Source organism: Bacillus cereus group sp. MG4 (assembly GCF_040460055.1).
Classification (GTDB): Bacteria; Bacillota; Bacilli; order Bacillales; family Bacillaceae_G; genus Bacillus_A; species Bacillus_A wiedmannii.
In genome coordinates this window covers 692059-1153431 of the sequence record NZ_JARVGZ010000001.1, presented here as the reverse complement: position 1 = coordinate 1153431, position 461373 = coordinate 692059, and the positions used below count along the sequence as shown (strand labels likewise).

The window sequence follows — 461373 nt, the reverse complement described above, 5'->3', positions numbered from 1 at the left end:
TCTTAACGTTGTCTCGATATGGGGACATACAGGTGTTATTCCAGGATTTGATACTTTTGCTGGAGGGGCATATGTTGACGGCAATTTGAACAGTATGGATAGAGCCGAGAATACTGGTCTTTTTAAAAGTATTTTACTTGTTGAATATAGACGGTAGGGATAAAGCCAGAATAGTAGTTTATGTGATGTTTGTAATTGAACAAATAAAAGATGAAATCGATCATTTATCTAAGGAGGAATTTTTCTTATGGAAAATAAATTATCTGGAGTGTTAGCCGCTACCTTAGCTCTAACGATGAGCCTACCAACAGGAGCGATAGCGTCTTCTAGCAGTAAGACTCCGGTTGTATCTAGCCAAGAAGTTGCTAGCAAAGATTTGGAGAAGATTGCTGCAGAGAACGCTGCACTGCTCACGGAGTCCTATGAGACGACTAGTGTACAGTATGCGCTGATTGATAATGGTAAACTTATTGTGTCGGGGCAGACAGGTAAGAACGACATAGAAGGGAAACAGCCACTAACCAAAGATACTCTATACGGAATTGGTTCAACCAGTAAAGTATATACAGCTGCGGCTGTTATGAAACTGGTAGACGAAGGAAAAGTTGATTTGGATGCTCCTGTTGCCCGCTATATTCCTGATTTCAAAATGAAAGATAAACGATATAAGCATATTACACCGCGTATGCTGTTGAATCACTCCTCGGGTTTGCAAGGTTCGACGTTCAATAATGCATTTTTATTTAAAGATAATGATGCTTATGCTCATGATATATTGTTGCAACAATTGTCCAACCAAAACTTGAAGGCAGACCCTGGCGCGTTCTCAGTATACTGTAATGACGGTTTTACGTTGGCTGAGATCTTGGTAGAAAGAGTCAGCGGTATGAGTTTTACTGAATTTCTACATCAAAAGTTTACAGAGCCATTAAAACTGAATCATACGATAACATCGCAAGACAAATGGGAAGACGAAAAGCGGGCTGGACTGTATTCTCCGACATACCAGGGGCAGCTACCAAGTGAAATGGTGAATCTAATTGGTACGGGAGGAATCTCTTCTACTGCAGAAGATGTGGTGCGATTCTCACAAATATTTATGGGACAGGGAAAAGAAATTCTCTCTAATAAAGCAGTCAAGGCGATGGAACAAGAAGAATATAAAAAAGGAATGTGGCCGGGAGATAGCGGAAATGTGTTCAACTATGGACTTGGCTGGGATAGTGTGAAACTATACCCATTCAGTGAATATGGGATAAAAGCGTTGACTAAGGGTGGGGATACGATACTGCAACATGCTACATTGGTCGTGCTTCCAGAACAGAAGATGGCAGCAGCTGTATTGTCCTCCGGCGGGAGCAGCATGACAAATCAACTGTTGGCAAATAAATTACTGCTAGCTAGGCTTAAAGAGAAAGGGGCAATTAAGGATATAAAACCAGATAAATCCTTCGGCAAGCCAGTCAAGGCTAAAGTGCCTCAAGACGTGGTAAAAAAAGCAGGATTGTATGGAAATAGCTACAGCGATTTCAAAATAGAAATTACGAAGAAGGGAGAACTGTTTTTACCAACTAAACCAGAAGAAAAATATGTATTGTAAATGTCAAGATGATCATGTACATTTTCACTTGTTTAAGCATGTACAAATTTAATCGTTTTCTTTACTGAAATGATCTTTAATTCGGTATGATTGTCCTACAATGCTAACAACGGTAGCGTGATGTAATACACGATCTAGTATGGCATTAGCTATTTTAGGGTCCTGAAAGATTTCATCCCATGATTTGAAATTTACATTTGTAGTTAAAATCGTACTACGTTTTTCATAACGCATATCAATGAGTTGGAAAAATAATTTTGCATCCTCCGGATCAATTGGTAAATACCCAATTTCATCGATGATAAGCAATTTATACTTTGTGTAGTGTTTTAATCTTGATTCTAGACGATTCTCAAGCTTTGCACGCTTCAAATTTTGAAGTAAATCATGACACTTAATAAAATAAGTGCTTGTTCGTTTTTTAGCTGCTGCTATACCTACCGATGTCGCTAAATGGGTTTTACCAACACCACTAGGTCCTAAAAATACTATGTTTTCTTGTTGTTCTAGGAAACGTAGAGAAATAAAATCTAAGATTTGTTGTTTATTAATACTTGGCTGGAATTCAAAATCAAATGCATCAATCTCCTTTCTATGAGGGAATGCGCCCATTTTTACCATAGAGTGAATCATATTTTGTTCTCTTACATCAATTTCATAGTTTGTCAGCTTAACCAGTGCTTCCACGAATGACAATTGATTATTAATACTAAAATCAACGACTTCCCCTAAATGTTGTGTCATTTGTTTTAATTTTAAATACTCTAGGTTTGTGGTTAACTGTTGATAGCTATTCTTCATTTCTATATACCTCACCAATTACTGATAAATTTTGTTTCGCCAAATTGTCAATGTTCGGATATTTTGGTAGTGACTTAGCCAATGCGTTTTTATAATGTTCTTCTTTATAATTAAGCTTAGATTGACTGATTTTATGTTGTACAATTAACTTCATGTTATGATAAACATATATTTGATTATCATAGACTTGTAGACCAACGGTCTTACCTTGATACTCAGCTGGCACTGAGTATTGATTTGATTTGTAAGATATCATTCCTGACGCATTTACTTTTACAAGCTTATGTTTAATCTTATAGGAATCTCTTATTGTACTCGTAGGGAGTGGCTGTAAGAGATTCTTTTCTTGTTTTAAGGCAAACACCGGAATCTTACCAGTTCCCTGATGAAACGTTTGATTAATTCTTTTACATAACCTTTGTACAAATTCATGCAATTCTTCAAAAGTAAACTTGCCTTGATAAGCATGAATTTCATCTAGAAGTTTCATTGGAGCTTCTATTTTTCCTTTTGTATTTGGACGTCCTGCAATACAAGGTTGTACCTTAAATCCGAAATCCTGGGCAAATTGTGCAAACTTATTATTAATTGTTCCTGAAAAATGTTCTGTTCGAGCCTCATCCATTACAGTTTTCATATTATCTGTAACGATTACCTTCGGTACGCCACCAAACGCTTCAAATGCCTCTGTCATAAATGACAGTAATACACTTTGGGATTTTGAAATATTCAAGTGGAAAACTCTAAAGCGTGAATAAGATAGTAGAAGTACAGCCACATTTACAAATATCGTTTCACCATCTTTCGTTTCAAACTTTATGCTTTCTTTCCAATCTAATTGCGCTTGTTCAGCAGGAGGTGTTTCATAACGAACCTTTCCTGGTAAGTTTGAAGCAATACGTTTACCATCCTTAAAATATTTTTTGAATTCAGGTTTCCTATTGATATAGGCACGAAAAGTAGACTGGGAACATTGCAAACCATGATTATCCGTTAGATATTGCCATAGAACCCGCATATAGTAAAAAGTTTGTTTAGATTCATCTGATAAAAGATCTACAATCACTTCATAATAGGCATCGATTTTTGATGTTCTATTTTTGGTTCCTTTTGGTATAAAGCCATTCATGTATTTATCAATGGTACGTCGATCAACCTTCAATTCTCGCGCTAGTTGACTTTTATTTATTTTCATCTTTAAGTTCTCCATTAAATTTTTAAAATTAGACAAGTCTGTAAGACTTTTAATTGTAAATTCCGTTGGAATATCTAGTTTGATATACACACTAACCACCTCAAAGTCAGTATGTAGAATCCTGTTGAAAATGTACATGCTTATTCAAGTGTTAATGTGTACATTTAAACTAGCATTTATATGTATATACGGCGGATGGAAGCTTTATAAATGAGAAGGGTACTTCCAAGCTTAACTTCGTCACTGAGAAGAATGGAAAAGTTTATTTGAGAGAGAGCACATATGAATTATCACCGGGATTGGGGCAAAATGTGCTGACTCACTATTTAGCCCAGAAATTAGAAAACAATGTGTTACCGAAGAAAACAGCTGCTGCATGGGCGAAGCGCGAGGGTGGCAAATTCTACCTCGTTAACGAAAAATTTAATTCTATGAACTATCTAGGAAAACTAATGCCTCTTAACACACAAATTACGATCAAGGATGGGTATTGGGACGGCAAAAAAATTACAGGTCCGAATACGGCGACGCATCAAATTCAGATTCCTGTGATGAATGGGCGGGATACAAAGGAAGCCCATTTCTATACAGAGGATGGTACTGAATATATGGAGATGTCCAGCTTTTTATACGTCAGTGAATCTAACGTAAAATCCATTGATACAGGTCAATTATCGAAAGTTACATTGCAAAAAAATGGGCATGCGAAATGGTTTACGGTCCCGCAAGAGGCAGCAGGGAAAACGATGAATGTGGAGTTGCCATCAGGAAGTTCATTCGCGGTGTATGATAAGAATGGAGTATGCGTCAATTTTACCGTCGTTAGTGGCAATAACAAAGTGAAGCTACCAGAGAACGGAACGGTTGTATTTGCTGGTGCACCGAACTCCGAATTTACCGTCTCATTGAACTAGCTACAACTCGGGATAGACTTCAATAAAACAATGCGACATGGAAAAGATATTTTATTTGTATCTTAAGTATTCCCTTAAATGATATTACACTTAAATTCTTAGCTTGATAGCGATGTGGCGCTACCCATTAAAAAAGAAATAGGAGAGAACATCCTATTTCATTTTATTAATATAATAAAATGTAATGAATAGATCCAAGGTAATGATAATAATTAGAAGTAACAAGTGTATAAGTGCATTAATTTTCCCATGTTGTAAAGACTTTATAAAGAAATCCCATTCTGTTTCATAGGGAGGCTCTGCCCAATTTCGTTGCAGTCCTAACACCATTCCATTTATGAAATAGAAAATGCTTAATAGAATTCTTCCAATAAATAAGGCAGCTACTTTTATATTCCACTTCTTTATCAAGATTATATAAAGAAGTGGAAATAATATAAGTACCCAAAAAACGATAATAAAAACTGTATTCATCAGTTTCTACTCCTTTTGTGGATTATAAAGTTATGATCCCGCTAATTGTGGGTTGATTAAAGTTTCACTTTATCTCTCCGTCTCAAAAAACTCAATCCATTCTCCATCAGGACCAGCGAAGAATATGTAACGTGTTCCATCTGGTAATGTTTCAATTTCTTCTCCAAGTAAAAAGGTTACTTTTTGTTTCTTTAGTCTTTCGATTTCATCCTCTAATGAATCTACTTTAAAGCAAATGTGATGTACTTTTCCTTCTGCCGGAAGAGAAGAGTTGTAGCCTTCAATTAATTCGAGTATCGTTTCCTTCGATTCTTCCACACCTAAAAAAGCGAGTTTTAAGTCTGGATTCGGGTGACCCATACGTTTAATGAGCTGTAAGCCAACTACTTCTTCATAAAATGAAATAGATGTTTCTAAGTTTGCGACCATAAGACCGATGTGTTCAATTCTTCTAACTGGCATGTAGATCCCTTCTTTCTGAAAATTATATACAATATGTTATTGAAAATTAAGAAAATAAGCAAGATAAAAACCTTACAAATTTTAGCGTGTTATATGGTATAGTGAGAAAGTATGTTTGGGGAGAAGGAAGGAGATTATACGATGAATACACCTACTCAAACTCCTTCATTATCAGCAACGATGAAAGAGTGGCATTATGCATTAGCGTATGAAATTAAACATTGGAAAACGATAGGTGGTAGTAAAATTTCTATCATGAACGGTCGTTTTTTATATACAGATTATGAAAGTACAGTATACGTATTTCAGCTTATTTCGGAAGTAAGCTTACCGGAAGGTTCACCAATTCGAATTGAGTTTGATGGTGAGGAAGCGACAGGAGAAGTATTATCTGTACATGGATTAGAAATAGAACTGAAATTAAATGATTATATACAAGGTGAAATACGAGAAGCTGTTTTATACAGTGAACCGTGGCAATTGTTAGAGCAACTACAAGAGCGATTGAAAGAGGCACATAAAGATAAGCTAAAACGTAATCGTATAAAGCGTCTTGTTGATGGGACGAGCAGTCCGAAACATATTGAGAAGATGAAAAATCCGAAAAATGAATTGGCGTATCGTTCGTTTTACAATCCGACAACGTACGTATGGGGACCACCTGGAACAGGGAAGTCTTACAATTTATCACGTATTATTTCGGCTCATTATCAAAAAGGAAAATCGGTACTTGTGTTAGCTCATAGTAATGCGGCAGTAGACGTATTAATGAGTGAAGTAACGAAGCAAATTGAGAAGAAAAAGAAATGGACACCTGGCGAAATTGTTCGTTACGGTTATAGTCAACATGAACATATAAGAAATCATGAAACATTACTTACGTCGAAGTTAGTTGAAACGACGAACGGATCATGGGGAGAAGAAAGACTCTATTTAGAGGAAACACGACAAGATCTTCGTGAAAAGATTTTATCATATAAAGCGACTTCTGCTGATAAGAAGCGTATACAAGAGATTGAAAGTGATCTTCGAAAGCAAAAAGCGAAAATTAAAGAAGTAGAAAAAGAATACATTGAAAATGCGAAAGTAATCGGCGCAACTTTATCGAAATGTGCCATTGATTCACTTATTTATGAGCGTACATTTGATTTAGTTGTCGTAGATGAAGTGAGTATGGCATATGTTCCGCAAATTGCATTAGCTGCTTCACTTGGAAAACGTATTGTCGTTTGTGGGGACTTTTTACAGTTACCTCCAATTGCGATGGCGAACCATGAACTCGTTCGAAAATGGCTTGGGGAAGATATGTTTTATCATGCTGGGATTGTTGATTCTGTTAATAAATCAGAAGCACATCCGAACCTCTTTATGTTGCAGGAACAAAGGCGTATGCATGCGGATATATCGAAGTTTACAAACTCATTTATTTATAAAAATAGAGTATACGACCATCCGTCTGTTTCAGAGCGTAAGGAACTTGCGCGATTGCAACCGTTCGCAAATGAGGCAAGTGTTTTATTTGATACGAGCTTAATGGGAGCCTTTTCGTTAAAGGACGCTGCTTCTGGTTCTCGATTTAACATTATGTCTGGTTTAGTAGCGATGCAAATGATGTTAATCGGACTGTTAGATGGTGTTCAATCGATCGGTGTTGTTACACCTTACAGGGCACAATCCCGTTTTTTATCAACGTGCATTAGAGAAATGTTGCAGAGAACGAAATATCAAAACATACCAGTTTTAGCGGCGACGGTTCATAAGTTTCAAGGTTCCGAAAGAGATATGATGATATTCGATACAGTCGATAGTTATCCGCAAGAACGTCCTGGCGTGTTATTCTTTGACCACAAAAACCATCGCCTCGTCAACGTGGCAGTGACAAGGGCGAGAGGGAAGTTCATTCAATTATCAGATTGCCATTATATGCGTAAAAACCTTTCGAGAAAACAAGCGTTATCACAATTAACAGCTCATATAGAACGGCATGGAGATGTATATGACCGTACGACATCAAGGCAATTGTGGGAACGAAAAATATCGAAACGATTACGCTGGTTTATGGAAATGAATCTTGAGGAAACGAAAGGGCTATTAAAAGATATTTTAGCTGCAAAACGAAAAATCATAATTTCACTTCCAAGCACAAAGCAAGTAGACAAACGAGTATGGCAAGCGTTAATGCGTACAAATGCGCAAATAACAGTGTATAGTGATGGACCAGTTCCATTGAAAAATGTAAAGTTACAAAGACAAAATAAAGCATTCCCGTTTATCGTAATCGATGATGAAATCTTTTGGGCAGGGGCACCACTCACATCTCAAATGATGTTTGAAGGTAGTACGGAATTTCCGTACGTATGTGCAAGACTGCAAGCACCGGAAACAATTGGTGTATTAAAAGGATTTTTAGATATTCGGTAAATTCGGATAGGAATTCCTTGACTTTTACTCGGGATGAACTTAGAATGAATGTAATTTAATATAATTTTATGAAAATTCTTATCGTGAGAGGTTGAGGGACTGGCCCTATGACACCTCGGCAGCGGATTCTTTATGAATACTGTGCCAATTCCAGCAAGGTAACTTGAAAGATAAGAAAGAAGCTCATTTTGACTGTATATGCAGAAGCCTCTTTCTATCTTTTAGAAAGAGGCTTTTTTATGTGAAAATATAAGGGGGAAGAAAAATGGGAGCAACAGGAGTAACGTCACAAAGAAAAACAATTGAAGAGAGTATTGAAAGAAATAAGGAAAAGTACATAGAAACAAGTCACGATATTCATGCGAATCCGGAGATTGGTAATCAAGAGTTTTACGCATCAAGAACGTTAAGTTTATTGCTGGGAAGTGCAGGATTCCAACTGCAACATAATATAGCTGGACATGAAACAGGTTTTATCGCGCGAAAAAGTTCAGGAAAACAAGGACCAGTCATCGCATTTTTAGCTGAGTATGACGCTTTACCAGGACTCGGTCATGCGTGTGGTCACAATTTGATTGGCACAATTAGCGTTGCGGCAGCGATTGCATTATCAGAAACGCTTGAAGAAATCGGCGGAGAAGTTGTCGTATTCGGAACGCCAGCAGAAGAAGGAGGGCCAAACGGTAGCGCAAAATCGAGTTATGTAAAAGCAGGTTTATTTAAAGATGTTGATGCGGCGCTTATGATTCATCCGAGCGGAAAAACAGCGACAACGAGTCCTTCACTAGCAGTCGATCCACTTGATTTTCATTTTTATGGAAAAACAGCTCACGCCGCAGCTTCACCAGAAGAAGGAATTAACGCATTAGATGCGGTTATTCAGCTGTACAACAGTATTAATGCACTTCGCCAACAACTTCCGTCAGATGTGAGAATTCATGGCGTCATTACAGAGGGCGGAAAAGCACCTAACATTATTCCTGACTACGCCGCAGCAAGGTTCTTCATCCGCGCAGCAACGAGAAAAAAATGTACGGAAGTAACAGAGAAAGTAAGAAATATCGCAGAGGGAGCAGCATTAGCAACAGGTACGAAAATAAAAATCCATCAATTCCAAAATGAAATCGATGAACTACTCGTAATAAAAACATATAACGACGTCGTAGCCGAAGAACTAGAGTTATTAGGTGAAGAAGTAAATCGTAAAGAAAGACTTGGCATCGGCTCAACAGACGCAGGAAACGTCAGTCAAGTCGTACCAACAATTCACCCGTACATTAAAATTGGTCCAGACGATTTAATTGCGCATACGAATGAATTTAGAGAAGCAGCACGTTCAGAACTTGGAGATAAAGCATTAATTACATCGGCAAAAGCACTAGCAAATACAGCGTATCGATTAATTACGGAAGAAGGGCTGTTAGAGAAGGTGAAGGAGGAGTTTAGAGAGGCGCAGAGGAATCAGGGGTAAGGGAATTAAGGTGCATTGTTCGCAGAGCAATCTAATTAATAAGTAGAGATATAAAAAGAACATTGAAAAATCAATGTTCTTTTTTGTTTACTATTCATTAATTTTGTTGGTTTTTCTCATAATGGAAAAACTTTTACTGTTAGCGGAGGATAATACGTATCCCTTTATTAGAATGACAATTTCTCCTCAAACTCACTCTTTAATACAATTAAAGGAGACGATAATCCAAATTGCATTAAAGAGTCTAAAAATGTAGCGAGAGAATCCATCGAATCGCTCATGACCTTCATCATATAATTAAACTCCCCACTAATTCGATATAAATCTGTTACTTCAGGAGCGGCATTACAATATTGGATAAAATCAGAGCATTGGCTCGTTTTAAACATGATGAATGCTTGAATGTTTTTATTAATTTTAGAAGGCTCAAATTTCGTTCGATAAGCCGCTATAACTCCTTGATCTTCAAGTTTGTTAATTCGTTCTTTTACAGCAGGCTGTGTCATGGATATAATCCGTCCGATTTCTGAAACGGAAATTCTCGCATTTTCATATAACAAGTTCATAATTTTATGATCGATTTCATCCAGTTTTACTGCGTTTTGCATTGTGTATCCTCCTTGTTATATTTTCTAAAGTAAATTGCAAATTATAACTATAATATCATAAGTGAACGAACTAAATTACCTATAGATCTATATTTAAAATGATTGGTTTTTGTATGAAAATATAAGTATAGAATTCATCTCACATTAACTGCCCGTAAACGCCCAATTGGTGAGGGCTGATTAAAGTTTCACTTTATTAAACGGAAATTTAGGAAGGATGGGAAAAATGAAAAATCTTGATGGGAAAGTAGCGTTAGTAACAGGAGCGAGTCGCGGCATTGGTCGTGCGATTGCGATGAGATTGGCAAACGACGGTGCATTAGTTGCGATTCACTACGGCCGAAATAAGGCAGCTGTAGATGAAACAATTAGTGAGATTGAATCTAATGGAGGAAAGGCTTTTTTAATTGAAGCTGATCTTAATTCAATTGATGGTGTTAAAAAGCTAGTAGAACAATTGAAGAATGAATTACAAATAAGAGTTGGTACATTAGAGATTGATATTTTAGTAAACAATGCTGGGATAGGTACACAAGGGACGATTGAAAATACAACAGAAGAAGTTTTTGATGAAATTATGGCCGTAAATATTAAGGCGCCATTCTTTTTAATTCAGCAAACATTACCGTTACTACGAGCAGAGGGGCGCGTTATTAACATTTCATCAGCTGAAGTACGACTTGGTTTTACAGGGTCCATTGCATACGGCTTAAGTAAAGGTGCATTAAATACGATGACACTACCTCTAGCTAAACATCTTGGAGAAAGAGGTATAACAGTGAATGCAATTATGCCTGGATATACGAAGACAGATATCAATGCAAAATTGCTAGATGATCCGGAAATACGAAATTTTGCTACAAACTCATCTGTGTTTGGACGAATAGGGCAAGTTGAAGATATTGCAGATGCAGTAGCATTCCTTGCCTCTGGTGATAGTCGCTGGGTAACAGGGCAAATTTTAGATGTTTCTGGAGGGTTTTGTTTATAGGGGCACTACTTCATATCCATCAAGCTAATCTAGTAATTTATAGAAAGGTATGCTTGATAAAGAAGTCTATTAAAACGTGATTTTTTCGCTAGGCAACTTGAATCAGGGGGTATTTCTTTTTCTTAAGTTGATGGGTATGTATGGTGACCCCTATTAGACGATAGTGAATTAACAATTTCGGGGTTCAGTTCAACTTTATTCAAAATAAGATTTTTTTGCAGTAAAATCAATGTTAGTGAAACTTTTTTATCAAACTTTTTTCTAAATTAACATAAATACTTGCAATATTTAAATTAGTACTATATAGTTCTAGTTATGACAAAGGTAAAATTAATGAATCAAAAACGTGTGATTGAAGTAGCTGCAACATTATTTTTAGAAAAAGGGTTTGCTTATACAAGTATGGATGAATTAGTACGTGTAAGCAAAGTTTCAAAGTCTAATGTGTATTATCACTTTTCTAATAAGGAAGTATTATTAGAAGGGGTCGTTGATTATTGGATTGAAATGTATCAATCTGCAATTGATGACGTACTTTCTCAGAACCAATTTTTAGTTGAAGATCGTATCCAACTGTTTTTAAAGCAATTATCACAAGGAGTTCAGTCGAGAGAGTATAAGGGGAGCTGTCCATTTATTACTCTTTATATTCAAAGTCCTAAACAGGCCACGCAAATAAAAGAAAAAATAGGTCTTTTTTTTACAGGATTACAAAAGAAAGTTTCTCTATTACTTAAACAAGGGGTAGAGAATGGAGAATTCAGAAATACGATTAATATTGATGAGGTTGCATCACTTTTTATTACAAATCTTGAAGGAGCGTTATTTATTTCAGAAACATTGAAGGATGCAACTGTAATTACGAAAACAGCAGATCATTTTTTTAAATTGCTTCGATAAAAGAAGCTTTTTTTTTACATCAAATTAGTACTAAATAGTACTAAAAGGGGGATTTTATATGAGAACAGTATTTTTAACTGGTGGAACAGGCTTTATTGGAAAGCAACTAGTGAAAGAATTAGCCAAAGAGGATGTTAAAATTCTTCTTTTAGTAAGGTCGAAAAGTAAAGCAATACGCATTTTTCAAGAAAGAGGCAGCTTAAAAAAGGCAGTTATGCACTTTATTGAAGGTGATTTGACGAAAATAGATTTAGGTCTAAGTGCTGAAGATAAGGAGAGGGTATTGAAAACGGATGTGATTATTCACGCAGGAGGCCCCATGGATATTCAAGCGACAAGTAAAGATGCAGCTTCTGTATTTTTAAATGGCGCCAAACACATTTGTGAATTAGCTAAAAGCATTCATCAATTGAAGGGCTTGCAACAATTTATTCATGTTGTAGGTTATATGAGCCCCTTTGATGATAAAAATAGCAAGATTGCAATTGATGTGTTTAAAGAAGGAAACAATTATTTGAAAATAAAAAATCCATATGAGAGAACAAAATTTTTAGCAGATCTTTATATCCGTCACCAGGCATCAGCAGTAGGTTATCCGCTTTCTGTAATTAATCCGCCAACTGTAGTCGGTAGTAGTAAAACAGGGAGTACAGAGCAGATAGCAGGATTAGGTTTGCTTGTGATGAGTATGCGAAGAGGGCTCATGCCAGTGATTCCTGGAGGTAAGGGATATAGGTTACCTCTTATTTCAAACGATGAGCTTGCGAAGTTTATTGTGCAGGTTTTCAGATTGGAACAACCGACTATTCAAACATATACACTTGTTGAAGACAAACAGCACGATCAGAACATTGCTGAATTATTAAGTATTATGTCGGAAAGTATGAATATGAGGGCACCAAAAATCTCTGTCCCAATGCCACTTATGAAAGCAATTATGAATAGTGGAGTAAGTAAAATAACAAAAATTCCTTCTGATGGACTGAATTTTATTACAAAACGAAAATTTTCAAATGTTTCAGCGAAAAAAATTATGGGAGGAGATTGGTTTAAGAAGACGAGTGTAATGAAATTTTTCCCTGCCGTAGTAGCTGATCTGGATTATCGAATGATGTATCAAAATGGCCAGCATAATCATTTATTTAAACGAACATTATGCGATAATACGACCCTTTACCAATTACAAGGAGAGGGTAAACCGTTTATTTTATTACATGGTTTATTGAGTGATGGAGAGGATTTATTTCCTTTAGCACAAGAGCTTCATGAAAAAACTGGTCAACCTGTATGGATCGTGGATCTTCCAGGTTTGGGACGTTCTCCTTTTAAACAAGAGAAAAATCTTCTAGATATCTATTTGAATGTAGTGAAAAAGTTATTGGAGAAAGCTACTAATGGTGCACATCTAATTGGCCATTCATTCGGTGCGTTTATTCTTTTGGAAGCATTGGTACAAGAGTACATAGATAAGAAGTATTCAATCACTTTACTTCAGCCACCTGTTGCTAAAAAAAATGCTAGATCGCTAAATGTTCCTCAATTTATGAACAAATGGATATTAAAATTGGCAACTACTAATTTGATAGGGCGTTATTTATTAAGTAATGGTTTGTTTGAAAGTATGGAGAGCATCCCTGAACATTATATTGAAAAAATAAGTAACAGTTTTACTTCTCCTAGAATTTTAAATACTACGGTTCAGCTTAACAGTTTACTACTGAAACACGATCAAGGTGATTTTAATGAAGTAACAAAGTATAATCTTCACATTATTTGGGGGGATTATGACAGAGGCTATTCTGCTCCATCGCATCTTGGTAAGGTTGATTTTGTTCCATATGGCCATCATTTTCCTCTTAGCCATCCGAGTGAAACGGCAACATTAGTAATAAAAAATAGTAATACTAGCAGATGAGAGTGTGGGATAAATAAAAAGTGTGTAGTAAGATCGTTGTGTCTTTGCAATAAAATCGTACTGTTTGGGGTCCCACCCCATGTCCATCAACTTAAGAACTTTCTTTAACCCTAAGTTTAAAAATACGCCATCCTTTTCTATGATTCTACAGAAAGAATAGCGTATTTTTTTATTTTAGGGAGTATTTTGTTTTATTAGCTTAATAACATTGGTTTGCCCCCGTAATTCCAAAATCCCCAAAATTTTTTTTAGAATAAGTTTTTTGAACCAGAAATGTATATTTTTAACTATAAAAACTATGGGAAGATTTATCTGTTTTTCCTTTTTACCTACTTGCTAAATTCAGCAAGTAAAATATTTTTAAAAGGATCAGAACGACTAGTTTTATGGCCATTCAAATTGATGGCCAATGTATGCTTGCCTCCAAGTGTGCCTCCAGCAAAATTAGAAAACCCTGGAGAGGCACCTCCGTGTCCCCATATCGAGACACGGTTTGGAAGTTTAGTTTCATAGATTCCAAGACCATATCCATCGATTCCTTCTGTTCCTGTAGGAACTGTAGTAAGCATTTGTTTTAGTTGCTGTTCCTTCAGTAATTTGCCACTGAGTAAGTAAGAGAAGAATTTGTTTAAATCGTCAGCAGTAGAAATCATATCTCCATCCGAGCTACCTGGGTAAGAATAAGTAACGTCTTTTAGCTCACTTTCTCCGTCATAACTTTCATATCCACGGGCATGTTTGGTACCTGGAATAACAGTTGAATTACCAGGTAGGAATGTATTCGACAATTCGAGCGGTTCAACAATCCGATTTTCAACCTCTTCCGCATAGCTGTTTCCAGTTACTTTTTCAATAAGGATACCCAGTATTACGTATCCTGTGTTTGAATAAGACCAGCCCTTACCTGGAGCAAAGTCTGGTGGAAGAGAAATTCCCATCTTTACTAATTCTTCAGCCGTATACAATTTTTTTGTATCCATAATATCATAGTCTTTTGACTTTAAGTATTCAGCAATCCCACTTGTATGATTCAATATCTGCCGAATCGTAATCTGGTTAGCATCATATCCGTTTCCTTGAATGACGCCAGGCAACCATTTTTCGATGGAGTCATCTAGATTCAAGCGGTTCTCTCCAGCCAATTGAAGTAGAACTGTTGCAATGAATGTCTTCGTCGTACTGCCAATGCGAAAGCGAAAATCTGTTTTCATCGGCTTCTTGGTTCTCAGATCCGCTATCCCGGCAGCATATCTCCAATTTTTGCCACCCTTAGAAATTTGAGCGAGTATTCCAGGGTATCCAAGTTGGAGTGAATCCCGCATTGCTTTCTTAACGGAAGTACGATCGCTTTGATTACTTGTTTGTAACGAACTAGATACATTTTGCGTGGGTTCTGCTTTTACAATTGAGGCTGGTGTTATGTATAACAGGGAACTTCCAGCTATTAAAAGTGATAGACTTGCACATGTAATTTTACTGCATGTTTTCATAAAGCATCCTCTCCTTTATTTAAATTGTAAAGTTAGTTGCTTGCTGTTTCGTATTAATTACACAGCTATCATCTCCAAAAATGACAAAAAAGTCAGAATTAAATTCGTAATCATATTCATAATTATTATTTTTACAAAGGCTATTCTGTCTTAACAAACGGTAAATCGCTTTTCTTCCACTTGTATGTTAACCCCAGAAATTACTTCTTTTCCTTGAACCACTCTTGTTACTGGTTTGTTTTTCCTATATAAGTCATATCTGTTCCGCCTTTCACACCTCCTTATATTTTTATCCTACACAATGAAAATCTCTTTTTTCTTACCTATTCCTTACAAATTACTTACGTTCAAAATAGCTTCTATAATAGGATAGAAGGAGCATCTGTACCCGAAAGTTCAAAGTATTTTCCAATAAATATAGTTATCAAAAAGAAAAACAGGGGTTTTTCACTTCTATGTTTCTTTTTTTTCGTTTTGGGGAACAATTAATTCTTAAGTTGATAGCGATGGGGTACCGCCAACAAGACGCGAATTTTGCACGCTAAGCCAAAAAATAATAAGCTGTCCACATGGACAGCTTATTTACATAATTCTCGTTATCGGTAGCAAGTTTTTCATAGAATCCTTGTTTTTACTAAATTTTTTGTCTCTATGTCTATTTATCTCTTATACAAGCTTTTATACATCATTGATATAGCGGGGATTCTAGGGATATTCGCTATTCTTTTTTGCATAAAATCTTGTATAGAAAAGCAGTTAGACTAGTGTGTTTTACTTCGGTTCATTTCAAAATGTAATTGAAAATTCATCTTTAAATTAAAAAAAGAAGGTGTTATCTTTATATATTAATAACTTCGAAATATTGTATAACAGATAACTTTTATGCATTATTGATTAGCATTGCTTATTGTGCTAACGAATCAGGATAGTGTGGCGACCGACCAACTAAATAGTTGTTTATCCTCAATTATGAGAAGGAAAGTTCTGTCATTTCGCGAATTTATTAGACATATACGAGTGCTATAATTTTCTATATCTATACATATAAGAGGTGACTTCGCATGAATCATAGACCGTCAGAAGAAGAATACGCTGGGAACTCCGGCGAATATATCCGTTTGGTACCGGACGGTAACATCATCGATATTCTGCTCACCCAGGAAAAGCAAATGACCGAGCTCCTGGCATCGTTGACCGAAAGTCAGTACGCGTATCGGTGTGCGGAAGGAAAATGGACGTTGAAAGAAGTCGTGGGCCACATTGCAGACGCAGAACGCGTCATGACCTACCGCCTGCTCCGGTTCGCAAGAGGGGACCAGACGCCTCTGACTGGTTTCGATCAGGAATTGTTCATGCCTCCTTTCGGAAGCTGGACAACCGCACAATTGGCCGAAGACTACCGGGCCGTACGGCAATCAACGATCACATTGCTGCGCGGGCTACCGGCTGAGGCGTGGACCCGCAAGGGCACAGCCAACAACCTAAGCATTACGGCGCGCGCCCTCGCGTACGGCATCGCAGGACACGAACTTCATCACATGGGGGTTATCCGAAATCGGTACTTGAGTTAATCGTCGGCTGAGGCCTTTTGAATGGAACTAACACCTTTCATACAATCTTAGATACCGTTCTTATTGGGTCCAGCTCCACAACCATCAACTTAAGGATTTAGACTATTTTTGAAATTAAAAGCACGGTACTATTCTCTTATGTTAATGAGAAAGGGTGACGTGCTTTTTATGAATATGCACCAAAAACAAGAGTTCTCTTTATTTGCCGAAGAGTTATATCAATCTTTTCATTTTGGGGTATTTGTTTTTTTAGCTTGATGGTGATGGGCACTACTCTATAATGGTCAAATTAAAATTTAAAACAGTTATAGAGACTCCATTCCTCCGAAATATTGTAACTATTATGTTGTAAAAAGGTATGATGCGAGGAAGCTTTTTTAATTAATCAAAAAAAATTGATTAACTAGTTGCATAAAGAACTCACCAGCGTATATACTACAAATATCAAAAAAAGTTGATGAAGGGAAGTGAACTACAGTGGCACAAGATTTTCAGCTCTATGAGAAAAAATTTAAAGCGTTGGCGGATCAGAAGCGCTTAGAAATCATGTATGAACTGTGCCAGCGAGGCCAGACGTGTGTATGTGATTTAACAGAGATTTTTGAAATGACGCAATCTAAGTTGTCCTATCATTTGAAGATTTTATTAGACGCAGGTTTAATTATAAAAGAAACAAAAGGTACGTGGAGTTATTATGATTTAAATGATACGGAAGTGAATAATTTATTATCAGAAGAATTGTGTTGTATCTTTAGAAAAACAGGCAAAGGAAGCTGTTGTTAAAATTTTGCACTATTAATCAAAAAAAATTGATTAATAACATGTAAAGAGGAGGAATAAGGTATGAGATATGTTCACGTTGGTATAAATGTTACGAATTTAGAGAAGTCTATTGAATTTTACGAAAAGGTATTTGGTGTATCGCCAGTTAAGGTGAAAACGGATTATGCAAAATTTTTATTAGAGACGCCAGGACTTAATTTTACGCTGAACGTACGAGATGAAGTGAAAGGAAATCAGGTGAATCATTTCGGTTTCCAAGTGGATACAGCTGAAGAAATCGCATTACATAAAGAGCGATTAGAAAAAGAGGGTTTCTTTGCGCGTGATGAGATGGAAACAACTTGCTGCTATGCGGTTCAAGATAAGTTTTGGGTAACGGATCCTGATGGGAATGAGTGGGAGTTCTTTTATACAAAAGCACATAGTGATGTTCATAAAATAGAAGATCTATCTTGTTGCACGACTTCTAACGTAGTAGAAAAAAATTCTTGTTGTTAATAGGAGATGGAAAATAAAATGAAACGTTTATCTTTTCTAGACCGATATTTAACACTATGGATTTTTCTAGCGATGGCTGTTGGGATTGGTTTGGGGTTTGTGTTTCCTAGTGTAGTAGACGGACTGAATACATTACAAGTAGGAACAACGTCTATCCCGCTTGCTGTTGGTTTAATTGTAATGATGTATCCACCATTAGCGAAAGTTCGCTACGAGGAAATGGGCCGGGTATTTAAAGATGTAAAAGTGTTGGTTTTATCTTTAGTACAAAACTGGATTATTGGACCTGTACTTATGTTTGTTTTAGCAATTATTTTTCTTCCAGATAAGCCAGAGTACATGGTTGGTCTCATTATGATTGGGTTAGCACGTTGCATTGCAATGGTCATTGTTTGGAACGATCTTGCTGATGGGGATAAAGAGTATGCGGCAGGTTTAGTGGCTTTTAACTCGGTATTTCAAATGTTATTCTTCTCGGTTTATGCATACGTGTTTGTAACCGTAATTCCAGAATGGTTAGGGATTGAAGGTGCTATTGTCGATATTACAATGATAGAAGTAGCAAAATCAGTATTTATCTATTTAGGAATTCCTTTTATATCAGGTATGTTGACACGCTTTGTACTAGTTAAGTTAAAAGGAAGACAGTGGTATGAAAAGGTGTTTATACCTAAGATTAGTCCACTTACATTGATTGCATTGCTATTTACAATCATCATTATGTTCTCTTTAAAAGGGGAGATGATTGTTAGCGTGCCACTAGATGTAGTAAGAATAGCGATTCCGTTATTCATCTATTTTATTGTGATGTTTTTTGTTTCTTTCTTTATGGGAAGAAAAATTGGTGCAAACTATCCGGTAACAACAACGTTAGCATTTACAGCAGGTAGTAATAACTTTGAGTTAGCGATTGCTGTAGCAGTTGGTGTGTTTGGTATTCATTCGGGCGCAGCATTTGCAGCTGTTATCGGACCGTTAGTGGAAGTACCTGTCATGATTGCACTTGTAAACGTCGCTTTTTGGTTTAAACGTAAATATTTTAATGATCAACCAGTCTAAATTTAAAAACAAAGGCGGAAAACAACATGGAAAATAAAAAGACAATCTATTTCTTATGTACAGGAAATTCATGCAGAAGCCAAATGGCAGAAGCATGGGGTAAACAATATTTAGGAGATAAGTGGAATGTTTATTCTGCAGGAATCGAGGCACATGGAGTAAATCCAAACGCAATTAAAGCAATGAACGAAGTAAATATCGACATAACAAATCAAACATCGGATATAATTGATGCAAACATTTTAAATAGTGCTGATTTAGTCGTTACGCTTTGTAGTCATGCAGATGCTGTCTGTCCATCTACTCCGCCGCATGTGAATCGTGTTCACTGGGGATTTGATGATCCAGCAGGAAAAGAATGGTCTGAATTTCAACGTGTGCGTGATGAAATTGGTGAACGTATAAAGTGCTTTTCTGAAACAGGGGAGTAAATAAAGAAAAGAGTCAATCTTCTATTGCATAGGAGATTGGCTTTTTTTATACATAAAGCCGACTACATTGATTTACAAAAAATACTAAATTAAATAGAGAATATTCTGATGAAATGATAAAGTTAGAATAGATTGGTTTCGGAAAGGTGGTTTAACTTATGATTTCTGAATTAAGTAAGAATGATTTTTATAAATGTAGCAGTTTAATAAATGAACACGGTCAATTAGAAGTCAAAGCTGTAATTACGGGAGTGAATCCTGGTCGAATATTTGTAGATAACGAGACTTCTCCTAATTCGGGACTCATTTGGTTAGGTAATAATGATGGCTTCTTCTTTATTGGAAATGCTGAAAATGAAGAGTTTAATAAAGAAATGAATCGTTTTATTAATCATGTAATAGTACCTGAGGCGAGGACAGCAGGACTAGATTGCTTTGAAGGAATCGGGAATCATTCAAAGTGGAATAAAACAATCGAAAGAATATTTCAGCACCGTAACTTAAAGCGTTGGAATCAAAGAGTGTATATGCTAAGAAAAGAGGATTATGAAAATCATCATGAGCCTAAATTTGAACAGGGATATACTGTGCTGAAAATGTGTAAAGCTCTCTATGAAAATAATAAAAAGACATTTAAGAACATTGATTTTTTACAATCAAAAATTTTAGAGTTTTGGTCTTCACCGGATTGTTTTTTCAATGAAGGAATCGGTTATTGCATTGTTTATGGTGATCTAATTGTGAGTGTTTGTTTTTCAGGATTTGTATTTGAAAATATACACTGTATAGATATTGAAACAATAGAGGAGCATCAGGGGAGAAAATTAGCTCAAACGATAGCTCATAGTTTCGTAAAAGAGTGTTTGGAGAATAATATCATTCCATATTGGGACTGTATGGAATTAAATAAACCTTCTGTGGCCGTCGTAGAAAATGTAGGCTTTACAAATGTGTTTAATTACGTAGGATATTATTTTTCTTTTGATTAAATTAAGTGTATTTTACAAACCTATCATCGAGGGTTGTTACATGTAAGGAGAATAGAATGAAACACATAATAAAAGACATATTAATAAATTATTTTGAAGAAATTCATTCACTAGCAGTGGAAGAAGAATTACATAATGATAGTTGGAATCCAGATTTACACTATAAAATTAGGGTGAATGGAAAGCGGTATTCCGCAAGGTTTATAAATAGCAAGCGAACAATCAATCCGGCTTTTGGGGCGTTACCAAACGAACAACTAATAGAGCAAGTACGGTATACGTATTATTTATGCGAGCAGGGAATTCCTTTTATGCAAATGAACAAGAATAGGGCAGGAGATTCATTTACGATTGTCAATTGGAATGATGAACAATACCGATTTGTATTGTCTAATTGGATTGAAGGAGAACATATTACACATTGTACAGAAGCTATCGCAAAAGCCTTCGGAAAGGAAGCAAGAAAGATCCATGATATTTCTTGCGCATTTCAAAGCTCGATTTTTCAAAAGAAATCTCATTTGGATGGGTATGCCCAGTTTATTCATATGTTAGAAAGTAAGGCAAGCGCATGTAAAGAATTACGGGAGTATATAGATCTTGCTAAATATCATATAAAGTGCGCATATACGATTGAATTAGAGTTTATCGTACAAACAGATTTAAATCCTTTGAATGTTTTATGGGACTCAAATCAACAGGTAAAAGGAATTGTAGATTTTGAGTCTATTAGTTATGTAGACCGCATTGAAGGATTGTCCTTTTTAATAAAATGGTATTCTCGAACAGAAGGAATACATTCGCATGAAGTATGTTCAAGTGTTGCTAGTGCATTTTTAGAAGGGTATAAGGCTCATAATATTGTAACATCAAATGATTACAAAAGACTTTCTTCGTTACTATGGCTATCCGGTAGTTAGAATTGGAATTTTGTGAAGAAAACGCTAAGTGTAATAAGTGATGAGAGGGAATTAGAAAAACATTTGGAAGTTTATAGAACTAGGGGAGAAAGACTATCTTCATTATTAATTTGTACATAACATGTATTCTCCTAATTTGGGATTCAAATAAGAAACCATAGGAGGTTTTCTAAAAATGAAAATACAAATAGTATTGTTTGATGGTTTCGGAGAGCTCGTCTCCTTTGCACCTTTTGAAGTATTAAATAGAGCGATAGAAGAAGGAGCTCCATTTACAGTTGAACTTGTATCAAGTGAACAAAAACAAGAAGTTACTACTTCGTTTGGAGTTACAGTTAAATTACATGATTTTTTACGAATGAATAATCGTCCAGATTTGTTAATTGTACCTGGTGGTGGCTGGAATCATAAAGCAAAACACGGGGCACGCAAGCAAGCTGAGGTTGGTACTTTGACTAAAATAATTAGAGAGATGCACAATAAAGGAACGATTGTTGCTGGAGTTTGTACTGGAGGTATGTTACTAGCTGCATCCGGTATATTGAATGATAAAAAGGTAACAATGCATCATTTGGCGCAGAGTGAAATTCCTACATATGGGGCAGAATTTCTTCCTTACAGAATTGTGGATCAAGGCGATAGTATTACCGCAAGAGGAGTTACTTCAGGGCTTGATTTAGGTCTTTGGATAACGGAAAGGTTCGCAGGTCCCAAAATTGCAGCTGCTGTTGAATATAGAATGGAATATGAGCGGCGAGGTGTTGTTTGGAAGTAATTTGACCGTAATCATAGTTTTTTGTTGTAGAACGTTTTAGATATTTTAAAAGAGAAAGAGCCAACTTATACGAGCAGGCTCTTTTTTTATGTATTCATTTTTTATGTTTAATAATTGGGCTGAATATAACCTAATTTTATTCCCTTCGTGACAACTTCTAAAATGAGGGAAGTTCAACATAATGGACATAAACGTTGCTTATACATGTAAAGTAAGATGTCATAAAATGAATAAAGACTGCTAATTTTTGTGCACTTTGATTATGTAGAAATAGGGGGGATGACATGAAAGACAATACGCCTAAGAAAATCTTATTTATTCAATCAGGAATTCCTTTTTATTACCCAATGATCGAAGCAGCAATTTTGAATAGTTTACAAAAGGTAAACAGCGATACAAGTATGGTGAGTCCGGAAAAAGCTATAAAAACCGCGTTAAAAGTGAAACCAGATTTTATTTTGGTACTAAGCGGTTTAAGTGAAGAATTTTATCACATTATGCCATTCTTAAAAAAGGCAGGGTTTACTACTGGGCTTTGGCTAACAGATGATCCTTATTATACGGATGTAACACAAAATCTTGTTCCGTATTATGATTACATATTTACGCAAGATTTAAATTGTATCAAGTTTTATAGGGGGATAGGATGTAATAATGTGTTTCATCTCCCTTTAGCAGCAAATCAAGATGTGTTTAAGCCTTCTCAGAAAGAAGATACATATAAGTATGATCTTAGTTTTATAGGCACAGCATTTGAAAATAGAATTAACTTTATTGATTCTATTTCAGAGTATTTAGCAGAAAAAAACATAAAAATTGTGGGGTTCGGTTGGGAGAAGTTAAAGAATTATGAAAGATTAAAGGATAAAATACAACTCTTACCACTTGCAAAGTATGAAGATGCGTTACAATTTTACGTATCGACTAAAATCAATATAAATTTACACCGTTCACCAAATGATCAGGAATTGAATTGTAATGCTGCAAATATCCAAGCCTATTCAGTAAATAATAGGACGTTTGAAATTAATGCCGTAGGTTCTTTTCAATTAACTGATATACGCCCAGATATATCAAAGCATTACATACCAGGTGTTGAAATAGAAACTTTTAATAGTGCACCAGATTTTATACAAAAAGCAGAGTATTATTTGGAACATGTACAAGAAAGAAAACAAATAGCGAAAAATGGACTGGATAGGACTTTGAAACATCACACATATGATAGGCGTGTATTACAATTATTAAACTATATTAATTTCATGGGTGTGAAGATGTAGTCTAACTATTAGCATCGGTAAACATGAAGTTAAGCATTTGGTGCTTTTAACTAGATTTAACTCTCGCATTCTATAAGAAGCATTTACGAAAAAGGGATTTGGATAATTTTATTGAATTTATTTATTATGAAAAAACAATTTCGCATTGGAACTAATATATATATGATGGTTAGAGGAGATTAAAAATGAATCACTTTTTTGTAGAATTTGGCGAATATGAAGCAAGTGTTTGTGAATGGGGAGATAAAAGTAATCCTCAAATCATTTGTTTTCATGGTTTAGGAAGTACAAAATTAAGTTTTATGGAAATGGCGGAATTGTTAAAAGATAAATATCATGTTGTATCGTTTGATCTACCGGGACATGGGAAAACACCAAATTTTGAGAAGGATGAAGATTACGGTGCATCCCATTTAACAAATTGGGTAGTAGCATTACTTGAGCAGATAGGAAAAGAAACATTTCATATATTAGCACATTCATGGGGAGCAAGTGTTGCGCTTCACTACGCAGCAGAATGTCCAGAAAAAGTGAATAAAATGGTTTTGTTAGATGGTGGTTATCATCATGGCAAAATGAATGCAAATTATTTTGCGGAGCTATATAAAGGTGTGAAAGAAGGAGAGTGCCCACCGCGGTCATTAGAAGAAGAAATCACCCATTACGAAAAAGATTTTGATGAATATATTTTTGACAGTAAAGAAGCATTCATCCAATCAGAAAAAATGGCTTACAGTAGATGGTCACCATTAATAGAGCGTGCGGTTTATGATTTAATGCGAGAAGAAGATAGTAAAGTGAAATGGCATGCTAATGGCGATACCGCTAGAAGGGTAATTAAGTTTCAATATACAGTGTATAAAACGTTGAAATCAGATAAAATTAAAAGCGATATTTTATTATTGTATTGTGATCTCCCACATAATTATTTAGAAATAAGAGAATTACAGATTGAGGAATTTAAAAAGCATATTGATATTACGACTAAGCTTTATATAGATACAGGGCACCTAATGCATTGGGATAGACCAGAAGAGATTGCTGAGGATGTTTTAAATTGGTTCATATAAAGAAGGTCCGTTGTTCGAATTTGAGCAACGGATTTTCTTTTGAAAAACTTAATGTAGTTGTCATAATCAGCTCCTTGTAAATAGAGATAATAAAGCTAGCTATAAGTCCAAACGGTTGTAAGCCTAATACCCAAAATTTCATGTATCTCAACTGTACCCCATATTAGAAAAAACGATATTTTGATGCAAAGTTATCGTGCGAGCAAGAACGATTTTTGGCTTTTTATTATCGGCAGGATTATTAATCAGTTACTTGTTTTAAATAAAAAATATTATTATGTGAGTAAACCCTTATTTATAGATTTTTATATAGATATATTAGAGTTTTGTTTTTATAGCGTGTATTTTCCCTTTTAATCAAAAGCAAACTTTAAAAACAAATAAAAATATCAAGCATCAAGAACGAAAGTGCATGGAATATACATTGTTAGCTTGTTGGGTATGTGGCGCTACCCCATCGCTATCAAGCTAAGCTTATGCAAAGTCAATTTTAGGCTTGATTGTTTCTTTTTTCTAAAGGGCAAGTGTAGGTGATTGAAAGATTTGCATACGAAATAAACCCTAACGGGTTTCACTTTTTTGAATTAAGCGGCTTGATTGTCCGACATAGTACAATTGTAAACGACACCTAATATATCAAAGACCGTTTTCTTCTCATATCGATGAGATTTCCGCCCGTTTTGCTGTAGGAGATTGAACAGACGAAGTAACACCTTTGATAGCTCTTGGGTGTTTTTTTGTATAGTTTGGAATAGAAGAAGAAAATAGTTTTTAATCATATATATGGCTTTATACTCACTAAGCTCTCATTTTTTCTTCATGAGGAGCAATTGGCGCATTTGAAACATGATAGAAGAACAGAGTAGAATGGCAATCAATTGACCATATAAATGGCACTCCAATCGTTCGGGTTTTATCTTTTTACAATGATGGATTTGAAAGAATGACTTCCACGTTTTAAATAAAATTTCGATTTGCCAACGCAAAGAATACCAGTCATGTACCTGTCCCATCGGGACAATATCTGTAGAGGTGTTTGTCATATATACATTGATACCACTGAGTCGTTTACTACGAGGAGAATACTTCATTCCTTTCTTTTTTTCTCTTACAGCTTGATCTTGTAATCGTTTTTGTTGCTGTTGTTTTGTTAATCGATGAACAATTACACGAGCTGGCACTTTATCAATCATTCCTACATAAGCATCAGCTATTTCACATGTTTGTCCTGGTTGAAGGGAGTTCATTAACGTCTCCATATCTATCTGTATATACTCTGTACCTTTCTTAATTCTTCCATCTTGAAAATAATCAGGGTTAGGATTCTTTTGATAAATAAGTGTATTCGACTTGATACGAGAGATATAGTAGGCCTCCTTATCTTGCATATACTGAAGGTCTTTTAAATGAAAATAACCTAAATCTCGGATACATAAATCATTCGCTGTCACAGTTGGGGCACACAGAGAGCCGTAAGTGCGATCATGTTGTTTACCTGGACCTGTATGAATATGTAGGAACTGTCCACTTAACAAATCATACTCAAGTTGAATTTTTATCCCAGCTGTATGGCTGCATCCTCCTGCACCTGGATAAACCGATGAAAATACATCCGGGAGTTGAAATGCAGTTGAATCTAAAATACGAATACGCTTGAAAACAGAAGTGTATGGAGAAGAAATTGGCATAGATGCGGCCAATTTTTTGCTTAGTAGTTCGGCTAGTAGACGTTGTAAAAGTTGGACGGCCGCCTCATTAAATCGTTGATTCAGTCCCTCAGGACTGATAAGCACTGCTGTTGATGCTTCTAAACAGCTAGATAACTGAGTTAAAGAAGTCATAGCTATATTTTGGCTCAGCCATACACATAAAGCGACTAAATCTTTTGCTTGGTACTTACTGGTTCGTTGTACAAAACCAACATCTCTGGCAAGATTCCGTAAGGTATTTGGAGATAAAAAGCTTTGAACCTCTTGAGCAAATAGTTGTAATTCGTCAGACACAGAAACAGACATAAAAAACGCCATCCTTTCCTATGATTCTACAGAAAGAATAGCGTATTTTTTCATTTTAAGGAAATTTAGTTTTATTAGCTTGGTAGTACCACACATCCATCAACTTAAAGGACTATTTTTGAACTTGATTTTTATGAAATATGCACCCGAAAATTTATAGTAATAATTCTTATGTTACCTTTCTAGTTATTAGGATATTTTTTCTTAATATATGCATACTAAACATACTATAAAAGGTACATAGAAAGTGAGGGAATCATGGCTAAATTTTTGAGGCGTTTAAAATATAGAGATAATCCTAAGTCATTTCCAATACGAGACAATACTCATTTTCAGGAAAAAAATATTGAGGACTCCCTCTTAGACGCTGATTTATCAAAAAACATAGCTGATATTCAAAATATATTTCGTCAAGCACCTGATTTAGTGATTCGGCGGTTTCAAATAACAGTAGATGGATTAGAAGCAGCTTTAGTATATTTGTCTGGATTAACAGATAAAGAATTGATTCAAAATCATGTTCTAAGTCCTTTGATGAATAGTGATTTTGATACCAAGAAAGAACTTCCAATTCCATTAGGACAAATTAAACTTATTAATACATTGAGTCAGATTGAAAATGCTATTTTGGGGGGAGATAGTGTTTTATTAATCCACAGTCGAACAACAGCACATCAATTGGATACGAAAGGATGGCCACAAAGAAATGTTGAAGACGCTCATAATGAAATAGCTCTTAAAGGTGCGCATCAAGCATTCATAGAAACGGGAAGTCAAAATATCGCAATGATTCGAAGATATATTCCTCATCGTGAATTAATGATAAAAGAAATAGTAATTGGTGTAAGAAGCAAAACAAGAATTTCTATTTTATATTTGAAAGATGTAGCTTCGGAAGATGTGCTGAAGGAATTAGAAACAAGAATTCAAAATATTACAGTCGACGCTGTTGCTAGTAATGGCGAACTTATAGAATTCATTGAAGATAATCCTTACTCACCGTTTCCGCAATTTATATTAACTGAAAGACCTGATTTGGCAGTATCTCACATTCTACAGGGCAGATTTGTAACTGTAATGGATCATTCGCCTAATGTGTTAATTACTCCAACAAATTTTATTTCCTTTTTTCAAGGAGTGGATGATTACGGTACAAGGTGGTTAGTTGCGTCATCTATTCGGGTGCTTCGTTTTATCGCCTTTATGGTTGCTTTATTTTTGCCTGCGAGTTATGTTGCGTTTATTTCTTTTAATTTTGAAGTTATTCCTGTAGAGCTGTATTTATCTATTGCAGAATCAAGAACGCGCGTACCCTTTTCTCCAGTTTTGGAAGCATTACTTATGGAATTAACATTGGAAACGATGAGAGAAGGGGCTTTACGGATACCTACTCCAATCGGTCAGACAGTTGGAATTGTAGGTGGTATTGTCATTGGACAGGCGGCTGTTCAGGCAGGAATTGTAAGCAACATTATGATTATTGTTGTTGCTGTTACAGCCATCTCTTCTTTTGTTATCCCTAATTATGATATGGGAGCGGCAGTAAGACTTTTACGCTTTCCGATGATGCTAGCAGCTGCCTTATTTGGAATTGTTGGACTTGTTATCGGGTGGATGACTTTAATTGGACATCTAAGCAGTCTTAAATCGCTAGGTACTTCTTACGGAACGCCATTAGCACCGTTCCGCTTTGCAGATATGAAAGATGCTTTTGTACGCTTTCCTTTATGGACATTAAGAAGGCGTCCTAAGGGTAATGGAACCATTCAATCTATTCGACAAGGAAAGAATCATAATAAAAGGTGAAACTATGAAAAAGTATGCCTATAATGAAATCACTCTTATGCAGTATATTATTTTAATCAATGGGGTGCAGGTGGGCACTGGCGTTTTATCGCTTCCACGTGTACTTGCAGAAAAAGCTGGAACAGATGGATGGATAGCAATATTGATTGGTTGGATATTCTCCACAATATCAGGTGTATTTATAGTGAAAACTGCTGCAAGATATCCTGAGGACACGATTTATGACATTCTTATACGATTGTTTGGAAAAATAGTAGGAAAAGCATTCGTTATTATTTACATGATGTACTTCGCTTTTTATTCTTGTATCGTTCTTGTAAACGCTATGCTTTACCTTAAGGGATGGCTTCTCCCGAAAACGCCTGACTATATCGTTATCTTTTTGTTTTCGATTCCTACCTATTTTGTTGCACGTAACGGTCCTAGCGTTCTAGGACGATACTCCGAACTTTTTTTTTATATGGCGCTTTGGATTCCGATATTTTTTTTGATCCCCCTTAAAGGTGACGGAAGTTGGATGCCCTTCTTTCCGCTCTTAAAAGAAGGGTGGAAACCTATATTAACGGCTGTACCAACCACTGTTTTTGCTTATTTAGGGTTTGATATTGCTTTCTTTTTATATCCATTTTTACAAAAAAAACAGTATGCAGTCCATGGAATGGTTATAGCAAACACTTTAACAATGTTATTTTATTTATTTGCTACTATAGTTTGCTTTGCTTATTTTAGCCCTGATAGCATTACGCAATATAATCAACCGGTACTAAATTTACTGAAAGTAATTGAATTTCGTTTTTTAGAACGTTTTGACATGATTTTATTGGCTGTTTACTTAACCATTGTTTCTACATCATGGATTCCTGCTTTATACTGTTCTGTATTTTGTTCAAGCCAATTACTTGGAAAACAAGATCACAGCTCTCATGTAGTTGTTCTCTTATTACTTATCATCGGATTTACATTTTGGACTCATCCTAGTTGGAATGAAGCCGAAATGTGGCAACAGATATTATCGAATGCTGGATTAGGATTAACCTATATATCGCCTGTGATTTTATGGCTGTATTGCTATCTATATAAGAAGTTTCGCCAGGGGGGGATACATTGAAAAGAAAAGTACTATGTTGTATTTTGTTATCGGTGTTCATGTTGACTGGCTGCTTTGATCAAAGAAATGTTGAAGATGTTTCTCTTACTCTTGTTCTTGGTATCGATTTAGATCGTAATGATAATTTATTAGTGTATATATCAAGTCCGGTTTTCAATAAAGAAGCAAAGATAAAAGAAGAAACTACTGGTGTAAAATCTGCTACGGTTCGAAAAGCTAGAGACCAATTTGATGCTACTGTTATGGCGCTTACCGCGGGAAGTAAAACACAGGTTATTTTAGTTGGAAAAAGGCTACTGAAACGAAAAAACTGGGAAAAATACCTCGATCCATTTTACCGAGATCCCAAAAATACAGTTACCGCAAGGGTTGTCGCTGTAGATGGACCTGTTTCAGACGTCATCTTCTATAGCCAAAAAGATAAGCCGCGGCTTCCGATATATTTAACAAAACTAGTTGATACAGCTTCTTTAAGAAATATCACAGTGAAAACAACTCTTCAAGAACTATATGAACAAAGAGCAGACAAAGGTGTAACAGCACATATTACTGAGATGAAAAAAAAGAATAAAATATGGGTGACAGGTACAGCTTTATTGGATGAAAAAGGAAGGTATAAATTAACGCTAAAATCTGATGAAAACAAACTATTACGCATTTTGCAACAGGCAACTGCAGGTGAGTTTCCATTTACAGTTCCAATTAAGCTAAATTCGGATAGCCAAGATAAAGATTTGATAAGTTTTGCTGTCAATGGTATTAATGTAAAGACAAAGGCGAGATATGATGATCATTTTATATTTAATGTAGATGTAAAGATGAGAATCGGTATTACAGAACGGCTATTTTCGTTTAATACAAGAAAGGACGCAGCAAAATTACAAAAGGCGATTGAAACTAAGCTGGAAGCTGATTTCAAGCAATTAATAAAAAAAATACAAACTGCCAAAATCGATCCTATTGGGCTTGGAGAATATGCAAGAACTTACACATATCCAGAATGGAAAAAAGTCCAAAATAAATGGAATAACGAATTAGCAAAAGGCGATGTAAACGTCAAGGTTAATATTAAAATTAGCGGGATGGGAACGATTAAGTAACATGAATTCAACTGTAATTCGTAATAAAATTGCAAGTACTGTCTACTTTAGAAGGAGAAATGCCTTAAATAGGGGCACCGCCACATCGCTATCAACCTAAAATTTTATAGTACCCCCAGACCGAAATTTTGTGTTAACTTGTAACAAAAACGCTCATTTTTTCGTTTTGGGGTAATTCTGAATTCTTAAGTTGATGGGCATGGGGTAGCACCAACATTACGCGAATTTCGTACGCTTAGATGTAAAATGACAATAAAGTTATTTAATTTTACAAGTTCAAACTACCATAACCCCGTTCTAAATTTAGGACGGGGTTAAAGGTATAGTTGTTTATTTTTTATTAAGATAATCCTTTACCTTATTTGCTTCTTCATAAGGATATTGATACTCTAGAATATCAGCAACTTCAATAGCTACTTGTTCAAATAAACGAATCATTTCAAAAAGGGAATTCCATACTTGTTTATACTCTCCATTAGGGTACGTCTTCAATAAACTTTCCCATATGTTCTTATTAACATAGCGCTCTAGGTACTTACTGTTTTTCCCTACACTCAATGAAAAATTGGTTTCTATGCCAACTTTCCACTCAAGCATTGTTAATAGCATTTCTCTTACACTATTTAAGTGTTCATAAGAGTAAAGTATTTCTTCTCTCCATAACCCTTTAGCTACATTAGTCGAAATCCACCAAAATTCATTACAACAATCAGCAAAAAAAACAGCGGATGGTTTTTTAACCCAATATCCTTCATCAGTTGGCTCATCTAGTATAGGCATTTTTTTATCTTTATCTAACAGAATAATTGTTAATCCATCTTCAGAACAATACTCATTTTTTTCCTCAATAGGAATAAGCATTAAATCAATTCTATTCCTATCCTCAAATAACATTAGGTATGTGAATCTTCCATCCAATTCAGGTGGAATTAACTCCATATCCTCGGGTGTTTGCATTATTATTCTTTTCCCAAAAACATCTACCCAATCAGGATTATTTAGAAATGATTGGAAATCTGATACAAGATAAACGATATCGTAATCCCTAAAATTATCTTTTGGTACTTTAGAGTTTGCTCTAGAACCATTCATTCCAACAGCTCTTACCCTATCATCTTCATTAGAAACTCTTAATATTAATTCCATCATTTCTTTTTCTGTACGCATTCTTTATTCCTCCTAAAAATGTAAATAATATTAATAAATTTTTATAAACATTTCTAAAAGGCGGACCTCTAATTAGGATTGTATAACGTTATATAAAGTGCTCCATCATTAACATCCTAAATCCTCCATTTTCTAGATCGAAATTTATTCAGTGAATAAAATGTTATTTTTAATAGAATATCACAATATTTTTTAAATGCCTATTTTAGTTTAAAAGGACTTTATTCACTAGTTGGTTATAGAAACCTTATTGCTATTGAGATGGACTAACCAGTACCGATAGTCCACCTAGTCCCTAAAACGTTCGTTTTTGACACTTGGGTGTTTACATGAATTCACTAAATAGCTCACCTTCCATTTGTTATGGTTTTCAAAATAACTATTTACATATAATTTACATTAGTGTACTATTTGTCTAGTACACTAATACAGAGGAGGAAAGAAATGAAAACTGATTTTTCTCCTAATATCCCTATTTATGTTCAGGTAATGGAATACATCAAAAAAGAAATTGTAACAGGACGTTTGGCGCCAGGTAAAAAAATTCCTGCTGTACGTGAATTAGCTGGTGAATTACAAGTGAATCCAAATACAATTCAACGTACGTTTCAAGAGCTAGAACGGGAAGGTATTGCTGAGACACGTAGAGGAACAGGAAGATTTGTAACCATGAATGAAGAAAAAATTACAGAGCTACGCAAAGAAATGGCAAAAGAATTGCTTAATAATTTTATAAATGGAATGAGTAACTTAGGATTTATGGAAGAAGAGGTTCTCTCAATACTCCGTTCTTCTTTGGAAAAGAAAAAGGAGGGAAATGAATGAAAGAATTATTGAAAGTTGAAAATCTGTCGAAAAGATATAATTTAAAAACAGTGATTCAAGATGTAAGCCTAACAATCTCAGAAGGAAAAATTATCGGTCTTATTGGTGAAAATGGTAGTGGGAAAACGACATTATTAAAAATGATTTCGGGTTTACGATTTCCTTCCAAAGGAAGTATTACAATTAAAGATAAAAAGGTGGGATTAGAAACGAAAAAAATTGTTTCATTTATGCCCGATAGTCCTGTTTTTGAAAAATGGATGACCGTAAAAGATGCTTTGTTGTTCTATCGAGATATGTATGCTGATTTTAATCTACAACAAGCAATAGATTTGATAGCTAACTTTAAAATCCCGCTAGAGGAGAATATAAGCATCTTATCAAAAGGGAAAACAGGGATATTACAGCTAATATTAACTTTTTCAAGGAAAGCAACAGTATATGTATTAGACGAGCCATTAGGTGGAATTGATCTTGTTTCTAGAAAGCATATAGTAGATTTAATTCTTAACTTTTATCGTGAAGATAGTACCATTCTTATTTCGACTCATTTAATAGAGGAAATCGAAAATATATTTGATGAGGTAATCTTTTTAAAAGACGGGAGTATTGTATTGCATGAAAATGTAGAAGAAATTCGTTTTCACCATGGAAAAGCAATACATGAGTTATTTAAGGAGGTTTTTGAGAAATGAATCCACTTTTTCGCTATTTATTTAATTGTAATAGAAAAAAGATAGCCATCCTTTATTTTGGATTTATTACTATTTCGTTACTTCTTTTATTTAATATGATTGGACTATCAAAGCTAACAAATCAGCTTACAAAGGATATAACATTGGGTATATATGTATTAATTATAGGTATCACTGCATTTTTACTGCTTTTAATAGCTTTGCCTTCTTTCAATAAAATGCTAAAAAATACTATGATACGTTATACAGCCATCTCAGGAAAAAAATATATATATGCAAATTTATTCTTTTTCACGTTAATGTTTATTCTTTTACTAGTAATAGGCTTAATTTTTCTATACTATTTCTCACAAAGTACCTACGGAGGAAAAGTAATCAGGGGATACCAACAAGAATTTCATAAGTTATATGCATATGGATTTCTTCATCACATACTTTCTGCTTTATTATGGGGAATCGATTTCATGAGTATATTAATCTCCTGCTATTTCGTCATGGTAATTACAAAACTGATTCCTATAAAGTCATCAATGAGTAAGATGGTTTTATCAGTTGTTTTCCTTGCAGTATGTTTGACAATCCAAACATTTGTACTGGATGTTTTAAGTAAATTAGAGAAATATGTAATCACCATAAAGAGTACGGGGTTCATAGATAAAAATGGTTTTATTGACACATCACTGTATCCTAGTGAAGGGTTTACTATTTTAGATATTTGTTTTACTTGCTTATTTATTATTGTCCTAACAGCTATTACAGGTCGTATTATTGATAAAAAATTAGAAATATAAAGCTTCATTTTAAAGGTAGAGTGTATTTAGGAGGAAAAAATGAGAACAACTAATCCAATATTAAAAAAAGAAAAATTTCATAAAGAGAATACAAATGCTTCTACGATGACTATTGGCGGAACGATAGCAAAAACATTCATTTTGCTTATCTTACTTCTTGCAGCGTCTGTCTATTCATACGTACAGATGACACAAGGGACAATGAAAATACCTGTGTTAATTGGTATTATAATAGTTACTCTAATTTTCGCATTTGTAGTTATATTCATTCCTCGTATATCACCAATCTGCGCACCGATTTACGCAGTATTACAAGGAATTTTATTAGGAAGTATTTCAGCGTATTATACAATGCGATTTGGTGATTCTATCGCTTTAACTGCTGTATTACTAACAATTTCGATTTTATTTGCCATGCTAGTGTTATACGCAACTCGAATAGTAAAAGTAACTAAAAAGTTTCGTGCGGTTGTAACGGTTGCAACACTTGGAATTCTTATTATGTATTTTATTGTTTTCTTACTGGGCATCTTAGGGGTGACTGTTCCATATATTCACCAAGGTGGGGCAATTAGTATCATCATAAGTACAATTGTAATTATTGTTGCTGCATTAGATTTATTACTCGATTTTGATTCCATAGAAAATGGTACTCAGAGTGGAGCACCTAAGTATATGGAATGGTACAGCGCAGTAGGGCTTATGATGACATTAGTATGGTTATACTTAGAGATCCTTCGTTTGGTTTCTTACATTATGAAAAATAAAGACTAGAAAACATCCTGCATGATTCAAACATGCAGGATGTTTTTTGTATCTCATATTTTCAATTAAATTAATATAGGTAGTAACGAATGTATGATGTTGCTGTATAAAAAGTCCAACCAATGCTTATAAGGTTACAGCTCTCCCTCTGTAACCTTCCTTCGATTACTACAAACAATTAACTGTAAAAAACGATTAATCCTTAGCGTACGAAATTCGCGTTTTGTTGGTGCTACCCCATGCCCATCAAGCTAAGGTTATGCAAGTTTAATCTCATATGAGATTTTTTCTTTTTTCTAAAAATCCAGTGTAAGCTCTTTAAAGATTTTCATACCAAATAAACCCTATCGGGTTTCAATTTTTGAATTACGCTACATGATTGTGAGACAGGGAAAAGTCATAGACGACGCCTAAGATATCAAAAATTGTTTTCTTCTCATACCTATGGGATTTTCGTCCGTTTTTCTGTAAAAGATTGAACAGACGAAACAATATCTTTGTTAATTCTTGGGTGTCTTTTTGCAAAGATTGATAAATAAGTGAAAAATAATCTTTTATGATATAAGTTGCTTTATATTCGCTTAATTCTCGCTTCTTCTTGATGAGGAGTAGTTGGCGCATTTGAAACATGGTAGAGGAACAAAGAAGGATACTTATTAATTGCCCGTATAAGTGACATTCTAGTCTTTCTAATTTTACAGAACTACATTGATGAATACGAAAAAATGATTTCCATGTTTTAAAAATAAGCTCAATTTGCCATCGTAAGGAGTAAAAATCGTATACTTGCTCTTTTGGCAGATATTCCAATGGAATATTTGTAACGTAAAAGTTAATTGCACTAAGCCGCTTACTGCGTTCTTTATAGGTTATTTGCTGCTTATGTTCTTTAGATGCTAAATCCTTTTGTCTTCGCTTCATTTGTGTTTCAGTTAATTTATACAGAATAAGTCTTGCAGGAAGCTTTTGATACATTCCAATATAGATTTCAGGAATTTCATATGTTTCACCGGACTGTAATTGGTCAATAAATTGTTCCATATCTAATTGGATGTACTCAGATTGCTTTTTTATGGTTCCATTTTGAAAGTATTCAGGTTCTTTATTCTTCTGATATATACGTGTATTAAGCTTTAATCGTGAAATAAAATAAGCACCACACTCGCTTATAGTATGTAAATCTTTTAAGTCGAAATATCCTAAATCACGTATACATACATCGTTCGGTTGAAGGGATGTTAAACAAGTAGAAGCATAAGTTTTATCATTGTGTTTTCCTGATCCTACATGAACATGAAGAAATTGACCACTTAGTAAATCATACTCTAGTTGAATTTTTACTCCAGCACTTTGACCGCTACCACCTGAACCTTGATATGTAGAAGTGAATTTATCTGGAATTTGAAAATGTGTAGAATCCAATATACGGATACGTCGAAAATAGTTTGTATACAAAGTTGGAATCTTGCTAGAAGAACAAAATTGTTGGTGAAGTAAATGTGCTAAGAGTTGTTGTAAAAACTTAACAGCCTGAGGGTTAAAACGTTGATTGATTCCCTCAGGACTCATGGAAATACCGGTGTTAGCTTCTAATCGACTACATAATTGTGTCAATGAAGAACGAGCCACATTTTGACTTAACCAGACACACAAAGCTACTAAATCTTGTGCTCGATATTTACTTTTTCGTTTAACAAATCCTATATTTTTAGCTAATTGCTCTAAAGCATCAGGTAACATATATCGTTGTAACTCTTGGGAATACAATTGCAGCTCATCTTGAATTGAAAAGCACATTATAAAAACATCCTTTCTTTTGATTCTAAAGAAAGGTTAACGCTTTTTCCGTTTTTATAACAGGGTTTTTCGAAGGTTTTAATTTAATCCTAATTATATTTTTTATAAATTCTAAAGCACATTCCCTATTTTTGGTATGATAGACAGGAACTATTTTTTTAGAACAGGAGACAATAAATGAAAACAATCATATTAGGATTATTAGTTATATTTCTATTTATATTTATGTACATGTCTTTAGTAGGAGATGAGAATAAGAGTTCTTTAACTCCTAATCTGATTTCAAAGATAAAATACTTAGAGACTGATTCTGTTGCTGGAGGTATATTTAGAGATTATGGCCAAGAAGCAAAATCAGTGTTTGAAAAACTAAGTAGTCAGAAAGATATTGTAACAAAAAAAGATTTTTGGAAGAAGAAGTTTTTTGAGGAATCTTCTCAACGTAACATTGACTTTGTATTAGATGATGGTAAAAAAATCAAATTCAAAGTATTATTTTTTAGTGTGAAACCATACTTTGATGAAGCGTATGTTCAACGTATAGGAGATGATTCCATTTACCACTTAAATAAAGAAGATGCAACAGATATAGCAACCCAATTTGCAAATCGTTAATACTTTTCTTGAAAATTTATGTTTTATATCTATCAATTATAAAATAAGAACATCCCCAAACGAATTTTTTCGTTTTGGGGATTATTTATTGTATTAGGTTGATGGGCATGTGGTGCTACCCCATACCCATCAACTTAAGAATTTTATAACACCCCCAGGATGAAAATTTCGTGTATTTTTAATAGAAAACGGCTTATTTTTTCGTTTAGGGGGTATTTGCTTTTATAAGCTTGATAGTGATGTGGCGGTACCCCACATTCATCAACTTAAGAAAAAGTAACACCCAAAAAACAAAAAATGAGATGACTTCTCAAAATAACTACCTGTAGAGAAAAAAAAATTTCATTTAGTGGGTACTTCAAAACCTTACCTTGATGGCGATGGGTTCACCATATCAAAAAAGAAAACTGTGCGTATAGACATATTTTTCAACCGCTTCCTGTATGTTAAGTGACTCGTTATTTTTTTTACAATTTTTTATTATGAAATTCTAAATAACTAATTATAATAGATGAAAAAAACGATCAACAGTTGTGTTACGGAAAGGATTCAAATTTACATTCTTTCTCAATACATATTATGGATAAATAAAGTAAAATATGGGTTGGGGTTATGTCTCATGTTGTGTTAATACTAACAATAACTAAGGGTACATAGTATGCTTTCATATCTTTGAATAATTTTGTTATAGGAGAGATGGAGATTTAAATGGCTCAAATTGTTGGTATTGATAGATACCATTTGTAATGGGGCTTTAATCTATATGCGTGAAGGCCTTTCCCTAAGTCTTGTCAGGAAGTAAGGAACAGTAAGCAAACACTTATACAATATGAATAGAGGAGAGGAATGCCTTATGAAAATACGTAGTCAAATTACATGTGCAAGTCTGGCCCTTTTAATAGCTGGAAGTTCCCTGTTATATACAACACCAAATTCAATTGTAAAAGCAGAGCTCACTCAAAATGTATCTAGTTCGTTACAAACAAATACTCAACGAGATCGTACTTCCGTCAAGCAAGCAATGCGGGATACATTGCAACTTGGATACCCGGGGATACTTGCTAAAACTTCTGAGGGTGGAAAAACGTGGGGGTATGCCGCTGGAATAGCGAATCTGAGAACCAAGAAACCAATGAAAACAGATTTTCGCTTTCGCATTGGGAGTGTGACGAAGACGTTCACCGCAACAGTTGTACTTCAATTAGCTGGAGAGAATCGCCTGAATCTAGACGACTACATCGAAGACTGGTTGCCTGGTGTCATTCAAGGAAATGGATATGATGGTAACAAGATTACTATCCGGCATATATTGAACCATACAAGTGGTATCGCTGAATACTCAAGGTCAAAAGACGCTGATTTTACGGATACAAAAAAATCGTATACGGCTGAAGAGTTAGTGAAGATGGGGGTTTCTCTGCCTCCAGACTTTGCCCCAGGAGAGGGCTGGTCTTATTCAAACACAGGATACGTATTACTGGGCATTCTCATTGAAAAAGTAACCAGAAACAGCTATGCGGAAGAGATTGAAAATCGGATTATTGAACCACTTGAATTGTCGAATACATTCCTACCAGGCAATTCAAGTGTTATTCCAGGCACTAACCATGCCCGTGGATACATCCAACCAGACGGAGCAAGTGAGCTAAAAGACGTTACTTATTATAACCCAAGTGCAGGTAGCTCTGCTGGAGATATGATTTCTACTGCTGACGACTTAAACAAATTCTTCTCTTACTTGCTCGGTGGCAAATTACTGAAGGAACAGCAACTAAAACAAATGCTTACTACAGTTCCTACAGGAAAAGAAGGAATCGATGGATATGGTCTTGGAATCTATGAAACTAAGCTTCCGAACGGTGTCTCGATATGGGGACACACAGGTGGCATTCTAGGGTTTACTACTCTTGTTGGAGGTAAACTTGGAGGCAAGCATACGGTGGTCGTCAATTGGAACAGTTTGGGTAGAGCTGACAGTCCTAATCCTTTTAAAAATATTTTACTTGCTGAATTTAGCAAGTAGGAAAAAAGGAAAAATTCATCGTAGTTTTCATAGTTAAAAATATACTTTTCTGGTTCAAAAGCCCCAACTTATTTTCAAGAAAAATTTGGGGCTTTTTTTGTTTTGGTGGCGTTTATTCTTCTTAAGTTGATGGATGTGTGGCGCTACCCCTATGCCAATCAAGCTAACATTTTGAAATGCCCCAAAAACGAAAATTTCATCTTTTCATAGGTGTCCATGAGAGTTGAACTCATTTTTTCGTTTTGGGGTAATTTTGAATTCTTGAATTGCTGGCAATATGGTGAGAACCTTTAATCGTAATCAGCATTATGATAATCGTTATTTAAGCTGGGCACTCTTCCATGGGGACGATATTCTATGTGAAAGGTATTATGTTATTACTTGTACTGAGGCTCTTCATGTTCAATTTGTTGAAGACGAGGATTTAAAGATTCAATAATTTCTTGAGTTTGTTGTGCTGCACCTTTATATAATTGTTTTGCTTGCTTGTTATCAGTATCAAGAACAAATCCTTCTAGGCATGCTTGAGCACTCTTTAATCCAGCGATAGTTTGTTTAAGTTTAGTACTTATTGTCATGTAGTATTCCTCCTTGTAAATGTACTTCAAAATATAGAGTGCCTATTTTGTTATCATCGTACGACTTCCAATTTTAGGGTTATGCGAATGAGAAATTTTATAGTTAATCATTCAAAGAAGGGTTTTTTAAGCTAATAGATGCATGGAATAGTTTTGTCCCAATAACAAAAACTAACAGAAATAAAACGATAATATATAAAGGAGATTAAATATGCTGAAAAAGATAGGAAGAATTTTCCGAGTATTCCTCTTTTTATTTATCGGTGGATGTTTAGTTCTGTTTGTTTGGGGTGAAATTGACAGAACGATAGCCGAAAAAAATGGGGTATTTAGCCAGAATTCTAGTCAATACCCTATGCGTCAAAGTGATATTACTTTGTATACAGATGGGAAACAGTTAAACAATCAACTATTCTCAGATATAGAGAAAGCAAAGTATTACGTGCATGTTAACTTTTTTTCTATTGCTGATGATAAAGTAAGCCATCAGTTTCTAGACTTATTGCGGAAAAAAAGTCAAGAAGGTGTAGAAGTATACTATGCTTTGGACAGGTTAGGTGGAATTTTACTAAAGAAAAAGGAAAGAGAATTATTAGTTAAAAAAGGAGTTCATTTTACATATTACAATAAACCTGCTTTCCCTTATCTTTTTTCTTCTTTGGATCATCGGAATCATCGTCGTATTTCAGTTATTGATGGAAAGGTTGGTTACATTGGTGGATTCAACATCGGAAAGAAGTATTTGGGGGAAAAAGAAAAACTTGGTTATTGGAGAGATTATCATCTTCAAATACGAGGAGAAGGAGTTCAAGATTTAGAACAACAATTTGTATTAGACTGGAAGAGAAACTCAGAGAAACCGATTCCGATACACAGTGCGGTAAAGGAAAAGGGAGCAACCTCGCAACGATTTACTGCATATTATAGTGGAGAAAAACTTGGGCAAGATTATAAAATGCTGTTTCAACAAGCAAAAGAATCCATTATTATATTAACACCTTATTTTATACCAAAAGACAGAACTATTTGGAACGCATTAGTAGATGCAAGAAAGAGGGGAGTCCGTGTCAAAATTCTATTCTCACCTCATTCGGATGCACTATTAGTTAAAGAAGCAGCATATCCATATATCCGAAAAGCATTAAAACAAGGGATGGAAGTATATGGTTACAAAAATGGGGTGTTACACGGTAAAGTATTTTTGATTGATGAAAAAGTATTGATGGTTGGGACCGTGAATTTTGATTCACGCTCGTTTCATTTAAATGAAGAAATGAACTGTTATATTCATGACCCTATCTATATTTCGAGAATAAAACCAGTGATTAATGCAGACTTACAAAATTCAAAGCAAGTAACATCCTCTGACGTCAACCAATTATCTATAAAAGAAAAAATAAAAGAAAAGGTTGCAAAAATATTTGAGTATTATTTGTAAAGACAATGTATTTTTATACTTGGATAACAGGGGCTATATGCTTAGTGATTTTACATATTTTTCATGGAATCAGCTGGGCAGTTGCTACAAGTTCGATAGAAAAGGCTGTGATTGATGTATTTCACGATCTCGTCGTGGAGAAGCAATGGTATGGCTTTTTAGATCTTTGGGTAATCTTAGGTTGATGGCGGTACCCCATCAACCTAAGAAAACAGGTCACCCCCAAAACGATAAATAGGCTTTTTTCACAATAAAACCTAAAAAATTCGTTTTGGGGGTGTTATAAAACTTTATCTTGATAGAAATGGGGTGGTTACCCCTGGTTTTAAGTTAAAAAAACCCCCGGAAATAAACCTTTTATAAATATGATTATTTTATTTCGAGGGGCTCCTTATAAATCTTAGCTATATATTTTACGAAATCAATGACGGGATAGTGTATGAGTGAACGGTGCTGCGTAAAACGGATCCCTTCTTTTTCCATTTTTGAAATGAGTTGTTCAATTTCCAACTCTTTTTGTTGTATCCTATTATAATTTTGATATACAATGTTTTTCCATTGATAGGAAGAACCGTGAAAAAAATTCTCCCCTTTTACCCTGTGACTAAATATAATTTCTATTTTTTCTCTACGTTGTTTTTCCTTCATATGCACTTCCGTTGACTGCATGTTTATCGCCTCGTCCCTTTTGTTGTATACTGTTTCAAACTCATCATAGCCAATGTGCATGAAGCTTGTTGGGAATTGTCGTTTAAGGCTATCTCATCAACTGTATTTTTTTCAAGCGCTTAATCTAATATATTGGATTATAATCTTACGTCTAAATAAGTTGATAGTGTATATAAAACACTATCAATCTTTATTATAAAACGATTCTTTATAGGCATGCACCTTTTTACACTCACCAAAATTTACAACATGACGAGTATCTTTATCCATGAATGTTATTCTGTATTTACTGAGGTTAGTTTTTTATTTTGACTAACTAACATATTGTTTGCCTCAATATCTATTTTATAAAAAAGAAAATAGATGTAACGGTCCCTCTTTTGATAAAAAAATCCTATGAAAATATAGCACTCTTAAAGAGTTTTGTTACAAGTTTGTTATGTTTGATTTAAAAAAAGGAAAGTAATATTTATTTGTAGAAAATTTTAAAAGATAAAAATAAGCTGAATATCCATGGTAAGAAAAGGGGGCACTTATATGCTAACAAATGATTTAGATTTCCGATTAGAACCACGTTTAAAAGAACTGTATGAACAACATAAAATAAGAGCGCAAAAGATAGACTGGGGTTATCATGAGTTTTTACCATGGGATAAGGGAATGGACTTTAAAAGAGTTCCTTGGGATGAAAGTCAAGTTACTCTCCCTTCTGGTGTAATTACGGCCATTGAAACAGCTTTATTAACAGAAGTGAATTTACCATGGTTTACAACGTATTTATCTGCGACTTTTAAAGGTTCCCTTTCTGTTATTACAGACTTTATTCATACTTGGACCTCAGAAGAGGATCAACATTCGAATTTATTAGAGACATATTTACTACTCACTCGAAGTGTAAACCCTAAACGTATACATGAATTAAGAAAATCAGTCGTTGAGTGTGGATTTGAGCCTGATTTTCATACACCAATCGAAGCCATGACGTATACGACGCTACAAGAACTTGCAACAATGGTGTTTTACAATAATGTAGCTAAGGTGGCAAGTAAGCATGATCCAGATCTTGCTACATTATTACGCCGTCTTGCAAAAGATGAAACACTTCATTATGCGTTTTATCGAGATGTTATTCGAACACATTTAGAATTGGAACCAAATTATTGCTACCATATTGCCAATGTGATTAGGAATTTTAAAATGCCAGGTGCCGTCATGCCTGATTTTGAAAATAGAATGGCTGTGATTGCAAAAGAAGCAAACTATGGGCCACTACAATATTTTGATCAAGTACTTGATGTAGTGGTTGAGTATTGGGGGTTAAAAGACTTACGACCACTTGCCCCTCTAGCAGAAAAAGCAAGAATTGAGATTTTGGAGTATCATATAAGATTGAAAAAAATACGGGATCGATTTGGCCGTTTTCAAGGAAAAACTGATCTACGTTAATGAGTAGAGATTTCAGAATATACGCGTGGGAATTCCCTTTTCTTTTATTTGAAATCTAGAACGCTCTCTATTATTTTGCGGCTGTTTTACTTAATTTAACTTCCGAAGAAAAAAGTGATTGACACCAAAAATAAACTCATGATATTATTGAATATTTGATGAAAAACAACATATGTGTTAAGCTTGAGAAGGTTACCACATATGGAGGTGGGTTATATGTTTCAAATTGGCGATAACATTGTTTATCCAATGCACGGAGCAGGTATAATTGAAGCCATAGAAGAAAAAGAGTTTTCAGGGAAAAAGCAACTTTATTATGTCATAAAAATGTCCCTTAGTAATATGCAAATCATGATTCCTAAGGGCAAAATATTGAGTTCGAATATACGCCCAGTTATTGATATACTTACATTAACGCGCATTATACACATTTTTCAGCATGGAGAATCAGGTGAATTAATGCCGTGGAAACAAAGGCATAAAGTAAACACAGATAAAATAAAAACGGGTGAAATACAAGAAGGTGCTGAAGTTATACGTGATTTAATCCGTATAAAGAAGGAAAAAGCACTGAATACAAGCGAAAAAAAATTGTTGGATGATGCATATAAATTTTTGGTCAGTGAGCTAGAATTAATTAAAGGAATCACTGAAAAACAAATAAAAAGTTTCTGTTGAGATTTATTATAAATACTGTATGACATCCCTCGGGAATATCCTGAATTTTCTGGGTGTATAATGATTATTAAAAGGAAAGTATTTCAAAGATATTCAATTTCTTCAACTCACTTTTAGAGTAGATACCTCTTTTGTTATTACTTCAATCTAATCCATTTTTATTTTTAAATTTCTTTTAAGAACGTTTGAAGTTTCATCAAATAACTCGATTAAATAGTCACTTGATTTTTACAATCCTGATTCAAACTGGCACGGACAAGGAGCCGTAAGGATGAAAGAGAGGTAGGGCTTTCATTGTTTTAGGTAATATACTATCTAAGTCATTATTTCTAGAAGAAAAAACAATCAATCTCACCACTATCTTTAAGAGTGCCTTATATGTACTGAGACGGTGAATAGTAATTGTTTATCTTCTTTACGTAAAATTGATAAACGAACTGGTAACACCATATGGTCAACTACAAAAAATTGGTTTCCAGACCAGGAAACCAATTTAAATTTTATTTACATACCACTAGTAAATTAAGCAGTAAGAAGGAGTACACACATGAAAAAAATGTTAACAAAAGAATTAAGTGATGAATTAAAGAAGCGAGAAGGGATCATCTCTATTACAGTTGAGTCTTATGAAAAAATCGAAGTTGGTGGAATTCGTGTAGATGGATCAGCTATTATTCTAATTAATCAAGAATAGGTAAAAATAGTTGCATACAAGGAGAAAAGGATCGGCCTTTAAGAGAAGGGGGGATCCTTTTTTGCTTGTTGCAGCTAATATGGGATATAGATAACTTTTATCTGATATGTTGGGATTAAAAGGAAGGAGGTGGTCGGGATTATCATGGTGGAGAGCTTAATATTGGTAGGATTTCTTTTTACGTTATATAAAGTAGTTGATAAAAAACAAACTAATTATTTAAAACGATAGATTGTTTCCTTTTTAAGGGCTAGATTTATTTGAGAGTAAAATGAATTATTTAAAGGAGGAATTTAGATGGATGCAAGGAAAGAACGCATAAAATACGAGAAGATGTCAAAGAATTATGATCGTATTTATTTAGTTTCGTTTATCCTATTAATTGTACTTGTTTGTAGTAGTGTGATTATCATAGGAGCTACAGGGGGAAAATATGGAGTGTTTTTATTGTTAGCAATTTTACTTAACGCACGTATTACGAAAGAATCTCAAAAAAAGTATGAGTACTATTCTAATAAAGGGCGTATTTAAAATGATACATATCCTAAAAGGAACAACCTAGATGTACATTCAAAATATCCCTATATCATCACCTATTAACTAGTAAAAGTAACTTTATATAAATAATTTTTTAGCAATTTAGGAATAGGAACCGTATCTTATTAAAATGTTATTTCCGTTCATATAATGAATTATCCTTCTAGCATATTTATAAGATTTACATCATATATTAGGAGAAAGAATGCGAGTTAGAAAGGAGTCTTATAGAATGAGTTATTTGGAGGGAAATGACTTTAGTAAACAAAATATGGTAAGTGTGCCTAACCCCTATGTATATCAGACATTACAATCAGTAATTGGTAAACATGTGGTTATTGAAACTGTAAGAGGAAATATAAGAGGTAAATTAAAGGATGTGAAACCCGATCATTTGCTCATTGAAGATACGGTGCCATATATTGTACGCATTCAACAAATTGTATGGATTATGCCAAAACAATAATCAAATTACATGTGATTTGATTTATAATAGATTAGCGTCATAGAGCATCAAATAAAAACACAGGGTTTTATCTCTGTGTTTCTTCAAATTTTCGTTTTTGGATATATGCTTGAGCATGGATAATTTCTTTCTGAAGTTCTTTTAATTCTTTCGTAGATCCAGATTCAATCCTCATGTACGTAGTAACTAGACTAATCATCATATCCAACTTCTCTACTATATTTTGAATGACCTGTTCAGATTGCTCTTTTTTAGGGTGTTGTATTGCTATTAAAGCATTTTCTATATAATTATTCTTTCGTTGCTGGATATCATAAATAAACTGTTTTGTGTTTGAGTTCATTTGTTATTCCTCCGTTTTGGATATACTTCTATTCTATCATATTTGAATGGGAAATATTAGATTACCTAAATTCACACTTGTCTCGTACATCTCCTCAAATATACAACCTAATCTCTTAACGTACAGGGAACTAATCAAAATGTGTCAATTTTGTGTCTAAACGTATAATTTTTTGACATAGTGCCCCCTTGATGCAAGATGTAGCTGCAGCACCGTTCTATCAAATGGACCGTTTTTACTTGTAACTATTCATCCATAGCTTACCTAAATGACGTGTATTATAAGAAAAAGGGTTACTGCGGTAACCCTTTTTCTTATGGCATTGATTTCAACAATATAAAAATTCGGTTTCTTAGCGTACAAAACTCACGTTTTGTTCTTGCGATCCCGAGGTGAAATGGGAGGGAATGTTTTTGGGCAGAATATTTTTAAAGTTATTTTTTAAAGCAATCCTATTTGTTTTCTTATGCGATATTGTTGTTTATTCTATATTTCAGATTATTTTTGTCTGGAGTGTTTCGACAGGATTAGGAAGAGATGATATAGTCGGGTTTTCTGATAATAAGTATGTAATTGGTCGTCCACCTGTTAGCTATAATTTATATAAAAAAGATAGTGGGGAAACTATATTAGATAATGTTATTGGTTATAAAAAAGGAAAAACTAAAAGCTATATTCGGAATGAAATTGAATTTGTAGTGATAAATGAGACAAAGGGTAGTTATGAATTGTATAAAATAGAAAAGGCTTCAGAAAAGGATATAGAACGGCTGAAAGAAATGAAGAAATTAGAATAAAAGAGACTATCTGAAAGGTAAAAATGTACACTTGCTATTGTTAGATATAAAAAATGGTTTAGACTGATAACGGAGTTTTATTTCATGAAAAGAGTCATTATTAAAATAAAGTATTAGGAGGGCAGTCCCATCGCCATCAAGCTAATATTTTGAAGCACCACCAAAACAAAAATTTTATCTCTCGACAGTTATATATGAGAATTAAGCTCATTTTTTCGTTTTGGGGTGAATCTGTTTTCTTAAGTTGATAGGCATGCGGCTGTACCCCATATTAGAAAAAACGATCTTTTGATGCAAAGTTATCGTGCAAGCAAAAGCATTAAAGTTCTATCGCCAATTCTTTTTTTGCTATAATAGATGCGTGGCAGAAAATAGATAGAAAGATACTGCTAGTAATTTATACTTAAATGTAGGGAGCTTGAACAGGATTATGGGGAATGAAAAAGAAATTAGTTCCGCTAAATTAATATGGAAGATGACGCGCCCGCATACGTTAACGGCGACGTTTTCTCCTGTAATTTTAGGAACAGTGGCATCACTTTATGTTACAGAAATTCATTGGCTTTTATTTATTGCGATGATGAGTGCATGTTTAGCATTGCAAATCGCAACGAACTTATTTAATGAGTACTATGATTTCAAACGCGGATTAGATACCGCTGATTCTGTTGGCATTGGTGGTGGAATTGTCCGTCATGGATTGAAACCAAAAAATGTGTTAACAGTTGCGCTTTTATTGTATGTAGTAGCAGCAATTATTGGAGTTTATATTTGTATGAATAGCAGCTGGTGGTTAGTCGTTATTGGTTTAATTGGGATGGCGGTCGGCTATTTATATACAGGTGGTCCATTACCAATTGCATACACTCCATTTGGAGAATTAGTTTCTGGATTGTTAATGGGGACATGTTTTGTACTCATCGCTTTCTTTATTCAAACGAATACGATAACGATTGAAAGTGTATTGATTTCCATTCCAATTGGAATTTTAGTAGGTGCAATCAACATGTCAAATAACATCCGAGATATCGAAGAAGATATTAAAGGTGGAAGAAAGACATTAGTAATCCTCCTTGGGAGAGAGAAAGCTGTAGTAACACTAGCTGTAGCCTTTTTCATTGCTTATTTATGGATCGCGGTGATTGTATTGATGGGTTATATAAGCCCTTGGGCATTAGTTATGTTCCTAGGTTTGAGAAAGCCAATCTCTGCAATTCAAAGTTTCCAAAAAGGAGAAAAGGATCCCGGATATATGCGCATCGCCATGAAATCAACAGCGATGACAAATACGGTTTTTGGCTTCTTATTATCAGCGGGGTTATTAATCAGTTACTTGTTTTAAATAAAAAATATTGTTAAATAACTTAACCCCAATTTCTCAATTTTAATATGGAGAGATTGGGGTTTTATTTTGAGTTTTTTAACGTAATAAACTATTCTTGTTTGAAATGCAAATACCAATAAATTGCAACTTCATCATTTTCAATATCCAAACCTTTATAAACAAGAAAATCAAACCCACCAATTACAAATCCACATTTTTCATAAAATTTACATGCTGCGACATTATTATTTTGCGTTTCAAGCATAATACCTGGCATATTACCTTCTTTTGCCCATTGCTTTGCTTGGTCAACTAATCTTTTACCAACTCCGAGTGTACGATATTTTTTATCCACCGTTATATCTTCTATGTAAGCATAGTGATTCCAATTCTTTTTCAATACTATGAATCCAATGATTTGGTTATGTAACAGTGCGATGTAAATTACTTGATTAGGCTTATTAATATATTCATTGTACGCCAGTTCTTCATTATCATTTTGTAAATAACTTTTTTCATAACTCGGAACGTCTTCTACTGTATATTCTATGCGTCTATTTATTTTTGAAAGAGAAAGAATTAACCGAGCATTCACTATAAAACTGTCATCAATTTCTGGGAGATTGTCTAAATCATTTGTTTCTAACTCTCTAATTAAAAGGCTCATCGTGATACCTCCAAATAATAGTATTTCTTCTGTGATTCAAATTCATTCCAATTACAAAATTATAATAGCATTTCAATAGTAAGGCTATCTCTGCATTTTATCTTTATACCGTCATGCTATTATCTTGATATAACTATGTCGTATGTAGTAGTGACGGAAATAGTGAAAGATTTCTAATTGGTTAACATATAAAATGAACTATTTCTTCCTAATAATAAAATAAATCGTGGAGAAGATAAAAGATGCAAAGAACAATATTAATTGTAGAAGCTGAAGATATTTTACGTGAAATTATGAAGGATTACTTATTAAACGAAGGATATAACGTCTTAGAGGCGATTGATGGGAAAGAAGCGTTATCTATATTTGAAGAGCATGAGGTGCATTTAATTATTTTAGATATTATGTTACCAGAATTAGATGGCTGGAAAGTCTGTCGGCGAATTCGGAAGAAATCTAATGTAACTATTATTATGCTAACGGCTCGGGTGGATGAGGATGATCGCACTGTTAATAGTCATATTCGTAATTTGTGTCATAAATTAGGACAAAAAGCAGCTTGTATTGTAACTGTTGTACGAGCTGGTTATAAATTTGAGGGACAAGTATGAAAAAAGGAATTGTATTAAAATTATTTATATTAACAACAGCATTATGCACACTTATTTTAGTAACTATTTTTATTGGACAAACTATATTTTTTAAGCAATACTATGCAAATCGAAAAGTGAATGATATTAAAACAAATATTCAATCCTTTGAAAAAGCATATGTAAAAGCTGGAGATGATGCGACAGCAATTCAAGAATTGGAACAAAATTTCTATCAAGAGAATGCGACATGGATTACAACGTTAGATCGTGCAGGTAATATAAAATATGCAAATGATTTTTCTATAGAAATTCAATTAGACCTTAACGAAAATAAGAGTTTTTCTGAACGTTCCATTCACATACCGTTGTATAGTTTTATCAATTTAGAAGATATACAAAGGATGAAATATAGTTTAGAAACAGGGAGTCATATTATTATCGATGGAGTACAGAAGGGGGATATAGTAGTCCCTGCGATGTTAACAATAAAAGAGAAGAATGTTGGGCTAGAGAACAAGCAACTGTCAGAAAGATTGTATGGACCAAAAGCTGTATCTTCAAAAGAATTTTCACAATTATATTTAGCAGGAATCATTCAAAACGTGCAATTACCAGAGGGGACTGTAGGAACGAATTTTATATATGGAAATCGTGTGCTTATAGATAGAATAAAACAATTTCAGGTTGATTTATTATTGGATCAAAAATTTAATGATGTTACTTCTATAGAAATAAGGGATTACGAAGAAAATGATATTAAATATAAACTATTAATCAAGCCGACAAAAGACGCAGAGGGTAAGATAAACTATATATTTGCTATGACATCATTGCAACCAGTGGATGAAGCGGTACAAATGATAAAGGATTATTATGTATATTTAATTATCTTTGTATTGATTTTAATTGTTTTGATATCGTTCTATTACTCAAAAAAAATCGCCAAGCCATTATTACAAATAAATGATACTACAAAAAAAATCGCGGGTTTAGATTTCTCTGAGATGATACCTATTACGACAAAGGATGAAATAGGTGATTTATCACAAAATATTAATACACTTTCTAAAGCTTTGCATTCGTATATTCATCAATTGCAGCAAGATATAGAAAAAGAAAAGCAATTAGAAAATACACGTAAAGAATTTATCGCTGGTGTTTCACATGAGTTAAAAACGCCTTTAAGTATTATGAAGAGCTGTATTTCAATTTTGGAGGATGGGGTTGCTAGTAATAAAAAGGAGTATTACTTTAAAGCAATGTCAAAAGAAGTAGATAAAATGGATATGCTCATTATTGATATGCTCGAGTTAGCGAAATTCGAATCTGGTACATATAAAATGGAAAGGGATGTTTTCCATATTGATGAGATGATCGATTACATATGTGAGCAATTAACCTCGGATATATCAGCTAAGCAATTACATGTTCATAAACAACTTTCTAAAATTGAAGTTGTTGCAAACCAGCATCGCATAGAACAAGTTATAACGAACTTTATTACGAATGCGATTCGTTACACACCAGAACAGGAGAATATTATTATTTCTACAATAGAAGAGAATGAACGTGTAAAAGTATGTGTAGAAAATAAAGGGGCTCATATTGCACCCGAACATTTAGAGAAAATATGGGATCGTTTTTATAGAGGGGATACGTCTCGTCAACGCTCCAAAGGTGGAACAGGATTGGGCCTTGCTATTTCAAAAAATATATTAGAGCTGCATGGCGCGGAATATGGTGTTTTGAATACAGAAGATGGAGTATTATTTTTCTTCTATTTAAATAAAAACGTGTAGAATTTCCGTTCTACACGTTTTTATCATTTTTAAACGAAATCGACATTATCTGCATTTTATCTTTATCAGCATTCATTACTATTTTCATTAGAAACAGAATGAAAAGTTGATAAGGAGATTGTTAAAATGAAAAAAAGAGCGATATTGCTTTTGTTTATTATATTAATAATGGGTACAGGCGTTAGTTTCATACATGCTAAGGGGTACAAAAATATATCAACAGAGGATTTACGATTAAGAGGAAAAACAATTGTAATTGATCCAGGGCACGGTGGAGGAGATAGAGGGACGAAAGGAAAGAAATTTGGAACGATTGAAAAAGAGCTTAATTTAAAAGTAGCACAAAATATAAAGAAAGAATTAGAAGAAAGAACGGATGCAAAAGTTATACTGACACGTGAAAAAGATGCGAGTTTACTTCCAGAAACAAAACAAAAGGAAGAATTGCAAGCGCGTGTTAAAGTAGCGAAAGACCATACGGCGGATCTTTATATTAGCATTCACCATGATGCTTTTGAGGATACCGATGTAAAGGGAATAACAACTCATTATGGATCTAATAAAAGGAAAGATAAAAAATTAGCTAAGAGCGTACAAGAAGCTATTTTTGATCAAAATATAGACAGCCGTGATAGAGGCATTCATGGAAGTGATTTTCTTGTCTTACGAGAAAATCCTTCTCCGGCTATCCTAATAGAATTAGGGTTTACATCTAATGCGAGTGATGAAAAAAGAATGAATTCAGAAGAATTCCAAGCAAAATCGCAAAAAGGTATTGTGGATGGCATTATTAATTATTTTATTATGTAATAAAATAGGCAAGTAGAAAAATACTATTCTTTCTAAATCTTAATTAGGAAGAGTAGTATTTTTTTATTTTGGGTGTATATCCAGTTTTCAAATTAGAAACAAATATTTTTCTAAAGAGTAGATGCAATACGCTATTCTTTAACTGATTTCGACATTATCTGCATTTTATCTTTATCCATCTCTATTAATCTATTTATTGTAAACACCGGTTGAAACTGAAAGATTCAACTTTATAAATAATGAATAGGGAAAGGATCGAAAAATAATGAAAGAATCACAAAGTAAGAAAAAAACAAGTCGATTAACTAAGGTAATAATATCTCTAGGAGTTGTTTTAGCAACGACCTTTTTCACATTCTTTTTAATAGGGGAATGGAACTCTATCCCAGCGAAGGGAGTAGCTAATGAAAGTAGTAAACAAGTTAATACGCAACAACAAGAAAAGAAAAAGGAAACACCACCGGCAAAACAGAAAAGACCTGATGGAAAGCCAGTAGGAAAAGTTGTGTATTTAACATTTGATGATGGTCCTAGCGAATTAACTGGGAAATTTTTGGATGTACTAAAAGAGCAAAATGTTGCTTCAACATTTTTTATGCAAGGTAGTAATTTACAAAATACAGGTTTTCAGGAAAACGTAAAACGAGCAGTAAAAGAAGGACATTATATTGGTGCACATAGTATGACACATAATAGTGATAAGCTATACAAAAAGGGACAATTTGTACCGGAGATGAAAGAAACGTTAGCTCTTATCCATAATATTACGGGTACAACTCCTAAACTAGTCCGTCCGCCATATGGATCTGCACCAGGATTAAAGGGTGAGGAAATTCGTAATCAAATTGTAGAAGCAGCAATAAAAGTTTGGGATTGGACAATAGACTCAAATGATTGGAAATTAAAAGATAATCCAACTCAGATTATCGAAAATGTAAAGAAACAGACAACAGAAGAAGTAGAAGTTGTTTTAATGCATGAAAAGGCGCAAACATTACAAGCTCTTCCTGAAATTATTAAATTTTATAAAGAGCAAGGGTATGAATTTGGGGTATATAAAGATGAGGATCATTTTCGTCTAAACTTCCAGAAAGATCAACGTCTATAGTATAAACATAGTTATTTTAAAAAGGTGTTTTTATTACTAAATCAATAATTAAGCAAAAAGTCGATTTCCTATACGATAAAGAAATCGGCTTTTTCTTTATAAACTTTTACTTCGTGTATGAATCCCGCGTTTTAGGATGAATAGATTGAACTTATTTTAAAACGGCATTTGAGGGCTTGTATTATTTTTTCTAAACTTATTAGTTAAGATTATTCGACAATCCTATTAATAATAATTAAAGTATAAAATGTATACATCTTAGGGAGGTCATCTTTGTGAAGAAATGGATAAAAATTACGCTGTACTCTTTACTAGCTATTTTAATTATAGGAAGTATTACGTTTTTGACTTGGTCTCAGTTTACTTATAAACCAACGAAAGAGGCTTTGTCGTTAGTAGATGATAAAAAAGATGAAGATCATATCGTCTTTGGAGAGAAAGAGGCTAAAATAGGGATTATTTTTTATCAAGGAGCTAAAGTAGAAGCTGAGGCTTATAGTTACTTAGGAGAAGCACTTGCGAAAGATGGGTATTTTGTAGTAATGCCTAAGTTACCATTAAACTTAGCGATACTTGGAATAAATGTGGTAGACAGTGTAATGGAACAGTATCCTGAAGTTCAAAAATGGTATGTTGCGGGGCATTCAATGGGGGGAGCCATGATTTCTAAGTATGCCTTTCAACATGAAGACAAGGTAGACGGGATCATTTTCTTAGGTTCGTATCCTGCAGATGATTTTTCTACTAAATCGATTCCGATGTTATCTATTTACGGAGAAGTAGATGCTTTAGCAACTGTAGAAAAAATAGAGAACAATAAAAAGTTTATGTCAAAGAATACAACTATGCACATGATAAAAGGCGGAAACCATGCTAATTTTGGCATGTATGGTGAGCAAAAGGGTGATAATGCGAGTTTAATTACTTCAAAAGCACAACGAGATGAAACAGTGAAAGTAATTGAAGAATGGTTATTAAAACAGTGATAACGAATTTAATAAATTGACCGAAAGGATTCTCTTTCCTAAAGGGTTTCCCAACACTTTGAAAAAATAAGCTGATTAAATCAGCTTATTTTTTATTTGTTTACTATCTTCAAGTGCCCTCTTATTTTCATCTATAAATACCTTTATTTAATTAGGACGTCAATCCCAAAAGGATAGGAATCAACAGGAATAGTATCAATAACAGAGTTAGTATCCGGATCAATGACAGACACAGTATTACTGCCAGTGTTAGTCACATAAATAAGATTTGTTTTGGGGTTTACTGTAACTTCTACAGGATCTGAACCGACAGGAATGGTAGTAATAACAGAATTCGTATTAGCATCAATTACGGACACATTGTTACTAGTATTGTTAACAACATAAATAAGATTGGAATTAGAATTCACCACAACACCATAAGGAGCTGAGCCGACAGGAATGGTAGCAATAACAGAATTCGTATTTGGATCAATGACAGACACAGTATTATTACTTTGATTAGTTACATAAACAAGATTTGTTTTGGGGTTTAATGCAATTTCTGCAGGGTTTAATCCAACAGGGATGGTAGCAACAACAAGGTTAGTATTCGAATCAATAACGGATACATTATTACTGTTCGTATTAACAACATAAACAAGGTTCGTATTGGGATTCACTGTAATTCCTATAGGTGTAGAGCCGACAGGAATGGTAGTAATGACAGAATTCGTATTGCCATTAATGACAGACACATTATTACTAATTGGATTGGTTACATAAACAAGATTCGTATTGAAATTTAATGCAACCTCTGTAGGATTTAATCCAACAGGAATGTTAGCAATAACAGAATTCGTAGTAGTATTAATGACAGACACAGTATTACTGCCTTGATTGGCTACATAAACTCGATTTGTATTAGAATTTACAGCTACTCCCACAGGAGCTATCTCAACAGGAATAGTAGTAATAACAGAGTTAGTGTTGGTATTAATGACAGAGACATTATTTGAGTTTCGATTTGCAACAAAAATTGTGTCAGATGATACCCCAGTCGGACCGGTAGCCCCAGTCGGTCCAGTGAAGCCAGTCGGACCAGTCGGACCGGTAGCCCCAGTCGGTCCAGTGAAGCCAGTCGGACCAGTCGGACCAGTCGGACCGGTAGCCCCCGTTGGTCCAGTGAAGCCAGTAGCTCCAGTCAGGCCGGTAGCCCCCGTTGGTCCAGTGAAGCCAGTAGCTCCAGTCAGACCAGTAGTACCCGTTGGTCCAGTTATACCAGTAGGGCCAGTCGGTAGTGTGAATGGTGGAATAGGTGGTAAAGTAGGACCGATTAAACTAGGATTTAGTGCAGCAGAAGATAAAAACTCATTCATCATATTTCACCTCTAAAAAATACGTATTACTAATAGTAAATGTGTATGTCAAACAAGGTGAAATGGACAATTGAGGAATTAGGCGATGAAATTTAAGCTTATATAGAAAGTGTAATTATAGAAAGGACATTGCACACAAAAATGTTGCATATATAATTCATCCAAATAAAAAAGCACATTTACATATGTGCTTTTAGAAAAAAATGAAGTTTAGTTAATTATGTAGTATCCTATGTTGTTTGGAGTAAAGTACTAAACATTCAGGATTATCCTGCGGTTCTTTTGTAAGTAGAAGCCTATTTAACAGAAAGAATCACTTCATAAAATCAGCGGTTGTACTGGTTATCGAAAAACAGTAAGAACTTAGAAGAAGTAGACATAAGTAAGGGAACGCTATATTTACCAGACAGGCCTTACCTTCGATAATAATTTACCTTCATTTTCTTCATAAACAAATTTTGTTAAATCTTCCTTAAGCATTTGCATTCGTTTAGCACCTATTTTTTCAATCCAGCGTTGCTCAATCTCAGCTAGTATCTTCTCTTTTGCTCGCACTACTAACCAACCTCTTTCAGTCAAAACGATAATTTTTCCTCTCTTATCAGTTGGATGAGCTTTACGCGTTACATAACCACTTTTCTCAAGATAATCAACCATTTTACTTACAGCTTGCTTTGTAATTCCTAAATAGTCAGCTAGTTCTATACCTGTTGCTCCATTAGGAGTGATATATTTAAACATAAAACCGTGTATAGGTCTAATATCTCCAAATCCCAATTCACTCAATCTGTTATGTAGTTCATTAATTGATGTACTAAAGGATAATGACAAAAGTGAAGTAAGATCTAATTCACTCAATCCTTGATGATTCATACATAAAACCTCCTCAATTAAAGTCAATTAAGTTGACTTTAATTGTAATACAAGCAACATAATCAATCAAGTTAGCTATGTTTTTTGTATGAAAGAAATATGATTTGTCTAAAGTAACTCATTATTTAAAACATATAAATACTATAAAAAAGTTTTTGGTAAATGAATTTCAATGGTTACTATTAGTAACGTTATTACTTTATGTACCAACCCTTTTGTGGCTTGTTATCAATCATACTAAAAAGAAAATGGTAAGAATAAATAGTGGGAAAAGTGATGTATGATCCAGTTTACTTAGTATTTGATGATTTCTAAATAAAGCATCTTAAATGAAGTCAACTAAGTTGACTTCATTTAAGCTCTATTGTACTATAGGGGTCATAGTCAACTCAGTTGACTATTTTAGGAGTGCAAAAGAGATAAGATTTATCGCAAAAAAATAAATATATTATGGAGGTTTCTCATGGCTAATATCGTTAAAATTAGAGGAAGTGTATTTGCTCCGTATGCTTGGTTAGAGCCTATTAAGGATTCTGTAACAGGAAGAATCTTAGAATATACTGGTGATGCACGTGAATTTACACTACACGCGGTAAACACAATGCGATCACGATTAGAGCAAGAAGTGATTATTGATTTTCATAAAAAAGAAATTTTTACATTTGCAGATGCTTGTATTACAACTGTGAAAATTACAAATTTAGATGGTTCTATTGAGCATGAAAAGGGGAAAACAGATACAAAAAACATTGTATGTACGAATATTGCATGGGGCACTGATGAAGTCTCTTTTGAAATGAGGGCAAGTGCCAGCAACCCTTTAGATACAGCAGCACCTGCGGCTGACTATTTATTAACTATACATGTTAACAAAAGTGGAACTTTGTATATTGAAGGTAAACATGATGGATTCCCTTGCTATGAATTTTATAAACAAACAGATTTTGGTCCATTTGAACGAATTCATACACATGACTTCAGAGAAACTGGTGATACAGCTGAGGCTCTAGGTGGAGATATGGAGTACAGTTTTAAGAAGATATTATAAAAATAATATAATGCCCTTTTTAGTAAATAAATATATAACACATAAGATTGAATAACAGGAGAGACTAAGAATGACAACCGTTTTATTTGTAAAAGCAAACAATCGTCCAGTAGATCAAGCAGTTAGCGTGAAATTATATTATGCTTTTTTAGCAAGCTACAAAGAATCTTTTCCGAATGATACAGTGATAGAGCTTGATTTATATAAGGAAGAACTGCCTTATGTAGGAGTAGATATGATTAATGGCACTTTTAAGGCTAGTAGAGGATTTGATTTAACAGCAGAAGAAGCAAAAGCAGTTGCTGGTGCTGATAAATATTTAGATCAATTCCTTGCAGCTGATAAAGTTGTATTCGGTTTTCCTTTATGGAATTTAACAATTCCGGCTGTACTACACACATATATAGATTACTTAAACCGCGCGGGCAAAACATTTAAATATACGCCAGAAGGTCCAAAAGGTCTAATTGAAAATAAGAAAATTGCATTATTACATGCAAGCGGCGGTGTATATTCTAAAGGTCCCAAAGCGGGAATGGAAATGGCTGTTAAATATGTAGTAAGTATGATGAATTTCTTCGGTGTAAAAGATATGGAGAAAGTAGTGATTGAAGGCCACAATCAATTCCCAGATCAAGCAGAAGATATTATTGCAGAAGGCCTATACAAAGCTGCTAAAGTAGCAAGTACGTTCTAATTAACAAAATACTTTTCATTCAAAAAAGCTGAAGTAAATTACCATACTTTTTTGTTTATAAAACAGTACGATATTTTATTTAACTAATTTTAATAACTACCTATCTATAAATTTGATAGGTAGTTGTTTTATTTTTGGGTACATAATGAAATACTTTTATTATCCTCTCACATATAGGCAACAAAGAGATGCATATAAATTATGTCTTGAGAATAAAGATTTAATTGATTTTTATTGGTTTTTTAACTAAATTATAAGCCTGTAAATGAATTATGAATATATTTTATTTTCAAAAATACTCCTTGATAAATATACAGAATTATTGTAAAGTGATGATAATTAAAATATATATTGCTTGAAAGCGATGAAAGGAAATAGTAACAAGTATTTTTTCTTATAGAGAGTCGGTGGGTGGTGTAAACCGATAGAAGGAACTTGTGAATCCGTCCTTGAGCGAAATGTGGAACACTTTAATGTAAAGTTAGTAATCGTTTCCGGTTAAAAGCCGTTAATAATTTAAGTGGAGAGCGTATCTTTTTACGTTTTCAACTAGGGTGGCAACGCGGGTTAACTCTCGTCCCTTTTATAGGGACGGGAGTTTTTTGTATTTTATCTAGTTAAAGACCTAATTTTAGAAAGAGTAGTTACTTAATTAAGGGGGAGATAAAACATGTTAGATGTAAAAGTATTACGTACAAATTTGGAAGAAGTAAAGAAAAAATTGATTAATCGTGGTGGAGAGTTTCTGGAATTAAATAAATTTGAAGAATTAGATCAAAAGCGTCGTGAACTGTTAGTAGGAGTAGAGGAGTTAAAAAGTAAACGTAATGAAGTATCTGAACGTATTGCGAATTTAAAGTGTGAAAAACAAGATGCTGATGAACTTATTAGTGAAATGCGTGAAGTAGGAGACAATATCAAAACGTTAGATGATGAGTTACGCTATATAGAAGAAGAGTTACATACAATCTTGCTAGCGTTACCAAATATACCTAATGAGACAGTGCCTGTTGGAGCATCAGAAGATGATAATGTCGAAATACGCAAGTGGGGAGAACTAAATGAATTTTCATTTGAAGCAAAACCACATTGGGAAGTTGCTGAAAAATTAGGGTTACTAGATTTTGAGCGTGCAGCAAAAGTAACGGGAAGCCGCTTCGTCTATTATAATGGATTGGGAGCACGTTTGGAGCGAGCGGTAGCTAACTTTATGTTAGATTTACATGTTGAAGAACATGGGTATACAGAAGTAATTCCCCCATTTATCGTAAATAGCGATAGTTTATTAGGAACAGGACAATTCCCAAAATTTAAAGAAGATGTATTTACATTAGATGACACAGATTACTCTTTAATTCCAACAGCTGAAGTACCGTTAGCAAACTATTATCGTGATGAAATTTTAAATGGTGAAGATTTACCTATTAATTTTACAGCACATACTCCATGCTTCCGTTCTGAAGCCGGTAGTGCAGGACGTGATACGAGAGGGTTAATTCGTCAGCACCAATTTAGTAAAGTTGAAATGGTTAAATATACAAAGCCTGAAGATTCATACGATGAGTTAGAAAAATTAACAGTACATGCAGAAAGGGTATTGCAATTATTACAATTACCTTATCGAGTGATTGTATTATGTACAGCTGACATGGCATTTCCTGCTGCAAAAACATATGACATTGAAGTTTGGTTACCAAGCTATGGCGTATATCGTGAAATTTCTTCTTGCTCAAACTGTGAAGATTTCCAGGCGCGCCGTGCAAGTATACGTTTCCGTCGTACACAAGGTGCAAAACCAGAATTGGTACACACATTAAATGGTTCTGGATTAGCTATAGGTCGTACAGTAGCGGCTATTTTAGAGAACTACCAACAAGAAGACGGTTCAGTTATAATCCCAGAAGTATTGCGTCCATACATGAGAGGAATAGAAGTTATTAAATGAGAAAGACATTGATTTGAGACAAAGTTTAATAGTTTATAAAAGTTTTGAGGAATAAATAATTTTACTGTGTAAGTACTTTTCTATAATAAATATAAAAGTTTAAGGAGATGCTCTTAATGTATAATCAATATAGAATAATAGAAAAATTTAATAATAAGGAATTTGAGGGTGTTGCAAAACTAAAATAAATATGCAATGTTATGAATCAGAAAAACTAGCTGAACATGTAATAAATAGCGATTTTGACCATACCAACGTGGCTGTTCCAGCCCTTTATCTTTGAGATGACCAAACTGTTGTTCAATTTTCCCACGCTCTTTCATCAACTGTTTGCCAAAGATGGTTTGTGCAAAATGAGATAATACACGGCGATGTGTACTTTTGCTTTGTTCGCCATTACGTGGGTTAATTGGATTCACCGCAAAAATATCACATGTTTTTGCAATTTCATAAATGCGCTGACTATCATAAGCAGCATCTGCAATGGAAAATAACACATTTTGATTTTGTATATCTTGAAGCAATACAGGAGCCATTTTGCTATCATGTACGTTCGCTGTTGTAAATGCATACGACAATACAACACCTTCTGGTGTAGAACAGACATGAGCTTTATATCCCTTATACCAACCATAACGAGTAGATTTCCCCCATTTTGCTTGGGAATCATATAAACTACTCCGTAAGGCAGTGCTATCAATTAAAACACACGGAATTAATCCTAAATTCATTTCTTCAAGAGTTTGTTTATGAATCAACGGAATACCTTCATTGCGAAACCAAGTTCCTACACGTGAGAAAGTGGATATATGAGGAACAAAGGAAAGACCACAAGATACACGAAATGAAGGATATTGATGCAAAAAGCGAGTTAACTTACGTAATGAATTGATTTGGAATACCGTTTTCACAAAAAAACATTTGAGTAAAGCTTTTCTACAGATAGGTGGGCGGCCTGTAATAGGCGGAACGCCTCCAATGGTTAAACTGTCTACGTAGGCAAATAAAATGTGTAAAATGGATTGATTGTGATCAAAATTGGTTATCATACTAGTAAATCCGTCCTTTCTGGAGATAGTTTAGGGTACTATCATTCTTCCAGGAAAACGGATTTTTTTATGCATTTATTTTTGAATATTTATGAGTTTTGCAACACCCTCGAATTTGATAAAAGTTTAAAATGGTTTTCTCCACCTAAAGATTGGGAGGTTAATAGCAATAAATCGAAGTTAATAATCAAACCGGATAAAGAGACAGATTTCTGGCAAAAAACACATTATGAATTTCAAGTTGATAATGGACATTTTTTATACTATGAACTAAATGGAGACTTTAGATTGATCACGAAAGTAAAATCTAAACCAGCGAATAGATATGATCAAGCAGGTTTAATGGTTCGATTTTCAAAAGATACTTGGTTAAAGACATCGGTTGAGTATATACCTGATGACAATAGTAAATTAGGTGTTGTTGTAACAAAGAATGGATATTCTGATTGGTCTAGTCAGGAGTTTTTTGGAGATTTAAATTCTCTTTATTATCGCATAACAAGAAGGGGAAATAATTACTACGTTGATTATTCATTAGACGGGGATTTATGGAAACAAATAAGAATGGCTCACCTTTTTGAAGAAAAAGATTGCATGAAAGTTGGCATTTATGCTTGCAGTCCACAAGGAGATGGGTATGAAGCAGAGTTTGAATTTATTAAGATTGAAAATATAGATGATAATACAAAAGTTTATTAAAAGTGTAAAGGCTCTTATCCATCATTATTCTACTGCTGAACCTTCTTATGCTGACATTATTTTTATGGCTCTTTATATAAAAATACCGAGTAACCATTCATTCTAAGGATGAGTGGTTACTTGCAGTTTGTTTAAATAGAGAAATTGGGCTTTTCCGTTATAGGTAACATTTTTCAATGCGTAAATAAGAAGGTTCTAGTGTAAAAACTTCAGAGCAATTGCACCAGAATCACTATTGGATCAGTTTAGATCCATAAGAATTAAAAAAAGATATCCTGGAGTGGAAAGTAAAAAATGAAATTGCGAAAGGTGAATTTCAAATAATGCCAATGTTTGATAAAAACATTGTATACGAAGGGATGTACCATTTATGATTGACGAGAAAACAATACAAATTGTGCAGTCAACGGCTCCAGTATTAAAAGAACACAGTATAGAAAAGGAATTGATTCATTATGAATCGTTTAGCCCCGTTGCAATTTTAGGTGAGTAACTAATACCGGATAGGGTTATAGTCATAATAATGTAAGTAAATGGTTTTTTGCGATACTTCAATAGTGAAGTATCGTTTTTCCTTGTATAACTAAACCCAGCTATGGAATCTGATGTAATGTTGAAAAATGATCCCAAGTAATGATTTGTCTGCTGTAATACTAAGTAACTATGATGAAATTGAATCTAAAAAGTATGCTAATAAAATAGTAAAAAATTTTTTAAAAAAGTAAAAAAAATAGAGCTTAGATTTGCAATAATAAATGTTTTTTTATTAGATAATTACTTTACCGATAATCGAGATGTTTGCGGATACATTTATTTTTGGGATACATAATTATATTTAGAGAATACCCAGTTACAGTATTTGAATTTTTAATAAGAAGGGATGCGAAGGAATGAACTCACAGAGACAAGGCTATGCAGGCTGGTGGCAAGGCGGACACGGTGGTTGGCCGGGCGGACACGGTGGTTGGCCGGGCGGACACGGTGGTTGGCAAGGCGGACATGGTGGTTGGCAAGGCGGACACGGTGGTTGGCAAGGCGGACACGGTGGTTGGCCGGGCGGACACGGTGGTTGGCAAGGCGGACATGGTGGTTGGCAAGGCGGACACGGTGGTTGGCAAGGTGGACATAGTGGCTGGCAAGGTGGACATGGTGGTTGGCCGGGTGGACACGGTGGTTGGCAAAGTGGGCATGGATATTAAAACGAGGCTATAAAATCATTTTTTTATGCAAAGTTTGTATATTTAGTATCGTTGTATATTTTCATTTTTATTAGGTTATATGTTTTTAAAAGCACTCTTTGAAAAGGAGTGTTTTTTTATTTTTCTTTTGATTTAATTACCGAAAAAAGTATCTTGTACTCCTTTTGTAACTTTTTCTAAATAGAATTTTTCTATAAAATAAGGGGCGTTCCTTTTAAACAAATCGTTATTTGTAACACTTTTATCAAAGTAAAGTTCTCGTGACATCACTTTGATATTCAAAAACATTAATAACTTATTGTATGAAATTTTTCGAAAATTTAGGTTTAACATCTTTAAAATAGGTGTATTACATATAACATAACAACTAAATAAGAAAATAAAAAATCTAAAGGAGGAAAAATACAATGCACAAGAATGAAAGAAAACCGGTGGTTCATGAATATGATAATGAACATGAAGTAGTTATGAAAGTAAAAGAGCTAGAATTGCAAGGGATTCACCAAGATGACATTTACGTCTTAACACATGAAAAACATATAACAAAAAAGATTGCGGATGATACAAATACAAATACGATTGGAGTAAAAGAACAAGGATTGGGTACAAGTATTATCAACTTTTTCTCCAAAAAAGGGGACGAACTCCGAAATCAAATGGAGGAAATGGGGTTGTCGAAGGACGAAGCTAACTTATATGAAGAAAAACTAGATCAAGGGAGAATTTTACTCCTAGTAACAGCTGAAACACCAACGGCGAGTGATAGGCAGCCGCAAAACTATCATTCTCTCTAATAGATTGCAACATCTAATAAATAGGTAAGGTAATGCTAACTTCCTATTTTAATAAAAATTTAAAATAGACTACATTTTAGGTTGTAGCATGGAAGAAAATAAAAGTAGAGAAGGGTGAGAAAAATGAAACATACAATATTCAAATATGCTGCGATTGGGATTACGACCGGAGTCATGGTCTCCTTATTAAAAAAAGAAAATCGGAAAGCTATACAAACAAAAGGAAAAAGCGTAAAAGACAAACTACAAGAAGGAAATATAAAGGAAACATTAGGGAAGGTAACTGAGACAAGTAAACAATTCTCTGTAACTGCAGCTAATGTTGCAAAACAAACATTACCACAACTGCTTACAGCCACACCAGTTGTCATTTCTACTATTAAAGACTTAACAGAAAACGAAAATAACAAAAAGAAAAAAGATGAAAAGGATTACGAAATAAATGAAAATAGTAAGGACATAGACGGGGAAAAAGCGAAAAATGAAAAGAAATATATGAAAGAAGGGAAAGAAGAGAGTGCCTAGATTTAATTCTAAAAAGAGAAAGTGAGGAAAAAAGTATGAAATCTCTGTATGCAATTGATGTAGGAATTGGCTTTACCAAGCGGGCATATCGACAGGATGTAGATTCTGAGGTGACGATTAAGAGTGAAGCTTCCACACTAGCCCCTGTACCTAATCATGCTGAAAGTGAAGATTTAACAAAGGTAAGTTTTATAGACTTAGAATTTGCATACTACATGGGAAATGAAGCACATCAATCTGACGCTTTATTTCTTCCTCCATTTGACGAAGAAATAGAAAGTTATTATGAAAGCGAACAGTTTAAACAACAAATATTTGGTTGCATTGCAAAGGATTATAAAGAAAATGTCGTGTTACCTTTAGTTGTTACCGGGCTTCCCGTCACTTGTTTTGGTAGTCAGCATGAGCGATTACAAAATGTATTAAAAAAAGAAACTTCCGTGCAAATTGATGGGAAATTTATTAATATTACGGTGGAAAATGCTTTGATTCTTCAGCAACCGGTCGCTTTACATGCCTATTTCTTAAAAGAGGGAATCATTCAGGAACGAGATCGTATCTTAATTATTGATGGTGGATTTCGTACATTAGAAATGACAGATATGAAACAGAATGTCATTTTAAATCATTATGAGACAGAACTAGGATGTAGCAAGCCTTTGAAAAATATTAAGAATATCCTGCAGAATCATGCGGGTGAAAGTAATCAATTGCATATTAACGACATGCCAAAAATATTAGAAAAAGGATATGGAGATCGAGAAGAAAATCATGAGACAAGTCAGGTGGATATTTTAATTCAAAAAGAGTTGGATGCACACTTCCAAGACGTCATGAGTGTATTACAAGAACAATTTAAGTTAGACCAGTATGATACTATTATTTGGACAGGAGGAATAGTAGATATCCACAAAAAACGAATTGAAAAAATGCAAGGTGAAATTTCTTCTTTCCGTATGGTAGACGCTTCGAAAGAGGCTGCACTTCATGGATACTATATGATTGGAAGTCAAGTATTTGAGGACATCACCAATCAATCTGCATATGAATCCAAATTATAATAACGAACGAAATGGATTTCGTTGAATAGAAGTGCCAAATTATATGGCTTCTTTTCCACATATAATAAATTCTTTATAAGAAAAGATAAAAAGTGCTTGTATAGAGGAAATGTTTAAAATTGAAAATAAAAACAACTACTATATAGGGGGTCTTCCTTCTAACAGAAGAAGACCTCCTATGCCATTTAGTTTGTAATTTAGAGGATCTAAAAACTTTTCCTCCAAGACATGAATACCTACATATAAATTTCATATTACGGATATTATTCGATGAAACATAAAACTATTCAGAAAGGAAGAATAATATGGAATGCATAAAAATGCCGAAATGGGATTGGTATCATGTGAAAACTAGTGAACTTGAAAAACTTTCTTCTATAATCCCTCGTGATGTAACATCTTATTTCTCTCAATTTGTAAAAAAAATAAGTTCTCCTTGTGAAAATGGATTATATGTTTATACGTTATCACCAAGTCAAACTTGTGTATATGGTTCGTTTTTATATGATCAAGATAAAAAGGACGCCAAAATTCAAAAATTTCTTCATTATTTCGTAGCTCATGGAATACTGATAACGGTCCAGGAAAAAGAGGAAGAGGATTTCCAAAAATTAATACATAATTTCCCTATGGGTATAAAAAAATGTAATAGTTCCGCTGAAGGATTATGTGCTATCTTATCAATATTTATATCTCACTATTTACGAAAGGTTGACTATTTTGAAAACAATTTTAGAAATGTGTTATGGGATTTTTATCATCATAATAACATAGCAGTTTTAGAAAGAATTTATCATATTCGTCATGAATTATTTATGAACACACATGTGTTTCGCTTAATACAAGAAGTGTTACAAGGCTTGGAGGAAGCTTGGTTAGAAAACCTAACAAACACCCTTTGTTATAAACAAACACACGTAAAATTAGAGCGTGGATTACAACTTGTTAAAGAGTACCAAGAAGAATTAGACACGATGATTCATTTACAAGAAGTTGTTTCTTCTCATCGTGGGAATGAAATTATGAAAGCTCTTACTGTATTAACTGCTGTAAGTACGCCTTTGACGGCCTTAGGAGCATTGTGGGGGATGAATTTTAAATACATGCCTGAACTGGAATGGAAATATAGCTATTTAATCGCTCTCTTATTTATTATTTTCACAACAGGGGGGATGTATTTGTATATGCGAGTCAAAGGATGGACAGGTGATTTATTACGAGTAAAGAAAAAGAAATCTTTTTTTAAATCTAATTAATCCTGTTTATAAAAAATATGATAAATATTAACCTAGATATATGGTTAGTAATATTTATTAATGGGGGTAGTGCCATATCCCCATCAAGTTAAAGTTTTGATGCGGAGTAGTGCACCACTGTAATCAATTTAAAGAATCGAAATCTTCCATAACGAAATTTCTATTCATTTTTAAATATTGATATTGAGATGTTATCTTGAAAAATACTCATTAATTTCGAATTGAATAATCTTCTTAACAGCTAAAATGTATTGGTTAGAGTTTTTTTAGACCTCTTAGATGTATTGCTATATTACTATCAAGATAATATTTTGAATAATCCTCAAAACAAAGAAAAGTTTTGTCAGAAAAAAATAAAATCTTATTAATTTTTATAATTAGTTGAATTTTTATAGAAATAATCCTCTTAATATATTAAAATAACATCGTATTATGTCTGATTTTAATTAGGGGAGAGAAATTTTATGTTGAAAAAAATTATTCCAGTTGCTTTAGCAATAAGTACAGTTACTTTTACTAGTGTATTTGCTGCGCCTTCAGCACAAGCAAGTACAGAACCAAACCGCTACATAGATGTACAAATGCTCGGTATTAACGATTTTCATGGGCAGGTAGACACTGTAAAAAAAATTAACAATAAAGATGCAGGGGGAATTGAGTACTTAGGGGCTTATTTACGTGATCGTGAAAAACAAAATCCAAATACATTAAAGGTACATGCTGGCGATGTTGTTGGAGCAAGTACTCCTGTTTCAGCATTATTACAAGACGAACCTACGATTGAATTTCTAAATGATTTGAAATTCGATGTTGGAACTATAGGAAATCATGAATTTGATGAAGGTGTTGCGGAAATGAACCGCCTTATTTATGGTGGATACCATGAGAAAACAGGGGATTTTAAAGGAGCAAAATTCCCATATGTTGCTGCAAATTTCTATAATAAATCCACTGGTCGTTTATTTTTACCACCATTTACTATAAAAAAGGTACAAGGAGTTCCTGTTGGATTTATCGGAGTCGTAACAACGGATGTTCCTAACCTTGTTATGCCTACTATGCTAAAGAATGTAGAAATTACAGATGAAGTTGAAGCTATTAACAAATCAGTAAAGCAATTAAAAAAACTAGGCGTTAAATCTATCGTTGTTCTTGCGCATAACGGAGGTACAACAGATGGGAACGGCGTAACAAATGGTGATATCGTCCGATTAGCAAATGAGACTGATCCAGAAGTCGATGTTATTTTTGGTGGGCATAGCCACACCTATGTAAATGGAACTGTTAATAATAAACTTGTCGTACAAGCAAATTCTTATGGTATGGCTTTTGCTGATGTTGATGTAAAGATTGATCGTAAAACAAAAGATATTGTTGAGAAAAAAGCAGAAATTGTTACAACTTACCATGAAGGCATGGAGCCTGATAAAAAAATAAAGAAGAAGATGGAGAAATATCAAGCAAAAATCGCACCTCTTGTTAATGAAGTTGTAGGCAAGTCTATTGCTCCACTAGATCGCAAACTCAATACGGCTGGTGAATCTACTCTCGGAAATTTAGTTGCTGATGCCCAGCGTACAACAATGCAATCCCAAATTGCACTTATGAATCCTGGTGGTATTCGTAATGACTTAGATGCTGGTGATATTACATGGGGAGAGATATATGGTATTCAACCATTCGGAAATCAATTAATAAAAGTAAATTTAACAGGCCAAGACATTCGTGATATTTTAAATCAACAATGGCAAAAAGACATAACAAGAATGCTTCAAATTTCAGGGATCCAATACACTTGGGATGCGAACAAGTCTAATGGAGAAAAAGTAACAAGTATTTGCTTAACAAATGGAGAAGAAATCATTCCTTCTAAAACTTACAGCGTCGTTGCTAACGCATTTCTAGCTTCAGGTGGAGATGGATTTGTATCCTTTAAAAACGGTAAAGATGCTGAAACAGGACCAACTGATTTTGAAGCATTAGTAGATTATATAAAAAAATCAAAAGAACCAATTCAGTCTGTTATTGATGGAAGAATTCAAAGAATGAATTAGTTTTTTATTAATCTCAAAAACAAATAGATTACCTGTGCGCTATACTTTTTAGTGTGCAGGTAATCTATTTTTTTGCGCTTTCGGGCACAGATGCTACTTCAATCCTTGCATTATAGAAACGATTTTGAATGTAAGGAATTTGTAAGGGATAGGTAAGGAAAAAGAGATTTTCATTGTGTAGGATAAAAATATAAGGAGGCGTGAAGGGGGGAACAAGTACGGCCTACATATAAAACAAACAATCAGTAACAAGAGTTTTTGTGAAAATAATGAGTACAATGATTGCAAATGCATTGTTGCCTTTTCATCATTGGGAGAATGGATAGCTGTGTGGTTCGTATATGACACTGCTATCAACTATCTATACAATTTTAATAGAAGAGAGGAATTTTTTATGAAAACACGCAGTAAAATTACATGTGCAAGTCTAGCACTTTTAATAGGTGGAAGTTCCCTGTTATACATAACACCAACATCAGTTGTAAAAGCAGAACCCGCGAAAAATGTATCTAGTTCGTTACAAACAAGTACGCAAAGCGATCGTACTTCCGTTAAGAAAGCAATACGAGATGAACTGCAACTTGGATACCCAGGAATACTCGCTCAAATTTCTAAGGGTGGTAAAACTTGGAGTTATACCGCTGGGATAGCGGATCTGAGAACTAAGAAACCAATGAAAGCAGATTTTCGCTTTCGCATTGGCAGTGTGACGAAAACGTTCATTGCAACAGTTCTACTTCAATTATCTGGAGAGAACCGTTTGAATCTAGACGACTCCATTGAAAAATGGTTGCCTGGTGTCATTCAAGGAAACGGATATGATGGTAACCAGATTACGATCCGGCAAATATTGAATCATACAAGTGGTATTGCTGACTATATAAATTCAAAAGACTTTGATATTACGGATATAAAAAAATCGTATACGGCTGAAGAATTTGTAAAGATGGGGATTTCTCTTCCTCCAGACTTTGCTCCAGGGAAGGGTTGGTCTTATTCAAACACAGGATACGTAATACTGGGGATCCTTATCGAAAAAGTAACAGGAAACAGCTATGCGGAAGAGGTTGAAAATCGGATTATTGAACCGCTTGATTTGTCAAATACATTCCTACCTGGCAATTCAAGCGTGATTCCAGGCACCAAGCATGCCCGTGGCTATTTACAACTAGACGGAGCAAGTGAGCTAAAAGACGTTACTTATATTAACCCAGGTAGCTCGGATGGAGATATGATTTCTACTGCTGACGACTTAAACAAATTCTTCTCTTACTTACTCAGTGGCAAATTACTGAAGGAACAGCAACTAAAACAAATGCTTACTACAGTTCCTACAGAAAGAGAGGGAACTAGATATGGCCTTGGAATCTTTGAAATTAAGCTTCCGAACGGTGTCTCGATATGGGAACACAGGGGTGCCGTTCCAGGGTTTTCTACTTTTGCTGGTGGAACACTTGGAGGCAAACATACATTTGCTATCAATTCGAACAGTTTAAACATTAATAATCCGGAATTTTTTAAAAACATTTTACTTGCTGAATTTAGCAAGTAGGCAAAAAGGAAAAACGGATAAATTTTGTCATTTGTCATTTCAATCGGAATGGATTACCGCTTGAAATGAGTATAGAGGGAATTAAGTATCTAGAAACAATCAAACCAATTATGAGAGATAGCTAAGTAAAAGGATTGGTTTATACATTGGCCGATTAAAAGAGCAACAAATATAACAAGTGATTATTATGTATATATACTATTATATTTGTATTGATATTGTCACTAATTGTAAATTTGTATAAAGTGCGAAGTCTAATTTAAGACTTCGCACTTTTGCCGTTTAACAGCTTTTATTATGAAGCTATTAACAATAGAAAAAAGGAGAATGTAACTAGTTATGCGGATGAATCTTGGTACATGCGCTATGTAGGAGATTTTGCTGAAAAAATATACAAGAAAAAAATCAAATTTAGAAGAATATACGAATTAGAGACAAGAAAGCTGAAGTAAATTAAAAATCTTTGCTTTTTTGTTTTGGGAATAGTATTTTATTATCTTCACACATATAAGAAACAAAGAAATTTATATAAATTATGTTTTGATAATAAAGGTTTAATTGGTTTGTTTTAGTAGTTTTATGCTTATGAGTTACTTAAAATTCTAGCAGTTTTGTATACATAGTTTTTCCAGCCTTAATTGATAGCGCACAGATATAACGGTTATTTTAACCAAAATTTTCATGAAAATACCTTTAAAAAGAACACAAGTTCGTATATAATGAGAACGAACGTTCTTTTTGTTAGGAGTGATAACCTTGTATGATTATTCTCTTTTACCGAATCGTATTATTTTATGTGTAGATCTTTTCTGTTACTATTATGTCAACGATATAGAATCGTTGACATTTTTTTACAAGAAAACTGATAGATATAGATTTTTATCTCAGGAGGAATGATAATGAACCAAAATGATACCTTACTTGTAGAAATAGCGAAAGGAGAAAATGAATTACGTTATTTAATCACAGATAATGGAATTCCGATTCCTGAGGTGTCTCTCTGGCTAGATTTAGTTAGCCTAAATAGTTATTTGACAGGGGAACGTTATGCATATGCTTTATTGAAGTATCTTCGTTTTCTGAAAAGCAAAAACATGGATTTTAGAGAGGTTCAGAACAAAGGTACCATTGAAGAGTATGTCAAATATCTAATGGGATTTAGAGAACAAATTATTAACATTGAAGCGCCTTTAACATTTACAGCTATACAAACTAATCTTACCCCCATAAAGCAATTCTATGGTTGGTTAGAAGATGAGCAGGTATTAACTCAAAGTCCCCTACGTTCAAAGATAGAAAGACAAAATTCTTCTTTTAACGTTCATTGGAAAAAAAAGCTATTGTACGGTCAAATATGGTCTTTTAATACAGAAAAAACGATACTCGCAAGAATTAAATATACAAAAAAACATGTACATCTTAAATGGTATACAGAAGATGAAACTAAAGGAATTACTGAGTGCCTTCCTACTATTCGGGACAAAGTTATTTTTCAAATAAGTATAGAAACTGGTATGCGTATTGGTGAAATTTTAGGATTAAAACTAGAACACTTTGATCCAATTGAACAAACATTACAAGTTGTACGTGAACTAAATATTGAAAATAAAGCCAAAGCGAAAACAGAAGCAAGAACAATTGTTATAAATAATAAACTAAGTGATCTAATTCAGGAGTACCTAGTGAATGAGCGAGGATTAGTTGATATAGAATATAGCTCTTATTTATTTTTAAATTATCAAGGTATTTTTAAAGGAAAACCTATGAGGACTAGGAACTTTCTTAGGATTTTGAAAAGTGCAGGAGAAAAAGCTGGAATTAATAAAAAGGAAATTCGTACTCATAGTGGACGTAGTACAAGAGTACAGCAATTAGTTGAACTCATGCGAGATTATCCCCATTTAGGTATCACACAAACCTACATTGATAATGAAATGGGATGGAGAAGTGAGAAAACAATTAGAATATATGAACGAGGATATAGCTTGAGACAAAAGCGATATATTTTAGAGAAAATTAATAGCATTATAGTAAATCAAGGTATACCAAAGGAGGATTGATATATAATGAACCTGGAATTAGAGGTGTGTAACGAAAAAATTCTTAACATTCAAGAAATTATTAGTGTTTTGGAAAATGAGTGTGTAAAAGGAAAAACAATTAAACAACTTAAAACGTTAGAACACTTTTCTGCCTTATCTCACAAGCTCCGTCAAATTTTTAAAGAACTAGATTATCAACTTTATAGGTATGTGATGAATTCATCTTCATTTAAATTAAAAAAAGCGATTGGACAAGCTATAGTACAAGAACTATCGCAAGAATTCATTTATTTTATTGAACAAATGTGTAAACGCCATTATGAATTAGGAAAAGAAATTTCGATAAAAGGTATTTATACCAGTATTCGAGGTTTACAATCTTTCACGTCAGGCCCTGTAATTGAATTATACGAATTAGCATATCATAATTTTTATAATAAAATTAGACAAGAACTTATACAGGCACTTTTAGAATTCAACAAAGAAGCTATCCGCCAGATCTGGTCAAATTTAAGACAGACAATTTTTTTTGAGTTGTTACTTCCAGAAAATGAAGTGTCTCTTATTAATTACTTAAAACAGTGTGGTTATGAAATCATAGAATGTGGTTATACCATTACTTGGCACAAATTATGGCTTCATTCATTTCAGTCAGATATGACTGATGAAAATCATATAATTCGCCCTTCTGGGGGAATTGTTAGTGAGATAAGACCATTCAAAAAATATGGAGATCCTATTCTAACTGTAGTTAGTGAACTAAGAGAAGAACAATTGAATGATATGGACAATAACGTGTTAAATACTAAAGATGATATGTGGAAGTTCGTAGAGATAAATATTGAAGTTCCACGTATTATAAAACTGAATTTTAAAAATATCCCTTTTTTTATTAAACAAGAATTAAAAGATTATTTACATAATTGGTTTGAAAAAGGAGAAAAGGCAAGAAAAATTCAACAACGTTTTTGGAATTTAATGCGTATTATTAATACAATGAAAGAGCTTGATAATATTAATGTTTTTTCTATGTTAGAACTAGATAAGTATCAAGTACAACAAATCTTTTCACATCTTCAAAACCAAAAGAAAAATAGTGATGACGTTAAATATAAAATGGTCACGATTAATGGATCTATGACTGAAGCACGTTTATTTGTAGACTGGTTAATAGAAAGAAATAAAATAGATACCCATTATACTAATCCTTTTCGTGAACTAATACTTCCTAATACACATATAGATAGTGAGAATATACCTTACATTCCAGATGAGATAGTAAAACAGTTGCAAACTGCAATTAAAGAATGTCCATTACATATTCAACATGCTTGGCTTATTATGATGAATACCGGATTACGTATATCCGAAGTGTTAAAACTAGAGAAAAATTGCTTAGAATGGGATATAAAAGAAAAAATCTTTTATCTAAAATATATCCCTCATAAAATATTACGTTATAGAAGAAAGATAGGACTAGATGATTATAATAAAATTCCTATTCTTGATCCCATTGTTGTTAATTATATAAAAAAACAAATTGATAATACTGAATTTCTACGTCAGCAAGCGAATACAAATTATATCTTTATACGTCTGACTGGTACAAAAAGAAAATTACATCAAAGTGCTCAACGTGTAATTGCGTATACTGGTTCTGATATTGAGGCACCTATAAACCGCTTGATTCGAAGGAATAAAATTAAAACCGCGGATGGGGAATTATGGGTGTACTCGCACCATCAATGCCGAAAAACACTCGCTACACGTTTACTCACAGAAGGAGCTTCTATTCAAGAAACATCGCAAATATTAGGTCATTTAACAGAAAGAACCACTCTTCAATATTATGAAGATATTGATAAAATGAAAATTGCTCACTTGGATCGTACTTTATTTGAAGCCTTATTCGATGAGATACAACCAGAGGTTATTCAGGCATATACCAAAGATGAGTTAACTGCACTAAAAGAAGAGATTTTACAAGGTGCCCGTGAAACTCCGGAAGGACATGGTACTTGCCTCAAACATGTTTCTTTTGGGCCATGTAAAAAAAAGTCCTGTGTGGGTTGTTCTCTTTTGTTAACAGGACCTCAAAAATTACCAATGTGGAAAAAGCTATATCATGAACAAAAAGAATATATTGAGCGTTTAGCTACTTATCATAGTGGACAAGGTAATGCTAACTATGGGGAGTATAGGGAATTTCAAGCAGAAAATCATTTGCTAAAAACATATGAAGATACAATAAAGAAGTTAGAATCTTTTATAAAAGAGAGGATGAAACTACATGAATAAAAGAATCGATACTCCGCTTCTTGAAAGTATACCGTACTCCCAAAATATAAAAGAACAATTGAAGCAAAAAACTATGATATATGGAGATTTCTCCTTTGATGATGATACGTGGCATTGCCTAAAAAAAAGAAGAGATACGCGTCATTTGTCAGAGTACACACTGCATTTTAAAAACACCCCACAAAAATACAGAGAACTAGTTAAATATTTTGTCTTGAGTTTATCTGACTCTATTGGTCATATCAGAACTTTGTGCAGAAATCTAATTAAATTTTTCAATTTTCTTGAACAAAACTTTCCCAAAGTGGATCTTAAAATTGTAGACCGATCAATAATAAACAAATATGAATACTGGCTTCGTATGAACACTTTAAGTGATAATGTAAAGCGTTCATGTTATTTAGCAATTCGAAAATTTTTTTCTATATTAAATGAGTTTCCAGAACTACCAGATATAAATCCAACTAAACAACGTAATCCATTTCCAGAGAAAAAAGGTAAGCCTAAAGAACGTTATATTCCTCAGGAAGTCATTGAAAAATGGGATTCTGTTATGAAAACAAATACTGCCATTCCTTTAGAGTTTCGAACATTGTATTGGCTTTTACGTTCTTTTCCAAATCGAATAACTGAAATTCTTAGTATGAAAAGAGAATGTATAAAAAGTTTTTATAGTGAATATACCATTCTCATTCCTACTTTCAAGCAAAATGGCGGCTATAATCGTCCTGAAATCAAAGCTATCCCAGTCATTTACACTGGCCATGGTAAATACGTAATTAATCTAATACGCGAACTTCAAGTACAAACAGGGGCTTTATTATCAAATACTAAATATCAATTTAAGAACAAAGAGTATATAGATTTACTATTTATCGTAAAACACTGGACTTTCTCTTTTGAAAATAAAAATATTAATATTCGTATCAACGATCAAAAAAATTTAACCTTTTGGACACATTCAAAAGTAAACAATTTACTTGAGCAATTAGCTATTGCATTAGATATTAGAGATAAGAATAATAACCTTTTTATTCCTACAACTCACCAGTTTCGACATAACGCAGTAACGGATAGATTATATGTGGTGGGATATACAGCAGAACAAGTTAGAAAACTAACTGGTCACAAGAATGAAAAAATGACAAAATATTATGTACATCAGTTATTAGAAAAGCATAAAGAAATTCATTTGAATATAGAGAATTTAAGAAATGAAAAGGAAAGCCCAGTATCTTTTAGAGGGAAAATAATTAATTTAGATGAACGTACACGGTCACAGCTAGAGAAAGATTCACGTAAATATTTAACATGGGAAGCAAATGGGAAAAAAGGAGTAGGAATTTGTAGTGATATATCGGGCTGCAACCCTAAAGGCACCTCTATCCATTTTGAATGTTATGCATGTGATTGGTTTGTTCCTAAAATTGAATACCTTGACGATTACCAAAAAGAATATAGTTACTGGAAAAAAATCACCGAACAAATTGGAAATAACAAAAAACGTGCAGCACATCTTGAGAATGCTATTCGTAATGTAAGCTACTTAGAGCGTATTATAAATATTTGTGAAATAGGTATTGAAAAGTTCAAACAAGAAACTATCAATGAGCAGATAAATAACAAAAAAGAACGTTATAGGTGGGAATAAAATTGACATTAAATGAGGGATTAAAAGCGATACAAGAAAAGGCTAGACAACAAACTATAGAAGCTGTGACATGGGCTGTTACATTTATTAAAGATACCGAAGGAGTAAACAGTAAAATCACTGCTCAGAAGTTAGCGGAAGTAACCAACTTAAGTAGAGCGGTTTTGTATAAACAACATATACGTGGAATTTGGGATGTTAATTGGCAGCAGTGTAAAAAACATTCCCTAAAACAAAATGATGCAGTTTGTGTTGATAATACTGATCTGCAACTACAAATCGATGAACTCACATATAAATTATCCATAGTCGAAAATAACAACGAAAAGTTAAAAAGAAAATTAGAGCAAGAACAAACACGTTTGCAAATAAATGTGCAGGAGATAAAAGAAATAAAAGAGAAACATCAAAAGCTTTTATATCAATATTTAAAAATATTAAGGGAGCTACATGTTCGTGGTATTAAAATAGAAGATTTAAATATAGAATCTACCATATGTCCAAGATTTAGAGATTACTTGCAATCTATTTAATCTTTTTGCATCAGAACCGTATAGGCCAACTACAGCTTCGCAGTTGGCCTAAAACTATATAGATTTTCTTTATTTATTTCAAAACGATTTTATCTCAACTCGTTATCCAAAGGTACAATGACTTCATCTAATGTCTTTCTCCACTGACGCTTCATTTCTGGTCCGTATTTCAATGGTTTTGCATCTGGATGTACGGCTTTATACTTATCAAATTGTTTGCTGTTGATGATTCCCCCAACATTCGGAATAGGGTCTGTTCCTATCACATATTGAATCGCAGATAAATGCAGCTCATTTTCTTCCACAAACCAAGTATTCGCAAATTCTTTAATCGCTTTATTATAGGATTCAGTGAAGAAGCGTCGTTTCACTACAAAAATATCTTCCTCTGAATCTATTTCTTTGGTATCAATAGCGTTTAAAATCGCACGGTACACATCTTTAACAATTTCTGATTTCTTCAGTTTTTGAAGCGCTTTTTCGATCTCATCACGGATATTCTGATTATTGGCTGAGTACGTTCCTAATAGTCGGTCAATATAGGTTGAGTCAATATCATAGATCTTAATTGTATTTTCTCCATAGAATTCAATGTCTGAGAAATCTGGACTCGGTCCATCTTGGCCCCCTTCATCTACTAGTGAACCCTTAACCGTGTTGTATACGCCAATATATGCTTCTAAGGTATTCACTTGTTCTTGAAGTGCTGTTGATTTCTCCATATCATCGTTGTAATCATCATATGTAACTAAAGCTTCATAGGCATTGTTTAGCCCTTGGAAAGCTTTCACAAATTCAATCCGGGTTTCAAGAGGTGAGTGCTCGTCAATATCGGCTGAATTTGGAACTAACGTTGTTAACACCTTGTGAGCCTTTTTAAAACGTTTCTTCGATTCAGCATAAGTTGGATAAACAAGATTAGATTCCTCTTGTGCTTCAGAATATAACTTCGTGGCATCCTTAACATTTTGTTCCATTGTCGAAGGCTTCCGGAATGTCACAATCAATCCTTTTGTCTTTCCTGGATAGGTACGATTGGTTCGAGAAAAGGCTTGGATCAAATTGGCATAACTTAAATTTCGATCCACAAATAACGTTTGAATCGTTGGTGCATCAAATCCAGTCAATAAGCGGTCTACAACAATGACTAAGTCAATTTGTTTTCCGAATTCTTTGAATTCTGCTTTCTTACGAGCTAAGCGATTGTTGATATCGCCATTATATCGTTCAATATCTTCTATCGACCAAGCAGTGCGATAATAATCGTTATAGTCCTTAATAATGTCTTTCATTTCATCTTGAATTTCTTTGGAAGTATCCTCGTTTTCTTGTATCGAATAGGTAATAGCAATCCGCGGAAAATCTGGATCTTCAATCGTACGCCCCGTTCGAATCGGATGCCCAGCAAATTCTTTCGTCAACCATTCTGGATCTTTAGTCATTTCCTTGATCGCCTGATAGTAGCGTTTCGCCATATCAATAGAATTTGTTGTTAAAATGGCAGACTTTTGAGGACGACCATTTTGAAAATCAAATTTTGTATAGGCATTATCTGGTCGGAAAATCTTACGAATGACTTTTTGAATATGAGTATCCTTTTCGAAAGAAGATGGTTCAAGATATGTTTCCTTTTCCATACTATCCATTTGATCAATAATGTCGTTAATTTTATCATCACTAAAATGAGCGTATTTTTCATTTTGACGCAACTTAGCAAAAATATAATTATTTAATGATGTTGGCTCAACCGTATCCTCGTGCTCAACTTGAAATCCTAAAACAGCCCGATCGTCTAACGCGTTTTTAATGGTATAAGTATGTAAGACTTCTCCATATTGATCACGAGTAGTGCGAGCTAATCGACCTTTAGCTTGCTTCTTATTTACATCAAATATCGGCGTACCCGTAAAGCCAAACCATGTAGAATTAGGAAAAAAATTTTTAATCTCTTCCATCCCTTCTGCGCTTAACGCTCGATGGCATTCATCTACGACAAAGACAATATGTTGCCCCAATAGTTTCTTAAAACGTTGGGTTCCTTTTTGTTCCTCTTGTCTTTGGGCATAGCGCAAGGCAGCTTCTAATTTTTGACGAGTGGTAATAATCACTGTATTGGAATTAGCATCAGATAGTAGAGTATTACTTAGCTCTTTCGCACTTCCGGTTCCGACAATCAAGCTATTAGACTTGGCATTACCTGAGGAAATACCGGTATTAAACTCAGAAGCAAATTTGGTGAATTCTGTCGTAGTTTGATTATCTAAGTCTTTTCGGTCAATCAGCATAATTGTACGGTCCACACCTGGTTTACGAGCCAATAACTTTGTAGAAACAAAACTTGTTAACGTTTTTCCTGAACCAGTCGCATGCCAAACATATCCTGATTCATGTTTCATGGCAGATGTAAACAAAGCTTCAATCGCATGAATTTGATAAGGATGTAAGACCATTAAGGCTTTGTTATCTTGATCCTCACTCACAATCGTATAATTGGCAATCAGGCGATGTGCATCTGGAATGTTTAAGACTTGTTTCACAAATTCATAGAGATTGTCTACTTTTCGATTGTCTGTTGTTCGCCAGCTAAAGATAAATTTCTTATGCATGTCTTTTGGCATCGCATTGGCAAAATAGCGAGTCGTTTGTTCGTTGGAAATGACAAATAACTGAAGAGTAGAAAAGATATTATTTCTAAACATCCCTTCTTCTGCGTATTTCTTGATTTGATTATAGGCCTGGAATACGCCGTCTTTGGCACTCACCTGTTTCAATTCAATTTGAACAATTGGCAACCCATTGATTAAGAGTGTCACGTCAAATCGGCGATCACGACCATCAACCTTTGTGTTTTGTTTCGCAATCTGATGAACGACTTCGTAAGTTGAGATTCCGCCACCAATGTCTTGGTTGGAATACAACACCAACGACATCGACCCCAGTGAAACATCTTCACGTTCAATCGTAATACGAGCAATTCCATTCTCTCCTTTAAGCCATCTAGCAGCATCAAAGGGTGTCTGTGTTTTCGATAGTAATTCTGTTTTAATATTGTCAAATTCTTTATCAGAAATTGGATGTTCTCCAATTTCTGATAAGTTATTTTGTGTAATCTTTTGACGCAAGTTCTTCCATAGATCTTCTTCTGATTTTAAATCTGGACGATAATTCCACTGATTATGCCCTTCTCCTAACACTTCAATCAGTCGACGTTCCACTTCAGCTTCATTTTTGTGCGGTATCTTTATCATTTTTCTTCCCCCATCTACTTACTTATACAAACATCTTTTGTAAGAAAGCTTTTTTGGTTTCTTTTAAGGCTTCTAATTCACGTTGATGAAGAGAGATGGTGTCGTCTAGTTGCTTGAAAAAGTTGCCGATTTTGATTTGTTCTACTTCTCCAGGTACACTAATAATCGCTTCTTTTAAATCATTTGAATTGATTGATTCAAATGTAGAACCTGTACTATATTTCGTCCAAAATCCATTGGATTTCATTTTACTTAACGATTGAAAAATAAACTCATTTCCTTTAATCCCAGCAACTCCTCGTCCAAGAACAACATCATATTGTGTTTTTCCAACGTCTCCAACAGGTGCACGAACACTAAGAATAATATCTCCTTTATCCGCAGATTTGGTAACTTGGGTAGTCCAAACACGTGGTGCAACCCAACCATTTTTAATGTCTGCATTACCCTGAACTAAAATATGATCATTAGGATTTTCTGTATAATTTTCTCCATTAGGTGATTGCCCCATAGTAATACTCACAACTTGCCCTAACTTATGCTGTTCCCACGCTCCATTAAATCCTGGGAAACGAATCTCCGGCATGGACGCCCCTTCTTTTGGAAACATTTTTTGCAAGAATCCTTGTTTTGTTTGTTTGAGGGTGGTTAGTTCTTGCTGATGAAGGACGATTGTGTCGTCTAGTTGTTTTAAAAATTTACCGATTTTGGTTTGTTCTTCTAATAACGGGAACATACCCTCAAATTTTAGAAGGTTCGTAACACTAATTCCAAATACCTTCATTCCTGTACCTGTCTTGTAACCATACTTTCTAAAAGTTGGTGAATTAATCAAATAGTAAAGAAACAAAGGATCTACTTGTTTTGGTCTCAAAGCTATTGTATGGAGTCCAGAAACTAGCTTGTAAGGAATATCTATGGTGATTACAGCAGGTGTGGCTATTCCTTGATAATCTTCCGAAGCATCAGCTAATACTAAATCTCCCTTTTCCAGTAGTTCGTAATTTCCAACTTTTATATTCGGCAAATTGCTAGACTCATCTATTACATCTGCAACTTTTGTATGGATGTCACCATAATGAATATACTTGTATCCTGTATATTCATTCGTCTCAACATCACGGGATAAAGAATATGATTTTACTCTATCCACTATTGAATCCAACTTACGCTGCTCCCAATCTTCAATATATCCAAGAAAACGAATTTCTGGTTTCTTGTTATTTTTCACGATTAAACACCTCTAATGCACCCTTGATCCATTCCGCGTTTTCTTCATCAAATTGTAGCGAAGATATCATGTCATATAGACTGGATTCTAGTTCTGCTTTTTCTTTTCGAATGTCTTGAATTGTTGATCCGATTGTAGCCATATCAACAGGCGCTTCTTCTTCAAAGGTATCTACGTATCGAGAAATGTTCAAATTGAAATCATTCTCTTTGATTTCATCGAAGGTAGCAACGTGGGCATATTTCTCCACATCTTCACGCTTCTTATACGTTTCAACAATTTTATCAATATTTTCTTTGGAAAGTTTATTCTGGTTTTTTCCTTTAGTAAACTCATTACTTGCATCAATAAATAACACATCTCGAGTCGTACGATTCTTCTTCAAGATTATGACTGTTGTTGGAATTGATGTCCCAAAGAATAAGTTTGCTGGCATACCAATAACAGCATCAATACTGCCATCTTCTAGTAATTTCTTACGAATCACACCTTCTGCAGCTCCACGGAACAGTACCCCATGCGGTAAGACGATTGCCATTGTTCCCGAATCTTTCAAATGATAGAATCCATGTAAAAGAAAAGCAAAGTCTGCTTTTGATTTTGGAGCTAACTTCCCGTAGCGGTTGAAACGAGAATCATCTAAAAACGTATCATCTGAAGACCATTTTGCAGAGTATGGTGGATTCATAAGGACAGAATCAAAGGTATAAGGCTCATCTGTCGGCCAATCTTTGTTCAACGTATCCCCATTGCGTAAACGCATATCTTCTTTATCAACACCATGCAAAATCAAGTTCATCTTCGCTAGATTATAGGTCGTTGTATTTAGTTCTTGTCCATGATACTTTACACTATCTGGATGGTTAATATAGTTGCGAATATTCAGCATCAAAGAACCAGATCCCATGGTGGGGTCAAATACGCTAAACAATTTTTTGTCTTCTTGACCAATTGCGGCAATATGAGCCATCATGTCAGATACCTCATGAGGTGTATAGAATTCTCCAGCTTTCTTACCAGCTTCTGAGGCAAATTGACTAATCAAGAACTCATAGGCATCTCCAATGACATCGCCATTATGTCCCATCACATCGACATCATTTAGTTTCTTCAGTACTTCTGTAATAGTAATGTTTCGTTGTTGATCATCTGATCCCAGTTTTTTTGATTTCAAATCCACATCATCAAACAATCCATTAAATTGATCATATGTCGTAGACAAATCGATAAAGGCTTTATTCAAGTCATTCAACTGAAACGTGTTTTGTTTAGCTTGATTGGTTAATACATTGAATAAATACTCTGGTTCAATATCATAGCCTAATGTATCCACTAATGTTTCAATCAAGTCATTTTTTATATCTTCATCTGCTAATGATTCTCTATACAATTGAGTTTGTTTTTCTTGTGTATTGTATTCTTCTAGCGATTCATCTGCTATTTCAACTACTTTTTCTAATAGCTTATCAGATAAGTACTTGTAAAAGATCAATCCTAATAAGTAGTTTTTGTATTCTGATGCATCCATTTTGCTTCGCAAATTGTCTGCGGCACTAAATAATTTCGATTTTAATTCAGCCATATTGCGTTCCTCACTTTTTTCTATTATTGGTCTAATTGCTTCAATGCTTTTAAATAAAGTTGCTCTTCAAGTTCTACTTGTTTCTTTGCCAAATCTTGACGCTTTCTCAAAAAGAAATAAGCTTTTCCAATCATCCGTTGTTTCTCAATACTTGGTAACTTGATTTCTAACTCTTTTAAAATCGCTGGAGTTAATTTTGGTACAGTACTTCCTTGCATGGAAATCGCCATTTGCCTTTTCATTGAGTATGATTCATTCAACGCATAACATAAATAGCTACTATCCAAATAATCATGTTCAATAATAAGTTTCGCAAAGTTTTGGTTTATGATCTTCCCTTGGTTTAAGTCACTCACTATCCCAGCTTTTGAACTAACAAAGCTGAAAACAACATCTCCAGCACTGCTCAAATAACTATCTTTATGATTTGAATTTCCACTATAAGAACTAGCTTGTGAGTCTAGAAATAATCCATCTAAATCATTTATTAAATCCTCGTACGAATAAGCAACTAAAGTCAGATTATTTTTCTCGTTTCCTCTAGAAAGGTTTCTTCCTATTCTAACTGTTACGATATCTTCAAGTTTCATATCCCGCCCTCTTCGAAAAAGTATTTCTTTAAAATTACTTAATTATCATTGCGATTAAATCGTATCACTCTGAAAATACTCCGTCAATAATTTGCATGTAATTTTTAAGAATTACATGCAAATTATTGGATGATTATTAATTCCCATCAATAAATAAAAATTTTTATTCATAATTAACGTTTTTAAAAGAACGTAAGTTCATTTGCGATAAGATTGAACCTATGTTCTTTTTTTGCTAGAGGTGTTAATTTGTATGTTTATTCTGTATGTCCAAATTAAATGGTAAACAAATAGTTTACGAGATATTGACAACAGAAGATTTACGTAGCTTTTATGCAAGCGTATCATGTATTAAAAAGGGACTTGATCCACGATATACAAAATTGGCTGTTGTAGGAGATGTAAACCGTAGTGGATCAATCGTATTGGCAGCAACACCGCCATTAAAAGCGCTAGGAATTAAGAAAATGGCACGGTTGTACGAAATACCGAAGCGACCAGATATTATTATTGTGAATCCGATTATGCATACGTATATGAAATGTTCAACTTACATAACAGGTTTAGCTTTACAGTATGTTGCGCCAGAAGATTTTCATCAATATAGTATTGATGAGTTTTTTATGGATATGACCGCGAGTATTCATTTGTTTGCGAGTAATCCGTGCGAGTTCGCATTAAAGTTCAAACAAGAAATATATGAACGTACACGGATTGAAAGTACGATTGGTATTGGACCGAATTTATTATTGAGTAAAGTAGCGATGGATGTGGAAGCGAAAAAGAATAAGGATGGAATAGCGCAGTGGACGTATGACGATATACCCGAGAAGTTATGGAGTATTAGACCGCTCAGTAAATTTTGGGGTATATCGTATAAAACAGAAATGAAATTGAATCGAAAAGGTATACATACAATTGGAGAATTAGCGCAGTACCCATTAAAGTATTTAAAACAATCATTTGGTGTAATAGGAGAGGAATTACACTTGCATAGTAACGGGATTGATTTTAGCAGAATAGCAGAGAAATATGTTCCAGCGACAACATCTATAGCGAAAAGCCAAATATTATTTCGTGATTATTCAATAGAAGAGTTCATCGTTATTTTATTAGAGCATACAGAAGAAGTTTGTTACAGATTGAGACGAGAAAAGAAATACGCGCAAACGATTCATTTTTCAGTCGGATATAGTAGAGAATACGGGGGAGGAATAAAAAAAGCACATACGTTAAACAGAGCAACAAATTTAACGATGGATATTTACAATGTTTGTACATATTTTTTATACGAGCGGCATACAGGAGAGCCGATTCGATCGATAAGTCTTTCTTTAACAAATTTAATCCATGAAGGAGAAGAGCAAATTTCGCTTTTCGATAACATTATTCAAAGAGAAAAAGAAATGAGATTAACGAAAGTTATGGACGAAATTCGAACACGATTTGGTAAGAACAGTATATTACGTGGAATTTCCTACACAAGCGTCGCAACAGCAAGATACAGAAACACATTATTAGGAGGGCACAAATCGTGAAGAATGCTAATATGCCGAAAGGAAGAGGAATGGTAAAGTGGCAACCGTTTGCTAGTATGCCAGAGCAGTTCATCTGTATTAAAGACATGATACAGGAGCAAACAAAAATCCCGCGTCCAATCTTAACGCAAGATGGGGTATGGCAACCAAAAGCGAAATATGGGGCCATATGCAAATATATTCCAATTTATAAAGGGCATGTGAAGAAGTTTTTATTCGCCACATACCCTTTTTGTTAATTAGCTACTTGGTAAATTGGCATATCAAACTGTAAATCCGGTGGCTGTCTATTTGGATCAATTCCATATTTGCCAAACCGATTCACATGAGCTGTGATATATGGACTTAGTTCGCTTAATACTTCTTCGTCCAATTCATTTCCGTCTTGCCGATAAGCATGTAACACTTGTGTTAATGCAAATACATTGTAGAAGATTAAACAATTGGCTATTAAATGATTAAACTTAATCACTTTTCTTTGGTTTTCTCTATTATTTTCAGTAATGACTCCTTCTCCGCCAAAAAATAGCCATTTGGTAAACCCATTAAATGATTCACTCTTATTTGTAGCCGTTTGAATGGTACGTCTCAATTGTTCATCAGCTATGTACTTTAATAAAAACATGGTACGAATCACACGTCCTAATTCACGAAACGCTTGATATAATTTGTTTTTCTTACTATAGGTTCCTAACTTATTTAAGATAGTTGAAGGGGTAATTTTTCCTACTTCAATTGACATGGCTACTCGTAGCATATCTTTATAATGGATTTCAATTAAATCCCAATCAATTTCATCGGTAAAAATATCGTCAATATGCTTAAATCGACTTTCTTTATCTGGACGGAACATTTTTAAATCTTTCCAATTTCGAATTCGTGGCATTAACTCGATTCCCATTAAGGTAGATAATCCAAAAATGGTAGCACTTTGTCCTTGTGTATCAGAATGAATGACTTCTGGTTGAATCTCAGAATTGTTATTCATTAAGACATCTAGTATATAAAGTCCTTCCCATACACCACACGGTATAAAATGACTAAATAATGCAATGTAATTATCAGAAACATGATAATAGCCAATTCCCCCATATCCTCCATAACGGATATGCCTCTCAGATAACAAGTTTTGTTCATATAAGGCCCATATTGTTCCATCAGCAGATGCGCTTTTCCCGTCTCCCCAATACTTAGGTAGGCCGAATTTGTTATAGGAATTAATAATGAATTGGATTGCTTGATCTAGATTTTCTGTCGTAATGTGTCTTTGATTTACCCATGAAATTTGCCTTCGGTCCATATTTCCTAATGATCTTGCAGTTTGAACAGGCCCTAGATTACAACCATAGCAAAACACAGTAGTTAAATAGCGTTCAATCGGATCTTCTAATCGAGCCTCATGTTTTGAAATGGGTTTAAAAAATCGAGTCCAGTTTAACCAATGTTCTGTATCACCTAGCATATCTAAAACATTGATGGGAACTAGATTTTGAGCAATATATTTTTCTAAACTTTTTAATTTAGGAGAAGGTTTTCTTTTCTTTGACTTTCCAATAACAATTTCACCATTCTCAATACGCACTTGTTTATTGTATGGAAAAGAAGCATCTGTTTTCTTTGCTATTTTCATAAACCTTTTCCGTAATTGTTTTACATATTCTTTACCTGTAGAGGGGAGATTGTTTTTATGACAAAAATCCAATAATTTTTGTTCATATTCATTCCAAGTGATAAGTTGTTGTCGATAATCAGCGTATTTTTCACTTCCCTCAATGTAAATATCTCCAGATTTTAAACCCCACATAATTTGGGTAAATACACAAGCTTCAAAGTGACGGCGATTCACTTCTTCTGGATAACACCCAGATTTTCGATTTGGAGCTATCCATCTCCACCATGCATCAGGAATCCACGATAAATCGAGTAGAGGTTTTATTTCCTTTTTCCAGTATCCCTTTTTTTCAATACTTACGATAGAAAGAGACTCTTTTCGGGAATTTTGATGAGTTTTTAAAAACGCAATCGCATCTTCTAATCCTTGATCTTGGTTTGTAGAGCGTAGGGAAACCGTGTTTAAAATTTTAAACAACGTAGAACGACTACTTTTATAATAATCCCAGACAAAGACAAAGTAGTTATCACCACTATAAGCAAGATGTGATTCGCAATCATGTAATATCTCCTCATGTCGGTTTCCTACTACTTGTTCAATCGCTTCCATTTTATCTTGAGATTCATTTCCTGAACGATAAGCAAGAATGACATCATGAAGAGTTGTAATTAACAAATCGGTCCGTTTTTGGTTCTTCATTTGATAGTGTTGTAACTGATCACGACTTTTATTACGGGCGGACATCATTCTCTTAACCATCATTTCTCCAATATTATCTAAAACATGGGCGAGTTGAGATTGGATAAAAGAGAGAGCAAGTGCATATCGTTTTTTAGGTTCCATTTTTTTCATTCGTGCTGCATCGAGCGTTTTGGCTTCCGAGGCCATTTGTCGTACTTTAACAGAAGGAATACTCTTCAGTATAGTAGTATTTACTTTTTGATCCATTAACCATTCCATTTGTGCTACTAATTCCCTGAAATGCTTTATAGTAGGACTTTTGGCATCTTGCTTGAGATGATGCCAGGGAGTATACACCGTACCATCATTCGTTTGAAAGAGAGAATCAATCTTATTTTTATCGTTTTCATGTATCGATTGATATATTTGTTCATACACCACATGGTACGATTGAGATCGCAACCTCTTAGCTGTCTCATTTAAAGTAGAAAAAGTAGGTAATTCAAAACGCTGACGAATTAATTCATCTATTGCAGCATTAATGAAATCGGCTGAGTCGTCTTTTGTTGATGATACTTGATTCATTGTATCAGTCATAATTTTTCTAGCTTGGTCATTGAAGAAATGAATGTTTTTATATTCTCTAATCAAGGCATGGTGACGTTTTTGAGTACCTGAGTTATGATATTTCTGTAAATCATTTCGTGATACAAGAGTAAGATTCATTTTTTGAGCAATATGTATGACAATGTCTTCAGGTATTTCTGTTACAGGAAGAAAATATCCTAATCGTTGAAATGTTTTTAGTAAAACGAATAATCCTAATTTAGCTACATCTCCTTTTACATGTGGCTTCATCCAATGAATTTCTTCAATTGTAGGAGAATATAGCTCTTGTAATTCTTTTTGGGATGGATTACTTTTCAGTCGAGGATAAGCTGTATCTTCAATACTAGGCATAAAAAAACTCCTTATATGAATTTAACTACTAATACAATCTTTTATTAGTCCATGTTTCGATAAAGGGTCATTCTAGATACACCGGCTTTTTCGGCAGCCTCTGTGATACTTGTTCCTTGTTCTATTAAATAAAATGCATAACTTAATTTTTCTTTGTCTACAGATGGTCTACCAGGATATTTGCCTCTTTTTTTTGCTGCCAGAATCCCTTCTTTTGTTCGCTCTGAAGTTAAATCTCGTTCAAATTGAGAAATACCAGCAAAAACAGTAAACAGCATTTTTCCATGTGCAGTTGTTGTATCAAGCCAGGACTCTTTTAAGCTTTTTAAATTCGCTTCTTTTCGAGAAATGATCTCGGCAATCTCAATTAAATCCTTTGTAGAACGTGAAAGTCGAGTCAGGTCTGTTACTACTACTGTATCTCCATTACGCAGAAACTCTAACATTCTATTTAGCTCCAGACGATCTCGTTTGGTTCCTGTTACTTTTTCAAAAAACATACGCTCGCACCCAGCGTCTATTAGTTGCTGTTCCTGGCGGTCTAAATTTTGATCAATGGTAGATACCCGCATATATCCAAACTTCATATAATTCCTCCTTTTCTGTTATATTGTATCAAAAACGATATGAAATAGGTATTGTTACAAAATAATTTTGTTACATATTTTTGTGACAGCGAGATTGCTAGTTCACTTGACTTCAGTTCTTGATCCCCACCCCTGTCACAAAAATGGTCGTTTTTGTGACAACGGGAATTTTCATTATCGGGTTTTCTTTAGAAAAAATAAAAAAGAATCCACTATATTTGTAGATTCTTTTGAACTACCAATCAAGAGTTTAATTGGAATATATTTGCATATGGCCCCATATTTCGCTTTTGGTTGTCATACCCCAAGATGCAAAAGAAAGGATTGAAAATAAGCTGTTAATTTCATATTTAGGTGAGGAAGAGGTTTTACTTACATATTATAAAAATGGCTACTTATATAAAAATTACATAACAGTAGATGATATAAATCCATTAAATGAGACGATTACTTGTACGGATGCTTTTCATAATCAAAGAATGTTTAAGTTTGGTGATGTAATGGAAGTGGACTAAAGTGTGACTGGAATCCATAGAAAGGTTTATGGCCAACCATGAATAAATAGTTGGCCATAATGATCTTAAAGATTCATATCTTTTAATCCGGGACTATGCTCATTTGGCATTTCAGGAAGTTCTGGTACAGGAAAACCTTTTGGTGGGTCAGTTACTGTTAATGTTCCTTTGTTTCTACTTGGAGATTCACCTTGGAATATTTCTCCCATTCTTGTTGGATCTAAGCTGAAATTAAATTGTGCATTATGGAATCCCATGTCTACATACTTTCTACACTCTGGATATTTATTGATATCATAGTTCGGCACAGGGAAGAGTTTTCCCCATTCAACCCCTAATGTCTCTAAAGCTTTTGCAAAAGCATTTTGATGTGCATTATCACGTACAATTAAAAATGCAAGAGTTTCTCTAAATGTTTGATTAGAACTCATTTCATAAATTCTAGTCTTTTGAAGTACACCTGTAGATTCAAGTACGACATTATCTAGTAAATCGCTAATTAAGTTTCCATGACTATATACCCAAGATCCATTCCAAGGATTGCCAGCTGCATCAACAGGCAATGAACTTTGAGCACCTACAATAAAATGGTGAGGGTTTGCATGTTTAACCGCTTCATCAAGCGGTGCTTTGTCAATACCAGCATTTCCTGGCGTAGGTTCACCAGATCCAGTTAATAGCTGATTAATTGTATGTTGTACAAGTTCTACATGGCTTATTTCCTCTAAAAAACACCTCGAAGTAAATCACGATATTGCTTCTCTTTACCTCTAAAATTTGAGCTTTGGAAGAAATATTGCATCATTGTACGCATTTCACCATAATGCCCACCTAATATTTCTTGTAAAACTTTTGCAGCAGCTGGGTCTGGTTTATCCGGCTTAATCATATTAATTATTTCCTCTTTATAATAAAACATGAAGGACACCTCTTTTTAAGTTAGTTAACATTGTTATCGTGTCCGCTAATTGGTTACTTAATACTTTAATTCATTTTTTCACCAATAAATCGTTACCGTAAAATGCAAAGTCTTTTTGAAATAACTATTTTCGATATGAGATGAGAGTGGGGGAATAGCTACTTAGCATGTAATAAAAAAGATAAGATTACGGAGTGTAATCTTATCTTTTCATGAAGAATAATAAATTGTATCTTCAAGGTTTTAAAATGACTTTTATACAATCATCTTCACGATTATTGAAAATTTGATAACCGTAGCTCGCTTCTTCAAGGGGGATTTTGTGTGTAATAATCTCTTTTGGATCGAATTCTTTGTTTATTATTTTTTCAAACAGTTCCGGCATAAAATGAATAACAGGTGCTTGTCCCATTTTAAGATTAATATTTCTAACCCAAAATGCCCCGAGTGGAAAAGCGTTATAATTGCCGCCATAAACACCCGTCATTTGAACCGTTCCGTATTTTCTTACGGCTTTCGTAGCAATTTGAATAGGACCGAGAGTTCCACCTTGTAATTTTAATTTTTGTTCTAAAAATTCTAGTGGTGATTTTTTTCCATCCATGCCCACGCAATCAATGACTACATCGGCACCGCCATGTGTGATTTCCTTTAAATGTTCTCCCATATCAGGAAATTTTGTAAAATCAAATATCTCAACATTGTTAATCTTTTTTGCATAATTCATTCGGTAATCTAAGTAATCGACTGCGATTACGCGCTTAGCTCCTTGCATCCAAGCGAATTTTTGTGTCATTAATCCAACAGGTCCACAACCTAGGACGATAACAGTATCACCTGGCTTAACACCTGCGTTTATTACACTCCAATAGGCTGTTGGCAAAACATCGGATAAAAACAGTAGAGATTCATCTTCAAGTTCGCATGATTCTGGTATAACAAATGGAGTGAAATTTCCAAAAGGAACTTTTAAATATTCTGCTTGTCCACCTGGATGGTTACCGAATTTCTCTGTATAACCAAAGTATCCACCAGAATCATAATGAGGATTGGAGTTATCACATTGACTTTCCATTTCATGTTGGCAATAAAAACAATGTCCACAAGCAACGTTAAAGGGGATAACAACACGATCGCCTTTTTTTACTTTAGTAACATCTGGACCAACTTCTTCAACAATTCCCATTGGCTCATGGCCAATAATATACCCTTGAGGTAACGGCATGTTACCTTGATATAAATGTAAATCAGAACCGCAGATAGCGGTTGAAGTAATTTTTACAATAATATCATCTTTTTTCTCTAACTTTGCATCATCCACCTGTTTAACTTGTACTTGGTTTGGACCTTGATAGGTTACAGCTTTCATAATTTTATATCTCCTTTTGAATCATTTCTCAAAACATACTTTATATGTATCTCTTTGTACAACAGAAACCTTTTTTCCATCCATTAAAATGGGATACACATAGTGTTGTTATGAAAGTATTTTATAGCAACTTTTTTCTCATTTCTTTTAGCTCTATTTTAAGAAGAAGCTCAATATTTATACATAATCTAATTCCCATAAAAAGGATAACTATTATTTCATGATTCGTAGCATATTAAAAACATCGGAGGTGAAACGATATGACAAACAATAATAGTGGAAGTCGTAATGAATTGTTAGTTCGAGGCGCTGGGCAGGCTCTTGATCAAATGAAATATGAAATTGCACAAGAGTTTGGTGTACAACTTGGTGCAGATACAACAGCTCGTTCAAATGGATCTGTTGGTGGTGAAATTACAAAACGTTTAGTAGCAATGGCTGAACAACAACTTGGTGGTAGAGCTAACCGCTAAGTAAATTGAAATACAATGTAGCAGATATGTAAATCAATTTCTTTTGTATATGTATAAAAATAAAACCCTTATAGTAAATGGATTCTCACTCAAAGATTATTGATAATCTTCTTTCATAATCTTTGAGTATTTTATTTGTAAACTACTTTCCTAAACAATAAACACGCGGTGTTGGAAAGGTGTTTTCCATGCATAGTAGAAAATCTTTTGCAGGAAAAAGCATACTTAAAAATTTGATTTCAATATTGAAATCAATATTTATTATGATATTTTCGAAAGCGAGGAATTTAAAAATGGGTATATTAAGTGGAAATCCTCAAAATGAACCGTTACATTACGGAGAAGTATTTGATATTTGGAGTTATCTTCTCGCTGCACAAGGTGCAATTGCAAGCCATCAAGTATTTATAAATCACACAGGTGACGAAGATTTGAAGAAGTTTTTAGAAAGCTTGATTGAAAATGATATAAACTCGGAAATAGAAGAGTTAAAAACTCTTTTAAAGGTTAATGGCGTAGCTTTACCTCCTGCTCCTCCAGAACGACCAGTTGCATCTATCGAAGATATTCCTTCAGGAGCGCGTATTAATGATGCTGAAATAGCAGCAGCTGTTGCTACAGGATTAGCAGCTGGACTTGTGACATGTAGTCAAGTGATGGGAAAATGTCTTCGAGAAGATGTAGGGATGCTATTCGGACAATTTCATATGAAAAAAGCGCAAGCAGGTGTAACTTTGCTGCGTTTAAGTAAGAAAAAAGGGTGGGTAGTTCCACCTCCGTTACATGTAAGAAATTCTGATCAAGCTTAAGAAACAAAAATAAAAAAAGTGGCATTGGCCACTTTTTTATTTTTTAGATGTATCCTCAGGCTTGGATTTATTTATTGTAGAAGAATCCATATATTCATCTGACATTTCCATAGCGTATTTATCATGATGAATATGATTGTGATTTCTTAATTCATCGTCGTTACGCAGTACTAATCTCTTCATATAAATGTGGAAGAAAACCTCTGTTCCGCCAATAATTAATGCGGCTATAAATGAAGACAGGCCAATATTACGAGTAGCATCTAAATTCGTAAATAAGGATGTTAAAAGCCAAATCCCGAAGAAGGTTAGGCCGAAATCTGCCATTGTAGCAATCATATTTCCGTATTTAGGTAAAATGAAGAGATCACCGATTAAATAGGCAGCTCCTGTTAGGAAAAGAGAAATGAGTAATACTCTAGGAATTGAAATGCCTTGAAAGATACCGAGTACCATTAATAATACTGCAGTTATCGCTGTGTATTTAATTAGTAAAGCAACAATATGTTTCATCATTTTCCTCCATTGTTTAAACGTATATGGAATAAAATATTTCATAAAAAACGGGTTATGCTATATAGCGTAACCCGTTATAATTACCCTTTAATGGTAAGAAGTACAACCTGGGTAAGAAGCAGGCTTATACTACGTATAGTATTTGCGGAGTATCAAGTTTTATTCACAAGGTGTAGTTCCATTCTTATAATAGAGATGTTGCCTAAGTACATTGTTTTTATATTAAACTTAATAATTTTTTCTGTTTTGATTTTGTTTCTTAAATATAAGAAGAAAAAATATTTTCATGCTTAATGTATCTTTTTGTCTACATATTTTCCATAATCGGGTATAGCGATTTTATCAAATTCTTGAACGAGTGTTTTGAGGTTTGTTGATAGCAATTCACCTGACATTGGTATCCCATGTCCAGTAATAGCGACCAGAGGCTTTAATTCTTCTAAGTTAATGACTGATTCTTTAGCGGCTTTCCAGTCTGTTGTTAAATAACGAGGGGGGCCGCTTATTTCCTGTTCCTGAGTAAATACTTTATATAGATATTCCTGTTTCACTGTAACAAAAGCATCCCCAGCAATTAAAGTTCGGTCTTTTTCTCGGAATAATGAAATATGACCTGGAGTATGCCCTGGTGTATGAATCCATCTAAACTCTGGCATATGGGGAACTGTTCCATCGGTAGGTAGTACTTTTACGCTATTTCCTAAATCAATCGGTTCATTAGGGAACAGGGGAGACATTTTGGCTACCATACCACCTTCAACTGTTGGATCTGGTTCAGGATAGCTTTGTTGTCCAGTCAAGAACGGTATCTCCAGTTGATGGGCATAGACTGGAACATCCCAATACTTAATGAGTTCAATTATTCCTCCAACATGATCAAAATGCCCATGAGTTAAAATAATTGCTTTTGGGCGGCTATTTGTACCAAATCGCTTCTCAGTGACAGTGATAATTTCATTTGCACATTTAGGCATTCCAGCATCAACTAAAACAAAATCATTGGTATGCGGATTTCCAACAAAACATATGTTGACGATTTGAATCGTGTAACAAAATAAATCAGGCAATACTTCAAGGCCATGACCACTTTCAATTGAAGTTGCTGGAATAAACTTGTAATCACTTCCATAATTCATTTCCTTGTCCACTTTTTATCCCCCTTAATATATTTCAATACGATATTATAGTTCCCTAATTTCTCAAATCCATTTTGAGGCATTTGAAAAAAGAATTAGTGGGGGATTACAAAAAACAAAAATTAAGTCCTAGAATCAAGGTGGAGACATATCAATTTATATAATAGTTTCTACAATTTTTTTGAGGGGGGTGATGGGTTAATAAAATATTTATCTTAATATTTTAATGTGGATTTATACAAAAAACATAACAGTAGTTGATAGAACGCCATTAAATAAGACGATTACTTGTACCGATGCTTTTCATAATCAAAGGATGTTTAAGTTTGGTGATGTAGTTGAAGTGAATTAGAGGGGGGAATATCTCTTCCTAAGTTAATTATATCATGTAAATCAAATTCGAAATAGACTGTTTATTCGTATTTACTCCTGCTACAATCAAGAACACATGCATAGTAAGGAGAGATGTTACATGGGTTCTTTCGTTCTCGATTTTCAGGAAATAGAAAACACGCAGCTTTCACTCGTTGGTGGAAAAGGTTTGAATTTAGGGGAGTTATCAAGCGTTCAAGGGATACAAGTGCCAGAAGGATTTTGTGTTACAACGGTAGGATATGAAAAGGCCATCGAGCAAAATGAAGAGCTTCAAACTTTGTTGCAGCAGCTAACAAAGTTGAAACGTGAAGACCGAACTCAAATTGGTGGAATTAGTAAGAAGATTAGAGAAGTCATTATGGCAGTAGAAATCCCTTCTGAAGTAGTGGAAGCGGTAGCTCATTATCTCTCACGTTTTGGAAATGAACATGCGTATGCCGTGCGTTCTAGTGCTACGGCTGAAGACTTGCCGTATGCCTCGTTTGCTGGTCAACAAGATACGTATTTAAATATTATCGGTAAAGAAGCGATTTTGCAGCATGTAAGAAAGTGCTGGGCTTCTTTATTTACAGAGCGAGCAGTTACGTACCGCATGCAAAATGATTTTGAACATAATCAAGTTTCTATATGTGTTGTCGTTCAAAAAATGGTTTTCCCTGAGGCTTCGGGCATTTTATTTACTGCTGATCCGGTTACTTCTAACCGAAAGGTAGTATCAATTGATGCCAGTTTTGGACTTGGTGAGGCATTAGTATCAGGACTGGTCTCTGCCGATAATTATAAAGTAAAAGAAGGCGAAATTGCCGGAATGATGATAGCGACTAAAAAATTAGCTATTTATGCTTTAAAAGAGGGCGGAACGGAGACGAAACAGATTGATCCGGCTCAGCAAAAAATTCAAACATTGTCTGAACAACAAATTTTACAACTAGCACAGATCGGAAGACAGATTGAAGCTTATTTTGGTTGTCCGCAAGATATTGAATGGTGTTTAGTGAATGATACATTTTATATTGTCCAAAGTCGCCCAATCACGACTTTATATCCAATACCAGAAGTAAATGATGGGGAAAATCATGTGTATGTATCGGTTGGTCACCAGCAAATGATGACCGATCCCTTGAAGCCATTAGGAATGTCTTTATTCCAGTTAACATCTTTTGGACAGAGGTTTCAAGCTGGAGGGAGGTTGTTTGTTGATGTTGCACAAAGATTGGCTTCGCCTACTAGTAGAGAACTTTTATTAAATATGATAGGGAATTCGGAACCGCTTATTAAAGATGCATTAACGACTGTAGTCGAGCGAGATGATTTTATTACATTGTTACGAGATGAAGAAAAAGAAAAGAGTGTTGGTAAAAGTGGACCACCTACAAGTTCGCAACCACAAGTCGAAAACAATCCAGCAATCGTTACGGATTTAATAGAAATGAATCAAGCATCAATTGAAGAGTTAAAACGAAACATGCAAACAAAATCAGGGGTGGATGTACTTGATTTTATTTTGGAAGATATTCAGCAATTAAAGAAAATATTATTTCATCCGCAAAGTATGGATGTCATTATGGCAGGTATGAATGCTTCAACATGGATCAATGAAAAGATGGAGCAATGGCTAGGCGAAAAGAATGCAGCAGACACACTTTCTCAATCCGTACAAAATAATATTACGTCTGAAATGGGGCTAGCATTACTCGATGTTGCTGATGTGATTCGGCCATATCCAGAAGTTATTGCGTATTTACAACATGTAGAAAATGATAACTTTTTAGATGAATTAATTCAATTTAAAGGCGGAGAAAAAGCTCGAGATGCCATTCTAGCTTTTCTAAATAAATACGGAATGAGATGTAGCGGAGAAATCGACATTACGAAAACGCGCTGGAGTGAAAAACCAACAACCATTATCCCGATGATTTTAAATAACATAAGAGACTTTGAAGCTGGTGCTAGTAAGCAGAAGTTTGAAAAAGGGCTGCAGGAAGCTTTGAACAAAGAAGAAGAGTTAGTCGAGCGATTGCAACATTTGCCGGAGGGTAAACAAAAAGTAGAAGAAACGAAGCGAATGATTCGTAACATCCGTAATTGTATCGGTTATCGTGAATATCCAAAATACGGCATGATTAATCGTTATTTCATATATAAACAGGCATTATTAAAAGAAGCCGAGCAACTTGTACAAAGCGGTGTCATTCATAAAATCGATGATATATACTATCTAACCTTTGAAGAGCTTCATGAAGTTGTTCGCACGAATAAGCTAGATTACGAGGTTATTCATAAACAAAAAAATGAGTACAAATTATATGAAAAACTAACGCCTCCCCGCGTTATGACGTCTGATGGAGAAATCATTACAGGTAAATATAAACGAGAAAATCTTCCGGCTGATGCGATTGTTGGTCTGCCTGTTTCTTCTGGAGTAGTTGAGGGAAGAGCTCGCATTATTTTAAACATGGAAGAAGCGAATTTAGAAGAAGGGGATATATTAATTACTGCTTTTACTGATCCTGGCTGGACACCATTGTTTGTGTCTATAAAAGGTTTAGTCACCGAAGTTGGAGGACTTATGACGCACGGAGCAGTGATTGCACGTGAATACGGATTGCCAGCAGTCGTTGGCGTAGAAAATGCTACGAAATTAATAAAAGACGGACAACGAATTCGGGTACATGGAACAGAAGGGTATATTGAAGTGGTGTAATGAAATAAAAGATCATCCGCTATAAATAGTGGATGATCTTTTATTTTGCAACAGCTCATTTCTTTAAACCAGCCGCATAAAAAGGACCATGAACTGCGATTGTTGATAAAATACGAGCAATTTCTTCAGGTGTTTCTTTTTGCCCGTTATTTAACCATTGCTGAATAACACCAATATGAGCAGATGCCATATAAGAAGCTAAGTATTGGCTTGGGACAAGTAAATTCTCCTTATTAATGAGAGGACCATTCGTATCTTCAAATAGTGTTTTCCACATAAAGTCTTTCAGTTTTGTTTGGAAAGATAAATCTCCTTTTGGACTTAATACAGCTTTCATAAAATCACTATTTTTATTTAGAAATTCAAGAATAGAAGTAATAAGTATAAACGGCATTGTTGGGGAAGGGTTTGACCCAAGATCCGCAATCACTTCTGGGAATCTCTTTTTGGCAATGCTAGAAAACTCATACATAATGTCTTCTTGGCATTTCGTCATTAAATCAAATTTATCTTGATAGTGCGCATAGAAAGTACCGCGATTAATGTTTGCCTTCGTTGTAATATCTTTCACTGTAATGGCGTCAAAACCTTTTTCTTCAATTAATTCCACCAATGCATTTCGTATGGCAGTTTTCGTACGAACAACACGTAAATCTAAATTACTATCACGCAAAGTATGTCCCTCCTTCATTTTAGCCAACACATTTCAAGGATGTGTCTTATAACCGACACATTCACGATTTTTGATTATTGTATAAGGTTCAACTCAAACATATAATTCAAAATATAAATAAACAACACGTTGTTGGTTATTATAAATCAAATGATAGGAGGAGAAAAGAAAATGTTTAAAAATAAACTTTTATATGTATCACCGGTTATTGCACTACTTGTTGTTTTTATTTTTTCATTAACGTTATTTCCAACCGTTCAACCTCAGCCGAAAAACTTGCCAATCGCAATTGTAAATGAGGATCAAGGAGGAGAAATTCCGAATCAACCGAAAATGAATATGGGGCAAACGATTGTTGATAATATGAAAAAGACATCGAAATCAGAGGAAGAACCTGCGGTGAAGTGGGTTGAAGTGAAAAATAAAGAAGCAGTTCAAAAAGGCTTAAATAATCAAGAATATTACGCAGCATTAGTTATTCCGAAAGACTTTAGCACAAAACAAGCATCATTACGAACACCACAGCCATCTTCGCCAGAGATAGAAATATTCATAAATCAAGGAATGAATACGGCTGCTTCCACTATGGCAGGGCAAATATTACAGGCGATCGTTGATAATATGAACAATACTGTTCGTACACAACTACTAGAAGGATTGAAAGCAAAAGGAGCTACTTTAACAACAGACCAAGCTGCGAAATTAGTAACACCTATTACAAAGAAAGTGACAAATGTAAATGAAATCGGTAAAAATAGTGCGAACGGTAACTCGCCAATGTCTTTATTCCAACCGTTATGGATTGCAAGTTTAGCGAGCGCAGCAATTATCTTTATTGCGATAAGTAAAATGCCGATTCGTACAAGAAAAGAAAACTTTGTATTAAAACTAAAGCAAATCGTAACAGGCGCAATTGCCACACTTGTAATTGGGTTCGGTCTTACATGGATTGCGGACGGAATGGTAGGATTAAATATTTCAAATTTCACTGATACGGCACTGTTTTTATCTATTACGTCTTTTAGCTTCTTCTTAATGATATCGGCGGTACTTTCATTAGTTGGACTAAAAGGAATCGGTGTATTCGCTCTCTTACTATTCTTCGGGGCACCGTTATTATCATTAGCACCGGAAATGTTGTCGCCATTTTATCAAGACTGGGTTTACTCATGGTTACCAATGAAATTTATGATTGAAGGACTTAGAGAAATCTTCTTCTTCGGAAAAGGGTTAAGCTGGACTACACCTGTTACTGTGCTCGTTTGGATTGGTGCGGTAAGTATAGTTATTATTTTAGCGACTGCTTTCAAACGTAGTGCAATAAAGGAACATAAAACGGAATTAAACGCATAAAATCAAAAAACGTTTCACTAAGAGTGAAGCGTTTTTTTGTGGAATACAAGCTGTAAAATAGGTATCTTGAAGGTGTAGTTATTAATTTTGGTATAAAATGAAAATTAATAAAGAGAAAAGTAAACATATGAGGGGGGAACGACAATATGGAGAGCAATACAATAACGAAAGAATATACAATTCGAACTGCTACTGAAAATGAAAGTGATAGCATTATTACTCTATTAAAAAAAGTAGCAGAGTGGCTACAACATAAAGAAGTGGATCAATGGCAGTACCTTTTAGGAGAGGAATCTACGGCTGAAATACTAGAAGGTATAAAAGAGAAAAATACGTACGTTGTTGTGAAAGAAAGTGAAATTGTCGTACGGTTACAGTATCTCCTAAACAAAATGAATGGGATGAGCGTATTTTTGGTAAAGAGGAAGTTTCAAATTCTTTATATATTCATAGATTTGCGGTGAAACGGAAGTATAAGGGGAATGGAATCGGAGAATGGATTTTACAGTGGGTAGAAGAGAATGTACAACAGGATAAAGAGTTTTTGAGGTTAGATTGTGTTGGGCATAATCTTAAGTTGAATGATTTTTATAAGCGATGTGGTTTTGAATATATCGGTAGTACGGATGGACATAGTAAGTTTCAAATGAAAAGGGGAAAGTGAATGAATTTAATTAACAAAGAGTTAGTTAAAAGATTAGTACAAGAACAGTTTCCTAAATGGGCACATTTAGAGGTGAAGCCTGTAAAGTTTAGTGGACATGATAATAGAACGTTTCACTTAGGAGATGAGATGAGTGTCAGGTTGCCAAGTGATGCAGCATATGCACCACAAGTAGAGAAAGAAAATAAGTGGCTACCTATATTAAGTAAGGAGCTTTCTTTACCGATTTCTACACCACTTGCGAAAGGAACTCCATCTGAATCGTATTCATGGCCTTGGTCTATTAATAAGTGGATAGAAGGAGAAACAGTTACGAAACAAAATGTCCGTGATTTAAGTGAATTTGCGGCGGACTTAGGAGCATTTTTAGTAGAATTGCAATCTATTGATGCGAGTAACGGACCGGTAGCTGGAGCGCATAATTTTTACCGAGGCGGGCTAATATCTGTATACGATGAAGAAGCGAGAAGGGCTATCGAAAATAATAAGGACGCTTTTGATGAAACAGTATTAAAACATCTTTGGGATTTAGCACTTCAGTCAAAGTGGGACCGCAAACCACTTTGGGTTCATGGAGATGTAGCGCCAGGGAACTTACTTGTTAAAGAGGGAAAGCTTTGTGCTGTAATTGATTTTGGTATTTTAGGAGTAGGAGATCCAGCCTGTGATGCAGCGATGGCATGGACGTTTTTTGATCAGGGTAGTAGAAACGTATTTAAAGAAGAATTGCATATAGATGAAGAAACGTGGAATAGAGCGAGAGGATGGGCACTTTGGAAAGCGTTAATTACATATGATGCGAATAAGGAAAGTAATAGGATAGTGGCAGAGGAATCGTATCGTGTGATTCAAGTGATTGTGGATGATTATGAGAGGTAGTAGAAAAAGCCTATTTTAAAATAGGCTTTTTTATATGATTAAATATAGAAATGGAAAGAAGGAATCTAACGTAATTATACAGAACATTTAGATAATAGGAGGTGTCGAATTTTGAGTGAAATTGAATTAAAAAGGAATGTAATTAAGACAGGGAGTGAGAAGGGGACTATTCTTCGGTTTATACTCGCTAGTCTAGTTGGGGTATTTATGTTTTTCGTACCAGTTACGATAAACGGAGCTTCATCCATTATGATTGATCATATCGTATCATGGATTCGGTCTTCGGCTCCGAGCGTCGTACCTTATTACGCTCTACTCGTTATGATAATGGGTGCGATTTATCCATTCTATACGAAAAAATGGAATGCATCTATTGTAGACATTTGTTTTTCTATTTTAAAAGTAATTGGTGTTGTCTTTGGTGTATTATATTGCTTGAAAGTAGGACCAACTTGGTTCTTTGCACCAGATGTAGGGCCGTTTTTGTATGAAAAACTAGTAATATCGGTAAGTTTACTCGTTCCAATCGGCTCAGCTTTTTTAGCATTATTAGTCGGGTATGGATTACTTGAATTTATCGGTACGTTTTGCCGTCCAATTATGAGACCATTATGGAAAACACCAGGGCGATCAGCAATCGATGCAGTTGCGTCCTTTGTGGGGAGTTATTCGCTTGCGCTTCTTATTACAAATCGCGTGTATAAAGAAGGGAAATATACGACAAAAGAAGCAGCCATTATCGCTACAGGTTTTTCTACAGTATCCGCAACATTTATGATCATCATCGCAAAAACATTAGACATTATGCATTTATGGAATGTTTATTTTTGGACTACTCTCGTTGTAACATTCATCGTAACTGCTATCACCGTAAGAATCCCTCCCCTTAGTAGAAAACCAGATACATATGTAACAGAAGAAGGGTTCCCAGAGCCTGTTTATAAAGAAAAAATGCTAGAACGAGCTTGGGAAGATGCGTTAGAAGTATCAAAGTCTGCCCCGAGTATTATGAAAAATATCGCAGTGAATTTAAAAGATGGTTTTATTATGACAATGGGAATTTTACCATCTATTATGTCAGTAGGATTAATTGGTATCGTCTTAGCGAAATTCACGCCAATATTTGATTGGATCAGTTATATTTTCTATCCTTTTACGTGGCTATTACAATTACCAGAAGCAGGCTTAGCTGCTAAAGCGGCATCCGTTGGTATCGCAGAAATGTTTTTACCTTCTCTTTTAGTTGTAAGTGCACCACTTGTGACAAAGTTTGTCATTGCGGTTGTTTCGGTCTCATCTATATTGTTCTTCTCAGCTTCCATTCCTTGTATTTTATCGACAGACATTCCTTTAAAAGTATCGGAACTTATTATTCTCTATGTACAAAGAACGATATTAACGTTACTTATTATTACGCCGATTGCTTACATACTTCTATAAAGAATGAACTCGCTTTAAAGAAAAGCGAGTTTTTTTATGTTTGTTAATTTACGATATATAGATTATAAGATGTTTTTTTGTATGATATAGTTAAAAAAGAGGAGGGGAACAAATGGAAATAATTCATGAAAGAGCAAAGTTACAGTTAATAGATAGTGATGATGTCGAAACTTTGTTTTCGATTGTAGAAGGAAATCGGGATATTTGGGCGTATTTAATTTCTAAAATGGATAGTGTTCAAGATATGCAGCAATATGTTCAAAAAGCGATACAGGGTTATGGGAAGGGGACTCAAATACCTTTCGTTGTAGTGGATCAACAGACGAATGCGATTGTAGGGAGTACACGCTTATATAATATTTCAGTAGAAAATAAGACAGTCGAGTTAGGGCAAACGTGGTATCATCCAAGTGTGCAACGTACGAGTATAAATACAGAGTGTAAGTATATGCTTCTTCAGTATGCTTTTGAAAAATTACGTATGCTGAGAGTACAAATTAAGACGGATGCAAGAAATGAAAAAGCACAACGAGCAATTGAAAGGTTAGGTACAGTAAAAGAGGGTGTGCTTAGAAACGAAAGAAAATTGCCAAGTGGTCATGTGAGAGATGCAGTTGTGTATAGTATTATCGCAAGTGAATGGCCAGTTGTGAAAGCACGTTTATTAGAAAATTTAGAGTTGTATAAAGAAAAGTTATAATTCGTGTTTTGAAAGGTATATTGTTCGTGATGTATGAAAAATATACCTTTTTTCTTACAAAATGCTACTTTATTTTAATTCCTTTTGTTTCATCGTTCCCTTCTGAGAAAAAATTCGTTACAATGTAGTTGTATGGTAATAAACTTATGAATTTAAAACATGTAATGAAAACCGCAAATAAAAATGAATTGATAATCCTCAATTTTAAATGAAAACCCTTTTATACATAAATAACAAGTAAAGTTCCTTCTTTTAAATAAACTCAAACAAAACGATTTGATATAAATGTTTTTTTATAGAAGTATGGATGATGTACGGAGGCAATTACAAATGAAAGAAAATAAGAAGAGTAAGAAAAGACGAATCTTTCAAGTATTTTTACTAATGATTTGTTCTGCTATTTTATATGTAAGTTATGCAGCTTATGATATTTGGAGTTATCGTTTTAAAACAAATGATGGCGTGAAAACGGATGCTGGTATCGTACTAGGAGCAGCTTCGTGGAACGGAAAACCATCTCCTGTATTTAAAGAAAGAATTAATCATGCGATTTCTTTATATAAGAACGGAAATATTAAAAAGATTATTTTTACAGGTGGTACAAAGTTCGAGGCAGAACTTGAGGAAGCCCGTACTGCAAGAGCATATGCAATGAAACAAGGTGTAAAAGAGGAAGATATTTTAATTGAAACAAAATCCCTTTTCACTGAAGAAAATTTAAAGAATGCGAAGGAAGTTGGAATAGAGAACGGAATACGCACATACACGATTGTAAGTGATCCACTTCATATGAAACGCGCAATGAGAATCGCAAAACATATTAATATTGAAGCGTATGCTTCACCAACGCCGACATCAGCATATAAAACGTTAGATACAGAAATACCATTCTTCTTTAAAGAATTATTCTCGTACATTGGATATGTAACCTCGTTGCCATTAAAGGCATTGAAGGGAGACTAATAAGAATAGAACCTATCTTTAAATAGGAACTTTTCTTATTAGTCAAAAACATTGTATTTTTATCGGAATAGTGAAACAATAGAGAGGTAGCTTCATATAATCATAATGACAAAATGAACGGTTTATGAATCGAGCATAAAGGAGATTATAGTATGGCACTCTCATTTGTTGAAACAGAAAAACAATCTTTCATTATTGAACAAATAAATAAATTGATTCCGAAGTTCATGGAAAGGGAGCATCAACTAAGTGAATTAGGATCATTTCCGTATGAAAATATAAATGATTTGAAAGATATCGGATATACGAAATTAACGTTACCGAAGGAATTTGGTGGTAGTGCGATTTCTTTATATGACTTCGTTTTATTTCAAGAGAAAATTGCGGAAGGCTGCGGAGCTACTGCATTATCGATTGGCTGGCATCTTGGTATTGTGAAAGAGCTAGCGGAAAACCGCTCTTGGAATGATGAGATGTTCAAATGGTTTTGCGAGGAAGTGCGTAATGGTGCGCTCTTTAACCGAGCAGCAACAGAGCCGAAAACAGGGAGCCCGACGCGTGGCGGTAAGCCAGAAACAATAGCGGTTCAACAAGGCGAGAAGTGGGTTATAAATGGAAGAAAAACTTTTACAACGATGGCGCCAGTACTTGATTATTTTATTATTTCAGCGAGTATTGAAGGCAAAGAAGAAGTTGGTGAGTTTGTCATTCCAAGAAATACACTCGGTGTATCTATTGAAGAAACGTGGGATAGCGTTGCAATGAGAGGGACTGCTAGTCACGACCTTGTCTTACAAAATGTAGAGATAGAAAGTCGCTTTTTTACAGATATAAAGGGCGGAAAAGTGAAACAAAAGGGTATTGGCTGGTTGCTACATATACCAGCATGTTATTTAGGAATTGCACAAGCAGCAAGAAATTATGCAGTTCAGTTTGCGGGAACATACAAGCCAAATAGTTTAAACCATTCTATTAGTTTATTACCGAATATTAGAAGATTAGTTGGAGAATTAGAACTCGAGCTTATGCAAGCTCGCGTCTTTTTATATCAAATTGCGAAAAAGTACGATGAGGCAGAAAATAAATTATCATTGCAAGCAGAACTAGCAGCAGTGAAATACGCTGTAACAAATGCGGCGATATCCATAGTGGATAAATCAATGCGCATCGTAGGAGCGAAAAGTTTATCAGAAAAAAATCCGCTTCATCGTTACTATTTAAATGTCAGAGCAGGATTACACAATCCGCCGATGGATGATGTAACACTTTCTATGCTGGCGGATGCGGCGTTTCGGTCGTAGTTTTTAAAGCTTATATTTTAGTGTTTATGGATAATATAGTTGTTTTGAAAGCACGTGTTTGATTAGTAATCAAACACGTGCTTTTTATGTGTACAACGTACTTGGTTGAGATGTAGTTTTTTAATATAAATGATTATCATGGTTTTGTAATTGTTTCTTGTTGAAAAATTCTTATTGTAATGCCAGGGGAAGCTTTGTAAACATTTGTTATATTTAATCCCAAATTAAAGGTCTTTCCAAGTTAACCATTCGTAAATATTGTAAAAATTGACCTGCATGGACCGCATCATGATAGGCAATTCGTAATAGCATGTCGCCTAAATATCTTTGATAGCCAACATCGCTTCGATCAATAAGGGTTGAATCTAGCTCAGCTATGCTTATGGATTGAACATATTCTATAAAGTCAGTAAAGTATGATTGTGCCAATTCAATTTCTTTTTTTACACAAGTAATTGGCTCGTCATCATACGGGATATGTATGTCGTTTATTGAGCCGTTGTTTTTTAAAATCATATGATAGTAAAAAGTTGAGCTCCATACGTGACGAATCATTTCACCAAAGGACATAGCCTCATGATCAGGCTTCCAATTAAGAAAATTATCGGGAAGAGAATTCCATAATTTTTCTGAGCGCCTTCGCGTTTCTTTTAAATTTAATATACTAAGATCAATTGCATTCATAATACATTCTCCTTTACTGTTAAACTTAAAATAATTGTATCAATTTAATAGTTAGGGTATCATCGAAATATGAATGTATATCCGAATATCTCATATATAGCTAAACTAATTGCTGAACCTACAAGAGCAATTATCCTAGATTGTTTAATGAACAATCAGGCACTACCTGCTAGCGAATTGGCTTATAAGGCAAAAGTGTCACATCCAACGATTAGTTCTCATCTTTCTAAATTAGTAGAGGGGAATTTACTTACAGTTGAACAACATGGTAGACATCGTTACTATCGACTTGCTAATCAAGAGGTAGCAGAAGTTCTTGAAAAGTTAGGAACAATTGCACCAACAGTCCAAGTTCGGTCTTTAAAACAATCTGATCAGCTAAAACAAATTCGTTATGCTCGAACTTGTTATGATCATCTTGCAGGCAGACTCGGTGTAGAGATAACTGAAAAATTACTACATAGGGAATTTATAATTTTAGAGGAAGGAGAATACATTGTAACGGAACAAGGTAAGCAATGGTTTCTGAATTTTGGAATAAATATTGAAACAGCAGAAATAAAGAGGAGGGTATTTGCAAAACCTTGTCTTGATTGGAGTGAACGACGCTACCATATTTCTGGTTGGTTAGGATCTGCAATAGCAAAACTGTTTTTTGAACAGGAATGGATTACAAAAACGGATAAGACTCGAGCCGTCCATCTTACAAAAAAAGGTATGAAGTTATTGAAAGACCAATTAGGCATTGACATGGAAAATAAAAAAGTACATCAAAATGCAGTGCCTCCTGTCGAGTAAACAGTATTAAATAACCTGAGTTCTATATTTATATAGACTCAGGTTATTTAATTTGTTTTAAAATCTTTGATGATATTTGCATATGGCAACTTTAACCTCATTTGCTTTATGGAAAGAGGTTAAATGAAAACATAGTAGTTTGAGGCAGTTCTATTAAATTAGTAATCATATTCATTGAAAATTAAGCGTAAGAATATAGTAAATGAAGGGAGATATAAAATGAATAAAATTAAACTGAAAGTATTAAATGTAAGATATGTAGTGATATGTATTTTATTCACTATTATATGTATCCTCACTTCATTCTTCATTTCTAGTAATTCCAGCGTATTTAAATCATTTTATATGAATCAGTTGTTAGGAACGAATTCTACTAAAGGTCTTATGTATATGATAGGAAGTGAAAATCGTTATTTTGCAGAAGAATTTCATAAAGAAAAAGGACGAGCGTCTTTGGAATCTTTTTTGCTTTCACTTTCTACAAATATTAATGTAAATGATCTCCGAAGTTTATTAACTCGAGAACTTCCAAATATGAATCAGTTTTATTCGGAAATATTAATTGCTGGGGAAGGAACAGATTATACGAACATTCCTGAAGAATCCAGTATTCCTTTAGAGAATATTAAAGATAAAGGATCTGCTATTAAACGCCCAAAGAGTCAAAAAGAAAACAATTCTACGGGTGAAAATTCAAATACACAAAATAACAGTGAAAATAAGGTTTTTATTTATCATACACATAGTTGGGAGTCGTTTATTCCTCTAATTCCAGGTGCCACTATACCCGATGATGCTTCTAGTACAAATAATGAAGTGAATATTACGTTTGTTGGAAACTATTTAAAACAAAAGTTAGAAGAAAAAGGAATAGGTGTTTCACATGATACGACAAATATGAGGGATTTTCTGCGAAATAAAAATTTAAATTGGGCCCAATCTTACAAAGGATCCCGTCAAATATTACAAGATAAATTAGCACAAGATAAAAATATTATGTTTCCAATGGACCTTCATAGGGACGATGCACGAAAAAATACTACAACAAAAAATATTAACGGAAAGAATTATGCTCGGCTCTATTTTATTTTAGGACGAGAAAATCCTAACTTTGAAAAAAATAAAAAAATAGTAACAGCAATAAATTCATATTTAGATGAAAAATATTACGGTTTAAGCCGAGGGATTTTTATTAAAGATCGTAAGAGCGGGAACGGAGTATATAATCAAGACCTTTCTCCCAATGCATTACTTATTGAAATGGGAGGAGTAGATAATACACCAGAAGAATTGTATGCGTCAGTTGACGCATTAGTAGAAGCGTTTAGCCACTATTATAATGAAGTAACTAAGAAGAACTAAATGTATAGGGGAAATCTAGTGTTTTTGTAAAATAAAAAGGAGTGACACCTAGTCAGAAGTTCTAGGGGTTACTCTTTTTTTAGAATATAAAATCACCAATAAACGTCATCAATTGAAAAAATCTTTCTTTTCATTCTTCTTTTTATAGTTTTAAAGGAGAAATCTAGGTTTCTTATTTTTACTAATGTTATAATAAGAAAAAAGCACGAAAAGAGGTTATCTCATGCTAGAGGTTATTGCAACATGTTTAGAAGATGTGAAACGAATTGAACGAGCTGGCGGGAAGCGAATTGAATTAATTACATCTTATACAGAAGGTGGTTTAACGCCGAGTTATGCATTTATAAAAAAAGCGGTAGAAGCAGTACAAATACCGATTCACGTTATGATTCGTCCGCATGCGAAGTCTTTTACATATACGGAAGAAGAAATTGAAATGATGAAGGAAGACATTGTAGTTGCTCAGGAATTAGGAGTAGCTGGTGTTGTATTAGGTGTATTAAATGAACGAAATGAAGTGGATGAAGAGAAACTAGGGGATTTATTATCTGTGGTAGACGGGATAAATGTCACATATCACCGTGCAATAGATGATATAGAAAATCCAGTAGAAGCGATGAGAACTTTAAAGAAGTTTCATAAAGTGACTCACGTTTTAACTTCAGGTGGACAAGGAAATATAGTAGATAATATTCCGGTGCTTACAGAAATGCAAAAGGTAAGCGATGGTCAAATTCAACTTGTTGCTGGAGCTGGCGTGACGAAAGAAAATATAAAGCGATTGCTTGATGAAACTGGAATTTCGCAAGCTCATGTTGGTACAGCGGTAAGAGAAGGAAAATCATGTTTTTCTGAAATTGATCTTAACTTAGTAAAGGAATTAGTTCAAATCATACAATAAACACGTAAGAAAGAGGAGAAACGATGAAGGAAAATACGAAGAAAGAATTATTCTCATGGGCTAAAACGATAGGATTTACCCTTGTATTAATCGCAATTATTCGCGGTGTTTTATTTACACCTTCATTAGTGCAAGGTGAATCGATGATGCCCACTTTAGAAAATAACGAACGAGTTCTCGTGAATAAGATTGGTTATAGTATAAGTGGATTAGATCGCTTTGATATTATCGTCTTCCACGGAAAAGAAGGATACGATTTAGTAAAACGAGTAATTGGTTTACCAGGCGATACAGTGGAGTATAAAAATGATGTTTTATATGTAAACGGTGAAGCGATGGAAGAACCATATTTAAAAGAATTTAAAGAAAAAGCGGCGGGTCGTGTATTAACTCCAGACTTTACATTAGAACAAATCACAGGGAAAACGAAAGTGCCAGAAGGCCAAGTATTTGTTTTAGGCGATAATCGTGAAGTTTCTAAAGACGGTCGTATGTTCGGATTTATTTCAGAAGATGAAATTGTCGGAAAAGGACAGGCTGTTTTCTGGCCGTTGAAGCAAGTAAGAGCATTATAAAGCAAGTATGGGAGAAATATTCTTCTGGTGGATTTAAATCACATTTTTTGTAAAACTGAATGTTCATTTAAGAAAGACAGAGGTCATTTTGATTATTATTTTTCAAAATGGCCTCTGTTTATTTGAAGATAGTATTGCAAGGAGGGAATTTAAATGATAACGAAAGAAGCAGAAGTTATTTTAAACAGGAAAGGAGCCAGGAAAGTAAACGAAATCCCTAAAGAGGTCTTACAATTACTACAGCAAGGGAAAGTAGAAAGTGTTAATCTAACAGAATGGTTAGCTATAAATCATATTGAACTACTTAAAAACGTCTTACCTTCAATAGGACTCAAGAATAGTTTGGAATGTATAGTAGCTGAATTAGAAAAACAGAACGTTGAAACAGGAATGAAAGTCATACGAATAACAGGAGCTTTATTGGATGAAATTATACTCAAAGAGAATGAAGGGAACAAGGAAGATGTACTGTTAAAATTATCTGATCATATTTCAGATAGTGTACGATGTTGGGCAGCATTTATGAATAAAAAATCAAATAACACATTAAAAGATACATTAACGTACATTCGACCTTTTGCGGCGGATCATCATTTTGGTGTTCGAGAAATCGCTTGGATGTCTATTAGAGAAGATCTTTCACAAAATATAGAAGAAAGTGTGGAATTGTTAGTAGAATGGGCAAAAAGTGAAGATGAGAATATTCGTAGGTTCTCTGTAGAATCTATTCGTCCTCGAGGTGTATGGAGTAAACATATTGAAATATTAAAACAAGAACCTGAAAAAGCACTTCCCATTCTTAATTTACTTAAATCAGATCCATCAAAATATGTACAAGATTCGGTTGGAAACTGGTTAAATGATGCAAGTAAAACGAAACCGGATTGGGTAATGAACCTGTGTGAAGAATGGGCAAAGGATACTGACATAAAATCAACGAGTAGAATTATTAAAAAAGCTAAAAGAACGATTTTGAAAAATAAGTAATATGTAACTAATAGACTTGTTAGTTGTACGAAGGAACAATCAATCATGTTAAAAAAATATTTCGAATAACTATGAGGAGAGCATGTATTAATCAATACATGCTCTTTATATTTTCTTTTATATTAGTGTTATTAATGAAAGGTGATCAAATATTAGTTCAAATCTAAACTTTTGTACTTTTTATTGTAACTTTTATTCTAATAATTTTGTAGCAATGTGAACTTTGGAAATTGAACCGTCGTGATTTCTAAAGTTAATTTTATATTCACTGTCAGGAAGCGAATCACTCCAATATAAATCACATATTATTTGTGTTTTTTTAATAGCGAACAAAATATATCGGATTATGTATGTGAAAAAAATATTGATAGAATTGAAAGAATATTTTATAATTTTAAATTATATGTTTGTTTCGAAAAACGGAATTTAAGTTCCGGAATTCGGAACAAGAGGGAGATAGAATGAGTATAAATAAAACGGCAGTTAAAACAATGGATATTTTAGAGTTGTTTTATGAGCATGACGAGCTCAGTTTAACAGAAATGGTTCAGCTTACGAGTATGCCGAAAACATCTGTTTATCGTTTAATTGGCTCGTTAGAAGAAATGGAGTTTTTACAAAAAAACGAAAAGGGGAAATATCATTTAGGAGTCGTGTTTTTACGGTTCGGTCAACTTGTTTCACAAAGATTATCTGTAAGAAATATTGCGATTCCATATATGAAAGAGCTTAGAAATAATTTAGGGCAGGCAGTTAATTTAATTATTCAAGATGGTAATGACGCGATTTATGTGGAAAAGATGGAAGGCGTTCAGCCTGTACGAGTGTATACGGCGGTTGGAAGAAGAGCACCGCTTTATGCTGGCGCATGTCCGAGAATTTTACTTTCGTATTTCTCTGAGGAAGAGAAACGGAAATACATAGAGGAAACAGATTTAAAACAGTTTGCAGATGGAACAATTGTGGATAAGGAACAATTGCTAGAAGTGTTACAAATGGCCAAAAAGGAAGGACACACAATTAGTTACTCTGAGTTAGAAAATCATACAGCGGCTATAGCAGCGCCCATTTTTGCAAGCGATGGAAGGGTTGTAGCAGGTATTAGTATTTCGGGATTAGCAATTGAGTACAGCGAAAGTAATATTTCATATTTTATTGCGAAGGTGAAGGAAACAGCACATCGCATTTCGAAAGAACTCGGCTTTTTGGCATAGAAAGAGGGAGTGGGATGAAATTTTCTGCGTTAGGGGATCAAGCAATTATTGTTACATTTGGTGAAGAAATCCGGATGGATACTTACGAAAAAGTGCAACGACTATTTCAAGCACTGCAGCAACATCCGTTTGTAGGAATGATTGAATGCGTTCCATCGTTTACTTCATTAGCCGTTTACTACAATTTGTATGAAATATGGAAGGGAAATGATAGAAAGATAAGATCGTATGATTACGTATGCCAATACATAACTGGAATATTAGATACGTATAAGGAAGAGCTGAAACAAGATGTGAAACATATTTCTATACCCGTTTGTTACGGGGGAGAATATGGACCTGATTTAGAAGAGGTGGCACATTATCACGGTTTACAAGTAGAAGATGTGATTCGCATACATAGTGAAACAACATATTTTGTGTATATGTTAGGATTTACACCAGGATTCCCGTATTTAGGAGGACTATCAAAAGAACTAGAAACACCTAGAAAAGAAATACCGCGGTTACAAATTGCTCCTGGTTCGGTAGGTATTGGCGGAAATCAAACGGGTATATATCCGCTTGAAACACCGGGTGGATGGAATATTATCGGCCGAACACCAATCTCCTTATTTAATCCAGAAGAAGAAACACCAACCTATATTCAAAGCGGTATGTATTTACGATTTATCCCGATAACGAAGGAAGAGTACGTATCACTTGAGGGGGCTAAAGAATGGATGTAGAGATTTTGCATGCGGGAATGTTTACAACAGTCCAAGATTTAGGGCGGTCTCATTATCAACAATACGGTGTACCAGTTGGAGGGGCCATGGATCAAAGTGCACTTCGGATGATCAATATGTTAGTCGGTAATGAAGAGAATGAAGCGGGACTCGAAATGACGATCATGGGGCCTAAATTGTTAATAAAGAAAACGACTTTACTTGCGATTGGCGGAGCAGATATGGAGCCGTTATTGAATGGGAAGCGTATTCCATTATGGCGTCCCATTTTAGCGGAAGAAGGTAGCATGCTTTGTTTTGGGAAAGTGAAAAGCGGTTGCAGAGCGTATGTGACTTTTGCAGGTGGTATACAAATTGATCGTACGATGGGAAGCAAAAGTACTTACATACGTGCTGCAATTGGTGGTATTGAAGGAAGAATGCTGAAAAAGGGAGATTATTTTCAAATTGGAACGCACACAGAAATGGCGAGTCAATGCATTCAAAACTTACAAAACGATGAGCGAAACGAAACGAAATGGGCAATTAGCAACAGCATACTGCCAAAGTATAAGAAGTACCCTAAGCTTCGCGTTATAACTGATTTTGAATATGATCAATTTACAGAAGAAAGTATACAGGCATTTTTTACGAAAGAGTATAAAGTATCTAATTACGCTGATCGTATGGGCTATAGAGTTGAAGGAGAAGTTTTAAATAGGATTGAAGAAAAAGAGATTTTATCGAGTCCCGTTACATTCGGAACGATTCAAGTGCCAAACGGTGGACAGCCGATTATATTAATGGCAGATAGACAAACGACAGGTGGCTATCCGAGAATGGGAAATATTATTTCAGTAGATTTACCACTTCTTGCTCAGTTAAAACCGGGGGACTACGTTTCTTTTGAGAAAATTACGCTTGAGGAAGCGGAACAATTGTACATAGAACAAGAAGTAAATATGAATCTATTAAAGAAATTCATCACTTTACGAAGTTGACATTAGGAGGGGAATATCGTGACGACAATCGATTTAAATTGTGATTTAGGAGAAAGTTTTGGAGCTTATAAAATGGGGAATGATGATGAAATTCTTCCGTTCGTTTCCTCCATAAATGTTGCTTGTGGTTTTCATGCGGGTGATCCGACTGTAATGAGGAAAACGGTCGAAAAGGCACTGCAGCATAACGTAGCAATTGGCGCGCATCCTGGTCTTCCTGATTTAATTGGATTTGGAAGAAGAAACATGAATGTTTCAGCAAGTGAAGTATACGATTACGTTTTATATCAAATCGGTGCATTAGACGCTTTTGTGAAAGCAGCTGGCGGGAAAATGCATCATGTAAAACCACACGGTGCCCTATATAATATGGCGGCGACAAATCCGGAAATTGCAGATGCAATCACGAAGGCAATTTATCATAGTAATCCCAATCTATTACTTTACGGATTAGCAAATAGTAAGGCATTTATACAGGCTGCGGAAAAATACAATGTAACTCTTGTACAAGAAGCTTTTGCAGATCGTACGTATAAGCAAGATGGAACGTTGACAAGTCGTACAGAAGAAAATGCGCTCATAAAAAATGAAGACGAAGCGATAAAGCAAGTGCTTCAAATGGTGAAAGAAGGCTATGTAAGAGCGGTGAGCGGAGAGAAAGTAGCAGTTCAAGCACAAACAATTTGTTTACATGGTGATGGAGAGAAAGCAGTCCAATTTGCGGAAAAAATATACAGAACATTCGAACTTAATGGTATTTCTATTTGTGCACCGAAATAAAGTGAAACTTTAATCAGTGGGGCGGTTCATCCCCCGCTGATTATTAGTTGAACCAATCGGGCGTTTACTGCCCGTTAATGCGGGATAAAAAATGGGGGGAAGTGCTGGAATGATTAAATTAATCGGGATATTACTTGTTGCAGTGGGCTTTTTATTTAGATTAAATACACTTTTAGTAGTTATGGTTGCTGGTATTGTTACTGGTATGGTTTCAGGATTAAGCTTTTATGATGTAATCAGTATGTTCGGTAAATTTTTCATAGAAAATAGATATATGTCTATGCCAATTATACTAACTTTACCGGTAATCGGAATTTTAGAGCGTTACGGTTTAAAAGAAAGAGCAGAAGCACTTATAACGAAATCAAAAGGCGCAACAACTGGAAGAGTATTAATGTCATATTTTACAATAAGAGAATCATCAGCAGCACTTGGACTAAACATTGGTGGTCATGCGCAAACAGTAAGACCGCTCGTTGCACCGATGGCAGAAGGGGCTGCGCAAGGTAAATACGGTAAACTTCCTGAAAAATTAAGAGAGAAGATTAAAGCAAACGCAGCGGCTGCGGAAAATACAGCTTGGTTTTTCGGAGAAGACATTTTTATCGCAACTGGTGCCATTTTATTAATGAAAGGATTCTTCGATTCAGTAGGTATGCATGTCGGTGTATGGGATATGGCACTTTGGGGTATTCCAACTGCAATATCTGCACTTATCGTGAGCTGGATTAGGTTTAGAAGGTTTGATAAATATATAGAGAAAACAATGAAGACAGAAGGAAAAGAAGAGAAGGAGGCAATATAATATGAACATCATAACTATGGATACAATCTATTATGTATTAGGTATAATCGTTGCATTTATCGCTGTTCGTATTGCGTTTGATCGTGAACATCCAAATCGATTTGGTTCTAGCTTATTTTGGGCATTGTTTGCAGTTACATTTTTATTTGGAAATGTAATTCCTTCGTTTTACGTTGGTTGTATTGTGCTTGCTATGGTCGTATTAGCTTCATTAAATAAAGTAACAAAGTCTCAGGAAAAGGAAGTCCCAGTGCAAGAACGTGTAAAACATGCGGAGAAATTAAAAAATAAAATTTTTATGCCTGCACTTTTAATCCCTATTTTTACAATTATCGGTACGTTAACGTTAGGCAAAATCAAATGGGGAAATGTTTCCCTTGTTGATCCAGATAAAGTAACGCTAGTAGCATTAGCACTAGGAGCATTACTTGCATTCGTTGCAGCGATGCGTATTACAAAATCGAAAATAACAACGCCTGTTCAAGAAGGAAGCAGATTATTACAAGCTGTCGGCTGGGCTGTTATTTTACCGCAAATGTTAGCGGCACTTGGCGGTATTTTCGCAAAGTCTGGCGTTGGACAAGTCGTTTCTGATTTAGTCGGACAAGTGTTACCGACAGAGTATCCGTTCGTTGCTGTTATGGCGTATTGTTTAGGAATGATGCTCTTTACAGTCGTAATGGGAAATGCTTTCGCAGCGTTTGCCGTAATTACTGGGGGAATTGGATTACCTTTAATTGTACAAATGCACGGCGGAAATCCAGCAATTATGGCAGCGCTCGGTATGTTTGCTGGATATTGCGGAACGCTACTTACGCCAATGGCAGCAAACTTTAATATTGTTCCGGCGATGCTTTTAGAACTAAAAGATAAAAATGCAGTTATTAAAGCACAAGTACCAATTGCTCTTTCAATCTTTATCATAAATATGTTTATTATGTACGGCCTTGTATATCGTTTCTAATTAGGAGGGAAAACTATGAAAACAGTATTACTAACAGGATTTGATCCGTTCGGCGGAGAAAGCATCAACCCAGCTTGGGAAGTAGCAAAAAGTTTACATGAAAAAACAATTGGAGAGTACAAGATTATTAGCAAACAAGTCCTAACGGTATTTCATAAATCAATAAAAGTATTAAAAGAGTATATAGAAGAACTAAACCCTGAAATGATTATATGTATTGGACAAGCTGGAGGCAGACCAGATATTACGATAGAGCGTGTCGCAATTAATATTGATGATGCAAGAATTGCTGACAATGAAGGGAATCAGCCGGTAGATGTACCGGTTGTAGAAGGAGGACCAGCTGCCTATTGGTCTACACTTCCGATGAAAGCAATTGTAAAAAGACTGCAAAAAGAAGGTATACCAGCTTCCGTTTCACAAACAGCAGGTACATTTGTTTGTAATCATTTATTCTACGGTCTCATGCATGAACTAGAGAAACTCGATAAGAAAATAAAAGGCGGATTTATTCATATTCCGTTCTTACCAGAACAAGCGAGTAACTATCCAGGTCAACCGAGTATGTCACTTTCTACTATTCGTAAAGGGATAGAACTGGCGGTTGAGGTAACGACGACAGTTGAGGTCGATATTGTGGAAATTGGGGGCACTACGCATTAAATAAAACGAATCATACAACACCTCCTGTAAACAACTGGTATAATAAGTATAGCAATATACATAGAGGTGATTTTTGTGCAACAATTTGAAGAAGTACGTTTAATTTTAGAAAAAGCGAAGAAAATTACAGTGTTAACAGGCGCTGGTGCAAGTACGGAAAGTGGTATCCCAGATTTCCGTTCAGCAAATGGATTGTATGCTGATGCGAATGTGGAGATGTATTTATCAAGAGGATATTATAATAGAAGTCCGAAAGAATTTTGGAAGCATTATAAAGAAATCTTTCAAATTAATACGTTTCATCAATATAAACCAAATCGTGGCCATCGCTATTTAGCTAAATTAGAAGAACAAGAGAAAGACATTACGATTTTAACGCAAAATATTGACGGTTTACATCAATTAGGCGGTAGTAAGCATGTCATTGATTTACATGGAACACTTCAAACAGCACATTGTCCGAAGTGTAAAGCGGGATATGATTTGCAGTATATGATTGATCATGAAGTGCCTCGCTGCGGGAAGTGTAATTTCATTTTAAATCCAGACGTTGTTTTATACGGAGATACATTGCCGCAATATCAAAATGCGATAACACGTTTATATGAAACAGATGTACTTATCGTTATGGGAACGTCATTAAAAGTACAACCCGTCGCTTCATTCCCGCAAATCGCAAAGAGGGAAATAGGGGCAACGACCATTTTAGTAAATGAAGAGTTAACAGGGCAAGAATATAACTTTGATTTTGTTTTTCAAAATAAGATTGGTGAGTTTGTTGAAGGTGTATCGTCGGTTAAATAAGTTATTATTTTTATGAAAAACTGAGGTGTATAGAGAACACCTCAGTTTTTTTGTTTGAATAAAATTCATGTTATGACGAATTAAGGGGAATGGTAATAAATAGGACATAAAATTAAAAAACTGAAAATTAAATCTTTTATTTCTTTAGTAATTAATATAAAATTCTATATATATCATATAAATAAATTTGATACATAATGGTTCTATGTAGAAATGTTAATAGAATGAAGCGAGGGAGCGAAATGAGACAGAAAAAGGAGCAGAAGAAACAATCGAAAAAGAAAAAGACTCATATTCCTTTTCGATTAAATGTACTATTTTTTATCGTCTTTCTTTTATTTTCAGCTATTATAATTCAATTAGGTAAAGTACAAATCATTGATGGAGAAACGTATAGAAATGAAGTGAACAAAAAGGAAGATGTAACGGTAAGCACACCTGTTCCTAGAGGGAAAATGTTTGATCGGGTAGGTCAAGTGATTGTAAATAACAAACCGCTACGAACCGTTACATATACGAAAATGAAAGGAGTAGATTCGAAAGAAGTTTTACAAGTAGCAAGAAATTTAGCTCAGCTAATTGAAATGTCACCAGAAGATATAAATAAGTTGACAGAAACAGATAAAAAAGATTTTTGGATGCAGTTAAATGAAAAACGAGCAGCAGAAAAAGTGACGAAAGAAGATGAGAGTACATTTAGGAAGCAAGAGATAGAAGGGAAAGAATTAGATAAAAAAGTAGAAGAGTTGCGCCGAGAAAGAATTACGCAAGAAGAATTAAGCGAACTTTCAAAAGAGGATCTAGAAGTACTAGCAATTAAAAGTAGGATGAATGCGGGATATAAAATGACGCCGCAAATTGTTAAAAAAGATGTAAGTCAAAATGAATATGCAATCGTAAGTGAAAGATTGGCAAGTTTGCCAGGAGTGGATACGACAGTGGATTGGGAACGTGAATACCCAAATGATAAAATACTTCGTTCCATACTTGGTAGCGTTTCTACTGAAAATGAGGGCTTGCCGAGAGAACAGTTAGATTATTATTTAGTGCGCGATTATAACCGAAATGATCGCATTGGTAAGAGTTATATCGAGAAACAGTACGAAGATGCATTACATGGAACGAAAGAACAGTCTAAAAATATTACGGATAAAGCGGGAAATATTATTCGGACAGAAAAAGTGACTGAAGGAAAAAGTGGAAATAATTTAATGTTAACAGTAGATATGGAGTTACAGAAAAAAGTAGAGGAAAGTCTTGAAAAGAATTTACGAGCATTTCATTCTGCAGAGCCGATGATGGATCGCGCATTCGTTGTAATGATGAACCCGAAAAACGGCCAAATTTTATCAATGGCAGGAAAGAAAATTATAAATAAAGATGGCGGAATGCAAATAGAAGACTTCGCTTTAGGAACGATGACAAGTTCTTATGAGTTAGGGTCAACTGTGAAAGGGGCTACGTTATTAGCCGGATATCAAACTGAAACAATTAAGCCGTATACGCATTTCTTTGATGCACCAATGTATTTTAAAGGAAGTACTAAGCCAAAGAAATCGTGGAAAGATTTTGGTGATATTGATGATTTAAGAGCTTTACAAGTTTCATCAAACGTTTATATGTTTAATACAGCATTAAAAATGGCAGGTATTAATTATGTGCCAAACAATCCGTTAGATATTAAAAAAGAGACATTTAATAAAATGCGTTACTACTTTAGACAGTTTGGCTTAGGTGTACCAACTGGTATTGACTTGCCGAATGAATCGATTGGTCAAATGGGTAGAACGGATAACATACCTGGCTTTTTACTTGATTATGCGATTGGACAGTACGATACATATACGCCGCTTCAGCTTGCTCAATATATGTCAACAATTGCAAACGGCGGATACCGAATGAAACCACAAATTGTGCAAGAAGTGAGAGAGCAACCACATAGACCAGAGGATGTTGGAAAAGTTGTTCGGTCTATTGAACCAGTTATTTTAAATCGAGTGGATATGGACACTTCATACATTAATCATGTAAAAGAAGGATTTAGAAGAGTTTTTCAAGAAACTGACGGAACAGGTACGGCAACGTTTAAAGGATTACCATATAAACCAGCTGGAAAAACAGGAACAGCTGAAACTGTATACGGTGGAGAAAGTGATATTGGGAGAGATGAAAACAATAACCGAAAAAAATGTTATAATTTAACTCTTGCCGGTTATGCACCATATGATGCTGATCCGGAAGTAGCTTTTTCAGTTGTTGTACCTTGGGTGAATGATGACAAATCAGGAATTAATTCCGCGATTGGTAAAGAGATTTTGGATGCGTATTTTGAATTGAAAACGAAAAGAGCGGGTGGAAATCCAGTCCCAGTAGAACAGCCGAACAAGACCCAGTAAAAATAGTATCACTGCATGGAGACATATTGTGCAGTGATATATTTTTTGAGTTAAAAAGCGTTTAAATAAGGTGGGAATGGATATGAAACAGGAGATTAAAAGAGGCTGGGGGAAATACATACTCTTCGTGTTTGTTTTGGTAGTAGCCTATCATTCTTTTACTTTATGTAAAGTGGAAGGGAAATCGATGCAACCGACTTTATATGAAGAAGACTACGTATTTGTAAATAAAGCAGCAGTACATTTTTCAAATTTAGAGCACGGAGAAATTGTCATTATAAAGGAAGAGGATGAGTCGAAATATTATGTAAAACGAGTAATAGGACTTCCTGGTGACGTAATTAACATAAAGAATGGATCAGTATATGTGAATGATAAAAAGCAAGAAGAACCGTATACAAATAAAGATTTATTTAATAATACGCAAGTGTTTTATAACTTTCAAAAGACGAAAATCCCGCCAAATAAATTATTTGTAATGGGAGATAATCGTGAACTTAGTAGAGATAGTCGAAATGGCTTAGGATATATTGAAGAAGATAATATAATAGGCAAAGTGGAATTTGTATATTATCCTTTTTCAAAAATGAAGATTATAGAATAAGTGGGGTTATATAAAACCCCACTTATTAAAGTTTCACTCTATCTTCTTTAAAAAACCTTTTGGGTTAAATGATATGAAGAACTTATGTTTAGATTCATCAATTATGAAGTTGTTGTTTTTAGCTAAAAACTCTTCTACAGCTTCCATTGGGCCAGGGCCCCAATCGGGAGAAACAGGATTTCCATTAATAGATGTATCCTCTACAATAATATAACTACCAGTAGTAACGATAGATTTATAAAGTAAAAGTTCTTTTGATACATGCTCTTTACTATGATCAGAATCTAAAATTACTAAAATTACATCATCAGGTTTGCGCATATTTAATATAGTTTGAACGGCATGTACAGAAACAGAAGAAGCCGTTACATACGTAATTCGGTCATGGGATGGACGATTTGGTTGAGGGAATATATCAATAGTAACAACGTGACCCTTTCCAATTAAATCTAATATAGAAGCTAAATACAATGCGCTACCACCATAACAAGTGCCACATTCAATAATTAAATCGGGTTTTAATTCGTAAATAATTTCTTGATACAAAAAAAGATCAGAGGGAAGTTTGAAAATGGGGACCCCAAGCCAGTGTGTATCATGTAACCAAACGTTGCTGTCGTAATAAAGTTTTAGAAATTCATTGCTTATAGTATCGATGTTAATTCTCCTTTCTAACAAGGATTCTTTCGCTTTACGTAAAGTGCTTACGTATGAAAGTTGTACTATATATTATGTGATAAGGAATTGTAAGGCGAGTGTTTTTACTTAAAAATAAGCTAAATAACTCATGTGTAAAGGGAAGGAAATGGACGTATGTATAAGTACACAATTTGCTTCATTAGAAAAGGAAATGAAAATGATGTGAAGGAGATAACTTAAATTATGGCATTCAAAAGCGAGGAAGAACTGAATAAAGCTTTCGAGGCAGCTAAAGCGAGCCTAGAAATAGAAGGTATGACCATTACAAAAGAAATGGAAAAAGTTATAAAAGAAAAGTTAGCCGGAAAGATAACACACGAGTAGCTTATTACATTAGCTGATGCGATTACGAGAAGCGAACTTACTTAACGAACTAGAGGGCGCTACAAACTATTTTTAAATAAACGGGGGAAAAGAGATGATAGATCCACCTCTAAGACTGTAGACAAACTATTTTTGGAGAGTTCAGATACTAAAAAAATAGTTTGTCTCTTGCTTTATAGAAAATTCATCCAACAATATATATACGTAGTACGTTCTATGCTACAATTTACTATAAGTGAGGAAGGAAGGTGTCTTATGAAAATATCTGTTTATGTTGCAAGTGCATTTAGCAAGGATCATAAAGGCGGAAATAAAGCAGGAGTAGTATTTATGGAGAATACATTGACCACTACTCAAAAAATGGCAATAGCCAAACAACTGGGCTATGCGGAAACTGCATTTATATCAGAGTCCGAAATTGCTGATTATAAATTTGAGTATTTTACACCAAAAGAGGAAGTTGATTTATGTGGTCATGCCACAATTGGCTCTTTCGCGATACTGATGCATGTAAATAAACTTTTCAAGAATCGCTATACGATTGAAACGAACAGCGGTGTTCTTACTATTACCATAAAAGATGACATCATATTCATGGAACAAAACGAACCGATATTCTATGATGTTATATCTCCAAATGAGTTTATCGACTGCTTTGACATTAAAGATATAGACAATACATACCCAATTCAAATTGTCTCCACGGGCTTAAAAGATATTTTAATTCCTATAAAAAGCGAAACACAATTACATACAATGCAACCTAATTTTGAAAAAATTAAAGAAATCAGCAAGTATTATAATGTTGTCGGGATGCATCTATATACTTTTAATGACAATCGAATGATATGCAGAAACTTTGCTCCGCTATACGACATCAATGAAGAAGCAGCGACTGGAACTTCAAACGGTGCATTAGCTTGCTACCTTTATGAACAGCGCTACTTACAAAAAGAAGTTTATGTATTTGAACAAGGTTATTCTTTACACTCGCCTTCCGAAATATTAGTTAAATTAGCAACCAATAGCAACAATAAAATAGAAAAAGTTTATGTTGGTGGCAAAGGCTATTACTGTGAAACGAAGTGTTTAAATATAGAAAATATTGAGTGAAAATAAAAAAAGAGATGGTAGATCCATCTCTTTTTCATATGCTCCATGATTAACCGTGAATCGCTTTAATCATAAAACGATGTTGCTTCACATCAAAATATCCTTTTTGCAAGATGATCTCATGTATACGATATAATTCCTCATAGTAACCTTCGACAATAAAATCAGGAATTTGCCACGGAACTGCTTTTAAATAATAGACGATAGCGCCAATGTCGTAAAAGCGTTGAAAAGGGAACTCTTCTTTTGCTTCTAAAATAGTAAATCCATTTTCCTCTAACTGACTACATGCCGTTTCAAGCGACCAACTTGCAAATTCGCTATTTAGCGGTGCGCTAAATAGCGAATTTAGTTCCGCACAATCGAGACCACCAACTTGTTGTGTAAGGAAAATTCCATTTGGAGAAAGGATTCTGTTTACCTCAGAGGCAGCATATGATTCATGCTGATTTATGATTAAATCAAACTGACCATCTTGAAATAGTAAAGCAGTATCGTCAATCACTTCTACAACAGTAACGCCTAAAGGCTCTAATTTCTTCCGAGCAATTGGCACGTTTGGAGCGTAGCCCTCAGTAGCATAAATAGTTGACGAGAACGGTTGTAACATAGATAAAAACTCTCCACCGCCAGTACCCATATCGAGCATTGATTCTGTATGCTGCATAAGTTGAAAAGCAGTGCTGCCGTACGACCACGATAAAGGCTCGCTCTTCATTCGACCAGTTTCTGAAATGAAAGAAAAATCCCAGCCGCTAAAATTTGTATTAGCACTTTCTAATAAAGTTAAAAATAATGAATCACGTTTCATAATTATGTCCTCCTATTTTGTAAGTAAATGATATGATGAGAAAAGAAAAAAGGAGGACCTCTTATTAAAATGGAACGGTTTTACGTTTCATGTTCGAATAGATTCATATAAATTCGCTCCTTGTGAGAATGGTTATTTATATATTCGGGATAACCGAGTGGAAATCCTTTGAAGTTATTAGGCAAGGTGAGAGTACAACTAAATTTTGGATGGGGTATATAGTGAAACTGCATTGTGCCAAGATATTTTGTGAAATATGATATTTCACATTTCTGTTACATAACAACAAAGTCTTACTGTTTATAAAAAAATGGAACCGTTCACTCCCTTTAGATTTACTTATCTATGGGGATGTTTTTTATTAATATAAGAAATTGATATATATACTGAATATAAAAATTTTATTCTTTGAAAATATTCCATAATTTAGTATTGTTTATATATGGAATATTTTGTTTGTACGAAAGGGGGAATAAGATGTTTTTACAAAAGTATAAGGGTTTGATTCTAGGAATAGTGGGTGCTGTATTAGGAGTAATATCCTTTGTTTACCTTAAAGATTTGGATTATATATATAAGACGGGCCTTAAGTTATTATCTGTAACATTAATCGTTATAGGATGGGCTATTGCCTGCGATTCGACCCGTTTCTATAAAAAAGAGAATAATAATGTATAGGTGTTATTATTCTCTTTTTTATACAGTCTTTAATTAGCGAACATTTCTTATGCAAGGAAGAGGGCAAGGTGCTATATGAAAAGAATGAAAAATGTAATGTTGCTATTGTTATGTTTCTTATGTTTAAGTGGTTGTAATTATGAAGATGAAGATCAGGTGAAAAAATATGTAAAAAAAAAGCACGGAATGGATGTGATTGTAACAGGTTGGGGTGGTATAAATGAAGGGAATATGGGACATACATATCATACTGTTCAAGCGAAAAATAACAAAAATATTCAATTTAGAGTAGAAGTAGATGGCATCTTATATTCAAGAATAAAAGGTGATGAATATCAATACGGGAAAAAAACATATGAGGAATATAAGAAATTCAAACCAATGCTAGAAGAAATTAAAAAATTAGGTTACGTGGAACCTGAAAATAAAAATGTTTTTCAATATATAGTGGATGATGATTATATAGAGGAGAAACCAACTGATAAGTTATTATTAACTTTAAAAACGAGTGACAAGATTGATTACAGTCAATTTGAATCAAAAGAATTAGATCGTTTATATGCTCTATTCCAATTCATTCAGAAGAGTAATAAAAAGATAACAAAACTTGAAATTGAGGATCATAATGGTGAATCTATAGGCTTACCTTTTGATAATGTGCAAAAAGCTATAACGAAAGAAGAACTGCTTTTAACAATGAAAAACACTGTAAGAGGTTATTGGACATATTTGATTCAAACTGAAACAAAAGTAGGCGAAAGGTTAAATGAAATTCAAAATGATCGTTTTGTAATTGAAGGTATTACTTGTTCACACCCGAAAGACGGCAACTGTCTAGAGTATGAATTGACTTTAGTTTTCAATGACAGTGAGATAAAATATAGAAATGATTCCTATGTAATAGAGGATTTGAGAAAGGTAGTCACTATTCTTAAAGAAGAACTATATAATAAGGAATTTAACATATTTTTAAGGAACAAGGATGGAACAAGTTACTCACTCTGGCTATCATCAGAAAAAATCAAGAAAAATGATAACATAGAAGAGCTAGTAAAATAAAGGTATAAAGAAGAATTTTAAAGTACTTTTTACGTTTATTATTGCTTTATTCAAAAGGAAAAACCGCTTATACTTCATTCTTGAAGCATAAGCGGTTTTGTTTAAAATACTCAAAAAGAAAAATCTTTTGGCAAAGTACCATTTTTAATAACCGTTCGTAACCCATGTTTTATAATCCAAAGGTTAACAGGATGCTGTTTATCGCGTAATTGTTGTAACCATTGAAAAACAAGTTCTTTATCTTCTTTCGTAATATCGTTAATATGATTGGCTACTGATTTTTGGACATATTTAGACGGATCATTCATTAATGGCTCAAGAAGCTGTAAATTGTTCTTAAAGTCACCTTTCAGAGCTCCTATTTTTTTAGCCCAAGGAAGTCTTGGTCTTGTACCTTCGGAAGCTAATCTTCTAATGTGGCTGTTTTCATCATGAATCCACTGTTGTAATATACCTAGTGTGTCTTCATGGTATGTTTCAAGAAAAGGCCGAATGGCATATTCAGCAGTATTCCTTTTTGTTATTTCATACATGGCGTTACATGAGGTTTCAAAATCGTTAAGCCCATATTTTTCAACGTATTTTGCAATAGGCATGTACATATATCCATTTGTAAATGTGCCTACTTCTGTTGTGTTTTCTGGCCCCAATGTTTTCAGTAAAATATGTATTGATGCATTAAAATCTTTTTGTAATGCATCGTGTAATTCATCTGCTATTACTTCTATACGTTGTTTTAACTCTAAATTTTCAACTTTACATGTTACGGAAGATACGAAGTTTCTTTTAGAGAAATTAGGATCGTGTTTACAAATAGAATCAGCCATTTTTTCTGCTAATTCTTCATTAAATAAAAATTTCAACGGAACATATTTACCCATGTTTTCACCTCAATTATCAGCTAAAAACAATTTTTATTTTTTTATCGACAATCCATAAACTAAAGTCTCACTCGGAGTCGTAATACTAAAACCAGTCGTTTTATAATCAAGTTTCACCGTATCACCAGTGTAGTCTTTCGTAAATGAATCCATTTGTACAATAAAATCAGCATCTTCATATACAACATCATCTGCATCATATGTATCCCAAATTAAATCAACATCAACGAAAATACTACAAGAGTTTGTCATTGTTCCTCTAATGCGAATGATTTTTTTGTCTTCACGTTCTAATCTATGTATAGCTGCTTTTGCTTCATCAGTAATGCGAATGTTCATGGTATCCCAACCTTTATTTATATTTCCTTTATTATTGCAAAAACAGGAGCAATAGGGAAGGGAGAAGCATTGGAATAAAAAACGAGCAAACATATTTGTTTGCTCGTTTCACTTTATTTCAATTCACATTTATCAAGTGGAATCACTTTCGTTTTCTTCGTAAATTTATATCCTAACCATAGTACTAAGAAGAGTGGTAAACCGATGTAAGAAACGAGTACACCGTTCCAATCGATTGCTTCGCCCATAAATGCACCGTAGTTTTGTCCTAAAATTACGATGACACAAAGTGCAAATGCGAAGATTGGACCGAACGGGAACCATTTTGCTCTATATGGTAAGTCTTTTAAATCTTTACCTTGAGCGATATATGCTTTACGGAAACGGTAATGACTAATTGCAATTCCGACCCATGCAATAAAGCCAGACATTCCAGATGCGTTTAATAACCAAATGTATACAACACCGTCACCGAATAAGGAAGCAATGAAAGCGATACTACCGACAATTGACGTTACGATTAATGCGTTAACAGGTACACCGCGGCTATCTAATTTACCAAGAAACTTCGGTGCTTTACCTTGGCGAGCTAAGTCCCAAAGCATACGAGTTGATGCGTACATTCCAGAGTTACCAGCAGACAGTACTGCCGTTAAAATAACAGCGTTCATAACAGAAGCAGCAAAGGCAACGCCCGCTTTTTCAAAAATAAGTGTAAACGGACTTACTGTAACATCACTTGCAGCAAGGCTTTCAGTTGTATAAGGAATTAATAAACCGATAACGAGAATCGCAAGGATATAGAATAAAAGAATACGCCAAAAGATTGAACGAATTGCTTTTGGAATGTTACGCTCTGGATCAGCAGTTTCACCAGCAGCTACACCTAATAATTCAGTTCCTTGGAATGAGAACCCAGCAGCCATAAATACACCGATAATTGCCATAATGCCGCCATTAAATGGTGCATCTGCAACAGTGAAGTTTTTAAAGCCAACAGATTCGCCGCCCATAATTCCAAAAATCATCATGAAGCCGACAATTAAAAAGATAATAATAGTAACTACTTTAATAAGTGCGAACCAATATTCAGATTCACCAAACCCTTTAACAGATAAATAGTTTAAAAGGAAAATAATAGCTAAACATAATCCACTCCAAATAAGAGAAGGGGTATCTGGGAACCAAAATTTCATAATTAATGTTACAGCAGCGAGTTCAGCAGCAATTGTAATGGCCCAGTTATACCAATAGTTCCATCCAAGTGCAAAGCCAAGGGACGGATCAACAAATTTTGTTGCATATGTGCTAAAAGATCCGGTAACAGGCATGTAAGCTGCGAGTTCAGCTAAGCTTGTCATTAAAAAGTAAACCATAATTCCAATTGCGGCGTATGCGATTAGTGCACCGCCAGGCCCAGCTGAATGGATGACACCACCGCTGGCAAGAAATAGTCCGGTACCAATTGTACCACCGAGAGAAATCATCGTAAGGTGCCTTGATTTTAAACTACGTTTTAATTCACCTTTTCCATTTGTAGTTTGTGATTCAGAGGTAGTTTGATTCGTTGCGCTATTCATGTTCAACACTCCTTTTCTTGTAAGATAGGAAGGAACGGGGGAGAAAAATACAAAAAACCGCCAAAGGAATTTGGCGGAACGTTTCACAAATAACCACCCCATCATACCCTTCCGTTAAGATAGCACCCCACGTTTACACGGTAATTTTGTAAACGTGACAGTTCTGTTCCTTTCGGAGACAGCCCCAGCTCATATTTCCAGAGAAGAAATATAAACTTCGGCAACTTTTCCTTTCAAACGGAGTTGGTGACATTCTCTGTGTCTCGTCCGTTTTACTCATAAAAGTCGCAACCTCTACCTCATCGGATTGATGAGGATTTGATATATTGCTAAGATTTTTAATATATGACAATTTTAATGAGTTTCTGAATATATTGCAAGATATTTTGTTAGGAAAAGTCAAAAAATATCGGTTATTGTATAGGAAACGCTTGCAAAACTCCACCCGAACCTACTGTTATGTAACAAAAAATAAAGAAAGAAATTGTTATACAAATGTTTCGCAAAAAATATTAAAAAACCCTTTAAAAATAAAAGAAAATTCTGAAAATATAATTCGACATTCATAATAAGGTCATATTTTTTGTTATAATTAGAGTAACGTTTAAGCAAAAAAAGGGGAAATTAACATGAAATTAAAAACAGAAAGGCTCTATATAGTACCGTGTACAGAAGAGAGTATTCACGTTGCTAACGAGCAAGGATATAATAGTGGTCCACATATTGTAGCGCATGTAGAAAATGTAAAAAAAGATGAGAATGTATTACCTTGGGGTGCGTGGTATGTCATTCGCAAAGAAGATGACATCGTTCTAGGTGATATTGGGTTTAAAGGGAAACCAAATGAGGAACATACAGTAGAAATTGGTTACGGATTTATTGAGAAATATTGGAATAAAGGGTATGCGACAGAAGCTGTAAGAGAACTAATAAATTGGGCTTTTCAAACAGGAGAGGTAGAAACGATTATTGCAGAGACACTTCTTGAGAATAATAGCTCGATTCGTGTATTAGAGAAACTACATATGAAGAGAATTGGCACTACAGAAACGATGATTAATTGGAAAATAGAACAATAAAAAATACCGCTCGAAGTATATCGGGCGGTATTTTTATCGTTATGGTAGCATTTGTTTTTGATCATTCGGATATCCAGCTGTCGATGTGTTAGAACGCTTGGAATGATTGCGAACAGCAATGAAAATAGAAATAATAACGACAAGACCAACTGCCACGTAAGAAAGTGAAATAATAGTTGGATCAACTTTAAATGTAGTAAGCAGTGTACGAATGTTTGTAAAGATAATAAGGCCGCCAACTAATACGCCAAGTAAATGAGAAGGAACGATGCGCACTAACCATGCAGCGATCGGTGCCGCAACGATACCACCGAGCATGAGAGAAAATACCCAAACCCAACTTACTTGTTCCCAGCCAAGTGAAATGAAAAATCCGATTGTTGCAGCGAGTGAAACAGGAAATTCGCTCGTATCTACAGATCCGATAACTTTTCTAGCTTCATTTCCTCTTGCTAAAAGCACAGGTGTCGTAATCGGTCCCCAGCCACCACCACCAGTTGAATCAACGAATCCAGCAAATAAGCCAAGCGGAACAAGCTGTTTTGCAGACATACGTTTTTTTGAAGTAACAATTTGTTTTTGAATGAGGAATCGTAATAAAATATAAACCCCTAAAGTAAATAAAAATACGGAAATGTACGGTTTAATTACATCACCAGGTAAATTGCTTAAAAAACATGCCCCAATAAATGCGCCAATTGCTCCTGGTAATGTAAGCCTGGAAACGGTATATTTATCAACGTTTCCAAATTTGATGTGAGATGCACCAGAAGCGGCAGTTGTAACGACTTCAGCTAAATGAACAGATGCGGAAGCTACAGCCGGTGCGATACCAAACATTAATAATAGTGAGGTAGAGGTTACCCCATACGCCATTCCAAGTGCCCCATCAATCAATTGAGCGAAAAATCCAATAATAGCAAAGACAATTAATTTCTGCATAAATAATCCCCCTGTAAATAATAAATGAAAAAGGCACTTTTCCCGTATGAGAAAAGTGCCTTTGGTTTTTCCAATCAGCAATAATTAAATTTGTTTTATTATAATACATATTAATCGTATAAATCAACTGGGTTTTAAAGTTTTTTGAATTGAATGAAAGAAAAATAAAATATACAATAAAAGGATGGAGAGAAAGGGGAGAAAGACATGTTACGATTTGATCATCTCGTACACGCAGTACATGGTACACCGGAGGAAGCGGCAAAACAAATACAGGAGCGTGGATTTCATACTGCAATAGGCGGAGAGCATACGACCTGGGGTACTTGGAATAGTTTATGTTATTTTGATTTATCATATATAGAATTTTTAGCAGTTCGGCATGAAGAAAAAGCGAAGAAAGCAGACAATCCATTAGTACAAGAAACAGTAGTAAAATTACAAGACGGAGAAGGAATGCTACAAATCGCAATTCGAACAGATGCCATTGAAGACCTAGCAAATAATTTTAGTAAGCACGGTTTACATACGATAGGACCATTTGAAGGGAAACGTATGAGAAAAGATGGCCGCCTTTTAGAGTGGAAAATGTTATTTATAAAGCAAGAAGAGAACGGACCGAAATTACCTTTCTTTATACAATGGAATGAAACGAACGAAGAAAGAAGAAACGATTTACGTAACATAGGGACGATCACTGAACATAAAAACAAAGTACAACAAATTGAAACGATTCATTACGCAGTGAACAACGTTCGAGAAACAGTACGGAAATGGAAAGAAGTAATGGGGCTAACTGCAAGCCAGGTCGTTAAAAATGAAGAATGGAATGCAGAGTGTCAAAGTGTATCGTTTGGTGACGTTCATGTACAGTTTTGTGAACCAATAGGAGAAGGGTTAGTACTAGAACGTTTGAAGAATCATGGTGAATATCCATTTGCAGTGGAGTTTAAAGGTGAAAATAAACGAGAGTATGAAGTGTTAGGTAGTTTGTACATATATTGATAGAGGTGAACGTTGTGAAGGAAATACTTAGAGAGATAGAGAGAAAACTAGAATGGCCTCGTATTGTAAAGTGTACAGCTATTTCAAAAGGTTTTTCACATGAAGAGAAATATAAAATTGAATTAAAGAACGAAGAAACTTATTTTGTAAAAGTATGTACTTCACTTTTGGCAGCTGTACTCATTATATGCAGCAATGACATTCCCAGCTGATATCGTATGGACAAACCGAAGCACGCCACATTTAGTAAATGATATGAAAGAGAGATTAAACCGAATTATCGAAGATCATAACAATTTTTCATCCTATATTCCAAAATGGTATCAATCACAACATGAGGATATAATAAACAATAAGTAATGGAGGGATTCATATGGATAAAATAGCGGTAATTTCAGATATTCACGGTAATATTCCAGCTTTAGAAGCTGTGCTGCAAGATATTAAATTAAGAGGAATCGAGCGCATCATTTGTCTTGGGGATTTAGTCGGGAAAGGTCCTCATTCTAGCGAAGTGATTGAAATCATTCGTAAAGAATGTGAAGGAGTTGTAATGGGGAACTGGGATGATTTCATTACAAAACCGACTGAATTTGAGGCATTAAAATGGCATCAAAAACAACTGTTGGAAGAACAAAATGACTATTTAAGAAGCTTACCATTTTCAATCGAATTTTTTATGAGCGGCAAACTCATTCGTATGTTCCACGCTTCACCGAGAAGTTTATATGAAAGAATACAACCACATGCCTCAAGGGAAGAGCGTATTAGTATGTTCGAAAATAGTGAGCTCACAGAGAATATAGAAGGAGAAAGAAAACCAGATGTCGTTTGCTACGGTGACGTTCACCAAGCATTCGTTCAAAATTTCAAAGGGAAAACGTTATGTAATGCTGGTAGTGTAGGCAATCCCCTTGAAATTACACAAGCTTCTTATTTAATATTCGAAGGATCTTACAATGAAAAAGAAGCAGCGAGCTTTTCTATTCAACTCGTACGTGTACCGTATGATATTGAATTAGCTATCAGACTTGCAGAAGAACTCGATATGCCAGAAATTGAAGAATACAAACAAGAATTACGGACTGCATTGTATCGTGGGTTTAAGGAAAAGTAAGCTAATCATAATATATCAACGATTTTTCAAATATATCTATCGTAACTTAAAATATATCAACGATTTTTTTAATATACCGACGATTCGGCAAAAAATATCGATTTACCGACAAATAGTGACATGAAAAGTTAATTATAATTTTGTTATGTAAACTAAATGAAGGGAGAAATATCATGAACCGAAAAAAACGAATCAAAGAAATTGCAGATCATATTTTAAAATTAAATTTAACACATCCAATAAGAGTTGGAGTAAGTGGTATTACAGCTTCAGGAAAAACAACATTTGCAAATGAACTAGCGGAAGAAATAAAAAAACGAGGTTTACCAGTAACACATGCTAGCATTGACGATTTTCATAATCCAAGATTGATTCGTTATGCACAAGGTAAAGAATCTGCAAGAGGGTATTATGAAGATGCACACGATTATATAGCTTTTAAAGAAAGGTTATTAAAGCCTTTAGGACCTAACGGGAATTTACAGTATGAAACGATTTCCCATAATTTAAAAACGGATATCCCTGTACATAATGAGCCGCTATTGGCTCAACCCAATATGGTGGTAATTGTAGATGGAACATTTCTATTCAAAAAAGACGTTGAGCATTTATTCGATTACAAAATTTTGGTAGATACAGATTTTGAGATTGCGAGAAAACGTGGTGCAGAGCGTGAGACGGAGGCTTTTGGAAGTTATGAAGAAGCAGAGAAGATGTTTTTGAATAGGTATCATGCGGCCTGTAAGATGTATATAGATGAGCATAATCCGAAAGAGTGTGCGGATGTTGTATTTCGGAATAATAACTTTGATGATCCAGTAGTTGTATTTAAAGAAATTTAATATTGTTTATACAGCAAAAAGTTTGTGAAGGGGATGCTTTGGATGGATAAAAAAGAGAATCCGAACGATTGGCCTGTATGGGCGAATGAGTCAGTAGAGATAGTTAATGCAAATCCTGATTGGCAAGATAAAGGTCGATGTGAAGAGCAGCAATTATATGAACTGCTTGCTCCTCTAGGTATAGGCAAAGTAATACATATAGGAAGTACATCCATACCTGGTTTACCTGCAAAACCTATCATTGATCTAATGGCTGAAATAGACTCATTTGAAAGAGTACTAGAGATTTCAGCTACATTGGCCATATATAATTGGCATTATGTAAGCCCAGAATTAGATGAAAGACCTTGGAGAAGGTTCTTTGTGAAAGTTAAGAATAATAGGCGTGTAGCTCACCTGCATTTGATGATTAAAGGAACTGAGCGATGGGAGCAACAACTTTTATTTCGTAACCGCTTACGAGAAAATCCACAATTAGTTTAAGAGTATTCAAATCTGAAACAAGATTTAGCTAAAAGATATAACCAAGATAGAGAAGCATACACAAAAGCTAAAACAGAATTTATTAAACAAGTTCTAAAATGATTAAATTTTTGATTGTAACTACGTTTGAATACAAAAGAAAAAACATAATTTATTTTATAAATTAAACTTACATGAGATGCATGTAAACAAAGTGAGAGACTGCGATGTTCTAAAGTATTTCCTTTTATTTATCAGGATAAATTATATATAATTGAATCAAGTTCATATAAGGATAGGCAATTACAGGGGATAAGGCGAAAATATGTTAATAAAGTATAAAGGGGATAGGAAATAAAATGAATGAAGTACTAGAATTAAAAGAAGAACTACTACAAATTAAAAATAATAATTATGCTGTACCAGAAGATGTAGATGCATATCCGTATGCACAGTGGATGCTAGATTATATCGGATCACCTGATGCTGAATTACGCGATGATTTAATTTATAGTACGCTTCATACATGGATTACAAATGATGTGTTTAGACAAAAAGAGTTAAGAGGATTAATGTTACAAGCAATTAGTCCTGATTATTTATTTTATAAAATTGGTGAAAAGGGCACAGACTCTGTTTTTAAACGTACATTCTCCGTATTAATTCCACCACTTATTTTATCTGTTCATGAAAGAGAACCGTTGTTATCCGAAGAACAACTGTACAGTGTAGCAGAACAAGTGCTGGAATATGTATATTTAGAAGAAGATGTAAGAGGCTACGTAGAAGGAAAAGGTTGGGCACACTCTACGGCACATGCGGCTGATGCACTAGATGCGTTAGCACGTACAATACAAAATCGTGAGTTTTCATATGCAATACTAGCTGCTGTTCGTCAGAAGGTTCGCTTACATGATTACGTATATATACACTTTGAGGATGAGAGATTAGTAACGCCAATTATGTCGTTACGTAACCAAAATATTTTAACTGGAGAAGAATGGAGCAATTGGCTACATAGTATAGCAACTGTAGAAGATATCCGACATCCGCAGCATGCTATTTTAGTACAAAATATTAGAACTTTCCTAAGAAGTTTTTATTTCAGAGTTTTAGAGGCAGAAGGTAGTACAGCCTTTACAGATGATATATTGGAGACTTTGAAGGGTTTACGTAGGTATTAAAAGTGATTCATCCTTAGAAACAATGAATAGATATTAATTTTGAAAAATTTATTAGAAATTTATTTTTATATTGTACCCTTTCAATATAGGTTGAAAGGGGTGTCAAATGAAAAAATTATTGAAGTCAGTGAAAATAATATTTTTAATGTGTATTAGTATGATTTTCTTTGGAACAGGCGCTGTATTTATATATCATAACTATCAATTAAAAATCGAATCGAAATTAATGAAGAATGAAGGTGAACTTGTTAATTTCGATAATAAAAAAGTGAATATTTATAATGAGGGGAGCGGGGAGGATACGTTTGTATTTATGGCCGGATCTGGAATTGCCGCTCCTGTTTATGAATTGAAAGGCTTATATAGTAAATTTTCAAAAGAAAACAAGATTTCTGTAATTGAGAGAGCGGGTTATGGATACAGTGATGTTTTTCAAGATGATAGAGATATTGATACGATATTAGAACAAACGAGAGAAGCGCTTATTCGAAGTGGAAATAAACCACCTTACATTTTAGTACCACACTCTCTATCGGGAATAGAGGCTATTTATTGGGCACAAAAATATCCAAGTGAAGTAAAAGGGATTATTGCGTTAGATATTGGTTTACCTAAACAGTACGTAACTAATAAAATAGGTATGCTTGATTCATTAAAAATAAAAGGGATGAATATTTTAACGAAATTTGGTTTTCAGAGATTAGCTCCCTCTATTACTTATAATCCCGAAGTCATTCGTCAATCCTTTTTAAACGAACAGGAAAAAGATATTTATAAAGCGCTTACGTATAAGAGGGCTTTTACTGATGATATGAAGCAAGAACTTTTACAAAGCTACAATAACAGTAAAAAATCAAATTCCTTATCGATCCCAAAAGAAACACCAATGTTATTTATAGATGCGATTGCTAGGCAATATAAAGATTCGAAGTATACAAAGCAAAAAAACGAAGATTATAAGGAGTTTGCTAGCAAGTTATTAATAGCTGATGTAAAAATAATTGAAGGTACACATAGCATTTATTTATACGCTCCTGATGAAATATACAAATTTACTATGGACTTTATTAAGAATAAAGTAATGAAGAACTAAGCTATTGTTATTTTAGTGATGAAAGGTCTACATAATGAAAGTATATAACATATTAATTGTTGAAGACGATTTGATTATAGGAGATTTATTACAAAAAATTTTACAGCGCGAGAAGTATAATGTGTGTTGGGAAAAAGAGGGAAGGAAAGTTCTTGATGTAATTCATGAAATAGATTTAGTCATAATGGATGTTATGTTACCAGGCGAAGATGGTTATCAAATTACAAAGAAAATAAAAAATCTAGGATTAAATATTCCAATTATATTTCTATCAGCTAGGAATGATATGGATAGTAAACTAAAAGGTTTGACTATTGGAGAAGAATACATGATAAAACCTTTTGATCCTAGAGAGTTGTTGTTAAGGATTCAGAAAATGTTAGATAATCAATATGGTACATTCACGCAAATTAACCATTTAGTTATAGATGCAGAATATAAAAGAGTTTTCATTAATGATTTGCGTAATGAAGTTGTTTTTACAGCAATCGAACGTAAAATATTCTTCTATTTATATGAAAATAGAGATAGAATTTTATCTAAAGAACACTTCTATGATTACCTATGGCAACTTGAAGATAGAAATCAAAATATCATGAACGTACATATAAAGAAAATCAGGACCAAAATTGATGATAAAACAGGTGATATTATTCAGAACATATATGGAGAAGGGTATAGATTAAATACCTATATGAAGAAATGAACTTAAAGAAAAAATATCAGTTACTATTACTCTCCGCTATTATTAGCGTACCACTGTTATTGTTGTCAATTAGTATCTTTGTATCATTTATTTATAATGTTGTCTTTAAAACTAAAAATAAGAACATTCCTTTTCACGAATCCTATGCATATCCTACGATGTTAATCATATTTTTATTATCACTATTAATATTAGCTTTTGTATTTTCAAAATCGATTAACACAGTATTAAATAAAATTAATGTATTAAATCAAACGATTCGTGATTTAGCTAGTGATAAAAAAATCCCTAATATAATAAATGTTAAAAGTGATGATGAAATGGGAGAGCTGATTAAATCAGTAAATTTGCTTATAGAAAGAACAACTTATCGAGAATTAGAACTACAACAACAGGAACAAATAAAAAAGGAACTATTAAATAAATTACGGCATGATATTAATACACCCTTAACAGCAGTCAGATTACAATTATATTATTTAGAAGGTGAGTACAAGGAACAAGCACCAGTACTTGAATCACTGTATGAGCAGATACAATATATAAGTGATTTAACTAACGAATTTAATATTCAATCTACAGAGACCTTAGAGAATACTTATATTGTGAATGATGAAGTTAATATACATAATTTAATAGAAAATATGGTTAAAAAATGGAGCTATTTGTATAGCATTCATAAAATTGAATTAGTATATAATCTACAAGATAAAGAGTTGATATGGAATAGTAATGAGTTATGGATGCAAAGGTTATTTGATAATATTTTTCAAAATGTCCTTAAACATTCTAAAGCTAAAAAACTCAAAATTATTATAGATGAAGATATTGTTTCCTTTAGAGATAATGGGATTGGGTTTGATATAAATAGTAAAGGTACGGGACTTGGTTTGAAAAATATTGAAGATATATCAAAGATGTTCGATATAAAATACACTTTACAATCAAATAGTGAGGGTACTATGTTTTCATTTGAAAATACTAAAGTTTAGAACAAATTACATAAAACCAATACCTCACAACCATACTAATAAAATGTGTTGGAGGTGAATGTTATGGACGAAAAAGACTTTGAAAAAGTTTACAATGATTACTTACATCAAGGAGAAGAGCAAGCTCAATTTGAAGTTGACCATGAAGTCAATTCAGGAGCAGAACAAATTGTTGCCGTTCGTAAAAATGATGATGGTGATTTAATAGCGTTTAAAACAAGTAGCGGGAGAGAGTTAGATTATATGACTGCTCTTAGTGAAGCGAAATCAGGGAAGTTAGCTCATGTGGACGTATTTCATAAGTATGGTAGAGATATTTTACGTAGTGAACCTGATGGAATAAAGGAAAATAACTTAGATAATTTACCTTCATTTTAAAAGGGTAAACCTCAAGAAGAGAATGTTCATTTCGATATTCTCTTCTTTGTTTTGCGAAGTTTTCCTTGCAAATAGACGGTTCATTTTTAAAGTGCAATCATACTTTTAAAGAGCGCTCTAAATTTCTCTTTATCTTCTGCTGTAAATGGTTTTGGACCTTTTGTGCGTTTGCCGCTTTTTCGAACCATTGCACTTAAATACCGAGTTTGTAACAATTGTTCAATGTTGTCATTCGTATACTTATAGCCTTTATGGTGTAGAACGATACAGCCTTTTGCTAAAGCGAGCGAAGCAAGACCGTAATCTTGCGTTACGATTAAATCTTCTTTTTTGGCTAATTGCATAATTCGGTAATCTGCAGCATCTGCTCCAGAATCAACATAAATTGTTTCCACACCTTTTGGCTGCTTCGCATTAGAATAATGAGAAAAACTAGTAACAAGGGTTACAGGGATTTCTACATTCGTAGCTTCTAAAATAATTACATCTTTTACAGGACATGCATCTGCATCAACGTAGATTTTCATTTTTATCACTCCTAAAAATAGGTTCGAGTTGATGATAATGGTAGATTTTTCTTTTGTCAAACGAGAAAGCTTTATTAAAAGTTATTTTCCACAAACTAAAATAGCCTCACGCAAACGTGAAATACCTTCCTCAATTTGATTAATATTCACTTTTCCATAAGATAAACGAATATAACCATCTTTCGCGCCGAAAATACTACCTGGCATAAATGCGATTTCTTGTTTTAAACTTTGCATAATAAGTTGTTTTTCGTTTATCGGCTCTTTTAATTTCCCCCATATGTATATACCACCAGTAGGATTAGAAAAAGAGATTTTATCGTGAAGTTGCTCATTTAGGGCGCGAACGATAACGTCTCTTTTTTCTGCTAATTGTTTTCGTAACGGTACGATATGAGATTGAAATGGTACAGTTTCAAAAAATTGTTGCATAAGCCACTGCGGGAAAATGCTCATACCTAATTCCATTTGGTGCCTTGCGTCAGATAACCTTTCTACTACAGACTGCGGAGCGACAAGCCAGCCAACTCGTAAGCCTGGTGCAATCATTTTTGATAAGGAATGTACATAAATGACTGTCCCATTTTCATCTATTGATTTCAAAGTAGGGCAAGGTTGTTTCTTTTCTAGTGTAAGTAAACTAGATGGATCATCTTCCACAATCGCAATTCGTAAATCTGCGCAAAGTGATAACAGTTTTTTTCTACGGTTTGGATGCAGCATTGTGCCCGTAGGATTTTGGAAATTTGGATTTAAAAAGATCATTTTAATACGGTGTTTTCTATATAACTCTTGCACATCATCTGGATTAATACCGTGTTCATCGACAGGTAGCGGGAAAATACGAATACCTGCTGATTGGAATAATGGTAAAGAATAACAGTGTGAAGGACTCTCGAAAGCGACTGCATCACCGGGATTTAATAAACATTGAACGATAAGGTGAAGTGCTTGCTGTGCGCCAGATGTAATCATAATCGATTGTTCGGTCGCTTCAACTTTTAAATATTCCTTCATATATTTTACTACCGCTTGTCTTAGCGGGAGATACCCTTGCGGATGATCGTAACTTAATGACTGCGTTAACGGTTGTTCTCGTAAAATTGTTTGTAGTTGATCGTGAGGATAGAGGTTACAACCGAGCTCTCCGTTGGCAAAATCTATTATATTTTCATTTTGTTGTACTTCTGCTCGAATATGGCGAAGTAACGGTAAGTTTGGTAAAAACGTACCACCTTCTACGAAATTTCTCCAGTTCGGCGTTAATGTTGGAGAAACGCCCCACATATGTGTACTTACACGTGTACCTTTACCAGTCGTACTTTCTACAATTCCCATAGCACGTAGTTCATTATAAGCAGTCGTTACTGTACTTCGGTTTACATTTAACTGTGTAGCTAATTTCCGTTCTGAAGGGAGGAAGCTACCTGGAGGAAGTTCTCCGTATGTAATACGTTTTTCAATAAAGTCAACAACTTGCTGATAAATAGGGATTTTACTGTCACTATCTAGCTTCCATTCCATAAAAAATGCCTCCGTATCTTTTCACTACATCAAGTATAACAAATTGGCTGGGTAAAAAAACAGCCAATTGGACGGTGCTATATCCAGCCAATTTTACTATGCTAAATATGGAAGGGGAGATTCGGATGAAAAGATGGCAAATGGAATGGCTCCTAGTATCAGTAGCATTAGTATGGGGAGCGAATTATACAATTGGAAAATATGGCGTGGCATATATGTCATCCATTCAATTTAATAGTTTACGATTTTTAGTAGCATCTCCGGTATTATTACTTATTACATTTTTAATGGAACGCTCATTACGTATTGAAAGAAAAGATTGGTTACGATTAATAGCAGTCGGTATCGTTGGTACGGCAATGTATCAAACGATGTTTATGCTATCTGTGAAATATACTTCAGCAACGAACGCCTCATTATTAATTGCGATGTCACCTATTTTTACAGGGATATTAGCAGTATTGCACAAACAAGAACGTTTTTCGATGAAAGTACAAATTGGTTCAATAATAGCGTTTATTGGTGCAGCATTCGTTTTATTAACAGGACATACAGGAGGAGCTACTTACGAATATGCGTGGCTCGGAAATGTAATTGGATTAGTCGCAGCAATTGCGTGGGGATGGTATCCAATTTTAGCACAACCTCTTATTACAAAATACTCCGCAATGAGAGTTACATCATGGTCTACTTTAATTGGAATTGTACCTCTCGTTATATACTGTTTATTCAACGTAAACACATTAACTTGGCCAGTAGATATGCCAAGCTGGGGTTCATTAGCATATTCAATCATCTTTGCGACCATCTTCGGACTAGCAATGTGGTATGTCGGTATTAGTAAAATCGGTTCAACGAAAGTAATGGTTTATATGTATCTCGTACCATTATTCGCAGTTATCTTTGCGGCAGTAACAATTGGAGAGCAAATTAATATGATGCAACTCGTTGGCGGACTTATTATCTTTATTGGCTTATATGTTGTAAAAAAAGGCGGAATCAAAAAGCCAGCTCTCAATTTGAAAAAAGTAAGCTAACAGTAAAAAAGGATCTCTTTTACATAGAAGGAGATCCTTTTTGCTTTTGTAAAAAAAGCGCTTGTTCAACGGCCCATTTTTGATGATCATGAATGAGAAGCTCTACAGCAAGTAAAGGAGACATCCACCTTAGAACATGATCATCCTCACAGTTTTCAGTTTGTTTCTGCACCATGTTCGCAATATAAAAGAACCCGTCATTTAAATAATATATATCTTCCTTTTCTGCATAAAAATATCGAGCCGCATTACCGATATATTGATCAATTTCAATTGCCCATCCTAATTCCTCTAGTAGTTCACGGTGCAAACACTCTTCTTTTGTTTCATTACCTTCCATACCACCACCAGGTAAAAAGTAACGGTCTCCTTTTTGGATAACAGCAATCATTGAAGAAGATGAATGGAAAATAACTGCATAACAACTAGGTCTTAATACATAATGAACGGTACGCTTTTTCGAGCCAAACGTAAGTTTTGAAATCATAAAACACGACCTTTCCTTGTAAAATACATAAAAGGGATATTAAGGTAAATGCAGAATGATATAAGTATAATCTTAATAGATTGGAGTGGTAACAACATGATAAATCGAAAATGTTCAAGATGTAAAGAAATAACGGGTACAATACATGGGGGTAAAAAAATAAAGGAAGAATTTTTGTGTGAAGATTGTCTGCAAAAAGGAATTGCAAGCGGGGAAATCGAATTATCACAAGTGGAGCAAGAACAAACTTCGTATCTTTCTATAAAAATATTAAAAATAATGAGTGTGATTTATTTAATAGCATCTATTTTTATGGCTTTTTCAACCGGTCCATTTATACATAATATAGGATTTGATGAAATGTCAATTTCAGGCTCAGAATTAGGTCTGATAAGTATTGTTATGTTAGGCTCTATATTCCAGTCTGTTCTTGTATTTTGCGGGATTTGGGTATTCATCCTTTTAGTAGAAACGGTCATTAAAATTTATGGAAAAATGAAGTGAGTGAGAGGGAGAAATATATGCGAGTAAGAAACATACAAGGGGAAGATTATGTAAAGATTCATTCTGTTTTAAATGATTGGTGGGGCGGGAGAGACATAGCTTCCATGTTGCCAAAATTGTTTTTCGTTCACTTTCAAGAAACGAGTTTTATCATTGAAGAAGATGGCGAAACGTTAGGTTTCTTATGCGGATTCTTCTCACAAACGCATAAAGAGGAAGCGTACGTTCATTTTATTGGTGTCAATCCGAAGTATAGAAGAAGAGGAATCGCATCGACATTGTATTCATATTTCTTTGATATTGCTCGTGCAAATAACCGTAAAGTTGTAAAAGCAATCACATCACCAGTTAATAAAAAATCGATACTATTTCATCAGGAAATTGGCTTTCGAATTGAGGCTGGGGATGATGAAATAGAAGGTGTATCCGTACATTCAAATTATGATGGAAACGGCGGTAGTAGAGTTTTATTTTTAAAACATGTGTAAAAGTAGGCTAGCGCGGAGTTAGCCTTTTTGCTGTGAGGAGATAAAAATATGGAGAGTAAACAAAGTAGAAATGAATACTTACGACGTATTTATAAGGTGCAAGATTATATAGAATCACACATAAATGACTCACTTTCAATTGAAGAGTTAGCAGATGTAGCAGGATTTTCAAAGTTTCATTTTCATCGTATTTTTAAAGGAATAGTAGATGAGCCATTATCACGGTATGTAAACCGATTGAAGTTAGAAAGGGCAACAAATCTACTAACATATCGCACAGATATGACGATTACACATATTGCGTATCACTTTGGGTTTACAGATTCAGCAGTTTTCTCCCGCACATTTAAAAATTATTACGGTGTAAGTCCGTCTCAATATCGAAACGACAATAGCAAGAATTGCAAAGACGTAAGTGAATCTTCTCAATACAATGAGTGTAAGAAGGTTCGAGGAAATGTTGAAATTGTAACAGCGGATAATATAAACGTCGCATACATAAGACATATCGGTACATATGAAGAATTAACGATAGCTTTTCAGAAAATGATAGAGAAATTATTTTATTACGCAGCGAAGGAACACTATCATGTATTTGAAGATACGAAAGTATTAACCATTTACCACGATCATCATGAATTTACTGAGGACAATCATTTAAGAACTAGTTTATGTATAACAATTCCGAATGAGTCCGCAGTAGAAACGAGCGACATTGGAATAATGGTAATACCTTCTGGAAAGTATGCGGTAGGTCATTTTGAAATATTCCAAGATGAATATAAAGGAGCATGGGATTTCTTATACGGTGAGTGGCTTCCAAATAGCGGATATAAACCGAGAGATTCGTATCCTTTTGAAATGTATAAAAATGACCCAAGGCAGCACCCGGAAAATAAACATATAGTTGATATATATGTACCTATCGAACCTTTTTAATTGTAGATTAAGGAGGAAGAAAGATGGAAATAGTTAAAAAGTTAGATGATATTATAAAAGAAGAATATAAAAATATTAATGGGGTGTTAGTAGTACAAAAAGGGGATTTTATTTTTGAACAATATTATAACGGCCACGGTCCAGATGATGCATCTCATATAGCGTCAGTCACAAAAACGATTATTTCTGCGTTAATTGGACTATGTGTAGATAAGGGGTATATAAAAAGTGTTGATCAAAGAGTAATAGAATTTTCCCCGGAATATAACGTTAATTCATCTGAAATAACAGTACGACATCTTCTTACGATGACAACTCCATATCCTTTCGTAGACTGGCAGGAACCGTTAGAAGAATTATGTACACAAGAGGATTGGGTACAGTATACACTTAATAGAATGGGGAATGGCGGAGAAATCGGATCTTTTAAATACTCATCTGCAGGAGCTCATTTACTATCAGCGATCATAACGAGTGTAACAGGAAAAAGTGCCCGTGACTTTGCGAATGAGTACTTATTTCAGCCACTCGGCATGAGAGAAATTCCAAACTACAATATGAAAGCATTTGGATTCGATGACTTATTCGGAAAAGATGTAAAGGGATGGGTTCATGATCCAAATGGTATTTCGACAGGCGGCTGGGGACTTACGTTAACAGCTAAAGATATGGCTAAGTTTGGACAGCTGTATTTGAATGAAGGTATTCATAATGGAAAACAAATACTATCAAAATCCTGGATAAAAGAATCGACAACAATGAACCAAAATCAATATGGTTACTTATGGTGGTTACGAGAAGAAGATGGAATCTTTTCATACTGTGCAATGGGCGATGGTGGGAATGTGATTTGTTGTATTCCGGAGAGGGAATTGGTGGTGGTGATTGCCTCTGAAATTATACCAAATGCAGGGGATAGATGGGAATTGATTGTGAAATATATTCTTCCTTGTATACGGTCAAATAAATAATTTTAGTAAAAAGATGGTGTGAATTGGAGATTCATACCATCTTTTTGTTTTATGACGGAAAGTTCAGGGGAATGTAAGGGTTGTGTGAATAAATGTAAATATTAGGAATTATAGATATAAGACTATTTTTTTTATGTATAATGAGGACAAGGCCTGAAAATACTTAAATATTTAAGTGAACATATTAAACAAGGGAGATTGAGTTTATATGAAAAACTTACTTCAAAAAACTTTAGCTACAACAGGGCTAACTGCTTGTTTATTAGGTATGGTTTCTTCTGTTTCATTTGCTTCGATTAGTTGGGATTCTTATGGAAAATGGGATGGAAGCGGAGGGAAAGCTACAGGATACGCCTACACTGCGCAAAAAAATGAACCTCATTTTTACAAGATGACTGTAAGAGCTAGCTTTGATGATGGGTCTTCTAAAGAGGCATCACGGGATAATGCTAAAATTACAGATCGTGTGGACGTTAAAGTTTCATCCAGAGGGCCAATTACCACAGGTTATTCGGGTCATGAATGGATAATGAAAGGTGATAATGCATACACCTCAAAGGAAATGAAAATTAAATAAAAATCAACAAAAACTGTGAAAAAGGATAAATACCTTTTTCGCGGTTTTTAAAATGAGGAGGATATATGAATCTAGTATTAAAAGAAATAGCGGTGAACAAAGCAATATTCATTATGTTATTTATTGGGTTTGTATTGACGATATGGCCGATACTTATAGCAATGTCGACGCGAGATTATTATAATGAGAAATTTTATGATAGTAAAAATGGTTATTTTAATTATTACTACTCCATTCAGCTAACTGGTATGGGAGAATTAAATTTTAAAGAATTTCAAGAGTTAGCAGAATCAAATTTTATAAACTCTAGCGTTATTACAAATGATATTCGTACTACTATTCCAGGTATCGGCCACGTAACAATTAATGGTCTCCTTAATAAAAATTGGTCTCCACCTTTGCTAAAAGGTTCACAGATGGAACAAGATGAAGAAAATAGTGTAATAGTGGGGAAGAAAATTTATAAGGATATGGAAACAATAAAATTATTTAATAAGGAATATACAGTTAAAGGCGTAGCTGGAGCAAGTACTGGATATGAGTATAATATTAAAATTTACATCTCTCTAAATGACATGCCAGATGAAGTGAAACAAATGATACAAAATGAAAATACATTTCAAATGATCGTTCGTTCTAACGAAAACCCTAAAAAGGAGATAGATACCTCCATACAGCATATGAAGCAGAACAATAAAGATATAAATGCCAAAGTGATAAGTGAAAAAGAGAATTTTGAGAAAGACAAAAACTCAAGTAAAGCCGTGAAAGAGTTACTTAGTTTTCCATATAGGCTTTTTTGTATAGCTTTAATTACCAGTATAATAGTAAGTTATTATTGGATTTATACGAAGAAAAAAAGTCTGTCGCTAAGGAAAGCTTTGGGAGCAAGTAATGTAAATCTTTTTATTTTTATATTTAGTCAATTATTCTTATGTGCAATCACTGCATCAGCCTGTGCAATATGCATACAATGGATTTTTAGCACTTTGAGTAAAAATATTATAGAGTCTACAAGCTATAGCATTGGTTTACAGTCTTCTCATATTACAATGTGTGTATTTCTTTCACTTTCTATAGCTTTTTTCCTCTCTATTATACCATTTGTATATGTGCTTAAAAGTGAACCTGCTAAAGCCTTAAAGGAGTAAAAATGATGAGAATAAAAAGTGCGTTCCTAGCATTAAAAAAGAGATTTCTATTTTCAGTACTTCTGCTAATACAAATTACATTTGGATTAGCAACTATAACGAGTTCAATTAATGTATTTTATAATTTACACCATCTAAACGATAAATCCAGCTCTGTATTAAATGTGGATAAAACATATTTAGTTACTTTTGAAAGGACGACAGATAGGTTACAAAGCAATCAATTTAATAAAGAGCAAATTCAAGCGGTTTATAATACAATTCATCAAAATAAAGATGTGATTTCGTATGGTACATACGAGGAGAGTTTAATTGAAATAGAATCAAGTAATAGGCCACTTCAAAACAGTATGATTGATGATTTGAAACATAAAACGTTTCACGATGAAAGACCTACTGTTCAAACAATTGTTGTAGATGAAAATTACTATCAATTGTTACATTTACCTTTAAAACCTGAAGAAGTCTTCTTGCATGAAGACTTTCAAAAAAATAGTGAAGACAAAACAAAGGTATTAATGGGTTCTTACTTTAAGAAATATTTTCAGGTTGGGGATACAATTAATAATCAATATACAATTATAGGCTTTTTGCCAGAGAATAAATTTATCGTAAATAATAATTCAACGAACGTATATTTGAAGTTGGATTACGCAATGATAATGCCTATGTCATCTGATAGATATGAAAACTATGAAGGGATGTTTTTAAGACTACATCAAAGTACAGTTTTACATTTACAAAAAGATGTCGATATAAAGAAACTAGAAGAATCAATTCAACTTAAAGGAAACGGTGGTACGTTTCATTTGAAAAATTTAGGTGATGAAATAAATATAGATGTTACTATTAACAGCTATTCTGAAATACCTCAACTTATAATAGGAATATTATTCATTCTATTCTCGATCGTCGGAATTGTAGTAACAACCATTGTTTCTATTTTGATGAGAAAGAGGGAATTTGGTATAAAAATAGTTTTTGGCGAAAGTAAATTTGGAATGTTTATTCAAATTGTTTTAGAAAACATTATTGTAGCAATAGCTGGCTTAGGAATGTCACTAGTTTACTTTTCATGGAGATATGGGAGGCTGTTGCAAATGTCAAAGGATTTTAAAGTAGCATCGGTATTAGACTTTGAATTGAATATGCCTATAATATTTTTAGTATTTCTTTTCTTATTATTGATAATCATTGTCTCGAATTTCATTGTCTTCTTATTTATTAGAAAGCTTGAACCGAAAATATTAATAGGTGGGATGGAATAATGAGTTTAATTGTATTGAAAGACATTAAGAAGGTGTATAGTAACAAGAACCACAATACGTTCGCGTTAAACGGTATAAACTTAACGATAAATAAGGGGGAAATTATAGCGATAATGGGGCGATCAGGCTCAGGAAAAAGTACCCTATTAAATGTTATAGGATTAATTGATATGCCAGATGAGGGTGAATATACGTTAAATGAAAAAACATTAACTGAAATTAGAGCAAATAAAGTTCATAAAACAAGAAATGAAATGATCGGATTTATTTTTCAATATTTCGCATTGTTAAAAGAGCATACTGTACTAGATAACGTAGCACTACCACTCACATATAGAAAGCTAAAGCAACGTGAAAGAGAAAATAAGGCGAAGTTCTATTTAGAAAAAGTAGGGTTAAAAGAACATATGCATAAAACACCGGACGAGCTATCAGGTGGACAACAACAGCGAGTCGCTATTGCAAGAGCATTAGTAGGCGAACCAGAATTAATATTGGCAGATGAACCGACCGGAAATTTAGATAGAAAAACAGGAGAAGAAATTATGGATCTACTATTACAACTGAATGAAGAAGGACGAACGATTATTATTGTAACGCATGATATTGAAGTAGCGAATCAGTGTAATAGAATTATTGAGTTAGTTGATGGGGAAGTTGTGCGGAGTTAAAAATTCAACTAAGATACATCAAAACAATTGTTTTTTATTTAAGAATCCATGTTGATTTATTTTTCAAAATGGATTCTATTTTTGTTTGTAGAATTAAAATAAAAAACAAATCCACCGTAACTTTTCACACTAAAAAATCGTTAAACATATAGAAAAGATTTTTAATCATGAATGGGGGAGAACTATGAAGATTCTAATACTAGGTGGTACACGTTTTTTAGGAAGAGCTTATGTAGAAGAGGCGTTGAAAAGGGGACATGACGTTACATTATTCAATCGCGGAACAAACAATGAACTTTTCCCTGAAGTGGAGCAGTTAATCGGTGACAGAAATGATGATGTTTCAAGTTTAGTAAATCGAAAATGGGACGCGGTAGTCGACACATGTGGATTTTCTCCGCATCACATTAGAAATGTTGGAGAAGTCTTACAGGATAATATAAAGCATTATATATTTATCTCAAGTCTATCCGTGTATAAAGATTGGATTCCGCATCATATAAAAGAAGATTATATATTACAACCCGAACCAACGGGTGATCAAATAAAGGCTGTGGAGAATGGTGAAGTTTCTCCTTATGAGTATTACGGTGCGCTGAAAGTATTGTGTGAAAAAGAAGCAGAGAAGTATTGGCCGGGGCGTGTTTTACACGTAAGAGCAGGACTTCTTTCAGGGATATTTGATTATACAGATCGGCTTCCATACTGGATTGGGCGTGTAGCAAAGGGAGGAGAAGTGTTAGTTCCAGGAAGAAAAGAGCGTCCAGTACAGATAGTTGATATAAAAGACGTCGCAAACTGGGGACTAAACATGGCAGGAAATAATAAAGTAGGTACATTCAATGTTACAGGTCCGAATTATGAATTGACAATGGAAGAGCTATTAAATACGTGTAAAAAGGTTACGAATAGTGATGCTGCATTCGTTTGGGTAGATGAATCATTTATGAATGAACATAAAGTACAGCCTTGGACAGAGATGCCACTATGGCTTCCAGAAACTTTTTCATTAGAAGGTGAGACGAAGCCGTGGAACGGTGGTTTTTCTATTAGTATTGAGAGTGCTGTTAAAGAAGGACTTACTTTTAGAAGGTTAGAACATACAGTTACAGACGTGTATGAGTGGATGAAGAGTGTGGATGAATGGGAATTTAAAGCAGGTATTTCAGGCGAGAGGGAGAAGAGGTTGTTAGAAAAGTGGTATCAATAAATTTAGATGAGCCCTTTGAATATACTTGATTGCACATAAGGAGGAGAAAAGGTGATGTGGAAAAACACCATTCACAGTATCTCACAAAACTTAAGTTTGAAAAAACCAGCTACGAAGGATGAACTCGCTGAAGTTCACAAAAATTTGCAGGTGGAGTTACCAAATGATTTAAATCAATTATTACAGGAAACAAACGGTGTAGAAGGTGAATACGGGGACTTTATATGGTCTGCTTCAAAAATTAAAACTGAAAATATGAATATGAGAAATATAGTTGATTTCAAGGATTTATATATGCCTTTTGACTGTTTATTATTTTTTGCTGATGGCGGAAATGGTGATTTGTTTGGTTATTCCATTTTGAACGGAATCGTGCAAAGAGATGATATATATGTATGGAATCATGAAAATGATAGTAGAACTTGGGTTGCTCCTTCGTTAGAAACGTTTATGAAGTGGTGGGAAAGTGGGAAGATAAAAATTTGAATATAGCATCATGAAAAACGCCTTGTTATTAAAGAAACAAGGCGTTTTTCGTGTGTACTGTTATTGTAATATATGTATATGTATATGTATTGTTGATGATGAAAGGATTCGTAAAATTAAAAAACATTGAATAAACTAGAAAAAAATGGTAATCTTATTTGTGCGATAAATAATAGTTTTATAGCGATTTTTAAATAAAGTATAGGGGCGATTGGTGGGATCTTACGTTCAAAGTTGAGGAAACATGTTTTAACTACCGCGCCGGAGCAATTTGTAAACATGATAATAAAATACTTATTCCGCAAGGTGACGGTGAAGATTTTTGGTACGTACTGGGCGGTCGAGTGAAAATGCTAGAAAATAGTGAAGACGCGTTAAAACGTGAGCTTGCAGAAGAACTAGCCGTTCCTATTAAAGGAATGAGATTAATATGGTCAGTAGAAAATTTCTTTACACTTTCTGAGCGGAAGTTTCATGAGATTAGTTTTTATTACGAAGTAGAGCTGCATGAATTGCCTGCAAATGGAGCGGATCAATATATTTTAGAAGAAGAGGGTAGAACGTATTTGTTTAAGTGGGTGCCGGTAGAAGAGTTGTATACTTATAACTTACAGCCAGCGTTTATAGAAGAGAAAGTAAAGGATATAACAGTCCATACAGAACATATCGTTTTACAAAAGTAAATGTATTCGGAGGGGAAGACGGTGAAGGGGACTAAAAAAGAGATTCATATAGACGGAAAAGTAATTCCATATACACATATTGAAAAAGGTTCTAATACAATTTGCTTTATGTTTTCAGGTTCAGGATACAATTATGATAAGCCGTTATTTTATTACGCGACGATGCTTATGTTTGAACATAAAATAGATGTAGTACATATTCATTATTCTTATGACAAACAAGTAATGAATAAACCGATGGAAGAAGTAACAAAAATAATGATGGATGATATTAATCCTGTAATGAAGGAAGTATTAAAAGGTGAGCAATACAATCATACGATGTTTTTAGGGAAGTCACTCGGAACAATTCCGATTGCAAATGATTTAATGAAGAGAGAAGAGTTTTTACAGTCAAAAATGATAGTACTTACACCTTTACTAACTTTTGATTCCATTTTCGATTCCATCTTACATAGTCAACACGAAGGGCTTTTAATAATTGGGGATAAAGATCACCAATACGATGCAGATCAAATTGATCAGTTGTATAAAATGAATTTAAAAATCGATGTTGTTAAAAACGCAAATCATTCTTTAAATGTTGGAGAATATGAAACCGAAAATTCAATTGAAGCGATAGCAAAAATAATAGAAAAGCTTAAAGAAATTGTTAGGGAAAACTAACTTATCAATACATGCAAAAAGAGGTGCAATTTGCACCTCTTTTTTTTACTTAATAAGCCTTCAACACATGAAGCAAATAATCTTTCCGGTTCAGCGGATTATTATCAACACGTTTTCGAGTAGGGAAGGGAGCCTTCAGTTTTTTGTAACCAGATGGCTTAGTTGTAAAAATGCCTTCTCCTTCAGTGAATGAATGAAGCATTCGCTTAAAGTTCTCCGTTTTCGCAACAGGTAACGATCCTGTTAAATGGTAGGAGTCATTATTGAATATAGGCTCGCTAAAAGTTGCTGGAATAGCAGCTAATTTATACATTGCGGTACTAATTGCGTGCTCCGGTACAGTTAATTCAAACTCGTTTACTGGTTCAAATGCACATGTTTCAGCGTGCTTTAAAGCATCCATTAATACGAGTGGTGTTAAGTTTCTAAAGTCACTCGCTGTAGTAACAGGACTAGCATAACCAGTATGAGTTAACGTAACGATAATATCCGTAACTCCCCATCCGTACAAACCTTGTTTTAATGTTTGGAATACAGTATCTTCAATCGCTTTATGAAATGCTAAAGGTAGTGATCCGAGTTCAACACCTAACTTATATGTTATGCCAGAATTCAGTTCACCGCGCTCAATTTTAAAACCAATTGTTGCGTAAAATGGATTCGTTTTTTCTCCCATTACTTCAACGGAATTCCCAATGCCAATTGGTTTCTCAATACAGACAACTCGTGTATTTGAGAAAGTAACCTGTAAATTATATTTCTCATAAAGTGTTGTTTCAATAACCTCTTTTTGTACTTCACCGAAAAGACGAATGTATAGTTCATTATGAACATCGTCTTTCCACACTTTAATGAGTGGATCTTCTTCACATAGTTCCATAAGAGCAGCGTATAAATCATGAATTCGTTCCTTAGGTACTGCTTCAATAGCAGCTTCCATTTGTGGTTCGGCAAAGTGAATGTTTTTTATAGAATCCGCCCGTTCACCGATAATATCACCAATTTTTATATCATTCAGTCCCCATACTTTACAAAATTCACCGCTAGGAACGGTAGAAGTTTGAACGTCATCTCCATTATGAAACATGCACATTCTTTTAATCTTTTCCTTATGTGGTAGAGACTCATCGCGCTGTATATCAACATATTTTCTAACGTGTAAGTTACCAGAAAAAACTCTTACATATGCAATCTTTTCTCCAGAAGGTTCACGCTCAATTTTAAAAACAACACCGGATAAAGTTTCATCTTGTGCGGATGTATGAGCTCGAATGAGGGCCGGAAGTTTTTCAAGTAGTTCTGTTACTCCTATACCTGTCATTGCTGAACCGAAAAAGATTGGATACACATTTGCTTGCTGTATTTGTTTTTCTAGTTCTTTTCTTAATAGTGCGTCCGGAATTATTTCGTTATTTACATATGATGCAAGCAATGTTTCATTGTACGATGCTAACAGTACCATACAATCGTCATATGATTTGTATTCAATGATCCGGGCTTCTTTCGTTCCTTCGTTTTGGGCAGAGTAGAAGGGGAATGCTTCATTTGAAAGAATCTCTTTTATTTGCTTTACAACTTTTTCAGTATTTGCGCCACTACGATCAATTTTATTAACAAATAAAATAGTCGGTATGTCTAGTTTCTGTAATGTTCGCATTAAAATTTTTGTTTGTGCTTGCACACCTTCAACGGCAGAGATAACTAAAATCGCACCGTCTAAAACGCGGAATGATCGCTCCACTTCAGCGATAAAATCAGCGTGTCCAGGTGTATCAATGACATTTACTTTTACATCATCAATAAAGAAAGAAACGACAGATGCTTTAATCGTAATGCCGCGTTGTCTTTCTAATTCCATTGAGTCAGTTTGCGTACTTCCACTATCAACTCGGCCAATTTCTTTAATCACATTCGTTTCATAAAGAATACGCTCAGTCAAACTCGTCTTGCCAGCGTCTACGTGCGCGACAATCCCTATATTTATTGTTGTCATATGTGAATATCCTCATTTCATTTTCCATTTTTATTTCCTCATTTCTATTTGTGTATTGCCGCATTACAATCACTCTCCAGTCATTTAAATTAGTACTATTATAGTGCAATTAACATTATTTGTAACGCGACAAAGCGCCTTAATTTGGAAAAATATAAATGAAAACAAAATGCTTGCATTCTAAATCGATATAGATTATATTAATTGACATATCAACTATTGATACATCAAACGATTTTGATTTGGATGTAAAGGAGGGTTAATATGACAAGTTCATGCTCAAAAGAAGCGATTATTTTATATAAATTACACTTTCTAAATAAAGAAGTAAGTTCGAAGTTTGAAGGGTGTACGGGTATGAGCCAGTCTCGATTAGAGCTTATACTTCAGTTATATGAAGTAGGTGAAATTAGTCAAAAAGCACTTCAGCAAGAAGTGAATATTGATAATGCTGCGATAACGAGGCATTTAAAGCAGCTTGAGGCAAATGAAATGATAGTAAGGCGTAAAAATCCAGATGATAACAGAATTACGTTAGTTTCTCTTACAGAAGAGGGACGAAATAAAATTCAGGCGTTTCAAGAGGAAAAAGAACGTTTTGCAGCATCTGCATTTAAAGGATTAAGTGAGGAAGAACGCGATAATCTTTTAAATATGTTAAATCACATTCAAGAAAATATAAAAGAATTATAAAAAAGGGAGACTTCAACTATGACTAACTCAGTAAAAACAAATAACTTTAACGAAATTTTAACAGGCCGCCGTTCAATTCGTAAGTACGATCCTTCAGTGAAAATTAGCAAAGAAGAAATGACTGAAATTCTTACAGAAGCAACACTTGCACCATCTTCAGTAAATATGCAGCCATGGAGATTCCTTGTGATTGAAAGTGACGAAGCAAAAGCAACACTTGCTCCACTTGCGAAATTTAATCAATCTCAAGTAGAAACATCTTCAGCTATGATCGCTGTATTCGGTGATTTAAACAACTTTGATAACGCAGAAGAAATTTACGGTACAGCAGTAGAGCGCGGACTTATGCCAGCAGAAGTAAAAGAAGATCAAATGAAAAAACTTTCAGGTTACTTCTCAATGGTTACACCAGAAGTAATGAAAGATACAGTACTAATTGACGGTGGTCTTGTAGCAATGCAATTTATGTTAGCAGCACGTGCTCACGGATATGACACTTGTCCAATTGGTGGATTTGAAAAAGACCAAATCGCAGAAGCATTCGGATTAGATAAAGAACGTCACGTACCAGTTATGTTAATTTCAATCGGAAAAGCTGCTGATAGTGGTTACCAATCAGTACGTCTTCCAGTTGAAAAAGTTGCCGAGTGGAAGTAATTTTATAAATACAGAAATAAGTGAGATATGAGAGGGGAAACACCATGATTATTATTCACGCAATATTTCAAGTAGATCCAGCGAAACAACAAACATTTTTAGAAGAAATTCAGCCACTCATTCACGGTTCAAGAGAAGAAAGTGGAAATGTATCTTATGACTTATATAAAGATACAGAAAAAGAAAGTGTTTATACGATGGTAGAAGTATGGAAAGATGAAGAGGCAGTTGCGAGTCATAATACGAGTGAACACTTTACATCTTTCGTTAGTAAAGCAGCACAGTTTTTAACTGCTCCACTTAATATAAAAGCTTATAATGGAGAGTTAGTGAAATAATAAGGTAGAAAAAGATGACTTTAGCGTATAGCTGAGGTCATCTTTTTTGTATAAGTAGAACCTACTTCCGACACAGTTATGTTGAAAGATAAGTGTTGTTCTTACCTTTAGTAACGGTGATTAATTATGTGTTAAATTCGAACATTCGGTTTATTGGAATATTTTTCCGTGGTATAATTTCCTTGTAAATAAATGGTAGAGAGGAGTAAGTGATGGGAGAATTTCAGAGTAATTTGCATACGGCAACGCAACTTGCAACGAAAATGAGAAATGCTTCAGATAGAATGCAAAGTGCTACTAATCGCTCTATAAATAAGGCAACGCGTACTACGCTGTCTGTGAACTTTAAAGCACAAGAAGCAAATCAACAAAATTTACAGATCACGAAACAATTTTGCGCAGCTTTTCAACAAACGATTGATAATATCCATTCCGTAGCAAATGAATTTGAGAAAATGGATACCGGACTTCAAAAGACTTTTCAATAATGTAACAGCCTACGTAAAGGGGAAAAGGTAGGGAGAAAAGATGAGTCAAGAAATTGAAACGAGAATGAGTCAATGTAATCAAAAATTACGAATTATATTTGAAGAACAAAATGAAAACCGAATGGCGCTGCAAAATCAAGAACGAGCTGAAGCTAGTTTTCATGAATGGAAAAATAGAAGTAATCGTTTATTTAACCGAATACTAGAAACTTGGTATGGTGACAAAGAAGCATATAACCTTTTTACGAATATGCGGCAAGAGATCGGACAGTATGAAAGAAAAATTACATTCGAATTAGAAAACGAAAAAGAGACGTTGCTTAAAGAAAAACGGCATCTCAGTGAGAAAGAAAACGACCTTTCCTATGAACAGCAGCAACTACAAAGGGAGGCCAATACATGAGTTTAAACATGTATTTGGGAGAAGTACAAAGTCAAACTCAAAGTATGAACGCTATATGTAATGCTACGATTCAAAGTATGGAACAAGCCATTCAATCTATTGATGCATTTGCGATAGATACAGTATTACAAGGACAAACATACAGTAGTGCAAAAGCCTACCTTGTCCAAACATTTCGGCCATTAGCGCAAGGAATCATATGCTTATGTGAAGAATTAATTCGCCAAAACGAAGCATTTCCAAATGATTTTCAAGCAAAAGTTGCTTCAACAGATGTTATCGAACATGAAATAAGACAACAAATACAGGAAATCAATCAATCAATTGCAAGTATAGAAGCAATCGAAGTACTTACACCAATGCCTGGAGTAGACGCAATTATTGCAGTCTTAATTGCAATGAGAAAAAAACTAGAAGAAAAACTAGAGCGTTTACGAGAATTCGATCATTCGTCCAGTAACAACTACAGCACCGCTCTCCAATTAGCGGCTAGCATCACAGCCGGACTCGCTGAAGTGCAAAGCGGGAAAGGATTTAGTCCTGTGAGTGGGACGTTTCATAGTGAAAAGTTAAATATGGAATGGGCAAAGCAAATTCAAATAATTATAGAAGAGAAAATACGGAAATCTGACAATGGTATTGGAAAAAGTGTAGATTTAGAGCACAATGTGTATAACGACATTGAAGGAATAAGTAGCGAAAATCAATCTATCAATAATAGATTTACAAAAGAAGAGATACAAGCGACACAAAAATACCTTGAAGGAATTAAAAATGGTACAATAAAAGGGAATATAGGTGAGGATTTCCAAGTTGAAACCGATGATTATGAAATGGAGCATAACATTTTTGGCCAGCCAGTCGGTGGTAAAAGACCAGTACTCGATCCTTTTTTAATCGGTGTGGCGAAGTTTGGATTCGATTTTCTCTTTGGTGATCTTTTCACACTCTTTGACCCAGAAGCTACCTATGGTGAAAAGCTCCTAGCAGTTGGGATGATGACTCCATATGGGAAAGGTGTAAAAATAGTTGATAAACTTCATGATTTAAAAAAGGTTGGAGATGTGAAGAAAGCAACGTCTGGGAGTGCGGGGGTTGCTAAGGGTACGGGTGATACTAGATTTACTTATAAGAATAATCCTATGGATAATCCAAAAGCGGCAAAAGATATACATGAAAATCCCGATGCAGTTTATGGGTTTTCTCCAAATCCAAAATCGGAGAGTATAGGTGGATTTGCTGATGCACTAGACTGGACAAATCCAGAACAAGTGGCTCAGGCAACTGTAAGAAGGCAGAGTTATCATGATAAAAATGATAATATTATAGAACTAGTTAATAAAATGAAGAATGAGGGAAATTCAATTGAAGAAATTGCAAGAGCGGTAAATAATCAAAGAAATCAGAATCGATTAAATGATTATATAGATGATCCAAAAGGGCTAGAGCGTGTAATGGCTAGAAATGAGGTTAAATATGGTAATCCACATGGTCCAACGGCAGATTCTTCATTTAATAAGTATGGTTCATGGGAAAAAGTGATCGAAAAGTCAATGAGCGCAAACCCAGGAATGGACGCATGTTGTGGTTTATATGATAAATATTATCATTTATATAGAATCGGGAGTAAGTAATAATTTATTGTATGGTTAAAAATGATAATCTAGTAATTTATACTACTTGGGAAGGTGTGCAAGAATGAATGATACTAAAATAAATATTATTTATGAAGACTTTGATAAAGATAACATAATTATTTTTTTTGAAAAAAAAGGAAGAAACATGTGCCTTACTTTTGGATTATATGAGTTTGAAAATGAGATGGAGTATTGGGATATGCCAACTAAATTAAAAAAATATAATGGAAAAATGGGATTTATTTTTGATAAAAATATTAATAGAATTGATTTAGAAATGGAAGTAGCTCGATTTATAAAACATAATGATTTAAATAAACTAGATTTTTAATGTGTTTTCAGGAGAAAAATAAGGTAACTATTCAGCTGCCAAATTGATTTAGTTATTTAATATTTTTATTTACATCCGAAAATAATTATACAAATCGGGATGTCTGTTTGATGAAGCGTAATAGATATGATGTTTTATTTTTAGGTAAAAGAGAATCTGAAATTACAATTTATAGTGATTAGTAGATAAATATAAATAACTAGAATGGGTATAAAACCAACGAACTCGTACAAACTCGTAAGGTTTAACGTAGTAATTGTCATAACATAAAAAAGGTATCATGACAACTACTACAAAACTTGCAAATTTATGCTACTTAAAAACATATGAACTTAAAGCGCTTGATTGTCTACGAAAGACAACAAGCGCTTTTTTATTAGATAGGCATGTTATAAATGTTTAAAAATTATTTTTATGAATTAAGGTTAACAGAAATTACTAGTATTATATAATTGAAAATACATTAGCAAAAGAAATACAAGAATTGACGGAAAAAATGTTTGATGCTGCGAATGTATCACGTTTAGCTAGACAAGAGTATTATAGGGCCTTTAATCAATATAATTTTAGGGAGTAATTTAGATGGAAAATATTAATCAGTTGATTAAAAAAGTAAAATCATTACCTAATTGTCGAGTACAGGAGCCTACAGAATTACCGATAATTGATAAGGATAAGCATATGCTACCAGGTGATTTAAAAGAATTTTATAGTCTTTGTGGTGGCCTAACTTTATTTGAAAATGAGGAATATCCTATTCGTATTGTTACCCCAGAGGAGTTTATTTTGGCTAATCCCGTAATTGTAGGAGAATTATGTGAAGAAGATATTTCATCAAATTGGTATATTATATGCAATGATGGTAAGGATGAATATTTAACAATAGATCTTAGTGAAGAGAGATTAGGTAGATGTTATGATAGTTTCTTTGATCGACATGGAATAGTTGGGGAGACGGAAATTATCGCAACTTCATTCACTGACTTACTTGAAAAACTTATTAAGAACAATGGACAATATTGGTATTGGCTAAAAAGTGAATTTGAATCACTTGGAGATGCTTATGATGATCAAGAGTGAAAAAGAGAGTCTTTAAGTGGGATAAGAAAGTGAAAGGGTGTTTGAAAGTACGTACTCTATGATGGTTGAACCATCATGGAGTACAATGTGCAATGATAGAAAAGAAAAAGAAGTACGAGCTTAGGCAAGATGATATTTTACTGGGGGATAAATATAAACAGATGGAATGTATATTAAACTAATGAACTCGTACAAACTCGTAAGTTTTAACGTAGTAGTTGGCACGACATAGAAAAGGTGTCATACTGTTACTACAAAACTTACAAATTTATGCTACTTAAAAATAGATGAACTTAAAGTACTTGGTTACCTATTTGAGGCAATAAGTGCTTTTTATTTTAAGATTAGGTGATCTCGGAATATCTAAAATAACTCAAAATTCGTCTGAAAATGTTATTTTTAGTGAATTGGATAATCTAGGTCGACTAACCAGAGTAAAAGCAACGATCACACAGGACATGTTTCGTACTGGTAGCAGAACTAGCCAATCAATTTCGATCTACGGGAGCAATAATTTAATGCATAAAGGTGTTACGTTAAAGGCAAGAAGAACAAATGATTTTTTTTAGATGTTACAATAGTAAATAAAAAATAGGAGTCGATTTATTTGGATAAATTAATTAAAATACTCCTTCCTCCAAAATTGCCACAAAAAACAGGGGGTAAAGAACAATGGGGAAATTTTTTCGGCACTCTTGGTACGGAATTGCCTACAGACTATGTAAAATTTATTGAAACTTATGGTACAGGTGGTATTGACAATTTCTTGTGGATATTAACTCCTTTTGTAAACGATGAAAATGTAAATTATCTTGGTAGGCAGAAGGAAATGATGAATTCATATATACAATCTAAGAAAAGTTTTCCACAATATTATAAACATGATGTTTACCCTTCAAGTGGGGGGATACTTCCATGGGCATACACTGATAATGGTGACGAATTGTACTGGTTAACAGATGGAAAACCTGATGAATGGAAAATTGTGATATATGAATCGAAATCACCAGAGAATTATACTTACTCACTTACGATGGTAGAATTTTTATATCAAATAATAACGAAAAAATTAATATGCAATGCATTTCCTGATGATTTTCCAAGTGATGCAACTACATTTGTTTCAGTAAATGTTGAGTAGTTATTTAACCTTGATTGGCTATGTGCCTTTCAAGGTTTTTTAGTAAACTAAAAGGTTTTACGCTTTGAAAAATTTCACATGTGAATCAAAAGTTTATGATAGTAAATTGATATTCAAATATAGCGACAAACCTTACAGGAAAATAGTTATCTGTTAAAAGAAATCACAATTCATAAGTGTTGATTTCTTTTTATGGATTTGAATAACAAATAGTATATCTCTCCTTGGATCAAGGCAAATAGCTACTTCATTATTGGATGATAAGGCACTAAATAAAGTAGGCCATATCGCAAAAGGAGCAAAAGCATCAAGTGGAGTAAGTACATTTGCTAATGCAGTAAAACTAGTAAAAGAATTGAAGCCTACGCTTGAAATGTTACAATCATTTAAGAGAGAGGCTTCCTATGCAGTCTCTAGTGTTGGTGGAACTATTGTAACCAAAATACCTCAGGGCGAATTAATAGAAGCTTATTATAAGTTTGCGAAGTCTAAAGATGGTGGTAAGGGTACGGGTGATGTTTTAGATGATGGTACAGTGTGGGGAAACATAAAAATTACTCAACCAGTTTATGAAGGTACAAAAATACCAAAATCATTTGAATTAGCAGTAGATGGTGAAAAATATTGGGTACATCCAAATGGAACAAAACATATGGTAGAGTATATAACAAGAAATGTGACTACACATGGTATGCCGATAAATAGTCAAACTTTATTGTCAAGTTTCGAAAGTTCTGTTAAGAAAGCTGTTAATGAAGGTGTCAAATATGAAGAAATTATGAACGTAGGCAATTGGGAGTTAATATTTAGTAAACCTCGTGGAGACGGATTACTACCAGTAATAAAGCACGCTGTATATAGACCATAGAAGGAGACATGATTATGTTAAAAGTAACAGAATATAAAGAAAGTCAGTCTATAAATATTGAATATGATGTTTATACACCGATTAATATAGAATTCAGTACTTGGAATATATCAAAGGAACAAACGATATATTGGCGAACTGGGGATTTCAAGAAATCTTTGATTGAAATAGGAGTAGGAAAATATACAGGGAATATTCGTTCTATTACATTAACTTTGAGTGAAAACGTACACAAGATGGAAAATTTGAACTTGGATATGGAAAATATAACTTTTATTATAGGCATACCTATTTTTCAAGTTGAAGAATATGATAAGACGTATATAGATGAAAATAGTAAATTTAATGTATATATAGGGATTGATAAGGTATTAATATCATTTTCGGAAAATGATATTGTGTCAATTGTACAAAATGAAAATGTGGGATTTGCTTTAGATATAAATAAAATGGTTTGTGGCGTTATAGTAAGTGGTATGTTAAAACATGAAAAAAATATATTAGAAGAAGCATTAAAATAAAGTGTTATGAAATATAAAAACATAGAAAAACCTTGATTGGCTTATATGCCTTTCAAGGTTTTTCTATGCTTTTAACACCTGTGTTCATTAGACGTACGAAATTGGTTGCAGTAATAAGAGCCAGATGAGAGTGTGGGTGTACTTATTAGGGTACAGGTAATTTTGTTAAAGTTAATAATGAAACTATAATAAATACTGCAACTTCTCCTAAAAAGGGTGGAGAGACTATTGTAGGTCCTGCTTTACAAAACATGCAGGAAGAAATCCAGATATTTGGGGGGAGGTTAAAAGTGGCCCTGACCAAATAAATCAAACTGCATTGAAACACCTTAAAGAAATAATTGGTGGACTAGGAGGATTTATAAAAATTAAAAGCCCTAAAGGAATAGAGTTTTTGGAGAAAAAACTCCAGATGGACGTGGAGTTCGATTGAACCTTGATGGAACTTTTAAAGGGTTTATTGATCAGTGAAAGAGGGGGATTGTAAGTGGAAAATTTAGAGATTATATTAAGAGATTTTAATAAGAGAAGTATTGATAAGTTAATTTACGACGAACTTAAATTAAATATATTAAAAATTAAATCATCACATTTTTATGATAATATTTTAGAAAAAGATTTGGATTTTTCTCAAGTGAAAAAAATGGAAGAGATTTTAACACCGAAAGGCACAGGAAATGTATGTTTAGAAGAATTACAACTAGGTATTTCATTAAAAAATGTAGTAATAGTATTTTCATTTGATGAACAGGATGGTGATATTGTATTTAACTTTCCTGAAAATGAAATATTAAAGGATGAGAGGAATGATAATAAGTTAAGGTTAAAAAAGTTAGTGCATTATCTAGTTAATTTGAAAAAAGAGTATGATATTCCAAACGTAATAATTGGTTATGAACCTGCAACTGATGAGGATACTTTGCTAATAGAAATTAATGATAAAGTAAAAAATTATGACAAAAAAATAGAGGGAATATTTTCTTGATTTATGAACCTTAAGGTATATGCCTTGGGGTTTTTTTAGTAACTTTGAATAAATTAGAAAATGAAGGTTTAACTGTACTGGAAGATAATTAACTCGTATGAACTTAAAGCAATTGATTGCTGATAAAAAGAAATAAGTACTTTTTATTTTGAGATTACAATATTTAGTAAGATGAATTATATATCCAAAAATATCAAAACAAAAGTTTCGAATGATGAAGTGTTTCCACAATTCTCTTTCATGATATGAAGAAGTTTTTAATGAATGGGGATTATCGCAAAAAAAGCAACAGCATCAAGTGGAGTAAGTACATTTGCTAATGCAGTAAAACTAGCAAAAGAATTGAAGCCTACGCTTGAAATGTTACAATCATTTAAGAGAGAGGCTTCCTATGCATTCTCTAGTGTTGGTGGAACTATCATAACCAAAATACCTCAAGGTGAATTGATAGAAGCTTATTATAAGTTTGCGAAGTCTAAAGATGGTGGTAAGGGTACGGGTGAAACACTATCTAAACAGAAATCAATACCCGACTTTGTGAAAAAGCAATGGGAAGCAGGGAATAGATTTAATAAGGAAAATCGTCCTCGATATCCTTATAATGAAGTAGAGTTAGAGGCAAAGGAAATCAATGGGAAGAAATATGTTGTGGATTCTTATATTCCGGGTGAAGAAATTGTCTCGAGGAAATTTACCCAATTGGCTGAAGTAAAAGAAAAGACGGCATTAAGTTATTTAAGTGAGTTTACTAAAAAGTATTCTTCCGGTTCAGAAATTTCTTCAGGTAAATTTAATCCTAATGCTTTAAAAGGTGGTCGACTAGATGTTGAGTTAATTTTGGAAATCCCTGTACAAACAAAGCCAGTTCCACAAAAAATTATTGAAGAGGCGAATGAGAAAGGGATTATTATTCGTGATATTAATGGGAAGGTGTATAATTAATGGAAATTTATTATTGTGATAAGTGGTCTAATATAAAAAAGAAGCCTTGGAATATTATTGATGAGAATGCAGCCAAGACACTTCATGAAAATCGTCATTCTTATACTGCTGTTCTTAGTGATGGAGAGCAGCCAAAGTATTTAGTAAATGTCACTGAGAAATGGGTATCGGTAAGTTTTTTGGATGATTTTCTTCGTAAATATTTACACTACGATTTTATTGTTAAAGAAGATAATAGACTATTCCTAAGGACGATAATGTATTGGAAATATGACGGGGATACACAGTTGAAAAGTATGATTTTGGGGTATCAAGAAAATGGTCATATTGCTATGGAGCAAAAAGATTCTAAAACTGGAGAAGTAGAAGAGCGAGAGACAAAAGATGATGTATCTAGAAATTGGGATACATTCCCTGAGTTTGGCCAATACTTATATTTGTGCAAAGAAGAGAGGTAATTCTTTTGAATATAAGAACAATAACTAGGCGAGATAGCTATTAGTGGGCTAAGAATATAAATAAATGGAATAAACATGAAACTAATGAATTCGTAAGTTTTAAAGATATTGTAAAGTTAATTGAAAATTCCCCGAAATAATCCTACTTAATAAACAGATGAACTTAAAGCACTTGTCGCCTAGGGGAAACAAGTGCTTTTTATTTTAAGATTACGAGGTAAGGGTAATGGCTTACCCTTACCTTCTTATGAGAAAAGAAGTCCATACCTATAGGGATTTACAGAGAAGTACATGGATTTCCAGTTAAAGTACAGTCAGGTGCTCAAGAGAAGCATATTCCCGATACACCGAACTATAAACAAGAATTAGCAAATGGAAAAAATAAGAGCATTTTCTATGGTGATAATAAAATAGCACAAGAATTGCTTGATAAGTTTGCCGGGAGAGGTGAACTATTAAAAAACGGTAGAGAAAGAGTAGACTTTGGTGAGCCAATAGGAAAATATTATGACCGCAATACTGGTGAATACTATGAGACTACTAAAGGGTTGATTCATTATGGAAAAGATGGCGCTCATATAGTATCATCAAGACCATAAAAATCATAAGAAAAGAGGATGCAAATGGGGTATGATTCTTTAATTGGAACATTAATAAATTATGAACATAGTGACATGATACTAGAATGGAAAAGTGGATTAAGGATTATTGGCGAACTAGATACAGTTTTTGAAACAGACAATGGACTAGATGAGGATGATATAAATTATACAGAATATGATGTAGCTGTATTTAGAGTAAATAATATTTTATCTCAACCTAATACTAACGAAGGTACTGTATATAATTGGTTAAAACAAGAAAAAAGTTCATTGGTTGAAATTTCTCTCTATGATGATCCGCCAAGTGCAGTGTTTTTAACTGACGGAAAAAGAGTATGGGAAAGTGAAATGTGTAAATAATAGGTGGTATTTAAACTGAGACCTTGATTGGCATATGCCAATCAAGGTTTTTCTATGTTTTTACATCTGTAAAGGGTGTTCATCGATGGTATAAAATTGGCTATAAGAAAAAGAGACGGATGAGAGTATGAGTGTACTTAGGATATCTAATAAGAAATCTCAATGCCGATTTTGTGAAAAAACAATGAGAAGAACTTAGGGGATTATAGAAGAAACAGCCTGAAAAACCGAGATGAAAGAAATTATTTTGCAAAAACAACAATTTAACTTACAAGAGCAGGAAGACAATAGATCATGGCATGAAAAAACAGCCCTTTATGCGCAATCATTTTTGCATGGAGTTATCGAATTTTTTCAAGGTGCTGGTGATGCAGCACTAGAAAACTTTTTTGGACTACAACCACATGAGAATGATAAATTAGAAAGTAAGACAACTTACCAAGCTGGAAGGTTGGCTGGAAATGTTATATCAATAGTCGGGTCCAGTGTAGAAATGTTTGAAGGTATTTCGCTCATAGGCGGATCTAATTTCTTAACTATCGTCGCAGAAGTAGGAACTGGCGGATTAGCGTCACCAATTGTTATTCCATTAGATATAGCAGCAACAGCTGCTGGAGCTAGTCTTTTTGTACATGGTGGATTTGTTTGGAATAAATCGATTCAAAATGCTAAGGATACTATTCGGAAAATTCAGTCTCCTGGTGGAGGTAGGGGTGATGTTGGTAAGGGAGCCAGTGTAGCAGGGAACATTGGAAAAAATGATAAACTAGCAAGTCAAGGACATGTTGATGCTGGCGTTTCAGGTGCTCCAAAAGTTGATGCAGGAAAACAGGGTAAACATGTTCCTGGTCATGGGAATAATGTCTCAACCAAATCGCAGTGGGGAGCAGGGAAAAATGGAGTAGTAGAGACACAAGAAGCATGGGTGAAAGGAACACCAGTAAAGCCAGACGGAAGTGTTAGAGTGCATGATTTTGGAAAGCCAATAGGTCCAAATGGAGAAACGAGGGTAAAGGTTCATATGGATGGTAAAGGAAATATACATGGGTACCCTGTACAATAAAGGAGAATAATTATGAGTGATGAGATACTAAAAGTTGTTAATAAATTATATAAACAAGGTGATTTCCAATATGTTTTGGGGAAATTTGTTGATAAACATTTTTGGGATGGAGAAATTAATAAAATATCAAATATAAACGTTGATAATATTACTGATTTTAGTTATTCAACATGTTTTTCTTACATTCTTCTACCACTAGATGTGAAATTTCGTTTTGGTAGTGTAGAATTCAGTGAGTACGTTCGGAAGCAATCAGAAATTAATTGTGTAATGCTAATGATTTCGGCAATCGCGCCATATGCAGTGGTTAAATATTTAAGATATAGATATACTAATGGTACAATCGAGCTAGTTGAAGAGTCCTCGCCATACAATGATGAATCTAAGAAAATAGGAAGTAGTATTTTAAAATTATTAGATAGTAACGGAATAAAGAATCTTGATAAAGAAACGTTAAGTATTGAAGTGGAGGATGTTTCGTTAGAGTTAAAGGAAACAGGTGTTACTATATATAATTGTCTATTTGAAGATGAGTATTAAAAAGGAACATTAATGATTGTGCAGAAACCAAAGAAGGGATATAAATAATAGAGGTAGATTAGTAGTTGTTAAGAAGTGATTACAGTTCGAAAATGTAGTCTCATTAAAAAGAGTGACCCTCTTTAGAAAACTTTTATGAGTGTACTCCATAGGGTAAATGTCCGAATAATTCTATTTAACTAATTAAAAGACAGAAAAAATAATAGGGAGTTTGGTTTTAATGATAATTAGGCGAGATGTTATTTTGTATGACAAGGGTAGTTATGACATGGCATAGCTAACAAACAAACGAGAATGACAAAGCTCATGATGAAAAATAATGATAACGTAAATAGATGTTCGTATTTTGCGTTGGCTAAATAAATTATTAGTTGTATTTTACCTAGAGTAGGTCGTATAATACTCGCTATTCGTTAAAAAGCGTTACGAAAATTACAATTTATGTAATAGGAAGATGAAAGTTAAAAATTTCTAGGGATAAACGAGTTTCAACACTAGGGCAAGTTAAAGGTGGATGTAGCTTCAAATATTAAAAAGATGAAATTAAAGTATACTGTGAAGAACAAGGATTGTACTCGATGCATATTTTTAGAGATAAAGAAATTAATTGCGCAAAAATGAATGAAGAAGCATCAGAAATAGACAGGGTGGGCTTGCGAGAAATGTGGGCTCACCTTTCGTCTGTTCAAATTGATTATGTGGTGGTGCTAAACTAAGTAAAACTAAAGATGGACGACAAATGTCAAATGATTGGTTGAATGGTGCGAAAACCAAAAAAAGTAGAATATTTAAAGCTGTTGATGGAGATAAGAAATTGGCAGATAAGATTAAAAGAGCGCCGGAAAGAAATCAAGTAGAAAGAGTACTATCACAAGTCGATAGTACCGGAAAAGTAAAAACATATAGGTTAGATGCAAAGGGAAATATTATTGGAGAATGACCATAATTTAGAAGCTAGGAGGAATCAAATAGAATGAGAGATCCTTTATGTATAGAAGAAAAATGTAGAGAAGGAATAAAATATAATAAAGAGTTTATTGAGGAAAATAGAGAGGAGATTAAAAGTTTTGAAGAAGATGAAAGGAATGGTATTCAAAGAAAGCCTAATGATAATAAAAGTCTTATAGAAGGAAGATATCTATTAAATTTTAATTATGAGTTAGAGGATATTAACGCAAAATACTCCATAGGAGAAGCTATTCATACAATAGAAGGAGATTTTGACAACGCTCTTATTGATTTGGGGCAAATAGGGGAAAGAGAAGTTGGATATTTAAATCTAATTTGGATGATATCTCTAGGAATTTTATTAGAGACGGAGAAAAAGAATCTTTTAAGTTTAGCTAAGCTAGTTGAGAAGGAAAATATGAATGATGCAGTAATCGATTTCCTCTTATGCGCTAGTGATATCGGATACACAAACATGACGAATAGATATTATAAAGAAAATCCATATGCAAAAACGAGAGAGATTATAGAACTTGCACAAACAGATAAAAAAGAAGCGTCTAAAAGATTACAAACGTATATGGAGAAAGAATGGTTTAAAGGCCATTATGATTATGAATGGAAAAATGCGCATAAAGAACCTGGATATGTAGGGTATTGGAGCTTTGAAACGGCAGCGCTTGCGAAAATTTTGGAACTTGACGATACATGTTTAAAAGATAATAATTACTATCCTTATGATTTGGCGCATTATAAAAATGAAATGAAATTTAAGCATATAGACCTAAGTGAATATCACTATGAAGATGAGACAGAAGAAATTGAGGAAATAGTAGAAGGAATTGAACATAATCCTGCATTGGAAAACATTATTCCGCCAAAATGGCATTCATTGGTCAATGAATTAATACATGATTATAAGAATATGGACGATAGTAGTTTTTATGAGAAATACAAAAAAACAATAGGAATAGGTCAAGTTTGGTACTTACCACAAGAGTATGAAGAAGAAAATGAGCAAAAGGATCTATTAGGAAGTTTAATTGTGTTTGCCCTGACGGTAAGAGATTATATATTACAATTGGATTATAAAGAGGATTTAGAGGACTACATTGATAATCTTAAAAATTTCTGGAATGGATCAGAAACAAAGTTAATTCAATTTATTTTAGAGAATGATCAAGACTATTATGCATGGGTACCGAGAGAGGCGAATATCCCAAATATGTATGAAGTGAAGATAGAGAGTGTCGATGTAGAGGAAGTTCTATAACGAACAAATTGAAATTGTTGTCATCATATGTAATGTTAGAATACATTTTACTAGTTAATTGAAAACACGTCGTGCGTTGGAGAAAAAAGGACGTATAGTTACTCAAAAAGTAGATAGAAAGAAGGCTGTTGGATTGAGATTAGCAGATTTTATTAAATTAGATAAAAATGAAGTAAATCACTTTGATTTTAAAAATATTTCACCATCATTTAAAGTACAAAAAGAATTACACCCTGTAAAAAAATTTATTTTGTACAAAAAAGATTATCAAGAAAGACTTTTAAATAGAGTAAAAGAAAAATTTGATTGTGATAGATGTGAACTGGTTTTAGAGATATATTCTAAAATATACTCAAATAAGGACTTGAACAATTTAGATTTAGATACTATGAATTCTTTTTATCAAACATACCGGCTTTTATTACTATCAAGTGATAAGTCATTTTGGGAAAATGATTTTAATACATTCTGTAATAATCGCGGTGTGAAGCCTAAAACAATTAAATATAACACCTTAAAGTTGTTAAGATATGAATGGTTATTGTCTGAAAAAGTGTTTAACCATTATGAGGATATCAATAATCATCCGGATGTTATGCGTTTTGCTACAGTAACACATACATTAGGAAATATGACATTATTGCCTAAAGGATTTAACGTTGGGCGTGCTATAGCAACTAGAGATTATTGGGATTTAACATTAATGTCACTACAAAGTTTTTTAGACCGTTCTTTTAATGCTTTCGTAACAGATTATTATATGGAAGACTTTATTGATGATAAGTTAGAGTTATGGGAGGGGCATTGCTTTGAATACCCATTGCCAAATTCTTTTAATAAAAAGGAGGCTCGCACACTATCGGAAATTGAAAAAAATTCTATTATCCAAAGCCGAATTTTTGAATTTATGAAAAATGTCAATGGTAAGATTGAGAATCGTTCTGAACGATTATATAAAGCTTTAATAGTTAAGTTGTAATAAATAAAAATTATAGATGTCATTAAGTTTGAAAAGTTATATTTTGGTACAAATACAAATTGGATAGAGTAGTAATAAAGGATTATTAACACATAAAATGAATATGCGTATTGTTTAGATGTTAGTCATATAAAAAATAATGAGTGTCCAATAATAGCCTGGAATAGATAAGGGGGACTTGATGACTATAGTACAGCAAAGAACTTTAATAAATTTTTATCACAAAGAATAATAGATGCAAAAGAAGTATGGGGAAAAGAGTTTTAATATTGGAAATTTTATTGGTGTTTATAACGAAAGTCTATATAAGGCAAGTTGAGGAATGCATATTGAGTAAGGAAATTCAATAGAAGTGGAGAACGTTTATTTGAAAACAATAATCAAAAATATAGGTAATAAAAATATAAAAGCTAAAGTAGAAGAACCTTTAAGTTTTCATGTAGAAACACTTTTTAATTTATTATCTAAAGTAGAAGATAAATTAATAGATGGATTTTCAATACAAATTGGATGGTCTGTTTTTAGTTTATATAAGTATGAAGAGTATTATCAAATTATCACACGGGATTATACTAAAAACCCTTTTAAAGATACGACGGAAGATTTGACGATTGCATTATGGGTGCAATTAGAACAATTGCATTGCTTACGTCGATTAAATATAGAGGGACAATTAATAAAATTTAACGATAAGATTGTGATAGCGAAAAATGTGTTGCAACAAGAAGAGGTTTATTTACAAAGATCTAGTGGTTTTGATGAAGGTGATTCAGGTTGGTATATAGGTCCTATCAATGAAGAAGTATCAGGAGAATTGGAAATTATATACGCCTATGAATTATTAAAAATGAAACCCGCAATTATTCAAGTGCTAGCCTTACCGTATAATTATTTAGTAGTATTTGATAAGGACGAAATTAAAGCGGTTTTAAATGAATGTGATGTTGATATTTGGAGTGAAATAGAAAAATAATGAATGTATATAAGGTATCAAATGCCCAATATGAAAATCAAGAGAGTTAAGCACTTCATTGTCAACGGACGACAATAGGTGCTTTTTTTACGTGGAGTAAAGAAAAAATATAAGTTTGCTTGTTGCTCTGTTTCAACTTTGTGTCATATGTTATAATTTGGAAAGTATATATTCTTAATTTTTAGAAAATTTAAAGGTGGTAGGTTAATATATGAGTACATTAAAGAAAATCACTAATAATATTTCGAAAGTTATTATAGGAAAAGATGAATCGATTGAACTTGCAGCAATAGCTCTCATAGCAAGAGGGCACATTTTATTAGAAGATGTACCTGGTACGGGAAAAACAACATTAGCGAAAAGTTTGGCTAAAAGCGTGGACGCTAAGTTCCAAAGAATTCAATTCACAGCGGATACTTTGCCTGGAGATGTTATCGGTCTTGAATATTTTGATGTAAAGGAATCGGAATTTAAAACAAGATTAGGCCCTATTTTTGCAAATATAGTATTAGTGGATGAAATTAATCGAGCTGTACCGAGAACACAATCTTCGTTACTTGAAGTTATGGAAGAACGTACTGTTACAATTGCGAAACAGACACATTCATTACCAGAACCTTTTTTAGTTATAGCAACGCAAAATCCACTCGAATCAGCGGGCACATTTCCGTTACCAGATGCTCAGTTAGACCGGTTTTTACTCACAATACGCCAAGGTTATCCTACGAGAGAAGCTGAAAAGGAAATGATGAATCGGTTTCAAATGAATAATCCGTTAGAAACGTTACATTCTATTATTTCAAGTGAAGAAATTATTATGATGCAAAAGCGTGCAAGAGAAGTGTTAGTAGGGAATGATGTGCAAGATTATCTCCTTGAAATTATTGAAGCAACTCGTAACCATGAGTTAATTGAAATTGGTGTAAGCCCTCGGGGAACGTTGGCATTTATGAGAGCGATTCAAGCACGGGCAATATTAAATGAAAGAGATTATTGTACGCCAGATGATATAAAGATACTTGCTGCAGCCGTTTGCGCTCATCGTTTAACGTTAACGATTGAGGGAGAGATGAAAACGACGAAAGAACAAATCATGAAAGAAATTCTTCATACGATTAGTGTGCCAGTGGAGAATGTACGATGAATCAACAGCTTGTGTATACACCTTTAGCGGAGCCTTTCGTAATGGGAGTTATGTCAGTTGTAGCCGTTATTTTAAGTGTATTTTCAAGTAATCTACTCTTATTATCTCTCGTATTTTTGTATGTGATTTTAATAGGTGCTATGTATGTATACATACGTAAAGTATCTCGTGTTGAATGGGAATACAGTCAAGGGAATTCTAATGTTTTTATAGGTGAAACGAATATGTGCAAAATGAAAATTTCAAACAAGTCGTTTTTCCCTATTTTTAATATCGTATTTCGATTTAAATGTGAAAATAAGCTAACTTGGAATCATGAGGAACTAAATAAAAATCATAGTACAGGTTCAAATTATTATATGAATTTAAATTTAAAAGGAGGAGAGTCAGCTTCATTTAATTTACAAGCTGTAGCGTTAAAAAGGGGAATTGCGAAATGGGATGAAGTAGAAATTGTTATTACGGATCCTTTTGGATTCATAACGAACCATATAACATATAAACAAGTTGAAACGCCGTCCTATTTAGTTTTACCAGCAGTTCCAAAAATGGAAGTTCCTGAATTACAAGAATGGTCACGAGGATTTCGAAAAGCGATGTCATCCCCCTTATATGATGAAACGAAAGTAATGGGAGTGAAGTCGTATGAAAATGAAGATTTTCGTTCTATCCACTGGAGTGCAACAGCGAAAACAGGGACGATAACTGCGAAAAAGTACGAGCGAACACAATCAGATAAATATGCGATATATCTCAACTTGCAAAATAAAAGCGGTATTTCTTTGCGAAATGATACAGAGGAACTAATTGAATTAACGGCAGGCATATGTAAACAACTGCTCATGCAAAACTGTTCATTTGAAGTATGGATCAATTGTGTAAAAGATAATGGATTGTTGCATATAAAGAACGGTCATAACCGGAAACATTTGCAAAATGTATTAAAAGTACTTGCCGCAATATCGGACCAAGATACTCCTGTATCTTCTTCTTATTTTTACACAGCAGGCTTTCGTCGTAAAGAACTGGATGCGGTTCCTTTAATTCTTGGTACTTCACCAAAGAAATATAGTAGAACGAATAAATGGGTTGTAATAAAAGAATAAGAAGGGGTTTATGTCATGGCTAATAAAGAGCGACATATGAAAGGGAAGATTTGGAGTGTTAAAGTTTTCATGATACTTTTCTTTACGGTTAGTGCGATAACGTTATCACAAGGTGTTGTGCATGTACAAGACATGGTAAAAGGGCTTTTTTCTAGTAAGACGGAGACAATATCGGAAAGAAATTATGATTTTACTAGTTTAGACGAACAGTTTGATGAACCTGAAAGAATTATAGATGAAGAAACAGGAGTTGTAGATACAAGAACAAAAATAGATAGGAAAATTCCACTTTTTGTACGAAAAAATTCATGGACTGATGTGTTTTCTGTTCTTTCAAATTCATGGGTTAGTGTCGTTTTTTATGTATTTATTGCAGTGGTCATTCTATATGCTTTTTATAAATTAATGAGGAAAAAGGTAACGAAATTAGAAATAGAACAGGATAAACAATCGATAACAAAAGAAAATACGGATAGAACCGAAAAGAACAAGAAAGTGAAGCAACAGTTTGAACAGCCGTTACCTAAAGATACGATAAGGAAAACGTTAGTTGAATGGGAAAGGGCTTTACCATTTCACGAACAGAGAAGGTCCTATGAAACGATGCAACAATGGTTAAGCAGAATTAGTAGAACGAGAAATATTACTTCGTTATATGAGTCTGTTCGTTATGGTGAAAAGACGTATACGGAGTTAGATGTGGAAAAAATAATGAAGTGGGTAGAGGGAGATGGGAAGGTGGATACGTAAATATCCACCTTTACTTTTTGTAGAGAAATTTGATTATCATGAATCATTTTCATATATAAAACTGCCTTTAAATAAGAAGATGGTATTAACTGTAAATTAACTTTATTTACTTATACTTCATTACATGTTAACCTATACTTAATTTTTATAAATTATAATTAATTTTTAAGTTTTTTAAGGGTGTGAAAATGTAATGAAATTGGTATTGAAAAGCATACTTATTTCCTTTGTTTTTTCTGCAGTAGGTATGTGTTGGTTGTTGTTCTTATTATTCAAAGAGGACGGAGACTGGTTATTGTCTTGGGTAGGTGTATTAATGGCATTTTTATCTTTATACACGTTAATAGATTTATATTGTAAGTATACATACGATATAAAGTTAAGTAAATTGTTTATTAAAGCAACAGTTACTACCTTTAGTTTTGCCGTATTGGGAATCACCTTTGGTATTGTACACGAGCTATTACAGCCATGGAGTCTCAGTTTAATGGTTTGGTATTGGTTGTTAGTGTTACTTTTATTTTTAGCGACCATAATATTATTAGGGTGTGTCTAAAAACTGTTGTTCATTGTGTTAATCGAAAAATGGCAGCGATATACACAAAGGCTAAAAAAGAAGATGCCAGCTTATCATAACGTGTTGCGATTCTACGGAAATGCTTGATTTTATTGAAAAAACACTCCACTAAATGGCGTTCTTTATATAAATACCAATCCACATTCCAAGGAGCTTTCGCATTTGACCTGGGTGGAATGGTATAGGTTGCTTCATGATCGGTAATATAGTTACGAATCGTATGAGAACCATAGGCCTTGTCACCAAGAATATTGCTGCCCTTAATCGGTATTTCATCCAAAAGCTCGCAAACAGGAGTGCTATCAAAAATATTTCCGCCAGTCAAATGAAATAAAATGGGGTTGCCTAAACCATCAACAATTGCATGGATTTTGGTAGTTTTTCCACCGCGACTCATGCCAATATGCTGATGACACTCATGATTTACAGCCTTTTTTTTGCACCAGCACTATGTTGATGCGCTTTGATACTGGTTGAATCTATGCTGAGGTTTTCAAGATCCGGTTCAGCATTTAATTCTTGAAAAATAGTCAGTAAGACACCTTCATCACGCCATTTGCAGAAGCGAGCATACACGGTTTTCCATAATCCGTAATGGTCCGGCAAATCACGCCAGGGAGCGCCGCTCCTAGCTATCCATAAAATAGCATTGAACATTTCACGATTACTCCTTTTAGGCGGACGACCAGTAAAATACGGTGGGAAAAAGTCTTTGATTTGTTCCCATTGTTCATTTGTAAGTTCGTAGCGGCGTGGCGTCATAGAAAATACCCCTCTCTAAATGATTTGAGGTAATCCTATCATAGAAATAGTTTTTAGACACACCCTAGTTTTTGTAGTATTTGTTAATCGAAAAAATTATAATATCCCTGGAAGATATAGAATACTTATACTGCTAAATCTATTTCTTACGTTAGCACCAGTGCTGTGGCCATTACTTCTTACTATTATCGGAAATGGTATGAACGCTAGTGCAGGATGGTAAAAGTGAATAAACTAAAAAGTTGATATAGGGTTTTAAGTATGTAAGAGAACGTGTTTTCATAAATTGAAAACACGTTCTTTTTTATTTTCATACATTACTTTTTCCATCTGGTCGTCAAATTTTGAAAGTAAGTATTTCGTAAGGAATGGATAAGAAAAAAGAAAGTTTTATCATTTAGGATTAAGGTATAACTTGAATCAATACGATTTTAAAAGAGGAGAGAACCTTATGAAAAAATGTACTTCAATAAAGTTAGGAAGTTTGGCAGTGTTAATAGCGGGTACTACTCTATTTACACCAGGTTTTACTGTAAAAGCAGAGTCTATTCAAAATATTTCTAATTCGTCAGAATCACATAATCAAAAGAATCGGAATGGATGGAAACAAGTAATGCAGGAAACAATACAAATTGGGGCGCCAGGGGTATTAGCTAAGACGTCTAATAAAGGGAAAATTAATAGTTATACTGCTGGTGTGGCAGATTTAAGTACAAAGAAACCGGTGAAATCGGATTATCGCTTTCGGATTGGTAGTGTGACGAAAACTTTTACCGCCACGACTGTTCTTCAATTAGTAGGAGAAAATCGCATACAACTTGACGATCCAATTGAGAAGTGGCTACCAGGTCTTATTCAAGGAAATGGGTATGATGGTAATCAAATTACGATACGCCAACTTTTGAATCATACGAGTGGTATCGCTGAATATTTAAAGTCAAAAGACGCTGACATAATGAATTCGAAAAAAACGTATACAGCAGAAGAAATAGTGAAAATAGGCCTTTCTCTGCCTCCAGATTTCTCGCCGGGTAAAGACTGGTTGTATTCAAACACAGGATATGTAATATTGGGAATGCTTATTGAAAAAATAACTGGTAATAGTTATGCGGAAGAAATTGAAAAGCGAATTATTGAACCTTTGGACTTGTCAAATACGTTTTTACCAGGAAATTCACCCGTCATCCCAGGAAAGAATCATGCTCGTGGGTATGTGAAAATCGAAGAAACGAGCGAGTTGAAAGACATTACGGATTATAATCCGAGTTTAGCTAATGCAGCTGGAGACATGATATCTAATGCGGACGATTTAAATAAATTCTTTTCATTTTTACTCAGTGGTAAGTTACTGAAGGAACGAGAGCTAAAAGAAATGCTTACTACAGTTCCTGTAGAAGGAAAAGGGGTTGGTGATGCATATGGTCTTGGAATCTATGAGACTAAACTTCCAAATGGTGTTTCAGTTTGGGGTCACGGAGGATCAATTCCTGGGTTTATGACTTTTGCTGGCGGAGTAATTGGAGGCAAGCATACATTTGCTGTCAATGTTAACTCTTTAGGTCCGGTTGATATTCTTACACAGTTTAATAAAATGATGCAAATTGAATTTAAGAAATAGATGAAAAGAATACGAATGGGATCCTGCTGTAAAGGACAGTATTAGTATTCATAGTATAACATCAAGTGTAATTTAATCTTATAGTTTAGTATAAAAAAGGATGTCGGTTACATGACATCCTTTTTTATTGAGAATCAAAGAGTTATATTTTGAAAATTGTTATTTTTGCAATCGTTCCATATAATGAAGGGTATAGGGGTTATACAGGGGAGTTATGAATGGAGAATACTTTAGTTTGTTAATTGTTTTTATTTTAATAAATAATAGTAAATTGATTTGGAGTGAAATTCATTGGGAGAAAATCAGTTTAGATGGAGTAACATACAATTACGAGAACATGTCGAAGTAGTAGATGGTAAGAGAAGCCCGCATATTTTATTAAAGAATGCAACGTATTTAAATTCTTACTTACGTAATTGGTCAGTGGCAAATATTTGGGTATATAGTGACCGAATTGTATACGTAGGGGATAAATTTCCAGATCAATTAACGGATTGTGAAGTCATTGATTGTGACGGAAAGTATGTAGTTCCTAGTTACATAGAACCGCATGCACATCCATATCAATTATATAATCCTGAAACTTTAGCGAATTATGCGATGCAATTTGGGACAACGACATTTATTAATGATAATTTAACTTTATTTTTTACATTACAACGTGAAGAAGCATTTCGTTTATTAGATGAATTTGAAAAGGTTCCAGCAAGTATGTATTGGTGGTGTCGTTTTGATGGACAAACTGAATTGCAAAACGGGGATTCTTTATTTAATCGTGAAGAAATAATAGAATGGCTTAAGCATAAGGCAGTTCTTCAAGGCGGTGAGCTAACAGCGTGGCCAAAGTTATTATATGGCGATGATGAAATGTTACATTGGGTGCAAGAAACAAAACGATTACATAAAAAAGTAGAAGGTCATTTTCCAGGCGCATCTGAAACGACTTTAGCGAAATTAAAACTGCTAGGTACAGATTGTGATCATGAAGCGATGACAGGGCAGGAAGCTTTCACCCGTCTTATGCAAGGTTACACTGTTTCCCTTAGGAATTCTTCAATCCGCCCAGATTTAGAAGTTTTACTGAAAGAATTGTTGGAACTAGGCGTAAAGCAGTTTGATAGATTCATTCTTACTACAGACGGCTCACATCCTTCGTTTTATGAAAGTGGCATGACAAACGTAATGATAGCTACCGCGATAAAACAAGGAGTGCCAATAATAGATGCTTATCATATGGCAAGCTATAATATCGCTCGTTATTATAATATGGAACATGTACATGGATCGATTGCGACAGGTAGAATAGCTAATATGAATATTTTGGAAAGTAAAGAAAACCCGGTTCCAATAAGTGTAATTGCAAAGGGGAAATGGGTGAAGCGTGACGGAGTAAATAAAAATGAATCATTACAAATAGACTGGAGTAAATTTAAAGTAACTCCATTATTATTAAACTGGTCCATAGAAAAAGAGGATATGATTTTTACTGATAAAGTGGGTATACATTTATTGAATAACGTTATAACAAAGCCATATACGAGTGAAATTGATTTAAACCGTGATGAACTTTCTTTAGATCATGATGAGTGTTTTCTTATGATGATTGCTCGTGATGGTACGTGGCGAGTGAACACAGTTGTAAAAGGCTTTGCAAAAAAATTAGGAGGCCTTGCTAGCTCTTATTCTGGTACTGGTGACATCATTCTTATTGGGAAGAATAAAGAAGATATGTTTACAGCTTTTCATAGAGTAAAAGAGCTTGGCGGGGGAATGGTAATAGCTGAAAAGAATGAAGTATTACACGAAATCGCATTACCATTGCTCGGGATTATGTCTAAGTTAAAAATGAATGAATTAATACAGGAAGAGAAACAGTTGGTGAAATTATTGCAAGAGCGTGGCTACGCGTATAATGATCCGGCATTTACCATTTTATTCTTTTCCGCGACGCACTTACCTTTTATACGAGTAACGCCTATAGGGCTATTTGATGTGAAAAGTAGTAAGGTAATGGCTTCACCGGTGAATTTGATAAAGCAATATTAAAATGAAAATCCCTATAAAAGTCTAATTTATAGGGATTTTCACATTGTTAGCATAAGAATATTATAAGCCTCAAATAATATAGCATCTAAATCATTTGAGGTGATATGTAAATATGAAAAAAATATTATACATTTTAAGCATATTTGTTTTGTGTGTATCGATACAACACGTTGTACATTCCCAATCAGATGCACCAGAATTATCGTCGGATTGTCTCGAAGAAAGGAAAGTTCGAGATGAAAAGCATGTGAAGAATATAATGCAGGACATTAAAAACACATTTAATTTAAATATTGATGAACATAGTTTTTGGGAAGTAAGTAAAAGAAATCTGGAGGCTGCCCATTTGATGTATGGTGGAAGAGAAAATGATTCTTATTATAATTCGCTAACTAAAATTTATGATAGTGGTGGATTTAGCGAGCAGCCCAGCTTATTTGTGAGTGCAAAAGAAGCATTTTTACTTTATAAAGAAAAAGATAATATCAATGTAATGAAACACTTAAACCTAGACGTTGAAAAAGGGGAATGGCTCGTTATAAAAACGAAAAAGAAGAAAGGGAAAAAAGTGAAATTCAAGCCGTTGCAATGTGAAAAAGATTATATGAAAAAGAGAAATGAGTACCATAATCTAAAATGAAATAAAGGAAATTTTGAAGGAGAAAAATTTCGTTAATAATTGTAAATAAAGCGATAGAAATCCCTAGTAATCTCGCCCTAAAAAAACGTCATTTTTAATGTTTAAAATGACGTTTTTATTTATTCTTAAAGTCTTTGCATCGCACTCTCAATCCTTCTCACCAAATCAGCTGACACTTTATGAAAATACCCTAAAACGACCTTTCTAATATCATCAGAGATAACATTCAAATCACTAGCTAAGTTTTTAGTAAGATGTTCTTTTTCTATCGGTTTTAACTTCGCATAAAATTCACTAGGCTGCGTAAAGTCATCCTGTTTCGTAATAGAAGTTCTTTCAAGTTGACCTTCAACGTATCTTCCGTCACCGCTCGTTATTTGCTTAGCAGGTGTCCAATTTTGCTGCTTGTTAATCGTTAATTTGCGGAATTCAGGTCCAATTCTTCTTCTTTGAGAATCACTATAAATGTTTGCACGTCCTTGCAACATTTTATCATCTGATAATTCAGCGCCGTCTAGTAAATTAGAAGGGGAGAAAGCGACTTTTTCTACTTCTTCCATATAATTTTCAGGATTTTTATTTAATACCATTTTGCCGACTGGTATAAGAGGATACGACTTTTCATCCCATATTTTTGTATCATCTAAAGGGTCATAAGAAAGATGTGCTTCATCTTTCGGATCCATGAGCTGGACATATAAACCATATTCCGCGGGTTTACCATTTGCAATTGCATCATATAAATCTTTCCCGCTATAATCAGAGTTTTCGGCAGCCAGTTTATTCGCTTCCTCACTAGTAATGTATTGTACACCTTCAAAGGGGTACCAATGATACTTTACATACTTTCGATTACCTTCTGCATTTCTCCATACATATGTATTAACACTATGTCCTGGGATGTGGCGAAGACTTTTGGCCGTACCAGCATCAGAGTATAAATGGACAACGAAATGAATGGATTCAGGTGCGCTAGCGACAAAGCTCCAAAATCTATTAGGGTCTATTAAGTTATTTATAGGGGAAGGTAACAACGCTTGAATCGTTTCAGGGAAACGCATCGGATCACGAACAGAAAAGACAGGAATATGATTACATAAAAGATCGAAAATGCCTTCTTTTGTATAAAACTTTGTAGAAAAACCGCGTACATTTCTAGAAGTGTCAGGTGTTCCTTTCGTACTAACAGCTAAAGAAAATCGAACCATAACAGGAACTTTCTCATTAGAATTTTGTATAAAACTTAACTTTGTATGTTCTGACATCGGATAGATCGTTTGAAAATAACCAAACGCACCAAATCCTTTTACATGAACAGGTCTTTCTAAAATTTTTTCGTGAATAAATTCTTGTAACGTCTCGTGAAGTACACTATCTTGCTCTAGAGCTGGTCCACGTGAACCAACTGTTTGAGAGTGTAGTAAAGCTTGTTCATTACGTTCTCCATTTTCATTAAAGTCATTCCCTAGTAAAGATTGCCTCTGTTTATCATAGTTTTCATCCATCGATATAGCCTCCAAATCTTTTTTGTACATTGTTACTAAATATGATTTCATAGCCTTGATTATGTATGACACGCAAAGTCCAAATGGTAACAGACCGCTAGATGAAAAAAATGCACATGTAGTGGACCTATTGAAATAGAAGAAATTATGGAAAAATGGATATCGGGAAGAAAATTACTATTAAAATATTAATCTGAAAAATGAATTTATACATGACTTTATAGAGAATGAACATAAATAAACAGGGAAAATAACTAGGAGGAATTTAAAATGTTGGATTGGTTTCAATTAGATAAAGAATATATGATGCCTACGTATTGTCGTACGAAGGTTGCGATAGAAAGAGGAGAAGGTTGTAAATTATATGATGTGGATGGTAAAGAGTATGTAGACTTATTTTCTGGTGTCGGAGTGAATGTATTAGGATACAATCACCCAAAAATCGTGCAAACGACAATGGAACAAGTTACGAAATCATTGCATCTTCCATTTCATTTTTTAAATCCAGTTGCGATTGAGTATGCAAAGAAATTAGTTGATTGCTCTTTAAAAAACGGAAAAGTCTTTTTTACAAACTCTGGTACGGAAGCGACAGAAACGACGTTGAAATTAATTGATAAATATAGAGCTAATACGGGTGAGGAACGTGAAGGAATCGTAGTGCTGAAGAATAGTTTCCATGGGCGAACATTAGGAGCACTTCATTTTACGAGACAAGAAAGTGTATATCAAAATTTCCCTAAAACATCGATTCCAGTATATGAAGTAGAGCGCGAGAATATAGAGCAATTAGAAGAAACAATTGCTAAAGAAAATCCGATTGCGATTATGCTAGAACCTGTATTAGGTAGCGGGGGGATATATCCTTTATCAAGTGAATATTTACATGGTGTTCAAAACTTATGTGATAAATATAATGTCATTCTTATCGTTGATGAAGTTCAAAGTGGCATGGGGAGAACTGGTAAACTATTTGCTTATCAAAATTCCAATATTACACCGGATATTATTCAAATTGGTAAGGGAGCAGGAGGCGGGATACCGCTTGGCGGAATTATTGTAGGTGAAAAGTTATGTGATGTATTTGCACCAGGAGATCACGGCACAACGTTTGCTCATTCTTCAATGGGAACCGCTTTAGGGTTAACGGTATTAAACACATTGATTGACGATGGTTTAATGCAAGAAGCGTATAAAACGTCACACTATCTAAATGATAAATTGCAAGAAATTCAGAAAGAAAATTCTTATTATATTCAGGAAGTACGCCATGCTGGTATGATGTTTGGAATTAGTTTGAATGATACGAATGGAAATGTAAAGAAATTACAGGTAGAGCTAATGAAGAAAGGGATGTTAGTTGATGTTACACAAGGGAACATCATCCGTTTACTTCCTCCATATATAATTAAAAAAGAAGAAATTGATGCATTTATTACTCAATTTATTTCTTGTATGGATAAAGTTGCTGCTGTAGTAAGTGCTTAAAAGTTAAAAGCTATATTTTATATAAAGTGCACTCTAATTGTTAGAAATAGTTTTACAATTGGGGTGCATTTTTTATAGTTGAATTTTGTGAAATACAGCTGTTGGTAAATGATAACGAAAAAAATAGAAGGAATTTCATTATATTTGATACATGATTGAATGATATTTTACTGTTGAAGAAAAGAGAAAGTAAATATAAAGATAGTAGATAAAACGAGTGGTACTAACAACGAGTGATAGAACGTTTTGAAAATAATAGCATACGAATATATATATATGATAAGAATGAGGTGATATATTGGAAAATAATGATATTCAATTTACTTCTTTACAAATGCGAACTGATAGATTTGGTTGGGCTGGTATTCAATATGCAAATAAAAAGCAAGCCATCTTATATACTCGAAACGGAGGAGTAGAATGGGATGTTGTTAATCCTCTAAAATCAATTGTATTATTTGCATATCCAATAAATGCTCGAAGCTCTTGGGCATATGGTTTAACAAAAACGAATGACGATCTATTGCCAGCTATATTTTATACAGTTAATAGAGGGGAAAGATGGAGTGAGTTTATTTTACCGGTTGAAGAAGATTGGGAGAAATCGACTGATGTTCAAGTACAATTGCATGCCACGAATATGGATAGTATATGGATTGTATTATCTAGAAAGCTTGCATCAAATAAATTTGAACATAATTTATACTATTTGAAAACGAAAGCGAAAGCTTGGAAAGTAATAAAAAATATAAGTATTAGTGATAGTATTTCAGGGATAACATTTATAAACGATTTAGTCGGATTTATTTCATTACAAAAACAATATGAAACATCAACGGTATTTAAAACAATAAATGGTGGGGAAAATTGGCGAGTTATAAAAGATATTCCAGGTCTTGAAGGAATTAACACTGGGACTGCTATGGCTTATAAAGCAATCTATAAAAATAACCTATTAGTAATACCAACTAAAATGAATGATGATAAATTTTTAATGAATTACTCATTTGATAAGGGGAATTCGTGGCATATTTCAAATAAAACAATAAATACTAGGGTGTGTCTAAAAACTATTTCTATGATAGGATTACCTCAAATCATTTAGAGAGGGGTATTTTCTATGACGCCACGCCGCTACGAACTTACAAATGAACAATGGGAACAAATCAAAGACTTTTTCCCACCGTATTTTACTGGTCGTCCGCCTAAAAGGAGTAATCGTGAAATGTTCAATGCTATTTTATGGATAGCTAGGAGCGGCGCTCCCTGGCGTGATTTGCCGGACCATTACGGATTATGGAAAACCGTGTATGCTCGCTTCTGCAAATGGCGTGATGAAGGTGTCTTACTGACTATTTTTCAAGAATTAAATGCTGAACCGGATCTTGAAAACCTCAGCATAGATTCAACCAGTATCAAAGCGCATCAACATAGTGCTGGTGCAAAAAAAAGGCTGTAAATCATGAGTGTCATCAGCATATTGGCATGAGTCGCGGTGGAAAAACTACCAAAATCCATGCAATTGTTGATGGTTTAGGCAACCCCATTTTATTTCATTTGACTGGCGGAAATATTTTTGATAGCACTCCTGTTTGCGAGCTTTTGGATGAAATACCGATTAAGGGCAGCAATATTCTTGGTGACAAGGCCTATGGTTCTCATACGATTCGTAACTATATTACCGATCATGAAGCAACCTATACCATTCCACCCAGGTCAAATGCGAAAGCTCCTTGGAATGTGGATTGGTATTTATATAAAGAACGCCATTTAGTGGAGTGTTTTTTCAATAAAATCAAGCATTTCCGTAGAATCGCAACACGTTATGATAAGCTGGCATCTTCTTTTTTAGCCTTTGTGTATATCGCTGCCATTTTTCGATTAACACAATGAACAACAGTTTTTAGACACACCCTAGTAAAGTGGCTGTTTCTTTTTTTAGTTCCTATTATGGCTGGGTTATAAATAGTGAAAATGGAAGTGTATATCAAATAATAAAAAAAGGATCAAAATGGATCAAAGTATCAAGTAATCCATTGTTAAAAAATGTATTTTGTTTGCATTTTTTTAATCGGCGTAAAGGTTGGGCGTGTAATAAAAAAGAAATATTTAATACAAAAGATCGCGGTATAACATGGAAAAAGGTAGTATATAAAATTAATAATATTGATAAATTAGTTTAAAAGAGTCCTAAAGAAATTAGGGCTTTTTTTGTTTTTTAATGGGGATTGTTGTAACACACAATGATAAGAGGAAGGAAGCGAGTGTAGAACTTATATTTTCAAAAATAGACGGTTGTTTTTACACAGTATAATTCACTTTTGAATATGTTAATAAAGTAGCAAATTCATAGGAAATGGTAATACTTAATATTTTATGTCACATGATGTGTAAAGGGGGCGTGTAATGAAATCGTTAACGGTTATTATTTTGTATAGTGAAAGAGCACAAATATTAGAAGAGTCAATTCAATCTATATGGAAGCTAAATCCTCTTGAAATTATAATTTTAGTTCCTAACGATAGAAGTAATTTGTATGAAATAGCAAAGAAACATAAATGCCATATTGTTTTGATGGATAAATATAGTACGTATTATGATGGGTATGAAGCTTCTGTAAAGGCAGCAAAAGGAGATGTATTGTTATTTGTAGATAGTAATTCTTTATTATCTTCAAATGAAATGAAGAATTTTATTGAGCCAGTCATTACAAATCAGGCTGATGTAGTATTAAACAAAATAGATAAATTTATAGAAGTTGGTAAATGTCCAAATATGGATATTGTTTGGAGAAAAATGTTAAACGAAATTTTATGTCGACCAGATTTAAAAAGCAATTCAATATTTTCATTACCATATGCACTTACGAAAGAAGTAGTGGTAAATATCGGCTTTGATTATATAAAAGATATCGTTCTAGCTCATATGAACATAGTGAATCAAGGCTGGCGGATTAATGATCAATATGCAATAAAAACGTTATCTGAAGATGAAATGTTAGAAGAAGAAGGGTATTTATTAAAAAAAGAATTATCAGAAAATGAAAAAGAGAAAGTGGAAAAATATTTAATCGGTATTTCTAAATGGATAGAGAAAAAAGGAAGAAGAGTAGGGTTTACTGATGCAGGAAAAAGAAGAGATATTATTCAAAGATTAGGTGAAAGCAAGCAGTATCCTTCGTATCATCGAGGTTGGGGAATGCATTCTTCAATTTATGACGAGAAACAACTATCTGTCATTATACCAGTGCAAAATGAAGAAGAGACTATAGAACAAGTAATACTTGAGGCAAGAAAAATAGAACCGCTAGAAATAATTGTCGTTGTAAATGGTTCGACAGATCAAACGGCCAATATTGCTAAAAGACTTGGTGCTACTATTATTGAATATAACGAACGACTTGGTCATAATGTTGGACGTGCTATTGGAGCGCTTGAAGCTACAGGAGATATTCTTTTATTTATTGATGGTGATTTTAGTGTTTCAGGAAGTAATTTGCATCACTTTACAAAAGCAGTTTCAGCTGGTGTAGACATAGCATTAAATGATTTGAATCCGATGTTAAATCCTCCGTTTTATGTTGTAGACGTCGTAAAGTATATGCTTAATTTGGCATATAATCGTCCAGAATTAAGTAATGGCTCATTAGTAGCGATTCCACATGCTATGAGTAGATCATGTTTAGATGCAATAGGCTGGGAAAGTTTACTATGCCCTAGTCTTGCACAAGTAAAAGCTATATTACAAGGGTATAGAGTAGAATGTGTACATTATGTTGATGTTGTAAAACCGAATAGAATTCGTTTAATGGAGAATGTAAGTCATAATGGACATCCTCCAGCGGTATTAAGAATAATCGGTGATCACGTTGAAGCTCTCTCTTACTTAATAGAACACCTTGAAATAGATGGAAAGGGTGATTAAACTGTTAGACCAATACAAAAAAATTAACATTTCATATGAAGAATTATGGCAAATGGATTTTCAAACTACAGAACCATTTATACTCAAGGTTGATTGGGGTAAAGTAACGTATGAATTTTTAATTCGCATTAAGCCAGGTGCTTCTAACACTATTGTTTTTGGATCCGGAGCAGGTGGATTTCAAGAACAGCCAATTGGTCCACCTATTTTTCATAGACATTCTTGGATGGAAGAGTTTGAAGATACTGTTATATATTATAATGATCCTACATTATATCTTGGAAAATTATCTTTAGGTTGGGGACAAGGGGAGTTAGATAGATTTTACTTACAAGATATAGCAAATATTTTAGAAATATTATTTACAAAGTTAAAAATTGATTCGAAAAATGTGTTGTTTTATGGCAGTTCCGGGGGAGGGTTTATGTCTTTAATTTTAGCTGGATTCGTTAAGGGCTCCACAGTTTTAATTAATAATCCTCAAACAAATTTATTAAAATGGATACCTGTACCAATAAATCTAGTTTTCGATTTGTCTTATCCAGGTTTATCAAGAGAAGAAGTTGAGGAGAAATTTGGCGAAAGAATTAATGTTGTGAAATTTTTTAATCACATTAAATATGTACCGAATATTTATTTTTTGCAAAATTTTGCGTGTGAATTTGATGTGCAAAATCATTTAATACCATTCATTTCTGAATTAGAACAACTGGATAAAGATACAGAAGTAAATCAAATTGTAATAGACTTATATTTCGATAAAAAAGCAGGGCATGCAGCGGTAGGTAAGAGTGAAACAATTGAATATATAAAAAAAGTAAAGCCTAATCAGACTGTAAAAAAAGAACAAAAAGAAGTGGCACTGTCAGTCGTTATAGTTTTAGGAGAAGAAAAATCGAAATTGAATCAAATTTTAAACAAAGTGCACCATATAAAACCATTAGAAATTATCATTGTAGCTGATGATAGAATGAGTGCGATACAATCCATACCTACATTTGTTGAGAGTAACGTTGTTGTTATTGAAGAAAAAAATAAATGGAAAGCACCAGTTTATGGGGTGCAAATCGCTAATGGAGATGTAATTTTATTTTTAAATGGAGAAGATGTTATTTTTTCGGTAGAATTAGAACGATTTATAGAACCACTACTAAAAAAGGAACAGGATGTAATCTTGAATAACATAGACTCTGTATGTTTTGAAAAGATGAGAGTAGAATGGCCAAGCATTGCTATGGTGTATAGAAAAATAGTAAACGATGTATTGGGGCGTATGGATTTAAAATATGATTCGATGTTATCTATGCCATATGCTATTACTAAAAAAGCAATTGAAGACATTGGATATGATATCTTGCAGAACCCTATTCTGTCCCAAGTAACTCTTATTGAGAAAGGGTGGCGACTACAATCCTCGTCAGCCATCACTAACACCTCCTTGAATAATATACCCGCAAACAAAACCTCTTTCTATAAAAATGAATTAACTAAATTAGAAGTATGTGAGATTAAAGAGAATGTAAAAACTTTGGAAAGTTGGTTACAACGAAAAGATGATAGAGGTAACTATACAGATGGAGGAAGAAAAAGAGAGATTATAGAGCAACTAAAAAAACAAAAGAATTATTCAAGTTTTCATAAAGGATGGGGTTTGAATTCATCAATTTATAATGGGAAACAGTTATCAATTATTATACCAGCACAAAATGAAGAAGCGACGATTAAAGAAGTTATTCTTGAGGCAAGAAAAGTTGAACCGAAAGAAATAATTGTTGTCATTAATGGGTCAACAGATCGGACAGAAGTAATTGCTAAGCAATTAGGGGCAACCGTAATTGTTTATCAAGAAGCATTAGGGCATGATGTAGGACGGGCAATTGGTGCACAAGAAGCCGCAGGGGATATACTTCTCTTTATTGATGCTGATTTTGCTATTCCAGCAAAAGATCTTCATCCGTTAACACAGGCTGTTACGGATGGTGTTGATATAGCTTTAAACGATTTAAATTTAAATCTTAGATTTCCCCTATATATTGTAAATTTATATAAATATATGTTGAATATTGCTTGTAACCGTAAAGATTTAGGTGTGGGATCCACAATTGCTGTTCCCCACGCTATTAGTCGAAAATGTTTAGAGGGAATTGGCTGGGATACTCTTTATACAGCGTGTGTTGCGCAAGTAAAGGCAATATTAGAAGGATATAAAGTTGAATGTGTCCATTTTGTAGATGTAATGAAACCAAATCGTATTCGTCCAAATGAGCACTTTGCAACAGTAGGACATCCACCGGCTGTATTGAGAATTACTGGAGATCATGTAGAAGGGCTTTCTTATTTAATAAAGAATAGGGATTTTAAAGATTTATTTTAATTTGGAAGCTACTTTACTAATAAGCGTAGAATAGCAACGGATAGAGTATAAGTTGAGTATTGGAATGAAAACAAAATTTAAAGAAGTTACCATTTTGGTTCAGGTGTAAGCGAAAAGTAAAAACTTCTTAAAATATGAAGTGAACCCCGAAAACGGGACACCAATCAAAACACCTAAACCACTTGTTCCCTAAATTCTTTAGGGGATAGGTGGTTTAATTTTTCTTGAATTCGCACACAATTGTAGTAATGAATGTATTCTAGCACAATCTTTCGCACAGTTGTGTTGGATACTTTTGTTATCTCTTGTGAATAGAAAGCTTCACTTTTCAAATGACCAAAGAAGCTTTCCATGACGGCATTATCATGGCAATTTCCTCTCCGGGACATGCTGGTGATAATGCCGTTTTCTTTGGCATACGCTTGAAATTCTTTTGCTGTATAAATACTTCCTTGATCCGAGTGAAGAAGGACATCTTTTACTCTTCGCCCTCTCATTGCTTGTTTCAATGTCTTCATCGCTAATGCCAGTGTTTGTGATTCGCTGATGACACAACTAATAATTTCACGATTAAAGGCATCCATGATCGTTGATAAATACAAGGTACGCTCTCCAAATAAGAGATACGTCACATCTGTAAACCACTTGTCATTTGGTCTGGATGCATCGAATTCACGCTCCAATCGATGAGGGGCTACCATTGGTTCCGCACCATTGATATATTTCTTTTTCTTTCGACGTACTTTTGAAAGAATGTGATTTTGTCTCATGATTCGTAATACTTTTTTATGATTAACACACAGTCCCATTTTTTGAAGAGTAGCCGTCACTCTTCGATATCCATACCGAAATTTATGCCTAAGACAGACGTCCTTTACTTTCTCTTCTATATCATCTTTCCGATCTTCCGTTCGTTGTAACCAGCGATAAAATGTGGAACGGGGTAATTCTAATACGTTACACAATTCTTTTATCGTTATTTTTGTTTTTACATTTTTCCATAAAGTAACTACAGTTTCTGGTTTCAGCCCCTTTCGATTTCCAGATACTTTCCCCATACAAGTAATTTTGTTTTTAGATGCTTATTTTCTAAACGTAGTTGTTCTAATTCACTGAGCTCTTTTGGTCCTTTTCCATAAGAATATTGTTTTCCTATAGGTTGTTGAAAACGATACGTTTGATCTGTACGATACCATTTCATCCATGTCTTAATTTGGGAAACATTTTTAATTCCGAGTTTCTCCATAATTGTACGATTTGAATAACCATCTTTCTTCATTTCAATTACTTTCCACTTTGTTTCTTCTGGGTAATGAACTCTTGTCGTCATACGAAAAAACACCTCCATTGAATTTGCATACTTAGTATGCGAATTCAGGAGGTGTTTTTTTCATGTACCACTATTCGGGTTCACTTCAATACATGAAGAGGTTTTTACTTTTTTTTTTAACTTATTTTAAGTATATCAAGTAAAAAATAAATAAAGAAGTAACGATAAGTTCTATATAACTTAATATCAGATGCAAGTAAGGAGGGAATACCTTTTCTTACATCAATAAAAGGTGTTTTAATATGTATTTAGAAATTAAGGTCTATCTAAATGTTGGGGCAGAAATATCTCTAAGGTGTAATTATGAATTTTCATCTGATTTTAATGTAATACCATTTACCGCATGTATTTCTATTTCAGTAAAAGATGATCTGAATTTATTTATTAATTAATTTATCTAGTTTAATAATAAATTAAATATATATAAAACTGATAAGAAAATAGTAGCTAATTTATAAAAATTAGTAGGAGAGTCGTGTCTAAATTCGATAAACTGCATATATTGTTAAGAGAAAGGAGGGAGAGTTATGGCATGTACTACGAATAATGTTTGTTTAGATGTGTGTCTTAAAATTACAATTACCCCTGGTAGTGGAATTGATGCAGAAGTGGATTGTGGGGGCACATGTGGGACAAGTCCTACAATTGTAATTAGTCCTAGTGGATCAATTGTTATTACTTTACCATTAGTTGCATGTTTCTCAATTGCACTAAAAGATGATTTAAGTGTTGAATCTTCATTAACAAGCCTCTCTTTTCAAACTTCTTAAGAAAGATACAGAAATGAAAAGCCTGCCTGCTACTTTTCTTTTGATCTAATGTAAAAATAGAAAAGATGGTTACAACCCATCTTTTTTATTCTGTCATATATTAAAAATGAGATAATATATTATTTAGTAGGTAGGATGTATAATTAAAAGCACTCTTTACCTCTTTTTTGTTCGATGAGGTAAGAAATTGCTTCTAAATGATCGCCAATGATTTGTTGTGTTGCTAATGAAAGGGAACTTTCCTCAGAGAAGTGTTTTTCAGGTCGAACACGATTCAATTTATCAACGTCGACAGAATGGACATTTTGTACATGAAAGCCTGCTAAAATTGTTTTAACTTGACTTAAGGTTGGTGAAAGAAGTGAATCAAACCCAATTGTATGAATGCATTTTCGACTAAAAGCATGAGGGACAGCAATTGTGGATCCCATACCTAAATCTTTCCGATTACATGCTAAGTTGATAGCATATTTACATGCGGTGATGATAGAATACGGTAGACGATACATATAGTAGTACTCTAGTTTATTTAAAGCTAAGTCCGTGCCATTTTGGATAGATTGTACAAATGGTAATAAATCATAACTAGAAATTAAGAAATCTCCATCTATAAATAATAGTATTTCACCTTTTGCAAAAAAGGCACCGACAGCACGTCCCGTATCATTTCCAAGTGCTTCTTCGTAACTTATAACTGTTGCACCGCAACCCTTCGCCAATTCCTCTGTTTTATCTGTTGATCCATTAACAATAACGATAATTTCAAAAGGTTTTAATTTCTGTACCTCAAAAATGACAGATTCTATCGTTTTTTCTTCATTTTGAACAGGGATAATAACTGATAATTGCTTATCTCCATAAGTATTTGAATAAAACTCTTTACCTGTAATTATTTTTGGGATGTATTTTGGTTCACCGTTTTGAAGCCCTAAAATAATATCACGCTTTCGATTACAATCGGTATAGTTTCCTCTTTGATCTCGCACTAGATTGATCCAATTTGCAATGGCTGCAAGATGATAATGAATGAGTTGAGTTGAAGGAAAAGAGGGAACTTGAGGGATAGAAATCTTTAATTGATCGCAAATCGGAAATTTATGTTCAATAATTTTCATTTGTGCCAATATTGGATTTGATAAATTATCGGGAGTAATTACTTCAAGTACTTTTTTTGTCATTGCATAGGGAGGAAATAATAAGGAGTTAATATTTAAATCTGGGCAATGAAAAAAATGATTCGTTACTTGCTGCCAAATCATTGCTAAATTGGGCTGTTGTTTTTGATGAAAAAAATCATCTAAATTATTTAATACGACGTCAGCAGATCCATTTAGTAATGGTTGAAGAAATTGTATGAGTAAGGAGGGGGGAACCATGTAATTTTCATCTAAAAATAAGAGATACTCTCCCTTTGCTTTTTTGGCGCCAATTACATAACAATTAGTAGGTTCTATCGGTTCTTCTAGTGTAATAATTTCACAATTGTAGGAATCTGCATTCTCAATTGAATCCTGGATATATCCGTCAATAGTAAGGATAATTTCTAAAGGCTGTAGTTGTTCACATGCTTTCAAAATTTCAGGTAAATTTTTTATTTTATGTTGTATGGGGATAATAATAGAAATTGGATTTTTACACATAAGCAGTCTCCTTTTTAATCAGAGGTAGTTGTTAATAAGATTAGATAAAAGAGGAGATACATTTTCTTTTTGTTATAAGCATAACAATCATTTAGTTTTATCAGACTCACAATTTTCATTACTTGTATTAGAACCTTTATTTATTCCTGAAGCGAGTAAATTATTGAGAACGCTAAGGTCTAATTGCAGAGGGATGGAGTTTTCGGATGGAGTTTTCTCATTTTCTTTTTTTGTAGTTAATATAGTCTTTATATTTTTAATTTCTTTATATTGTTTTAAGGTAATGAAAAATCCAGAAATAATTAAGAGAAAAGAAACAGTAGTAAGTGAAAGTATTATTTCCAACATAAAATAGCCTCCTTTAAAACTATAATAATATTATAGTTGAATGTAATAAAACAGAATTCGAGCTAATGAGTTCACTTTTTAAATATATGCAAATCTTTAGCAAAAGTTACTGGTTTCTAAGTTAGAGGAAGCAATTATAGAAGCGTTATAAATATAAATAAATGAAAGGTTCATTTGTAGTGTAAAGGTATATATTATATAGCTTAAACTGCATTTTATAAAAAGTTAAATAGGGTGTAAATTTATACAAAAAGAGCATTTAATTGGACAAATATTTAATTATGTGAAATAATAATAACAGACAAGGAGATGTTGCTTTTCCTTAAGTGCTTCGAATTAATTTTATTCAATAAGAGAAGGTGCGCTTAAAGAAGTTAAATTAAAAAAGGAGCTGTTTTATTATATGCAACAAAATAATGATTTAAATTTTGAACCTCAAGACGTTAATATTGTCAATCCTAAACAAGCCAGGAAAGCAGTAGTTGCTACTGGTATAGGGAATGCAATGGAGTGGTTTGACTTCGGATTATACGCGTATTTAGCGGTTATCTTAAGTCAATTATTCTTCTCAGGTGTTGATAATAGTGGATTGCAACTTGTACTTACATTTGCTACTTTTGCAGTGGCCTTTCTCGTTCGACCAATCGGAGGTGTATTCTTTGGTAGAATAGGAGATAAGTACGGCCGAAAAATCGTGTTAAGTACTACTATTATTTTAATGGCACTTTCTACATTATTCATCGCATTACTACCAACATATGAACAAATTGGTGTATGGGCACCAATACTACTTTTAGTTGCCCGAATGATTCAAGGCTTCTCTACAGGCGGCGAATATTCAGGAGCAATGGTTTATATCGCAGAATCTTCTCCAGATAAAAAGCGTGGTATACTCGGTAGTGGTCTTGAAATTGGAACACTCTCAGGTTACATTGCTGCATCGGTAATTGTTACCATTTTGACGTTATTGTTAACAGATGAGCAAATGCTCAGCTGGGGCTGGCGTATTCCTTTCTTAATAGCTGCACCAATTGGTTTGGTCGGTTTATATTTACGCCGTCATTTAGATGAATCTCCCATCTTTGAAGAGATGGAAAAAGCACAAGAGGAATCTGAAGACAACGAACAATTTTCATTTATGGATATATTAAAATATCACAAAAAAGACTTCTTATTAAGCACAGTAATTGTCGCCTTCTTTAATATTACGAATTATATGATTCTTTCGTATATTCCTTCTTATCTAACTCAAGTACTTAAAGTCAAAGAAACAACTGGCTTATTAATTATTTCTATTACGATGGCACTTATGATTCCACTGGCCCTTTATTTCGGTAAATTAAGTGATAAAATTGGTAATAAACGTGTCGTGCAAATTGGTTTACTTGGTTTAACAGTATTTGCAATTCCAGCATTTTTACTAATAGGTAACGGACATATTGCAGCTATATTTGCAGGTATTTTCGTATTAGGATTCTTCCTAAGCGTATATGAAGGAACGCTACCTTCATTATTACCATCACTATTTTTCACCGATGTACGTTATCGAGCGCTTTCGATCTCATTTAATATTTCTGTATCGATATTCGGTGGAACAACACCGCTCGTATGTTCATACTTAGTTCATGCAACCGGTAACCCGCTTGCACCGGCATTTTATTTAGCAGGTGTAAGTATTATTGGATTAGTCGTATTTAGTGTATTATTCGTTACAACTTCAGGACGTGCACTAAAAGGTTCATATCCTACAGTAGAATCGAAAAAAGAAGCACACCAGATTGCAAAAGAAGACCCTGAAGAAACACTTTGGTGGCATGAAGAGTCATTAGAAATTGAAGCAGGGAAAAATGCTTCAATTTAAAAAGTAACGTAGAAGTATAAAAGACTCCTATGAAAATAGGAGTCTTTTTGTTGTGTTATTTCTTTCTTTTCTTCAAATTCTTCTGATACAAATAAAGCTTATGAATCTCTTCCTTAAATTCATGCAAAAGTACGGTGTTTTCCTCATTTGAATAACGCACTGTATTATAAGCATTTACAATAATATGACTCTGAATATTTACATCTTCTTCACTATTTATTCTTTCTAACCATGCTTCAACAGTTTCTCCTCGTTTTCTATTTAAAGGAGGAGTTAATTTACTCTCCAGTTTAAAAATTTCTTTTCGAATTTCATTATGTGGCGGTTTGTTTCGTTTAAAATGTTTTAAACTCATTCCTTCTTTATCAGTGATAATAGTAGATTCGAAGGCAGGGATATTTGGTAAACTTAATTGTTTTCGTTTTTTTATTATTTTCCAAACGACGTAAATAGCGATGACTGTACAAACTAATATTGTAATACTATTTATAAGGGTTGGATCAAAAGAACGATGTCCAAATTCATCCTTAATTTGAGGATCTTTTAAATTTCCTTTATTCGACCAAAAATCGTCTGTTTCTTTTGATTCAGCTGCCGAAAATAACGGATTAATGGCGTATCCAAATCCTAAAGCAACTACTTGTACGGCATAAGAAAAAAGAAGCCGAATGTATGGAAAAATAGGAATGAGGAGAGCACTAATTATTCCAATCGTAATAAGAGAAGCGAAACGTAATAACTGCTGATTACGATTTGCCCCGGTTAACCAAAATGTAATCATTATGTGTATAACTAACAGTAACAGTTTCCACAAAGGTGGAAAGGGCGCATAAAATACGGCTGAAATACTAAACCAAACAATACTGCCTAATGATTTTTGAACTGGATATCCTGGTCCGATTACATGTACGATAAAGAAGAAAAGCGGTAACATTATTGTGCCAAATAGAGAGAAAGAGAGAAAGAGAGAACAACCGATTATTTGAGTAATTAACAGTATGACAAAACCTGTTGCTTTTTTCTTCATTAGTTTATGGATAAGAAATACTCCAATATAGCCTATTGCTAAAAATATAGCAATAGCAACTAGTTCATCCCTTTCTGTTAATAACGAAAGGAGGAGCAGCAGAATAAAGTCATTAACGTGATAAAGCCAAGTTTTCAAGCTTTTCCACCATCCCTTCGTTATTAATGAGAAACGTAGGCTGAGAGAGAAGAGGGAGTTCATTTCTCTGTAAACCAATATATATCATTGTAGACGATCGTTCTCTTTTTCTCGTTACATAATGAAGAAATCCTTGTTTCGGAAGTAACGTACTATCATCTGAAATACGCGCTAATTCCTCTAAAGATATTCCGTAATGTGTTTGCCCTTCGTTTAATGGTAAGTGCAGAGGACCACCTTCAGCTAATACACTAATAAATAGTTCAAACGGTATTTGATGCTTCGTTGCGTATTGACAAATGTATGTTGCAAATGAAATAAGGTCTTCTATATTATCTTTCCAACCAAACCCGCGATCAGCAGCTAATGAAAGACAAATCGTCCAACTATAATTTTTTACAGGTTCATATTGCTTCGCCTGTAATGATTGCATTTTAGCAGATGCTTTCCAATGAATAGAACGGAAAGACTCACGTTCATAACGTTTAACACCGATAATAGATGTTTCATCATTGTAAAAAGAAAAATTCGTTCGATAAGATCCGGTTAAAAGTTGCTGAAGTTCTTGCAAACCTGCTACTTCTTTAGGAGAAGGGTACACAATAATTTCAGTCCTCAATTTATCAAAAATGGGCAAATGTACAGTTAAAAGATGAAAAGGATCTTTCAAGACACATTCGAACTGTTCAATTTGAAACACACCACGTTTCGTTGCGGTTAATGTTAAATCCCACTTTTGCGCCGAATGAGCAGGTTGTGAAAACGGGAAAGAGAATAGTGTTTTTGATATTTGTTCAATTCCTTGACCTTTTTGTGGTAGTAGTGACGGATCTAAATGAAAATAACAAACACCGTTAACGAGTGGTATATTTGCTCCATTTTTTAAATGAATGAAAAACTGTCCAGATTCATTAGGGAATAACCGAGTTGTTTGTTTCTCGTTTATCACTTGAAACTTTTTCTCTATGTAAGCGACATATTTATAAATAAAAATCGCAAATAAATAGTAGAAGAAAAAGAAAAACATAATGATTCGTTGTGGCATAAAAAACGTAAATAATATAGCGCCGGGCACAGTTAATTGAATAATATGAAGTTGGAAAAATAAAGGTACAGTTACAACACGCTGTCCATTCATGTTTGCTCAATCTCCACTGGTACGTCAACTTCTTTTAAAATCCTTTGCATAATTTCATTTTTTGTCGTACGTAATGCGCCTTCCATTGATAAGACGATACGGTGATTCCAAACAGAAGGAACTAAAAATTGTATATCTTCAGGAGTGCAATACTCTCTCCCGCGTAAAAAGGCTAATGCTTGAACTGCACGCACTAAAGCGAGTGTGGCACGCGGGCTTACACCATTAGCGATGTAATCATGATTTCTTGTAGCGTGAGCAAGTTTAATGATGTAATGTTCTAACGGTTCTGATACAAAAATTTCTTTTACTCGTTTCTGTGCTTCTAAAATATCATCTAAAGAAATAACAGATGTGACACGTTCTAGTGGTACATCGCTACGAAAACGTCGCATCATTTGTAGTTCATCCTCTGGAGACGGATAACCAATTGAAATCGTCATTAAAAAGCGATCAAGCTGTGCATCTGGAAGAGGAAAAGTTCCTTGTGATTCAATTGGATTTTGCGTCGCAATAACAAAGAACGGTTTCGGAAGAGGAGTAGATTGCTTTTCAAGCGTTACTTGTCGTTCTTCCATCGATTCTAATAAACTAGACTGTGTTCTAGGCATAGCACGGTTAATTTCATCCGCAAGCAAAATATTAGTCATAACTGGCCCAAGTCTTAACTCGAATTCACTCGTTTTCGGATTGAAATATTCAATACCTGTTACATCACTTGGAAGTACATCCGGTGTAAATTGGACACGAGAAAAATTACCACCAATACTTTTTGAAATGGTTTTCGCCAGTAACGTTTTCCCTGTACCAGGCACATCCTCAAGCAGCACATGACCATCAGCAAGCAATGAAACGAGTAATAGATCAATAACATTTTCTTTACCGACAAAAACTAACCCTATGTTTTCTTTCAATTTATTTATCATATGTATCATTCCTTTCAAAATATAAACGGATATTTCTATATTTTAACAAATTTTTCAGAAAATTTATATGATTTTTTAATTCTAAGAAATAAATATTAGGTTATTAAATTATAATCTTGCATATTTTGGAATGTGAATATATAATATCGGTATACGATGTATCGTAAGTTGATATATCTGAAGGCGATGTATCGGAGGTAGTTATAATGAATGTGAAAGCGCAAAAATATATTCCGTTAACTGAAGCGACATATTACATATTGTTGTCATTAGTGAAGCCAATGCACGGTTACGGAATTATGCAAATGGTAGAAGCGATGACAAATGGAGAAGTAAAACTCGGTCCTGGGACTTTGTACGGGAATACGACGAAGTTACTAAAAGAGAAGTTAATAGTTGAAGTCGCCTTTACAGATAGAAAGAAGTGTTATGAGTTAACGCCACTTGGTAGAGAAGTATTAGAGCTAGAGCATAACAGGTTGCAGAGATCGGTAAGAAATGGAAATAGTATATTAGGGGAGTGATTAGAAGGTGGAGACGAAAAGGGTATTCAAATTTTTTACAGCATGGAATTTAGAAAAAGAAGAAGCTTTTTTACGAAAGATGCATCAGCAAGGTTGGGCATTACAAAAATATAATTTAATGTATACGTTTCAGAAAACGGAGCCAAAAGATGTAATATACAAAGCTGATTTTAGATTGGTTTATAGAGATTCGAAAGAACAACAACAAGAGTATTTCGAAATATACGAAATGTCAGGTTGGAAACGCGTAACAAGTTTCGCAAGATGGAATTATTTTTGTAAAGAAGTAGAAGAGGTAAATGAATTGCCTGATATTTACTCAGAAAAGGAGACGAGGATACAAAAACTAAATGAGTTATTAGTATTCTTTGTTATTATGTTAGCAGCTATATTACCATCAATGTATAATCAATTTATAAGCCCGATGGAATCAAGAGTGCCAATTTGGGCGAAAGTTATAACAGGTCTTTCAGGTTGTATGTGGATGTACTTCTTTATAAGACTCACTTGGAAAATCAAGAAATTAAAAAGTGAAATATTATAATAAAGAGTAGAGTGTAAAAGAAGTTGATGAGAGGGGAAATCGGAATCAACTTCTTTTGTCTCTATATAAATGTAATTTATTCACTCTTTTTTACATAATAAAAACTATATAATTACGGTGTAGAAATACCAGTTAACAAACAAAGGTATTAAACTAAAAAAATCATAAATGAACAAGAAATGATTCTCAATAATAACCACCAGTTAAAAATATTAATAAAATCCTATATGTTAAAATTGTTTGATTAATTACCCTTTTATGAACATTAACAAAAGAATGTGAAGTTTAATATATAATAAGGAAGAGATACGTTTTTAATTACCGTATTAAAAGGAAAATCCCTTATAGAGAAATCTATTTCTACAAGGGATAGTAAAGACATTATTAGAAAGATTGATTTTGTGCAGGTTTAATAAATTGTTCTGGATTTTCAACAAGTCCGCATACAGCGCATTGGACTCTGTATGTTGGTCCTTGATAGGACATATGAAAAGCATTCATCGTTTCATTTGTGTATTCTTCTTCTACTTGACCAGTTTGTGGATTTAATTTGACTGGTTTTACTTGTTGCTCAAGAATATTAAAGCGAGTACGGTTCGTTTTACAGCTTGGACATAGCATTGGTTCCATATGTATACACCTCCATTTGTAGCATTTCTTAAACTCTTTAATTTTATGCAAGCAAAAAAACTTTCTCAATATAAATGGGTATTTAAAGTATTCAAAATTCAGAAAAAATAAAATATAATAAAGGTACGAACTGGTTATGTCCAAACCAAATCTCCTGTTTTATGCCAATAAGCTGGGGGGCCGAGAAATCGGCCTCATTTTTTTGTGCTCGTTGCTATAAGGAACAAGGTTTTTATGAGACATTTGTCGAAATTTTAGGGATGGATATAAAGGAGGATGTAAAATGAATTTAAAAATGAAGTACATCATTTTATATGTAGAAAAGTTTGAAGAATGTTTAAGATTTTATAAAGATATTTTACAGTTACCTATAAAAGCAGAGCATGGTACATATATTGAATTTAATACTGGTTCTACAATTTTAGCGCTGAACACAAGGCAAGATGTGAAAGAATTAACAGGACTACCACTTACAGAAGGTGAGTTACAATCTTCTCATTTTGAATTGGGATTCGTTGTTGATCATGTACAAGAAACAATCGAACAATTTAGAGAGCAAGGTATTAAAATCTTAGTTGAACCAATTGTGAAACCGTGGGGACAAACAATTGCATACATTGCCGATCCAGATGGGAATTATATTGAAATTTGCAGTTCATTAGAATAGAAGGAGAAAAAGAGATGGGGTTTCCGAAACTAGAAACAGAACGTTTACAATTAAGAGAACTAACACTGTTAGATGCAGAAACGATGTTCCGTTATTTTTCAAAAGAATCTGTTATACGTTATTTTGGAATGGATTCTTTCGAAAATATTGAGCAAGCGAAAACAACGATTCAAACGTTTAAAAATCGTTATGAAGAAGGAACTGTATTTCGCTGGGGAATTGAGAAAAAGGGTACAGGCCAATTAATCGGAACGTGCGGATTTCATTTAATAAACAAGCATCATAAGCGAGCTGAAATTGGTTATGAACTAGACGATACATATTGGGGACAAGGGTATGCAACGGAAGCGTTACAGGCGATTTTAACTTACGGGTTTGAAACGTTACAACTTATAAGAATTGCAGCTGTTGTATATGTAGAAAATAAAGCTTCTCAAAAATTATTAAGTAAAGCAGGGTTTCAAAAAGAAGGATTACTTCGAAAACATATGATTCAAAATGAAGTTGCTCATGATACAATTTTATACTCGTTATTAAAAGAAGAGTGGAAGAAGTAATGCGTACAAATGAGTTTATAAATGTTATGAAGAAGCATAAAGAAAATAGGTTCATTCTAGGTATTGATGGACTAAGTCGATCGGGTAAAACAACATTTGTAACAAACTTAAAAGAAAATATGAAACAAGAAAGCATCCCGTTTCATATTTTTCATATTGATGATCATATAGTAGAACGTAATAAACGGTATCATACTGGCTATGAAGAATGGTATGAGTATTATTATTTACAATGGGATATTGAATGGCTTCGGCAGAAGTTTTTTCAGAAGTTACAAAATGAAACAAAACTGAAATTACCGTTCTATAATAATGAGACAGATTCATGCGAAATGAAAAACGTACAGATCCCCATAGTAGGCGTAATTGTAATAGAAGGTGTTTTTCTACAGAGAAAAGAATGGAGAGATTTCTTTCATTATATGGTGTATTTAGATTGTCCAAGAGAGACACGTTTTCTTCGGGAGAGTCCGGAAACGCAGAAAAACCTTTCAAAGTTTGAAAATAGGTATTGGAAAGCAGAGGATTATTACTTAGAAAGTGAAACACCACAGAAGAGAGCGAACTTAGTTATATAATGATTAGAAAATAGAAAGGTGAACAGAATGAATATTTTATGGGATTTTGATGGGACGTTATTTGATACGTATCCAGTTTATACAAAAATTCTTTCTCAAGTTTTAGGGAAGGAAATAAGTGGAGAGGAAATCTATACAAAGTTAAAGGTTTCATTTTCTCACGCAATTGATTATTATAAAATATCTAAAAAACAATTAAGTGAAATTGATGTATTAGAGAGTCGCATTATGATAGAAGATATAAAACCATTTGAAAAAGTGGAAGAGGTATTAAAGTTTGCCGATAAAAATGTGATTATGACTCATAAAGATAGAGAAGGGGTGTTATCTATATTAAAACATTACGGCTGGGAAAAATACTTCGTAGACATGGTTACAATTGACGATGGTTTCCCCCGAAAACCGAACGCTTTATCTTATGATCATTTGCATAAAAAGCACAATATTGATTTAGCTATTGGTGATAGAGAATTGGATTTATTACCTGCAAAAGAATTAGGTATTTCAACATGTATGTTTCAAGGGAACTGTGATGTAGCGGATTATTCTTTAGCACATTACTCGGAATTTTTTAAGGTAGTAATTGATAGAGAGGTTATTTTATAAATAATTTAAATAAAACCTCTACTTTTTGCTTGAAAGTAGAGGTTATTTTCTATGCTTTATAAAAATTAATACTATCTAGTACATAGAAAGAGATTAGTATAACAATTTGAATTATATAGTTATAGATAAACCTATAGATAAAAAGATTTCAATAAAGCGAGTGATCCCATGAGTATTTTTATTTTAGAAGATGATGTCATACAAGCACGGCAAATGAAGCGGTTAGTTGAAGAGGTTTGTGAGGAGTATATGTTGCCTTTTGATTTTATAGAGGTAACAAGTAAAAGTGAAAACATTATTACGAACATTCCTAAGGCGAGGTATGTCCCAATCTATTTTTTAGATATAGAGATTAAACGGGAAGAACGGAAAGGTTTACAAGTGGCGCAAGAGATACGAAAGTATGATACGCAAGGAATTATTGTTTTTGTAACGACGCATTCTGAATTTGCACCTATTTCATATCAATACATGGTATCAGCTTTAACTTTTATTGATAAAGGGTTGCCATACGAGGAGAGGCGTAACGTTTTTGAACAATGTTTACTCCAATATGAAGCGCGTAATAAGCATATTATTCCGTCCGATGACTTTATCGTTGAAAATAGTAATGCAACTGTGCGGGTTCCGTTTCATGAAGTTGAATATGTTATGACCGATGAACCGCACCGTTTAGCATTAGTGACGTTAGATCGAATTGTTTATTTTTATGGGACTTTAAAAGAAATTGAATTAGTAGATGAACGTTTATTTCGTTGTCATCAATCATATATCGTGAATACGAAGCAACTGTCTTCTTACGATGCGAAGCAAAAAATGATAGTTTTAAAAAGCGGGAAACGCATTCCAGTATCACGGCGCTTAGTGAGTAAAGTACGTAACATATTAAAGGGTGAGATGTAATGTATATTTATGATTTATTTGCAATACTGCTTACTAGTATGAGCCATACGTTTTTATATATTCAATTAATCCGGTACAATAGATTATCAGTTAGAATGTTAATAGCTTTAAGTGCAGTATTCATTATTTTACTTGCTATTGTCGTAACAGTAACGAGATATCCAGAATTGAATAGTACCATTGTGTTATTTCTAATAAGTTTAGGATTAATGCAAAATGAATTAAAACTTAAGCATAATGTATATTTTGCACTAGTGAGCATGGTGATTATAACGTTAGTAAAAATGTTGCTTTTCGATTTAGGAATGAAAATCTTTATGTTAACGCCATTCAATTTATATTTATGGACAGGAAGCATGATTCACCTTACCGTATCGGCACTTACTTTTATCGGTATTTTTGTAGCCCGTAAAAGAATCCCAAAAATTGCTCAATATATAGTAGGTAGTCCGCTATACTATGTAACTTATATATTATTAATTGCCGGATTTATTATTGAACTAATCTTAACTCAGCCATCTTCTGCGTTATTAGCACAATTAAATCAACAATACAGTGAAGTAAGTTATATTTCAGCGATTATTATATTTTTATTATTACTAATCATTGTGCTAATAAGCTCACACTTATCGAAAGAAAAGTTACGAGAAGAGCACGAAAAACGTTTAGATAAAGAGTTATTAGATTATGTAGAGAAATTAGAGGATATGCACGATGAGCTTGCTAGTTTCCGTCATGATTATATGAATATATTACTATCGTTAGAAGAGGGCATACGTACGAAAAATGTGAAAGAAATTGAGCAAGTGTACTATGATGTTATAGCTCCTACGTTAAAAACAATAAATGATCATGAACTTGATATTGCGAAATTATCTCGCGTACATATCCCTGAAGTGAGAAGTGTATTAAGGGCGAAAGTTAGCACTGCCCAGCACCAACAAATAAAAATAATGCTCGATATACCAGAGAATATTGAAAGTGTTTCGATGACGGTTATTTCATTTATTCGCATCATTTCAGTTTTAGTAGACAATGCAATTGAAGAAGCAGTACATAGTGAGGAAAAGATATTGCAAATCGCATTCTTTGAAATGGATTCACGACAATATTTTATCGTGCGTAATAGTTCAAAGAGTGAAGCGATTGATTTGCAAAAAATTTATGAGAAAAACCATTCAAGTAAAGAGGGGGCTAGAGGATACGGGTTATTCTCATTAAAACGTATCATGAATAAAACAAATAATGCGACGTTAGAAACAACTTATGTACGTCCTTATTTCACGCAAACATTCATATTAAAAGAGATAAAATGACCATCTATGATGAAAATGAAACCGAATAGGAAAGAACTACATACTTTCTTCACTCGTTTTTATACACTTCAAGTAAGAGGTGAAGCGAGATGAATGGACTTATTTTTACAACAATGATTTGCTTTGGTTTACCGCTTGTAGCACTTTTATATGCTGTTTGGAAGAAACGCTATATTCCATATATGTTAGGTGTATTGGCTTTTGTTGTATCGCAAATATTGATCCGCATACCAATACTGAATTATGTAAATGGAACTAGCACAGATTTTCAAATGTTTTCAATAATGCAGCCTGTATTATTTGTACTTTTGCTTAGTTTATCAGCTGGAATTTTTGAAGAGATAGCTCGTTTTATCGCAATGCGTTATTTTATGAAGCAACGAGATTGGCAGTCTGGTTTTTTATTTGGAGCAGGGCATGGTGGTATTGAAGCGGTGTTGATAGTTGGTATCCCGGTAATATCCCTATTATTGTCACAAACAGTCATTCAAAATGGTGACAGTTATTATTTCGGTGGTATTGAGCGCATCTTCGCGATGGTATTGCATATTGGACTTTCCTTCATTATATTACAAGCTGTCGTCCAAAAGAAATTTCGTTATGTTGTCTATGCAATTCTCATCCATGGAACTGCAAATGCATTAGCTGGCATTATATCGCTATATGTACCAGGGAAAAGCGGGATCATAATGTCAGAAGTTTCAATAGCAATTTGTGCTTTACTCGTTTTTAGTTATAGTTTCACTTTAAAAAGAAAGGGTGTATGAAAATGAGAAGAATGTTACTTATTATTATAAGTGCTATCGCGGCGTTCGCGCTTGCAGCATGTACCGGTAATAAAGTAGATGAAAGTACGTCAAAAAAGTTTATTCCAAAGGCGGAAGAAATTGTATCATTACTAAATGAGGCGAAGTATAAAGACGTACACGAAAAATTTGATAGTAAAATGAAAGCTGGATTGCCAGAAGAAAAAATGAAAGATCTTACACCTGTAATTGAGAAAGCCGGTACGTTCGAAAAAATTGAGAAAAAATCGATTGAAGAAAAAGATGGTTCATATACTGTTATTCTTGTAGCCAAATATAGTAAAGAACAACGGACATTCATTATAACTTATAATGATAAAGAAGAAATAGCAGGTTTATATATTAACTAAAAACAGATACAGTGGAAGTTCTCGCTGTATCTGTTTTTTTGTGTTAACCAAATTATGGATATTTGTGCTAATATGAACTCATAGCTATAGAGAAGGGGTGTGTGAGTATGAAAACTGAAATAGTTCCTAAAAAGAAGTACAGCATAATAAGCTACATATCTTTACTCATCGGCATTTTATGTTTTCTATTCGTTTTTATAACGCCAACAAGGATAGCGAATGCAGGTAATATAGTGGGAGATTATATTACAGTCGCACTCACAGTTGCAGGAATTATACTTTCTATCATTACGATGACGAAAAAAGCAGAGAAGAAGGGGATTGCTATTCTTTCATTAATACTGTCCTCATCATTTTTTATATTTTGGATCATCGCAATTATTTTATTGTTTACTGGTCAAATTAGTTTTGCGCCGTAATATGTAATAAAAAGAGTCCTTCTCGTATGAAGGACTCTTTTTATTCGGTATCTTCCGGTTGATATTCTAAAATATCCCCTGGTTGGCATTCTAACGCTTTACAAATAGCATCTAAAGTTGTAATTCTAATTGCTTTCGCTTTTCCATTTTTTAATATAGAAAGGTTAGCCATTGTAATTCCAACCTTCTCTGAAAGTTCAGTTACACTCATTTTTCTTTTCGCTAACATTACATCAATATTAATTATTATTGCCATGTTATTCACCTCAGACCGTTAAATCATTTTCTGATTTTATATCTATCGCATCTTTTAAAAGTCTTTGGAGAACGGCAGCAAAGACTGCGATAACTATTGAAGCAAAGATAAGGATCATGCCAATTATTATAATACCTGGTGCATCATCTCTCTCTGCTACAAGATAGAAAAGCGGCATACCTACTACATATAATACACTAATTGTAATAGCACATTGTTTTATCTTTTTTAAAGCTCTAACAGATAATTTCGAGAAGGCGTTCCCCTTATCAATGTAGCTTACAAGTTTAAAGGCTTGATATAGAGCAAAATAAAAAGGTATCACCGTTGCATATAGATTGATTAAAACAAGATATTTTATATATGCAATATCCGGGTATAAGTCCGCTGCGTAATTCCCAATATTAGGAATTAAAAATATACACAAAGCAAAAACAGGAATACCGATAAGGATAATTGCTGTCTTTAAAAAGAGTGTTGATCCTTGTTTCATATAAAGCACCTCATTTTTAAATTATCATATTAATTTAACATAAATTTTATCGTTTAACAATAAATTCTTATTTATTTCAATCGGATTTTTATTGAGAAACAAATTTTGGTGAAGAGAATGATAAGACGTTTTTATAAAAAAGGTGTGGTCTCTAGTTATTTAAACATAAAAAGCTATGATATGTACCGTTCGTTGCTTTACTAATAAAAGAAAGTAAAGGTAATGATTGTTAGCTTCATGAAAATTGGGGACTAATAAAACATATATAGGTTGTGGAAATCTTTTTGTATATAAATGAATGTGAAACATACGGAGGAACAACAATGTCGAATTTGGGTTTATTGATGAAGAGGTTACTGTTAGTAGGAACAATCACACTAAGTATGTTATGTACGGAAAGCATGATGAATTATCATACGGTGGAAGCTAAGGTGAAACAAGTAGAACGGCAACCGAAAAATGTAATCATAATGGTTATGGATGGAACGAGTTCTTCAGCAACGACATTAGCTCGCTTGTATAAAGGGAAACCACTTGCACTAGATGAAATTGTAACAGGAGGAGTTCGTACCTATTCGGCGGAATCAGCTATAACAGACTCAGCCCCAGCAGCTACAGCTTTAGCGACGGGGAATAAATCGAATTCAGGATATGTAGGTATATTACCTTCTATTGTAAGTTCACCTGGATTAAAATCAATAAAAGAAGAGGACAAGTTACGTCCAGTTGCCAATGTTTTAGAAGGTGCCAAACGCACTGGTCGCGCAACTGGAATTGTTGCTACAGCTGAAATTCAGCATGCTACTCCCGCTGGATTTTCTGCTCACCATATTAACCGTAAGCGTTTTGACGTAATTGCGGAGCAGCAAGTGTATCAAAATATAGATGTCGTATTAGGTGGGGGAAAAGAGGCACTGATACCTATAAAAAGAAAAGATGGTGAAGATTTAGTAAAGGTGATTCAAGACAAAGGATACGACTTTGTTGAAACGAAAGATGCATTATTGAACTCTAAATCTAAGAAAATTTGGGGCTCTTTCTCACATAATGCTCTTGCGTTTGATATGGATCGTGAAGTAACAAATCCGGAGCAACCAACACTTTCTCAAATGACGGAAAAAGCAATTCAAACACTATCAAAAGATAAAGATGGTTTCTTTTTATTTGTAGAGGGAAGTAAGCCAGACTGGGCAGCTCATGTGAACGATCCAATAGGGATGATTAGTGATGTATTAGCATTTGATAACGCAGTTGCAGAAGCATTGGAATTTGCAAAAAAAGATGGTAATACGATGTTAATAGCTGTAACTGATCATGGTAACAGCGGTATTTCTATTGGGAATGCGAATACGACAAAAGGCTATAATATTACGCCGGTCTCTGCATACATTGGTCCATTAAAAAAATCGAAAATGACACTTGAAGGTGCTACAAATAAACTAAAATCTGATTTATCAAATGTAGAAGATGTAGCTAAATTATACGGTTTGGACAATTTAACTTATGATGAAAAAGAAAGAGTAAAAGCAGCAAAAAAGAAATCGGATGTAGGTCCAATACTTACTACATTATTGGCCAATCATGCGAACATAGGCTTCACAACAGGAGGCCATACAGGTGAGGATGTGTTTTTATATTCTTACGGTCCTCAAAAGCCATACGGTTTGATCCAAAACATAGACATTGCGAAGACGATGGCGAAAGCAATGGAATTTAACTTAGAAGAAGTAACAAACAAATTATTTATAGAGAGTGAATCAGCCTTTCAACAAAACGGTGCAACAGTAACAATAGATAATACTGATGCAGAAAACCCGGTGCTCATAGTAAAACGTAATAATGTAAAAGCTCAATTATTTGTAAATAAAAATATAATTCGTATTAAGAATAAAGAATATGAATTAGGTAGTGTCGTTGTAGAAAGCAATGGTAAGTTCTATATACCAGAAGAAGCAATCCGCTTATTCATAAAGCATTCTCGTTAAAAAAATGCCAATTCCTTAGCAAGTACTTAGGAATTGGCATTTTTTGTGTAGATGAAATTTCATTCGAAAACAAGAGTAAAGAGAATCGCTGTTTCTACAAAAATATTCTCTACGTTTATAAGTTATTGTGAATGAGGATTTTGCAATATTAGACCTATTACTATCATATATTTTTCGCCCTGCCTAAAAAAAATTTCTCAACATTTTCTTTGTTGAAAAATATTGAATATTCGTATTATAACGAATATTATGTTGTTATCGGCAAAAAACGATAATTTGCAGACACTGGGGAGGAAATACATTGAAAAAGAAATTAAAACCATTAGCGGTATTAACAACAGCAGCAGTACTAAGTGGTACGTTTGCTTTTGGAGGTCATGCAGCGTATGCTGAGACACCAACATCATCTCTACCAATAGATGAGCACTTAATACCAGAGGAACGTTTGGCAGAAGCGCTGAAACAACGGGGAGTAATTGATCAATCTGCATCACAAGCTGAGACATCAAAGGCTGTCGAAAAATATGTTGAGAAAAAGAAAGGGGAAAACCCTGGAAAAGAAATCTTGACAGGAGATAACCTTACGCAAGAAGCTTCAGATTTTATAAAGAAAGTAAAAGATGCAAAAATGAAGGAGAATGAACAGGCGCAGCAACCAGAAGTAGGACCAGTTGCTGGACAAGATGCAGGATTGAATTCTAGAAAATTAAATGGAAAAGTACCTACTACACCAGCGAAGCAAGCTGAGTACAATGGAACTGTTCGAAAAGATAAAGTACTTGTTTTACTCGTAGAATTTAGCGATTTTAAGCATAATAATATTGATCAAGAACCGGGTTATATGTATTCTAAGGACTTTAATCGTGAACATTATCAAAAAATGTTATTTGGTGATGAGCCATTTACGTTATTTGATGGATCGAAGATTAATACATTTAAACAATATTATGAAGAACAATCTGGCGGAAGCTACACAGTTGATGGAACTGTAACAGAATGGCTTACTGTTCCAGGAAAAGCGTCAGATTATGGTGCGGATGCGGGTACTGGTCATGATAACAAGGGGCCTTTAGGACCAAAAGATTTTGTGAAAGAAGCATTAAAAGCAGCGGTAGCAAAAGGCATTAATTTAGCTGATTATGATCAATTTGATCAATACGATCAAGATGGTGATGGAAATAAAAACGAGCCAGATGGAATTATTGATCATTTAATGGTTGTACATGCGGGCGTAGGTCAAGAAGCTGGCGGCGGCAAATTGAAAGATGATGCGATTTGGTCTCATCGTTCAAAACTAGGCTCAAAGCCATATGCAATTGATGGTACAAAATCTTCAGTTTCAAATTGGGGCGGAAAGATGGCTGCATATGATTATACAATTGAGCCTGAAGACGGAGCAGTTGGTGTGTTTGCACATGAGTACGGTCATGATTTAGGCTTACCAGATGAATATGATACAAAGTATTCAGGGCAAGGTGAACCTGTTGAATCATGGTCCCTTATGAGCGGCGGTAGCTGGGCTGGAAAAATTGCGGGAACAGAGCCAACAAGTTTCTCGCCACAAAATAAAGAGTTTTTCCAAAAGAATATGAAGGGTAACTGGGCGAATATCGTTGAGGTAGATTATGATAAACTGCGCACAGGAATCGGTACTGCAACATTTTTAGATCAAAGTGTTACAAAATCAAAACGACCAGGAATCGTTCGTGTTAACTTGCCAGACAAAGATATAAAAAATATCGAATCAGCATTTGGTAAGAAGTTTTATTACAGCACAAAAGGAAATGATATTCATACAACACTTGAGACACCAGTATTTGACTTAAAGACTGCAACAGATGCTAAGTTTGATTATAAGGCATTTTATGAATTGGAAGCGAAGTATGATTTCCTTGACGTAAATGCGATTGCAGAAGATGGAACGAAGACACGTATTGATAGAATGGGCGAAAAAGATGTAAAAGGCGGCGTAGATACAACAGATGGTAAGTGGGTTGATAAATCATACGATTTAAGCCAATTTAAAGGAAAGAAAGTAAAACTGCAATTTGAGTATGTAACAGATATTGCAGTAGCTTATAAAGGATTTGCGTTAGACAATGCAGCATTAACTGTAGATGGAAAAGTTGTTTTCTCTGATGATGCAGAAGGACAGCCAGCAATGACGCTAAAAGGATTTACTGTGTCTAACGGATTTGAACAGAAAAAACATAACTACTATATCGAGTGGCGAAATTACGCTGGGTCTGACACGGCGCTACAGCATGCACGTGGTCCAGTATTTAATACAGGAATGGTTGTATGGTATGCGGATCAAAGCTTTACAGATAACTGGGTAGGCGTTCATCCAGGCGAAGGATTCCTTGGGGTAGTAGATTCTCATCCAGAGGCAATCGTAGGAACATTAAATGGACAACCAACTGTGAAGAGCAGTACGCGTTATCAAATTGCCGATGCGGCATTCTCATTTGATCAAACGCCAGCATGGAAAGTAAATTCGCCAACCCGCGGTATCTTTGATTATAAAGGATTGCCAGGCGTTGCGAAATTTGATGATTCTAAGCAATACATCAACAGTGTTATTCCAGATGCCGGACGTAAGTTGCCGAAACTTGGATTGAAGTTTGAAGTAGTAGGTCAAGCTGAAGACAAGTCTGCAGGTGCAGTTTGGATCCATCGCTAAAATAAAATGAAAAGGAGCTGCCATAAGTCGGTGAAACCTGACTTATGGCAGCTCTTTTTTTCTTGTGAGAAAAAACTGTTACATAAATACAAATCGAAAAAAATTACCATTTTAAAAAATGAAAAGATGTGCAGAAGTGAAAAAGTCCTCTGCTTTTATATATATTTATTGGAAAAAATAGATGTTTCTTTTATAATTGAAATGCTCCATCAGTCCGATTATATAAGGTTTTTTGACCGTAAGTAATTTGTAAGTAATGAGTAAGAAAAAAGAGATTTTTATATTATATAATATTTATTACAGCTACTTTTAACACCTGATACTAATAGTATGCTATAATGTGAATTAGCAACATAAAGGAAAGGAATTAAACCAATGACATTAGAAAATACTAAAAATTTAAAAAAACAAGTTGTTCCGTATGAAAAATCAACGATTAAAAAAAGTGTGTGGCAACTTATTAACACAATTGTGCCGTTCATTATTTTATGGTACCTTGCTTATAAAAGTTTGTCCGTTTCTTATTGGTTATCGTTAGTTCCATCTCTGTTAGCCGCGGGTTTTATGACACGGATTTTCATTATTTTTCATGATTGTACCCATTATTCATTCTTTAAAAGTCGACCTGCAAATAGAATCGTAGGGACATGTATGGGTGTGTTAACTTTATTCCCGTTTGATCAATGGGGACATGAGCATTCTATTCATCACGCTACAAGTGGTAATTTGGATAAGCGAGGTACAGGAGATATTTGGACGCTTACAGTTGATGAATATTTAGCTGCTCCATTTAGACTGCGTTTAGCATATCGCTTATATCGCAATCCGTTCGTTATGTTTGGATTAGGTCCGATTTATGTTTTCTTACTTAAAAATAGATTTAACCGAAAAGGTGCTAGACAGAAAGAACGTATGAATACGTATTTGACGAATATTATAATCGTTGCTTTAATAGCTATACTTTGCTGGGCAATTGGGTGGCAATCGTTTCTGTTAGTGCATGGTACGATATTCTTAATAGCAGGTTCAGTAGGAATTTGGCTGTTTTACGTACAGCACACATTCGAAGATTCTTATTTTGAAGAGGATAAAGATTGGGAATATGTGAAAGCGGCAGTGGAAGGAAGTTCATTTTATAAACTTCCAAAAATCTTGCAATTTCTAACTGGTAATATTGGATTCCATCATGTTCACCATTTAAGTCCAAGAGTACCTAACTATAAACTAGAAGAGGCACACAATAATACGCTTCCGTTAAAAAATGTACCAACGATTACACTTGCTACAAGCTTACGATCACTCCGTTTTCGTCTTTGGGATGAGAAAAGTAACAATTTTGTTACCTTTAAAGAATTCAAAAAAATAATTAAAAACAATGTTTCTGTTCGAGTGAAATCTGAACTATAATTTCATCGTATATAAAAAACTCTCCTTAATCATTTTCGATTTAAGGGGAGTTTTTGTTTAATTATTATATGATCGATATTGAGGAGGAGGAATGCTTATGTGTAGGTATAAATATAAAGAGACAGTAATTATATTATGCAAACAAAATGAATTATTATAATTTTTATTATAGTAAAGGATATAGTACATATATAATGGAAAGCAGAAGGTGGATGATAGTAATTATAAGAACACATACAACGTAATAAAATAATTCTTTCAAAAGGAAGGGGACATGAAAGATGTTGAAATTACAAGGAAAATACAATGAAGCAAAAGGATTTACGAATAACGTTGATGAGACTGCAACTGGGCAGATTGTTGATCTTTGTAACCAAGAATTCGTAAAGGATAGTCAAATACGTATTATGCCAGATACACATGCAGGAGCAGGTTGTACGATTGGGACAACAATGACAATACAAGATAAAATCGTCCCTAATCTTGTAGGGGTAGACATTGGTTGTGGTATGGAAGTTGTTGTAATTGATAAGAAAAAAGAAGAAATTAATTTCGATTACTTAGACGAAACGATTCGTAAATTTGTTCCAAGTGGTTTTCGTATCCGGGATAAAGAACATCGATTCTCAAAAATGATTGATTTTGATGGTGTGAAGGCCCCATATACATTACAACGAGCTCAAAAAAGTATAGGTACTCTTGGAGGCGGAAATCATTTCATTGAATTAAATGAAGATGATAAAGGAAATGTATATATTGTCATTCATAGCGGTTCTCGTAATTTAGGTAAACAAATAGCAGAGTATTACCAGAACTTCGCGTATGAACAACTAATTCATGTTACATCAATGAAGGATGAGATTATTAAGAGATTAACTAAAGAGGGGAGAGAAAAAGAAATACAAGAAACTTTACGTGGAATTAAGAAGCCACAGATTCGTAAAGAACTAGCTTATTTAGAAGGAGAAGGATTCAAAGATTATATGAATGACATGAATATAGCCCAAAAGTATGCTGCGTTAAATCGTAAAGCAATGATTGATGAAATTGTTACGAAAATGGACTGGAAAATTGCGGATCAATTTACTACAATACATAACTATATTGACATGGAAAATATGATTCTACGAAAAGGTGCTATTTCAGCTCAGAAAGATGAACGAGTAATTATTCCAATTAACATGAGAGATGGTTCAATTATTGCATTTGGTAAAGGTAATCCAGACTGGAACTTTTCTGGTCCGCATGGGGCAGGACGTATCATGAGCCGTAAGAAGGCTAAAGAATTATTGAGTTTAGAGGACTTTCAAAATACAATGACAGAGGTTTGGACTACATCGGTAGTAGAGAGCACAATTGATGAGGCGCCAATGGTATATAAGCCAATGGATGAAATTATCGAAAATACAAAAGAAACAATAGATATAAAGCACATTATTAAGCCATTATATAATTTTAAAGCGAATTAGAAGGGAGAAATAAGCAGCGAGAAAAAACTATTAATCCATATCTTTTGTATGGAGGCAATCTAAGTGATGTTATAGAAAAAGTCGATTTCCAGTGGAGTAAAGAAATCGACTTTTTATTAATTTTGTTGAACGAAAGCAACCGCTAGCGTAATAGTAAAAGATTAAAATCTCTTATTTCTCCCAAAGTTCGATCAATCGACCTTCAGGATCTTTAATCCAAATAAACTTTCCAAATTCACTTATTTCTTCTTTCTTTTCAATGGGTACACCAATATTCTCAAGATGCTGAATAGTCTCGTTTAGATTATGTACTTCGAAATTTAACATCACTTGCTGTTCTATCGGGAAATAATTGTCATTTTCGGTAAAGAAAGAAAAAATAGTTTCATTTCCTAATTGGGGCTTAATTATAGTCCCATTCCAATCTTCTATTTCAATTTTCAACACTTCACTGTACCATTTTTTTATAACATCCATATTTTTAGTTCTCCAAAATATTCCCCCGAAACCTTTAATCATCGTAAATAACTCCTGTCTATTTAAAAATTTTTAAGTATTATACATTCAATATATCAAAACAGTAATAGTAAAGAAAATCATTAACTTATAAACAGTAAAAAATCATAGTTACTAGTATTGTAGCATGTACTGTTGAAATGATACAGATATCATCCTTTGTATAAAGAGGATAGCGATACTGAATCGTCTTCCAAAAGTATCGGAAAATGAATGAAGGAACGACAAAACAAGTGACAGTGATAAATAATAAAAGACCGCACATGAAGTGAAAGCCATGTGCGGTCTTTTATATATAAGTATAGTATTACATAGTCTCGCTAATTTTAGTTTCACTTTGAGTGTTAGTAGAAATTCTTTTCTTAACTTTAAAGTGATAGTAGGTGTAGCAAAAGATGATAAATGGTACAGTGCAATAGATTCCAAGTCGTTGTTCTGGGATAAAAATCAGACTGATTAATATAATGCCATACAATCCAAAACCAAGAATTGGTACAAGTGGATAAAGTGGAGTTTTAAATTTTAAGTCTTCTAATCTTCCACCGTCTGCTAAATAATGTTTACGGAAAAAGAATTGAGAAACACAAATTGACATCCAAACAATGATTGTTATGACCCCCGAAATTGAAATTAACCATAAGTAAACTGTTTCAGCAGCTACAACGCTTGTCAATAGGGAAAAAGCAGAAATAGCAATTGTCAAAATTAAAGCGTTTAAAGGTATTCCTCGTGATGATAATTTCTTTAGAAAGGCCGGAGCCATTTCATTTTTTGATAATGACCAAAGCATGCGAGTTGCGGCGTACAGTCCAGAGTTTGCGACAGAAAGAACAGCAGTAAGAATAACAAAATTCATAATATCAGCTGCATATGGAATACCGATATTATCAAATACCGCAACGAATGGGCTTTTTGTTAATCCGGCTTCTTCCCAAGGAATTAAAGCAACAAGAACAAAGATTGCTAAGACGAAGAAAAACATCGTGCGCCATATAATATTTCTAATAGAACGAGGTAAAGTTTTTGCTGGATCTTCACTTTCACCTGCTGCGATTCCAACAAGTTCTGTACCTTGGAAGGAATAATTGACTGTAACCATTGTTAATAGAATAGCTGCAAGTCCATTTGGAAATAAACCGCCATGATTTACGAAATTTGATAATAACGGGGCTGGTTCGTCGCCTTTTAAATCAATAAAACCGAACATAGCGGCGCCACCAAGGATAATAAAAGCTATAATGGCAGATACTTTTATACTTGAAAACCAAAATTCTGTTTCTGCATAACTACGAGCAGATAATGCGTTAATAGTGAAGATTGTAACGCCAAATATTAAACACCAAACCCATACAGGAATATCAGGAAACCATCTCTGCATTGTAATGCCGGCAGTTGTAAATTCAAGACCGGTCGTATTCGCCCAGCTCAACCAATACAACCATCCGATTGTAAATCCAGCTGCAGGATTGATGAACTTAGTGGCATATTCCTGGAACGAACCTGAAACAGGCATGGCTACAGCAAGTTCACCAAGACAAAGCATAACAAAATACATTAATAATCCACCGGCCATAAAGGCAAGTACGGATCCACCAGGTCCAGCTTGACTTATAATAAAGCCAGATCCGTTAAATAACCCCGTTCCAATTACACCACCGAGTGCAATCATGAATAAGTGTCTACTTTTCATCGTACGTTTTAATTCATTGTTTGTATTGCTTACTTGCGTCATTGTTTTCCTCACTTTCGTAGTTGATAGAATAAAGTTAGATGTTTTTCCGTATTATGGAATGTATTCCGTGATGTGAAATCTTGTTATAATTTTCAGATAATTAAAAAGAAAAGTCAATCTTTTTTTGATTACGCTTTCAAATTATTATCCGTGGCATATTTTTATTTTTAGAAAATTGAATAAATGAATTGATTTCATTTTAGATTTTTGTTAAATTGATAGGTAATTGAGCGTACTAACATATTACAATTCAAGTTGAGGTGAGTTATGGTACAGTCCATTGATCGAGCGATAAGTATTATAAAGGTATTAAATTCTACTAATGAAAAAGAGTATTGGGCTATTTCTGATATAGCGGACAGAACACATCTCCCAGTTAGTACAGTACATAGATTACTTAACTCTTTAATCGAGCATGGGTTAGTTACGCAAATTTCAGAAACGAAACAGTACAAAATTGGGCCAATGTGGATGGAAGTAGGATTACGTCAACTGGAGAAGGTAGACTACAGATCGGTTGCAAGAGAAGTGATGAAGCGGTTAGCCTCTGAAGTGGAAGAAAGTGTTTATTTGAACATTCCAAATGGAACACATTCTATTATCATTGAAAGAATTGATAGTCCTTTAAAAATTCGAGTTATCGATAATTTAGGGGAACAAATTCCTCTTTCGATTGGTGCAGCAAATAAAACGATGCTCGCCAATATGAAAACGAATGAAATGGAACACATTGTAGAACATTTGCTTTCTTCTTTACCAGAACAAAGGCGTATTCTTTTAGAGCAAATAAAGCAAATAAGAAATGAAGGATATGCTGTAAGTTATGGTGAAAAAACAGAAGGGACAGCTTCAGTAGCTGCACCTATTATCGGATTTAATCATAAAGTAGTAGGAGCATTAAGTGTTGGGTTAATTAGTCATCGCATAAATGATGATCGACTATCTTTTCTTATTAGTAAGGTAAAACAAGCAGCTCATGAAATATCAATAAAAATCGGCAGTACATCAGAACTATAATTTTGATAACTGTCGTCATTTTTTATTCATATAATGGAATTCATTTTCATAATGCGGAAAAATAGGGGGATTTATATGTCAAAGTGGCAATCAAAAGAACAATTAATTCAATTATTAAGCAGTCTTGTTGAAATTCCTAGTATTACAGGTACAGAATCGGAAGTAATATTGCCAGACTTTGTTGTGGAACAATTATCTGATTTACAATACTTTAAAGAAAACCCGCATCATTTGCAAAAAAATCCGACGGGGGACGGACGATTTTTTGTTACAGCATTAGTAAAGAAAAGCGATAGTACGAAAAATACAGTAGTTCTAGTTAGTCACTTTGATGTTGTAGATGTACAAGATTACGGAGTGTGGAAAGAAGATGCATTCAATCCTAAAAAGTTAACGTCTATGTTTTATTCTCATAAAGATGAATTACCAGATCAAGTACGTGAAGATATAGAAGAAGGGGATTGGCTATTTGGTAGAGGAACAATGGACATGAAATGCGGCCTCACATTACAAATGGCAATGATTGAGCAAGCCAGTGAAGGCAGATTTGATGGGAATGTTCTTTTATTGGCGGTTCCAGATGAAGAAGTAAACTCTGTAGGGATGAGAGCTGCTGTTCCAAGATTATTAGAGTTAGCAAGAGAATATGACTTGGATTATAAAACGGTACTAAATTCAGAGCCTGTGTTTTCAAGGCATCCTGGTGACCAAAAGAAATATATTTATACTGGTTCTATTGGTAAGGTGTTACCTGGTTTTCTTTGCTACGGAAAAGAGACGCATGTAGGTGAACCTTTTGCAGGCTTAAATGGGAGTTATATGGCTTCTTTAATAACGGCAGAATTAGAGTTGAATACAGAACTTTGTGATATTGTAGAAGGGGAAGCGAGTCCTCCGCCAACTAACTTACTTCAAAGGGACTTAAAGGAAGATTATTCTGTACAAATTCCGCATCGTGCAGTCACATTATTTAATTTGTTTTTATTAGAAAAATCAATGACAGATGTCGTTTCATTGTTACGTCAAAAAGTAACAAAAGTAGCAGAGAAAATAGAAGAATCATACGAGAAGCAAGCATATCGTTTTTCTAAATATAATCCGTTTATACCGCCTAATATGAAAGTAAATGTATTAACGTATGAAGAGCTTATCGCTTACGCAATTGAACAACATGGGCAAGAGAAAATAGATGATATTCAATCTAGCATTATAAAAAATAGAGAAGATAAAGATGATCGTGCGGTAACAATTGATTTAGTAGATAAACTAGCTATTTTATGTAAAGAAAAGGCGCCGATGATTGTACTTTTCTTTGCTCCGCCATATTATCCAGCTGTAAGTTCACGCAACAACTCGTTAATTAAAGAAGTAGTTGCAGAAATGGAAAAGTATGCTCACTACAATCATAACATTACATTTGAAAACCAAAACTATTTTGGAGGAATTTCAGATTTGAGCTATGTAGGCTTACAGAATCCACTAGATTCAATGAGTTCACTTGTAGACAATATGCCATTATGGGATAAAGGTTATTCGATTCCACTTCAGGATTTAGAAGAATTTGACGTTCCAGTATTAAATATGGGGCCGGTAGGAAAAGATGCACATCAATGGACAGAACGTTTAGATGTAAATTACGCATTTGAAACGCTATTAGATATGTTACCGAAATGCATTGAAAAATTATTAGTTTCTAATAAAATTACACAATCATAGTAGGGAATAAGGAAGGGATAAAACTAAAATCTCAAAAGAAGATATAAATGAAATTATTGTAGTATAACCAAAAGAACGGGCAAACTCAAGTATCTATGAGTTTGTCCGTTTATTATTTAGTGAAAACCGGAGGGTATGTAATCCACTATTTTCTAGTTGAACTCATGTAAATTTATAGCTAACGTAATCTCTTTTATAGTTTTAATTTTTCGTTTGCCTAGATAGTTCAACAGACTTTTGCGTACAACGTTGCATAGCGGAAATAATTGCAGTTCGTAAGCCTTTTTCCTCTAATGTTGCTACAGCTTCTATCGTTGTTCCGCCAGGAGAACAAACCATATCTTTCAATTCACCTGGATGTATGCCTGTTTCTAGCACCATTTTTGCAGAGCCTAACACAGCTTGAGCAGCGAATTTATATGCTTGATTTCTTGGCATGCCATCTAGTACAGCAGCATCTGCCATCGCTTCTATAATCATATATACGTATGCTGGTGAAGAACCACTTACAGATGTTACAACATCCATTAATTTTTCACTTACGATCTCTGCTTGACCAAAGCTATTGAAAATGTTTAGCACATCTTCTAAATCTTTTTCTGTCACCATTTCATTAGCACATAATGCAGACATTCCTTCTCCAACAAGAGCAGGGGTATTAGGCATTACTCGTACAACTTTTAATTTCTTATCAAAAGATTCCTCTGTACTTTTGATACTTTTTCCAGCAGCGATCGTTACGATGATAACATCGTTTTTGATTACTTCTTTTATTTCGTTAATGATTGATGCGTATAGGTCTGGTTTAATTGATAAAATTAGAATATCAGCATTTTTAGCTACTTCATTGTTGTCAGTAGTTGTAGTTAGCCCATATTTTTTACTAGCATTTTTTAAATTCGTAGTGTTTAAATCCGAACAAATAATATTATTTGCAGACACTATCTTTTTGTTTAGCATCCCGCCAATGATAGCCATCCCCATATTTCCGCATCCGATGAATCCAATTTGTTTGTCCATAATAATTCAATCTTGCTCCTTTTATAATAAATTATATCATTTTGAAACTGTTATCTTAAAATAACAATAACATCTACATGCAATATAAAGAAACATTCTAAGAGAATATATTCCTTTTTGCAACACCAAAAGATAAAAATCAATTATATTCGACATTCTGTAAATATATACACTATAATTTAAGGTATTATGTTTATGAATATGAGTTAAACTTATATCGATTTGTATTTTCATTCAGTAGGTCAATAATTTCATGCAAGTAACTTGCCGCTCTATTTATTTTTAAAAATACTTCTTGACACCAAATCAAACTATATCGCATAATATAAAAAATTAAACCGAAAATCGTTGAAGGGAAATAGTACATATGTCTTCTTGCGAAAGAGAGTGGAATTCACCGGCTGAAAGATTCCTCGTATAGAATATATCGAACCTATCCCTGAGTCTTAAATGAAAGTTTAGGCGTTCGCCTGCGTTATAGGCGTCAAGTGGATATCTATGTATATCAATTAAGGTGGTACCGCGGAACAATGACCGTTTCGTCCTTTTTATTTTATTAAGGGCGAAGCGGTCATTTTTATTTTGCTCTTAAATAGGCTAGGCGCAGCATTGAAAAGAATAGAATCGCTGCAAGCTATATGAATAGAAGTGTAATTTATAAAAAACTTTGATTTTAGACTTGGGGGATAAAAAAGTGAAAAAACAACGAATTGTTGTAAAGATTGGGAGTAGTTCCTTGGCAGATAGTCACGGAGGCATTTCTAAAGAACAACTTTCAGATCACGTTGCCGCATTGGCTCGATTGAAAGAGGAAGGGCATGAAGTTTTGTTAATTACATCTGGGGCTGTCGCTGCAGGTTTTTCGGCTCTAGGATATCCTACCAGACCTGTGACAATTAAAGGAAAACAGGCTGCTGCGGCTGTCGGACAAAGTTTGTTAATGCAGGCGTACACGGAGGAATTTCGTAAATATGGTATCGTTACTGCGCAACTATTGCTGACGAGAAGTGATTTTTCTAGAAAAGAACAATATAGTAACGCTTACGCTACTTTAGGAGAGTTACTAAACCGTTCTGCTCTTCCAATCATTAATGAAAATGATTCCATCTCTTTAGAGGAGCTGACGTTCGGTGATAATGATATGCTTTCAGCTTTAGTAAGCGGGCTTGTTTCGGCGGATATGCTAATGATTTTTACGGATGTGAACGGTTTATACGACAAAAACCCTCAGAAAAATGAGGATGCGAAAAAATATTATTTCCTTCCTGAAGTTACAGAAGAAATCGCTTCTCTTGCAGGAGATGCTGGCTCAAAACTTGGGACTGGCGGTATGAAATCAAAAATTGATGCTGCAAAGACAGCACTCTCTCTTGGTGTGAGTGTATTTATCGGAACAGGACGTGGACAAGAGAAATTTGTAGATGTTTTGAAGGGCAAAGGTGACGGAACGTATGTCGGAAATGCCCCTCAAAAAGAAATGAAGATGAATAAGCAATGGATTGCTTTGCATTCGGTTGTTAGCGGACAAATTGAAATAGACGCCGGAGCAACTACAGCAATCATTCAGCATGGCAAGAGTCTTCTTCCTGCTGGCGTTACAAATGTGTCAGGATTTTTCAAAGTTGGCGATGTCGTAGAAGTAATGACGCAACAAGGGCGCGTCATCGGAAAAGGACAATGCACATATAGCGCAGAGGAACTAAGAGATGTAAAAGGTATGCAAAGCCAAGATATTCAAGCAAGAGGCGAAAGGCATAATTATGAAGTCATTCATAGAGATTATTGGGTTTCACTTTAAGAATAGTGATGTTAAAAAGGAGGAAATAAAGATGAATGAAGTGTTGGCAAAGGGAAAAAAAGTGAAAGAAATTGCTAGAGAACTTGTACTAAAATCTACAAGTCAAAAAAACGAAGCACTTGCTGCAATTGCGGATCAGTTAATAGTAGAAACAGCTTATATTTTAGAGGAAAACAAACGTGATATCGAAGAAGGGAAGGCAAAAGGATTTTCCGATTCTCTTCTTGATCGTCTTATGCTGAATGAACAGCGTATTGTTGATATGGCAGAGGGGATTAAACAGTTAATTGATTTACGTGATCCTGTTGGAGAATGTGTAAGCAAATGGGAGCGACCAAATGGACTATTTATTCAAGAGATGCGTGTACCACTTGGTGTTGTTGGGATGATTTACGAGGCAAGGCCGAATGTAACGGTAGATGCTGCTACAATTTGTTTGAAAACAGGGAACGCAGTTATATTACGTGGTAGTTCTTCTGCTATCAATTCTAACAAAGCTATCGTTGCTGTTATTCACCGAGCGCTCAAAGAAACGAGCTTGCCTCCAGAGAGTGTACAGCTTATAGAAGATACAACGCGAGATAGCGCAAAGCAGTTGTTTACATTGAATGATTACTTAGATGTTCTTATTCCAAGAGGCGGCAAACAATTAATTGATACCGTAGTGAGAGAAGCATCTGTTCCAGTACTTGAAACGGGTGCAGGAAATTGTCATATTTTCATTGATGAAACAGCGAATAAACAAATGGCAATTGATATTATTATAAATGCAAAAACGCAACGTCCATCTGTATGTAATGCCATTGAAACGATTATACTTCAAGAGAAGTGGGCGCAGCAATTTGGTAGCGAGTTGTTTTCTTCTTTGAAGGAAAGAGGCGTGGAGCTACGTGGTGATCAGAGAGCATTGGCAATGGATTCTTCAATTGTACTTGCTTCAGAAGAAGACTGGGGTACAGAATTTTTATCTCTCACACTGGCAGTTAAAGTAGTTTCTTCTATAGAAGAAGCGATTTATCACATAAATACGTATGGATCTATGCATTCCGAAGCGATTATTACAGAGGACGAGGAAAATGTCAATAAGTTCTTCACATCTGTTGATGCGGCGGCACTTTATCATAATGCATCCACTCGTTTTACTGATGGATCTGAATTCGGTTTCGGTGCAGAGATTGGCATCAGTACACAAAAACTACATGTAAGGGGACCGATGGGACTTCCTGCATTAACTTCTACAAAATATGTGATTCGTGGAAATGGACAAATTCGAAAATAATAATAAAAGACACTCAATTCGATTGGGTGTCTTTTGTTTTAAAAATTATTTACCATACAAATAGCCCAACAAGCATAGCGCTTAATAAGGAAACAGCCATTCCGCTAACAAGAAGCTTCCAAACATTTTGACCAATTATGGCTGATTTTTCTCCGCCAAATAATGAATTGTAAGTTCCGTAAATCATACCTACTGTACTAAAGTTAGCAAAAGAAGCTAGAAATGTTGTTGCAACCGCAATCGTATGTGGTTGTAACGACTTTAAGTTCGATTTTAAATCCATCATGGCAACAAATTCATTCGTCGTTATTTTGATCCCCATTAATTCAGCTACATACATAGCATCATTACCTGATAAGCCGAGTAAGAAAGCAAAGGGACTAAAGATAATGGAGAAGATTTTTTGAATTGTTAAACCTGTTACGAAAAAGCTTAAAATCCCGTTTAAACATGCAGTTAATGCTACATAACCAATTACCATAGCTAAAATAACGATAACCATATTCATCCCGACTAACATACTGTTTGAAATAGTAGAAAAGAAGTCCTTTTTTTCATGTTTGGAAGGTGTATATACGACATCTTCTTCTTTCGTAACTTCCACAGGATTTAATACATTGGCTAAAATTAATGCGTTAATACAGTTTAAAGGGATAGCGCTGAAAATATATGTTGCCGGAACCATTGATAAATAAGCGCCAAGAATGGATCCGCTAACACTACTCATACTCATAATTCCAAAAGTTAATAAACGATTTTCTTTTAAAACAGATAATTGATCACGGACAACCGCAAGTGCTTCGGTGTTTCCTAAAAACATCATTTGAATCGAAAAGAAACTTTCTAACTTTGGTAAACGAGAAATCTTTGAAATAACTGCACCTACTTTATCAATAATCCAAGTTAAGATCCCAAAGTACGAAAGAATATCGAAAAAAGTGATAACGAAAATGATAGGAAGTAATGCACTAAAGAAGAAATCAATGTGTGGACTGTCCATAGCGGAAGGAAAGGCAAACCGAATACCTTCATTCGCACACGATAGTAGCCAACTGAAAAATGACGCGATTTTATTAATGATAATACTGCCGAGCTTCGTGCCTAACATAAACCATGTAATAAAGAGCTCCAATATGATTAGAATAACGATGGGTCTCCATTTGATTTGTTTTTTATTAGGTGAACATAAGAAAACGATTAATATGACAACGAAAATCCCTAACATATTCAATATGAAATGCATCTCAACAACTCCTTGAGAGTTATTATTTGTATATAAAAAAGCTCCTATTCTTCTTAATTTAGAATGAATGTATTTCAACTCATATTTTATTGATTCTAAAAATATAGAAGGATAAATTCGATAAAAATAGAATTTAATACATAGCAAACAAGGAGGAGATAAAATGGAAGTCTTTCACGTAACGAGTAGAAAGCGGGAAACGTACAATGTTCAAATAAAGTATTCGATACTTTTCGAATGCGCACTAGGCATTGCGGCAATTACTCATAAAAGGTTAATTGATACTCTTGAAAAGTCTCAAAGTGAATGGGAAGAAATTAAGGAATCATTAACAGAAGAAATGAGAGAGCACTTACAGTTTGTAGAAGCACATAATACGTGGAAAGCGTTGCTTCAGTTGTTGTATGAAGAGGATTTTCAGGACTTATCGCAGTTTAATTTTAAAATTGATTCACTTTTAGAAGAAGATTTGAAATATATATGTTTACCGTTTTTAGGCGAGAAGTATGAAGAGAAAAGACGTTTAGCAGCAAGGAGAGACGTAACTGCAATACATGAACTAGAGGAATTGACGCATGATCATCAGTTTTTCTCTACTTATATTCGTTTTATATGTGATATTGATGTACAAGTGCTGAAACCTCATTTAATCGCTGTTATGACAGGGTGGTATGAGAGTGTTATTCAGAAAGAGGAAGAGCAAATACGGTCTATATTAAAACGAGATTATGAAGCGAAAAATGAAATGAATAAAAAGATGAAACCAGAAGAGTTTGTTGAGTGGGCTACTGGTGGCGTTAACTATATGCCAGAGCCGAGTGTTCATCACGTATTTCTTATTCCGCAAATGATGTACAGACCGTGGAATATTGAGGCCGATATTGAAGATACGAAAGTATTTCATTACCCAGTTGCAAACGAAAGCATCCATCCTGAAGATCTATATGAACCGAATTATTTTTTAGTTCAAAAACATAAAGCTCTTGGAGATGAAGCGAGGTTACGTATTGTAAAAATGTTGTTTGAAAAAGAACGAACATTGCAGGAAATAACGGAAAGACTGCAACTCGGTAAATCGACTGTACACCATCATTTGAAATTGTTACGTGCAGCGAAGTTAGTGGATATACATGACGGGAAATATGTATTAAGAAAGAAAGCAGTACAGTCGTTAGCGAAAGAATTAGATGCGTTTTTAAATAGATAATATGCAACTAGAATGCACATAAAGGGAGGAATTAAATAGAAAAGTTGGTGTATAAAATTGAAAAATGTGTTGAAAAATCGTTCGTTTTTTTTCATGTGGATTGGTAGCGCGATTTCAGAATTGGGCGGGGCTTTCGGAACGTTATGTAATTCAATTCTTGTTTACGAATTAACAGGGTCAAAAACAGCATTAAGTAGTATGTGGTTACTATACTTTATCCCATCGCTCATACTACAACTAATAAGTGGCCCATTTATTGATAAATGGAGCCGGAAGTGGATTATGATTTTTTCGCAATGGATGCGGGCTTCGGTTTTCTTACTGCCGTTAGCCATGTTACTTACTAGTAGTATAGAAGTTTGGCACGTATATGTCGTACAAATAATAATTGGGCTTATTACGCCGCTGTATACACCTGCAAGTCAAGCAATTACACCGAGCATTGTAAGTGAAGAGCAACTTCAAGATGCAAATGCGTATATTGATGGAATGACTCGCCTTATGATGTTTCTTGCGCCAGTATTAGGCGGAGTAGTCATTCATTTGATTGGAGTAGAATTTACATTATCTTTCGTATGTATTTGTCTATTTGTTAGTGGTGCTTTCTTACTTTATATAAAAGAAAAGAGAACAACACAATCCATTCGGAAAACGTGGCTAGAACAGTTTCTTCACGGTTTTACATATTTTTTCACAAAACCAGTGATCGTTTGGCTCGGTGTCTTTCTTACTTTCGTGCAATTTGGGGTGGGGGTAACGCTGGTTACAAATTTTCCTTATATAAAAGATGAGCTGTCAGCAGGATATGCGGAGTTTGGTTATTTTATGGCTGGTTTCCCGTTTGGTTATGTAATTGGATCTATACTAGTCGGAAAAGTAACATATAAAAGCCGGCGTATACTTATGCTTGGTGGATTGTTTATAGGAGGACTAACATACATTTCTCTAGGGTTCAATCATAGTATAGTAATTGCGGTATTCATTGAAGTAGTTGCAGGCATTTGTATTTCATTTTTCAATGTTCATAACACAACAATATGCCAACAATCAGTCCCAAACAATATGATAGGACAAGTATTTTCAGTGCGTTTATTTTTCATACGATCCGCTAGGCCGTTAGGTGTGTTATTAGGAGGTATACTAAGTGAAATATGGGGAATAAGAGCACTATACTTTATTATCGGTGCGATTATATGTGTTACTTCTTTAATAGGATTATTACTTCCATATTTCAAATTTTTAGATGAAGCGGTTGAAGAAAAAACAGCATAATTCAAAAATTTAAAACTTTATAATTGAAAATAATTATCATAATCAATTATAATAGAAGAATACTAGTATTCGTATTACAAAAAGGGAGTGGATCATATGTTTATTGAAACGAAAACATTTACAGTAAAAGAAGGTACATCAAATATAGTTGTAGAACGTTTCACTGGAGAAGGTATTATTGAAAAATTTGAAGGCTTCATTGACTTAAGTGTTCTTGTGAAGAAAGTAAGACGCGGAGACGAAGAAGTTGTCGTTATGATTCGCTGGGAATCTGAAGAAGCATGGAAAAACTGGGAAACAAATGAAGAACATTTAGCAGGACATAGAGCGAGCCGTGGCAAACCAAAACCAGATCATATCATTAACGTTGATCACGCAGTTTATTATGTAAAATCATCGAAAGCGGCTTATCAACAGTCGTAATATATATGTAAAGGTAGAGGATATTTGTTTATTAATAAACAAATATCCTCTTTTTTTGATTTATAGTAAAATATGGATGTGATATATGTTTAATTGTTTCGTTATAAATGGAGGTAAATGAAGTGAAGAGAATATTACTAATGGCAGCTTTTGCAACGTCATTATTATCAGCGTGTAGTAATAATAATGTGAAAGAAGAAGTATCTAAGAATGAGGAAGAAAAACGTGAAAGCAGTGCAAAAATAGTAGAGCAGAAGGAGTATATTATTCTTGATAAGAATTATAATGAAATATTTCTAAAAGATGATAGCTCAAATAAAGAAGATAGTGTGAAAGTAAGTTTAAATGATTTAAATCCAACAAAATGGAAGGCGCCTAAAAGAAACGGTATCCTAGATATAGGTGATCATATCTCTTTGAAAAAAGAAGAGGGTAAATATACCCCAACATTAGTAAAAGATCTTGTTGGTGAAATAAAATATGATGGCACAATTAAATATAAAATTTTAGAAGCGACTGATAAATCAGTAAAGTGGTTACCGCTAAATAAAGAGAACGATGGAGGTGTTGTTCCACCAGAGATGGTAAAAGTAATGAATGCTTCGAAAATCAAAGGTGGAGATATTGTAACGATTCAAGATCAAACAAAAAGTAGTGAAGACGCAATTGTATATGAACTGACAATTGTTAAATAAGTATATAGATAAAGATATAAGAGAAGTACAATGTTTTTAGGTAACGAATAACGTTATAATAATATGTTTGGAGGTTACAAATGTTAGCAGCACAAATATTTATTAAACATGAACAACATGAAAAATTAGTGCAAACAATAGTAGCGGAAACCTTATCTATGGAAAAGGTACATGGATTCATGCTAATTGGATCTGTCGCAAGAGGCGATTCATATCCTGATTCGGATTTAGATTTCTATATTCTTTTAGAAGAAGGACAAAAGAAAAAATTTCATTCTGAAACGAGAGAAGGTATTTTAGTTGAATATAAGAGTGCAGATTTTAATCAAATTCAAGTAAACTTTAAAAACAATCCGATGGAACTATACTCATTTTCAGAAGGGGAAATTTTGTTTGATAGAAGCAATGAGTTGAAAAAGTTAAAGGAAATAGCTGCATATGAATTTGAAAACTATCGTGTTTCTAGCGACAAAGTGAAGGGCATATCTCATTGGTTGCATAGTTCATTAATTAAAACTCAGTCTGCTTTGAAAGCAAATGATGAGTTAAAAGCTTCATACATAGTTCATACGTCAACTTGGACATTGATAGAAGGGATATGGGCTATTAATAACAAACCTACACCGCCAGCGGGATCTGTTTTAAGGTATATTCAAGTGTTGCCTAATAAACCAATTCAATTGGAGACATTACTTCATAAATTATTTTTAGGGGATACGACAGAGCGTATCTCTTCAGCAATTTTCTTGATTGAGTGGGTTTTACACAATTTGAAAAATAAATAATGTGGCTATTTTATATAGGTAAAATAGTATTTCACGTCGAACGGTTTATGGAATTGCAGTCATAAAAAACGTTCTAGACTATAGAAAAAAGTATTAGACTATAAAGCATAGTCTTAGACGGAACGCTTGAATATCTTTCCTTACATATTTAAATGTTATGAAAATGAGTCTATATACCCTTTGCTTAAAAGGAGATGAGCGAATGAAGTTGAATCACTTGAATCTATGTGTTGATGATTTATCAGAAGCGAGACATTTCTTTGAAACATTTTTTGATTTTCAATTTTTGGAGCAAAAGGGAAAAGCGCTAGTAGTATTGAGTGATGAGAGTGGATTTCTACTTGTGCTAAGCGATCCAAAAGCATTTAAGGGGAATAAGGAAGTGATGTATCCCGAAGCTTTTCATATTGGTTTTTTAGTCGATACTTCAAGTGAAGTTGATCAAGCATATAATCGATTAGTAGCTGGAGGCATTGAAATAGAAAAGGCACCGTATTCTATGAGAGGTAGTAGTTATGGTTTTTATTTTTCAATGTTTAATGGATTGTTAATTGAAGTGTCCTGCCTTGACTATAAAGACGGTAAGAAAGTTCAATAGCGATTAACAAGAGTAATTGTTTCCAGATATAAATCAAGCCCCTTATCCAGTTTGGAAAGGGGCTTGATTATTTTAAGGGACATAAAAGTAAAAATAAACGGATTTTAGTCAGGAAAATGGCTTGTGAGACAGCTTCTTTATTAATCTATCTTAATTTCAAATTCAAACACAGCTTGATCCTTCCGAAACGGCATATTGAGTTCTTTAAATCGTAAGCTTATTCCAGACAAATTATCAGGAAGGGCAGGAGATATAACGAAATGATGACTAAAATGTCCATCAGTGCCACCGCCACCTTCTGACCAGCAGTCATATGTATCATCTATTGATAATTGGAAGAAACTATGAGGCTTATTTTCATTAAAAATTTCATCAGTGGAATCCCAATCGCTATATAAATAAACTACACTAGCATTTGCATATTGCCGAATAAAAGTTACGGTATACATGATACCATTATGTTCATAAGATTTAAAAACAGGTATATGTTTTTTGAATGTAGTTGGTTCGACGCGAGGTTTAAATTCACCTTCGTCCAGCATGGAAGAGAATAATGAATTTAGATAGTCTGGATAAAATCCGTATTGCTTTGCCCATTTATAAATCGCTTCATCATGTGGAAAACCTGGATCACCACCTGAAATTTCTTTCCGTTCTTTTAATAGTGCACAAATTTTTTCATCGACGGTATATAATCTTTCATCGTAATAATCAGTAGGGCGTTCAAAACTCATTCGTTGCATAATCATTCCTCCTTTTCTTTATTTTAACAAAAAAGAAAGGACGATACATTTTTAAATGTAAATCTAAATCTAAAATCATTCATAAATCAAATATTGTAGACTTAAAATGAAGTTTGATAATAAGTTCTATTTTGCAGCGGAATTGCTTATGCATAAAATAACAATAATGTATGCTGATGCAAGAAAATTTAGAGAATCAAGCAGGTTTCCCATATGGTAAAGTACGAAACTATTATAAGTAGTACAGTGATATAACTAGGAGGTTACCGCTATGACAGCTGTATTTAAAGATATGGCGTTCCAGTTAAAAACGGAACGACTCGACCTGAATATGTGGGAGGAATCCGATGCAGTTTGGCTTAGAAAATTAGTTGGTGAACGTGGTGTAGACATGCCATCCCTGGACTCTGTTCGTAGCAGTCTTATCGAAATGCGCAAGAAAGCAACTGAAAATGGTATTTCTCTTCTTACTATACGTAGGCGAGAAGAAGGGGATTTCATCGGATACTGTGGCTTAATTATTGGGCGTGCCACGCTTGAGGAGCCGGAGATTGCATACGAATTGTTCCAAAGTGTTCATCGTAATGGTTATGCGACAGAGGCAGCATCAGCCGTGCTGGAGGCTGCGATTGCTACGGGTCGCCATAGACTTTGGTCTACTGTAGGTGCTTGGAATACGGCGTCTTTCCGGGTATTAGAAAAGATAGGGTTTAAGCGGCATCACAGTACGTTTGGTGAACGTGGTGTGATTGTTTGGAACGTACGTGATCTGTAGAGACCTGACCAAATCTGGAACGAAAAAAGGTAAAAGAAAGCCCCTATGTTAGGTTACTCAGTAATCTAACATAGGGGTTTTTCCTTATAGTAAATATTGATTTTGTATATATTTAAGTGTAAAAGTCTATCTTTTACTTTAATTTTTCACATCATCATATAATTCCAGCGCCTCTTTCACACTCAATCCATTCTTCACAATGCCATGTATCGCTTGAATCATCGCAGCAGGATGTTCAGATTGCCATATGTTTCGGCCCATATCTACGCCGATTGCACCTTCTTGCAGTGCATTGTACGTAATGTTTAATGCGTCTTCAATTGAATCTAGTTTTGGACCACCAGCGATTACGACTGGGGCAGGGCAAGTGCTTGTGATTTTTTCGAATCCTTCGCAGTAATACGTTTTAATAATGTCAGCTCCCATTTCAACGCATACGCGGGAAGCGAGTGCTAGAAAGCGGGCTTCACGTTTTTGTAATTCTTTCGCAACAGCAGTAATGCCAAGTACTGGCAAACCGTAATCGTGAGCTTCTGAAACTACATTTGCGAGATTTGAAACTGTTTGTGTTTCATAATCTGATCCGACGAAAACAGAAACGCCGACGCCAATTGCGTTTTGTTTTACTGCTTCTTTTACAGGTGTAACAATTGTTTCATTCGCTAAATCTTTACCGACGACAGTAGCGCCGCCTGATACACGCATAACCATCGGTGTGCTGCAGTTTTCAGGAATACAGGAGCTAAGTACACCGCGCGTTAAAAAGAGGGAATCCGTATAAGGAAGTAAGTTTTTAACTGTTTCAAGTGGTTGTTCTAGCCCGTGAATTGGGCCTAAAAAGTAGCCGTGATCTATCGCTAACATAACCGCTCTGCCATCAGGTAAAATTGTATTTAATCGATTTTTAAATCCCCAAGTCATTTGAAATCACTCCTTCGTTAATGTTGGATTTTCCGTTTGTACTGTATCTTTATTTGGTAAATGTGGTGACTTAATAAAAACTGCTTTAAAAGGTTTGTCAGAATGGTTAATAAGATAGTGAGATTCATGAGGGCGAACTTGCAGGACATCGCCTTGTTTGATCGGAACTCTTTCATTATTTACATAGAAATCTATTTCACCTTCTAATGCATAAAATACTTCTTCGCACGTCGTATGATAGTGATTTTGAAACTCCTGCCCAGGTTGAATGACAACAAGGCCAAGATCAATATTCGGACCTTGTATTAAATATTTCGGCCCGTTATCACCGAAGCGATAGGAGAAGTCATTTTCATTCGCTTTTAACATACTTTTCACTCCCTTATGTAATCTGTTACAGTGCACCAGGCGCAATCCACATATGTGAGGTGAGCCCTTTATCAGCTAAAGAGAGCTGACTGTCATATACAGTTTTCCATGTTTCATAGAACTCTTTATATAGTTCGTGATTTTCAGTAATTGGCTCGAATGTGTGCTCCCACTGTACAAACTGTTCAGCAGTTTCTTCCATAGATGAATAAATGCCAGCACCAACTCCAGCAGCAATCACAGTTCCTAAAGCAGCTGCTTCTTTCACAACTGGTACTTTTACAGGTATTCCGAGTACGTCTGATAGAATTTGTGGCCATAGTTTCCCTTTAGCAGCACCGCCAGCAAACACGACTTCAGAAGGGAATGTTCCTGTGAGATTTTCTATTAATTTTAAGTTGCCAAGTGTAACAAAGGCGGCATTTTCCTCAATAGCGCGGAACAGTTCTCTTTTTCCACATTTGTCAGCGTCTAAACTTAAGTTTAAAAAAGAAGGTGCGGCATGACGCCAAGAAATGTAGTTCATAACGTTTGAAAAAGTAGGGATAATGCCATGTGAACCGACCGGTACGTCTTTCGCTTGTTCTTCTAATAATGCATAAGCATCTACACCGAGTTTGTCAGCAAGTTTCTTTTCTTCTTGGCAAAAAGCGTCTCGAAACCAGCGCATAACAAGGCCTGGGAAAAAGGCAATCGTTTCATATTGCCATAGATTAGGTACGACATGACAATTTATACGAATCGCAGCATGTGGATCTGTTATCGGTTCTGTAACATTCACTTCTTGTTGCCAAAAACTACCTCCGCATATTAATGTTTGATTAGGTTTCACGACTCCTGTTCCGAGTGAGGCCATTTGAGCATCTCCGCCCCCGGCGACGACAGGAATTCCTTCACATAATCCAGTTAATGCTGCACACTCTTTTGTGACATTGCCAATTACTGTACCCGCTTCATTTACTGTTGTTGAAAATGGTAATGTTAAACCGCACTCGATAGCGATATCGTTATCCCATACTCTATTTTGCAGGTCAAAAATACCGGATGTACATCCGTTTGAGGCATCGACTTGCAGCACGCCGCTTAATTTATATAAAATCCAATCGTTTAACATCGTAAAAGAATGAATATTGCTATAGACGTCTGGTTCATGTTTTTTAATCCAAAGTAGGCGAGGTAAAGCGCCTAGTGAAAAAGTTTGACCAGATCTAGTATATAAATCTTCTTCAAGATGTGACCGTATTTCTTTTAATTCACTAACTTCAGCTGATGCGCGACCATCAACATTTGCGCAAGCCCATATTTCTTGCCCATCTTTATCATATAAAACAAAACCTTCTCGCATACTAGTAGCGCTAATAGCTAGAATAGAAGAGGGCGAGACATTACTTCTTTGTAAAACTTCTTTCGTGCATTGTTGTACTAGCTTCCAATTTTCTATTACATCAAAATTCATAGAACCTGGGTAACGAGGATCGGTTTTATGAACCCATTCTTTTTGACTGACCGCAATCTGAGTACCTAGTAAATCAAAAAGAACAGCTCGAATGCTTCCTGTACCAGCATCAAAAGCTAATAAATGAGACATTAACAATCACCATCCTTTCGTAATAAGGAGAGGGCCGTTTCCTCATCGGTAATTAATGTATGAATGAACTTTCCTTTTAAGGCACCATAAATTGCATCTATCTTTTCTATACCTCCAGCAACACCAACGACATGTTTCATTTTGCGCAGAATCGAGAGCGGCGTACCGATTAGTCGATTATGATGTGGGAGCTTTAATAAATCACCATTCGTATTATAAAACTGCCCTAAAATATCGCCAGCACCGTTTTGACTACGAATATATGTCATCTCACGTAGTGTTAATTTTTCTTCTTTTACAATAGTTGCATCTTGAGATATCCCGCCAATACCAACAACTGCCGTATGAGCAAGTGAAGCGACATGAAGCATATCTTTTACACTCGGTTCTGATAGAATCCTTTGTGCCATTTCGGTTGTAGATGCTAGAAACGGCGTAGGGATAATGTGAAGATCGCCTTGCATGTAGTGTAAATAGTTTTGTTTTCTCGGGAGATAGTGATTTACTCCTCCAGTTAGCGTTACAATTGAAAGATTAATAGAAGTTTCAAAATGAATGTTTTCTAGCATTTTGCTAATCGTTTCACCCCAGCCAATGCCGAGTAAATCGCCTTGTTGGAGCTGAGTTTCTAAATACTGTGCAGCAGCTTTTCCGAGAGAAGCGTGATAATTGTTTATTGGAGTAGGGATAATAAAAGCATCTTTTAAATGGAATTTTTTTATTAGGTCACGCTCAATACTTAAACAGTGTAAACCAGTCCCTTTTACGTGAAATGTAACGATACCTTCACTGCGCGCCTTATCTAATAATCGGACAACTTTATTTCTTGAAATGTGAAGAAGTGAAGCAATTTCCTGTTGTGTTAATTGGTCTTTATAATAGTACCAAGCTACTTTAGTTAATAAATTCTCTTCAAAGTTCAGCTGTGTCATACGCGTCATCCCTTTCAACAATTGACCACTGCTTAAACATATGTGCCATATATTTTGTTTATTCCAGTTGAAACGATTAATAGTACGTAGAAAAAAGTGTTATAGATATTAAAAAAGAATGACGGTGTTAACTTGGGATTCTGATGTGAACCCAAAAGACCGTTCGTTTTATGGGACGTAAAACAACAAGGTGCACTCGCAACGTATGTAGCAAATGAAATAGTAGTAAAAGGGAAGAAGTTAAAAGTAGGGGATAGTTTCGAAGTAAAAGGAATCGGAAAAGTGAAAGTAGAGCCAAACTCCATCCAAGGTTATGCTTATGAAGCAGAAGGAAATGGAATTATCGTATTACCAGAGCGGGTTGTATTTACGAAAGAGAATATTGATAAATATAATTTTTAGTAACAAAAAAACGTCCGAATATATCGGACGTTTTTTATTCCTTCATTAATTATGAACTGTTTCTTTTTCATTTAATCCAAGCGTACGACCTGTAGAAGTGTGAAGGTCTTGGAACAATCTTGGATTTTCTGTTAGTGAAATGCCGTAAGAAGGGATCATTTCTTTGATTTTTTCTTCCCATTCTACCATGCGGCTTGGGAAACATTTTTCTAATACTTCAAGCATGACGTGTACGGCAGTAGATGCACCTGGTGATGCACCTAGTAACGCCGCGATTGATCCATCAGCCGCACTAACAACTTCGGTACCGAATTGAAGTGTACCTTTACCACCAGCATCAGTATCTTTAATTACTTGCACACGTTGCCCAGCAACTACAATATCCCAATCTTCACTTTTCGCGTTCGGAATGAATTCGCGTAATTCTTCCATACGTTTTTCGTGAGATAACATAACTTGCTGAATTAAGTATTTTGTTAATCCCATTTCTTTTACACCAGCAGCTAACATCGTTAAGACATTATTTGGTTTTACAGAACCAATTAAGTCAAGGTTTGAGCCAGTTTTTAAGAACTTAGGAGAGAACCCTGCGAACGGTCCAAATAGTAAAGCTTTTTTATTGTCTATATATCTCGTATCAAGGTGAGGTACAGACATTGGCGGAGCGCCAACTTTAGCTTTACCGTATACTTTCGCATGATGTTGCTCTACAACTTTTTGATTTTTACATACCATAAATAGTCCACTTACTGGGAATCCACCGATATGTTTTGATTCAGGAATACCAGTCTTTTGTAGTAGAGGTAGACTACCGCCACCGCCGCCGATAAAGACGAATTTTGCAGTATGATGTTCAATTTTACCACTATTCATATCGTGTACTTTTACTTCCCACAAACCATTTTTCGTGCGTTTAATATTTTCGACACTATGTTTGTAGTTTAGTTCGATATTTTTCGTTTGTAAGTAATCAAACAACATACGTGTTAATGCACCGAAGTTAACATCTGTTCCAGAGTCAATCTTCGTTGCAGCCATCGGTTCGTTAGGTGTACGTCCTTCCATAATGAGTGGAAGCCATTTTTTTAATGTTTCAGGAGCATCGGAAAATTCCATACCTTGAAACAGTGGATTTTTTGAAAGCGCTTCAAAACGGTTTTTTAGAAACTCAACATTTTTTTCACCTTGTACTAAACTCATATGAGGTAGAGGCATAATGAAATCTTGTGGATTACGAATTAATTTACTTTTTACAAGATATGCCCAAAATTGTCTTGAAAGCTGGAATTGCTCATTCACTTTTACAGCCTTACTAATATCTATAGATCCGTCAGATTTTTCGGAAGTATAGTTCAGTTCGCATAGCGCAGAATGCCCTGTACCTGCATTATTCCATTCATTAGAGCTTTCTTCCCCGGCACTTGCGAGTTTTTCAAAAACTTTAATTTCCCATTCAGGTGCTAATTCTTTTAGTAATGAGCCTAACGTTGCACTCATAATTCCTGCACCAATTAAGATAACGTCTGTTTTTTGCTGCATGTTGCTCATGATAATCTCTCCATCCCCTATATTGGCAAAAAAGAGTAGGTGTTTTCTATGTCTAAGCCGTAAAAGAGAAACACCGCCTAGGCCCCACCTAGGTATTTACCTTTTTTGTCTCAATTGTATAACCATCTCATACTCTATTATAATAATTAATAGACTAAAATATCTAGTGTTATCTGATAATTTTAAACTATTTAACGTTTTATTCGCCAAAAATCTTATTTAACAAGCTCTTTTAAGGTGATAAATAGAAAAAAATTACAGTTTGAAATTATCCCGAAAAAGCTTACGTATCGTAGAATGGGTAGAAAGGATACCTTTTTATGGGATTTTACCCCCTGATAATAGTATGATTATTCTGTAAAATGAAAAGGAGGGATACCAATGCGTACACAAGAACAAATTGCAAACTTATTTCGAAATTTTTCAATAAAGGAATGTAAAGGGTCAAGTGATTTATATGAATACTTATCAATAAAAATTGCTGAAGATGAGGAAGTACTTACACTATCTTCCTACGCTCAAGTAGGCCAACCAATTCCAAACTTATTATTAGGTGCTGTACATTATTTATTACTATCAGGGAAAGAACATCATTTAAAAATGTATTACAGTAGCTTAGTTGAAAATGCTAATACGGATTTAAATCAAGCTTTTGATTATTTTAAAGATTTCTGTAAAACGTATCGAGAAGAAATCATTACCTTATTACAAACGAAACTCGTTCAAACGAATGAAGTAAGGCGATGTGCGTACTTATACCCAAGTTTCTGTTACATATTTAATAAAGTGAAAAAACCAATAGCGTTAATTGAAATTGGGACAAGTTCTGGATTACAACTGTTCTGGGATCAATATAGCTATTCGTATGGAACAGATGTAACATACGGAAATATAAACTCGAATGTGCATGTAACTTCTGAAATAAGAGGAGAGAATGTGCCTCATTTTCTAAAAGAAAGTCCATCTGTCGTAGAAAGAATCGGACTAGATTTACATGTGAATGATTTACATAGTAATGAAGATTATTTGTGGCTACGTGCACTCATTTGGCCAGAGCATAAAGAAAGACTTGAAATGTTTGACCAAGCAGCATCTTTAGTGAAAACTGAATCTGTTCAATTAATAGAAGGTGACGGTGTGGAGCTATTTCCATCTATTATTGAACAAATAAGTGAAGATGCTGTAATCTGTATTTTCCACACACACGTCGCAAATCAAATACCTGAACAAATAAAACATAAGTTAGAAAAACAAATACAAGAAATCGGCGCAAAACGTGATGTATTTCACCTATATAACAACATGTGGGACCGGGACCTTCATATTGATTATTATATTAACGGAAATGAATATCGTGAAACGGTTGGAGAAACAGAAGGGCATGGGAGATGGTTTAGTTGGAAGCTTGGAAATGAGACGCTTATTTAGATTAATAGGGACACTCTCACATTTAAAAGATGAGGAAATAGGTTTAAGCATTGACTAAACGGCTAAGGAATAAATTTATTATTCCTATACAAAAAATGCTTCGGAGAAATCCTAAGCATTTTTTGAATTACATTCAAATCCCATAATGAATCATATACTTTATAACAGCTGAATAGTTGATGATTTTCATGGCGCCATTACTTCTTTATTGGATACGAGCTGGAAAGATAAATTAAAATCTGTTTCTTCAAATTTAGCTTTTGTATAATACTCCTCCAAACTAATTTTCATTTGTTCTTCAGAAAAAAGATAAATTAAATCGTAATTTCAATTTGATTACCTTCAGGATCGCTTATCACACTTTCGTAATAGCCATCTCCAGTGAAACGTGGTCCATTTAATAAAGGATAACCATCATTTTTTAATGTTGTAGTTAATTCATTTACGCGTTCTTCACTACCGACAGAGAAAGCCATATGAGCATAGCCAGTTATGTTAAGGTTAGGCTCGTTTTCTATACCTTTTTTACGCATAATTTCAAGTCTTGCTCCAGATTCGAACGTAATAAAATAAGATTCAAATTGTTTCAATTCATTATGATATAAAGAGTTCGATTTACCATTAAAGTATTTCGTATAGAAAGAACGCATTAATTCTAAATCATTTACCCAAATTGCAATATGTTCTATTTTCATAGTTTTCACCAATCCTAACTTAACTAATTAGGCTGTCACTTTATAAAAATTGTTTTTGCAGTGCAAGAATTTTGATTGGGTGTTGAAGGTGGTATTAATTTTTGGTTATTTATGAGCATACAATGTGTAATTAAGTAAAGGAGCAACATAGTAATTAAAGAAAAAGGTGAATGTAGCATATGAATCCATTTGAGCAAATGATGTACGTTGGTGTCATTATGTCTATTGTATTATCCGTAATTATTTTAGGATCTTTATATTATAATCCTCGTCTTTCGTTAACTGAATATCCGAAAGATATTCAAAAGGTAGTTTTTCCAAAATCGATTCATGAAAAAAAGCAAACAATCTACTTTAACATTGCATATAATGCTATTCTTTTCGGTACTCCTTTCGTTTCTACATATATATTACATAAACATGAAAAATTATTATATATTGATGCCTATTTACATACTTTTGGTATTTTAATGATTTTTAATTTAGTCGATTTGTTTATACTGGATTGGCTAATCTTTTGCTGGATTACCCCAAGATTTGTTGTTATTCCTAGTACAGAAGGCATGAAGGGATATAAAGATTATAAGTTTCATTTAAGAGGGGCTATAGTCGGCACAAAATTTTTAGCAATCGTAAGTTTGTTTTTGGCAGGAATTGTGACAACTATTTAGTAAGAAGAATTTATAGAAGATAGTGAGATTTATAATATATAGAATTAAAAATGAGAATTTGATAGTATTGGAGTAAGGAATTTTAATAGCAGTATATTAAGTCGTATTAATATACTGTTACAAATGCTTTCCTAATTTTATGGAGGCATTTGATAGAATTCAAAAAAATAATGGAGGCTAATATGAAAAAAATAATTGGCGCAGCAACAGCAACAGTTTTTGGATTGGGGGCTTTTACCACAACTGCTATCGCAGAAACGATCGTAACAGCAGATGTACTCAACGTACGTGAAAAACCGACTACGGAATCAAAAGTTGTCGAAAAAGTAAAGGAGGGACAAGAATTAAAAGTCATAAATACCGAAGATGGCTGGTCAAAAATTGAGTTGAATGGTAAAGAAGTATTTGTAAGCTCGGAGTTTACAAAAGATATTTACCATGTAACAGCAGATTTGTTAAATGTACGTTCTGAATCAAACACAGAATCAAAAGTTCTTGGTAGACTGAAAAAAGATGATGTAATTGAATCAACGCATCAAGTAAAAGATGGATGGCTACAATTTGAGTATAAAGGAAAAACAGCTTATGCAAATGTTTCTTTCCTATCAAGTACAGCACCAGTTGAAAAGAAAGCTGAAGAGAAAACGAAGAAAGTAGCGAAAGTACAAAAAACGATTAAAGCTAAGGATGAAGTTAAAGCACAAAAGATAGTAAAAGCAAAAGAAGAAGTGAAAGTACAAGAAGTAGCAAAAAAGCCTAAGGAAGAAGTGAAAGTACAAGAAGTAGCAAAGCCTAAGGAAGAAGTGAAAGTACAAGAAGTAGCAAAGCCTAAGGAAGAAGTGAAAGTACAAGAAGTAGCAAAACCTAAGGAAGAAGTGAAAGTACAAGAAGTAGCAAAACCTAAGGAAGAAGTGAAAGTACAAGAAGTAGCAAAACCTAAGGAAGAAGTGAAAGTACAAGAAGTAGCAAAGCCTAAGGAAGAAACGAAAGTACAAGAAGTAGTAAAGCCTAAGGAAGAAACGAAAGTACAAAAAGTAGTAAAGCCTAAAGAAGACGTGAAAGCCCAAGAAGAAGCAAAAGCTAAAGAAGAAGAGAAAGCAAGAGAAATAGCAAAGGCTAAAGAAGAAGAGAAAGCAAGAGAGATAGCAAAAGCTAAAGAAGAAGAGAAAGCAAGAGAGATAGCAAAAGCTAAAGAAGAAGAGAAAGCAAGAGAAATAGCAAAAGCTAAAGAAGAAGAGAAAGCAAGAGAAATAGCAAAAGCTAAGGAAGAAGCAAAAGCAAAAGAAGAGGCTAAAAATAACATACAGTCTGCTAAACGTGAATTAACGGTAGTAGCGACAGCATATACTGCTGATCCAAGTGAAAATGGTACATATGGTGGACGCGTTTTAACTGCGATGGGGCATGATTTAACGGCTAATCCGAATATGAGAATTATTGCAGTAGATCCAAAAGTAATCCCATTAGGATCTAAAGTATGGGTAGAAGGTTATGGAGAAGCAATTGCTGGTGATACTGGAAGTGCTATTAAAGGAAATCGTATTGATGTTTTAATGGGTTCCAAAAGTAAAGCTATGAATTGGGGAAGACAAACTGTTAAAGTAAAAGTTTTATAATAATTATAGTTATTCAAATAGAAGTCAGTTCTCTTAATCGAGGCTGACTTCTATTGTTTTGATTTAGTGAAATTCATTGCTAAATCTGTACTAGAATGATTAAAGTTGAATTAAGTATAGGATTAGACATAATGTATCCTCCAGCGTGAATGATTATATAGAAAATTTTAACAAATAAACCATGAAAAGTGTATAATTAATATGATAGAAAAAAAAGGTGGGGGCAAGATGGAAGATAAATTTAATAAGGTGCAGCCGATTTGGAAACGGAAATGGTTTCGGTATCTAGGGACATTTATAATTGTTCAATTATTATTTATTATTTGTGAGGTGATTGCATGGGCACCAAACTTTAAACCTAGTGGAGAATTTTTAAATGGAGTTTTACAGTCTCAATTTTTTACGGAATGGTTCACTCCATATAAAATCCCACATTTTAATTTATTTACTGCTCTTTTTGCAATTACATTGTTACCATACGCACTAATAGGTGCAATGAAAGATTTTAAAACAAGAAAAAATATAAATAATTAAAAAGAGGTACTATATGTTATTTCAAAAAGATCATGTATCGGTTCGGTACGTAATAGATGTGGATGCACCAATCATTTCAAAATGGTTAACAGACCCAAAAGTCCTACAGTATTACGAAGGACGAGATAATCCGCAATCTGTAGAAATGGTACTGGATTATTTTATACATAATCCAAATAGTCATGAAAAAAGATGCTTAATAGAGTTTGATGATGTGCCAATTGGTTATATTCAAATGTATCCAGTTGATTCTGAGTGGAAAACATTATATGGCTATGAAGAATCACAACATGTATGGGGAATGGATCAATTTATCGGAGAACCGAATTATTGGGGAAAAGGAATTGGAACGAAACTAGTTCAGGCAGCAATTACATATATTATGGAGAACACGGGAGCAGAAGTAATCGCAATGGACCCGAAAGTAAATAATGAACGCGCGTTAAAATGTTATGAAAAATGCGGATTTAAAAAGGTGAAGATTTTAAAGGAACATGAACTGCATGAGGGGAAATTAGAAGATTGTTGGATGGTGGAATACAAATAAAAGGAGCTGCGGGAAATGAAAAAAGCTTTAATAGTAATTGATGTGCAAGCAGGTATGTATACAGCAGGAATGCCAGTACATAATGGGGAAAAGTTTTTAGAAATATTGCAAGAGCTTATTGGGGAATGTCGTTCAAATGATATTCCAGTTATTTATGTACAACATAACGGACCAAAAGATCATCCGTTAGAAAAAGGTACAGAGGGCTGGAAAGTGCATGAGGCGATTGCTCCGCAAAAAGGGGATCGTATCGTTGAAAAGACGACGCCAGATTCTTTCCATAAGACAAACTTAAACGAAGTATTACAAGAAAAAGGCATTGAACACGTTATTATTTCAGGAATGCAAACAGAGTACTGTGTGGATACGACAACGCGAAGAGCGTTTAGTGAAGGGTATAAAGTAACGTTAGTGAGTGATGCACATAGTACGTTTCATACAGACGTGTTACGTGCGGAAGACATTGTAAAGCATCATAATGTAGTGTTTGGAGCGTTTGCTAATGTTGTCGCGTTAAAAGATTTGAAAGTGACTGCCTCTAAATAAGAGGCAGTTTTTTTATTATAAGAAGTAGAGTTGAATATTGTCGGTAAATCAATATTTTGAAATAATCGTTCACGTAATTTCACGTACCATAATGAAAACATAAAAAAGGAGCACCACATAATTAAAAAGGGCGCTCCTGCATCAAAATGTTATTTCTTCTTATCTTTATCCAATACATTCTGTTCTTCAGCAAATTCCGTACCATATGCAAAGCGGCGATTAATATGAATGTTATCGTTGTTGTGCCTTGTGTGTGAGTTAGAAAAGCGATGAACGATTACTTCAGATAATGTAAAGACAGTAGCGGAAAGGAAACTCCCCCATGCAATTTGCATGTAATTGTCTAATAAAATATTACCGAAAATCCATACGCTTAAATACGTTAGTAAGAAATCCGACATAATGGCACCGGTATTACCTATTCGGTTTAATATGATTTTATCGACGAACATATAGGAAACGATTGTAACAAAGAGACTAAATGAAATAATTTGGACGAACGTTGCAGGGAAAAATAAAGCGAGTCCAATACTAAATGCGATAATGCACGATATAAATTTGATAAGTACTACAGTAAAACCATTCAATATTTACACCTCCGATTTATACATAGTTTTACAATAAATTTAGGAGTTCATACATTGTAACGAATATATTTACATAAAACTTTTTCACGTTCGTTTTTTGTCTAAATATTAAAAAAACAAAGAAAAAATGTTATAGTAAAATGAGAGTATATGACATTTTTAGGTAAGGGGGAATCCATGATGTGGATTACTTCAGAAGTAGAAATTCCAGAGGAGTTAATTGATCATCTTGAACAAGGAAAGTTAGTACTATTTGTTGGAGCGGGAGTTTCTATGAAAGGGAAATCAAACTTACCGAATTTTGATGATCTAGTTGATGAAATTGCGAAAACGTTATATGTAGAAACGCGTGAAATAACAGAACCTCATGATTATTATCTTGGTAAAATTGCGAAAACAAAAGATGTACATCAGGTGGCAAGAGATTTAGTTCATACTGAAAAGTCAAAGCCAAATCCGCTTCATTATGCGATTCCAAGGTTGTTTCCTTTAGATACAGAAGTCCGCATTGTAACGACAAATTTTGATCGACATTTTACAACTGCGATGAAAGAAATGAATAGAGAATTTAACGTATATTATGCACCTGCATTACCTACAGGTAGAGCGTTTAAAGGACTCGCCTACATACATGGAAATATAGAACAAGAGAAAGAAGCGTTAATTTTAACAGATGGTGATTTTGGAAGGGCTTACTTGACGGAAGGATGGGCAAGAAGATTTTTAGTTGATTTATTCTCGAATTATACCGTTTTATTCGTTGGATATAGCCATAATGACCCAGTAATGAAATATTTAGCGACTGGTTTACCACCAAGTACAAGGCGTTATGCATTTGTTGCACAAGGGGAAAATACGTACCACTGGGAGCATTTAGGAATACGGCCGATTGTATATCCGAATAAAGGTAATAATCATCAATCTCTTGTTAAAGCAGTGAAGCGATGGGCGGAATTAATGGGAGATAATTATATTACAAAACGAATGCGTATTCGTGACATAGTAACAGTTCCACCATCAGTAGAGCAGGAACAATTATCATACATAAAACAATCAATAAAAAAAATTGAAACAGTCCGCTACTTTGTTGAATTTGCTCATGATTATGAATGGGTGGAATGGCTTGAAGCAGAAGGGAAATTACAAAATTTATTTTTAGTTACATCAAACTATAATGAGGTAGATGAACTACTTGCAGAATGGTTAGTGGAACAATTTCTTTTTAGTCATCAAAAAGAATTATTTCAGTTAATTTTTAAAAATCATTCTAAACTATCTCCGTTATTTTGGAGAACAATTTGTAGCTACTTAAACGAGACGAAAATTGAGATGGATCCGTTGTTGTTTGCAAGATGGACACTTCTTTTACTAGAAACAGCTGAAAAAGATAGTAAATCAATTGAAAAAATTTCTTACTTACTACAAAAATGTTCTTTTCCTGAGCATAAAGAAATTGCATTATTATTACTAACGTTTATTTTGGATGGGAAGCTTAAGTTGAAGCGGGAGAGAAAATGGGGAAATGGTACGCAAGAATCAATAGAACTTGAGGAATCGAGTCGCTTACCAGTGTCTACATTTTCTTATGTGGAGCAAATTTGGAATGAGAAGATGAAACCTCATATTTCCTATTACGCCGTACCAATTATGATGATGGGAATAGAAAAGATGCGAATGCTATCACTACGACAAACGGCATTGAAAAAAAAGGGTAAGGAAAATGTTGAAAAAGAGTTTCAGCAAAATGATCTTGCCTTTTTAATTCAAATTGTAAAAGAGTGTTTAGCTTATTTATGTGAAAATAATGAGAAAAAAGCAAATTATTATATTACAGAAATGATAGAAGCAAACAGCGTGCTTCAGACCCGAATTGCAATTGATGCGATAAATAAAAATATATTCGTTAGCGCCGATGACAAAATGAAATGGTTGTTTCAGGAAGGACTTCTTTTAAATGTCACCTATAAACACGAAGTTTTTCAGCTTATAAAAAATCATTTCGCATCTTCTTTAGAAAAAACAAAAGAAGAAGTCATTCAAATAGTACTGAAGGACCTTGCAGAGGAGAGGGCGTTTGATGTTTGTTTCGTGTTAGATTTATTATTCACTTGTGATTCCAATAGTCCCTCTACAGCGAAAGGTTATGAGGTAATGAAGCAAAAGCATCCTCACTTCCATTCTGATCGATACAGCGTACAAAAGAAAGAAACCACGGAACAAAGTATTACTTGTAACGTAACTGCTGATGGATTATTACAGCTGAAAGACGATGAAATTATGAAGCAAGTTCGTCAATTTTCTCAAGACGGTGTTTTTGAGCAACGTCATTTTTTAGAGATGTTATCGAAAGCATGTAAATTGAATACAGAATGGAGTATTTCATTTGCTTACCAATTAGTTAGCATGCACGAAATAAGTAATGAAGTATGGTTTGTTTGTATTAGAGAGTGGCGAAATAACCGAGGACTGACAAATGAACAAATCCAAAAAGTTATTCCGCTATTGCAGAAATTTGTTAGAAATACTGCTTTTCATTGGTTAATTAGTAGCTTTCTATATGAAATTAGTAATCGATTAGAAGAGTTAGAGGAAAATAGCATACGTAATGTGAAACGGTTTGCTTTTTCGGTATTCCCTCAAGTAATGAAAAGTGATACAGATTTTAAGCTTGGAAAACAAGATTTTTACAATGAATCGATCCAGCATCCTGTTGGGAAAATGACAGCTGTATTATTAAAACTGTTATCATATGATCATTTATACGATCGTAACGTGTATGAATATTTATTTTTATTTGAAGAACAAGTAAGAGTTAGTTCAGAGCGGACAAATTACATGTTAGCGCGTTTAGTAGCAGATATTACATTTCTTTATCATATTGAGAAGCAGTGGTGCCGAAAATATTTGTTACCGTACTTAGATTTAAAGAAGGAAAATGAGATTACGAAATATGCCTGGGCAGGCTTATGTTACACGCAAATCAATTTACCTTTATTTACAGAGATGAAGCGATTTATTAAGTATGCAGTAGAACATTTGGAAGTATTGCATCCGCATACGAGGGAAGCTTTCTTGAAATGGCTTAGTTTTGTATTTATTAAATGTGTACTGTATTGGGAGCAAAAAACAGATTGGTTATACCCGTTGCTTATACAAGAAAATGAAGAAAATAAAATTAAATTTATGCAGTTTTTATGCTATTACGTCAAAACGTTAAGTGCAAAAGAACAACAAAAATTTTGGGTAGCGTGGCTCAGTATATTTTTGCGAGAGCGACCGAAAATGGGTGAAATTACAGCTAGAGAATATGTAATGCTTTTACGTATTATTTTATTTATGGATGAAATAGTAGAAAGAGGATTATCGATAATATGTAAATCATTTTCGGACGTGGGTGGAAAAGGGAATCAAACGGAGTTAAAACAGTTATTTAATGAAATACTTGAAAAGACAGAGCGTATAAAAATGTATAAAGAATTGTATGCAAATGTATTTTTCACTTTACTACAAACGCTTCAGGAAGCCGATTTACTTGAAACGGAAATCATTCAAATAAAAGAAGTATTATCTCGGTATGGAGTAGAAAAAAATGTACTAAATACAATAGATAATGAGATAATTCGCATCGGAATTGTTATGGAGAATTTACAAGAAGAAATGTAGGGCGGAAGTGGAATTTTAAAAAATATATAAAAAGTTGTTGACAGTGTTTTGAAAAGCGTTCTATAATACGAATCATACTTATTCAATTTCAAAAACATTTGAATAAACAAAGTGCAATGAAGAGATCACAGTAGTGGTTAGTCTTACTGTAACAGAGAGCTGGTGGTTGGTGTGAACCAGTACAGGGATAATCATGAATTACAGTCTTGGAGCATCTTTTTCGTAGTAAAGATAGTATTGTCTTTATGAAGAAAAAGCGGTCAATTGATCGTTAACAGTGAAGAGAGGTAGACGGAAAGTTAGTCTACAACTAGGGTGGTACCGCGATAAATATCGTCCCTACTGATTTATTCAGTAGGGACTTTTTGTATTTTAGTGGTCTAACTTGAAAATTAAATATATATGCGTTGAAAGGAAAAGCAGTAGTTGTTGTTTCCCTGTAACAGAGAGCTGGTGGTTGGTGCGAACCAGTACAAAAACAAGAGCGAATTACAGTCCTAGAGCATCTTTTTCGTAGTAAAGATAGTATTGTCTTTATGAAGGGAAAGACGGTCAGATGATCGTTAACAATGAAGAGAGGTAGACGAAATAAGTCTACAACTAGGGTGGTACCGCGATAAATATCGTCCCTACTGATTGGATCAGTAGGGATTTTTTGTACAAAAAAGTGGGTTTTGATTGAGTTGATAGTGTCCTTATAGTAAGTATTCGTTTAAAATAAGAAGAGGTATCGATTCCACTTAAATTTTGTATAATTTATCAGTTCAGAAAATAGAGAATTTTTCATTCTCTTACTATACTTTTTAAACATTAGAGGAGGATTTCCAAATGGCAAATCATGAATTAGATCAATTACGTAAACAGGTAGATGAAATTAACTTACAACTATTACACCTTTTAAACAAACGTGGTGAAATCGTTCAAAAAATTGGGGAGCAAAAGCAAGTACAAGGTACGAAACGTTTTGATCCAGTACGTGAGCGTGAAGTACTTGATATGATTGCAGAGCATAACGAAGGACCATTCGAAACGTCAACAGTTCAACACATTTTCAAAACAATCTTCAAAGCTAGCTTAGAATTACAAGAAGATGATAACCGTAAAGCATTACTAGTATCACGTAAAAAGAAACAAGAAAATACAATCGTTAATGTAAAAGGTGAATTGATTGGAAACGGAACACAAACGTTCATCATGGGACCTTGTGCGGTAGAAAGCTTAGAGCAAGTTCGCCAAGTAGGGCAAGCGATGAAAGACCAAGGCCTAAAATTAATGCGCGGTGGTGCTTTCAAACCGAGAACATCTCCATACGATTTCCAAGGTTTAGGAGTAGAAGGATTACAAATTTTACGTCAAGTAGCAGATGAGTTCGACTTAGCGATCATTAGTGAAATCTTAAATCCGAACGATGTTGAAATGGCGCTAGACTACGTTGATGTAATTCAAGTTGGTGCACGTAACATGCAAAACTTCGATTTATTACGAGCTGTAGGTAAAGTTAACAAGCCAGTATTATTAAAACGTGGATTAGCAGCAACAATTGATGAGTTCATTAACGCAGCTGAGTACATCATTGCACAAGGTAACGACCAAATTATTCTATGTGAGCGTGGTATCCGCACATACGAAAGAGCGACACGTAACACATTAGACATTTCAGCAGTACCGATTTTAAAGAAAGAAACACATTTACCAGTAATCGTTGACGTAACGCATTCAACTGGACGCAGAGATTTATTATTACCAACAGCGAAAGCAGCACTTGCAATTGGTGCAGATGCAGTAATGGCTGAAGTACACCCAGACCCAGCAGTTGCATTATCAGATTCTGCACAACAAATGGATATTCCAGAATTCCATAGATTCATGGATGAGTTAAAAGGTTTCAAAAATAAATTATCTTAATTCCATATCATATATGCGCTGAAGAGGAAACAGTAGTGCTTATCTCACTGTTAAAGAGAGCTGATGGTCGGTGTGAATCAGTACAAAGATAAGTATGAATTACAGCCTTGGAGCATCTTTTCCGCCAACTTTTGGAGGGAAAGACGGTCAAACGATCGTTACAGAAGAAGAGAGGTAGACGCTAGTTGTCTACAACTAGGGTGGTACCGCGATAAACTTCGTCCCTACTGAGCGCTCAGTAGGGACATTTTTGTACAAAAAAATAGTAAAGGGGCAAGAGAAATGAGATACATTACAGCTGGAGAATCACATGGACCGCAGTTAACAGTTATTTTAGAAGGTGTACCAGCAGGTTTAACATTAACAGCGGAACATATTAATAAAGAATTATTAAGAAGACAAAAAGGACACGGACGCGGAAGACGTATGCAAATAGAAACTGATACAGTTGAAATTGTAAGTGGTGTTCGTCATGGGATGACACTTGGCTCACCAATAACGTTAATCGTTAAAAATGATGATTTCAAACATTGGACGAAAGTAATGGGTGCAGAGCCAATTTCGGAAAAAGAAAGTAAAGATATGAAACGTACAATTACAAAACCACGTCCAGGACATGCGGATTTAAACGGCGCAATTAAATATGGACATCGTGATATAAGAAACGTACTAGAGCGCTCATCTGCAAGAGAAACGACAGTTCGTGTAGCTGCTGGTGCAGTTGCAAAACAAATTTTGAAAGAATTAGGCGTAGAAATTGCAGGGCATGTTCTTGAAATTGGTGGGGTACAAGCGAAACGAATTTCAAACTTACCAATAGAAGAAATTCAAACGATTACTGAAAATTCACCAGTTCGATGTTTAGATAAAGAAGTAGAACAAGAGATGATGGATGCGATAGATAACGCAAAAAGTAGCGGAGATTCAATCGGCGGTATTGTTGAAGTCATTGCAGAAGGTATGCCGATTGGCGTCGGTAGTTACGTTCATTACGATCGTAAATTAGATGCAAAACTTGCTGGTGCAATTATGAGTATTAATGCATTTAAAGGTGCTGAAATTGGCGTTGGTTTTGAAGCAGCAAGACAGCCAGGAAGTAAAGTACACGATGAAATATTATGGGATGAAGAAAATGGATACACGAGAAAAACGAATAATGCCGGCGGTTTAGAAGGCGGTATGACAACAGGAATGCCAATTGTCGTAAGAGGTGTTATGAAGCCAATACCTACATTATACAAACCGTTAGCAAGTGTTGACATTGATACGAAAGAAGCATTCCAAGCGAGTATTGAAAGATCTGATAGTTGTGCAGTACCAGCAGCAGGTGTAGTAGCTGAATCTGTTATAGCATGGGAACTTGCACATGCACTAGTCGAACAATTCGGAAAAGATCGTATGGATTTAATTCAGCAAAACATTACGCAACATAATAAATATGCAAAAGAATTTTAATAAAAAGGTGGTTTTAACATGCAAGTGAAAGATCAACTCTCATCATTACAACCATATACACCAGGTAAATCACCTGAACAAATGAAAGAAGTGTACGGAGATCATTCATTTGTGAAATTAGCATCAAATGAAAATCCATTCGGCTGCTCACCACGTGTTTTAGATGAGTTGCAAAAATCGTGGTTGGAACATGCTTTATATCCTGACGGAGGTGCTATAGCGCTTCGTCAAACAATTGCAAATAAGTTACATGTTCAAATGGAACAAATACTTTGCGGTAGTGGTTTAGATGAAGTCATTCAAATAATAAGCCGTGCAGTACTTAAAGTAGGAGATAACATCGTAACGGCTGGTGCAACATTTCCGCAGTACCGTCATCATGCAATTATTGAAGGTTGTGAAGTGAAAGAAATCCCTTTAAATAACGGTGTATACGATTTAGACGAAATTTCGTCAGCAATAAATAATAATACGAAAATCGTATGGATTTGTAATCCGAACAACCCGACAGGAACATATGTGAATGATCGAAAATTGACTCAATTTATTGAAGGTATTAGTGAAAATACGTTAATTGTCATTGATGAAGCGTACTATGAATACGTAACAGCAAAAGGTTTCCCGGAGACATTACCGCTTTTAGAAAAACATAAAAACATTCTTGTACTTAGAACATTTTCTAAAGCGTACGGATTAGCTTCTTTTCGCGTTGGATATGCAATTGGATCGGAAGAGCTAATCGAGAAATTAAATGTCGTACGTTTGCCATTTAACGTATCTTCATTAGCGCAAAAAGCAGCGACGCTTGCTTTTGGTGATGACGAGTTTATTGAGGAAATAGTTCGTGTGAATACAGAGGGATTACAACAATACGAAAGCTTTTGTAAGGAAAATGAAATTCCGTTTTATCCATCGCAAACAAATTTCATCTTCTTGCCAGTTGAGAATGCTGGGGAGATTTATGAAGCTTGTGCACACGCAGGATTTATTATTCGTCCGTTCCCAAATGGTGTCCGTATTACAGTCGGAACAAGGGAGCAAAATGAAGGAGTGATTTCAGTGTTAAAACAACACTTTGAAAATAAAAAAAGAAAGTCTCGAGATGAGGAAAATGCGTAAAAAGGTAGTTTTAATTGGAACTGGTTTAATCGGAGGCTCTCTCGCATTAGCAATTAAGAAAGAGCACGATGTAACGATAACAGGTTATGATATATTTCAAGAACAAGTAGAGCGTGCAAAAGAATTACATGTAGTAGATGAAGTAGCAGTAGATTTACAGCATGCATGTGAAGAGGCGCATTTAATTGTGTTTGCTTCTCCAGTTGAAGAAACGAAGAAGTTATTACACAAATTAGCGTCATTTCGTTTAAGAGAAGATGTTATTGTAACAGATGTTGGTAGCACAAAAGGGACGATCATGAATGAAGCGGAAGCTTTATTTTCAAAGGAAGTTTCTTTCATTGGTGGACATCCGATGGCAGGTTCTCATAAAACGGGAGTTGAAAGTGCAAAAGCACATTTATTTGAAAATGCATTTTATATTTTAACGCCGATGAATCATGTGCCAAATGAACATGTGGAAGAACTAAAGCGTTGGTTACAAGGAACAGGATCTCATTTTCTCGTTCTAAATACAGAGGAACATGATTATGTAACAGGGATCGTTAGTCATTTTCCACATCTTATCGCAGCTGGATTAGTAAAGCAAGTGGAGAAACATGCAGGAGATAATCCGCTCATTCATCAACTAGCTGCCGGAGGGTTTAAAGACATTACACGTATCGCATCTAGTAGCCCAAAAATGTGGAGTGATATTGTTAGACAAAATCGCGAGCATTTAATGGTATTATTAAAAGAGTGGATCTCTGAAATGGAAGATTTATATGATACAGTTTCTACCGGAGATGCAGGCGAGATTCAAAACTATTTTGCAGACGCGAAAGAATATCGTGACTCTTTACCAGTACGAAAGAGAGGGGCAATTCCTGCCTATCACGACTTATACGTTGATGTTTTAGATAAAGTAGGGGCATTGGCTCATATTACGAGTATTTTGGCACGCGAAGAAATTAGTATTACGAACTTGCAAATATTAGAAGCACGTGAAGGGTTGCTTGGGGTATTACGTATTAGCTTCCAAAGAGAAGAAGATCGTATGAAAGCAAAGCTAGCGCTTAAAGAAGAAAAATACCAAACTTATGAAACAATTTAAATGAGAAGGTGAAAACATGAAGGAAAGAACAATAGAACCTGTTAATAACGGATTAAAAGGTATTATTACAATTCCAGGAGATAAATCCATTTCACACCGCGCTGTCATGTTCGGCGCGATTGCAGAAGGAAAAACAACAATTAAAGGTTTCTTGCCCGGCGCAGACTGTTTAAGTACAATTTCTTGTTTTAAAGAAATGGGAGTAGAAATCGTGCAAAATGGTGATGAAGTCACTGTAGTTGGTAAAGGATTAGAAGGCTTACAAGAACCAAAAGCTGTATTAGATGTTGGTAATTCTGGTACAACAATACGTTTAATGTCAGGAATTTTGGCAAATACACCATTTTTCTCTTGCGTACAAGGTGATGCATCTATCGCAAAAAGACCGATGAAACGTGTTACAAATCCATTAAAACAAATGGGTGCAAACATTGATGGCCGCGAAGAAGGGACGTTTACACCGTTAACAATACGTGGTGGAGATTTAAAAGCAATTGAATATACTTCACCTGTAGCAAGTGCGCAAGTAAAGTCAGCTATTTTACTTGCAGGTCTTCGTGCAGAAGGTGTAACAGCTGTTACAGAACCACATATTTCACGCGATCATACGGAAAGAATGCTTGAAGCCTTTGGCGTTAAAGTAATTCGTGAGGGAAAAACAGTGAAACTTGCAGGTGGACAGAAGTTAACAGCGACAGACGTTCAAGTACCAGGTGACGTATCATCAGCAGCATTTTTCTTAGTAGCAGGCGCAATCATTCCAAATAGTAAACTAGTATTACAAAATGTAGGGATGAACCCAACTCGTACAGGTATTATTGATGTTTTAGAGAAAATGGGTGCTACGTTCACTGTAGAGCCAATTAACGAAGGATCATCAGAACCAGCAGCAAACATTACGATCGAAACATCTTCATTAAAAGGAATTGAAATTGGCGGAGATATTATCCCAAGATTAATCGATGAAATTCCTGTTATCGCCTTAGCGGCAACGCAAGCAGAAGGAATTACAGTAATTAAAGATGCGCACGAATTAAAAGTTAAAGAAACGAACCGTATCGATACAGTTGTTGCGGAGTTAACGAAACTAGGAGCTCGCATAGAAGCAACTGATGACGGCATGATTATTTACGGAAAATCAGCACTAAAAGGCAATACAGTAAATAGTTACGGTGATCACCGCATCGGAATGATGCTTGCAATTGCTGGCTGTCTAGCAGAAGGAAAAACAACAATTGAAGACGCAGAAGCAGTAGGCGTATCATATCCTACATTCTTCGAAGAACTTCAAAAGTTAGCAAAATAAAGCAATAAAAAGCAATAAAAAGCAATAAAAAGCAATAAAAAGCAATAAAAAGCAGATACGGGATGTATCTGCTTTTTATATTGGATTCGTGTCGTTAGGTCCATATAATTTCATTCACCGCACTGGAATATTGAGAATTATGGTACAATTCAAACAAGGAATGGAGGAGAAATATATGAACGTTATACAATTAAAAGAAGATATATTTAGAGAAGCATTACGCTTATCGGAATACGCTTTTCAATATAAAGTTGATGAGGAACGATTGCAACAACAACTTACAAAGATGAAAGAAAGTCATGAAATATACGGTATTATGGAAGGTGAAGATGTAGCAGCAAAACTGCATCTTATTCCGTTTCATATATACATAGGCAAAGAGAAATTTAAAATGGGAGGCGTTGCAGGGGTAGCGACGTATCCAGAGTATAGAAGAAGCGGGTATGTAAAAGAATTACTTCAACACTCACTTCAAACGATGAAAAATGACGGATATACAGTATCAATGCTACATCCATTTGCTGTTGCATTTTATCGTAAATTCGGCTGGGAACTTTGTGCGAATCTCCTTGTATGTCATATGACAAAGAGTGATTTAGTTATGAAGAAACAAGTGAATGGTACTGTGAAACGTTTCAATAAAGAAAATCACCCAAAAGAGGTCGAGAAGCTTTATGAAGCATTTGCAGAACGTTTTTCCGGTATGCTAGTTCGCGATGAAAAATGGTGGTTACAAGTTGTTTATGATGACTTAACATTAGCGATTTATTACGATGAAAATAAAATGGCTGCTGGCTACATGTTATATAAAATTGAAAACAACAAAATGACAGTAGAAGAATTTATTCCACTGCATAATGAAGCGCGAAATGGTCTGTGGAACTTTATTTGCCAGCATGATTCTATGATTAAAGAACTTGAAATGACAGTTAGTGAAAACGAACCGTTATTATATACACTCCAAGAGCCACGCGTGAAGGCAGAAATAAAGCCATATTTTATGGGCAGAATTGTAGATGTGGAGCAGTTCTTAAAACAATATGAGTTGAACTGGAACAATGTACAGCAAGAAGTGATCCTACACATTACAGACGCATTTGCTCCGTGGAATAACGTAACAGTGAGACTTGCAAATCATGAAATAACAATTGTAGAAGAAACAATAGATAAAGGAATTAGGCTGGATATAAATGCACTATCTACAATAATGTTCGGCTACAAGCGTCCGTTAGAACTTAATGAATTGGAATTCATTAGCGGAAGTAAAGAGGAAATACAAGCGTTTGAGAATATAGTTCCGGTACGTGAAGCATTTATTTGTGATTTCTTTTAATTAATGCACTGTGCAATGTGTGATTAGAAAAGTACTATAATGAAAAACAGTTATTATAGTACTTTTCTATTAATTAAAGTCAAATCATTATTTTAGGGGGGAAAATAGAATGTATCGAAAGCTTTAAGACATGATGATACAAAGGAATTATTTGAAGGGGTATTTCAAAAGAATATATGACTAAACTAATTGAGTGTCTTCGTTAATAAATGCTACATTAGCTTTGTCACACTCTTGACTTTTAGCGCATCTAATTTATAATTAAAAACGGAATGAATTTTCATTCCTGAAATTTGAGGTGGAAAAATGGCTAAAAACAAACAAGAGGATATTTTTGATGCGGCAATACAACTTTTTGCAGAAAGAGGATATGATGGTACAACAATTCCGATGATTGCTGAAAAAGCAAAAGTAGGGGCAGGTACGATTTACCGCTATTTTGAAAATAAAGAGGCACTAGTTAATTCTTTATTTACGAAAAGTGTTTTACAACTATCGGAATTAATAAAAACCGACTTTCCAGTCAATGCAAATATTCGTGAACAGTTTAGTCATACATACAACCGTTTATTTGAATTTGCGAGACAAAATGCAGATGCTTTTCTTTTTACAAATTCTCACTGTGATAGTTATTTTCTCGATGAAAATAGTAATGAAATATTCGAGGACTTTATGGGTTTCTTTATGGACTTGATTGAAGATGGAATCGAAAAAGGTTTTCTTCGTCCATTACCACCAATTGCTTTAATTATCATTGTATATCAACCGATTGAAAAATTAATTAAAGTAATGGAAACAGGGCAATTAGAATATACAGAAGAGTTAGTAAAAGAATTGGAAGAAAGTTGTTGGAATGCTATTAGAATCATTTGATTCTATAGCGTTATAAGGACAGGAATGAACATTCATTCCGAAAAAATAAAATAATAGGAATGAATTTTCATTCCAATGTGATTTTCATAACGGGAGATGATTAAAATGAGTAAGCTAAAAAATTGGAGAAGTTTATCTTTTCTATTATGGATAGTTATTACTATTACAATGATCGTAACGATGCCTAATATGGATAAATTAGTGAAAGAAAAAGGGCACATTACGATTCCTAATACAGAACAAAGTAGTATTGCTGACAAGATGATAAAAGAGATAGATAAAGACGGGACTGAAAAGTATAATATTATAGCTGTTTTTAATAGTGGAAGTAAAACAGCTTTAACAACTGAGCAAAAAGAGGAGATAATAAAAACAATCCATGCCCTGCAAAATGAAAAAGAGCAATTAGGAGTAAAGGAAGTTGTTTCTCATTTAGATAATAAAGACTTGGAAAAACAGTTGATATCTAAAGATAATACGACCATTTTAACGCAAATCTCAGTAGATAAAAAACATGGTGAAATATCAAAAGTTACAAATAATCTTCATAAAAAAGTGCAAACGAAAGGGGTAAAAACGTACTTAACTGGAAGTGATTTAATAGCGGGTGATTTTCTTACATCCTCTCAAGAGGGAGTGAAAAAGACAGAAGTTATTTCAATCATTTTCATTTTAATTGTATTAATCATTGTATTTCGTTCACCAATTGTTCCGATTATTTCGCTTCTTACAGTTGGTGTTTCATATTTAGTTTCAATGGGGATTATTGCCCATTTAGTAGATCAATTTAATTTTCCGTTTTCTAACTTTACACAAGTGTTTGTAGTTGTTGTCCTGTTTGGGGTTGGAACAGACTATAACATTTTATTATATACAAGGTTTAAGGAAGAATTAAGTAAACAAGAAAATGCATTTTTGGCTACGAAAGAAACGTTTAGATCGGCAGGGAAAACCGTTTTATATAGCGGGATAGCAGTACTAATTGGTTTTGCATCTCTTGCTTTAGCGAGTTTTAAATTATATCAATCTACTTCAGCCGTAGCAATTGGTGTAGCAGTATTATTACTCGTATTAACTACGTTAAATCCATTTTTTATGGTGCTTTTAGGAAAAGGAATGTTTTACCCAGTTAAAACATTTAAAGGTCATGAGGATAGTCGTTTATGGGGATTTCTTGCGAAAAACTCAGTAGTAAGACCGTTCGCAGCTTTAATCATTGTACTTGTGATATCGATTCCTTTCGTAATGAAATACTCTAACACACTAAATTACAATGATTTATTTGAAGTAGATAATAAATATGAGTCGAAAATGGGGATTAACGTAATAGAAGAGAATTTTCCACCAGGTTTTTCTTCACCAAGTACGTTAGTCATTCAATCGGATAACAAGTTAGATGAGGCGAGTTCGTTGCAAACTTTAGACGAACTAACTAATAAGATTTTGAAAGTGAAAGGTGTTTCAGAAGTATATGCACCGACACGTCCAACTGGGGATAAGATAAAAGAATTATATATAAATAAACAAGCGGGAGAACTAAATACAGGATTAGGAGATGCCAATGGTGGCATAAAAGAAATCAATGATGGTTTAACGGATGCTAAAAATAAAATGGGTGGTAATGAGTCAGACGGCCTCGCAAATGTTCAAAAGTTAATTGATGGAACGAACGAGGCGAAAAATGGTGTATCGGCTTTAGGAACAGCGTTGAATCAATTATCGAATGGAATAAACAATGGAGCACAAGGTGCGCAGCAAATTGAGAGTGGATTAACTTCAGTAAATGAAAATATAAATGTTCTATCTAATGCAACGTCACAACTTCATGCTGGTTATTCGCAGTTAGAAAAAGGTTTAAGTTCCTACGATCAATACTTCGGAGGTATTTCTCAAGCGATTGATGGTGCGAAAAAAGGCTATGAACAAATTGAAATATTAATGACCAATTTCATTCAAACGAAACCAGAATTAGCAAATGATCCGAACATACTGCAAACGATAGGGATTGCTAAGGAGGCTCAAAAGCAATTAGGTGGGCTTTCAAATGAATTAAACCAATTAGCAACGCAGCACAAAGCGGCGATGGGTTCATTTAAAGAAGCAAATCAATCGTTATCGAAAGTGGATAACGGCTTAAAAGAAATGAGCGATGGAGTTACTAAGTTACAAAAAGGAGCAGCTGATCTTAAAAATGGATTAAATGAAGGTGCTTCAGGCTCAAAACAAATTGCGAACAAGTCATCTGAGTTACAAACCGGATTAACAAAAATAAATGATGGGCAAGGCCAGTTATTAACCGGGCTGAAAGACTTGCAAGAACAGATGGGGCAATTACAATCAGGATTATCTAAAAGTACAGAAGGGCTTGAAAAGGTAAGTAACGGTCTAGGAGATGCTCAAAAATATTTAGGAGAACTAAATGAATCAAAAAGCTCTGCGAAATTTTATATACCAAAAGAAGTTTTAGAGGGGGAAGATTTCCAAAAAGCATTGAATACGTACATGTCACAAGATAGAAAGACTGCTAAAATGACAATCATTTTAGACGTAAATCCGTATTCAAAAGAAGCAATGCCAATCGTTGAAGAAATTAATAAAACGATAGACGGTACGTTAAATGGTACAGAATTAAAATCGGCGAAAAAAGCAATCGGCGGCACAACAGCTAGAAACGTTGATTTAAAAGAAGTAACAGGCCAAGACTTCTTACGTACAGCTACAATTATGTTAATTGGAATTGCGATTGTATTACTCATTATTACACGGTCATTTTTAAATACGATCTTTATTATTGGATCTTTAATATTAGCTTATTTTGCATCACTTGGCATGAGTGAACAAATTAGTGCACACGTATTAAACGTAGAGTCATTAAGCTGGAATGTGCCATTCTTTAGTTTCATAATGATTGTCGCTTTAGGAGTGGATTATAGTATTTTTGTAATGATGAGATACAATGAGTTAGAAGGGGACCCAGCGACGAAAATTGTAAATGCATCTCGTCACATAGGGGGAGTCGTATTATCAGCGGCACTGATTCTAGTTGGTACATTTGCTGCATTAATCCCTTCAGGTGTATTGACGCTTATACAAGTAGCATCCGTTGTGGGCGTTGCACTATTGCTATTAGCTATCATTGTGATGCCAATATTGTTACCTGCTTTAATAGGGTTAACGAGTAAAATGAAGGATTATACAAAGAAATTAAGCAAAAGAAAATAAAAGAATCACCTTTTAAAAGTATGCCATTTACCACGAAGGAAGGGAAAAAGTAAACAGTAAAAATACCAGCACAATGATTGGGGATTACTGACAAAGTGTTTGATTTAAAAGATATAATTTACTTTAGATAGTTCACTCAAATAAGGGTGGACTATATTTTTTTAAAAGGTAAATGGAAAATTTATGTTAAAATAATTATAGACATTGTGAAAAAATGTTCTTAAACTAATGGTCAGGTTGCTTTAAGAATGATTTTTCAAAGGAAATGGTGAATATCATATTTTGAAGGGGTGATTGCAGTGGAGTAAGTGATTTTTTTAATCTTGGTTAAATACTTTGAAGGAAGGGATTTATAACTATGAATACAAAACTAATAATAGTAGAAGGATTACCTGGATTTGGAAAATCAACCACTGCAAAGCTAATAAATGAAATTCTAAGCCAAAATAAAAGTGAAGTTGAACTATTTCTAGAGGGGAATTTGAACCACCCAGCCGACTATGATGGTGTATCTTGTTTTAATAAATTTGAATTCGATAGATTATTATATAATAGTGGAGATTTTAAAGAAGTGCTTCTTAAAAGAGTTCTAAAAAAAGGAAGCAATTATTTATTACCATACAGAAAGATAAAAAATGAGTTTGGTGACCAATTTTCGGACGAATTATTTCACGATATTTTCAAAAATGATATATATGAATTACCATTCGATAAAAATGTTGAATTAATTGCTGACAAATGGAATGACTTTGCTGAAATTGCTCTAGAAGACAATAAGGTTTATATTTTTGAATGTTGTTTCATACAAAATCCATTAACTATTGGGATGATTAAATATGGTCAACAAAAAGAAAAAATAATAAATTATGTAATGAAAGTTGCAAAAATCATAGAGAATTTAAATCCAATGTTATTGTATGTAGAACAAGATAATCTTGAATTTTCATTTAGGAAGGCATTAAAAGAAAGAACTCCAGAATGGTCCACAGGAATTGTCGACTATTACACTAACCAAGGCTATGGGAAAGAACATAACCATTCAGGTGTAGAAGGAGCAATAAAAGTTCTTGAAGCTAGAAGGAATTTAGAGTTAGAAATATTCGATATGTTAAAAATGAAAAAAGAAAAAATCAATAATACAAAATATGAAATTGACTCATATAGGTCAATGTTAAAAGATAAGTTAACAATACAAATGGTGAAATAGCTTTTTACTTTTTTCTCTTGTTTTGATTCAATAGGTGTTTTTGCATTGTTATTACTACTACATGCAGTTAAGGAAGCAATTGATAAACATAATGCTACAATTATAAATATTTTCTTCAAAATAAATCATCCTTAAAGTGTGAATGTAACTTTAATATAATTAAAAACAAATGTTTTATTCAATTTTGAAAAGAAAGGAATAGCAATCAACCGTTGCTATTCATCCCTTTTCTACTATATAATAGCTATAGTCTACAATAATTGAGTCGTAATATGCGATTTTTTAAGACAATCGGTGAGAAAACGCTGAAATAAGCGGTATTAGTAGGAGGACACAAATGATTACAGTAAGTAACGTTAGTTTGCGTTTCGCGGATCGCAAATTGTTTGAAGATGTTAACATAAAATTCACGCCAGGTAACTGCTACGGTTTAATCGGAGCAAACGGTGCGGGTAAATCAACATTTCTAAAGATTTTATCTGGAGAAATCGAACAATCAACAGGTGATATACATATTACGCCAGGTGAGCGTCTAGCAGTATTAAAACAGAACCACTTTGAATATGAAGAGTTCCCAGTATTAGAAACAGTAATTATGGGGCACACGCAACTTTACAAAGTAATGCAAGAGAAAAATGCCATTTACATGAAAGAAGACTTTAGTGATGAAGATGGTATGCGTGCTGCTGAACTTGAAGGTGAGTTCGCTGAGCTTAACGGTTGGGAAGCAGAATCAGAAGCTGCAATCCTTCTTAAAGGTTTAGGTATTGGTGAAGATGTTCATGATAAGAAATTGTCAGAATTAACTGGGGCAGAGAAAGTAAAAGTATTACTTGCTCAAGCATTATTTGGTAAACCTGACATTCTATTACTAGATGAGCCTACCAACCACTTGGACTTAAAAGCGATTCAATGGTTAGAAAACTTCTTAATGAACTTTGAAAATACAGTAATCGTTGTATCCCATGACCGTCACTTCTTAAATAAAGTTTGTACGCACATGGCTGATCTTGATTTCGGAAAAATTCAACTTTATGTTGGTAACTATGACTTCTGGTATGAGTCAAGCCAATTAGCTTTAAAATTAACACAAGATGCTAATAAGAAAAAAGAAGAGAAAGTAAAAGAGTTACAAAACTTCATTGCACGCTTTAGCTCAAACGCATCTAAAGCGAAACAAGCAACTTCTCGTAAAAAATTATTAGATAAAATTACATTAGATGATATTCGACCATCATCACGTCGTTACCCATTTGTTGGCTTTACACCTGAGCGTGAAATAGGAAATGACTTATTAACTGTTGAAGGTCTTTCTAAAACAATTGATGGTGAAAAAGTGTTAGATAATGTGTACTTCACTTTAAATAAAGGTGATAAAGTTGCATTTATCGGTCGTAACGATATTGCGATGACAACATTATTTAAAATCCTTATGGGTGAAATGGAGCCAGATAGCGGTTCATTCAAATGGGGCGTTACAACATCTCAATCTTACTTCCCAAGAGATAACTCTAAATACTTTGAGAACAGTGACTCCAACTTAGTTGATTGGTTACGCCAATTCTCTCCACAAGATGAATCAGAAAGCTTCTTACGTGGTTTCTTAGGCCGTATGTTATTCTCAGGTGAAGAAGTTAAGAAGAAAGTTTCTGTATTATCTGGAGGCGAAAAAGTTCGTTGTATGCTATCTAAAATGATGTTAAGTGGTGCGAACGTAATCACACTTGACGATCCAACGAACCACTTAGACCTTGAGTCTATCACTGCATTAAACAACGGTTTAATCGCATTTAAAGGTACAATGTTATTTACATCTCATGACCATCAGTTCGTACAAACAATTGCAAACCGCATTATCGAAGTAACGCCAAACGGTGTAATCGATAAAGAGGCTACTTACGATGAGTTCTTAGAAAATGAAGAACTTCAAAAACAAGTAGAAGCAATGTACAAAGGTCAATAATAAATGATGAAAAACCTCGCTCTCTTTATGAGAGCGAGGTTTTTTTATAATCTTTTATTTTATGAATTGTGAATAATTATTCAAAAATAACTTTAGAGAAGGAAAGACATTTTGATGTTACATATAGAGGAATGGCTGAAGTATGAATAAACTTGAAATACATGAAGAGATTTAATATACACTGAAAAAAACAAATGATATCTATTGTGAATTTCATTATATTACATTAATGTTCCAGAACTGGAGACATATTTATTTGCGAAGCAGTGAATAAAGGTTTATAGTATGTGGTGTCATAATTAGTGGATGAGACATGGGAGAAAACAGAAAATGTTACAAATTTATTTTATTAAATAGAAACCAAGGTCAAAATGTCTAGAAAGAAATGGTTGAATAAATACTAGCTTCAAATTATAATTACTAATATTCTTCATTTAGTTAAACAAATAAAATCTATTTGAAGATAAAAAATTGAATAGAGAGACAGACTTATAAAAAAATAAGCCTTGGATGATCAAAAGAGGTGGAGAGATGAAACAATTACTATTAAAGAGTAAACGAGTGTTAAGCAATCACTTTGGATTTTTCGTGTTTGCCATTATTTTATTCTGGTTAAAAACATACGCAGCATATGTGACAGAATTTAATTTAGGGATATCCAACACAATCCAAAAGTTTTTACTGTTTTTCAACCCGTTAAGCTCAGCAGTTTTATTTTTAGGGCTCGCATTATTCGCAAAGGGGAAACGTGCTTACATTTGGTTAATTGTTATTAATTTGTTAATGTCTATACTGTTATACGCAAACGTAGTATATTATCGCTTTTTCAGTGACTTTATTACGTTCCCGACATTAACACAAACGAATAACTTTGGAGATTTAGGTGGTAGTATTTTTGCATTGCTACACGCATATGATCCACTATATTTCTTAGATACAATCATTTTAATCGTTTTAGTTGCAACAAAATTTGCAAATCCAAAACCAATTCGTGTTGCGAAACATAAAGTATCACTAGTATTTGTAGCAGGTATTTTATTATTCAGCATTAACTTAGGTCTTGCAGAATCCGATCGTCCTGAATTATTAACAAGAACATTTGACCGCAATTACATTGTGAAATATTTAGGGGCATACAACTATACGATTTATGATGGCATTCAAAGTGCGAAAGCATCAACAGAACGAGCGTTAGCTGATGGAGATAATATGACAGAGGTTAGAAATTATCTTGCATCAACATATGCAAGTCCAAATCCTGAGTACTTCGGTAAAGGAAAAGGAATGAACGTAATTTATATTCATTTAGAATCATTCCAAAACTTTTTAATTGATTATAAATTAAATGAGCAAGAAGTTACACCGTTTTTAAACTCATTTACAAAAGATGCGAATACGTTATACTTTGATAACTTCTTCCATCAAACAGGACAAGGTAAAACATCTGATGCGGAGTTCATGTTAGAAAACTCAATGTTTGGATTACCGCAAGGATCTGTTTTTACAAATAAAGCTCATAACACGTATCAATCAGCACCAGCTATTTTAGGACAACAAGGATACACATCAGCTGTATTCCACGGTAACTATAAAACATTCTGGAACCGTGATGATATTTATAAATCATTTGGTTTCAATAAATTTTTTGATGCGTCATACTATGATATGAATGAAAAAGATGTAGTAAACTATGGATTAAAAGATAAACCGTTCTTTAATGAATCTATACCATTATTACAAACATTGAAACAACCGTTCTATACGAAGTTCATTACGTTATCGAACCATTTCCCTTATCCGATTGATAAAGAGGAAGCGACGATTGAACCAGCTAAAACAGGCGACTCTTCAGTAGATACGTATTTCCAAACAGCACGTTATTTAGATGAGTCTGTAAAAGGATTCTTGGATTACTTGAAACAATCTGGTTTATACGATAACTCAATTATCGTTATGTACGGTGATCATTACGGTATTTCTGATAATCATGGTGCAGCAATGTCTCAAGTAATGGGTAAAGAAATGAACTCATTTGAAAATGCACAACTGCAACGTGTACCATTAATCATTCGTGTTCCAGGAATGAAGGGTGGCATACAACATCAATACGGCGGAGAAATTGATGTTCTTCCAACGTTATTGCACTTACTAGGTACAGATACAAAAAATTATGTCCAGTTCGGATCAGATTTATTATCACCAGAGCATAAACAAGTTGTTCCATTCCGTAACGGTAACTTCGTAAGTCCAACAGTTACTGCACTGAACGGAAAATACTATGATACAGCGACTGGTGAATCTGTAGAATTAACAGACGAAATAAAACAAAATGAACAAATGGTTCAAAAATCACTGAAATACTCTGACCAAGTCGTAAACGGTGACTTATTACGATTCTATACACCGGAAGGATTTACACCGGTCGATCGTTCGAAGTACAACTATAACCATCGTGACAAAAATAAAACGAAGGTAAAGACGACTGAAGACGGGGAAACGAAATAAATATTAAAGAGCGCTACTCAAATGAGTAGCGCTTTTGTTTGTACATATAACGTTGTCATTATATAGAATTCTCTTTCGTTTTTTGTTTCATCTTTCCAAAGAATACTACACCGACAATGATAATAATGATAAATACCCATTTTATGAAAGGATTACTTTCGAAAAATCCAGCGAACCATTTCTCATCTACAATCATTTTCGCGGCAGTATAAGCTAAAACAGCTGCTCCAATCGTAATGATGACAGGGAACCGGTCCACCCATTTTAAAATTAATGTACTGCCCCATACTACTACTGGAATAGATACTAATAGTCCAATGATGACTAAAGAAAAATTGCCATGCGCAGCTCCTGCAACAGCGAGTACATTATCAATACCCATTAACGCATCAGCAATAATAATGGTTTTTATAGCAGACCAAAATCCTTCTTCTGCCTTAATATCATGATCTTTACCTTCAGCAATTAATTTGTAAGCGATCCATATAAGGAGTACACCACCAATTAGAAGTAGCCCTGGTATTTTTAATAACCAAACGACAACTAAAGTAGCGAGGGCTCTAATCGCGATTGCCCCAATAGTTCCCCATATAATTACTTTCTTTTGTTGATCTTTCGGTAATCGCCTTGCTGCTAATCCAATTACAATGGCATTATCACCGGCCAACACTAAATCAATTACAATGATGGCAAGTAAGGCAGACAAATATTCGGTTGAAAGAAAATCCATATACACATCACTCCTTAAGAGTAATATGTGCTAAAGTGTTGATAATATAAAAATAGGATTGAATTTGTATACTCAATCCATAATTTCTTACTGTATTTTGATATATATGTTTTAATTCCGTATAAATCGCTTTTGTAATTTTTTTGCTTGTCGTTTCTTTTTCTTAATTTTCGATTCATCTTTTTGATACGGTTTTCTTTTCTATTATCCCAGTTATCACTTCTGATTTCATTAATAGATTTATCTTTCTTAGCACGAAAACGTTTTACTTTTTTACAAAGGAAAGGGGGATTTTGCCGATAACACCTTGTTTTTCTAATGAAGCCTCTTTACCTTTATACCAATCAAGATGAGATAATAAATAGTCGAAGTCGAATATTAATCTGTACTTTTCATCCATAAAGGTAAACCAGTCTTCTACTGTTCGTTTATTTGTTTGATGAAAATACATAGTGCTAGCAGTCATGGCACAACACCAGTAACTAAGATCACTCCATAGTACCCATTCATTCGGCACATCAAGTGCTAAAAATTTGAATTGAATATACGAGAAGTAATACTCAAAAACAATAAAAAAAGACTCAATAACCTACTAGAGGAAATCAAGTCTTTTTCATTACATACGATTATCATGCCAGAAGTTTAATGAGAAGTGTTCGTTCTCACTATAGGCTTCTAATTCATATCCTTTTTCCTTCAGTCCTTTAATAATTCCAGGTACTGCTTTTACTGATTGTGGATGAATGTCGTGCATAAGAATAACTTCTGTTGGTTTATTAGCACCATTTAGAACGTTTTCTACAATTTTAGCTGACGCAGCGTCAACCTGCATTTTGTTATATCTCCAGTCTAATGAATCAATTGTCCAATCCCAAACTTTTAAGCCATTCTCAACAACTTTGTTGCGAAGAGCCTCATTTAATCCTGGCATTGAGCCGTAAGAAGGACGAGTTAATACTGGTGATTTGCCTAGAACGCCAGCAATTAAGCCTTGATCTTCCTTCATTTCATCTACGTAATGACCTTCTGTGTAAAGTTTCTTGTAGTTATGAGTCATACTGTGCATCCCAACGTAGTGGCCTTCAGCATCTTCACGTTTTACAAGGTCAGGGAAAGCTTTTACGTTTGAACCGATTAGGAAGAATGTTGCTTTTGCATTTTCTCTCTTTAACATATCTAAAAGCTCAGCTGTGTATTTTCCAGGACCATCATCAAATGTTAAGTAAGCTACTTTTCTAACTTGCCCATTATATTGTTTTGGAGCTTCTTTCGGTGCAAGAGATGATTGAATTTCACTTACAAGTTGAACAGATTTTGCTTCATCCTCTGTACTTGCTAGAGCAATATGTGCTGATCCTAAAGCTGCTTCGTATGTAAATAAAACCCCCGCGCAAATCAACATAGCCCTTTTTACTAAAGTTGTCATTCGAATTCCATTGTGCATAATTTTCCTTCTCTCTATAAAAGTTCTACTCTACTATATTAGCAATTATAGGGCGGTAATTGCAAAAAAACTTTTTTACAAGCGCAAAAAAGTTTTTTCAAAAATATGCAAGATTTTGTATCAATTGCAGTCTTGAGAAAATAGGATGATTTTAATGTTTATTATGAAAATTTTCAAGAATCAAATTTGGTTCTTCTAATAATGATGTAGGTGGTTTTTAGGGGAATCGATATCAAAATGAAAGGGGACTAATCATACTTTCGTATCATTTCATTTTCGTTCCAATTATTGATTCAAATATTTTTGTTTACTATTAAAATATTGGTATAGAAAAAATTAAATTTTAAAAGGAAGTGGGAATATGGTTAATTATATTTGCACTACATGTGGAGTACAGTATCCCGAAAGTGAAGAAGTGCCTTCTCGTTGTAAAATTTGTAATGAGGAAAGGCAATATGTGAATCCACTTGGGCAATCATGGACAACATTAGAAAGTATGCAAAATAGCAATTTATACAAAAATGAAATAATAAAAGAAGAAAGTGGTTTGTATAGCATAACTACAAAACCTAAATTTGCAATTGGACAAACAGCATTTTTAATGCAAAGTAAAACTCTAAATGTTATGTGGGATTGCATTAGTTATTTAGATGATAAGACGATTCAGAGTATATATGATTTAGGTGGTATTCAAGCAATAGCACTTTCTCATCCACATTATTACTCTACACAAGTAAAATGGGCGGAAACATTCAATGTACCTATCTATATTCATGAAGATGATAAAGAGTGGGTGGTCCGCCCGAGTAAACAAATTAAATTTTGGTCTGGGGAACATTTGATATTATCGAAAGATCTTACATTGCATCGCTTAGGGGGCCATTTTAAGGGCGGGACTGTTATGCATTGGAAAGAAGGTAACGAAGGGAAAGGAATTTTGTTATCAGGTGATATTATACAAGTAGTTTCCAATCAAAAATGGGTAAGTTTTATGTATAGTTATCCAAATCTCATCCCATTACCAGCGAATAAAGTTAGAGATATGGCAGAGAAAGTGAAAAATATCCAATTTAGTCGACTATATAATGCATTTCATGGTGTAGTGGAAGATGCGAATAAGGCTGTACAAAGATCTGCTGATCGGTATATAAAGGCCCTGCAAGGAGACCTTTTTCATACGTAATAAAATATAAGGAAGAACTATTTATTTCATCTCAATATTTATATAACTAATTTTATATGAATTTAATACTAAAGTCCTACTATTTATAAACGAATAGGTCTTTCAACTTAGGCAGTTCTCACACTAATGAGGGATATGAAAGGAAATATATGTAACCTATAATGATTACTATAAAGCTTTGGAAAATGAAAAGGAGGAGATTTGCATGAAGAATTGGGTTCAATTTAGAATTGCAAGACCAACAGATAAATTTGAAGAAGTTATAAGTTTTTATGGGACGGGTCTAGAGCTAAAGCGTATAGGAGAATTTCATAATCATGAAGGATATGATGGGGTTATGTTTGGATTACCGGATGCCGAGTATCATTTGGAGTTTACAACGCACGTTAATGGAAGTCCATGTCCGGCACCGACAAAAGATAATTTACTAGTTTTTTATATGCCTAATAAAGATGAAATTGAAAAAATAGTGAATCGATTAAGTAATATGGGCTATCATGAGGTAGAACCAGAAAATCCGTATTGGATAGAGAAAGGGACCACAATAGAGGATCCAGATGGTTGGAGAATTGTGCTTATGAACGCATTTGAATAAAGAAGCTCTTTTTGTATGAAATGGCACGTTTTTATAATGAAACTGGTATAAAAATAGGAACGTCTGCGGCAGCGAATTTATTAGCTACTAAACAAATTAGAAAAGAAAAAGGTGCGAATTTTAATGTAGTTACAGTTTTTCCGGACGCAGTGTCTATAGAAGAGTGGTCAGATGTAAAGAGCTTACAAAAAATAAAGAGAGAATTAAACAAATAAAAGTTCTTTCATAGTCTATTTCTTACACCATGAGAAATTGATAAAATGAAAACCTGTATATGTAAAATGTACAGGTTTTTAGTGGTTGTTTTAGTTATATATAGCAACTATAAAATTTCACATACCGTATTTAAAAAATACATATAGGAAAACCAAAAAGTAATGTAGAATATATCGTACATACATATGTGAAGTCAACATAAAAGATAAAGAGGTGGGCGTATGTTACTTGAGGAAGTAATGCAGCAATTAGAGGAATATGGAACAGAACAAAATCGTAAAACGTATAAAAATCATGGAGCGAAAGAGCCGCTATTCGGAGTTAGTTTTGCTAATTTAAAATTGCTAAAAAAGAAGATAAAAAAAGATCATGATTTAGCAATTTTATTATGGGAAACAAAAAATATGGATGCAATGACTTTAGCGACGATGATTTTAGATCCGAAGACAGTTACGACAGAACAGCTAAATAAATGGGTACAGGAAGTTGATTATTATTGTTTAATGGACGTTTTGATGACGGCTATTTGTACGTCGCCAATCGCGATAGAAAGAATGGAAGAGTGGACAAAGTCTGATGATGAATGGATTGGAAGAGCTGGCTGGTCTTTATTAGCAAATATAGCGATAAAAAATAAAACGTTACATGATGACTTCTTTTTACCGTATCTAGAAGAGATTAAAATAAATATACAGAATGAAAAAAATAGAAAAAAAGAAGCGATGAATAGTGCTTTAATCGCGATAGGAATTCGTAATGAAGACTTAGAGCAAAAAGCAATTGAAATTGCACGTGAAATTGGAAAGGTACAGGTTGATCACGGGGCAACGTCATGCAAAACACCAGACGCAGAACCTTATATAAAAAAAGCGAGAGAAAGAGCTGAAAAAAAGAAAGTGAAATAAGAATAGGAGAACGGCTATGAAACCAATGGAAGCGGCACAAAGCATCATTACATCACAATTTCCGAATTGTGATGTAGCTTTACTGGGAGGAAGCGTTGTAAGAGGGGAAGCGACAAAAACATCTGATCTGGACATTGTAATAGTTGATCAAAGTTTAACATCTTGTTATAGAGAATCTTTCTATAGTAATGGATGGCCCGTTGAGGTGTTTGTACATAATTTTGAAACGATAAAAAACTTTTTTAAAATGGATTGTGATCGCGGAAGACCTTCGTTGCCACAATTAGTTTCAGAGGGAATTGTATTAAAAGGTGAAAATGAAATTGTTGAGGAACTAAAAAGAGAAGCAAATGATTTACTAAATAAAGGACCAGCTAAATGGACTGAAGAAATGATGAAGCAGAAGCGATATTTTATAACGGATACTTTGGATGACTTTATCGGATCGACAAAAAGAGAAGAAGAATTGTTTATCGCGAATCTATTAGCTGATTTATTACATGAATATGTATTAAGAGTAAATCGTAAATGGCTCGGAAATTCAAAATGGTTTATAAGGGTACTTAGAAGATATGATGAGCAATATACAGATCAATTTGTAGCGGCGTTTGATCATTTTTATACAACGGGAGAGAAAAATAAATTAATTACTTTTGTAGAAAAAACGCTAGAACAGTATGGAGGAAGAATGTTTGAAGGGTTTTCTATAGGAAAATAAAAGGGGATAGCACAATGAATGTACCATTCATTCAACTAAGAGAACTGACACTAGCTGATGTAGAAGATCGATATCAATGGTCATTAGATACAAAAGTAACAAAACATCTAGTTGTACCAGATCAATATCCACCGTTCACTCGTGAAGATACGAAAAAATGGATTGAAGCATGTATAGATCGAAAAAATGGTTATGAACAAAGAGCAATCACTGCAGAAAGCGGCATACATATTGGATGGATAGATCTGAAAAACTTTGATAAAACAAATAAAAATGCAGAACTGGGAATCGCGATTGGTAATAAAGAATACTGGGGTAAAGGGTATGGAATAGCGGCTCTATTTAATATGTTACATCTAGCATTCTTTGAATTTGAATTAGAAAAAGTTTGGCTACGTGTAGATGAAGATAATTTACAAGCTAGAAAAAGTTATGAAAAGGCTGATTTTGTTTGTGAAGGACTAATGAGAAATGATCGATTACGTCAAGGGAAGTTCATTCATCGTTATCGATATAGTATGTTAAGAGAAGAATATGAATCTTTAAATAGTGGTTTATAAAAATATTATGTTAACTTAAAGGGGCTGGAGAAATATGATTCGATTACTTACGAAAGAAGATGCGAAAAAATATTGGGATTTACGTTTACAAGCATTACAAGTAAACCCAGAGGCATTTGTAACAACTTATGAAGAGGCGATTCGCCAGAAAAATCCTATTAAGCGAGTGGAAAGCAATTTAACAGCTACTACTAGTTGTACATTCGGTGCTTTTTATGGGGATCATCAATTAGTTGGAGTTGTCACTTTACTAACAGAAGAGAAAGAGGCGTATAAACATAAAGGTCATATCGTTGCGATGTATGTAGATGCAAGTAATCGAAGAAGTGGCCTTGCACGTGAGTTAATACGTAAGGCAATTGAAAGAGCAAGAGAGATGAGCTTAGAACAATTGAACTTAGGTGTTGTATCTACAAACGAACCAGCAAAAAAATTGTATGAATCAATGGGCTTTAAAACGTATGGGATTGAAAAGAGAGCTATAAAGATGAATGGTGTGTATAGTGATGATGAACATATGGTGTTGTTTTTTTAGAGAGGTAGTTTAATATGAAAGATCTCCATTTAGAAAAAAATATGAACCCGCAAGTAGCGATTTTATATGCAATGGTTACTGATACATTTAAACGACTGCAAAAGTTAGTAGAAGGTATTGATGAGAAAGAACTGTCTTTTGAAAAATCGGAAAATATTGAAAAAAACATTGGGCAACTCCTTCAACATTTAGCAGTTGTTGATTTACATTGGGTGTATCGCTTAAAAGGAGAAGCAGTTCCACTGGCACTTGAAATTGAATATGGACCAATGTTAAATGAAATAGGAGAACTTCCAAGTTTAAGGGAAAAGACGTTGGAACAATTGATGCAAGATTATGAAGCTGTGCAGTATATGCTTTATGAGGAGTGTATGAAACTAACAGAAAATGATTTAACACGGGAAGTTTTTTATGAAAAGGGAGAAAATGCAACTATAAGGTGGGGGATATGGCATATAGCCGATCATAATCGTTACCATCAAGCTCATATTAGTCGGTTGAGAAAACTATATAGAGCTAGAATACATGCGAGATAAAGATTTCAAATTTTAATTATATTTAATTTGTTGTATAGTATAAGAACAAACTAAATAAGGGGTTTTATAATGAAAGCTATTGCAGTAGGGATATTGGCATCATTTTTCTTTGCCTTTACCTTCGTTTTAAACCGGGCGATGGACTTAGAAGGTGGAAGCTGGATTTGGAGTGCATCATTACGGTACTACTTTATGGTTCCAATGCTTTTACTTATTGTCATGTATAGAGGTAACTTAAAGCAACTCTTTCAATATATGAAAAATAATCCGAAAGAATGGTTCGTGTGGAGTATCGTTGGATTTGGCCTCTTTTATGCTCCGCTTAGTTTTGCTGGAGCTTTTGGACCTGGTTGGCTTGTCGCGTCAACATGGCAAATTACGATCGTCGCAGGGATTTTGTTAACACCATTTTTTGCAGTAGATCCACTACATAAAAAACTTCCAATGAAGGAATTAGTTATGTCGGGTATTATTTTAAGTGGTGTTGTACTCATGCAAGTAGAACATGCTTCTTCATTAGGGATTCGTGAAACCGTTTTATGTGTAGTTCCTGTCCTTATTGCAGCGTTTGCGTATCCTCTGGGAAATCGAAAAATGATGCAAGTTTGTAAAGGGGAATTAGATGTATTCCAGCGAGTTCTCGGTATGACATTAGCAAGTTTACCATTTTGGTTTTTACTATCTGGTTATGAAGTATCAACAGGCGGATTACCATCAAGTAGCCAAGTTTTCCAATGTTTTATTGTAGCAGTTAGTTCTGGTTTAATCGCGACAGTACTATTCTTCTTTGCGACAGATCTTGTAAAAGATGATCCACAAAAACTAGCAACAGTGGAAGCGACACAGTCCGGTGAAGTTTTGTTTGCGCTAGTAGGAGAGCTCATCTTGCTATCTGCGCCAATTCCGTCATCTTTATCTTGGATCGGAATGAGTTTTGTTATTGTCGGAATGATACTACATAGTTATGTAGCGGTCGTTGTGAAAAAAGAAGAAAAAATAACAGCGTAATGAGATTAGCTCTTTATAGAAAGAGCTAGTCTTTTTTCATAGAAAGGGATGTAGAAATGAATTTGCAACGCGTGGAACAAATTGAGAAAAATCCAATTTTAAATGTGTTACAGTATGCAGTCGGGCCAAGTGAAACTAGCTTAAAGAAAGCAGTTTTATATTATGAAAGTAATAAAGGGACTTTGTACAGATATGAAGAAGAGGCGTGTATAGGTATTGAAATAATCGGAGCAAATAAAGCGAGAATATGTCATATAGCAGTCGCTCCTCAATATCGTAATAAAGGAATTGCGTTGCAAATGATAAAAGAAGTAGTAAAAATGCTTCAATTAACTTATATAGAAGCAGAGACAGACAATGAGGCAGTAGAATTTTATAAAAAAATTGGTTTTCAGGTTAAAAGTTTAGGAGAAAGATATCCGGGGATTGAAAGATTTCATGTGTATTTTAAAAATAAAACATATTAAAATCATCTTAGAATATAATATCCGGAATAGGATTTGAAGAACTAGTTTGTTTTTCATTTATCCGGCTATTTGGGGGCAGTAAGACTCCCACCTCAAAATTCGGCTGGAGTAAGGAAGCTAGGTGGAAGCCCTGCAGCCCGTAAAAGCCCGATTGGTACGGAATAATAATTAATGGGTGATGAACAAAACTGCCATTGCTTAAAGTTTCACTTTATTTGTTCTAATTTTAATAGTAACTATTTGTTAGTTTTTTACAAAAGCGCAAGAAAGGTCGGAATGGTTAGTTGATGCTAAGGAAGGAAGTAAAATATGAGTAAATCAATAAATAATGGAGCAATTGAGAAGAAGCGTGCAGTCTCATTAGATTTAGCAAGGGGTACTATGTTACTATTAATCGTACTTGCCCATGCACCGCTTTATTTGTATGCTGCAGATCCTGGAATTATGCATAGGGTGGAAAGCGGAAGTTTCTTTGATCAAATTGTAAACCTTTTTGGTATATTCATAATTGATAACCGTGCAAGAGCGATGTTTGCCGTATTATTAGGCTACGGTTTGGTTCTAGCACTCGAAGGGCAAATATCAAAAGGAAAAAATGAAAATCATGCTGTAAAAATAGTAAGAAGACGCTCTTCGTATTTAATACTGTTTGGGATTGTGTTAGCAGTCTTAATTGGAGGGCAAGATATTCTTATGGCCTATGGTGTAGCGGGGCTTCTTGTTAGCCCGCTATTAAAGTGTAAAATGAAAACATTAATTCGAACATTTACGATTATCACTATATTGTATATCATTTTTATTCCAATAATATGGGGATTTAATATGCAAGCAATAGGCGATTACGGTTTTTCACCAGATGTTTCAGCAAAAGACACGTATATTAGTACTACAATGTTGCGATTACTTTTCTTTCCTTTTATACCTGTTCTCATCCATTTTATGTTCCCGATTATTCCTTCTGTAATTCTTGGTTTGTGGATTGCTAGATATCAGTTGTTAATAAAACCAGAGCAACATTTGAAAAAATTATATTTTATAACAATTATAGGATTAGCAATTTCCTTAATAGGTGCTTTGCCTCTATCTTTTATAGGGACTATATGGTATCCAAGTGTATTTACAGCTGGAATAATAAATGGAATCCATATTTTAACTGGAATTGTTGGAGGGTTAGCATATGCAACGGGTTTCGGTATAATAGGGAGTAGATTGAAAAATCTAGGGTACTTTAGCCTTTCATTAATTGCTTTGGGAAAGCGCTCATTAACATTTTTTGTTTTGAATGAGGCACTGCTTGTTATACTTTTATCACCTGTAGCATTTGATTTAGGTGGGTATGTAAGTAACGCTCTTGCTGCATTGATAGCTATAAGTATTTGGATATTGTCTGTCATATTAGCTACAATAATGGAGAAAAACAATCTGAATGGACCATTAGAGATTTTATTGAGACGTTTAATATATATAAATAAAACAATTGAAAGGCGACCCGGATATTAGTTCGTCTTTCAATTTATTATAGTCTATAAATAAAATTATAATCTAATGATAGTTTGTTTTTATTTATAGAATAAAAAGTATAAAATATGCAAATGTGCATATAGGCTTTAGTTTGAAAAAATTAACATATACATTATATAATAAAGTTATATGGAAAAATATAGATAAAAGAAATTAGGTGTATAACACATGAGAATGGATAAAAGTAAATTTATAAAAGTTGCTGCTTCAATAGGAGTATCATCATTTTTATTAACTGGGTGTGGTGATTATGAAGAAGAAACTGCACAGAAAGAAAGTACTGCTGTTAAAACAGATAGTGCAAAGCAAGGCAATGAACAAGAAGCTTTACATTGTGATGATAAAACTCCTACTAATGAAAATGTAGAAAATGATGAGTTATGCAAGGAAATTAATCCATCGTTTTCATCGTATAATGAAAACTCACATTTACCGATACTGCCATTCGTAGCAGGATATTTATTAGCAAGCAGAACTTCAAATATGAATTATACAGCTAAACCCAATGTAATGAAGAAACCGTATGCAAATAATATTATTCCATATCGTGAAAAAGACCAAAGTAGAACTGGTGGCAGCGGTGGTGGTGGATACTACGGTGGAACTAACAGTAACAACAATAATTCTTCCAATAAAGTAGATTTAAACAAACAACAGCCCAATTCCTCAAATAAAGTGACACCAGATACAAATACGCCGAAATCATCTACTACTCAAACGCCGAAAGTGAATTCTGGTTCAAGTGGAATTGGAAACGCAAAAGCGCCAGCCGGATCATAACACGAAAGGATAATAGGATCATGTATACAGAACAAGAGCAGAAAGAGTATATGAAAGTATGGTTTTCACTTGCGGAAGAGGCTGGTCGGAATGGTTTTACATGGCCGAGTCTATTAGAAAATGAAGAATGGAATCAATATATGGCAACAGGTATGTATCGTATGCCAGTAAAAACTTATACTGCTATTTCAAAAGCGACAGAGGAAGTTATGTACGTGTTATATAGAACGTATCAATATATTGTCAATACGACAAAAGATTTTCAAAAACTAGGATTTCCAGCTGAAACGTGGGAAATTGCGAGAATGAAACATACTGGTTTGTTTTCATATTTTACAAGGTTTGACTTTATCGTAAATGGTGAAGATATAAAGTTAATAGAAGTAAATTGTGACACACCAACAGGTTATTTAGAGCCGTCTGTCGCAAATGAAGTGTTATGCCGTTATCATGATGTGAATCACCCAAATCATATAGAAGAGCATATTGTGCAGGCGTGGGAACAAATTAAACATGACTATAATATAGGTCCTGAAGAGACGATATATTTTACTAGTTATGATTGGCACGATGAAGATCATCAAACAGTTCAATTTTTAAGAAGCTATTGCTTAGATCAATCAACGGACTATATAGGAATACAAGATATCGTCGTTGCAGATGATGGTATATATACGCCAAATGGCGAACGAATCCATTATTTATATAGACTATATCCAATTGAATATTTAGTTTCAGATACCGATAAAAATGGAAAAAGAATTGGACTTCAGCTTTTAGATCATATAGCGCAAGGAAGAGTGAAAATTATTAATCCACCTGCTGCTTTTCTTATGCAAAATAAAAGTGTACTCGCATTAATTTGGCAACTGTTCGAAGAGGGATTTTTCTTTGAGAAAGAAGAGCGAGAAATTATTCAGAACTACTTCTTACCAACATATTTTACAAATAAACCGTTTATAGAAAGAAATGAATCATATGTTTCTAAACCTTTATACGGCCGTGAAGGCGGAGGGGTATCTATATACGAAAATGATGAACTATTAGCTGAAGATAAAACGGAGTATTACTTTGAACAACGGAAAATATATCAGCAATACATAGAAATGCCTGACTATACAATTGACACATGGGATGGTCCGTATACTGGTAAACTATTAATTGGTTCACACTGTATTAGCGGGAGAGCCGCAGGGTTATTTTTACGTGTTGGCGAGAAAATAACAGGAAACTTATCGATGTTTACAGGGGTTACAATTGAAGGGTAAATTAAACGGAAGAGCTTATCAGTTGTGATGGGCTCTTTCGTTTATATATAGTATTTGTATTGTTTTGACGTATCACTTTTATGTTTCTTCATAGTGAAAAAACGTATGCAATTAAGCAAATTAGTTCAAATAGTAAAAAATAAAATTTTTTATTTATCTGCTTTTTTATTTGAGATCGATATATTGTCACTTGATTATTATGCATGTGAATATATAACCTTTTTTTGTAGTGACAGAAATGATTAAGTTAAAAATTAAGAAAAATATGATAATATATGTATGTATTAGTTTTAAAAAAATGGGGGAACAATCGTGAAAATGAATGACATAGTGGCAAGTACACAATTGCCAAATACAATCAAAACAATTACAAATGATTTAAGAGAATTAGGGTTAGAAAAAGGAATGACGGTTATTGTGCATTCTTCGCTCAGTTCTATTGGCTGGGTATCTGGCGGAGCCGTTGCGGTAGTAGAGGCGTTAATGAAAGTTATTACGGAAGAGGGAACAATTATTATGCCAACTCAATCTTCGGATTTATCTGATCCGAAACATTGGTCAAGACCACCTGTACCTGAAGAATGGTGGCAAATTATTCGAGATAATGTCCCGGCGTTTGAGCCACATATAACACCAACAAGGGCAATGGGAAAAGTAGTTGAATGTTTTCGTACATACCCGAATGTAGTACGTAGCAACCATCCATTAGGAAGTTTTGCTGCATGGGGAAAACATGCAGAAGAAATAACGATGAATCAGTCGTTATCAATTAGTTTAGGAGAAGAATCTCCATTACGAAAAATATACGATTTAGATGGATACATATTATTAATTGGTGTTGGATATGATTCCAATACGTCTGTACATTTATCTGAAGTACGTACTGGTGCATGTGAGTTAATAAAAGTAGGGGCACCAATTATAGAGAATGGTGCAAGAGTATGGAAAGAGTTTGTTGATATGGATTACGATTCTGATAAGTTTGTAGAAATCGGTGTAGAGTTTGAGCGAAAAGGAAATGTAACAAATGGAAAAATAGGAAATGCAACGTGCCGTCTTATGAAGCAACGAGATATCGTTGACTTTGGAACAGAATGGTTTCGTAAGAAAAATCAGTAAGGGATGGTTACAATGAAGGGGAAAAAGATATTAATTACGAGTGGTGGTTGTTTAGAAAAATGGGACCAAGTGCGTGGTCATACGAATATGGCAAAAGGAACAATTGGTAGAATAATCGCTGAAGAGTTTATAAGTAGAGGAGCACATGTTATATATTTACACGGTTATTTCGCTGAGAAACCGAACGATGTAAACAATCAATTAGAATTACACCCATTTGAAGGAATTGTTGATTTACAAGATAAAATGAAAAGTATAATTACACATGAAAAAATCGATGCGGTCATTATGGCAGCGGCTGGATCAGATTGGGTTGTAGACAAAATTTGTGATCAAGATGGTAATGTTCTTGATATGAATGGGAAAATTTCAAGTGATATAGCACCGATTATACATTTTCAAAAGGCACCGAAAGTATTAAAACAAATAAAAGAGTGGGATTCAGAAACTGTACTCGTTGGCTTTAAACTTGAAAGCGATGTAAATGAAGAAGAACTGTTTGAAAGAGCGAAAAATAGAATGGAAGAAGCGAAGGCGAGTGTAATGATTGCAAATTCACCACATTCTTTATATTCACGCGGAGCGGTGCACTACGTAATTGGACAAGACGGTAAAGGGAAGTTATGTAATGGAAAAGATGAAACAGCGAAAGAAATTGTCAAAAGGTTAGAGTTACTATGTAATCGCATTACTGCTTTATAATTTTAAGTATTTGGATAAGAGTGAATCCGCATAGTATATATGGGTAAGCGAAACTTTAATTTATTGGAATTTTACTTTTACACAAACGTTAACCATTCAAGATGGATACATAGAATAATTGGTGAGGAGTGGATTCTATGGAACATTTATTAAAGCAAGCTATTAAACTAAGAAATGAAAAGAAATATGCGCAATCTAGAGAGATTCTAATGGGGTTAACCAATTTTACGCGGGATGCAGAAGTGCTTTTTCAATGTGCTTGGATACATGATGTAATGGGGCTTGAAACGGAAGCTATGCCTTATTATGAACAGGCAATTGCAAATGGTCTTGATGGGGAGTCACTTTGCGGTGCATATATCGGTCTTGGCAGTACATATCGTTGTATAGGTGAGTATGACAAAGCAATTACTGTTTTAGAAACAGGTTTGCAGCAGTTTCCGGATAATGACGTGATGAAAGTATTTTTGTCATTAGCAAAATATAATGTTAACGATCATGAATCCGCGATGAAATTATTACTTGAAACGGTTATAAAAGTAGAAGAAGTTAAAGAATTTGAACGTGCCATTTCATTTTATAAAGACCATTTAGACGAGATTTTTAAATAGAGGGTGAACGTATGAATGTCGAATTATCACGAAGGCGAAAAGGTATTTGGTTTGGACTAATATCTTTCATTTTGTTATCAAACTATCTATTGTATGCTCTTCCGATTGTACCAGATGCTCCGAAAGAAGTAGTTCTCGGGTCATTATTAGATTGTATGTTTGTAATTCCAATCATCACATATTTCTTTATTATTCGAAAAAGATACTCGTTAACGTACATATTTCCTGTCATAATAGCTGGTTATATATTTGCGAGGTTTATTATTCCGAGTAACTATTTACAAGCTTTTTCATACGTTTCTTATATTATAGTTGCGGGAGAAATTGCATTTGTATGCTTAGAGTTTTTCCTTCTATATAAAATTGTTAGAATGCTTCCTAACATAGTAAAAAGATATAAAGAATATAAAAGTGAGTATTCTTCATTTTCTTATGCAATTGATGCAGCGTTTGATGCTACTATGAAAAGAAGTAAGTTAGTAGATATCATTGTAACAGAGTGTAAGTTAATCTATTATGCATTTTTATCGTGGCGTGAAAAAGTGCCAAAAGGTGAATACGTATATTCATATCACAAAAAGACTGGTGCAATAGGTGTATATATCATGATGATCCATGCGACCTTAATAGAAAGTATTGGTTTTCATTATTTACTTCATCAATGGAATCCAGTTGTAGCATGGATTTTACTTATTTTAAACGTATATGCAATGTTTTATTTTTTAGCTGAAATACAAGCAATGCGTAAAAATCCAATTATTGTTACGGAAGAAAAAGTAATTATTCAAATTGGATTAGGAAAGAAAATTGTTATACCATTTACACAAATTGATACAATTACGTTTTATAAAGGAGAATCATTAAAGAAAGAGAAAGAGGTTCTTGATGCAACTGTGATGGAATTTATTAAGGAACCTCCAACATTTGAAATAACACTAAAAGGGCCAGTGAAAGCTCAATTGTTATATGGATTTTCTAAAACAGTAAGTCGTGTTCATTTAAATGTTGATGAGGAACGGAGATTTTATGATATGGTATCGGAGAAATTGAACCATGAATAATGCTACTAATTTTCATCGTGCGTTATAAAATCATAATGCTATTGGAGTTCCTTCTAATTTAGAAGGAGCTTTTTTGTGGAGTAGCAAATGAGATTATATGAATTTAAAATTTAAAAATAAGAAACCAATGGACTGAACGCTTTCTTAGTGGAAATATAAAAGGATATAATTAAAGAATTAAAATAAAAGGGGAATTAAAAAAATGAGTTACTTATGTACGTTAGGAATTGAAATTATTGAAAGAAAAATCCGATATGATACTACAACTGTAGATCATGCTTGTTTAGTAATAGAAGCGCAGCCAGACAAAGTTATTTTATATCATGAAGTGCAGTACTCTTTTACAATGGCAGTAAACGATACAAAGTTAACGATCCCAAAAGGAAGTTATACAATTGCATACTATTGGGAAGATCGTCCATACAATTTATACGTATGGAGAGATAAGGACGGAAAATATTTAGGCTCTTATTTTAATATTGTAAAAAATACACAAATAACAGATGAAGTAGTTTCCTTTGAAGATTTAATTATCGATATTATGGTACTTCCAAATGGAGAGTTTTTTATATTGGATGAGGATGAATTACCTGAGCCGTTAGAAATCTTTGAAGATGGAAATGTGAAGAAAGCCCTTTATGCATTGACAGGTAATATCCAAGAGTTACTTTCCGCAATTATTTTAGAGACGAATACATTCTTTAAAAATGGGATATGGAAGAAATAGTTAAATTTCAATAAAACCTAGTTGACTTATCGGAAATATTTGTATAATATGTACTTAATTCCATAACGTATTGCTGATTGGAGAAACCAAAGGCATTTTATCTGTTGATAAAATGCCTTTGGTTTTTTTATTGCATAAATACTGAATCTGTTCATTTAGATGAATCATTTCAAGGAGGGGAAGAAGTGACTGTTTCAATTAATGGGGTTTCAAAATGTTTTTCGAAACAAACTGGTACTGTCCAAGTATTAGAGAATATTAATTTTCAATTAGAGAAAGGGGATTTTGTCACAGTAATTGGTCCGAGTGGTTGCGGAAAAAGTACATTATTAAAAATTGTGGCTGGTTTAGACAGCGATTTTGAAGGAGAAATCATCATTGACGGGGAGCACATAACAAAACCAAGTAAGAAACAAGGCTTTATTTTTCAAGAACATCGATTGTTTCCATGGTTAACAGTTGAAGAAAATATTGCAGCTGATTTGTCATTAAAAGATAAGTATGTGAGGGATAAGGTGAGAGAGTGGGTTGAAATCGTTCGGTTAGACGGTTTTGAAAAATCATATCCGAAAGAAATATCAGGCGGGATGTCACAACGTGTTGCGATTGCAAGAGCATTGTTAAGGGATCCAAATGTCTTATTGCTTGATGAACCTTTTGGAGCGCTGGATGCATTTACCCGAAGTCATTTGCAAGAAGTACTGCTCAACATTTGGGAACAAAAAAAGACGACAATGATATTCGTTACACATGATATAGATGAAGCAATATATCTTTCGAACCGAATTATTATCATGGGTGCTAAGCCTGGAAAAGTACATAAAGTGATTGAAAATAATTTACCTTATCCGCGTAGTAAAACTTCGGAGTCATTCCAAGAAATTCGAAAGAAAGTATTACAGCAGTTTGAACATGGGGGACTAATTCAAACAAGTATATAAGGAAAGAGTGGGTATATATGTATAAAAAAATCAAAGTTCTTTCTTTTGCTTTAGCTATTTCTTTATTTTTATTCGGATGTGAAAAAAGCACAGCAAGTAGTAAGAAGGAAGATGTAACAGTACAAATTGGTATTCAGCAAGGATTAAGCCCGCTCTTACTGGCACAGAAAAAGGGTTGGTTTGAAGAGGAGTTTAAAAAAGAAGGGGTTAAAGTGAAATGGACAGAGTTTCAAAGCGGACCTCCCTATTTTGAAGCAATCGCATCAAATCGATTAGACTTTGGTGAAGTTGGGAACTCCCCAGTTATTTCAGCGCAAGCGGCTGGTATTGGATTTACCGAAATTGCCAATACAAGTTATGCGAGGAAAGGAACAGGAATTCTTGTACAAAAAGATAGTAAGATTACAAGTGTAAAAGATTTGAAAGGCAAGAAAATAGCAGTCGCAAAAGGAAGTAGCGCATTTAATTTACTGTATCGAGCACTTGATAAAGAAGGTATCAATGCGAAAGATGTAAATGTCATTCAATTACAACCAGATGAAGCACAGCCTGCATTCGAATCAGGATCAGTAGATGCCTGGGCAATTTGGGATCCTTTCATATCATTACATACGGTAAATAAAGGAGCGAAGGTGATTGCAGATGGTGACACATTGAATGTTTCTTCACCAGAATTTTTAATTGCGAGAACAAAGTTTGCTAAGGAACACCCAGAATTAGTTGAGAAGTTTCTCAAGGTGTATGAAAAAGCACGCGCATGGCAAGATGATAATTTGGATGAAGCAATAAAGATATATACTTCTGCAAAGAAAATAGATGCAGAAATTGTAAAAGAAGTGTTTAATCACGACAAGCCCATTTTAGTTCCAGTTACGAAGGAAATAATAGCTGAACAGCAAAAGACAGCGGATTTTCAATATAAGCTCGGTTCTATAAAGAAAGAAATTAAGACTGAAAAAGTTGTAGATAATTCTTTCGTAGAAACAGCGCTAAAGGCGAAGTGAAAAGAGGTTTTGTAAATTGGAAAATACGAAAGTGGTTATGAAACCAACGAGGATAACGATCGAGAAAAATAATGTAAAGAAAGTGCGAAAGTTAAATTTAAAAGTTTTAGTAAGGGCAATTACTATACCGATTATTATATTAATGATTTGGCAGTTGGCCGGCGCATTTGATCTTGTTTCTAAAACAGTTTTACCAACGCCATTAGATATATTTTTAGCTTTTCAAGAACTTTTAAAAACAGGAGAGTTATTCGGACATTTAAGTATTAGTGTATTTAGGGCAGCAGCTGGTTTCTTTATCGGCGGGAGCTTAGGAATCATTTTAGGAACGATTGTTGGATTTTCAACGAGAAGTGAGCAATATTTAGATCCGTCTGTACAGATGTTAAGAACTGTACCTCATTTAGCAGTTGCGCCGCTTTTCGTATTATGGTTCGGTTTTGGCGAAACATCGAAAGTGTTATTAATTGCGGACGGCGCATTTTTCCCTTTATACGTAAATGCGTTTTTAGGAATACGAGGTGTAGATTCAAAATTATTTGATGTTGCGAGAGTGTTAGAGTTTAGTAAAAGAAAATTAATTACAAAATTAATTTTACCAGCAGCATTGCCGAACCTATTACTAGGAGCAAGATTATCATTAGGAGTTGCATGGGTGAGTTTAGTAGTAGCAGAACTTATGGGATCTACAGAAGGTATCGGTTATATGATTATGGATGCAAGGCAATTTTCAAATACAGATATCGTATTTGTCGGCATTATTATTTTTGCATTCGTTGGGAAGTTTTCTGATTCACTCGTACGTTTACTAGAAGTGAAGTTTTTAAGATGGCGAGATAATTTTAAAGGAGAGACAGGGAATTAACATATAAATTATTAGGGGTAATTTATATAGAGTATGTTAGTATACGTTTCAAAATAAATAAGGGGTGTGTAAAGGTATGGAATTATTATGGTTTATTCCGGCTTATGGAGATGGTCGATATTTAGGAACGACAAAAAGAGGAAGAGCAGCTGAGTATGGTTATTATAAACAAGTTGCAACTGCAGCTGATTATTTAGGATATTCGGGTGTATTACTTCCAACTGGTCAAGGTTGTGAAGATCCATGGGTGTTAGCATCAGCTCTTGCGGCTGAGACAGAGAAATTAAAATTTTTAGTAGCAGTTAGACCAGGGCTAATGTCACCGACAGTTGCAGCGAGGATGGCATCTACATTTGATAGAATTTCAGATGGGAGATTACTTATTAATGTAGTAGCTGGAGGAGATCCTGTTGAATTGCAAGGTGATGGATTGTATCTTGAACATGATGAAAGATATGAAGTTGCAGATGAATTTTTAAAGATTTGGAAGTCAGTATTACAAGGTGAAACAATCTCTTTAGAAGGAAAACATATTAAAGTTACGGATAGTAAAGTTGTATTTCCTCCGGTTCAAACACCGTATCCACCAATTTATTTTGGTGGATCGTCCGCTGCAGGTAAAGAAGTTGCGGCTGAACATAGTGATGTATATTTAACTTGGGGAGAGCCACCAGAGCAAGTGAAAGAGAAAATAGATGAAGTAAAAAAACTTGCAGAAGAGAAGGGGCGTAACGTACGATTTGGTATTAGACTACACGTAATTGTAAGAGAGACAGAAGAAGAAGCATGGGAAGAGGCTAAAAGGTTAATTCAATATGTCGATAATGAAACAATTGAGCTCGCTCAAAAAACATTTGCAAGATATGATTCAGTTGGACAAAAACGAATGACACATTTAAATAAAGGAACGAGAGAGTCGTTAGAGATCAGTCCTAACTTATGGGCTGGAATTGGGCTTGTAAGAGGTGGTGCTGGTACTGCGCTTGTTGGAGATCCGCATACAGTAGCAGCAAGAATAAAAGAATATGAAGCGTTAGGAATTGATACGTTTGTATTATCGGGATACCCCCATTTAGAAGAGGCATATGAAGTGGCAGAACTGTTATTTCCTTTATTGAAAGACGAGAAGAAACAAGAAAATAAAATTGTTGGTGAAATGATAGCTGATGCATATGCATTAAAAAAATAGTGAGAAATAAAGTTGAACCAATCGGCTATTAACAGGCAGTTTCACCTATGTTTTGCTTCATTTTGTTTACTGCCTGTTAATACGGGATAAAAAAACCCGCAAGTATTCCACTTGCGGGTTTTCGTCGTAAACTATTAGAAAATATGGTAAAATTAAATAGTAACTTAAGGTGCGGTTGGTTGTTCAATTATCACTTCTCCAAAGTAGGAGGGGGGTGATAATACGTGAGTGAAATAGCGTTGCTACTGCAGGGTGGACTGTTTCTCGTTGCATTGTTAACGTTCGTCGTCGTTTTAATAGACAAGCTCAAAAAATAACAACCCACCTATGCCAATAGAATGTGGGTTGTTTTGTTTGTAAGAAACAAATAGGATAAATGAACAATCCAATCTGCTAAGTTACGTGGACTAGTGTGTAGCCGCACACTGGTCTTTTTTATTTATTTACAATTAATAATTGGTTTATGTGATTGTATTGTTCTTTTCATACTTATTATAACACAGTGTCTTTTCGTCAAGAAAGGAGACCGTATGTTCTGATTTCGATTAAATAGTAGGTTTTTTTTCTTTAAATAGCCCATCCATATACTGTTTTAAAGTTTGGACATAAAATTCCTGCCTATTTACATCATTTACGCCGACAATTGGAGATGAAAGTTCATATCTCTTTTCTGATAAATGAACGACAATGTCAAATATATCAAATAGACGAATGAAACAGAACAGGCCATCTTTATCACTTAATAAAATAAAGTAATGGTTCTCGCTATTTGTATTTAATGTATTCCATAAAGAACTTTTACTCAAATCACGAACTATACTTTTTTCTTTTAATTCCATAAAATCGGCATTTGATAGAATGTTAGAAATAACAATCGCATCTGGATCTTCAAAATAGCCATCAACAGCTTGTACAGCGAAAGTATAAGCTGTTTTTAATACACTCATTTTGTATTTACGGTTATCTAAAAGTAATTCACGTTGAATAGAGCTAGCTACTTTCGTTACACGTTCTTCTTTCCAAATTTCATTATGTAGTGAAATATCGTGCTTTTTACATAGTTTCATAATTAATGCATTGGAATAAAGTATTTCATCACTTACTTCAACAACATCTGTCTCAGCAGCCGCAAGTTCCTCACCATGTTCATTCGTATAGAGCGGGGAATCAATTTGTTTTTTCATTTGCTCAATCTTAAATTGACTTAATTTATGCCGAATTAAGGGACGATCAATATTTGTTGTCATTTGTTCATGGCAAGTATCACAAATTGAGTTTGTGAAATAATATCCACATAATATTTCGGGGATGACATATTGTTCACTAAGTTCTTTCGTATCTTTTCTGCATATGATGCATTGTGTCATTTTTATCACCTTTACCTGCAAATTTGTATGTAATCTCATTGTAGTGTATTTATTGGTATTTTGGAATATTGTAAAGGAAAATATTATGTGAAATTCTTGCTTATTTTGGTACAATGAAGAGAAGTGCTAGTTTAAAGGAGGACGTTTTTTTGAAATCGAAAGTGCACTTTTGGACATTAGAAGTGCTAATGGTTGTAGCGATCATATTTATTTGCACAAAAATATCGTTTCTATTTCAACCGATTGGTATCTTCATATCAACGTTGTTTTTCCCAATCTTAATCGCGTTATTTTTATACTTCATATTTAACCCATTGTTAGTCTTTTTGGAGAATAAAAAAGTACCTAGAAATTTAGCGATTTTACTGTTATATCTTTTTATTATAACATTAACTGCAGTTGGAGTTGGAGTAGTTGTTCCAACGATCTCACAACAGTTAATGGATTTAGTAAAAAATATGCCCGGTTATATTAAAGAGGGAAAACTATACATACAAGATTTATCCCATCACAGATTATTTGAATGGTTATCTACACAAAACTACGTTTCCATTGAAACAATTGAGAAAAATGCGATTGAATACTTAAAGGATATACCAAACACGATTACGTCGAGTGCAACGGCTTTATTTGGTATTATCACAAACGTTGCATTAGTTATCTTCACAGTACCGTTTATTTTATTTTATATGTTTAAAGATGGACATGCGTTTCCAGGGAAAGCAGTTAGTCTATTACCTGAGTCTTACCGTGAAGAAGGACTTCGTATCATTAAGGAAACGAACGAAACATTATCTGCATATATTCAAGGGCAAGCGCTCGTTTGTATATTTGTAGGTGCTTTTACTTTTATCGGTTATTTAATTATCGATTTACCGTACGCTTTCGTTTTAGGAATTATAGCAGCATTTACAAATATCATTCCTAACTTAGGTCCATTTATCGGTGCAGCACCAGCTGTTATTGTAGGTCTGTTCGTATCTCCGATGCAAGCGTTGTACGTAATTATTATCGTAACAATTGTACAACAGTTTGAAAGTAACATCATTTCACCACGTATTATGAGTTCAAAATTAAATATCCATCCATTAACAATTATTATTTTAATTCTAGGGGTAGGTAACTTTGCGGGAATTATCGGAATGATTTTGGCAGTACCAGTTTATGCAGTAACAAAAACAGTTGTTTCGAACTTAGTGAGACTGTTTAAGACGAAGAGAAGTAATCGGAAATAGTATATGTTGAGAAAGATACACCGCTTTTTAAGTGGTGTATCTTTATTTGTTAATCGTTTTTAAAAAGTGTATGAATGCAATTTTATTATATATTTATTACACATCAAATATAACGGCAAACATGTGTGATATAGGCTCTATAAAACTATGCTCTATAAAACTATGTGGAATCCCTCTGAACTATCCAAATCATTTCCTTACAGCGTGCTAGCAACATCATAATCGACCCCTTTCAAATTTTATATTTTTAAAGGATTATAGATGAGAGCAGTACTTGCTTCTACGATCTCGAATTTCGTCCATAATCTCTTTATATTGTTCTTCTTGTTTTAATTCAGCTTCAGAAAGGTTCTTTTTCTGAATTGTAATTGTTAAAAAGAATAGGTGAAACTTCATGATACATTCCTCCTTTCGAAAGGAATTATAGATGGCTACAGTAGTGACTTTGACGTTCTTTTACATCCTCCATAGCTTTATTAATTTGATGGTCATGCAATATCTCACTGTCTGAGAACTTAGTTTTTTGAATCGTAATGGTTAAAAAGAATACTTTAAATTTCATTTGTTTTTTCCCCTTTAAAAGTTATTTAGAAAAGACGGCTGTAATAAGAGGCTTGACGCTCTTTCACTTCGCCCATAATAGTTTGAATGTGTTGCTCACGCAAAATCTCATTCTGTGAAAGCTTACGTTTTTGAATGGTAATCGTTAAAAAGAATGCTGTCAATTTCATTTGGATAATGCTCCTTTAAAAGTTATTTAGAAAAGACGGCTGTAATAAGAAGCTTGACGCTCTTTTACTTGGTCCATAATGTTTTGAACGTGTTGTTCGTGTAAAATCTCATTCTGTGAAAGCTTGCGTTTTTGAATGGTGATTGTTAAAAAGAATGCTTTAAATTTCATGAAGATATTGCTCCTTAAAAATATATTTTTAATACATTTGCGTATAGTATGAACTTTTAATGTCAGTCATTTTATCAGTCAGTTGTTTTAATTGTTGTTTACGAATGATTTCATCTTCAGATAAAGTGTTTTTCTGAAGTACAGTTGTAAAAAAGAAAATATGAAAAGTCATAAATGAATTCCTCCTTTCGAAAAGGAATTACAGGTGATCACAATAAAGCGCTTGGCGCTCCTTAACATCATTCATAGCTTTTTCAATTTGCTCATTATGAAAAATTTCATCTTTGGAAATTGTATTTCTTTGAATCGTAATACTTAAAAACAATACGCTAATAGTCATCGAATGTTGCTCCTTTCTTTAAAAAATAATATAAGAGGCTAAAAAATCGCACAAAAAAGCCACAGGAAGATATAGTTCTCCTATGGCTGGGCGTCAAAAAGCCACAGGAAAGTATACGACCTCCTGTGGCGAATTTATGAATTAATAGAAATAAAGTGCGATTTTCAATTCTCCATTAGGGTGGTCGAATTCATATTTAATTGTCCGAAAAACAAAGGTGCAGTTAACGCTAAAGTTAAAGCATGTAATTGTAATTTCATCATTTCCTTCGACCTCCTTTTAGAATTTTTTCTTACGTTAGTAAGTATATACAATTAATGGATAATTGTAAACATAAAAATTGAAAATTTTTAATTTTGATTAAAATGCGTATACTTTAAAGGGGTTTGAGAAGAAGTATTGTAATGAACGAAATATCGATAAAAATAGGGAATGCTAAATGAAATATATGCATCGTATTGTGGTTGTTATGCTAACAATTTTTTTATTTATTACTGCTTGTTCTAGTGGAGAAAGAATAAAAAAAATATCTGATGTTGAATCTGGTCATTTTAAGAAGTATGCTGGGACATACGTTGGTAATAACTCAGATGTGGTTGCAATTGTTAATCATTTACCCGGTGGTGAAACATTTCAAATTAAAAGTTTAGAGAATGAAAGCATAAAGGTAAACTATGGGGCAAATGGAACTCTGACAGAAGACATGGTTGAGACGTATTGGTTTGATGGCAAGGACACAATGGAGAAGAATTTTCTCTTTAACGTTATTTATCTAGCGATTTTAGTACCAAATGCGAAAAGTTACGAGTTTCAAGTAGAAAATAAAAATTTCACGATAAAAAGAGAAGATATACTATCAATCTTGTATGAAAAATTTGATGATTTTCCAAAAGAAAATGATATATGGGATAAAAAGAAAGGAGTAAAGTTCCTTAACGATAATAACGAAAAAATTACAATGCTTATAAATGATAAAGAGTTTCGGAAAGCTTTATTTGCTAAATATCCGGTGCAGCAGTTGAAATAAAATGAAAAGAATTTGAGAACAAGAGTTGATACTTCAACATTTTAGAAAGAGAGCCATTCTTAAAAGAATGACTCTCTTTTTTTGTGAAAGAAATTTATGGAAATAAATATTTTTATGTGATATGGTTAATTACATAAGTAATGAACCTATGAACCTAAGGTGGTGAAATTGTGAAACCTACTCTGGAACAAAATAAATTAATATACTTACAAATTGCAGAAACGATTGAATCTGATATTTTAAAAGACATATTACTTGAAGAAGAACAAGTTCCATCAACAAATCAATTTGCGAAGATGTTACAAATCAATCCAGCTACTGCAGCAAAAGGGGTAAACGTATTAGTGGATGAAGGGATTCTATATAAAAAGAGAGGGATCGGGATGTTTGTTGCAAAGGGAGCAAAAGAAGTCGTACTAAAAAAAAGACAAAATACTTTTATGACCGAATATTTACCGAAAGTGTGGGAAGAAGCAAAAGTATTAGAAATATCAAAAGATGAATTGATGGATATGATTCAAAAAATTACGAAGGAGGGGAAAGAGGGATGATTGTACTTGAAACGAAAGATGTAACGAAAAGATATAAAAAGAAAGTAGCGGTAAATGAAGTAACGATTTCATTGGAAGAGCATAAAATTTATGGTTTACTCGGCAGAAATGGAGCAGGAAAAACGACACTATTAAATTTATTTGCAGGCCAAATTACTTCAAGTAGTGGTAACGTATCAATATTTGGTGAAAATGTTTTTGAAAATAGTAAAGCGATGCAAAATCTTTGTTTTGTTAGAGTGAAAGAAGAAGCACATTTAAATTTTAAAGTAAAAGAAATTTTTAAGATGTGCAGCATGTTTTATAAAAACTGGGATGGAAAGTATGCTGAAGAACTCGCTGATAAATTTCAGCTTAATATGACAGAGAAATACCATAAACTATCACACGGCATGCAAACAGTCGTCGGCATTATTCAAGGTTTAGCAAGTAGAGCGCCAATTACTATTTTTGATGAACCAACTACCGGTTTAGACGCAGCACATCGTGAGTTATTTTATAATTTACTACTAGAAGATTACGGTGAATATCCACGAACAATTATATTATCAACTCATTTAGTAGAAGAAGTTACTCATGTGATTGAAGATGTAATCATCATAAAAGAAGGAAAACTAGTTGTTCAATCATCAGTGGAAGATCTATTACAACAAGGTCATATTATTTCAGGGAAAAAAGATAAAGTGGATGAGTTTTCAATCAATAAAAAAGTAATAAATCGAGAAGTTTATGGAAATAAGGGGATTGCTGTTATATGGGAAGGACTTTCTAATGAAGATTATTACTCTCTTGAAAAAGAAGGGTTACTGATTGATAGAATTACATTACAAAAACTATTTATACACATAACGGGTGGTGAAGTGAAATGACGATGTTAATGAAGCAGTTGAAGTTACATATAAATTTTCATTATAAAGCAATTATAATATTTTGGATTGTAGCTTTATTAATCAAAGGGGCTTTAAATGCTGCTCATTTAAATGGAGCGAACATTGGTTATTTACCTGAAATTATAAATAACTCTTCAATAGCAATTATGTTATTTATAGTAGGGAGTGTTTTCATTATACAAGATGAGCTATTTCGTTTAGCAGTTTCATTCGGTGTAACGAGAATTCAATATTTCATCGGAGCGATTTGTTATATCGTATTGCAATCCGCAATGTTTTCGTTTCTTCAAGTAATGCTTTTGCAAGATGTAAAATACAATTTAGTAAATGTTAGTTTTGGGGAGCAATCGGTACAACAATTTATTTTGCAATTTTTATTTTATGTTACAACAGCATGTTTCTTCCAAGTGGTAGTAGTTTTTAAGCAACGATTTCAGTGGATTGGTCTTATGATTGGTGGATCCCTTTTCTTATCAACAAATAGTGTGCTTTATGGGGAAGCAGGGGTAACCGGTTTATTATTTACGAGTGATGGATCTTTAGTAGATATTCCATATTTTACTGTTATTTCAATTGGATTAACTGTTCTTTATATCATAACTAGTAGTATATTTATTCGTAAAGTGTCATTCGAAAAAACGATTTAAAATATTATTAGATTACTATAGAGAGAAGGATAGTAAATGGGAGACACATCTTCACTTATTACCGTCTTTTTATGCATTGCACTACTAATATTCTGGCGTCGTTATCGATCTATGTATAAACCTATAAAGGGGACTGGGATACGTATTTTGTGGCCATTACTATTTTTAACACCAGGTATTGTATGGTTTTTTGGTCCCATGCATCCAGCTATCTTAGAAGTTATAATAGCAGCATTCATTGGAATTCTTTTCGCCGTACCACTTATAGTTTTAACAAATTATGAGCGAAGAGATGATGGGAATATTTATACGAAAAAAAGTGCAGCTTTTTTAATTACTTTTATTGGACTTGTCGTTTTGAGATATGGTTCAAGGCAATATATTGTTGACTTAGATCAACAAACGATTGGTTTATTATTTTACATAGTTGCAGTATCGTATATCATTCCCTGGAGAATTGCTTGTTATATAAAGTTTAGAAAAGTTTGGCGGGAAAATAGTAATCATGTTATATGAAAACTTCTCATTTGAGAAGTTTTTTATTTTTACATGTAAGTAAAATAATTTGTTGAAGTGCAAGACAGTTATAGAATATGATACATATTAAAATAAGGGAAAGTAGAGGGGATAAAAATACGTACAATTTTAGTTTTTCTAAATAATATGTCCATCGATAAAATAGAGAATATTAGACAAATACATGATCCTTTATTTGAATTAATTCCACCGCATATAACAATTGTATTTCCGTTTAAGAGTAATATTTCAAATGATGAATTAAGATCTCATATTTTGAATTTAGTAAAAGGGATAGGCAAAATTGAAATTGAGTTTGCAAATTGTATCACTAATGTAGGAAACTATTTGTATTTGGAAGTGGAGAGAGGGAAAGAACAGATAGAAGAATTACACGCTAAATTATATACAGGTCCTTTGCTACAATTTTTGAGAGCAGATATTCTATACATACCGCATGTAACAGTGGGAAGAAAAAGTAGTGAGGAGTTAGCTGCTAAAGTAGCCAAGGATATTCGTAGTTTACCTGAAAAGTTACAATGTGTAATTGATAGAATTAGTGTAGAGCTAATTCGAGAGGGTGGAGAATCAATTATTGAATTTGAAGTACCGTTGCAAAAAAGCTGACAAAAGTCAGCCTTTTTTATTCGTAGCATGAAGTAAAGCACCAATCGCACCGCTATTACCACCATCTTGTAAAAAGATTGGTGTTTTATTTTGATATACTGTGTAGCTACTAATAATATTTTGAAGGTGTACGTTATTACATAGAGTGGAACCAATATAAATAATATGGTCAATTTTTTTTGTTTCGGCGAATTGAAGGCTTAATGCAGTAACAACTTCACCGACAAGTCCTTGCACAGTTGCTAGTATATCAGCACTACTAAAATTTGAATCTGTTTTGGTAGCTTTACCAAAATTGCTTGCAGTTAAGCTATTATCAATAGGTGAGAGAATGCCACCATAAATATCACCAACCGTAATATCTAGTTCTTTTCTAGAACCTGATTTTGTTAAAGGAATTACATCTTCAAAATGATCTATATTTGTTAATATTTTTGAAAGCCCCATAATAGTACCACCGCCAACACCGGTTCCACCAGCTCGAATATATTTGTCATTATAAACGTAATGAATGGAAGTACCTGTACCGATATTTGTTAAAATAAAGTTGTTTATATCATATTGCTCTTCTTTTAATATGTATCGGACACCTACAAGAGTAGCTTCAAATTCGTTTAGTTCTACTATTTTATATGAGTCTGAAAGTAGTTGCTGTAATCGTGTTGCTTTACCACCTGTTATACATATTTGTTTTATACAAGTGTTTTTCTTAAGCCAATCTATTATTTTATCTTGTTCATTTGAATAAAATTTTTCAAAAGCTAATTGCTTTTGTTCGTTCAAATAAGCAATTTTCGTTAATGTTCCTCCAGCATCGATACCGATAGTACTTTCCATTTTCCTGCTCCTAACCAAGTAATTTGTTTACTCTGTTCATGTTGGTGAGACGAATTTGTAGGAGAGAGATATCCTGACGAATTACATCGTCTCTATTCTGCTTGATATATTAATAGCTTTTCTATAGTTACAATCGGCTGATCGTTAATAGTTGCAGTGCCTTTACCGAGAATAAAACCTCGACGATTGCGAGTAAGCTTATAATGTAAATCAAGTTTATCACCGGGATATGCGTTTCCGTGGAATTCAACCCCATCCAACGAAGAGAGGAAGCCTAGACCTTCAGCGTCATTTGTATTTACAAATGCACTAAGCTGAGCAAGTGCTTCTACAATTAACATATGAGGCATATGTTTTTGATTATCATTTATAAACCACTCATTATTTGAAATGAGTTTATATCCCGTAACGGATTCACCATGTTTTACATTTGTTACTTTATCAATCATTAAAAAAGGATAACGATGAGGAAGAGTGTCTTTAATATGCAATGAAAGTACCTCCAATAAATAATACCCCTGCTACAGTTAAGCAGGGGAGTTACCATTAATTTTTGACTAATTCATTTATTTTTTCAAGAGAAAAAATACCGCTATTTCGAATGTTTTCAACAACTTGTTGTAACACTTCTTTATCTTGAACAAGTGCAATACGTACAAATCCTTCACCATGAGGTCCAAATGCGTGACCTGGTGTAACAACGACATTTGCACGATCCATTAATGCATAAGCGAAATCTATAGAAGTCCAGCCTTTCGGAATTTCGGCCCAGACGAACATACTACCAGCTGGTTTATCAACATTCCAGCCAAATGTGCGGAATCCATCAACTAAAGTATCTCTACGTTCTTGATAAATACCGCGATTTTTCTCACAAAACGCAGCGCCATTTCTTAGTGCAGCTGATGCCGCTTTTTGAATTGGTAAAAACACACCATAATCTGTATTGGATTTAAACTGAGTAAGTGCACGAACAATTTCTTCGTTTCCAATCATATATCCAATACGGCTACCTGCTAAACTATAACTTTTTGACAAAGAGTTGATTTCTACGCCAACTTCTTTAGCACCAGGTACAGAGAGGAAGCTAATTGTTTTTTTACCATCAAAATAAAATTCAGCATAAGCAAAATCATGGACAACAATAATATTATGCTTTTTCGCGAATGTGATTACCTCTTTAAAGAAATCTTCATGAGCCATTGCTGGAACGGGATTTCCTGGGAAGTTTAAAATCATCATTTTCGCTTTTTCGGCAATTTCTGCAGGAATTAACTCTAAGTTAGGTAAGAATTCATTTTCTTTCTTTAATGGCATGTGGTAAGATGTTGCACCAGCCATTTGAATTCCAGTTTCATAAGCTGTATACCCTGGATCCGGAACTAATATAATATCTCCCGGATTTGCATAAACCATAGGTAAATGAACAAGTCCGTCTTGTGAACCCATTAATAATAAAACTTCTTTATCGGCATTTAATTTAACGTTATGAGTGTCGTTGTAATATTCAGTTACAGCTTCGTGAAATTCTTGAATACCACTTAATGTGTATCCGTAGCTTTCTTTTTCACTTGCTGTATGTACCATTTCTTCTCTTACGAAGTCAGCAGGCGGCATATCAGGATTCCCGATACTTAAATCAATCATTTTGTGACCTGCTGAAATTTTTTCTTTTTTATAAGCCCCTAATTCACTAAATATAGAAGATTGGAATGCTTTCATTCTAGTTGCTAACGTGTAAGTCATCAAAACCCCTCCTAAAAACAGTGTTTCTTTCTGCGTTTTTAATTATTCTGAAAACACATGTTTACATTTTATCATTTTTTTAAGAAAATTAAAACGATTGACAAATTTAGAGGGAGGATTAGTTTTTTTTGAAAGGGCGTTGTAAATAAGGATTGGTTAACTGAACTGTTTATTCTATCTTTCTATAAGGTTTAGGATATTTTATAGTTTTTATTAAGTATATCCCGCATATTTTGGATGAAAAAGAACACGAAAACGAGGCCTAATATACCACTAAGCCAATAGTATGAATTTCCTGTCGTGAATCTTTCATAAAATGAAAGTGCACTCCATAGGATTAGGGTAATGGAACAGATTGTTGATACAATTAATGAACTTAAACTTCTCAAAAAAAGCACCTCGCATTAAAATATTTTTATTATATAATACTACATTTAAATTTAAAGATTTAAAAGAGGAAAATGTTTTTGGGGAGGTTTTGTAAATTAAAAATAACGCAGAAAATATTTCCTGCGTCATATATGAAGTGTAATCATTTCTTTTTATATGTACATAACTTTTCCACTGCATAAAAGTATACATTTAATTTGCCATCGACAACTTTTACAGTTTGATCCGATGTAAATGAGTTACCATAATCAATGTGATACACATTAGAATCCTTTACAAATGAACCTTTGTATAAATCTTCTTTTTTCTTCGTTGTTTGCATCTCTACTAAGTTTTGAATAATTTTTTCTTTCTTTTCTTCTTTTACAACTGTTTCAAATTTATAAGATGCAGGGCAAAGACCATTTTTGTTGTCAATGACTTCCCAAGAACCGTATATATCATTCTTGCTACATCCGCTAAGTAGAACGATGAATATTGGAATAATTAATAGAATTTTTTTCATTTTGTACTCCTTTCTTTTCATTTTTAATAAACGTGCGAATACGATACGAATATTGTAATAAATAAAGTTTAAATTTTTATAAAGAATTATTTAATTTCATATAAAAATTAAGGGGGAATTGAAAAAGTATGAATCTAGTGTAAAGTCAGATTCATGCCGAGTACGGTAGCCTATGTTATGTCTCTTTTGAGGAAAAATAATGAGGAAAGTAGGATCATTATTCCATTTAAAATATATATAATTGCAACAAAAAAGGCTAGCCCACCTGCGCCAAATCCAGCTTTATCAAATATAGAAGCGAATGCTACGGTAGCAAAAAAAACAATAGGAGTTAGTAGTAAAAAAATGAAACTTGCGATAATTCTTCTTTTAAGGTTATGTCCAGATAAGGAAATTGCTAAAAAGTTTATAATGCTAAACAGAACTAATACAAAAATAAAGATACTAAATAACTGCATACCATCAGACAATTTCGCACCTCCTGTATATATCATGTTAGTATACTGTTACTGTATTCGAAAGCGAAAGAGGGTACTCCTTTAAATAATTATAATAAGCGTAATAAATAAGGCTTTATATAACAAAGACGCATGGATTAATCTAATATGATCCATGCGTCTTTATTTATGTTATAAATTCGCAGATTGCGAAGGTTGTTTTTCATATTGTTTCTGTTTAGATAATGAAATGAAAATAATTAATAATGAAATCACACCGAAAATGAGAACCATATATTGCAATCCAATCGTATCTAAGAAGAAGCCTGTGCCGAGTAAGACAATTTGGAACATAACTCTCTCAAACATATTACGGAATGAGAAGAGACGGCCGTGATAGCTTTTTTCCACTTTCGTTTGGAAAATTGTCGACATAATAGGGAAGAAGCAACCGACACTAAAACCAAACAAACCAAATGATGTAAGAGACATCCACTTTATATCGCTAAAGAACAATGATAGATGTGCAAAAGCGGTACAAACTGCGAAGAAGTATAATAATTTTTCAGGTTTGAAATGGTCAGATAAACGTTTAATAACGAAGGCCCCTAACATAAATGCGACACCTTCAATTGTATATATAAAGCCTTTAATCGTTGGATCATGTTGCATTTCACTAATGTTGATTACCATTAAATTAAATCCAGCTATAAATAATAGAGGGATAATACTTAATATAAGTGCTGTAAAAGCAATAGGAATTCCTTTTAAAATACGAAATACTTCCATAAAGCTATTATCTTTTGCAGCTTGTTTACTTGGTGTTGTTGATTTCTTATCCTCGAATTGTAGGAAGAAAGTTGAGAGGAATAATAAAGCGTATGCTGCCATTGAGAAGGCATACATATACTGTAAACTCATTACAACTAAAAGAATTCCACCTAGTGAAGTACCTGCAATACGAGCGATTGTACCTACATTCATATGTACACCGTTCATCTGTAATAACTCATGCTCACGTACGATGAGTGGAATTACAGATTGTAATGCAGGGAAGTAAAATGCTGCAGAAATTTGAAGAGCAACCATAAATGCAATCATGAAGGCAATGCTTTCAAATTGGATAGCGAAAAACATAAAAATAACACTAATAACGCGACCGAACCCAGCATAAAGAAGAACTTTTTTCTTTTCATACTGATCGATAATACGACCAGCCATAGGACCAACTAGTACACCAGCTAATAGTCCGATAAATAATATAACTGATTTCATGAAATCAGAAGGGACATATTTTTGCATAAATTCAAGGTTGCCAAGAATACCAAGCCATAGCCCTAGACCAGCAATAAACTCCCCAATTAACACAATCCAAACATTTTTATTACGCCACATAATGTAAAACCTCTCCGTCTTTTAAAATGAAAAACTCGTATATAAAACCTCCTTATTTTATGTATAATTTATAACGAACTTTTTTAGAGTCAGAGTCTATATTACGTGTTTCATGAGTGGATTTCAATCTTTTTGATTTGTCAAAAATTTGATGTGTTAATAGATGAAACAAGTAAGTCGAAATGTATAAAATCAATGATTACATATTCAGTGAAAGTAAGGATAAATAACATAAAAGCATCAAGAAAATATCACTATTAAATGATATTTTTCTTGATGCTTTTAATACATCAGGCCGAATATTCTTCTTTACGTACTTCGAAAAATTCATTACGACGTAAGTAATTATAAACTTTCTCGGAAACCTTTTCTTCTTCAGACATTAAGAAACGATGATCAAATGCATAGAATGATTGACCTTTAATTAATTTTACGTAGTATATTTTACACGCCTCCTCTAGCATAATTGGAACTTAATTAATATTATGATGGCCTATATGCTTGTTAATCATACTTGGAGTTTCAAAGGATAGAAACTAAACAAATTACAAAAGATTACAAAACTGTAATGTTGTTGTCACGTTTTCCGATAGTTAAAAATAACCAATCTCTCCTATACTAAAAATAAGTTACATAAAATAAGGGGGTAAAAAGATGGATGAAGTAATTGGAGAAGTTGTAGCAGGTATTTGTGAATTTGTAGTTGAAGTAACGGCAGATGCTGTTGGAAATTTAGTTTCTAGAAATAATGAGGAAAAAGAAACGATATAAAAATATAAAGGTTGATTTCTAAAAGGAAATCAGCCTTTATATTTTTACATTATATTAATATTATTTAAATATTTGTTTGTTAGGATGGAGATGAAACCAATATAGGAGGTGATTAAAATAAATATGCCGAGTTTGGGATTAGATTTATCTAATTCTCGTTTAATTATGGCGAATGTAGACGAAAGGGAATATCATTTTATTATACGTGAACATCCGATTTTAGGGAAAATTATATCGCTACTTGAAAATGGAAAAGAATATGGTTTAATAGATAAACAAATCGCTAATAAAGATAAATTTATAAAATCGGAGCTAATTAAATTAGATTATTTTAACATAGATGTTCTACATCATACACCTGGATGGATATGGATCGGCATGGATCAATTTGGTTTACATGCTCGTGAGGCTACTTATAACGAAGTAGCCGTTATTATGAAGTTGAAAGAGGATTTATATTATATAGATGTATATGAAAAAGTAAAAATGTAATAAATATTTAGTCAGGTTAGGGGACAAGTTCCCGTAGCCTTTTTTGTTTAGTATATTGATGATAGGCCAGCATGATAAGAAGTAAGCTGAAAAGAGGATTTGAAAATACATAAAGAGAACTTTAATTATTATATGAATCCTATATGTAAATAACAATAGAAAGAAGATGATAAAATGAGTAAAGAAGAGCTTGTAAAACAACAGTTTGGTAATAATGCGGAAAAATATGTGAAAAGTAAAATTCATGCTAATGGACCAGACTTACAATATGTGGTTCAACAAGTTGAGTCTTGTCATAATAATCGTCTTCTTGATATTGCTACTGGCGGTGGACATGTTGCGAATATATTAGCTCCATTGTTTAAAGAAGTAGTTGCTTTAGACTTAACAGAAAAAATGTTAGAGAATGCGAAAAACTTTATTATCAGCAATGGACATGAAAATGTATTTTTTGTCGCTGGAAACGCTGAAAGTTTACCGTTTGCCGATAGTTCTTTTGATACGATTACATGCCGAATTGCAGCACATCATTTTACGAATCCAGCTCAGTTTATATGTGAAGTAAATCGTACGTTAGAACATAATGGATTGTTTATTTTAATAGATAATGTTTCACCGGAAAATAATGAATTTGATACATTTTATAATTTTATAGAAAAAAAGCGAGATCCGAGTCATGAACGAGCGATGAAAAAAACAGAATGGATTACCTTATTAGAAAAAAATGGTTTACAAATGCAGTCATGTCTTACTTTTGACAAGAAATTTGAATTTGACTGGTGGTGCGATATGATGAATGTACCTTTGCAGAAACGCGTGAAGTTAACAGAATGTATGATGAAAACATCAGTTGAAATGCAAGAGTTCTTTAACATTCAATATGAAAATAATAAAATTATATCGTTTTATACTGAAATGGCATTGTTTGTATGCAAAAAAAGCGCAACATTAAAAAGATAAATTTCTTGCAGTCTTTTCAAAGTACGTTATACTTAGTACAGAGAAAATGAGAATTGAGGAAAAGTAATAATGATTCGCGTACGTATTGAAGGAACTGAAGAAGAAATGTTTGAATTTATGGAGAAAATGCCAGATATTCCTGGATTTGAAAAAACACATATGAGAGAACCGAGAAAAGGAAATAATCCGAAATACGATTCAAGTAAAAATGTACTAACATATTTATCTTATAAAAAGATTGAAGTCGCCAATAAATAGGCGACTTTTTTAGTTTGCACCGTTTCACAGCCTTGTCTTTTTTACATAATAATAATAGTAGATTATGTTGAAGAGGGGTGAGGATAGTTAATAAGAAAATCATCTTTTTTGGAGACTTTGGTATTGACGATGCGGTGGCGTTAATTTATGCAAATAAAACATGTCAATTGGATATTATAGGTATTGTTGCTGAATATGGGAATGTATCGCGAGAAATTGTAACGGAAAATGTGTATTTTTTAGAAAGATACTATACTACAGAAGTAAAAATCATTGAGGGTGCAGCAAGACCGATGACAGCTGAAGAACCTTTGTTCTTTCCTGAAATTCATGGAGATCACGGTTTAGGGCCAATTATTCCACCTGATATGAGGATTTGTAGACGGGAAAATTTTTGTGAGTTAATTAAATTAATCGAACCTTGTCCAGAAGATATTATTATTGTAGCGACAGGGCGTTTAACAACATTGGCAACGTTATTTTTATTATATCCAAATGTAATGGATAAGGTATGTTCATATTATATTATGGGCGGTGCGTTTTTATTTCCTGGTAACGTTACTCCTGTATCAGAAGCTAATTTTTATGGGGATCCAATCGCCGCAAATATTGTGATGAAGTACGCAAAAAATGCGACTATTTATCCGTTAAATGTAACGCAAGCAGCCCTCATTACTCCTGAAATGGTGGATATTATTAATAAAGAAGGAACAGGGCAAGCGAAGCTTATTAAACCAATGATCGATTTTTATTATGAGAACTTTTATAAAAAAGAATACCCGGGTATTGCTGGAAGTCCAATTCACGATTTACTTCCGTTCATTTCATTTATAAGTGATGATATTTTTGAATACAAAAAATCTGCAGTTTGGATTAGTACGACAAATGACGTAACAAGAGGACAAAGTGTGGCGGATTTTAGAAAAATAGCTGTGCCGACAACGTTTGATAATAGACCAATTCAAAAAATTGCAGTTGGTTTTAACTATCCTGCATTTAAAGAAGAGTTTATGCGGACAATATTAAAGCCTGACTGTCCTTAATATGTGTATTACGAATAATATCAACCTCGAGTCGAAAAACTGGCCGTTCATTATTTTGAAATAAACTAATAGTTAATCTGTATGAATAACTATTGAAAAATGTAACATAACTAATGGTAAGCAATTGTTTCTAATTATATTTTGATTGGTAAACTATAAAGGAGGTTATCATATGATTTGGTCTTTAATCGTCGGTGGTATATTAGGATGGCTTGCGAGCTTAATTACTGGAAAGGACGTACCTGGTGGTGTAATTGGTAATATTATTGCTGGAATTATCGGTTCTTGGATTGGTTCGAAATTACTTGGTAGTTTTGGTCCAGTCATTGGCGGATATGCAATTATTCCCGCTTTAATCGGTGCGATCGTTTTAATTTTCATCGTAAGCTTCTTATTACGAGCAATGCGAAAATGAATGTAAGGACTGTTTACATTTGTAAGCAGTCCTTTTTATATGTTATGCTAGTATTATACAATCAGGAGGTGTCAGCATTGAAAACATTTACAGTAAATTTCCATCAAGAAGATAATGCTAAAGCGACAACAGTACATAAATTAAGTGAAGAGGACTTCAATAAAGCGACAGAAAAAGGCACTCGTCATCTATTTGATTTAGATACAAACGTTGGATTCTTCGTATTCTTTGACGCAGAAGATGCAGAAGGAAACGATCAATATTTAATGTTACAATACGAAGGCGATCATGAAGAGCCAACTGCGTGCTACGGATTTGATTTAAAACTATACTATCAATTTTTAGCACTATACTTAAATGATCTTGAGTTCCAAGGTGAAACAGATGAAGAAGAGGAAGAGTATGGCCCAATTCATCATTTAGCTCACTTACTTTATCATATTGTTGAAGATGGTAAGTCAATCGAAGTGTAAAAATACATATGAAAAGCTGTCCTTTTTGGACAGCTTTTCTTCTTATTATTATGATGAATGTTATGATTTGCAAAATGGTAAATGGATTTCTGATGGTGATAAATGCTTTTTCTGTTTAAGGAAGGATTGCAGTGTAAATGGCGAGAAGGGATATATAAGGAGATGGAAAAAATGATAAACAATACAATTCCAAGTTTTTTAAAATTATGGGAAAGTAACGACGTAGAATTAGCTGTCCTCAATCAATACTTCACTTCGCATCCAGAGATATTTGAAGAATACTTTAAGTATCATTGTCCTAAAACGAAAGAACGTCTTTCTAATGCCATTAACCTATATCCCGCAAAAATAGAAGATATTCGTATCATTGCAGAATCATTACCAATCATTATTCAAGAGGTAACGAATGAATATCATAATAAATTTAAATGTGATGTAAAAATGAAATTCCACTTATTTGTTGGAGGATTTGGCTCTAATGCATTTGTAGAAAGAGAAATTATTGGAGACATGTTTTTTGCGGCAGAAAAATTATCTCCTGATTTAAATCACCTTCGTGTTATTGTCGCTCACGAAATAGGACATATATATCATAATGTTATGTTACAAAATGTTGGAATGGACTGGAGGAAAGCCGAGTGGGCCGATGCGTTAGTTAATTTGTATCGTGAAGGTGTTGCAACATATTTATCAAAGCAAATTATAAAAGACGTAAATGAATCAGTGTACTACTCATATAACAATGATGGTGAACGTTGGTTACAATGCTATATAGAAAATGAAAAACAAATAAAGAATCGTTTTTTGGAAGATTATATAGAAGGATGGACGTTCGAAAAAGAGAAAGAGTGGTTCCGGTTATCGGGAGGACAGTATTTTGGATACAACCGACTCGGTTATTTTTTAGGAACAGCTTTTGTAGAATATGTTGTACAAGCATTGGGAGAGAGTGAAGTATTTATTTTTTGGAACAAACACAATTTGAAAAGTGGTGTCATGGATTGGTTATCAAAAGGAATAAGATTATAATAGGGGGCTGAAATGTATGAAAGTGTATGTAAAGATAGCTATGTTATTTCTCGCTTTTACATGCATATTTGCATTAGTAGCATGTAAAGGGACAGACGAAAAAAAGGAAACAAACCCAACCTCTGAAAATAGTAAAAACGAACAAAATAATTCTTATGAAGAAAAGAAAGAGCCTGAAGCAAAATCAAATAATGAAGGATCAGTAAAACCAAAGACAGATTCAAGCACGAAAGATACAGTAATAAATCAAAAATCAATTAACCACATTAAAGATTTGTTTGAACTAGCGAAAGAAGGAAAAGTACCTAATGTTCCGTTCGCAGCTCATACAGGAGATATTGAAGAAATAGAAAAAGCGTGGGGAAAAGCAGATAAAACGGAACAAGCTGGTAACGGAATGTACGCTACTTTTACAAATGAAAATGTTTCCTTCGGTTTTAATAAAGGATCACAAGTTTTTGATGTACGCTCCTATCATGCAGAGCTAAAATCAATTACATTACAAGAAATAGAGAAAGCATTAGGAAAACCAGCTTCAGTTAAAGTAAATGGGGAAGATAAAATATACGTATATAAAGTAAACAATCAGTTTGAGTTGAAATTCATTATTCCAAAATCAACTGGTAACGTAAATCATATTTCGGTATTTTCACCAGAAGATAGTATTAATAAAATGGCAGGGTAATAAAAAGGATGTCACAATAGTCTCGAGACTTTTGTGACATCCTTCTTTTTATAAAGAAAGCATCCTATAAAATATGAGGGGTATGCTCCGAAATGTCTTTTTTTATTTTATTACGTTCTACACTTTGAACAAACAGCGCTTGCATAATGCCTCCAGCTATTAAGAAACAAGTACAAATATAAAATAGTATACTACCGTTAAGTTTACTTAATAAAACCGCACCAATAACAGGACCGCACGTACGAGATATATCCCAATGTAACCCGTAAATTGAAAAATATAATCCACGCTTATCTGTAGGAGCGATTTCTGAAACGAATCGAAGTAAATGGTTTAAGGCGATACTTTCCCCAATGACTAAAAAGAGCAATGTGAAGAATAGTGACGTGATTGTTGCTGAAATCCCGTAGCCAATTGCAGCTATTGTATAGCAAGTGTAAGAAATAAGAATAATTTTCGCCATAGAAAATCGTTCAGACCATTTCACGAGGGGAATTTGCAGAATGATTTCCATAATAGCCTTGCATGTTGAAATAAAAGCGAGCATGAATACGAAATCTGGAAATATATCTTTAGCGAAAATGCGATAATTTGTCTCGGTTTGTGCATAAAAAAAGCTAATAGGAAGTGTAGAAACCATAAGTCCCAGTACGGCGTAATGTCTGTGTACAAATTTTTTTGGAGATGATACTTCAAGTTTTTGTTTTGGCGTTGTAAGTGCTGGAGCAGTTTCTGGAAGCTGCGTCCATACAACTACTGCATATACCATAAGTGTAATGCTTTGCATTATAAATAAATATTCAGGATGAGTATGATAAAAGATAGCACCAATTATTGGACCGATTACGGAGCCAATTGCAGCCATCGTATGCAGTAGAGCAAAAATTTCTGCTTGTTGTTTTTGTTTTGTTAAATCAGCTATTTGTGCACGTTGAGCGGGAATATATAAGGAACGGCCAATCCCGTTTATGACGTATAGCAAAGCAAATATAAAAACAGATTGAGCAAAGACGAAGCTGCCGATTGCAACGCCTTGTAGCAATAAGCCGAGTAACATAATTTTCTTTCGCCCATATTTATCAGTAATTCCCCCAGCAATAAGTGTAAATACAATGTCTGATAGTGGTTGTAGTCCAAAAATGAGCATAGTTATTATTATATTACCGTTTAACATTTTATTAACGTAAATAATCATAATAAGAGCTAACATGGATTCGGTTGTTCGGGTTAATAATTCACCGCACAGTCTTATAATAATTGGTTTATTATAACGTAGTAAGAGATTGTTCAATATTTATTCCTCCTTTCTATATTGAAATGATAAGATGAAAAGAGAAATGGAAAAAGGGTAGAAACAAAAGGGGTTATTTTTCACCTTTTAGGGGGATTATGATGTTTATTTTAGATCAATATATTGAACTATGGTGTGCCTATGGTAAAGGGAGACAAGAAGGAGAACAATTAGAAGTAACCGTACAAATGATAGCAGAAACATTATTTTGTACGGAGCGTAATAGTAAATTAATAATAAAAAAATTAGAAGAGTTAAATTGGATCGCTTGGTTTCCAGGACGCGGAAGAGGGAATCGTTCTAAATTAATATTTCAAAAGCAACCGATGACATTGATTTTAGACAGAGGAAAAGAACTAACGAAAAAAGGGGATGTGAAAAGTGGAATCTCATTTGTGGAACGCTACAGCTCACAATTTCCATCAGTAAAGAAAGAGTATGAAGCTTGGGTAGATTCAATATTTGGTCATAAAATAGAAAGGACACCTGAAGGAAGAAAAGATGTACTTCGGTTGCAAGTACAAATGAATCTAGACATCGCTTTAGATCCGGTCTACGCTACGATGCGCTCAGAATGTCATATGGTTAAACATATTTTTGATACACTCGTATATGTGAATGAGGAAACAAATTGTATAGAGCCAAGACTTGCTTTTCACTGGCAATATAATGAAGCTGAAAAGGTTTGGACATTTTATTTAAGAAAAGGCGTTCATCTTCATAATAGAAAACGACTTACCGCACATGATGTTATACATTCATTGAATCGATTTATGAAAGCGGAAAACAACCCACACGCATGGATGTTGCAACATGTTGAAAATGTCCGTGCAGTGGATGAATTTGTTGTTGAAATTCAATTACATACGGAAAATAGGATGTTTTTACATATGCTAAGTGCAGAACAGTGTTCTATCGTAAATGAAGATGAAGCAGGAAACTTTATTGGTACAGGACCTTTTATATTACGCGAGAAAAGTGCACAATTATTTGTATTGGAAGTGCATGATTTATATTATCGTGAAAGACCTTTTCTTGACCGAATTGAACTAATGAATGTAGAGAAAAATGTAAATACATATGACGTGTTAGTAAAGGCGCAATATAAAGATAAAGAAAAGCCTAATAAAGAGTTGTCTCGGCTTGAATCGAACGTGACATATGTAACGTGCAATCTTGTAAAAGAAGGACCAATGCAAGATGAGCTGTTTCGAACGGCGTTACATCAGATTATTCATGGCGATAAAATTGTCCAAGAACTCGGCGGAGAACGTGGAGAAGTGGCAAAGAAACTAATATTAGCAAATGAAAGAACAGTAGAGATTAAGGAAGAGATAGAATGTTTAGTGAAAAGGAGCATGTATCATCATGAAGTGCTACAACTGTACACATTTACAGGACAAGATCACGTAGAAGATGCACAATGGATACAGAAAGAGTGTGCGAAGTACGGGATTCGTATAGAAAATAATTTTCTTGAAGTTGAAGAGTTATTGGAAATCAGTACGATACAAAAGGCTGATATGATGCATGATAGTGCAACAATTAGCGAACGAATAGAAGATAGTCTGCTATATATGTTTCTTAAAAAAAACAGTTTTATTCATGGGCAAAGCAACATGGATTTTCATAAAATGTTGTCCCCTTATTTTAAACAAGAACAAGTAGAGAAAAGAGTTACACTGTTACGCGATATTGAGGAGACTTTGTTACGTCAAATTCAAGTTATTCCTTTATACCGTAATAAACAACAAGTAACTTCTCACGAAAAAGTACAAAATATAATGATTAATTCACAAGGGTGGATTGATTTTTATGAAATATGGTTTACATGTTGATAAATAAGGGTTTTTACGCATTTTACATAATGTGTAAGAGCCTTTTTTTCGTGTGTGAAACAGGTTTGTTTTACACATTGTTACGCTACTTACGATAAAAGTTCATTTACAACGTAACAGTGTTATGTTACATTGTTATCAGGAAGGAGTGTTATACAGTTGAGTACAGATTTAATTTCAAAAAAAGATTTATTAGAACTAACTGGTATTTCATACGGACAGTTATATAGGTGGAAAAGAAAAAATTTAATACCGGAAGATTGGTTTGTACGAAAGTCAACATTCACGGGTCAAGAGACATTTTTTCCGAAAGAAAAGATATTAGAGCGTATTGATAAAATCCAAACGATGAAAGAAGATTTATCACTTGATGAACTAGCAAATATGTTTTCACCTAGTGTGAGCGAAATTCTTTTAACTAAGGAAGACGTCTTACGTAAAGGGATTGCATCAGAGCCAGTTTTACAATTCTTCATAGAACAAATGAATAAAACAACAGAGTTTCAATTTGTAGATATTCTTTATGTGTATATGTTAGAAGAGTTACTACAATCGGGAGAGATTAGTTTAGAAGAAGGAAAAATGGTCTTGCAAGTTTTACGTGAAAATTATGAAGCGATTAAGCATAAAACTTGTGACTTAATCATCGTCCGAAAGTTAGGGATTTCTACATGTTTCTTAGTTTCAAACGTGGACGATTTAATTTTTGAAAAAGGTACCAAAATTGTTTTACGCGAAGCGATTATGAAATATACCGAAGCATTAAAAACGAAACTGTTGTAGTGGAGGAGAAAGTATGCGTACAGATAATTTAATTATAAATGGTTACGGTTCATCGAATGGCGGCGAGTTTCATAAAGTGCAATTAAATGGAAAAGGGACTGTTAATGGAAATATTGAATGTGATCAATTTGAATGTAACGGTTACGGTGCTGTTACTGGAAATTTGAAAAGTAGCAATGCAAGAATTAGTGGATCAGGTAAAGTTGATGGTACAGTTATTGCGGAAACGATGCGAATTGATGGGAAAGCAACAATTACGCAAGATGTGAAGGCGAGCAGTTTGAAAATTGCAGGAAAAGGTACAGTAGGTGGAAATGTAACTGGTGAAGAATTTAAAGTCAATGGTCAAGCGACGATTGATGGGAATTGTGAAGTGGATACTTTTTCTTCAGAAGGACAATTTACAATTGGTGGATTATTAAGCGCCGATGAAATAAATATTAATATTCACGGTACATGTCGAGCGAAAGAAATTGGTGGTCAAACGATTAAAGTAAAACATAGACTAAGTACTTTTAGTAGACTGTTTAAATCAGTATTTGGTATGCAATTAGAGGCTGAACTATTAGAAGGTGACAATATCGATATTGATTATGCTCACATAAAAACGGTAAGAGGAAACAATGTTACAGTAGGAGCGAACTGTGAGATTGAACTGATCGAATATACGGGTGTTCTTACTGTTGATAAAAGCGCAAATGTAAAAGAAATGAAGCAGATTTAATGGAAGGGAGAAAGTAATATGGGAGATCAACATAGTCTTACTGTTAATGGTTCTAGTAGTTCAGCAGGCGGGGATTATAACAAAGTTAAGATTCGCGGTGAAGGAACGATTTCTAATGATATGAGCTGTAATGAATTTAAAACGTACGGCACGAGTGAAGTGCGCGGTAATATGAAAGTGAAAAATTATGTCGTGTATGGAGATAGTGAAGTACAAGGAAATGTAGATGCGGAATTTGTAAAAGTATACGGAAATACACAAATGAATAGTGATGCCCATATTGAAAAAACGAAAGTAAGAGGTATGATAGAAGTTAAAGGGAAGTTTACTGGTGATTTCGTAGATGTGAAAGGCGCTTTAAATGTGAAAGGAGATATTGAAGTTGAAGAACTATCACTAACTGGTGGCCTTGAAAGTGATGGATTACTTAATGCTGAAAATATTGAAATTTCACTTCGTTATGAAGGCAGCAAAGTGAGAGAAATCGGCGGTAAAAAGATTACCGTTCGTAAAAAAGCGAGATTTATTCCATTTACAAGTCATGCTGGAAGCCTCCAAACGTCTATCATTGAAGGAGATGAAATTTATTTAGAGCATACGATTGCTGAAGTAGTACGAGGAAATAACGTTACCATTGGTCCAGGATGTGAAATTAGTGTTGTAGAATATCATACTAGTTTTAATCAAAAAGGTAATGCAGTTGTAAAAGAACATAAACAAATATAAGTAGTACGAGGGAGAGCAAGGTTATGGTTGAGAAGAATAATAAGCTCGGCTTTGTTGTGGCGGGTTTATTGCTAGGTATTTTAATGGCATCAATGGACAATACCATTGTCGTAACAGCGATGGGAACGATTGTTGGTGACTTAGGAGGACTTGAAAACTTTGTATGGGTCGTTTCTGCCTATATGGTCGCAGAAATGGCAGGTATGCCGATATTCGGAAAACTATCAGATATGTATGGTAGAAAGAGATTCTTTATTTTCGGTTTAATCGTCTTTATGATTGGTTAGGCACTTTGTGGTACTGCTGAAAATATTACACAGTTAGGTATTTATCGTGCCATTCAAGGTATTGGCGGCGGGGCATTAGTGCCGATCGCGTTTACTATCGTTTTTGATATTTTCCCTCCTGAAAAGCGCGGGAAAATGGGTGGATTATTCGGAGCAGTATTTGGTTTATCAAGTATTTTTGGTCCGCTGCTTGGTGCGTATATTACAGATTACATAAGCTGGCACTGGGTATTTTACATTAACTTACCGCTTGGCGTTTTAGCACTTATTTTTATTACATTCTTTTATAAAGAATCACGAGTTCATAGAAAGCAAAAAATTGATTGGTTTGGCGCAATTACTTTAGTTGGTGCAGTAGTTTCGCTAATGTTTGCTTTAGAACTAGGTGGACAAAAGTATGATTGGGATTCTAACTTTATATTAAGTTTATTTGGCGGATTCGCTATTTTAATTATTGCATTTATTTTTATTGAACGTAAAGTAGAAGAACCGATCATTTCATTTGAAATGTTTAAACAACGTTTATTCGGAATGAGTACCATTATTGCATTATGTTACGGTGCTGCGTTCATGTCAGCAACTGTATACATACCGTTATTCATTCAAGGTGTATACGGTGGTAGCGCAACAAACTCAGGATTATTACTTTTACCGATGATGTTAGGATCAGTCGTAACAGCGCAGTTAGGTGGATTTTTAACGACGAAGCTTAGCTACCGAAACATTATGATTATTTCTGCTGTTATTATGCTAATTGGACTATTCTTATTAAGCACATTAACGCCAGAAACAAGTCGAATATTATTAACGGTTTATATGATTATCATTGGATTTGGAGTAGGTTTCTCATTCTCTGTACTAAGTATGGCAGCTATTCACAACTTCGGTATGGAACAGCGTGGATCTGCAACTTCAACGAGTAATTTCATTCGTTCATTAGGAATGACACTAGGTATTACAATCTTCGGAATGATTCAAAGAACAGGTTTCCAAGATCAATTAGAAGAAGCTTTTAAAGGTATGAGCGGAGGAATGAATACAAACGCTTTAGGAGATTCAAGAGCGATTCTATCAGAATCGGCAAGATCTCAAATCCCGCCGCAAATATTAGATAAAATTATTGACGCTCTTTCTAGCTCCATTGTTCAAACATTTATGTGGGCATTAGTACCAGCAGGTCTAGCATTCATATTTATTTTCTTTATGGAAAATGAGCGTATGGTAATTAAGAAAAAACAAACGAATAAAAAGAGTGAAACATCAAAAGCGTAATGAAAAAGCTCCTTTCCAATTGGAAAGGAGCTTTTTCGTATGTACGGATTTAGATTAGCCTTCGATAATTTCGTATTCTTCGTCTGCTAATAATAAAATTTGTGTTTTCTTACCTTTGTTTTGAACTTCGATAACATCGTATGCACCTAAGTCTCTTAGTTTGTTTTGAGAAGCGTTAACCATAACTTCCATAGAATCAATTAAGATATCTTCTTCAATGTATGATTCAGGCAATGCCATATCTTCTGTTTCTAATACACATGCATATAGATTTTGTAAGTTTTCAGCAGTTGGGTTTTGTTCCTCAACATCAATGATGTTCTTTACTGCATCCATACTTTCTTCTTTTGCTTGGTATACTTTAATTTTAGCCATTGTTTTATTCTCCTTTATAACGTAATCGTAGAGGCTACACCTTATTATAACGTTTTTTTCATGAAAGATGAAATTGTTATATGTATTTATAGGGAAATTTATGTGCTATTACTCATTATTGGCGTAATTTCATTATTAATGTGATAAGTAAGTACCTATATTCCTGAGTTAAAGTTATATTGTCCAAGCTTTTTTATACTCCGTTCATAGTATATGTATTAGATAAAACATATAGGGAAGGGATGGAGTGTAAGTGGGTTGTGAGCCGAAACGAAATTATCAATGCTGCCAAAATAGTATTTGTGAATTTTTGCGAAGTCTAGAGCCTTTTACAAAAGTTGAGAGTATTATAATCGCCGGAAACGAAATTGTAGTATCTTATTTTCTTTCATTTAATAAGAGGAATGGTATCGTATCCTTCGTACAAGAGGACAATGAGGTTATTTTTGTAGATTGCTCTAGGATTGATGCAATTCGAATAGGAAAAGTTTGTAGTTGTAAAACGAAAGTTAAATTTATTGAAGAGGATTTTAGTTTACTTGGAAATGTTTGTCCGCAATGTTTAACAGAGGGTAGTACACTCTTTTTTGACTTTTACAATCCAGAATTGAATTTATCACTACAAGCAAAAACAATTGATGTACCTAGTTGTACTGAATTTATAGATGAGATGGGGAATGTCGTAAAGCAAATTACTATAATAGGTGAAGCAATTGTTTCTAAAGATTTTGTTCAAGTGCCGGAACTATTAAACTTTCGATTAGTTTTATCTGATACGGCTACGAATCCTTTAAAGTTTGGAATACTATTCATTAATTTCCCTGATCTTACGTTTATTATTCTTTTCGCATCGAGTGGATACCTTAACATATCGAACTGTTTGAAAATCGAGAGTGGAACTGGTAATGCTGAAATAGAAGAGATGAAAAAGATGGTGACGAATGACAATAATACGTACAAGTCAGTTGTTAAATTGACTAAAGTATATAAAAATGGAGGAACAGAATCATATATTTATAAGAATGAGTTATAACATACGTATTTAAAGGAACCCTCAAACGACTATTGAGGGGGATTACATAATAAAAGTTGATAATCAGTTACATGTAGATTGCAAATTATTATTAAGTATATTTACTGTTAACCTTTATACAGGGCAGTCACTTACTATTCATTAGATGTTATAATAATTTTATATTTATGAATATTTTACGATTATATATTAGTTTAATAAACTTTTGTTTATATATGAAAAGTAGAGTTAAACTGATTCCAAAGAAAGCGGGAATGTAAATGATATATGAAGCGAATATACATACGAGAGAAAAATTAGTTACTATGTTCGAAGATTTCAATAACGTTGTTTTACTTTCTTATTTACAAGGACATATGGGTACTGCCTGGGTAAATGATGTTGAAAATCCAACGGTAGCGCAAGTTACGGTAGGGATTTTTACATTTTACACTGGGGATCCACATGCGAAAGAAACAGAAGAATTAGTACGTAACATTCCTGATAGAATGTTAGTAATCGTAAATAGTGAAGAGTGGAAAAAGCGTTTAGAAACATTTTACGAAAGAAAAATAGATAAGTTTTTACGCTATAAATTCAAACGGAATGCGGAAGGTTTTGATCGTTCAAAATTACAATCTTTTATTTCAATGCTGCCAAAAGGATACGAGTTACGAAGAATAGATAAACATATTGTAAATATCCCTACATTACATAAGGTCTCTGAAGATTTTACAAGTCAATTTCAAACGGTGGAAGATTATATAAACCGAGGTATAGGGTATAGTATTTTGTATAAAGGAGAAGTTGTATGTGGTGCATCATCATACAGCATTTATGATGATGGCATTGAAATTGAAGTTGCGACTGATCTCAATCATAGAAGGAAAGGATTGGCGACTATAGTTAGTGCAGCGCTAATCTTGGACTGTTTAGAAAAAGGGATATATCCAAATTGGGATGCAGCGAATACTACGTCTGCTAAGCTAGCAGAAAAGCTAGGATATGTTTTTGATAAGGCGTATGATGCTTATTTTGTGGATAATAGGTAAATGAATGAATTTGTACAATTGTACAACAGAAAAAGTCTAGAAAATCCTATAAAATTCGTGTTAATTACTCTTTTTTAAAATTACAAATTGGGTATAAAAATCGACTTGAAAAAGTCGGTTTTTATTTTTTAACAATAAGGTGCATCCAATATTAATTTGCTGTTGCATAGATATTATGGAATGAAGAAATTAACAAAATTAATTTTATTTGTCTTAATAAATTTAAGAATAGATTTTTGAAAGTTTCTTCGAAAATATGGTTATCCTTTTTACTATTGAACTTAATCAACATATTATGGTATTTTTCCGCGATAATAGTTAAGAATTTTTTAAATAGGTAAGTATTCATAAAAACTAATTATATTAAACTGTGTGTATTTGAATATTAAAGATAGAATACAATCTTTATTTGCAAATAATAAAAGTGACTATGATACAAACCCACGCATTAATAGAAAAAGTACATATACAGTAAAGAGAGTTAAAAAACTCTAATTTTTTTATAAAGGAGATTATAAAATATGAGTGAACAATGCCCAATTAACGTACCATGTCAGGTAGCAGGACAAACTCAAACACCATTAAGTGATGCACCTGCAACGCCAATTACTACTCCAGGAGCACCAATTGTAAAAATACCAGTTGTATTAGCAGAAAGAACGATTCAAATTGTTGTAGAATCTGATATTTCATTAGATCCTCCAGCAGTTGAAATTAAACGAATCTTAAAAAATGCATTTTTAACACAATGTAAGTTAGTTCCTGTAGCATTCGAACCAGTACCAGGTACACCTTACCGAAGAGTTACAAGAGCAAAGTTATTTGTACAAGGATATATTCGAAAAAATATTGAGTATGCAAATGATGATTGTAATGGAGTGCTATATGACCGTATTGCAAATGTTCCATTTTCTGGTTTTGCAGATTTAACAGAAGCTGATTTTCTATCATTAGCTATAGTAGCTGCTTCCTCAGATACTACTTCTCACTTTATTAATCCTAAAAATGGTGATTTACCACGTTTAGACAAATACTTCTTCGAAAATACAGTTTTTTATAACGAACAACCATATTGCGAGTTAGTTAGCGCTCAATTTTTCGAATTAGACTTTTCGCCTTGTCCAACAGACCTAAATGAACCATTTAATACTCTTCGTGAAAAAATTGTACTAGATCTTACTTTAAAAGTTTTACAAGTACAACAAGTACAAGTATAAAACTAAAAAAGCATTGTCTTTTTTATTATTATAAAACATATATAATGATGAAAATGAATACGTGTAAAATAACATATTTTCCTGAATTTTATTAGATGGGGGGATGGTGATGAATAAGCCATGGATTGGTAAGGCGCTATGGGATGAAATTCACAAGTATAAAGATCTGAATAAACAAGATAATTCACGAGAAAGAATAGTAAAGAAAGAAGAAGAAGTATCTGAAGTAAAGAAAGAAGAAGAAGTATCTGAAGTAAAGAAAGAAGAGGAAGTATCTGAAGTAAAGAAAGAAGAGGAAGTATCTGAAGTAAAGAAAGAAGAGGAAGTATCTGAAGTAAAGAAAGAAGAGGAAGTATCTGAAGTAAAGAAAGAAGAGGAAGTATCTGAAGTAAAGAAAGAAGAGGAAGTATCTAAAGTAAAGAAAGAAGAGGAAGTATCTAAAGTAAAGAAAGAAGAGGAAGTATCTGAAGTAAAGAAAGAAAATGCAACATATGAATCACAAATAGAACCTTCAGTGCGTTCAATGGTAGTGAAAACACCATTTTCTATTATTTCTGAAGTGTCTAGTTTTAAAATATTTCCAAAAATAAATATAAAAAATCAAGAAGCGTTTGTTTTTCAAAATGAAAAAGATGTAGGTAGGCGTGAATTAGATTCTAAGTTATTAACTACAGTACAACAGTATCATTCGGAGGCTTATTGTGAAATAGTTTCTTTCAATCTTCATGAAAAGAGAGTGCTTATGGAATTATATAATAAAAAAGTCATAGGGAATATTGAAGAGAATAAGGTAGAGACATCTTCATGGACCCCTATACATAGCATAGTATTAGAGGGTGAAAATGAAGGAGAAATAAATAATGTTATAACAGCCAAGCTACCAATAGAAATAGGAAAATATAAAGGTGAAATTATTTTACGAGAAAAAGTTGTATTTAAAGAAAAAGTCATAGGAATAAAAGAGGTGGAACAGGATATTGTTTTGACAAAAACTGAATTCTTAGTGCCAAAAGTAATAAAAAATGGACAGAATACATTTACAGTTGAAAAAGGGAGCTTATTTGTAGAAGGCTATATTTATCAATGTATTGAATACATATCAGAACAAAGTACTTTTCATAATAATATGTATCAATTAATGCAAAATATTGTACTGGAATTAGTCGTTCAAGTAATACAAGAACAGGAAGTACAAGTACGAATGAAATAAAAATGAATATATTCCCTAAATGCTACAAATGGTTTTCCCTCAATAAATTCAGTGTAATATTTATGAAGACTAATTTTTGCTAACGGCGATAGTTACTTTATTATATGAATCTATTTAGGTCTATGAAAAAATAAGTGCTAACATGTTTGAAAACAAATTTACTAACACTTATTAAAAACAGACATGAAATTTGGATTATATGTGGTTTGATTTAAGAATTTAATAAAAAACATTGATAATTACTTGCTATAAACTGATGTGTAAAATAAAATGTATTCACTTCTTTTTTACAAGACTCTCAACTTGAATAGTAATACATGTTTATCATAATTTTCTAAACACCAATTATATTTTTTTAGAATAATTGGATGGACAACTTCTTTCGTCATATCAACTTCAATAAAGCCATATGTTTTATAAAAACTTTCTAGTTCTTCAAAAGGAATACAAAATACGTTTTGTATTTCTAATGCTTTCGCAGTCTGTACTAAGAATGAAACAAGTTTCCTAGCTAATTGTAGACCTCTAAATTTAGGGAGAATAAAAATGCCACCCATTTCTATCGTATCTTCATCTATTTGGACTAATCGTCCTACACCTGCATACTCGTTGTTGTATGTAATGATTGCAACTTTATCTCTCTCTAAATCACTTTGTACAAATCCTATCGATTCATATTGATTATTAATCCATTCTAAATCGTTAGATGTGGCCAATTGAATACTCATATACATCCTCCTTCGGAATACTAGCACTATCTTCATTATATAGAACATAAGATGCTATATCAAAAGAACCTTGATATAGCACATTTGTTAAATTTGTTAGTTGAAGGTGTGGGTTTGCTGGTATTGAAATGATGACTCTAACAAACAGAGGATAATGACCTTGTGAATTTAGTGTTACATAGTCAAAATGAAAATTAGTTCATGTGTTTGGTAACGCATTATTGTTTAAGCGTATAGAGTTTATAGGCTTATTTTAATTAGTAGCTACTGTATTAATTGGAACTATTAAGGGAATATGATAATCACCAGCTTGAGTGATAAAAATCGTATTAGGATGTAGTAAAAAACTTCTCCTGAAAAAGGAAAAGGGATATAAATATAAGAGCACTTCGAAAAGTGCCCTCCAGTAACGACTACTCATTCTAAAAAGAAAGGATGCAATATATCATATGAAGTTAAGTGTATTTAATTATGGGCCTTTTATATAAAAGTTTTATTTTGTTCCGAATAAAAAGGCGGTTGTTTCCGCAACCACTTTTCAGTAAAACAAAGCACTTTTTTTTATAACTAAAGTGACGAGCTCAGGTTATAAAAAAGGAACAATTATATTGTATGAAATCTATTCTAGAGTAGTCACAAAGAAAGCTGTCTTCTTATTAGAAGGCAGCTTTCTTTTATTAGAAAAAGAAGTAGAAGTAAAATAAAAGATTAAGTTACTTGTCCAAACAAATTTTATAAAAGCACATAAAATGCTAGTAGTTAGTAAATATTTTAATATTGCTAATTTTCTAGACTAAAAGGGGTGATTTTATGTGTGAATGTGAAGTTTGTAGAAGAAAGAAAAACCGGGATCCATTAAACCGGGAGTTTGAGCCGAAAAAACGAGTTCCTGAGCCGAAAAAAGAGGATTGCGAGCCAAAAAAAGGAGATTCTGAATCAATAAAACAGGATTCCGAAACATTAAATTCTTATTCATTTAGTAAAAATTCAAATTTTTTAGAAGAAGCTATACAAGCAGATGAAATCGATCAAGTTTCTGAGGAATATATTGAAATAGTTGATTCAGCAGATGTACAAGTTACTACTACAGATACAAAAGCTGCGCTATCTATTCAAGCGGCATTACAAGCAGCTATTGTGGTTGTAGTAAGTATTTCTATAGCAGATAGTGAAAAAGCAGATAAAATAACACAAGAATTATTTCAAAAATCATCTATTAAACAAATTAATAGACAAAAAACATTAATTAAAAATTCCAGAAACGTAACCGTAACAACTACTGATACAGATATTGCAGTGAATATTCAAATTCTCCTTCAAATTTTATTAGCTTTATTAGTTAAACTAAACATTTTATAAAGTTTCTAACCTGTTTATATTTAGCTATAAGGGTTCACTCTAAGTAAATATTTTTTGTTGCAATATGTGGTACAAGCTTGGACTTCTTATTATGACTGATTTAACATTCAAGATTAATGGGAAAGTAAGTGTAGAAAACTACACAATAGTAAAAGTTAAATACATTATTTAACAGCAAATGAAACTTATGTTTATGTGAAGGAAAGCTGTCTTCGTATTAGAAGTCAGCTTTTTGATTTTATTAGTAAAAAGAAGTGGAAATAGAAGATTAAGTTACTTGTCCAAGCAATTTTTATTAAATTACATATAATGCTTGTAGTTATTTGAAATTTTTATAGAAAATTGATTGGAGTGAATATTGTAAATGGATGATTTAAACAAATTTTCTTCCTTTAAGTTTGATAAGGATCAAAAGAATATAATCATAGATCTTTTACTCTCAGATATTTTTAATAGGCATGGGATAACTGAAGAAAAGTTAAAAAATTTATCGCCAGAAAAAAAGCAGCAAATTAAAAGTATTGTTTCTGAAATACAATCACAGGTTAATAATTATTTAGATTGAAAGGGGGTGAACTTATGGACAAAGCATGCCATACAGATGAAAATAAAAAGTGGAGTGCATTAGATTCTTCAAATCCTCATCCGTCTTTTAAAAATGCTAGCGTTTCAGAAGCAGCTGCTCAAGAAAGTAAAACTTATCAAATTTCTGAAGAATCTATTATAATTGTTGATTCAGCAGATGTAGAAGTTACTACTACAGATACAAAAGCTGCGTTATCTATTCAAGCAGCATTACAAGCAGCTATCGTGGTTATAATAAGTATTTCTATAGCAGATAGTGAAAAAGCTGACCGTGTAGCACAAGAATTGTTTCAAAAATCATCTGTTAAACAAGTTAATAAACAAGAAACTGTCATTAGAAATTCTAGAAATGTTACAGTTACGACTACGGATACAGACATAGCAGTAAATGTTCAAATTCTTCTCCAAATTTTATTAGCTTTACTAGGGTGTGTCTAAAAACTGTTGTTCATTGTGTTAATCGAAAAATGGCAGCGATATACACAAAGGCTAAAAAAGAAGATGCCAGCTTATCATAACGTGTTGCGATTCTACGGAAATGCTTGATTTTATTGAAAAAACACTCCACTAAATGGCGTTCTTTATATAAATACCAATCCACATTCCAAGGAGCTTTCGCATTTGACCTGGGTGGAATGGTATAGGTTGCTTCATGATCGGTAATATAGTTACGAATCGTATGAGAACCATAGGCCTTGTCACCAAGAATATTGCTGCCCTTAATCGGTATTTCATCCAAAAGCTCGCAAACAGGAGTGCTATCAAAAATATTTCCGCCAGTCAAATGAAATAAAATGGGGTTGCCTAAACCATCAACAATTGCATGGATTTTGGTAGTTTTTCCACCGCGACTCATGCCAATATGCTGATGACACTCATGATTTACAGCCTTTTTTTTGCACCAGCACTATGTTGATGCGCTTTGATACTGGTTGAATCTATGCTGAGGTTTTCAAGATCCGGTTCAGCATTTAATTCTTGAAAAATAGTCAGTAAGACACCTTCATCACGCCATTTGCAGAAGCGAGCATACACGGTTTTCCATAATCCGTAATGGTCCGGCAAATCACGCCAGGGAGCGCCGCTCCTAGCTATCCATAAAATAGCATTGAACATTTCACGATTACTCCTTTTAGGCGGACGACCAGTAAAATACGGTGGGAAAAAGTCTTTGATTTGTTCCCATTGTTCATTTGTAAGTTCGTAGCGGCGTGGCGTCATAGAAAATACCCCTCTCTAAATGATTTGAGGTAATCCTATCATAGAAATAGTTTTTAGACACACCCTAGTAAAATTAAATATTTTATAAAATGTTTAACTTGTTTTTTATCTAGTGATTCTTACAGGTGGATATTTACTGTTTTAATTATAGTACAGGCTATAAATATTAATCATAACTGGACTAATATTTAACATCGCCAAAATAATAATGAGAGCAATGTGATGGAAAATAAAGTTTGATTATTTTATGAAAATTTAAAAGCCATTTCCTTTATTGGATTTGGCTTTTAAATTTTAAACAGTATAAATTTGAAAAGATTATATTAAGATAAAGAATTAACATGTAATGATACAAAATACTTATAAAATTATTCGTGTTTTAGAAAAATAATAAGAAAAAGGTGTTTAAAATAGAATCATTTTCATTAACAGTTCAAGTTTTGAAGAATAGTGCATACAATATAAAGTGTTTTCCTTTCTTCATTTAAGTTTTACGTATATAATTTAAAAGTACTATTTTTATTTTATTATTTTATATTTATAACAGAATAGAGGTTTAAAAATGGGTGTTAAAATCATTACGGATAGTGCGGCGGATTTACCGGTAGAATTACTGCAAGCATATGATATTGATTTAATTCCACTCCGTGTTTATGATGAAGCAGAAACAGAGTATTTAGATGGAGTAACATTAGAGTCAGTTACATTATTGCAAAAAATGAGAGAAGGCGCTGTTTATAGAACGTCATTGCCTTCACTTGAAACTTTCCAAGAAAAATTTGTTTCTTATGCAAAAGAAGGTAATCCTTGTATATATTTAGCTTTTTCATCTGAACTGTCCGGTACATATCAATCGTCAGTTGTTATTAAAGAAGAAGTAAAAGAAACATATGCTGATTTAGATTTAGAAATTATTGATACGAAATGTGCTTCGCTTGGTCAAGGGCTTGTCGTATTAGAAGCTGCTAAAATGGCGAAAGACGGCGCATCAAAAGAAGATATTTTAAAACGTGTTGATTTTCTAATGAACCATATGGAGCATATCTTCACTGTAGCTGACTTGCAGTACCTTGTTAGGGGTGGACGTTTAAGTAAAGTAGCTGGTTTCATCGGCGGTTTATTAAACATTAAGCCAATTTTAAATGTGGATGAAGGAAAACTTGTACCACTTGAAAAGGTAAGAGGGAAAAAGAAAGTATTAAGCCGAATTGTTGATATTATGGAAGAGCGTGGAAAAGACCTTAAAGGTCAAACAATCGGTATGACTCACGGTGCTGATTTAGAAACTGCCGAAGCATTAAAAGCATTAATTACTGAAAAATTCGGTTGTGAAGTATTTATCGTAAATACAATTGGAGCTGCAATCGGAGCGCATACAGGACCTGGTGCGTTAACATTGTTCTTCTTAAATGAAGTAGAGTAAAGGATTGATCTTTTGATCAATCCTTTTTTCTTATTAATCAGTAATAATCGGTCGATATGGTATCGGTGACGATAAAATCATCGAAGTTTTGACTGTTCCAAATGGTATAACGATATCAATTAATTCCTCTAATTCCTTCATAGAGTGAACCGCTACTTTTAAGTAATAGCTACTTTCACCTGTTACTCGATGACATTCGAGTATTCTATATTCTTCGTAGATTTTTTCCTCAAATTTTTTACAAGGAATCTTTAGATTTTCAATTCTTAAAAATGCTTGAATTGATTTTCCAACAGCATCTAATGATATCCGTGCGGTATATTTTTCAATTATTCCAGTATCTTGTAACCTCTTTAGTCTTTCGGTAACACTAGGGCGGCTGAGGTGTAAGTGCTCAGTCATTTCTGTAATTGTCATTCTGGCATCTTCTTGTAGTAATAACGTAATTTTCTTGTCAATTTCATCCATGAATTATGCTCCTTTGCAAAATTGAAAGTAAATTTCTGAAATAAATACATAATATAAAATCTCATGTTAAATTACATGCACTTTTGTATATTGAATAGATTGATAACTTTCTATAATTAAAATATAAATGGAGGTGCATGTAATGTCTAATCATTTTGATGAAACAATTTCTATTAAAAAGGGAACAGCCTTATACGTCGGAGCGGTTTTAGGATCAGGAATTCTTATATTACCTGGTATGACAGCGAGTGTAGCAGAAGGGAATGCGATTGTTTCTTGGCTTATTATGATATTACTTAGTATTCCACTTGCATTCACATTCGCTTTTTTATCGATTGAGTACCCAAGTGCAGGTGGAATTGCCACGTTTGCAGAAAAAGCTTTCGGTAAAAATATAGGTGCTATTATAGGATGGTGTTTCTTTGTTGCAGGTAGCATTGGACAAATCGTAGTCTCAATGACTGGTGGAATGTATATAGTGAGAGTGTTTGCTTTATCATCATATTTTTCTTATGTTATAGCGCTTATTATTTTAAGTATTTCAATTGGTTTTAATTTATACGGGTTAAAAATGAGTGGGTGGTTTCAAGTATGTATTGGTGTATTAACTTTGTTTATTTTAATTGTAACAATTATTAGTGCACTACCTTATATTGAAATGAAACATATAAATGTACATATTTCTATGCAAGAAATAAATCCGATTTTAGAAGCATCATTATTAATTTTTTGGTCTTTTTTCGGCTGGGAAGCTATTGCAAGTTTAGCTCCTGAATTTAAATCACCTAGAAAAAGAAATATTATTTTATCTACAGGATTTGCGATTGTTATTATTGGAGTTTTATATATTGGTATTGCATTTTCAGTAATTGGAACGAAATCTTATCATATAAATGCTGATAATACTACAGCTCTCGTGCTTGTAATGAAACAAACATTAGGCGAGCAATTTGCATGGGTAATTGGATTTGTAGCTTTTATCATTTGTTTAGGGACGACAAATGCATTTATCGCAAGTATGGGGCGTTTAGGTTATTCACTAGGAAAAGAAGAAGTTGCACCGCGTTATTTAGCACGTATTGATAAAAAAAGAGAAACACCAACAAATGCAGTAAAAGTTGTAGGTTGTATTGCAATAATAGGTTTGTTAATAAGTTTCGTTTTCCATATTAGTATAGATAAAATTGTTTTAATACCGAATTCGTTAGGGATTGTTACATATATAGTCGGTACTGCGGCTGGAATGAAATTAATAAAGAATAGGTTCGGTAAAATTTTTTCTATAGTAGCTTTTACATGTTGCGTAGTAGTTTATCCTTTTATTGGAGGAGTAATACTGATTCCAGTAGCTGTATCGTTTATCTGTTTATGCTATGTACGTTTCAGTAGCAGAAGAAAAGAATATAAATAAGAATGCGTTTGTAGAAATCTAAATATTTAAAGATATTAAATTTTTTACATTTCGTTTATAATTGTGAGGGGAAATATCTGTAACTATTTGTAAAAATAGGAGGCGGTTATAAAAATGTATGAAATTGCCAGGTGGGATTTAGATCGATTGTATCCAATTGAGGATATTCTAACTCCAATATTGAGGTTGAAAGAACAATATTATGTGACAAAAGATGTAGAGATTCTTTCAAAACTCATACAAGCTATTGAAAAAGCAGAATACTATTTGTATTGCCGATCTGCTGAAGAAAGTATTTCATCTGACCTTGCTATATCGACTACGACAGTAAAAGATTTGAAAAAAGAAGTACAGCAAATAATACAACAAAGTAAATTAGAAGCTTCCGATAATATTAATACTAAGTTAATGAAAGATGAACTTGATACATGGGAAAATATGTATATACAATTAAGAAATAAGATAAAAATAGAACACAATAATAAGCAATTATCATTTGGACAAGCTAATAATATTGCAATGAATAGTGATAATGAAAAGGAAAGACTAGAAGTATTTGAGTTATTAGCAAGTGCTTTACATGAGGAAAAAGAAATCTTTGCTACTGTATTAAATCAAATAGGGAGATTGCGCAATCCAAAGAGTAATGAATTAGAAGATAGAGAGATTTTAACACAATCTCTTCATGCGAATGGCATTTCTGAAACAGTATTATTACAAATGTGGAATGCGGCAGAAGAAAATCTTGATAAATTAGTAAGTGCTTTAAATGTGTATAAGAAGGGGAAATCTTTGATTACTTGGCATGAACTTATGACAGTAAAGGAAAATAATGAAGCTATTATTCCTTTTTCAGTAGCAGTACAAAACATATATGATGCATTAAAAGATATTGATGAAGAATTAGCAGAATTTGCCCGCAATGCAATAGAGAGTGGGTGGGTAGATGCGGAACCGAGAGATAATAAACCACCAGGTGGGTTTTGTGCTCCTTTTTTCAGTGAAAAAGAATCACGAATCTCTATGCGTTATGACGGAATTATCGATAATGTAAGAGTACTTGCGCACGAACTAGGACATGCTTGGCATTTTTATAATATGAGTTTTGAACAATCTACTTCTTTTTTAGATGATTATTTGCCAATGAGTACAGCAGAATCAGCATCTATTTTCTTTGAAACCGCGCTCATAAATTATCTAATTCAAACAACAGATAGTATAGATATGAAAAAGTCATTGCTTAGTTGGAAAATAAGAAACTGTTTTAATTATGTAATGGCAATACGAGCATCGTTTGAATTTGAAAAGAATTTTTATGAAAAGTGTAAAGAAGGTCCTTTAAGTGCTGATGAAATTGAGAAATTATCTATAGTAGCTCAAGAAACAGCATACGGGAATGCATTATCAGAATATCAGCCGTTTGTTTGGATGAAATATGTTCAGTTTTATATAGCAGATGTTCCATTTTATAATTATCCATACACATTTGGTTATTTAGCTAGTTTTAGTTTATTAGAAATAGCTCAAGAAAGTAAAAGTACTTTTCATTCGAAATATAAAGAGTTTTTACGAGAAACAGGAAAGGCTCCAGTGGAAGAGCTTATGAAAAAATATTTTGAAATAGATATAACAAGTTATGCGTTCTGGGATAAAGCTTTTAGGCAAATTTCTAAAGATATTGATGAATATTTGAGGCTTATGTGAGGGGAGAGTATAGTGGATCACCAACTTATAAAGGGAATACCTTTTTCAACTTTAGAATATGAAAAAGCTATAAGTTTGCTAAAAGGTTGGCTACATGAAAAACAAGAGAAACCAAGGTTTGTAGTAACTGCAAATCCTGAAATTGTTATGTCTGCAAAGGAAAATACAGATAAATCAAAACAGTTTAAAAAGATGTTACTATCTGCGGATTTAATAACAGCGGATGGAATTGGCGTTATAATTGGCTCGAAAATATTAAAAGGAAGTTTGAAAGAACGTGTTACTGGGGCAGATATTACTCACGATTTAATAAAATATTGTAATGACAATGAATATCGTGTCTTTCTTTTTGGAGCTGCGCCAGAAAATAATAAAAAGGCACTAGAAAAATTAAATGAGCAGTTCCCGGGAGCACAGTTTAAAGGACAGCATGGATTTGTAAATGGCGAAGAAATAGAAGAAGTAAAAATGAAAATTAAGCAATTCAAGCCGCACTTGCTACTAGTAGGACTAGGTTCACCAAAACAAGAAGAATTCATCTATGAAAACATACAAACATTAAACGTTCCGCTATCTATTGGTATAGGAGGCATGATTGATATAATATCTGGTACTGTAAAAAGAGCACCCAAAATTATGAGGGATACAGGAACTGAATGGCTATATAGGTTACTCTCACAGCCGAAAAGGTTAAAGAGACAACTCGTACTTCCGAAGTTTTTATTGTCGGTTATGTCTGAAAGAATTAAAGGGATTAATTAATAAAGGAGACTACATTCATGAACAAAATTGGCATTATCGGAGCAATGCAAATTGAAATAGACTTACTTTTAGAAAAATTAGTTGTACAAGAAGAACAAACAATCGCGGGAATGCCTTTTTACGTTGGGGAATTCATGGGAACAGAAGTAATTATTACACGTTCTGGTGTAGGCAAAGTGAATGCAGCAGCATGTACGCAAACGTTAATTCATAAATTTGATGTAGATGCTATCATCAATACGGGTGTTGCTGGAGGGTTACACCCAGATGTAAAAGTTGGCGATATCGTTATTTCAACGAATGTTACCCATCATGACGTAAGTAAAACACAAATGAAAAACTTATTTCCGTTCCAAGAAGAATTTATCGCAAGTAAGGAATTAGTAGAGTTAGCACGTACAGCATGCAATAGTAGTAGTTTACATATGGAGATTCATGAAGGAAGAATCGTCAGCGGTGAATGTTTTGTTGAAGATTCAAAACTAAAAGCGAAATTAATAGACGAATATGCGCCGCATTGTACTGAAATGGAAGGTGCAGCAATTGGACATGTTGCTTACATAAATGAAGTACCATTTCTCGTTATAAGATGTATTTCTGACAGTGCAGATGATGAAGCGCAAATTTCTTATGACGACTTCGCGAAAACTGCCGCAAATTATTGTTCAGAAATTATCGTTGAGATGCTGAAAAATATATCGAGTAATACTTATAGTGCAAAAGGAGAGAATGGAATGTTACATGCATTAATTTTTGATATGGACGGAACGTTATTTCAAACTGATAAAATTTTAGAATTATCGTTAGATGATACATTTGATCACTTAAGATCATTACAGTTATGGGATACGGTAACACCTATTGAAAAATACCGTGAAATTATGGGAGTGCCTTTGCCGAAAGTTTGGGAAGCTTTATTACCGAATCATTCTATTGAAGTAAGAGAACAAACAGATGCATATTTTTTAGAAAGATTAATTGAAAACATTAAGAGCGGAAAAGGTGCTTTATACCCGAACGTAAAAGAAGTGTTTGCATATATAAAAGAAAATAATTGTTCAATATATATTGCTAGTAATGGTTTAACTGAATATTTACGAGCAATTGTATCTTATTATGACTTAGACCAATGGGTTACTGAAACGTTTAGTATTGAACAAATAAACTCACTTAATAAAAGCGACTTAGTAAAAAATATTTTAAACAAATATGATATAAAAGAAGCAGCTGTAGTTGGGGACCGGTTATCTGATATAAACGCAGCCAAAGATAATGGCTTACTTGCGATTGGATGTAATTTTGATTTTGCGCAAGAAGATGAACTTGCTCAGGCAGATTTAGTAATAGATGATTTAATGGAGTTAAAGGGAATATTGTCTGAAGTGAAGAATACGCATGCTACGAGTGGAATAAGGTAACAATCATAAAAATGCTCAGAATAAATGATTCTAGAGCATTTTTATGTATTTTCAAATTAAGGGGGAAAGCACTTGAAAGATGTACATACTCAACAAATAGAAGATTTAATGATATACGAACACGATTATCTTGTTCAAGAAAGCAAAGACGAAGGATTTAATTTCCTAATAAAACTAATAAGTGAATATGAAAATAAAATAAACACATTTAATAAAACTGGAGAATGTTTATTTGGTATCTTTCAAGGGGAAAAGTTAATTGGAATAGGAGGGCTAAACAAAGATCCATATACAGAAAACAATAAGATTGGCCGATTAAGGAGACTTTATATTTCAAAGGACTATCGTCGTAAAGGGCTAGGGAACTTGTTATTAAACCGATTATTATTACATGCAGAAAAGTATTTTAAAGTGGTTGTTTTACATACAGATACGAAACAAGGTGATGTGTTTTATAATGCAAATGGATTTGTGAAGGGGGAAGTATATAAAGGATCTAGTCACTATAAAGTATTATAGTAGTAGCTTTTTAAACAATATTTCGGCAAATAATATAAATAAAATATCATTTGCCAAAATATTAGTGAAAAAGAGAACTCAGCTTCGAAAAATAAGCTTATGAAGTCTCTTTTTGCTAATCAATTATGTTTTAACATTCATTTGTTTCAATAATCCCTTTGGATCACCTTTCACATAATAAAAATGCGGATTATTTTCATCATCGTAAAGCATAATATAAGGTTTTTGATTAAGCGGGAGGAGAATAAGTACTTCATCAATTGTTGTATGTAACCATTGATTTTTAATAGAAACTGGTTTAGATAAAGGGATCTTTATCATGTGACCATCTTTTGGAACGACGTTTAAGTTTTTGAATGGGCCAGTAATCGATTTAGCATATTGAACAGCTTCCTTTTGAATAGCTGGATCTAAAGATTGTTTTTGAACGACCATTTCTTTTTGACAATCAAACACTTCAATTTGTTGATTTGTATTTGCGAACACATTTGTTGATAATAAGAAACAAAGAAGAGTAATAACCCCGATTTTTTTAATCATAATACAACACCTCGTTTTTACTATACCCTTAAAACGTTCAAATATTTTTCTGTCACATTGATGTAACAAAGAAGTTGTATAATACAATTGGTTTTTGTTTAATAGCAATGGAGGATAATGTATGAGAGTATTAATAGCAGATGATGAACAAGATATGTTAAGGATTTTAAAGGCTTATTTCGAGAAAGAAGGCTTCAAAGTTTTATTAGCAAAAGATGGAGAAGAAGCACTTCAAATATTTTATGATGAAAAAGTTGATTTAGCTGTTTTAGATTGGATGATGCCGAAACATAGTGGTATTACTGTCTGTCAGGAAATAAAAAAGAATTCAAGCGTTAAAGTATTAATGCTTACAGCGAAAAGTGAAAGCGAAGACGAATTAGCGGCGCTTCAAAGTGGTGCAGATGAGTACGTAAAAAAACCATTTCATCCAGGCGTATTAATAACTAGGGCGAAAAAGCTTATACAGCATGATGATGTCATTCAAGTTCAAGATTTGAAAATAGATTTCACTAAAAATAAAGTTTATAAAAATGACAAAGAGTTAGATATTACAAAAACAGAGCTAGAATTAATAAAGTGTTTTTTAAATCATAAAGGCATGATTTTAACTCGTAAAAAATTGTTAGATATCGTATGGGGATTTGACTATTTTGGAGAAGAGCGAACTGTTGATACACATGTAAGAAGATTACGTAAAAAAGTAGGAGAAAATATTATAAAGACGCATCGTGGTTTAGGATATAGTTTGGAGGAGCAGAGTGAATAAACTTGGAAAAAAGCTATTTCTCAGCATTTCTTTAACTGTTATTCTTATTTTTACAATCTCTTTATTATTAATTAACTATCTTTTACCGAAATATAATATTTACAAAACGCGAGAAAGTTTAGAAGGTATTACAGCACAAATACAGTCCATACCGAGCAAACAACTGGATGAAGCAATTACTAGCATTGAAAATAAAGGAAATGTTACGATTGCGTATACATCAATTAACAATTCGGAAGATCGAATTAATGATGAGTTACGTATGCAACTTACAAGGAAAAGGGTTGCCCTTAATAAACTTTGGATTACAAAAGAAGAAGTAATGAAAGTAAAGAACTTCGGGCAATCGAATAAAATATATGATCAAGAAAAGATTAAATCTAGTTTTTTTGTGAAATACATTGCGAAAGACGATATGTTAATTTTAGTAGGAGTTTCGATCGCAAATTCTAATGAAGTAATAAAAACGTTAAATTCATTTTATTTTTACATTTTTGGCATTACGATTTTTCTCATTATCGTACTTGTATGGATACTTTCAAAAACAATCACCAGACCATTGAAAGAATTAAGTAATGTTGCAGAAGATATTTCAAATTTGAAATTTGAACGAGCGAAAGTGAAAACAAATGATGAAATAGGGGACTTAGCTAATAGTATTAATATCATGAGTGAAAAACTAAATGAAGCGCATGAAGATTTAACAGATCGAAATGAACATTTAAAACGATTTATGGGTGATGTGACGCATGAATTAAAAACTCCAATCGCATTAGTGAAAGCATATTCTATGGGAATAAAAGATGGTTTAGATGATGGTACATACATAGATACAATCATTAAACAAACTGATCACATTTCAAACCTAATTGAAGAGTTATTACGATTTTCTAAACTAGAAAGAGATGTTTTAGAAAAAGAAGAATTCGATATTAAATCACTAGTCCAAAGTATATTAGATAAGCATAAAATTGAACTGGAATCGAAGGAAATCGATTTGCAAGTGAACTATAATGTTAGCGATGCAGTTGTTAATGCTGATGTAAATAAAATGAAAATGGTCGTTCAAAATTTAATATCTAATGCGATAAAATATACAGCAAATCAAAATATAAAAATTACTTTAGAAAATCGAAATGAAAATATATATTTTCAAATTCAAAATGGTATGAATGCGGAACAGATGAAAGATATCGATAAAATTTGGGAACCTTTTTACGTCTTAGAATCTTCTCGTAGTAAAGACCATTCAGGTACAGGGTTAGGCTTAGCGATAGTGAAAAGTATTTTAGAGAGACATGGTTTTGACTATGGAGTCTCTACTATAGATGGAGAGATACGATTTTATATTAATATGGAGAATGATTAATTCAATACTTTTAGAAGCATCGTCTATTATTAGGCGATGTTTTTTATAGATTATATGAGAGCAGTAAATCAGAATATATAACCTCAAAAGCTCGTTTGAAGAGTGTTCTACAAATTTTTCAAGTTGTTGCATAAAATATAAACTGAATTTTCTGTAATTTTATTGTATAGTAAAAGGAGAAATATATGGGGAGGGAAGGGTATGGGGAAAAAGAAAATAGCAACACTATCAGCAATATTATCTTTATCAATTACGTCAGGAGTTTCTAATATGACTGCGTATGCAGACAATAAAGAAAAAAACTACATAAATGAGAATGACGTGAAGTTAAATGGAAATGTTTCAGAAGCGTTACGTTCAAACACGAAGATAGAATTAGAAAATGGAATGACAAAACCGATTTACTCGCTTGATGAAGCAATTATTGAAAATTTATTTGTGGAAACAGAAGTTGATAGTGATCGAGATGGAAAAAAGGATCGTGTATCAGTAAAAGTTATGCGTCCAAAAACTGATTCGAATGTGAAAGTTCCTGTTATTTATGAAATGAGTCCATATCGATCTGGCTTAAAAGATGTTCCTGTATATAATGTAGATGAAGAATTGTATGCATATGAAGGGAAACCGTATGGGGCTGTTAATTTTGGTTCATACGGAAATTATTATGTGCCAAGAGGCTATGCAGTTATTTTAGGTGAAAGTATTGGAACTGGAAAATCAGATGGATGTCCGACTACTGGGGATGAGCAAGAAATATTAGGGACGAAATCTGTCATTGATTGGGTAAATGGGCGTGCGAAAGCATATACAGAAAATGGTGAGGAAGTTAAGGCTGATTGGTCAACAGGAAATGTAGGGATGACAGGAGTATCTTATAATGGTACGTTACCGAATGCTGTTGCGACGACTGGTGTTGAAGGTTTAAAAACAATTATTCCAATCGCAGCGATTAGTAGTTGGTATGATTATTATCGTGCGAACGGTGCAGTCATTGCGCCTGGTGGATACCAAGGAGAAGATACAGATAACATGGCAGAAGCAGTTCTAACAAGAGAAAATCCTGAAGTTTGCGGACAAGTAATAAAAGAGTTAACAGCTGGACAGGACCGGAAAACTGGTAATTATAATGATTTTTGGGATAAACGTAATTATGTAAAAGATGCTAAAAACGTAAAAGCGAGTGTATTTGTTGTTCATGGTTTAAATGATTGGAATGTAAAGACTAAGCAGTTCGCACAATGGTGGGAAGCACTTGGAGAAAATGATGTCCCTCGTAAAATGTGGTTACATCAAGGTGGACACGGTGGAACATCAACAAATGATTGGCAAAGAACACAAAATAAATGGTTCGATTACTGGTTGTATGGAATTGAAAATGGGATTATGAATGAACCAATGGTTGATGTACAACGTGAAAATAAAACTTGGGAAAAATTAAAAAACTGGCCAGATCCATCAGCTGTGCCGTCAAAAGTTCGTATGTATTTAAGTAACAAAGCAGTTAATTTGCCATTAAGTATGGGTTCTGCAAATAAAGTTTTCTCATTCGTAGATGATGCAAAAATGAAATCAAACCAATTAGTAGCAAACCCAGAATTAGAAGTAGCCAATCGATTAGTGTATACAATGCCTGTACTTCAAAAAGATATGCGTATAAGCGGTATACCAAAGATTTCAATTACAGGAAATATTGATCGATCTGTATCAAATTTAACTGCTTTACTTGTTGATTATGGAGGGACGAAGCCGGAAATCGTAACGAGAGGTTGGATGGATCCACAAAATTTAAAGAGTATAGAAAATTCAACATCGATTCAACCGGGCAAAGATTATACATTTACATGGGACATGCAGCCAGATGATTATGTATTTAAAGCAGGGCATCAAATAGGGGTTGTTTTAATCGCTAGTGACTATGATTATACGATTAGACCGAAAGCTGGCACGAATCTTACAGTAAAATTAAGTGAAGTGACATTGCCAATTGTGAAATAAATAGTTATGAATAAAGAGCTTACTGCATAGTGAGCTCTTTACATTTTGAAAGGGGAGTTTATTATGATTTTTTATTGGTAGACACAAACATGCTTACAACAAATAAAAAAATTGCATTTATGATCAATAGACCACTAAAGATAAGCCCAGCAAAACCTCCAGCGAATCCATCTCCTACTTTTTCACCAATTACGTGCAAAGTGGCGAAGAAAACAACGGGAGAAGAAAGTATGAAAATACCACTGGCTATTGTCCATATCCGTTTATATTTCTTTGCTATAAAGAAAATCATTGTATTAAAAGTGATAAGAAGAAAAATAAATCCAATTAATGAATTCATCATATCCTCCTTTCAATATAATTCTGAATTTTCATATGTTCATTTTGAATGGAATATTATACAATATAATTATATTGTATGGAAAGCGAGTGATATATTATGACAGTCAGCTCTTTCGAATTTTTATTAAAAATAAAGGTACAGGAAGATTAATTGAGTTAAAATCTTCCGTACGTATAAAACGGAGGAGAAAATAAATGTTTAGTTTTTATAGTACACTTTGCACGGAACTTTATGATTACACAAAGCCTGTCGGGTATTCTTTAAATGGTGATATTGAGTATTACCAAGAACGTTTAAAAAATGGTAGAGGAAGAATTCTCGAAGCGGCAGTAGGATCAGGGCGTGTTATCATCCCACTTCTTGAAGCTGGTTTTAAAGTGGATGGGATTGACTATTCACCTGAAATGCTAGAATCGTGCCGTATACGATGTAATGAGAGAGGCTTACATCCTCATTTGTATGAAGGAAGTTTACAACAATTTTCACTGCCGCATAAATATGAGACAATTATCATTCCTACTGGATCCTTCTGTTTAATTGAAAATCGTGCGGATTCTATAAACGCATTGAAATGTTTTTATGAACATCTTAATCCAGGCGGGCGTTTAATCGTAGATATTATGCTTCCGCATGACTGGAAAACTGGAGAGATTCATACATCGACCTTTTCTTTGCCAAGCGGAGACGGAATTACATTAGAAAATAAATCAATTGAAATAGATTGGTTGAACCAAGTTACTCTATCATATTTAAAATATGAAAAATGGAGTAAGGGACAGTTAGTACAATCAGAACTGCAACGCTTTACGATGCGCTGGTATGGAATAGACGAGTTTATACTTCTGTTAGAAAGTATAGGTTTCTCTAACATTACTTGCTCGGCTGACTATGTTTATGAAAAAGAACCGTCAAATGCAAATCAAATGTTTACTTTTGAAGCTATGCGAAACGAAAAATAAAGAACGATCTATGAAAACAAGGCAGTCGATATAGTATTGACTGCCTTGTTTCAATTGTATAGTACCTACATGTTATTACGTTTTCATTGTCCAAGCATTCTTCTACTAACTACATATACTATTTCTATTAAAAACAGTCACTATTTTCAATAGAACTGTTATTTTTCTATAAATAATATTTTAGAGAAGTAGGTGGATAAATTTGGAAAAAGAAGAACGAGGAAGAATTGAAAATCAAGTGTATTCAAATCGTGTAGTAAGATCAGAATTTGATGCAAATTGGGAAACATGTATATCAAAAAGTGGTTATGTAATTTATGTAGCGACAAGTAATAATGCTGAAGTAATAGTACTGCTTGCAGATGGTTCAAGTAAATTACTGATTTTTGAAAAAGGCGGTAAAGTAGTAGTAGGTGGTGGTGGAACTAGTCATTACAGTAAGCCGCATATTGCAAGAAATATTTAAAGTAGAACATGATAATTGAGAAGAAGCTGGAAAACGGTTAGTCATTCATGTTTAGAGCATAATAGACTAACCGTTTTTATTTCTTTAAATCAATTTAGAATAGGTTAATTTAATACAAATACAGCGGTATGACCAACAAAAATTAGGAGGGAATTGTACGGATAAGAATTCGAAATATAATGTAAGTTTGGAAGAAACATATAAGCAATATAAAAAAGCATTTCCTATTTCGGGAAATGCTTTTTCTATGTTATAGTATAATAGTGTTTCGAAACGATGTTATTTTAATATACTTCAAATCTTGTTGTGTATTATTTTTATATTAAATTAGTCGTGTAAGTATTTTTTTATATAAGGAGTAACAATTAGAGAAATGAAAAATATAGACTTTATACTAGAAAGTGATGAGGCATTAAAACCATCTGAACGATTAGTACTATTATTATTAGAGAAGCATAGAATGTTATATACGAACGATCTATTGGCATTATCTAATTTATCATATAAAACATTAACAGATTCATTAACGGCCCTTGTTTTAAAATCATATGTGTTAAAGGAAACTGGTAAGGGAAGAAGACAAAATTGTTATAGATTGGTATGATAAGGTTGCTGATTTTAGAGGGTTCATATTAATGTTTTTCAAATGCAAGGAGAAATTATATTTTTATTTTCAAATGAAAAACGAACCGCAATACGTACTTAAATATTTGTATTTCATTTTTGTTAATGCTAATTTTACAATTATCGAAAATAGAAAAATAATAAACTGCATAAAAAAGAAATAAAAAAACAATCCGTTTTTAAAAATGGATTGTTTTTTTATTGGAATAATATTATTTGAAATGTTGAAAGTATGAATGATTATTCTACTTCGCTTGTATACTTTTCAGGTAATAATTCCATTACGTTACATTTTACAAGTTCATCATTATAAGAAAGTATAACGTTCGTATTTTTTCCGTAATCACTTATTAATTCTCGACACATACCACATGGAGCAACAACCCAACATTTTTCTATATCTTCGTGAGGGTGTGGGTGAGCAACTGCTACAATGGTATCAAATTTATGATCACCTTCAGAAATAGATTTTCCGATTGCCATAGCTTCACCGCATACTGTTATTCTTCCAACATTCGCTTCAACATGCACTGCTGCATAAATATTACCTGCTTTAGTTCTTACTGCTGAACCGATATGATGACGACCGTATTTATAGTTTTTTTTCGATTACTTTTTTAGCAGCTTTAATTAAATCATAGTCTTCACTATTTAAAGGCATTACTTGTAACATAATCTCTCCTCCATATTGAACATGATTATTGTTTAAAATAACAGATAATTATTAGATAGATAATATTATTATGTAAACTGTAGTTTTAACAGGGAAATATCATAATCAATAGAACATATAGAAGAAGGGGACACTTAAATATTTTGAAAGATGGGAGAACAGCATAGGATATTGCATTAGAAAAAGGCCATGATTAACTTTTACATTATTTAAAACAGGAAGTGAACGTATGATAAATAAATGGAGTGTAGGTATATTTATATTTAACGAGGTAGAAGTGTTAGACTTTGCAGGGCCATTTGAAGTTTTTTCTGTAACTGAAGCGGATGAAGAAAAACCATTTACTGTATATACAGTTAGCCAAAATGGAGAAATGATTACTGCAAGAAACGGATTAAAGGTACAGCCCGATTATAGTATTGAAGATTTACCACCAGTTGACATTTTAATTATTCCAGGTGGTAAAGGCGTACGGGAAAATGAAGTGAAAAATGATATAATAATAAATTGGGTTCGTCAGCAAATGAAAGAAGTAAAGCTATTGGCTTCAGTTTGTACTGGAGCGTTATTACTCGCGAAAGCTAGTTTACTGGAAGGTTTAAAAGCAACAACGCATTGGGCTAGTATTCAAACTTTCAAAAAAGATTTTCCGAATGTAGAAGTAATGGAGAATGTGAAATTTGTAGATGAAGGACACATTATTACCTCGGCAGGGATTTCAGCTGGTATTAACATGTCATTTCATATTGTGAAAAATTTGTTAGGTGTGGAGATTGCTGAAGAAACGGCCAAAAGTATGGAATATGATATTGATTTACAAAATTAAAAAGCCCAGGCCGGGCTTTTTTATATTGATTGAATATAGCTAAGCTCCTCATTACTCAAAATAGGGCGAACAGACGCATTTGCATTTTCTTGTGCTTGTTTTTCTGTTTTTGCACCTGGGATTACAACACTCACTGCTGGATGATTGAGTATATAGCGAAGTGCAAGTTGCCCTAAGGTCTGATTTTTATTTGAGAGCAACCGAAGTTTCTCTACCTTTTGTAAGTCTTCTTGAAACCAATTTTCATTTGGCCAATCTTTGCGTAAATCTCCATTTAGAAAAGTTGTTTTATTTGTGAATTTTCCAGTTAAAATACCCATTTTTAACGGCCCACGAATAACAGCTCCTAGATTTTTTTCTTGTAAGAATGGCAAAATATCATTTTCTGGTTTTCGATTCAATATATTGTAATCAAGTTGTACAATGTCAATTTCATTGTTTTTATTGAAATGACGAATGTATTGTAAATCATGTGTCGAAACACCGACTGCTCTTACTTTTCCATCACGTTTTAATACTTCAAATGCACGTAAAAATGCTTCTGTTTCTCTACGATTATGCCACCAAATATGACAAAAATAAAGATCAATGTAATCTGTTTGAAGACGTTGTAAACTTGTTTCAAATACGGCGATGATTTTTTCGAGAGTATCATATACAGGTTCTCCATTCGGATCGTAGTGATGTCCGATTAAACCGCCTTTCGTTGATAGGATAATATCATTACGATGTCCTTTAATTGCGGTAGACACTAACTTTTCACTATGTCCTAAACCATACACATCTGCAGTATCAATAAAATTCACACCACACTCAATTGCTTTTTTTATAGCGGTTATAGATTGTTTATCGTTAACAGGTCCCCATTCATCACCACCGATTGCCCATGCCCCAAAACCTATTTCAGAGACAGTTATTCCAGTTTTACCTAATGTACGGTAATGCATATTTTTCCTCCTTGTAAGCATGTTATAACATCAATATGTAGGGAAGGTATTTTGTGTGTAAAAAAACTCTTCTACAATAATAGAAAAAGAATAACAGAAACTACTATTTTATGGCAGCATACATAAAAAAATTCAAAGTAAATATGGAAATGTCGTCGAATGCTATCTTTAATTGGTTAATTTGTGAGATATTTTTGTGAAGGAGCTTATTTTATAAGAATAGAATTAAAGTTAGTAAGGGATTATGCCGAGGGTAGTGAAAATATATGTGTTAGGGGGATTTCATAATGAGGAAACTCAAGCGAATAAATGTTCCTAATATAGAAGAGCAACTATCACAGCCTAATGAGAAGCGAGCAATTAATAAGAAAAAACTAAGAAGATTTATATTCATGTTTATATTTATTGCGGCGGCTACTTTGTACGTGCAATTTATTTTAACGAAACAACAAGAAATAATCGTAGAAAAAAAAGATACAATAACGAATCAAAAAAAACAATTGGTCTCTTTAAAGAAAGATCAGGATTCTTTAAAGACTAACATAGAAAATTTAACAGACGATGAGGAAGAAATTTTGAAGTTTGCGAGAAAAGAATATCAATTTTCTAAGTCAAATGAAACTATATTTGTGTTGCCGAAGTAGTGTAATAGAACAGTTAGCGATTGCTAGCTGTTTTTTTTATGTTTGAATGACATGGTACAAGTAACAATCACATATTGTAAAAATGAAGAGTTTGAGATGTTTTTATAATTATGGAATATACACCGAAATAAATGTTGTTAAAATTCTGTCAATTGTATTATAATACAAGGTAAGCGGATACATTTCTTGATCAACGTTGAGTTTATCACTCATACGACTATTAAGAAAACCGTTATCCCGTATTAGAAAGGAAGATAGCTGTGTACGCTTCAAATACAATTTATATCGTAGGGGATGCGAAAGCACCTCAAAATAATCCTATTACCGAAAAGTTCAAAAGTTACTTTGTAGCGTTTGTACTTGTTAAGGAGACAGGGGAAATTGTAGATGCAGATTGCTCAGCGACAATTGCGTTAACATCTCAATTCGTTAAATATTTGTTTCTACATAAAAATATTAATGATCCACTATTGGTAACTGAAATAAAAAAAAGATACTTCGGTTCGTCTCAAAAAGCACTACTTGTAGCATTAAAAGATGCACAGAAAAAATATAATCAAATCGCTGCTTTGTCTACCCATTCCTAGACAAAATCCAGTCATAAGAATCTTCTTATGGCTGGATTTTTTTATTTTACATTAACTTCCTACATGAAAAGTAAGCGAAAGAGGAGATTTATTGCTCCTAAAAAATTAATTATTTTTTTGGGATTAAGGTTCCACTTTGTCAGACAACGAAAGGATGAACAATATGAAAATTACCGATGTAAAAGTAAATCGTAGACGTGTAAATCTTCATACACCGTTTAAAACGGCGCTTCGTACCGTAACCGAAATAGAAAGTATAGATGTATATATTTATACAGATGAAGGAATTGTTGGGAAGGGTGCTACAACCGCAACACCAGTTATTACGGGGGATTTCGCTAACGGAATTGAAGAAGCAATTTTAGGACCGATGCGTTCCTGTTTAATTGGTCAAGATATCATTCAATTTCAGCAGTTACTGCAGCACATTCAAATGAGTTGTATTGGAAACCCAAGTGCGAAAGCGGCGGTAGATATCGCTTTATATGATGTGTATTGTCAACATCAGAACGTTCCACTTTACGCATTATTAGGGGGGAAGAAAGAAGTTCATACAGATATTACGGTGAGTGTAGATGAGCCTTTTATTATGGCAAAAGAGGCAAAGCAACATGTAGAAAAAGGATTTCAAACTTTAAAAATTAAAGTGGGAAAATCTGCTCATTTAGATTTAGAACGTATTGAAGCAATTCGAAATAGTGTACCAAAAAATACGACGTTACGATTAGATGCAAATCAAGGGTGGAATCGAAAAGAAGCGGTTACGATCATTAAAGAGATGGAAAATCGTAATTTAAATATCGAGTTTATTGAACAACCTGTTCATGCGAAAGATTGGGATGGGTTAAAGTATGTCAAAGATCATGTACAAACGCCCATTATGGCAGATGAAAGCATATTTTCAGCGCGTGATGCATTGAAAATCGTTCAAGGAGGATATGCAGACTTAATTAATATTAAATTAATGAAATGTGGTGGCATACGTGAAGCGTGGCGTATTGCCGATATTGCCGAAGCAGCTGGTGTAAAATGTATGGTCGGAAGTATGATGGAATCTTCACTTTCTGTTAGCGCTGTAGCCCATTTAGCTGCTGCACATCCTAATATTCATTACTTCGATCTGGATGCACCACTTTGGTTAATGGAAGAACCGGAAGGAATGACGTATTCAGGGTCAAAGGTAAACCTTCAATCGACAGTGAATAGTAAATCTTAGGAGAAGAGACTAGTAAACCATCTTTTAAGGGGGATATGTATGAAAAAAGTAGGAACTGCATTTTTAACAACTTTATTTATATTTTCATCGTTTACATCAGCAAATGCTGAAGAGAAGAAAGATAGTAAAGCGTTTATCGATGTATCTGCCGCAACACTTTGGACCACGCCTGATTCATTACGGCCAATTGATGCACCGAGTGCTACAAATCCAGTTGATTTGTGGAAGTGGACGAAATCGATGACGCTTGATGAGAAACTTTGGTTAACAAATGCAAATAAATTAGAAACGCAAGCGCTATTAGGTCAAGAAGTAACGGTTGTTGATAAAAAAGGTGACTGGGTGAAAGTGTTAGTCCATGGTCAGCCAACACCGCGAAATGAAGAAGGCTATCCAGGATGGATGCCTGAAAAACAGTTAACGTATAATCAAGAATTTGCAGATAAAACTAATGAACCTTTCGTATTAGTAACGAAACCGACAGCTATTTTATATATAAATCCTTCTGAAAAACATAAATCGCTTGAAGTGAGCTATAATACGCGACTGCCGCTACTTAGTGAAGATACAATTTCATACCGCGTGTTGTTACCAAACGGACAGAAAGCATGGCTACGAAAAAATGATGGAACGGTTTACCGTTCGCAAAATGATATTCCATCTCCGGCGGCCGATGATTTAATAAACACTGGAAAAATGTTTTTAGGATTACCGTATATATGGGCTGGTACAAGTGGATTCGGATTTGATTGCTCTGGATTTACACATACAATTTATAAATCGCACGGCATTACAATTCCGCGAGATTCTGGTCCACAATCGAGAAATGGTATTGCAGTTGATAAAGAACATTTACAAAAAGGGGATTTAATCTTCTTTGCACATGATCAAGGAAAAGGTAGTGTTCATCATGTGGGGATGTATATTGGTGACGGAAATATGATTCACTCACCAAGAGCTGAAAGATCAGTAGAGATTATACCGCTAAATACACCAGGATATATAGAAGAATACGCTGGTGCTCGTCGTTACTTACCTTAAAAAATAGAGGGGGTTTTCAAATGAAAAAAGTAGTTCGTTACTCATTAGTTAGTACTCTATTAGTTTCTTCATTTTTAGTAGGATGCGCAAAAGAAAAAACAACGACAAAGCCGAAAGATGAGAAGAAAGTATTACAGATACTAGAAACTGGTGAAATTCCGTCATTAAATTCAGGGAAAGTAACAGATGCAGTATCATTTAACGTTTTAAATAACGTAATGGAAGGATTATTTCGTTTATCGAAAAATGATGAAGTGATTGAGGCTGGAGCACAAAAATATGAAGTAAGTAAAGATGGAAAAACATATACATTCCACTTGCGTGAAGCGAAATGGTCTAACGGAGATCCAGTAACAGCACAAGATTACGTATACGCTTGGAAGCAGCTTATTAATCCGGATACTGCTTCTCAATATGCATACATTGCGTACGATGTGAAAAATGCGGAGAAAATAAATAAGAAACAATTAGGGTTAGAGGAATTAGGAGTGAAAGCGACGGATGATAAAACATTCGTTGTAGAACTAGAACATCCAGTGCCGTATTTTACGAAATTACTTATTTTACCGTCCTTCTATCCAATTAACGAAAAATATGCGAAAGAGCAGGGCGATAAGTACGGATTAGAAGCAAATAAAGCTGTGTATAACGGGCCATTTACATTATCAGAGTGGAAGCATGAAGCAAGCTTTACAATGAAGAAAAACGATAAGTATTGGGATAAAAAAGAAGTGAAGCTAGATGAAGTAAACTATCAAATTGTTAAAGAAATTTCAACTGCGGTAAATTTATATGAAACAGATAAAGTTGATAGAGCTGTCATTTCTACAGAATTCGTCGATAAATATAAAAATAATAAAGAGCTAAAACAATATACAGATCCGGTTATGTACTTCTTCCGATTCAATGAAAATGTACCGATTCTTAAAAATAAAAATGCAAGGCTTGCACTAAGTACAGTGTTTGATAAGAAAGGACTTGCGACTTCGTTTTTAAATGATGGTTCAGTTGCTGCAAACTATTACGTACCAAAAGGATTTTTAAAAGGTCCAGATAAAAAGGATTTTAGAAGTACGGCTGGTGAGTTTAATAAGACTGATGTAAAACAAGCGAAAGAATATTGGGAAAAGGCGAAGCAAGAGACAGGTACAAATGAAGTGACGCTTGAGTTATTAAACTATGACTTAGAAAACTTCAAAAAAGTAGGAGAATACATTAAAGAGCAACTAGAGAAAAACTTACCAGGCTTAAAGGTAAATGTAAAATTACAACCACACACGCAAAAACTAGCGTTAGAGAAGAAGAAAGAATATGAAATGTCATTATCACGCTGGTTACCGGATTATCCAGATCCAATGACTTACTTAGAAGTATTCCTTTCTGGAAGCAGTGTGAACAATACAGAATATGCAAACCCAGAATATGATGCGTTAATTAAGAAGATTAAAACAGAATTAGGTAATGATGAAAAAGCTCGTTGGAAAGCAATGCAAGATGCTGAGAAAATGCTACTGGATGACGCAGTAATTGCACCGGTATTCCAGCGCGGATTATCATACTTACAAAAGCCGCATGTGAAAGATTTATATGTACATCAATTTGGTCCAGCCACAAGTTTAAAATGGGCAGATGTGCAAAAATAAAGGAATGGGGAAACAGACTTCACGTGTGTGATAGTCTGTTTTTTCTTAGTTAAAATCGGATAAATAGTCCATGTTATAATTTACTAGTCTGTATACAGTATGTGGAGGGGAATGAAGTTTTATGTTTGAAGAAAAGAAAGTAATACATACAAAAAGGTTTTTCATGAGAAAACCCATTATAGAAGATATTGATCAATTTTATAGCATATTAAAGGAAGAAGCTGTTGGCAAATGGCTTGCTAAATCAAGGGGAATGTCAAAGGGAGAAGCAAATGACTATATTATGCAACTAATATCACATTGGGAACAGTATGATTTTGGGGTATGGTTGTTAGTTAATAGAAATACAGGAAAGTTCTTAGGACATTGTGGTTTAAGAAAGGTAAATGAAGCAGGTGAAATAGAAATTATGTATCTCCTTGCCCCAGAATATTGGGGGAATGGATATGCATCAGAAGCAGTAGAGGCTTCCATTCAATATGCAATAGAGACTATGAATGTAAAAAGAATAATTGCTAGAGTAAAGGTAGCAAATGAGAATTCGAAAAAACTTTTACAAAAGTTAGGTTTTACATATACTCATGATGTTGATCATAGCGGGCGTTTATTATCGTACTTTGAACTCCATACATCATTGGATGAATGATAGACATTTTCTATGTTTTTTAACTGTTTAAAAATAAAATTATTACTAAAATTCCAGTGTGAAATTTATGTAGAATCTTGTATAATTAACGTGTTTCTATGGAAACATTTTCTTGTGCTATTTATATAGGGCTTAATAAGACAAGGAAGGAAATACATACATGTATATAATAGATAAATAGAATGGAACATGTATAGAGAAAAAGGAGAGAAATGATGGCGTGTCAAAAACAAGGGTTACAATTTAATAGCGTTAGAAAGAGGAAGAGACGATGAAAATGAAGCATGCTTTTGGTCCCATAATTTTAGCGTGTGTGCTTTTTTTCATTATCATATTAATCCCATCGAAAAGTTTAGTATCACTTATTAGTGAAAAGAAGGTAGAAGATGCGGCAACTTCCTTACAAAAAGAAAAACTACAAAGTGTTTTCTTACAGCAAAAAATGTTAGAGAATTCGCAGTATTTACCGATGTATGGTTCATCTGAATTTTTACGAATGGATGCATATCATCCATCTAATTACTTTAAAGTAAATCCGGCAGGTTTTACGCCATATTTAATGGGGATTGGCGGTACGCAAAGTTTAGCTCATATATTAAATATGACGTCTACAATGGAGGAGTTAGAAGGTAAAAAAGTAGTCTTTGTTTTATCACCACAATGGTTTACAAAGACAGGGGTATCACAAGGGGATTTTACGAACAATTTCTCTAAGCAACAAGCATATCATTTTATTTTTAATGATACAATAGATGTTGAAATGAAGAAGCAAATTGCGAAACGACTATTAGATTATAAAGTTGTTCAAGAAGATGATATATTAAAAAATTCATTAGAAGGTATTGTATATAATGATACGAAACATAACGTAAAAGCAGGTTTAGTTAAACCACTTGCTTATATGCATCGTAATATTTTAGATCATAGAGATTTATTTAACTCCTTATTTAAGATTGAACCGATGAAAGAAAAAACTAATATGGGACTACGTTCAATATCTTGGGTAGATGCACGTAAACATGCAGAAGAAGAAGGGAAATTGGAATCTACTACAAACACATTCGGAATTGAAAATCCGTATTACTATAAACATAATTTGAAGAAAAAATTAAAAGGTTTAAAAAACTTTAGAGCAAATGAATCATATGAAGAATCACCAGAATATGATGACTTACAAATTGTTTTAAATATATTTAAAGAGAAAAATGTTAAGCCATTATTCATTTCTGTACCTGTAAATGGACCGTGGTATGATTACGCTGGTTTCCCTAAAGAACGCCGCGAAGTGTATTATAAAAAAGTTCGGGAACAAGTTGAGAAAGCAGGATATCCAGTAGTTGATTTTCCTGGCCATGAATATAATAAGTATTTCTTAAAAGATACAATTCATTTAGGTTGGAAAGGCTGGATTTACTTTGATGAAGCAGTGCATAACTTTTATACTGAAAAATAAGTGTGGAGAAAAAGGAACGGCTATAAGCTGTTCCTTTTTCTAGTATAGAGGATTTTGATGTGGGCAATTCGGAAAGGCATGTATATCTTGAATTTGTCTAAAATCATAATGCTTCATTGCGAATTGAGCTTGATAAAGGTATTCATACACATATAATTGACCATCATGTGCTGAACATAATACACCAGAAGTTCCCTGCCCATTTATGAAGGAAATACCGATAGGGCGTCCGATTAAGTATTGTATTTTTTGTTGCCAATGCATAGGGAAATCACTCCTTTTTGAGATAATATACGAAATGGACGAATGAATTGTTGCTTATCCACATAATTATGGAGGCTTTTTATACAATTTCTAGAAGATATTAATATGAATGAATTACAAGTGCAAGAAAGGAATGCATAATGAAGAAAGAAAATATTTTAGAAGAAAAGTTAAATATAATAGAATGGTGTCAAACATTGAAGGAAGTACCTGATGATATATGGTTTCAATCATTTAAAAATGGTTCGTGGGGAATTGCAGATGTGATTTCACATTTTATTATTTGGGATGATTTTGTAGTGAAGTATCGAATTCCTTATTTTCTTAGTACTCAATCAGTGCCTCGTTTTCCAACAGATGTAGAGGAAATGAATAAGAGTGCAATTATATATGCAAGATCAGGTATTTCAAGAGAAGAGCTTATCAATCAGTTTAGCTATACTCGTAAACAATTAGTAGACGAAATTGAGCGAATTCCTGCCGATAATTTTTATAATGACTTTCAAATTGGTACTAAAAAAGTCATGCTGAATCATTATTTTTCATCACTCATTCAGCATGACTTAAAGCATAAGGAAGAAATAATCCAATTTTTAATACATAATCAAGTCTAATATAAAAACCGCTAACATTCGTAATGAATGTATAGCGGTTTTTATATTATCTTAAGCAAGATTTTTACGTTTTTTTGTCCATTTTTTAAGGATGAAGTATAGTAGAATAAGTATGACGCCGCCAATTGCGAAAGACTTCACATACGGTCCCGCAATATCGTTTATATTCTCCCAATTTTGACCTAGTTTTTCACCTAAATAAATGAAAATGATAGACCAAGGGATGATTGCAAGTGCTGTTAATGTAGTGAAACGTAATAATGGCATTTTTGTAATACCAGCAGGTATTGAAATTGCATGGCGTACTACTGGAATAAAACGTGCAGTGAAAATTACACCAGTTCCGTAACGATTAAACCAATCTTCAGCTGCATCTATTTGTTTTTTATGAATGAAAATATATTTTCCGTAACGTTCTAATACAGGGCGTCCACCGTATCGTCCAATCCAATAAATAAAGATTTGGGCAATAACACCGCCAATTGTACCAAATACAACTGCACCTACAAATGAAATACTACCATTGAATACTAGGAATCCCGCATAAGCTAGGACGATTTCACTTGGAATAATCTCAATCATTAGACCAAGCATAATGCCCCAATAACCTAATCCTTCAAAAAACGTTAATACTGAATGAATAAAACTACTTACCATTGTTGCACCTTCTAGTTTATGTATTTTTGAATAGGTGAACCTTTTACTTAATAACATAAAAGGTTCACTATGTGTAAATTATACCTTATTTGTATAGGGAATTGCTATTTCAATTCTTTTATGTCTTGCATTAGTAGTTTAGTAAAGGATATAAGCCCAGTTTTCATGAAGAGATAATAAATATTCTCTTATCACTTAGACAGGTACTTCACTTTCAAATAACGAATTATAATGTTAATAAAATTTTTATAGAAAATTAACATGATGAAGGTGAAAATATGAAAAAGGAATTATTAGAAAAGGCCTCATATCTACATAAAGCAGAATTAGAACAACTACATAAAGCTATATTAGTTTCCGAGAAAGCTCATGAAGGACAATTTCGCGTTTCAGGTGAGCCGTATATTACTCATCCATTTGCAGTTACAGAAATTTTGTTAGATTGTAAGGCAGATATTATAACTTTAGTTGCAGCATTATTACATGATGTGGTGGAGGATACAGATTATACAATTGAGTATATACGTGATATATTCGGTAAAAAAGTGGCTGATATTGTAGAAGGGTTAACTAAAATTGATAAAAAACAAATCCCTAATAAAGAAGAGTATGAAGCAATAAACTTAAAGAAATTATTGTTAGCTACGCAAGGAGATATAAGAGTAGCTATTATTAAAGTGATAGATCGTCTACATAACATGAGAACTTTACAGGTGAAAGCTGTAAAGAAACAAATTCCTTATGCAAATGAAACACTCAAAATTTTCGCTCCGATTTGTAAAAGGCTAGGGATATTTCATATTCAACACGAGTTAGAAGATTTAGGCTTTTTTTATCTTAATCATTCTAAATATAAGGGAATGAAAATTCTTTTACAAAAGTATGTTAAGTTGTTAGAGGATTTGTCTCAAAATATAATGCAAGATATAAATACTTTTCTAAATACATCTTTAATATTTGAAGTTGACTATGAAGTAAGCCCTATTTATACAGCTTATTCTCGTCTCCAAGATATTCAAGACATTACAGAAGTGTCAAGAATAATTATCACGGCCTCAAATAATTTAGACTGTTATAAAATATTAGGAATTATACATCAGTTATACAAACCAATTCCATATCAATTTGAAGATAATATAGCAATTGAAAGTGATGTATTAAACAAATACTTAAAGACCAAAGTGGTAATCAATAACCATGAAATAATGATATGTATTGAAACAAAATTAAATCAGGAGATACGAGATAAAGGGGTATTTCATATTCTTACAAAAAGTATAACTGATAAGGATATGCAAAATATAATTCATAAATTGATGGATCATTTTATTAAGACAAATGATCTAGTAACTCAAGATGCGATTGAATTTTATGATTTAGTATCATATGAACTATTCCAAGATAACATTGTAGCATTTACTCCTAAGTTAGATTCCGTGAACTTACCGCAAGGTTCTACTGTAATTGATTTTGCTTTCACATTAAACCCTGAGATTGCTAAATATATGTCAGGTGCTAAAGTTAATGGTATAAATAAATCGATAACAACGAATGTTTCACATCTAGATATCGTTGAACTTTTGATAAATGAAAACACTAGTAATGTGGAACAGGGTTGGTTAAGTTTTGCTAATAGCTCAAAAGCTCAAATCGAAATTTGTAAAGAGTTACAAAGATGAAGGAATTAAATTTATCGAGAAAATTTGTTCGAAATTTAATAGAATGAAATAATTATTTTTGAATTAATAATAGGCGCTTATAATTTTTCAAAATTAATACCTAGAAAAGCAAGCATCCACCTGTTCTAAATATATAACAAGTAGATGCTTGTTTTGGTTATAAAAAAATAGAAGCATTTCTGCTCCTATTTTTTTATGGTTTCACTTCTAAATTTTGTAAAAATAAAGTTGCTGTTACGTAACGTTTCGCTAACATTTGTACATAAGCGGTATGTACAGAAAGTGTGGCAATAATAATGGCGTTCCGAATTGCTTCGCGTTGCTCGTTATTAATTTGATCAAACTTGCTTGCGATTTTATCAGCTTTTTCTTTTACGATGTTTTCAATTGTATGAACTGTATCTGTTGCATTTAGTTGTAAGCAATTCCCTTGATTGAGTTCTTCAAATAGGGAAGAGTATGCTCCATATAAATGAACAGGATTGATTAAGTCATCACTTCGATCGGCTGGGTCATTTACGATAAGGCGTAATAGCTTACGAATGGATTCAAAATCAAGTGCTGTTTTTAAATCTTCGACAATGAATAGTAAGGCTGCTTGTTCAATTGAATATTTTTTCCCTTTTTGAGGGGAGCCAATCATTTCTTTAATATCTCGTTTTACCCAGTTTTGCATGGCCGTTACTGAGAAACTTGTATTTTCAATCTGATTTCCAAGCGCAACTATTTCATTTAATGAAAAACCGACGTCTGTATCATCAATTTTAATCAGTTTTTCAAAAATAGGTGAAAGTGCGGTAGTAATAAAAGCAGTTACGCTTTGTCCGCTTTCAATATCTTTTTTATGTGACTTTGCCCACGCTTCTTGTAAAATACCGAGAGGCTTTTTCGTATTCCATCCTCTTAAAGATAGAAGAAGGGTAGCCATTTCGTTTCGTGTGAGATGAAATGTTTCCATCTTTTCACCTCCAAAAATATTAAAAAGTTCTTATGAACCTATAATATGTTTTGTTTCATTTAAAGTCAATTCTGTTTTGCTTAATTTTTCCTTTGTCACCAAACTGTCGTAAGTAAATAATGCTTGCATATTTCGACAAAAGTTCATATAATGAGTTCATAAGAACCTTTAAAATGTTTTTAAAAACAAATCTATCATTCTGAATTTACTAGAAAGGTAGATTTCACATATATCTATATAAAAGGAGAATGGATATAATATGTTGAAAAAACTTGTAGCAGTCATGACAGCATTCATGGTTATCTTTGGAGCTAGTAGCTTCATATTTGTAGATCACGCAGCAGCGAAGGGTTACAAATCTGGTAAAAAATCATACACACCAAGTTCTGGTCAAAAGTCAAAAGTTGATTTGAACAAAAAAGATAATAACGTAAACTCACAAAAAACAACAACAGATTCAAAAACAAAGGCAACAAACACAGCACCAAAGAGTAATAAAGGAAGCTTTATGAAAGGTTTATTACTAGGTGGTCTTGGTGGTTTACTAATGGGTAGCCTATTTGCAAATATGGGAGCTCTCGGTTCTGTATTAGCGTTTATGGTAAATATGTTAGTAATGGCTGGTATCGTAATGTTAGCAGTTCGTGCATTTAAATACTTCAAAGATCAACGCAAGAAAAAGGAAGATGAAGTAGCATGGAAACAATAAAAATTTCTGAACAAGAACTTATCGATGCGCTTTGTGTATATATCGCTGAAAAAAGACAAGTTGGTCCAGAAGAAGTTTTAGTTGAACTAATGTATGATGATGACTACGGTTTCTCTGCTGAAGTAGAGGTAAATGGTCGCCAGCAAATTTTAATTCAAGCGAACTTAATCGAAGCATTACGCTTATTACTTGACAGAGAATATAATGTCAATTCATTTGCAGCAAGACTACAACTTGAATTAGATGATGAAGAAGGCATTTACGCATTAGCAAAGTTTAATAACTCAAATGAGTAGAAAAAAGAGCTGTTGAGAGTAATCTCAGCAGCTCTTTTTAGTATGTGCATATGCTAGGGAATAATCACGCCAAATTTCATTCATTTTCCGTCTACCGACATCAATCATCGGGTTAAATTGAATGGCAGCTTGTTGTCGTACGGTATGTACATGTTGGATCGCCTGTTGCAAGTGTTGTTCAACCGACTGGGATTTTGTATTTGCTTGTTTTACGATTGAATATCCAGCAACAGTTCCTTGTGCCATCGCGATTTTTCCGCTTTCAATGCCAGTTATATTGCCAGCTACAAATAAACCGGGAAGAGGGGTTTCCATTGTTTCGGAATGCAGTGGAACATGGCCGCCTAATTCCGGAATGTAACGGAAAGGACAGCCAGCTACAGCAGCAAGCTCAGCAAGAGGGTATAAGCCACCGGCAATACAAACGAAGTCTGCCTCATATATTTGTTCCGATCCAGTTATGATGTTTCCTTTCGTATCAATAGTAGCAACCCGTACACCTTCAACTTGATCTGTACCGATAATTTCAAGAGCTGCTTTTCGAAGGTGAAGTGGTGTGCCATTTATTTTCATACCGTTATTTGGATAGAAGTTTAATCCAGCTTGTTTCACCCAATTATATTTCATCAATCGACTACCTATACGTAATAAAGGTGATGGAGCAAGGTGTGCAGCATGTAAGAGAGAGTTTAAAACTTCTTCTGGTTCACTAGCCTTTTGACTTAATTCACTTTTTTCAGGAAGTACGATATGTTCCACTTTAATTCCCGCTAGTTGTAATTCATTCAAAATAGCGAATGACAAAATGTTAGCGCCAATAATTACTCCTTTTCGCCCAACTTGAACGCGATGTACATTTGTCATTACTTGGGCTGCTCCGATTGACATGACTCCTGGAAGTGTCCAACCAGGAAGGGGAATGGAGTACTCAGCGGCGCCAGTAGCAAGTAAAACGAACGGTGCTTCTAACGTACCGATATTCGTATGTACGAACCAAGAACTTTCATCTTTATCTAAATTATAGACGGAAATGCCGCATCGAATATCAACTGAAAGTGATTTTGCTTCTTCGTGAAGGCGTTTTGATTCTTCTATTCCGTTCCACCATTCTCCAGTAGGTTCTTGATGTAATTGTCCGAGCAACCTTCCACCAGGCTTCATAAATTCATCAATAACAAGTACATTTAGTCCAAAACGAGCACAAGAGATGGAGGCTGACAAACCTGCTGGTCCAGCTCCGATAATAATGACATCGTTCATCGCTTTTTCACCATCTCTCTCACGATATTTGGATGCTGTTTACCACTATCAACTACCATATCTTTTTCTACAACAGTTAAGCATGCTCGTACGTTCGTTTGATTGTTTACTGTGACGCGGCATTCAGAACAATGTCCAATATTACAGTAGATACCTCGTGGCGTCCCGCTATCTTCATGCACTCTTAAAGTTCGTATTCCGTTTGCAAGTAAAGCCGCCGCAATGGTTTCATGTTCATAGGCTTCATATTGTTGCCCGTTAAATTGGAAAGTGATGCGCTTACTACTATTTAAACTTCCTAAAATAGGGTGATGTGTAATTCTATTCATTGATTTTCACCTACCGCTCCAAAGGTAACTGCGCGAACTGGTGGTTGATATTTTAATGGCATTTCATTAGTGTTTACGTCGGGATTTGCACTTTCAATCATTCGATCTATCATCATTCTACATGTGCGGCCACCACAAAATCCCATGCCAGCACGTGTTCTTAGTTTTAATTCTCTTGCCGAGCATTTATATGCAGCAATTGTCGATTGAAGTTGTCCGTATGTAACTTCTTCACATCGACAAACAATTAAGTGATCTTTATTCGTCATATGTATTCCTCCTCTAGTTCGGTTTGCACAAATTATTATGCAAAAACTATGCCATAGTAGAGAAGGAATGTTTATTGTAACCCGAGTTTTTTTAGGCGGTTATATAAAGTGGCCCTCGTAACACCAAGCTGTTTCGCGCATTCTAATTTATTCCCATTTAAAATACGTAAAGCCCTCTCGATGACTTTTTTCTCATGTTCATCCATCTCTTCTTGCAAAGAGAGGATTGTATGATTATTGCTGAGTAATAGGGAATGAGCCGTATGATTGTCTAACGTTTCAGTTGTATGAAATGGTAAATATTCTTGTTTTATAATCCCATCAGTCGCAAATACGACAAGTCTTTCAACAACGTTACGAAGCTCACGAATATTACCTGGCCAATTGTAATGAAGCAGTTTATGCATAATGCTTGAAGGTAAGTCACGAATTGGTCTGTTATAGTTGATTGAAAAATCGTTTAAGAAAGAATAGGTTAATTCAATAATATCTTCGCGTCTTTCACGCAGCGGTGGAATATGCAAGCTAACTACATTGAGGCGATAGTATAAATCCTCTCGAAACGTGCCTTTTCTCATTTCTTCTTGTAAATCACGATTTGTAGCAGCTATAATGCGGAAATTAATATGAATCTCTTTTTCTCCACCAACTCGGTAATATTTTCGTTCTTGTAGTACACGCAAAAGCTTTACTTGCATATCGAGCGGCATTTCTCCTATTTCATCTAGAAATAATGTGCCGCCTTGCGCGAGCTCTATTTTACCCTTTTTACCTTTACTACTTGCACCAGAAAACGCCCCGCGTTCATACCCAAATAATTCACTTTCAAATAACGCTTCTGGGATGGCGCCGCAGTTAATTGAAATGAAAGGTGCCTTAGCTGATTCACTTGCTTCATGAATCGCTTTTGCAAATACTTCTTTTCCAACACCACTTTCGCCGAGTATTAAAACAGTTGATTTCACCGAACAAACTTTTCTAGCTAATTGAATCGTTCTTTGTATAATAGGACTTTTTCCATTCATCGCAAGGAAAGGATCGGATTCATCTTTGTACTTTGCGACCTCTTGTTCTAAACGGTGCATTTCATGTGACATATTGAATAGTTTTTCGTTTAAAGCGACTTGATTTGTAACATCTGTTTCTGAAACGACTGCTCCTATAATTTCATCGTTACAATAAACTGGGTTTGAGTTAATTAATACGAACAAATCTGGACGAGGCTGATGGAACTGTGCGATTATGCTTTTTCCGTCATGTAATGATTGTAAAATTTCCAAATCTTTATAGTCAAAAAAGCGAGTGATAGGTTGTCCAATAATTTCAATATGGTTGACTGAAAAAATCTTTTCGGCACCATCTGTCCAAGTACGAACACATTCTTTATCATCGATAACTGTAACAGAAGAATCCGTTGTTTGTATTACGGTGTTATAAAAAGATTGTAGTTTATTGTAAGTCTTAACAAGGAATGGAATAATTTGCTGAGCCATTATACAACATATAGGCTCTTTATTTTCGTTCATTACGATAACGGCCATTTCATTAGAAAACGCGTCAATTAAAGCGGTGAATGAGTCATCTTCATATATAACTGTGCAGTTATATTTTTCTGTAGTAGAAGGGTGGTAATAAAATTTTCCGTTAACTTGTTCAATATATTGCATGTTGTATGTACGATCAATTGATAAAGTTTTTAGAAATTTTTTTATTGTAGGAAATGAGAATGCCATATTGTCCTCCTGTTATGTATAAAAATTTTGACAGTGATAAAAAAATAATACACCTATTTACGATAAATTTAAAATATTTTTACAAATAAAAATATTTTTTATAAAAAGTGTATGTAAGTAGAGTTGGCATGTCAATTGCATAAAAGAAAGTGAGGGAATAAAAGGAGGGAGGGGTGCTACGTGAGGCACTGTGACGTTTTAATAATAGGTGGTGGAATTATAGGTTGTTCTATCGCTTATTACACTTCAAAATACGGAAGAGACGTAACAATCATTGAAAAAGGGGAATTTGTCAGTGGAACGTCTTCACGGTGTGACGGGAATATTTTGGCTATTGATAAAGATCCAGGCTTTGATAGTCAAATGTCTTTAGTTAGTCAAAAATTAGTAACAGAATTAAGTGAAGAGTTGGAGCACTCATTTGAATATAGAGCGCCAGGAAGTATTCTCGTATGTGAGTCAGACGAAGAAATGGAAGCTGCACAGCAATGGGTGAATTGTCAAAAGGAAGCTGGATTACCGTTTCGAATGCTTGATAGACACGATATAAAAGAAGAATCGCCATTTTTTGCAGATGATTTATTAGGCGGGTTAGAATGCGCAACGGATTCAACTGTAAATCCATATCTTCTTGCTTTCTCACTTCTTGCAGAATCGAAGAAATTTGGTACGAAAGCTTTTAATCATACGGAAGTAAAAGAAATGAAAAGAGATATAGACGGATCCTTTATTGTAGAAACAACAAATGAGACGTTTACTGCGAAGCAAGTGGTGAACGCAGCCGGTGTATGGGCTCCAAAAATCGGACAAATGTTGGATATAAATGTCCCAATTGAACCGAGAAAAGGGCATATTATTGTAGCTTCAAGGCAACAACACGTTGGCTGTCGTAAAGTAATGGAATTTGGTTATTTAATTTCTAAATTTGGCGGAAAACGAAAAGTGGATGCTTTAACTGAAAAATATGGGGTAGCTCTTGTATTTGAGCCGACAGAAAGTCAAAATTTTTTAATTGGTAGTAGTAGAGAGTTTGTAGGGATGCATATGAGGATAAATAACGAGGTTATTAAATGTATTGCGAATAGAGCAATTCGCTTTTATCCGAAAATGGCGGATATGATGGTGATTCGTTCATATGCTGGATTACGCCCGTGGACAGAAGATCATTTGCCAATCATTTCACGCGTGGAACATATCCCGAACTACTTTATCGCAGCGGGGCATGAAGGGGATGGCATTAGCCTTGCAGCGGTTACTGGAAAAGTAATTGAAGAGTTATTAAATGAAAAAGAAACAATTATTCCTATTGAACCACTTCGTTTGAGTCGTTTTACAGAAAGGGTGTTAAACGGATGAGGTCACAAAGAGTCTTTACGACGATTGATACACATACGGGCGGGAATCCAACGAGAACATTGATTAGTGGACTTCCTATGTTAATTGGAGAGACGATGGCAGAGAAGATGTTACATATGAAAAAGGAGTATGACTGGATTCGCAAATTATTAATGAATGAACCACGTGGTCATGATGTAATGTCAGGAGCATTATTAACAGATCCATGTCATCCTGAAGCAAATATTGGTGTTATTTACATAGAAACAGGTGGATATTTACCGATGTGTGGTCACGATACAATTGGTGTATGTACAGCTTTAATTGAATCAGGTTTAATTCCGGTAGTTGAACCGATTACTTCGTTAAAGTTAGACACGCCAGCCGGCTTAGTTGAAGTGGATATCTTTGTTCAAGATGGAAAAGCGAAAGAAGTCTCTTTCTGTAATATACCAGCTTTTTTACTGAAACATATTACTGTACAAGTCGAAGGGATTGGAACTGTAGAAGCAGATATTGCGTATGGAGGGAATTTTTATGCCATTATCGATGCGAAGTCAGTAGGTTTAGAGTTAGTACCGGAAAATGCATCTACAATTATCGATAAGGCAATTCATATTAGAAATATCATTAATGAGGAATTTGAAATCATTCATCCGCAGTATTCGTTTATTAGAGGGTTAACCCATATTGAATTTTATACAGATCCTACTCATGAAAGTGCTCATGTGAAAAATACAGTTGTCGTTCCACCAGGAGGAATTGATCGTTCTCCATGTGGTACAGGAACATCAGCGAAGTTAGCTGTATTATACGCAAATCAAAAAATTGAAGTGGATGAAGAGTTTATTCATGAGAGTATCGTTGGCTCTTTATTTAAAGGTTGCGTCATAAATACAACATCTGTAGAAAATATTGAAGCTGTCGTAACGAAAATTACAGGTTCAGCTTGGCTTATGGGGATGCATAGATTTTTTTATAATGAAAAGGACCCACTTAAAGAAGGCTTTTTGCTAATTCCGCCGATGGAACATGAAACGGAGGATGTAAAATGAACATTCAAAAAATGTATACAGCAGTAGACGTACATGTAAATGGTGAAGCATTTCGTGTAATGAAAGATGTACCATGCAAATACTACTACAGTTTAGATCAATTAAACGAACAATTTTCGGGTGAATTAGCAGAAGAAATGCAGCTTTTATTAAACGAGCCACGTGGTTTTATCGGATTAAATGGGTGTATTGTCGTTCCTTCTATTCATACGGAAGTCGATGCAGCTGTATTATTTTTTAATCATGAAGGATCCATTCCTCTTCATTATGGAGGCATTGTCGCAGTCATAACGATGTTACTAGAAAGCGGGTATTTAAAAAAGAGAGAGACGAACCAATACAAAATCGAAACGCTATCTGGTATATTTTCAGTCCATGCGTATGTTGAGAATGATGAAGTTGTTTCTGTTTCATTTGAAAGTAAACTATGTTATATGATTGAGAAAAATTTACAGGTTGATAATATAAGTTACTCTCTCATTCAAGCAGATAAAGTATATGCAGTTGTAGAAAAAGATACGTATTCACCAGACATTCGTATTGAAAACATTTCTGAATTGAAAAGATGGGGAGAAGCTACACTTCAAGCTATACAAAAACAGTCGTTAATAAAAAGGCTTATTTTAGTAGATTCTTCGCAGAAAGATAAGAACCATATAAAGTCAATTACATTTCATGAAGATAACTTTATCGTACGTTCGCCAGGTTTTGTTTCTACTATTGTATCTTATGTTCATGCGTTATTTAAAAATGATTATATGGCGGATAAACCGTTTATAAATGAAAGTATATTTAATAGCTTTATAACAGTTGAAAAAGTGAAGAAGGAAGAAAAAGGTTACATTTTCCGTTTTGAAAGTAGAGGATTTATTACAGGGATGCAGACGTTTCTATTAGACTCTACAGATCCGTTTCCGACAGGATTTTTATTAAAATAAAATAGTAAAGGGAGAGATAAATATGAAAAACATTAAAGGGGCATTTCCAGTATTAATTACACCAATGGATGAGTTTCAAGAAATTAATTGGAACGGTGTAAAACAAAACGTAAACTATTTTATCGATCAAAAGGTAGCTGGCATTATTATTAATGGAAGCACAGGTGAGTTTGTTAGTTTATCAAAAGAAGAACGATTTAAAATGGTAGAAACAGTATTAAAAGAAGTTGATAGCCGTATTCCAGTTATTGTAGGAACTGCAGCAGAAACGACGAAAGAAACGATTGAATATACGAAATATGCAGAAGCACACGGTGCGGATTGCGCATTAATTATTAACTCGTACTATTGTAAGCCGAAAGAAGAGGAAATTTATTTTCATTTTAAAGAAATCTCAAATGCTGTAAATATACCAATTATGTTATACAATAATCCGTTTACATCTGGTGTTGATATGAGTACAGAGCTCATGCTACGTATTGGAAAAGAATGTGAAAATGTTACACATATTAAAGAATCTAGCGGAGATATTCGTAAAGCAAGAGATTTAGTACGACAAAGCGAAGGTGCTTTTCAAGTCTTCTGTGGATCTGAAGATTTAGTTATGGAGTCTTATTTAGTAGGTGCAACGGGATGGGTTTCAGTAGCAGGAAATATCGTACCGGGACTTGTTACGAAAATGTATGAGCATTTCCAAAATGGTGAATTAGAAAAAGCTTGGGAAATAAACGATGCTATTTTACCTCTTTGCGAGTTTCTTGAAGGATCAGGAAAATATGTACAAATCGTTAAACGCTCAATGGAATTATACGGGCAAGCTGGGGGACCTTCTCGTTATCCGAGACTCGGATTAACTGAAGAAGAAGATCAAAAACTTCAAACGATTATTTCAAAAATTGCAGCTCATGCAGCTGTTTAAATAAGGAGGAGAGCATATATGTTAACGACAAACATTGAGCTGAGACCAAAAGTGAAAGCGTTTTTAAATGAAGAAATTAAAATGTTTATTAATGGTGAATTTGTTCCTTCCATTAGCGGAAAGACGTTTGAGACATACAATCCAGCAACAGAAGATGTTCTAGCTGTCGTATGCGAAGCACAAGAAGAGGATATTGATGTAGCAGTAAAAGCTGCAAGATCTGCATTTGAATCAGGACCTTGGGCAGAAATGACTACTGCTGAAAGGGCGCACCTTATTTATAAATTAGCTGACTTAATTGAAGAGCATGGAGAAGAATTAGCGCAGTTAGAAGCTTTAGATAATGGGAAACCATATCAAGTAGCACTGGATGATGATATTGCAGCGACTGTAGAAAATTATCGCTATTATGCAGGATGGGCTACAAAAATTATCGGGCAAACAATTCCGATTTCAAAAGATTATTTAAATTACACACGCCATGAACCTGTTGGCGTTGTAGGTCAAATTATTCCTTGGAATTTTCCACTCGTTATGTCTTCTTGGAAAATGGGAGCTGCACTAGCAACAGGTTGTACAATCGTATTAAAACCAGCAGAGCAAACGCCTTTATCGTTATTATATACAGCGAAGCTCTTTAAAGAAGCAGGTTTTCCAAACGGTGTTGTAAACTTTGTTCCAGGTTTTGGCCCTGAAGCAGGAGCTGCAATCGTAAACCATCATGATATAGATAAGGTAGCCTTCACAGGTTCAACGGTTACGGGAAAATATATTATGCGTCAATCTGCAGAAACAATTAAACATGTAACGTTAGAACTTGGTGGTAAATCACCAAATATCATTTTAGAAGACGCTGATTTAGAAGAAGCGATTAACGGTGCATTCCAAGGTATTATGTATAATCACGGCCAAAATTGCAGTGCCGGATCTCGAGTGTTCGTTCATCGAAAACATTACGAAACAGTCGTAAATGAACTAGTAAAAATGGCGAATAAAGTGAAACTTGGAGCGGGTATGGAGAAGGAAACGGAAATGGGTCCGCTCGTATCTAAAAAGCAACAAGAGCGTGTACTACATTACATTGAACAAGGAAAAGCTGAAGGCGCTACTGTTGCTGCTGGTGGTGAACGTGCATTTGAAAAAGGTTATTTTGTACAGCCAACAGTATTCACAGATGTTTCCGATGATATGACGATAGTTAAGGAAGAAATCTTTGGTCCAGTTGTCGTTGTACTTCCGTTTGATTCAACAGAAGAGGTAATTGAAAGAGCGAATCGCTCTTCATACGGACTCGCTGCAGGCGTATGGACACAAAATATTAAAACAGGACATCAAGTTGCCAATAAATTAAAGGCAGGAACAGTATGGATTAATGATTATAACTTAGAAAATGCAGCTGCACCATTTGGTGGGTTTAAACAATCTGGTATTGGTCGTGAGTTAGGTTCATATGCGCTTGATAATTACACAGAAGTGAAAAGTGTTTGGGTCAATATAAAGTAATAGAGAATCTAACTGTTAATAAATAGAGGGATGAAATAAAGAGAGATACGGACAACTATAAGGTTTAATAATAGTTGTCCGTTTTCTTATATATAAAATAGTTTTCAAAAGAATGTTAAGGGGGATTTGGATGGAGCAATTAGTAGAGTGGTTAGTAGGGCAAGTATGGAGTATTGGCTTAGTTGTTTTTGCATTAGGGGCAGGTGTGTATTTTACAATTGCAACTCGTTTTCTACAAATTCGTTATTTTAAAGAGATGATTAAATTATTATTTGAAGGGAAGAGCTCGGAGACGGGAATTTCATCCTTTCAAGCATTTTGTTTAGCCTTATCAGGTAGGGTTGGAATAGGTAATATCGCAGGAGTCGCGACAGCAATCGCTTTTGGCGGACCAGGAGCTGTGTTTTGGATGTGGGTAATGGCTCTTTTAGGAGCAGCGAGTGCATTTGTTGAATCAACATTATCTCAAGTGTATAAAAGTAAAGTTGGGAATGAATACCGAGGTGGTACACCATATTTCATTGAAAAAGGCCTGAAAATGAAATGGTTTGCAGTCATTGTAGCGGTTGTTGTAACACTTTCATATGGCGTTTTATTACCAGGTATTCAATCTAGTAGTATCGCAGTTGGATTTGAAAATTCTAATGGCATTAGCAAATATATAACTGGAATATTATTAGTTATATTATTAGCATCAATCATTTTTGGTGGCGTAAAGAGAATTGCGGGCGTTTCGCAAATGCTTGTTCCATTTATGGCAATAGGTTATGTAATTGTTACATGTATCGTATTAATTGCGAATGTAACAGAAATTCCAAGTATGTTCGCTTTAATTTTCTCTAGTGCTTTTGGTGTAAATGAAATGTTTGGCGGAATCGTCGGTGCAGCAATTGCATGGGGAGTAAAGCGTGCTGTATTTTCAAATGTTGCTGGTGTTGGAGAAGCGACGTATAGCTCCGCTGCTGCTGAAGTATCCCATCCTGCAAAACAAGGGTTAGTTCAAGCATTTTCTGTATATATCGATACAATTGTTGTATGTACAGCGACAGCTCTTATGATTTTAATAACAGGTATGTATAATGTTATACCTGAAGGGAAAAGCGCTATTGTAAAGAATATAGGGAATGTTGATGCAGGCCCAATTTATACACAACAAGCAGTTGAAACTGTTATGACAGGGTTTGGTCCATTATTTATTTCAATCGCAATATTTTTCTTCGCATTTACAACTTTACTCGCATACTACTATATCGCTGAAACAACACTTACTTATTTAGATCGTGAGCTTAAACATAGCTGGTTAAAACCAGTTTTAAAAATTGGATTTTTAATTATGGTTTACATCGGTAGCGTAGAATCAGCGTCGCTTTTATGGAATCTTGGAGATTTAGGAATCGGTAGCATGGCATGGTTAAACTTAATTGCGATTCTACTATTAAGTAAAATCGCATTAAAAGTGTTAAAAGATTATGAAGCACAGAAAAAGGAAGGGAAAGATCCAGTATTTGATCCTAAAAATGTGGGAATTGAAGGTTTAACGTTTTGGGAAGAAAGAAGTAAAGAAATTGAAAGGAAAAACTATAAAGAACAAACGGTAGAGGATGATAATCTGAAATTTTAGTTATAATAAACTGAATATTCACTCTATTAAATGAGGTATATTGCCTTCTTTTCATCACATACTACAATAGGTACACATAATTTGAATGGGGGTAATAATAAGATGGAACACGAACAACATAGTTCAGTAAATGACATTCTACATCATTATAAAGAAGGTATCGGTAGTTTTACAAACCAAATTCCTGAAATTGCAGAAACATATAATGCATTCACGCAAGCTTGTTTTCAAGAGGGCGCTTTAACAAAAAGGGAAAAACAACTTATCGCATTAGGAATTAGTCTAGCAACGCAAGATGAATATTGTACGATTTATCATACAAAAGGTTGTCTTGATCAAGGATGTTCAGATAAAGAGATTCTGGAAGCATGTGGTGTATCAGCAGCATTTGCTGGCGGAGCTGCAATGAGTCAAGCAGTAACATTAGTACAAGAGTGTTTAAGTGAACTGAAAAATCAAAAGCATTGAATATAAAAGAACGTTTTAAACTTTATGTTTAAAACGTTCTTTTACGTGAGATTAAATTTGAGTATAAAAATTATTTGGTATGTGATGTATTAAAGTAAAAATTTTAAATTTAGTGGGAATGAGAAATAACAACTATTTATTTAGTGTTAAGATTTTCTAAAAAGTTTCAATTGTTTCATATAATCAATAGCTTTTGTTTTGTTCTTTTTTTTACATACATATTCGAATTCATTCTTATCTCGATAGTAACTATTTATTATTTCTTCTGTAAGAAATTCATCGGAAATAGCTTTTTTAATTGCGCAATGTGGTTCATTTGTATGAGTGCAGTTAGAAAATTTACAGCTCATAGATATCTCTTCGATATCTTCATAGCCAAGATCAAAGTTTTCCTCATATTTTATTAAGTCAAAACCTGTTTTACTAATTGTTAATCCCTCCACTTTCCATACATTCTATAAGTATGTTGTATCTAAATATATATTTCATTTTAGTATTTCGTTATTCCTTCTTTAAAAATTGGTACAATGAAACAAAAGGAGGATTAGTAATGCGAAATTTAGTCATTGAAGAGATTAAGCAAATAAAAGATGACGTGGAGGAGCTTTCGAATCTTTTGAAAACGGTTGTAGATGATGGGGCATCAATTGGTTTTTTACCTCCACTGGAACAAAAAGAATCGGTAAAGTATTGGGAAACAGTCTTAGCACCAGAAGTGATTTTATATGTCGCTAAAATAAATAATGAAGTGGCAGGGAGTATTCAATTACATTTAGTTACAAAGCCTAATGGGATTCATAGAGCTGAAATTTGTAAGTTAATGACTCATCCAAACTTCAGACGTAATGGCATTGGACGTTTGCTTATGCAAAAAGCAGAGGAAAGGGCAAAGCAAGAAAATAGGTCTCTTATAGTACTAGATACGAGAGAAGGAGACCCTTCTAATAGATTGTATAAATCATTAGATTATAAAGAAGTTGGAAAAATACCAGAATACGCAATATCCCTAAATGGTAATTTAGATGCAACGGTTATTTATTATAAAATGATTTAGTATTTTTATTTAAAAAGAGGGATATTTTCAAATGACAAATTTGTTATTAGGTCTGAGTATTGATTTGTAAAAAGATTGATAAACCCCTGTATAATAGGGGGGTTCTTTTCATTCATTAACTTCATATTGAATGTTCAATTTGAGGGCCAATTTGTATAAGGTTTTAACAGTTGTATAAGAGGTATTACTTAAATAGGAATTTTGAAGTCTTTTGGTGAATATTAAATGTTAATCTAAAAGATGGAGGTTGCTGTGATGTTGAAACTGTTTCAATATAACTGGCAAGTTCGTGATGATTGGTTTACGTGGTGCGAAGACATGTCGGCCGAAGAACTCGTAAAGAAACGGGTCGGTGGGTTCGGCAGTATACTACATACTCTATTTCACATTGTAGATGTGGAATATATGTGGATCTTAGGGTTACGTGGTGAATCAGTGCCTGAGGAGCCATTGTTTGAAGAGTATGCCAGCTTACAAAAAGTGAAAAATCTTTCAGCTCAATACCACGGGAAAGTGAAGCCATTTGTGACCTCTTGGACAAATGAAATGGATTCTCGGAAACTTTCAAAAGCTGACTTCAATGAAGAGCCGATTAGCTCAAGAGACGCACCAATTAGGCGCCGAGCCATTGAATGTACACACGGAGAGTTAATACGTCATGTCATTGTCCACGAAATCCACCATATCGGCCAGTTATCTATATGGGCAAGTGAAATCGGAAAGGAGCCAGTTTCCGCAAATCTGAGAGGGAGAGGGCTATTTGATAACTAGACTAACTTTGCCAATTTCGTAATTTATTTATAAACGAATAGTTTAATTGAGTATATTTAACACCGTCTATATTTCTCTAGCGGTGTTATTTGAATGTATCAATAAAATCTATTTAATGTACTAAATGAATTTGAGAAAGTTTTTAGAGGGTTCTTTTAGGTATGTTCTTCGACTTATAATGGATGTAGAGAAGATGACTAGCCGACTATAGTTATTTTCGCTTTATTATGGGAAAGGGGATGATGGGATGAGAACGAAAGGTTTACAGAAGATGAAGAAAGTTATATTAAGTGGTGGTATATTACTTACGGGATTGTTAACTTTCGGTTTTTCAGAAAAAGCTTCAGCTCATGGATATGTAGAATCACCAGCGAGCCGATCTTATTTATGTAAGCAAGGGGTAAATGTAAATTGCGGACCAATTCAATATGAGCCACAAAGTGTAGAAGGAATAGGTGGATTCCCGCAATTAGGACCTTCTGATGGACAAATCGCAGGAGCAGGCCATTTTCCTGCTTTAGACGTTCAAACAGTTGATAGGTGGAAGAAAGTTACGTTAAACGGTGGGACGAATACATTCAAGTGGAAACTAACTGCACCTCATAGTACGAAAGAATGGAAATACTATATTACGAAAAAAGATTGGAATCCAAATAAGCCGTTAACAAGATCTGATTTAGATTTAGTGCCATTCTATGTAAAAAATGATGGAGGAACTAGACCAGGAAATTCAGTAACTCATGAAGCAAATGTACCTACTGATAGAAATGGATATCACCTTATTTTAGCTGTTTGGGAAATTGCAGATACTGGGAATGCATTTTATCAAGTTATAGATGTTAACCTTGTAAATAACGGTTTAGCATCAAATTTCGCGCTAAATCATGTAGTGCAGGCTCCTACCTTATTTTAAATAAAATATACATTTCGATCATCTAATTCATTTTAGATGATCTTTTTTTACGAAAAAAGATGAAAAATATAGAAGAAAGTGCAATTATTTATAAAAAATTCGGCTTTAAATATTGTCATATTTGCTTCTTTAAGATATCCTTTTCATGAAGAGGTGGAAAACATGGAAAAAGTACTAGTTTTCGGGCATAAAAACCCAGATACAGATGCAATTTGTTCTGCAATTGCTTATGCAGAATTGAAAAAAGAATTAGGAATGAATGCTGAGCCTGTACGTTTAGGTGAAATCAGCGGTGAAACTCAATTTGCGTTAGACCATTTTAAAGTAGAAGGACCGCGTTTTGTTGAGACAGTTGCAAGCGAAGTGGACAACGTTATTTTAGTTGATCATAACGAGCGTCAACAAAGTGCTAACGATATCGAATCTGTTCGTGTGTTAGAAGTTATTGACCATCACCGTATTGCTAACTTTGAAACAAGCGATCCTATTTACTACCGTTGTGAGCCAGTTGGTTGTACAGCTACAATCTTAAACAAAATGTACAAAGAAAATGGCGTTACAATTCGTAAAGAAGTTGCGGGTTTAATGTTATCTGCAATCATTTCAGATTCTTTACTATTCAAATCTCCAACTTGCACAGAGCAAGACGTAGCAGCAGCTCGTGAATTAGCGGAAATCGCTGGTGTAGATGCTGATAACTACGGCTTAGAAATGTTAAAAGCTGGTGCTGACTTAAGCGGAAAAACAATGGAGCAATTAATCTCTCTTGACGCTAAAGAATTCCAAATGGGTAATGCGAAAGTTGAAATCGCACAAGTAAACGCTGTTGATACAAACGACGTTCTTGTACACCAAGCGGAACTTGAAAAAGTTATCTCTGCAGTAGTAGAAGAAAAAGGTTTAGACCTATTCTTATTCGTTGTAACTGATATCTTAACTAACGATTCTGTCGGTCTTGCGATCGGTAAAGCAGCAAACGTTGTTGAGAAAGCATACAACGTATCTCTAGAAAACAACACTGCTACATTAAAAGGTGTTGTATCTCGTAAAAAACAAATCGTACCAGTATTAACAGAAGCATTCCAAGCTTAATTTTATTGAGTACAGATAAACAGCAAGGACAAGTAGTCGGATTGGCTACTTGTCCTTTTCTATCTATAAAAAACAGAAAATTGAAATTTTAAAACAGGAGGATTTTGTATGCTTAATGATTTGGAGAGTAAATTACAGTCACTTTTGGAGCGAAATATTACTTCTGTTTCAGAATTAGAGAGTTGGCTTTTGGATGAACTGCGTGTAACCGCTGAAATAGAAGAGGAGATAACAAGTAGTTTAATTGCCATGTATAGAGATACAAATGACAGAAATAAACGTAATTTACATATGTATAATCAAAATACAATTCAACCACTTTTAAAAAGATACAATGCAAAATTTGACCAGAAATTTAGAGAGTCTCCGTTTTCCGACTTATTAAATGAGCAGAAATACAGTTTTATGAAAAAAGCAAGATTGGTAAAAAGTAAAATGTTTAATGAAAAGAACATTGCTCTTTCCATTAAAGAGCAAAAGCTTATTACGAAATATAGAGAAATAATGTCTAACATATCTATTAATTGGGAAGGAGAGCAAAAGACGTATGCATACGTAAAAGCAAAACTAGATAACCCCAATAGAGCTATTCGCGAAAAAGCTTGGTACACTTTATGTGAAGCAAGAAGTATAGTGAAAATAGAAATAGATTGTATTATGAATGAACTCATACAATTGCGGAATGAGATAGCTTTACATGCAGGATTTAATAATTATAGTGAGTATGCTTTTAAACAAAAAAATAGAGATTATAGTATTGATGATTGCTATAAGCTCCATGAATCTATAGAAAAGTATGTTGTACCAATATGGGAACAGTTGGGGGTTCTTTCTAAAAAGAATCTTGGTGTAAAAATATATCGCCCTTGGGACCTTACTCCATGTAAATTACCAAAAGCTCCATTCCAAAATGCTATTGATTTATTGAATGGGGTGGAAGAAATATTTCGGAAGACAGATTTATATTTTTATGAGAAATTTATTCATATACGAAAAGCGGGATTAATTGACGTAGAAGAACGTGAAAATAAAGCACCGGGAGCTGCTTGTTTTACCTTTCCTCATAGTAAAGAGGTTTTTGTGTATTCTAATTTTAGTCCATCATTTTATGCAATTAACGCGCTAATACATGAAGTGGGGCATGCATTTCATTTTTATAAACAATTTAACAATGATAGTAGCATGCAAGAGAGATTTCTTCGTGAAGAGGTGGCTGAGCTTTATTCCCTCAGTCTTGAGTTACTAGTAATGGATAAGCTTAATATCTTTTATAAGCAAGAGGATGGATATAAAGAAGTGCAGCGCGTACAATTATATCGTGCTTTGTCTTTATTAATGTCGTCAGTTGCAGGAGATGTATTCCAGCACTGGCTCTATTTAAATCCAAACCATACTTCAGAAGAACGTGATAAGAAATACGCTGAACTATGTAAAAGATATCAATATTCATCAGTCAATATTGCAGGATTAGAAGATAACATCGGTGCAAGCTGGTTAGAGTCATTTCATTATGTTCAGTTTCCTTTCTATAAAATTGAATACGCAATTGCGCAAATAGGAGCAATGCAATTGTTTCAAATTTATCGAGAGGATCCAAAAAAAGCGATTGCTTTCTTTAAAGAGGGAGCGAATGCAGATTGGAATTTACCTATACAAGAAATATATGAAAAAACAGGTGTTACGTTTGATTTATCGGAAGAAAGGATTGAAAGTATTGCAAGTGTAATTTTTGATCTAATTAATGAATTAAAATAAGGATAGCATTTGCTATCCTTATAACTGTTTGTTCGTAGATTTTTTCTTGTTTATATAAAATGTAATAATAGCCGCAATGATGAAAATAGGTATAGCATACGCTTGCCCAACAAACAACTTCCAGCCAATATGATTATAACCTTCAGATGCTGGAGCAATCATAGCGATTACGCAAACGATAATATAGAGTACTAGTGCAGGGATTATATTTTTCATTTGTTCACCCCCTTTTCATAAAATCATCACATGTATATTTGTATAATACATTATAAATTGAGATAAGATATAGGTTTATCTAATATTTATGTAAATAAAAGGGTTGTTTTTAAGTGGAATAGAATAGGTGTATGTAGAATGATATAGGGGTGTTATATATAATGAACAATATATTAAATCGAATAAAGAAAGATGTAAATATAGAATTATTGAATGGGCTATGGCCTGGTTTTAAGAGGGCTGCATTTGCATTATATAATGATGAGCATGTGTATGTATTTCATCATCCATTATTTTTGAAAGATGATGGTGAATATGCCGTTTTAAAGTGGGATGACCAATTTAAAGGGGATACATGTATTCTATTCAAAGATTATCCAACTGCAATCGTGAATATGAATAGATATAAAGACTATGAAAGTTTACTTGCGATTGTGGTGCACGAACTTTTTCATTGCTATCAATATTTGAATAAAGAAAGTAGATTTCCAAATGAATCTATAGGATTTCAATATCCTATAATAGAAGAAAATATAGAATTGCGAAATAATGAACGAATGTGTTTATATGATGCGGTGCATTGTAAGTCACAAGCTGAGAAATATAATTATATTAAGCAATTTATTGAACTAAGAGAGCAAAGAACTAGTTTTATGAAAGAAGAGTTTATAACATATGAGTGTATGGTTGAAAGTATAGAGGGGCCTGCTTGGTATGTAGAAATGAACGCTTACAATGCAATATGCGAAAAGGATGAAAGCGAAACATTACGAAAATATAGCGGATTTATTTTAGATGCATATGAAGCTAATGATAACATTAGGAAGAGCTGCTATAGCTCAGGAATGCTTTTATGTTTATTATTAGATGAAATCCTTCCTAACTGGAAAACGAGCTTCTTTAATAGTGATAAATCGTTATATGCTTTTTTAAAACAAAATCTAAATGTGGATTTGAGTTTTAATAATGAAATTGCAATAAGTAAAGAAACGAAGCAAATCCTTCATTTTGTTCAAAATGAAAGAGACAAGGATTTTAAACAATTCTATAAAGAAAAAGGGTATCATCTGTATATTGTAGGAGATATAAAATTAAATTCGTTTAATCCAATGAATGTAAATTTAAACGGAAATAAAGCATTACATAAAACCTTTTTAAGCGTGAGTATACATAATAAAACATATATGATAGATCAACCTGTTTTAGCATCTTTTGAAGAAGATTTTAAAAATATGACACAAGTTCATATTATAATGAATGAAAAACCGATAGAAACAAATAATGGATGGAACGTAGTGGGTATTGGTGATATAGAAGCTGAATATGAAGAAGAAGATAATTCTATATTTTTATATTTAAAAAAACAGAAGTGAGGTAAGAAATAACGATGAAAAGGTTATGCATAATTCCATGCGGAAAAAAGAAAATTTGGGATAAGTATCCAGATTACGGACCTATGGAGGCAAAGGATGTATATATTAGCCCGTTCGGAAAAGCATGTCAGGCGTATGCAACTATGTTTTTCGAGAATTGGGTTATCTTATCGGCGAAGCATGGATTTTTAAGACCCAATGATATTGTATTAGAAAACTATGATCTTGCCTTCGATTCAAAGAGCGATGAAATTATTAGCATGGAACAATTAAAACAACAGATGATTGAAAAAGACTTGCTTCAGTTTGATGAAATTGTTTTGCTTGCAGGCAAGAAGCATAAGAAAGTAGTGACACAATTATATGCAGAAGAAATTATTACGTATCCGTTAGCAGGATGTAAAGGAATTGGGTATATGTTGCAGAGGTTGAAATGGGCTGTCGGGGAAGGGAAGGAATTATAAGGAATGGTATTATAGATGTGATTGGTCACAAGACCGGTCACATTTTTATAATCTTTTCTAATTCATCAGATATTGATTTGTCCATACTAGGTAATACATGAGAATAGATATCGAGCGTTGTTTTAATTGATGCATGCCCTAAGCGTGATGAGATTAGTTTCACATTCACGTTTTGTTCAATTAACATCGTCGCATGTGTATGTCTTAAATCATGTACTCTAATTTGTGGCAAACCAACACGTATAGTCGTTTGTTTGAAAAAATAACGAAAATTACTCCCTTAGAAGAAAAGGCGATCACAGAGAAACAAACATTCTACAGAGAAGAAACGAAAGAAGTTGTCACGGAAGAGAAATTATGTAAGCTTCATCAATCGATTGAGGATGGGACCTATAAAGAACCTCCTAAAATTATAATTACTGACGAAGACGGAAATAATAGTGAATATAATACCGATGAACCAATTAGTAAATACGATTGTCATGATTGCGTGATGAGACAAGTAGATTATGAAACTATTAAAGTACCATACGAAGAAGATGTTGTTATAGGTTTTGAGCCTGATATTCTAAAAACTGTACTTTAGAGGTTTGTCCAGATTTAATTTATGATCCTGTTTTCAAGGATAGGAAGTGGATTAAATTAAAACCGGAATTACCACCACAACCAGAACCCGAGCCATCTGAAATGGATAAACTAAAAACAGAACTAGAAGTAACTAAGGCGGCAATGGCTGAATTCATCATGCAGCAAACATTGAAAGGAATGTGAATGTAAATGGCTGAATTTATGGCGATGATGATCATTCAAGGACATTACACGTATCAACAAGTAGTAATTGACGGTCCTATGTTGAAGTACAAGGAACGTGTCGACGCTTACCTAACTAAAGAAGGAAGAGAAGATTTAATTACAAGCGCGCAATAGTGGGCTTTTTATTTTGCGAAAAAGGAGTGGAAAGATGGATCGTATTGATGTATTAATGAAAACATGTGTAGTCACATTCGGTGGCTTCTGTGGGTATTTCTTGGGAGGATGGGATACGACATTGAAAGTTCTGGTTATCATGGCAGCTATCGACTATTTAACAGGAGTAATCGCAGCAGGATTTAATGGAGAGTTGAAAAGTAAAGTTGGATTTAAAGGCATCGCCAAAAAGGTGGTGCTTTTTCTTTTGGTCGCAGCAGCAGCTCAAGCAGATGCAATTGTAGGAACAAATAGCGCACTTCGTGAAGCTACAATCTTTTTCTTTATCGGAAATGAATTACTTTCACTTTTAGAAAATGCTGGGCGTATGGGAATCCTGTTACCTTCAGCGTTAACAAATGCAGTTGAAGTTTTAGGTGGTAGGAGCAAAAAAACAAGCTCTGAATATGATAATAAAAAAGGAGATGTTGAATAATGGGTTATATTGCAGATATTTCCAAGTGGAATGGAGACATTAATTGGGATGTAGCAGGACCGCAATTAGATTTAGTAATTGCACGTGTGCAAGATGGTTCGAATTATGTAGACCCTTTGTATAATGGATATGTACAAGCGATGAAATCAAGGAATATTCCTTTTGGAAATTATGCATTTTGTCGTTTTGTATCTATCAACGATGCCAAGAAAGAAGCGCAAGACTTTTGGGCTCGTGGTGACAAATCAGCTAAGTTTTGGGTAGCTGATGTTGAAGTGCAAACAATGAGTGATATGCAAGGTGGGACACAGGCGTTTATCGATGAACTACGCCGACTAGGAGCTAAAAAGATAGGGTTATATGTAGGGCATCATACGTATGATTCGTTTGGAGCGCGTAATATACAAGCTGATTTTGTATGGATTCCGCGATATGGTGATAATAAGCCAGCGTATCCTTGTGATATTTGGCAGTACACTGAAACTGGAAATGTACCTGGCATTGGTAAGTGTGATCTTAACTCACTTATAGGAGATAAACCTCTTTCATGGTTTACTGGAGTAAATGAAACAATTGCAAATAGTCAATATGATTCTAGTTGGTTTACAAAACAAGACGGTGTATTTAAGTTAAATACATCTATTAAACTTCGTACCGCACCATTAACTGATGCTCCTGTTATTGCTACACTGAATACAGGTGATGAAGTGAAGTATGATGCATTCGGTTATGAAAAAGATGGATATGTTTGGTTACGTCAAAAACGTTCGGATGGTTATGGTTATATTGCAAGTGGTGAGACTAGTAACGGAAAACGTGTTAGTAGTTGGGGTTCATTTAAATAAAATAATAAGAGCCGTCCTGTTGGGCGGCTTTTTTATTTCTCCTATTCAAAAAATTATTTATTCATTGTGTTTAAAGCTTTATCCATTTGGCGCTCATTAGCTTGAGTAGCGCTACTTGTTGCGTTTTCTGCACCACGGTAATTATATTTAGAGTTTTGCCAGAAATCAAAAGCAAAAAATAATAAAAAGAGTACGTTAAGTACTCTTTAATTTTCTAATGTTATATTCCATCTTGAACAGATTTTTTTACGATTTCCCACGAGTCTTGTTTTTTGATTTTTAAAGCTACATTAGTTCTGGTAGACTCCTTATAAAAGATATATCCATCGTTTGAGTTTACATATGCCAATGGTTCGCCTATGCAATCTCGTAAACAAGATGTATTGATAATCTCAATTAAAGATAGTTCGCTCGGATCGGTTTTACTTGCATCTATCATAGTATTAACATCTGTTTTACGGTAACCTTGTAAGTTTACATGGAAACTTTGTTCAATTTCACCTGTAATACTAGTATTCATTACTTCAACTGAATTTTTCTTTTCTTGAAGAAATCCGTTTTCATAAAGTAATTTTGTATATCCAAGCCATCCAATTAAAACTAGCATAATAAACATACTAAATATTTTAAGTGTTCGAAGCCGTTTGCTAACAATTGTTTCTGAGTATTTCATTCAGTTTAATCCTCCAATGTTTTTAATTTAAACTATGCCTAGATACATATTTTTAGAAGAGAGATAGAAGTTAACGAGTCCTTGAATCAAAAAAGAAAGCATCCGAAGTTAGATGCTTTCTTTTTTGAGTATTTTTCGCTATCTGTTCGTTACTTGTTTCATAAGTGGCCTAATTTCTTTAACGGGTGGTTTTTTATCATAGGCATCAACGTAAGAGAAATAGTAATTTAAGTTTCTGAGAAGACCTTTTCCTATTTTAGCGCTCAAGAACGGAAATACTTGTCCAGTATAATCATCGAGAGATTTACAGTAATATTTTTCATCTAGATAAATACTGTATTTACATGTTAGTTCTACTAGTGAGTTCCCTTCATCATCAATTACTTCTTTAGAATCAATAATGTCTATTAATGCGAATTTTTCATTTAGATAAACTTTCTTCTTTTTCTCGTGTTTATTTGTGAGGATAAATACGAGACCAATGGCGTTAATCAAAAGATTTCCTCCTATAAAAAACGGATATTAATAAAATATATCGATATACGTTAAATGTAAAGAGGAGAGGTGAAATTTCATTGATAGAAAGTTTTATAAGCCGATTTGTTTTTTCAAATCGGCTTATTATTATTGAAACACTTGTGGGAATTGTTTTACGATTGCATTTGTTATCATATCAGCCATTTCTAATGCTTCTTTTTCAATTTTATCGTATAGTTTTACGCTTGCTTCAAAATCTTTATTTAGGAAGGCAAGCGCTTCTGCTTTCGTAAGTGCTAAATGTTCATAAAACATTTTTCTGAATTCTTCTTTTTCTATATATGGATTGATGCTAGTAAGAAACGCCACAATTTCATCACCATTAGCGTACCATTTTTTCTCTATAGCGGCAGCTGCATTTTGATCACCAGCTTTTGCGGCTTTAACTAGATCCGCTGCAATGACTAAGTGGTCTTTAATTAATGCACTATATTTTTTTACAGCATCTTCACCATAGAATGGTTCAAGTGACAATCCCATATGTGTTGCATTTTGAAGAAGCCGCCCAACTGTAACGTTTACGTCTGGTAAATTAAAGACAATGCTAATAATAGCTAATCTCGTCCAAGCGACATGTTGTTCCCATAAAGAACGCATATAACCTTTTAAAAAGTTCTCGTTTTTACTAATTCGGTAATTACGTACAGATGTATCAAAGTGTACATAAGGGTTATGATAGGGGGAGTAATACGATTGCCAATAAGAATACATAAACGGTAACACTCCTTTGAACATGTATAACTCAAAGTATGATGGGAATTTATTTTTAGTTACGTGTCCTAAATTAATTTCAGAAATTGATATGGAAAAAGATGAAGAATTTTATTGTGGTATATATAAATAAAGTGAATATAAAAATAAACAAGGCTCTGCAAGGGAAGTTGCAGAGCCTCAAAAGGGTATTGCCGAGATGTCGGACTCGACTACGTAATATTATCATAAAATTCGCTTGAAAAAACCTGGTAAATGTGTCCAAATGAAAGTGGATCTTTAATAAAGTCAAAGGGATCAGCTTCCCGCAGCAGATCCCATTAACTAGATAATGTTGATGAGCAAAAACTCATCTGGAGTACTTTTATAGTAATAAGTGAAATTCGTTTTGTGTATTGAGAAAAAAAGAATTACTTCAATAAATGTTAAGAACTTATATTTTACATCTCGTTATTATCATCATTTGTTGTGAGTGGAGTATGGTTATAAAATAGAGAAAAGATTTACAAGTGTATCTAAAAGTGTACTGAAATATATAATAATCAAAAAAGACCTGCTTTTATAAGCAGGTCAACTAAAGGGGTTTATCCAACAGAATATTTCATATGATAACAGCTGTATTATAGTAAGTCTATAAGGTATATATTGAGAAAATTATTATGAATGATATATATCACACTCATTAACGTCTAAAAAGTTGAGATAGAAAATGAAAAAATTTTCTATAAGAAAATAATGGCTTGTATTTATAATACGATTCATATTTCCACGCATCATGATTCGCGAATTGGAGTTGGTTCGGTACTGTTTTCTGCTTGATGGAACTAATATTCTGCTGCTTCATATAGTAACCTCCTGAATTCATATGTATAAGATTAGTAGTATTCAAGGAAGAGTAATAAAATGTATATTTATTTTGTAATTCATTTTATATGTGCTTTATTTATGTTTTAAAATTTATAAACATAAATAGCCATTAAAACACCGTTGCTAAACAACCTTTAAAATGTAGAGAATCATAAAAAAATGAAAAAGCAAGCTGTTTGTCATGTATTCATCACTTTCATCACGCATAAGTGATGATATAATAGAAATAGATGAAAGATAAAGAAAAGCAGGTGACTCTTTTTTGTTTACAAAAGCACAAGAACTTTTAGCGTCTTATTTCGGTTATTCGTCATTCCGAAGAGGACAAGATGAAACAATTAAAAATGTATTAGATGGGAAAGATACGGTTTGTATTATGCCTACGGGTGGTGGTAAATCAATTTGTTATCAAATTCCCGCATTAGTATTTGAAGGTACGACATTAGTTATTTCACCTTTGATTTCACTTATGAAAGACCAAGTAGATACATTAATACAAAACGGTATTTCAGCTACTTATATTAATAGTTCTATTTCTATTACAGAAGCGAATCAACGAATTCAATTAGCGAAACAAGGACATTATAAGTTACTTTATGTGGCGCCGGAGCGACTTGATTCAATGGAGTTTGTTGATCAACTTATCGATATGAAAATCCCGATGATTGCAATTGATGAGGCACACTGTATTTCGCAGTGGGGACATGATTTCCGTCCAAGTTATTTACATATACATCGCATATTAGATTATCTTCCAGAAAAGCCGCTCGTATTAGCATTAACTGCTACGGCTACACCACAAGTTCGTGAAGATATTTGTAACACGCTTGGAATTAATCAAGAAAACACGATTATGACAACGTTTGAACGCGAGAACTTATCATTTACTGTTATTAAAGGACAAGATCGTAATGCATATTTAGCGGATTATATTCGTCAAAATCAAAAAGAATCTGGGATTATATATGCTGCTACTAGAAAAGTAGTTGATCAATTGTATGAGGATTTAATGAAAGCGGGAGTTTCGGTATCAAAATACCATGCTGGTATGAGTGATACCGATCGAAATGAGCAGCAAGAACTCTTTTTACGTGATGAAGTAAGTGTAATGGTGGCAACATCTGCATTCGGGATGGGGATTGATAAATCGAATATTCGTTACGTTATCCATTATCAACTGCCAAAAAATATGGAAAGTTATTACCAAGAGGCAGGACGTGCAGGGCGTGACGGTTTAGATAGTGCATGTATATTGCTATATTCTTCTCAGGATGTGCAAGTACAGCGCTTTTTAATTGATCAATCGACAGGTGAATCTCGATTTTCAAATGAACTTGAAAAACTGCAAAATATGACTGATTATTGTCATACAGAACAATGTTTACAATCATTTATTTTGCAATACTTTGGAGAAGAACCGAAAGAAGATTGTGGCCGCTGCGGAAATTGTACGGACGACCGGGAAAGTATCGATGTGACGAGAGAATCACAAATGGTTCTATCTTGTATGATTAGAACGAACCAACGATTTGGAAAACAAATGATTGCACAAGTTTTAACTGGTTCGAAAAATAAGAAAGTTATTGAATTCAATTTTCATACTTTACCAACATACGGGTTACTATCAAATCGTAGTGTAAAAGAAGTAAGTGAATTTATTGAGTTTCTAATTTCAGATGAGTTAATTGCAGTAGAACATGGTACGTATCCAACATTAAAAGTTACGGAAAAAGGGAAAGAAGTATTATTAGGTAAAGAGAATGTTTTACGTAAAGAACGAGTAGAGACAAGACAAATTGTTCAAGATCATCCTTTATTTGAAGTACTTCGCGAAGTACGTAAAGAAATTGCGCAAGGAGAAGGTGTACCTCCATTCGTTATTTTCTCTGATCAAACGTTGAAAGATATGTGTGCAAAAATGCCACAAAGTGACTCTGAACTTTTAACTGTGAAAGGGATCGGCGAACATAAACTTGTGAAGTATGGTTCTCACTTCTTACAAGCAGTTCAGCACTTTATTAAGGACAATCCAAACTATGCTGAAACAGTTAAAACAGAAGTGGTGACAGAGCGGAAAAAGTCAGGGAAAGCTTCAGCAAATTCTCATTTAGAAACGTATGAAATGTATAAACAAGGCATTGATCTAGATGGAATTGCGAAAGAACGTGGCTTATCAAGACAAACAATTGAAAATCATTTAATTCGCTCTTTTGAAGATGGAATGGAAATAGACTGGAACAGATTTGTTCCTGCAGAATATGAATCACTGATTGAAACTGCCGTGCAAAATGCAGAAGGTGGTCTGAAATCAATTAAGGAACAACTTCCAAATGAAGTGAGTTACTTTATGATTCGTGCATATTTACAATTTAGAAAGTAGAGATATATAAAGGGGATAGGGGATATATGCATCACGTTTTCGTGTATGGCACATTAAGAAAAGAGCAAACGAATGCTCATTTTATGCAAGGTGGAAGATGCATCGCAGATGGAGCATGGACGTATGGTAAATTATTTGATACAAACGAGGGGTATCCAGCGATGATTTGTTCAAATGAAGATAAAGTATATGGAGAAGTTTACGAAGTGAATGATGATGTTCTGCAAAAATTAGATGAACTGGAAGAATACACAGGTAATGTAGAGAGTAATTTATATGACCGAATCACCGAAACGATTTATTTAGGCGATAGAGAAATACGTGCATTTGTGTATGTCGCTCAAGATAAAGAGATGCTAAAGAAAGTTATCATTTCTGGTGATTGGGTAGAGTATCAACAAGAAAAATAATAGCAGTCATAGAGCAGATAGTGGTAGCATCCATTATCTGCTTTTTATATTGGTACTTTAAAATTTCTTATTATTTTGATAAATTATAAATATAGGGAATAATAATGATTTTTTCATGGGTGTCAGAAATTTAGTTTTTCACCTGTAGAAGAAAAATCAATTGCAGGAGGAGAATAATAATGAACGAATTAGATGTGAGAGAATTTTACGAAAAACAATTCGAACTATCCCATTACAATATCAATACAGAAAGCTGGTTAGAGCAAGTTGCTAAAGAAGTTAAAGAGCAAATTGGACATCCATTTCAGTCGATGTTAGAACTAGGTGCAGGAAATGGCGGATTTGCAAGGGCGATGTCTAAGTTACATGTAAAGATGACTACGGTTGAGCTTGTACCAGAGTTAGTTATGTTTGCAAAAGAGCATTCTACTAATGATATTGCTATTCATTGCGCTGATTTTTATAAAATTAATTTTGAAGAAAAGTTTGATGTTGTTAGTTATTTAGATGGATTTGGTGTAGGAACAGATGATGAACAATTAATTCTATTAAAACGGATTAAAAATTGGATGAGGGATGATGGATGTGCACTTATTGATATTTATCAACCATTGTATTGGAAAAAGGTAAGTGGACAAGAAATGACCTTAAGTTCAGCTATGCGAAAATATGAATATGATAGTATAAATGAAAGAATGTTAGATCATTGGTGGCATCCTAATAATTCAAATGATATAGTTACACAGTCTTTACGTTGTTATACGGTAGATGAGATTAGCAATCTATGTGCTGAAGCTGGTTTAAGTATTGTAGGATTCTTCCCAGGAGGAGCATATGATTTTGAAAAACGAAAATATAAAGAATTAGCAACTTTAAATGAATGTTTGGCGTATCGAATTAAAATAAAGAAGAGTAGAGATTAATCTCTACTCTTCTTTATTTTAGAAAATTCTTACTAAAACTATTGACTTTATAAATGGATTTTTAATACAATTGTATTTCGACTGAAAAATTAGAACGGACAGGAGGGAATCATCAAATGAATAACATTTTTGAAGAAGAGTTACAAAGGATGAAAGATACATTACGTACGATGGATGATCAATTAGAACAGCTCGAAAACATTCCGGTTTATTATGGCGATGATTTTAAAGAACAAATTCTAGAAAGTATGAGGGAGTCTAATAGACAAAACTTACGTATTGGTGTGCATGAGCCATACTTTGGGAGACTAGACTTTCAAGAGGATGGCAAGGAAGAAGTTATGCCGATCTACATCGGTAAAGTAGGTGTTTCACATAAAGACACAATGAAACCAATTGTAATTGATTGGCGGGCACCTGTCGCAAGTATGTTTTATTCATTTACCGGCGGAGATGAATTAGCGTTTTATCAATCACCAGACGGATTAGTTGAAGGTGATGTGTATTTAAAGCGAAACATCTCGATCCGAAAAAGAGAACTAGAACGTGTTGTTGATACATATGTAAAAGGAAATGAAGATGTCTCACATGCCGATGATTTTCTTCTATATCGATTAGGTGAGAATAAAGATAATAAACTAAAGGATATTGTTTCGACAATACAATCGGAGCAAAACGATATTATTCGTGCGGAAAGAAACTTACCATTATTAATTCAAGGGGTTGCGGGAAGCGGAAAAACAACGATCGCTTTACATCGCCTTGCTTTTTTAATTTATGAATATCGTGAACAATTAGAAGCTGAGAGAATGATTGTATTCGCTCCGAATAGTCTTTTTTTAGACTATATTTCGAGTGTGCTTCCTGAATTAGGTGTAGGGAATATTAGTCAAACAACATTTCCGGATTGGGCATTACGTACGTTAGATGATTCTGTGAAACTAAAGCAGACAGAAGAAAAGTTGAAAGAAGCCTTTTCAATTAATCGTGATGAAGAAAAGGTTATACTCGGTAAATTGAAAGGAACACTGGAATTTAAGTCGTTTATTGAAGAGAGAATGATTCAATTTGAAAATGAATTAGTACCAACAAGTGATTTTGAGGCATGGGACAAAGCAATTATTCCAGTAGAAGACATAAAAAAATGGATGCAAGTGGAATATAAAAATTATCCATTAAAGAAAAGAAGAGAAAGATTAGTCGGCCGAATGAAGCGCTGGATTGAAATTGAACTGAAAAAGTATGGAGAAACAAACGAGAAGAAATTATTAAAAAAAGAAGCGACAAAGAAATTGAACACTTATATGAAGTTTTGGCCGAAAATGAGCCCACTTTCACTCTATAGTTCAATATTGAAAAGTAAAGAAATACTCGAAGTATTGCCTGAAGTACTTGTGAAAGAAACTGAAAAGAGTTGTCGTAAAAAAGAAGTGTATGTAGAAGATTTACCAGCTTTAATTTACATACATCACCGCATAACAGGTATTGAAATCGGACAGAAATTCCATCACGTCGTTATTGATGAAGCGCAAGATTTCTCACCATTCCAAGTGTATGTATTAAAAGAAATTACACTAGGTAATTCTTTCACTATATTAGGTGATTTATCTCAAGCAATTTATGATTATCAAGGGATTGAAGATTGGGGTGCTTTTAAGGAAGTATTCCAAGAAACAGGTTATTATGAACTGACGAGAAGTTATCGTTCTACAAAAGAAATTATAGAATTTGCGAACGAAATAATTAAAAATGCAGAGATTCCAGTTGGGCTCGCAACACCAGTTTTTCGCAGTGGTGAAGATGTTAAGGTAATCCATGCAGAAGATCAATTTAATGAGATTATGAAGACGTTAAAACATCTACAAAACGAAGATGTGAAAACCATTGCGGTAATAGGAAGAACAGACGATGAATGCCGCGATATATATGAGAAATTAACAAAAGCAGGATTGGCCGTAAACGTCATTGAAGCAGATCAAAGTAAATATGAAGGTGGTATTTCAGTAGTACCTGTATACTTGGCAAAAGGGCTAGAATTTGATGCTGTTCTATTAATCGATGTTGATGAAGAACATTATAAAAATACGAAACATGATGCGAAGTTACTATATGTCGGATGTACAAGATCGCTCCATGATTTATGGATTTTCCATAGCGGAGAAGCATCGTCTTTAATAAAAGGATTAAAATAAATATGAAAAGCAAGAGGGTTTTCTAGTAACAAAAAGAAGAACCTCTTGTTTTTCTATATAAAGACTTGGAGAGAAACTAACTATGATTACAAAGGTAATAACAAAAAGAAATTGGGAAATCGCAAAGGTAGATGGAGAAGTTAATGAAGCTTCACTTAAAGAAGAGGGATTTATTCATTGTTCATTTTTACAGCAAGCTTTAAAAGTTGCTGAAAAATATTTTAATCATGAAGAAGATGTTTTATTACTGACAATCGATCCATCCTTAATAAAAGCAGAAATAAAATACGAACTTGCTTCTAACGGTCAAGAATATCCGCATGTATATGGAGTAATTCATATTGAGGCAATTGTAGGTGTTACCCCATTTACTAAAGAAAAAGGAGAGTTTATATTACACGAGGTACAAAATTAAGATTGTAATACCGTTTAAATTAACAAGAAAAGCACAAATTATATAGTTTGTGCTTATTTATTATCTATTTTTTGTAAATACGCATTGTTTTTATCACACTAATACTGTACGATACATAGTATAAAACATATACTGTATGACATATAGTAATGGAAATGAGGTGAGTGAATGGATGCTTTATTAAATTCGTTAATTACTGAACTAAGAAGAGGTACATTAACATTAGCGGTTTTAAGCCAGTTAAGAACACCGCAGTATGGGTATTCACTTGTCCAATTATTGGAACAATCAGGGATCACAATCGATCAAAGTACTTTATATCCACTACTTCGCCGATTAGAAAAACAAGAGCTAGTGACGAGTAGTTGGGATAAAACGGAGAGTAGACCGCGTAAGTATTACGTTTTAAGTGAATACGGATTAGAGATATTTTTGCAGTTAAAAAAGGAATGGATAAAGGATTCGAAAGAACTTTATAACCTATTAAAGGAGGAGGACAAAAATGAACTTGATTGATATTTACGTCGAGGAAGTAGCGAAGAGATTACCTGAAAAAAATCGTGAAGATATTATTCTTGAACTACGGTCAACTATCGAGGATATGTTACCTGATGAGTATAATGAGGAAGATGTAAAGAGTGTCCTTGAAAAATTGGGAAGCCCAGTTTCATTGGCTAATGGGTATCTGGATAGACCGATGCATTTAATTGGACCACGTTATTTTGATGTATATACGACGTTATTAAAAATGATTATACCAATTGCAGCTGTAATCGCACTCATTGCAATGGTTGCAGAAAATTTTGTAGGATATGATGGTGAGCAAGCGGTATTAAATGTTATTTTAAATCTGATAGGTAAAGGAATTGGGGAAATTATCGAAGTAGGCCTCCATGTATTTTTCTGGTTGACACTTGTATTTGCAATTTTAGAAAGAACAGATAAAGACAAAGGTACTCAACCGTTGACGACAAGTTTAAAAAAATGGACGCCTGATGATTTGAAAAATACTTCGTATGTTCCAAAGAAAAAGTCGATCTCAAAGTTCGAAGTATTTGGCGGGTTAATGTGGACGGCAATATGGGCATCACTTTATTTTTATGCGAACCATCTTGTAGGTGTATATCATGGTACAGAAAGCGGATTGAAGTTTGTCGCGGCAACTTTTAATCAAGATGTGTTACTTCAGTATTGGTCAATCGTTGTAATTGTGATTGTGTTTGAAATAGGTATATCTTTTTATAAGTTAGTACAAGGACAATGGACGAAAAAGCTGGCAATCGGGAATGCTATTCTTCAAATAGTTGGAACAATAGTATTCATTGTAATTGTAGTAAATCCGCATTTATTTAATGAAGGATTTATTACGTATGTAGCAAATGTGTTTACTACTTCTCCAGAGGAATTTAAAACGTGGTTAATTGGTGGAGGTATTATCATTTACATTTTATCTGCTGCATTAAATATATTTGATGGTTTCCGAAAAGCTCGTATTCGTATGTAGGAGTGAAATGAAAGAAGATATACTTTATGAAAGGAAGAACGCGATGATAAGGGAAGCAAGGAAACAAGATGTAACATACATGTTAGATATTTATAATGATGCTATATTGAATACAACAGCCATCTATACGTATAAACCGGTAACCCTTGAAAATAGAATAGATTGGTATGAACAAAAAAAGGCTAACGGCTATCCGATTTTAGTATGTGAATTAGATAATAAAATAGTAGGATTTGCGACATTTGGCCCGTTTAGAGCTTGGCCTGCCTATAAATATTCAATTGAGCATTCTGTGTATGTTCATAAGGAATATAGAAAAAATGGGATAGGAACTTCTTTAATGAAAGCATTGATCACAGTTGCAAAAGAAAGGGAATATATGACCTTAATTGCTGGAATTGATGCAGAAAATGAGAAAAGCATTGCCTTACATGAAAACTATGGATTTGTTCATGCGGGGACAATTAAGAAGGCTGGCTATAAGTTTAATAGGTGGTTAGATTTAGCTTTTTATCAATTGGAGCTTAATGGTCCTAAAATGCCTACGGAAGAATAGATATTTGCGTTTTGCTTAGTATTTATTTTAGAAAGGTAGCATGGAGAAATTACATGCTATCTTTTTTATTGTATGCATACATATCAAGTAACAAAAAAGGTTTTATACATTCTATATCGAAATTTAAGAATGTAATAAAACAATATAAAAAGAGGTGCGAATATGCAAACTGTCATTGAAAGAATGAAAGAAATACAATCTGGTCAAGTTGGAGTGATTGTGTCTTCTACAAAATCTGAAGATATAATTGCCTCCTATAATAATGAACTATATGTTCCTTTAGCATCAGCAGCAAAAGTGGCAATTGGATTTGCAGTAGCAAACATGGTAAAAAACAAACAAATTAGTTGGAATGATATGCTTCACCAAATTAAATTTAATCCAAAAGAAGATAGTGCACAATTATATCCACATTTGCAAGAAAGAGATACAATATCACTCAGTAAAGCTGTTGAAGTGATGATAGCGTGTCATGACAGTTATATTGCAAAGGCGATTGTATTGCACTGCGGAGGATGGGATACTGTTAGAAAGTATGTTTCAACGTACTTCCCTAACATACATGTTAAAGAAAACCCTAGAGATGAACAAAATGTTGGAGAGTTAAATGAAATACATTCACTTTTAGTGCAAATTTTTCGAGGGTATAAAACTGAGCCGGAATTATGGGAACCAATAATAAATGGAATGGTAAGGCAGCAAGAAGAATATGAGGGGATACCGCATAATCATTTAGCACATATGACAGGTGGATTATCAAAAGCTATAATAAATATTGGTATACTAGGAGTGTTTAATGAATTTCCACTTCTTTATGTTATTGGAGGAAAAGATTTGCCTAATCGATTTGAAAATAAAGAAGCCGATGAAACTATTGCATCAGCTTTGAAGTACATATACGACATATATAGTGAAAGTATTCTAGGGGGCAAGTAATTGAAAAGAAACTTAAAAACTTCAACAATCATCATATTAATTTTAACGATTATCGCTATGGAAGTTGGAATCGCGATTTACGATCATAATCTGTCATTAGATACGATTTACTTTGCAGCAATCCTCATTTGTATTGTATTGCTTTTTGGCACACGTGCTTCTGAAGAGAAAGCAAGTACATCGAAACAGAGACGAAGAAAAACAGCACTTATATTTTGGCCATCTATTTTATTGTCTATCGTTAGTTTTGCTGTTATAAGTTATATAAGAATAGGCTATGTCTCTGTGCCAGGGATAATTGGCTTTTCATGCTTTGTTACTTATGGTGGATTCGTGTTTATTACTATTTTAAAGAGAAAAAGTAAAAATTAAAGATAGCTTACTAAGTTGAAAGGAAGAAATATATGAAACACATAGAGAATGGTACTCGCACTGAAGGAGAATACATAAAAAATAAAGTAATTCAATATAACATGTCGATTTTAAGAGATGAAGCAAAACAGCCGATGGAGCAAGTAAGTTTCGTAGTAAAAGATGAGGATGGAAAAATCTTTGGTGGGGTAACAGGTACGATGTATTTTTATCATCTTCATATAGATTTTTTATGGGTTGATGAAACAGTTCGTCATGATGGTTATGGCAGTCAACTGTTACATAAAATCGAAGACATCGCGAAGGAAAAAGGGTGTAGATTAATATTATTAGATTCATTTAGTTTTCAAGCACCAGATTTTTATAAAAAGCACGGCTACCGAGAATATGGTGTTGTTGAAGATCATCCTAAAGGACATAGTCAACACTTTTTAGAGAAGCGGTTATAGTAATAGTATTCGTGCTCTAGAAGAAAAATTGATTTTAAAAGCATCACCAAACAAGGTGATGCTATTTTAATTTTAAAGCAACTACTCAAGCTGATGTAATTATGGGGACAAATAGTACGATTCGTATAGCTATGATTTTCTTTTTTAATGGAAATGAGTTACTGTCTTTGTAGAATACACTTGTCGTATTTACTATATGTACTAGCAAATACTATTGAATTTTTAGGAGAGGAAGAGCAATAAGACGAGCTCTGAATATAATACTAATAAAGGCGGTGTTAAGCAATGGGTTACATTGTAGATATTTCAAAATGGAACGGTAACATTAACTGGGATGTAGCCGCTCCACAACTAGATTTCGTAATTGCTAGGGTACAAGATGGATCAAATTATGTAGATCCTTTATATAAAAATTATGTCCAAGCAATGAGAACTAGAAATATTCCATTTGGTAACTATGGATTCTGTCGCTTTATTTCAATTGCTGATGCGAAGAAGGAAGCGCAAGATTTTTGGAATCGCGGTGATAAGAGTGCTACAGTTTGGGCTGCTGACGTAGAAGTGAAAACAATGGATGATATGAGAGTTGGTACACAAGCTTTTATCGACGAGTTACGCCGATTAGGTGCTAAGAAAGTTGGCTTATATGTTGGGCATCATGTATATGAGCCTTTCGGTATGGCGGTAATAAACCAGCATATCCTTGTGATATTTGGCAATACACCGAGACAGGTAATGTACCAGGTATCGGCAAATGTGATTTAAATCAATTAATAGGAAATAAACCACTTTCCTGGTTTACTGAATCAGTACCAAAACAAGAGAATGTACAAGCACAAGTTTCTAAACAAAACATCATTCAATCAGGTGCTTTCTCACCATATGAGGCTCCTGAAGCTATGAAAGCTTTAACATCAGTTAAAATGACTGCTACCTTCATTTTACAATCGGATGGCTTAACGTATTTTATTTCGGATCCAACTAGTGATGCGCAATTAAACGGTATGAAAGGCTGGCTTGATCGAAAAGGTTGGTGGTATGAAATTAAATAAAGATAAAAGCCGTCCTATTGGGCGGTTTTTATCTTTAGCCAATTTAATATATTATGTGCTATTTTTAATATAGAAGAAATAGGAAAGGATGAGAGAGAGACTGTTTATATTGCAAGTGTAATATCTATATTATAAATTAATTTTACAATGGGTTTAATAACCGGCTGGATTCAATAGCTTATATTGAAGGGAGTAAAGTAAGACAAAACAAATATAATGAGTAATTTGATGGGAGAAAGAAAATGTACACGTATAAATTGCAACATGAACAACCAATCTGCGTAGGCAAAATAAGAAAACTTTATGACTCTGTCGGTTGGTGGCCAGAAAGAAAAGAAATCGATATTCAAAAAATGTTAAAGAATAGTATAGCGATTGGGGTATGGGAAGAAAATGAATTAATCGGATTTGCCAGGGTTGTTTCTGATGGTGTTTTTCGAGCGTACATAGAAGATGTTGTTGTGCATGAGATTGTAAGAAATAAAGGGATTGGAGAGAAGATGCTTACAATGTTACTTCAAGAGATTTCTCATGTTCATATTGTTAGTCTATTTTGTGGAGAGAAATTAATAAAGTTGTATGGTGAACACCAATTTCAAGCGACGAAACAAATTGTAATGCATCGTAATCAAATAGTGAAAGAATAAGAGGTGCCAATGAAAATGAATGTAACAAGAACATATTGTTTATCAAAAAGAAAAGCGACTGAAGATTCTCCTGATGGTTGGAATGCAACATGTATGAGGCTTAATAATAAAATATTTGCGATAATAAACCATGAAGAAGGAGAAAAAGCTGCAATTACTTTAAAATGTGATCCAGAACTTGCATTAAGATTAAGAGAAGAGTATCCAGAAGCAATCATTCCGGGGTATCATATGAATAAAAAGCATTGGAATACAGTGTATATACATAAAGATGTAGAGCAAGAGCAAACTAATAAGATGATTGATTGGTCATATGATTTAGTTCTACAATCATTTTCAAAGAAAAAGCAGCAAGAGTTATTAGATTAATATGTATAAGGGGTGGAAGTAATGAAAGACACGATCAAAGATACATATGATAAATTAGCGAGTACATATAAAGAAAATCTAGACTTGGCAAATCCATATAACAGTTATTATGAAAGACCAGCGATGATGGAGATGATTCCAAAGAATTTAGAAGGGAAGAGTATATTAGATGCTGGATGTGCAGCTGGATGGTATACTACTCAATTTGTAGAAAGGGGAGCAAATGTTACTGCAATTGACGTAAGTTCTGAAATGGTAAAAGCTGCAAAGGAAAGTACGGGTAATAAAGCAACGTTTCTTTGTCATGATTTGCAAGAAGTATTACCATTTGAAGATAATACTTTTGATGTTATTGTAAGTTCGTTAACGCTTCATTACTTAGAAAATTGGAATAAAGTATTTCAGGAGTTTCATCGAGTATTGAAGCCAGGTGGCGAATTTATATACTCCATTCATCATCCTTTTATGGATTTTACAAAGTTTACTAGTGAAAATTATTTCGAAAAACAATTATTAGTAGATACTTGGGTTAAACCAAATATTACAATAGAAGTTAGCTTTTTTAGAAGATCACTCCAAGACATAATTAATGAAACAACAAATTATTTTGTGTTAGATAAAATGGTGGAACCGAGGCCGGTTGAAAAAATGAGAGAAGTAAATGAAACATCATATCATTATCTAAATACAAATCCACATTTTCTTATTATGAAAGCCATTAAAAAATAGGTAGTAAAATAATTATATTTTACTACCTATTTACAGTTTTTAATTACATATTAGGAGATTTTGAGATGAATAAGAAACGAAATAGATTATTATATGCGCTATTTACTATAGTTATAATTATTTTAGGTCTTAGCTCAAGAAAGTTAGCTTTTGCGTTACCTCATCTATTAAACGCGTACTTAGGTGATGCTTTATGGGCATTGATGATTTTTACTGGATTCGGATTTTTATTTCTTAAAATAGACACGAAGAAAGTGGCTTTTATTAGTTTGTTATTTTGCTACGGGATTGAAGTGAGCCAATTGTATCATGCTGAATGGATAGATAGCATTCGTGCAACGACTTTAGGTGGACTCGTATTAGGTTACGGATTTTTGTGGAGTGATTTAGTTGCTTATACAATTGGTGTTGGGATTGGGATGTTTTGTGAGTTTATGTTACAGAAGAAATAATAGATTTAAACAGGGGTATGTATGAAAAAAATAATATTAATAGGTTCTGGTGGTTCAGGGAAATCTACATTAGCAAGGCAGTTAGGGAATAAATTAAATATTAAAGTACATCATCTTGATGCGTTATTTTGGAAACCGAATTGGGAAGGTGTACCGAAAGAGGAGCAAAGAAAGGTTCAAAATGAATTAGTTAAAGAAGATGAGTGGATTATTGATGGGAATTATGGTGGGACAATGGACATAAGAATTAACGCTGCTGATACAATTATCTTTCTTGATATTCATAGAACAATATGTGTTTATCGTGCTTTTAAAAGGGTTGTACAATATCGGAATAAAACAAGACCGGATATGGGGGCTGGATGTGAAGAAAGGTTTGATTTGCAATTTTTTAAATGGATATGGCAATATCCTAAAACGAAACGACCTTCAATTTTAAAGAGGCTAAATCAATTGAGTAAAGATAAAGATGTTATTATTTTAAAGTCTTCAAATGAAGTAAGACTATTTTTAGAGAAGTACGATACTATAAATAGTTAGATTATAAAAAGAAATAACATGGGGGGATAGAATTGAATAAATTCATTGGCCCGGTTGATTCTAATATGGTGAAAATTCCAGCAGGAAAAGTAGAATTAAGAGATGATCGAATAAAAAAACAATGGCAAGTTCAAGTTAAACCGTTTCTTCTTGCAAAGTATGTTGTAACAGCGGAATTATATTATGCTATTATGAATCTTGCACTAAATGGTAATGAAAATAGTAATAAACCAGTTGTAAATATTTCATGGAATGATGCTATTATATTTTGTAATTTACTTTCCAAAAAAGCGGGATTAAAAGAATATTATTCTATTAGTGAAGATGGTCTAAATGTTAGTTGTAATTTAGATTCAAATGGCTACCGATTACCTTTTGAAGCAGAGTGGCAATATGCGTGTAAGGCAGGAACTACGGGATACATATATGGAGAACTGAAAGAGATTGCTTGGTACAATGAAAATTCAAGTGGACATATTCATGAGGTCGGAAAAAAAGAACCGAATGCATGGGGACTTTACGATATGTTAGGAAACGTTTGGGAATGGTGCTATGATTTATATGATGAACAAGTGTACGGATCATACCGAATTTTCCGCGGCGGTAGCTGGGCTGAAGCAGCTAGAGGTTGCGGTGCGACTTGTCGTCGCCGTAGTCATCCTACATTTCATATAGGTGACCTTGGGTTTAGGCTTGCTAGGTCCATTTAGAAGAATAAGACAAAATACCTATAATACTAATAGCAACATAGACAAGATTTAAATTAAGGAGTGTTTAAAGTGGCACGTGTTTTATTCATTAGTACTGGATCAGAAGGACATATAAATCCAACATTGCAAGTTGTAGAAGAATTAGTTTCGCGCGGAGAAGAGGTAGTTTATTTTTCAATAGAAGCTTTCAGAGAACGTATTGAAAAAACAGGGGCTATTGTAAGAACAATTGATGACCAAAGGTTTATAAAAGCATTTCTTTCCGGTGGCCGAAATTATTTGCAGGAAAGAATAAACGGCCTTCTACATACAGCAGATGTTATTATACCAAGTGTTCTTGAACAAATTGAAGGAGAATATTTTGATTACATCATTCATGATTCAATGTTTGGCTGTGGCCGTTTAATTGCTCAAATTCTAAAGCTTCCAGCAATAAATTCATGCACATCGTTTGCACAGGATGAAAGATCATTTGAACAAATGTTAGACCACTTGTCTAAAAATATCCCAGTGGAAGTTCAAGATAAAATACATAATGATTTTGAAAGTTTAACAAAAGGAATTGCGGAAAAATATGGTGTTGAAATAAACTCACCGTACGAAGTTTTTTGTAATCCAGCGCCACTTACTATTGTGTATACAATAAAGGAGTTCCAACCATTTGCAGATATGTTTGATGAAACATTTAAATTTGTAGGTCCATCTATCTCTACACAAGTAAAAAATGAAGAGTTTGATTTTACTACAATTAAAGAAAACAGCGCGATTTACATTTCACTAGGTACTGTTTTTAATGATGCACTTGATTTTTATAAACTTTGTATGAAGGCGTTCGAGAATAGTAATCAAACTATTGTTATGTCTATTGGTAATAAAACAAAAATAAGTGATTTAGGTAACATTCCTAAAAACTTCATTGTGAAAAACTATGTACCACAAACGAAATTACTCGCATATGCAAAGTTATTTATTACACATGGCGGGATGAATAGTACACAAGAAGGATTATATAACGGGATTCCACTCATTGTAATTCCGCAAAGTGCAGATCAACCAGTAATCGCAAAGCAAGTGGAGAATCTCAGAGCTGGGATTAAGTTGTCTATGAAGGAATTATCTGAGGAACAACTACGTGAAAGTGTAGAAATCGTATTAAATAATCCTTCATTTAAAGAAGCAGCTTTGCATTTGAAGGAGTCATTTCGAAAATCAGGTGGATATAAGCAAGCTGTTGATGAAATTACTACATTTGCAGGCCAGTAATAATTAGAAAATTATACATGAGAAGTGTCAATTTCATTGAAATGTTAAATATTCATTTTTATAAATTCAGACCATAGTTTTACGTGTTAGTAATGCTTTCACAGTTTCTGCACAACTTCTGCAAGTGTTTTGGTGATTTCTATGTCATGATATATTCATTAAGTGAAATATATCACATATAAAGAAATATATTTTCACTGCGGTGTATGCATAACTAACACATACATCGATGCAAGATTGTCTCTTGTTATTCTTTTACATCAAAGCCCACATTACACTATGAAGTATAACAAGAAGGGGACAGGAACATGAATAATCGATTTTTAAAACAACTACAAAATATGAAAATGAACAAAAAAAGCCTAGGAGCTATTGCATTTACAGCTGGAATTATCGGTACGACACTTATTCCTCAAAACGCATACGCGCACGGTTTTGTTGAACATCCTAGCAGCCGATCTGCTTTATGTAGTCCAACCTATGGTGCACTAAATGTAAACTGCGGAAGCGTTATGTATGAACCACAAAGTTTAGAAGCTCCAAAGGGATTCCCGCAAGGTGGCCCAGTTGATGGGAAAATCGCTTCTGCAGGGGGTAAATTTGGTGGTATTTTAGATCAACAAACATCAGATCGTTGGTTTAAAAATACAATCACTGGTGGAGAAAATACATTTACTTGGAAGTATACAGCACCTCACTTAACGAGCAAATGGCATTACTATGTTACCAAAAAAGGATGGAATCCAAATAAAGCGCTCACAAGAGCAGATTTTGAACCAATTGGAACTGTACAACATGATGGTTCTGCAGCCTCAAATCATTTAACTCACAAAATCAATATACCTACTGATCGTAGTGGATATCATGTGATTTTAGCAGTATGGGATGTAGCTGATACAGCAAACGCATTCTATAATGTAATTGATGTTAATCTCATTAATGATGTGAAACCAGATACAGAAGCTCCGAGTATTCCAAATGGAATTCATGCACAAAAAGTAACAGCGAATAGTATAGAACTAGCATGGAACACTTCTACGGATAATGTAGGGGTAAAAGGATATCAAATCTTCCGTAACGGAGAGATGATTGATACAGTACCAGGCACTCATTTTATTGATAAGAAATTACAACCAAGTACAGAATACTCTTATACTGTAAAAGCAATTGATGCAGCTGGCAATGTATCGAATGAAAGTACAGCGCTTACCGTGAAAACAACAGTTGAGGCTCCTGATACAGAAGCACCAACACAACCAAAAGGATTACATAGTATGGGAACAACAACGTCAAGTGTGGATCTAATGTGGAGTCCTTCTGACGATAACATTGGTGTAGACCATTACGATATTTATAGAGAAACAGAAGGATTAATGAAAAAGATTGCAACATCCAACACTACTTCTTATATGGATAAAAATTTACTCCCTACTACTACTTATAAATATGTAGTGAAAGCTGTTGATGTAGCTGGAAATGAATCTGTACAGAGTGAGATTTTCACAATTACTACAAAAACTGAAAGCGCTTCATATGAAGCGTGGGATGCAAAGAAAGCATACAAAAAGGGCGATAAAGTTCTACACGAGGGGAAAATTTATGAAGCAGTCCAGATTTATAAAGGAAATGGGGATCCAAACTGGATTTATGCCTTATCATTATGGAAAACAGTATAAGTTTTACCTAGGTATGAATTAATAGATAATGGGCTTTGATGCAATAGGAAACCTTGAGAATTCACTTTTCTGTTTATAAAAAAGACGACGTTGAATACGTCGTCTTTTTTTCTAAATGTCACTTTCCTTCATTAAATGATGATAAGTCTCGTAATTAATTAAACTAAAGTGTTATTTTAATAAAATAACGGGGAAAGGAGAGATTTATAGAAAAATCGTTGAGTATGTTTCTAAAATATTTTTGAAAATGTATGGAGTGAAATAAAAAGAACCCTTTATAAAATGGGTTCTTTTGCTGTGTTAATCTATTAATTACAATCTTGATAATAATCATTACACGAATCTTTATTATCGTTACAGCAAATACAAAATGTTTTTTACACAAATAAACTAATTATACTAGTAGGACCTTCCTGCTTGGTAAAAGTAAGACTTTGAAAATCTTCAACTTGAAATATTTTTGTTTGAACAGGTTGTAATGTTGCAGTAATTGGGCGGCTAGATTTTCTTGTTAGAATAGTTACTTGAACGGGTGCACTCATCCCGACAACGAATAACTGAATTAATGTTTTATTATGATTATTTGTGAAATCCTCAAATACAGTTTGTGGCGCGGTGGTTTCAAGGAAAACAGATAAAGGTATATTTCCATTTGCATTTTCTGCAGAACCAGTTATCGTATGAGTTTCAATAAAACAGTTATTTTTTTGATCGTTCGAATGCGATTGGTTTTTATAATATTTTTTACCATCTTTATAAAAATAATTAGCCATAATTATTTTTCTCTCCTTTCTTTGGAATATCAATATATGTTATTAATTAAAAGGAAAGAGTGCTTGTACAAAAGAATAATATCCGCTTTTGTAAAAAAATAGAAATATATTTGAGGATGTTGTAGTTTCTAACTAAAAATAAGCACACATTAAAGTGTGCTCTAGATAAGAAAGGTAAGAATCTTATGAATGGAGAATCTCCATTCAATAACATATGCTTGTCAAATTTTAAGGTGAAAAAACTTTTAACAAGAAAGTTATTCGGAAAGTTTTCCTGTGATGATACAATTATATTTTTGATTTTAGGTGCTTGGAATTAAGGATATCGAGATAGATTTATAAAAAAATTATAGAAATTTTAATTTTATTATAAATAAAGGAGCTGTTAGTCAAGTTTAACTAGCCGATACAGGAGGAGTAATCTAGATACATAGATATTATATTGAGTTATGTATTGTATTAGAGGAGGAATAAAGAATGTATACGTATTGGGAAACGTATTTAAAGAATTCTTCGAGAAGCAAGAACGAAATAAAAGAGCGGTTAGCAAAAGCTAACTGCTCCAAACAGGGATGTCACACTAGATGTATTTTTAGTATTAACGAAATATTGATTTTTATTCAAATGGAGAGAAGTAGGCTATTAACATGGAGATGCATAAATTCATATCCTGTAAGTAGTAAATTAATGACGGGATAGATTGAAAATGGATGATCCGATTAAGGAGATAGTTGGTGCTTGGTTTGTTGCAGTAGGGACAATTATTGCTGCGATTGGTAGTACACCTTTTAAAAAATTGAACGACGAATTAAGGAGAGATTTAAACGTATGGGGGAATGTATTACAGGCAACAGGGAACGGCCTGGAAGCTGATGGACAAGGGGAAATATCTCTTGAAAAAATCGGTAATGAAATCCAATCAATTGGTAATATAACGGTTTTAACAGGACTCATTATAGAATTTGAAGATAATATACAAAAAAAAGTAGTGATTGCAGGGAATTGGATACAAGCATTAGGTGGTATTACATCAATTGGTGGGGAATTAGAGGATAGTTCCGATATAGATGAATCGTATAACATTGCCGGGAATGTGTTACAAGCGACTGGGAATTCATTACAGGCAATAGGTGGAATTGATGAATTGAAAGCTAGTCGGGATAAAGTGGAGGGAATTTCGGAAGGCAATGAGGAGGATGGACAGATTATAGTAATTACGGGGAGCTGGATTCAAGCAGTTGGTTCTGTAGTTTCATTAATCGGTCAAATAAGAGAAGAAAGACAAGAGATAGTAGACAACAATTCATAATGAGTGTAATAAAATAATCTTTTTAAAGTGAAAGCAAACAGAATATAGTGCGAATAGAAAACTAGAGAACGCCAATTCATTAAGGTTGTTTTAAGACTATGTATGCTAGGTTCTTTGCTTTCAAGTTAAAAGTTCTTTCATTGGAATATTTACTAAAGAGACTTTCAAGTGAATAAGATACAGAAAGGTGACTATATGAATAAACAATATAGTCACCTTTCTATTATGATAACATTTTCATCATAAGTATATGCGGAATACCATCTTCAATAAATACATCAGAAGAAGTTTGATAATCTAATTTTTTATAAAATCCTTCAGCTTGTGTTTGACCGTGTAGTTTTACTTTTGTAGCTTCTTTGTCACGAGCAATTTCTTCTAGCGCTTTGATTATTACTTTTCCTAATCCGTATTTACGATAGTCTTTTAAAATACAGATGCGTTCTAATTTTCCTGCACCGTCAACAAATCGTATACGACCTGTACCTACAGGAAGATCGTTATAATAAACTAAAATATGTTTGCATTTCTCACCGATTTTATCGAATGTATCGAATGTATCGAATTCATCTTCAAGAGGGACATTTTGTTCTTTTACAAATACTTCTTTTCGAATATGAAAGGCGGTTTCTAAATCTGTAAGTTCTGTTATGACTTTGGAGTGCAAATTGTTCAGTCCTTTCTAGTGTGATGTGCTTTTGTTTTCATAGTATATCATAATGATACACAATACAGAGAAAATATAAAAAGCTGACTGTAAGAGTCAGCTTTCATTATAGTTCCTTTATCCCGTTTTTTGTTCCAATAATTGCCTTACTAGTCATATTAACAAACAACCCTGTTTCAACTACACCTGTAATCATTTTTAATTGAGTGTGTAAATTGGTAGGATTAGTTATGTTATGAGGGAATATACAATCAATAATCATGTTATTGTTATCGGTAATAAATGTTTCATTATTTTTTAAACGTAACGTTGTTTGACAACCTAAAGATTGAATTTTCCTTTCGGTTTGTTTCCATGAAAAAGGTATAATTTCAACAGGTAATGGGAAAGTACCTAAATGTGTTACAAGTTTCGATTCATCAGCAATAATAATTAGTTCTTTGGAGGAAGTGGCAACAATTTTCTCGCGAAGTAATGCGCCACCACCACCTTTTATAAGCTGTAAATTAGCATCAATTTCATCCGCTCCATCAATTGTAAGATCAAGGCTTTGTACGTCGTTTAACGAAATTAGAGAGATATTTAGTTGTTTAGCTAATACTTCCGTTTCTTTTGACGTTGGTACAGCTTGAAATGATAAGCCTTCTTTTACACGCTCACCTAATTTTTGTATCGTCCAATATACAGTAGAACCTGTGCCAAGTCCAACTTTCATCCCATCTTTTACAAAGTTTGCAGCATATTCACCAGCGAGCTGTTTTAAATTCAGCATATTATTCTGCTGGACGTGGGCCTGCATCAAGACCTGAATTTTCTACTGTAAGTATAGGACGAACGACTATATCTTTATGTACGTGCATTTGGCATGATAAACGTAAGTGATCTTCAATTCCTTTTTCTGTAATCGCATTTTTTTCATTTGTGCTCGCTTCACAGAAATCACCCGCAATAATTTCAACTCTACAAGTAGTGCAACGTGCTTTACCACCGCAACGATGGAGAATATGTACACCGTTATCTTCAATCGCTAATACTAACTTTGTTCCTTCTTTCACATCAAAAGTTCCCGCACCTTCAATTGTTAATTTTGGCAAATTTGTTCCTCCTCAAGTAAAATTGTACATAACATATTTATGACCGCGAATTATTGAACATAAACATAATTTTTTTATATGCCCCGTAACTTTTTTATTTGTTGAATCGTTAATTAAGTAAGCGCTGAAAAGGAGTGGTTATTTTGTGCACAAAAGTAACTCATATTTTAAAGAATCATATCGATATGAATCATTCAAATATAAACTTTTTAATTGAGCAATATGGAGAATTGAAAAGATACTGTACATTTTTAACGAAAAACAAATGGGACGGCGAAGATCTTGCCCAAGAAACAGTTTGTAAAGTTCTTCAAAAATATAGTAATAAAGATATTTGTATAACGCTTGTATATAAAATAGCTAGAAATCGCTGGATAGACCAGATGAAATCAAAATCAGTTCATGAAAAAATAAAGGAACAAATTATTTTTGATGCCCCACAAGAGAACATTGCAGATTTGCATGAAATGGTAGGGAAAGTATTATCGTCATTAAATGTACAGCAATCCGCAATTTTACTATTAAAAGATGTGTTTCAATATAGTTTAGCTGATATTGCTAAAGTATGTTCCGTATCAGAAGGTGCAGTAAAAGCCTCTTTATTTCGGAGTAGAAATAGGCTGAAAACTGTAAGCGAAGAAGGGATAGAGATGGTCGAATTCACAGATGACATTGAAGTTGTAGTAACGTCTATTCGGGAGGAAAAGCCAGAATTACTAACAAAACTTCTTCCTACAATAGATTTTACTAAGTTACCATCTAAACAGCCAGTCTTACTATTTTATGCGAAAAAACCTTCTTCCTACAGTTGTATGCTTTGTGCGGCATAACAATTATTGGAGGGATTTAAAATGAATGCAATTCCATATGTAGTAGAACAAACGAAATTAGGAGAACGTTCCTATGATATATATTCAAGGTTATTAAAAGATCGCATTATTATTATCGGTTCAGAAATAAATGATCAAGTAGCGAGTAGTGTCGTAGCTCAATTATTATTTTTAGAAGCGGAAGATGCAGAGAAAGATATATATTTATACATCAATAGCCCAGGTGGTTCAACAACAGCGGGTTTTGCCATATTAGATACGATGAATCTCATTAAACCAGATGTACAAACGCTATGCATGGGATTTGCAGCATCATTTGGTGCATTGTTATTATTATCAGGTGCAAAAGGAAAACGGTTTGCGCTACCTAACAGTGAAATTATGATTCATCAGCCACTTGGTGGTGCGCAAGGCCAGGCAACAGAAATTGAAATAACAGCGAAAAGAATACTAAAGTTAAAGCGTGATATTAATAAAATGATTGCAGAAAAAACGGGGCAATCAATTGAAAGAGTAGCACATGATACAGAAAGAGATTATTTTATGACTGCTGAAGAAGCGAAAGAATATGGGATTGTAGATGATGTTGTTACGAAAAAATAAGATAAAACAGGCTAGAGGAATAGCATATCCTCTAGCCTGTTTTATTAATCTTTTACCCATTCATCAACTAGCGCTTGATTCTTTTCAATCCATTTGCGCGCCGCTTCTTCAGGATCTTTCGTTTTATTTAACATGACCATTAATGTACCAAGCTGTTCATCGTTCATTTTCCATTTGTCAAAGTATTTCACGATATCCGGATGATCTTTTTCGAAACCTTTACGAACAGAGTAATAAATGTCATCTTTTTCACCATATACTTTCTTAGGGTCTTTTAAATATTTTAAGTTAAATTCTGAAAAGCCCCAATGCGGATTCCAAAGCGTAACAGCGATTGGTTTCTTTTTCTTATATGCTTTCTTTAATTCACTCATCATCGCAGCTTCAGAAGATTGGACAAGTTTTAATTTAATATCATATTCCTTCATAGCTTTATTTGTTAAATTCATAAGACTACTACCGGGTTCGATACCGACAATTTTGTTATCTAGTTCATCTTTATGAGCATTTAAATCCTCAATACTGTTAATGTTTTTCACATAAGAAGGGACGACAAGGCCAAGGCCAGTACCTTCATACCATTTTGATTTTAAGACAATATCATCTTTATAACGAGCATTTAGCGGTTTATCCGTAACAGGTAGCCATACTTCTAAATTCGCATCCACATCACCACGAGCAACGCCAGTCCAAATCGCAGCTTTTTCTAAATACATGAGCTCAACTTTGTAACCTTTTTGTTCTAATAAAACTTTCCACATGTTTGCCGTTGCAATGTTTTCTTTCCAACTTGTTACACCAAGTTTAATTTTCCCTTTCGAATTTGCATTTGTTGCATTACATGAAGAGAATATCATAGTAATAAATAATGCAAGGCATATAAGCCATATTTTCTTTTTCATCGAAACCCTCCTAAGAAATGTTTGCCTTTTTAAATAAATGTATAAGTAAGCATTCTTATTATGAACGGAAACGCGAATTTTAAAGAAATCTTATGAATGTCATTTTTATGTAATATTTCTTTGTAAAATCGCAACACTATATGAATAGATGGGTAGAAAAGGAGTAGTGACATGGATAATACAAAGGTGCGTGTTGAAAACGTAACAAAAGTATTTGGGAAACACCCGCAAAGAGCGCTGTCTTTATTAAAAGAAGGAAAAAGCAAATCGGAAATTTTGAAAGAGACAGGAATGAACGTTGGTGTAAAAAAGGCAACATTTGAAGTATATACTGGAGAGATTTTCGTTATTATGGGTTTGTCTGGTAGCGGGAAATCTACGTTAGTTCGGATGTTAAACCAATTAATTAAACCAACAGCGGGGCATATATACATAGATGGTGAAGATATCGCAACGATGGGAAAAGAAGAGTTGCGAAGAGTGAGAAGAACGAAGATGAGTATGGTGTTTCAAAAGTTCGCTTTATTTCCACATCGTACAGTAATACAAAATGTTGCGTACGGGTTAGAAATTCAAGGAGTTCCAGTAGAGGAACGAGAGAATAAAGCGTTAGAATCGCTACAGTTAGTAGGACTCGATCATCATAAAGATAATTATCCAAGTCAACTTAGTGGCGGTATGCAGCAGCGTGTTGGAATCGCAAGGGCATTAACAAATAATCCAGATGTATTGTTAATGGATGAGTCATTTAGTGCATTAGACCCACTGATTCGAAAAGAAATGCAAGATGAGCTGTTAGAATTACAAGATAAAATGGAGAAAACAATTATTTTTATTACACATGATTTAGATGAAGCTCTTCGAATTGGAGATCGTATCGCATTAATGAAAGATGGAGAGATTGTCCAAATTGGAACACCGGAAGAAATTATGATGAGTCCTGCCAATGAATTTGTAGAGAAATTCGTAGCGGATGTAAATTTAGGAAAAGTAATTACGGCGGAATCTATATTAAAACGACCGGAGACTTTATTAATTGATCGTGGACCGCGTGTAGCACTTCAAATTATGAGGAACGCTGGCGTTTCTACTGTGTATGTTGTTAACAAAAAGTATGAGTTTTTAGGGATATTAACGGCAGATGATGCGAGTAAAGCCGTTCAAAAACAGTGGCCAATTGCTGATTTATTACTTACCGATATCCCGCATGTGTATTTAGATACTTTACTTGAAGAAACGTATGCGAAAATGGCGGAGATGAAATATCCGTTACCAGTAATTGATGAGAAGAAAAGGCTAAGAGGAATTATTAAACGCGAAAGTGTCATTCAAGCTCTTGCAGGTAATATTGAGGAAGAGGTGAAAGACGATGAGTAGTATACCACGTATTCCATTAGGAGAATGGGTCGATTCATTTGTTGCAAGTTTATATGAGCACCTTGAAGGCTTATTCCGAGGATTCTCTTATATTATCGGTGGATTCGTTGATTTACTCACTAATTTTTTAACAATAATACCGGCCATATTGATGATTATTATCCTTTGTTTCCTCATTTGGTACACAACGAGAAAGGTATCTTTAATTATTTTTACATTGATCGGTTTATTATTTATTTTAAATATTAACTACTGGGCACAGACGATGCAAACATTAGCACTTGTACTTACGTCTGTTATTATTTCAATTATTGTAGGAATCCCAATCGGAATTTTAGCTTCTCAAAATGAACGCTTCTCAAAATTTTTAAAACCGACATTAGACTTTATGCAAACAATGCCGGCTTTCGTATATCTTATTCCTGCAATTACATTTTTCGGAGTAGGTGTAGTGCCTGGGATTATCGCATCCGTAATCTTTGCAATGCCACCGACAATTCGTTTTACTGACTTAGGAATTAGACAAGTTCCAGAAGATTTAATTGAAGCAGCGAATGCATTTGGATCCACAGCATCACAAAAACTATTTAAAGTACAATTACCACTTGCAACCGGAACGATTATGGCTGGAGTGAACCAAAGTATTATGCTTTCGTTATCGATGGTTGTAACAGCATCTCTTGTAGGAGCTCCTGGACTTGGAGTTGATGTATACCGCTCTGTAACACAAGTTAATATCGGAATGGGATTTGAAGCCGGACTAGCTATTGTTGTCATTGCGATTATATTAGACCGCATTACACAAGGATTCCATCAAAAAAGAAGATAAAAGGAAAACACACTTTATTATACAAAGTGTGTTTTTTTGTTCAAAAAAATTACATATGAACGATAACAGAACCGCCAGCTGGTGCGCAAACTTGGTTTTGTTGTTGTTCCATTGATTTAATTAATTGATTATTTTCGTCGATTAATGAGATTAGTTTCGCTAATTGACTTTCAAGACTTGCAATACGCTGCATCATATATTGTGAATCATGATGTAATGTATTCCTTACGGGATGGGGGGAATAAACATATTGTTGATTCATATTTGGATTCCAATAAGGATGCATTTAAATCGTTCCTCCTTAAATAAATTACGGATCTTTCTTATAGTAAATGCCTATGTATAATTAATGGTTACTTGAAATTTTTTTATGATAAAAGGAGTATGTACATAAAATGGAAAATATTATATGTGAAGTTATAGTACATTTTTTGGAAATATTGAAACGAGATAGTGCATATATTAATACATTCAAGTAAATGTATGTTATTTAGGGAGAAATGATGGGAGGAAATGCAATTTTGGCTAAAAATAAAAAAAGAAATGATGCTTTGGCAATAGGTGTCGGTATAGGGGTTGTAATTGGTGTATTTCAAGGGCACTTTACAAATAATTTAGTAATCGGAATTGTGATTGGGATTATAATTGGGATTGCGTTTTTGAAGAAATAATGAGGTGTAAATTCATTTCAAAAATTGCTGTATTAAAAGAATGAAAATTCGGAATATCAAACCTGTTTTTCCTTTTTTTGTGATATTATATATAAAAAGGATGGTGATGGATATGTCAACAAACAATCAAGTAGAACAAAACTGCTTCATTTGCGAAAAACATAAAGGAAATATTATAGTTCCAGGTGGAGCTATTTACGAAGATGAACTCGTTTACGTTGGACATGTCCATTGGGATAGTGAAGAAACATACCTAGGTTATGTAATGATAGATATAAAAAGACATGTACCTGGTCTCGCTGAACTAACAGATGAAGAAGCGAAAGCGTTCGGACTTATAACAAGTAGAGTAAGTAAAGCATTAAAAGAAAGTGAAGGAGCAGAACATATTTACACTTTTGTTTCAGGAAATGGTGTACCACATATGCATATGCACATTATTCCGCGTTATCCGAATACACCAAAAGAGTTTTGGTCACCAACCGAAGTAGCGAAATGGACTGGTGCACCATATGGTGACGAAGAGAAAATAAAAAAACTATGCGAAAGAATACGAAAGTATATGGTAAATGAGTATGCATACAACAAATAATACACAATATTCGTGGGTTGGAAGTAGGGAAATGTGTTTAGGTGAAATCTTAGTTAAGCAATATGGTGATATTGTACTTGGTAAATATGGCGGGAATATAAGTGCTGGAGCGAAAAAGAATGAAGATGGTGCATTAGTTTGGTCAAATGGTGAATGGGAATTTGCAGCTATTTTAGATGGACATAATAGTGCGGAAAGTGTTGACTTAGTAGTAAATACAATCGAAAAAGAATATGAAAATATAAAAGTAATTTTGAATGAACCAATTAATTCAGTATTTCAGTCTGTTGAAAATCATATACTTACAATCTTTCAATCCTCTTCATTTAAGGAAAAGTGCCAAAGCATTAAAGGTGAAACAGCTTGCCTAATATGTGTAAGAAAAGAAAATTATATATGGTGGTTGTCTATTGGCGATTGCCTCATTTATGTATTACATGAAGAGTTACATAAGTTAGGGCAATATGCATTAAATCAACGTCATTTTTACGAATGGATTGGATATGTAAACACATTTGATTTACCCGTTCCTTGCTATTCAACAGGAATTCGTGAATTACGTACTGGGAAGAATCGAATTGTAATGGTTACAGATGGAGTATTAGAATGTGGAGAACGACATTATGAAGCACCATTAAATCTGTATAACGATATGAACGGAAGTAATGTAGAACTAAAAGAAAATGTTCATAATGTTTTAGAACACGTTCATCAGCAATTAGGGAGAGATAGTGCGACTATTATTAGTTGGGACGTAGAGAACAAAATGAGTACTACGTATCCGAGTGATCAGCCGGAGAAAATCCAGACGATAAGATAAAGGAGGTGATCTCTCTAATGCATGTGAAAGTAATTGTATTAGTTTTATGGATCATATTCTTATTTGTTTTAGAAAATATAGTGAGAAAAAGGCTAAATATACCGAAACAAAAAGGATGGAATAATAAATATGTAAATAAGCTGCATAAATGGGGAAACAGGATTATTATTTTTTCCTATATAGTAGTTATAATTATATGCTCTTCTCTTTCGAACCCTCTATACATGGGCTTTCTACCCTTTCTGTTTTTAATTACGTTGTATAGTTTCGAATCATATATGGAATGGAAATATGATAGAGAATCAAGGGAGTTTTTGATGTCCTTAGGCGGAGTTGTATCACTATTGATAACGGGGATAATTCTATATTTCCTTATTTAATACGTATTGATTAAGACACTATGGCAATATCATAAAATGAGCAATTATAGGGAGAGAAGAAATGAAAAGTCCTCGATTACGTGCTGAAGTAATGATTTTAAATGAAGACCATTCTAAAGTACTTGTACAATGTGATTTAAGAGAAACATTTTATCGTTTTCCAGGAGGTTCTATTGAATTTGGTGAAACAGCAAAAGAAGCAATAGTAAGAGAATTAATAGAAGAATACAATTTGAAGATTGATGTTCAAGAATTGGCCGTAGTAAATGAACATATTTTCGAGTGGGACAACGAAAAAGGACATCATTGCACATTGATACATAGGGGAATTGTTAAAGAGAGGGTAATAAATGAAATTAGACATAAAGAATATGAGGATATTATATTAATTTGGAAAAGTATAAATGAATTAAAGGAGAGGCCCACATATCCTGAAGAAATTGTAAGTTATTTAGAAGAGAATAAACGTAATATAGTCCACTCTATTTCTAAAAATAAATAAAGTAATAGGAGGGGGATAACAATGGGTATTTCTACAATCTTGATTATTATTATTGGACTGGCTATAGGTGGTTACTTTTTAGAACAGTTTTTAAGAATAAAATTAAATATGGAGAAAAGAGGCTTCTTTGGATATAAGCATGTGAATAGTTTACATGTAAAAATAGAAATAGGACTTATTATTATTTATATAATAGGTAGTTGTTATTATATGTTTAAATTTGAAAACTCTAAAATGGCTTATGTCATGTTCATTTATTTAGGGATATCATCGACTTTAAGAGCATGGATGGAATGGAAGTATGATAGAGAATCAAAAGAATATATACTCTCGATAACGGGAATGGTTGCATTTATATTGATGCTCTCAATACTAGTTTATTTCGTTCCACCTGCTGTATAATAAGGTGATTATTGATGGTACAAATCAAGAGTTAACTAATAAATAAGAAACCATTGAGTAGTAAATGGTTTCTTATTTAAATTCATCATTTATTTTGGCTAATATGGATGTAACGAAATTTGTTTTATCCTCAGCATATTGATATTTATCATTAGGATTAGCTTGTGAAAGTTGAATCTTTAACTGTTCATACTGAATACGAGAAGTTTTATTGTCTATTAAGTAATCTCTAAATTGTAATTGCTCTATTAAATATGTATTTCCTTGTTCATACATATGAATTTGATAAGTTCGTGGTTCTCCTTTATTAAAATAATATCGTTCAGGCAGTACATCTTTTCTGTATTTATAGTTTAGTAGTTCTAACTTTTTTATACATTTTAAACCGTCCGTATAATTTTCTAGTTCGATTGCAATATCAATAATTGGCTTTGCACTTAAATGTGGAATAGAAGTACTACCAATATGGTGTATCGCTAAAATATGTTTGCCAATTTGTTCTTCAATGAGTTGTTTTTCTTACATAAACTCAATTTGCCATTCTTTAGTCCATGGAACTAAAAACACTTTTCCAAACGGTAAACCTAACATTTGATTAGCACCTCTTTCAAAATGTTTATCAAAAAAGTAAACTACATTTTCTTAAAGCTTCTTAAAACAAGGTATTCCCACAATCTCCAAGGAAGAATCTTCTTCGCGAACATCATAAATTTTACACCTTTTCCAATCGGATATCGTAATTTCGTACGCTTCGATTCTGCAATTTCTACGATTTTATTAGAAACATCTATCGGATTACCAAATGTATCACTGCCGCTATTAATATGTTTTTGTATTTTATCCATATATTCTTTGTAAGGAGAAGTAGTTTCAGATTGGTTTGTAGCTAGTTGTTTACCCACTTCCCATATATTTGTGTTATAAGAACCTGGTTCCACTAATACAACATCTATTCCGAACGGTTTTACTTCTAAACGAAGGGATTCACTCCAGCCTTCTAACGCATATTTTGAAGAAACGTAAGGGGATAGACCAGGGAATCCAATTTGACCACTAATGCTACTTAAATTAATGATTTTCCCACCTTTTTGTACTCTCATATAAGGTAAAACAAGCTGAGTGATTGAAATAGCCCCAAAAAGATTCGTTTCAAATTGTTTACGGTATTCCTCTACTGAAATTTCTTCTACAAAGCCCCCATGTGCATATCCTGCGTTATTAATAAGTAGGTCTACTCTGTTTATTTCTTTTAAATATAATTGAAAGTTATGTATTGAGTTTTGATCGGTTACATCTAATTGTTGAACTGTTATGTTTTTCTGTAAGTTGAGTTGAGTAGCTTGAGATATTAAGTTCACTTGTTTTTCTAGGTTTCGCATTGTAGCTATGACTAAATAATCTTTTTTCGCAAGCTCAAGTGTTGTTAAAAGACCGAAACCATTTGAAGCCCCGGTTATAACTGCGATTTTTTTATCCATTTTCCGCCAGCTTTCTTTTTCTTTTATCATAACGAGTTATGAAAATAAAATCTATTATTCTTACATTCGTTTAGAGAGAAATACCCGTTAATTCTATATTCTATGAGATTTTTAAAAGAGGGAATTATAAAGACTCAGCGTATATAGAGAAGTGAGTATTAATATGTTAATGAAATGAGGGAAAAAAATGGCCCATGTAAAAGATGTATTAGCAGATCAATTATTGGCGAATGCAAACGATCCTAGTTGGTATATTCCATTTTCGGATGCAGTGAAAGATCTATCTGAGAGAGAAGCTTTCTGGAAACCGAATGAAGAGAGTAATAGTATAGCTGAAATTGTACAACATTTACTGTATTGGAACTCAACGTGGCAAACTAGGTACAAAGAATCGAATGTGAATGCCGTGCCCGCTATTGGTGATAATAACAAAAGTTTTATGCTTTCAAATAATCAAACCTTCGATGAGTTGAGAGAAAAACTACTAGAGAAACTGTTACAATGGCAAAAACTTATAAATGAAGAGAAGGTTGAAAGTGATGTCGTTGGATTTCCTGTTTCCGCAAAATGGTGGGAAATATTAGCGAATGTAACAACTCATAACGCTTATCATATTGGTCAAATTATTTACATCCGGAAGTTGCAGAAGAGTTTTGAGAATGAATAAGATAATAATTCTCAAATTAGGTGAACAAAAGTGGACAAAACGAGACATATGTCTCATTTTGTCCACTTTTTTATTATGAAAGAAAAGAGAAAACCTATGAAATCAAGAATTAGAATTTGGCACAGTACTTGCGATATAAAAGATGAACAAGAAAATAGGAGGGCTGAACATGTTAAAAACAACTGAAAGTAAAGGGAATGAAATTACGAAAGAACAAGCTCGTTGGATGTATGAAAAAATGTTAGAGATTCGTAAGTTTGAAGATAAGGTGCATGAATTATTCGCCCAAGGCGTTCTGCCAGGTTTCGTTCATTTATACGCAGGTGAAGAAGCGGTAGCAGTTGGTGTATGTGCCCACTTAACGGATCGTGACAGTATTACAAGTACGCATAGAGGACATGGACATTGTATCGCAAAAGGCTGTGATTTAAACGGGATGATGGCTGAACTTTTCGGGAAAGTGACAGGGTTATGTAAAGGTAAAGGCGGTTCCATGCATATTGCCGATTTAAATAAAGGAATGCTTGGTGCAAATGGGATTGTAGGTGGAGGTTTTCCACTTGCTTGTGGCTCAGCATTAACAGCTAAATATAAAGGAACGAAAGATGTGAGTGTTTGCTTCTTCGGTGACGGAGCAAATAATGAAGGGACATTTCACGAAGGGGTTAACTTAGCAGCGATTTGGAAGTTACCAGTTATTTTTATCGCCGAAAATAACGGTTACGGTGAAGCAACGACATTTGAATATGCGTCAAGTTGTGATTCCATTGCAGATCGAGCAAAAGCCTACAATATTCCAGGTATTCAAGTGGATGGAAAAGATTTACTTGCAGTATATAAAGCCGCGGAAGAAGCAGTAGAACGTGCGCGTAATGGTGGTGGTCCAACAATAATTGAATGTATGACATATCGCAATTACGGTCATTTCGAAGGTGAAGCACAAACGTATAAAACTTCAGAAGAAAAAGAAGAACATTTAAATGAAAAAGATGCGATTGTGAATTTCCGTAAGCATTTAATTCATGAAGCGCTATTAAGTGAATCTGAACTTGTCGATATGGAAAAGGCAGTAGATGAAGCAGTGCAAAGATCAATTGAATTTAGTGAAAATAGTCCATATCCAGAGGATGAAGAATTATTAAAAGATGTATACGTTTCTTACAAATAATAGGAGGGTGAAAAATAATGACTAGAACAGTAAGTATGTCAACTGCAATTAATGAAGCGATGAAAATATCAATGCGTCGTGATGAAAATGTAATTTTAATCGGAGAAGATGTTGCAGGCGGTGCACAAGTTGATCACTTGCAAGACGATGAAGCATGGGGCGGTGTACTCGGTGTTACGAAAGGCCTTGTACAAGAATTTGGCCGAAATCGTATTTTAGATACACCTATTTCAGAAGCGGGTTATATGGGGGCGGCGATGGCAGCTGCTGCAACAGGATTACGTCCGATTGCTGAATTAATGTTTAATGACTTTATAGGTAGTTGCCTTGATCAAGTATTAAACCAAGGTGCAAAGTTCCGCTACATGTTCGGTGGTAAAGCGAAAGTGCCAGTTACAGTACGTACGATGCATGGTGCTGGTTTTAGCGCAGCGGCACAGCATTCACAAAGTTTATATGCGTTATTTACGAGCATTCCAGGTATAAAAGTTGTCGTTCCTTCTACTCCGTATGACGCAAAAGGCTTATTATTAGCAGCAATTGAAGATGACGATCCAGTGATCTTCTTTGAAGATAAAACACTTTACAATATGAAAGGCGAAGTACCAGAAGAATACTATACAATTCCATTAGGGAAAGCAGATATTAAACGTGCAGGTTCTGATGTAACAATCGTCGCAATTGGAAAACAAGTTCATACAGCACTTGCAGCTGCAAAGCAATTATCGAAAAAGGGACTTGAAGTGGAAGTAATTGATCCACGTTCTTTATCACCACTGGATGAAGATACGATTTTAGCATCTGTTGAAAAAACGAATCGCCTAATTGTTATTGACGAAGCAAATCCAAGATGTAGTATCGCAACGGATATTGCAGCAATTGTAGCGGATAAAGGATTCGATTTGTTAGATGCACCTATTAAACGAATTACAGCACCACATACACCAGTTCCGTTCTCTCCACCACTTGAAAAGTTATATTTACCAACGCCGGAAAAAGTAATTGAAACTGTATCAGAAATGATCGGAGACCAATCTTTATTACATGTGTAATGAAACGATGAGAAGGGAGAGAGAAACATGGCTGTTGAAGTTGTAATGCCAAAGTTAGGTATGGCGATGAAAGAAGGTATTATTACGAGCTGGAATATTAAAGCAGGTGATAATGTAGAAAAAGGTGAACTAATTGCTAGCATTAACTCGGAAAAAATCGAAACTGAAATAGAAGCACCGGCTGATGGAACTGTTCTTGATATAACTGTAAGTGAAGATGAGGGAGTTCCACCGGGTACTGTAATTTGCTATATCGGTAAGCCGAACGAAAAAGTAGAAGTCTATGAAAATACAAATGTTGTAAAAGAAAAAACACCTAATGCGGAACCTAAAAATATACAACATCCAGAACCATATGCGAAAGAAGTAGCGAAGCAAAGAATCAAAATATCTCCGGTTGCGAAAAAGATTGCAAAAACTGAAAATCTTGATATTAGATCATTAATTGGTACAGGACCTGGTGGAAGAATTATAAAAGTAGATGTATTAAAGGCACTTGAAGAAAGAGTTGCAATTCCAGAAGTACTTGAACAAGAAGAAAGTAAAGTCATTCCTGTGACTGGTATGCGAAAAGCAATTGCGAACCGTATGCATGCAAGCCTACAAAATAGTGCGCAATTAACATTAACGATGAAAGTAGATATTACAGATTTAGTAGCTTTACATAAAGAAATAGCGGAAGTTGTACAAAAACGCTATGATAACAAACTAACTATTACAGATTTCGTTTCTCGTGCTGTTGTATTAGCGCTTAGAGAGCATAAAGAAATGAACAGCGCGTATATAAATGATGCCATTCATCAATTTGCACATGTTCATTTAGGCATGGCAGTCGCTTTAGAAAAAGGATTAGTCGTTCCGTCTATTCGCTTTGCTAATAATTTATCTTTAGTAGAATTATCTAAAGAAATTAAAAATGTGGCACAAAAAGCAAGAGAAGGTAGTTTAAGTAGTGACGATATGCAAGGAACAACCTTTACAATTAGTAATTTAGGTAGCTTTGGAATTGAGTATTTCACACCAGTATTAAATACACCTGAGACTGGTATTTTAGGTGTTGGTGCAATTGAACATGTTCCTGTATATAAAGGGAAAAAATTAAGAAAAGGAAGTATGTTACCTTTGAGTTTAACTTTCGATCATCGTGTACTAGATGGTGCGCCAGCAGCTGCATTTTTACGTACAATTAAACGTTATTTAGAAGAACCTGTAACAATTCTTTTATAAAGAGAAGGTGAGAGAATGAGTAAATTAGTCGTTATTGGAGGCGGACCTGCTGGTTATGTAGCAGCAATTACTGCGGCTCAAAATGGGAAAGATGTCACTCTTATTGATGAAGCAGATCTTGGCGGGACTTGTTTAAATGTTGGTTGCATGCCTACAAAATCATTGTTAGAAAGTGCGGAAGTGCATGACATTGTGAGAAAAGCGAATAATTATGGAATTACACTTAACGATGGAAGTATATCAATTGATTGGAAGCAAATACAGGCGAGGAAATCACAGATCGTAACGCAGCTTGTCCAAGGAATTCAATATTTAATGAAGAAAAATAAAATAAAAGTTATACAAGGTAAAGCGAAATTTGAAACGGATCACCGTGTACGAGTTACACACGGTGATAAAGTAGATGTAGTAGATGGAGACCAGTTCATTATAGCAACAGGTTCAGAACCGACTGAATTACCTTTTGCTCCATTTGATGGGAAGTGGATTTTAAATAGTAGCCATGCAATGTCCCTAGAAAATATACCGAAATCATTATTAATCGTTGGCGGTGGTGTAATAGGTTGCGAGTTTGCAAGTATTTATAGTCGTTTTGGAACAAAAGTTACGATTGTTGAAATGGCACCGCAATTATTACCTGGTGAAGATGAAGATATCGCACATATTTTAAGAGATAAACTAGAAAATGATGGCGTAGAAATATTTACAGGAGCTGTTTTAAAAGGATTAAATAATTATAAGAAGCAAGCTTTATTTGAATATGAAGGAAGTATCCAAGAAGCCAATCCGGAATATGTTCTCGTTTCTGTCGGCCGAAAACCACGTGTACAACAATTAGATTTAGAAAAAGCAGGTGTTCAATTTTCAAATAAAGGAATTTCTGTGAATGAACATATGCAAACAAATGTATCACATATTTACGCAGCAGGTGATGTGATTGGTGGAATACAACTTGCTCACGTTGCTTTCCATGAAGGAACGACAGCAGCGTTACATGCGAGTGGAGAAGATGTGAAAGTTAACTATCATGCAGTACCTCGATGTATATACACATCCCCAGAAATCGCAAGTGTTGGTTTAAACGAAAAAGATGCAAGAGAGCAGTACGGTGACATACAAATTGGAGAATTTCCTTTTACAGCGAACGGAAAAGCGCTTATTATTGGAGAACAAACAGGTAAAGTAAAAGTTATTGTTGAACCTAAATATCAAGAAATTATAGGGATTTCTATTATCGGTCCTCGTGCAACCGAACTAATCGGACAAGGAACTGTAATGATTCATACAGAAGTTACCGCTGATATTATGAGAGATTATATTGCAGCGCATCCAACTTTATCTGAAGCGATTCATGAAGCGTTATTACAAGCTGTAGGACATGCTGTACATGCCTAGATGAAAATATAATAAACCACTATTCTCTAAATGAATGAGAGAATAGTGGTTTGATTTTATATAGAAAAAATTGAATACCTTATTACTTTTTAACGTCAATAGCTGAAGTTTTATCGTTCCATTCAGGAGCTAAATTAGCAGTTTTACCATACCAATCAGCGTGTTTAAATACAACACCTTTTCCATACCCTTGTGTAGAAGTATGCTCCCAAAGTGTCGTTGAATAACTTGCAGAAGGTGATGCTGTACTTACAGAAGAAATTCTATCATTCCAGCTTGAAGGTAAGTTTTTAAAGCCACTGCTCCAGTAAATATATTGTCCACCTTTATTTATATGTTCATAAAAATCTGTACTACCAGCACCGCTACCTAAAGGATTAATTTTATTTTTAAGTACTTTTTTATCCTTTTCAATATAAGCATCTAATGTTTCGCGGCTAGTAAAACCGTAAGCTAGCCAATCTCCATTTTCATTTTGCTCTGGTAATACCATAGTAATTTGGATATCTTTCTTATCCTGATCACTTAATTTTGCAAATGAATTAACATTCTGTTCATCCACTTGTAAATAGTCAAATGACTTAATTGTGTTACTTTTTTCTTCTGCACTTACTGCACCTAATCCTCCAGTTAATGCAAATCCTGCTACTAATGTCCCTGCTACTAATTTCTTCAACATATAACCATCCCTTTTTGTTTAGATTTTGTACAGGTGAAACTTTGTACTAGTATAATGTATTCTAATTATCAACTATTGTAAATATTCTGAAGTTTTAGAAATAAAAGGCGGAATATTTATAGTTTTGCATTTTTTCTTTAGAAAAAATAGTTATTGGAATGATATAATAAATAGATGTATTGCTTTTGTTGGATGTTAAAATGTTTTAGGGGGAAAGTCTTTGAAGTATTTTAATAAAGATTGGTATAAAGAAATGCAAGTGTCTGGATTTTTAATTTTCTCAGAAACAGTAGAAGAATGGGAAGAGATGTTGCGAGAGAGCGAAAAGATAGGAATGGTTTATAAGCAAAGTTTAAGAGAAGACGTGGAAGAAAAGAAAGAAGATCTATTAAAGTTTCTACCTAAGTCATTACATCCATACATTCATGAAAATACAATTAATTCAGAATACCCATCGGAAAAATTAAAGAAACTTATGCTTGAGTGGACAGTAGATTATGAGAAAAGAATGAGTGATTTAGAACAAGCGTATTTAGATAATTATAATACTATAAAAGAAAAGCTTGCGCAGAATGTCGTTCAACTACATGAATACTCACTACATGACAGTGTAGTCAAATCAGTAGAAAGAAGGTCAGAAGATAAGCTAATAATAACTTTAGATTGCAATGGTACTTTCAGTGAATTTGATAAACTGGAAGTAACTTTTACAGGCGTAACGAAATGTTCTATTCCGGAACATTTTGAAGGTGCTTGGTGGTTATGTCATGAAATAGATCTTATTAATGAGGGTTTCGAATTGGGTGTTTTATTTGATTGCCCATTTGAAGAAGTGACGATTTGTGCAAAAGACGTATTGCTTGAGATAGGTAACTAGTAAAGTTTATAACTTTACAAATAAAAAACAGTCTTATAGGACTGTTTTTTATTTAGATGCTAAATTATCAAGTTTCCAATATATATCTGTTAAAGGGCAGCTTTGCTATCTATATATAAATACATATTATTTAATTATTTTGGTGAAGTTTTCAAGTTGAAAAGGATAGAAAGAGGGAGAATACTGTATAAAACGGAATAAATAAGAATTGAAAATATTGTAAAACGGAAGAGGCGTGCATATAATTAAAATAAAGATTAAATTTCTGAATTTTCAATAATGGTGGTGGGAACATGTTTACTGAAGAGCGTAGAGAAAAAATTTTAGAGTTACTGAAGAAAGATGGAAGGGTAATTGCTAAAGATCTTGCGGAAAGTCTCGATATGTCTATTGATTCTATAAGAAGAGATTTATCTATTATGGAGAAGGATGGCTTGTTAAAAAGAACACATGGAGGTGCAATCGAACTTACTAGAGTAAGGAATTTAACTGCTGAACCATCGAAACGTTATCGTGATAGTTCACTAGGTGAAGAAGTGATTGCAAAAGTTGCTGCATCCTACATACAAGAAGGAGATTCCGTTTTTATTGGCGGGGCATCTATTCATTATGCGATGTTAAAGTATTTACCTGAAACATCATTTACAGTGATTACGAATGCATTAGAAATTGCTAGTAAGTTAAGGGAGTTTAAGAATGTAGAAACGTACTTAATTGGTGGAAAGGTGAAACCATCAGGAAATATGACAGATACACTTGCCTCTGAAATGATAAGTAGATTATCTATTGATCTTTATTTCTCTACAGGTGGTGGCATTTCATTGAACGGTATAAGTACTGCAACTTCGGAAGTTGCTTATTTTGGAAAAACAGTAAGTAAAATTGCTAGAAGAAACATTTGTTTAGCTCCTCATAATAAACTCGGAACAAATTGCTTTATAAAAGGAGAGTCACTGAGAGAAATTGACCTTATTATAACAGATGAAGAGACTAGTAAAGAAACGATTCAACAATTTGAGAAACAAGGCAAAGAAATTTTGATAGCATCAATAGACTGCATTTAAAAGGAGTTTGTAATGATTATAAAAGGACAAGAGTTTCATATAAATGGATTAACTTATACAATTCGTTCTGCATCTGAAACGGATGCTGAGCAGTTATCGGAAATTAGAGTTCAGATCGATGGCGAAACTGAAAATATGGATAGAGAAGCTGGAGAGGGATTTATAGATAAGATAGGTTTTCAAAAAATAATAAAAACAGATAGTGAAGAGACGAAAAATCTCTTTTTAGTTGCAGAAGTGGACAACCGAATCGCAGGATTTTCAAGATGTGAAGGATCAAATTTGAAGAGATTATCCCATAAGGTAGAATTTGGTGTTTGTATTTTAAGAGAATTTTGGGGATATGGAATCGGTAAGAGTCTATTGCAACAATCTATTCAGTGGGCTGATGAAAATGAAGTGAAAAAGATAGCATTGCAAGTGTTAGAGACAAATGAAAAAGCTATTCAACTTTATAAAAAATTAGGTTTTGAAGTAGAAGGTATTTTAAAAAATGATAAAAGGCTTTTGGATGGGAGGTATTATAATACGGTTGTAATGGGAAGGTGTATTTGAGTCTGTTCATAAAAGAGGGGGAAATGTATGTTTTATAGAAGAAAGTACTATATAGTAAAAAATGAATTTATTAAAATATTTAATGATCATTTCAATAACACGAACTTACCTAATCAGTTAAAGCATGGCTCTAGGCTAATAGGGCGCTGGATGAAAGATAATAAGAATGACACGACTGAAGTGTTTGCCATATGGGAATATGATATTTATGAACAGTATAAAGAAATTGAAACAAAAATTAGAAGTGATAAGATGCATGTTAAAAGAATACATGATTGGTATGAAAAACATGGCGGAAGAGAATATGTTTTACAGAAGTACATAGTAGAGTTAAAAAATGAAGAGTTAATATGTACTGTAAAGTGATAGAGGAGTGATGGATAATGAGAATTAAAACAAAATTATATTTTAGTTTAGCATCTACCATTTTATTTGCAATAGCGGTGATAGTTTTCTTTATAAACGGCACTCCACAAAAGTGGTTTTGGTTCTGTATTTTCTTTGCGTCCATTATACAAAATATAGTTTTACTAAAAAAGAATAAAGAAGCGAATTAGGATATTCAAATTATTAACATATTTGTGTCGTCTTTCTAGTTTTATTGAAAACGCTTTTATTCAGTTTTATAATAAAAGTATGTTTTTACAGATCTCCAAAACAATGAATAGGGAGATGATACAATGTTAGCTTCACCGTTTTACTTACATACATGGAAAAAGTTTGTTGATGAAGGAGTCCTTGATTCGAACCGTATAAACGAAAGAATTTCAGAGTCATGGCATCGATGTAAACAAGCAAATGTGAATCCTCATATGAATAAAGGTCAGAAAATTTTGTCTTATTATATTTTTCAGGATCAAAAGAAAAAGAGTGAAATCTTCCTTGATATAGCAATACCTCAATTACAAAATATGAGGAAAATCATTGATGAACTGCAAATGATGGCATTATTAATTGATCCAGACGGTTACGTTCTATCGCTAAGTGGAAATCAACAAACGTTAAAACGAGCGAAACATATTAACTTCATTGAAGGTGTGAAATGGACGGAAGCAGCTGTTGGTACAAATGCGATAGGAACCGCGTTACAGATTGAAGAGGCTATTATGATAAGTGGTACAGAGCATTATTCTGTCGCATCTCATAGCTGGAGCTGTGCGGCCGCTCCCATTCATAATGATGACGGGAAATTAATTGGAGTTCTAGATTTCTCTTGTCCAATTGAATTTTCACATCCGTATATGCTCGGGATGGTAACCTCGATTGCACATGCGATTGAACGTGAATGTAGTATTCGAGTGCATCAAAATGAATTACATTTAATCCATCGTTTTTTAGATGTAATTGACAGTGATGAACAAGTTATCATTTGTAATCATCGTGATGTTATCGTTTCTGCAAGCAAGAAGGTTCGAGAACGAGTTTCTAATTGGTCACGAATGAAACTTGAAGATTTAATGCGAAATGGATTGAAACCTAAATTAGAAGTACCAGTATATAGTAATGAAAGAATGATCGGGAAATGTATTTATGTAAAAGAAAATAAGCGAGAGAATTTATTTTCTACTTCCCCATTTGTAAACGGAATTACTTTTCCTGGAGTTATTGGGACAAGCAATGCATTTCAACATACTTTAGAAGAAATTAAGCTTGTATCTCCAACTGACGCTAGTGTATATGTTTGTGGTGAAACAGGTGTAGGGAAAGAATATGTAGCGAGAGCGATTCATGAAAATAGTCCAAGAAAAAATGGTCCTTTTATAGCTGTTAACTGTGGTTCATTGCCGAAAGAATTAATGGAAAGTGAATTATTCGGTTATGCTGAAGGTGCGTTTACAGGTGCGCGACGTCAAGGATATAAAGGGAAATTCAAACAAGCAGACGGTGGAACAATATTTTTAGATGAAATTGGTGAAGTGCCACCAGAGATGCAAGTCGCATTATTGCGTGTTTTACAAGAACGAACAGTAACCCCAATTGGCAGTTCAAAAGAGGTACCGGTAAATATTCGTGTTATTACTGCGACACATAAAGATTTACTGCGATTAGTAGAAGAAGGGAAATTCCGTCAAGATTTATATTATCGTTTACATGTTTATCCACTTTATGTTCCATCGTTAATAGAAAGAAAAGAGGATATTCCGTACTTCATACAAGATTTTTGTAGACGAAAGAATTGGAATGTTGTATTTCCAAAGAGTATTTGTAATCAACTTTCACAACATACATGGCCCGGAAATATTCGAGAATTATTAAATGTGTTAGAACGTATTTACATTTTGTCGCAAGGACGGGAAATATGCGAAAAACAAATCTCTTTTTTATTACAAACTATGATGGGAAATCAACATCAACTTGAATTGCAAGTTGAGAATAAAGCAGATCATACATTAAATTTCCGTGAAAGAATACAGCGTGATAGCATGATTGAAGCGTTAGAAAAGACGAACGGAAATGTTTCGTTAGCTGCAAAACTATTAGATGTACCTCGAAGTACATTTTATAAACGAATGCAAAAATATAAGCTATAAAGTAGATTTTTGTAATCTACTTTTTCTTTGTGGGCTCATGTTCTGTCGGAATGTGCGCTTGCCGGGGAAATAATAGAATAGTTAGAAAATAATTTTCGGCAGGTGGACTTATGTGAAGTATATTGAAATTGGCTTCGGAAATAGGTGGTTCGTTCGAACGGAAACTGAAAATAAAGATGGAACTGAATTTGAGGAACGAGGAATTATAAAACCTATTTATTTTGAGTCTTTATATGTACGAATTTGGTTTCGGAAAACGTGTTTTATTTTTGATACGAAAGAAGGGTTTAAGAAAGTTAAAAAGAGGAGGATTGAATATAAATTTATAGTTGGGATTGTAAGTAGGTTAAAACAATAGTATTAAATAGGGGGTGTTTTTATGATTAGAATTACTACATTCATACTCGCTATTATTGTAATGGGCTATTCTATTTACAGTTGGAATGATGATTCGAAGCAAAGTATGCTTATTTTGCAATTATTGTTAAGTTTTATGCTTGCTAGTATGGGGATACAAAACGTTAAGAAGGGGGAAAAAGGGAATAAGGATATGGGGCTGTTACTTTTACTTACATCGCTATTTTGTATTGCTGTATCGTTAATGAAATATTTAAAATAAGCTGTTACTTAACATGTTGAGTAACAGCTTATTTTTTGAAGTTTTCTCATTAAAAATAGTAGTTGCTGTTTGGTACATTTCTTTATCAATACAAAATCTTTTTGTTATCCAATAAGCAATCTCAGATGTGGTAAGACTATGTTCGCTTTTCTTACCTTGGAAATATTGCTAAAACATTCCCGTTATTTAAAAAAACACTTTTAGCATCACCATAACCAGATAAAATATTTTTATAAACCATACAATAGTACACCTATATAAATGAGTGTGCTATTTATATAACCCAGTCGTATACATTTCCGTCAATGTATGCACAATTTCTCCTAATTCTAATTCTTTATTATTTTTCACAATCGTCCAAAGAAACATCTCATTCATCGCGAACCAAGCACGTGCTACAATTTCTTCATTTAATTCAGTATGAGCTAATCCACTTTCTTGAGAGTATGTAATATCTTGCGTAATATTTTTTATAAAGCGTTCCCGTATCTCGTCCCATTTTTGACGTATCTCTTTTGATAATCCGATTGCTTCTTGTACAACTTGCAATATAGCTCGTTCTTTTTCTGCTAGTTGTAGAAATGCTCTAACTTGATTTTGAATCATTTTATGTGCTTCTTCTTTCGTTTGAGGTGAAAAGGAGCGCTCAGCAATATCATAAAATTGATTCATGACATCTTCCATTAAAACGATAAGGAGGTCATCTTTGTTTTTAAAGTATACATATGCCGTTCCATAACCAGTTTCTGCATGTTTAATAATTTGTGTAATAGTCGTTTTTTGAAATCCGTTATGTATAAAAATAGTGTAACCAGCGTGTAATAGTTTCTTCTTTGTTTCTAAGGAGCGGTGTTTTCTTGATGAAAGAGTATTGTTTTTCAAAGAACCACCTCTTTGTACTGAAATATCTGAAAATATAACAGTATTGTAAAAGAAATGCATATATAAAGTCAACTGACATAATATCATTGACGTTATATCAACTAAGGTGATATATTTCAATTAGTTAGAATAAAAAGAAAATTAAAAGAAGGTGACACCATGTATAAAGAACCATTTCAACCAACTTATGAATATGCGCTTGAATGTGATAAACATGATGAACTGAAAGATTTTCAAACTGAATTCTATAAAAAAGAAGGAACAATATATTTAGATGGAAACTCATTAGGACTACTTTCAAAAAGAGCAGAGAAATCGTTACTTACGTTGCTACATTCATGGAAAGAGTATGGAATTGACGGCTGGACTGAAGGTGAGCATCCGTGGTTTTTCCTTTCAGAGAAATTAGGTGAATTGACTGCACCTCTTATTGGAGCTTTACCGGAAGAAACAATTGTAACCGGTTCCACGACGACGAATATACACCAAATGATTGCGACATTTTATGAGCCGAAAGGAATACATACAAAAATTCTTGCTGATGAATTAACATTTCCATCAGATATTTATGCACTTCAAAGTCAAATTCGTTTAAAAGGATTAGATCCAGATGAGCATTTAGTACGAGTGAAGAGCCGAGATGGTAGAACACTTTCTGAAGATGATATTATTCATGCAATGACAGATGATATCGCGTTAATTTTATTACCTTCTGTACTATATAGAAGCGGTCAAATTCTTGATATGAAACGTTTAACAGCGGAAGCACATAAGCGTGGTATTCATATCGGATTCGATTTATGCCATTCAATTGGTTCTATTCCGCACCATTTCAATGAATGGAATGTTGATTTCGCAATTTGGTGTAATTACAAATATTTAAATGCAGGACCTGGTGGAGTTGGGGGGCTTTATATAAATAAAAAGCATTTTAATAGACTTCCAGGATTATCTGGTTGGTTTAGTTCTAGAAAAGATAAGCAGTTTGATATGGAACATACTTTAACCGCAGCTGATCATGCAGGTGCTTATCAAATTGGTACACCTCACGTATTAAGTACTGCACCTTTAATCGGTTCTCTTGAAATATTTAAAGATGCTGGAATAGAACGTTTACGTGAAAAATCGCTACATATTACAAGATACATGCTTAATTTAATTAATCATGAATTAAAAGACTTTGGATTTACAATTGGAAATCCATTAGAAGATGAAAAACGAGGCGGGCATATTTATTTAGAGCATGCAGAAGCAGCACGCATATGTAAAGCGCTAAAAGCAAATGGAGTTATCCCTGATTTCCGTGCACCTAATGGAGTAAGACTTGCGCCGGTCGCTTTATATAACACATACGAAGAAGTGTGGAAATCTGTACAAATATTAAAGAAAATTATGAAAGATGAAGAGTATAAGCAGTTTGAAAATAAGCGAGAGGTTGTGGCATGAGCATGAAAACATCAGAGTGGATTGATATTTCACAACCGCTAAATAATGATATTGCTACTTGGCCAGGTGATACACCGTTCTCGTATGAAGTTTCATGGTCAAAAGAAGAGAGTGGCTCAGTAAATGTCGGAAAGTTAACGATGAGTATTCATACAGGTACTCATATTGACGCACCGTTTCATTTTGATAATGATGGAAAGAAAGTAATAGATTTAGATGTTCAAGTTTATGTCGGTCCAGCGCGGATCATTGATGTTTCTAATCTTGAAAGCATTGGGAAAAAGGAATTAGAAACCTTTCATTTAGAAGGCGTAGAACGCTTGTTGTTACGCACAGCTTCACATCGTAAAGCGAATGAATTCCCAGATGTAATCCCGCATTTACGTGCTGATATAGCACCATTTCTTTCTGAAAAGGGAATTCGTTTAATTGGGGTAGATGTACCATCAGTAGATCCATTAGACGATAAAGAATTAGCAGCGCATCACCAATTGTTTAAACATGGTATACACATTTTAGAAAATGTCGTACTAGATAATGTAGCAGACGGTGATTATGAATTAATCGCATTACCACTTGCCTTAACAGATGCAGATGGAAGTCCAGTTCGAGCAGTTATTAGACCAATATAAGTAGAATTATATAAAAAGGGGCAAAGGGGCGTTTGGCTAATATGAAAGAAAATGAAAAGGTAATTATGGAAAAAGGAATTCATACGGACTTTAAAGAGAATATGACGTACGGGGAGTATTTACAATTAGATAGTTTACTATCTTCTCAAAAGAGATTATCAGATCATCATGATGAAATGTTGTTTATCGTGATTCACCAAGCAAGTGAACTTTGGATGAAGCTTATTTTACATGAGTTAAACGCAGCAATCGAATCTATTAAAAATGATAAATTACAACCAGCTTTTAAAATGTTAGCACGTGTATCAAAAATTCAGTCGCAAATTATTCAATCTTGGGATATTCTTGCGACATTAACGCCATCAGAGTACATTGAGTTTCGTGATTCACTCGGTCAAGCTTCTGGTTTTCAATCGTATCAATATCGTATGATTGAGTATGCGCTTGGCTATAAAACGCCGCACGCATTAAAAATTTATGAAAAAGACCCAGAATTACACGCTCGCCTTCATACAGCGCTACATACACCAAGTTTGTATGATGTCGCAATTCAAGCTCTTGTAAAAGAAGGATTCCCTATTCATAAAGATGTGTTAAACCGTGATATTACGCAGCCTTATGAAGAAGATGCAACGGTAGAAGCGGCATGGATAGAAGTGTATGCCGATGTGAAGAAATATTGGGATTTATATCAGCTTGCTGAAAAATTAATCGATATTGAAGACTGGCTACAACAATGGCGTTTCCGTCATATGAAAACGGTAGAACGTATTATTGGTCATAAAATGGGAACAGGTGGATCTTCTGGTGTATCTTATTTGAAAAGGGTACTTGATCAATGTTTCTTCCCAGAGCTTTGGAATGTTCGTACGAAATTATAAAAAACAAACTTGTCAGTTTATTACTGGCAGGTTTGTTTTTTATTTGAACACATTTATGTTTTAATTAAAGCTACAAGATATAATAAATAAGGTAATGATTTAATTGGAGGTAAAGTGTTGGATTTCAAGCAACTAGAAAATAAATTTGAAAAGAAAAAAGTAAATACATTTCTCGTTTATCAAAAAGGTGAGCTAACAAATGAATATTATAAAACGATAGAATGTGCAAGTAATTTATATAAAATAAATTCGATTACAAAAAGTATTGTGTCCATATTAGTAGGTATTGCAATCGATAAAGGATATATAAATGATATACATACACCAATTACAAAATGGATTCCAAATATATCAGAAGAAAAAAACGAATTAACAATTTATCATCTATTAACGATGACAACAGGTGAGGATTGGAAAGAGTTCGGAAATGGAGTAGTGTTCCCAAATGATTTTGTAGAATCGGAAAACTGGGTGCAGTACATATTAGAAAAACCAATAATTGAAAAACCCGCTACAAAAATGAATTATAACTCAGGTTCTTCGCATTTACTTAGTTACATTATCCAAAAAGCTACTGGAATGTCGACAGGACAGTTTGCGAAAAGATATTTATTTGATCCATTAGAAATTACTGAATATGAGTGGCAGCAAGATCCCCAAGGAATACATGTCGGCGGCTTCGGTATGAAAATGAAATCTAAAGATTTATTAAAGCTCGGAATATTATGTTTGCAGAATGGATATTGGCAGGGGAATGAAATTGTATCCTCGAAATGGTTAGAAGAATCAAGTACACCTCTATTTGAAACGTATGAACATGTCGGGGATATGGATATCACTGGTGGGTATTGAATAACGAAAGATTTCACATACCGTATTGTATGTATTTTGCTATGGGATATGGCGGACAATACATCGTTATCATTCCGCAGCTAGAGCTTGTTGTTGTAATAAGTAGTCATATGCCAAAACGCGGACTCGTTCCATTGAAATTATTTATTGAGCATATACATGAGCATTCTAATTACATTTAATGAAAGAGCAAGTATGAGGAGTGTAAAAATGATATTACTTTTAGATTACGATTAAATCTTCTAGCGTTTCGTTACCTTATTACTTAATTTATAAATAAATGTAAAAAAAACCCCACTGTTTAAAATATAAACAGTGGGGTTTTCATTTTATCTACTCGTCTTCTGAAATGACATCTTTATAAATTTCTCCGTTTTCGTTTCAAATTCTACATCAACAAAAACACCATATTCTTTTCCATCTTCACGTAGCCACAATTTAAATTTTTCAACTGTTATTTGAACGGTTTTCGGTTTTCTACCTATATGAAGGTAATCAATAATCTCCGCTTTTGGGTATTGTTCTTTCGTCTTTTCTACAGCAAGTTTCCCCCATTTGGCATACGGAGGCTGCGCATGAACAATTGATGGGACAGTATATATATTTGAACATGTAGTTATGAACAAAATGACGAGTGCGATACGCTTTAACAATTTTTTCATGATGAACTCCTTTTATCTTTTTTTATATTGTTTACATATTTTTTCAACGATATGAGTTTGGATTTTTTTGTCTTCTTTACATAAAAGCGAGGCTTTTACAAAACATAACCAAGAAATCATTTACATAATTAAGGAGGGAAAATCATGCGCCAAAAAGCTATTTTTAAAATAGCAGTTTTACTTGCGTTCATAGGACTATCTTTGATGGTCAGTAGTATACAACTAAAAAATGTTGAAGCTTTTTCTAATCAAGTCATTCAAAGAGGAGCATCTGGCGAAGATGTCATTGAACTGCAATCTCGTTTGAAATATAACGGATTTTATACGGGAAAAGTGGATGGTGTTTTCGGATGGGGTACATACTGGGCACTTCGAAATTTTCAAGAGAAATTTGGATTACCTGTTGATGGTTTAACTGGAGCTAAAACGAAGCAAATGCTAGTAAAAGCAACGAAGTATGACAAGTCAACAGCTAATAAAGGAACGACAACGAATAAAGGAAATAGTGGTGGTACTGCACAAGAAAATAAACCATCTCAAAATAAAGGGACAAATGTTCCAAATGGTTATTCTCAAAATGACATTCAGCTTATGGCAAACGCAGTATATGGAGAATCTCGTGGTGAACCGTACTTAGGGCAAGTTGCAGTAGCTGCGGTTATTTTAAATCGAGTTACAAGTGCATCATTCCCAAATACCGTTTCGGGTGTAATCTTTGAGCCAAGAGCATTTACAGCGGTAGCAGACGGACAAATATATTTAACGCCAAATGAAACAGCGAAAAAAGCTGTATTAGATGCAGTTAATGGATGGGATCCAACAGGAAATGCATTGTACTATTTCAATCCAGATACCGCAACAAGTAAATGGATTTGGACTCGTCCACAAATTAAAAAGATTGGGAAACATATTTTCTGTAAATAGAGCGGAGGTGGAATTGTGTTACGAGGTATTGTAATCGTATTATTAACAATCGGTGTAGTTGGAACTGGATACTGGGGCTATAAAGAGCACCAAGAGAAGAATGCAGTATTAATTCGAGCAGAAAATAGCTATCAACGTGCGTTTCATGATTTAGCGTATGAGGTTGATTTATTGCACGACAAAATTGGAACAACGCTTGCGATGAATTCACGTGCATCTTTATCACCTGCATTAGCAGACGTATGGAGAATAACATCTGTAGCTCGTTCGGATGTAGGACAACTGCCTTTAACATTAATGCCTTTTAATAAAACGGAAGAATTTTTAGCAAATATCGGTGATTTTAGTTACCGTGCAGCCATTCGTGATTTAGAAAAAGAGCCGTTAAATGATCAAGAATACAAAACGTTGGAAACTTTATATTCAAATGCAGGCAATATACAAGATGAACTAAGAAAAGTACAACATCTTGTTTTGAAAAATAATTTACGCTGGATGGATGTTGAGATGGCACTCGCATCAAATCATGATCCTGCAGACAATACAATTATTGATGGATTAAAAACAGTAGAGAAAAACGTAACATCGTATTCGTCTACAAACTTCGGACCGACCTTTACTAGTGCGCAAAAAAATAAAAAAGGCGGATTTGAAGCAGAAGGAAAAGCAATTTCTAAAGATGAAGCGGCGAAAATCGCAAAATCATTTTTGAATTTAAAAGGAAATGAAAAAGTAGATGTTGAGAAAAGCGGAAAAGGTGCGAAAGAATCTTTCTATAGTGTGAAAATTAAAGATCCAGCAACGAATAATGAGTTTTATATGGATATTACCGGAAAAGGCGGATATCCAATTTGGGTTATGAATAACCGAGAAATTAAAGAACAGAAAATTAGTTTAAACGATGCAGGAAGTAAAGGTTTGAAATTTTTAAAGGACCACAAGTTTAATAATATGGAGCTTTTTGATAGCTCACAATATGATAACGTTGGTGTATTTACGTATGTAGTAAATGAGAATGGTATACGAATTTATCCAGAAGCAATTCAAATGAAAATTGCTTTAGATGATGGTTCTATCGTTGGTTTTTCTGCAAAAGAATATTTAGCATCACACCAAAAACGAACAGTTCCCTCCGCAAAGCTAACTGCAGCAGAAGCAAGAAAGAAAATCAATCCCGATGTTAAAGTTATGGAAGAACGTAAAGCCGTAGTTGTAAATGATTTGCATAATGAAGTACTTTGCTATGAATTTGTAGGTACTTTAGGGAAAGATACGTACCAAATTTTCATTAATGCAAATAGTGGAGCAGAGGAAAAAGTGAAGAAAATGCAAGCTGTTGAAAAAATTTATGATTAAACTTTAATAGTAAAGTGGTGAGAATAATGAAGATCTTAATATATATGTTGATGCTTTGCTTTTTTATAACAGGATGCAGTATTGGAAAAAAGGACAATCCAAACGAAAAACCAGAGCAAAAAAATGTTTCGATGAAAAATGTTAATTATACAAACAAACCAAATAAGCCAAATGAAAAAGCGGCGGACCATTTAGCATCTTTAGCCGCAAGTGTGCCAGGTGTGAATGATGCAACAGCCGTAGTAGTCGGCAAATATGCTATTGTAGGTATTGATGTAAAAGCGAAACTCGATCGAACTCGTGTTGAGTCCATTAAATACTCTGTGGCAGAAAGTTTAAAAAACGATCCGGATGGTGCTAATGCAGTCGTTGTAGCGGATGTTGATACGTATGAACGACTCAAACAAATTGGAAAGCAAATAAAAAAAGGAAAAACAGGTGAAGGTATACTTGATGAGTTAGCAGCAATTGTTGGCCGAGTAATGCCACAAGTTCCAAATGACATGATTGAAAATCGAGAAACGAATCCAATTAAAGATAATGATAAACAATTACCAAAAGATGAAGAACAAGAACTAAGAAAAGAACAGAATGACCAATCAAATAATCATTTGAATAAATAAAGTTAACCCCGTACTTAATTGTACGGGGATTTTTTAATATAATATTTAATATTCAGTTTATTTTTAAGGAAATATATGGTTTAATTATGATGGGAGGGACAACTGTTATGATGAAAAAAAGCGCATTAATAGTATGTAGTTTATGCTTAGGTTTCAGTATGACAGCGTGTGAACAAAAGAAAGAAATGAAAAAACAAACAGCGACTTCTTCTACTGTGTTGGAAAGTGAGAAGAAAGAGTCTATCAATATAAATCATTTCTCGAATATAAATGAAGGAATGACTTATATTGAAGTGAAAGATGTAATTGGTTTTGATGGTAATTTACTTATAGAAGAAGGTGTAGAAGATTCTACACAAATTAAACAAATTTTTTTATGGAAGGGAAGCGATCCAACTTCATTAGTTGAAATTACCTTTTTAGATGGAAAAGTGCATTCAAAAGCGCAGCAAGGTTTAAGTTAATAAGTTGAAAAATGGGAGAGTTTAGCATGAACATACATACAGGGGAAATTCAATTAGTTCCGTATAAAGAGAAATATAAAGAAGTTATACAAACATTTACTTTACCAAGTGAACAAGTTCAATTCACATCAGATCCAGGTGAATTATTGGAGAAAGCAAAAAGTGATCGAACAAAAAATGTGATTGTTATTTTAGATTACAATGGGGTACCTGTTGGTCTTTTCGCCTTGCAAACGGGAGATAGAGTACAGGAGTTCACAGATAATGAAAACGCTCTACTTTTAACTTCATTTTCTATAAATCAAAATAGACAAAGAAAAGGATATGCTAAAAAGTCATTGGCTTTATTACAAAAGTTTGTAAAACGTTATTTTCCGATGAAAAATGAAGTTGTACTTGCTGTGAATGAAAAAAATATTCCTGCACAAAATTTATATGAAAAAGTCGGCTTCCAAGATAAAGGCTTTAGAAGAATGGGACCAATTGGTCAACAAATTATAATGCATTTGTCCATCATGAAATAACGATAAAAAAAACTTACTCTTGCATAACAAAGTAGTAAGTTTTTTTATTTAGTACGATATATAATGTAGAGTATATATATAAATGAAATAGAAATGAAGGAAATACAAAATGAATCAAGTTAGAAAATGGAATATTGTTGGAGGAAGGGTGATAAAAACCGGAATAGCAGTTTTTCTTACAGTTCTAGTTTGTGAATTTTTCAATATACCCACTATTTTTGCTGTCATTACGGCTATTGTAACGATTGAGCCAACTGCAACGGATTCTATAAAAAAAGGGCTAATTCGTTTTCCAGCTTCAACAATTGGATCGGCGTATGCAATGACTTTCACATTTTCCCTAGGTCATCAGGCTCTTTCTTATGCGTTAGCAGCGATGTTTACAATCGTTACATGTCAAAAACTAAAGTTACATGCGGGAACGTTAGTCGCAACATTAACTGCTGTTGCAATGATCCCGATTACGGCAGATCATTATTTCACTGCATTTTTAATTCGATTAGCTACTACATCTACTGGTATTATAGTATCTACTTTAGTGAATTTTTTCATTTTTCCACCACACTACCTTAAAACCATTTCGGGATGTACAGAGGAGCTATTTGTTAAAACGGCAAATATTATGGAGGAATGGCTTAATGCATTAATTGAAGGGAAAGTTATAACGAAAGAGACAACTCATAATCTATCTAATTTAAATTTATCATTACATAAAGCGGTACAATTTGTTCAATATGAACAAAAAGATTGGAAATATCATCGACATACAAAGAAGGAAATGAGAAGCTTTTTAGCCATGCAGAAGCAACTCCATATATTGCAGCAAATTATTTATCATATAGATAATTTAGCTCGAGCACCAATTGAAACATGGGACTGGTCACAAAATAAAAAAGAGATATTACAGCGAACGGTTCATTCTGTAATTTCTATATTAAGAAATAATTGTAATGAAATAGATGAAGAACATTTTAAACTGATTGATGAATTAGACAAAAAATTTTGGGATTATAAAAATGATTTATGACATTGTAAACCAAATCAATATCATCATCACTTTTCAAGCGAATCTATCATTTTGTTTGAGGTATTATCTATACATGATATGTTAGAGGAATTAAAACAAATATCCGAGAAATATGCGAGTGAAAATCAACTCAATTGTTCAGCTCATTTAAATGGGGAAGATTAATATGACAATTTATATTACATTACTAAGAGGAATCAATGTAGGCGGGCATAAGGTAATCAAAATGGCGGAATTAAAACAAATGTTTGAATCAATAGAGTTAAAACAAGTAAAAACATATATTCAAAGCGGTAATATCGTGTTCGAATTTGAAAAAGATATTGATTTTTTAAATAAACGAATACAATCGGAAATTAAAAACGTTTTTGGTTTTGATGTTCCAGTCATGTTAAGAACACATGAGGAATTTATAAATATGATAAAAAGATGCCCCTATGAAGCCGATTCATTGTTAGAAGGGGAAAGTATACATGTTGCCTTCTTAGCAAATGAACTTTCTGAAAAAGAAAAAGATCATCTGCTTAAGCAAAAAAATGAGACTGAAGATTGTTTTATACATGAAAAAGTTGTGTATTTATTTTTCAAAAATAGCATTCGAAATTCTAAATTAATGGGTCTGTTTCAGAAGCTACATACACCAGCTACAGTTAGGAATTCGCGGACTGTGAATAAATTAAAAACGATAGTTGAAGGAATGTAAATATAAAAAGATGAGATTCACTTAGAGCAGATAAATGTTTAAGAGACTATGGTTATAGTATAAAATAAACGAATTAAGGGGTAGGTAAGATGGGGAAATTTGTGAAAGACCAAAAGGTAGTTGCATTTACATTTGAAGGGTTGGCACCATGTACGGTTGTAAGAGTTGGTTGGATTTTTATCATGGTACAAGTAGAAGAAACGAAACATTTATATTCTGTTACAAAAAGTAAATTAACACCTATAGAGGAAGAGGAACACTACCTTTTAGAAGAGAGTATTGATGAAGAAGGGGTATTCGATATAGGTAGATTGTTTGCTAAAATAGAAGCAGAAGACATGGACCTTGCAAAGAAATCATTTGAAGAAAATGAAGAATTCAAGAAATACGAAGATTTTCACAATCCATCAGAAGGGAAACTGTATGGTGGAGAGTACTATACTACAATCAAAACAGGTAAAGAGTTACTAGAACAATACTTTAATCGAGAAGAGCTAGAGCGTAATAGTACTAATTAAATTAGATGTGAAAACAGTTAAAGGCCAAATCTTATTTATGTTAAGTATATAGACTAAAAAATTTATATTTGATTATTGGGAGGATAAAATAATGAATTTGGTAAACAAATTTTTAGAAGGCTTGAGAGCAGCATTATCAACATATGATCTCGAAGCACTAAATAAAGCGTGCGGTGCTACAAAAGAGGATATTGATATATTAAGGTTGAAATATCCGAATTGTCCAGAATCATTAATCTCTTTACTTGAAAATATCGATGGTACATATTGGCGGAAATATGGAGAAAACAAAGTTGCGGTATGTATTTTAGGTTCAGATGTTGAAGAGTATCCATATTATTTACTTTCTACACAGCAGATGCTCGAAAGTTCAAAAGAAGGAGAAGACGTCTCCTATCTTTTAGAATACCAAGATGAAGAGGATGCTGTTGATTCTAAGATAAATCCACAAGGACTTCTCCCTGGCACTTATATTCATTTTTCAGACTGTATGAACAATGGTGGAACATCAAGACTCTATATTGATTTTAACCCTTCTGATGAAGGTGTATGTGGTCAAATAATCCGTTTTTTGCACGACCCTGATGAATATGAAGTGATTGCAAACAGCTTTGATGAGTATTTACAGAATCTTATTGATGGTGATTTTAATTTTCTAGAAGAAGAATCTCAATAATTTGTCTACAAACTCATTTAAAAGGTTAGAAATTAAACAACTTTAAAGAGCCTTACTACAATATGATTTAAATAGACTAAACTAATAAGAGGATATTATGTTCAATATATGAGCATATATCCTCTTTTCTTATACATATTAGATTAGTTATACAGATATTGAAAATATAGTTTAATATGTATATAATATCCAGAAAAGTATGTACACTTTAAGTGGAGGACGTAGCCCATAGCGGGAGGCGTAGTGAGGTCTTTAGACCGAGCGTTAATATGATTTTAGGGGGTGAGTGCTATGAAAGTACAAGAGGTTCTCATAGAGAATAACAACAAGAGATACATATTATTGGATCAAGAGGGATTCCCTGTAATGCCAGTTATGAAATATATAAAGTATTTAGATAGGACAGGAAAAAGCCCTAATACTCAAAAAACATATTGTTATTCCTTAAAACATTTTTTTACCTACTTAAAAGAAACAAACAAAGATTATAAGTATATTAGGTTAGAAGATTTAGTAGAGTTTGTGGGGTGGTTAAGAAGTCCTTATGAGAGTTCAAAAGTCACTCCCCTTCAACAAGAGAAAGCAAAGCGAACGGAAAAAACAATTAACCTTACAATTACAGTTATAGCAAACTTCTATGATTACTTATTTCGAAACGAAGAAGTAAAAAATGACATGATGGAAAAGTTGATGAAACAAGTGTTTACAAGGGGGAACTCACGTTACAAAAGTTTCTTACACCATGTAAATCAGGACAAGCCACCAATCAGAAACATATTGAAATTAAAAGAACCACGCAAAAGAGTAGATACACTCACAAAAGAACAAGTACAACAAGTATTACAAGCAACAACGAATATACGAGACACTTTCTTGATTCAATTGTTATTTGAAACGGGATTGCGTATTGGAGAAGCTCTCGCTCTTTTTATGGAGGATTTTGTTTTTGATCATGCAAAGGGACATCGAATTCGTTTGATAGATCGTGGGGAATTAGAAAACGGTGCTATGTTAAAGACAGGTGAACGAGAAATTTATGTATCGCAGTCCTTAATGGATTTATATGATGATTACTTGTATGAGGTGCTTGATGAATTAGAATTGGATTCAAACTTTGTTTTTGTAAAACTGCGAGGAAAAGATGTAGGAAAACCAATGGAATATTGGAACGTAGAATCCCTATTTAAGCGTTTAAAAAAGAAAACAGGGATAAACCTACACCCTCACTTATTTCGCCATACACACGCTACAATTTACTATCAGAAAACAAAGGATATAAAACAAGTGCAAGAACGATTAGGTCACTCTCAAATTCAAACAACAATGAATCTGTACCTACATCCTTCGAATGAAGATATTCGGGAAGATTGGAATAAAGCACAATCCGAATTTAACCTAAAGAAAGATAACTAAAAGGAGGTACTGAATGAAACACATCAAAAGTTTTCGTACAGAAGAAATAGGCTTTCACGAAGGAATACAAAGAGAACTTTCAACTTATCCCGAAAAAACAGTACATGAAGATGGTTCGGTTTCAATTGAACAAATAAAAACCCCATATTTTTTAGTCAATGACGAGTGGAATATTAACGTTGTAGGTGAAATAAAACAGTTCGAAGAAGTCGTAGCGAACTTTACCTATCCAAATAAAAATATTCGTTTTCGATTGAGTAACCCTTCAATCAATTTAGAAGTGAGATATGTCTATTATCAGCAATTGTTTAATGATTTGTGGACAATCAAAAGCATATTTATGACTCAAAGCCCATTACAAAGAATGACGGAGTTCTTAAACGAAAAGTATCCTAAACTATTATCTTTATTGGATTTAGACATTGAAAAAGCAGAACGTGAGTATTTGTTTTGGCTTAATGAAAAGGGAATAAATACGAAAAAAATTAGAAAAAGAATAATTTACAAAGATACTGTTGGTAAATCAAGTGTAGCAATTCATTTAAGAACTGTTTACACTTTTCTATTCCAATACACAGATAAACGAGAAGAATGGGAAAAAGATAGATGGGATGTTCGTGTATTGCATGATAAATACGGTATTGATTACAACAAAAGTAATGTTAGTTATTACCTCGACTTCTCAAAAATTGACGAAAAGGTTCGAGAACAAGTCAAAAAATACTGTAAACAACGGTTAATTAGTAAAAATAAATTCTCATGGAGTACAGCACTAAATTATGTTATAAATCTATCAAAGTTCTTTACGTTTATATTTGCATTAGAACCCACATGGAAGGATTTAAAAACTTTAAAACGAACACATATTGAAAAGTACATTGAATATTTACATGAATACGCTAAAAACAATTCAAGGAATCAAAACTTGTATCCTGAACAAAATGTAATAACATCATTATCAGCCTTGCAAAAGTTTCTTGAAGATATTCAACGATATGAGTATGAAATGGCTCCCGAAACCCATGTGCGACTATTGATTTCCCCCGAAGATAAACCAAAATTACGAAAAAAGTCTATTGACCAAATTGATTATATTCCCGACTCTGTATTAGAGCAATTATTTACGCACATCAATGATTTGCATAAAGATGTTCAACCCGTTGTTTGGATAGCTTTTAAAACAGGACTTAGAATATCAGATGTATTAGGCTTAACTAATGATTGTTTAGTCAAACTCAATGGTCAATATTCGATTGAAACAGATATTAAAAAAACGTATGTAAAAGGGCATCGGATTCCAATAGACGTTGAGTTAGCCAATATACTTGCCGTTCTTATTGATAAATCCGAAGAACTAAGTCATCAAGAGAATAATCCCGAAGGGTATATTTTTGTTCGCTATCGTGGTCAACGAAAAGGTAAACCCTATTTGCAAGTGTGGATTCGAGATCAACTAAATATTTTAGCCAAACAAAAGAACATCACAGACGAAAATGGAAACTTGTTTCATTTCAAAACTCACCAGTTCCGTCACACTTACGGTGTAAAAATGTTAAACGGTGGTGCTGATATACTAACTGTACAAGAATTATTGGCTCACGCATCTCCCGAAATGACATTACGGTATGCCAAGCTATTAGACGATACAAAAAGAAAAGCATTTGAATCGGTTATCAAGCAAGGAGTTTTTAATTTCGACTTAAACGGTGAAGTGCAAGAAATCAAAGCAGGAGAAGATATACCTACAGACATACTGGATGCGTTATGGCAAGACCATAAGCTAAATGCGATGGACAACCCTTATGGAACGTGCCACGCTCGTCTAAATGGAAATTGCCCTCACATGGAAGCACCCCCATGTCTAACTTGTGGTGACAACCAAACACCATGTAAAGACTTAGCGGTAGGTTTTTCAGAGTTAGATCAACAAAAGTATGAACTTCATGTCAAAACAGCTACAAAAGCTATTGAGATAGCGAAACAACGAGGTCGAGAAGATATTGCAGAGAAAAATGAAAAGAATCTTCTACGCTATCTAAACATCTTAAATACCTTACAAGAAGGAAATATCATCTTTGGTAGACAAGAACGCATGAAACGGAGAGTAGGTGCTAAGAATGGCTAAATATGACCGTTCTGCCCACTTGAAAGCCATTCATGCCAATCGTAAAGCTAACACATATCAAAAGGTAGATGAAGCCATTAAAAGGCTTATAAAGGCTAATGAAAAAATAAACTTTAACAGTGTATCCAGTGAAGCTGATGTATCAAAAGCAACACTGTATAACAACAAAGACTTCCGTTCGAGAATTGAAACATTACGAAATCAACAGTCACAAGTACCTACCCCTAAACAAGTAAAGCGAGAAATGAACGAAAACAACAAAGATGCTCTCATTGGATCCCTAAAAAGAAAAAATCAAAAGTTGGAAGAGGAAAACAAGCAATTAAGGGAAAAACTGAAAGTAGCTTACGCAGATGTTTACAATAAATTGTAAAGGAGAATAACATTCTTCTCTTCTTATTCAACTAACGCGGCAGTTTAGTTTAATAACAAAAAAATCCAGAACTAATGTATAATCCATTATGAATATTTAAAAAGTGGAGGGTTGCATACACAACACCTCCTATTCTTTTTCTGCCGCATTTATGGGCTTCTTGTGTAGCTTTGAAAATATAGCGCGAAATCATGAAATGTGTTCTTATAAAGGGAAAAACTTTCCCTAGCTCATCCCGATTGCTCTGATGCAAAAGCGTAGAATTTCTATATTAGTTGAACTTTCACCCTAATGTCTCCTGTAATAAAAAAAGCCGCTTAATAAGCGACTCATACATAGGTCAACTCCGATAATTCGGCGGCTGTATACAGATAATAAAGTTGTTTAATTTTTAATAAAATCATTTGAAAAATAATAAAGGTATTTAAAAATGTTAGTCATACTATTCATCAAACGAGCCATTTAATGGAGGAACGCCTTTAAAGAAACTTGAACCTCAATAGTGTCATTCTACGCTTTCAAGAGATTCTTTAAGGAATTGAAATTCAAACTTGGTAGCTTCTAATATATCTTTAATATATTTTTCCTGATTTTCAATTCCCGTTACTAGATCTAGTTTATTAAAAAAGATTATCCAGTTTAAATTCTTCTTTGTTTCGAATCTGTATTTTCCTTCTATATCTTTGTTAGGGTAAATTTCGAAATAAACTCTCTCAGCCTTATTTAGGTTCCAATAAAAATGTTTGTAAATATAAGGAAGCCGAGCATCAAGCATACTCTTGTTTTTTTGTTTGGATAATGTTCTATTTAGAGACGCTAAATAGTCATTAATATTTTTAACAATTGCTTTTTCATCTTTTTCGCTACTTAGAATCCCAAATTCAATCTTCGTCATTAAGTAGTCCCCTTATTAATAAGTTATTTTCACTAATATTAACATTTTTATGAAAATAAGTTAAACCAAAAGAAGTTGCTATAAAAGTACAATCATTACTTAAGTATAGGGAGCGATTGTTCAATAAAATTTAGATTTTCAAACGACTTTATTGTTATATTTTTTAGGATATTGAAGTATCTTAAATTAAAAATTAAACAACTTTATTTTCATTTCACAGCGGCTGCTTAACGAGCTCTATTTAGTTTCTCCTTGAATTCCTTTAATGGTCGCTTACGACCATCATGATAAGGTTTATCATAAACAACATCTTCTGATATCATGATTTGCCTCATCAAAGCATGATAGACAGCAGGATGAAAAACAATGGAGTCTTGGGGGTATCGTGCAAATACCCATTCATCATAATCGATATCTTTGCAAGGGTCGTATTTATCAACTAACTCAAAGGTATCGAATTTTTCTCCGTTACCAATCTTTTCAATCATTTCTTCCATTATCTCAACATGAGTATCAGGTCCGTATGGGTCTTGAAGAAAAGCATCAAAGAGTTCGTCGAATGTTGGAGCCCAGATATGTAACTTTTCTTCTTTAGGAAAATGACTTTCCATTACAAAGATCAATGAGACACATCGCCCTTCCCAGCCGCATCTCGTGATTAATACTTTATTGTCATAGGTGTCGCCTCCAATAACAAGAACTTCTTCGATATTTTCGTTTAATGTAACGTTACCATGCTCATCAATGTCCTGTTCTCGTTTATCATCGACCACTACTTGACCTGTATAATCGAAACGGGGTTTATCCAGATATTGAAATTTCATATCCCACGGGTCCAACGGTACTCTATCTATAACACTCTCACATATGAACCGAGGAAATCCCTTCTCTGACAACTCATCATAATTCATTTTTTAACCCTTCCGATAAAAGTATTTAAGGAACGTCTACATTAATATTAAACTATGGAAATGATTGTCACAATTTAATTTTACAGAGTATCGTTACAATGGCAGATGAATGAATTCACATCTAGGTTTATCACCCCTAAAGGGAGGAGAATCAAATGCAGGTTGTCAAAGAAGAGCTATAAAAGTCTTAAAAGAACTATTTTAGATACTTTTGGAGATAAAAAAGTAGTGATAGGTACTCACGGGGCTGTTATGACCTTGATGATGGGTTATTTCGATAGCGCTTATGACTTGAATTTTTTACATAGTACATCAAAACCTGATATTTACAGAATTGAATTCAAAGAAATGGAATTAGTGAATGTTCAAAGAATATGGGGTGTGAATTGTTAACCAATAATAATTATTTTTTGTTATTGAACTAAAGGGTGCGTTAGTTTAAGAAGAAAGGACATAACATATTAGTCATATAAAATATGTTATGTCCTTTAATTTATCTAACTTTTTTCAATTTAGGTCTTGATAAATCATATTGTAGCGAGGCTCTTATATTTTTTAATCAGGATTAAATAACATTATTATCACTTTACAAAATCTCATTTTTTTATTTATATTGTTTTGCGACTATAAGTTCGACGATAGGATAAATAAAGAATGAAGAACAAAGTGCGATAAAAAGAGGAAGATTCTTTATTTCATCGAGTAATAGGAATGCAAATCCTTCTGATAATAGTAAAATAAAAAACATAAGGCATATAAGTGCAAAATAAGAAATTTTAAAGCTTTTATATTTAATTTGTTGTCCCATTTCATCTTTGCTTTCTTCTGATACTCCGTTTGGATCTCCCCACGTAATATGATTGATGAGGTAGCTAATTATTATTGCACTTGCGAAGATTGTTCCACCTAAAATCGCACCTTCAGAGATGTATTTATAGACTCCATGTATAAGTACTCCAAGTAACGATAAAACGATTGTTAGTAAAATGAAATTTTTGCGATTCATATTAGAAATAACACCTCCATAGTTGTAAAAAACTCTTTACATCCATAGTATAAAATTGGAAAAGTTTTATGTCAAATACTTTTTACATAAATGGTGCAAGAACATGATATTTTGTTTTTATGATTAATAAAAAATTACATTACATTTGAATGTAAAAGAATGGGCTCGCATATATTTGGAAGGGATGTCAGATTAATTTAGGGGGTAGTTATGTCTATTCTATTAAAAGCTGGTGCTGATGCAGGAAATAACGGTTTGAAGTTAATGGTGAAAGGGCAAGACCCTATTTTTATTCCGAGTATATATTCTTTATATATAGGAGAGCCTACAGGATTGTTAGATGAGAGTGATGTTTCATTATCTGAATTAGAAAATCACATTGACGTGACCATTAGTTCTCCATCACTAATGTTAAATAACGTGCGGTATATCGTTGGGGAAAAAGTCATTCAAGATCAATTAAAAGGTACTGAAGTTGAGAAGAAATCAAATAAGTCAACTGATGAGTTAATGGTTATTACAATTCTATCTGGTTTAGCGGTAAGTGCTATGCGTCAAAGTCCAACTTCTGGTCATATTAATATTCGTTATGATTTATCTGTGGCTCTTCCTATGCAACTTATTACACAAGAAATAGCTGCGGAAAATGCGAAACGTTATATGGGCAATCATAAGGTTGTGTTCCATTATCCTAACGGACGTGATGTGACAATTAATATTTCAATCGAATATTGTAAATGCCTACCTGAGGGCGCTTCTGGTACGTGGGGCATTGTATATGATGAAGAAGGAAATGTTGTGAAACATAAAATAGAATGTGAACAAAATCAAGTTTCAGAAATTGATTTTGTTGATAAAACTTTATTGTCTTTTGATATTGGTGCAGGGACGACAGAAGAAGTAGTTTCACTAGGTGTGAACTTTAGACCACAATTAAGTAAGGGCTTATCATACGGTGTGAAAGAAACGTTACTACAAATTATTACAAGATGGAACCGGAAGTATCCAACAAAGACGATTGATAGTATTACAGAGTTTAACCAAATTTATTTACATGAAAAGCACCCAAGAAATGCGTTACTAGTTGAAGAATCACAACCAGCATTATTAGGTTTAGCAGCGCGTGTCGCAACGGATATCATAAACAAAATTGATGACATGAAAGACGATCCATACGTATTTATTTATGGCGGGGGCGCAGTAATTATTAAAAACAGTTTAAAAATGATTTTAAAACAAAAAGGACGACTAACAAATGTAATCTTTGTAGATAATCCGTTATTTACAAATGCACGTGGATTATTAGTCTACACTTGTTCGCCAAAATATAGAGAGCATAAGCAAAAAGAGTTAGGATTTACAAACTTAACGATAAGTTAGTTGGTGGAAGTATGCGATCTAGGCGATATAAACGTGGTGATCGAGTAAAAATCAATATTCATAAATCAGTATCACCTGAAATGATTGCATGGCTGAATAAACAATCAAACCCAACCAATTTCTTTTTCTTTGCAGCGCAGCAACTCTTTAAACAAGTAGGAGATATTGATGTGTCAAAAGCTATACCAAGTAGCCATGTTTTCTCATTATACGCGGAGCCATCATCTTTATTAAAGGTCGAAGTAAATCCATTTAAAAATGTGCCACTAGAAGCTAATAAATCCACCGATAATATAAAAAAAAAATCATGGGAATCTGTTGATCAATTAGATTGTCCGTTTTTTTAAACATAGAAAAAAATAAGTATTGCCCATCACTATACATACGGATACAGTGATGGGCTTTTTTACATATAACGAATAGAAGGGGCACAAATTATGGTGTGCCCCTTCTATTCGTTATTTATCTATATTTTAGATGTATGTTCAGTAACTGCATGAATGATGTCTGCCCAGTCATCAGAATGATTTTCATGTCCTGCGCCTTCAAGGGTTAGTAGGACTGATTTAGGAATTTCATCAATAAGTGCGAGACCATGTTCAAAAGGGAGTGCAGTATCGTCTGTTCCGTGAATAACTAATGTAGGTGCTTGTATGGAGTGAAGCACACCTTCATAAGCATCATCACCTTGAAGTAAAGCGTGATTAAACATACTTAATAGATTGTTTGCGCGTTCTATTTCTTGTTTTACTTGATTATAGACTCTTTTTTCATCAAATGTTCGTTTGGATCCACATAATAGGCGAGATCCGGAAACTAAATATTCTGCTACAACATTTTCATTTGTCCAATCTAAATGCGTGCCATTTGCGTGATGTGTTAAAATTCTTTCGTCCATCGGAGGTAAATCGCGCGTGTTATCGTCAGAGCCTATCACACTTGTAGCCAGTAATGTTAAAGTTAAAATTCTTTCGGGATGTTTTACAGCAGCAATTTGAGCGATCATACCACCTAATGACATACCAAATAGATGTGCTTTATCAATATGATAAGCATCGAGTACCCCAATTGCATCTTCAGCCATATTTGTAACTGTATAATTGGAAGTTCCAGGCTCATATGTAACAGAGCATCCCACATCACGGTTATCAAAACGAATAACAAATTTCCCCGTGCTAGCCAACTGTTCACAAAACTCTTCATCCCAATAAACCATTGAACACGTAGCACCCATAATTAATAAAATAGCTGGGTTTTTAAGGTTCCCAAAGCTTTCTGTACATATATCAACACCGTTTATTTTAAATATCTTTTCAGTCATAGAGTTCTCCCCATTTCTTTTGAATTTCATTAAAAATACAATGTTGAGTGATTCTAAGGTGTATGTAAGTTTCGTTTTGGAATTAATAGTGCAATAACCTCTAAAAATAAGTATATAGCCATTCAAGGCAAAAAAATTTGAGAAATATTTGTATGTTATTAAAATAAATAGCAAGGAGGAATGGAAATGAAAGCAATTGTTATAGATCAATATAGTAATGTTGAAGAATTAAAAGAAAGAGAAGTTTTAAAACCAATTGTTAAAGGTAACGAGGTATTGATACGTATTCTCGCGACATCTGTTAATCCTGTTGATTGGAAAATAAGAAAAGGAGACTTACAAGAACAGTTGCGATTTTCATTTCCAATTATTTTAGGGTTGGATGTAGCTGGGGTTATTGAAGAAGTTGGGGAAGAGGTAGAGTACTTCAAAGTAGGAGATAAAGTATTTACGAAACCTGAAAATATAGGGAAGGGCTCTTATGCTGAATTCATTACAGTAAACTCGGATTTAGTATCTTATATGCCTACTAAGAGGCAGCTTCTATTACTCTTGCAGGACTTACAGCGTGGCAAAGTCTTGTAGATTACGCAAAAATAAAAGAACATGACCGAGTACTCATTCATGCTGGAGCTGGTGGAGTTGGAAGTTTGGCAATCCAAATCGCAAAATCATTTGGAGCTTTTGTTGCGACAACTGCAAGTAGTAAGAATGAAGAGTTTTTAAAGTCTTTAGGAGCAGATCTCGTTATTGATTATAAAAAAGATAAATTTGAAGAATTACTATCAGATTTCGATATTGTATTAGATACAATAGGTGGCGAAGTACAAGAGAAAAGCTTTCAAATTATAAAATCTGGTGGTGTGTTAGTTTCGATTGTTCATGAGCCAATTCAAAAAATAAAAGGGATAAAATCAGGTTTTTTATGGCTAAAACCAAACGGAAAGCAATTAGAAGCATTATCAAAATTAATTGTACATGGAAAAATAAAACCAATTATAAGTAAAGTTGTGCCGTTTAATGAAGAGGGGGTTAGAGAAGCTCATATTTTGAGTGAAGGTCAACATGTTAGAGGTAAAATTGTAATGAAAGTCGGAGGATAATGAAGATAGTGGCTTGTAGAGAAAGTGAAGTTGAACTACAAAAAACGCAGAAAGAAATACTATCCAAAAAGTCACATTTTCATTTTGGATAGTATTTCTTATTAGACATGTAATGTTATCTCTATAATATACAGTTTCGTATTGTATCATGTAATTTCTCTAAACCAATCAACATATCTTTTTCATTTAACATTGAATAGCTAATCCGTAATTTGTTATTATTTATATCGGTATTTAATAGACAAGCTGTTCCTGGTAAAAAAGAGACATCTACTTCATTTGCTTTTTGTAATAAGGTAAAGGGATCTATGGAATCCGGAAGTGTAATCCATAAATTAAAGCCACCATTTGGTATTTCAAATCGTAATTCTTTAAGTGGTGATAACATATCAATAGTTATATCACGTCTAATTTGTAAAGCCGTACGTAATTTTTCTAAATGGTTTTTCATACGTTCTGCACGTAAAAAAGGAAGGAGTGCTTTTTGCGTTAATAAAGGACTACCGATATCCATTGAACCTTTTACAGCATATAACCATTCAAAAATAGGCCCATCGGCAATAAGAGATGCGATACGCAATCCTGGTGCTAACGTTTTACTAAATCCTTTTATATATATTACATGACCATTCGTATCAAAGTTTTTGATAGGAGAGGAAATAGTAGCACCCTCAAAATATATTTCTCCGAAAGAATCATCTTCAATTATAAAAAACTCATATAGCTCTGCTAGTTCTATAAGTTCCATTCTCCGTTCATTACTCATTACTGTACCTGTCGGGTTCTGGAAAGTTGGATTCGTATACAATAATACGGGATTTTTACTTTGACAAATATCATCGATTAAGTCGGAGCGAACTCCATGATTATCAAGAGAAACTGGTATAATTTTAGCACCTTTATTGATGAAAATATCAAGTGCAGCACTGTAACAAGGACTTTCCACTAATACAATATCACCAGGTTTTAATAATGTTTGAGCAATTAAATCAATTCCTTGTTGTGCTCCGCTTGTAATTAATAATTGAGATGGATCGGTCACTAAATTTTGGTGTTCACTTAAGTAATTTGCTATTTCAACTCGCAGTTCATAATCACCCTGTACTGGCCCATAAGTTGCTAGGATCATCTGGTCTTTATGAAGTATTTTATGCATTTCATCTGCTAAGAATGGATTTGGCAATAAACGAGGATATAAAATCGCTTGTGAAAAATCGTAATATTTTCGGTGCTGATTCATTGCATATTGAGATCGCATAACATTAATCGTTTTCGTTTGTTGCCATTTGTACGGAATTGGTTTGAAATCTTTCTTTATTTTTTTATGTATATAAGCACCTTTTCCTTGCTCAATGCGTATATATTCTTTTTTTTCTAATTGCTTATATGCCTTACGAACAGTTAATAGGCTAATCTGCAAATCTTCGGCCATAGAGCGTAAAGATGGAAGGGAGTCACCATGCGCAAACATGCCACTTTGTACTCTTTCAACGATTTGCATATATATTTGTTGGTAATACGGTATGTTGGATTCTTTACGAAGGACAATCTTCATGCTTTCACCTTTTTCGTTTTTATTTTATTAAAGCGAAAAATATAAAGAGAATCAACTACAATTTTAAGTAACTGTTATATACATAGATACACTGTTATACACCATACCTTCTATACTCATGTTAAGAGTAAAAAGGAGGAAGAAAAATGGTCATTTTCAATTATATTTTAGTATGTATTATTTTCGGAACAACATTTTTAACGATAAAAATCGGTATTGAAGCAGGAGCGCCACCATTACTTTCAGCAGGAATTCGTTTCTTGTTAGCAGGCGTAATTCTGATGATTATATTTAAGTTAAAGCGAAAAGAAATTATGCCACATGTATTTTCAAAACGTATTATATATGCTGGTTTTTGCTTAACATTTATGACATTCGCAACTTTGTACTGGGCGGAACAATATATTTCTTCAGGGTTAGCTGCTGTACTTTCTGCTACGGGGCCGATGATGATTTTGTTATTACAAGCAAAGAGAAATAAGACAAAATTGCAAAAGGAGCAACTCGTAGCATTAATTATCGCACTAATAGGTGTTGTTTTTGTTTCTTTACCAGGAACGCACCAAGAAGTAAGTCTCATATGGAGTATCGCTTGTTTTGTTTTAATAATAGGAGAGTTATTTTACGGAATAGGCTCTATTCGCTCAAAAGAAATACTTTCGGATTTACAAAGTGTATCACCATTTCTCATTAATGGTATTCAAATGTTTTACGGAGGGGTTTTATTACTAATCGTATCCGTCATAGTAGAACAACCGAATGTATCTGTATTAGCTTCATGGAGTGTACAGTGGCCTATTTTATATCTTATCTTTATCGGATCAATTGGTGGGCACGGATTATATTATTGGCTCTTATCAAAAACAAATCCTGTATTCCCGTCAACGTGGTTATATGTATCACCGTTAATTGCTATTATTGTAGGATATATCATATTAGGAGAACCTTTAAACCCTACAATGGGGATAGGTGCTTGTTTTATTTTGGTTGGTGTATTTTTAGTTAATCGATCTACACTCCGGAGCTATTTCAAACAAGGGAAATTATTTGAGAAGGAAATGTAGTTGTATAAAGAAGCAGCCCTGTTATAATAGGGCTGCTTGAATTTTATTAACGATACGGATTGACTTTATTTATATTGGAAAGGCGTAATATTATTAAGCTATATGAAAGAGAACCACAAAAAGAGGGGAGTTATTATGAAAATGAATTGGACTGAAGTAAAGGAAAAAATTCGACCGCAAATTTCAAAACCATCATATGAAACTTGGTTTTCTAATACTACTGTTTATTTAGAGGATGATATATTAACGATTTATTGTCCGAATGAATTTGCACGTGACTGGTTAGAATCTCATTACAAAGAATTAGTATTTCATACATTAAGAGAAATGTTTAATACGACGTTTGAAATTCAGTTTGATTTATGTAATGGCGAACCATCTAAATTGAAAGATGTTCAAAAAGAAAGGCTTAATAGCTGGGATGAAGTAAAGAAGGCATTAAGGCCAAAAGTAGCTGAGAAAACATTTATGACATGGATTAGAAATACAAATGCTATTATAGATGAGAATAAGTTAATAATCTTTTGTAAAGATGCTTTTCATCATGATTTGCTTGAAGGTGAGTATAAAAATATAATTTCAAATACCGTACAGAAAATTACTAATGAAGAATATCAAATTTGGTTTGAAATAGGATCAAACGCCGCTTCAATATCACAAACTCATCATATGCAAAATAAGCAACTCACTTCCGGACAAGAGGAATCAAAAATAATTTGGAATCAAATAAAAGATAAAATACAAGTAACAATTTCAAGACCTTCATATGAAACATGGATCAAAGAAACGACAGCCAGTATACATGAAAATTCATTGACTATTTATTTTAAAAACGAATTCCAACAAGAGTGGGTTGAAAAGTCTTATAAAGATTTAATTTCGCATATAGCAAAAGAGTTAACTGGAAATACATATGAGCTTCAATTTGAATTAAAATCAAATACTATTGCAACCGATAATGGTGAAAAATCAAAATCATCTAGGGGTATGACAACCAAAAGCGAAATATGGGGCCATATGCAAATATATTCCAATTAAACTCTTGATTGGTAGTTCAAAAGAATCTACAAATATAGTGGATTCTTTTTTATTTTTTCTAAAGAAAACCCGATAATGAAAATTCCCGTTGTCACAAAAACGACCATTTTTGTGACAGGGGTGGGGATCAAGAACTGAAGTCAAGTGAACTAGCAATCTCGCTGTCACAAAAATATGTAACAAAATTATTTTGTAACAATACCTATTTCATATCGTTTTTGATACAATATAACAGAAAAGGAGGAATTATATGAAGTTTGGATATATGCGGGTATCTACCATTGATCAAAATTTAGACCGCCAGGAACAGCAACTAATAGACGCTGGGTGCGAGCGTATGTTTTTTGAAAAAGTAACAGGAACCAAACGAGATCGTCTGGAGCTAAATAGAATGTTAGAGTTTCTGCGTAATGGAGATACAGTAGTAGTAACAGACCTGACTCGACTTTCACGTTCTACAAAGGATTTAATTGAGATTGCCGAGATCATTTCTCGAAAAGAAGCGAATTTAAAAAGCTTAAAAGAGTCCTGGCTTGATACAACAACTGCACATGGAAAAATGCTGTTTACTGTTTTTGCTGGTATTTCTCAATTTGAACGAGATTTAACTTCAGAGCGAACAAAAGAAGGGATTCTGGCAGCAAAAAAAAGAGGCAAATATCCTGGTAGACCATCTGTAGACAAAGAAAAATTAAGTTATGCATTTTATTTAATAGAACAAGGAACAAGTATCACAGAGGCTGCCGAAAAAGCCGGTGTATCTAGAATGACCCTTTATCGAAACATGGACTAATAAAAGATTGTATTAGTAGTTAAATTCATATAAGGAGTTTTTTTATGCCTAGTATTGAAGATACAGCTTATCCTCGACTGAAAAGTAATCCATCCCAAAAAGAATTACAAGAGCTATATTCTCCTACAATTGAAGAAATTCATTGGATGAAGCCACATGTAAAAGGAGATGTAGCTAAATTAGGATTATTCGTTTTACTAAAAACATTTCAACGATTAGGATATTTTCTTCCTGTAACAGAAATACCTGAAGACATTGTCATACATATTGCTCAAAAAATGAATCTTACTCTTGTATCACGAAATGATTTACAGAAATATCATAACTCAGGTACTCAAAAACGTCACCATGCCTTGATTAGAGAATATAAAAACATTCATTTCTTCAATGACCAAGCTAGAAAAATTATGACTGATACAATGAATCAAGTATCATCAACAAAAGACGACTCAGCCGATTTCATTAATGCTGCAATAGATGAATTAATTCGTCAGCGTTTTGAATTACCTACTTTTTCTACTTTAAATGAGACAGCTAAGAGGTTGCGATCTCAATCGTACCATGTGGTGTATGAACAAATATATCAATCGATACATGAAAACGATAAAAATAAGATTGATTCTCTCTTTCAAACGAATGATGGTACGGTGTATACTCCCTGGCATCATCTCAAGCAAGATGCCAAAAGTCCTACTATAAAGCATTTCAGGGAATTAGTAGCACAAATGGAATGGTTAATGGATCAAAAAGTAAATACTACTATACTGAAGAGTATTCCTTCTGTTAAAGTACGACAAATGGCCTCGGAAGCCAAAACGCTCGATGCAGCACGAATGAAAAAAATGGAACCTAAAAAACGATATGCACTTGCTCTCTCTTTTATCCAATCTCAACTCGCCCATGTTTTAGATAATATTGGAGAAATGATGGTTAAGAGAATGATGTCCGCCCGTAATAAAAGTCGTGATCAGTTACAACACTATCAAATGAAGAACCAAAAACGGACCGATTTGTTAATTACAACTCTTCATGATGTCATTCTTGCTTATCGTTCAGGAAATGAATCTCAAGATAAAATGGAAGCGATTGAACAAGTAGTAGGAAACCGACATGAGGAGATATTACATGATTGCGAATCACATCTTGCTTATAGTGGTGATAACTACTTTGTCTTTGTCTGGGATTATTATAAAAGTAGTCGTTCTACGTTGTTTAAAATTTTAAACACGGTTTCCCTACGCTCTACAAACCAAGATCAAGGATTAGAAGATGCGATTGCGTTTTTAAAAACTCATCAAAATTCCCGAAAAGAGTCTCTTTCTATCGTAAGTATTGAAAAAAAGGGATACTGGAAAAAGGAAATAAAACCTCTACTCGATTTATCGTGGATTCCTGATGCATGGTGGAGATGGATAGCTCCAAATCGAAAATCTGGGTGTTATCCAGAAGAAGTGAATCGCCGTCACTTTGAAGCTTGTGTATTTACCCAAATTATGTGGGGTTTAAAATCTGGAGATATTTACATTGAGGGAAGTGAAAAATACGCTGATTATCGACAACAACTTATCACTTGGAATGAATATGAACAAAAATTATTGGATTTTTGTCATAAAAACAATCTCCCCTCTACAGGTAAAGAATATGTAAAACAATTACGGAAAAGGTTTATGAAAATAGCAAAGAAAACAGATGCTTCTTTTCCATACAATAAACAAGTGCGTATTGAGAATGGTGAAATTGTTATTGGAAAGTCAAAGAAAAGAAAACCTTCTCCTAAATTAAAAAGTTTAGAAAAATATATTGCTCAAAATCTAGTTCCCATCAATGTTTTAGATATGCTAGGTGATACAGAACATTGGTTAAACTGGACTCGATTTTTTAAACCCATTTCAAAACATGAGGCTCGATTAGAAGATCCGATTGAACGCTATTTAACTACTGTGTTTTGCTATGGTTGTAATCTAGGGCCTGTTCAAACTGCAAGATCATTAGGAAATATGGACCGAAGGCAAATTTCATGGGTAAATCAAAGACACATTACGACAGAAAATCTAGATCAAGCAATCCAATTCATTATTAATTCCTATAACAAATTCGGCCTACCTAAGTATTGGGGAGACGGGAAAAGCGCATCTGCTGATGGAACAATATGGGCCTTATATGAACAAAACTTGTTATCTGAGAGGCATATCCGTTATGGAGGATATGGGGGAATTGGCTATTATCATGTTTCTGATAATTACATTGCATTATTTAGTCATTTTATACCGTGTGGTGTATGGGAAGGACTTTATATACTAGATGTCTTAATGAATAACAATTCTGAGATTCAACCAGAAGTCATTCATTCTGATACACAAGGACAAAGTGCTACCATTTTTGGATTATCTACCTTAATGGGAATCGAGTTAATGCCACGAATTCGAAATTGGAAAGATTTAAAAATGTTCCGTCCAGATAAAGAAAGTCGATTTAAGCATATTGACGATATTTTTACCGATGAAATTGATTGGGATTTAATTGAAATCCATTATAAAGATATGCTACGAGTAGCCATGTCAATTGAAGTAGGAAAAATTACCCCTTCAACTATCTTAAATAAGTTAGGAACCTATAGTAAGAAAAACAAATTATATCAAGCGTTTCGTGAATTAGGACGTGTGATTCGTACCATGTTTTTATTAAAGTACATAGCTGATGAACAATTGAGACGTACCATTCAAACGGCTACAAATAAGAGTGAATCATTTAATGGGTTTACCAAATGGCTATTTTTTGGCGGAGAAGGAGTCATTACTGAAAATAATAGAGAAAACCAAAGAAAAGTGATTAAGTTTAATCATTTAATAGCCAATTGTTTAATCTTCTACAATGTATTTGCATTAACACAAGTGTTACATGCTTATCGGCAAGACGGAAATGAATTGGACGAAGAAGTATTAAGCGAACTAAGTCCATATATCACAGCTCATGTGAATCGGTTTGGCAAATATGGAATTGATCCAAATAGACAGCCACCGGATTTACAGTTTGATATGCCAATTTACCAAGTAGCTAATTAACAAAAAGGGTATGTGGCGAATAAAAACTTCTTCACATGCCCTTTATAAATTGGAATATATTTGCATATGGCCCCATATTTCGCTTTTGGTTGCCATACCCCATATAAGGCATACCTATCAATGAGTTTTGAAAAAATCAAATTAACCTCCTCCAAAATACATATTGTTTAAAACATAGAAAAAATTTATGTTTTAAATTAATTAGGAAATATTCTCTTTTCCTAATAGTAGGTGCTTGAATTATAAAAACAGGTGATAAATTTGTATATTATATTATAAAGCTTACAATAAATAATTTATACTAAAATTTAAGAAGCAAGTTAACATTCTTTTCTAATTAAAAGCTGTAATATCTATGAGGAACTTAACAATTCCCATATAGATATAGATATTCACAAATAGCTTCTCTATATTTATTGTATAGAAATTATACAATAAATTTTTCATGTTACATACATTAAATTAAGCTTAACCTCTGCTTTTTTCTATAAGTCTCTTAAATTGACTAACTCCTTACCAATATTCTAAAACGACTGTGTTTTTGAATTTGTGTTCTAGCTTTTCTTGACCAGGTAAATGAATAACTACACATAAACTCCTTATATCTATAGATAAACTACCGATTAACTCCATTTAAACTCTAGATAATCTATATAAAATAAGAGTTATCAAGGAGGTAAGAAAAAATGAATTTTATGAAACGTGCAATTCTCAGTATGAAAAAAAGGATAGGAACATCATTAATTTTGATGGCAGTTTTTCTGATTGTTACAAATTTGGTTCTTTCAGGGTTTACAATCCAAAATGCATCAAAAAAAGCAGCGGATGGTGCAAGAAAAAAACTGGGTGCAGATGTTACTTTAGGTCTTGATTTCGACAAATTAGGCCAACAAGCTCGTGAAACTGGAGAGATGCCTAAACCAACGAAGCTGAACACAAAAGAAGCAGATCAATTAGCGAAGTCAAAATATGTAAAAGACTATAATTACATAGGCAATACTTTCGGAATTTCTGAGGGGCTTAAACTAGTAGGAGCTTCAGAAGGAGAAGATGAAGGAAAAGGTAAAGTGGGAATGGCGGCTGTACGAGGCAGTTCAAGCTCCGGTACAGAAATAGATATGAATTCTTCTTTTATGATTGAAGGGGTTCGCAAGATAGCATTACGAGAAAGCTTTAAAAACGGAAAAAGTAAAATCATTGATGGAAAACCAATTACAGAACTGATGAAAGATCAGAATGTAGCTTTAATGGAAAAACGATTAGCGGAATTAAACAATTTGAAAGTAGGAGACAAAGTTAAAGTGCAATCAGGGGATAAGAAGGAAACCCTTGAGGTTGAAATTATCGGTATTTACGAAACAAATGAGCAAGCAATGGGTCAACAGGCTCCTCCTATTATGGATCCAGCTAATAAACTATATATGCCGTATTCTACTATGAAAAAATTAGAAGTAGACCAAGGTATAAGTAGTGTTCAAGTCGTGTATTTCTTGAATGATCCACAATACATTGATGCATTTAAAAAAGAAGCAAAAAAATCTAATATTGATTTTAATTATTATAAATTAGATGCGCATGATTCATTGTACAAGCAAATGATTGGTCCTATCGAAAATATCTCTTCGACTTCTCAAATGATTATTTATATTGTATCGATTGCAGGTGCAATCATTTTAGGATTAATCATTATGCTATCAATTAAAGGACGGCGTAAGGAAATGGGGATTCTTTTATCTATTGGAGAGAAAAAGTGGAAACTAATGGCACAGTTTGTAGTAGAAGTAGTATGTGTCGCTATTTTAGCATTTGGATTATCCATAACAACTGGAGCTAAAGTTTCTCAATATATCGGGGATCATTTACTTTCGAGTGAAATTGCTACTGCAAGCGAAGAAACAGACACCTCGCAAAATGGTACTGTAATGATGGCTGGACCTGGTGGCACATTACAAAATCAAAAAGAAGATCCAATTGATAAAATTGATGTAAGTATAACAGGAGAAGAGGTAGGGAAAATGGGTGGAATTGGACTAGCTATTGCTATAATAGCAACGCTTCTTCCGGCATTATCTATTCTGCGTTTAAATCCAAAACAAATTCTTTTAAAAGATGAATAAGGAGGCTCGATATGGAAACGATTTTACAATTTAAAAATTTGGATTATTATTATGAAAGTAATGGGAAAAATGTAGCAATACTAGACAATGTTAACTTTTCTTTTCAAAAAGGGCATTTCTATACAATTTTAGGACCATCCGGATCTGGCAAAACCACAACTCTAAGCTTAGGTTGTGGACTAGATGTCCCTAAAAATGGTTATGTACTGTACAATGGAAAAGATATTCGAAAAATTGGTTTGGATCGATATCGTAATCAAAATGTATCTGTAATTTTCCAATCTTATAACTTAATTACCTATATGACCGCTCTTCAAAATGTCTTAACAGCGATGGAAATTACAGGTGTTAAAGTGAAAAATAAGACGGTAAGGGCATTAGAGTTATTAGAGAAAGTAGGACTCACAGAAGTAGAAGCGAAACGTAACGTCTTGCAACTAAGTGGCGGGCAACAACAGCGTGTAGCAATTGCTCGAGCGTTATCTTGTAATGTTGATTTACTTATTGCAGATGAGCCGACAGGAAACCTCGACGAACAAACGGCAATGGATATTATAGAACTGTTTCAAGAACTTGCACATAAAGAGAATAAATGTATTATCGTTGTGACGCATTCACAGGAAGTTGCTAGAAAATCAGATCGTGCAGTGTATTTAAGTAATAAGAAGTTGGTCGTAAACGAAATCTAATATAAACATCGTAGCTTTTCAATTCACATAATTTTCGAAATCCATCACTTTCAAAAGCTTATATTTGATTTATAATAAAACCAAGCCATAACCAAAATGGTCTCCCCGTACTGAATGTTAAAATAGTTTGTTATTCCCGTTTTAACAATATTTGAAAAAGAACTTGTAGGATATTCTACAAGTTCTTTTTGTTATAATCAGTTACCTATATTATAGGGTAATTACACATAAACACGGGACATTACCTAGATATATGATCTAAATGCTATCCCGTTTAAATATTTATCTGCATAGTTATTGAAGAATTAAACCTACTATCATAATTAAACTAAATACTATCATCCAGCCAAACGCACAATAGCCGAAGATTCTAATCCATTTAGGTAATTGATTCATGTTAACTTTATTTGTGGGAACTCCTTGCATAGAAAACATCATTTTTTGATCTCTATCCCTATTATTTTGTTGTTCATACATAACATCATCACCTTTCCAGGACTATATTGTTTATAGTATATCAGCATGAAGAAAATTATGTACAGAATAAAAGGGGATAGGTTACATCTTATGTAGTGAATTTTATAAATAAAGACGTTTAATTGGTCATGACTCTAAGCACCAATCCTTGATAAATATTGAAAAAGAGCTCTACTTAAATACGACTCATTTTCTTCAAGTATTAACTTACTGGATATGCATCAGAACTAAGATAGCGTTCTTTTATAATTTGAAGATGATGAAGCTCATGACCAGCAATGATGTATGCTAATGCACGAACTGTAACTTCAGAATTATTCGCATTTCCTCTTTGTGACCAAGCTTCTTTATCTAAGCTTCTAAGTAAAAACACGGTAGATTGGCGAACAACTATTAAATTCTCAAGAAGATCTTGCATAGATTGCTTATCAAAAGCAGCTCTAAGAACATACATATCATCATTATAGCCTGGAAGTTCTGCTGTCTCGCCTCGAGCGATTGATAGCAATCGATATGCCATAATCCGTTCTGTATCTGCTATATGACCGATTACTTCTTTTATACTCCATTTAGTAGGAGCATATCGGAAAAGTCCCTCACTATCAGAAATTCTCTTTATTAAAAGATTCGTTTCCTTCATTTGTTGTTCTAGAATATGTATGATATTTCCGTCTGATACCAATTTGGTATACGTTGCATAATAGGAGTTATATTCACTTACCTTTGGTCTTATTTGCATACGAATCATCCTTTATGTTTTATGTTTAATCTTTACATATAGCTTATCATAAAAGAATTCCAAATTAATCTGAAAAATGCATATTTGCCTCCATTTTTCATCTTCCTTTTCAGTTGCATAGATGAAATGCATCTCAAATACAAGCGGAATTTCGTTTTTTTGCTGTTATAGTAGAAGGTGAATATTTAAGTTGGATACAGTTTGTCACTACTTATGACAATCGCAATTTAAGAAGTAGCATATATCATTAAATGAAAAGCCTGTTAATAAGTTTATACTTACTACAAAAACAAACAAACTCGTCCTATTTAAAGGAGAGTTTGTTTGTTTTTGTGTTTAGATAATGGAATACTCATGATAAATTGCACACTATGTTCCATATTTTTTATAGAATACTTTATATCTAGTCTTTCAAGAATTTGTTTAACAATATATAGACCTAAACCACTTCCTCCGGTATTTCGATTCCTAGATTTTTCAATTCGATAAAATGGTTTGAAAATTTGTTGTATATCTTCATCTTTAATATTGATACCTGTATTTATAATTTGCATTTTAATTTGACCTTGTTTAGAATCCTTACTTAACTTTATATAGACTTTTTCATTATGTGGTGAATACATAACTGCATTATGGATAATATTTTTACATGCTTTTTCAAAAAGAACACGATCTGTATAAACAGAAAGGTCAGAGTCAATTTCTTTTATTATTTGGATGCTTTTTTGAGAAGCGAAAAATTCAAGATCTTTTGTGATTGTACCTATTAATTTTGAAAGATTAACTTCTTCTATTTTTAGTTTAAAAGTGTGTTGTTCTAACTTTGACATACTTAAAATTTCACGAACTAGTTGTTCCATACTTTCAATAATTTGATGATTTTTCTTTAAATATTGATCACGATTTTGATAAGGGCCAATATTGTATATCATCCCTTCTAAGTATCCTTTCATTACAGTAAGAGGGGACTTTAATTCATGTGCTACAATCGCAAAAAACTCTCTGCGTTTTGTTTCTATTTCTCTTTCTTTTTCAATATCATTTTTTAATTGTTCATTTGCTTTTTTTAAATCAAACATAGCTTGTTGTAAGTTAATAGACATGTCATTCAAACTATTAGATAATTCTCCTAACTCATCTGTAGAACGAACCTCAATTTTTTCGGAGAAATCTAAATTTGCCATCTTTTGTGCACCCTCATTAATATAAATAAGTGGCTTTGTAATAAACCTGGAATAGAAATAAGCACTCCCTATACCAATTACAATCACAATGATACTAATATAGGGGAGAAAGCGCACTAATACTTGCGAAGCTTCATCAATCGGTTGAAATGTTGCGAACACTACAAGCGTTAAACTACCATCTTGGAATTGAATTGGTTCCGTAACATTATATGAATTGCTAATGGTACCTGCATTCTCAAATCGTGCTGCCTTAGTAACTACTGTTGTTTGTTTACCACTTTGAATAAAAGAAAATGAAGGCGAGTAAATAATTATTCCTTCTTTATTTTGAAGCGAAAGCATCGCGTTATTTTTTTTTGCGTATTCATCAAAAAGTGGTATCGCATCTTGAAACGTAAGATCCTTGGACTTATCAATTATTTCTTTTATCCCTGTTTGAAGTTGATCTGTTTTGTATTGCTCATAAAACGTAGGGAGAAAGAAATATAAAGTTAAATAAATCAACACCGCAAAGGATAACAAAATGAGAGATGTAGTCATAAAAAGTTTATAAGTAATTTGCTTCATCTTCATGATTTTTACAATGCTATTCATCAATTTTATAACCAATCCCCTTTATTGTTTTAATATAGGGGATGGCTAGTTTTTTACGTAGATTTTTAATATGTGTATCTATTATTCGTGTTTCTCCAAAATAATCGTATCCCCAAACTTTTTCTACGATACTTTCTCTTGTAAGTACTTTTCTTTCATTTTGAAATAGTAGTTGTAGAATTTCGAACTCTTTTGTCGTTAACAAAATTTCAACATCAGTTACATATACTCTATATGCATCAACATCAATGCGCACTTCTTTAAATACCAAATGATTATTTACATTTTTATCATAACTTCTTCTAAGTACAGCTTCGACTCGTCTAATCAAAACATGAAACGAAAAGGGTTTTGTTATATAATCATCAATCCCAAGATCGAACCCTTTCATTTGATCTTCCTCTTCTTCTAACGCAGTTAGCATAATAATTGGTATGTTTGACTGACTTCGAATCATTTTAGCAACTTCAAATCCATTAAGATTGGGCATCATTACATCTAGAAGAACTAAATCAAAGGATTGCTTATTAAATTGTGTCATACCCTCTAGTCCATCTGAAGCAACTACCACTGTATACTGTTGTGTCATTAAAAATTGTTTAATTAATTCCTGAATTTCTTGATCGTCCTCTACCACGAGAATATGATAGTTTTTCATAATATCACCTCTGGTAGTCATTATAGCCGTACAATCTGGAGTTTATGTGGAGATACAGTAGTAAACTTCATAGGATGTTTAACGTATTAACTTCATTTTCAAGATTCTGTATTCTCCAGAAAAAAGTATTATTACCCATATTCCTTTTTTCTGGAGAAATAGTTGTGTGCTTGAAAAAGCTTATCATATAAAAAGCTGAACGATTAATATTTACAAAAAAACTAATGTATAATAATGTAAATTGCATGTAGTTTTTTAACTGTTTGAAAATATACTTTTGATACTTTACTAGAAGGGGAAAGGGAGATGAATTTAAATATAAAAGAAGCCAGCGAAATTCTAGAGCGTACGCCACAAATTTTGTAGTTTTTTGCTAATTTAGTAAAGGCCTAAGGTGCGAACAAGGGATTATTTAAATCATGTGAGAAAGGTTGTGAAATTATTTGAGGAGTTATAAAGCTATGCTGTTTGATTTAGATGATACGTTACTTGATAGGGATAAGGCAGTAGATAACTTGTTTTTATTAGTTTTAGAAAAGTGTTATGAGGATGTTAGTGATACAGTCAAAAACAATATGTTACAGAAATTCAAAGAATACGATAAAAGGGAATACGGCATTAGTAATAAAACGATAGTTTTAGAATCATTATTTGATGAATTCGCGCCAATATATAGATTACCACACAATTATATCCAAGATTTTTGGAATGAAAAATTCCCTACATGTTTTTCAATAGACCAAAATACTATTCATTTCTTAAATCATATAAAGAGTCACTTTAAAATTGGAATTATAACAAACGGCTCAACGCATAGACAAAAAGCTAAAATAATTAACACGAATTTAAACAATTACTTTGATACGATTATTATTTCTGAAGAAGTAGGATTGAGTAAACCTGATAAACGTATATTCGAACTAGCATTAAATAAGCTTAATGTGCAACCAGAAGATGTATTATTTATTGGAGATGACTTAGAAAAGGATATTGCTGGTCCTCAAAATGCAAATATAAACGGTGTGTGGTTTAACCCTCAGAAAATCAAGAATACTACCGAAATACAACCGTATGCCGAGATTAATACTTTGGATAGTTTGTTAAGTTATGTTACACCACAATATTTTTATAACAAGTAAAACCAATCTCGATATTTAATAATTTCATTGACCGTATTAGTAATATAAAAAATCTATATTTGAAATAAAAAGAGGCTGCTTTGTTCGCTGTATCTAATTTGAACTATAATTAATATGAAGAGCTGCAATACAAATTTACTCATACTGTGTAAGTAATAGAGGGGTGGGACTATGGAAATAAAGAAATTAGTTATCGATGGAATAAATATTGCGGTTATAAAAAACGATAAGGTATTAATTTCCGATGTTCAAACTGCGTTGGATCTTATGGCAACAGTTCAATATGAAGTAGATGCGAAACATATTATTATTGATAAATCATTTATAAGTGAAAGCTTCTTTGATCTAAAAACACGGCTTGCGGGTGATATTCTTCAAAAGTTTATAAACTACAGAGTAAAGATTGCTATCATTGGAGATTTCTCTATGTATACTAGTAAAAGCTCCCTCTTTTTCACGTCGCTTATTATTTACAACATATAAGAACTGATGTTTGTGGTAAACTAAGAGATGACTAAAGGGGGAGTTTTCTTGAACAATTTTAATGATATAATCCGTAATTTAAACAATTTAGTTTACAAACCTAACAATTTAATGATTACGAATCTAAAAGAAGAAAAGCAAAATGCAGAATATGCAGGATGTATATTTCACTTAAACAACAAAATCATTCGTTTTAGAAAATCAAAAATTACTCCTAATAAAATTGGACAATTTGTTTCTTTTTGGGAGAAAGATGACAATATGCAAAATCAAGCGTTTTCTAATGACGCTGCTCCTGACTTATTAGTTATCACTTGTATTGATGATAATAAACTAGGACAATTTATTTTCCCTAAAGAAATTCTTCTTAAAGAAAAAATATTGAAGACTCAAAGTCAAAAAGGAAAGATGGCTATGAGGATTTATCCTATATGGGATAACCCCGTCAACAATCAAGCTATAAAGAGCCAAATGTGGCAACTTCAATATTTTGTTGATTTAAGTAATCATAATAATTTACCTAAAGACAAACTATTAAATTTGTATTCGTAGCTTCTTATCTTAAGTGATCTTGTGGGTTAGACTTTTTGTACCGGTACAGTTAAACGAAATGTACATTGTTTCAGTACCCCATCAAATTTACAATCAGCATATACTATTTTAACTTATACATTTTAAGGGGTGCTGACTATGACAAGTCTACAACATAAGCTTTTTACAAGATTGAATCTTGCAAAGCGTACTGAAGTGAAATTTGAGGAATTAAATACAATTCTCTTTACATTTGCACACACTATACCATTTGAGAATTTAGATGTTATAGCACGTAATGCGAATACAATTACTATGGAAAATTTACAGGATAAAATTTTAACTTCATCCCGCGGCGGACTTTGTTATGAATTAAATACTCTTTTTTACTACTTTTTACAAGATTGTGGTTATGATGTACAACTTGCACTTGGAACCGTATATAAAAATGATATAAACGCTTGGGCACTTGAGGATGGACATATAACGATTATTTTAAATTATGATAACGTACGATACTTAATTGATGTAGGGATTGCTTCATTAGTACCTCTAGTCCCTGTACCTTTTACTGGTGAGTCAGTTTCTTCTAAAAATGGTACGTATCGAGTGAGACGAAAAGATACGAGCAAAGGGAATTACGTTCTAGAAAGAAAAGATACGAACGGTGAGTGGAAAGTTTGTCATGCTTTTTATAATCGTATCATTGATGAGGCAGTAGTGAACGATGTTCAAAAAAGAGTAATAGAAGATGAGAAATCTATTTTTAATAAGGGACCAATTGCAGTGAAATTTACGGACTATGGCCATGTCTCTTTAACGAATACGAGTTTAACCGAAATAATTCATGGAGAAAAAACGAAACGGGTAATTACAGAAGATCAATATAGGGAGCTATTAAATACTTTATTTGCTATTGAGTTGTAATGAAACAAATAGCTAGCCGGTTCTTATGCAGAATCGGCTATTTTATTAACTTTAATTTAAAACAACTATTAAAGTTTGATTTTCTAATTAGATATAATACACTAGAACAGTATAAAAAATTATAAACAATGAATTTTGAATGTAAAGGAAGATTTTTATGTCAATTATTGATAAATTGAAACTTAATAAGTATACAAATATGGTCGTAATTAATGAACCTAGTGATTATGACATTTTTACAGGGAAAGAAACTGCATTTTCAAAAGAACACGATGCCATTTTTATTTTTGTAGAAACACTTGATGAAATGGTGAAACAAACGAATTATATTATTAGTAATGAAGAATTACTAATTGAAAAAGGCTACATATTCTTCGCATATCCGAAAAAAGGGAATTCTCGTTACAGTACGTTTATTCACCGTGATGAAATGTTTCCTGCATTAAGCGTTGGCGAAGATGGGTATGTAGGACAGAGTGATATTAAATTTGCACGAATGGTAAGTATGGACGATGTCTTTACTGTTGTAGGTTTAAAGCGTGAAAAGAAAAAAGAGCAGAAAACGCCTGCTATGAGCCAATGTGTAGCTGATTATGCAGATCGAATTCAAGATGTTGAAGCTTTATTAGCTAATCATCCAAATGAACTTAAGTTTTATCAAAGTTTAACACCTGGATATCAAAAAGATTGGGCGCGTAATTTATTTTCTGTAAAACAAGAAAAAACACGTGAAAAACGTCTTGAGAAAATGATTGAAATTCTTTCACAAGGATATAAAACAATTGAATTATTTCGTAAGAAGAAAAAATAATGGTTAGGAAAGTCACAATGCTGCAACAATTAATTGCGCTTGGCACATTGAAAAAAGGAGTCCTTCCAGTATACTAAAGTAAGTTCTTATATTTAAATAATTAGCAAAAGAGAAAAGGTGTTTGAAATGAAATCGTATATTGTAGTTGGAGCTGGAATTTTAGGAGCGTCTACTGCTTATCATCTTGCTAAAGCAGGTGCGAATGTTATTATTGTTGATCGCCAACAATTAGGTCAAGCAACTGATGCAGCAGCAGGTATTGTCTGTCCATGGCTTTCGCAACGTCGTAATAAAGCGTGGTATAAAATCGTTAAAGGCGGTGCACGTTACTATTCTTCATTAATCCAACAATTAGAAGAAGATGGTGAAACGGATACAGGTTATAACCGTGTAGGTGCAATTAGTTTACATACTGACAAGAAAAAACTAGATCAAATGGAAGAGCGAGCTTATAAACGACGTGTAGATGCACCAGAGATTGGTGAAATCACTCGCTTATCAGCTGAAGAAACAAAAAAATTATTTCCAGCATTATCAGAAGAATATAGTTCTGTTCATATTAGTGGCGCTGCACGAGTAAATGGAAGATCATTACGTAACGCATTAATAAGTGCTGCGAAAAAACATGGTGCTACTTTTATAAAAGGAGATGCTGTATTAGTTCGTGAAGGTAATCGTATTATCGGAGTTACAGTAAACGATGAAACAATTGTAGCAGAAAAGGTAATTGTAACTGCAGGCGCCTGGGCGAATGAACTCTTGAATCCGTTAGGAATTAATTTCTTAGTTACATTCCAAAAAGGACAAATTGTTCATTTGCAAATTGCAAATACAGCAACAGAAAATATGCCGGTTGTTATGCCACCAAACGATCAATACATTTTAACATTTGACAATGGTCACGTCGTAATTGGTGCAACACATGAGAATGACACTGGTTTCGATCACCGTGTAACAGCTGGGGGATTACATGAAGTATTCCATAAAGCATTAACAGTTGCGCCTGGTTTAGAAGATAGTACTATGCTTGAAACGAGAGTTGGATTTAGACCATTTACTCCAGGATTCTTACCTGTTATCGGACCTTTGCCTAACTTTGAAGGCATTCTCGTTGCAAACGGATTAGGTGCTTCAGGTTTAACTGCCGGCCCATATTTAGGATCAGAATTAGCTAAACTAGCACTTGGCCAAACAATTGAATTAGATATAAACGATTATGACGTTGCGGGTGCAATTGAATAATAAAAAAGATTAGGATTCGTTCCTAATCTTTTTTATTTGGAGTAGCACGACATACCCATAAAGCTAATATTTGTAATTACTCCCATTAAAAATATGCATCGTTGACTACAAATAAGATGGTTATGTTAATTGAAGACAATTGATTTAAATCGCGAAATTTATATAAAAAAGATAAAATGGAAGAGTGTTTGAAATATTTAGATGAAAAAGTGGGCGAGATATGATGAGTATAATGGGGTACAGCCGAGATACGTGTGAAAATAGGTCATAGACTTATATTTATTTCCATGTATAAAATCAGCCTTTTCTTAATTGTTAGGGGTCACCATACATCGCAATCAAGTTAAGGAGACGAATTTCTCTCAAAATGAAAAAAAGTTTGCAATAAGACTTATAATGAAATTAAGTTTTTGATATATCCCGTCAAGGATATATTATGAAACAGTGCTTAAATAAAGGAGTTGTATAAAATGAATGAAAAAGATACAGAAATAAAACGCTCTTCAAAAGCAGAAAACATTCTATCTCAGATCAATAGTAAAACAAAGCTAGGCGACTTACGAAAAATCGCGAAGGACATTAAAAAAGATCACGAACTAGCTATGGAACTTTGGTCAACCGAAGAGTTTTTGCCCAGACTATTAGCAATCTTAATTATGGACAAAAAACTTCTTTCACAAGATGTGCTAAATAAGCTTGATAAGGATATGCAGACTCACACTTTTGATGAGCGAAATAACTTAATGGATTGGTTAATGGCTAATCAGCTCACCAAAGACAAGAAGAAAATTGCATTGATGGAGTCATGGGAAAATAGTCCTTCAGCTCTTCAAAGGCGAGCTTTTTGGTATTATCAAGGGCGATTGAGATGGACTGGACAAACACCGCCTGATAACACCGTAGACTTGCTATCTGCATTAGAAGCTAATATTACGCAGGAAGAACCGGAAGTTCAATGGGCTATGAACTTCACCGCAGGCTGGATAGGCGTTTATGATGAAAAGAATCGTGCACGTTGTATTAAACTTGGTGAGAAAACAGGTCTTTACAAAGATGTAATAGTAGCGAAAGGATGTACTCCCAGCTATTTGCCGGAGTTCATTACGATTGAAGTTAACAAACGACATAATGATTAGGTTACCTTTGAATAATTTATTAAGGTTTAATGCAAAAAAGGAATTTAATGCCTCAATAATTGTATTATAGAAATAAGTAATATAAAAAGAGATTAAATGACACATATTAATCATTAAGAAAGGGACGATCACAATGACGAAAGTATCTTATAGTGGTTTAAAATATGGGAAAAGTGATGAGAAGATAAAATTATTGGTGGATATACAAAATGATTGGTTTGAGGTAACACATACCAAGGAAGTTTCTCAAGTAATGAATAAATCAACAGGTAAATATATTATAGTAAATCGAAATACCTTGAAATGTGAGTTTGTTTCATAATACAAAGAAACTGTGAAACAACTAAATTTTAAACAACTGACTTATAAGGGGGATGAAAATAAAAAAACTATAGTTAGTTATTTAGATGTCTCATATTCTTTCTATACTTACACCTAATTGGGAAATAGAAAAATTAAAAACCTTGCTGCATATGAAGTGCAGCAAGGTTTTTGAAATTGTTTAATTCTTGTTTCACTTACGGCTTTGTTAGCTAATACTGTAATTGTTTTAATAACCTTTTGTTTAATTCCCACAATGCTGTTTTGTTACTATCCCATTTCAAAAGCGTTACTGCTTCCTCAAAGCATAACCATTTATAATTGGAGTGTTCTTTGGATAATGAAATATTTTTTGTAGGAACTTTAACTCCAAAAGAAAATTCTTTTATTACATAAACATCATCTCCCCAAAGAAATTCTCCAACTACATCTTCTACTGGTAGTGAAGACACAGAATCTAATTTTATATAAGGGAATTCTCTTAAAATACCAGCCTCTTCAAACGCTTCCCGTTTTGCAGATTCAGAAGGAGTCTCACCATCTTCTCCACCACCAGCTATTCCTTGCCAATAACCATAATCACTTCGATTAAAAATAGCATATTGAATAGAATCATCAGCTATTATATAAGGAAATATTAATACTTGATATGGCGCTCTCATTGCATAACCTCTTCCCGAAAATAAGCTTTAAATAAATTTGAATCATTTATTCTCTAACCTATTAGTTTAGTAGATAAAGAGCCGACATCACTATTCTACATTAATAATGCAGGTTTATGATGCCGGCTCTTCATTAAAAAAACAAATTTATTGTTCATAAACATGTGTACCTTTAACGTAAAAAAACTGTTTTTTCTTGTCAAAATTTACTTAGCGTGTTTTTTCTCCGCAATGCTGGCGATACGTCTATTTATATTTAATTACTATATGAAGTGGGGGTTCTTTTGAATAAAAACACCACTGATAAAATAAAGATTACAGCCTTCAAGCTT

Annotated in this window: 457 protein-coding genes, 35 pseudogenes, 2 riboswitches and 5 other annotated features (2 of these 499 cut by a window edge); of the genes and pseudogenes, 368 read left to right on the top strand and 124 right to left on the bottom strand. The window is 33.8% G+C overall.

Annotation, left to right across the window (positions count from 1 at the left end; all coding sequences use genetic code 11):
• A pseudogene (locus tag QCI41_RS05990) lies at positions 1-157 on the top strand (serine hydrolase domain-containing protein) (its annotated part extends 101 nt beyond the left edge of the window); the annotation flags it as partial.
• A 90-nt stretch (positions 158-247) separates the two neighbouring features.
• A pseudogene (locus QCI41_RS05985) lies at positions 248-1594 on the top strand (serine hydrolase domain-containing protein); the annotation flags it as partial.
• Positions 1595-1648: 54 nt separating this feature from the next.
• On the opposite strand, the gene istB reads toward QCI41_RS05985, so the two are convergent.
• Together istB and istA are read right to left on the bottom strand one after the other, a co-directional pair.
• Positions 1649-2401, bottom strand: a complete 753-nt coding sequence (gene istB, locus QCI41_RS05980; protein WP_098866930.1) for an IS21-like element IS232 family helper ATPase IstB — start codon at positions 2399-2401, stop codon at positions 1649-1651.
• Positions 2391-3686 (bottom strand): IS21 family transposase, encoded by a 1296-nt coding sequence (gene istA, locus QCI41_RS05975; RefSeq protein WP_353836570.1) that lies wholly within the window; start codon positions 3684-3686, stop codon positions 2391-2393. The genes istB and istA overlap by 11 nt, the downstream gene beginning before the upstream one ends.
• An 89-nt stretch (positions 3687-3775) precedes the next feature.
• Between istA and QCI41_RS05970 the strand changes: the two are divergent.
• Positions 3776-4510, top strand: a pseudogene (locus QCI41_RS05970) (serine hydrolase); the annotation flags it as partial.
• A 153-nt stretch (positions 4511-4663) separates the two neighbouring features.
• Here QCI41_RS05970 and QCI41_RS05965 read toward each other — a convergent pair.
• A complete protein-coding gene (locus QCI41_RS05965) occupies positions 4664-4984 on the bottom strand; it encodes a hypothetical protein (RefSeq protein WP_353837965.1) in 321 nt (106 codons plus the stop codon).
• A gap of 69 nt (positions 4985-5053) precedes the next feature.
• Positions 5054-5446, bottom strand: coding sequence for a VOC family protein (locus QCI41_RS05960; RefSeq protein ID WP_046954867.1), 393 nt, complete (start codon positions 5444-5446; stop codon positions 5054-5056).
• A gap of 111 nt (positions 5447-5557) precedes the next feature.
• Here QCI41_RS05960 and QCI41_RS05955 point away from each other — a divergent pair, with 111 nt between their 5' ends.
• Together QCI41_RS05955 and QCI41_RS05950 are read left to right on the top strand one after the other, a co-directional pair.
• Entirely contained in the window at positions 5558-7867 is a 2310-nt protein-coding gene (locus QCI41_RS05955) for an AAA domain-containing protein (protein ID WP_353837966.1), read from the top strand.
• Positions 7868-7942: 75 nt separating this feature from the next.
• Positions 7943-8044: riboswitch (SAM riboswitch) on the top strand.
• A gap of 88 nt (positions 8045-8132) precedes the next feature.
• Positions 8133-9338, top strand: coding sequence for a M20 family metallopeptidase (locus tag QCI41_RS05950; protein WP_353837967.1), 1206 nt, complete (start codon positions 8133-8135; stop codon positions 9336-9338).
• Positions 9339-9505: 167 nt separating this feature from the next.
• On the opposite strand, the gene QCI41_RS05945 is transcribed toward QCI41_RS05950, so the two are convergent.
• On the bottom strand, positions 9506-9946 hold the full coding sequence (locus QCI41_RS05945; RefSeq protein ID WP_001178571.1) for an Lrp/AsnC family transcriptional regulator: 441 nt from the start codon (positions 9944-9946) through the stop codon (positions 9506-9508).
• Between the two features lie 226 nt (positions 9947-10172).
• Here QCI41_RS05945 and QCI41_RS05940 point away from each other — a divergent pair, with 226 nt between their 5' ends.
• The 3 genes from QCI41_RS05940 to QCI41_RS05930 all read left to right on the top strand — a co-directional run bounded on the left by QCI41_RS05940 (position 10173) and on the right by QCI41_RS05930 (position 13752).
• Positions 10173-10937, top strand: coding sequence for an SDR family oxidoreductase (locus QCI41_RS05940; protein WP_353837968.1), 765 nt, complete (start codon positions 10173-10175; stop codon positions 10935-10937).
• A 333-nt stretch (positions 10938-11270) separates the two neighbouring features.
• Positions 11271-11837, top strand: a complete 567-nt coding sequence (locus QCI41_RS05935) for a TetR/AcrR family transcriptional regulator (RefSeq protein WP_001072319.1) — start codon at positions 11271-11273, stop codon at positions 11835-11837.
• Positions 11838-11895: 58 nt separating this feature from the next.
• The gene (locus tag QCI41_RS05930; protein ID WP_353837969.1) at positions 11896-13752 is read left to right on the top strand and encodes an alpha/beta fold hydrolase; all 1857 of its coding nucleotides are present in this window, start codon (positions 11896-11898) and stop codon (positions 13750-13752) included.
• 329 nt (positions 13753-14081) lie between these two features.
• On the opposite strand, the gene QCI41_RS05925 is transcribed toward QCI41_RS05930, so the two are convergent.
• On the bottom strand, positions 14082-15242 hold the full coding sequence (locus QCI41_RS05925) for a serine hydrolase domain-containing protein (protein ID WP_353837971.1): 1161 nt from the start codon (positions 15240-15242) through the stop codon (positions 14082-14084).
• A 1061-nt stretch (positions 15243-16303) separates the two neighbouring features.
• Here QCI41_RS05925 and QCI41_RS05920 point away from each other — a divergent pair.
• The 10 genes and pseudogenes from QCI41_RS05920 (at position 16304) to QCI41_RS05875 (ending at position 24618) form a co-directional block, all read left to right on the top strand.
• Positions 16304-16813, top strand: coding sequence for a DinB family protein (locus tag QCI41_RS05920; RefSeq protein WP_353837972.1), 510 nt, complete (start codon positions 16304-16306; stop codon positions 16811-16813).
• Positions 16814-17290: 477 nt separating this feature from the next.
• Positions 17291-17596, top strand: coding sequence for an arsenical resistance operon transcriptional regulator ArsR (gene arsR / locus QCI41_RS05915; protein WP_353837973.1), 306 nt, complete (start codon positions 17291-17293; stop codon positions 17594-17596).
• Positions 17597-17656: 60 nt separating this feature from the next.
• Positions 17657-18094, top strand: a complete 438-nt coding sequence (locus tag QCI41_RS05910) for an ArsI/CadI family heavy metal resistance metalloenzyme (protein ID WP_353837974.1) — start codon at positions 17657-17659, stop codon at positions 18092-18094.
• Positions 18095-18112: 18 nt separating this feature from the next.
• Positions 18113-19153, top strand: a complete 1041-nt coding sequence (gene arsB / locus QCI41_RS05905; protein WP_353837975.1) for an ACR3 family arsenite efflux transporter — start codon at positions 18113-18115, stop codon at positions 19151-19153.
• A gap of 26 nt (positions 19154-19179) precedes the next feature.
• A complete protein-coding gene (gene arsC, locus QCI41_RS05900) occupies positions 19180-19584 on the top strand; it encodes an arsenate reductase (thioredoxin) (RefSeq protein ID WP_353837976.1) in 405 nt (134 codons plus the stop codon).
• Positions 19585-19742: 158 nt separating this feature from the next.
• Positions 19743-20573 carry a GNAT family N-acetyltransferase gene (locus tag QCI41_RS05895; protein WP_353837977.1) on the top strand — a complete coding sequence of 277 codons (831 nt, stop codon included), beginning with the start codon at positions 19743-19745 and terminating at the stop codon, positions 20571-20573.
• Between the two features lie 56 nt (positions 20574-20629).
• Positions 20630-21613: pseudogene (locus tag QCI41_RS05890) on the top strand (phosphotransferase).
• Between the two features lie 55 nt (positions 21614-21668).
• Complete coding sequence (locus QCI41_RS05885) at positions 21669-22268, top strand: DJ-1/PfpI family protein (RefSeq protein WP_353837979.1); 600 nt, start codon at positions 21669-21671, stop codon at positions 22266-22268.
• A gap of 284 nt (positions 22269-22552) precedes the next feature.
• Entirely contained in the window at positions 22553-23548 is a 996-nt protein-coding gene (locus QCI41_RS05880) for a CgeB family protein (protein WP_353837981.1), read from the top strand.
• A 185-nt stretch (positions 23549-23733) separates the two neighbouring features.
• Positions 23734-24618 carry an alpha/beta fold hydrolase gene (locus tag QCI41_RS05875; RefSeq protein WP_353837982.1) on the top strand — a complete coding sequence of 295 codons (885 nt, stop codon included), beginning with the start codon at positions 23734-23736 and terminating at the stop codon, positions 24616-24618.
• A gap of 584 nt (positions 24619-25202) precedes the next feature.
• Here the strand turns inward: QCI41_RS05875 and QCI41_RS05870 are convergent.
• Positions 25203-26633, bottom strand: a pseudogene (locus tag QCI41_RS05870) (IS4 family transposase).
• Positions 26634-26891: 258 nt separating this feature from the next.
• Between QCI41_RS05870 and QCI41_RS05865 the strand changes: the two are divergent.
• The 3 genes from QCI41_RS05865 to QCI41_RS05855 are packed head-to-tail and all read left to right on the top strand — an operon-like array spanning position 26892 to position 30647.
• A complete protein-coding gene (locus QCI41_RS05865; RefSeq protein WP_353837983.1) occupies positions 26892-28439 on the top strand; it encodes a spore germination protein in 1548 nt (515 codons plus the stop codon).
• A 4-nt stretch (positions 28440-28443) separates the two neighbouring features.
• A complete protein-coding gene (locus QCI41_RS05860; protein WP_353837984.1) occupies positions 28444-29547 on the top strand; it encodes a GerAB/ArcD/ProY family transporter in 1104 nt (367 codons plus the stop codon).
• Positions 29544-30647 (top strand): Ger(x)C family spore germination protein, encoded by a 1104-nt coding sequence (locus QCI41_RS05855; protein WP_353837985.1) that lies wholly within the window; start codon positions 29544-29546, stop codon positions 30645-30647. The genes QCI41_RS05860 and QCI41_RS05855 overlap by 4 nt, the downstream gene beginning before the upstream one ends.
• Before the next feature lie 330 nt (positions 30648-30977).
• Here QCI41_RS05855 and QCI41_RS05850 read toward each other — a convergent pair whose 3' ends face one another.
• Positions 30978-31814, bottom strand: a complete 837-nt coding sequence (locus QCI41_RS05850; RefSeq protein WP_353837986.1) for an aminoglycoside 6-adenylyltransferase — start codon at positions 31812-31814, stop codon at positions 30978-30980.
• Between the two features lie 444 nt (positions 31815-32258).
• Between QCI41_RS05850 and QCI41_RS05845 the strand changes: the two genes are divergently transcribed.
• From QCI41_RS05845 to QCI41_RS05830, 4 genes are read left to right on the top strand one after another with little or no spacing between them, the layout of a single operon-like run.
• Complete coding sequence (locus QCI41_RS05845; protein WP_353837987.1) at positions 32259-32639, top strand: GntR family transcriptional regulator; 381 nt, start codon at positions 32259-32261, stop codon at positions 32637-32639.
• Positions 32636-33334 carry an ABC transporter ATP-binding protein gene (locus QCI41_RS05840; protein ID WP_353837989.1) on the top strand — a complete coding sequence of 233 codons (699 nt, stop codon included), beginning with the start codon at positions 32636-32638 and terminating at the stop codon, positions 33332-33334. The genes QCI41_RS05845 and QCI41_RS05840 overlap by 4 nt, the downstream gene beginning before the upstream one ends.
• On the top strand, positions 33331-34125 hold the full coding sequence (locus tag QCI41_RS05835) for an ABC transporter permease (protein ID WP_353837990.1): 795 nt from the start codon (positions 33331-33333) through the stop codon (positions 34123-34125). The genes QCI41_RS05840 and QCI41_RS05835 overlap by 4 nt, the downstream gene beginning before the upstream one ends.
• Positions 34126-34164: 39 nt before the next feature.
• Complete coding sequence (locus QCI41_RS05830) at positions 34165-34899, top strand: Bax inhibitor-1/YccA family protein (protein ID WP_353837991.1); 735 nt, start codon at positions 34165-34167, stop codon at positions 34897-34899.
• Positions 34900-35256: 357 nt separating this feature from the next.
• Here the strand turns inward: QCI41_RS05830 and QCI41_RS05825 are convergent, their stop codons facing one another.
• On the bottom strand, positions 35257-36687 hold the full coding sequence (locus tag QCI41_RS05825; RefSeq protein WP_353837992.1) for an IS4 family transposase: 1431 nt from the start codon (positions 36685-36687) through the stop codon (positions 35257-35259).
• A 177-nt stretch (positions 36688-36864) separates the two neighbouring features.
• Between QCI41_RS05825 and QCI41_RS05820 the strand changes: the two genes are divergently transcribed.
• Both QCI41_RS05820 and QCI41_RS05815 read left to right on the top strand, forming a co-directional pair.
• Positions 36865-37302, top strand: a complete 438-nt coding sequence (locus QCI41_RS05820; RefSeq protein ID WP_353837993.1) for a hypothetical protein — start codon at positions 36865-36867, stop codon at positions 37300-37302.
• 853 nt (positions 37303-38155) lie between these two features.
• Entirely contained in the window at positions 38156-39325 is a 1170-nt protein-coding gene (locus QCI41_RS05815; protein ID WP_353837994.1) for a serine hydrolase domain-containing protein, read from the top strand.
• A 377-nt stretch (positions 39326-39702) separates the two neighbouring features.
• On the opposite strand, the gene QCI41_RS05810 is transcribed toward QCI41_RS05815, so the two are convergent.
• Positions 39703-39903 carry a DUF1657 domain-containing protein gene (locus tag QCI41_RS05810; RefSeq protein WP_353837995.1) on the bottom strand — a complete coding sequence of 67 codons (201 nt, stop codon included), beginning with the start codon at positions 39901-39903 and terminating at the stop codon, positions 39703-39705.
• Between the two features lie 211 nt (positions 39904-40114).
• Between QCI41_RS05810 and QCI41_RS05805 the strand changes: the two genes are divergently transcribed.
• On the top strand, positions 40115-41341 hold the full coding sequence (locus tag QCI41_RS05805; RefSeq protein ID WP_353837996.1) for a phospholipase D-like domain-containing protein: 1227 nt from the start codon (positions 40115-40117) through the stop codon (positions 41339-41341).
• Between the two features lie 369 nt (positions 41342-41710).
• Here QCI41_RS05805 and QCI41_RS05800 read toward each other — a convergent pair whose 3' ends face one another.
• Positions 41711-42010: a hypothetical protein gene (locus QCI41_RS05800; RefSeq protein ID WP_353837997.1), complete on the bottom strand. Its 300-nt coding sequence runs from the start codon at positions 42008-42010 to the stop codon at positions 41711-41713.
• 537 nt (positions 42011-42547) lie between these two features.
• Between QCI41_RS05800 and QCI41_RS05795 the strand changes: the two genes are divergently transcribed.
• The 5 genes from QCI41_RS05795 (at position 42548) to QCI41_RS05775 (ending at position 45831) form a co-directional block, all read left to right on the top strand.
• Positions 42548-43456: an acyl-ACP desaturase gene (locus QCI41_RS05795; protein ID WP_353837998.1), complete on the top strand. Its 909-nt coding sequence runs from the start codon at positions 42548-42550 to the stop codon at positions 43454-43456.
• A gap of 216 nt (positions 43457-43672) precedes the next feature.
• Positions 43673-44134, top strand: a complete 462-nt coding sequence (locus tag QCI41_RS05790) for a CarD family transcriptional regulator (RefSeq protein WP_097915227.1) — start codon at positions 43673-43675, stop codon at positions 44132-44134.
• A 547-nt stretch (positions 44135-44681) separates the two neighbouring features.
• A complete protein-coding gene (locus QCI41_RS05785; protein WP_353837999.1) occupies positions 44682-44828 on the top strand; it encodes a BC1881 family protein in 147 nt (48 codons plus the stop codon).
• A 297-nt stretch (positions 44829-45125) separates the two neighbouring features.
• Entirely contained in the window at positions 45126-45359 is a 234-nt protein-coding gene (locus QCI41_RS05780) for a hypothetical protein (RefSeq protein ID WP_000340034.1), read from the top strand.
• Between the two features lie 238 nt (positions 45360-45597).
• A complete protein-coding gene (locus QCI41_RS05775; protein ID WP_000120818.1) occupies positions 45598-45831 on the top strand; it encodes a YuzF family protein in 234 nt (77 codons plus the stop codon).
• 67 nt (positions 45832-45898) lie between these two features.
• Here QCI41_RS05775 and QCI41_RS05770 read toward each other — a convergent pair whose 3' ends face one another.
• Positions 45899-46174, bottom strand: coding sequence for a hypothetical protein (locus QCI41_RS05770; protein ID WP_098056206.1), 276 nt, complete (start codon positions 46172-46174; stop codon positions 45899-45901).
• Between the two features lie 413 nt (positions 46175-46587).
• Here QCI41_RS05770 and QCI41_RS05765 point away from each other — a divergent pair, with 413 nt between their 5' ends.
• Both QCI41_RS05765 and menA read left to right on the top strand, forming a co-directional pair.
• The gene (locus QCI41_RS05765; RefSeq protein ID WP_353838000.1) at positions 46588-46971 is read left to right on the top strand and encodes a hypothetical protein; all 384 of its coding nucleotides are present in this window, start codon (positions 46588-46590) and stop codon (positions 46969-46971) included.
• Positions 46972-47401: 430 nt separating this feature from the next.
• Positions 47402-48313, top strand: a complete 912-nt coding sequence (menA, locus tag QCI41_RS05760) for a 1,4-dihydroxy-2-naphthoate polyprenyltransferase (RefSeq protein WP_353838001.1) — start codon at positions 47402-47404, stop codon at positions 48311-48313.
• A gap of 91 nt (positions 48314-48404) precedes the next feature.
• Here the strand turns inward: menA and satA are convergent, their stop codons facing one another.
• Positions 48405-48962: a streptothricin N-acetyltransferase SatA gene (gene satA / locus QCI41_RS05755; protein ID WP_353838002.1), complete on the bottom strand. Its 558-nt coding sequence runs from the start codon at positions 48960-48962 to the stop codon at positions 48405-48407.
• A 242-nt stretch (positions 48963-49204) separates the two neighbouring features.
• Between satA and QCI41_RS05750 the strand changes: the two genes are divergently transcribed.
• The 5 genes from QCI41_RS05750 to QCI41_RS05730 all read left to right on the top strand — a co-directional run bounded on the left by QCI41_RS05750 (position 49205) and on the right by QCI41_RS05730 (position 54258).
• Positions 49205-49573, top strand: coding sequence for a response regulator (locus QCI41_RS05750; RefSeq protein ID WP_353838003.1), 369 nt, complete (start codon positions 49205-49207; stop codon positions 49571-49573).
• Positions 49570-51354 carry a sensor histidine kinase gene (locus tag QCI41_RS05745; protein ID WP_353838004.1) on the top strand — a complete coding sequence of 595 codons (1785 nt, stop codon included), beginning with the start codon at positions 49570-49572 and terminating at the stop codon, positions 51352-51354. The genes QCI41_RS05750 and QCI41_RS05745 overlap by 4 nt, the downstream gene beginning before the upstream one ends.
• Positions 51355-51480: 126 nt before the next feature.
• Positions 51481-52164: an N-acetylmuramoyl-L-alanine amidase family protein gene (locus QCI41_RS05740; protein ID WP_353838006.1), complete on the top strand. Its 684-nt coding sequence runs from the start codon at positions 51481-51483 to the stop codon at positions 52162-52164.
• A 265-nt stretch (positions 52165-52429) separates the two neighbouring features.
• On the top strand, positions 52430-53272 hold the full coding sequence (locus QCI41_RS05735; RefSeq protein ID WP_353838008.1) for a polysaccharide deacetylase family protein: 843 nt from the start codon (positions 52430-52432) through the stop codon (positions 53270-53272).
• Between the two features lie 275 nt (positions 53273-53547).
• The gene (locus QCI41_RS05730) at positions 53548-54258 is read left to right on the top strand and encodes an alpha/beta hydrolase (RefSeq protein WP_353838009.1); all 711 of its coding nucleotides are present in this window, start codon (positions 53548-53550) and stop codon (positions 54256-54258) included.
• A gap of 143 nt (positions 54259-54401) precedes the next feature.
• On the opposite strand, the gene QCI41_RS05725 is transcribed toward QCI41_RS05730, so the two are convergent.
• Positions 54402-55616: an exosporium leader peptide-containing protein gene (locus QCI41_RS05725; protein WP_353838010.1), complete on the bottom strand. Its 1215-nt coding sequence runs from the start codon at positions 55614-55616 to the stop codon at positions 54402-54404.
• 399 nt (positions 55617-56015) lie between these two features.
• On the bottom strand, positions 56016-56489 hold the full coding sequence (locus QCI41_RS05720) for a MarR family winged helix-turn-helix transcriptional regulator (RefSeq protein ID WP_353838012.1): 474 nt from the start codon (positions 56487-56489) through the stop codon (positions 56016-56018).
• A 463-nt stretch (positions 56490-56952) separates the two neighbouring features.
• Between QCI41_RS05720 and QCI41_RS05715 the strand changes: the two genes are divergently transcribed.
• From QCI41_RS05715 to serS, 3 genes are all read left to right on the top strand, one after another.
• Positions 56953-57537, top strand: a complete 585-nt coding sequence (locus QCI41_RS05715; RefSeq protein ID WP_353838013.1) for a DUF3238 domain-containing protein — start codon at positions 56953-56955, stop codon at positions 57535-57537.
• Positions 57538-57607: 70 nt separating this feature from the next.
• Complete coding sequence (locus QCI41_RS05710) at positions 57608-58234, top strand: FMN-dependent NADH-azoreductase (RefSeq protein ID WP_353838014.1); 627 nt, start codon at positions 57608-57610, stop codon at positions 58232-58234.
• Positions 58235-58589: 355 nt separating this feature from the next.
• Positions 58590-58819, top strand: a binding site (T-box leader).
• Positions 58820-58904: 85 nt separating this feature from the next.
• Positions 58905-60179: a serine--tRNA ligase gene (gene serS / locus QCI41_RS05705; RefSeq protein WP_353838015.1), complete on the top strand. Its 1275-nt coding sequence runs from the start codon at positions 58905-58907 to the stop codon at positions 60177-60179.
• Between the two features lie 179 nt (positions 60180-60358).
• Here the strand turns inward: serS and QCI41_RS05700 are convergent, their stop codons facing one another.
• Positions 60359-61228 (bottom strand): transposase, encoded by an 870-nt coding sequence (locus QCI41_RS05700; protein ID WP_353836336.1) that lies wholly within the window; start codon positions 61226-61228, stop codon positions 60359-60361.
• Between the two features lie 69 nt (positions 61229-61297).
• Between QCI41_RS05700 and QCI41_RS05695 the strand changes: the two genes are divergently transcribed.
• The 3 genes from QCI41_RS05695 to QCI41_RS05685 all read left to right on the top strand — a co-directional run bounded on the left by QCI41_RS05695 (position 61298) and on the right by QCI41_RS05685 (position 63139).
• Complete coding sequence (locus QCI41_RS05695) at positions 61298-61927, top strand: DUF1349 domain-containing protein (protein WP_353838862.1); 630 nt, start codon at positions 61298-61300, stop codon at positions 61925-61927.
• A 370-nt stretch (positions 61928-62297) separates the two neighbouring features.
• Positions 62298-62420, top strand: a complete 123-nt coding sequence (locus QCI41_RS05690) for a flavoprotein (protein WP_000564623.1) — start codon at positions 62298-62300, stop codon at positions 62418-62420.
• Positions 62421-62839: 419 nt separating this feature from the next.
• On the top strand, positions 62840-63139 hold the full coding sequence (locus QCI41_RS05685) for a hypothetical protein (RefSeq protein ID WP_353838017.1): 300 nt from the start codon (positions 62840-62842) through the stop codon (positions 63137-63139).
• Between the two features lie 119 nt (positions 63140-63258).
• Here QCI41_RS05685 and QCI41_RS05680 read toward each other — a convergent pair whose 3' ends face one another.
• Positions 63259-63414, bottom strand: a complete 156-nt coding sequence (locus QCI41_RS05680; RefSeq protein WP_353838018.1) for an acyl dehydratase — start codon at positions 63412-63414, stop codon at positions 63259-63261.
• 119 nt (positions 63415-63533) lie between these two features.
• Between QCI41_RS05680 and QCI41_RS05675 the strand changes: the two genes are divergently transcribed.
• The 10 genes from QCI41_RS05675 (at position 63534) to QCI41_RS05630 (ending at position 76892) form a co-directional block, all read left to right on the top strand.
• Positions 63534-63920 carry a YflT domain-containing protein gene (locus tag QCI41_RS05675; RefSeq protein ID WP_353838019.1) on the top strand — a complete coding sequence of 129 codons (387 nt, stop codon included), beginning with the start codon at positions 63534-63536 and terminating at the stop codon, positions 63918-63920.
• A 123-nt stretch (positions 63921-64043) separates the two neighbouring features.
• Positions 64044-64445 (top strand): peptidase U61, encoded by a 402-nt coding sequence (locus QCI41_RS05670; protein ID WP_353838020.1) that lies wholly within the window; start codon positions 64044-64046, stop codon positions 64443-64445.
• Positions 64446-64480: 35 nt separating this feature from the next.
• Positions 64481-65506: a ParM/StbA family protein gene (locus QCI41_RS05665; protein ID WP_353838021.1), complete on the top strand. Its 1026-nt coding sequence runs from the start codon at positions 64481-64483 to the stop codon at positions 65504-65506.
• A 305-nt stretch (positions 65507-65811) separates the two neighbouring features.
• Complete coding sequence (locus tag QCI41_RS05660) at positions 65812-66762, top strand: magnesium transporter CorA family protein (protein ID WP_075308981.1); 951 nt, start codon at positions 65812-65814, stop codon at positions 66760-66762.
• 464 nt (positions 66763-67226) lie between these two features.
• Positions 67227-68816, top strand: a complete 1590-nt coding sequence (locus QCI41_RS05655) for a bifunctional metallophosphatase/5'-nucleotidase (protein ID WP_353838022.1) — start codon at positions 67227-67229, stop codon at positions 68814-68816.
• 394 nt (positions 68817-69210) lie between these two features.
• On the top strand, positions 69211-70368 hold the full coding sequence (locus QCI41_RS05650) for a serine hydrolase domain-containing protein (protein WP_353838023.1): 1158 nt from the start codon (positions 69211-69213) through the stop codon (positions 70366-70368).
• 899 nt (positions 70369-71267) lie between these two features.
• On the top strand, positions 71268-72428 hold the full coding sequence (locus QCI41_RS05645) for a tyrosine-type recombinase/integrase (RefSeq protein ID WP_353838024.1): 1161 nt from the start codon (positions 71268-71270) through the stop codon (positions 72426-72428).
• Positions 72429-72434: 6 nt separating this feature from the next.
• The gene (locus QCI41_RS05640; protein WP_353838025.1) at positions 72435-74708 is read left to right on the top strand and encodes a tyrosine-type recombinase/integrase; all 2274 of its coding nucleotides are present in this window, start codon (positions 72435-72437) and stop codon (positions 74706-74708) included.
• Positions 74701-76359: a tyrosine-type recombinase/integrase gene (locus QCI41_RS05635; protein WP_353838027.1), complete on the top strand. Its 1659-nt coding sequence runs from the start codon at positions 74701-74703 to the stop codon at positions 76357-76359. The genes QCI41_RS05640 and QCI41_RS05635 overlap by 8 nt, the downstream gene beginning before the upstream one ends.
• A gap of 2 nt (positions 76360-76361) precedes the next feature.
• Complete coding sequence (locus QCI41_RS05630; protein ID WP_088066987.1) at positions 76362-76892, top strand: DUF6262 family protein; 531 nt, start codon at positions 76362-76364, stop codon at positions 76890-76892.
• A gap of 89 nt (positions 76893-76981) precedes the next feature.
• On the opposite strand, the gene QCI41_RS05625 is transcribed toward QCI41_RS05630, so the two are convergent.
• From QCI41_RS05625 to QCI41_RS05610, 4 genes are read right to left on the bottom strand one after another with little or no spacing between them, the layout of a single operon-like run.
• Positions 76982-80140: a type I restriction endonuclease subunit R gene (locus QCI41_RS05625; protein ID WP_353838028.1), complete on the bottom strand. Its 3159-nt coding sequence runs from the start codon at positions 80138-80140 to the stop codon at positions 76982-76984.
• A gap of 22 nt (positions 80141-80162) precedes the next feature.
• Positions 80163-81371 (bottom strand): restriction endonuclease subunit S, encoded by a 1209-nt coding sequence (locus QCI41_RS05620; protein WP_353838029.1) that lies wholly within the window; start codon positions 81369-81371, stop codon positions 80163-80165.
• Positions 81361-82953: a type I restriction-modification system subunit M gene (locus QCI41_RS05615; protein ID WP_353838030.1), complete on the bottom strand. Its 1593-nt coding sequence runs from the start codon at positions 82951-82953 to the stop codon at positions 81361-81363. Before QCI41_RS05615 ends, QCI41_RS05620 begins: the two co-directional genes overlap by 11 nt.
• A 23-nt stretch (positions 82954-82976) precedes the next feature.
• Positions 82977-83543: a restriction endonuclease subunit S gene (locus QCI41_RS05610; protein WP_353838031.1), complete on the bottom strand. Its 567-nt coding sequence runs from the start codon at positions 83541-83543 to the stop codon at positions 82977-82979.
• A 266-nt stretch (positions 83544-83809) separates the two neighbouring features.
• Between QCI41_RS05610 and QCI41_RS05605 the strand changes: the two genes are divergently transcribed.
• Positions 83810-85081 (top strand): Y-family DNA polymerase, encoded by a 1272-nt coding sequence (locus QCI41_RS05605; RefSeq protein WP_353838032.1) that lies wholly within the window; start codon positions 83810-83812, stop codon positions 85079-85081.
• Positions 85078-85215: pseudogene (locus QCI41_RS05600) on the top strand (YolD-like family protein); the annotation flags it as partial. The gene QCI41_RS05605 and the pseudogene QCI41_RS05600, both read left to right, overlap by 4 nt.
• Positions 85216-85316: 101 nt before the next feature.
• Here QCI41_RS05600 and QCI41_RS05595 read toward each other — a convergent pair.
• The gene (locus QCI41_RS05595) at positions 85317-88334 is read right to left on the bottom strand and encodes a Tn3 family transposase (protein WP_353838033.1); all 3018 of its coding nucleotides are present in this window, start codon (positions 88332-88334) and stop codon (positions 85317-85319) included.
• A 44-nt stretch (positions 88335-88378) separates the two neighbouring features.
• Positions 88379-88921 carry a recombinase family protein gene (locus tag QCI41_RS05590; RefSeq protein ID WP_353838034.1) on the bottom strand — a complete coding sequence of 181 codons (543 nt, stop codon included), beginning with the start codon at positions 88919-88921 and terminating at the stop codon, positions 88379-88381.
• A 254-nt stretch (positions 88922-89175) separates the two neighbouring features.
• On the opposite strand from QCI41_RS05590, the gene QCI41_RS05585 reads away from it, so the two are divergent.
• A complete protein-coding gene (locus QCI41_RS05585; protein ID WP_483299056.1) occupies positions 89176-89436 on the top strand; it encodes a YolD-like family protein in 261 nt (86 codons plus the stop codon).
• A gap of 65 nt (positions 89437-89501) precedes the next feature.
• On the opposite strand, the pseudogene QCI41_RS05580 reads toward QCI41_RS05585, so the two are convergent.
• Both QCI41_RS05580 and QCI41_RS05575 read right to left on the bottom strand, forming a co-directional pair.
• A pseudogene (locus tag QCI41_RS05580) lies at positions 89502-90355 on the bottom strand (manganese catalase family protein).
• A 235-nt stretch (positions 90356-90590) separates the two neighbouring features.
• On the bottom strand, positions 90591-91724 hold the full coding sequence (locus tag QCI41_RS05575) for a zinc-dependent alcohol dehydrogenase (protein ID WP_353838035.1): 1134 nt from the start codon (positions 91722-91724) through the stop codon (positions 90591-90593).
• Between the two features lie 260 nt (positions 91725-91984).
• Here QCI41_RS05575 and sasP point away from each other — a divergent pair, with 260 nt between their 5' ends.
• On the top strand, positions 91985-92197 hold the full coding sequence (gene sasP, locus QCI41_RS05570; protein ID WP_199712861.1) for a small acid-soluble spore protein, SasP family: 213 nt from the start codon (positions 91985-91987) through the stop codon (positions 92195-92197).
• Positions 92198-92490: 293 nt separating this feature from the next.
• The gene (locus QCI41_RS05565) at positions 92491-93006 is read left to right on the top strand and encodes a DUF3231 family protein (RefSeq protein ID WP_046959943.1); all 516 of its coding nucleotides are present in this window, start codon (positions 92491-92493) and stop codon (positions 93004-93006) included.
• Positions 93007-93042: 36 nt separating this feature from the next.
• On the opposite strand, the gene QCI41_RS05560 is transcribed toward QCI41_RS05565, so the two are convergent.
• Together QCI41_RS05560 and QCI41_RS05555 are read right to left on the bottom strand one after the other, a co-directional pair.
• Entirely contained in the window at positions 93043-93519 is a 477-nt protein-coding gene (locus QCI41_RS05560) for a YndM family protein (protein ID WP_353838036.1), read from the bottom strand.
• 293 nt (positions 93520-93812) lie between these two features.
• The gene (locus tag QCI41_RS05555) at positions 93813-94670 is read right to left on the bottom strand and encodes an MBL fold metallo-hydrolase (RefSeq protein WP_353838037.1); all 858 of its coding nucleotides are present in this window, start codon (positions 94668-94670) and stop codon (positions 93813-93815) included.
• A gap of 460 nt (positions 94671-95130) precedes the next feature.
• On the opposite strand from QCI41_RS05555, the gene ppsA reads away from it, so the two are divergent.
• The gene (gene ppsA, locus QCI41_RS05550; RefSeq protein WP_353838038.1) at positions 95131-97737 is read left to right on the top strand and encodes a phosphoenolpyruvate synthase; all 2607 of its coding nucleotides are present in this window, start codon (positions 95131-95133) and stop codon (positions 97735-97737) included.
• A 55-nt stretch (positions 97738-97792) separates the two neighbouring features.
• On the opposite strand, the gene QCI41_RS05545 is transcribed toward ppsA, so the two are convergent.
• Positions 97793-98410 carry a TetR/AcrR family transcriptional regulator gene (locus QCI41_RS05545; RefSeq protein WP_353838039.1) on the bottom strand — a complete coding sequence of 206 codons (618 nt, stop codon included), beginning with the start codon at positions 98408-98410 and terminating at the stop codon, positions 97793-97795.
• A 132-nt stretch (positions 98411-98542) separates the two neighbouring features.
• Here QCI41_RS05545 and QCI41_RS05540 point away from each other — a divergent pair, with 132 nt between their 5' ends.
• From QCI41_RS05540 to QCI41_RS05510, 7 genes and pseudogenes are all read left to right on the top strand, one after another.
• Positions 98543-99763 carry a YhgE/Pip domain-containing protein gene (locus tag QCI41_RS05540; RefSeq protein ID WP_353838863.1) on the top strand — a complete coding sequence of 407 codons (1221 nt, stop codon included), beginning with the start codon at positions 98543-98545 and terminating at the stop codon, positions 99761-99763.
• A gap of 146 nt (positions 99764-99909) precedes the next feature.
• Positions 99910-100427, top strand: a pseudogene (locus QCI41_RS05535) (GNAT family N-acetyltransferase).
• Positions 100428-101306, top strand: a complete 879-nt coding sequence (locus QCI41_RS05530) for an aminoglycoside phosphotransferase family protein (RefSeq protein ID WP_353838040.1) — start codon at positions 100428-100430, stop codon at positions 101304-101306.
• A 111-nt stretch (positions 101307-101417) separates the two neighbouring features.
• A complete protein-coding gene (locus QCI41_RS05525) occupies positions 101418-102746 on the top strand; it encodes a YjiH family protein (protein WP_353838041.1) in 1329 nt (442 codons plus the stop codon).
• 112 nt (positions 102747-102858) lie between these two features.
• On the top strand, positions 102859-103446 hold the full coding sequence (locus QCI41_RS05520; protein WP_353838042.1) for a GNAT family N-acetyltransferase: 588 nt from the start codon (positions 102859-102861) through the stop codon (positions 103444-103446).
• 330 nt (positions 103447-103776) lie between these two features.
• Complete coding sequence (locus QCI41_RS05515) at positions 103777-104409, top strand: YdcF family protein (RefSeq protein WP_353838043.1); 633 nt, start codon at positions 103777-103779, stop codon at positions 104407-104409.
• Between the two features lie 152 nt (positions 104410-104561).
• Complete coding sequence (locus QCI41_RS05510; RefSeq protein ID WP_353838044.1) at positions 104562-105710, top strand: acyl-CoA dehydrogenase family protein; 1149 nt, start codon at positions 104562-104564, stop codon at positions 105708-105710.
• Positions 105711-105923: 213 nt separating this feature from the next.
• On the opposite strand, the gene QCI41_RS05505 is transcribed toward QCI41_RS05510, so the two are convergent.
• Positions 105924-106394 carry a DinB family protein gene (locus QCI41_RS05505; protein WP_353838045.1) on the bottom strand — a complete coding sequence of 157 codons (471 nt, stop codon included), beginning with the start codon at positions 106392-106394 and terminating at the stop codon, positions 105924-105926.
• A 69-nt stretch (positions 106395-106463) separates the two neighbouring features.
• Between QCI41_RS05505 and QCI41_RS05500 the strand changes: the two genes are divergently transcribed.
• The 15 genes from QCI41_RS05500 to lepB (QCI41_RS05430) all read left to right on the top strand — a co-directional run bounded on the left by QCI41_RS05500 (position 106464) and on the right by lepB (QCI41_RS05430) (position 120955).
• A complete protein-coding gene (locus QCI41_RS05500) occupies positions 106464-107192 on the top strand; it encodes an ArsR/SmtB family transcription factor (RefSeq protein ID WP_353838046.1) in 729 nt (242 codons plus the stop codon).
• 219 nt (positions 107193-107411) lie between these two features.
• Positions 107412-108554, top strand: coding sequence for a stage II sporulation protein P (locus QCI41_RS05495; RefSeq protein WP_353838047.1), 1143 nt, complete (start codon positions 107412-107414; stop codon positions 108552-108554).
• Between the two features lie 223 nt (positions 108555-108777).
• Entirely contained in the window at positions 108778-109455 is a 678-nt protein-coding gene (locus QCI41_RS05490) for a copper homeostasis protein CutC (protein WP_353838048.1), read from the top strand.
• Between the two features lie 23 nt (positions 109456-109478).
• Complete coding sequence (lepB, locus tag QCI41_RS05485; protein ID WP_098084616.1) at positions 109479-110030, top strand: signal peptidase I; 552 nt, start codon at positions 109479-109481, stop codon at positions 110028-110030.
• Positions 110031-110183: 153 nt separating this feature from the next.
• Positions 110184-111017, top strand: coding sequence for a DNA alkylation repair protein (locus tag QCI41_RS05480; RefSeq protein WP_087984559.1), 834 nt, complete (start codon positions 110184-110186; stop codon positions 111015-111017).
• Positions 111018-111478: 461 nt separating this feature from the next.
• Positions 111479-112231 (top strand): IclR family transcriptional regulator, encoded by a 753-nt coding sequence (locus QCI41_RS05475; RefSeq protein WP_353838049.1) that lies wholly within the window; start codon positions 111479-111481, stop codon positions 112229-112231.
• 14 nt (positions 112232-112245) lie between these two features.
• Complete coding sequence (gene pxpB / locus QCI41_RS05470) at positions 112246-112959, top strand: 5-oxoprolinase subunit PxpB (RefSeq protein ID WP_353838050.1); 714 nt, start codon at positions 112246-112248, stop codon at positions 112957-112959.
• Positions 112950-113939, top strand: coding sequence for a 5-oxoprolinase subunit C family protein (locus QCI41_RS05465; protein WP_353838051.1), 990 nt, complete (start codon positions 112950-112952; stop codon positions 113937-113939). The genes pxpB and QCI41_RS05465 overlap by 10 nt, the downstream gene beginning before the upstream one ends.
• A gap of 18 nt (positions 113940-113957) precedes the next feature.
• Positions 113958-114719 carry a 5-oxoprolinase subunit PxpA gene (gene pxpA / locus QCI41_RS05460; RefSeq protein WP_353838052.1) on the top strand — a complete coding sequence of 254 codons (762 nt, stop codon included), beginning with the start codon at positions 113958-113960 and terminating at the stop codon, positions 114717-114719.
• 109 nt (positions 114720-114828) lie between these two features.
• A complete protein-coding gene (locus QCI41_RS05455) occupies positions 114829-115524 on the top strand; it encodes a DUF969 domain-containing protein (RefSeq protein ID WP_000593393.1) in 696 nt (231 codons plus the stop codon).
• 1 nt (position 115525) lies between these two features.
• Positions 115526-116488, top strand: a complete 963-nt coding sequence (locus QCI41_RS05450; RefSeq protein ID WP_063225245.1) for a DUF979 domain-containing protein — start codon at positions 115526-115528, stop codon at positions 116486-116488.
• A 15-nt stretch (positions 116489-116503) separates the two neighbouring features.
• Complete coding sequence (gene pcp, locus QCI41_RS05445) at positions 116504-117151, top strand: pyroglutamyl-peptidase I (RefSeq protein WP_353838053.1); 648 nt, start codon at positions 116504-116506, stop codon at positions 117149-117151.
• Positions 117152-117226: 75 nt separating this feature from the next.
• Positions 117227-117955: an NAD-dependent protein deacylase gene (locus tag QCI41_RS05440; protein WP_353838054.1), complete on the top strand. Its 729-nt coding sequence runs from the start codon at positions 117227-117229 to the stop codon at positions 117953-117955.
• Between the two features lie 242 nt (positions 117956-118197).
• Positions 118198-120351: a peptidoglycan D,D-transpeptidase FtsI family protein gene (locus QCI41_RS05435; protein WP_353838055.1), complete on the top strand. Its 2154-nt coding sequence runs from the start codon at positions 118198-118200 to the stop codon at positions 120349-120351.
• Between the two features lie 82 nt (positions 120352-120433).
• Positions 120434-120955, top strand: a complete 522-nt coding sequence (gene lepB / locus QCI41_RS05430; protein ID WP_060487262.1) for a signal peptidase I — start codon at positions 120434-120436, stop codon at positions 120953-120955.
• A 33-nt stretch (positions 120956-120988) separates the two neighbouring features.
• Here lepB (QCI41_RS05430) and QCI41_RS05425 read toward each other — a convergent pair whose 3' ends face one another.
• A complete protein-coding gene (locus QCI41_RS05425; protein WP_353838864.1) occupies positions 120989-121612 on the bottom strand; it encodes a CmcI family methyltransferase in 624 nt (207 codons plus the stop codon).
• 225 nt (positions 121613-121837) lie between these two features.
• Between QCI41_RS05425 and QCI41_RS05420 the strand changes: the two genes are divergently transcribed.
• Together QCI41_RS05420 and QCI41_RS05415 are read left to right on the top strand one after the other, a co-directional pair.
• A complete protein-coding gene (locus tag QCI41_RS05420; RefSeq protein ID WP_353838056.1) occupies positions 121838-121978 on the top strand; it encodes a hypothetical protein in 141 nt (46 codons plus the stop codon).
• Between the two features lie 255 nt (positions 121979-122233).
• The gene (locus QCI41_RS05415) at positions 122234-123091 is read left to right on the top strand and encodes a PhzF family phenazine biosynthesis protein (protein ID WP_353838057.1); all 858 of its coding nucleotides are present in this window, start codon (positions 122234-122236) and stop codon (positions 123089-123091) included.
• A gap of 49 nt (positions 123092-123140) precedes the next feature.
• Here the strand turns inward: QCI41_RS05415 and QCI41_RS05410 are convergent, their stop codons facing one another.
• Positions 123141-123902, bottom strand: a complete 762-nt coding sequence (locus tag QCI41_RS05410) for a class I SAM-dependent methyltransferase (RefSeq protein WP_353838058.1) — start codon at positions 123900-123902, stop codon at positions 123141-123143.
• A 477-nt stretch (positions 123903-124379) separates the two neighbouring features.
• Here QCI41_RS05410 and QCI41_RS05405 point away from each other — a divergent pair, with 477 nt between their 5' ends.
• Entirely contained in the window at positions 124380-124580 is a 201-nt protein-coding gene (locus tag QCI41_RS05405; RefSeq protein ID WP_353838059.1) for a hypothetical protein, read from the top strand.
• Positions 124581-124655: 75 nt separating this feature from the next.
• The gene (locus QCI41_RS05400) at positions 124656-125639 is read left to right on the top strand and encodes a hypothetical protein (RefSeq protein ID WP_097915346.1); all 984 of its coding nucleotides are present in this window, start codon (positions 124656-124658) and stop codon (positions 125637-125639) included.
• 110 nt (positions 125640-125749) lie between these two features.
• On the opposite strand, the gene QCI41_RS05395 is transcribed toward QCI41_RS05400, so the two are convergent.
• From QCI41_RS05395 to QCI41_RS05385, 3 genes are all read right to left on the bottom strand, one after another.
• The gene (locus QCI41_RS05395; protein ID WP_353838061.1) at positions 125750-126520 is read right to left on the bottom strand and encodes a DNA alkylation repair protein; all 771 of its coding nucleotides are present in this window, start codon (positions 126518-126520) and stop codon (positions 125750-125752) included.
• 33 nt (positions 126521-126553) lie between these two features.
• The gene (locus QCI41_RS05390) at positions 126554-126859 is read right to left on the bottom strand and encodes an iron-sulfur cluster biosynthesis family protein (protein WP_353838062.1); all 306 of its coding nucleotides are present in this window, start codon (positions 126857-126859) and stop codon (positions 126554-126556) included.
• Positions 126860-126972: 113 nt separating this feature from the next.
• Positions 126973-128439: an amino acid permease gene (locus QCI41_RS05385; protein ID WP_353838063.1), complete on the bottom strand. Its 1467-nt coding sequence runs from the start codon at positions 128437-128439 to the stop codon at positions 126973-126975.
• 112 nt (positions 128440-128551) lie between these two features.
• Positions 128552-128744: riboswitch (Lysine riboswitch) on the bottom strand.
• Positions 128745-129068: 324 nt separating this feature from the next.
• Here QCI41_RS05385 and QCI41_RS05380 point away from each other — a divergent pair.
• Entirely contained in the window at positions 129069-129518 is a 450-nt protein-coding gene (locus tag QCI41_RS05380) for a GNAT family N-acetyltransferase (protein WP_353838065.1), read from the top strand.
• Positions 129519-129557: 39 nt separating this feature from the next.
• Here QCI41_RS05380 and QCI41_RS05375 read toward each other — a convergent pair whose 3' ends face one another.
• The gene (locus QCI41_RS05375) at positions 129558-130460 is read right to left on the bottom strand and encodes a sulfite exporter TauE/SafE family protein (protein ID WP_353838067.1); all 903 of its coding nucleotides are present in this window, start codon (positions 130458-130460) and stop codon (positions 129558-129560) included.
• A 207-nt stretch (positions 130461-130667) separates the two neighbouring features.
• Here QCI41_RS05375 and QCI41_RS05370 point away from each other — a divergent pair, with 207 nt between their 5' ends.
• The 11 genes and pseudogenes from QCI41_RS05370 (at position 130668) to QCI41_RS05325 (ending at position 138239) form a co-directional block, all read left to right on the top strand.
• Positions 130668-131465, top strand: coding sequence for a VOC family protein (locus tag QCI41_RS05370; RefSeq protein WP_353838069.1), 798 nt, complete (start codon positions 130668-130670; stop codon positions 131463-131465).
• Between the two features lie 14 nt (positions 131466-131479).
• Positions 131480-131677 carry a hypothetical protein gene (locus QCI41_RS30645; protein ID WP_483299057.1) on the top strand — a complete coding sequence of 66 codons (198 nt, stop codon included), beginning with the start codon at positions 131480-131482 and terminating at the stop codon, positions 131675-131677.
• Positions 131625-131825, top strand: a pseudogene (locus QCI41_RS30640) (aminoglycoside phosphotransferase family protein); the annotation flags it as partial. The gene QCI41_RS30645 and the pseudogene QCI41_RS30640, both read left to right, overlap by 53 nt.
• Before the next feature lie 13 nt (positions 131826-131838).
• On the top strand, positions 131839-132582 hold the full coding sequence (locus QCI41_RS05360) for a metallophosphoesterase family protein (RefSeq protein WP_353838070.1): 744 nt from the start codon (positions 131839-131841) through the stop codon (positions 132580-132582).
• Positions 132583-132755: 173 nt separating this feature from the next.
• Entirely contained in the window at positions 132756-133424 is a 669-nt protein-coding gene (locus QCI41_RS05355) for a nucleoside/nucleotide kinase family protein (protein WP_353838071.1), read from the top strand.
• Between the two features lie 42 nt (positions 133425-133466).
• Positions 133467-134009 (top strand): annotated as a pseudogene (locus QCI41_RS05350) (GrpB family protein).
• Positions 134010-134245: 236 nt separating this feature from the next.
• Positions 134246-135070 (top strand): DUF2785 domain-containing protein, encoded by an 825-nt coding sequence (locus QCI41_RS05345; protein WP_353838072.1) that lies wholly within the window; start codon positions 134246-134248, stop codon positions 135068-135070.
• Between the two features lie 106 nt (positions 135071-135176).
• Entirely contained in the window at positions 135177-136163 is a 987-nt protein-coding gene (locus QCI41_RS05340; protein WP_353838073.1) for an alpha/beta fold hydrolase, read from the top strand.
• Between the two features lie 34 nt (positions 136164-136197).
• A complete protein-coding gene (locus QCI41_RS05335; protein ID WP_353838074.1) occupies positions 136198-136869 on the top strand; it encodes a response regulator transcription factor in 672 nt (223 codons plus the stop codon).
• A complete protein-coding gene (locus QCI41_RS05330; RefSeq protein WP_353838075.1) occupies positions 136866-137861 on the top strand; it encodes a sensor histidine kinase in 996 nt (331 codons plus the stop codon). Before QCI41_RS05335 ends, QCI41_RS05330 begins: the two co-directional genes overlap by 4 nt.
• 63 nt (positions 137862-137924) lie before the next feature.
• The gene (locus QCI41_RS05325; RefSeq protein ID WP_353838077.1) at positions 137925-138239 is read left to right on the top strand and encodes a DUF3892 domain-containing protein; all 315 of its coding nucleotides are present in this window, start codon (positions 137925-137927) and stop codon (positions 138237-138239) included.
• A gap of 86 nt (positions 138240-138325) precedes the next feature.
• Here QCI41_RS05325 and QCI41_RS05320 read toward each other — a convergent pair whose 3' ends face one another.
• A complete protein-coding gene (locus QCI41_RS05320) occupies positions 138326-138766 on the bottom strand; it encodes a YaiI/YqxD family protein (protein ID WP_098274021.1) in 441 nt (146 codons plus the stop codon).
• An 81-nt stretch (positions 138767-138847) separates the two neighbouring features.
• Positions 138848-140290 carry a MocR-like pyridoxine biosynthesis transcription factor PdxR gene (pdxR, locus tag QCI41_RS05315; protein ID WP_327972522.1) on the bottom strand — a complete coding sequence of 481 codons (1443 nt, stop codon included), beginning with the start codon at positions 140288-140290 and terminating at the stop codon, positions 138848-138850.
• Between the two features lie 125 nt (positions 140291-140415).
• Here pdxR (QCI41_RS05315) and QCI41_RS05310 point away from each other — a divergent pair, with 125 nt between their 5' ends.
• Positions 140416-141327 (top strand): DMT family transporter, encoded by a 912-nt coding sequence (locus QCI41_RS05310; protein ID WP_264462191.1) that lies wholly within the window; start codon positions 140416-140418, stop codon positions 141325-141327.
• A gap of 19 nt (positions 141328-141346) precedes the next feature.
• Here QCI41_RS05310 and QCI41_RS05305 read toward each other — a convergent pair whose 3' ends face one another.
• Positions 141347-141814, bottom strand: a complete 468-nt coding sequence (locus tag QCI41_RS05305; RefSeq protein ID WP_000624004.1) for an NUDIX hydrolase — start codon at positions 141812-141814, stop codon at positions 141347-141349.
• A 96-nt stretch (positions 141815-141910) separates the two neighbouring features.
• On the opposite strand from QCI41_RS05305, the gene QCI41_RS05300 reads away from it, so the two are divergent.
• The 12 genes from QCI41_RS05300 (at position 141911) to QCI41_RS05245 (ending at position 151428) form a co-directional block, all read left to right on the top strand.
• Positions 141911-142318, top strand: coding sequence for a DUF3980 domain-containing protein (locus QCI41_RS05300; RefSeq protein WP_353838078.1), 408 nt, complete (start codon positions 141911-141913; stop codon positions 142316-142318).
• Positions 142319-142335: 17 nt separating this feature from the next.
• The gene (locus tag QCI41_RS05295; protein WP_353838079.1) at positions 142336-142806 is read left to right on the top strand and encodes a GNAT family N-acetyltransferase; all 471 of its coding nucleotides are present in this window, start codon (positions 142336-142338) and stop codon (positions 142804-142806) included.
• Positions 142807-142854: 48 nt separating this feature from the next.
• Positions 142855-143745: an AraC family transcriptional regulator gene (locus tag QCI41_RS05290; RefSeq protein ID WP_353838081.1), complete on the top strand. Its 891-nt coding sequence runs from the start codon at positions 142855-142857 to the stop codon at positions 143743-143745.
• A gap of 23 nt (positions 143746-143768) precedes the next feature.
• Positions 143769-144716: a serine hydrolase domain-containing protein gene (locus QCI41_RS05285; protein WP_353838082.1), complete on the top strand. Its 948-nt coding sequence runs from the start codon at positions 143769-143771 to the stop codon at positions 144714-144716.
• Positions 144717-144924: 208 nt separating this feature from the next.
• Positions 144925-145293 carry a hypothetical protein gene (locus tag QCI41_RS05280; protein WP_098048446.1) on the top strand — a complete coding sequence of 123 codons (369 nt, stop codon included), beginning with the start codon at positions 144925-144927 and terminating at the stop codon, positions 145291-145293.
• A gap of 65 nt (positions 145294-145358) precedes the next feature.
• Positions 145359-146444, top strand: coding sequence for an FtsX-like permease family protein (locus QCI41_RS05275; RefSeq protein ID WP_353838083.1), 1086 nt, complete (start codon positions 145359-145361; stop codon positions 146442-146444).
• A gap of 2 nt (positions 146445-146446) precedes the next feature.
• Positions 146447-147712 (top strand): ABC transporter permease, encoded by a 1266-nt coding sequence (locus QCI41_RS05270; protein ID WP_353838084.1) that lies wholly within the window; start codon positions 146447-146449, stop codon positions 147710-147712.
• Positions 147712-148383: an ABC transporter ATP-binding protein gene (locus QCI41_RS05265; RefSeq protein ID WP_353838085.1), complete on the top strand. Its 672-nt coding sequence runs from the start codon at positions 147712-147714 to the stop codon at positions 148381-148383. The genes QCI41_RS05270 and QCI41_RS05265 overlap by 1 nt, the downstream gene beginning before the upstream one ends.
• A gap of 184 nt (positions 148384-148567) precedes the next feature.
• Positions 148568-149593: an SDR family oxidoreductase gene (locus QCI41_RS05260; RefSeq protein ID WP_353838086.1), complete on the top strand. Its 1026-nt coding sequence runs from the start codon at positions 148568-148570 to the stop codon at positions 149591-149593.
• Positions 149594-149647: 54 nt separating this feature from the next.
• The gene (locus QCI41_RS05255) at positions 149648-150079 is read left to right on the top strand and encodes an SMI1/KNR4 family protein (protein WP_353838865.1); all 432 of its coding nucleotides are present in this window, start codon (positions 149648-149650) and stop codon (positions 150077-150079) included.
• Positions 150080-150273: 194 nt separating this feature from the next.
• On the top strand, positions 150274-150762 hold the full coding sequence (locus QCI41_RS05250) for an NUDIX hydrolase (RefSeq protein ID WP_353838866.1): 489 nt from the start codon (positions 150274-150276) through the stop codon (positions 150760-150762).
• Positions 150763-151428 (top strand): alpha/beta hydrolase, encoded by a 666-nt coding sequence (locus tag QCI41_RS05245; RefSeq protein ID WP_353838087.1) that lies wholly within the window; start codon positions 150763-150765, stop codon positions 151426-151428.
• 49 nt (positions 151429-151477) lie between these two features.
• On the opposite strand, the gene QCI41_RS05240 is transcribed toward QCI41_RS05245, so the two are convergent.
• Complete coding sequence (locus QCI41_RS05240; RefSeq protein ID WP_353838088.1) at positions 151478-153421, bottom strand: GTP-binding protein; 1944 nt, start codon at positions 153419-153421, stop codon at positions 151478-151480.
• 264 nt (positions 153422-153685) lie between these two features.
• On the opposite strand from QCI41_RS05240, the gene QCI41_RS05235 reads away from it, so the two are divergent.
• From QCI41_RS05235 to QCI41_RS05100, 28 genes and pseudogenes are all read left to right on the top strand, one after another.
• Positions 153686-154114 carry a MarR family winged helix-turn-helix transcriptional regulator gene (locus QCI41_RS05235; RefSeq protein WP_000204172.1) on the top strand — a complete coding sequence of 143 codons (429 nt, stop codon included), beginning with the start codon at positions 153686-153688 and terminating at the stop codon, positions 154112-154114.
• Between the two features lie 18 nt (positions 154115-154132).
• Complete coding sequence (locus QCI41_RS05230; RefSeq protein WP_131245630.1) at positions 154133-154771, top strand: nitroreductase family protein; 639 nt, start codon at positions 154133-154135, stop codon at positions 154769-154771.
• A 44-nt stretch (positions 154772-154815) separates the two neighbouring features.
• Entirely contained in the window at positions 154816-155109 is a 294-nt protein-coding gene (locus tag QCI41_RS05225; protein ID WP_353838089.1) for a putative quinol monooxygenase, read from the top strand.
• Positions 155110-155321: 212 nt separating this feature from the next.
• Positions 155322-155597, top strand: coding sequence for a TIGR04197 family type VII secretion effector (locus QCI41_RS05220; RefSeq protein WP_353838090.1), 276 nt, complete (start codon positions 155322-155324; stop codon positions 155595-155597).
• Positions 155598-155637: 40 nt separating this feature from the next.
• A complete protein-coding gene (locus QCI41_RS05215) occupies positions 155638-156000 on the top strand; it encodes a DUF3958 family protein (RefSeq protein WP_353838091.1) in 363 nt (120 codons plus the stop codon).
• Positions 155997-157634 carry a T7SS effector LXG polymorphic toxin gene (locus QCI41_RS05210; protein WP_353838092.1) on the top strand — a complete coding sequence of 546 codons (1638 nt, stop codon included), beginning with the start codon at positions 155997-155999 and terminating at the stop codon, positions 157632-157634. The genes QCI41_RS05215 and QCI41_RS05210 overlap by 4 nt, the downstream gene beginning before the upstream one ends.
• 64 nt (positions 157635-157698) lie before the next feature.
• Entirely contained in the window at positions 157699-157968 is a 270-nt protein-coding gene (locus QCI41_RS05205; RefSeq protein ID WP_001000170.1) for a hypothetical protein, read from the top strand.
• Between the two features lie 469 nt (positions 157969-158437).
• Positions 158438-158545 (top strand): annotated as a pseudogene (locus tag QCI41_RS05200) (sugar-binding protein); the annotation flags it as partial.
• 5 nt (positions 158546-158550) lie between these two features.
• Positions 158551-159048: an SMI1/KNR4 family protein gene (locus QCI41_RS05195; protein WP_353838093.1), complete on the top strand. Its 498-nt coding sequence runs from the start codon at positions 158551-158553 to the stop codon at positions 159046-159048.
• A 607-nt stretch (positions 159049-159655) separates the two neighbouring features.
• The gene (locus QCI41_RS05185; protein ID WP_353838094.1) at positions 159656-160189 is read left to right on the top strand and encodes an SMI1/KNR4 family protein; all 534 of its coding nucleotides are present in this window, start codon (positions 159656-159658) and stop codon (positions 160187-160189) included.
• Between the two features lie 226 nt (positions 160190-160415).
• Positions 160416-161057 (top strand): annotated as a pseudogene (locus QCI41_RS05180) (T7SS effector LXG polymorphic toxin); the annotation flags it as partial.
• Positions 161058-161071: 14 nt separating this feature from the next.
• Entirely contained in the window at positions 161072-161578 is a 507-nt protein-coding gene (locus QCI41_RS05175; protein WP_353838095.1) for a hypothetical protein, read from the top strand.
• Between the two features lie 487 nt (positions 161579-162065).
• Positions 162066-162563 (top strand): hypothetical protein, encoded by a 498-nt coding sequence (locus QCI41_RS05170; RefSeq protein WP_000429178.1) that lies wholly within the window; start codon positions 162066-162068, stop codon positions 162561-162563.
• Between the two features lie 264 nt (positions 162564-162827).
• Positions 162828-163505 (top strand): annotated as a pseudogene (locus QCI41_RS05165) (cytoplasmic protein); the annotation flags it as partial.
• Complete coding sequence (locus QCI41_RS05160) at positions 163505-163963, top strand: hypothetical protein (protein WP_353838096.1); 459 nt, start codon at positions 163505-163507, stop codon at positions 163961-163963. The pseudogene QCI41_RS05165 and the gene QCI41_RS05160, both read left to right, overlap by 1 nt.
• 263 nt (positions 163964-164226) lie before the next feature.
• Positions 164227-164562 (top strand): polymorphic toxin type 50 domain-containing protein, encoded by a 336-nt coding sequence (locus tag QCI41_RS05155; protein ID WP_353839246.1) that lies wholly within the window; start codon positions 164227-164229, stop codon positions 164560-164562.
• A 24-nt stretch (positions 164563-164586) separates the two neighbouring features.
• Positions 164587-164925: a hypothetical protein gene (locus QCI41_RS05150; protein WP_353838097.1), complete on the top strand. Its 339-nt coding sequence runs from the start codon at positions 164587-164589 to the stop codon at positions 164923-164925.
• Between the two features lie 199 nt (positions 164926-165124).
• A pseudogene (locus QCI41_RS05145) lies at positions 165125-165988 on the top strand (hypothetical protein); the annotation flags it as partial.
• Positions 165989-166000: 12 nt separating this feature from the next.
• On the top strand, positions 166001-166528 hold the full coding sequence (locus QCI41_RS05140) for a hypothetical protein (RefSeq protein ID WP_001278748.1): 528 nt from the start codon (positions 166001-166003) through the stop codon (positions 166526-166528).
• Between the two features lie 739 nt (positions 166529-167267).
• Positions 167268-167468, top strand: coding sequence for a hypothetical protein (locus tag QCI41_RS05135; protein WP_353838098.1), 201 nt, complete (start codon positions 167268-167270; stop codon positions 167466-167468).
• Between the two features lie 33 nt (positions 167469-167501).
• Positions 167502-168749, top strand: a complete 1248-nt coding sequence (locus QCI41_RS05130; RefSeq protein ID WP_353838099.1) for a PoNi-like cognate immunity protein — start codon at positions 167502-167504, stop codon at positions 168747-168749.
• A gap of 133 nt (positions 168750-168882) precedes the next feature.
• Positions 168883-169728, top strand: a complete 846-nt coding sequence (locus QCI41_RS05125; protein WP_353838100.1) for a hypothetical protein — start codon at positions 168883-168885, stop codon at positions 169726-169728.
• Between the two features lie 99 nt (positions 169729-169827).
• Positions 169828-169995: pseudogene (locus QCI41_RS30635) on the top strand (SMI1/KNR4 family protein); the annotation flags it as partial.
• Between the two features lie 100 nt (positions 169996-170095).
• Complete coding sequence (locus QCI41_RS05120; RefSeq protein ID WP_353838101.1) at positions 170096-170701, top strand: immunity protein Imm33 domain-containing protein; 606 nt, start codon at positions 170096-170098, stop codon at positions 170699-170701.
• Positions 170702-170912: 211 nt separating this feature from the next.
• Complete coding sequence (locus tag QCI41_RS05115) at positions 170913-171845, top strand: AAA family ATPase (protein WP_353838102.1); 933 nt, start codon at positions 170913-170915, stop codon at positions 171843-171845.
• Positions 171842-172951, top strand: a complete 1110-nt coding sequence (locus tag QCI41_RS05110) for a DUF58 domain-containing protein (RefSeq protein ID WP_353838103.1) — start codon at positions 171842-171844, stop codon at positions 172949-172951. The genes QCI41_RS05115 and QCI41_RS05110 overlap by 4 nt, the downstream gene beginning before the upstream one ends.
• 15 nt (positions 172952-172966) lie before the next feature.
• Entirely contained in the window at positions 172967-173701 is a 735-nt protein-coding gene (locus QCI41_RS05105; protein ID WP_353838104.1) for a signal peptidase II, read from the top strand.
• A 193-nt stretch (positions 173702-173894) separates the two neighbouring features.
• A pseudogene (locus QCI41_RS05100) lies at positions 173895-174245 on the top strand (DUF3902 family protein); the annotation flags it as partial.
• A 22-nt stretch (positions 174246-174267) separates the two neighbouring features.
• Here the strand turns inward: QCI41_RS05100 and QCI41_RS05095 are convergent.
• Positions 174268-175040 (bottom strand): IS5 family transposase gene (locus QCI41_RS05095; RefSeq protein WP_483299041.1). Its coding sequence is split into 2 segments (ribosomal slippage): positions 174268-174710 and positions 174710-175040, totalling 774 coding nucleotides; the frame shifts between segments, so codons are not numbered across the junction.
• A gap of 64 nt (positions 175041-175104) precedes the next feature.
• On the opposite strand from QCI41_RS05095, the pseudogene QCI41_RS05090 reads away from it, so the two are divergent.
• The 4 genes and pseudogenes from QCI41_RS05090 to QCI41_RS05075 all read left to right on the top strand — a co-directional run.
• A pseudogene (locus QCI41_RS05090) lies at positions 175105-175263 on the top strand (DUF3902 family protein); the annotation flags it as partial.
• Between the two features lie 228 nt (positions 175264-175491).
• The gene (locus tag QCI41_RS05085; protein WP_353838105.1) at positions 175492-176658 is read left to right on the top strand and encodes a serine hydrolase domain-containing protein; all 1167 of its coding nucleotides are present in this window, start codon (positions 175492-175494) and stop codon (positions 176656-176658) included.
• Positions 176659-176949: 291 nt separating this feature from the next.
• Positions 176950-178704, top strand: a complete 1755-nt coding sequence (locus tag QCI41_RS05080) for an adenine deaminase C-terminal domain-containing protein (RefSeq protein ID WP_353838106.1) — start codon at positions 176950-176952, stop codon at positions 178702-178704.
• Positions 178705-178816: 112 nt separating this feature from the next.
• A complete protein-coding gene (locus tag QCI41_RS05075) occupies positions 178817-179344 on the top strand; it encodes a hypothetical protein (protein ID WP_353839237.1) in 528 nt (175 codons plus the stop codon).
• A gap of 125 nt (positions 179345-179469) precedes the next feature.
• Here the strand turns inward: QCI41_RS05075 and QCI41_RS05070 are convergent, their stop codons facing one another.
• Positions 179470-180849 (bottom strand): catalase, encoded by a 1380-nt coding sequence (locus QCI41_RS05070; RefSeq protein ID WP_353838108.1) that lies wholly within the window; start codon positions 180847-180849, stop codon positions 179470-179472.
• Between the two features lie 270 nt (positions 180850-181119).
• Here QCI41_RS05070 and QCI41_RS05065 point away from each other — a divergent pair, with 270 nt between their 5' ends.
• The 6 genes and pseudogenes from QCI41_RS05065 (at position 181120) to QCI41_RS05040 (ending at position 188635) form a co-directional block, all read left to right on the top strand.
• Positions 181120-182337 (top strand): aspartate aminotransferase family protein, encoded by a 1218-nt coding sequence (locus QCI41_RS05065; RefSeq protein ID WP_353838109.1) that lies wholly within the window; start codon positions 181120-181122, stop codon positions 182335-182337.
• 298 nt (positions 182338-182635) lie between these two features.
• Positions 182636-183391, top strand: a pseudogene (locus tag QCI41_RS05060) (hypothetical protein); the annotation flags it as partial.
• A gap of 66 nt (positions 183392-183457) precedes the next feature.
• Positions 183458-184230, top strand: a protein-coding gene (locus tag QCI41_RS05055) for an IS5 family transposase (RefSeq protein ID WP_483299041.1) whose coding sequence is annotated in 2 segments (ribosomal slippage) — positions 183458-183788 and positions 183788-184230 — 774 coding nt in all. Because the reading frame shifts where the segments join, the coding sequence is not laid out codon by codon here.
• 23 nt (positions 184231-184253) lie between these two features.
• Positions 184254-184520: pseudogene (locus tag QCI41_RS05050) on the top strand (beta propeller repeat protein); the annotation flags it as partial.
• A 223-nt stretch (positions 184521-184743) separates the two neighbouring features.
• On the top strand, positions 184744-186261 hold the full coding sequence (locus QCI41_RS05045) for a glycosyltransferase family 2 protein (protein ID WP_353838110.1): 1518 nt from the start codon (positions 184744-184746) through the stop codon (positions 186259-186261).
• A 52-nt stretch (positions 186262-186313) separates the two neighbouring features.
• Positions 186314-188635, top strand: a complete 2322-nt coding sequence (locus QCI41_RS05040; RefSeq protein ID WP_353838870.1) for a bifunctional glycosyltransferase/dipeptidyl aminopeptidase/acylaminoacyl peptidase — start codon at positions 186314-186316, stop codon at positions 188633-188635.
• Positions 188636-188808: 173 nt separating this feature from the next.
• On the opposite strand, the gene QCI41_RS05035 is transcribed toward QCI41_RS05040, so the two are convergent.
• Positions 188809-189965, bottom strand: a protein-coding gene (locus QCI41_RS05035) for an IS3 family transposase (RefSeq protein ID WP_353836606.1) whose coding sequence is annotated in 2 segments (ribosomal slippage) — positions 188809-189713 and positions 189713-189965 — 1158 coding nt in all. Because the reading frame shifts where the segments join, the coding sequence is not laid out codon by codon here.
• 527 nt (positions 189966-190492) lie between these two features.
• Here QCI41_RS05035 and QCI41_RS05030 point away from each other — a divergent pair.
• Positions 190493-190735, top strand: a complete 243-nt coding sequence (locus QCI41_RS05030) for a hypothetical protein (protein WP_000752473.1) — start codon at positions 190493-190495, stop codon at positions 190733-190735.
• Between the two features lie 143 nt (positions 190736-190878).
• Here QCI41_RS05030 and QCI41_RS05025 read toward each other — a convergent pair whose 3' ends face one another.
• Complete coding sequence (locus QCI41_RS05025) at positions 190879-192375, bottom strand: glycosyltransferase (protein WP_353838111.1); 1497 nt, start codon at positions 192373-192375, stop codon at positions 190879-190881.
• 87 nt (positions 192376-192462) lie between these two features.
• On the bottom strand, positions 192463-192723 hold the full coding sequence (locus QCI41_RS05020; RefSeq protein WP_097916683.1) for a hypothetical protein: 261 nt from the start codon (positions 192721-192723) through the stop codon (positions 192463-192465).
• 403 nt (positions 192724-193126) lie between these two features.
• Between QCI41_RS05020 and QCI41_RS05015 the strand changes: the two genes are divergently transcribed.
• Entirely contained in the window at positions 193127-194584 is a 1458-nt protein-coding gene (locus QCI41_RS05015; RefSeq protein ID WP_001186936.1) for an MFS transporter, read from the top strand.
• Between the two features lie 55 nt (positions 194585-194639).
• Here QCI41_RS05015 and QCI41_RS05010 read toward each other — a convergent pair whose 3' ends face one another.
• Genes QCI41_RS05010 through QCI41_RS05000 form a run of 3 tightly spaced genes read right to left on the bottom strand, consistent with a single transcriptional unit; the run spans position 194640 to position 197813 of the window.
• Entirely contained in the window at positions 194640-195749 is a 1110-nt protein-coding gene (locus tag QCI41_RS05010) for a DUF4018 domain-containing protein (protein ID WP_353838112.1), read from the bottom strand.
• On the bottom strand, positions 195724-196887 hold the full coding sequence (locus QCI41_RS05005) for a DUF58 domain-containing protein (RefSeq protein WP_353838113.1): 1164 nt from the start codon (positions 196885-196887) through the stop codon (positions 195724-195726). Before QCI41_RS05005 ends, QCI41_RS05010 begins: the two co-directional genes overlap by 26 nt.
• Positions 196884-197813, bottom strand: coding sequence for an AAA family ATPase (locus tag QCI41_RS05000; protein WP_353838114.1), 930 nt, complete (start codon positions 197811-197813; stop codon positions 196884-196886). The genes QCI41_RS05005 and QCI41_RS05000 overlap by 4 nt, the downstream gene beginning before the upstream one ends.
• Before the next feature lie 206 nt (positions 197814-198019).
• On the opposite strand from QCI41_RS05000, the gene QCI41_RS04995 reads away from it, so the two are divergent.
• On the top strand, positions 198020-198337 hold the full coding sequence (locus tag QCI41_RS04995; RefSeq protein WP_353838115.1) for a PadR family transcriptional regulator: 318 nt from the start codon (positions 198020-198022) through the stop codon (positions 198335-198337).
• A gap of 7 nt (positions 198338-198344) precedes the next feature.
• Positions 198345-198881 carry a DUF2812 domain-containing protein gene (locus tag QCI41_RS04990; RefSeq protein WP_000448683.1) on the top strand — a complete coding sequence of 179 codons (537 nt, stop codon included), beginning with the start codon at positions 198345-198347 and terminating at the stop codon, positions 198879-198881.
• Between the two features lie 384 nt (positions 198882-199265).
• Here QCI41_RS04990 and QCI41_RS04985 read toward each other — a convergent pair whose 3' ends face one another.
• Positions 199266-199511 (bottom strand): DNA alkylation repair protein, encoded by a 246-nt coding sequence (locus tag QCI41_RS04985; protein ID WP_087984630.1) that lies wholly within the window; start codon positions 199509-199511, stop codon positions 199266-199268.
• A gap of 283 nt (positions 199512-199794) precedes the next feature.
• Between QCI41_RS04985 and QCI41_RS04980 the strand changes: the two genes are divergently transcribed.
• From QCI41_RS04980 to QCI41_RS04940, 9 genes are all read left to right on the top strand, one after another.
• Positions 199795-200178, top strand: a complete 384-nt coding sequence (locus QCI41_RS04980) for a VOC family protein (RefSeq protein ID WP_353838116.1) — start codon at positions 199795-199797, stop codon at positions 200176-200178.
• A gap of 14 nt (positions 200179-200192) precedes the next feature.
• Positions 200193-200735 carry a GNAT family N-acetyltransferase gene (locus tag QCI41_RS04975; RefSeq protein WP_353838117.1) on the top strand — a complete coding sequence of 181 codons (543 nt, stop codon included), beginning with the start codon at positions 200193-200195 and terminating at the stop codon, positions 200733-200735.
• A complete protein-coding gene (locus QCI41_RS04970; protein WP_353838118.1) occupies positions 200735-201313 on the top strand; it encodes a kinase in 579 nt (192 codons plus the stop codon). The genes QCI41_RS04975 and QCI41_RS04970 overlap by 1 nt, the downstream gene beginning before the upstream one ends.
• A gap of 27 nt (positions 201314-201340) precedes the next feature.
• A complete protein-coding gene (locus QCI41_RS04965; protein ID WP_353838119.1) occupies positions 201341-201919 on the top strand; it encodes an HAD-IA family hydrolase in 579 nt (192 codons plus the stop codon).
• Between the two features lie 168 nt (positions 201920-202087).
• Entirely contained in the window at positions 202088-202822 is a 735-nt protein-coding gene (locus QCI41_RS04960; protein ID WP_000021642.1) for a LytR/AlgR family response regulator transcription factor, read from the top strand.
• Positions 202822-204138: a GHKL domain-containing protein gene (locus QCI41_RS04955; RefSeq protein ID WP_353838120.1), complete on the top strand. Its 1317-nt coding sequence runs from the start codon at positions 202822-202824 to the stop codon at positions 204136-204138. Before QCI41_RS04960 ends, QCI41_RS04955 begins: the two co-directional genes overlap by 1 nt.
• An 89-nt stretch (positions 204139-204227) precedes the next feature.
• Entirely contained in the window at positions 204228-204905 is a 678-nt protein-coding gene (locus tag QCI41_RS04950; protein WP_064469839.1) for a YhfC family glutamic-type intramembrane protease, read from the top strand.
• A gap of 2 nt (positions 204906-204907) precedes the next feature.
• Positions 204908-205294 carry a DUF3887 domain-containing protein gene (locus QCI41_RS04945; RefSeq protein WP_060487194.1) on the top strand — a complete coding sequence of 129 codons (387 nt, stop codon included), beginning with the start codon at positions 204908-204910 and terminating at the stop codon, positions 205292-205294.
• A gap of 107 nt (positions 205295-205401) precedes the next feature.
• The gene (locus QCI41_RS04940) at positions 205402-205713 is read left to right on the top strand and encodes a hypothetical protein (RefSeq protein ID WP_000845551.1); all 312 of its coding nucleotides are present in this window, start codon (positions 205402-205404) and stop codon (positions 205711-205713) included.
• 40 nt (positions 205714-205753) lie between these two features.
• On the opposite strand, the gene QCI41_RS04935 is transcribed toward QCI41_RS04940, so the two are convergent.
• Both QCI41_RS04935 and QCI41_RS04930 read right to left on the bottom strand, forming a co-directional pair.
• Positions 205754-205969: a helix-turn-helix domain-containing protein gene (locus QCI41_RS04935; protein WP_000974615.1), complete on the bottom strand. Its 216-nt coding sequence runs from the start codon at positions 205967-205969 to the stop codon at positions 205754-205756.
• Between the two features lie 10 nt (positions 205970-205979).
• Positions 205980-206462 (bottom strand): DUF2975 domain-containing protein, encoded by a 483-nt coding sequence (locus QCI41_RS04930; RefSeq protein ID WP_046954197.1) that lies wholly within the window; start codon positions 206460-206462, stop codon positions 205980-205982.
• Positions 206463-206785: 323 nt separating this feature from the next.
• On the opposite strand from QCI41_RS04930, the gene QCI41_RS04925 reads away from it, so the two are divergent.
• The 4 genes from QCI41_RS04925 (at position 206786) to QCI41_RS04910 (ending at position 214006) form a co-directional block, all read left to right on the top strand.
• Entirely contained in the window at positions 206786-208447 is a 1662-nt protein-coding gene (locus QCI41_RS04925) for an alkaline phosphatase (protein WP_353838121.1), read from the top strand.
• 301 nt (positions 208448-208748) lie between these two features.
• A complete protein-coding gene (locus tag QCI41_RS04920) occupies positions 208749-211130 on the top strand; it encodes an immune inhibitor A domain-containing protein (protein ID WP_353838122.1) in 2382 nt (793 codons plus the stop codon).
• Between the two features lie 375 nt (positions 211131-211505).
• Entirely contained in the window at positions 211506-212537 is a 1032-nt protein-coding gene (desA, locus tag QCI41_RS04915) for a Delta(5) desaturase DesA (RefSeq protein ID WP_353838123.1), read from the top strand.
• Positions 212538-212818: 281 nt separating this feature from the next.
• Positions 212819-214006 (top strand): RtcB family protein, encoded by a 1188-nt coding sequence (locus QCI41_RS04910; protein WP_353838124.1) that lies wholly within the window; start codon positions 212819-212821, stop codon positions 214004-214006.
• Between the two features lie 171 nt (positions 214007-214177).
• Here the strand turns inward: QCI41_RS04910 and QCI41_RS04905 are convergent, their stop codons facing one another.
• Both QCI41_RS04905 and QCI41_RS04900 read right to left on the bottom strand, forming a co-directional pair.
• On the bottom strand, positions 214178-214525 hold the full coding sequence (locus QCI41_RS04905; RefSeq protein WP_353838125.1) for a VOC family protein: 348 nt from the start codon (positions 214523-214525) through the stop codon (positions 214178-214180).
• Positions 214526-214829: 304 nt separating this feature from the next.
• Positions 214830-216254 (bottom strand): amino acid permease, encoded by a 1425-nt coding sequence (locus tag QCI41_RS04900; RefSeq protein ID WP_353838126.1) that lies wholly within the window; start codon positions 216252-216254, stop codon positions 214830-214832.
• A 267-nt stretch (positions 216255-216521) separates the two neighbouring features.
• Between QCI41_RS04900 and QCI41_RS04895 the strand changes: the two genes are divergently transcribed.
• Together QCI41_RS04895 and QCI41_RS04890 are read left to right on the top strand one after the other, a co-directional pair.
• The gene (locus QCI41_RS04895; RefSeq protein ID WP_353838127.1) at positions 216522-217271 is read left to right on the top strand and encodes an IclR family transcriptional regulator; all 750 of its coding nucleotides are present in this window, start codon (positions 216522-216524) and stop codon (positions 217269-217271) included.
• A 75-nt stretch (positions 217272-217346) separates the two neighbouring features.
• Positions 217347-218987 carry a M20/M25/M40 family metallo-hydrolase gene (locus QCI41_RS04890; RefSeq protein ID WP_353838128.1) on the top strand — a complete coding sequence of 547 codons (1641 nt, stop codon included), beginning with the start codon at positions 217347-217349 and terminating at the stop codon, positions 218985-218987.
• A gap of 201 nt (positions 218988-219188) precedes the next feature.
• On the opposite strand, the gene proC is transcribed toward QCI41_RS04890, so the two are convergent.
• Positions 219189-220007, bottom strand: coding sequence for a pyrroline-5-carboxylate reductase (gene proC, locus QCI41_RS04885; RefSeq protein WP_353838129.1), 819 nt, complete (start codon positions 220005-220007; stop codon positions 219189-219191).
• 339 nt (positions 220008-220346) lie between these two features.
• Positions 220347-220557: a binding site (T-box leader), on the top strand.
• A gap of 144 nt (positions 220558-220701) precedes the next feature.
• Between proC and proB the strand changes: the two genes are divergently transcribed.
• Both proB and QCI41_RS04875 read left to right on the top strand, forming a co-directional pair.
• Positions 220702-221805 (top strand): glutamate 5-kinase, encoded by a 1104-nt coding sequence (gene proB / locus QCI41_RS04880; RefSeq protein WP_353838130.1) that lies wholly within the window; start codon positions 220702-220704, stop codon positions 221803-221805.
• A 31-nt stretch (positions 221806-221836) separates the two neighbouring features.
• Positions 221837-223084 (top strand): glutamate-5-semialdehyde dehydrogenase, encoded by a 1248-nt coding sequence (locus QCI41_RS04875; protein ID WP_353838131.1) that lies wholly within the window; start codon positions 221837-221839, stop codon positions 223082-223084.
• Positions 223085-223133: 49 nt separating this feature from the next.
• Here the strand turns inward: QCI41_RS04875 and QCI41_RS04870 are convergent, their stop codons facing one another.
• Complete coding sequence (locus tag QCI41_RS04870) at positions 223134-224327, bottom strand: NupC/NupG family nucleoside CNT transporter (RefSeq protein ID WP_353838132.1); 1194 nt, start codon at positions 224325-224327, stop codon at positions 223134-223136.
• 163 nt (positions 224328-224490) lie between these two features.
• Between QCI41_RS04870 and QCI41_RS04865 the strand changes: the two genes are divergently transcribed.
• The 6 genes from QCI41_RS04865 (at position 224491) to QCI41_RS04840 (ending at position 229307) form a co-directional block, all read left to right on the top strand.
• A complete protein-coding gene (locus QCI41_RS04865) occupies positions 224491-225534 on the top strand; it encodes an ArsR/SmtB family transcription factor (RefSeq protein ID WP_353838133.1) in 1044 nt (347 codons plus the stop codon).
• 57 nt (positions 225535-225591) lie between these two features.
• Positions 225592-226806: an MFS transporter gene (locus tag QCI41_RS04860; protein ID WP_353838134.1), complete on the top strand. Its 1215-nt coding sequence runs from the start codon at positions 225592-225594 to the stop codon at positions 226804-226806.
• 96 nt (positions 226807-226902) lie between these two features.
• Positions 226903-227229: a heme-degrading monooxygenase HmoA gene (gene hmoA / locus QCI41_RS04855; RefSeq protein ID WP_353838135.1), complete on the top strand. Its 327-nt coding sequence runs from the start codon at positions 226903-226905 to the stop codon at positions 227227-227229.
• 107 nt (positions 227230-227336) lie between these two features.
• Positions 227337-227924 (top strand): hypothetical protein, encoded by a 588-nt coding sequence (locus QCI41_RS04850; protein WP_353838136.1) that lies wholly within the window; start codon positions 227337-227339, stop codon positions 227922-227924.
• An 80-nt stretch (positions 227925-228004) separates the two neighbouring features.
• Positions 228005-228709, top strand: coding sequence for a nucleotidyltransferase domain-containing protein (locus QCI41_RS04845; RefSeq protein WP_353838137.1), 705 nt, complete (start codon positions 228005-228007; stop codon positions 228707-228709).
• Between the two features lie 202 nt (positions 228710-228911).
• Entirely contained in the window at positions 228912-229307 is a 396-nt protein-coding gene (locus tag QCI41_RS04840; RefSeq protein WP_353838138.1) for a VOC family protein, read from the top strand.
• A gap of 140 nt (positions 229308-229447) precedes the next feature.
• On the opposite strand, the gene QCI41_RS04835 is transcribed toward QCI41_RS04840, so the two are convergent.
• Entirely contained in the window at positions 229448-230050 is a 603-nt protein-coding gene (locus tag QCI41_RS04835) for a hypothetical protein (RefSeq protein ID WP_353838139.1), read from the bottom strand.
• A 271-nt stretch (positions 230051-230321) separates the two neighbouring features.
• On the opposite strand from QCI41_RS04835, the gene QCI41_RS04830 reads away from it, so the two are divergent.
• Entirely contained in the window at positions 230322-230825 is a 504-nt protein-coding gene (locus tag QCI41_RS04830) for a GNAT family N-acetyltransferase (RefSeq protein ID WP_353838140.1), read from the top strand.
• A 138-nt stretch (positions 230826-230963) separates the two neighbouring features.
• Here the strand turns inward: QCI41_RS04830 and lsrF are convergent, their stop codons facing one another.
• From lsrF to QCI41_RS04810, 4 genes are read right to left on the bottom strand one after another with little or no spacing between them, the layout of a single operon-like run.
• Positions 230964-231746, bottom strand: coding sequence for a 3-hydroxy-5-phosphonooxypentane-2,4-dione thiolase (gene lsrF, locus QCI41_RS04825; protein ID WP_212956387.1), 783 nt, complete (start codon positions 231744-231746; stop codon positions 230964-230966).
• Between the two features lie 6 nt (positions 231747-231752).
• Entirely contained in the window at positions 231753-232115 is a 363-nt protein-coding gene (locus QCI41_RS04820) for a cupin domain-containing protein (RefSeq protein WP_000909986.1), read from the bottom strand.
• Between the two features lie 25 nt (positions 232116-232140).
• Complete coding sequence (lsrK, locus tag QCI41_RS04815) at positions 232141-233703, bottom strand: autoinducer-2 kinase (RefSeq protein ID WP_353838141.1); 1563 nt, start codon at positions 233701-233703, stop codon at positions 232141-232143.
• Positions 233703-234635: a sugar-binding transcriptional regulator gene (locus QCI41_RS04810; RefSeq protein WP_353838142.1), complete on the bottom strand. Its 933-nt coding sequence runs from the start codon at positions 234633-234635 to the stop codon at positions 233703-233705. The genes lsrK and QCI41_RS04810 overlap by 1 nt, the downstream gene beginning before the upstream one ends.
• 162 nt (positions 234636-234797) lie before the next feature.
• On the opposite strand from QCI41_RS04810, the pseudogene QCI41_RS04805 reads away from it, so the two are divergent.
• Positions 234798-235037: pseudogene (locus tag QCI41_RS04805) on the top strand (autoinducer 2 ABC transporter substrate-binding protein LsrB); the annotation flags it as partial.
• A 45-nt stretch (positions 235038-235082) separates the two neighbouring features.
• Here QCI41_RS04805 and QCI41_RS04800 read toward each other — a convergent pair.
• Positions 235083-236585, bottom strand: coding sequence for a malate:quinone oxidoreductase (locus QCI41_RS04800; RefSeq protein ID WP_060487171.1), 1503 nt, complete (start codon positions 236583-236585; stop codon positions 235083-235085).
• A gap of 381 nt (positions 236586-236966) precedes the next feature.
• Between QCI41_RS04800 and QCI41_RS04795 the strand changes: the two genes are divergently transcribed.
• Complete coding sequence (locus QCI41_RS04795) at positions 236967-238013, top strand: DUF2332 domain-containing protein (protein ID WP_353838143.1); 1047 nt, start codon at positions 236967-236969, stop codon at positions 238011-238013.
• A gap of 314 nt (positions 238014-238327) precedes the next feature.
• Here QCI41_RS04795 and QCI41_RS04790 read toward each other — a convergent pair whose 3' ends face one another.
• A complete protein-coding gene (locus tag QCI41_RS04790; protein ID WP_000687541.1) occupies positions 238328-238708 on the bottom strand; it encodes a VOC family protein in 381 nt (126 codons plus the stop codon).
• 179 nt (positions 238709-238887) lie between these two features.
• Here QCI41_RS04790 and QCI41_RS04785 point away from each other — a divergent pair, with 179 nt between their 5' ends.
• The 5 genes from QCI41_RS04785 (at position 238888) to QCI41_RS04765 (ending at position 242622) form a co-directional block, all read left to right on the top strand.
• On the top strand, positions 238888-239379 hold the full coding sequence (locus tag QCI41_RS04785) for a hypothetical protein (protein ID WP_060487168.1): 492 nt from the start codon (positions 238888-238890) through the stop codon (positions 239377-239379).
• A 182-nt stretch (positions 239380-239561) separates the two neighbouring features.
• Complete coding sequence (gene entB, locus QCI41_RS04780; RefSeq protein WP_353838144.1) at positions 239562-240995, top strand: cell wall-binding protein EntB; 1434 nt, start codon at positions 239562-239564, stop codon at positions 240993-240995.
• Between the two features lie 228 nt (positions 240996-241223).
• On the top strand, positions 241224-241529 hold the full coding sequence (locus tag QCI41_RS04775; RefSeq protein WP_144611720.1) for a YfzA family protein: 306 nt from the start codon (positions 241224-241226) through the stop codon (positions 241527-241529).
• A 13-nt stretch (positions 241530-241542) separates the two neighbouring features.
• Positions 241543-242076, top strand: coding sequence for a GNAT family N-acetyltransferase (locus QCI41_RS04770; protein ID WP_353838145.1), 534 nt, complete (start codon positions 241543-241545; stop codon positions 242074-242076).
• A 15-nt stretch (positions 242077-242091) separates the two neighbouring features.
• Positions 242092-242622, top strand: coding sequence for a cysteine hydrolase family protein (locus QCI41_RS04765; RefSeq protein WP_353838147.1), 531 nt, complete (start codon positions 242092-242094; stop codon positions 242620-242622).
• A gap of 149 nt (positions 242623-242771) precedes the next feature.
• Here QCI41_RS04765 and QCI41_RS04760 read toward each other — a convergent pair whose 3' ends face one another.
• Positions 242772-243209 (bottom strand): YndM family protein, encoded by a 438-nt coding sequence (locus QCI41_RS04760; RefSeq protein ID WP_001013096.1) that lies wholly within the window; start codon positions 243207-243209, stop codon positions 242772-242774.
• Between the two features lie 180 nt (positions 243210-243389).
• Between QCI41_RS04760 and QCI41_RS04755 the strand changes: the two genes are divergently transcribed.
• From QCI41_RS04755 to ltaS, 12 genes are all read left to right on the top strand, one after another.
• Positions 243390-246872, top strand: a complete 3483-nt coding sequence (locus QCI41_RS04755) for a DUF4020 domain-containing protein (protein ID WP_353838148.1) — start codon at positions 243390-243392, stop codon at positions 246870-246872.
• A 107-nt stretch (positions 246873-246979) separates the two neighbouring features.
• Positions 246980-247216: a binding site (T-box leader), on the top strand.
• A gap of 54 nt (positions 247217-247270) precedes the next feature.
• Positions 247271-247506: a binding site (T-box leader), on the top strand.
• A 194-nt stretch (positions 247507-247700) separates the two neighbouring features.
• A complete protein-coding gene (locus QCI41_RS04750; protein WP_001273578.1) occupies positions 247701-248777 on the top strand; it encodes a bifunctional 3-deoxy-7-phosphoheptulonate synthase/chorismate mutase in 1077 nt (358 codons plus the stop codon).
• Between the two features lie 9 nt (positions 248778-248786).
• Positions 248787-249006, top strand: a binding site (T-box leader).
• 53 nt (positions 249007-249059) lie between these two features.
• Entirely contained in the window at positions 249060-250232 is a 1173-nt protein-coding gene (gene aroC / locus QCI41_RS04745) for a chorismate synthase (protein ID WP_048560705.1), read from the top strand.
• An 18-nt stretch (positions 250233-250250) separates the two neighbouring features.
• Complete coding sequence (hisC, locus tag QCI41_RS04740) at positions 250251-251351, top strand: histidinol-phosphate transaminase (protein ID WP_353838149.1); 1101 nt, start codon at positions 250251-250253, stop codon at positions 251349-251351.
• Positions 251344-252444: a prephenate dehydrogenase gene (gene tyrA, locus QCI41_RS04735; RefSeq protein ID WP_193672660.1), complete on the top strand. Its 1101-nt coding sequence runs from the start codon at positions 251344-251346 to the stop codon at positions 252442-252444. Before hisC ends, tyrA begins: the two co-directional genes overlap by 8 nt.
• Positions 252445-252460: 16 nt before the next feature.
• Positions 252461-253750 (top strand): 3-phosphoshikimate 1-carboxyvinyltransferase, encoded by a 1290-nt coding sequence (aroA, locus tag QCI41_RS04730; protein ID WP_264461801.1) that lies wholly within the window; start codon positions 252461-252463, stop codon positions 253748-253750.
• A 175-nt stretch (positions 253751-253925) separates the two neighbouring features.
• Entirely contained in the window at positions 253926-255083 is a 1158-nt protein-coding gene (locus QCI41_RS04725) for a GNAT family N-acetyltransferase (protein ID WP_353838150.1), read from the top strand.
• 306 nt (positions 255084-255389) lie between these two features.
• On the top strand, positions 255390-255956 hold the full coding sequence (locus QCI41_RS04720) for a TetR/AcrR family transcriptional regulator (RefSeq protein ID WP_353838151.1): 567 nt from the start codon (positions 255390-255392) through the stop codon (positions 255954-255956).
• 105 nt (positions 255957-256061) lie between these two features.
• The gene (locus QCI41_RS04715; protein ID WP_353838152.1) at positions 256062-259178 is read left to right on the top strand and encodes an MMPL family transporter; all 3117 of its coding nucleotides are present in this window, start codon (positions 256062-256064) and stop codon (positions 259176-259178) included.
• A gap of 358 nt (positions 259179-259536) precedes the next feature.
• Entirely contained in the window at positions 259537-260385 is an 849-nt protein-coding gene (locus QCI41_RS04710) for a P-loop NTPase family protein (RefSeq protein ID WP_353838153.1), read from the top strand.
• 337 nt (positions 260386-260722) lie between these two features.
• Positions 260723-262348 (top strand): ABC-F family ATP-binding cassette domain-containing protein, encoded by a 1626-nt coding sequence (locus QCI41_RS04705; RefSeq protein WP_000633870.1) that lies wholly within the window; start codon positions 260723-260725, stop codon positions 262346-262348.
• Positions 262349-262879: 531 nt separating this feature from the next.
• The gene (ltaS, locus tag QCI41_RS04700) at positions 262880-264853 is read left to right on the top strand and encodes a lipoteichoic acid synthase (RefSeq protein WP_353838155.1); all 1974 of its coding nucleotides are present in this window, start codon (positions 262880-262882) and stop codon (positions 264851-264853) included.
• Between the two features lie 58 nt (positions 264854-264911).
• Here ltaS and QCI41_RS04695 read toward each other — a convergent pair whose 3' ends face one another.
• The 3 genes and pseudogenes from QCI41_RS04695 to QCI41_RS04685 form a co-directional block, all read right to left on the bottom strand.
• On the bottom strand, positions 264912-265583 hold the full coding sequence (locus QCI41_RS04695; RefSeq protein ID WP_353838156.1) for a TerC family protein: 672 nt from the start codon (positions 265581-265583) through the stop codon (positions 264912-264914).
• Between the two features lie 111 nt (positions 265584-265694).
• Positions 265695-266112 (bottom strand): annotated as a pseudogene (locus QCI41_RS04690) (DUF3841 domain-containing protein); the annotation flags it as partial.
• Positions 266113-266199: 87 nt separating this feature from the next.
• Positions 266200-267027: a peptidoglycan-N-acetylglucosamine deacetylase gene (locus QCI41_RS04685; protein ID WP_353838157.1), complete on the bottom strand. Its 828-nt coding sequence runs from the start codon at positions 267025-267027 to the stop codon at positions 266200-266202.
• A gap of 361 nt (positions 267028-267388) precedes the next feature.
• Here QCI41_RS04685 and QCI41_RS04680 point away from each other — a divergent pair, with 361 nt between their 5' ends.
• The 23 genes and pseudogenes from QCI41_RS04680 to QCI41_RS04570 all read left to right on the top strand — a co-directional run bounded on the left by QCI41_RS04680 (position 267389) and on the right by QCI41_RS04570 (position 285855).
• Positions 267389-268210 (top strand): MBL fold metallo-hydrolase, encoded by an 822-nt coding sequence (locus tag QCI41_RS04680; protein WP_353838158.1) that lies wholly within the window; start codon positions 267389-267391, stop codon positions 268208-268210.
• 205 nt (positions 268211-268415) lie between these two features.
• Positions 268416-268805: a VOC family protein gene (locus QCI41_RS04675; protein WP_353838159.1), complete on the top strand. Its 390-nt coding sequence runs from the start codon at positions 268416-268418 to the stop codon at positions 268803-268805.
• 11 nt (positions 268806-268816) lie between these two features.
• Positions 268817-269020 (top strand): annotated as a pseudogene (locus tag QCI41_RS04670) (cysteine synthase); the annotation flags it as partial.
• Between the two features lie 222 nt (positions 269021-269242).
• Positions 269243-269926 (top strand): DNA alkylation repair protein, encoded by a 684-nt coding sequence (locus tag QCI41_RS04665; protein ID WP_353838160.1) that lies wholly within the window; start codon positions 269243-269245, stop codon positions 269924-269926.
• A gap of 16 nt (positions 269927-269942) precedes the next feature.
• Positions 269943-270644: a nucleotidyltransferase domain-containing protein gene (locus tag QCI41_RS04660; protein ID WP_353838161.1), complete on the top strand. Its 702-nt coding sequence runs from the start codon at positions 269943-269945 to the stop codon at positions 270642-270644.
• Positions 270645-270658: 14 nt separating this feature from the next.
• On the top strand, positions 270659-271204 hold the full coding sequence (locus QCI41_RS04655; RefSeq protein ID WP_353838162.1) for a GNAT family N-acetyltransferase: 546 nt from the start codon (positions 270659-270661) through the stop codon (positions 271202-271204).
• A gap of 34 nt (positions 271205-271238) precedes the next feature.
• Positions 271239-271739, top strand: coding sequence for a GNAT family N-acetyltransferase (locus tag QCI41_RS04650; RefSeq protein ID WP_353838163.1), 501 nt, complete (start codon positions 271239-271241; stop codon positions 271737-271739).
• Between the two features lie 14 nt (positions 271740-271753).
• The gene (locus QCI41_RS04645) at positions 271754-272275 is read left to right on the top strand and encodes a DinB family protein (protein ID WP_353838164.1); all 522 of its coding nucleotides are present in this window, start codon (positions 271754-271756) and stop codon (positions 272273-272275) included.
• 69 nt (positions 272276-272344) lie between these two features.
• On the top strand, positions 272345-273283 hold the full coding sequence (locus QCI41_RS04640) for a DMT family transporter (RefSeq protein ID WP_353838165.1): 939 nt from the start codon (positions 272345-272347) through the stop codon (positions 273281-273283).
• 56 nt (positions 273284-273339) lie between these two features.
• Complete coding sequence (locus QCI41_RS04635; protein WP_353838166.1) at positions 273340-273750, top strand: GNAT family N-acetyltransferase; 411 nt, start codon at positions 273340-273342, stop codon at positions 273748-273750.
• A 309-nt stretch (positions 273751-274059) separates the two neighbouring features.
• Positions 274060-275250: a DUF418 domain-containing protein gene (locus tag QCI41_RS04630; RefSeq protein ID WP_353838167.1), complete on the top strand. Its 1191-nt coding sequence runs from the start codon at positions 274060-274062 to the stop codon at positions 275248-275250.
• A 189-nt stretch (positions 275251-275439) separates the two neighbouring features.
• Positions 275440-276051 carry a hypothetical protein gene (locus QCI41_RS04625; RefSeq protein WP_353838168.1) on the top strand — a complete coding sequence of 204 codons (612 nt, stop codon included), beginning with the start codon at positions 275440-275442 and terminating at the stop codon, positions 276049-276051.
• Positions 276052-276071: 20 nt separating this feature from the next.
• The gene (locus QCI41_RS04620; protein WP_353838169.1) at positions 276072-277319 is read left to right on the top strand and encodes a glutathionylspermidine synthase family protein; all 1248 of its coding nucleotides are present in this window, start codon (positions 276072-276074) and stop codon (positions 277317-277319) included.
• A 318-nt stretch (positions 277320-277637) separates the two neighbouring features.
• On the top strand, positions 277638-278438 hold the full coding sequence (aacC, locus tag QCI41_RS04615) for a BA2930 family N-acetyltransferase (RefSeq protein ID WP_353838871.1): 801 nt from the start codon (positions 277638-277640) through the stop codon (positions 278436-278438).
• A gap of 12 nt (positions 278439-278450) precedes the next feature.
• On the top strand, positions 278451-279140 hold the full coding sequence (locus tag QCI41_RS04610; RefSeq protein WP_353838170.1) for a phosphopantothenoylcysteine decarboxylase domain-containing protein: 690 nt from the start codon (positions 278451-278453) through the stop codon (positions 279138-279140).
• 137 nt (positions 279141-279277) lie between these two features.
• Positions 279278-279751: a tetratricopeptide repeat protein gene (locus QCI41_RS04605; protein ID WP_353838171.1), complete on the top strand. Its 474-nt coding sequence runs from the start codon at positions 279278-279280 to the stop codon at positions 279749-279751.
• An 11-nt stretch (positions 279752-279762) separates the two neighbouring features.
• Entirely contained in the window at positions 279763-280812 is a 1050-nt protein-coding gene (locus tag QCI41_RS04600; protein WP_353838172.1) for a hypothetical protein, read from the top strand.
• 202 nt (positions 280813-281014) lie between these two features.
• Positions 281015-281539, top strand: coding sequence for a ribonuclease FAU-1 family protein (locus QCI41_RS04595; protein ID WP_353838173.1), 525 nt, complete (start codon positions 281015-281017; stop codon positions 281537-281539).
• A 185-nt stretch (positions 281540-281724) separates the two neighbouring features.
• Positions 281725-282480, top strand: a complete 756-nt coding sequence (locus QCI41_RS04590) for an ABC transporter ATP-binding protein (protein WP_353838174.1) — start codon at positions 281725-281727, stop codon at positions 282478-282480.
• A 17-nt stretch (positions 282481-282497) separates the two neighbouring features.
• Positions 282498-283484 carry an aliphatic sulfonate ABC transporter substrate-binding protein gene (locus QCI41_RS04585; protein ID WP_353838175.1) on the top strand — a complete coding sequence of 329 codons (987 nt, stop codon included), beginning with the start codon at positions 282498-282500 and terminating at the stop codon, positions 283482-283484.
• Between the two features lie 16 nt (positions 283485-283500).
• Positions 283501-284349, top strand: a complete 849-nt coding sequence (locus tag QCI41_RS04580; RefSeq protein ID WP_353838176.1) for an ABC transporter permease — start codon at positions 283501-283503, stop codon at positions 284347-284349.
• Between the two features lie 76 nt (positions 284350-284425).
• Positions 284426-285538 (top strand): FMNH2-dependent alkanesulfonate monooxygenase, encoded by a 1113-nt coding sequence (gene ssuD, locus QCI41_RS04575; protein WP_353838177.1) that lies wholly within the window; start codon positions 284426-284428, stop codon positions 285536-285538.
• A 224-nt stretch (positions 285539-285762) separates the two neighbouring features.
• On the top strand, positions 285763-285855 hold the full coding sequence (locus tag QCI41_RS04570; RefSeq protein ID WP_001289320.1) for a putative holin-like toxin: 93 nt from the start codon (positions 285763-285765) through the stop codon (positions 285853-285855).
• Between the two features lie 228 nt (positions 285856-286083).
• Here the strand turns inward: QCI41_RS04570 and QCI41_RS04565 are convergent, their stop codons facing one another.
• On the bottom strand, positions 286084-286905 hold the full coding sequence (locus tag QCI41_RS04565; protein WP_046954359.1) for an HNH endonuclease: 822 nt from the start codon (positions 286903-286905) through the stop codon (positions 286084-286086).
• Positions 286906-287054: 149 nt separating this feature from the next.
• On the opposite strand from QCI41_RS04565, the gene QCI41_RS04560 reads away from it, so the two are divergent.
• Entirely contained in the window at positions 287055-288140 is a 1086-nt protein-coding gene (locus QCI41_RS04560; RefSeq protein ID WP_000837880.1) for an AI-2E family transporter, read from the top strand.
• A 255-nt stretch (positions 288141-288395) separates the two neighbouring features.
• On the opposite strand, the gene QCI41_RS04555 is transcribed toward QCI41_RS04560, so the two are convergent.
• The 6 genes from QCI41_RS04555 to QCI41_RS04530 are packed head-to-tail and all read right to left on the bottom strand — an operon-like array spanning position 288396 to position 289381.
• Entirely contained in the window at positions 288396-288536 is a 141-nt protein-coding gene (locus QCI41_RS04555) for a YrzI family small protein (RefSeq protein WP_353838178.1), read from the bottom strand.
• Positions 288537-288561: 25 nt separating this feature from the next.
• A complete protein-coding gene (locus QCI41_RS04550) occupies positions 288562-288702 on the bottom strand; it encodes a YrzI family small protein (protein WP_000669812.1) in 141 nt (46 codons plus the stop codon).
• A 25-nt stretch (positions 288703-288727) separates the two neighbouring features.
• Entirely contained in the window at positions 288728-288871 is a 144-nt protein-coding gene (locus tag QCI41_RS04545; RefSeq protein WP_353838179.1) for a YrzI family small protein, read from the bottom strand.
• A 26-nt stretch (positions 288872-288897) separates the two neighbouring features.
• Positions 288898-289041 (bottom strand): YrzI family small protein, encoded by a 144-nt coding sequence (locus tag QCI41_RS04540; protein WP_283881286.1) that lies wholly within the window; start codon positions 289039-289041, stop codon positions 288898-288900.
• 28 nt (positions 289042-289069) lie between these two features.
• Positions 289070-289213 (bottom strand): YrzI family small protein, encoded by a 144-nt coding sequence (locus QCI41_RS04535; protein ID WP_000142721.1) that lies wholly within the window; start codon positions 289211-289213, stop codon positions 289070-289072.
• A gap of 27 nt (positions 289214-289240) precedes the next feature.
• On the bottom strand, positions 289241-289381 hold the full coding sequence (locus QCI41_RS04530; protein WP_000156189.1) for a YrzI family small protein: 141 nt from the start codon (positions 289379-289381) through the stop codon (positions 289241-289243).
• Positions 289382-289820: 439 nt separating this feature from the next.
• Here QCI41_RS04530 and QCI41_RS04525 point away from each other — a divergent pair, with 439 nt between their 5' ends.
• The 6 genes from QCI41_RS04525 to QCI41_RS04500 all read left to right on the top strand — a co-directional run bounded on the left by QCI41_RS04525 (position 289821) and on the right by QCI41_RS04500 (position 293639).
• Entirely contained in the window at positions 289821-290408 is a 588-nt protein-coding gene (locus QCI41_RS04525) for a DUF4825 domain-containing protein (RefSeq protein WP_353838180.1), read from the top strand.
• 170 nt (positions 290409-290578) lie between these two features.
• On the top strand, positions 290579-290959 hold the full coding sequence (locus QCI41_RS04520; RefSeq protein WP_000805194.1) for a GntR family transcriptional regulator: 381 nt from the start codon (positions 290579-290581) through the stop codon (positions 290957-290959).
• Complete coding sequence (locus QCI41_RS04515; RefSeq protein WP_353838181.1) at positions 290956-291828, top strand: ABC transporter ATP-binding protein; 873 nt, start codon at positions 290956-290958, stop codon at positions 291826-291828. Before QCI41_RS04520 ends, QCI41_RS04515 begins: the two co-directional genes overlap by 4 nt.
• Positions 291825-292496, top strand: a complete 672-nt coding sequence (locus tag QCI41_RS04510; protein WP_048560744.1) for a DUF4052 family protein — start codon at positions 291825-291827, stop codon at positions 292494-292496. Before QCI41_RS04515 ends, QCI41_RS04510 begins: the two co-directional genes overlap by 4 nt.
• A 36-nt stretch (positions 292497-292532) precedes the next feature.
• A complete protein-coding gene (locus QCI41_RS04505) occupies positions 292533-293012 on the top strand; it encodes a CcdC family protein (RefSeq protein WP_353838182.1) in 480 nt (159 codons plus the stop codon).
• Positions 293013-293129: 117 nt separating this feature from the next.
• Positions 293130-293639: a 2'-5' RNA ligase family protein gene (locus tag QCI41_RS04500; RefSeq protein WP_353838872.1), complete on the top strand. Its 510-nt coding sequence runs from the start codon at positions 293130-293132 to the stop codon at positions 293637-293639.
• A 6-nt stretch (positions 293640-293645) separates the two neighbouring features.
• Here the strand turns inward: QCI41_RS04500 and coaW are convergent, their stop codons facing one another.
• The 7 genes from coaW to QCI41_RS04465 form a co-directional block, all read right to left on the bottom strand.
• The gene (gene coaW, locus QCI41_RS04495) at positions 293646-294476 is read right to left on the bottom strand and encodes a type II pantothenate kinase (protein WP_353838183.1); all 831 of its coding nucleotides are present in this window, start codon (positions 294474-294476) and stop codon (positions 293646-293648) included.
• A gap of 92 nt (positions 294477-294568) precedes the next feature.
• Entirely contained in the window at positions 294569-294967 is a 399-nt protein-coding gene (locus QCI41_RS04490; protein WP_353838184.1) for a 3-hydroxyacyl-ACP dehydratase FabZ family protein, read from the bottom strand.
• A 55-nt stretch (positions 294968-295022) separates the two neighbouring features.
• Positions 295023-296222: an LL-diaminopimelate aminotransferase gene (locus QCI41_RS04485; protein ID WP_353838185.1), complete on the bottom strand. Its 1200-nt coding sequence runs from the start codon at positions 296220-296222 to the stop codon at positions 295023-295025.
• 532 nt (positions 296223-296754) lie between these two features.
• Positions 296755-297117, bottom strand: a complete 363-nt coding sequence (locus QCI41_RS04480; protein ID WP_353838186.1) for a hypothetical protein — start codon at positions 297115-297117, stop codon at positions 296755-296757.
• A 170-nt stretch (positions 297118-297287) separates the two neighbouring features.
• Positions 297288-297587: a hypothetical protein gene (locus QCI41_RS04475; protein ID WP_353838187.1), complete on the bottom strand. Its 300-nt coding sequence runs from the start codon at positions 297585-297587 to the stop codon at positions 297288-297290.
• A gap of 159 nt (positions 297588-297746) precedes the next feature.
• Positions 297747-298949 (bottom strand): MFS transporter, encoded by a 1203-nt coding sequence (locus QCI41_RS04470; RefSeq protein WP_000269247.1) that lies wholly within the window; start codon positions 298947-298949, stop codon positions 297747-297749.
• A 290-nt stretch (positions 298950-299239) separates the two neighbouring features.
• Positions 299240-299392 (bottom strand): YqbF domain-containing protein, encoded by a 153-nt coding sequence (locus tag QCI41_RS04465; protein ID WP_071723536.1) that lies wholly within the window; start codon positions 299390-299392, stop codon positions 299240-299242.
• A 451-nt stretch (positions 299393-299843) separates the two neighbouring features.
• On the opposite strand from QCI41_RS04465, the gene QCI41_RS04460 reads away from it, so the two are divergent.
• The 8 genes from QCI41_RS04460 to QCI41_RS04425 all read left to right on the top strand — a co-directional run bounded on the left by QCI41_RS04460 (position 299844) and on the right by QCI41_RS04425 (position 305075).
• Entirely contained in the window at positions 299844-300212 is a 369-nt protein-coding gene (locus QCI41_RS04460; protein WP_353838188.1) for a hypothetical protein, read from the top strand.
• 174 nt (positions 300213-300386) lie between these two features.
• A complete protein-coding gene (locus QCI41_RS04455; RefSeq protein ID WP_353838189.1) occupies positions 300387-301172 on the top strand; it encodes a class I SAM-dependent methyltransferase in 786 nt (261 codons plus the stop codon).
• 69 nt (positions 301173-301241) lie between these two features.
• The gene (locus QCI41_RS04450; RefSeq protein ID WP_353838190.1) at positions 301242-301430 is read left to right on the top strand and encodes a DUF3970 family protein; all 189 of its coding nucleotides are present in this window, start codon (positions 301242-301244) and stop codon (positions 301428-301430) included.
• 77 nt (positions 301431-301507) lie between these two features.
• A complete protein-coding gene (locus QCI41_RS04445; RefSeq protein ID WP_353838191.1) occupies positions 301508-302473 on the top strand; it encodes a nucleoside hydrolase in 966 nt (321 codons plus the stop codon).
• Between the two features lie 172 nt (positions 302474-302645).
• On the top strand, positions 302646-302888 hold the full coding sequence (locus QCI41_RS04440) for a GlsB/YeaQ/YmgE family stress response membrane protein (RefSeq protein WP_000638305.1): 243 nt from the start codon (positions 302646-302648) through the stop codon (positions 302886-302888).
• A 77-nt stretch (positions 302889-302965) separates the two neighbouring features.
• Complete coding sequence (locus QCI41_RS04435) at positions 302966-303361, top strand: hypothetical protein (protein WP_000847587.1); 396 nt, start codon at positions 302966-302968, stop codon at positions 303359-303361.
• Positions 303362-303532: 171 nt separating this feature from the next.
• Entirely contained in the window at positions 303533-304390 is an 858-nt protein-coding gene (locus tag QCI41_RS04430; RefSeq protein ID WP_353838193.1) for a DUF5700 domain-containing putative Zn-dependent protease, read from the top strand.
• Positions 304391-304406: 16 nt separating this feature from the next.
• Positions 304407-305075 (top strand): YjgB family protein, encoded by a 669-nt coding sequence (locus tag QCI41_RS04425; RefSeq protein ID WP_353838194.1) that lies wholly within the window; start codon positions 304407-304409, stop codon positions 305073-305075.
• Positions 305076-305139: 64 nt separating this feature from the next.
• On the opposite strand, the gene QCI41_RS04420 is transcribed toward QCI41_RS04425, so the two are convergent.
• On the bottom strand, positions 305140-306366 hold the full coding sequence (locus QCI41_RS04420; protein ID WP_353838195.1) for an MDR family MFS transporter: 1227 nt from the start codon (positions 306364-306366) through the stop codon (positions 305140-305142).
• Positions 306367-306467: 101 nt separating this feature from the next.
• On the opposite strand from QCI41_RS04420, the gene QCI41_RS04415 reads away from it, so the two are divergent.
• The 5 genes and pseudogenes from QCI41_RS04415 (at position 306468) to QCI41_RS04395 (ending at position 311996) form a co-directional block, all read left to right on the top strand.
• A complete protein-coding gene (locus QCI41_RS04415; RefSeq protein WP_353838196.1) occupies positions 306468-308204 on the top strand; it encodes an ABC transporter substrate-binding protein in 1737 nt (578 codons plus the stop codon).
• Positions 308205-308363: 159 nt separating this feature from the next.
• Positions 308364-308987 carry a YhbD family protein gene (locus tag QCI41_RS04410; RefSeq protein ID WP_353838197.1) on the top strand — a complete coding sequence of 208 codons (624 nt, stop codon included), beginning with the start codon at positions 308364-308366 and terminating at the stop codon, positions 308985-308987.
• Between the two features lie 13 nt (positions 308988-309000).
• On the top strand, positions 309001-309711 hold the full coding sequence (locus tag QCI41_RS04405) for a bactofilin family protein (RefSeq protein WP_353838198.1): 711 nt from the start codon (positions 309001-309003) through the stop codon (positions 309709-309711).
• An 18-nt stretch (positions 309712-309729) separates the two neighbouring features.
• Complete coding sequence (locus QCI41_RS04400; RefSeq protein ID WP_353838199.1) at positions 309730-310437, top strand: cytoplasmic protein; 708 nt, start codon at positions 309730-309732, stop codon at positions 310435-310437.
• 23 nt (positions 310438-310460) lie between these two features.
• Positions 310461-311996 (top strand): annotated as a pseudogene (locus tag QCI41_RS04395) (MDR family MFS transporter).
• Between the two features lie 54 nt (positions 311997-312050).
• Here the strand turns inward: QCI41_RS04395 and QCI41_RS04390 are convergent.
• The gene (locus QCI41_RS04390; protein WP_353838200.1) at positions 312051-312371 is read right to left on the bottom strand and encodes a hypothetical protein; all 321 of its coding nucleotides are present in this window, start codon (positions 312369-312371) and stop codon (positions 312051-312053) included.
• A gap of 253 nt (positions 312372-312624) precedes the next feature.
• Between QCI41_RS04390 and QCI41_RS04385 the strand changes: the two genes are divergently transcribed.
• The 4 genes from QCI41_RS04385 to QCI41_RS04370 all read left to right on the top strand — a co-directional run bounded on the left by QCI41_RS04385 (position 312625) and on the right by QCI41_RS04370 (position 316862).
• Positions 312625-313404, top strand: a complete 780-nt coding sequence (locus QCI41_RS04385) for a BC_2878 family exosporium-associated protein (RefSeq protein WP_353838201.1) — start codon at positions 312625-312627, stop codon at positions 313402-313404.
• A gap of 260 nt (positions 313405-313664) precedes the next feature.
• Positions 313665-314435: a GNAT family N-acetyltransferase gene (locus tag QCI41_RS04380; protein WP_353838202.1), complete on the top strand. Its 771-nt coding sequence runs from the start codon at positions 313665-313667 to the stop codon at positions 314433-314435.
• Positions 314436-314956: 521 nt separating this feature from the next.
• Entirely contained in the window at positions 314957-315652 is a 696-nt protein-coding gene (locus tag QCI41_RS04375; protein WP_048560767.1) for a CsxC family protein, read from the top strand.
• 109 nt (positions 315653-315761) lie between these two features.
• Positions 315762-316862 carry a BC_2427 family protein gene (locus tag QCI41_RS04370; protein WP_353838203.1) on the top strand — a complete coding sequence of 367 codons (1101 nt, stop codon included), beginning with the start codon at positions 315762-315764 and terminating at the stop codon, positions 316860-316862.
• Between the two features lie 287 nt (positions 316863-317149).
• On the opposite strand, the gene QCI41_RS04365 is transcribed toward QCI41_RS04370, so the two are convergent.
• Positions 317150-317590, bottom strand: coding sequence for a GNAT family N-acetyltransferase (locus QCI41_RS04365; RefSeq protein ID WP_048560769.1), 441 nt, complete (start codon positions 317588-317590; stop codon positions 317150-317152).
• An 810-nt stretch (positions 317591-318400) separates the two neighbouring features.
• Here QCI41_RS04365 and QCI41_RS04360 point away from each other — a divergent pair.
• The 3 genes from QCI41_RS04360 (at position 318401) to QCI41_RS04350 (ending at position 319972) form a co-directional block, all read left to right on the top strand.
• Positions 318401-318949: a spore coat protein gene (locus tag QCI41_RS04360; protein WP_353838204.1), complete on the top strand. Its 549-nt coding sequence runs from the start codon at positions 318401-318403 to the stop codon at positions 318947-318949.
• 364 nt (positions 318950-319313) lie between these two features.
• Positions 319314-319514 carry a spore coat protein gene (locus QCI41_RS04355; RefSeq protein ID WP_075307475.1) on the top strand — a complete coding sequence of 67 codons (201 nt, stop codon included), beginning with the start codon at positions 319314-319316 and terminating at the stop codon, positions 319512-319514.
• 14 nt (positions 319515-319528) lie between these two features.
• Positions 319529-319972 (top strand): spore coat protein, encoded by a 444-nt coding sequence (locus tag QCI41_RS04350; protein ID WP_353838205.1) that lies wholly within the window; start codon positions 319529-319531, stop codon positions 319970-319972.
• A gap of 10 nt (positions 319973-319982) precedes the next feature.
• Here the strand turns inward: QCI41_RS04350 and QCI41_RS04345 are convergent.
• Positions 319983-320755, bottom strand: a protein-coding gene (locus QCI41_RS04345) for an IS5 family transposase (protein ID WP_483299041.1) whose coding sequence is annotated in 2 segments (ribosomal slippage) — positions 319983-320425 and positions 320425-320755 — 774 coding nt in all. Because the reading frame shifts where the segments join, the coding sequence is not laid out codon by codon here.
• Between the two features lie 562 nt (positions 320756-321317).
• Between QCI41_RS04345 and QCI41_RS04340 the strand changes: the two genes are divergently transcribed.
• Positions 321318-322178 carry a DegV family protein gene (locus QCI41_RS04340; protein ID WP_353838206.1) on the top strand — a complete coding sequence of 287 codons (861 nt, stop codon included), beginning with the start codon at positions 321318-321320 and terminating at the stop codon, positions 322176-322178.
• A 33-nt stretch (positions 322179-322211) separates the two neighbouring features.
• Here the strand turns inward: QCI41_RS04340 and QCI41_RS04335 are convergent, their stop codons facing one another.
• Positions 322212-322646 carry an Lrp/AsnC family transcriptional regulator gene (locus QCI41_RS04335; protein ID WP_000343327.1) on the bottom strand — a complete coding sequence of 145 codons (435 nt, stop codon included), beginning with the start codon at positions 322644-322646 and terminating at the stop codon, positions 322212-322214.
• 142 nt (positions 322647-322788) lie between these two features.
• Here QCI41_RS04335 and QCI41_RS04330 point away from each other — a divergent pair, with 142 nt between their 5' ends.
• The 5 genes from QCI41_RS04330 to QCI41_RS04310 all read left to right on the top strand — a co-directional run bounded on the left by QCI41_RS04330 (position 322789) and on the right by QCI41_RS04310 (position 328460).
• The gene (locus tag QCI41_RS04330; protein ID WP_353838207.1) at positions 322789-324057 is read left to right on the top strand and encodes an APC family permease; all 1269 of its coding nucleotides are present in this window, start codon (positions 322789-322791) and stop codon (positions 324055-324057) included.
• Positions 324058-324171: 114 nt separating this feature from the next.
• Entirely contained in the window at positions 324172-325761 is a 1590-nt protein-coding gene (locus QCI41_RS04325; protein WP_353838209.1) for a M3 family metallopeptidase, read from the top strand.
• Between the two features lie 12 nt (positions 325762-325773).
• Positions 325774-326523: a WecB/TagA/CpsF family glycosyltransferase gene (locus QCI41_RS04320; protein WP_353838210.1), complete on the top strand. Its 750-nt coding sequence runs from the start codon at positions 325774-325776 to the stop codon at positions 326521-326523.
• Positions 326524-326540: 17 nt separating this feature from the next.
• Positions 326541-327941, top strand: coding sequence for a 5'-methylthioadenosine/adenosylhomocysteine nucleosidase (locus QCI41_RS04315; RefSeq protein ID WP_353838212.1), 1401 nt, complete (start codon positions 326541-326543; stop codon positions 327939-327941).
• A 72-nt stretch (positions 327942-328013) separates the two neighbouring features.
• Positions 328014-328460: a GNAT family N-acetyltransferase gene (locus QCI41_RS04310; protein WP_353838213.1), complete on the top strand. Its 447-nt coding sequence runs from the start codon at positions 328014-328016 to the stop codon at positions 328458-328460.
• A gap of 123 nt (positions 328461-328583) precedes the next feature.
• On the opposite strand, the gene QCI41_RS04305 is transcribed toward QCI41_RS04310, so the two are convergent.
• A complete protein-coding gene (locus tag QCI41_RS04305) occupies positions 328584-329000 on the bottom strand; it encodes a hypothetical protein (protein WP_353838214.1) in 417 nt (138 codons plus the stop codon).
• Between the two features lie 121 nt (positions 329001-329121).
• Between QCI41_RS04305 and QCI41_RS04300 the strand changes: the two genes are divergently transcribed.
• From QCI41_RS04300 to QCI41_RS04290, 3 genes are all read left to right on the top strand, one after another.
• Complete coding sequence (locus QCI41_RS04300) at positions 329122-329769, top strand: response regulator transcription factor (RefSeq protein ID WP_353838215.1); 648 nt, start codon at positions 329122-329124, stop codon at positions 329767-329769.
• A complete protein-coding gene (locus QCI41_RS04295; protein ID WP_353838216.1) occupies positions 329762-331138 on the top strand; it encodes a sensor histidine kinase in 1377 nt (458 codons plus the stop codon). The genes QCI41_RS04300 and QCI41_RS04295 overlap by 8 nt, the downstream gene beginning before the upstream one ends.
• A 201-nt stretch (positions 331139-331339) precedes the next feature.
• Positions 331340-333133 carry a Xaa-Pro dipeptidyl-peptidase gene (locus tag QCI41_RS04290; protein ID WP_353838217.1) on the top strand — a complete coding sequence of 598 codons (1794 nt, stop codon included), beginning with the start codon at positions 331340-331342 and terminating at the stop codon, positions 333131-333133.
• Between the two features lie 61 nt (positions 333134-333194).
• Here QCI41_RS04290 and QCI41_RS04285 read toward each other — a convergent pair whose 3' ends face one another.
• The gene (locus tag QCI41_RS04285) at positions 333195-333476 is read right to left on the bottom strand and encodes a hypothetical protein (protein WP_353838218.1); all 282 of its coding nucleotides are present in this window, start codon (positions 333474-333476) and stop codon (positions 333195-333197) included.
• A gap of 194 nt (positions 333477-333670) precedes the next feature.
• On the opposite strand from QCI41_RS04285, the gene QCI41_RS04280 reads away from it, so the two are divergent.
• From QCI41_RS04280 to QCI41_RS04270, 3 genes are all read left to right on the top strand, one after another.
• Positions 333671-334435 (top strand): class I SAM-dependent methyltransferase, encoded by a 765-nt coding sequence (locus QCI41_RS04280; protein ID WP_353838219.1) that lies wholly within the window; start codon positions 333671-333673, stop codon positions 334433-334435.
• Between the two features lie 202 nt (positions 334436-334637).
• Positions 334638-334901 (top strand): hypothetical protein, encoded by a 264-nt coding sequence (locus QCI41_RS04275; protein WP_353838220.1) that lies wholly within the window; start codon positions 334638-334640, stop codon positions 334899-334901.
• Between the two features lie 373 nt (positions 334902-335274).
• Positions 335275-335505, top strand: a complete 231-nt coding sequence (locus QCI41_RS04270; protein WP_000789031.1) for a hypothetical protein — start codon at positions 335275-335277, stop codon at positions 335503-335505.
• A gap of 260 nt (positions 335506-335765) precedes the next feature.
• Here the strand turns inward: QCI41_RS04270 and QCI41_RS04265 are convergent.
• Positions 335766-336198, bottom strand: a pseudogene (locus QCI41_RS04265) (cytidine deaminase).
• Between the two features lie 229 nt (positions 336199-336427).
• Here QCI41_RS04265 and QCI41_RS04260 point away from each other — a divergent pair.
• Positions 336428-337024 carry a DJ-1/PfpI family protein gene (locus QCI41_RS04260; RefSeq protein ID WP_353838221.1) on the top strand — a complete coding sequence of 199 codons (597 nt, stop codon included), beginning with the start codon at positions 336428-336430 and terminating at the stop codon, positions 337022-337024.
• A gap of 20 nt (positions 337025-337044) precedes the next feature.
• Here QCI41_RS04260 and QCI41_RS04255 read toward each other — a convergent pair whose 3' ends face one another.
• Entirely contained in the window at positions 337045-337971 is a 927-nt protein-coding gene (locus QCI41_RS04255) for an aldo/keto reductase (RefSeq protein ID WP_353838222.1), read from the bottom strand.
• Positions 337972-338258: 287 nt separating this feature from the next.
• On the opposite strand from QCI41_RS04255, the gene QCI41_RS04250 reads away from it, so the two are divergent.
• From QCI41_RS04250 to dltD, 7 genes are all read left to right on the top strand, one after another.
• Positions 338259-338615 carry an FtsB family cell division protein gene (locus QCI41_RS04250; protein ID WP_048560788.1) on the top strand — a complete coding sequence of 119 codons (357 nt, stop codon included), beginning with the start codon at positions 338259-338261 and terminating at the stop codon, positions 338613-338615.
• A 260-nt stretch (positions 338616-338875) separates the two neighbouring features.
• Positions 338876-339202, top strand: coding sequence for a DUF3870 domain-containing protein (locus QCI41_RS04245; RefSeq protein ID WP_353838223.1), 327 nt, complete (start codon positions 338876-338878; stop codon positions 339200-339202).
• Between the two features lie 154 nt (positions 339203-339356).
• Positions 339357-340418, top strand: coding sequence for a dipeptide epimerase (locus QCI41_RS04240; protein WP_142291247.1), 1062 nt, complete (start codon positions 339357-339359; stop codon positions 340416-340418).
• A 39-nt stretch (positions 340419-340457) separates the two neighbouring features.
• Positions 340458-341459, top strand: coding sequence for a C40 family peptidase (locus tag QCI41_RS04235; RefSeq protein ID WP_353838224.1), 1002 nt, complete (start codon positions 340458-340460; stop codon positions 341457-341459).
• Between the two features lie 20 nt (positions 341460-341479).
• Positions 341480-343102 carry a peptide ABC transporter substrate-binding protein gene (locus QCI41_RS04230; protein WP_353838225.1) on the top strand — a complete coding sequence of 541 codons (1623 nt, stop codon included), beginning with the start codon at positions 341480-341482 and terminating at the stop codon, positions 343100-343102.
• Between the two features lie 121 nt (positions 343103-343223).
• Positions 343224-343748: a GNAT family N-acetyltransferase gene (locus QCI41_RS04225; protein WP_353838226.1), complete on the top strand. Its 525-nt coding sequence runs from the start codon at positions 343224-343226 to the stop codon at positions 343746-343748.
• 271 nt (positions 343749-344019) lie between these two features.
• Complete coding sequence (gene dltD / locus QCI41_RS04220) at positions 344020-345201, top strand: D-alanyl-lipoteichoic acid biosynthesis protein DltD (RefSeq protein WP_353838227.1); 1182 nt, start codon at positions 344020-344022, stop codon at positions 345199-345201.
• A gap of 39 nt (positions 345202-345240) precedes the next feature.
• Here dltD and QCI41_RS04215 read toward each other — a convergent pair whose 3' ends face one another.
• The gene (locus QCI41_RS04215; protein ID WP_000558703.1) at positions 345241-345465 is read right to left on the bottom strand and encodes a hypothetical protein; all 225 of its coding nucleotides are present in this window, start codon (positions 345463-345465) and stop codon (positions 345241-345243) included.
• A 140-nt stretch (positions 345466-345605) separates the two neighbouring features.
• Between QCI41_RS04215 and QCI41_RS04210 the strand changes: the two genes are divergently transcribed.
• The gene (locus tag QCI41_RS04210; protein ID WP_353838228.1) at positions 345606-346079 is read left to right on the top strand and encodes a DinB family protein; all 474 of its coding nucleotides are present in this window, start codon (positions 345606-345608) and stop codon (positions 346077-346079) included.
• Between the two features lie 51 nt (positions 346080-346130).
• Here the strand turns inward: QCI41_RS04210 and uptA are convergent, their stop codons facing one another.
• On the bottom strand, positions 346131-346736 hold the full coding sequence (uptA, locus tag QCI41_RS04205; protein WP_353838229.1) for an undecaprenyl phosphate transporter UptA: 606 nt from the start codon (positions 346734-346736) through the stop codon (positions 346131-346133).
• Between the two features lie 278 nt (positions 346737-347014).
• Here uptA and QCI41_RS04200 point away from each other — a divergent pair, with 278 nt between their 5' ends.
• Positions 347015-348415 carry an HD domain-containing protein gene (locus QCI41_RS04200; RefSeq protein WP_353838230.1) on the top strand — a complete coding sequence of 467 codons (1401 nt, stop codon included), beginning with the start codon at positions 347015-347017 and terminating at the stop codon, positions 348413-348415.
• Between the two features lie 193 nt (positions 348416-348608).
• Here QCI41_RS04200 and QCI41_RS04195 read toward each other — a convergent pair whose 3' ends face one another.
• Positions 348609-349373: a DUF1836 domain-containing protein gene (locus QCI41_RS04195; RefSeq protein WP_075307439.1), complete on the bottom strand. Its 765-nt coding sequence runs from the start codon at positions 349371-349373 to the stop codon at positions 348609-348611.
• A gap of 259 nt (positions 349374-349632) precedes the next feature.
• Between QCI41_RS04195 and QCI41_RS04190 the strand changes: the two genes are divergently transcribed.
• Together QCI41_RS04190 and QCI41_RS04185 are read left to right on the top strand one after the other, a co-directional pair.
• Complete coding sequence (locus tag QCI41_RS04190) at positions 349633-350082, top strand: hypothetical protein (RefSeq protein ID WP_353838231.1); 450 nt, start codon at positions 349633-349635, stop codon at positions 350080-350082.
• Positions 350070-350378 carry a YxcD family protein gene (locus QCI41_RS04185; RefSeq protein ID WP_353838232.1) on the top strand — a complete coding sequence of 103 codons (309 nt, stop codon included), beginning with the start codon at positions 350070-350072 and terminating at the stop codon, positions 350376-350378. The genes QCI41_RS04190 and QCI41_RS04185 overlap by 13 nt, the downstream gene beginning before the upstream one ends.
• Before the next feature lie 24 nt (positions 350379-350402).
• On the opposite strand, the gene QCI41_RS04180 is transcribed toward QCI41_RS04185, so the two are convergent.
• From QCI41_RS04180 to QCI41_RS04165, 4 genes are all read right to left on the bottom strand, one after another.
• Positions 350403-351638 (bottom strand): NAD(P)/FAD-dependent oxidoreductase, encoded by a 1236-nt coding sequence (locus QCI41_RS04180; protein WP_075307435.1) that lies wholly within the window; start codon positions 351636-351638, stop codon positions 350403-350405.
• Complete coding sequence (locus QCI41_RS04175; protein ID WP_001080017.1) at positions 351635-351967, bottom strand: (2Fe-2S)-binding protein; 333 nt, start codon at positions 351965-351967, stop codon at positions 351635-351637. The genes QCI41_RS04180 and QCI41_RS04175 overlap by 4 nt, the downstream gene beginning before the upstream one ends.
• Positions 351964-352236, bottom strand: coding sequence for a (2Fe-2S)-binding protein (locus QCI41_RS04170; RefSeq protein WP_353838233.1), 273 nt, complete (start codon positions 352234-352236; stop codon positions 351964-351966). The genes QCI41_RS04175 and QCI41_RS04170 overlap by 4 nt, the downstream gene beginning before the upstream one ends.
• A gap of 71 nt (positions 352237-352307) precedes the next feature.
• A complete protein-coding gene (locus tag QCI41_RS04165; protein ID WP_353838235.1) occupies positions 352308-353969 on the bottom strand; it encodes a sigma-54 interaction domain-containing protein in 1662 nt (553 codons plus the stop codon).
• 180 nt (positions 353970-354149) lie between these two features.
• On the opposite strand from QCI41_RS04165, the gene QCI41_RS04160 reads away from it, so the two are divergent.
• The 7 genes from QCI41_RS04160 (at position 354150) to QCI41_RS04130 (ending at position 361808) form a co-directional block, all read left to right on the top strand.
• A complete protein-coding gene (locus tag QCI41_RS04160) occupies positions 354150-355325 on the top strand; it encodes an NAD(P)/FAD-dependent oxidoreductase (protein WP_353838236.1) in 1176 nt (391 codons plus the stop codon).
• Positions 355322-356359: a proline racemase family protein gene (locus QCI41_RS04155; RefSeq protein WP_353838238.1), complete on the top strand. Its 1038-nt coding sequence runs from the start codon at positions 355322-355324 to the stop codon at positions 356357-356359. Before QCI41_RS04160 ends, QCI41_RS04155 begins: the two co-directional genes overlap by 4 nt.
• The gene (locus QCI41_RS04150; RefSeq protein ID WP_353838239.1) at positions 356356-357297 is read left to right on the top strand and encodes a proline racemase family protein; all 942 of its coding nucleotides are present in this window, start codon (positions 356356-356358) and stop codon (positions 357295-357297) included. Before QCI41_RS04155 ends, QCI41_RS04150 begins: the two co-directional genes overlap by 4 nt.
• 22 nt (positions 357298-357319) lie before the next feature.
• Positions 357320-358216: a 4-hydroxy-tetrahydrodipicolinate synthase gene (gene dapA / locus QCI41_RS04145; RefSeq protein WP_353838240.1), complete on the top strand. Its 897-nt coding sequence runs from the start codon at positions 357320-357322 to the stop codon at positions 358214-358216.
• 18 nt (positions 358217-358234) lie between these two features.
• Positions 358235-359719 carry an aldehyde dehydrogenase family protein gene (locus tag QCI41_RS04140; RefSeq protein ID WP_353838241.1) on the top strand — a complete coding sequence of 495 codons (1485 nt, stop codon included), beginning with the start codon at positions 358235-358237 and terminating at the stop codon, positions 359717-359719.
• A 130-nt stretch (positions 359720-359849) separates the two neighbouring features.
• Positions 359850-361340, top strand: a complete 1491-nt coding sequence (locus QCI41_RS04135; protein ID WP_088122350.1) for an alanine/glycine:cation symporter family protein — start codon at positions 359850-359852, stop codon at positions 361338-361340.
• Between the two features lie 30 nt (positions 361341-361370).
• Positions 361371-361808, top strand: coding sequence for a carboxymuconolactone decarboxylase (locus QCI41_RS04130; RefSeq protein ID WP_142343661.1), 438 nt, complete (start codon positions 361371-361373; stop codon positions 361806-361808).
• Positions 361809-361954: 146 nt separating this feature from the next.
• Here QCI41_RS04130 and QCI41_RS04125 read toward each other — a convergent pair whose 3' ends face one another.
• On the bottom strand, positions 361955-362251 hold the full coding sequence (locus QCI41_RS04125; RefSeq protein ID WP_353838242.1) for a hypothetical protein: 297 nt from the start codon (positions 362249-362251) through the stop codon (positions 361955-361957).
• Positions 362252-362358: 107 nt separating this feature from the next.
• Between QCI41_RS04125 and QCI41_RS04120 the strand changes: the two genes are divergently transcribed.
• The 5 genes from QCI41_RS04120 to QCI41_RS04100 all read left to right on the top strand — a co-directional run bounded on the left by QCI41_RS04120 (position 362359) and on the right by QCI41_RS04100 (position 367393).
• Entirely contained in the window at positions 362359-362862 is a 504-nt protein-coding gene (locus tag QCI41_RS04120) for a GNAT family N-acetyltransferase (RefSeq protein WP_353838243.1), read from the top strand.
• A gap of 255 nt (positions 362863-363117) precedes the next feature.
• Entirely contained in the window at positions 363118-363633 is a 516-nt protein-coding gene (locus QCI41_RS04115; protein WP_353838244.1) for a DinB family protein, read from the top strand.
• 247 nt (positions 363634-363880) lie between these two features.
• On the top strand, positions 363881-364546 hold the full coding sequence (locus QCI41_RS04110; RefSeq protein WP_353838245.1) for a lytic polysaccharide monooxygenase: 666 nt from the start codon (positions 363881-363883) through the stop codon (positions 364544-364546).
• 162 nt (positions 364547-364708) lie between these two features.
• Complete coding sequence (ppaC, locus tag QCI41_RS04105; RefSeq protein WP_000416840.1) at positions 364709-365638, top strand: manganese-dependent inorganic pyrophosphatase; 930 nt, start codon at positions 364709-364711, stop codon at positions 365636-365638.
• A 108-nt stretch (positions 365639-365746) separates the two neighbouring features.
• Complete coding sequence (locus QCI41_RS04100) at positions 365747-367393, top strand: M3 family oligoendopeptidase (RefSeq protein ID WP_353838246.1); 1647 nt, start codon at positions 365747-365749, stop codon at positions 367391-367393.
• Between the two features lie 18 nt (positions 367394-367411).
• On the opposite strand, the gene QCI41_RS04095 is transcribed toward QCI41_RS04100, so the two are convergent.
• Complete coding sequence (locus QCI41_RS04095) at positions 367412-367609, bottom strand: DUF4017 family protein (protein WP_046959667.1); 198 nt, start codon at positions 367607-367609, stop codon at positions 367412-367414.
• A 161-nt stretch (positions 367610-367770) separates the two neighbouring features.
• Between QCI41_RS04095 and QCI41_RS04090 the strand changes: the two genes are divergently transcribed.
• Both QCI41_RS04090 and QCI41_RS04085 read left to right on the top strand, forming a co-directional pair.
• Positions 367771-368982, top strand: coding sequence for a peptide ABC transporter permease (locus QCI41_RS04090; protein WP_353838247.1), 1212 nt, complete (start codon positions 367771-367773; stop codon positions 368980-368982).
• 14 nt (positions 368983-368996) lie between these two features.
• A complete protein-coding gene (locus QCI41_RS04085; RefSeq protein ID WP_215561519.1) occupies positions 368997-369446 on the top strand; it encodes a DUF6884 domain-containing protein in 450 nt (149 codons plus the stop codon).
• 37 nt (positions 369447-369483) lie between these two features.
• Here QCI41_RS04085 and QCI41_RS04080 read toward each other — a convergent pair.
• Positions 369484-369720, bottom strand: a pseudogene (locus tag QCI41_RS04080) (tyrosine-type recombinase/integrase); the annotation flags it as partial.
• Here QCI41_RS04080 and QCI41_RS04075 point away from each other — a divergent pair.
• The 4 genes and pseudogenes from QCI41_RS04075 to QCI41_RS04060 all read left to right on the top strand — a co-directional run.
• Positions 369658-370157: pseudogene (locus tag QCI41_RS04075) on the top strand (hypothetical protein); the annotation flags it as partial. The pseudogenes QCI41_RS04080 and QCI41_RS04075 sit on opposite strands and share 63 nt — an antisense overlap.
• A gap of 66 nt (positions 370158-370223) precedes the next feature.
• Positions 370224-370373: a hypothetical protein gene (locus QCI41_RS04070; protein WP_353838248.1), complete on the top strand. Its 150-nt coding sequence runs from the start codon at positions 370224-370226 to the stop codon at positions 370371-370373.
• 34 nt (positions 370374-370407) lie between these two features.
• Positions 370408-370848 carry a phage holin family protein gene (locus tag QCI41_RS04065; protein WP_353838250.1) on the top strand — a complete coding sequence of 147 codons (441 nt, stop codon included), beginning with the start codon at positions 370408-370410 and terminating at the stop codon, positions 370846-370848.
• Positions 370848-371693, top strand: a complete 846-nt coding sequence (locus QCI41_RS04060) for a GH25 family lysozyme (protein ID WP_353838251.1) — start codon at positions 370848-370850, stop codon at positions 371691-371693. The genes QCI41_RS04065 and QCI41_RS04060 overlap by 1 nt, the downstream gene beginning before the upstream one ends.
• 220 nt (positions 371694-371913) lie before the next feature.
• On the opposite strand, the gene QCI41_RS04055 is transcribed toward QCI41_RS04060, so the two are convergent.
• The 4 genes from QCI41_RS04055 to QCI41_RS04040 form a co-directional block, all read right to left on the bottom strand.
• The gene (locus tag QCI41_RS04055; protein WP_353838252.1) at positions 371914-372366 is read right to left on the bottom strand and encodes a hypothetical protein; all 453 of its coding nucleotides are present in this window, start codon (positions 372364-372366) and stop codon (positions 371914-371916) included.
• A gap of 138 nt (positions 372367-372504) precedes the next feature.
• Complete coding sequence (locus QCI41_RS04050; RefSeq protein WP_000606238.1) at positions 372505-372861, bottom strand: hypothetical protein; 357 nt, start codon at positions 372859-372861, stop codon at positions 372505-372507.
• A gap of 129 nt (positions 372862-372990) precedes the next feature.
• The gene (locus QCI41_RS04045; RefSeq protein WP_137052833.1) at positions 372991-373614 is read right to left on the bottom strand and encodes an acetylglutamate kinase; all 624 of its coding nucleotides are present in this window, start codon (positions 373612-373614) and stop codon (positions 372991-372993) included.
• 682 nt (positions 373615-374296) lie between these two features.
• Positions 374297-374458, bottom strand: a complete 162-nt coding sequence (locus QCI41_RS04040; protein ID WP_353838253.1) for a hypothetical protein — start codon at positions 374456-374458, stop codon at positions 374297-374299.
• Positions 374459-374743: 285 nt separating this feature from the next.
• Between QCI41_RS04040 and recQ the strand changes: the two genes are divergently transcribed.
• From recQ to QCI41_RS03940, 20 genes and pseudogenes are all read left to right on the top strand, one after another.
• A complete protein-coding gene (gene recQ, locus QCI41_RS04035) occupies positions 374744-376861 on the top strand; it encodes a DNA helicase RecQ (protein ID WP_353838255.1) in 2118 nt (705 codons plus the stop codon).
• Positions 376862-376887: 26 nt separating this feature from the next.
• Complete coding sequence (locus QCI41_RS04030) at positions 376888-377271, top strand: gamma-glutamylcyclotransferase family protein (RefSeq protein ID WP_353838256.1); 384 nt, start codon at positions 376888-376890, stop codon at positions 377269-377271.
• A 179-nt stretch (positions 377272-377450) separates the two neighbouring features.
• On the top strand, positions 377451-378194 hold the full coding sequence (locus QCI41_RS04025; RefSeq protein ID WP_353838257.1) for a class I SAM-dependent methyltransferase: 744 nt from the start codon (positions 377451-377453) through the stop codon (positions 378192-378194).
• 116 nt (positions 378195-378310) lie between these two features.
• On the top strand, positions 378311-380386 hold the full coding sequence (locus QCI41_RS04020; protein ID WP_353838258.1) for a HelD family protein: 2076 nt from the start codon (positions 378311-378313) through the stop codon (positions 380384-380386).
• A gap of 82 nt (positions 380387-380468) precedes the next feature.
• Positions 380469-380801, top strand: a complete 333-nt coding sequence (locus QCI41_RS04015) for a DUF952 domain-containing protein (protein ID WP_106101908.1) — start codon at positions 380469-380471, stop codon at positions 380799-380801.
• Between the two features lie 168 nt (positions 380802-380969).
• Positions 380970-381317: a PadR family transcriptional regulator gene (locus QCI41_RS04010; protein WP_060486712.1), complete on the top strand. Its 348-nt coding sequence runs from the start codon at positions 380970-380972 to the stop codon at positions 381315-381317.
• Entirely contained in the window at positions 381304-382305 is a 1002-nt protein-coding gene (locus tag QCI41_RS04005) for an HAAS signaling domain-containing protein (protein WP_353838259.1), read from the top strand. Before QCI41_RS04010 ends, QCI41_RS04005 begins: the two co-directional genes overlap by 14 nt.
• Before the next feature lie 43 nt (positions 382306-382348).
• Positions 382349-382861: a GNAT family N-acetyltransferase gene (locus QCI41_RS04000; protein WP_098190857.1), complete on the top strand. Its 513-nt coding sequence runs from the start codon at positions 382349-382351 to the stop codon at positions 382859-382861.
• Positions 382862-383023: 162 nt separating this feature from the next.
• Positions 383024-383797 (top strand): serine hydrolase, encoded by a 774-nt coding sequence (locus QCI41_RS03995; RefSeq protein ID WP_353838260.1) that lies wholly within the window; start codon positions 383024-383026, stop codon positions 383795-383797.
• Positions 383798-384169 (top strand): hypothetical protein, encoded by a 372-nt coding sequence (locus QCI41_RS03990; RefSeq protein ID WP_088081345.1) that lies wholly within the window; start codon positions 383798-383800, stop codon positions 384167-384169.
• A gap of 32 nt (positions 384170-384201) precedes the next feature.
• Positions 384202-384618 carry a GNAT family N-acetyltransferase gene (locus QCI41_RS03985; protein ID WP_060486717.1) on the top strand — a complete coding sequence of 139 codons (417 nt, stop codon included), beginning with the start codon at positions 384202-384204 and terminating at the stop codon, positions 384616-384618.
• A 285-nt stretch (positions 384619-384903) separates the two neighbouring features.
• Positions 384904-385670 (top strand): annotated as a pseudogene (locus QCI41_RS03980) (N-acetylmuramoyl-L-alanine amidase C-terminal domain-containing protein).
• Positions 385671-385912: 242 nt separating this feature from the next.
• Positions 385913-386317 carry a GNAT family N-acetyltransferase gene (locus QCI41_RS03975; protein ID WP_353838263.1) on the top strand — a complete coding sequence of 135 codons (405 nt, stop codon included), beginning with the start codon at positions 385913-385915 and terminating at the stop codon, positions 386315-386317.
• A gap of 15 nt (positions 386318-386332) precedes the next feature.
• Positions 386333-386686 (top strand): MmcQ/YjbR family DNA-binding protein, encoded by a 354-nt coding sequence (locus QCI41_RS03970; protein WP_353838873.1) that lies wholly within the window; start codon positions 386333-386335, stop codon positions 386684-386686.
• Between the two features lie 21 nt (positions 386687-386707).
• Complete coding sequence (locus tag QCI41_RS03965) at positions 386708-387415, top strand: class I SAM-dependent methyltransferase (protein WP_060486720.1); 708 nt, start codon at positions 386708-386710, stop codon at positions 387413-387415.
• 65 nt (positions 387416-387480) lie between these two features.
• A complete protein-coding gene (locus QCI41_RS03960; protein ID WP_353838264.1) occupies positions 387481-387867 on the top strand; it encodes a ribosomal maturation YjgA family protein in 387 nt (128 codons plus the stop codon).
• 21 nt (positions 387868-387888) lie between these two features.
• Complete coding sequence (locus QCI41_RS03955; RefSeq protein ID WP_000720547.1) at positions 387889-388407, top strand: DNA topology modulation protein; 519 nt, start codon at positions 387889-387891, stop codon at positions 388405-388407.
• A gap of 65 nt (positions 388408-388472) precedes the next feature.
• Positions 388473-389117: a formylglycine-generating enzyme family protein gene (locus QCI41_RS03950; protein WP_483299068.1), complete on the top strand. Its 645-nt coding sequence runs from the start codon at positions 388473-388475 to the stop codon at positions 389115-389117.
• Between the two features lie 69 nt (positions 389118-389186).
• Positions 389187-390380, top strand: coding sequence for a macrolide family glycosyltransferase (locus tag QCI41_RS03945; RefSeq protein ID WP_353838266.1), 1194 nt, complete (start codon positions 389187-389189; stop codon positions 390378-390380).
• 308 nt (positions 390381-390688) lie between these two features.
• Complete coding sequence (locus tag QCI41_RS03940) at positions 390689-392056, top strand: lytic polysaccharide monooxygenase (protein WP_353838267.1); 1368 nt, start codon at positions 390689-390691, stop codon at positions 392054-392056.
• 308 nt (positions 392057-392364) lie between these two features.
• Here QCI41_RS03940 and QCI41_RS03935 read toward each other — a convergent pair.
• A pseudogene (locus QCI41_RS03935) lies at positions 392365-392829 on the bottom strand (exosporium protein D).
• 706 nt (positions 392830-393535) lie between these two features.
• On the opposite strand from QCI41_RS03935, the gene QCI41_RS03930 reads away from it, so the two are divergent.
• Complete coding sequence (locus QCI41_RS03930) at positions 393536-394138, top strand: DUF6944 family repetitive protein (RefSeq protein ID WP_353838268.1); 603 nt, start codon at positions 393536-393538, stop codon at positions 394136-394138.
• A 223-nt stretch (positions 394139-394361) separates the two neighbouring features.
• On the opposite strand, the gene QCI41_RS03925 is transcribed toward QCI41_RS03930, so the two are convergent.
• The 3 genes from QCI41_RS03925 to QCI41_RS03915 all read right to left on the bottom strand — a co-directional run bounded on the left by QCI41_RS03925 (position 394362) and on the right by QCI41_RS03915 (position 395899).
• Positions 394362-394805 (bottom strand): GNAT family N-acetyltransferase, encoded by a 444-nt coding sequence (locus QCI41_RS03925; protein WP_353838269.1) that lies wholly within the window; start codon positions 394803-394805, stop codon positions 394362-394364.
• A gap of 106 nt (positions 394806-394911) precedes the next feature.
• Entirely contained in the window at positions 394912-395574 is a 663-nt protein-coding gene (gene rpiA, locus QCI41_RS03920) for a ribose 5-phosphate isomerase A (RefSeq protein WP_353838874.1), read from the bottom strand.
• Positions 395575-395578: 4 nt separating this feature from the next.
• Entirely contained in the window at positions 395579-395899 is a 321-nt protein-coding gene (locus QCI41_RS03915) for a 2Fe-2S iron-sulfur cluster-binding protein (RefSeq protein ID WP_046954108.1), read from the bottom strand.
• Positions 395900-396042: 143 nt separating this feature from the next.
• On the opposite strand from QCI41_RS03915, the gene QCI41_RS03910 reads away from it, so the two are divergent.
• Both QCI41_RS03910 and clpP read left to right on the top strand, forming a co-directional pair.
• Positions 396043-396729, top strand: coding sequence for an RNA polymerase subunit sigma-70 (locus QCI41_RS03910; protein ID WP_353838270.1), 687 nt, complete (start codon positions 396043-396045; stop codon positions 396727-396729).
• Positions 396730-396750: 21 nt separating this feature from the next.
• On the top strand, positions 396751-397332 hold the full coding sequence (gene clpP, locus QCI41_RS03905) for an ATP-dependent Clp endopeptidase proteolytic subunit ClpP (protein WP_000991621.1): 582 nt from the start codon (positions 396751-396753) through the stop codon (positions 397330-397332).
• Between the two features lie 44 nt (positions 397333-397376).
• On the opposite strand, the gene QCI41_RS03900 is transcribed toward clpP, so the two are convergent.
• Positions 397377-398234: a glycine betaine ABC transporter substrate-binding protein gene (locus tag QCI41_RS03900; RefSeq protein WP_088081336.1), complete on the bottom strand. Its 858-nt coding sequence runs from the start codon at positions 398232-398234 to the stop codon at positions 397377-397379.
• Positions 398235-398405: 171 nt separating this feature from the next.
• Here QCI41_RS03900 and QCI41_RS03895 point away from each other — a divergent pair, with 171 nt between their 5' ends.
• Positions 398406-399611 carry a quaternary amine ABC transporter ATP-binding protein gene (locus QCI41_RS03895; protein WP_000370614.1) on the top strand — a complete coding sequence of 402 codons (1206 nt, stop codon included), beginning with the start codon at positions 398406-398408 and terminating at the stop codon, positions 399609-399611.
• A complete protein-coding gene (locus tag QCI41_RS03890; protein WP_000095064.1) occupies positions 399604-400440 on the top strand; it encodes an ABC transporter permease in 837 nt (278 codons plus the stop codon). Before QCI41_RS03895 ends, QCI41_RS03890 begins: the two co-directional genes overlap by 8 nt.
• A gap of 49 nt (positions 400441-400489) precedes the next feature.
• Here QCI41_RS03890 and QCI41_RS03885 read toward each other — a convergent pair whose 3' ends face one another.
• Positions 400490-400726 carry a hypothetical protein gene (locus QCI41_RS03885; protein WP_353838271.1) on the bottom strand — a complete coding sequence of 79 codons (237 nt, stop codon included), beginning with the start codon at positions 400724-400726 and terminating at the stop codon, positions 400490-400492.
• 217 nt (positions 400727-400943) lie between these two features.
• On the opposite strand from QCI41_RS03885, the gene QCI41_RS03880 reads away from it, so the two are divergent.
• The 6 genes from QCI41_RS03880 to QCI41_RS03855 all read left to right on the top strand — a co-directional run bounded on the left by QCI41_RS03880 (position 400944) and on the right by QCI41_RS03855 (position 403807).
• Positions 400944-401111 (top strand): glycine zipper domain-containing protein, encoded by a 168-nt coding sequence (locus tag QCI41_RS03880; RefSeq protein ID WP_000509286.1) that lies wholly within the window; start codon positions 400944-400946, stop codon positions 401109-401111.
• 112 nt (positions 401112-401223) lie between these two features.
• On the top strand, positions 401224-401703 hold the full coding sequence (locus tag QCI41_RS03875; RefSeq protein WP_000106234.1) for an HIT family protein: 480 nt from the start codon (positions 401224-401226) through the stop codon (positions 401701-401703).
• A complete protein-coding gene (locus tag QCI41_RS03870; protein WP_353838272.1) occupies positions 401687-402523 on the top strand; it encodes a PP2C family serine/threonine-protein phosphatase in 837 nt (278 codons plus the stop codon). The genes QCI41_RS03875 and QCI41_RS03870 overlap by 17 nt, the downstream gene beginning before the upstream one ends.
• Positions 402524-402540: 17 nt before the next feature.
• Complete coding sequence (locus QCI41_RS03865) at positions 402541-402903, top strand: DUF4181 domain-containing protein (protein ID WP_000558206.1); 363 nt, start codon at positions 402541-402543, stop codon at positions 402901-402903.
• A gap of 61 nt (positions 402904-402964) precedes the next feature.
• On the top strand, positions 402965-403405 hold the full coding sequence (locus QCI41_RS03860; protein ID WP_353838273.1) for an NUDIX domain-containing protein: 441 nt from the start codon (positions 402965-402967) through the stop codon (positions 403403-403405).
• A gap of 21 nt (positions 403406-403426) precedes the next feature.
• Entirely contained in the window at positions 403427-403807 is a 381-nt protein-coding gene (locus QCI41_RS03855) for a DUF4181 domain-containing protein (RefSeq protein WP_098150854.1), read from the top strand.
• A gap of 72 nt (positions 403808-403879) precedes the next feature.
• Here the strand turns inward: QCI41_RS03855 and QCI41_RS03850 are convergent.
• Positions 403880-404398, bottom strand: a pseudogene (locus tag QCI41_RS03850) (GrpB family protein).
• A 41-nt stretch (positions 404399-404439) separates the two neighbouring features.
• Positions 404440-405285: an oxidoreductase gene (locus tag QCI41_RS03845; RefSeq protein WP_046959630.1), complete on the bottom strand. Its 846-nt coding sequence runs from the start codon at positions 405283-405285 to the stop codon at positions 404440-404442.
• A gap of 187 nt (positions 405286-405472) precedes the next feature.
• Between QCI41_RS03845 and QCI41_RS03840 the strand changes: the two genes are divergently transcribed.
• From QCI41_RS03840 to lpdA, 5 genes are all read left to right on the top strand, one after another.
• Positions 405473-405952, top strand: a complete 480-nt coding sequence (locus QCI41_RS03840) for a DinB family protein (protein WP_046959629.1) — start codon at positions 405473-405475, stop codon at positions 405950-405952.
• Positions 405953-406121: 169 nt separating this feature from the next.
• A complete protein-coding gene (gene acoA, locus QCI41_RS03835; protein WP_353838274.1) occupies positions 406122-407120 on the top strand; it encodes an acetoin:2,6-dichlorophenolindophenol oxidoreductase subunit alpha in 999 nt (332 codons plus the stop codon).
• Between the two features lie 17 nt (positions 407121-407137).
• Complete coding sequence (gene acoB, locus QCI41_RS03830) at positions 407138-408172, top strand: acetoin:2,6-dichlorophenolindophenol oxidoreductase subunit beta (RefSeq protein ID WP_046954100.1); 1035 nt, start codon at positions 407138-407140, stop codon at positions 408170-408172.
• A 27-nt stretch (positions 408173-408199) separates the two neighbouring features.
• On the top strand, positions 408200-409399 hold the full coding sequence (locus QCI41_RS03825; RefSeq protein ID WP_353838275.1) for a dihydrolipoamide acetyltransferase family protein: 1200 nt from the start codon (positions 408200-408202) through the stop codon (positions 409397-409399).
• 15 nt (positions 409400-409414) lie between these two features.
• On the top strand, positions 409415-410794 hold the full coding sequence (gene lpdA / locus QCI41_RS03820) for a dihydrolipoyl dehydrogenase (RefSeq protein ID WP_353838276.1): 1380 nt from the start codon (positions 409415-409417) through the stop codon (positions 410792-410794).
• An 82-nt stretch (positions 410795-410876) separates the two neighbouring features.
• Here lpdA and QCI41_RS03815 read toward each other — a convergent pair whose 3' ends face one another.
• Positions 410877-411473: a hypothetical protein gene (locus tag QCI41_RS03815; protein ID WP_353838277.1), complete on the bottom strand. Its 597-nt coding sequence runs from the start codon at positions 411471-411473 to the stop codon at positions 410877-410879.
• Between the two features lie 220 nt (positions 411474-411693).
• Here QCI41_RS03815 and QCI41_RS03810 point away from each other — a divergent pair, with 220 nt between their 5' ends.
• The 8 genes from QCI41_RS03810 to QCI41_RS03775 all read left to right on the top strand — a co-directional run bounded on the left by QCI41_RS03810 (position 411694) and on the right by QCI41_RS03775 (position 417119).
• Positions 411694-412350 (top strand): DUF4085 family protein, encoded by a 657-nt coding sequence (locus QCI41_RS03810; protein WP_353838278.1) that lies wholly within the window; start codon positions 411694-411696, stop codon positions 412348-412350.
• Between the two features lie 293 nt (positions 412351-412643).
• Positions 412644-413414 carry a DeoR/GlpR family DNA-binding transcription regulator gene (locus QCI41_RS03805; RefSeq protein ID WP_353838279.1) on the top strand — a complete coding sequence of 257 codons (771 nt, stop codon included), beginning with the start codon at positions 412644-412646 and terminating at the stop codon, positions 413412-413414.
• Positions 413415-413426: 12 nt separating this feature from the next.
• On the top strand, positions 413427-413969 hold the full coding sequence (locus QCI41_RS03800) for a GNAT family N-acetyltransferase (RefSeq protein WP_353838280.1): 543 nt from the start codon (positions 413427-413429) through the stop codon (positions 413967-413969).
• A 27-nt stretch (positions 413970-413996) separates the two neighbouring features.
• Positions 413997-414335, top strand: a complete 339-nt coding sequence (locus tag QCI41_RS03795) for an NIPSNAP family protein (RefSeq protein WP_353838281.1) — start codon at positions 413997-413999, stop codon at positions 414333-414335.
• Between the two features lie 17 nt (positions 414336-414352).
• Positions 414353-414526 carry a hypothetical protein gene (locus QCI41_RS03790; RefSeq protein WP_353838282.1) on the top strand — a complete coding sequence of 58 codons (174 nt, stop codon included), beginning with the start codon at positions 414353-414355 and terminating at the stop codon, positions 414524-414526.
• A gap of 123 nt (positions 414527-414649) precedes the next feature.
• Entirely contained in the window at positions 414650-416500 is a 1851-nt protein-coding gene (locus QCI41_RS03785; protein ID WP_353838283.1) for a sigma-54-dependent Fis family transcriptional regulator, read from the top strand.
• A 112-nt stretch (positions 416501-416612) separates the two neighbouring features.
• On the top strand, positions 416613-416858 hold the full coding sequence (locus tag QCI41_RS03780) for a DUF3977 family protein (protein WP_097857652.1): 246 nt from the start codon (positions 416613-416615) through the stop codon (positions 416856-416858).
• A 21-nt stretch (positions 416859-416879) separates the two neighbouring features.
• Positions 416880-417119: a DUF3953 domain-containing protein gene (locus QCI41_RS03775; protein WP_046954090.1), complete on the top strand. Its 240-nt coding sequence runs from the start codon at positions 416880-416882 to the stop codon at positions 417117-417119.
• A gap of 270 nt (positions 417120-417389) precedes the next feature.
• On the opposite strand, the gene QCI41_RS03765 is transcribed toward QCI41_RS03775, so the two are convergent.
• The gene (locus tag QCI41_RS03765; protein ID WP_353838284.1) at positions 417390-418001 is read right to left on the bottom strand and encodes a TetR/AcrR family transcriptional regulator; all 612 of its coding nucleotides are present in this window, start codon (positions 417999-418001) and stop codon (positions 417390-417392) included.
• 159 nt (positions 418002-418160) lie between these two features.
• Between QCI41_RS03765 and kynU the strand changes: the two genes are divergently transcribed.
• The 4 genes and pseudogenes from kynU (at position 418161) to QCI41_RS03745 (ending at position 421994) form a co-directional block, all read left to right on the top strand.
• Positions 418161-419447, top strand: a complete 1287-nt coding sequence (kynU, locus tag QCI41_RS03760; protein WP_353838285.1) for a kynureninase — start codon at positions 418161-418163, stop codon at positions 419445-419447.
• A gap of 2 nt (positions 419448-419449) precedes the next feature.
• On the top strand, positions 419450-420079 hold the full coding sequence (gene kynB / locus QCI41_RS03755; protein WP_353838875.1) for an arylformamidase: 630 nt from the start codon (positions 419450-419452) through the stop codon (positions 420077-420079).
• Positions 420080-420120: 41 nt separating this feature from the next.
• Positions 420121-420960 carry a tryptophan 2,3-dioxygenase gene (gene kynA / locus QCI41_RS03750; RefSeq protein ID WP_000661951.1) on the top strand — a complete coding sequence of 280 codons (840 nt, stop codon included), beginning with the start codon at positions 420121-420123 and terminating at the stop codon, positions 420958-420960.
• 117 nt (positions 420961-421077) lie between these two features.
• Positions 421078-421994 (top strand): annotated as a pseudogene (locus QCI41_RS03745) (serine hydrolase domain-containing protein).
• A 147-nt stretch (positions 421995-422141) separates the two neighbouring features.
• Here the strand turns inward: QCI41_RS03745 and QCI41_RS03740 are convergent.
• Positions 422142-422474, bottom strand: coding sequence for a DUF3889 domain-containing protein (locus tag QCI41_RS03740; RefSeq protein ID WP_046959612.1), 333 nt, complete (start codon positions 422472-422474; stop codon positions 422142-422144).
• A gap of 144 nt (positions 422475-422618) precedes the next feature.
• On the opposite strand from QCI41_RS03740, the gene sleB reads away from it, so the two are divergent.
• The 12 genes and pseudogenes from sleB to QCI41_RS03680 all read left to right on the top strand — a co-directional run bounded on the left by sleB (position 422619) and on the right by QCI41_RS03680 (position 433200).
• The gene (sleB, locus tag QCI41_RS03735; RefSeq protein ID WP_353838286.1) at positions 422619-423398 is read left to right on the top strand and encodes a spore cortex-lytic enzyme; all 780 of its coding nucleotides are present in this window, start codon (positions 422619-422621) and stop codon (positions 423396-423398) included.
• A 15-nt stretch (positions 423399-423413) separates the two neighbouring features.
• A complete protein-coding gene (gene ypeB, locus QCI41_RS03730) occupies positions 423414-424754 on the top strand; it encodes a germination protein YpeB (protein ID WP_046959611.1) in 1341 nt (446 codons plus the stop codon).
• 26 nt (positions 424755-424780) lie between these two features.
• The gene (locus QCI41_RS03725) at positions 424781-425377 is read left to right on the top strand and encodes a YhcN/YlaJ family sporulation lipoprotein (protein WP_046959610.1); all 597 of its coding nucleotides are present in this window, start codon (positions 424781-424783) and stop codon (positions 425375-425377) included.
• Positions 425378-425484: 107 nt separating this feature from the next.
• Positions 425485-425841, top strand: coding sequence for a hypothetical protein (locus tag QCI41_RS03720; RefSeq protein WP_353838287.1), 357 nt, complete (start codon positions 425485-425487; stop codon positions 425839-425841).
• Positions 425842-425867: 26 nt separating this feature from the next.
• On the top strand, positions 425868-426365 hold the full coding sequence (locus QCI41_RS03715; RefSeq protein ID WP_353838288.1) for a GNAT family N-acetyltransferase: 498 nt from the start codon (positions 425868-425870) through the stop codon (positions 426363-426365).
• A gap of 109 nt (positions 426366-426474) precedes the next feature.
• Positions 426475-427557 (top strand): annotated as a pseudogene (locus tag QCI41_RS03710) (aromatic acid exporter family protein).
• A gap of 1 nt (position 427558) precedes the next feature.
• Positions 427559-428095, top strand: coding sequence for a DUF1697 domain-containing protein (locus QCI41_RS03705; RefSeq protein WP_353838289.1), 537 nt, complete (start codon positions 427559-427561; stop codon positions 428093-428095).
• A gap of 89 nt (positions 428096-428184) precedes the next feature.
• The gene (locus QCI41_RS03700) at positions 428185-428613 is read left to right on the top strand and encodes a hypothetical protein (RefSeq protein ID WP_353838290.1); all 429 of its coding nucleotides are present in this window, start codon (positions 428185-428187) and stop codon (positions 428611-428613) included.
• A gap of 91 nt (positions 428614-428704) precedes the next feature.
• Entirely contained in the window at positions 428705-429289 is a 585-nt protein-coding gene (locus QCI41_RS03695) for an SMI1/KNR4 family protein (protein WP_353838291.1), read from the top strand.
• A gap of 291 nt (positions 429290-429580) precedes the next feature.
• Entirely contained in the window at positions 429581-430702 is a 1122-nt protein-coding gene (locus QCI41_RS03690; protein WP_128294882.1) for a tyrosine-type recombinase/integrase, read from the top strand.
• A gap of 13 nt (positions 430703-430715) precedes the next feature.
• Entirely contained in the window at positions 430716-432827 is a 2112-nt protein-coding gene (locus tag QCI41_RS03685; RefSeq protein ID WP_353838292.1) for a tyrosine-type recombinase/integrase, read from the top strand.
• Positions 432820-433200, top strand: coding sequence for a DUF6262 family protein (locus QCI41_RS03680; RefSeq protein WP_353838293.1), 381 nt, complete (start codon positions 432820-432822; stop codon positions 433198-433200). The genes QCI41_RS03685 and QCI41_RS03680 overlap by 8 nt, the downstream gene beginning before the upstream one ends.
• A 505-nt stretch (positions 433201-433705) precedes the next feature.
• On the opposite strand, the gene QCI41_RS03675 is transcribed toward QCI41_RS03680, so the two are convergent.
• Entirely contained in the window at positions 433706-434095 is a 390-nt protein-coding gene (locus tag QCI41_RS03675; RefSeq protein WP_353838294.1) for a hypothetical protein, read from the bottom strand.
• A 227-nt stretch (positions 434096-434322) separates the two neighbouring features.
• Complete coding sequence (locus tag QCI41_RS03670) at positions 434323-435006, bottom strand: hypothetical protein (RefSeq protein WP_353838295.1); 684 nt, start codon at positions 435004-435006, stop codon at positions 434323-434325.
• Between the two features lie 136 nt (positions 435007-435142).
• On the opposite strand from QCI41_RS03670, the pseudogene QCI41_RS03665 reads away from it, so the two are divergent.
• Positions 435143-435399: pseudogene (locus QCI41_RS03665) on the top strand (histidine phosphatase family protein); the annotation flags it as partial.
• A 211-nt stretch (positions 435400-435610) separates the two neighbouring features.
• Here QCI41_RS03665 and QCI41_RS03660 read toward each other — a convergent pair.
• The gene (locus QCI41_RS03660; RefSeq protein WP_353838296.1) at positions 435611-436012 is read right to left on the bottom strand and encodes a hypothetical protein; all 402 of its coding nucleotides are present in this window, start codon (positions 436010-436012) and stop codon (positions 435611-435613) included.
• A gap of 210 nt (positions 436013-436222) precedes the next feature.
• Here QCI41_RS03660 and QCI41_RS03655 point away from each other — a divergent pair, with 210 nt between their 5' ends.
• Together QCI41_RS03655 and QCI41_RS03650 are read left to right on the top strand one after the other, a co-directional pair.
• Positions 436223-437392, top strand: coding sequence for a ParM/StbA family protein (locus QCI41_RS03655; RefSeq protein WP_000025616.1), 1170 nt, complete (start codon positions 436223-436225; stop codon positions 437390-437392).
• Positions 437393-437403: 11 nt separating this feature from the next.
• Positions 437404-437739 carry a hypothetical protein gene (locus QCI41_RS03650; RefSeq protein WP_353838298.1) on the top strand — a complete coding sequence of 112 codons (336 nt, stop codon included), beginning with the start codon at positions 437404-437406 and terminating at the stop codon, positions 437737-437739.
• A 119-nt stretch (positions 437740-437858) separates the two neighbouring features.
• Here QCI41_RS03650 and mleBCA read toward each other — a convergent pair whose 3' ends face one another.
• Entirely contained in the window at positions 437859-438713 is an 855-nt protein-coding gene (gene mleBCA, locus QCI41_RS03645) for a BCA family alpha/beta fold macrolide esterase (protein WP_353838299.1), read from the bottom strand.
• Between the two features lie 186 nt (positions 438714-438899).
• Between mleBCA and QCI41_RS03640 the strand changes: the two are divergent.
• Positions 438900-439816: pseudogene (locus QCI41_RS03640) on the top strand (NADP-dependent oxidoreductase).
• Positions 439817-439937: 121 nt separating this feature from the next.
• Here QCI41_RS03640 and pdxR (QCI41_RS03635) read toward each other — a convergent pair.
• Complete coding sequence (gene pdxR / locus QCI41_RS03635) at positions 439938-441371, bottom strand: MocR-like pyridoxine biosynthesis transcription factor PdxR (RefSeq protein WP_353838300.1); 1434 nt, start codon at positions 441369-441371, stop codon at positions 439938-439940.
• 146 nt (positions 441372-441517) lie between these two features.
• Between pdxR (QCI41_RS03635) and QCI41_RS03630 the strand changes: the two genes are divergently transcribed.
• From QCI41_RS03630 to QCI41_RS03605, 6 genes and pseudogenes are all read left to right on the top strand, one after another.
• A complete protein-coding gene (locus tag QCI41_RS03630) occupies positions 441518-442435 on the top strand; it encodes a DMT family transporter (RefSeq protein ID WP_353838301.1) in 918 nt (305 codons plus the stop codon).
• A 135-nt stretch (positions 442436-442570) separates the two neighbouring features.
• Positions 442571-443407, top strand: a pseudogene (locus QCI41_RS03625) (DnaA N-terminal domain-containing protein); the annotation flags it as partial.
• Positions 443408-443723: 316 nt separating this feature from the next.
• Positions 443724-444266, top strand: a complete 543-nt coding sequence (locus tag QCI41_RS03620; RefSeq protein WP_353838034.1) for a recombinase family protein — start codon at positions 443724-443726, stop codon at positions 444264-444266.
• A 44-nt stretch (positions 444267-444310) separates the two neighbouring features.
• A complete protein-coding gene (locus tag QCI41_RS03615; protein ID WP_353838033.1) occupies positions 444311-447328 on the top strand; it encodes a Tn3 family transposase in 3018 nt (1005 codons plus the stop codon).
• Positions 447329-448014: 686 nt separating this feature from the next.
• A complete protein-coding gene (locus tag QCI41_RS03610; protein WP_353838302.1) occupies positions 448015-449445 on the top strand; it encodes an ABC transporter permease in 1431 nt (476 codons plus the stop codon).
• Between the two features lie 11 nt (positions 449446-449456).
• Positions 449457-450134 carry an ABC transporter ATP-binding protein gene (locus tag QCI41_RS03605; protein ID WP_283886194.1) on the top strand — a complete coding sequence of 226 codons (678 nt, stop codon included), beginning with the start codon at positions 449457-449459 and terminating at the stop codon, positions 450132-450134.
• Positions 450135-450428: 294 nt separating this feature from the next.
• On the opposite strand, the gene QCI41_RS03600 is transcribed toward QCI41_RS03605, so the two are convergent.
• The 4 genes from QCI41_RS03600 to QCI41_RS03585 form a co-directional block, all read right to left on the bottom strand.
• Positions 450429-450611 (bottom strand): hypothetical protein, encoded by a 183-nt coding sequence (locus QCI41_RS03600; RefSeq protein WP_002172101.1) that lies wholly within the window; start codon positions 450609-450611, stop codon positions 450429-450431.
• A gap of 202 nt (positions 450612-450813) precedes the next feature.
• Positions 450814-451350, bottom strand: coding sequence for a DinB family protein (locus tag QCI41_RS03595; RefSeq protein WP_353838303.1), 537 nt, complete (start codon positions 451348-451350; stop codon positions 450814-450816).
• Positions 451351-451658: 308 nt separating this feature from the next.
• Positions 451659-453131, bottom strand: coding sequence for a sensor histidine kinase (locus QCI41_RS03590; RefSeq protein ID WP_353838876.1), 1473 nt, complete (start codon positions 453129-453131; stop codon positions 451659-451661).
• On the bottom strand, positions 453124-453789 hold the full coding sequence (locus tag QCI41_RS03585) for a response regulator transcription factor (RefSeq protein WP_353838305.1): 666 nt from the start codon (positions 453787-453789) through the stop codon (positions 453124-453126). The genes QCI41_RS03590 and QCI41_RS03585 overlap by 8 nt, the downstream gene beginning before the upstream one ends.
• A gap of 461 nt (positions 453790-454250) precedes the next feature.
• On the opposite strand from QCI41_RS03585, the gene QCI41_RS03580 reads away from it, so the two are divergent.
• The 8 genes and pseudogenes from QCI41_RS03580 (at position 454251) to QCI41_RS03545 (ending at position 460380) form a co-directional block, all read left to right on the top strand.
• Entirely contained in the window at positions 454251-454928 is a 678-nt protein-coding gene (locus QCI41_RS03580) for an HAD family hydrolase (protein WP_353838306.1), read from the top strand.
• Positions 454929-455099: 171 nt separating this feature from the next.
• Positions 455100-455372: pseudogene (locus QCI41_RS03575) on the top strand (DUF4180 domain-containing protein); the annotation flags it as partial.
• A gap of 66 nt (positions 455373-455438) precedes the next feature.
• Positions 455439-455963, top strand: coding sequence for a MepB family protein (locus QCI41_RS03570; RefSeq protein WP_353838307.1), 525 nt, complete (start codon positions 455439-455441; stop codon positions 455961-455963).
• A gap of 138 nt (positions 455964-456101) precedes the next feature.
• Positions 456102-456869 (top strand): arylamine N-acetyltransferase family protein, encoded by a 768-nt coding sequence (locus QCI41_RS03565; protein ID WP_353838308.1) that lies wholly within the window; start codon positions 456102-456104, stop codon positions 456867-456869.
• 157 nt (positions 456870-457026) lie between these two features.
• Complete coding sequence (locus tag QCI41_RS03560; protein ID WP_353838309.1) at positions 457027-457680, top strand: YdeI/OmpD-associated family protein; 654 nt, start codon at positions 457027-457029, stop codon at positions 457678-457680.
• Positions 457681-457806: 126 nt separating this feature from the next.
• The gene (locus QCI41_RS03555; RefSeq protein ID WP_353838310.1) at positions 457807-458922 is read left to right on the top strand and encodes an NAD(P)/FAD-dependent oxidoreductase; all 1116 of its coding nucleotides are present in this window, start codon (positions 457807-457809) and stop codon (positions 458920-458922) included.
• Positions 458923-459392: 470 nt separating this feature from the next.
• Complete coding sequence (locus QCI41_RS03550) at positions 459393-460058, top strand: DNA alkylation repair protein (protein ID WP_353838311.1); 666 nt, start codon at positions 459393-459395, stop codon at positions 460056-460058.
• Between the two features lie 133 nt (positions 460059-460191).
• Positions 460192-460380 carry a hypothetical protein gene (locus tag QCI41_RS03545; protein WP_212955333.1) on the top strand — a complete coding sequence of 63 codons (189 nt, stop codon included), beginning with the start codon at positions 460192-460194 and terminating at the stop codon, positions 460378-460380.
• Positions 460381-460591: 211 nt separating this feature from the next.
• Here the strand turns inward: QCI41_RS03545 and QCI41_RS03540 are convergent, their stop codons facing one another.
• Positions 460592-461041, bottom strand: coding sequence for an NUDIX hydrolase (locus QCI41_RS03540; protein ID WP_353838312.1), 450 nt, complete (start codon positions 461039-461041; stop codon positions 460592-460594).
• 256 nt (positions 461042-461297) lie between these two features.
• A protein-coding gene (locus QCI41_RS03535; protein ID WP_353838313.1) for a hypothetical protein crosses the window boundary here: on the bottom strand, positions 461298-461373 show its 3' end. The gene runs 182 nt beyond the window's last position; 76 of the gene's 258 nt are visible here — the last part of the coding sequence; its start codon lies beyond the right edge, outside the window; the stop codon is at positions 461298-461300.

Coding starts and splice junctions, on each gene's coding strand:
- istB (WP_098866930.1), bottom strand. CDS start 2,401: ATGAAGAATAGCTATCAACAGTTAACCACAAACCTAGAGTATTTAAAA.
- QCI41_RS05965 (WP_353837965.1), bottom strand. CDS start 4,984: ATGAATACAGTTTTTATTATCGTTTTTTGGGTACTTATATTATTTCCA.
- QCI41_RS05960 (WP_046954867.1), bottom strand. CDS start 5,446: ATGCCAGTTAGAAGAATTGAACACATCGGTCTTATGGTCGCAAACTTA.
- QCI41_RS05955 (WP_353837966.1), top strand. CDS start 5,558: ATGTTTGGGGAGAAGGAAGGAGATTATACGATGAATACACCTACTCAA.
- QCI41_RS05950 (WP_353837967.1), top strand. CDS start 8,133: ATGGGAGCAACAGGAGTAACGTCACAAAGAAAAACAATTGAAGAGAGT.
- QCI41_RS05945 (WP_001178571.1), bottom strand. CDS start 9,946: ATGCAAAACGCAGTAAAACTGGATGAAATCGATCATAAAATTATGAAC.
- QCI41_RS05940 (WP_353837968.1), top strand. CDS start 10,173: ATGAAAAATCTTGATGGGAAAGTAGCGTTAGTAACAGGAGCGAGTCGC.
- QCI41_RS05935 (WP_001072319.1), top strand. CDS start 11,271: ATGAATCAAAAACGTGTGATTGAAGTAGCTGCAACATTATTTTTAGAA.
- QCI41_RS05930 (WP_353837969.1), top strand. CDS start 11,896: ATGAGAACAGTATTTTTAACTGGTGGAACAGGCTTTATTGGAAAGCAA.
- QCI41_RS05925 (WP_353837971.1), bottom strand. CDS start 15,242: ATGAAAACATGCAGTAAAATTACATGTGCAAGTCTATCACTTTTAATA.
- QCI41_RS05920 (WP_353837972.1), top strand. CDS start 16,304: ATGAATCATAGACCGTCAGAAGAAGAATACGCTGGGAACTCCGGCGAA.
- QCI41_RS05910 (WP_353837974.1), top strand. CDS start 17,657: ATGAGATATGTTCACGTTGGTATAAATGTTACGAATTTAGAGAAGTCT.
- arsB (WP_353837975.1), top strand. CDS start 18,113: ATGAAACGTTTATCTTTTCTAGACCGATATTTAACACTATGGATTTTT.
- arsC (WP_353837976.1), top strand. CDS start 19,180: ATGGAAAATAAAAAGACAATCTATTTCTTATGTACAGGAAATTCATGC.
- QCI41_RS05895 (WP_353837977.1), top strand. CDS start 19,743: ATGATTTCTGAATTAAGTAAGAATGATTTTTATAAATGTAGCAGTTTA.
- QCI41_RS05885 (WP_353837979.1), top strand. CDS start 21,669: ATGAAAATACAAATAGTATTGTTTGATGGTTTCGGAGAGCTCGTCTCC.
- QCI41_RS05880 (WP_353837981.1), top strand. CDS start 22,553: ATGAAAGACAATACGCCTAAGAAAATCTTATTTATTCAATCAGGAATT.
- QCI41_RS05875 (WP_353837982.1), top strand. CDS start 23,734: ATGAATCACTTTTTTGTAGAATTTGGCGAATATGAAGCAAGTGTTTGT.
- QCI41_RS05865 (WP_353837983.1), top strand. CDS start 26,892: ATGGCTAAATTTTTGAGGCGTTTAAAATATAGAGATAATCCTAAGTCA.
- QCI41_RS05860 (WP_353837984.1), top strand. CDS start 28,444: ATGAAAAAGTATGCCTATAATGAAATCACTCTTATGCAGTATATTATT.
- QCI41_RS05850 (WP_353837986.1), bottom strand. CDS start 31,814: ATGCGTACAGAAAAAGAAATGATGGAATTAATATTAAGAGTTTCTAAT.
- QCI41_RS05845 (WP_353837987.1), top strand. CDS start 32,259: ATGAAAACTGATTTTTCTCCTAATATCCCTATTTATGTTCAGGTAATG.
- QCI41_RS05840 (WP_353837989.1), top strand. CDS start 32,636: ATGAAAGAATTATTGAAAGTTGAAAATCTGTCGAAAAGATATAATTTA.
- QCI41_RS05835 (WP_353837990.1), top strand. CDS start 33,331: ATGAATCCACTTTTTCGCTATTTATTTAATTGTAATAGAAAAAAGATA.
- QCI41_RS05830 (WP_353837991.1), top strand. CDS start 34,165: ATGAGAACAACTAATCCAATATTAAAAAAAGAAAAATTTCATAAAGAG.
- QCI41_RS05825 (WP_353837992.1), bottom strand. CDS start 36,687: ATGTGCTTTTCAATTCAAGATGAGCTGCAATTGTATTCCCAAGAGTTA.
- QCI41_RS05820 (WP_353837993.1), top strand. CDS start 36,865: ATGAAAACAATCATATTAGGATTATTAGTTATATTTCTATTTATATTT.
- QCI41_RS05815 (WP_353837994.1), top strand. CDS start 38,156: ATGAAAATACGTAGTCAAATTACATGTGCAAGTCTGGCCCTTTTAATA.
- QCI41_RS05810 (WP_353837995.1), bottom strand. CDS start 39,903: ATGACAATAAGTACTAAACTTAAACAAACTATCGCTGGATTAAAGAGT.
- QCI41_RS05805 (WP_353837996.1), top strand. CDS start 40,115: ATGCTGAAAAAGATAGGAAGAATTTTCCGAGTATTCCTCTTTTTATTT.
- QCI41_RS05800 (WP_353837997.1), bottom strand. CDS start 42,010: ATGCAGTCAACGGAAGTGCATATGAAGGAAAAACAACGTAGAGAAAAA.
- QCI41_RS05795 (WP_353837998.1), top strand. CDS start 42,548: ATGCTAACAAATGATTTAGATTTCCGATTAGAACCACGTTTAAAAGAA.
- QCI41_RS05790 (WP_097915227.1), top strand. CDS start 43,673: ATGTTTCAAATTGGCGATAACATTGTTTATCCAATGCACGGAGCAGGT.
- QCI41_RS05785 (WP_353837999.1), top strand. CDS start 44,682: ATGAAAAAAATGTTAACAAAAGAATTAAGTGATGAATTAAAGAAGCGA.
- QCI41_RS05780 (WP_000340034.1), top strand. CDS start 45,126: ATGGATGCAAGGAAAGAACGCATAAAATACGAGAAGATGTCAAAGAAT.
- QCI41_RS05775 (WP_000120818.1), top strand. CDS start 45,598: ATGAGTTATTTGGAGGGAAATGACTTTAGTAAACAAAATATGGTAAGT.
- QCI41_RS05770 (WP_098056206.1), bottom strand. CDS start 46,174: ATGAACTCAAACACAAAACAGTTTATTTATGATATCCAGCAACGAAAG.
- menA (WP_353838001.1), top strand. CDS start 47,402: ATGGGGAATGAAAAAGAAATTAGTTCCGCTAAATTAATATGGAAGATG.
- satA (WP_353838002.1), bottom strand. CDS start 48,962: ATGAGCCTTTTAATTAGAGAGTTAGAAACAAATGATTTAGACAATCTC.
- QCI41_RS05750 (WP_353838003.1), top strand. CDS start 49,205: ATGCAAAGAACAATATTAATTGTAGAAGCTGAAGATATTTTACGTGAA.
- QCI41_RS05745 (WP_353838004.1), top strand. CDS start 49,570: ATGAAAAAAGGAATTGTATTAAAATTATTTATATTAACAACAGCATTA.
- QCI41_RS05740 (WP_353838006.1), top strand. CDS start 51,481: ATGAAAAAAAGAGCGATATTGCTTTTGTTTATTATATTAATAATGGGT.
- QCI41_RS05735 (WP_353838008.1), top strand. CDS start 52,430: ATGAAAGAATCACAAAGTAAGAAAAAAACAAGTCGATTAACTAAGGTA.
- QCI41_RS05725 (WP_353838010.1), bottom strand. CDS start 55,616: ATGAATGAGTTTTTATCTTCTGCTGCACTAAATCCTAGTTTAATCGGT.
- QCI41_RS05720 (WP_353838012.1), bottom strand. CDS start 56,489: ATGAATCATCAAGGATTGAGTGAATTAGATCTTACTTCACTTTTGTCA.
- QCI41_RS05715 (WP_353838013.1), top strand. CDS start 56,953: ATGGCTAATATCGTTAAAATTAGAGGAAGTGTATTTGCTCCGTATGCT.
- QCI41_RS05710 (WP_353838014.1), top strand. CDS start 57,608: ATGACAACCGTTTTATTTGTAAAAGCAAACAATCGTCCAGTAGATCAA.
- serS (WP_353838015.1), top strand. CDS start 58,905: ATGTTAGATGTAAAAGTATTACGTACAAATTTGGAAGAAGTAAAGAAA.
- QCI41_RS05700 (WP_353836336.1), bottom strand. CDS start 61,228: ATGATAACCAATTTTGATCACAATCAATCCATTTTACACATTTTATTT.
- QCI41_RS05695 (WP_353838862.1), top strand. CDS start 61,298: ATGCATTTATTTTTGAATATTTATGAGTTTTGCAACACCCTCGAATTT.
- QCI41_RS05690 (WP_000564623.1), top strand. CDS start 62,298: ATGATTGACGAGAAAACAATACAAATTGTGCAGTCAACGGCTCCAGTA.
- QCI41_RS05685 (WP_353838017.1), top strand. CDS start 62,840: ATGCAGGCTGGTGGCAAGGCGGACACGGTGGTTGGCCGGGCGGACACG.
- QCI41_RS05680 (WP_353838018.1), bottom strand. CDS start 63,414: ATGTTTTTGAATATCAAAGTGATGTCACGAGAACTTTACTTTGATAAA.
- QCI41_RS05675 (WP_353838019.1), top strand. CDS start 63,534: ATGCACAAGAATGAAAGAAAACCGGTGGTTCATGAATATGATAATGAA.
- QCI41_RS05670 (WP_353838020.1), top strand. CDS start 64,044: ATGAAACATACAATATTCAAATATGCTGCGATTGGGATTACGACCGGA.
- QCI41_RS05665 (WP_353838021.1), top strand. CDS start 64,481: ATGAAATCTCTGTATGCAATTGATGTAGGAATTGGCTTTACCAAGCGG.
- QCI41_RS05660 (WP_075308981.1), top strand. CDS start 65,812: ATGGAATGCATAAAAATGCCGAAATGGGATTGGTATCATGTGAAAACT.
- QCI41_RS05655 (WP_353838022.1), top strand. CDS start 67,227: ATGTTGAAAAAAATTATTCCAGTTGCTTTAGCAATAAGTACAGTTACT.
- QCI41_RS05650 (WP_353838023.1), top strand. CDS start 69,211: ATGAAAACACGCAGTAAAATTACATGTGCAAGTCTAGCACTTTTAATA.
- QCI41_RS05645 (WP_353838024.1), top strand. CDS start 71,268: ATGAACCAAAATGATACCTTACTTGTAGAAATAGCGAAAGGAGAAAAT.
- QCI41_RS05640 (WP_353838025.1), top strand. CDS start 72,435: ATGAACCTGGAATTAGAGGTGTGTAACGAAAAAATTCTTAACATTCAA.
- QCI41_RS05635 (WP_353838027.1), top strand. CDS start 74,701: ATGAATAAAAGAATCGATACTCCGCTTCTTGAAAGTATACCGTACTCC.
- QCI41_RS05625 (WP_353838028.1), bottom strand. CDS start 80,140: ATGATAAAGATACCGCACAAAAATGAAGCTGAAGTGGAACGTCGACTG.
- QCI41_RS05615 (WP_353838030.1), bottom strand. CDS start 82,953: ATGGCTGAATTAAAATCGAAATTATTTAGTGCCGCAGACAATTTGCGA.
- QCI41_RS05610 (WP_353838031.1), bottom strand. CDS start 83,543: ATGAAACTTGAAGATATCGTAACAGTTAGAATAGGAAGAAACCTTTCT.
- QCI41_RS05605 (WP_353838032.1), top strand. CDS start 83,810: ATGTCCAAATTAAATGGTAAACAAATAGTTTACGAGATATTGACAACA.
- QCI41_RS05595 (WP_353838033.1), bottom strand. CDS start 88,334: ATGCCTAGTATTGAAGATACAGCTTATCCTCGACTGAAAAGTAATCCA.
- QCI41_RS05590 (WP_353838034.1), bottom strand. CDS start 88,921: ATGAAGTTTGGATATATGCGGGTATCTACCATTGATCAAAATTTAGAC.
- QCI41_RS05575 (WP_353838035.1), bottom strand. CDS start 91,724: ATGAAAGCTGTAACCTATCAAGGTCCAAACCAAGTACAAGTTAAACAG.
- sasP (WP_199712861.1), top strand. CDS start 91,985: ATGACAAACAATAATAGTGGAAGTCGTAATGAATTGTTAGTTCGAGGC.
- QCI41_RS05565 (WP_046959943.1), top strand. CDS start 92,491: ATGGGTATATTAAGTGGAAATCCTCAAAATGAACCGTTACATTACGGA.
- QCI41_RS05560 (WP_353838036.1), bottom strand. CDS start 93,519: ATGAAACATATTGTTGCTTTACTAATTAAATACACAGCGATAACTGCA.
- ppsA (WP_353838038.1), top strand. CDS start 95,131: ATGGGTTCTTTCGTTCTCGATTTTCAGGAAATAGAAAACACGCAGCTT.
- QCI41_RS05530 (WP_353838040.1), top strand. CDS start 100,428: ATGAATTTAATTAACAAAGAGTTAGTTAAAAGATTAGTACAAGAACAG.
- QCI41_RS05520 (WP_353838042.1), top strand. CDS start 102,859: ATGGAAATAATTCATGAAAGAGCAAAGTTACAGTTAATAGATAGTGAT.
- QCI41_RS05515 (WP_353838043.1), top strand. CDS start 103,777: ATGAAAGAAAATAAGAAGAGTAAGAAAAGACGAATCTTTCAAGTATTT.
- QCI41_RS05510 (WP_353838044.1), top strand. CDS start 104,562: ATGGCACTCTCATTTGTTGAAACAGAAAAACAATCTTTCATTATTGAA.
- QCI41_RS05505 (WP_353838045.1), bottom strand. CDS start 106,394: ATGAATGCAATTGATCTTAGTATATTAAATTTAAAAGAAACGCGAAGG.
- QCI41_RS05500 (WP_353838046.1), top strand. CDS start 106,464: ATGAATGTATATCCGAATATCTCATATATAGCTAAACTAATTGCTGAA.
- QCI41_RS05495 (WP_353838047.1), top strand. CDS start 107,412: ATGAATAAAATTAAACTGAAAGTATTAAATGTAAGATATGTAGTGATA.
- QCI41_RS05490 (WP_353838048.1), top strand. CDS start 108,778: ATGCTAGAGGTTATTGCAACATGTTTAGAAGATGTGAAACGAATTGAA.
- lepB (WP_098084616.1), top strand. CDS start 109,479: ATGAAGGAAAATACGAAGAAAGAATTATTCTCATGGGCTAAAACGATA.
- QCI41_RS05480 (WP_087984559.1), top strand. CDS start 110,184: ATGATAACGAAAGAAGCAGAAGTTATTTTAAACAGGAAAGGAGCCAGG.
- QCI41_RS05475 (WP_353838049.1), top strand. CDS start 111,479: ATGAGTATAAATAAAACGGCAGTTAAAACAATGGATATTTTAGAGTTG.
- pxpB (WP_353838050.1), top strand. CDS start 112,246: ATGAAATTTTCTGCGTTAGGGGATCAAGCAATTATTGTTACATTTGGT.
- QCI41_RS05465 (WP_353838051.1), top strand. CDS start 112,950: ATGGATGTAGAGATTTTGCATGCGGGAATGTTTACAACAGTCCAAGAT.
- QCI41_RS05455 (WP_000593393.1), top strand. CDS start 114,829: ATGATTAAATTAATCGGGATATTACTTGTTGCAGTGGGCTTTTTATTT.
- QCI41_RS05450 (WP_063225245.1), top strand. CDS start 115,526: ATGAACATCATAACTATGGATACAATCTATTATGTATTAGGTATAATC.
- pcp (WP_353838053.1), top strand. CDS start 116,504: ATGAAAACAGTATTACTAACAGGATTTGATCCGTTCGGCGGAGAAAGC.
- QCI41_RS05435 (WP_353838055.1), top strand. CDS start 118,198: ATGAGACAGAAAAAGGAGCAGAAGAAACAATCGAAAAAGAAAAAGACT.
- lepB (WP_060487262.1), top strand. CDS start 120,434: ATGAAACAGGAGATTAAAAGAGGCTGGGGGAAATACATACTCTTCGTG.
- QCI41_RS05420 (WP_353838056.1), top strand. CDS start 121,838: ATGGCATTCAAAAGCGAGGAAGAACTGAATAAAGCTTTCGAGGCAGCT.
- QCI41_RS05415 (WP_353838057.1), top strand. CDS start 122,234: ATGAAAATATCTGTTTATGTTGCAAGTGCATTTAGCAAGGATCATAAA.
- QCI41_RS05410 (WP_353838058.1), bottom strand. CDS start 123,902: ATGAAACGTGATTCATTATTTTTAACTTTATTAGAAAGTGCTAATACA.
- QCI41_RS05405 (WP_353838059.1), top strand. CDS start 124,380: ATGTTTTTACAAAAGTATAAGGGTTTGATTCTAGGAATAGTGGGTGCT.
- QCI41_RS05400 (WP_097915346.1), top strand. CDS start 124,656: ATGAAAAGAATGAAAAATGTAATGTTGCTATTGTTATGTTTCTTATGT.
- QCI41_RS05395 (WP_353838061.1), bottom strand. CDS start 126,520: ATGGGTAAATATGTTCCGTTGAAATTTTTATTTAATGAAGAATTAGCA.
- QCI41_RS05390 (WP_353838062.1), bottom strand. CDS start 126,859: ATGAACATTCGCATTACTGATGAAGCAAAAGCAGCTATACATAGATTA.
- QCI41_RS05385 (WP_353838063.1), bottom strand. CDS start 128,439: ATGAATAGCGCAACGAATCAAACTACCTCTGAATCACAAACTACAAAT.
- QCI41_RS05380 (WP_353838065.1), top strand. CDS start 129,069: ATGAAATTAAAAACAGAAAGGCTCTATATAGTACCGTGTACAGAAGAG.
- QCI41_RS05375 (WP_353838067.1), bottom strand. CDS start 130,460: ATGCAGAAATTAATTGTCTTTGCTATTATTGGATTTTTCGCTCAATTG.
- QCI41_RS05370 (WP_353838069.1), top strand. CDS start 130,668: ATGTTACGATTTGATCATCTCGTACACGCAGTACATGGTACACCGGAG.
- QCI41_RS05360 (WP_353838070.1), top strand. CDS start 131,839: ATGGATAAAATAGCGGTAATTTCAGATATTCACGGTAATATTCCAGCT.
- QCI41_RS05355 (WP_353838071.1), top strand. CDS start 132,756: ATGAACCGAAAAAAACGAATCAAAGAAATTGCAGATCATATTTTAAAA.
- QCI41_RS05345 (WP_353838072.1), top strand. CDS start 134,246: ATGAATGAAGTACTAGAATTAAAAGAAGAACTACTACAAATTAAAAAT.
- QCI41_RS05340 (WP_353838073.1), top strand. CDS start 135,177: ATGAAAAAATTATTGAAGTCAGTGAAAATAATATTTTTAATGTGTATT.
- QCI41_RS05335 (WP_353838074.1), top strand. CDS start 136,198: ATGAAAGTATATAACATATTAATTGTTGAAGACGATTTGATTATAGGA.
- QCI41_RS05330 (WP_353838075.1), top strand. CDS start 136,866: ATGAACTTAAAGAAAAAATATCAGTTACTATTACTCTCCGCTATTATT.
- QCI41_RS05325 (WP_353838077.1), top strand. CDS start 137,925: ATGGACGAAAAAGACTTTGAAAAAGTTTACAATGATTACTTACATCAA.
- QCI41_RS05320 (WP_098274021.1), bottom strand. CDS start 138,766: ATGAAAATCTACGTTGATGCAGATGCATGTCCTGTAAAAGATGTAATT.
- pdxR (WP_327972522.1), bottom strand. CDS start 140,290: ATGGAATGGAAGCTAGATAGTGACAGTAAAATCCCTATTTATCAGCAA.
- QCI41_RS05310 (WP_264462191.1), top strand. CDS start 140,416: ATGAAAAGATGGCAAATGGAATGGCTCCTAGTATCAGTAGCATTAGTA.
- QCI41_RS05305 (WP_000624004.1), bottom strand. CDS start 141,814: ATGATTTCAAAACTTACGTTTGGCTCGAAAAAGCGTACCGTTCATTAT.
- QCI41_RS05300 (WP_353838078.1), top strand. CDS start 141,911: ATGATAAATCGAAAATGTTCAAGATGTAAAGAAATAACGGGTACAATA.
- QCI41_RS05295 (WP_353838079.1), top strand. CDS start 142,336: ATGCGAGTAAGAAACATACAAGGGGAAGATTATGTAAAGATTCATTCT.
- QCI41_RS05290 (WP_353838081.1), top strand. CDS start 142,855: ATGGAGAGTAAACAAAGTAGAAATGAATACTTACGACGTATTTATAAG.
- QCI41_RS05285 (WP_353838082.1), top strand. CDS start 143,769: ATGGAAATAGTTAAAAAGTTAGATGATATTATAAAAGAAGAATATAAA.
- QCI41_RS05280 (WP_098048446.1), top strand. CDS start 144,925: ATGAAAAACTTACTTCAAAAAACTTTAGCTACAACAGGGCTAACTGCT.
- QCI41_RS05275 (WP_353838083.1), top strand. CDS start 145,359: ATGAATCTAGTATTAAAAGAAATAGCGGTGAACAAAGCAATATTCATT.
- QCI41_RS05270 (WP_353838084.1), top strand. CDS start 146,447: ATGATGAGAATAAAAAGTGCGTTCCTAGCATTAAAAAAGAGATTTCTA.
- QCI41_RS05265 (WP_353838085.1), top strand. CDS start 147,712: ATGAGTTTAATTGTATTGAAAGACATTAAGAAGGTGTATAGTAACAAG.
- QCI41_RS05260 (WP_353838086.1), top strand. CDS start 148,568: ATGAAGATTCTAATACTAGGTGGTACACGTTTTTTAGGAAGAGCTTAT.
- QCI41_RS05255 (WP_353838865.1), top strand. CDS start 149,648: ATGTGGAAAAACACCATTCACAGTATCTCACAAAACTTAAGTTTGAAA.
- QCI41_RS05245 (WP_353838087.1), top strand. CDS start 150,763: ATGTATTCGGAGGGGAAGACGGTGAAGGGGACTAAAAAAGAGATTCAT.
- QCI41_RS05240 (WP_353838088.1), bottom strand. CDS start 153,421: ATGACAACAATAAATATAGGGATTGTCGCGCACGTAGACGCTGGCAAG.
- QCI41_RS05235 (WP_000204172.1), top strand. CDS start 153,686: ATGACAAGTTCATGCTCAAAAGAAGCGATTATTTTATATAAATTACAC.
- QCI41_RS05230 (WP_131245630.1), top strand. CDS start 154,133: ATGACTAACTCAGTAAAAACAAATAACTTTAACGAAATTTTAACAGGC.
- QCI41_RS05225 (WP_353838089.1), top strand. CDS start 154,816: ATGATTATTATTCACGCAATATTTCAAGTAGATCCAGCGAAACAACAA.
- QCI41_RS05220 (WP_353838090.1), top strand. CDS start 155,322: ATGGGAGAATTTCAGAGTAATTTGCATACGGCAACGCAACTTGCAACG.
- QCI41_RS05215 (WP_353838091.1), top strand. CDS start 155,638: ATGAGTCAAGAAATTGAAACGAGAATGAGTCAATGTAATCAAAAATTA.
- QCI41_RS05210 (WP_353838092.1), top strand. CDS start 155,997: ATGAGTTTAAACATGTATTTGGGAGAAGTACAAAGTCAAACTCAAAGT.
- QCI41_RS05205 (WP_001000170.1), top strand. CDS start 157,699: ATGAATGATACTAAAATAAATATTATTTATGAAGACTTTGATAAAGAT.
- QCI41_RS05195 (WP_353838093.1), top strand. CDS start 158,551: ATGGAAAATATTAATCAGTTGATTAAAAAAGTAAAATCATTACCTAAT.
- QCI41_RS05175 (WP_353838095.1), top strand. CDS start 161,072: ATGTTAAAAGTAACAGAATATAAAGAAAGTCAGTCTATAAATATTGAA.
- QCI41_RS05160 (WP_353838096.1), top strand. CDS start 163,505: ATGGAAATTTATTATTGTGATAAGTGGTCTAATATAAAAAAGAAGCCT.
- QCI41_RS05150 (WP_353838097.1), top strand. CDS start 164,587: ATGGGGTATGATTCTTTAATTGGAACATTAATAAATTATGAACATAGT.
- QCI41_RS05140 (WP_001278748.1), top strand. CDS start 166,001: ATGAGTGATGAGATACTAAAAGTTGTTAATAAATTATATAAACAAGGT.
- QCI41_RS05135 (WP_353838098.1), top strand. CDS start 167,268: ATGTCAAATGATTGGTTGAATGGTGCGAAAACCAAAAAAAGTAGAATA.
- QCI41_RS05130 (WP_353838099.1), top strand. CDS start 167,502: ATGAGAGATCCTTTATGTATAGAAGAAAAATGTAGAGAAGGAATAAAA.
- QCI41_RS05115 (WP_353838102.1), top strand. CDS start 170,913: ATGAGTACATTAAAGAAAATCACTAATAATATTTCGAAAGTTATTATA.
- QCI41_RS05110 (WP_353838103.1), top strand. CDS start 171,842: ATGAATCAACAGCTTGTGTATACACCTTTAGCGGAGCCTTTCGTAATG.
- QCI41_RS05105 (WP_353838104.1), top strand. CDS start 172,967: ATGGCTAATAAAGAGCGACATATGAAAGGGAAGATTTGGAGTGTTAAA.
- QCI41_RS05085 (WP_353838105.1), top strand. CDS start 175,492: ATGAAAAAATGTACTTCAATAAAGTTAGGAAGTTTGGCAGTGTTAATA.
- QCI41_RS05075 (WP_353839237.1), top strand. CDS start 178,817: ATGAAAAAAATATTATACATTTTAAGCATATTTGTTTTGTGTGTATCG.
- QCI41_RS05070 (WP_353838108.1), bottom strand. CDS start 180,849: ATGGATGAAAACTATGATAAACAGAGGCAATCTTTACTAGGGAATGAC.
- QCI41_RS05065 (WP_353838109.1), top strand. CDS start 181,120: ATGTTGGATTGGTTTCAATTAGATAAAGAATATATGATGCCTACGTAT.
- QCI41_RS05045 (WP_353838110.1), top strand. CDS start 184,744: ATGAAATCGTTAACGGTTATTATTTTGTATAGTGAAAGAGCACAAATA.
- QCI41_RS05040 (WP_353838870.1), top strand. CDS start 186,314: ATGGATTTTCAAACTACAGAACCATTTATACTCAAGGTTGATTGGGGT.
- QCI41_RS05030 (WP_000752473.1), top strand. CDS start 190,493: ATGGCATGTACTACGAATAATGTTTGTTTAGATGTGTGTCTTAAAATT.
- QCI41_RS05025 (WP_353838111.1), bottom strand. CDS start 192,375: ATGTGTAAAAATCCAATTTCTATTATTATCCCCATACAACATAAAATA.
- QCI41_RS05020 (WP_097916683.1), bottom strand. CDS start 192,723: ATGTTGGAAATAATACTTTCACTTACTACTGTTTCTTTTCTCTTAATT.
- QCI41_RS05015 (WP_001186936.1), top strand. CDS start 193,127: ATGCAACAAAATAATGATTTAAATTTTGAACCTCAAGACGTTAATATT.
- QCI41_RS05005 (WP_353838113.1), bottom strand. CDS start 196,887: ATGAATGGACAGCGTGTTGTAACTGTACCTTTATTTTTCCAACTTCAT.
- QCI41_RS05000 (WP_353838114.1), bottom strand. CDS start 197,813: ATGATAAATAAATTGAAAGAAAACATAGGGTTAGTTTTTGTCGGTAAA.
- QCI41_RS04995 (WP_353838115.1), top strand. CDS start 198,020: ATGAATGTGAAAGCGCAAAAATATATTCCGTTAACTGAAGCGACATAT.
- QCI41_RS04985 (WP_087984630.1), bottom strand. CDS start 199,511: ATGGAACCAATGCTATGTCCAAGCTGTAAAACGAACCGTACTCGCTTT.
- QCI41_RS04980 (WP_353838116.1), top strand. CDS start 199,795: ATGAATTTAAAAATGAAGTACATCATTTTATATGTAGAAAAGTTTGAA.
- QCI41_RS04975 (WP_353838117.1), top strand. CDS start 200,193: ATGGGGTTTCCGAAACTAGAAACAGAACGTTTACAATTAAGAGAACTA.
- QCI41_RS04970 (WP_353838118.1), top strand. CDS start 200,735: ATGCGTACAAATGAGTTTATAAATGTTATGAAGAAGCATAAAGAAAAT.
- QCI41_RS04965 (WP_353838119.1), top strand. CDS start 201,341: ATGAATATTTTATGGGATTTTGATGGGACGTTATTTGATACGTATCCA.
- QCI41_RS04960 (WP_000021642.1), top strand. CDS start 202,088: ATGAGTATTTTTATTTTAGAAGATGATGTCATACAAGCACGGCAAATG.
- QCI41_RS04955 (WP_353838120.1), top strand. CDS start 202,822: ATGTATATTTATGATTTATTTGCAATACTGCTTACTAGTATGAGCCAT.
- QCI41_RS04950 (WP_064469839.1), top strand. CDS start 204,228: ATGAATGGACTTATTTTTACAACAATGATTTGCTTTGGTTTACCGCTT.
- QCI41_RS04945 (WP_060487194.1), top strand. CDS start 204,908: ATGAGAAGAATGTTACTTATTATTATAAGTGCTATCGCGGCGTTCGCG.
- QCI41_RS04940 (WP_000845551.1), top strand. CDS start 205,402: ATGAAAACTGAAATAGTTCCTAAAAAGAAGTACAGCATAATAAGCTAC.
- QCI41_RS04935 (WP_000974615.1), bottom strand. CDS start 205,969: ATGGCAATAATAATTAATATTGATGTAATGTTAGCGAAAAGAAAAATG.
- QCI41_RS04930 (WP_046954197.1), bottom strand. CDS start 206,462: ATGAAACAAGGATCAACACTCTTTTTAAAGACAGCAATTATCCTTATC.
- QCI41_RS04925 (WP_353838121.1), top strand. CDS start 206,786: ATGTCGAATTTGGGTTTATTGATGAAGAGGTTACTGTTAGTAGGAACA.
- desA (WP_353838123.1), top strand. CDS start 211,506: ATGACATTAGAAAATACTAAAAATTTAAAAAAACAAGTTGTTCCGTAT.
- QCI41_RS04910 (WP_353838124.1), top strand. CDS start 212,819: ATGTTGAAATTACAAGGAAAATACAATGAAGCAAAAGGATTTACGAAT.
- QCI41_RS04905 (WP_353838125.1), bottom strand. CDS start 214,525: ATGATTAAAGGTTTCGGGGGAATATTTTGGAGAACTAAAAATATGGAT.
- QCI41_RS04900 (WP_353838126.1), bottom strand. CDS start 216,254: ATGACGCAAGTAAGCAATACAAACAATGAATTAAAACGTACGATGAAA.
- QCI41_RS04895 (WP_353838127.1), top strand. CDS start 216,522: ATGGTACAGTCCATTGATCGAGCGATAAGTATTATAAAGGTATTAAAT.
- QCI41_RS04890 (WP_353838128.1), top strand. CDS start 217,347: ATGTCAAAGTGGCAATCAAAAGAACAATTAATTCAATTATTAAGCAGT.
- proC (WP_353838129.1), bottom strand. CDS start 220,007: ATGGACAAACAAATTGGATTCATCGGATGCGGAAATATGGGGATGGCT.
- QCI41_RS04875 (WP_353838131.1), top strand. CDS start 221,837: ATGAATGAAGTGTTGGCAAAGGGAAAAAAAGTGAAAGAAATTGCTAGA.
- QCI41_RS04870 (WP_353838132.1), bottom strand. CDS start 224,327: ATGCATTTCATATTGAATATGTTAGGGATTTTCGTTGTCATATTAATC.
- QCI41_RS04865 (WP_353838133.1), top strand. CDS start 224,491: ATGGAAGTCTTTCACGTAACGAGTAGAAAGCGGGAAACGTACAATGTT.
- hmoA (WP_353838135.1), top strand. CDS start 226,903: ATGTTTATTGAAACGAAAACATTTACAGTAAAAGAAGGTACATCAAAT.
- QCI41_RS04850 (WP_353838136.1), top strand. CDS start 227,337: ATGGAGGTAAATGAAGTGAAGAGAATATTACTAATGGCAGCTTTTGCA.
- QCI41_RS04845 (WP_353838137.1), top strand. CDS start 228,005: ATGTTAGCAGCACAAATATTTATTAAACATGAACAACATGAAAAATTA.
- QCI41_RS04840 (WP_353838138.1), top strand. CDS start 228,912: ATGAAGTTGAATCACTTGAATCTATGTGTTGATGATTTATCAGAAGCG.
- QCI41_RS04835 (WP_353838139.1), bottom strand. CDS start 230,050: ATGCAACGAATGAGTTTTGAACGCCCTACTGATTATTACGATGAAAGA.
- QCI41_RS04830 (WP_353838140.1), top strand. CDS start 230,322: ATGACAGCTGTATTTAAAGATATGGCGTTCCAGTTAAAAACGGAACGA.
- lsrF (WP_212956387.1), bottom strand. CDS start 231,746: ATGACTTGGGGATTTAAAAATCGATTAAATACAATTTTACCTGATGGC.
- QCI41_RS04820 (WP_000909986.1), bottom strand. CDS start 232,115: ATGTTAAAAGCGAATGAAAATGACTTCTCCTATCGCTTCGGTGATAAC.
- lsrK (WP_353838141.1), bottom strand. CDS start 233,703: ATGTCTCATTTATTAGCTTTTGATGCTGGTACAGGAAGCATTCGAGCT.
- QCI41_RS04810 (WP_353838142.1), bottom strand. CDS start 234,635: ATGACACAGCTGAACTTTGAAGAGAATTTATTAACTAAAGTAGCTTGG.
- QCI41_RS04800 (WP_060487171.1), bottom strand. CDS start 236,585: ATGAGCAACATGCAGCAAAAAACAGACGTTATCTTAATTGGTGCAGGA.
- QCI41_RS04795 (WP_353838143.1), top strand. CDS start 236,967: ATGCGTACACAAGAACAAATTGCAAACTTATTTCGAAATTTTTCAATA.
- QCI41_RS04790 (WP_000687541.1), bottom strand. CDS start 238,708: ATGAAAATAGAACATATTGCAATTTGGGTAAATGATTTAGAATTAATG.
- QCI41_RS04785 (WP_060487168.1), top strand. CDS start 238,888: ATGAATCCATTTGAGCAAATGATGTACGTTGGTGTCATTATGTCTATT.
- entB (WP_353838144.1), top strand. CDS start 239,562: ATGAAAAAAATAATTGGCGCAGCAACAGCAACAGTTTTTGGATTGGGG.
- QCI41_RS04775 (WP_144611720.1), top strand. CDS start 241,224: ATGGAAGATAAATTTAATAAGGTGCAGCCGATTTGGAAACGGAAATGG.
- QCI41_RS04770 (WP_353838145.1), top strand. CDS start 241,543: ATGTTATTTCAAAAAGATCATGTATCGGTTCGGTACGTAATAGATGTG.
- QCI41_RS04765 (WP_353838147.1), top strand. CDS start 242,092: ATGAAAAAAGCTTTAATAGTAATTGATGTGCAAGCAGGTATGTATACA.
- QCI41_RS04755 (WP_353838148.1), top strand. CDS start 243,390: ATGTGGATTACTTCAGAAGTAGAAATTCCAGAGGAGTTAATTGATCAT.
- QCI41_RS04750 (WP_001273578.1), top strand. CDS start 247,701: ATGGCAAATCATGAATTAGATCAATTACGTAAACAGGTAGATGAAATT.
- aroC (WP_048560705.1), top strand. CDS start 249,060: ATGAGATACATTACAGCTGGAGAATCACATGGACCGCAGTTAACAGTT.
- hisC (WP_353838149.1), top strand. CDS start 250,251: ATGCAAGTGAAAGATCAACTCTCATCATTACAACCATATACACCAGGT.
- tyrA (WP_193672660.1), top strand. CDS start 251,344: ATGCGTAAAAAGGTAGTTTTAATTGGAACTGGTTTAATCGGAGGCTCT.
- aroA (WP_264461801.1), top strand. CDS start 252,461: ATGAAGGAAAGAACAATAGAACCTGTTAATAACGGATTAAAAGGTATT.
- QCI41_RS04725 (WP_353838150.1), top strand. CDS start 253,926: ATGAACGTTATACAATTAAAAGAAGATATATTTAGAGAAGCATTACGC.
- QCI41_RS04720 (WP_353838151.1), top strand. CDS start 255,390: ATGGCTAAAAACAAACAAGAGGATATTTTTGATGCGGCAATACAACTT.
- QCI41_RS04715 (WP_353838152.1), top strand. CDS start 256,062: ATGAGTAAGCTAAAAAATTGGAGAAGTTTATCTTTTCTATTATGGATA.
- QCI41_RS04710 (WP_353838153.1), top strand. CDS start 259,537: ATGAATACAAAACTAATAATAGTAGAAGGATTACCTGGATTTGGAAAA.
- QCI41_RS04705 (WP_000633870.1), top strand. CDS start 260,723: ATGATTACAGTAAGTAACGTTAGTTTGCGTTTCGCGGATCGCAAATTG.
- ltaS (WP_353838155.1), top strand. CDS start 262,880: ATGAAACAATTACTATTAAAGAGTAAACGAGTGTTAAGCAATCACTTT.
- QCI41_RS04695 (WP_353838156.1), bottom strand. CDS start 265,583: ATGGATTTTCTTTCAACCGAATATTTGTCTGCCTTACTTGCCATCATT.
- QCI41_RS04685 (WP_353838157.1), bottom strand. CDS start 267,027: ATGCACAATGGAATTCGAATGACAACTTTAGTAAAAAGGGCTATGTTG.
- QCI41_RS04680 (WP_353838158.1), top strand. CDS start 267,389: ATGGTTAATTATATTTGCACTACATGTGGAGTACAGTATCCCGAAAGT.
- QCI41_RS04675 (WP_353838159.1), top strand. CDS start 268,416: ATGAAGAATTGGGTTCAATTTAGAATTGCAAGACCAACAGATAAATTT.
- QCI41_RS04665 (WP_353838160.1), top strand. CDS start 269,243: ATGTTACTTGAGGAAGTAATGCAGCAATTAGAGGAATATGGAACAGAA.
- QCI41_RS04660 (WP_353838161.1), top strand. CDS start 269,943: ATGAAACCAATGGAAGCGGCACAAAGCATCATTACATCACAATTTCCG.
- QCI41_RS04655 (WP_353838162.1), top strand. CDS start 270,659: ATGAATGTACCATTCATTCAACTAAGAGAACTGACACTAGCTGATGTA.
- QCI41_RS04650 (WP_353838163.1), top strand. CDS start 271,239: ATGATTCGATTACTTACGAAAGAAGATGCGAAAAAATATTGGGATTTA.
- QCI41_RS04645 (WP_353838164.1), top strand. CDS start 271,754: ATGAAAGATCTCCATTTAGAAAAAAATATGAACCCGCAAGTAGCGATT.
- QCI41_RS04640 (WP_353838165.1), top strand. CDS start 272,345: ATGAAAGCTATTGCAGTAGGGATATTGGCATCATTTTTCTTTGCCTTT.
- QCI41_RS04635 (WP_353838166.1), top strand. CDS start 273,340: ATGAATTTGCAACGCGTGGAACAAATTGAGAAAAATCCAATTTTAAAT.
- QCI41_RS04630 (WP_353838167.1), top strand. CDS start 274,060: ATGAGTAAATCAATAAATAATGGAGCAATTGAGAAGAAGCGTGCAGTC.
- QCI41_RS04625 (WP_353838168.1), top strand. CDS start 275,440: ATGAGAATGGATAAAAGTAAATTTATAAAAGTTGCTGCTTCAATAGGA.
- QCI41_RS04620 (WP_353838169.1), top strand. CDS start 276,072: ATGTATACAGAACAAGAGCAGAAAGAGTATATGAAAGTATGGTTTTCA.
- aacC (WP_353838871.1), top strand. CDS start 277,638: ATGAATGACATAGTGGCAAGTACACAATTGCCAAATACAATCAAAACA.
- QCI41_RS04610 (WP_353838170.1), top strand. CDS start 278,451: ATGAAGGGGAAAAAGATATTAATTACGAGTGGTGGTTGTTTAGAAAAA.
- QCI41_RS04605 (WP_353838171.1), top strand. CDS start 279,278: ATGGAACATTTATTAAAGCAAGCTATTAAACTAAGAAATGAAAAGAAA.
- QCI41_RS04600 (WP_353838172.1), top strand. CDS start 279,763: ATGAATGTCGAATTATCACGAAGGCGAAAAGGTATTTGGTTTGGACTA.
- QCI41_RS04595 (WP_353838173.1), top strand. CDS start 281,015: ATGAGTTACTTATGTACGTTAGGAATTGAAATTATTGAAAGAAAAATC.
- QCI41_RS04585 (WP_353838175.1), top strand. CDS start 282,498: ATGTATAAAAAAATCAAAGTTCTTTCTTTTGCTTTAGCTATTTCTTTA.
- ssuD (WP_353838177.1), top strand. CDS start 284,426: ATGGAATTATTATGGTTTATTCCGGCTTATGGAGATGGTCGATATTTA.
- QCI41_RS04565 (WP_046954359.1), bottom strand. CDS start 286,905: ATGACACAATGCATCATATGCAGAAAAGATACGAAAGAACTTAGTGAA.
- QCI41_RS04555 (WP_353838178.1), bottom strand. CDS start 288,536: ATGAAGTTTCACCTATTCTTTTTAACAATTACAATTCAGAAAAAGAAC.
- QCI41_RS04550 (WP_000669812.1), bottom strand. CDS start 288,702: ATGAAATTTAAAGTATTCTTTTTAACCATTACGATTCAAAAAACTAAG.
- QCI41_RS04545 (WP_353838179.1), bottom strand. CDS start 288,871: ATGAAATTGACAGCATTCTTTTTAACGATTACCATTCAAAAACGTAAG.
- QCI41_RS04540 (WP_283881286.1), bottom strand. CDS start 289,041: ATGAAATTTAAAGCATTCTTTTTAACAATCACCATTCAAAAACGCAAG.
- QCI41_RS04535 (WP_000142721.1), bottom strand. CDS start 289,213: ATGACTTTTCATATTTTCTTTTTTACAACTGTACTTCAGAAAAACACT.
- QCI41_RS04530 (WP_000156189.1), bottom strand. CDS start 289,381: ATGACTATTAGCGTATTGTTTTTAAGTATTACGATTCAAAGAAATACA.
- QCI41_RS04525 (WP_353838180.1), top strand. CDS start 289,821: ATGAAATATATGCATCGTATTGTGGTTGTTATGCTAACAATTTTTTTA.
- QCI41_RS04515 (WP_353838181.1), top strand. CDS start 290,956: ATGATTGTACTTGAAACGAAAGATGTAACGAAAAGATATAAAAAGAAA.
- QCI41_RS04510 (WP_048560744.1), top strand. CDS start 291,825: ATGACGATGTTAATGAAGCAGTTGAAGTTACATATAAATTTTCATTAT.
- QCI41_RS04505 (WP_353838182.1), top strand. CDS start 292,533: ATGGGAGACACATCTTCACTTATTACCGTCTTTTTATGCATTGCACTA.
- coaW (WP_353838183.1), bottom strand. CDS start 294,476: ATGGAAAGTACTATCGGTATCGATGCTGGAGGAACATTAACGAAAATT.
- QCI41_RS04485 (WP_353838185.1), bottom strand. CDS start 296,222: ATGACTTACACGTTAGCAACTAGAATGAAAGCATTCCAATCTTCTATA.
- QCI41_RS04480 (WP_353838186.1), bottom strand. CDS start 297,117: ATGAAAAAAATTCTATTAATTATTCCAATATTCATCGTTCTACTTAGC.
- QCI41_RS04470 (WP_000269247.1), bottom strand. CDS start 298,949: ATGTGGCGTAATAAAAATGTTTGGATTGTGTTAATTGGGGAGTTTATT.
- QCI41_RS04460 (WP_353838188.1), top strand. CDS start 299,844: ATGCCGAGTTTGGGATTAGATTTATCTAATTCTCGTTTAATTATGGCG.
- QCI41_RS04455 (WP_353838189.1), top strand. CDS start 300,387: ATGAGTAAAGAAGAGCTTGTAAAACAACAGTTTGGTAATAATGCGGAA.
- QCI41_RS04450 (WP_353838190.1), top strand. CDS start 301,242: ATGATTCGCGTACGTATTGAAGGAACTGAAGAAGAAATGTTTGAATTT.
- QCI41_RS04440 (WP_000638305.1), top strand. CDS start 302,646: ATGATTTGGTCTTTAATCGTCGGTGGTATATTAGGATGGCTTGCGAGC.
- QCI41_RS04430 (WP_353838193.1), top strand. CDS start 303,533: ATGATAAACAATACAATTCCAAGTTTTTTAAAATTATGGGAAAGTAAC.
- QCI41_RS04425 (WP_353838194.1), top strand. CDS start 304,407: ATGAAAGTGTATGTAAAGATAGCTATGTTATTTCTCGCTTTTACATGC.
- QCI41_RS04415 (WP_353838196.1), top strand. CDS start 306,468: ATGTTTATTTTAGATCAATATATTGAACTATGGTGTGCCTATGGTAAA.
- QCI41_RS04405 (WP_353838198.1), top strand. CDS start 309,001: ATGCGTACAGATAATTTAATTATAAATGGTTACGGTTCATCGAATGGC.
- QCI41_RS04400 (WP_353838199.1), top strand. CDS start 309,730: ATGGGAGATCAACATAGTCTTACTGTTAATGGTTCTAGTAGTTCAGCA.
- QCI41_RS04390 (WP_353838200.1), bottom strand. CDS start 312,371: ATGGCTAAAATTAAAGTATACCAAGCAAAAGAAGAAAGTATGGATGCA.
- QCI41_RS04380 (WP_353838202.1), top strand. CDS start 313,665: ATGATATATGAAGCGAATATACATACGAGAGAAAAATTAGTTACTATG.
- QCI41_RS04375 (WP_048560767.1), top strand. CDS start 314,957: ATGAGTGAACAATGCCCAATTAACGTACCATGTCAGGTAGCAGGACAA.
- QCI41_RS04370 (WP_353838203.1), top strand. CDS start 315,762: ATGAATAAGCCATGGATTGGTAAGGCGCTATGGGATGAAATTCACAAG.
- QCI41_RS04365 (WP_048560769.1), bottom strand. CDS start 317,590: ATGAGTATTCAATTGGCCACATCTAACGATTTAGAATGGATTAATAAT.
- QCI41_RS04360 (WP_353838204.1), top strand. CDS start 318,401: ATGTGTGAATGTGAAGTTTGTAGAAGAAAGAAAAACCGGGATCCATTA.
- QCI41_RS04355 (WP_075307475.1), top strand. CDS start 319,314: ATGGATGATTTAAACAAATTTTCTTCCTTTAAGTTTGATAAGGATCAA.
- QCI41_RS04350 (WP_353838205.1), top strand. CDS start 319,529: ATGGACAAAGCATGCCATACAGATGAAAATAAAAAGTGGAGTGCATTA.
- QCI41_RS04340 (WP_353838206.1), top strand. CDS start 321,318: ATGGGTGTTAAAATCATTACGGATAGTGCGGCGGATTTACCGGTAGAA.
- QCI41_RS04335 (WP_000343327.1), bottom strand. CDS start 322,646: ATGGATGAAATTGACAAGAAAATTACGTTATTACTACAAGAAGATGCC.
- QCI41_RS04330 (WP_353838207.1), top strand. CDS start 322,789: ATGTCTAATCATTTTGATGAAACAATTTCTATTAAAAAGGGAACAGCC.
- QCI41_RS04325 (WP_353838209.1), top strand. CDS start 324,172: ATGTATGAAATTGCCAGGTGGGATTTAGATCGATTGTATCCAATTGAG.
- QCI41_RS04315 (WP_353838212.1), top strand. CDS start 326,541: ATGAACAAAATTGGCATTATCGGAGCAATGCAAATTGAAATAGACTTA.
- QCI41_RS04305 (WP_353838214.1), bottom strand. CDS start 329,000: ATGATTAAAAAAATCGGGGTTATTACTCTTCTTTGTTTCTTATTATCA.
- QCI41_RS04300 (WP_353838215.1), top strand. CDS start 329,122: ATGAGAGTATTAATAGCAGATGATGAACAAGATATGTTAAGGATTTTA.
- QCI41_RS04290 (WP_353838217.1), top strand. CDS start 331,340: ATGGGGAAAAAGAAAATAGCAACACTATCAGCAATATTATCTTTATCA.
- QCI41_RS04285 (WP_353838218.1), bottom strand. CDS start 333,476: ATGATGAATTCATTAATTGGATTTATTTTTCTTCTTATCACTTTTAAT.
- QCI41_RS04280 (WP_353838219.1), top strand. CDS start 333,671: ATGTTTAGTTTTTATAGTACACTTTGCACGGAACTTTATGATTACACA.
- QCI41_RS04270 (WP_000789031.1), top strand. CDS start 335,275: ATGAAAAATATAGACTTTATACTAGAAAGTGATGAGGCATTAAAACCA.
- QCI41_RS04260 (WP_353838221.1), top strand. CDS start 336,428: ATGATAAATAAATGGAGTGTAGGTATATTTATATTTAACGAGGTAGAA.
- QCI41_RS04255 (WP_353838222.1), bottom strand. CDS start 337,971: ATGCATTACCGTACATTAGGTAAAACTGGAATAACTGTCTCTGAAATA.
- QCI41_RS04250 (WP_048560788.1), top strand. CDS start 338,259: ATGAGGAAACTCAAGCGAATAAATGTTCCTAATATAGAAGAGCAACTA.
- QCI41_RS04240 (WP_142291247.1), top strand. CDS start 339,357: ATGAACAATATGAAAATTACCGATGTAAAAGTAAATCGTAGACGTGTA.
- QCI41_RS04235 (WP_353838224.1), top strand. CDS start 340,458: ATGAAAAAAGTAGGAACTGCATTTTTAACAACTTTATTTATATTTTCA.
- QCI41_RS04230 (WP_353838225.1), top strand. CDS start 341,480: ATGAAAAAAGTAGTTCGTTACTCATTAGTTAGTACTCTATTAGTTTCT.
- QCI41_RS04225 (WP_353838226.1), top strand. CDS start 343,224: ATGTTTGAAGAAAAGAAAGTAATACATACAAAAAGGTTTTTCATGAGA.
- dltD (WP_353838227.1), top strand. CDS start 344,020: ATGAAAATGAAGCATGCTTTTGGTCCCATAATTTTAGCGTGTGTGCTT.
- QCI41_RS04215 (WP_000558703.1), bottom strand. CDS start 345,465: ATGCATTGGCAACAAAAAATACAATACTTAATCGGACGCCCTATCGGT.
- QCI41_RS04210 (WP_353838228.1), top strand. CDS start 345,606: ATGAAGAAAGAAAATATTTTAGAAGAAAAGTTAAATATAATAGAATGG.
- uptA (WP_353838229.1), bottom strand. CDS start 346,736: ATGGTAAGTAGTTTTATTCATTCAGTATTAACGTTTTTTGAAGGATTA.
- QCI41_RS04200 (WP_353838230.1), top strand. CDS start 347,015: ATGAAAAAGGAATTATTAGAAAAGGCCTCATATCTACATAAAGCAGAA.
- QCI41_RS04195 (WP_075307439.1), bottom strand. CDS start 349,373: ATGGAAACATTTCATCTCACACGAAACGAAATGGCTACCCTTCTTCTA.
- QCI41_RS04190 (WP_353838231.1), top strand. CDS start 349,633: ATGTTGAAAAAACTTGTAGCAGTCATGACAGCATTCATGGTTATCTTT.
- QCI41_RS04185 (WP_353838232.1), top strand. CDS start 350,070: ATGGAAACAATAAAAATTTCTGAACAAGAACTTATCGATGCGCTTTGT.
- QCI41_RS04180 (WP_075307435.1), bottom strand. CDS start 351,638: ATGAACGATGTCATTATTATCGGAGCTGGACCAGCAGGTTTGTCAGCC.
- QCI41_RS04175 (WP_001080017.1), bottom strand. CDS start 351,967: ATGAATAGAATTACACATCACCCTATTTTAGGAAGTTTAAATAGTAGT.
- QCI41_RS04170 (WP_353838233.1), bottom strand. CDS start 352,236: ATGACGAATAAAGATCACTTAATTGTTTGTCGATGTGAAGAAGTTACA.
- QCI41_RS04165 (WP_353838235.1), bottom strand. CDS start 353,969: ATGGCATTCTCATTTCCTACAATAAAAAAATTTCTAAAAACTTTATCA.
- QCI41_RS04155 (WP_353838238.1), top strand. CDS start 355,322: ATGAGGTCACAAAGAGTCTTTACGACGATTGATACACATACGGGCGGG.
- QCI41_RS04150 (WP_353838239.1), top strand. CDS start 356,356: ATGAACATTCAAAAAATGTATACAGCAGTAGACGTACATGTAAATGGT.
- dapA (WP_353838240.1), top strand. CDS start 357,320: ATGAAAAACATTAAAGGGGCATTTCCAGTATTAATTACACCAATGGAT.
- QCI41_RS04140 (WP_353838241.1), top strand. CDS start 358,235: ATGTTAACGACAAACATTGAGCTGAGACCAAAAGTGAAAGCGTTTTTA.
- QCI41_RS04135 (WP_088122350.1), top strand. CDS start 359,850: ATGGAGCAATTAGTAGAGTGGTTAGTAGGGCAAGTATGGAGTATTGGC.
- QCI41_RS04130 (WP_142343661.1), top strand. CDS start 361,371: ATGAGGTATATTGCCTTCTTTTCATCACATACTACAATAGGTACACAT.
- QCI41_RS04120 (WP_353838243.1), top strand. CDS start 362,359: ATGCGAAATTTAGTCATTGAAGAGATTAAGCAAATAAAAGATGACGTG.
- QCI41_RS04115 (WP_353838244.1), top strand. CDS start 363,118: ATGTTGAAACTGTTTCAATATAACTGGCAAGTTCGTGATGATTGGTTT.
- QCI41_RS04110 (WP_353838245.1), top strand. CDS start 363,881: ATGAGAACGAAAGGTTTACAGAAGATGAAGAAAGTTATATTAAGTGGT.
- ppaC (WP_000416840.1), top strand. CDS start 364,709: ATGGAAAAAGTACTAGTTTTCGGGCATAAAAACCCAGATACAGATGCA.
- QCI41_RS04100 (WP_353838246.1), top strand. CDS start 365,747: ATGCTTAATGATTTGGAGAGTAAATTACAGTCACTTTTGGAGCGAAAT.
- QCI41_RS04095 (WP_046959667.1), bottom strand. CDS start 367,609: ATGAAAAATATAATCCCTGCACTAGTACTCTATATTATCGTTTGCGTA.
- QCI41_RS04090 (WP_353838247.1), top strand. CDS start 367,771: ATGAACAATATATTAAATCGAATAAAGAAAGATGTAAATATAGAATTA.
- QCI41_RS04085 (WP_215561519.1), top strand. CDS start 368,997: ATGAAAAGGTTATGCATAATTCCATGCGGAAAAAAGAAAATTTGGGAT.
- QCI41_RS04070 (WP_353838248.1), top strand. CDS start 370,224: ATGGCTGAATTTATGGCGATGATGATCATTCAAGGACATTACACGTAT.
- QCI41_RS04065 (WP_353838250.1), top strand. CDS start 370,408: ATGGATCGTATTGATGTATTAATGAAAACATGTGTAGTCACATTCGGT.
- QCI41_RS04060 (WP_353838251.1), top strand. CDS start 370,848: ATGGGTTATATTGCAGATATTTCCAAGTGGAATGGAGACATTAATTGG.
- QCI41_RS04055 (WP_353838252.1), bottom strand. CDS start 372,366: ATGAAATACTCAGAAACAATTGTTAGCAAACGGCTTCGAACACTTAAA.
- QCI41_RS04045 (WP_137052833.1), bottom strand. CDS start 373,614: ATGTATTCTTATTGGCAATCGTATTACTCCCCCTATCATAACCCTTAT.
- QCI41_RS04040 (WP_353838253.1), bottom strand. CDS start 374,458: ATGAAGCAGCAGAATATTAGTTCCATCAAGCAGAAAACAGTACCGAAC.
- QCI41_RS04030 (WP_353838256.1), top strand. CDS start 376,888: ATGCATCACGTTTTCGTGTATGGCACATTAAGAAAAGAGCAAACGAAT.
- QCI41_RS04025 (WP_353838257.1), top strand. CDS start 377,451: ATGAACGAATTAGATGTGAGAGAATTTTACGAAAAACAATTCGAACTA.
- QCI41_RS04020 (WP_353838258.1), top strand. CDS start 378,311: ATGAATAACATTTTTGAAGAAGAGTTACAAAGGATGAAAGATACATTA.
- QCI41_RS04015 (WP_106101908.1), top strand. CDS start 380,469: ATGATTACAAAGGTAATAACAAAAAGAAATTGGGAAATCGCAAAGGTA.
- QCI41_RS04010 (WP_060486712.1), top strand. CDS start 380,970: ATGGATGCTTTATTAAATTCGTTAATTACTGAACTAAGAAGAGGTACA.
- QCI41_RS04005 (WP_353838259.1), top strand. CDS start 381,304: ATGAACTTGATTGATATTTACGTCGAGGAAGTAGCGAAGAGATTACCT.
- QCI41_RS04000 (WP_098190857.1), top strand. CDS start 382,349: ATGATAAGGGAAGCAAGGAAACAAGATGTAACATACATGTTAGATATT.
- QCI41_RS03995 (WP_353838260.1), top strand. CDS start 383,024: ATGCAAACTGTCATTGAAAGAATGAAAGAAATACAATCTGGTCAAGTT.
- QCI41_RS03985 (WP_060486717.1), top strand. CDS start 384,202: ATGAAACACATAGAGAATGGTACTCGCACTGAAGGAGAATACATAAAA.
- QCI41_RS03975 (WP_353838263.1), top strand. CDS start 385,913: ATGTACACGTATAAATTGCAACATGAACAACCAATCTGCGTAGGCAAA.
- QCI41_RS03970 (WP_353838873.1), top strand. CDS start 386,333: ATGAATGTAACAAGAACATATTGTTTATCAAAAAGAAAAGCGACTGAA.
- QCI41_RS03965 (WP_060486720.1), top strand. CDS start 386,708: ATGAAAGACACGATCAAAGATACATATGATAAATTAGCGAGTACATAT.
- QCI41_RS03960 (WP_353838264.1), top strand. CDS start 387,481: ATGAATAAGAAACGAAATAGATTATTATATGCGCTATTTACTATAGTT.
- QCI41_RS03955 (WP_000720547.1), top strand. CDS start 387,889: ATGAAAAAAATAATATTAATAGGTTCTGGTGGTTCAGGGAAATCTACA.
- QCI41_RS03950 (WP_483299068.1), top strand. CDS start 388,473: ATGGTGAAAATTCCAGCAGGAAAAGTAGAATTAAGAGATGATCGAATA.
- QCI41_RS03940 (WP_353838267.1), top strand. CDS start 390,689: ATGAATAATCGATTTTTAAAACAACTACAAAATATGAAAATGAACAAA.
- QCI41_RS03930 (WP_353838268.1), top strand. CDS start 393,536: ATGGATGATCCGATTAAGGAGATAGTTGGTGCTTGGTTTGTTGCAGTA.
- clpP (WP_000991621.1), top strand. CDS start 396,751: ATGAATGCAATTCCATATGTAGTAGAACAAACGAAATTAGGAGAACGT.
- QCI41_RS03900 (WP_088081336.1), bottom strand. CDS start 398,234: ATGAAAAAGAAAATATGGCTTATATGCCTTGCATTATTTATTACTATG.
- QCI41_RS03895 (WP_000370614.1), top strand. CDS start 398,406: ATGGATAATACAAAGGTGCGTGTTGAAAACGTAACAAAAGTATTTGGG.
- QCI41_RS03890 (WP_000095064.1), top strand. CDS start 399,604: ATGAGTAGTATACCACGTATTCCATTAGGAGAATGGGTCGATTCATTT.
- QCI41_RS03885 (WP_353838271.1), bottom strand. CDS start 400,726: ATGCATCCTTATTGGAATCCAAATATGAATCAACAATATGTTTATTCC.
- QCI41_RS03880 (WP_000509286.1), top strand. CDS start 400,944: ATGGGAGGAAATGCAATTTTGGCTAAAAATAAAAAAAGAAATGATGCT.
- QCI41_RS03875 (WP_000106234.1), top strand. CDS start 401,224: ATGTCAACAAACAATCAAGTAGAACAAAACTGCTTCATTTGCGAAAAA.
- QCI41_RS03870 (WP_353838272.1), top strand. CDS start 401,687: ATGCATACAACAAATAATACACAATATTCGTGGGTTGGAAGTAGGGAA.
- QCI41_RS03865 (WP_000558206.1), top strand. CDS start 402,541: ATGCATGTGAAAGTAATTGTATTAGTTTTATGGATCATATTCTTATTT.
- QCI41_RS03860 (WP_353838273.1), top strand. CDS start 402,965: ATGAAAAGTCCTCGATTACGTGCTGAAGTAATGATTTTAAATGAAGAC.
- QCI41_RS03855 (WP_098150854.1), top strand. CDS start 403,427: ATGGGTATTTCTACAATCTTGATTATTATTATTGGACTGGCTATAGGT.
- QCI41_RS03845 (WP_046959630.1), bottom strand. CDS start 405,285: ATGGATAAAAAAATCGCAGTTATAACCGGGGCTTCAAATGGTTTCGGT.
- QCI41_RS03840 (WP_046959629.1), top strand. CDS start 405,473: ATGGCCCATGTAAAAGATGTATTAGCAGATCAATTATTGGCGAATGCA.
- acoA (WP_353838274.1), top strand. CDS start 406,122: ATGTTAAAAACAACTGAAAGTAAAGGGAATGAAATTACGAAAGAACAA.
- acoB (WP_046954100.1), top strand. CDS start 407,138: ATGACTAGAACAGTAAGTATGTCAACTGCAATTAATGAAGCGATGAAA.
- QCI41_RS03825 (WP_353838275.1), top strand. CDS start 408,200: ATGGCTGTTGAAGTTGTAATGCCAAAGTTAGGTATGGCGATGAAAGAA.
- lpdA (WP_353838276.1), top strand. CDS start 409,415: ATGAGTAAATTAGTCGTTATTGGAGGCGGACCTGCTGGTTATGTAGCA.
- QCI41_RS03815 (WP_353838277.1), bottom strand. CDS start 411,473: ATGTTGAAGAAATTAGTAGCAGGGACATTAGTAGCAGGATTTGCATTA.
- QCI41_RS03805 (WP_353838279.1), top strand. CDS start 412,644: ATGTTTACTGAAGAGCGTAGAGAAAAAATTTTAGAGTTACTGAAGAAA.
- QCI41_RS03800 (WP_353838280.1), top strand. CDS start 413,427: ATGATTATAAAAGGACAAGAGTTTCATATAAATGGATTAACTTATACA.
- QCI41_RS03795 (WP_353838281.1), top strand. CDS start 413,997: ATGTTTTATAGAAGAAAGTACTATATAGTAAAAAATGAATTTATTAAA.
- QCI41_RS03790 (WP_353838282.1), top strand. CDS start 414,353: ATGAGAATTAAAACAAAATTATATTTTAGTTTAGCATCTACCATTTTA.
- QCI41_RS03785 (WP_353838283.1), top strand. CDS start 414,650: ATGTTAGCTTCACCGTTTTACTTACATACATGGAAAAAGTTTGTTGAT.
- QCI41_RS03775 (WP_046954090.1), top strand. CDS start 416,880: ATGATTAGAATTACTACATTCATACTCGCTATTATTGTAATGGGCTAT.
- kynU (WP_353838285.1), top strand. CDS start 418,161: ATGTATAAAGAACCATTTCAACCAACTTATGAATATGCGCTTGAATGT.
- kynB (WP_353838875.1), top strand. CDS start 419,450: ATGAAAACATCAGAGTGGATTGATATTTCACAACCGCTAAATAATGAT.
- kynA (WP_000661951.1), top strand. CDS start 420,121: ATGAAAGAAAATGAAAAGGTAATTATGGAAAAAGGAATTCATACGGAC.
- QCI41_RS03740 (WP_046959612.1), bottom strand. CDS start 422,474: ATGAAAAAATTGTTAAAGCGTATCGCACTCGTCATTTTGTTCATAACT.
- sleB (WP_353838286.1), top strand. CDS start 422,619: ATGCGCCAAAAAGCTATTTTTAAAATAGCAGTTTTACTTGCGTTCATA.
- QCI41_RS03725 (WP_046959610.1), top strand. CDS start 424,781: ATGAAGATCTTAATATATATGTTGATGCTTTGCTTTTTTATAACAGGA.
- QCI41_RS03720 (WP_353838287.1), top strand. CDS start 425,485: ATGATGAAAAAAAGCGCATTAATAGTATGTAGTTTATGCTTAGGTTTC.
- QCI41_RS03715 (WP_353838288.1), top strand. CDS start 425,868: ATGAACATACATACAGGGGAAATTCAATTAGTTCCGTATAAAGAGAAA.
- QCI41_RS03705 (WP_353838289.1), top strand. CDS start 427,559: ATGACAATTTATATTACATTACTAAGAGGAATCAATGTAGGCGGGCAT.
- QCI41_RS03700 (WP_353838290.1), top strand. CDS start 428,185: ATGGGGAAATTTGTGAAAGACCAAAAGGTAGTTGCATTTACATTTGAA.
- QCI41_RS03695 (WP_353838291.1), top strand. CDS start 428,705: ATGAATTTGGTAAACAAATTTTTAGAAGGCTTGAGAGCAGCATTATCA.
- QCI41_RS03690 (WP_128294882.1), top strand. CDS start 429,581: ATGAAAGTACAAGAGGTTCTCATAGAGAATAACAACAAGAGATACATA.
- QCI41_RS03685 (WP_353838292.1), top strand. CDS start 430,716: ATGAAACACATCAAAAGTTTTCGTACAGAAGAAATAGGCTTTCACGAA.
- QCI41_RS03680 (WP_353838293.1), top strand. CDS start 432,820: ATGGCTAAATATGACCGTTCTGCCCACTTGAAAGCCATTCATGCCAAT.
- QCI41_RS03675 (WP_353838294.1), bottom strand. CDS start 434,095: ATGACGAAGATTGAATTTGGGATTCTAAGTAGCGAAAAAGATGAAAAA.
- QCI41_RS03670 (WP_353838295.1), bottom strand. CDS start 435,006: ATGAATTATGATGAGTTGTCAGAGAAGGGATTTCCTCGGTTCATATGT.
- QCI41_RS03660 (WP_353838296.1), bottom strand. CDS start 436,012: ATGAATCGCAAAAATTTCATTTTACTAACAATCGTTTTATCGTTACTT.
- QCI41_RS03655 (WP_000025616.1), top strand. CDS start 436,223: ATGTCTATTCTATTAAAAGCTGGTGCTGATGCAGGAAATAACGGTTTG.
- QCI41_RS03650 (WP_353838298.1), top strand. CDS start 437,404: ATGCGATCTAGGCGATATAAACGTGGTGATCGAGTAAAAATCAATATT.
- mleBCA (WP_353838299.1), bottom strand. CDS start 438,713: ATGACTGAAAAGATATTTAAAATAAACGGTGTTGATATATGTACAGAA.
- pdxR (WP_353838300.1), bottom strand. CDS start 441,371: ATGAAGATTGTCCTTCGTAAAGAATCCAACATACCGTATTACCAACAA.
- QCI41_RS03630 (WP_353838301.1), top strand. CDS start 441,518: ATGGTCATTTTCAATTATATTTTAGTATGTATTATTTTCGGAACAACA.
- QCI41_RS03620 (WP_353838034.1), top strand. CDS start 443,724: ATGAAGTTTGGATATATGCGGGTATCTACCATTGATCAAAATTTAGAC.
- QCI41_RS03615 (WP_353838033.1), top strand. CDS start 444,311: ATGCCTAGTATTGAAGATACAGCTTATCCTCGACTGAAAAGTAATCCA.
- QCI41_RS03610 (WP_353838302.1), top strand. CDS start 448,015: ATGAATTTTATGAAACGTGCAATTCTCAGTATGAAAAAAAGGATAGGA.
- QCI41_RS03605 (WP_283886194.1), top strand. CDS start 449,457: ATGGAAACGATTTTACAATTTAAAAATTTGGATTATTATTATGAAAGT.
- QCI41_RS03600 (WP_002172101.1), bottom strand. CDS start 450,611: ATGTATGAACAACAAAATAATAGGGATAGAGATCAAAAAATGATGTTT.
- QCI41_RS03595 (WP_353838303.1), bottom strand. CDS start 451,350: ATGCAAATAAGACCAAAGGTAAGTGAATATAACTCCTATTATGCAACG.
- QCI41_RS03590 (WP_353838876.1), bottom strand. CDS start 453,131: ATGAATAGCATTGTAAAAATCATGAAGATGAAGCAAATTACTTATAAA.
- QCI41_RS03585 (WP_353838305.1), bottom strand. CDS start 453,789: ATGAAAAACTATCATATTCTCGTGGTAGAGGACGATCAAGAAATTCAG.
- QCI41_RS03580 (WP_353838306.1), top strand. CDS start 454,251: ATGCTGTTTGATTTAGATGATACGTTACTTGATAGGGATAAGGCAGTA.
- QCI41_RS03570 (WP_353838307.1), top strand. CDS start 455,439: ATGACTAAAGGGGGAGTTTTCTTGAACAATTTTAATGATATAATCCGT.
- QCI41_RS03565 (WP_353838308.1), top strand. CDS start 456,102: ATGACAAGTCTACAACATAAGCTTTTTACAAGATTGAATCTTGCAAAG.
- QCI41_RS03560 (WP_353838309.1), top strand. CDS start 457,027: ATGTCAATTATTGATAAATTGAAACTTAATAAGTATACAAATATGGTC.
- QCI41_RS03555 (WP_353838310.1), top strand. CDS start 457,807: ATGAAATCGTATATTGTAGTTGGAGCTGGAATTTTAGGAGCGTCTACT.
- QCI41_RS03550 (WP_353838311.1), top strand. CDS start 459,393: ATGAATGAAAAAGATACAGAAATAAAACGCTCTTCAAAAGCAGAAAAC.
- QCI41_RS03545 (WP_212955333.1), top strand. CDS start 460,192: ATGACGAAAGTATCTTATAGTGGTTTAAAATATGGGAAAAGTGATGAG.
- QCI41_RS03540 (WP_353838312.1), bottom strand. CDS start 461,041: ATGAGAGCGCCATATCAAGTATTAATATTTCCTTATATAATAGCTGAT.